Genomic DNA, 455,135 nt, shown 5'->3' with positions numbered 1-455,135 from the left:
GCGCGAGACCTACGGCGACGAGCCGTACGTCGAGGAGCGCCACCGTCACCGCTACGAGGTGAACAACGCGTACCGCGCGGAGCTGGAGAAGAAGGCCGGTCTGGTCTTCTCCGGCACCTCCCCGGACAACAAGCTCGTCGAGTACGTCGAGTACCCGAAGGAGATCCACCCCTACCTGGTCGCCACCCAGGCGCACCCGGAGCTGAAGTCCCGCCCGACCCGCCCGCACCCGCTGTTCGCGGGCCTGGTCAAGGCGGCCGTCGAGCGCAAGACGGGCAAGAGGGCGAAGTAAGCCCGGTCACCCTCTGGCGTTAACGTTGCCGGGGTACGTGTCCCCTTCCGGGGGCCGTACCCCGGCTTTCGTATGTGGGAGAGGACAGCTGATGCAGGTGCAGGACACCCCGGAGGAGTGGCGGGTAGTCGCCACCGCCACCCCCTTCACGGGCAACAAGACGAGTGTCCGCACGGACGACGTGGTCATGCCGGACGGCTCGGTCCACCGCCGCGACTTCCAGGTCCACCCCGGATCGGTCGCGGTCGTCGCCCTCGACGAGCAGGACCGGGTCCTGCTGATCAAGCAGTACCGGCACCCGGTGCGCCAGAAGCTGTGGGAGATCCCGGCCGGTCTGCTCGACGTGCCCGGCGAGAACCCGCTGCACGCGGCGCAGCGCGAGCTGTACGAGGAGGCGCACGTCAAGGCCGAGGACTGGCGGGTCCTCACGGACGTGTACACCACGCCCGGCGGCTGCGACGAGGCCGTCCGCATCTTCCTGGCGCGCGACCTGTCCGAGGCGGAGGGCGAGCGGTTCGAGGTCTCCGAGGAGGAGGCCGACATGGAGCACGCCCGGGTCCCGCTCGCCGAACTGGTGCGGGGCGTCCTCGCCGGCGAGCTGCACAACAACTGCCTGGTCGTGGGCGTGCTGTCGCTGACGGCCGCGCGCAGCGGCGACGGCCTCGAGGCGCTGCGTCCGGCCGACGCGCCGTGGCCGGCACGGCCGTTCGAGGCGTAGTACGGCCGTACGGGACGCGGGGCGCGGCCGGTCGGACAATCCACTGATCCGATCGGGGGATTTGTCCGCCGCGCTCCGCCGGGTCCGCACCGCGCCCTGAACTACGCTCGGGATCGCCCGCGCGGAGACCCCCGCGGGATCGGCTCGTGCGCAGGTGGACGGGAGCGTGGCCCGTGACGGATCAGGCGGTTGGGGGTGCCCCCGGACGAAGTCTGGGGGAGGTCGGCGCCTCGCAGTTCTACGGCCGCCAGCGGGAGTTGAAGGCCCTGCGCGCCGACATCGAACGCACCGGACTCGACACTCTCACCGGCCGCAAGGCACCCCGCGCACGGGTCCTGCTCATCGCTGGAAAGCCCGGATCCGGGCGGACCGCGCTCGCCGAGGAGCTAGCCGGCCGGCTCGCCGGCGACTACCCCGACGGGGTGTTCCGGGTCCGGCTCACCGAGCCCGGCGGCGACCCGGTCCCCACCGGCCGGGCCGCCCAGGACCTGCTCGCCGCCCTCGGCGTCGCCGAGCCGCCCGGCGCCGACGACGACGAACTCGGCTCCCTGGTACGCGCGGCCTTCGAGGGCCGCAGGGCGCTGCTGCTCCTCGACGACGCCGTCGACGCCGAGCAGGTCGACCCGCTGCTCCCCGACAACCCCGACATCCTGGTCGTCGGCGTCTCCCGCGGTCCGCTCACCGGCATCCCCGACGTCCGGCCCTGCACCGTCGGCGGGCTCGACCCCAAGTCGGCCATCGAACTGCTCACCGCGTTCACCGGCTCCGTCCGCGTCACCGTCGACCCGCAGGCCGCCGAGACGCTCGCCGAGGAGTGCGGTGGACTGCCCGCCGCGCTCGTGCTCGCCGGCGGCTGGCTCGCCGCACGTCCCAAGGCCTCGGTCGCCGACCTCGCCAAGCGGCTGCGCGCGCTCACCGGCGACCCGGTCGGCCGGGCCTTCACCCTGGTCCACGAATCGCTGTCGCCGACGGCCGCCCGGATACTGCGGCACCTGTGCCTCGCCCCGCTGGGCCGGGCCGACGCGCACACCGCCTCCGCGCTGGCCGGCTGCTCGGTCTCCGCGGCGGACACCACCCTGGCCGACTTCGCCGCGCTCGGCCTCGTACGGGAGACCCCGGGCGGGGACGGGCAGTACGAGCTGCCCGCGCATCTCGTACCCCTGCTGCGCGCGGAACTGGAGGAGCGCGACCGGCCCGCCGAGGTGCAGCTGGCCCGCGCCCGGATGCTGGAGCGGACCGTGCGGCTGCTGCAGTCCAGCCGCGCGGTCACCGAACCCGAGGGCTCCGCGGCCCGCCGCAAGCTCGCCGGGCTGCCGCGCGCCCTGCGCTTTCCCAACGCCGCCACCGCCGCCGCCTGGCTGGACAGCCGCCGGCCCGTGCTGCTCGCCGCGGCCCGGCTCGCCGTCGCCGACGGGGAGCTCGACACCCTCGCGCGCCGGCTGATCGCCGCCCTGGTCAGGGCGCTGGCCGCGCACCGGGGCGCCGAGGCCGCCGCCCCCGACCTCTACGGACTGCACCGGCTCGTCCTCGACGTCGCCGAGCGGCGCGGGCTGCACCGCGAGCGGGCCGCGGCCCTGCTGAACCTGGCCGATCTCGACGCCAGGACCGGCCGTGCCGAGGACGCTCTGCTGCGATATCGGTCGGCTTTGGCGGCCGGAAGGGAAGCAAATGACCCGTACGCGATCGGTCGGGCGATGGAATCCGTAGGTGGCACGTATCAAGAGCTGGGGGACTGGCAGCGGGCCGGCGACTGGTACGGGCGGGCGCTCGCCCAGCGCCTGGCCCGGGACGAGCGCGCCGACCAGGCCCGGCTCTACGGCCGGCTCGGCGCGGTGCACACCTACGCGGGCCGGTACGGGGAGGCGCTGCGCAACTGGCGCGCCGCCGCCGCGGGCTACCGCAGGCTCGACGATCTCCCGGGCCACGCGCGGGCGTTGAGCGAGGCGGCCCGGGTCCAGGAGTACGCGGGCCGGCCCGAGGAATGCCTGCGGACCTGCGAGGAGGCGGTGGAGTGGGCCCGGCGCGCCCAGGACGTACGGCTCCAGGCGGCGCTCCAGCTCAGGCTCGCCGACACGCTGGACCGGCTCGGCGACCCCGCGGCGGCCCGATTGCACCGGTCCGCGGCCGAAAGGCTCCTTGGAGGCGAGTCTTCCGCCTACGAAATCCGTAGTGCTTCCGTGGAAGATTAATGCTTTGCAAGGCTAGACACGGGGAACTCCTTCATTAGACTGGGTGCGCCGCGTTCGACCGCGGTCTGTCCCGGTGCGCCACGTTGCATCCGGGTATGTATCGCAGTGCACCCCCGTTATCCCCTGATTCAAGGACCGTGATCGACGATGAAGGTCGGCATCCCCCGCGAGGTCAAGAACAACGAGTTCCGCGTGGCCATCACCCCTGCCGGTGTCCACGAGCTCGTCCGCAACGGCCACCAGGTCTTCGTCGAGCAGAACGCCGGTGTGGGCTCCTCGATCACGGACGAGGAGTACGTCTCCGCCGGCGCGCAGATCCTGCCGACCGCGGACGAGGTCTGGGCCACCGCCGACCTGCTGCTCAAGGTCAAGGAGCCCATCGCGGAGGAGTACCACCGTCTCCGCAAGGACCAGACCCTCTTCACCTACCTGCACCTCGCCGCCTCCAGGGAGTGCACGGACGCCCTCCTGGAGTCCGGCACCACCGCCATCGCGTACGAGACGGTCGAGACCGCGAACCGCGCGCTCCCGCTGCTCGCCCCGATGTCCGAGGTCGCGGGCCGCCTGGCCCCGCAGGTCGGCGCCTACCACCTGATGCGCTCGGCCGGCGGCCGCGGCGTGCTCCCCGGCGGCGTGCCCGGCACCCACGCCGGCGAGTGCGTGGTCATCGGCGGCGGCGTCTCCGGCTGGAACGCCGTGCAGATCGCCATCGGCCTGGGCTTCCACGTGACCCTGCTCGACCGCGACATCAACAAGCTCCGTGAGGCCGACAAGATCTTCGGCACGAAGGTCAAGACGATCGTCTCCAACGCCTTCGAGCTGGAGAAGGCCGTCATCGAGGCCGACCTCGTCGTCGGTGCCGTCCTCATCCCGGGCGCCAAGGCCCCGAAGCTGGTCACCAACGAGCTCGTCGCCAAGATGAAGCCCGGAAGTGTCCTTGTCGACATCGCGATCGACCAGGGCGGCTGCTTCGAGGACTCCCACCCGACCACCCACGCCGAGCCGACCTTCCAGGTCCACAACTCGGTCTTCTACTGCGTCGCCAACATGCCGGGCGCGGTGCCGAACACCTCCACCTACGCCCTCACCAACGCCACGCTGCCCTACATCGTGTCGCTGGCGAACAACGGCTGGGCCGAGGCACTGCGCCGCGACGCCGCGCTGGCCAAGGGTCTCAACACCCATGACGGCAAGGTGGTTTACAAGGAGGTCGCCGAGGCGCACGGCTACGAGCACGTCGAGCTGAGCACCCTCCTGGGCTGACCCGCCGATCGCCGTAGACAGGGAGAAGAAACGGTCGGTCAACGCCTGCCGTCAACCCCGTACACCGGGCCGGACCTTGCTGAGCGAGGTCCGGCCCGATGTGTGTCCGGCCACGTTCCGACGCCTGGTCAACTCGCCTCGAACGTAACTCTTTAACCGTTTCGCGCACCCCTGAAACGTGCGGTTCCCTGCCCGCGCACCCTTGACAGAGAGGTGTTCGGTTGCCGACACATCGGGCCGGGTCCGGCGGATTGTGTTGCTGCGGAGCGGTGACACGCCATAGAGTCGCCAACCGTCGGCATGGTGCCACGCTGACCTATCGATAAATGTTCCTGGTCACATCCAAGGAGGTAAGACGACTTGTGAATGAGTCGACATTTACTCCCGGGGGTGGGGAGCCAGGAGCCCCGATCGGCTCCGTCGCGGTGCGGACCTTCGCGACGCACCAGCCCATGACGCCAGCCCATACGATGAAGATGACGGACGGCCTACACGTGAACGCCACGGCCGGCAACGAGATGGGCCGAGAGTCCACCCACTTCGCCGCCTTTGACGAGGTGCCCGAGGGGCACTTCTACGACCCCGACGCCGAGTACGAGCCCGACCCGGAGTACGCGGCCACCCTCGCACCCGACGCTGCCCGCCAGCGCCGCGAGCGGATCGGCCCCACCGGACGGCCCCTGCCGTACTTCCCGATTCCGGGCCCGCTGACCGACCACGGTCCCGCGAAGATCATCGCGATGTGCAACCAGAAGGGCGGCGTCGGCAAGACCACGTCGACCATCAACCTGGGTGCCGCGCTCGCCGAGTACGGACGACGGGTGCTGCTCGTCGACTTCGACCCGCAGGGCGCCCTGTCGGTCGGTCTCGGCGTGAACCCGATGGAGCTCGACCTCACCGTCTACAACCTGCTCATGGAGCGGGGCATGTCGGCGGACGAGGTGCTGCTCAAGACCGCCGTGCCCAACATGGACCTGCTGCCGAGCAACATCGACCTGTCGGCGGCCGAGGTCCAGCTGGTCAGCGAGGTCGCGCGCGAGTCCACCCTGCAGCGTGCCCTCAAGCCGCTGATGAACGACTACGACTACATCGTGATCGACTGTCAGCCCTCGCTCGGCCTGCTGACCGTCAACGCCCTGACGGCGGCTCACAAGGTCATCGTGCCGCTGGAATGCGAGTTCTTCGCGCTGCGCGGTGTGGCCCTGCTGACCGAGACGATCGAGAAGGTCCAGGAGCGGCTCAACCCCGACCTGGAGCTCGACGGCATCCTCGCCACGATGTACGACTCGCGGACGGTGCACTCGCGCGAGGTGCTCGCGCGCGTCGTCGAGGCCTTCGACGACCACGTGTACCACACGGTGATCGGCCGTACCGTGCGCTTCCCGGAGACCACGGTCGCCGGCGAGCCCATCACCACGTACGCCTCGAACTCCGTGGGCGCCGCCGCCTACCGTCAGCTCGCCAGGGAGGTGCTCGCCCGGTGTCACGCCGAGTGAGTCTGCCCGGCGCCGACGAACTCTTCCGTACGACCGGGGGGATGGCGCTGCAGGCGTCCTCGCCGCGCCGGGCCGTCCCGGCACCGGCGGGGGAGAGCGACACCGCGGCGGCGGAGGGCTCCGCCGAGCACGCCCCGGCGGACTCCGAGGACGCGGAGCCGCGCGCCCGCGCCACGGAGCCGGAGGCCCCCGCGCCGGCGCCCGCCCCGGCGGCGAAGGCGGCTGCCCCGTCCGCCGCGCCCGCCCGGCGGCGGGGGCGCACGTCCAACCGGCGCCCGAGCGGGCGTGAGCGCCACGACGAGAAGATCACGGTCTACGTCTCCGCAGAGGAGCTGATGGACCTGGAGCACGCGCGCCTGGTGCTGCGCGGCGAGCACGGCCTCGCGGTCGACCGCGGCCGGATCGTCCGCGAGGCGGTCGCGGTGGTCCTGGCGGACCTGGAGTCCCGCGGCGACGCGAGCATCCTCGTCCGCCGCCTGCGCGGCCGCTGAGGGTACGCTGCGGGCTGCCGTGCCCTTGCTCCACCAGGACCCCGATGCCCCCACCCCCTGACGAAACGTCCCGCCCGCCCCGCCGCCGCACCCTGGGCCGGGGGCCGGGGGCGTCGTCGGCTCCGGCTCCGGCCGTGGGGGCGGTGGGGGAGCCCGAGGGCGCCGGGCCCGGCCCGGCGGAGGAACCGGCCGCACCGGCCGTCGAGGAGCCGCCCGTCACGGCCCTTGAGCAAGCCACGGATGAGGAGCCGGCCGTAGCGGAGCCGGCCGACGAGGAACCCGCCGTCGAAAAGCCGGCCGACGAGGAACCCGCCGTCGAGGAGCCCGCCGTAGCGGAGCCGGTCGTCGAAGAGCCGGCCGACGAGGAACCCGCCGCCGGCGACGGGCGCTTCACCGTGCGTCTCGCGAACTTCGAGGGACCCTTCGACCTGCTGCTCCAGCTCATCGCCAAGCACAAGCTCGACGTCACCGAGGTCGCCCTCTCCAAGGTCACCGACGAGTTCATGGCGCACATCAGGGCCATGGGACCCGACTGGGACCTCGACCAGACGACCGAGTTCCTGGTCGTCGCCGCCACCCTGCTCGACCTCAAGGCCGCCCGGCTGCTGCCCGCCGCCGAGGTGGAGGACGAGGCTGACCTGGCGCTCCTGGAGGCGAGGGACCTGCTCTTCGCGCGGCTGCTGCAGTACCGCGCGTACAAGCAGATCGCCGAGATCCTCGGCGCGCGCTGGGAGACCGAGGGCCGCCGGTACCCCCGTACCGTCGGCCTGGAACCGCACCACGCCGAGCTGCTGCCCGAGGTCGTCATCTCCATCGGCGCCGAGGGCTTCGCCCGGCTCGCGGTCAAGGCCATGCAGCCCAGGGCCAGGCCGCAGGTGTACGTCGACCACATCCACGCGCCGCTGGTCAGCGTCCGCGAACAGGCGGGGATCGTCGTCGCCCTGCTGCGCGAGCGCGGCACCCGGAGCTTCCGGGAGCTCGTCGAGGGCGCCGGCGACACCCTCACCGTCGTCGCCCGCTTCCTCGCCCTCCTGGAGCTCTACCGCGAGAAGGCCGTCGCGCTGGACCAGGAGACCGCGCTCGGCGACCTCACCGTCTCCTGGACCGGCGGCGAGACCGACGCGGCCGGCGCCGTCACCGACGAGTTCGATCCGGAGGACGCCTCATGAGCGATCTGAGCGATCTCAAGCCCGCCCTCGAAGCCGTCCTCCTGGTCGTCGACGAGCCCGCCACCGAGGCCCACCTCGCCAAGGTCCTCGACCGCACCCCCCGTGAGGTCGGCGAGGCCCTGCGCGAGCTCGCCGACGAGTACACCGCCCAGGGGCGCGGTTTCGAGCTCCGCGTGGTCGCCGGCGGCTGGCGCTTCTACACCCGCGCCGAGTACGCCCCCGCCGTCGAGGCCTTCGTCCTGGACGGCCAGCAGGCCCGGCTCACCCAGGCGGCCCTGGAGACCCTGGCGGTCGTCGCGTACCGCCAGCCGGTCAGCCGTTCGAGGGTCTCCGCCGTCCGCGGGGTGAACTGTGACGGGGTCATGCGCACCCTGCTCCAGCGGGGTCTGGTGGAGGAGGCGGGCGCGGAACCCGAAACAGGTGCGATCCTGTACAGGACGACGAACTACTTCCTGGAGCGGATGGGCCTGCGCGGCCTGGACGAGCTCCCGGAGCTCGCGCCCTTCCTCCCTGAGGCGGAGGCGGTGGAGCCGGACTCCCTGGAGGGCGTTCCGTCGTTCGATCCGGACGCAGACGAGACAACGGAAGTTTGATGCGAAGCAGCAGCGGCAGGAACAGCGGAAACAACGGCGGGAGCCGTGGTGCCAAGAGCGGCGGCCGCGGCAACTACAGGGGCGCGGGCAACAGCCGCGACGACCGGGGCGGCCAGGGCGGTCAGGGCCGCGGCGGTCAGGGCGGTCGCGGCGGCCAGGGCGGCGGCCAGGGCGCCGACCGTCCGCGCCGGCCCCGCCCCGAGGAGCGCTCCTACGACGTGGACGGCCTCGCCGGCCGTCCCTCCGACGGCCCGAAGCGCGGTCGCGGCGACGCCGCCCGCGGCGGTGCCAAGGGCGGCCCCAGGCAGTCCCCGAAGCGCGGCACCGGTGGTCGTACGGCCCCGGCGCGCTCGCGCGAGTACGACGCCCGTGCCGAGGAGCGCAACCGCGAGCGTTACGCGAACAAGCCCGAGGTCAAGACGCCCAAGACGTTCCCCGGCGCCGAGCAGGAGGGCGAGCGCCTGCAGAAGGTGCTGGCCCGCGCCGGCTACGGCTCGCGCCGTGCCTGCGAGGAGCTGATCGAGCAGTCCCGCGTCGAGGTCAACGGCAGCATCGTGATCGAGCAGGGCCAGCGCGTCGACCCGGAGAAGGACGAGATCAAGGTCGACGGCCTGACGGTCGCCACCCAGTCGTACCAGTTCTTCGCGCTGAACAAGCCGGCCGGCGTCGTCTCCACCATGGAGGACCCCGACGGCCGGCAGTCCCTCGGCGACTACGTCACCAACCGCGAGACCCGTCTCTTCCACGTCGGCCGGCTCGACACCGAGACCGAGGGCATCATCCTGCTCACCAACCACGGCGAGCTGGCCCACCGTCTCACCCACCCCAAGTACGGCGTGAAGAAGACCTACCTGGCAGCCATCACCGGCCCGCTGCCCCGCGAGGTCGGCAAGCGGCTGAAGGACGGCATCCAGCTGGAGGACGGCTACGCCCGCGCCGACCACTTCCGGGTCGTCGAGCAGACCGGCAAGAACTACCTGGTCGAGGTCGTGCTCCACGAGGGCCGCAAGCACATCGTGCGCCGCATGCTCGCCGAGGCGGGCTTCCCGGTGGAGAAGCTGGTCCGCACCGCCTTCGGCCCGATCACCCTGGGCGACCAGAAGTCGGGCTGGCTGCGCCGCCTGAGCAACACCGAGGTCGGCATGCTGATGAAGGAAGTCGGCCTGTAGCCGTTCGACCGGTCTTCCGCGAGAGGCCCGTGACCGCCCGCCGGTCACGGGCCTTCGTGCATCTGTTCGCCTCCCTCGCTTGTGTGTGAAGCTGCCGCGGTTTTATAGTCAGAGTGACTCTTAAAGGTCCGGGGTGGGGAGGCGCACGCATGAAGCGTTACGGGCACGGCCTGGTCCTCGGCGCGTTCTGCCCGCCGTACGCCCCCCACCACCGGCTCGTCCGCGCCGCCCACGAGCGCTGCGAGCGGCTCACCGTCCTCGTCCGCGGCTGCCCCGACGACCCGCTGCCGCTCGCCGAACGGGTCGCCTGGATGCGCGAGCTCCACCCCGAGGCCCTCGTCACCGGCACCACCGTCGACGACCCCCTCGACGCGTTCGGCGAGCCCGTCGACGCCGTCTTCACGCCCGAGCAGGCGGGTGACGAGGTGCTCGCCGACCCCGCCGCCCACTGGGACCTCCTGGAGGCGCCCGTACGGGCCGCGCTCACCCGGCGCGTGGTCGTCCTCGGCGCCGGGCGCAGCGGCAGCACCACGCTGGTCCGCGCCCTCACCGACCACTACCGGCGACGCGGCGGCGTCTGGACCCGGACCCGGTACGTCGCCGAGTACGCGCCCGAGTACCGCGCCGCCCGCGACGGGGCGCCGCTGCGCTCGTGGGACTACCCGCTCATCGCCCTCGGGCAGGCCGAACGCGAGGAGGAGGCCGCCAGGGACGGCTCCCCGGTTCTCTTCTGCGACACCGACGCCTTCACCGTCGCCATCCGCCACGAGCGGGACCTGGGCACCCGCAGCCCCGCGACCGGCGAGATAGCCGCCCGCGCCCGCCACCACCTGTGGCTGCTCACCGACCACCGCGGGATCGACTGCCCCGAGGAGGACGACCGGCTGCGACCGTGGACGACCGCCCGGCTGCTCACCCAGCTCACCCGCACCGGGCGCCGCACCGCCGTCCTGACCGGCCCGCACGAGGAACGACTCGCCTCGGCCGTCGCCGCCGTGGACACCCTGCTCGCGGAACGCGCCGACCGGCCCGGGCGGCCGGGCCGCCTCGACCCGAGCCACCCGGACCGCCCGACCCCCGTGAGCCACCGGAACCACCCGGAGCGTCGATGACCGCCGCCCACCCCGCCCTCGACGAGGACTACGACCCCCACGCCTTCGAGCCCTTCGCCCTCACCGCCGACCTCGCCGTCTTCACCGTCCGCGAGGGCCGGCTGCACGTCCTGCTCGTCGAACGCGGCCGGCCGCCCTACGCCGGCACCTGGGCCCTGCCCGGCGGATTCGTGCTGCCCCACGAGTCGGCCGAACAAGCCGCCCGCCGCGAACTCGCCGAGGAGACCGGCCTGTCCGGCGCCACCGCCGCCCGGCTCCACCTGGAACAGCTGCGCACCTACAGCGACCCCGGCCGCGACCCCCGGATGCGGGTGGTCTCCGTCGCGTACACCGCGCTCGTCCCCGACCTGCCCGAGCCGCGCGGCGGCGGCGACGCGGCACAGGCCCGCTGGCTGCCGTACGACACGGTCCACGCGCTCGCCTTCGACCACGACCGCATCCTCGCCGACGCCCGCGAGCGCATCGGCGCCAAGCTCGAGTACACCTGCCTCGCCACCGCCTTCTGCCCGCCCGAGTTCACCCTCGGCGAGCTGCGGCAGGTGTACGAGACGGTCTGGGGCGTCGCACTCGACCGCCCCAACTTCCGGCGCAAGGTCCTCGCCACCCCCGGCTTCGTCCGGGCCGTCGAGGCACCACCGCGCCGCACCGGCGGACGGGGGAAACCGGCCGCTCTCTACCGGGCGGGGCAAGCCACCGCGCTCCACCCGCCACTGCTGCGACCGGAAGGACGAACCGCATGACCAAGCAGGCCGCCACGGGGGCCCTGACCGGCCTGGCGCTCGGTGACGCGCTGGGCTTCCCGACCGAGTTCAACGACGTGCCCACGATCCTGGCGAAGACCGGGCCGTGGCGGACGATGGAGCTGCCCGTGCAGCGCGGGACGGCCTACATCACCGACGACACCCAGATGACCCTCGCGCTCGCGCGGGGCGTGCGCACCGCCATGGACCGGGGCGTCCTCGCGCCGCTGCGGCTCGCCCGGCCGGTCCGCGACGAGTTCGTCGACTGGTACCACTCCCCGGAGAACAACCGGGCCCCCGGCAACACCTGTCTGCGGGCCTGCATGCTGCTCGACTCCGACCGGGCCTGGCAGGACGCCAGCCAGGTCGGCTCCAAGGGCTGCGGCGCGAACATGCGGGTCGCGCCCATCGGCCTCGTGCCCGGGCTCGGCGACGAGCAGCGCTCCGGCGCCGCCCAGCTCCAGTCCGCCCTGACCCACGGCCACCCCACCGCCCTCGCCGCCTCCGACCTGACGGCCCACGCGGTGTACCTGCTCGCCCAGGGCGTGGACCCGGCCGGGCTCGTCGGCCGGCTGCGCTCGTACGCGTACGACAACCGCTCCCGCTACCAGGAGCGCTGGCTCGGCGACCTGTGGACCCGCTCCCAGGACCCCTCCGCCCGGCACTTCATCGAGCGCGGCTGGGACGAGTGCCTGGCCGTCCTGGAACGCCTGGACGCCGTCCAGCGCACCGCGGACCCCGAGCTCGACCCCTGCACGTACACCGGCGACGGCTGGATCGCCGAGGAGGCACTCGCCACCGGGCTGCTCTGCTTCCTGCTCTTCCCCGGCGACCCGCTCACCGCCCTGCGCCGGGCCGCCTGCACCCGCGGCGACTCCGACTCCCTCGCCTGCCTGACGGGCGCGTTCGCGGGCGCCCATCTGGGCGCCGGGGCCTGGCCGAAGGAGTGGGTGGCGGTGGTGGAGCACCGGGACGAGCTGCTGGAGTTCGGCGCGCTCTGGGACGCCGTCTGACCCCGCGTTCAGAGCGCCGAGCGACGGGCCCTCAGCAGGAAGTCCTCGACGCGGGCGTGGTCGGGGGCGGCGGGCAGCGGGCTGGTGTCGTGGGCCCGGTCCGCCTCGTCCTGGAGCCGGGTCATCCACGAATCGACCTCCTGCCAGGACACCTCGCCGCGCTTGACCGCGAGCAGCCGTTCGCGCTCCTCGCCGACGTCGATGCGCAGCTCACCGCTGCGCAGCAGGTCGCGGCAGCTGGTGAGCAGGCGCAGCAGGTGCATGGCGTGCTTCCAGCGCGGGGCGCCGTACTGGCGGACGTCGGCTTCCAGCTTGCGGCGCTGGCCGGCCGCGTACCGGACGAAGGTGGTGTGGGCCTGGCGGGAGAGGAACGCCTCGCGCAGGGAGAGCAGTTCGCGGCCGGTGGCGTCGGCGTGCTCGACGACGGGGGAGTGCAGGCACTCCAGGATGTTGGGGTTGGCGCGCAGCGCGAGCTCGCAGAAGCGTTCCAGTTCCCAGCTGAACTGCTCGTCGGCGGGGCCCTCGGCGTGGGCCGGGGGCTTGTCGAAGCGCCAGAAGAGCGGGGTGGGGGCGAGGTAGACACCCCTGCGGTCGGTGTCGCTCTCCTCGGTCGCCAGACCGAACGCGCGCGACCCCATGACACAGGAGTAGATCGTGTGGTCGCGCACCAGTTCTTCGGGAGTCATGCGCGACAGGTTAGGCCAGGGTGATGACACCTGCCGACACTTTAATCTGCTCGGCCGGGAGCGGGCGGGGCGCCGGGCCCGCGACGACCGAGCCGTCGGTGATCTTGTACTTGGAGCCGTGGCACGGGCAGTCGATCGTGCCGTCGGCGATCTTGTTCACGAGACAGCCCTGGTGAGTGCAGACCGCCGAGAAGGCCTTGAACTCGTCGGCCACGGGCTGGGTGACGACGACCTTGTGCTCGTCGAAGACCGTGCCGCCGCCGACCGGGATGTCGGAGGTCTTGGCGAGCACCGTGCCCGAGGGCTCGGGCGCGACCGTGGTGGGGCCCGTCGCTTCGGCCGGGCTCGTCGGCGCGGCCGGTGTAGAGGCGGTGCCGCTGTCCTTCTTGTCGTCGGATCCGCAGCCGGAGACCAGGGCCGTCGTGGCGGCGACGGTCGCACCGGCGAGGAGCACGGTACGGCGGGGCGTGGCGTCAGCAGTCATGCCGATCAGCTTGGCCGCGCGCCCCGCTCCCGGTCCGCAACACGCCTACGCCCAGGGTGTCAGCTCCCTCGCACGGCCGTCCCCGTCCCGCCGCACCTCCAGCACGCCCGTCACCGCGGCCCGCTCGATCGGCCCGTACACATGGGGGAAGAGCGCGTCCTTTGAGCCCTCCCAGCGGACCTCGCCGGAGAGCCGGGTCTCGTCGATCACGAGCACCAGGAGCGGGCCGGGGACGCCCCGGTAGTGGGCGTCGGCGATCGCGAGGGCCGTGGTCTCGTCCGGCGAGCAGTGGACGAAGCCCTCGGCGGCGAGCGACGGCGGGGCGTAGGGGAGTCCGGGACCGGCGGACCATGCGTCAAGGGGGACGACGTGCAGCAGCATGCCGACAGTTCTACCCTGCCGCGCCCTGGGAGGCGTCTCGCCCCGGATACCCCGAGTGGCGGAGCCATCGGCTCTGGGTGACATTGGCCGTGTTCCACACAGGACGAACCACGGGAAAGGTGTGCGAATCATGGCGGGAAACGATCTCGGCAGTCTCCTCGGCGGCCTCCTCGGCGGCTCCGGCCAGGGCGCCGGCGGCGGAGCCGGCAACATCCTCGGCGCCCTGCTCGGCGCGCTCGGCGGCGCCAAGAGCGGCGCGGCCGGCGGTGCCGGCGTGGCGGGGGCCAATCCGCTCGGCGGCCTGCTCGACATGCTCACCAGGTCGGGCCTCCTCGACCAGGCCCAGTCCTGGGTCGGCACCGGCGAGAACAAGCCCGTCAGCGGCGCCCAGATCGCGGAGGCCCTGCCCGACGAGACGCTGCAGAAGGTCGCCGCCGAGACCGGGGTGAGCCCGCAGGAGGCCGCGGACGAGATCGCCAGGTCGCTGCCGCAGGCCGTGGACAAGCTGACGCCCGAGGGCAGCATGCCGCCGGGCTCGCTCGAGGACATCATCCGCGAGCAGAAGTTCTGACCCGCCCCCTCCCGCGCCGGTCCCGACCCTTCCCTCCCGCGCCCGCCCTCCGTCTCGGAGGGCGGGCGGCCGCGACGGTGGACCCGAACGGCTGACTAGGCTGGCCGGAGCACTGACGCACACGAAGGAGTACGAGGTGGCGGTACGAGCGGTCCGAGGCGCCGTCCAGCTGGAGCGGGACGAGGCCGGACACATGCACGAGCAGGTCGAGGAGCTGCTCACCGCCGTGCTCGAACGCAACGGGCTGACCGCCGAGGACCTCATCAGCATCTGGTTCACGGCCACGCCCGACCTGCACAGCGACTTCCCGGCCGCGGCCGCCCGCCGCATCGGGATCGTGGACGTGCCCCTGATCTGCGCCCAGGAGCTCGACATCGAGGGTGCGATGCCGAGGGTCGTACGGCTCCTCGCGCACGTCGAGTCGGATCTGCCCAAGTCCCGGATCGCGCACGTCTACCTCGGCGCCGCGGCCGCCCTGCGCAAGGACATCGCCCAGTGAGAACCGCGCTCGTCATCGGAACCGGCCTGATCGGCACCTCGGCGGCGCTCGCGCTCGCCGGGCGCGGCGTCACGGTCCACCTGCGCGACCACGACCCCGCCCGCGCCCGTACGGCCGCCGCGCTCGGCGCCGGCACCGACGAGGCGCCCGGGGGCGCGGTCGACCTGGTCGTGGTGGCCGTGCCGCCCGCGCACGTCGCCGGCACCCTCGCCGAGGCGATGGGGGCCGGGCTCGGCCGCGGCTACCTCGACGTGGCCAGCGTCAAGGGCGGGCCGAAGCGGGAGCTGGAGGAGCTGGGCCTCGACCTCACCACGTACATCGGCTCGCACCCGATGTCCGGCAAGGAGCGCTCCGGCCCGCTCGCGGCCACCGCCGACCTCTTCGAGGGCCGCCCCTGGGTGCTCACCCCGACCCGGGACACCGACACCGAGGTGCTCAACCTCGCCCTGGAGCTCGTCGCCCTGTGCCGGGCCGTGCCCGTCGTCATGGACGCCGACGCCCACGACCGGGCGGTCGCGCTGGTCTCGCACACCCCGCAGCTGGTGTCGTCGATGGTCGCCGCCCGCCTGGAGGAGGCCGACGAGACGGCGGTACGGCTCTGTGGGCAGGGCATCCGCGACGTCACCAGGATCGCCGCCTCCGACCCGCGCATGTGGGTCGAGATCCTCTCGGCCAACCCGGGTCCGGTCGCCGACGTCCTCGCGGGCGTCGCGGCGGACCTGGAGGAGACGGTACGGGCGCTGCGGTCCCTCGAGTCCGGCGACGACGCCAAGCGCCGCGACGGCGCCTCCGGCGTCGAGGACGTCCTGCGCCGCGGCAACGCCGGCCGCGCCCGCGTCCCCGGCAAGCACGGCGCCGCCCCCACCACGTACGAGACGGTCGCCGTCCTCATCAGCGACCAGCCGGGCGAGTTGGCCCGGATCTTCGCCGACGCCGGCCGTGCGGGCGTCAACATCGAGGACGTCCGCATCGAGCACGCGACCGGGCAGCAGGCGGGTCTGGTGCAGCTGATGGTGGAGCCGTCGGCGGTGCCGGTCCTCGGGGAGGCGCTGCGCGAGCGCGGCTGGGCGCTGCGGAAGAGCTGACCGGGGAGAGCCGGGGGCCGGTCTGCGGTCGGTCCCGGGTCGGTCCCGGGGGCGGCCCCGGGCTACCCCGGTGATGGCCCCGGGTCGGTCCCGGGGCCGGTCCGGGGCCGCTGGGCCGAATGGGTGCGGGGGACTCGGTAACCTTGTGGGGGTCCCCGCATGTCCGCCGGGGGCTCCCGCTCACCCAGGAAGGCGTTCCCCACCGTGGAAACCGTGATCGTCGCCATCGACGGCCCCTCCGGCACGGGCAAGTCGAGCACCTCGAAGGCGGTTGCCGCCAAGCTGGGGCTGAGCTACCTCGACACCGGGGCCCAGTACCGGGCCATCACCTGGTGGATGATCAGCAACGGCGTCGACGTGAACGACGCCGACGCCGTCGCCAACGCGGCCGCCAAGCCCGTCATCGTCTCCGGCACCGACCCGGCCAGGCCCACCATCACCGTCGACGGCCTCGACGCCGCCGGGCCGATCCGCACCGAGGAGGTCACCTCCAAGGTCAGCGCCGTCAGCGCGGTCCCCGAGGTGCGGGCCCTGATCACGGAGCTCCAGCGGTCCATCGCCAAGGGTGCCGAGCAGGGCATCGTCGTCGAGGGCCGGGACATCGGCACCACCGTCCTGCCCGACGCCGACCTCAAGATCTTTCTCACCGCCTCGCCCGAGGCCCGCGCCGCCCGCCGCTCCGGCGAGCTCAAGGGCGTCGACGTGCACGCCACCCGGCAGGCCCTGATCAAGCGGGACGCGGCCGACTCCAGCCGCAAGACCTCCCCGCTCGCCAAGGCCGGCGACGCCGTCGAGGTCGACACCACCGATCTCACCCTCGACCAGGTCATCGAGTGCGTCGTCACCCTGGTGGAGGAGAAGCGGGCGGCCGCCCTGTGACCCAGCCCTCCCAGAAGGGCGCCGCCGTCGGCCGGGGCATCGGCATCGGGCTGATGTACGGCCTCTGGAGACCGCGCGTCCTCGGCGCCTGGCGGGTGCCGGCCGCCGGCCCCGTCATCCTCGCCGTCAACCACGCGCACAACATCGACGGCCCCATGCTCATGGGCACCGCCCCGCGGCCCGTCCACTTCCTCGTCAAGAAGGAAGCGTTCGTCGGTCCGCTCGGCACCTTCCTGGACCGCATCGGGCAGCTCAAGGTCGACCGCGACAGCACCGACCGCGCCGCCATAGGCAGGGCCCTCGCGGTCCTGGAGCACGGCGGCGTCCTCGGGATCTTCCCCGAGGGCACCCGGGGCGAGGGCGACTTCACCTCGCTGCGCGCCGGCCTCGCCTACTTCGCCGTCCGCAGCGGGGCTCCGATCGTGCCCGTGGCGGTGCTGGGAAGTTCCGACCGGCGCGGACGCCTGGTCAAGGGGCTGCCGCCGCTGCGCAGCCGCGTCGACGTCGTCTTCGGCGACGCCTTCGAGGCGGGCGACGGCAGCGGCCGGCGCACCCGCACGGCACTGGACGAGGCGACGTTCCGCATCCAGGAACGGCTCACCGATCACCTGAAAAACGCCAGGCGCCTCACCGGGCGCTGAGCGAGACTCTAAAGAGCGAGACTCTCAGTAGTGGGCCCCGTAGCCCGGGGACCCACCGACCACGAATGATCAAGGAACGGACTTCATGAACGACCAGCACGACCACGGGGCACTTGGCGACGCCGAGTACGCGGAGTTCATGGAGCTCGCCTCGGAAGAGGGCTTCGACGCCGAGGACGTCGAGGGTGCGATCGAGGAGGCGGGCCACGGCCCGCTCCCGGTCCTCGCCGTCGTCGGCCGCCCGAACGTCGGCAAGTCGACCCTGGTGAACCGCATCATCGGCCGCCGTGAGGCCGTCGTCGAGGACAAGCCGGGCGTCACCCGCGACCGCGTCACCTACGAGGCCGAGTGGGCCGGGCGCCGCTTCAAGGTCGTCGACACCGGCGGCTGGGAGCAGGACGTCCTCGGCATCGACGCCTCCGTCGCCGCCCAGGCCGAGTTCGCCATCGAGGCCGCCGACGCCTGCCTCTTCGTGGTGGACGCCACCGTCGGCGCCACCGACACCGACGAGGCCGTCGTCAAGCTGCTCCGCCGCGCCGGAAAGCCGGTCGTCCTCGCCGCCAACAAGGTCGACGGACAGTCCGGCGAGGCCGACGCGGCCATGCTGTGGTCGCTGGGCCTCGGCGAGCCGTTCCCCGTCTCCTCGCTGCACGGCCGCGGCACCGGCGACCTCCTCGACGAGGTCCTGAAGGCGCTGCCCGAGGCCCCCGAGCAGCGCTTCGGCAACGCCGTCGGCGGCCCGCGCCGTATCGCCCTCATCGGCCGCCCGAACGTCGGCAAGTCCTCCCTGCTCAACAAGGTGGCGGGCGAGGACCGGGTCGTCGTCAACGAGCTGGCCGGCACCACCCGCGACCCGGTCGACGAGCTGATCGAGCTCGGCGGCGTGACGTGGAAGTTCGTCGACACCGCCGGCATCCGCAAGAAGGTCCACCTCCAGGAGGGCGCGGACTACTACGCCTCCCTGCGCACGGCCGCCGCCATCGAGAAGGCCGAGGTGGCCGTCATCCTCATCGACACCACCGACAACATCTCGGTCCAGGACCAGCGCATCATCACGATGGCGGTCGAGTCGGGCCGCGCCATCGTCATCGCCTACAACAAGTGGGACGAGCTCGACGAGGAGCGCCGCTACTACCTCGAGCGCGAGATCGAGACCGAGATGCAGCAGGTCGCCTGGGCGCCCCGGGTCAACGTCTCCGCCAAGACCGGCCGCCACATGGAGAAGCTGGTCCCGGCGATCGAGACCGCCCTCGCCGGCTGGGAGACCCGCGTCCCCACCGGCCGGCTCAACGCCTTCCTCGGCGAGCTCGTCGCCGCCCACCCGCACCCGATCCGCGGCGGCAAGCAGCCCCGCATCCTCTTCGGCACGCAGGCGGGCACCAAGCCGCCCCGGTTCGTCCTCTTCGCCTCCGGCTTCCTGGAGCACGGCTACCGCCGCTTCGTCGAGCGCCGCCTGCGCGAGGAGTTCGGCTTCGAGGGCACCCCGATCCACATCTCGGTGCGGGTGCGCGAGAAGCGCGGCCGGAAGAAGTAGGAGCACGAGAAGTACGTCGTACGACGTGCGAAGGCGGCCGAGGGCCGGGGCGGTCTCCACGCCCCGGCCCTCGGCCGTTCCCTGCTACAGACTCGTCCGCGGCCCCGGCGGCAGCGCGTACGCCGACCATGCCGCGTGCCGCTGGTGGCCGTACCCCTGCGGTCCGGCGCCGAAGGACCGGAAGCTCAGCTCCTCCTCGCCGCTGCGGTCACCCGGCAGCGTGCGGAACGACCGGCGGTACTCGGAGTACAGCGCGTCGTAGATCGGCGTCGCCGAAAGGCCCGCCGGGACCTCCTGCGCCGGGCGCATCGCCGGGATCGGACTCGGATACTGCTGGCGGAATGGGTCGTATGCGTGCACGTATGTGCCAACGACCCCGCCGTCCGCGAGATGCGGGCGGCTCTCGGAAAGAGGAGCCCGCCGGGGGCGCGGGACGCCCGGAACGCCCGGCACGCGTGCCCACCCTATGCCGGGGCGGCCGCCGCCCCCGTCCTCCATCACGTACCGGCCAGCGGCATGGCGGCGGCGACCAGACGGCCGTTGGCCGCGGCCTTCTCCAGCGCGTCGCGCAGCAGGTCCTCGCGCGGCTGCTGGCCGATGGAGCCCACCGGGGCGGCGAAGACAAGGACCGTGTGCGACTTGTTGGCCGCGGCCCGCCAGCCCTCGGTGACCTGGAGCGGCTGGTGCGCCTGCCACCAGGCGGCCTGGCCGGTGCCGCCCGTCCCGGGCTGGAGGACCGAGTGCAGCTGTCCCATGGCGACCAGGACGGACCAGCCGGGCAGCGCGGCCGGCTTCTGGTTCACGTCGGCGACCGGCTGGAAGCCCTGCTCCACGAGGAGCGGCAGGAATTCGTCCGTGAGGCCGTCCGAGCCGGGGCGGGCGACCGGCGCGGTCGGCTCCACCACGAGCGCCGGGTGCAGCTCGCCCTCGATCAGGACCAGACCGCTGGTGATGCCGAGCACCGCCTGCTCCGGGTGGGCGGCCGCGAGGGAGTCGGCGGCGTCGGCCGCCGTGATCGAGGCGACGGCGCCCTGGAGCTGCGCCTCGGCGACCCGGACGACCTGCGACGGGATGCAGCTGGCGTGGGCGAAGGCGAGGACGGCGGTCTCGTCGCCCACGAACAGCACCGTGCTCGTCCGCTCCTGCTCGGAGTCGCCCGGGGTGCGGCAGGAGGTGCAGTCGTAGCTGCCCGGGGCGTTGTCGCCGGCGAGCAGCCGGTCGGCTTCTTCGTCGCCGATCTCGGCGCGTACGTCCTCGCTGACGTCGAGCATGCGCGGCACGGGGGGCTCCCTGGACTCGGTACGTGCGACGGCCGGGCGGTTCCCGGGCGTCTCATGCCGAGTTCAACGGGCAAGGCTCGGCCGGGGTCACGCGTGGAGGGGGGACAAGTTGGGTGACTCCGACCGGGTGGCATGTGAACGGCGTTCCGCGCGGCACGGGCCCGCGCCCCGCGGCCGCTGCCTAGCCTGCCCCGATGTCGAAGATCCGATGGTGCTCGGCCGGTGTCGTCCTGGCGGCCTCGCTCCTCTCCCCGGCAGCGCTCGCCGACGCCGCCGCCGCGGCCCCCACGCCGGTCGAGGCCTGCGTGAAGGACCAGTGGCCGTGGGGGTGCGTCGCCGCGTGCGAGAGCGGCGGGCGGTGGAACGCGAACACCGGCAACGGCTACTACGGCGGGCTGCAGTTCTGGACCCCGACCTGGGAGGAGCACGGCGGCCTGCGGTACGCGCGGCGCGCCGACCTCGCGACCCGGGCGCAGCAGATCGCGGTCGCGGAGGAGGTGCTGCGGACGCAGGGGTGGGGCGCCTGGCCGGTCTGCTCCAAGCGGTACGGGCTGAGCGGGCGCGCGCATGTCGTGCAGCGCGGCGACACGCTGAGCTCCATCGCGCGGCGCTTCGGCGTACGGGGCGGCTGGCAGGCGCTGTACACGGCGAACCGCGCGGTGGTCGGGGCGGACCCGAACCGGCTGCTCGTCGGCATGATGCTGCGGCTGCCCGCCTAGCGGGCGTCCGGTTCCTGGGGGACCTCACTGCTCGCTGCCAGGGAGCCGCGGCGGAGCTCGTAGGCGACGGAGCCCGGCGGCAGGCCTGGCGGGACGCGCTGCTCGGCCAGGACGACGGCCGCGCCGCCGGGGCGGGCGAGGGCGGCGAGCATCGCGTACGTACGGGAGGCCGCGGCCGCCGAGAGGCCGAGGGACGGCTCGTCGACCAGGACCACGCGGGCGGGGACGAGCAGCGCGCGGACGAGCGCGAGCATGCGGCGCTCGCCGCCGGACAGCGTGCCGGCGCGGTGGGCGAGCAGCGGCGCGAGCTCGGGGTACGCGGCGAGGGCCGCGGCCTGCCGGCCGGGAGCGGCCAGGTCCAGGTTCTCGGCGACGGTGAGGGTCGCGTACACGGCCCGCAGGTCCGGTACGAAGCACAGGCCGCGGCGGGCGCGTTCGTGGGCGTGCAGCCGGGTGACGTCGGCGCCGCGCCACACCACCCGCCCCGCGGCGAGCGGCACCGTCCCGGCGAGCGCGCGCAGCGCGGTGCTGCGGCCGGCGCCGTTGCGGCCCAGGAGCACGGTGACGGTCGCGGCGGGCAGGGCCAGGTCGAGGCCGTGCAGGGCCTCCAGGGGGCCGTAGCGGACCCGGGCGGAGCGCAGGGCGATCTCGACGGTCATGACACGATCCGGCCGCCTTCCATGGTGTGGACGGTACGGGCGATGCCGGCGACGAGGTCCGGGTCGTGCTCCACGACGAGCACGGCGAGGCCGTCGGCGGCGACGGCGGCGAGGATACGGGCGAGGGCGGCGGTCTCTTCCTCGTCCAGCCCCGCGGCGGGCTCGTCCAGGAGCAGTGTGTGCGGCGCGCCCGCGAGCGCCCGCGCGAGCTCGACCCGGCGCAGCGTCCCGGTCGGCAGCCCGGCCGCGGGCCGGTGCCGCACGCTTCCGGCGAGCCCGACGAGGCGGAGGGCCTGCTCGATGGGGGCGCGGCCGTTCTGCTCGGCGCCGACGCGGACGTTCTCCTCGACGGTGAGGGAGGGGAACACGGCGAGCTGCTGGAAGGTCCGGGCGATCCCGAGGCGGGTGCGGGCGTGGGCGGGGCGGGTCGTGATGTCGACGCCGCCGAGGGTGACGCGGCCGGCGGTGGGGCGCAGGGTCCCGGCGAGGCAGTCGAAGAGGGTGCTCTTGCCCGCGCCGTTGGGGCCGACGAGGGCGGTGACCTGGGCGGGGCGGAGGCTGAGGTCGACGTGGTGGAGGGCGGTGAGGCCGCCGGGGTAGGTGAGGGTGAGCCGGTGGGCGGCGAGGGGGGCCGGTGCGCCTCGGCGGGGGTTTGCCCGGCCTCCGGCCGGGCGGGGACCGGCCTTTGCACCGCCCGTGCGGGTGGGCGACGGAAGTGCGGCTCCTCCCGTGGCGGGTGACGCGCCGGCGGCGGCTGCGGGCCGGTGGGGGACGGGGGAGGGCGCCGGGCCTGCCGGGGGTTCGGGGTGCCCTCGGGGCGGGCCGGCGGGTACCGCGCCCCTGCCCGCGTCGGGCGGTGCCTGCGGTGCCGGTCGCGGCCTCGTCGGCAGCAGGGTCGCCAGTGGGGGGACGCGGCCCGTCAAGGCGGCCAGGACGCCGATCAGGGCCGCTGCCACGCCCGCGTGGGTGCCGGCGTCCAGGGCTACCAGGAGGGTGGCGGCCAGCAGGGGGGTGAGGAGGGTGTCGGCGCCTAGGACGAGGACGGCGGCGAACCAGAGGAGGCCGCGGACCGGGTCGTAGGCGTCCGGGTCGAACGCGCGCTGGCCCATGCTCAGCAGGCCGCCGCCCAGCGCCGCGAGGGCCGCGCCCAGGACGAACGCGAGCAGCTTGAGGCCCGCCACCCGCACGCCCGCCGCCTCCGCGCCCGCCTCGTGGTCCCGCAAGGCGGCCAGGGCGCGGCCGGTGCGGCCCCGGCGCAGGGTCGCCACCAGGAGCACACAGCACGCCAGGAGAGCCAGCTCCAGGACGTAGTACACGCGGTCCTGGGCGAAACCCGCCGGGCGGCTCACCGTCAGTCCCGCCGTGGCGTACGGCTGGGCGAAGACGAAGCGGCTCACCGCCACGCCCACCGCGAGCGTGGCCAGGGCGAGCGCGAGCCCGTGCCGGCGGATCGCGGGCCAGCCCGTCAGCAGGCCCAGTGGGGCCACGCACAGCACCCCCACCCCGAGCGCCACCAGCTCCGGCAGGCCGGCCGCCGCGAGCAGGGCCGTGAACAGGGCGCCCAGGCCCGCGTACGCCGCCTGGCCCAGCGCGATCTGGCCGCCCCGGCCCGACACCACCACAAGGGACAGCAGGATCACCGCCAGCGCCGGGACCTGCACCGCCGTCGTCAGGTCCGCCCCCGCGAAGCCCAGGGGCAGGAGGAAGAGCACGGCGGTCACCAGCCACACCCCCGCCGGCACGCGCGGCGCCCGGCGGGGCGGCGGCAGGGTGTCCGCGCCCGCCACCCCCGGCAGCAGCAGGGCCGCCACCAGCAGGGCGATGACGAAGAGGTTCGCACCGACGGCCTGGAGCAGCGGGCCCGCCCAGCCCTCCGGGTGCAGCCGGGTGAGCTGGGCCTGCGCCACGCCCAGCGCCAGCGCGGTCAGCACCGCCACCGGCAGGCTCCGCATCCGGGCCACCACCGCCACCGCGATCACCTCGACGACGAGCAGGGGCATGCCGTACGGGTCGAGGCGTACGTACGGGGCGAGCAGCACCCCGGTCAGGCCCGCCGTGAACGAGCCGAACGCCCACCCCGCCGCCGACACCCGGTCCGCGGCGATGCCCGACAGGACGGCGAGCGGCCGGTTGTCCACCACCGCCCGCAGCTCCCGCCCGAACCGCGTCCACCGCGTCACCGCCCCCACCAGGCAGGCGAGCGCCACCGCCGCCGCCAGCTGCGCCCACGGGTCGTCGCCGAGCAGCACCGGCGCGTCCGCCCGGGCCCCGGTGCCCCAGATCAGCGCCGCCGCGCCGACCAGCAGGACGAAGACGCCGATGGAGGCGACCAGGGTCTGCGCCGGGCCCGCGCCGGCCAGCGCGAGCGGGCGGAACACCGCCCGGTCCAGGACCAGACCGATGCCCGGCGCGACCACGAGCAGGGTGACCAGCGCCCCGAGCCACAGGGGCCGGCCCCACTCCACCACCAGCTGGCGCAGCACGTACGCGCAGACCATCGCGACCGCGCCGTGCGCCAGGTTGAGCACCCCGGTGGCCCGGTAGGTGACGATCAGCCCGATGCCGGTGAGCGCCGCCGCGCTGCCGACCGCGAGACCGGCGAGCGTGAGGTCGTAGGTCAGCGAGGCCACGGTTCGCACACCGGGCACGGGTCGAGGTCCGCGTCCCCCACCGGTACCGCCTCGGGCCGGTCGGCGACCAGCGGGCAGTCGGGGCGGTGCGCCAGCGTCCCGCCGGGAACCCGCAGCGGCGGTTCCTCCGAGGAGGGCGCGGCGGCCGCCGCCTCGTCCGGCGGCGGGGTGGGCTCGCGGGCCGGCCGTACGGGCGTCAGCAGGACCCCGGCGCACAGCACCGCGCCCGCCACGATCAGTGCCGCGCCCGGCACCGTGCACGAGGCCAGGTAGGGCAGTTGCCGCTCGGCGAAACGTTCGCCCGAGATCCCGTACCAGCCGATGACGCACAGCACCGCGCCCCCGGCGGCCGCCGCGAGTCCGCCCCACAGCACAATCCGGGGTGTCGACGGCACGGGAACCTCCCTGGGCCTTATGTCTTTTTTATTCCTTCCTTGCACTATGCCCCGAAGCAGCACACCCTGGAATCATCAGGCCGCCCGGCCTGCACGGACATCCGGTGGTGAGCCAGATGGTTCTTCGACGACGCGCCGCCGCACTCGCGGCCGCCGTGGTACTCGTGCTGACCCCGGCCGTCGTGAGCTGCTCGGACGACGGCGGCTCCGCCTCCGGCGAGGCGAGCCCGACCACCGCGCAGGCCACGACGGACCAGCCACCGGACGCGGCCGCCGCCAAGGCGGCGATCACCAAGAACTGGACGGCCTTCTTCGACCCCGCGACCCCGACCGCGGAGAAGATCAGGCTCCTGGAGAACGGCGAACAGATGGCGCCCGTGCTCGGCGCCTTCGCCGGCGACAAGAACGCCGCCCAGACCTCCGCCAAGGTCACCGGCGTCGAGTTCACCTCCCCCACCCATGCCAACGTGACCTGGGACCTCCTGGTCGCCGGCAACCCCGCGCTGCCCGACGCCAAGGGGACCGCGGTCCTCCAGAACGACACCTGGAAGGTCTCCATGCAGACCCTCTGCGGCCTGGTCCAGCTGAGCGGTGCCCAGGTTCCGGGCTGCTGAGGCGGCCCTGGCGCTGCTCCTCGCCGTCCTCGCCCTCCTGGTCGCGGCCTGCGGCAGCCGGCTCCCGGAGCACGCCTTCGAGACGCGGCCCACCGCCAACCCCTCCGGCGGTGAGCCGCTCCGCGTCGGCATCATCACCAGCGCCACCAGCCCGGTCGGCGGGGACACCTTCACCGGGCCGCGCGACGGCGCCCGCGCCTATTTCGACGCACTCAACGCCCGCGGTGGCCTCGACGGGCGCCGGGTCGAGGTCGTCACCTGCGACGACGGGGGCAGCGGGGTCGGCAACAACGCCTGCGTGCACCGGCTGATCGACGAACGGAAGGTCTTCGCCCTGGTCGCCACCACCGCCCTGGACTACGCGGGTGCCCCGCTGGTCTCCCGGGCCGGGGTCCCCGACATCGGCGGCCAGCCCCTGACCCCGGCCTACGACACCTACCCGCACCTGTACGGGATCTACGGCAGCCTGGCCCCGCGGACCGGCAAGGCGCCCGGCTGGAACGGGACGCTGTACGGGGGCACCGAGGTCTACCGCTGGTTCCGGCAGCACCAGGGCGCCCGTACCGCAGCCGTCGTCTCGTACAACCAGGCCGCCTCCGCCGCGTACGCCCGGCTCGTCGCCGCGGGGCTGCGCGCCGAGGGCTACCGGGTGGTCGACGAGCAGGTCGACTTCGTGCTGCCCAACTTCCGTGCGGTGGCGGCGGATCTGCGGGCGCAGCGGGCCGATCTCGTCTTCGACGCGATGGACACGCACGGCAACGTCCGGCTGTGCGAGGCGATGGAGGCGCTCGGCGTCCGCGTCGGCGCCAAGGTGACCAACGTGCAGAACTGGTCCTCGTCCGTCCCGCGCGACTACGCGAAGGCGCCCGGCTGCCGGGACGCGCTCTTCGTGACCGGGGCGAGCCGCGACTACCAGGACACCGGGCATCCGGCGGTGCGGGAGTTCCGCGCCGCGATGGGCGACCGGCCGCTCGCCCAGTGGCAGTTGGAGGGCTGGGCGGCGGCGATGTGGTTCACCGACGCGGCGAAGTCCTGCCTCGCCGCGCCCGGCGGGCTGACCCGGGAGTGCGTCGAGGCGTACCTCGACCGGCCGGAGCCGTACACCGCGAAGGGGCTGCTGCTGCCGGTCCGCTTCGAGCACCTGGCCGAGCCCCCGAAGACCCGCTACACGTGTCTGTCGGTGGCCCGTTGGCAGGACGGACGTGGCTGGATCCCCCAGGGAGAGATGAACACGAACTGTGCCACGGTGCCCCAGCTGGGATACCGGCCGTGAACAACAGGCCCCCGGGGGCGCTACAGTCGCCCCGGACCACGCACCTCACCGGGGGGACCGGCCGCACGATGCGCATCTCTTTCCTGCTCCACAACGGCTACCACATCGGCGGCACGATCCGGACGACGTTCACGCTCGCCGCGGAGCTGGCGGAGCGTCACGAGGTGGAGATCGTCTCGGTCTTCCGGCACCGCGACGAGCCGATCCTCGGCGTGCCCGCGGGGGTGACCCTGCGCCACCTCGTGGACCTGAGGAAGAAGAGCCCCGGTTACGACGGGGAGCACCCCGACTTCCACCGCCCCGCCCGGGTCTTCCCGCGCGGCGACGGCCGCTGGAAGCAGTACAGCGCCCTCACCGACGCCCGGATCGGCGCCCATCTGGCCTCGGTCGAGGCGGACGTGGTGGTCGCCACCCGTCCGGGCCTCAACGTGCAGCTCGCCCGGCAGGCCCCGCGCGGGCCGGTGCTCGTGGGCCAGGAGCACCTGATCCTGGACGGGCACAGCTACCGGCTGCGCCGCGACATCGCCCACGAGTACGCCCTCCTGGACGCCGTCACCACCGTCACCGAGGCCGACGCCCGCTCGTACAAGGCGCTCGCCCTGCCGGGCGTCCGCGTCGACGCGGTGCCCAACAGCGTGCCCGCGCCGGGCGTGCCGCCCGCCGACCCGGCCGCGAAGATCGTCGTGGCGGCCGGCCGGCTCACCCCGGTCAAGCGGTACGACCTGCTGATCGACGCCTTCGCGGACGTGGCGGCGGCCCGCCCGGACTGGAAGCTGCGGATCTACGGCACCGGTGACGCCGCCGACAACCTGAAGACGGCGCTGGCCCGGCAGATCGAGCGGCGCGGCCTCGGCGAGCACGTCTTCCTCATGGGCACCGCCCACCCGATGGAGCCGGAGTGGGCCAAGGGCTCGCTGGCCGCGGTCACGTCGCGGCGGGAGTCCTTCGGCATGACCATCGTCGAGGCGATGCGCTGCGGCCTCCCGGTGGTCTCCACCGACTGCCCGCACGGCCCAGGCGAGATCATCGAGGACGGCGTCGACGGCCGGCTCGTCCCGGTCGACGACACGGCGGCGGTCGCCGCGGCGCTGCTCGCCCTCATCAACGACGACGAGGCCCGGGCCCGGGCGGCGAAGGCGGCGCTCGCCGCGTCCGAGCGCTTCGACCCGGTCCGGATCGCGGCCCGCCACGAGACGATCTGGACCGAGCTCGCGGCGGCCGGTGCGAGCCGTCCCCGCGCGCACGGCACGGCCCGCTCCGCCGTGCACCGCGCGGTCGGCGCGGCCATCGACACCGCGTACACGGCAAAGGCGAAGGCGGGGGCGCTGGTCCGCCGCTTCCGCTGACGCGATCGGCAGCCGACGCGACCAGCCGCCGGGTTGCGGACCGTGGCTGTCCGCAAGGGCTGGCAGACTCGGGGCCATGCTGGAGACCTCCGCACGACTGCTGCGTCTGCTCTCGTTGCTCCAGGCCCACCGCGAGTGGTCCGGGGCCGACCTCGCCGAGCGGCTCGGGGTGACCTCGAGGACCGTACGGCGCGATGTCGACCGGCTGCGGGAGCTCGGCTACCCGGTGAACGCCACGCCCGGCACCGGCGGCGGCTACCAGCTCGGCGCCGGAGCCGAGTTGCCGCCGCTGCTGCTCGACGACGAGGAGGCGGTCGCGGTCGCCGTCGGGCTGCGCGCCGCCGCCGGGCAGGGCGTCGAGGGCATCGGCGAGAGCTCCGTCCGCGCCCTCGCGAAGCTGGAGCAGGTGCTGCCGGGGCGGCTGCGGCGCCGGGTCAGCGCCCTGAACGCGTTCACCGTGCCGATGCTGCGCACCCCGAACGAGCGGATCGACCCGGCCGTGCTCACCGAGCTCGCCAACGCCTGCCGGGACGCGGAGCGGCTGCGCTTCGCGTACCGCGACCACAGCGGGGCCGCCACCCGCAGGACGGTCGAGCCGCACCGCCTGGTGTGCAGCGAGCGCCGCTGGTACCTGGTCGCCTGGGACGTGGACCGGGCCGGCTGGCGCACCTTCCGGGCCGACCGGATCGAGCCGAGGCCGCCGCACGGGCCCCGTTTCCCGCCGCGCGAGCCGCCCGCCGACGACCTCGCCGCCTACGTGGCGAAGGGCGTGTCCACCGCCGCGTACCCGACCGAGGCCACGATCCGGCTGCACGTGCCGCTCGCCGAGGCCGCCGCGGCCGTGGGCATCGCGGACGGCGTGCTCACGGCGGACGGGGACGGCGCCTGCCTGCTGCGCACCGGCGCGCACAGCCTCGACGTGATGGTGATCCACGTGTCGATGATCGGCTTCGAGTTCGAGGTGGTCGACCCGCCGGAGCTGACCGGGCGGGTGCGCGCGCTCAGGGACCTTCTGTCCCGCTCGCTCGACCGGTCGGGCGGGTCGGCGGAGGGCTCGTGATCCGCATCCGTTCGTAGGGCGCGAACTCCGGGTGGTGCAGGTCGAAGGCGGGGGACTCGGAGCGGATCCGGGGCACCGCCTCGAAGTTGTGCCGGGGCGGCGGGCAGCTGGTCGCCCACTCCAGCGAGCGGCCGTAGCCCCAGGGGTCGTCCACCTCGACCTTCGGCGCGTACCGCGTGGTGTGCCAGACGTTGTAGAGGAACGGCAGCGTGGACGCGCCCAGCAGGAAGGCGCCGATGGAGGAGACCGTGTTGAGGGCGGTGAACCCGTCGGCGGCCAGGTAGTCCGCGTACCGGCGCGGCATGCCCTCCGCGCCGAGCCAGTGCTGGACCAGGAAGGTGGTCTGGAAGCCGACGAAGAGCGTCCAGAAGTGGATCTTCCCGAGGCGCTCGTCGAGCGCCCGGCCGGTGAACTTGGGCCACCAGAAGTAGAAGCCGGCGAAGGTGGCGAAGACGACCGTGCCGAAGACCGTGTAGTGGAAGTGGGCGACCACGAAGTACGAGTCGGTGACCTGGAAGTCCATCGGGGGCGAGGCCAGGACCACCCCGGTGAGCCCCCCGAACAGGAACGTCACCAGGAAGCCGACCGACCACAGCATCGGGGTCTCGAAGGACAGCGAGCCCTTGAGCATGGTGCCGGTCCAGTTGAAGAACTTCACCCCGGTCGGCACCGCGATGAGGAAGGAGAGCAGCGAGAAGAAGGGCAGCAGCACCGCCCCGGTCGCGAACATGTGGTGCGCCCACACGACCACCGACAGACCGGTGATGGCCATGGTGGCGGCGATGAGGGTCACGTAGCCGAAGATCGGCTTGCGCGCGAAGACCGGGATGATCTCGGAGATGATGCCGAAGAACGGCAGGGCGATGATGTAGACCTCGGGATGCCCGAAGAACCAGAACAGGTGCTGCCACAGCAGCGCGCCGCCGTTCTGCGGCTGGAAGGCCACCGAGCCGAGCCGCCGGTCGGACTCCAGGACGAGCAGGGCCGCGGCGAGCACGGGGAAGGCGACGAGCACCAGGATCGTCGTGAAGAGGATGTTCCAGGTGAAGATCGGCATCCGGAACATGGTCATGCCCGGTGCCCGCATCGCGACGATCGTCGCCAGGAAGTTCACCGAGGTGAGGATCGTGCCGAAGCCGGAGAGCGCGAGCCCCATGATCCACAGGTCGACGCCGACCCCGGGCGACCGCAGCAGGCTGTTGAGCGGGGCGTAGGCGGTCCAGCCGAAGGCGGCGGGGCCGGTGGGGGTGAGGAAGGAGCCGAGCACCATCAGGCCGCCGAAGAGGAACAGCCAGTACGAGAACATGTTGAGCCGGGGGAAGGCGACGTCGGGGGCGCCGATCTGCAGCGGCACCAGCTCGTTGGCGAAGCCCGCGAAGGTCGGCGTCGCGAAGAGCAGCAGCATGATCGTGCCGTGCAGGGTGAAGGCCTGGTTGAACTCCAGGTTCGACACCAGCTGGAGCCCCGGCCGGGCCAGCTCGGCGCGCATCACCATCGCGAGGGCCCCGGCGATCAGGAAGAAGACGAACGACGTCACCAGATAGAGGTGGCCGATCTTCTTGTGGTCGGTGGTGGTGATCCAGTCGATCAGGACCCGTCCATGCCGCTCCCGCGCTGATTCGACGGCCGCGGTCTCGGTCTCGGTACCCATCCCTGGATGATGCGCCGCACCGGACGGGAAGAGCGGGAGGCCGACCGACGGGTCGTCCGGTCGGCGGACGTTGTGTCCACGGTGCGCGGAAATGGTGAAAGCCGCACGCGCGGGCGACCGCCCCGGAATACCCGGCGATTGCGCGGGGAGCAGCGCCTCATCCGAATTCCGGGGAAGGGCCGGTGAATACCGGGGAATCGGCCGGAATCCGTCCGTGCGGGCGCGCCGAGGCGGGGCAAACATATGTCGAGAACCTGTGACACAAGCGTGACCGGCGGGGTACTAACGTGAGCTGTATGACACCCGAACACGCACCCGAAACGTATGTGGGGCTCGCCGCGGACGAGGCCGAACGGCTCGCCCGGACACGGGGCTGGAGCGTGGTCCGTTCCGTCCCGCCGGGCTCGATCATCACGATGGAGTACCTGGAGGGGCGCATCAACTTCGAGGTCGACGACGACGTGGTCACCCACTGCTGGCTCGGCTGAACACGCCACGCCCGCACCACGGGAGAGGCCCCGGCCGATGTGGCCGGGGCCTCTCCCGTGGTCTGGTGCCGGCGTGCTCAGCCGCCGGTGGCCGGCCGCGAGTGCGGCGGGCGGCGGCTGCCGGCCGGACCGACCGGGCTGCGCTCCGAGCGCACCGCGTGATGGGCGGTGTGGTGGGCCGCGTGATGGGTCCGGGGCGCGGCGAGCGGCGTGGCGGGCAGCCCCGCGCCGCGCGCGGCCGAGGCCCGTGCGGTCCCGGCGCCGACGGTCTCCCGGGCCGGCTCCTCGGCCCCGCCCGGACGCTGCGGGAACAGCCCCGGCCGCAGTCCGCCACCCGCGACGGGCAGCGAGGGCACCAGCCGGCGGCGGGCCCGCAGCTGCTCGCGCAGCCGGTCCCGCAGGGCCAGGATCCAGGCCTCCGCGATCGCGATGAGCGGCTCGCACCAGGGCAGCGCGAGCAGGATGAGCAGCCCGGCCGCCCAGCCGAGCAGCACGTCGCTGAGCCAGTGCGTACCGAGGTAGACGGTGGTGAGGCCGACCCCGAGGGCGACCACGGCCGAGAGGGCCGACAGATAGCGCCTGGCCCTCGGCGTGGTCGCCAGATAGGCCAGGATTCCCCAGGTCACGACCGCGTTGGCGGTGTGCCCCGACGGGAATATATCGCCGCCGGCGAAGAGCTCGGCGGAGCCGACCTGCGTCGCGTAGTGGGGGCCGAGCCGGCCGAGTCCGAGCTTGACCGCGCCGACCGTGACATTGAGCAGCAGCAGCGCTGCGCCCAGCGAGAGCAGCGGTCGCAGCGTGTGCTGGCGCCAGGAGCGCCAGCCCAGCCAGGCCGCCACCATGACGGCCGTGGGGCCGCGCTGGCCGAGGACGACGTAGTAGTCGAGGAAGGCGTGCAGGTCCGGCCACTGCTGATAGGGCCGGAAGAGCATGATCTTCCAGTCGAGGGTCACCAGCCAGGTCGACAGCAGTACGAGGACGACGCTGGCCAGATAGAACGCCAACGTCCCGCCGAAGAGGGCGAGACGCGTGCGGGTCATCCGCGGGACCTCTATCTTCGGCGGTTCCGGCTCCCGGTCCAGCCGGGCAAAGATGTCGGTACGCACCCAATCGACGTTACAGGGAGTGAGTAGCGACCTTGGTCGTTCCGGTGCCTTCGTGATGACGATGTGATGTGGAGTTGCTCTCAGCCGCGCGTTTGTTCCCGTCATCCGTCGGAAAATCCGATGACCTTCCGCCCTATTGTCGTGGGCGCGTTTCCGGAAGTCTGTTTGTGTCCGCGCGGAATTCGGCAAACGGCTGTCCGTACGCAATTCCATGCGACACGCGGCCCGCGTCGAGTGGCGTACGCCACACCGTGCGGCCCGCCGGGGTGAGAGCTGCACCACGCGCTCGGGCCTTGAACTCGCGTACGCTGACGGCTCACTCGCCCGTCGATGCCGGGCCGCCCCGGGGCCGCTCCCCGGCAGGTGCCCGCCGAGCGCGAGGGCTTCACTGGGAGGTACGTACATGTCGCGGACGATCACGGCCGGAGCCCGGTCGGGTGTCACCCGCCGCGGTGCCGACCGCGGCGTCAACCGCTGGGTCGTCCTCGTCGTCCTCTGCGTCAGTCTGCTGCTCGTCGCGCTCGACGCGACCGTGCTGCACGTCGCCGTCCCCTCCCTCACCGAGGACCTGCGCCCGAGCTCCACCGCGCTGCTGTGGATCGTCGACGCCTACCCGCTGATCTGCGCCTCGCTGCTGATCCTCTTCGGCACGCTGGGCGACCGGGTCGGCCGCAGACGGGTGCTGCTGCTCGGTTACGCGCTGTTCGGCATCGCCTCGGCGGTCGCCGCGCTCGCCACCGTCCCCGAGGTCCTGATCGGCGCCCGGGCCCTGCTCGGGGTCGGCGGCGCGATGATCATGCCCGCGACGCTCTCCATCCTCCGCGCCGTCTTCCCCGACCGGCGCGAGCGCGCCACCGCCATCGGCATCTGGACGGCCGTCGCCGCCGTCGGCGCCGCCACCGGGCCGGTGCTCGGCGGCTTCCTGGTCGAGCACTACTGGTGGGGCTCGGTCTTCCTGATCAACATCCCCCTGATGGCGCTGATCCTGCCGGTCGGCCGCTGGCTGCTGCCCGAGTCGAAGGGCCGCGGCGACGGGCCCTGGGACGTGCTCGGCGCGCTCATGGCCGCCGCCGGAGTGCTCGGCGCCGTCCTCGGCGTCAAGCGGCTCGGCGCCGGCGACCCCGTGCTCGCCCTGCCCACCGCGGCCCCGCTGCTGATCGGCGCCGCGCTGCTGGTCCTCTTCGTGCGGCGGCAGCGACGGCGCGCCCACCCGCTGATCGACATGAAGCTGTTCTCCCGGGCGGCCTTCACCACCTCGGTCGGCTGCATCGTGCTCGCCATGCTGGCCCTGGTCGGCCTGGAGCTGATCGCCGTCCAGTACCTCCAGCTGGTGCTCGGCCTCAGCCCCCTGGAGACCGGCCTGCGGCTGCTCCCGCTGACCTTCGCCGCGATGGCCGCGGGCGCCACCGGCTCGTACACCCTGCGCAGGCTCGGGCCGCGCCGCATGGTCGGCTGGGGCTTCGTGCTCACCGCCGCGGCGGTGCTGCTGCTCGTCCTCATGGGGCAGCACGACCGGCCGCTGCTGCTCACCGCCGGCTTCGTGCTGCTGGGCTTCGGGCTGCAGACCACGCTCTTCTCGGCGTACGAGTCGATGCTCAGCGAGGCGCCGCCGGAGAGCGCCGGCGGGGCCGCGGCCATCGGCGAGACCTCGTACCAGCTCGGCGCCGGCATGGGCATCGCCCTGCTCGGCAGCGTGATGAACGCGGCGTACGCACCCGGCCTGAGCGGGGTGCCCGGGGTGCCGGCCGAGGCGGCCAGGGCCGCCGCGAACTCGCTGGGCGAGGCCTACCAGGTCGCCGGCCGGCTCGGCGGCACGGCGGGCGACGCGCTGCACCAGGCCGCCCGGCACGCCTTCGTGAACGGCCTGCACGTGACCCTGTTCGTGAGCGCCGGGCTGCTGCTGCTCGGCGCGCTGATGGCGCTGCGGCTGCCTCGGGTCATGGAGTGCCCGGCGGAGCCGGATCCCGAGACGGAACGGACGGTCCCGGCTCCGCACTCCCCGCTGCCGCAGGAGCGGCCGGCCGGCACCCTGCGGGTGCCCGCCACGCGCGAACCGGCCGAGCCGGCCGCCCCGCTCAGCTCTGGTTGAAGAAACCGTCCTGCGAACGCCCGGCGGACTCCCCGCTGACGATCTGCGTGTCGGCCGGGGTCAGCAGGAAGACCCGGGTGGCCACCCGCTCGATCGAGCCGCGCAGACCGAAGGCGAGACCGGCCGCGAAGTCGACCACGCGCTTGGCGTCGTTCGGCTCCATGGCGGTCAGGTTCACGATCACCGGGACACCCTCCCGGAACAGCTCGCCGATGCCCCGGGCGTCCCGGAACCCGTCGGGGGAGACGGTGGCGATCCGACGGCCCTGCTCGTGCGCCGTGTCGGACGCCACCCGCACCCGCGGGTCCGTCACCCAGGCGTCGCCGTTGCTCTCGCCACCGTCGGCGTACTCGTCGTCGTAGTAACGCTCGTCGTTGTCCTCGACGAGTCCCAGCCAGGCACTGGCCTTGCGCACCGATCCCATGGACGCCTCCTTTCAGCGCGGTCACTCGTGGTTCCGCAATCCCTATCGTCGTCCATGATGCGGATCGCGCGCCAAGTGGATAGTCGGCGCGCAGGGGTTTCGTAACGGTACTGGTGCAGAACGTGAGGGTCGAAAACTGGCGATTCGTCAGAGATCTTGCGGTATGCGGGGGCTGACGGGGGGTTGGACGGAGGCGTGCAAGTTAAAATATGAAAGTCGGGCCGGAAGGGTGACGATAGGGGCGTACGGGTGAACGGGCCCCGTCGATACGATGCCCCGCACATCCGCGCGGCCCAGCGCGCACGCTCACGGGGGAGTGTCTTGTTCGGAATCGTCAGGCCCTGCACGCACCGTCTCACCGAAGGCCTCAAGGCCGAGTGGATGGCCCATCTCTGTGGCCTCTGCCTGGCACTTCGCGCCGACCACGGACAGCTCGCCCGGGTCGTCACCAACTACGACGGCCTGATCGTCTCGGTTCTGACGGAAGCTCAGACCGGCCGCACCGATGCCGGCCGCCGCACCGCGGGCCCCTGCCCGCTGCGGGCGATGCGCACCGCGCCCGTCGCCCGCGGCGAGGGCGCCCGGCTCGCCGCCGCCGTGTCGCTGGTGCTCGCCTCCGCGAAGGTGCGCGACCACGTCGCCGACCGCGACGGCCTGTTGGCCCGCAGGCCGGTGGCCGCCGCGGCCCGCCGGGTCGCCCGCTCCTGGGACCGGGCCGGCGCCCGCACCGGCCGGGCGCTCGGCTTCGACACCGCCGTCCTGGTCGACGCCGTCGACCGGCAGACCGGCATCGAGGCGCTGGCCGGCCCCGGCACCCCGCTGCTCACCGTCACCGAGCCGACCGAGACGGCGACCGCCGCCGCCTTCGCGCACACCGCGGTGCTCGCCGGCCGGCCGCAGAACACGGCGCCCCTCGCCGAGGCGGGCCGGCTCTTCGGGCGTCTCGCCCACCTCCTGGACGCCGTCGAGGACCAGGCCGCCGACGCCGCCGCGGGCTCCTGGAACCCGCTCACCGCGACCGGCACCTCGCGGGAGGAGGCCCGCCGGCTCGCGGACGACGCGCTGCACGGCATCCGCCTCGCCCTGCGGGACGCCGAGTTCGCCGACGGGCGGCTCGCCCACCGGCTCCTCGCGCACGAGCTGCGGGCCTCGGTCGACCGCGCCTTCGGCACGACGAGCTGCTCGCACGGGGCGCCCGGGCCGGGGCAGCCGTACGGGCCGGTGCCGGGCAATCCGTACGCCCGGCAGAGCCCGTACGGGACGGGCGATCCCTTCGCGAAGGGGCCGGGCGGTGGGCCGGGCGGACCCGGCGGATCCTGGGGGCCCGGGGGGCCGGGCGGGATGCCGCCGCAGTTCGGTGCCGGCGGCCCGCAGCAGCCCAAGCCGCGCGGCTTCCTCGCCGGGTGCGCCGCCTTCACCTGGCTGTTCTGCACCTGCCAGATCTGCTGCGCCAAGGAGTACGAGGGCCCCTGGTCCCGGAAGAAGCGCGAGGGCTGCTGCCGGGACTGCGACGGCAACTGCGACTGCAGCGGTTGCGACTGCTGCTGCCCCTGCGACGGCTGCTGACGGCCCGTCGGACCCACGGCCCGTCGGACCCACGGCCCGTCGGACCCACGGCCCGTCGGACCCACGGCCCGTCGGACCCACGGCCCGTCGGACCACGGCCCTCGACGCGCGCCGCCGTCACTTCGCCGGCGCGGGGATCTCCGGCGGCGAGATGCGGGAGCTCGCGATCGCCGAGTCGGTCAGGCCCCACTTCCTGAGGATCCGGTCGTACGCGCCGTCGGCCTTCAGCCGGTTCACCGCCGCCTGGAACGCGGGGGCCAGCGGGGTGCCCTTCTTGAAGGCGAAGCCCACGTCGAGCCGCCGGTACTCGTTCAGGAACTTCACGTTCTCCTGCCGCGTCACGGCGTACCGCAGCCCGTTGACCGTGCTCATCAGGACGTCGCTGCGGCCCTGCTGGAGGGACATCCACTGCGCGGCGTTGTCGCTGAAGCTCTGCACCGTGTAGGGCTTCTTGCCGGCGGCGGCGCACCGGGCCCGGTTCTTCTCCAGGGTCGTCTCGAAGGTGGTGCCGCCGCCGGTCGCCACGTTCAGGCCGCACAGCCGGGTGAGGTCGGTGACCTTGCCCAGCTTGCTGTCCGACCTGGTCGCGAAGCCCTGGCCGTCGTTGATGTACGTGACGAAGTCGATGGTCCTCCGGCGCTCCTCGGTCACCCCGAAGTTGCCGGTGCCCAGGTCGTACTTGCCGCTGTCCAGGGCCGGCAGGATCGCCTCCCAGCTGATGATCTCCTGCTTCAGCTCCAGGCCGAGCACCTTGGCGACCGCCTGCGCGATGTCCACGTCGGCGCCGACCAGCGTCCTCCCGTCGGGCAGGAAGGCCGCCCCGGGCAGGCTGCCGGTCGCCTGGGCGAGGGTGAGCGTGCCCCGCTGCCGTACGCCGGCGGGCAGCAGCCTCGCCGCCGCCTCGTCCTTGGTGACGGCCGAGACGACGTCGGCCGTCGGGATCGCGCTGCTGTTCGGCCCCGCCGCGCGGGCGGGGCCGGTGACCGGGTCGCCCGAGCCGCAGGCCGTGAGCGAGGCGAGAGCGGCCGCGGTGATCAGGGCGAGAACGGCGGTGTTGCGCTTCGTGCTCATGGCTTCGGGGTCTCCAGATGCTTCTCGAACGGCAGCAGACCGAGCGACTCGGGCTCGGCGCCGACGTCGAAGAGGGGGCGGTATCCGGTCGCCAGGTAGAGGCCCTTGGCCTCGGGCTGACGCGGACCGGTGGTCAGGTAGATCCGGGTGTAGCCGCGGTCGGTGGCCTCCCGTTCCAGGACGGTCAGGACCCGGCGGGCCAGGCCGCGTCTTCGGTGCGCGGAGTGGGTCCAGATCCGCTTCAGTTCGGCGGTGTGCTCGTCGTAACGGCGGTAGGCACCGCCCGCCACGGGCCGCCCCTGCTCCAGGAGCAGCAGAAACGCTCCCTGCGGCGGGGCGAACTCCTGCGCCGGATAGCGGCTCAGGTCCTCCGAGGAGCCGTACCGGGTCGTGTACTCGTACGCCAGCTCGTCGAGGAGCGGGCGCGCCAAGGGGTCGGTGGTCGTGGTCCGGTGCACGGACAACGCGGACGAGGTCATGGATGTCCTTCGGGACGAAGGCAGGGAGAAGCCAGGACGGAACGCGGGGCAGAGCGAGGGGAGTCGAGCTCAGGCACTCACGGGCGTACGGAGGTGAAGGCGCCGCGGGACAACAGCACGCGGGCAGGGCGAAGCAGGGGGTCGGCTCAACAGGAAGAGGACCACACACGACCGAGGTCGATGTGGGAGCGCGTGACCAGCCACTGCTGCGGATGCATGGCCCAAGTGGAACAGGCATCCGTTTCCCCGTCAACCGTGATGAGACGTACGGCTCACACTCCGGACGGACTTGACAGCACTCCGTACACGCCGACTACGTTGAAGGCGCGGCCCGTTGCTGAGGGGCTCGGTCCGCGGCTCACCGCGTGTGAAGGCGCACTCCCGTGTTCGATCCGTCTCTGGCATCCACGGAGCCTTCCTCATGTCCGCACCCGTCGTCACCCTCGGCAAGCCCGGCAAGCCCGGCAAGCCCGGCAGGACACCGGACGCCGCGGCCGATCCCGCGGCCGGACCGGTGCTCCGCATCGTCCCCGCCCGCCGCACCGGCCAGTGGACGGCCGCCGGCGCCGTCGTCGTCCTCGTCGCGCTCGGTCTCTTCTCCGTCGTCACCAACAAGGCGTTCCAGTGGGACGTGGTCGGCGACTACTTCACCTCCACCTCCGTGCTGCGCGGACTCGGCCTCACCCTGTGGCTGACCGCCGTCGTCATGGTCCTCGGCTTCGTCCTCGGCACCGTCCTCGCGGTCTTCCGGCTCTCCGCCAACCCCGTGCTGCGCGCGGTCGGCTGGGGTTACGTGTGGTTCTTCCGCTCCACGCCGATCCTGGTCCAGCTGCTGTTCTGGTTCAACATCGGCGCCCTCTACCCGACGATCCTCGGCGTCCACACGGTCAACCTGCTCGGCCCCGTCGCCGTCGCCGTCGTCGGTCTCACCCTCCACGAGGCCGCCTACGCCGCCGAGGTCGTCCGCGGCGGCATCCTCTCCGTCGACCGGGGCCAGATCGAGGCCGCCCAGTCCCTCGGCCTCGGCCGCGGCCGCCGGCTCACCCGGATCGTGCTGCCGCAGGCCATGCGCGCGATCGTGCCGCCCGCCGGGAACATGCTCATCGGCACCCTCAAGGGCACCTCGATCGTCTCCGTCATCGCCGTGCAGGACCTGCTCTACTCCGTGCAGCTCGTCTACCACCGCACCTACCAGGTCATCCCGCTGCTCCTGGTCGCCACCGTCTGGTACGTCCTCGTCACCTCCGTCCTCAGCGTCGGACAGCACTACGTCGAGCGGTACTACGCACGCGGCACGGCCGGTGCCCGATGAGCGAGACGCACACCGCCCGCCGGTCCGTGGTCGTCATCGGCGCCGGACCCCGCGGCACCGGCTTCCTGGAACGGCTCGCCGCCAACCTGCCCGAGCTGTACGGGGACGAGCCCCTCGACCTCCACCTCGTCGACCCCCACCCGCCCGGCGGCGGCCGCATCTGGCGCACCGCGCAGTCCCCGCTGCTCTGGATGAACTCCCAGGCCGAGGACGTCACCATGTTCACCGACGAGACCGTGCGGATCGACGGGCCCGTACGGCCCGGACCCACCCTCGCCGAATGGGCGGGGATCGACGGCCGCACCTTCCCCAGCCGGTCCCGGCAGGGCGCCTATCTGCGCTGGGTCTACGAACAGGCGCGTGCCGCCCTGCCGCCCTCGGTCACCGTCCATGAGCACCCCACCACCGCGCTGCGCGTCACCGGCCCGCGCGAGGGGCGGCAGCGGGTCTGGCTGGCCGGGCACGCCGTGCCGCTCACCGCCGACCTCGTGGTCCTCGCCCTCGGCCACCTCGACGCCCACCCCGACGAACGCCAGCGGGAGCTGGCCGCCTTCGCCGCCCGCCACGGCCTGGCCCACCTGCCGCCGGACTTCACCGCCGACTCCGACCTGTCCGCGCTGCGGGCCGGTGAACCCGTCCTGGTCCGCGGTTTCGGGCTCGCGTTCGTCGACCTCATGGTGCTGCTCACCGAGGGGCGGGGCGGACGGTACGAGGAAGGGGACGACGGCCGGCTCGTCTACCTGCCGTCCGGCCGCGAGCCGGTGCTCCACGTCGGATCGCGGCGGGGCGTCCCGTACCACTCCAAGATCGGGTACGAGTTCGACGGCGAAGCGCCCCCGCTGCCCCGCTTCTTCGGGCCGGCCCAGGTCGACGCGCTGCTCGCCGGCACCGGACCGGTCGACTTCCGCCGCGACGTGTGGCCGCTCGTCGACAAGGAACTCGGCTGGGCCCACTACCACCGGCTGTTCGCCGCGCACCCCGAGCGGACCGCCATGGCCTGGAGCGACTTCGAGGAGACGTACACGGCCGCCGCCCCGCGCAGCCCCGAACTCGGCGCCCTGGTCGCCGCCGCCGTCCCGGACCCCGCCGACCGGCTCGACCTCGACGCCCTCGACCACCCGCTCACCGGAGTGCGCTACGCCACCGCCGACCTGCTCCAGGAGGGCCTGCGCCGCCACATCGCCGACGACCTCGACCGCCGCCACGACCCCGCTCACAGCTCCGACCTGGCCGTCTTCGGCGCACTGCTCTCCGTCTACGGGCAGCTCCTGCGGTTCGGCGACATCGGCGACCCCGGCAACTGGTGGCACGGCTTCTTCAGCTTCCTCGCCTCCGGGCCGCCCGGGCCCCGGCTGCGGCAGCTGCTCGCCCTCGCCGACGCCGGCGTCGTCCGCTTCCTCGGTGCCGGCCTCACCGTCGAGACCGACGAGGGGCGGGGCGTCTTCCGGGCCTCCTCCACCAGCCTGCCGGGCCGGTGGACCGAGGCCCGCGCCCTGGTCGAGGCCCGGCTGCCCGACCCCACCCTGGAGCACACCGGCAGCCCGCTGCTCCGCGCGCTGTACGAGGAGGGCGCCCGGGCCACCGACGCCGGGCTGCTCGCGGTCGACCCCGACGACGGCCGGGTCCTCGGGCGCGACGGACGTGCGCATCCGCGGCGCTTCGCACTCGGCCCGCACACCACCGCCCGGGCCGGCGGCGCCTTCACCCGGCCGCGTACGGGCGGCTTCGCCTTCCGGCAGAACGACCGGACCGCGCGGACCGCGCTCGCGCTGCTGCGCGACCTGTCCTGTCCGGCGCCGCTGAGCGTCTAGGTCCCGTCCGCACGCCCCTCTCCTCCCTCCGAGGTACCGCCATGTCTCTCACCAGTGATCCGCCCGTCGACCTCGCCCGGGCGAAAGCAACCGCCGACGACTCCGCCACGTCGAAAGTCGTGCCCGTACGGCACCCCTGGCGCTGGGTCGCGATCGTCGCCACCGTCGTCGTCCTCGCCCAGTTCCTGCACGGCCTGGTCACCAACCCCGGCTGGGAGTGGGGCGTCTTCGCCGACTACGTCACCGCCGACGCGATCCTCAAGGCCGTCTGGGTCACCCTCCAGCTGACCTTCCACGGCACCGCCCTCGGCTTCGCCCTCGGCATCGTGCTCGCCTTCATGCGGCTGTCCGCGAGCCGGTTCCTCAGGGCGGTCTCCTTCGGCTACATCTGGGCCTTCCGCTCGATCCCGCTCATCGTCCAGCTGCTCTTCTGGTTCAACCTGGCGTACCTCTACAAGGAGTTGAGCCTCGGCATCCCCTTCGGCCCGAGCCTGTGGTCCTTCGACACCATGGGCCTGGTCGGGGCGATGAGCGCGGCCGTCCTCGGGCTCGCGCTGCACCAGGCGGCGTACGCGGCCGAGATCGTCCGCGGCGGCGTCCTCGCCGTGGACGGCGGACAGCTGGAGGCCGCGGCCGCCCTCGGCATCCCGCGGCTGCGTCAGCTGCGGCGGATCGTGCTGCCGCAGGCGATGCGCTCGATCCTGCCCAACGCCGCCAACGAGATCATCTCGCTCTTCAAGGGCACCTCGATCGTCTCCGTCATGGCGATCGGCGAGCTCTTCTACCAGGTCCAGGTCGTCTACGGCCGCAACGGGCGGGTCGTGCCGCTCCTGATGGTCGCCACCGCCTGGTACGTCCTGCTCACCACGGCGCTCTCCGTCGTCCAGCACTACGTCGAACGCCACTACGCGAAGGGGAGCACCCGATGAGCACCGTCACCGTCACCGCCACCGTCGAGCCCGGCACCACCGACCTCAAGGTCCGCGTCCGCGCCGTACGCAAGAGCTTCGGCCCGCTCGAGGTGCTGCGCGGCATCGACCTCGACGTCCGGGCCGGCGAGGTCACCGTGATCCTGGGCCCCTCCGGGTCGGGCAAGTCCACGCTGCTGCGGACCATCAACCACCTGGAGAAGGTCGACAGCGGCTCCGTCAGCGTCGACGGCACCCTGGTCGGCTACCGCCGCTCCGGTGACCGGCTGTACGAGCTGCGCGAGCGCGAGATCCTCAGGCAGCGCACCCGGATCGGCTTCGTCTTCCAGAACTTCCATCTCTTCCCGCACCTCACCGTCCTGGACAACATCACCGAGGCGCCGGTCTCCGCCCTCAAGCGCCCCCGCAAGGACGCGGAGGCCGCGGCCCTGCAGCTGCTCGAACGGGTGGGGCTCGCCGACAAGGCCCGCGCCTACCCCAAGCAGCTGTCCGGCGGCCAGCAGCAGCGGGTCGCCATCGCCCGCGCGCTCGCCCTCGAACCGAGCCTGCTGCTCTTCGACGAGCCGACCTCCGCCCTCGACCCGGAGCTGGTCGGCGAGGTCCTCGACGTCATCAGGGACCTGGCCGCCTCCGGCACCACCATGATCGTCGTCACCCACGAGATCGGCTTCGCCCGCGAGGTCGCCGACACCGTCGTCTTCATGGACGAGGGGCGGATCGTCGAGCAGGGCACGCCCGCGGAGGTCCTGGAGAGCCCCCGGCACGAGCGCACCCGCGCCTTCCTCTCCAAGGTCCTCTGACCCCGAACCCCCTTACCCGCCCTACCCGCCGTACCTCCGTACCTCCGTCCCGCCGTTCGTCAAGGAGTCCGCTCATGTCCGTACGCCGCCGTCCGCTCGCCGCCGGCATCGCCGCGCTCACCGCCCTCGGGCTGCTCACCGCATGCGGCGCCGGTGGCGCAGCCACCGAACAGGTCACGCCCAAGGGGCAGAAGGGCGCGGGCGCCGCGATCGACCTCGGCCCGGACCAGAAGCGCATCCACACCGCCAAGGTCGACGCGATCGCCGCCAAGGTCCCCGAGGCGGTGCGCAAGCGCGGCACGCTCTCCCTCGGCGTCTCCACCGGCAGCGCCCCGCCGCTCGGCTTCTACGCGACCGACGACAGAACCCTGATCGGCGTCGAGCTCGACCTCGCCACGCTCGTCACCGACACCCTCGGCCTGAAGCCGCAGTTCCACGCGGTCTCCTGGGAGAACCTCTTCGTCGGCCTCGACAGCGGCAAGTTCGACGGCGTCTTCTCCAACGTCACGGTGACCGAGGAGCGCAAGGACAAGTACGACTTCGCCACCTACCGCCTCGACGACCTGGCCTTCGAGGCGAAGAAGGGCTCCGGCTGGAAGGTGAAGGGGCCTGCCGACGTGGCGGGGAAGACCGTCGCGGTCGGCTCCGGCACCAACCAGGAGAAGATCCTGGTGGACTGGAGCAAGGAGAACGAGAAGGCCGGCCGCAAGCCGGTGGAGATCACGTACTTCCAGAACGTCTCCGACTACTACCTGGCCCTCCAGTCCGGCCGCATCGACGCCTACCTCGGCCCGAACCCGAGCGCCGCCTACCACGTCGCCGCCGCCGGGCAGACCGAGATCGTCGGCAAGTTCTCGGGGGCCGGGGCCGGCCTCCAGGGCAAGATCGCCGCCACCACGAAGAAGGACAGCGGCCTCGTCGAGGCCTACGCCGCCGCGCTGGACCACGTCATCGACAACGGCACCTACGCCCAGGTCCTGGAGCGCTGGGGGCTGAGCAGCGAGGCCGTGACCAGGTCGGAGATCAACCCGCCCGGCCTGCCCCGTACCGAGAACCGACCTGTGGAAAGGTGAGACACCATGAGCACGGATGCAGCACGGGACGCGCAGAGCGACGCCCGGCAGGACTGGCAGCACTGGCACGAGCAGCGCACGGCGGCGGTCTCCTCGTCGTACGGTCCGCTCTCGCTGACGGGTACCTACTGGCTCTCGGACTTCCCGGAGGGGCGAATTCCGGCCGTTCCCGGGCAGTGGCGGGCCGAGGGCGACGAGGTGGTCCTCACGGCGGGCGCCGAGGACGCGGTCACGGTCGACGACAAGCCCCTGATCGGCAGCGTCCGGCTCACCGCCGACCACGTCCCGATCCACGAGTCCCGGGTGGAGTCGGGCGGGCGGCGCCTTGTCGTGCTGCGCCGCGAAGGGGAGTGGGCGGTACGGGACTTCGACCCCGAGTCCGCGGGGCGGCGGGCCTTCAAGGGCATCGAGGCCACCCCGTACGACGAGGCGTGGGTGCGGCCGGGGGTGTTCCGGCCGTACGCCGAGGACCGCCACGTCCAGGTGGAGAACGCGGACGGCAAGGAGCGCGGGCTCGGCCTCGCCGGGGAGCTGATCTTCGACCTGCACGGCGCCGAGCGCAGCCTCCAGGTGGCGGTCGAGGACGACGGCACGCTGTGGGCGGTCTTCGCGGACACCACCAGCGGCCACGGCAGTTACCGCTTCCGCTTCCTGCGCCCCGCCGCCCCGGCGGCGGACGGCTCGGTGACGGTGGACCTCAACCGGGCGCTGCTGCCCCCGTGCGCGTTCGCGGCGCATTTCATCTGCCCGTTCCCGCCGCCGGGCAACACGCTGGACACCGCGGTGGCAGCGGGGGAGCGGCGGCTGATCGAGGCCTGATCGAGGCCTGACGGGATCGACCTGGAGACGGCGCGGACCGGTGGGTCCGCGCCGTCTCGTCGTGCGCGGATCCGTGGGCGGTCTTGTGCGTTCCGGTTCGGCTGCGCCAGTATCACCGACAGCAGGTTGATGTCAGGGACACGTCATGCGATCTCTGTCAACTGCCGTGCTAGGTACGACAGTTGAGAGTTGTACGGCCGAAAGCCGCCCTTGCGGCGGAAAGCCGTACGGCCCGAGACTCCCCCACAGCGCCGGCCCAGGGCCGCGCCTCACGGGCCCGTCAACCCCACTTCGGGCCCCCGATTCCCCTCTGGAGGAACGAGAAGTGAGGATCAAGCGCACCACCCCCACGAGAAACATCCGGATGCTCGCCGTCGTGACCGGTCTCGCCGCCGCCGCGGCGATCGCCGTCCCCACCGCGAACGCCGACTCCGCCGCCTCGGCGGGCACCTTCAGCGCCACCCAGCTCGCCGCCGCGGGCGACGCCGTACTCGCCGCGGACGTCGCCGGCACCGCCTGGCGTGTCGACCCGGCCACGAAGACGGTGGTCGTCACCGCCGACTCCACCGTCTCCCAGGCCGAGATAGCCGAGATCAAGCGCCAGGCCGGCGCCAACGCGGGCGCGCTGCGCATCGAGCGCACCGCCGGCAGGTTCAACAAGCTCATCTCCGGCGGCGACGCCATCTACGCGAGCAGCTGGCGCTGCTCGCTGGGCTTCAACGTCAAGGACAGCGCGGGCAACTACTACTTCCTCACCGCCGGCCACTGCACCGACGGCGCGGGCACCTGGTGGTCCAACTCCGGCCACACCACGGTCCTCGGCTCCACGGCCGGATCGAGCTTCCCGACCAACGACTACGGCATCGTGCGCTACACCAACAGCTCGGTGACCAAGTCCGGCTCGGTCGGCAGCGTCGACATCACCAGTGCCGCCAACGCCACCGTCGGCATGTCCGTCACCCGCCGCGGCTCCACCACCGGCACCCACAGCGGCACGGTCACCGGCCTCAACGCGACCGTGAACTACGGCGGCGGCGACATCGTCTACGGCATGATCCAGACCAACGTCTGCGCCGAGCCCGGCGACTCCGGCGGCCCGCTCTACTCCGGCAGCCGCGCCATCGGCCTCACCTCGGGCGGCAGCGGCAACTGCACCTCGGGCGGCACCACGTTCTTCCAGCCCGTGACGGAGGCGCTGAGCGCGTACGGGGTCAGCGTCTACTAGCCGACCCCGCCCGGCTCCGGGCGCGATGAGCACCGCCGAGGTCCCCCGGCCGCACACCGGCCGGGGGACCCTTGCCGGTGCACACCCCTAGTGCGCCCCCTGCCGGCCCGCCTCCTGTGCGATCGGCTCCGCCTCCTGCTTGGGCCTGAGCGAGGCCATCACCAGGGTGACGGCGCCGCCGACCACCGCCCAGGCGGCCAGGACCAGCATCGAGCCGGTCATGTCGTTGCCCTTGAAGTACGCGATCGAGCGCGCCGCCCAGGTGCCCGCGCCCGGCGGCAGGGCCGGGCCGATCGCCTTCCAGAACGGCGGCAGCATCGGCAGCGGGAAGGCGCCGCCCGCGCTGGGATTTCCGGCGACGACGATCAGCAGGATCGCCAGGCCGATGCCCACGATCCCGAAGACCGACTGCAGGGCCAGCGTGGCCGCGCCGACCGCGAAGACGACCAGGGTGCCCAGGCCCCACAGGGCGGCGACGCTGCCGGGCAGGGCGCCCAGGATCGGGCCGACGATGATCGCGCCGCCGAGGCCGCCGAGCACCGAGTAGAGCGCGAGCACCCCCAGCCGGATGATCGCCCGCTCCGGGTTGGCGGGTCGGGAGCCCGCGCTGATCGCGAGGATCGCGGCGCAGATGTAGCCGCCGACGCACCAGCCGACGACCAGGTAGAAGGCGGAAAGACCGTCGAAGTCCTGCGGGGAGGCCGGGGCCACGTCGACGGTGCGCACGGTGCGCTGGTTGGCCGCCTCCAGCTGCGTGAACGTCTTCTCCAGGGTGGAGGAGAGCACGGTGCCGCCGCCGGAGGCGACGAGCAGGGTGTCGGTGCGGCCCCTCGGGTCGACGATCAGGGCCCCGTCGATGTCCCGGTTCAGGATCTGGTCGCGGGCGTCCTCCGCGCTCGCGACCGTCCGCGGGTCGAGCGGTTCGCCGGGCAGCTGCTCCAGCCGGCCCACGAGGGCGGTGGAGACCTGCTGGGGGGCGACCACCCCGAAGGGGACGTCCGTCGGCTTCGGGTTGTGCAGGGCCCCCACGTACGAGGTGATGAACAGGAGCTGGAGGGCGAGGACGCCGAGGACCAGCAGGGCTGCTCGGGGGCTGACGGCGCTCTTCAGTTCGTCGACGAGACTCATGCCCCCACGCTCGGGGGCGGTCGGTGTCCGTGCAGGTGGGACCGGTCCGAACGGGTTATCGCACGGACGTTCGAAAGTGCGCTAGGGTGGGGATGAGGGGGTGGGAACGTACGTACGAATTTGATGCGGGAGGTGTGTGACGCATGCCGGGGTTCACGCATCTGCACACCGCGTCTGGCTTCTCCCTGCGCTACGGCGCCTCGCACCCCGCCCGGCTGGCCGAGCGCGCCGCCGAACGGGGCATGGACGCCCTCGCCCTCACCGACCGCGACACCGTCGCGGGCACGATCCGCTTCGCCAAGGCCTGCGTGAAGGCGGGGGTGCGCCCGCTGTTCGGCGCCGACCTGGCCTACGCGCCGGTGTCCGCCCCCTCCGGTGACGGGCCGACCTCCGCGCGCCGGACGCCCGTGCGCGGCGGTGCCTTCGTGGACGAGTCCGCGCCCCGGGCCGTCTTCCTCGCCCGCTCCCGCACCGGCTGGGCCGGGCTCTGCGCGCTCATCACCGCCGCCCACGCCCACGCGGGGGAGGGCAGGCCCGTGCTGCCCTGGGCGGCCCACCAGGGCGACGGGCTCTTCGTCCTGCTCGGCGCCGACTCCGACGTCGGGCGCGCCCTCGCCGCCGGCCGGCCGGACCGCGCCGCGCGACTCCTGGTGCCCTGGCGCGAGCGGTACGGGGACGCCCTGTGTCTGGAGGTCGTCCACCACGGGCGCACCGGCACCGGGCCCGGCTCGCTGCGGCTCGCCGCCCGTACCGTCGGATTCGCCGCCGAACAGGGCGTCCGGCCCGTGCTCGGCAACGAGGTCCGGTACGCCGACCCCGGCCAGGGCCCCGTCGCCGACGTCCTCGACTCCGCCCGCCGGCTCGTGCCCGTCGACCCCCGTGCGGGGCTCGACAGCGGCCAGGCCTGGCTCAAGGGCGCCGACGACATGCTGGCCGCCGCCGAGCGGATCGTCGAGGCCGCCGGCTTCCGCCGCGACGCCGCGCACCGGCTCGTCGAGCGGACCGAGGACGTCGCCGCCGCGTGCCTGGTCGACCCCGAGGACGACCTCGGCATGGGCTCCGCCCACTTCCCGGAGCCGTACCTCGTGGGCGCCGCCCACCGCACCGCCCAGCGCGTGCTCGCCTCCCGGGCCGCCGCAGGACTGGTCCTGAAGGGGTATGAGAAGCGGCGGGACTACTGGGACCGGATGCACCGCGAGCTGGACATCATCGCCCACCACGGCTTCGCCAGCTACTTCCTGACGGTCGCCCAGGTCGTGGACGACGTGCGGGAGATGGGCATCCGGGTGGCCGCCCGCGGCTCCGGCGCCGGTTCCCTCGTCAACCACCTCCTCGGCATCGCCCACGCCGACCCCGTCGAGCACGGCCTGCTGATGGAGCGCTTCCTGTCCAAACGCCGCACCGCCCTGCCCGACATCGACATCGACGTGGAGTCCGCCCGCCGCCTGGAGGTCTACCGGGCGATCCTCGGCCGCTTCGGCGCCGAACGGGTCGTCACCGTCGCCATGCCCGAGACCTACCGGGTCCGCCACGCGGTACGGGACGTCGGCGCCGCCCTGTCCATGGACCCGGCCCGGACCGACCGGATCGCCAAGGCCTTCCCGCACATCCGGGCCAGGGACGCCCGCGCCGCCCTCGAAGAACTGCCCGAGCTCCGCGAACTCAAGGGCGAACTCCAGCGCCACGGCAGGTTCTGGGAGCTGGTCGAGGCCCTCGACGCGCTGCCCCGCGGCATCGCCATGCACCCCTGCGGCGTGCTCCTCTCCGACGCCTCGCTGCTCACCCGTACCCCCGTCGTCCCCACCAGTGGCGAGCAGCTGCCCATGGCGCAGTTCGACAAGGAGGACGTGGAGGACCTCGGGCTGCTCAAGCTCGACGTCCTCGGGGTACGGATGCAGTCCGCGATGGCGCACGCCGTCGCCGAGGTCGAGCGCGCCACCGGCACCCGCCCGGACATCGACGCGATCCCGCCCGGCGACCCCGACACGTACCGGCTGATCCGCTCCACCGAGACCCTGGGCTGCTTCCAGATCGAGTCGCCCGGCCAGCGCGACCTCGTGGGCCGGCTCCAGCCCGCGACCTTCCACGACCTCGTCGTCGACATCTCGCTCTTCCGGCCCGGGCCGGTCGCCGCCGACATGGTCCGCCCGTTCATCGAGGCCCGGCACGGCCGCGCGCCCGTCCGCTACCCGCACCCCGACCTGGAGGGGGCGCTGAAGGAGACGTACGGCGTCGTCGTCTTCCACGAGCAGATCATCGAGATCGTGAGCATCATGACCGGCTGCGGCCGCGACGAGGCCGACCAGGTGCGCCGCGGGCTCTCCCACCCGGAGTCGCAGGGGCGGATCAGGACCTGGTTCGCCGAGCGGGCGAGGAAGCGGGGGTACGAGGACGAGGTCGTCGCCCGTACCTGGGAGATCGTCGAGGCCTTCGGCTCGTACGGCTTCTGCAAGGCGCACGCGGTGGCCTTCGCCGTGCCGACCTACCAGTCGGCCTGGCTCAAGGCGCACCACCCGGCCGCCTTCTACGCGGGGCTGCTCACCCACGACCCCGGCATGTACCCGAAGCGGCTGCTGCTCGCGGACGCCCGGCGGCGCGGGGTGCCCGTGCTGCCGCTCGACGTGAACCGGTCGGCGGTCGCCCATCGTATCGAACTGGTGTCCGACGCCCCTGTGGTGTGGGGGCTCCGGCTCGGCCTCACCGACGTCCACGGCATCAGCGAGGCCGAGGGCACCCGCATCGAGGCCGGACAGCCCTACGCCTCCCTGCTCGACTTCTGGGAGCGGGCCCGTCCGCGCAGGCCCGTCGCCGAACGGCTCGCCCAGGTCGGCGCGCTCGACGCGTTCGGCGGCAACCGGCGCGACCTGCTGCTCCACCTCACCGAACTCCACCGCGTCCAGCGCGGAGCCGCCTCCTACGGCGGCCAACTGCCGCTCGCCCAGGGCCGCAAGACCGCCCCCGTCGGCCTGCCCGACCTCGACGAGACCGAACGCCTCAGCGCCGAACTCGGCATCCTCGGCATGGACGCCTCCCGCCACCTCATGGCCGACCACCAGGCCTTCCTGCGCGAACTCGGCGTGGTCTCCGCCCAGCGGCTGCGCTCCGCCGCGCACGGACAGACCGTCCTGGTCGCCGGCGCCAAGGCGGCCACCCAGACCCCGCCCATCCGCTCCGGCAAGCGGGTCATCTTCACCACCCTCGACGACGGCACCGGCCTGGTCGACCTCGCCTTCTTCGACGACTCCCACGAGCGCTGCGCCCACACCGTCTTCCACTCCTGGCTGCTGCTCGTCCGCGGCGTGGTGCAGCGCCGCGGCCCGCGCAGCCTCAGCGTGGTCGGCTCCGCCGCCTGGAACCTCGCCGACCTGATCGAACTGCGGGCGGAGGGCGGCCTGGCGGCGGTGGGCGAGCGGCTGTCCGAACGGCCCGAACCCTCGGAGGGGAGCGGTGACTCCGGCCGCCGGATCACGATGTCCACCGGCTACGAGATGAACCCCTGGGCCGACCTCCAGCCGGCCGGCGAGGGCGCCGCGACACCGGCGCGGAAACTCTGGCACAGCAGTCCGGGGAGCGCGGGATGATCCTTTGCGTACGGTTCCGGCTGGAGCCCGTGGACGAGGTGATGCTGCCCCGGCTCCTCGATCTGCTCGGCGAGTTCACCCCGGTCGTCGAGGCCGCCCCGCCCTGCGAGGCGCTCGCCGACGTGCGCGGCGCGCTGCGCTACTTCGGCTGGAGCCCGGCCGAACTGGCCTCGGTGATCCGGGTCAGGGCGCTCGCCCTGTACGGGGTCGACTGCGTCATCGGCGCCGGACCCAACCCGATGCTGGCCCGGATGGCGGCCCGCGAGGCCCGGCCGGGCGTCACCCTGGTCGTCGAGGACCCGGCGGCCTTCCTGCGGGACCGGCCGGTCGTCGCCCTCGACGGCGTCGGCCGCGCCACCGCCCGCACCCTCTGCGGCTACGGGCTCGACTCCGTCGGCCGGGTCGCGGACGCGCCGCTCGCCGTGCTCCAGCGCCTGGTCGGCGCGAAGGCAGGCCGCGACCTGTGGGAGCGGGCGCGGGGCATCGACCGCACCCCCGTCGTCCCCGGCGAGGCATCCAGCTCCCTGGCGGCCGAACGAGTCTTCCCGCACGACGAGTTGGACCAGGACGCGCACCGCAGGGCGCTGCTCTCGCTCACCGAGGAGCTGGGCTCCCGGATGCGGACGGAACGGCAGGTGTGCCGCTCCCTGACCGTGACCGTGCGGTACGCGGACCGGAGCACGTCCAGCCGGAACCGTACGCTGCGCGAACCGACCGCCCACTCGACGGAGCTCACCGCGCTCGCGTACACGATCCACGCCTCGTTCGGGCTCCAGCGGGCCCGGGTACGCGGCATCGCGCTGCGCGCCGAGGGGCTCGGACCGGCCGAAGGGGCCGCGCACCAGCTGACCTTCGACCCGGCGGACGACAAGGCCCGGCGGATCGAGGCGGTGGCGGACCGGGCGCGGGCGAGGTTCGGGCCGAGGGCGGTACTGCCCGGCTCGCTGGCCGCCTGAGCCGGACGGAGCGGCGCGACGGGGGTCTGACCCGGACGGCTCGGAGCGACACGCGACTTTTTACCGACGCGTAACTTCCCTCCGCAGGCTACCCGTGCGTAATTTGGCGAAAGCGCATCCCCACTTGTGGTCCGGACCGCAGGGCGTACTGCACCCCTCAATCCCCTTGAGCCGCAAGGAGATCGCCCGATGCTGCCCTGGAAGCACGTCGTCAGAGCGCTGTCCGTACTGCTGCTGACCGCCGCCGCCACCCTCGCCCCCACCGCCGCCGCCCAGGCCGACACCGACAAGGCCGAGACCGCCTCCGCCACCGACCATGGCTGGAACGACTTCTCCTGCAAGCCCTCCGCCGCCCACCCGCGCCCGGTCGTCCTCGTCCACGGCACGTTCGGCAACGCCGTCGACAACTGGCTGGGCCTCGCGCCGTACCTGGTCAACCGCGGGTACTGCGTCTTCTCGCTCGACTACGGCCAGCTGCCGAACGTGCCGTTCTTCCACGGCCTCGGCCCCGTCGACAAGTCCGCCGAACAGCTCGACGCGTACGTCGACCGGGTCCTCGCCGCCACCGGCGCCGCCGAGGCGGACCTCGTCGGCCACTCGCAGGGCGGCATGATGCCCCGCTACTACCTGAAGTTCCTCGGCGGGGCCGCGAAGGTGAACACCCTCGTCGGCATCGCCCCCGACAACCACGGCACCACCCTGAACGGCCTCACCCAGCTCCTGCCGTACTTCCCCGGCGCCAAGGACCTGATCAGCGAGCACACCCCCGGCCTCGCCGACCAGATCGCCGGCTCCGCCCTCCTGACCAAGCTCAACGCGGGCGGCGACACCGTCCCCGGCGTCCGCTACCACGTCATCGCGACCAAGTACGACGAGGTCGTCACCCCGTACCGCTCCGGGTTCCTCTCCGGGCCGAACGTGACCAACGTCGTGCTCCAGGACCTGTGCGCCCTCGACCTGTCCGAGCACGTGACGATCGGGACGGTGGACCGGATCGTCTTCCACGAGGTGGACAACGCCCTCGACCCGGCCCAGGCGACCCCGACCACCTGCCTCTCCGTGATCGGCTAGCCGTGGCTAGCCGGCCTCCTGGAGGCCGGCTGTGCCCTCCTAGCGGCGCGACCCGGCCGACCTGCGGCGGGCCGTCGCGAAGAGCACGGTCGCGCCGAGACCGAGGACGGCGGCGCCGCCCAGCGCGAGGTACGGGGTGGCGGCGTCGCCACCGGTCTCGGCGAGCTCGACACCCGAGCCGGCGCCGTCGGCGCCGGACTCGGTACCGGTCCCGGCGCCGTTCGCCGCGGGCCGGTCGGGCGCCGCGGAGGTGGTCGCCGGAGCCGCCGCGGTCTCCTTGGCGCCGGTCGCCGCGTCGCCGTCCCCGTGCCCGGCGTGCTCGACCGAGGACTGGTCCCGTCCCTCCTCGATCTGCTCCTCGGAGGGCGCACTCGGGGCCGTCGACGGGGCTGCCCCGCCGCTGTCCTGCCCGAACACCACGTCCGAGCAGGTGTAGAAGGCCTCGGGGGAATCGGAGCGCTGCCAGATCGAGTAGATCAGGTGGCGCCCCGACTTCTTCGGCACCGTCCCCCTGAACACGTAGTCGCCGTTCTGCATCCCCGGGTCGGTGACCTTGGCGAACGGCTTCTCCTCCAGGTCCGACCAGGTGAGCGGCTTCGACGGGTCGTACCCGTCCTTCGTCACGTAGAGCTCGAAGGAGCCCTTGTGCGGGGCCGTCCCCTTGTAACGGAAGGTGTGCTCACCGGAGTCCATCCGGCTGGCCGGCCAGTCCGCCCGCGCCAGGTCGAGCCCGCGGTACTTGTCGTTGCCGGCGCTGCACAGCTTCCCGTCCGCGATCAACTGGCGGTGGTTGCCGGCCGCGTTCGCGATGTTCACCCCGTTCCAGTCGTAGAACGCCTGCGTCCCGCCCGCGGCCACCGCCGCCTTGCACGCCGCCGACTTCGGGCTCTCCGGCCCCTCCGCGTAACACCCCGCGACCCGGCTCACCGGATCGGTCATCGACCCGTGGGCGAAGGCGGGGGCGGCGGCGAGCCCGGACAGGGCGAGCACGGCGGTGGTGGCGACGGCCGCGGCCGTACGGCGTGAGGTCATGGGGGGACAACTCCTTCACGAGGGTGGGGTGTGGGGGGTTGCCCAGCAAACTAGCCCTCCCCATCGGCGAAAACGGCGCCGGAGAGCCGAACGGGGTGATCCTTAGGGCCGCTTTAAGGTCGCGGTAAGAACGGGCTCAGGAACGGACCGCGCCGCGGCCCCGGAGTCAGCCCAGCCGCCGGTAGCGCCGTTCCGGGCGGCCCGTGCCGCCGTACCGCAGGGTGACCTCCGCGCGGCCGGTCTCGGCGAAGTACTCCAGGTAGCGCCGCGCGCTCACCCGGGACAGCGAGCCCGCCTCCGCGCACTCCGTCGCGGACAGGCCCTCCGGGTGGGCGCGCAGGACCGAGTCGACCAGCTCCGCGGTGTGCGCCGCGAGGCCCTTGGGGAGTTCGCGGGAGCCGCGCGGGCGGGCGCCGAAGATCCGGTCGACGTCCTCCTGGCGGGCCTCCGCCGCGGCGAGCCCGTCGAGGCGGCTGCGCAGGGAGGCCACGTGGCGCAGCTGCTCCTGCAGCGCGGCCTGGTTGAAGGGCTTGATCAGATAGTGCAGGGCCCCGGCGCGCAGCGCCGAGCGGATCGTGTCGGCGTCCCGCGCCGCGGTGATGAACAGGGCGTCCACCGCCGGACCCGTCGCGCGCAGCTCGCGCAGCACCGCGATCCCGTCCATGTCGGGCAGGAAGATGTCGAGCAGCACCAGATCCGGCCGGAGCCGCTCCGCGGCGGCCAGCGCCTCGGCGCCGCTGTGCGCGACGCCGACGACGGAGAAGCCCGGCACCGCCGACACATAGCGGCAGTGCAGCTTGGCCACCATGAAGTCGTCGTCGACCACCAGCACCTTCGTCACGCGGACAACGTAGGACGCGACCACAAGGACCACAACGTCCGTTGATTGCGGAAGCGAGACAGCTTCTTAACGCGCAGGCAACATGTGGGCCACCTCACACCCCCACCCCTACCCACCGAGAGGCGGCACACGTGCGGTTGCGCACCCCCCTCGCCCTGCTCGGCGCGGCTCTCCTCGTGCTCGTGGGACCGCCGCTGCTCGACACCGGCAGCGGCTCCGACACCGGCACCCGGATACCCGGCCTGCGCTTCATGGTCCCCAACACGCCCGGCGGCGGCTACGACATCACCGCCCGCACCGCGGCCAAGAACGCCGAGGACGCGGGGCTCACCACCGACATCGAGGTCTTCAACCTGCCGGGCGCGGGCGGCACCGTCGGCCTCACCCGGCTCGTCGGCGAGCACGGCAACGGCCGGCTCGCCATGTCCATGGGCCTCGGGGTGGTCGGCGCCGTGCACACCAACAAGACCCCGAAGACCCTCGCCGACACCACCCCGATCGCCCGGCTCACCATGGAGCAGGACATCGTCGTGGTCGGCAAGGACTCCCCGTACCGGACCATTCAGGACCTCCTCGCCGCCTGGCGGAAGGACCCCGGCAAGCTGCCCGTCGGCGGCGGCTCCTCGCCCGGCGGCCCCGACCACCTCGCCCCCATGCTGATGGCCCGGGCCGCCGGCATCGCCCCGAAGAGCGTCAACTACGTCCCCTTCGACGGCGGCGGCGAGCTGCTCGCCTCGATCCTCGGGAACAAGGTCGCCTTCGGCGTCTCGGGCGTCGGCGAGTACCTCGACCAGATCAAGGCCGGCGAGCTCCGCCTGCTCGCTGTCACGGGCGCCGAACGCGTCCCCGGACTCGACGCGCCCACCCTGCGCGAGGCCGGCCTCGACACCGAGTTCATCAACTGGCGCGGGATCGTCGCCCCGCCGGGCCTGTCCGACGCCGAGCGCGACAAGCTCGTCACCCTCGTCACCGAGCTGCACGGCTCGCCCGAGTGGCGCGAGTCCCTCAGGACCCACGGCTGGAACGACGCCTTCCTGCCCGGCGAGCAGTTCGGCGCCTTCCTCGGCGATCAGGACAAGCAGGTCGGCTCGGTACTGAAGGAGCTGGGACTGTGACCGACACCGACACCGACATCACGACCGTCGGCGACGGCGACACCGTCGTGAAGAAGTCCTGGCTGCGCGAGCACTCCGAGCTCGGCGTCAGCCTCATCCTCCTGGTCCTCGGCGTCCTCGTCCTCACCGACGCCCTCGGCATGACCGTCGACATCGCTCAGCGCGGCCCCGTCGGCCCCCGCACCGTCCCCCTCGTCGTCGGCGCCGGCCTGCTGGTCGTCGCCGTGCTCCTCGCGGTCGACGTGCTGCGCGGCGGCCGCGGCGAGGCCGAGGGCGGCGAGGACGTCGACCTGTCCGAGCCCGCCGACTGGCGCACCGTCCTCCTCCTCGCCGGCGTCTTCCTCGGCTTCGCCGTCCTCATCGGCCCGGCCGGCTTCCCCGTCTCCGGCGCCCTGCTCTTCTGGGGCGCGGCCTACGCCCTCGGCAGCCGCCACCTCCACCGCGACCCGCTGATCGCGGCCGCGCTGTCGCTCCTCACGTACCTCGTCTTCGACCACCTGCTCGGAGTCCCGCTGCCCGGCGGCCCGCTGATGGGAGTGCTCTGACCCATGGACTCTCTGAACTCCCTGCTCGACGGCTTCGGCACCGCGCTGACCCCGATCAACCTGCTGTGGGCCGCGGTCGGGGTCCTCCTCGGCACCGCCATCGGCGTGCTCCCCGGCATCGGCCCGGCCATGGCCGTCGCCCTGCTGCTCCCCGTGACCTACGGGCTCGAGCCGACCGGCGCGTTCATCATGTTCGCCGGCATCTACTACGGCGCGATGTTCGGCGGCTCCACCACCTCGATCCTGCTCAACACCCCCGGTGAGAGCGCGGCCGTCGTCGCCGCCATCGAGGGCAACCCGATGGCCAGGTCCGGGCGCGGCGCGCAGGCGCTCGCCGCGGCCGCCGTCGGCCACTTCGCGGGCGGCATGGCCGGCACGATCCTGCTCGTCGTCCTCGCCCCGACCGTCGCCGCGCTCGCCGTCGACATCGGCGCCCCCGACTACTTCGCCATCATGGTCCTGGCCTTCATCGCGGTGACCTCGGTCCTCGGCTCCTCCCGGATCCGGGGCCTCGCCTCCCTCCTCATCGGGCTCACCTTCGGTCTGGTCGGCCTCGACCAGATGACCGGCCAGCAGCGGCTCACCTTCGGCTCGCTCCAGCTCGCCGACGGCATCGACGTGATCATCGTGGCGGTCGGCCTGTTCGCCATCGGCGAGGCCCTGTGGGTCGCGGCCCATCTGCGCCGCACGGCGGGCGAGGCCATCCCGGTGGGCCGCCCCTGGCTGGGCAAGGACGACGTCCGGCGCACCTGGAAGGCCTGGCTGCGCGGGCCGCTCATCGGCTTCCCGTTCGGCGCGATCCCGGCCGGCGGCGCAGAGATCCCCACCTTCCTGTCGTACGTCACCGAGAAGCGCCTCTCGAAGCACAGGGACCAGTTCGGCAAGGGGGCCATCGAGGGCGTCGCGGGCCCCGAGTCCGCCGCCTCCGCCTCGGCCGCCGGCACCCTCGTCTCCATGCTCACCCTGGGCCTGCCGACGACCGCCGTGGCCGCCGTGATGCTCGCCGCCTTCCAGCAGTACGGCATCCAGCCGGGCCCGCTGCTCTTCGAGCGCGAACCCGACCTGGTCTGGGGCCTGATCGCCTCGCTGTTCGTCGGCATGGTGCTGCTGCTCGCGCTCAACCTGCCGCTCGCGCCGGTCTGGGCCAGGCTGCTCCGCATCCCCCGCCCGTACCTCTACGCCGGCATCCTGTTCTTCGCCGCCGTGGGTGCGTACGCGGTCGGCGGCGAGGCCCTCGACCTGGTCATCCTGCTGGTCATCGGCCTCATCGGGTTCGGCATGCGGCGCTACGGACTGCCCGTCCTGCCCGCCGTCATCGGGGTCATCCTCGGCCCGGCCGCCGAACAGCAGCTGCGCCGCGCGCTCCAGATCAGCGACGGCTCGCTCACCGGCCTGGTCGACACGCCGTTCTCGGTGGCCGTGTACGTGGTGGTGGTGCTCCTGCTCGGCTGGCCGCTGCTGCGGAAACTGATCAAGAGCCGCTCGAAGGCCGTCGTAATGTGACGGTATGACAAGCGAGCTGCTCCGCCCCGCGACCGCGGCCCACGTACCCGCCGTGAAGGCCGTGATCGACGCGGCCTTCCACCCCTACATCGCGCGCATCGGTCTCGTACCGGCCCCGATGCGGGCGGACCACGCGGCGAACGTGGCCGCGGGGCGCGTGTTCGTCGCGGGGGATCCGGTGGCCGGTCTCGTGGTGGTGATCCCCGAGGCCGACCACCTCTACCTCGACATCATCGCCGTCCACCCCGACGCCCAGGGCAGCGGCCTCGGCCGCGCCCTGATGGGCTGGGTCGAGGGCCGGGCGCGCGAGCTCGGCCTGCCGGAGGTGCGGCTGCTCACCAACGCGATGATGTGGGAGAACCGGAACATGTACGAGCGGTACGGCTACGAGGTCACCGAGCGCCGCGCGGAAGGACCGTACGACCGTATTCACTACCGTAAGACGGTACTCAACTCGCCCCCGATGGAGTGAGTTTCGGGAATCCGGGCACGTGATCCGGTATGCCTGGCGGGCAGCGTCATCCCCCACCCCCCGAAGGGACCCCCCACTCATGCGCGCTCGCCTCGCCGCCGCCGTCGCCGCCGGCGCCCTGCTCGCCCTCACCGCCACGACCGCCCACGCAGGACCGGCCGACGGCCTCGCCGTCGACCCCTACGGGACGGTCGCCGAGGACGGCACGGTCAGCCTCTCCGGCTCCTACCGCTGTGCCGACGACAGCGCGGGCCCGGTCTTCGTCAGCGCCACGCTCGTCCAGGACGACCGCTCCGCCGGGATCGGCGGCACCCGCGCCGTCTGCGACGGCCTGGTCCACGAGTGGACCAACAGCTCCGTCGTGAAGGAACCCGCCTACCGGCCCGGTGAGGCGCGGGTGGAGGCGACGCTCATGCAGCTCACCCCCACCGGCCCGATGGGCCTGCCCATGCCCGAGTTCCTGGCCACCGGGAGCCGGAACGTCACCCTGAACTAGAACGTCCCCTGAACGAGAACGTGCCCCTGACCAGGGAGACCCCCTAGGCCAGCAGCCCGATCAGGCCCTCCCGGCCCAGGGCGTCCAGCTCGTCCAGGGCGCGTACGGCGCTCTCCGCCGCCTCCGGATCGGAGGCGGCGAGACCGCTCGCCGCGAACTCGTCCTCGTCGAGCCGCAGCACCTCGCTTCCGTCCGCCGACACCCACAGGTCCAGGTCCAGGTCCTCGACCACCACCACGGACCCGTCGGCGGCCACCTCGGCGGGCCGGGTGACATCGCAGTACCAGCCCTTGAGCGTGCCGTCCCCGGAGCGGACCTCCTTCACCGCGTACCACCGGTCGCGCCAGTAGTGCTCGGTGAAGACGTCGCCCGGCTCGAAGCGTACGAAGCCGAAGTCCCGTGCACCCTCGGCGGCCCACGGCGCGCGGACGGTCAGCCGGACCCCGTCGTCGGCGAGGAGCTCCGCCGGGTAGCGGATCTTGGTCCGCCCCGCCTTGACGAGCGCGACCTCGACCTTCCCGCCGGACCCGGCGGATTCGGTGGACTCAGCCGAGCGGGCGGACATAGCGGGTCTCCTTCGCGCAGATCTCGTAGCCGAACCACGTGTTGATGGCCAGCATCGGCTCGTTGCCGGTGTCGTTGCCGGTGAACGCCTCCGTGCAGCCGGCCGCGCGGGCCCGGTGCAGCGACTGGTTCTTCGCCAGCTTGGCGAGCCCCCGGCCGCGGAAGTCCGGGGCCGTGCCCGTCATGCCGGAGGAGTAGCGGCCGAGGCCGTCCGTGCGGGCGGCGCTGAACGCGGCGGGACGCCCGTCGACCACGGCGACGGTCGTCAGTTCGCGGTCGAGCAGCGGCTGGTTCCAGATGGAGTCCAGCCAGTGCGCGTAGTCGGTCAGCTCGGTGACGACGTCACCCGGCTCGTCGGCCGAGGCCAGCGCGTCGAGCTCGAACAGCGGGCGCGGATCGGCCGCGAAGTCGGCCGCCGTGCGCAGCTCGACGCCCGCGGGCGGCGCCTGGAGCGGCGGCAGCTCGGCCGTGGTCAGGTCGAGCCGCAGGAAGTACGCCGACCGGCTCGCCGCGTACCCGTGCCGCTCGGCGAAGGCGCGGTGGGCGGGCTCGTCGAGGACCCAGCTGTAGAGCGTGGTCGCCCCGGCCCCGGCCAGGTACTCCTCGGCCGCGCGCAGCAGCAGCGTCCCGGCCCCGCGCCCGCGCTGCCCGGGGTGCACATAGAGGGTGACGTCCCCGATGCCCGGCTCGGGGGACTCGTGGACCAGCGACGCGTTCGCGACGCCGACGATCTCCCCGCCGACCTCGGCGACCAGCGGCCGGCTGCGCGCGTCGGGGTGGGCGTGTGCCCACTCGTAGGCCACCTGGCGGCCGGTGGCGAGCATGAAGGGCAGGGCGGCGCGCCGGACCCGGGCGAAGCCCTCGGAGTCCTCGGGGACCTCGGGCCGTACATCGCGGACGATCACAGTCATGGGCGGCACGCTAAGCGGCGGGAGGGCCCGGCTGCCTCCCAATTTCCCGCGGGCCGGGTGCACAATCGGGCGGGTGACGCTTCGAATCAGCGTGGACCAGCACTCCACCACCGCCCCGTACGAACAGCTCCGCTCCCAGATCTCGGAGAGCGCCCGCTCCGGGGAGCTGCCCGTGGGCTACAAGCTCCCGACGGTACGGGGCCTCGCGGAGGACCTCGGGCTCGCGGCGAACACGGTCGCCAAGGCGTACAAGGCCCTCGAGGCGGACGGGGTGATCGAGACCCGCGGCCGCAACGGCACCTTCGTCGCCGCCGCCTCCGACGCGGCCTCCCGCCTCGCCGCCACGGCCGCCGCCGGCTACACGACGGAGGCCCGCCGCCTCGGCCTCACCCGGGAGCAGGCGGAGGCGGCGGTGCGGGACGCGCTGAGAGCCGCTTACGACGACTGAACCCCCACAGGGCCCTGACGACGGGCCCTACAGGTAAAGCCCCGCGTCGGCCGCGCGCTGCTCCGGCATGCCCGTCGCAGGCGTCCCGCGGCGCAGCGCGAACAGCTCTGCCAGCGTCGCGCCGTCCCGGCCCACGCCCTCCTCGTGGCCGAGCCACGCCACGGACTCGGCCCGGGTCAGCGGGCCCACCTCGATCCGGGCCAGGCAGCGGCCGGGGCGGACCACCGCGGGGTGCAGGCGTTCCAGGTCCTCGTTGGTGGTGACGCCGACGAGGACGTTGCGGCCCTGGCCGAGCAGACCGTCCGTCAGGTTGAGCAGCCGGGACAGCGCCTGGCCCGCGGTGTGCTTGGCCTCGCCGCGGATCAGCTCGTCGCAGTCCTCCAGGAGCAGCAGCCGCCAGCGGCCCTTCGCCGTGCCCTCGTCCTCGCCGATCGCGATGTCCATCAGATAGCCGACGTCGTTGAACAGGCGCTCCGGGTCGAGCACGCAGTCGACCTGGCACCAGTCGCGCCAGGACCGGGCGAGGGTCCGCAGCGCGGAGGTCTTGCCGGTGCCGGGCGGGCCGTGGAGCAGTAGCAGCCGGCCCGTGATGTCGTCCGGGGTGACCGCCATCAGCCGGTCCATCGCCCCCGCGACCGGCGCCGTGTAGTTGGGCCGGATCTCCTCCCAGGTGCCCGCGCCGATCTGGCGGGTGGTGCGGTGCGGGCCGCGGCGGGGTGACACGTACCAGAAGCCCATCGTCACGTTCTCGGGCTGCGGCTCCGGCTCGTCCTTCGCGCCGTCGGTCGCCTCCTTCAGGACCCGCTCGGCGAGTTCGGCGTCGGTGGCGGTGACGGTGACGTCCGCGCCCCGGTTCCAGCGCGAGACGAGCACCGTCCAGCCCTCGCCCTCGGCGAGGAGGGCGCTGCGGTCGTCGTCCTTCGCGGCCCGCAGCAGCTTCGCGCCCGTGGGCAGCAGTGTCGCGGTCGGCTTGACCCGGTCCAGGGTGGTGCTGAGCGAGTGCGGCTGTTCCCCGGTCGCGAAGCGGCCGAGGAAGAGCGCGTCGACGACGTCGGAGGGCGAGTCGCTGTCGTCGACGTGGAGCCGGATCGGCAGCGACTGCTCGGGTCTCGAAGGGTCCTTCGGTACGCCGTGGGTGGCAGACATGGCGCCCATGATCCGGCAATCGGGCAGGGGGTGCACGGGCTTTTGAACGGGACGGTCCGGCGGGTCGCCCGATGGGGCCATCGCCGGCCCGGCGTCAGGGCCGCGGCCGCCGCACCGCCTTCCGGGCGCCGCGCACCACCGCGTACCCCTTGGTGAGCGCCCGGTCCGCGGCGAAGGTCCGGCCGATCGCCCGTCCCTCCACGAGCCGTTCGAACTCCTCGATCCCGGTGGAGCGCCGCACGGTCACCCGCTCCAGGGCGTACGGCCCCTGCCCGCGCCGGGCCAGCCGGTTGCCGACGGCGAGCGCCTGGGCGAACCCGGCGGCGCGGACGGCGCGCCGCACCCGCCGGTCGGAGTGGCCGAAGGGGTACGCGAAGGAGACCGGAGCCGTGCCCGTCTCCTCGCGCACGATCGCCCGGCAGCGTCCGGCCTCGAACCGGAGGGTGCGGTCGTCGGTCCGGTCGAGCGGCGGGTGGCTGTGGCTGTGGCCGCCGATCTCGGTCCCGGCGGCGGCCAGTTCGCGGACCTGGTCCCAGTCGAGCATGGCGGCCGGTGCGCCGCCCTCGTCGTGCGGCCCGCGCAGCCAGCCGGTGGAGACGAAGAGCGTGGCGGCGAAGCCGTGCGCGGCGAGCACGGGCAGCGCGTGGCGGTGCACGCCCTCGTACCCGTCGTCGAAGGTGACGAGCAGCGGCCGCGCGGGCAGCGGGCGGCCGTCGCGCCAGGCGGCGGCGAGCCCGGCCGTGGTCAGCGGGGTGAAGCCCCGGTCGGCGACCACCGCCATCTGCGTGGCGAAGGCCTCGGGCGTGACGGAGAGCCGGCGGGTCGCCCGGGGCGGCTCGGGGTCGACCGCGTGGTACATGAGGATCGGTACGGGGCCGGGCCGGGGCCGGCTCACGCGACCGCCTCCTCTTCCTCGGTCCCGGCGGGGAGTTCGGGGATCGGGCCCCAGGAGAAGGCCGGCCCGCCCGTGCGGGCCCGCAGGGTCCCCCGTACGTATCCGGCGGCGGCCAGCGCCACCCCCGCCACGATCGCGCCGGCCCGGCCCGCGCCGCCGGGCCGCCGCCGCAGCACCGTGTCGCCGAGCCCGCGCAGCACGCCCGCGGGCAGCACCCGGCCGGTGTAGCGCCGTTCCGACTCCAGGCCCTTGCCGGCGCCGACGCTCTGGGTGACCAGGGCCTTGGAGAGTCCTTCGGCGTAGGCGCGGGTGCGGAAGTAGCCGAACCGCTCGCGGACGGCGGGGACCTTGTGGTGGATGACCGAGCGGTCGTCGATGAGCAGGACCGCGCCCGGCAGGGCCCGGGCGAGCCGGATGCACAGTTCGGTCTCCTCGCAGCCGAGCGGCCGCCGGTCGCCGTCCCGCCCGATGCCGGTGGCGAAGCCGCCCGCGGCGTCGAAGGCGGTACGGCGGAAGGAGGCGTTGCCGCCGAGGACGTTGCGCACCCGGGCCAGGCCCGGCGGCAGGCCCCGGTAGGTGCAGCCCACGATCCAGTCGAACTCCTCGGGGAACCAGTCGGGGCGCCGGCCCGCCGCCCACACGGGCAGGGTCCGGCCGCCGACCGCCTGCACGGCGGGGTCGGCGTACGCGTCGGCGAAGTGGGCGAGCCAGTCGCGCTCGGCGACGGCGTCGTCGTCGAGGAAGGCGACGAACTCGCCCCGCGCCGCGGCGATTCCGGTGTTGCGGCCGGAGGAGAGGCCGCGGGGGCCCGCGTTGGCGAGCACCCGCACCTCCCGCCGGGTCGCGGCCGCCGCGAAGTGCGCGGCGAGCCGGACCCGCAGCCGCTCGTTGTGGTCCACCACGAGCAGGGTCTCCAGGGCCGGCAGCGACTGCGCCCGTACGGAGTCGGCGGCGGCGAGGATGTCCGCCCAGCGTTCCTCCGTGTAGACGCAGATCACGACCGAGAACCCGGGAGCGGTGTGCCGCTCGGTCAAGACGGCGCCCCCCGTCGCTCCCTGCGCTGCCCGCGTTCGCGGAGGATCACCCGGAGCACCCGCAGCCCGTCGCGTACGGCGTGCAGGTTGCTGACGCCGTGGATGCGCAGGTACTCGTGGCTGGGCACCTCCTGCACGCGCAGCCCGGCCTTGACCACCCGGATGTTGATCAGTGTCTCGATCTCGAAGCCGGTGCAGTCGAGGACGATGTGGTCGAGGCAGTGCCGCCAGAAGGCGTTGTAGCCGTAGCAGAGGTCGGTGTAGCGGGCCCCGAACCGGCGGTTGACCAGCGCGCACAGGACGCGGTTGCCGAGTCTGCGGATCAGCGTCATGTCGTCGGTGCCGCCGCCGTTGGCGAAGCGGGAGCCCTTGGCGAAGTCGGCCCCGCCGACCAGCGCGGAGACGTAGGAGACGATCTCCTGGCCGTCGGCGGATCCGTCCGCGTCGACCATGACGATGATGTCGCCGGTGCAGGCGGCGAAGCCGCTGATGAGGGCGTCGCCCTTGCCCTTGCCGGCCTGCTTGACGACCTTGACGTCGGGCCGCAGTTCGAGGGCGACACGGACGGTGTCGTCGGTGGAGTTCCCGTCGACGAGGACGACTTCGTGGATCCAGTCCGGAAGCGTCTTGAATACGTGTGGAAGATTCCTCGCCTCGTTCATGGCCGGGATGACGACGCTCACGGGTGGCGTGATCGCCAAATGCGAGGTGATGGCCCGGTACTCGGGCGCCAATAAAGAACGCACTGGTCGGTTCCCCCCTACCGCAGCCCGCTCCGTGGCCTGTCGCGACGCTAGAGCCCCTCCCCGGAGTCGCTTTGATGACGGGTCAGATGCGGGTGAGAGCTAAGACGGTATTGACGACCGCATCGGTATGGCAAGACCCGAATTCCCGCTCTTGGAATTCTTTCGGGGTGCGTGTGATGTCAGTTAATTGCTGGGTGAATTGACAATGCGTCGGGCGCCTTTCGGGAACCGGCGTACGCCGGCCCGCTCCCCGTGCCCCGCCCGGACTCCCGACTGGCCTGATCTCGCCGGTTTCTGAGGGACATTCGGAGGGTACTGGGCTGCGACTTTTGACATGGACACTTCCGGTGCCCCGGATCCGCTGCTACTACCTGGTAACGCAGAGATCCTGCTAAAGGGAGGTTCCATGAAACTGTCCCGTTTTACGGCCTTCTCGTCCTCGCTCCTGCTCGGCGCCGTCCTCGCCCTCACCGGGGCGGGAGCCGCGCAGGCCGCGGAGACCGCCGCCCTCGACTACGTGGCCCTGGGCGACTCGTACTCCTCCGGTGTCGGATCCGGGAGTTACGACAGCGCCAGCGGCGACTGCAAGCGCTCCACCAAGGCCTACCCGGTGCTGTGGAAGAACGCGAACGCCCCCTCCTCCTTCGCGTTCACCGCTTGCTCGGGCGCCCGAACGGGTGATGTCACGGCCAGTCAGCTCGGACCGCTCTCCACCGCCACCGACCTGGTCTCCATCACGATCGGGGGTAATGACGCCGGATTCGCCGACGTCATGACGACGTGTGTGCTCCAGTCCGAGTCGACCTGCATCAGCCGTGTGAATCAGGCCAAGGGCTATGTCGACAGCACGCTGCCCGGACAGCTCGACTCGGTGTACTCCGCGATCCACAACAAGGCCCCCAACGCGCACGTGGTCGTGCTCGGCTACCCGCGCTTCTACAAGCTCGGCGGCAGCTGCGTCGCCGGCCTGAGCGAGAACGAGCGGCGCGCCATCAACGACGCCTCGGACTACCTCAACGCCGCCACCGCCAAGAGAGCGGCGAACCACGGCTACACCTTCGTCAGTGTCGTCCCCGCCTTCACCGGACACGAGATCTGCTCGTCCGGCACGGCCTGGCTGCACAGCGTCAACTGGCTGAACATCGGCGAGTCGTACCACCCCACCGCCGCCGGCCAGTCCGGCGGCTACCTGCCCAGCCTCAACGGGGCGGTGTAGCGGAACCGCTCGGGGAGGCGGTCCCGCCCGACGGCGTCGCCGTCGGCGGCGGGGCCGTCTCCTCGCAGCTCACCGTGAACGGCACCCACGCGGACTGCCGCGCGACCGGATCCCGCACCTCCACCCGGATCCGGTCGCGCACCGTCGCGCCCGGCCCGTATCCCGACTGGACGCGGGTCACCTGCTGCTCGGTCGGGCCGCCCTCGGTGAACTCGAGGGTGCGCCACTCGCTGTCCTCGCCCTCACCGCTCCCCGTGACCCAGCGGTACGACACGGTGGCCGGCGTCCGGTCCACCGTGACGGTCGCCGTGAAGGCCGGGGCGGCGTCCTCCGGCGGCGGGCAGGTTCCGCTGTAGGTGTCGCGCACCGCACGCACGGACACGATCACCGAGACCGGCGGCGCGGTCGTCGGGCTCGGCGAGGCACTCGTCGTCGCCGTGGTCGGAGCGGCCGTGGTGGGCGCGGTGGTGGGCGCGCTCGTCGTCGCCGGCGGCGGTGTCGGCGTCTCGCCCTTGTCCGTGTCCCGCAGCACCGCGTACGTCAGCGCGCCGGCCAGGAGCAGCAGGACGGCGATCCCGGCGACGAGGGCCGTGCGCCTGCGCCGCCGGGGCTCCGGCCCTGGCCCGCCGGGCGCGGGCAGGGGAGTGGTGGCGGCGCCGCCGGGACCGCCGGTGCCGCCGGTGCCGGGGCCCGAGCCCGGGGCGTCCCCCGGAGCCCCGGGAAAGGGGACGGGTGCCGGGGGTGCGGGGAAGGCCCGGGTCGGTCCCGGGCCCGGCGTGCCGCCCGCGGCGATCACCCGCAGCCGCTCCTCGGCCTCCTGCGCCGGCAGCCGCTGCTCGGGGTCCTTGCGCAACAGCCCCTCGATCACGGGGGCCAGTGGCCCCGCCCGCTCCGACGGCGCGGGCTCCTCGTCCACCACCGAGCGCAGGGTGTCGAGCGCGGTGTCCCGGCGGAACGGTGAGACACCCTCGACGGCAGCGTACAGAAGCACGCCGAGTGACCAGAGGTCCGCTGCGGGCCCCGGTGTGCGCCCCAGCGCGCGTTCGGGCGCGAGGTATTCGGGGGAGCCGATGAGCTCGCCGGTCATGGTGAGCGGAGAGGTCCCCGCCACGGCCGCGATGCCGAAATCGGTGAGCACCGCCCGGCCGTCGTTGGAGAGCAGCACGTTGGCCGGCTTCACGTCCCGGTGCAGCACCCCCGCCTCGTGCGCGGCGCGCAGCGCGCCGAGCACCTCGGCGCCGACCTGAGCGGCTCTCCGGGGTGGCAGCGGGCCCTCGGCCTCGAGGGTCTCGGCGAGGGTGAGGCCGCGGACCAGCTCCATCACGATCCAGGGGCGGCCGTCCTCGGTGACCACGTCGTAGACCGTCACCGCGCCGCGGTGGGAGACCCGCGCGGCGGCCCACGCCTCGCGCTCCAGGCGGGCGTAGAGCCGCTCCCGGTCCTCGGCCGGGAGGCCGGCCGGAGCGCGTACCTCCTTGACCGCCACCTCGCGACCCAGGACCTCGTCCCGGGCGCGCCAGACGGTGCCCATCCCGCCCTCGCCGAGGACGTCCAGAAGCCGGTACCGACCCGCGATCACCGTCATCTCTCCACGGTAGCCGAGCCGGGCCGGTTTTTGGTGGCGGAGATCACACCCGGTCGGAGGCCCGTTGGCGGGGGGCGCCCGGGCAGGATGGTTCGTGACGGTTCGACAGGTGTTCGATCGCTGTCCAACTCACCCTGGAATCAGACGGATTCGGACAGTGATCGTCAACCCCCGTACATACGTGGTGAATCCTGCGGCCGGAATACACGGGTGTCGTAGCGGGGCGATAGGGTTAACCTGCCCGGGCCGGGTGCCCTCGTACGGGTGGGGAGTGACATGGAACAGATAGCAATGCGCAGCAGGCCGCGTGTGCCTGCCATCACCTGCGGGAGCAGCGCGACCAGTTCGCGTCTTGACCGCCATCTCGCGGTGCTCGGCGGTCCCGCCGTGCCGCAGCGGGAGGCGGCCGAGGCGACCCTGCTGATGCGGGAGCTGACGGCACGAGAGGTGCCGGCGCACGGTCACCGCAGCCGCAGCTCGCGGGTCTCGCTCTTCGCCCCGCTGCGCCGACTGCGCCGCTCGCTCTTCGGCAACCACAGCTGACGGGCCGTCCGGGCCGGGCTCCCGCGTATCCCGACGCACCGCTCCCGCCCGCACCCGCTCGGCCGCAGACTCGTTCCTGACCGCTCGCCGGACGTGTCCCCGCCCGTCCGGCGCTTCTCTCCACCCGTGACCCGCGTTCCGGCATCCCGGTGGTCGGGAGTTCCGGCGTCCCGGTGTCAAGGAGTTCCGGTGTCCGGGAGTTCCGGTGTACCGGCGCCCCGGCGCCCCGTGTCCGAGCCTCCCGGTCGATCCGGTCATCCCGTACGGGGCTTCAGGCGCGGGCGTAGCTCCTGACCGCCGCCGGCGCGCAGAGCGCGATCAGCGCGAGCGACCACAGCAGCGCCCCGGCCACCGGATGCGCCACCGGCCAGGCCGCGTCGGCCGGCACCGGCGTGTTCCCGAACAGCTCCCGCACGGCCGTCGTCACCGCCGAGATCGGATTCCACTCCGCGACCGTGCGCAGCCAGCCGGGCATCCCGGCGGTCGGGATGTACGCGTTGGACAGCAGCGGCAGCATGAACGTGGCGCTGCCCAGCTGACCCGCCGCCTCCTCGCTCTGTGAGGCGAGCCCGAGCAGGATGCCCACCCAGGTCGTCGCGAAGCGGAAGAGCAGCAGCAGGCCGACCGCGGCGAGCGCCTCCAGGGCCGAGCCCTCGATCCGCCAGCCCATCGCGAGGCCGACCAGGAGCAGCGGGACCATGCCGACCGCGCTCGTCAGGAGGTCGGCGAGCGCCTGCCCCAGGGGGACCGCGGCGCGGCTGACGGGCATCGTGCGCAGCCGGTCCGTCACGCCCCGATGGGTGTCCTGCGCGGCCTGGAACATGCCGGTCATCACGCCGTTCGCCGCCGTCGCGACCAGCATCCCGGGCACCAGGAAGGCCCGGTAGTCGGCGCCCGGCATCGCGAGCGCGCTGCCGAAGACGTAGCCGAAGAAGAGCAGGAAGACGATCGGCATCGTCTGGGTCATGACGGTGATCGCCGGGGCGTGCCGGACGCGCTGGAGATGGCGGCCGAGGATGGCGGTGCCGTCGTGGACGAGGGTGCTCATGCGGGGACCTCCTGGTGGTCGGGGGCGGGTGCGCGGCCGGTGAGGCGCAGGAACACCGCGTCGAGGGTGGGCGGCCGCAGCGAGGCGTCGACCAGGTGGACTCCGGCGGCGTCGGCCTCGCGCACGATCCGGGGGAGGGTCAGGGTGGTGTCCGTGGTGACCGCGCCGACCGTGCGGCGCTCGGCGTCCAGGGCCGGCGCGGAGCCGGTGAGCCGGTCGAGCACGGCGGCCGCGGCCGGCAGGAACGAGGGGTCGGCGACCACGACCTCGGCGTAGTTGCCGATCAGCGCCTTGAGTTCGGCCGGGGTGCCCCGGTGGGCGGCCCGCCCTTCGTCGATCAGGACGATCTCGTCGGCGAGCTGGTCCGCCTCCTCCAGGTACTGCGTCGTCAGCAGCACGGTCGTGCCCTGGGACGCCAACCCCCGTACGGCGTCCCGGATCTCGCCCCTGCTGTGCGGGTCGAGCCCGGTGGTCGGCTCGTCGAGGAAGAGCACGCTCGGCCGGACGATCAGGCTCGCGGCCAGGTCGAGGCGGCGGCGCATGCCGCCGGAGTAGGTGCGGGCGGGCCGGTCGGCGGCCTCGGTGAGCCCGAACCGTTCCAGGAGCTCGTCGGCGCGGGTCCGCGGGGCGCGCAGCAGCCTGGCGAAGAGCCGCAGGTTCTCGGCGCCGGTGAGGTCGCCGTCGACGGAGGCGTACTGCCCGGTGACCGCGATCCGCTCGCGTACCCCGGCGGGGTCGCGGACCACGTCGACCCCTGCGACCCGGGCGCTGCCGGAGTCGGGGGAGGTGAGCGTGGTGAGCACCCGGACGGCCGTGGTCTTGCCCGCCCCGTTGGGGCCGAGGACGCCGCAGACGGTGCCCTCGGGGACCGCGAGGTCGAGTCCGCGCAGGGCGTGGACCTCGCCGTATCGCTTGTGCAGGCCCTCACTAAGTACAGCGTACGTAGTTGTCATGCGGCGACGATAGCGCATTACGTACGGTGTACGTAACTGGGGGCGTCACTACGATGGGACGGCGAGGTGATGATCGATGGCGGGCCGAGGGGCCGAACCCGAAGTGATCTGGGCGCGCCCCGAGCGCACGGGCCGTGGCCCGAAACCGGCGTACAGCCGGCGGGACATCGTGGAGGCGGCCGTCCGCATCGCCGATGCCGACGGCATCGACGCGGTCTCCATGCGCCGCATCGCCGCCGAGATCGGCTGCGGCACCATGTCGCTGTACAACTACGTGCCGCGCAAGGAGGACCTGTACGAGCTGATGGTCGACCAGGTCAGCGGCGAGTACGAGCTCGGCGGCGGGCCCAGCGGCGACTGGCGGGCCGACATGAGGGCCGTGGGACGCCAGGCCCGGGGGATCCTGCACCGCCACCCCTGGGTGATCCGGCTGATGACCACCGGCTACGCCTTCGGGCCCAACGCCCTGCGCTTCCTGGAGCACTGCCTGGAGTGCCTCGCCGGGCTCGACCTGCCCGGGGGCACCAAGATGGAGCTCATCGCCACGGTCAACGGCACCGTGATGACGATCGTGGCCAACGAGCTCGCCGTCGCCGAGCGCGCCCGCTCCCTGCCGTGGTCCGAGGAGCGGGAACAGGCCGTGCGTCACGCCTACCTGGCGAGCCGGCTCGCCAGCGGCGCCTACCCGCGCCTGACCGCCGTCTTCGGTGAGGCCGCACCGCCGCCGGACGCCGAGGAGGTCTTCACCCGGACGCTGGACCGGGTCCTCGACTCGTTCGTGAAGACCTGAGCGGCTACAGCAGCGCGAACTGGCCCTCCGGGCCCTCCTCCTGGTGGTCGAGGACGGACGCGGGCCGGCGCGCCCCGTCCGGTACGGGCAGCACTCCGGCCTTCCGTAGGGTGCTCCGGGTCACTCCGGCCGCCGCGGCACGCGCCGTGAGCGCCGCGCGCTCGGGCTCGCGCGCGGCGAGCAGCGCGAGGACGGTGATCAGCTCCAGCAGCTCCGAGGTCCACTCCTGCGGCCAGGCGGCCGGTCCCATCGCCTCCAGGCTGCCCGGCTCGGCGGCCGCGGTCCGGTGCGCGAACCACTGCTCGATCATCCGCACCCCGCCGACCTCGAACTCCCACGCCCCGGCGGGTACCGGGGAGATGCGGCCCTCGCCCACGCTGAGGACCTCCTCCTCCGGGTCGTACGCGAGCTCCGTGGGCCGGGCGGGCACGGCCGCCCGCACATAGGGCCTGCGGCCGCCCGGCAGTCGGGGCCGCTCGCCGCCGCGGGCCCCGCGCAGCTGCACCCCGATGAGCTCCCGGCCGAGCGCCACGCCCGCCGCCCACACCCCGGGGTCCGCGGGCAGCGGCACCCGGCACCCGGCGGGGGAGGGGAGCGCCGCCGCCACGGCCCAGGCCAGCAGGTCCGGGGCGCCGAGCTCGTACCCGTACCGCTCGCCGAGCAGCGGCAGCAGGCCCGGCGCCAGGTTCGGCTCCAGGCCGCCGGGGCGGCGGTAGAGCGGGCGGATGCGGCCGGGGCGGCCGGCCGGGGAGCGCCCGTCCGGGAGCGCGGCCGTCACCAGGAGCGCGGGGCCCGCCGCGCCCGGCACGTACCCCTGCTCGACGGCGAAGAGCTGGTGGTCGTCGGCGACCCGCCACAGCTCGGGCCGCGCGGTGTCGATCAGCCGGTGGTCGGGCAGCAGCCACTGCTCGTCGAACGGCCCGTGCACGAACCGCACCGGCTGCGGGCAGCGGCCCGGCTCGCGGGCGAGCCGGACGGTGCCGGTCCGCTGCCCGGGCAGCGCGGCGACCGAACTCGACGGCGTCCTGGCCCGGCTGGGCCGGAACAGCGCCTCGCGCTCCGCGTCGCCGGCCGCCACGAGACGGTCCCAGCGTGCCCGCAGGGTCCGCGGGTCGGGCGCCACGATCCAGGAGCGGCCGAGCCGCAGCGGGGCCGTCGACCACGGCATCAGCTCGTCGAGCAGGGGCAGCTCGTCCGGCCGTACGTCGTCATCCGTCACGCCCCGCATGCTAGGGGGTGTCCCGCCGGTCATGCCGGGCTCGCGGCGTGATCCACCGGACAGGCCCTGGCGGGCGCGTTCAGGTGGCCTCCACCGTGACGGTGAAGGAGAACCGGTCGCCCCGGTAGCGGATGCGGGCCACGTCCACGACCCGGCCGTCCTCGTCGTAGGTCACGCCCGTGTAGTGCAGGATCGGCGAGAGCAGCGGCACCCGCAGCAGCGCGGCCGTCTCGGGGTCGGCGAGCCGGGCCTCGACGGTGTCGGTGATCCTGCTGATCCGGACCCCGACCACGTCGCGCAGCACCTTCGTCATCGGCCAGCGCTCCAGGTCGGCCGGGTCGATGCCGGCGGCGATCTCCGGGAGCACCGCGTTCTCCGCCCAGTTGGTGGGCTCGCCGCTCTCGCCGTCGGCGCGCAGGCGCCGGTAGACGGCCACCTCGCCGGCGCCGGGGAAGTACTCGGCGAGCTCGCCGGGGACCGGCTCGGTGCCGTGGCCGAGCACGGTGGTCCGCTCGCCGGACTGCTGGGCCACGATCGCGTCGATCGAGCCGAGCAGCCGGCGCGGGGTGGAACGCCGGGCGCCCGGTTCGATGAAGGTGCCGCGCCGCCGGTGCCTGCTGATCAGGCCCTCTTCCTCCAGCTCCTTGAGCGCCTGGCGCATGGTCAGGACGCTCACGCCGTAGTGCGCCGCGAGCTGCTCCTCGGTGGGCAGCCGCAGCGAGGCGTCGGGGGTGCGGCCCAGTATGGAGGCGCGCAGCGACTGCGAGACCTGGTACCAGAGCGGCAGCTTCCGGTTCAGGACCAGCGAGTCGGGAGCGAAGGCGGTCACGGCTCTCTCCGTACGACGACTACGAGACACCCGGCCGGAGGGTTTACGGCCGGAAGTGGCGCTGAAGACCCTGCCATACGTCGTCGTAGCCCCGCTGTAGGTGGTCGGCCCCGGCCGCCTGCGCGGTGGCGGTGACCGGCCAGCGGGTCTCGAACATGAAGGCCAGGCCGTCGTCGATCTTCTGCGGCTTCAGCTCCGCTGCGCTCGCCTTGTCGAAGGTCTCCCGGTCGGGGCCGTGCGCGGACATCATGTTGTGCAGCGAGCCGCCGCCCGGGACGAAGCCTTCGGCCTTGGCGTCGTACGCGCCCTCGATGAGCCCCATGTACTCGGACATCACGTTGCGGTGGAAGTACGGCGGGCGGAAGGTGTCCTCGCCGACCAGCCAGCGCGGGGCGAAGACCACGAAGTCGACGCCGGCGAGGCCGGGGGTGTCGGACGGCGAGGTGAGCACCGTGAAGATCGACGGGTCGGGGTGGTCGTAGGAGATCGTCCCGATGACGTTGAAACGGCGCAGGTCGTAGACGTACGGGGTGTGGTTGCCGTGCCAGGCGACGACGTCCAGCGGGGAGTGGCCGTAGGTCGCCGACCACAGGTTGCCGCAGTACTTGTTGACCACCTCGACCGGGCCGTCGACGTCCTCGTAGGCGGCGATCGGGGCCCGGAAGTCGCGGGCGTTGGCGAGGCCGTTGGCGCCGATCGGGCCGAGGTCGGGGAGCTGGAAGGGGGCCCCGTAGTTCTCACAGACGTAGCCGCGGGCGGTCGGGCTCTGCCCGCCATCGGACGCGCTGCCGAGGAGCTCGACGCGGAAGCGGACCCCGCGGGGGATCAGGGCGACCTCGCCGGGGTGGACGGCCAGCAGGCCGAGCTCGGTGCGCAGGAGCAGCCCGCCGTGCTCGGGGACGATGAGCAGCTCACCGTCGGCGTCGCTGAAGACCCGCTCCATCGGCGCGTTCGCGTGGTAGAGGTGCACGGCCATGCCCGCGCGCTGGGTGGCGTCACCGTTGCCGCCGAGCGTCCACAGGCCGGCCAGCCAGTCGGTGCCGGCCGGCGGCTGCGGCAGCGGGTTCCAGCGCAGCCGGTTGGGGTCGGGCACGGTCTCCGTGAAGGGCGCGCTGCGCACGGCGCCGTTGTCGATCCGGGTGAACGGCGGATGCGCGGCCGAGGGGCGGATCCGGTAGAGCCAGGAGCGCCGGTTGTGCGCCCGCGGCTCGGTGAACGCGCTGCCGCTGAGCTGCTCCGCATAGAGGCCGAGCGGCGCGCGCTGCGGCGAGTTCCGGCCCTCCGGGAGGGCTCCGGGGACGGCCTCGGAGCTGTGCTCGTTGCCGAAACCCGTGCTGTAGGCCAGCGCTTCGGCCGTCTTTCTCGCCTGTTCCGCGTTCATCGCGTGCTCCTGTCCTGACGCTCACAACAATCCTATGCATGACCGTAGGATTCCGCGCCTGCTCGCGTCAACGGGGGCTTTTCCGGGCTCCTTGGACGTGGGGCGTGCGCGGGGGGTTCCAAAAGATGAACATTGCTCTACTCTCACGCGCATGCCCTGGACCCGAAGGTTCGTTCTCGCGCTCTCGGTCGTGCTCGCGGCTCTCGCCGCCGCACTCGTCACCGCTCCCGCCGCCCAGGCCCACGAGGAGCGGCCCGTCACCTTCCCCGACGGCTCGGGCAGCGTCCCCGCGCTGCGCACCGGCGAGCCCGACCTCCTGGTCTGCAAGAGCGACCGGGCCGACTTCCAGCGCCGGGTCGCGGGCTTCCCGGCCGCCCTGAAGACCCGCAACCTCGCCCTGTACGACCGCTGCGCGCGGCAGGGCTTCCGCCACCTCCAGCAGGCCGTCGACGCCGTGAACCGGCCCGGCATGACCATCGCGATCCTGCCCGGGCTCTACGAGGAGGAGCCCTCCCTGCCGGCACCCACCGGCGCCTGCGCCGCCCTGAAGGCGCCGCGCTCGTCGTTCGGCTACCAGATCCTCAGCTACGAGCAGCAGCGGCAGTGCCCGCACAACCAGAACCTGGTCGCGATCCTCGGCAAGAAGAACCTCCAGATCGAGGGCACCGGCGCCTCGCGCCTCGACGTCGTCATCGACGCCAGGTACGCCAAGCTCAACGCCGTCCGCGCCGACCGGTCGGACGGAATCTACTTCCGAAACTTCACCGCCCAGCGCACCACGTTCAACTCGCTCTACGTCCTCGCCGGCGACGGTTTCGTCATCGACGACGTCCTCACCCGCTGGAACGACGAGTACGGCTTCCTCACCTTCGCCTCCGACCACGGCCTCTACAAGAACTGCGAGTCCTACGGCAACGGCGACTCCGGCATCTACCCCGGCTCGGCCTCGAACATCAACGACGGCCGCGGATACGACGTCCCCCGCCACTCCATCGAGATCACCGGCTGCCGCAGCCACCACAACATGGTCGGCTACAGCGGCACCGCCGGGGACTCCGTCTTCGTCCACGACAACGAGTTCGACCACAACATGGGCGGCGCCTCCATGGACTCCGCCTTCCCCGGCCACCCCGGACTCCCGCAGAACCACGCCCGCTTCGAGCGGAATCTGATCCACGACAACAACCAGAACTACTACCCGTACGTCGCCGACGGCACGTGCGCCAAGCCGCCCGCCGAGCGCGGTTACGAACAGGGCGTCGTCTGCCCGCAGATCTCCATGCCGCCCGGCACCGGCATCATCACCGCAGGCGGCAACTGGAACCTCTACGAGGACAACTGGATCTACGGCCACCAGCGGACCGCCTTCTTCCTCAACGCCGTCCCCGCCTTCATCCGCGGCGAGTCGGCGTGGGGCAAGCAGACCGACACCTCCCACCACAACCGCTACGCCGGCAACCACCTGGGCGTCGACCGCTCCGGCACCTCCCGCCCCAACCGCACCGACGTGTGGTGGGACGGCCAGGGCGGCGGCAACTGCTGGCAGTCCGACGCCGGGGCCGCCTCCCCGTACGCCCTGCCCGCCTGCGGCTCCCTGCGGGGCGAGGTCTCCGGCGCCACCGACCGCCTCGTCGGCGAGCCGGTCAAGCTGGCCCAACTCCTCGTCTGCGCCGACTACAACGTCCAGGCCCGGCGCCTCCCGGCCGGCTGCGACTGGTACGGCGCCCGCGGCATCCAGCGCGTCGAGACCCAGCTGGCCCTCGGCGTCGCGGCCGTCCTCGCCCTGACCGGCACCACCCTGTGGTGGCGCAGGCTGCGCGGCAGCCGCCTCGCGGGCGCGGCGACCGTCCTCGGCCTGACCGGCCTGGCCCTCGACGTCGCCGGCTCGACCCTCGCCCTCACCCCGACCGTCGTCCCGGCCCTGGCCCTGCTCCTGACCGGCCTGTGGTGGACCGCCCTCGGCCTGGCGCTCCGTGCGACCCGCCCCTCTCGCCCCGTCTTCGCCTGGACCACCATGGCCCTCGGCGCCCTCACCCTCCTCGACGCCTTCGACAAGGCGGTCCTGATGATCCCCTGGATCCCGCTGAGCCCGTCCTGGGTGCGCGGACTGCTCGCCGTGGTCTGGGTCCTGTGGGCCGTGATCGTCGCCGGCGCCCGCGCCTCCGCGCCGGACCCGGCCACCGCTCCCACCCCGGCAGCCGCCCCCGCAGGCGGTGCCGCATGACCGCCCGCCGAAGCGACCCGAGCCGCCCGGCCCATCGGAGCCGCTGGAGCGACCCGGCCCGCCCGGCCCGCCTGGCCCGCCCGACCCGCCCGGCCCGCCTGGCCCGCCCGAGCCGCCTGGCCCGCCCGAGCCGCACGGCGACCGCCGTACTCGTACTCGCCCTCGCCGCCGCCCTGGTCGCCGGCTGCGGCGGGCGCCCCACCACCCACCACAGGCCCGGCACCAGCCACCAGGAGGCGAGTGGCGGCAACGGCACCCTGCTCGCGGCCAAGGACACCACCGGGCACCGGCTCCGCGAGGTGGCCGCCGCGGGAGCGCCGGCCGTGCGCGTCGAGGCCCGGCCCGACAGCGAGGGCGGCTGGAACGTCCACCTCCTGGTGGAGAGGTTCCGCTTCACCCCCGAGAGCACCGGCGGCGCCGCCCTCCCCGGAGCCGGCCACGCCCGACTCCTCGTCGACGGCCGCGAGACCGCCCGCGCCTACGGACCCTGGGCCCACGTGCCGGCCGGCGCCCGCACCCTCACCGTCCGGCTGTACGCCGACGACCACACCGCCTGGGCCGTCGAGGGCCGCCCCGTCGAGGCCACCGTCCGCCTCGGCGCGGCCGCGCCGACCCCGGGCCCGGCCGAGCCGTCCGGCCGCACCCTCACCATCACCATCAGCGGCGACTCCGTACAACCACCCCCTTCCCGGGTCGAGTTGAAGAAGGGCGAACGTCTCACCCTCCGGGTGACCGGTGACCGCGCCGACACCCTCCACGTCCACGGCTACGACCGCGAGCTCGCCCTGTCCCCCGGACGCGCCGCCACCCTCACCCTCACCGTCGACCGCACCGGCCTCTTCGAGGTGGAGACCCACGAGTCCGGACTCGTGCTGAGCCAACTCGTCGTCCGATGACGGCACCCGCCGGGCCGCCGCTGCCGCTCGCCCATGGCGTGGGCGCCCAGCACGACCTGCCCCTCTCACCCTTCTACGCGTACGCCGGCGCCTTCGCCGCCCTGTTCGTCTCCTTCCTCTCCCTCGGCCTGCTCTGGTCCGCCTCCCGCTTCCGCGGCGACCGGGCCGGCCGCCCGCTCCCCGCCGCCCTCCAGCACCTCGCCGACGCCCCCGCCACCCGCAGCGCCCTGCGGGTGCTGGGCGCCGTCGCCGCGCTCCTCCTGCTGCTCCACCTCCTCCTCGGCCCCGACGACCCGGACCGCAACCCCGCGCCCGGCGCCGTCTACGTCCTGCTCTGGGTCGGGCTCGTCCCCGCCTCCCTCCTCCTCGGCCCCGTCTGGCGCCTCCTCAACCCGCTGCGCACCCTGCACGCCCTGCTCCCCGCCCGGCGCCCGCCCCGCCCCCTGCCTCCCCGCCTCGGCATCCGGCCCGCGGCCGCCGGACTGCTCCTGTTCACCTGGCTCGAACTGGTCGCCCCCGACAACACCGCGCCCACCGTCCTCCTCCTCGCCCTCGGCCTCCACACCGCCGTCCAGCTCGTCGGCGCCGCCCGCCACGGTGCCGACTGGTTCGCCCACGCCGACCCCTTCGAGGTCTACTCCTCCCTCCTCGCCCGGCTCTCCCCGCTCGGCCGCCGCTCCGACGGCCGACTCGCCCTGCGCTCCCCCTTCAACGGCCTGGACGCCACTCCGCCGGCCCCCGGCCTCGTCGCCACCGTCTGCGTCCTGCTCGGCTCCACCGCCTACGACGGCCTCTCCGACAACCCCCGCTGGCTCACCGCCCTCCAGACCTCACCGCTCGGCCGCACCCCCACCGCCACGCTCGGCCTGCTCGCCGCAGTCGGCCTCGTCGCCGCGCTCTACGCCCTCTGCGCGGGCGCCCTGCGTCTGCTGAACCGCGACCTCACCACGCCTCTCACCTCCTTCGCCCACTCGCTCCTGCCCATCGCCCTCGGCTATCTCGTCGCCCACTACTTCACACTCCTCGTCACCGAAGGGCCACGTACCGTCATCATGGCAGCGGGCACTGACAACGCCCCCTCACCCGCTCCACCCCTCGGCCCCGGCGGCCTCGCCACCCTCCAGGTCGCCGCGATCGTCACCGGCCACGTCCTCGGCGTGGTCGCCGCCCACGACCGGTCCGTCCGCCTGTTCCCGCACGCCCGTGCCGTCGCCGGCCAACTCCCGCTGTTCGCGCTGATGATCGCGTACACCCTCGGCGGCATCGGCCTGCTGATCGCCTGAGCCCGGCCGGAGCGGCATGATGGTCCCCGTGCCCCAGCCCACCCCGAAGCCCCCGCGGGCCCCGGCGTCCGGCCCCGCCCTGCGCCGCGCCCCCGTCCAGCAGCGCAGCGCCGAACGGCTCGCCCGCATCCTCGACGCCTGCGCCGAACTCCTCGACGAGACCGGCTACGAGCAGCTGAGCACCCGCGCCGTCGCCGCTCGCGCCGGTGTCCCGATCGGCTCCGTCTACCGCTTCTTCGGCAACAAGCGGTCGATGGCCGCCGCCCTCGCCCACCGCAACCTCGACAGCTACGCGGCCCGCATCACCGCCGGACTCGCCGCACTGCCGGCCGTCGACGCCCTCGGCGCCATCGACACCGTCCTCGACGCCTACATCGCGATGAAGCGGACCGTGCCCGGCTTCGCCCTGGTCGACTTCGGCGTCCCCGCCCCCGGCGAGGCCGACGACGAGGACCCCAACCGCCGTGTCGCCGAACGCATCTGCGGCCTGCTCGCCGAGCCCCTCGGCCGCCCCGCCGGCGAGACCCTGCTCCGCAAGGTCCTCGTCGGGGTCGAGGCCACCGACGCCCTGCTCCGACTCGCCTTCCGCACCGACCCGTCCGGCGACCCGGCGCTGATCGCCGAGACCCGCGAACTCCTCCACGTGTACCTGAGCCCCTCGCTCGGGTAGGGGTCTGTCGGACCTCCCTACCGGTCGGTATGCTCGCGTTGCCCGCGCGCCACCGCCGCCGCCCCAGGGAGACCGCCATGTCCACCGCCCTGCGCATCTGCCCCCTGTGCGAAGCGACCTGCGGGCTGACGCTCACGCTCGACGGCACCCGGGTCACGGCCGCCCGCGGCGATCGCGACGACGTCTTCAGTCAGGGCTTCATCTGCCCGAAGGGCGCCGCCTTTCCCGAGGTCGACGCCGACCCCGACCGGCTCACCGGCCCCCTGGTCCGCGAGAACGGCGCCCTGCGCGAGGCCGGCTGGGACGAGGCCTTCGACCGCATCGCCACCCGGATCCGCCCGATCATCGAGGAGCACGGGCCGAACGCCGTGGGTGTCGTCCTCGGCAACCCCAACGTGCACACCGTCGCGGGCGCCCTCTACCCGCCGCTGCTGCTCGGCGCCCTGCGCAGCCGTAACCTGTTCACCGCCTCCACGCTCGACCAGATGCCCAAGCACGTCTCCAGCGGGCTGCTCTTCGGCGACGCCTTCGCCGTCCCCGTACCCGACCTCGACCGCACCGACCACCTCCTGATGCTGGGCGCCAACCCGCTGGACTCCAACGGCAGCCTGTGCACCGCGCCCGACTTCCCCGGCCGGCTGAAGGCGCTGCGCCGCCGCGGCGGCACCCTCACCGTCGTCGACCCGCGCCGCACCCGCACCGCCCGCCTCGCCGACCGCCACCTCGCCATCCGGCCCGGTGCCGACGCCCTCTTCCTCGCCGCCCTCGCCCACACCCTCTTCGCGGAGGACCTCACCCGTCTCGGCGCCCTCGAAGCACACGCCGAAGGCGTCGGGGAAGTCCGCGAGGCGGTCCGGGAGTTCACCCCCGAGGCGGTCGCAGCCGCCTGCGACCTGGACGCCGACACCATCCGCGCCACCGCCCGGGAGCTGGCCGCCGCCCCCACCGCCGCCGTCTACGGACGGATGGGCTCCTCCACCGTCGCGTACGGCACCCTCGGCAACTGGCTCGTCGACGTCCTCAACGTCCTCACCGGCAACCTCGACCGCCCCGGCGGCGCCCTCTTCCCGCTCTCCGCGACCGCCTCCGCACCCCGCCCCGCGGGACCCGGCAAGGGATTCGCGCTCGGCCGCTGGACCAGCCGCGTCTCCGGACACCCCGAGGCCAAGGGCGAGCTGCCGCTGGTCGCCCTCGCCGAGGAGATCGACACCCCGGGGGTGGGGCGCATCCGCGCGGTGATCACCGTCGCCGCCAACCCCGTCCTGTCCGCCCCCGACGGCCGGCGCCTCGACGCGGCCCTGGGCTCCCTCGACTTCATGGTCGCCGTCGACCCGTACCTCAACGAGACCACCCGGCACGCCGACGTCGTGCTGCCCCCGCCGCCGCCCTCGCAGAGCGCGCACTTCGACTTCGCCTTCAACCAGTTCGCCGTCCGCAACCAGGTCCGCTACACCGCCGCGGCCGTCCCCCTCGCCCCCGGCCGCATGGACGAGTGCGAGATCCACGCGCGGCTGATCCTCGCGGTCTCCGGTCTGCACGGCGCCCCGCCGTCGGCCGTGGACGAGCTCGCCATCGACACGACCCTCGCCAAGGCCGTCGCCCAGGAGCACTCTCCCGTCCACGGGGAGGACCCCAAGGCCGTCGCCGCCGGCCTCACCGGAGCCACCGGACCCGAGCGCCGCCTCGACCTGATGCTGCGCCTCGGCCCGTACGGCCTGACCCTCGACGCCCTGCGCGCGGCGCCGCACGGCATCGACCTCGGCCCCCTGGAGCCCCGGCTGCCCGGGCTGCTCAAGACCCGCAGCGGCCGGATCGAGCTGCTGCCCGCCCCGCTGGCCGCCGACCTGCCCCGGCTGCGCGCCGCGCTCGACGCCGTACCCGACCCCGGCGGCGTGCAGCTCGTCGGGCGGCGCCATCTGCGCTCCAACAACAGCTGGCTGCACAACATCCCCGCCCTCACCGGCGGCACCAACCGCTGCACCCTCCAGGTCCACCCCGAGGACGCTGTCCGCCTCGACCTCACTCCCGGCGGCCTCGCCCGGATCAAGGGCGAGGGCGGCGAACTGGCGGCCGAGGTGGAGATCACCGACGCCGTGCGCCCGGGCGTCGTGAGCCTGCCGCACGGCTGGGGCCACGACCGTCCCGGCACCCGGCTCACGGTCGCCGCCGAACGCCCCGGCGTCAACGTCAACCAGTTGCTCGACGGTTCCCGGCTCGACCCGCTGTCGGGGACGGCCGTGCTCAACGGCTTCCCCGTCCAGCTAGCACCCCTGCGGTGACCTGGGGTTTTGCTCGTATTGCTCACACGTCAACGTCTTGTTAACGCCGGAAGGGGCCACCTACCGTCATCCGGACCGCCGCTCTGGCGGGAGTTCAAGGGTGAACGTGAGGTGTCCTCCCATGCTGACCATCCTCGGCTTCGCCATGATCGCGACCTTCCTGGTCCTGATCATGATGAAGAAGATGTCGCCGATCGCGGCGCTCGTGCTCATTCCCGCGTTGTTCTGCGTGGCCGTCGGGCAAGGGGCCCAGCTGGGCGACTACGTCATCGAAGGCGTCGGCAAGCTCGCGCCCACGGCGGCGATGCTGATGTTCGCGATCGTCTACTTCGGTGTGATGATCGACGTCGGCCTCTTTGACCCGATCGTCCGGGGGATCCTGCGCTTCTGCAAGGCCGACCCGGTGCGTGTGGTGGTCGGTACGGCGGTGCTCGCCGCGATCGTCTCGCTGGACGGCGACGGCTCCACCACCTTCATGATCACGGTCTCGGCGATGTACCCGCTCTACAAGCGGCTCGGCATGAGCCTGGTCGTCATGACCGGTGTGGCCGCCACGGCGAACGGCGTCATGAACACCCTGCCCTGGGGCGGCCCGACGGCCCGGGCGGCGACGGCGCTCAAACTGGACGCGGCCGACGTCTTCGTCCCGATGATCCCGGCCCTCGGCGCCGGCCTGCTCTTCGTCTTCGTCCTCGCGTACGTCCTCGGACGCCGGGAGCGCAAGCGCATCGGCTACCTCAGCCTCGACGAGGTCCTGGTCCCGCAGACCGAGACCGCCCTGGTCACGGCGGGCGGAGGCGGCGCGGGCGGCGCCGGCGGTGAGGGAGCGAAGGCGACGGGCTCCGGCGCGGCCGGCCGGCCTGGGGCCACCCCGGAGGAGACGGACGGCGGCTTCCAGGGGCTCGACCCGCAGCGAGCGACGCTGCGGCCGAGGCTCTACTGGTTCAACGCCGGGCTCACCGTCGTGCTGCTCGCCTCGATGATCATGGAGCTGCTGCCCATCCCGGTGCTGTTCCTGCTGGGCGCCGCACTCGCGCTCACCGTCAACTTCCCGAAGATGGCCGAGCAGAAGGCCCGCATCGCCGCCCACGCCGACAACGTCCTCAACGTCTCCGGCATGGTCTTCGCCGCCGCCGTCTTCACCGGCGTGCTCACCGGCACGGGCATGGTCAAGCACATGGCCGACTGGCTGGTCGGCGCCATCCCCGCGGGCATGGGCCCGCACATGGCCCTGGTCACCGGTGTGCTGAGCCTCCCGCTCACCTACTTCATGTCGAACGACGGCTTCTACTTCGGTGTGCTGCCGGTCCTCGCCGAGGCGGGCGCGGCCCACGGCGTCTCCCCGCTCGAGATCGCCCGCGCCTCGCTGGTCGGCCAGGCGCTGCACATGTCGAGCCCGCTGGTGCCCGCGGTGTACGTGCTGGTCGGCATGGCGAAGGTCGAGTTCGGCGACCACACCCGGTTCACGGTGAAGTGGGCCGCGCTGACCTCGCTGGTGGTGCTCGCGGCGGGAGTCCTCTTCGGGATCATCTAGGCCGGACCGAGCGGCCGGACGGGTGGAAGTCGGAGGGTGGCGCGGCACGGTGCCACCCTCCGTAGTCATGTGATGACCAATAGTCAGATTATCGGTCCATCGTTCCGATATCTGTGTACGACTGGAGGAATCCCGCATGACCGCTCAGGCAGCTGTCCGTCCCCTGCTGTCCACCGCCCTTGCCGGCCTCACCCTGGGTGCCGTGGCCCTGGCCGGCGCGCCCGCCGCCTTCGCGGCCCCCGGGGACAACGGCGACATCAAGGTCCACCGCAAGGGCACGATCGAGCCCGACCAGAGCAACCACCCGCAGGTCTGTGAGTTCCACTTCGCGGCCTTCAACTTCGACGGCTTGCAGCAGGTCCACTGGGAGATCTTCAACCAGCCAGGGAGCAACGGCGCGGTGAGAACGGGTGACATCACCCTCGATCCCGCCGGTGACGGATACACCTCCGACATGGCGCTGCCCGACGGCATGTACAAGGTCGAGTGGACCTTCGTGGGGCAGACGGGCGCCAAGAAGAGCAAGGTCTTCCGGGTCGACTGTGACGTCACGCCCTCGAGCCCGCCGACCACCACCCCGCCGAGCAGCCCGCCGCCCACCACCCCGCCCCCCACCGGCGGCGCCAACGGGGGCAACGGAGGCGGCCACGGTGGCCATGACGGCGGCAACGGCCACCACAAGCCGCCCCACGGCGCGGTCGGAGCGGGCGGCGGCGGATCCGCGGACACCGTGGCCGACGACGACTCCGCCTTCGGCGTCGGATCCGCCCTCGCCGCGGGTCTCGCGGGCACCGCGGGCCTGATCCTCATCCGCCGTTCGCGCCGCCGCAACAATGGCGCTGCGTAGGTCCCCCTTCCCGCGCAGGACGGCCCTCACCGGCCGGGCTCCGTCTCACCCGTCGGGTGAGCGGAGCCCGCGCCGGCCCCCTCTGCGCGGGCCGGCCTCGCGCAGGCCCACCACCCGCCGGCAGCGCCGGCTCCTGCGGCTCGCCAGAACCGTCGCCGTCTCCCTGACGCTGGTCGTCGGCGGCGTCTGGTGGGCCCACGACGGCGAGCCGCCGGGCCCGGCGCTCGCCGCGGGCCCCGCCGCGCACGGAGCGGCGGGACCGGCGGCGGCGAGCGCGGACCCCAAGCCGAAGAGCGCCCCCCGGCCGAAGGCCGCCCCCAAACCGGCGGCCAAGGCCCGTGTGGAGCCCCAGCCCCCGCCGGCCCCCTTGAACCGCTCCCGGCCCACCGCCCTGGCCGTCCCCGCCATCACCATCGAGGCCCCCGTCCAGCGGCTCGGCCTCGACGGCTCCGGACGGCTGGCCACCCCGCCGATCGACAATCCCCGGATCGTGGGCTGGTACGAGGACGGCGCCAGCCCCGGTGAGCGTGGCACCGCCGTCGTCGTCGGCCACCGCGACACCCGCACCGGACCGGCGATCTTCCTCAACCTCAACTCGCTCAGTCCCGGCAACACCGTCCGGGTCGCCCGCGCCGACGGCCGCGTCGCCGTCTTCACGGTCGACCGGGTGCGGACGTACGCCAAGTCGGCCTTCCCCGACAAGGAGGTGTACGGGGCCACGGGCCGCCCCGAACTGCGCCTGCTCACCTGCGGCGGCACCTTCGACCGCAAGGGCGGCTACGAGTCCAACATCGTGGTCTTCGCCCACCTCACGGGCGTCGACCGGGAGATCTGACGCACAGGGGCCTCTCCCCGGAGGCCCCTTTCGCATCCCCTCTACGATCGGTCCGTACCCGGGAGCAGGGGGCCTGGCGCCAAAAAACTAACGGCGCTAGTTTTGTCCTCGACGTGTGACCCGCCGGGTGAGCCCGCCGGGTGACCCAGACGTGTGAGGAGACAGCGGATGAACAGCCACGACGCGATGTACATCGGCGGCGAGTGGCGACCCGCCGCCGGCCCGGAGACGATCGCCGTGATCGACCCGGCCGACGAGCAGGTCATCGCCCACGTCCCGGCCGGCACCGCCGAGGACGTCGACGCCGCCGTACGCGCCGCCCGCGCCGCCTTCCCCGGCTGGGCCGCCACCCCGCCCGCCGCCCGCGCCGCCCGGATCGCCGCGCTGCGCGACGCGCTCGCCGCGCGCGCCGAGGAGATCGCCGCCACCGTCACCGCCGAGCTGGGCGCCCCGCCGCGGATCGCGGCCGCCGTGCACGCAGGACTGCCGATCGCGGTGGCCGGCTCGTACGCCGAACTCGCCGCCACCCACCCCTTCGAGGAGAAGGTCGGCAACTCGACCGTCTACTCCGAGCCGGTCGGCGTCGTCGCCGCGATCACGCCCTGGAACTACCCGCTGCACCAGATCGTTGCCAAGGTGGCCCCCGCCCTCGCCGCCGGCTGCACCGTCGTCCTCAAGCCCGCCGAGGACACCCCGCTCACCGCCCAGCTGTTCGCCGAGGCCGTCCACGCGGCCGGCGTCCCGGCCGGCGTCTTCAACCTGGTCACCGGCCTCGGCACGGTCGCGGGCCAGGCCCTGGCCGAACACCCCGGCGTCGACCTGGTCTCCTTCACCGGCTCCACCGCCGTCGGCCGGAGGATCGGCGCCCTGGCCGGCGGGGCGGTCAAGCGCGTCGCCCTGGAACTCGGCGGCAAGTCCGCCAACGTCATCCTGCCCGGCGCCGACCTCGGCAAGGCGGTCGCCGCCGGCATCGCCAACGTCATGTCCAACTCCGGCCAGACGTGCAGCGCCTGGACGCGGATGCTCGTCCCCGCCGAGCGGTACGAGGAGGCCGTCGCCCTCGCCGCCGAGGCCGTCGCCCAGTACGTCCCCGGCGAGCGCGTCGGCCCGCTCGTCAGCGCCAAGCAGCGCGACCGGGTCCGCGGCTACATCGAGAAGGGCATCGAGGAGGGCGCCCGGCTCGTCGCCGGCGGCCCCGAGGCCCCGCGTGAGACCGGCTACTACGTCTCCCCGACGGTCTTCGCCGACGTCACCCCCGAGATGACGATCGCCCAGGAGGAGATCTTCGGCCCGGTCGTCTCGATCATCCGCTACGAGGACGAGGCCGACGCCCTCGCCATCGCCAACGGCACCGTGTACGGCCTCGGCGGCGCCGTCTGGGGCGAGCCGGACGAGGCCGTCGCCTTCGCCCGCCGCATGGAGACCGGCCAGGTCGACATCAACGGCGGACGCTTCAACCCGCTGGCCCCGTTCGGCGGCTGGAAGCAGTCCGGCGTGGGGCGCGAGCTGGGGGCGCACGGCCTGGCGGAGTACCTCCAGACCAAGTCGCTGCAGTTCTGACGCCTCCGCGGTTCCGACTCAGCGGTCCTGCACGTCCTGTGGCCCTGACGCTGCCGCACTCCCCGCCGTCCCCACCGAAGGAGCCCCACGCGTGATCCGCGCCGCCGTCCTGCCCGCCGTCGGCTCTCCCCTGGAGATCACCGGCATAGAACTGCCCGAGCCCGGCCCCGGCCAGGTCCGGGTCCGCCTCGCCGCGGCCGGGGTCTGCCACTCCGACCTGTCGCTGTCCAACGGCACCATGAGGGTGCCGGTCCCCGCCGTCCTCGGCCACGAGGGCGCCGGCACGGTCGTCTCCGTCGGCGAGGGCGTCACCCATGTCGCCCCCGGGGACGGCGTGGTCCTCAACTGGGCGCCCTCCTGCGGCACCTGCCACCACTGCACGATCGGCGAGGTCTGGCTCTGCGCGAACGCGCTGACCGGCGCCGCGAACGTGTACGCCCGCACCCAGCACGGCACCGAGCTCCACCCCGGGCTCAACGTGGCCGCGTTCGCCGAGGAGACCGTGGTCGCCGCGAACTGCGTGCTGCCCGTCCCCGACGGCGTACCGCTCACCGACGCCGCCCTGCTCGGCTGCGCGGTCCTCACCGGCTGGGGCGCCGTCCACCACTCCGCGCGGGTCCGCGAGGGCGAGTCCGTCGCCGTCTTCGGGGTCGGCGGCGTCGGCCTCGCGACCCTCCAGGCCGCCCGGATCGCCGGGGCCTCGACGATCGTCGCGGTCGACGTCTCGCCCGAGAAGGAGGCGCTGGCCCGGGCGGCCGGCGCCACCGAGTACGTGGTCGCCTCCGAGACCACCGCGAAGGAGATCAGGAAGCTGACGGGCGGCCACGGCGCCGACGTGTCGGTGGAGTGCGTCGGCCGGGCGGCCACCATCCGCACCGCCTGGGAAGCCACCCGGCGCGGCGGCCGCACGACGGTCGTCGGCATCGGCGGCAAGGACCAGCAGGTCACCTTCAACGCCCTGGAGATCTTCCACTGGGGCCGCACCCTGTCCGGCTGCGTCTACGGCAACTCCGACCCGGCCAGGGACCTGCCGGTCCTCGCCGGGCACATCCGCGCGGGCCGCCTCGACCTGGGCGCACTGGTCACCGAGCGCATCACCCTGGAGGGCATCCCGGGCGCGTTCGACAACATGCTGGCGGGCAAGGGCGGCCGGGCCCTGGTCGTGTTCCCGACTCCCTAGGCCGCCTTTTCGGCGACGGCCGCGGGCTCGGCGACGGCCCGCGGCCGGGACCGGGACACGGCCACGCCCGCGAGGCACAGCGCGCCGCCGCCCAGGGTGAGCAGCCCCGGCAGCTCGCCCAGGAACACCCAGGCCATCAGCACGACCAGGGCGGGCACGGCGTACGTCGTCGCGCCCATGCGTCCCGCGGTCGTACGGGCCAGGGCGTAGGCCCAGGTGGTGAAGGCGAGTGCGGTCGGGAACACCCCGAGGTAGACCATGTTGAGGGTCGCCGACAGCGGGGCGCGGCCCGCCTCCTCGACGAGCCGCCCGGCGAACGGCAGGCACGCCACCGTGCCCACGAGGCAGCCGAAGGTCGTCACCTGGAGCGCGCTGCCGTGCGCGAGCGCCGGCTTCTGGGCGACGACACCGCCCGCGTACGCGATCGCGGCGAGCAGACAGAGCACCACGCCCAGGACCGAGGCGTGCCCCTCGCCGGACATGGAGAGCCCGACCGCCACGGCGCCCGCGAAGGACACGGCCATGCCGGCGAGCAGGCGGGGCGGCAGCGACTCCTTGAGGAACCGGGCGCCGAGCAGGGCGATGAGGATGGGGCCGATGTTCACGACCATCGCGGCCGTCCCGGCGTCGACCTCCTGCTCGCCCCAGTTGAGCACCACCATGTACGCCCCGAACCACAGCAGCCCGGACACGGCGATCCCCGGCCAGGCCGCCCGTGGTGGCAGCCCCCCGCGCCGTATGAGGAGCACGGCCCCGAGCACCAGGGAACCGGCGAGGAGCCGCCCGAGGGCCAGGGCACCGGGGGAGTAGGCGGCGCCGGCGCTGCGGATGGAGACGAAGGCGGAGGCCCACAGGACGACGGTGACACCGGCCGCGGCGAGCGCGAGGCGCGAGGTTCGGTTCGACATGGACCGACCGTACGGCGCGGACGGTTCGGCCTTCACCGCAATATCGGGCGACGGGCCGCCACGCGGGACCCCGCTCACCGCAGGACCGCCGCGTCGATCCCGAGCGCCTTGTGCAGCGCCCGCTCGCCCTCCTGGGTCACCTTCACCGCACGCTCGGACCCGATCCGTACGCACCAGCCGGCGTCCAGCGCGTGCCGGCACAGCGCCGCACCCGCGAGCCCGGCGAGGTGCGGCCGCCGCTCGGTCCAGTCGAGGCAGCCACGCGCGAGGGGCCGCCGCCCCTTCGGTACGAGGGCGATGCCGAGCCCGTCGAACCAGGCCACGCCCCGGTCGGTGAGGGCGAACCCGGTGTCCTGGCGCAGCAGTCCGCGCTCGGTCATCGCGTCGGTGACCGCGATCCCGAGCCGCCCGGCGAGATGGTCGTAACAGGTCCGCCCCCGCGCCATCGCCCGCCCGGCGCTCGCGGCGCGCAGACCGCGCGGAGCCTCGGCCGCGACCGGCTCGGAACGGGCGGCCAGATCCTCCACGAGATGCGCGACCCCGGCGTCGGCGAGCCGCACGTACCGGTGCCGGCCCTGTCGCTCCTCGGCGAGCACCCCGCCCGCGACGAGCTTCCCCAGGTGCTCGCTGGCCGTCGACGCCGCCACCCCCGCATGCCGCGCCAACTCCCCGGCGGTCCAGGCCCGCCCGTCGAGCAGGGCCAGGAGGAACGCGGCACGGGTCTCATCGGCGAAGAGCGCGGCGAAGGCGGCGAGGTGTCGGGAAGCCATGCAGCCAGGATGTCGCACGAATGGTTCGGCGACGGCCGAAACGTCACCTGTCGCGGGGGCCGCCCCTTGGTGGTGTCTTCACCGGACGCCGAGGGTGACTTCCTACGCGTACCGCTCGTACTGCGCCCGCAACCCGTCGAGCAGTGCCCGCAGCCCCGTTTCGAAGGCGCCCTCGTCGACCTTCTCGCGGCGGTCCGCGAGGAGATGGGCCTGGCCGAGGTGCGGGTAGTCGGCGGGGTCGTAGGCCGTCTCGTCGTCGACGAAGCCGCGGGCGAAGGAGCCGAGGGCGGAGCCGGTGATGAAGTAGCGCATCAGGGCGCCGATGTGGGTGGCCTGGGCCGGGGGCCAGCCCGCGCGGACCATCCCGCCGAAGACCGCGTCGGCGACCCGGAGGCCGGCCGGGCGGCGGCCGGGGCCCTGGGCGAGGACCGGGACGATGTGCGGGTGGTCGGCGAGGGCGGCGCGGTAGGAGACGGCCCAGTCATGCAGGGCGGTGTGCCAGTCGCGGGGGTCGTCGGGCGCGAACATCGACAGGTCGATCTTGGCGCTGACGGCGTCCGCGACCGCGTCCAGGATCTCGTCCTTCGTCCGGAAGTGGTTGTAGAGCGAGGGCCCGCTCACGCCGAGTTCGGCCGCGAGTCGCCTGGTGGAGAGGGCCGCGAGCCCCTCCGCGTCCACGAGCGCTCCCGCCGTCTCGACGATGCGGTCTCGGCTGAGGAGGGGCTTGCGCGGTCGGGCCATGGCGCACATAGTAGGCGCGGGAAATAAAACTAGCAGTGATAATTTAAGTCGGCCGGAGTGACCGGAGTGAGAGGGGTGGCGCGGTGAATCTGGAGCTGAGCGACGAGCAGGAGGCCGTACGCCGGCTCGCCGGGGACTTCGTCGCCCGCGAGGTCGCCCCGTACGCCGTCGAGTGGGACCGAGCCGAGAACGTCGACAAGTCGATCGTGAAGAAGCTCGGATCGGTGGGATTCCTCGGGCTGACGATTCCCGAGGAGTACGGCGGCTCCGGCGGTGACCACCTGTCGTACTGCCTCGTCACCGAGGAGCTGGGCCGCGGCGACTCCTCGGTCCGCGGCATCGTCTCCGTCTCGCTCGGCCTGGTCGCCAAGACCGTCGCGTCCTGGGGGACCGAGGAGCAGAAGCGGACCTGGCTGCCGCGGCTCACCGCCGGCGACGCGATCGGCTGCTTCGGTCTCACCGAGCCGGGCACCGGCTCCGACGCGGGCAACCTGTCCACCCGCGCGGTCCGCGACGGCGACGCGTACGTGATCGACGGCAGCAAGATGTTCATCACCAACGGCACCTGGGCCGATGTCGTGCTGCTCTTCGCCCGCACCCATGACATCCCCGGCCACAAGGGCGTCTCCGCCTTCCTCGTCCCCACCGACACCCCCGGCCTCACCCGCCGCACCATCCACGGCAAGCTCGGCCTGCGCGGCCAGGCCACCGCCGAACTGGTCCTCGAGGGCGTCCGCGTCCCGGCGAGCGCCCTGCTCGGCCCCGAGGGCAAGGGCTTCTCCATAGCCATGTCCGCGCTCGCCAAGGGCCGGATGTCGGTCGCCGCCGGCTGCGTCGGCATCGCCCAGGCCGCGCTCGACGCGGCGGTGCGGTACGCCGGCGAGCGCGAGCAGTTCGGCAAGCCCATCGCCTCGTACCAGCTCGTCCAGGAACTGATCAGCGACATCGCGGTCGACGTGGACGCGGCCCGGCTGCTCACCTGGCGCGTCGCCGACCTGATCGACCGCGGCCAGGAGTTCGCCACCGCCGCGTCGAAGGCCAAGCTGTACGCCTCCGAGGCCGCCGTCCGCGCCGCGAACAACGCGCTCCAGGTCTTCGGCGGCTACGGCTACATCGACGAGTACCCGGTCGGCAAGCTGCTGCGCGACGCTCGGGTGATGACCCTGTACGAGGGCACCAGCCAGATCCAGAAGCTCATCATCGGGCGGGCGCTGACGGGCGTGTCGGCGTTCTGAGTACCCGCTGGGGGATCCCCTGAGTATCCGGGCGGATGTGGCGGGGGCCACATCCGCCCGATGCTGTCCGCCATGAGCGACTATCCGGTCAGACAGCAGAACACCGCCGCCTACTACATGCAGGCCGTCATCTCCTTCGGCCTCGCCCTCGTGGCCGTGACCGTGGGGATCTACAGGCTGGAGGCCGACGCCTGGGTCCGCGGCTTCCTGGCCGTCGCGGTCTTGTACCTCACCACCTCCGCCTTCACCCTCGCCAAGGTCGTCCGCGACCGGCAGGAGGCGTGACGCAGCCCGGGCAATCTCTAAGCGCTTGCTCACCTTCGTTGTATGGTGTTCGTTCCGACGGCCCCGAGAAGGAGAGTGCGATGAGCGCGGCGGAGGAGACGCCCGGCGGCGAGGACATGCCGTGGGGCGAGGTCACGCCCGAGGCCGCACGACGCCTGCTGGTCGCGGCCGTGGAGGCGTTCGCCGAGCGCGGGTACCACGCCACCACCACCCGGGACATCGCGGGACGGGCCGGCATGAGCCCGGCGGCGCTCTACATCCACTACAAGACCAAGGAAGAGCTGCTCCACCGGATCAGCCGGATCGGCCACGACAAGGCCCTGGAGATCCTGCGGGCCGCCGCCGACGGCGAGGGCACGGCCGCGGAGCGGCTCGCCGACGCCGTACGGTCCTTCGTCCGCTGGCACGCCGAGCGGCACACCACCGCCCGGGTCGTGCAGTACGAGCTCGACGCCCTCGGCCAGGAGCACCGCACCGAGATCGTGGCGCTGCGCCGCGAGTCGGACGCCACCGTGCGGCGGATCATCAACGAGGGCGTGGCGGCGGGGGAGTTCGACGTCCCGGACGTGCCCGGCACCACGGTCGCCGTGCTCTCCCTGTGCATCGACGTCTCGCGCTGGTTCAACACCCAGGGACGCCGGACGCCCGACGAGGTCGGCGCGCTCTACGCCGACCTCGTCCTGCGGATGGTCGGCGCTCAGAAGTAGTAGCGGGACACCGACTCGGCGACGCACACCGGCTTGTCGCCGCCCTCGCGCTCCACCGTGACCGTCGCCGTCACCTGCACCCCGCCGCCGGCCTCCGTCACGTCGGTGAGCACGGCGGTCGCGCGCAGCCGCGAGCCGACCGGCACGGGGGAGGGGAAACGGACCTTGTTGGTGCCGTAGTTGAGGCCCATCTTCATGCCCTCGACGCGCATGATCTGCGGGACCAGGGTCGGCAGCAGCGAGAGCGTGAGGTAGCCGTGCGCGATCGTCTTCTTGAACGGCCCGGTGGCGGCGCGCTCCGGGTCGACGTGGATCCACTGGTGGTCGCCGGTGGCGTCGGCGAACTGGTCGATCCGCTTCTGCTCGATCTCCAGCCAGTCGCTGTGGCCCAGTTGCTCGCCCACCCCGGCGTGCAGCTCCTCGGCGGAGGTGAAGATCCTCGGCTCGGCCATGTTCCCGCTCCCTCTCGTTCCTGGGTGATGTCTAAGCGCTTGCTCAGCATGTGGGCGTGGGTGGTCTCCTGTCAACGGAGGGCCGGTGGGAGACGGCGGGCCTCGCGTAGGCTCGACCGGGTGCCCCAGATTCCCGAGAAGATCCACGAGCTCACCGTCGGCCAGCTGTCCGCGCGCAGCGGAGCGGCCGTCTCGGCCCTGCACTTCTACGAGGCCAAGGGCCTGATCAGCAGCCGGCGCACCAGCGGCAACCAACGCCGCTACGGGCGCGACGTACTGCGCCGGGTGGCCTTCATCCGGGCCGCCCAGCGGGTCGGCATCCCGCTGGCGACGGTCCGCGACGCACTGGCCCAGCTGCCCGAGGAGCGCACCCCCACCAACGAGGACTGGGCACGGCTCTCGTCGACCTGGCGGGCGGAGCTGGACGAGCGGATCAAGCAGCTGGGGCGGCTGCGGGACCATCTGACGGACTGCATCGGCTGCGGCTGTCTGTCCCTCGAGAACTGCGTGCTGTCCAACCCCGACGACGTGTTCGGCGAGCGGCTGACGGGCTCGCGCCTGATGCCGGAGCGCAAGGAAGCGTAGGGAAGCGTCAGACGGACCGACGACGACACGACGACATGGAGCAGGGGCCCGCCACCCCCGTGGACGGGCCCCTGCTCGGCTCTTCGCGCCGGCGTCACTCGTACTCGGTGCCGCCCTTGCGGGTCAGATACGCGGGGCTGACCGCCTTCGCGATCGCGCGCCCGCCGACGACGGGGCTGTGCCGCTCGGCCACCGGCCGGATCACGACCCCCTCGCGCAGATGCAGCTCCCGCCCGGAGACCGTCTCCCGTCCGCTCGCCAGCGCGAGGACGGTGTCGAGGTCGTACGGGCCGGTGAACAGGCGCGGTACGAGCGGCAGCTCGCCCGGCTCCAGGACCTCGGCCGGGTCCAGCCAGCGGACCTGCCCGTCGATCTCGGCGGAGACGTCGAACACCGCGTACCCGAGCCCGTCCTGGACGCGGGCGTTCGCCCCGTACGCCAGGTCCTGCACGCCCGCCCCGTACACCTCGCCGAACAGCCCGACGCGGGCCGCCCCGAGCCGCTCGGCGAGCCGGGCCGCGACGGCGGGGACGCCGTGCCCGAGGACGGCGCGCCAGTACAGGTTGCGCGGGTCCTCCTTCAGGGCGAGACCCCTGGCGCCGAAGCCCTTGGAGGAGACGTGGACCCGGCCGTCCCCGGCCGCGTACGTCACCAGGCAGGCCGTGCCGTGCAGCTTCTCGGTGAGGACCACCGGCTCGCCCGGCTCGAAGACGTCCGGGAAGCGGTGCAGGTTCTCGATCTCCACCCACGGCAGCAGATCCGGCGCCGCCTCCACGTCCCCGCTCATCGTCGGCGGGACCGGCGGCGCCCACTTGGCGATGCCGAGCAGCTCCGCGAAGTCCGTCCCGTCGGCGGCCGCCTGCTTCAGGTCCACCCCGTCGAGCGCCTTCGGCCGGCAGACGATCCCCTGCGACAACTCCCCGCGCAGGCGCACCGCCTTGACCCGGTCCGAGGCCTTCCCCGCGAGACGTCCCGTGAGACCCAGCTCGTCGACGAGCCCGGCCGGAAGCACCGCCTGCTCCGGAATGTAGAGCGCCACGTCTCCGGTCCGGTACACGCCCTTGGCGACGACCGCCCGGTAGAGACCGACCTGCGCCAGCTCCAGCGCGTCGGCGTTCGGGTGGTCGTGGACGGTCAGGGTCTCGGCGGTGACGCGCAGCGTCGACATGGTCAGAACTCCGGTCGCTCGGTGTGCTTCTGTGGCGTGGTCATCACCCCACACTGTGCCGGGCGCGAAGTGCGTTGGGCGAGCGATTTTGTCGGCTGGTAGCGTCGCTCGTTTCGCGAAGCGCCCTATGCGCAGACCGTCGCAGGAGGGGACTCCGACAACGCCGCCGACACCAGCTGGGCGTTGGAGCGGGCCGGGCTGCCGTCGGGAAGGAGGAGGGTGTCCTCCAGGCCGATGCGGGTGGCCAGGCCCAGGCGGCGGGCGAGGCGGAGGAGCGGCCAGGCGGAGGCGTCCGTGCCGTGCAGCAGGACCGGGCGGGGCTGCGGGGAGCGGGAGAGCGCGGCGAGCAGGGCCAGGGCCGTGGACTCGGCCGTCGCCGGCGAAGGGTCCGTCATCTCGGCCAGGACGCGCAGGACGCGCGGGGCCAGGGAGGAGCGCAGGAAGCGGGCCGGGCCGTCCGTGCCGGACCGGAGGCCGGCCTCGACGGCGACGCCCCGCTCGAGCAGGGCCGCGGCCAGGGCTTCGGCGCCCGGCTCGTGCCAGTTGACGCAGGCCTGGTCGGGCAGCACCGTCCAGGCGCGGACCCGGGCGAGCCTGCGGACCGGGTCGGGCTCCGCCGGTACACCGGTCGTCACGCCCACCGGAACGTCCACGGCCGCGCGGATCGCGGTCAGGGTGTCGGCGAGGACCCGCGGCGAGAGGGTGTCGCTCCCGCAGGGCGTCTTGGGATGGACGTGCACCTCGTCGGCGCCCGCCGCGACGGCGGCCGCCGCTGCCTCGGCCATCGCGTCCGGGGACATCGGCACGGCCGCCGAATCCCCGGGCCCGCGGCCCCCGTTGAGACAGACCTGTACCATCACGCCACCGACGCGAGCCGCGGCAGCGCGTCGTCGCGGGTCCGGGCGAGCGCCCGGGGCGTGAGCACGGCGCGCGGTATCAGCACCCCGCAGTCCTCGCAGACCGGCCCGAACCACGGCTCGTCCCGCAGCTCCGCCCGCCACTCGATGTGCGGTCCGGCACAGACCGGGCAGTGCTCGCCAGGACCCCTCTTCAGCGCGGCCACCAGCCGGCCCACCACCTCGGGCAGCGGCTCCGTCGGATGGTGCCCGGGGTCGTCACAGCGGGCCACGCCGTTGCCTCCCCAGATGCGCCGGTGCCACTCGTCGAGGGCCCCCGGCCGGCGCAGCCCGCCGTGTTTCTCACGCCTCCGCCGCTCGGCGAACTCCTCCTCGTACGCGAGCCACACGGCCCGCGCCTGCTCCAGCTCCTCCAGCGCGGCCACCAGCCGCCCCGGATCGGCCGTCCGGTCCTCGGGCCCGAACCCGTGCCGTCGGCACAGATGGTCCCAGGTCGCCCGGTGACCGTAGGGCGCGAACCGCTCCAGGCATTTGCGCAGCGAATAGCGCCGCAGAGCCGTGTCGCTCCCAGGATCGCGAACCTGTCTCGCGAGACTCCGGAACCCGGCCATCGTCTCCCACCTCCGTCGCTAGCACTTCGGCGATATGAGAGGGACGAACGAGCGGCCCTTCCTGTTCCATCGAAAATCGGATGGCAGCCATCAGCGGGGGAGCAGAGGCCGGAAATCACCCCCGAACCGCCCCCGGAAGATCCTCGGATTCCGGCCGGAATTCCCCCGGTCAGCGCCCGAAGCGTCCCGCCCTCGCCACCACCCGGGCCAGCTCCGTATGGCAGATGTCGCTGTGTTCGGACACCACCCGGGCCGTGTCCACGCTCACGCAGCCCGCCGCGGGCAGGCCGTCGCGGAGGGCCGATTCCAGGGTGCGGGTGGCAGTGTCCGGAACGGACTGGAAGCCGTCGTAGCCGATGGCCCCCCAGCGGCGGTCGTCCTGGCCGAGGAGCGAGTCGTCGTCGCGGGAGAGGCGGGAGGCCAGGGGGTAGAAGACCCGCAGGGCCGTGTCGTGGTGGGAGTGGCAGGCCACCAGGGGGCCGTCGACGCGGGGCAGGAGGTCCTTCAGGGGGCCGCCGTGGGCCTGGTCGTGGGGGAGCCGGGGTGCGAAGGCGTAGTGGGAGAAGGCGCCCTGGAGGAGGGTCACCGACTTGACGTTGCGGGCGCCGGCGGGCAGGCCGAGCAGCGCGTGGGCGACGAGCCGGGCGCCGAAGCTGTGGCCGGCCAGGTGGACGCGCAGGGCCGGGGCCGTACGGGCGAGTTCGCCGAGCAGCGGGCCGAGGCCGCGGGCGCCGACCACGCCCGCACGGCGCTTCATCGTGTAGTACGTGGCCTGGCGCAGTGCCTCCTTGGCACCCTTCCACAGCCGCTTCACGCGGTCGCCGCCTCCGAAGAGCGCCTCGCCCGGACCCTCGCCCTCGCCCTGGCCCGAGCCTGCGCCCGGCTCCCCGCTCCCGCCTTCGCCCGAGCCCTCGCCTCCGCCTTCGCCTTCGCCCGAGCCTTCGCCCGGCTCCTCGCCCGCCGCCGCGAACCTCGCGTACACCTCCAGCGGATCCCCGACCAGGAAGTCGGGCACCTCCGCCCCGCCGGCCAGCACATCCGCGCGGTCGGTGTCCGTCAGCTCCCGCAGCAGCGAGCCGAACTCGACGAACGCGGCCTCCTCCTCCGGCTCCGCGCCGATCAGCTCCGCGAGCCGCGCCACCACCGCCGTCTTCCCCGGGACGGTGGCCGCGAGCGACGCGTAGTCGGGTACCGGCTCGTCGCTGAACATCATCGACGGCCAGACCACCCCCGCGTACCCGAGCCGCACGCCCGGCCCGGTCACCCCGGGGAAGGGGGCGAAGAACGAGGAGTAGAAACGGGTCGCCACGGACGGGGAGTTGTTCCAGCCGTGGGCGAAGAGCACCAGGTCCGTGCAGCCGCCGCCCCGCCGGGCGAGCTCCGCGACCCGTGCCGCCTGGCCGGCCGGGCCGTCGCCGTCCTTGTCGAAGACGATCTCGCGGTACGGCTCGACACTCATCTCCGTCATGGGCGGGCCCGTCCCTCCGCGTCGAGGTGCGCCATCGGCACCGGGATTCTTCCCGCGCGGAGGGACGGGCAGTCGTCAGCCGAGCAGCCGCGCCGCCGAGATCTCGGGGAAGTGCAGGACGGCGTCGAATCCGGTCGCGAGCCGCAGGTCCGCCGGGTCGCCCGACCACGGGTACGCGGTGCCGATCGACCTGGAGGGCCGGGGGACGTTCAGCCACTGCCGGGCGGCCGGCGTCGCCACCCGCACGTCGAGCAGGAAGGGGCGCTTCGCGACCCGGTCGAGGACGGCCGCGTTGCTGTCCGCGCCGAGCGGGCCGACCGTGAACACCCGTACCGGCTCGCCAGGCGCCGCCGTGTCGTGCGCGTTGAACGAGCCGCGCCCGAAGGAGGCGCCGATGGTCACGTAGTCCCGGCCGAGCGCGTCGCGCACGAAGGCGCCCTGGGTGCGCGGGTACTGGTCGGGGTGGGTCGTCTCGTAGCCGATGTGGCCGTTGTGCGCGGACAGCACCATCCGGTCGCCGGTGTGGCGCTGCCACCACACGGTGTTCTCGGCCATGATCCGATCGCGGTAGAGCATCGCCTGCGCGACCTCGTCCTTGCCCGTCTCGCCGGTAAGGTCGTACGCGTACTCCGTGCCGACCTGGGCGATGGCCCGGGCGTGCTGCACCGCCCACGCGTGCGCCTCGCGGTCCCGGCCGGCCGGCTTCTGCCGCTCCAGGAGGGCGAGGGCCCGGTTCAGGTCCGCCGCCATCGCCCGGCGCTCGGCCAGCGGCTTCGCCAGGGAGGCCTTCATCCAGGTGTCGACCTCGCCGGTCGGCCGCGCGGCCCGGTAGAGCTCCTGGAAGCGGGGGAGCAGGGCCGGTCGTGTCCGGGCCACGTAGCCGGTGACCCGGTCGAAGAGCCCGGGGCCCGAGTAGCCGAGGTCGTTGCCCATGAACCGCACCGGGTGGTCCGGGTGGCGCAGGTTGTGCTGCCGCATCCAGGTGAACAGGTCGAGGTACTCCTGGGTGTTCCAGAAGGCGTAGGCGTTCTGGAGCTCGTCCCGCATGATCGCGCGGATGTCGCCGTTGCCGAAGCGCACGTAGTCGTCGACGAGGAGACCGGTGCTCCAGTTCGCCTCCAGGGCGAAGGTGGTGAAGCCCTGCCGCTCCACGAGCTGTTCGAAGATCCGGTGCTTGGCCCGGAAGAAGTCGGCCGAGCTGTGCGTGGCCTCGCCGAGACCGACGACCTTCGCCGAGCCCACGATCCGCTCCAGGGCCCGGGCATCGCCCAACGGGCGGGCGGTGACGGCGAGTTCACGGGCGGGATCGGTGCTCCGGGACTCGGCCGCCACGGCCGTGGGAGCGAGCAGGCCCACGCACAGCGCGGCGAGCAGGGCGGCCAGCGGCCGGCGGCGTCGTAAGAAAGTGTTCATGGGGCTCAGCCTCCCCGGCGGGGGCGGGCGGGGACATCCCGCCCGCCCCCGAAACGTACGGGGGCCAGCCCCAGGCCAGCGGTCCCAGATCAGCGGTCCCAGGCCAAGGCCAGAGCCAAGGCCAAGGCCAAGGTCAGGGCCCAGGTCTGGCCCCGGGTCAGCGGTACATCAGGTACTCCCGACGCACCGCTCGGAACGCCGCCAGGTCCGCCTCCCACGCCCCGGCCACCTCGTCCGCCGTCGCCCCCGCGTCGATCAGCGTGCGCACCCGGCTCGAACCGGTCAGCTTGTCGATCCAGTTGTCCGCCCGCCAGGCGAAGCCGCTCCAGGCGCGCCGCGCGGTGACGAGCAGCGCGATCCCGGTCCGTACCGGGTCGAAGGCCTCGCGGTCGTGCACCATCAGCTGGAGCCCGCCCACGGTCCTGCCCTGGAACTTGGAGAAGGTCGGGGCGAAGTACGCCTCGCGGAAGCGCACCCCCGGCAGGCCGAGCGCGTTCGCCGCCTCCGCCCAGCGGCCGTCGATCCCCTCCGCGCCGAGCAGCTCGAACGGGCGGGTGGTGCCCCGCCCCTCGGACAGGTTGGTGCCCTCGAAGAGACAGGTGCCGGAGTAGACGAGCGCGGTGTCGGGCGTCGGCATGTTGGGGCTCGGCGGCACCCACGGCAGCCCGGTCGCGTCGAAGAAGTCCGACCGCCGCCAGCCGGCCGCCGCCACCGTCTCCAGCTCCACCGGCTTGGCCAGGAACTCCCCGTTGAAGAGCCGCGCCAGCTCCGCCACCGTCATCCCGTGCGCCTGCGCGATCGGCTCGCGCCCCACGAAGGTCGCGTACGCCCGGTCCAGGACCGGACCGAGCGCGGCCCGCCCGGTCACCGGGTTCGGCCGGTCGAGGACCACGAAGCGCTTCCCGGCGAGCGCGGCCGCCACCATGCAGTCGTAGAGCGTCCAGATGTACGTGTAGAAGCGGGCGCCCGCGTCCTGGATGTCGAAGACCACCGTGTCCACGCCGGAGGCCGTGAAGACGTCGGCCAGCGGCTGACCGCTCTTCAGGTACGTGTCGTAGACGGGCAGTCCGGTCGCCGGGTCGTCGTACCGCCCCTCCGAGCCGCCGGCCTGCGCGGTACCGCGGAAGCCGTGCTCGGGGCCGAAGACGGCGACCAGGTCCACCCGTTCGTCGGCGTGCATGACGTCCACGATGTGGCGGGCCTCGGCGGTGATGCCGGTCGGGTTGGTGACGACGCCGACCCGCCGGCCGGCGAGCTGCGCGTATCCGGCGGCGGCGAGGCGGTCGAAGCCGGTACGGACCCGGTCCCTGTGGTGCCCACGGCCGCTCCCGGCCCCGGGGCGCGCCGCCGCCGGTCCCGTGCCCGTCGCCGGTCCCGTACCGGCCGCCGCTTCCGCCGCCGGTCCCGTGCCCGCGGCCGCCGCCGCGCCGAGCGCGCCGCCCGCGGCGAGCAGGCCTCGTCTGGACAGGCTCATGGGGAAACCTCCTTGATCGCCTTCCCTGGCATGGCCCCGCACGCTAGCGCTCCATCCGGCCATGCGGAACGAGGCGTGCCACAAGGACTTCCCTCCGTACATACCGACTGGTTAGTCTGCCGACCACAGTTCGCAACGGAGAGGTGGGCCGCCGATGAACACGGTGCAGGGCGCGGGAGTGGTCGTCACGGGCGCGGGAGGCGGCATCGGTGCCGCACTCGCCCGGCGGTTCGCCGCCGAGGGAGCGCGGGTCGTCGTCAACGACCTCGACCCCGGCCGCACCAAGGCCGTCGCCGACGAGATCGGCGCCCTCGCCGTCCCCGGCGACGCCTCCGCCGTCGTCGAGGAGGCCCGCGCCGCGCTCGGCGGCACCGTGGACGTCTGGTGCGCCAACGCCGGACTCGCCTCGCCCGGCGACGCCTTCGCCGACGAGCAGGTCTGGGCCGCCGCCTGGGACGTCAACGTCATGGCCCACGTCCGTGCGGCCCGCGCCCTGCTGCCCGACTGGCTGGAGCGCGGCACCGGCCGCTTCGTCTCCACCGTCTCGGCCGCCGGCCTGCTCACGATGGTCGGCGCCGCCCCGTACAGCGTCTCCAAGCACGGTGCGTACGCCTTCGCCGAATGGCTCTCGCTCAGCTACCGCCACCGCGGCCTCAAGGTCCACGCCATCTGCCCCCAGGGCGTGCGTACGGACATGCTGACGGCCGCCGGATCGGCCGGCGAACTCGTCCTCACCCCCACCGCCATCGAGCCCGAGGACGTCGCCGACGCCCTCTTCGACGCCATCGAGTCCGACCGCTTCCTCGTCCTGCCCCACCCCGAGGTAGCCGACTACTACCGGGCCCGGGCGACCGACCCCGAACGGTGGCTCGGCAATATGAACCACATCCAGCGGAAGTGGGAAGGTGCGGGCGCATGACACAGGAGGACACCGGCGGTCAGGACACCGGCGTCGAGGAATCCGGCGTCGAGGAATCCGGCGTCGAGGAATCCGGCGGCCAGGACACCGGCCGCCAGGACACCGACCCCACGGGCTCGATCTACGCGGCCATGCCCTGGCTCGGCCGGCTCAGCGACGCCCAGCGGGCCCCGATAGCCCCGCCCCCGACCCTGCTGCACGCGTTCAGGTCCGCCGCCGCCCGTACCCCCGACCACCCCGCCCTCGCCTACTTCGACGCGAGGCTCGGCTACGGCGAGACCGACACGCTGTCCGACTCCGTCGCCGGACACCTCGCCGCCCGGGGCGTCGGACGCGGCGACCGGGTCGCGGTCATGCTCCAGAACAGCCCGCACTTCGTCCTCGCCCTCCTCGGCGCCTGGAAGGCGGGGGCCACCGTCGTCCCGCTCAACCCCATGTACAAGGCCGCGGAGGTCGGCCACGCCCTGCGGGACTCCGGCGCCGTCGCGCTCGTCTGCTCCGACCGCGCCTGGGACGGCTACCTCCGCGACGCCGCCGCCGAGGCCGGCGTCCGCATCGCGCTGACCGCCTTCGAGCGCGAGCTCCAGACCCGCGACGACCCCCGTGTCCTCGGCTTCGACCGGGTCCCCACGGAGGCCGACGACCTCCTCGCCGTCGCCCGCTCCGGCCACCCGGCCCCCCAGGGGCGCGAGCTCACCGCCGACGACGTGGCCCTGATCAGCTACACCTCCGGCACCAGCGGCACCCCCAAGGGCGCCCTCAACCTGCACCGGGGCATCGTCCACAACGCCGAACGCCAGCGCACCGGGCACCCCGTCCCGGAGGGCGCCGTCTACTTCGCCCTCGCCCCGCTCTTCCACATCACCGGACTCGTCTGCGAGCTGGGCGCCTGCTTCGCCAACGGCGGCACCCTCGCCCTCGCCTACCGCTTCGAGGCCGGGGTCGTCCTCGACGCCTTCCTCGAACACCGGCCCGCCTACACGGTCGGCCCGTCCACCGCGTACATGGCCCTCGCCGCCCACCCGGCCGCGACCCCCGACCACTTCTCCTCCTTCCTGGTCATGTCCTCCGGGGGCGCCCCCGTCCCGCCCGCCCTCGTCGAACGGTTCCGCGCCGGCTTCGGCCCGTACCTGCGCAACGGCTACGGCCTCACCGAGTGCACCGCCCCCTGTGCCTCCGTACCGCCGCAGCACGAGGCACCCGTCGACCCCGTCTCGGGCACGCTCTCCGTCGGCGTCCCCGGCCCCGACACCGTCGTCCGCATCCTCGACGAGAACGGCGCCGAGCTCCCCTTCGGCGAACCGGGCGAGATCGCCGTCCGCGGCCCCCAGGTCGTCCCCGGCTACTGGCGGCTGCCGGAGGCCACCGCCGCCACCTTCCCGGGCGGGGAGCTGCGCACCGGCGACATCGGCTTCATGGACGAGGACGGCTGGCTGTACGTCGTCGACCGCAAGAAGGACATGATCAACGCCTCGGGGTTCAAGGTCTGGCCGCGCGAGGTCGAGGACGTCCTCTACACCCACCCCGCCGTCCGCGAGGCCGCCGTCGTGGGCGTCCCCGACGCCTACCGCGGCGAGACGGTCAAGGCGTACGTGAGCCTGCGGCCGGGAGCCGAGGCGGAGCCCGCCGAGCTCTCCGCCTACTGTGAGCAGCGGCTCGCCGCGTACAAGTACCCGCGCGAGGTCGAGATCCTGGCGGAGCTCCCCAAGACGACAAGTGGGAAGATCCTCAGGCGGGACCTGCGTTCCCGCACGTGAACACCAGCAAGAAGGAAAGGCGGCGCAGCATGGCCAGGACGACGGACGGGAGCGGCGTGCCCGTCCCCCAGAGGCTCCTCGCCGCCGCCACCCGGCTCTTCGCCGAGCGGGGCTACGACCGGACCTCCGTCCAGGAGATCGTCGAGGCGGCGGGCGTCACCAAGGGTGCCCTCTACCACTACTTCGGCTCCAAGGAGGACCTGCTCCAGGAGGTGTACGCGCGCGTGCTCCGCCTCCAGCAGGAGCGCCTCGACGCGTTCGCGAACGCCGACGAACCGATCGAGCAGCGGCTGCGACAGGCCGCCGCCGACGTCGTCGTCACCACCATCGACAACCTCGACGACGCCGCGATCTTCTTCCGCTCGATGCACCACCTCAGCCCGGAGAAGAACAAGCAGGTACGCGCCGAGCGGCGGCACTACCACGAGCGGTTCCGGGCCCTGATCGAGGAGGGGCAGCAGGCCGGGGTGTTCTCGTCCGCGACCCCCGCCGACCTGGTCGTCGACTACCACTTCGGCTCGGTCCACCACCTCTCCACCTGGTACCGCCCCGACGGCCCGCTCACCCCGCAGCAGGTCGCCGACCACTTGGCGGACCTGCTGCTCCGGGCCCTGCGGCCTTAGACGTCGCTTCGTCGACGGCCGGGCCGGCTACCGCAGACTCACCAACTGAAATGATGTCTAAGACGTCGTTTCTTATGGCGTGATCGGTCGTTGAGCCGTGCATGATGGATCTCGTTAAGCGGCTGGTGCCGGACGAGTTATGGGTGCTGTTCAGGCGGGTGGTGCCGCCGACAGTGGTCACGCGTCCGCAGGGCGGTGGTCGGCGTCGGGCAGGTGACCGCGAGGCCCTGGCCGCGATCATCTTCGTGGCGACGTCGGGCTGCACGTGGCGGCAGCTGCCGCCGGTGTTCGGCCCCGCCTGGCCCACGGTCTACCGCCGGTTTGCCCAGTGGAGCCGGGACCGGGTCTGGGCCCGGCTCTACCGCGTGATCCTCGACGAACTCGGAGCGCGAGGCGAACTGGACTGGTCGCGGTGCGCGATCGACTCCGTCAGCCTGCGGGCTGCAAAAGGGGGCCACTAACCGGACCGAATCCGACCGACCGCGGCAAACTGGGATCGAAGATCCACCTCATCACTGACAGGAACGGACTACCGCTGTCCCTGGGCATCTCCGGCGCGAACGTGCACGACAGTCAGGGCATGGAGCCGCTCGTCCGGGGTATCCCGCCCATCCGCTCCCGACGAGGCCCACGCCGTCGGCACCCTGCGAAACTGCATGCCGACAAGGGCTACGACTACGACCACCTGCGTCGATGGCTCCGCCGGCGGGGCATCCGCCACCGCATCGCCCGCAGAGGCGTCGAATCCTCCCAACGGCTTGGGCGGCACCGCTGGGTGGTCGAAAGAACCGTGTCCTGGCTGGCAGGATGCCGACGGCTCCACCGCCGCTACGAACGCAAGGCCGAACACTTCCTCGCCTTCGTCGGCATAGCCGCGACCCTCATCGGCTACCGGCGCCTCACCAGCCGATAACTTCCCGCGAGCGGATCAGCTTGGGAGGACTTCCAGGTCGATTGGCGGCAACCCCCAGGGTTCCAGGGTCCCGGTGCAGTACTCGGCGAGGAACTGGACGGCACCGCCACCGTAGTGCCACCATGCCCCGCCGCGAGTAGCCACCGTAACGACCCAGTCCTGCGGAGACGGACCCGTCGTACTCCACATGAACTTGTCACTGTCGCACGACTCCCCCCAGGGAAGCAGCCCACCAGGAGCTGGGTGGGTCAGCAAGCCGAGAGCGGGTTCCAACCAGGCATCGGCAAGCACTGAAAGGGTGTCACGGGTGCCCTGCAGAATGCGGCCTTCCTCGCCCGGCTCGGGGAGCCGGACCAGAAGGAAGCCCCCGATGTCGAAGGTCGGATACCACTCCGCGAGGCGTTTGAAATCAGAAGGAAGCCGGGTGCCCAGGCCGTCTTCGAACCCGGCCCAGTCGATCACGGCACGCGTCGGCCGACGCAGGTCGGTCAATCCAGGGACAGCACGCTCCAGCAGCGCGAGAGCCTCCTCCGGATCGGGTAGGCGGCGCTGCGGCGTCTGGGTGCTGACCAGTTCGTCATCCATGCCTCGGAGCGTGCCACATGCATCCGACGCCCCCGACAAACGGGCCCACCAAGACCCCTTGGCACCAGGAGATCCTGCCGCACACCACCAGAGCCATCAGAAACGTCCTCTAAACCGAAAGACGATCGGTATTTGTCCCTCTTCTTGCCCAGCTGCGGGGCGTCACCAGACTGGGCCTGATGCTGCGTGGCATGTTGGGGCCTGTGAGGCAGGAAACTGGGGACGGCAGCGCGGTCGAACACCACGATGACGTGGAGGCCTTGACCTTCGACGTGGGTGTTGTATTCGTGCATGGCATCGGTTCTCAGGCCCGAGGAGCGACTCTACTGAGTTGGGCGGAACCGCTGTTTGAGGTGCTGTCACACGTAGGGCCGGGCTACGGCTTCAGCACGCGGGTGCGGAACGCGGATGACCTTGTAGGCGACGCACCGGAAATCACTGTAGAGATCACTCGGACGGGAAGCCGGCCGATCACGTGGCTGCTTTCCGAGGCGCGATGGGCTGAGGCCTTCCATCCGTCGCGGGCCGCCGATGTGCTGCTCTGGGCCGTCCGGTTCTCCTGGCGTGCTGCTAGGCGGGGACTGGCCGCGCTAGTCCACCAGTTCTGGTTCTCCGCCACAAAACGTCTGTGGCCGCAGATTACTGAGATGGTCCCCGCTTGGGATGCTGGTTGCGCCGGCTCAATGGTCGCCCTGGGAGCCTGGATTCAGCTACTGCTCTACGGTTATGTTGGCCTGTTCATCATGATCGTGCCTTACCTGGTTCTCTTCTGCATGTTGTTCCTCTTGGCGCCGCTGATGCTTAGCGCTGTCGTGGTAGGAGTCCTGGTGCTCATCGTGGCGCAACGGATTCCTGTCCTCGGTAAAAAGGTCTCCCCGTTGGTCGCGGACCTGGTGACGTCTGTGGGCGATGCCCAGGCCTACCGGGACAGGGAGATTCAGGCAGCAGCAATGCGCCAGCTACTTCTCAACCGTGTCGCCGACGCGTCCCGGCGTTCAAAAAGCGTGGTTGTCGTGGCTCATTCGCAAGGTGCCGCGATCGCTTGCCGCGCGTTCCTGGCGAGGGACGCCCCATGGCCGACGCATTTGGTGACAGTTGGCGCAGCTACCAGTCTGCTCAATGAGGAGAATTCCGTACGCCGGTGGCAGTCATTGGGCTGCCCTCCGTGGATCAACATCTGGTCGGCGCGCGACCTTGTCCCGGCTGGCCCGATGGGTGACAGCCCGAAGGCTGTACGCAGCCGCCGGCTGGAGACACTTTGGCATTACACCGTTGGTGGTTTCGTCATGCGTTCGACAGACGGGCAGCTCGAACTGGCCTGGACAGAGGGCGAAGGGCCGGACTGCTGGTCGGGCAGCGAGGACCTGGTGAGGCACGCACGCAGCTCCCGAGGCCGGCGGCGTACACAACCGCCGTGGGGCACCCCTACCGCGGAAGCCGTCGGAACGTCAGAGCCGGTCACCGAGTGGCTGAAACGGGCGGAGGCCGAAACCATTGCGGAAGCCGTATTCCATCAGGCTGGCAGCGACCATGCGGATCCGGAGGACACCCCTATTCCCCGTGTGTTCAACGAGCCCGGGCCGGAGGAGTGGCCTGTCAGCAACCGCTGGTCCATCCTCTGGGACCACACAACCTATTCAACCAATCTGACGCAAGTTCAGTACCCGCTGGCCCATCTGTTAATTTCTCTGTCTGAAGCCGCAGCGGAAAACGATGGAAAGCCCGGCGGTCCGTCCGCGCCCTTCCTGCCCTCACGGGACTGGCGGATGGAGGAAACGCACGTGCAGCGCGTTCAGGCACTGGCCATGTCCCGCGTGATCGCAGCGGTGTGCGCTGCGGCGGTCATCGACTGGCTCCTCAGACACAATCCCGAGCACTCGTTGTCCGGGATCGGATCCTGGGTGATGGCCGACTACGGTACGGGGGTTTGGGTTTTTGATCGACTAGGTGGGGGGCTGAGATCTCTGGTTTTGCTGGCAGCGGTAGGTCTCGCAACATTCGCTGCCTTTTCTGGCCTCTTGAGGTTCCCTTGGCAGGAATGGCATCGTCGGGAGAGTCTCCGGACGTGTGCTGAGCGGGCGAGTGAGCGGAGCGTGCGTCTAGGCATCAGCGGGTGTCTGTTCGTGGCGCTTTGCGCCTCCGGCCTGATTTTTTCGTCCGTGTACTGGGGCAGAGGAATGCATGTCTCGTTCGACGACTGGCGCGATCCGCGCTTCCTGCTGATTTGCACTTACATTGCATGGGTGGTGTTTTGGCCGTTTTTCGGCACATATGCCAGGGCTGTATCCGCACGCTCTGGGGCGCTGCAGGTTGGTCGAGAGTAGAGCGAAGGGCTCTCTCTAGCTGTGAGGTGGTGACGACCTGGGGTTGTTGTGGGTTGGTCGAGAAGTATCACTGGCGCTGCAGGTAGTGCTTCGGTGTCTTTGGGGGAGGGGGGTCTCGCCCGTACGGGGGAGGGGGTTGCGACCGCGGGGGGACGCCCGGGACGGGGGTGGCGGCGAGGATCGACGCGTCGGTCATCCGGCCCCACACCACCCCGCCCCCGAACGGAGCCCCGCCCGTGCTGAAGCACGCCCTGCGCGCCACCGCCGTCCTCGCCCTCGTCGCGGCGGTCGCCGCCCCGGTCGCCGTCGCTGCACCGGCCCCCGCGCCCGCCCCCGAACCCGCATCCGTCAGGGTCCTGGCCGCCTCGGCCGCCTCGTCCCTGAAGGGAGAGGCGAGGCTGGGCTACGAGGACGCGACGGAGCAGGTACGCGTCACCGTCGACGCCCATGCCGCCTACGAACACGGCTCGATCCCCACCCGCTCGTGGGGCACCTTCCGGATCTCGCACGTCATCAAGGGCCAGGACTACTGGGGCGACTTCGAGGTCGACTGCCTCAGCAGCGGCGGCCCCACCGCCACCGTGACCGGCCGTCTCGTCCGTACCAGCCCCGGCCACCCGTGGCTGGAGTACCTCGACCCGCACACCCGCATGGGCCTCAGCTTCCTCGTGCCCCGCAACCGGGCGAACGGCCCGGCACGGGTCGGACTCTCCGGGGCGACGCTCAAGGGCGAGCCGCTTCTGACGAAGTGCATGGCTCCCGCGGCCGACATGCCGGTGGTGGAAGGCGGCTACACCTTGCGTGACCGGCGTTCGTAGCCCGAAGGGGCCGCGCCGCCGGTATAACTTCCTCCTATGGAGGGGGAGAAGGCGGGGGAGGCACCGGACCGCAGGCTCGTGGTGGTCGGTGTACGTCACTACGAGCACGAGGACGAACTGCCTCTCGTACCCGAGGAGATACGTGCTGCCGTGCGTCTCTTCGGGGACCTCGGCTACCGCCTCGACGAGCGGATCGACGACCCCTCCGCCGAGGAACTGCGCGCCCGGCTCCTCGGCTGGGCCTACCGCGCCGATCACGCCGCCGACGCCGTCGTCCTCTACTGGACCGGCCACGGCGTCGAGGGCCTGGGCCGGCACTACCTCATGTGCCGGGACAGCCACGAGCAGCGGCTCGCCGGGACGGCGCTCGCCGCCGAGGACCTCACCCGTTACGTCCTGGAGTCCGGCGCCACGCGCGTCATGATCGTCCTCGACACCTGCCACGCCGGACAGGCCGGGCCCGACGCGGCGGCCGTCGCCGAGGGCCTGCAGGCCGCGGTCAGGAACGGCGCCGCCGAAGGGCGCGAGCGGCTCACCGCCTTCGCGGTCGTCGCCGTCGCCCGGGCCGGCCAGTCCGCCCGCTCCATGGTCTTCGCCACCGCCCTGGAGACCGCACTGGCCCGGCTCTCCGTCTCGCAGAAGCAGCGCCGTCTCTCGGTGGAACAGGTCGTCGAGACCGTCAACGACGTGTACCGGAGCGCGGGCGTACGGCAGACCGCCCGCGCCCATGTCGCCACCGAGGGCTACGCCTTCTTCTCCTTCGAGAACTCCGGCTACCAGCCCGAGGCCCGGGACGACGCCCACGATCTCGCCGAACTGCGGGTGCGGCTCAGCCCCGAGGGCCGCCGCCGGCGCGTCGAGCTGGAGAACCACTTCGCGCCGCGGGGCCGTGGCTTCACCCGGGCGCAGGGCGCCCGCAGCGGCTCGTACTTCGTCGGCCGCACGGACGAACTCGACCGGCTCACCGCCTGGCTGGCCCACCGGGAGAGCGGCTGGGGCCGGGGCGTCGTCGTGACCGGTGGCCCCGGCGTCGGCAAGTCCGCCCTGCTCGGTCGGCTGCTGCTGGGCGCGGGGCGTGAGGTGCACACGGCGATCCACGCCCGGCACCGCTTCCTGGAGGACATCACGGCCGGCATCGCCGACGCCGCCGGCCTGGGCGGGGCCGCGGCCGCCACCCCGCAGGCCCTCTTGGCCGCCCTGGCCGCCCGCCGCGAACCCCTCCACATCCTGATCGACGCCCTCGACGAGGCAGGCGAGGCGGGGGAGACCGGGGAGACCGGGGAGACCGGGGAGGCCGGAGAGAAGGCCGACGCTGCCGAGTCCCGGCGTGACGCTGCCGAGCCCGGGCGTGACGCTGCCGATCCCCGGCGTCACGCTGCCGAGTCCCGCCGCGACGGCGCCGAGTCCCGGCGTGCTGCCGCCGAGTCCCGGCGGATCGCCGCCGAACTCCTCGTCCCCCTGGTCCGGATCCCGTGCGTCCGGCTCCTCGTCGGTACCCGCCGCCACGTCCTGGACGCCCTGGACGGGGAGCTGTCGGTTCTCGACCTGGACGCCACCCTGGACGCGACCACCGCCGATGTCGCCCACTACGCCCGCCGTCTCCTCCAGGCCCCCGACGGACCCGGCAGCACCGGCCCGTACGACGACGCCACGGCCGTCGCCGTCGCCGAGGAGATCGCCTTACGGGCCCGCGGCGGCTTCCTCTCCGCCCGCATCGCCGCCCGCACCCTCGCCCGCGCCCCCCGCGCGTTGGACCTCACGGACCCGGACTGGCGCCACCGCGTCCCCGAAGTCGGCGAGACCCCGGGTGTGACCTTCCTGCGCGTCCTGCGCCGCCAACTGGCGGAGGCTCCTGCGGCCGACGCCGCGCGCGGCCATGCCCTGCTCGCCGCGCTCTCCCTCGCCGAGGGCCCGGGGCTCCCGCCGGACCGCGTGTGGACGGCGGTCGCGACCGCCTGCCTGCCGCCCCCCGACGACGGGCCCCTCGACTGGGACGACCTCGCCTGGATCCTCGACTTCGCCGGCGAGCACCTCGTCGAGGAACTCGACGCCGACGGCCGGGCCGTCTACCGGCTGTACCACCAGGCGTACGCGGACGCCCTGCGCACCACCCTCGGCGCCGGGGTGCGCGGACGGGTCGCGCGGGCGCTGTACGGCCTCGCGCCCGAGCGCCCCGGCGGCGGGCGGGACTGGTCCGCGGCACCGCCGTACGTGCTGCGCCACCTGGTCGAGCACGCCGAGGGCACCCCGCTCCTCGACACCCTCGCCCACGACCCCGCCCTGCTGCTCGCCGCCGAGACCTCCGCCCTGCAACGCGTCCTGAACCGCGCCGAGTCGGGCCCCGCCCGGGACGCCGCGCTGGCCGTCGGCCACGGCGCCGCCCTGCTCCGGGCGACCGACGACCCGGGGACGCGCGCCGCGCAACTGCGGCTGTCCGCCTTCCAGACGGGTGCCGACGACCTCGCGCGTGCGGTACGCGAACGGTGGCCCGCCCTCGCCTGGGACACCGAGTGGGCCGAGGTGACACCCGTCCCGTACAGCACCATCGGCACCTTCACCGGGCGGGTGACCGGTGCCGCCGTCGTCACCGCCCACGGCCGCCCGGTGCTCGTCACCGCCGAGGACGGGGGCGGCGGCGTACGGGTGTGGGACTGCGCGGACGGCGGGCCGCTCGGCACGCTGCCGGGCGACTTCGGCCGGATCCGCGCCGTGCACGCGGCCCTCGGCCGGCCCTGGGCGGCGCTGCGCACCGACGACCGGGTGTGGCTCTGGGACCTGGAAACCCGCGACCTGATCGGCGCCGTCGAGGTGCCGGAGGTGGTCGACTGCGCCGTCGCCGTCCGCGGGGACGAGCCCCTCGTCGTCACCGTGGACCAGGCCGGCACCGTGCGCGCCGGAGAGCTGTCCCACCGCCCCGACGCCCCCCGCGCCCACCGCCCGGTCGGGATGGCCGTCACCCCGTACGGCGGGGAGGGCGGCCTGCTCGTCGCCGTCGCCTGGGCCGGCCGCAGACGGACGTCGCTGAGGCACGCCCTGGTCACCTTCACCGAACTCGCCCCGGACGGCCGCGTCGTGGACCACCGCCGGCACCGGCTGCGCGGTCGTACGGTCTCGGCGCTCGCCTTCCACGACGGCACGCTCGGAGTCGCCACGGAGAGGGCCTTCCAGGTGTTTCCGCAGCGCAAGGCGTCCGTCACGCGGGCAGCCGGACCGAGGGTGGTCGAGTGGTCCGGCGGGGAGGTGCCGCCCGCCCTGCTCATCGCCCCCGGCCCGCTCTGCCTCGACGCCACCGCGAACGCGGTGGTGGCCCTCGACGCCGAGGGCCACACCGCGGCACGCAACCGCACCGACGCCGCCGTGACCCGCCTGGTGGCCCTGGGCGACGGCCGCGACCTCGTCTCCTGGAGCCGCAGCGCCTCCGCCGCCAAGTCATGGCGGCTGGAACCCTCCGGCGCCGGGGTGGCGCCGGCCCACGGCTGGCTGCGGACCGGCGCGAGCGACGGCCGGCCCGTGGTCGTCAGCCGTCGTGGCCCTGCCGTTCGGATGCTGGACGGCACCACCGGCACGCTCCTTGACGAGGCGTCCGACCCGGAATACCACCTGGGCCTCGCCTCCAACACCGGCGCCCCGGTGATCCGCTGGCCCCGGGTCGGGCGGAGGGAGGTCTCGGTCTGGACCGCCGGAGGCGTGGCCCCGCTGCCCGAGCAGGGGTTCCGCCGGGTCGAGTGGCTGGACGTGGCGCTGCTGGACGGTGCGCCCCGGCTGCTGCTCGTCGCGGGCCCCCCGCTGGAGAGCGCCTGGATGGCCCTGCGCACCTTCGAGGGCGAGTGGAGTCAGCGGGTGAGGGTGCCCCTCGACACGGTGACCGCGCTCCGGCAGCTCCCGGTCGACGGCGGGGTCCTCGTCGCCGCGCAGGGGCGGGAGGTGGTCGTCCTCGACGTGGGCGACGAGATGGGTGGCGAGGTCACCGACACGCACCACCGGATCGTCCTGAGCGCCCTGCCCGAGGCGGAGGTCCGGCGCACCGTGGCCCTGGACACCGGCGACGAGCCGTTCGACCTGGGGATGTGGCCCGAGGGGCCGGTGCTCGGCATCGTCACGGAGGACGGCGCACTCGTCGTGCGCACCCACCTCGACGAGTTCACGACCGACCGTCGCAAGAAGGTGCCGAAGCATTCGCCGCACACCGTCCCGCGCCCCGACACCGCGCCCATCACCGCCCTGCGCCTGCAGACCCGGCACGGACTGCCCACCGTCCTGACGGCCACGGCGGACGGCACGCTGACGCTGTTCGCCGCCGACACCACCGAGGTCCTGCACCGGGTCTTCCTCGGATGCGAGATCCTGGACCTCGACTGGCTCGACGGCGAACGGCTCTGCCTGCTCACCACGACGGGGCTGCTCTGCCTCCGTCTGACCTGACCTGACGGGACCTGACGGGACGGGACCTGACCTGACCTGACCAGCCTGAGCTCACCTCACCGGTCCGAGCCCACCCGACCGGCCGGCCCTACAGGTACTTCTTCAGTTCCCGCCGGGCCAGCGACCGCTGGTGCACCTCGTCCGGACCGTCGGCCAGCTTCAGGGTGCGCGCCGCGGCCCACAGTTCGGCGAGCGGGAAGTCCTGCGAGACACCGCCCGCGCCGTGCACCTGGACCGCCTTGTCGATGATGTCGACCACCGCGCGGGGGGTGGCGATCTTGATCGCCTGGATCTCGGTGTGGGCGCCCTTGTTGCCGACGGTGTCCATCAGCCAGGCCGTCTTCAGGACGAGCAGCCGCAGCTGTTCGACCGTCACCCGGGCGTCGGCGATCCAGTTCTGCACGACGCCCTGCTGGGCGAGGGCCTTGCCGAAGGCGGTACGGGAGACCGCCCGCCGGCACATCAGCTCGATGGCCCGCTCGGCCATGCCGATCAGCCGCATGCAGTGGTGGATGCGGCCCGGTCCGAGGCGGGCCTGGGCGATGGCGAAGCCGCCGCCCTCCTCGCCGATGAGGTTCGCGGCCGGGACGCGGGCGCCGTCGAAGACCACCTCGGCGTGGCCGCCGTGGGAGTGGTCCTCGTAGCCGTACACCTGCATCGCCCGGCGCACCTCGACGCCCGGGGTGTCACGGGGCACGAGGATCATCGACTGCTGGCGACGGATGTCGGCGCCGTCCGGGTCGGTCTTGCCCATCACGATGAAGATCCTGCAGTCGGGGTTCATCGCCCCGGAGATGTACCACTTGCGCCCGTCGATGACGTACGAGTCGCCGTCCCGCCTGATCCGGGTCTCGATGTTGGTCGCGTCGGAGGAGGCGACCTCGGGTTCGGTCATGGCGAACGCGGAGCGGATCTCGCCCGCCAGCAGCGGCTCCAGCCACTGCTTCTGCTGCGCCTCGTCGCCGAACTGGGCGAGCACCTCCATGTTCCCGGTGTCGGGGGCGGCGCAGTTGAGGGCGGTGGGGGCGAGCTGGGGGCTGCGGCCGGTGATCTCGGCCAGCGGCGCGTACTGGAGGTTGGTGAGCCCCGCCCCGTGCTCGGCGTCGGGCAGGAAGAGGTTCCACAGGCCCTGGCGGCGGGCCTCGGCCTTCAGGTCCTCGACGACCTGCGGGGTGTCCCAGGGCGAGGCGAGCAGCGCCCGCTGCTCGTGGGCGACGGCCTCGGCCGGGTAGACGTGCTCGTCCATGAAGGCGAGGAGCCTCGCCCGCAGTTCCTCGGTGCGGGCGTCGTACGCGAAGTCCATGGTCAGCCTTCCTGGAGGGTGGTGAGGCCGTGCTCGATGAAGACGGGGACGAGTTCGCCGATCCGGTCGAAGCCGCCGCCGACGGTCTGGCCGAGGGTGTAGCGGTAGTGGATGCCCTCCAGGATCACGGCGAGCTTGAACCAGGCGAAGGCCGTGTACCAGGAGATGGCGCCGGTGTCCCGGCCGGAGCGGGCCGCGTACCGCTCGATCAGCTCGCCTGGCGAAGGGTGGCCGGGGGCCGATGCGGTGGTGGAGATGGGGGAGTTCGGCAGCTCCAGGGGCGCGCTGTACATGACGAGCAGCCCGAGGTCGGTGAGCGGGTCGCCGAGGGTGGACATCTCCCAGTCGAGGACGGCGTTGATGCGGTCGTCGTCGCCGATGAGGACGTTGTCGAGCCGGTAGTCGCCGTGGACGACCGTGGGCGCGGGGGAGTCGGGCAGGGTGCGGCCGAGGGCCGCGTGCAACTCGTCGATGCCGGGCAGTTCGCGGCCCTGGGAGGCGGCAAGCTGCTTGCCCCAGCGGCGCAGCTGCCGGTCGAGGAAGCCCTCGGGCCGCCCGAAGTCGTCGAGCCCGGCGGCGGCGGGGTCGACGGCGTGCAGGTCGACGAGGGTGTCGACGAGCCCGAGGACGGCGTCGCGGGTGCGGTCGGGGCCGAGCGGGGCGAGCTCGGCGGCCGAGCGGTACGGGGTGCCGGGCACGAACTCCATGACGTAGAACGGCGCTCCGAGTACCGTGTCGTCCTCGCAGAGCACCAGCGTCTCCGGTACGGGCACGGCGGTGGAGTGCAGGGCGCTGATGACCCGGTGCTCGCGCTTCATGTCGTGTGCGGTGGCGAGGACATGGCCGAGCGGCGGGCGGCGCACGACCCAGCGGCCGGTGCCGTCGGTCACGACGTACGTGAGGTTCGAGCGGCCGCCCTCGATCAGCCGGGCCCGCAGGGGGCCGGTGACGAGGCCGGGCCGCTCGCGGTCGAGGAAGCGGCGCAGCTGCTCGGGGTCGAGACCGGGCGGCGGGGCGGAACTCATGGGGGCGGTACCTCCGGGGTCGGCGTCGCCGTTCATGATGACCGACCAGTCGGTATGTCGTCCAGAGGGAGCGGGGAATCCGGATCCGCGCCTCTGGCGTGTCGTCCTTCCCCGTGAATAGGGTTCACATATGGATTCAGCGCTGCGCATCGACGACGTCCGGCTGACCCCGATCCTCCTTGCCGACCCGCCGCTCCTCAACACCCAGGGCGTGCACCAGCCCTTCACGCCCCGGCTGGTGGTGGAGGTGGTGACGCGGGGCGGGGTCAGCGGTCTCGGCGAGACCTACGGCGACACGAGGTACCTCCACCTCGCGCGGCCGCTCGCCGAGGCGCTCCCCGGCCGCTTGGTCACGGATGTGAACGGCCTGTTCGTGCTCGCCGCCGAGGTGTGCGGCGCGCCCGCTGAGGGAGGCGCCGACGGGGGCGTGCGCGGGGGCGCCGACGGGATCGTGGCCGCGGGCGTGGACCTGCGGGTCGACGCGGGCGGACTGCGCGGCGCCCAGACCGCCGACAAGCTCCGGCTCTCCGTCGTCTCCGCCTTCGAGACCGCCTGCCTGGACGCCCTCGGCAAGAGCCTCGGCCTGCCCGTCCACGCCCTGCTCGGCGGCAAGGTCCGCGACGAGGTCGAGTACAGCGCCTACCTCTTCTACAAGTGGGGTGCCCACCCGGGCGCCGCGCCCGACTCCTGGGGTGAGGCGGTCGACCCGGACGGCATCGTCGAGCAGGCCCGCCGCTTCGACCGCGGCTACGGCTTCGGCTCGTTCAAGCTGAAGGGCGGGGTGTTCCCGCCCGAGCAGGAGATCGCCGCGATCCGGGCCCTCGCGAAGGAGTTCCCCGGCCGTCCGCTGCGCCTCGACCCCAACGGGGCCTGGTCGGTGGAGACTTCGCTCGCCGTCGCACGCGAGCTCGGCGACGTCCTGGAGTACCTGGAGGACCCGGCGACCGGCACCCCCGCGATGGCCGAGATCGCCGCCCGTACGGACGTGCCGCTCGCCACCAACATGTGCGTGACCACTTTCGAGGAGGCACCCGAGGCCTTCGCGCGCGGGGCGGTACGGATCGTGCTGTGCGACCACCACTACTGGGGCGGCCTGCACCGCACCCGCGAACTCGCCGCGCTCTGCCGGACGTACGGGGTCGGGCTCTCCATGCACTCCAACACCCACCTGGGCATCAGCCTGGCCGCCATGACCCAGGTCGCCGCGACCCTGCCGCAGCTCGACCACGCCTGCGACACCCACTACCCCTGGCAGACCGAGGACGTCGTCACCACCCGCCCCGTCTTCCGGTCGGGCCGCATCACGGTCTCCGACGCCCCCGGCCTGGGCGTCGAACTGGACCGCGAGGCGCTGGCGGTCCTGCACCGCCGATGGCTGGAGGACGACGGCGCCTACCGCGACCGGGACGACGCTTCGGCGATGCGGGCGGTGCGTCAGGACTGGAGTCCGAGCCGCTGGTAGGACCAGCCCGTCGCGGCGGGAGGAAGGCGGGAGGACACGCGGGAGGACAGGTGCGAGGACAGCAGTGAGGCCGGGGTCGGAGCGGTGTCCGGCCCGGGCCTCACGTCGGGTCCAGCCCTACTTGCAGAGGGCCGACGCCAGTACGGCCGCCGCTCCCGCGTTGTAGCCCTTCTCGTAGTTCGGGTCCAGTGCGGCCACGCCCTGCTTGGGCGGTTCCTTCTTGCAGTCTTCCTTCGTGTCGGCGACACCCTGCCGGTAACCCATGCGGTACTGCTCCTGGGCGTCCTTCTGCTCGGTCTCCTTGACCGTGCCGCAGGTGGCCTCCGGGACGCCGGGCTGCAGTGCGGTGATCGTGCCCGCGGGGAAGAAGGCCGTGACCGACACCTCGCCGGCGGCGTTCGCCGTCCGCGTCGCGGTGTGGGTGTTGTTGCTCTCGAAGAAGACGATCTTCCCTGGCTTCCAGCCCTTGCCTGTGACGTCGAACTTGCCCGCCGTCGCGCTCTCCTTCACCGTGCACGTGGCCGACGGCACCGCCTGCGCCGAACTCATCGTGAGCGCCACGGACCCGAGCAACAGCGAGGAGATCGTCAGCGGAGCCAACACGGCCATGCGAATGTTTCTGTTCACTTCTCTTCCCTCCAGTGGCGGGCCCGCGAGTGGGGCACGGGCCCTAGAGGATGAACTCACGGAGGGGCACAGTGGTGCGCGGGCGTCCGCCGTCGCGACTACGCCCAGCCGGATTCACCCTGAGGAGGGCTCCGCTGGGGAGCAAGAGGGAAGGACCGTCCAGGTCCCGTCCTCCTACGGCTGCCACCCCGTCCGTAGCGGCCCTGAGGGACCTCAAGTCCTTCCATCCTCTCGCGGCCCGCCGAGCCTGTCGATTCGGGCCCGGACACCGGCCGGCCGCTATGCGTGGCAGGCCACCGGCACCCCGCCGTTCATCGCGGCCATGTCGCCGAAGACGGCCGCCGCGTCGAGCGGATGCCCTTCCGGCAGCCCGTCCAGCTCCGCGTACGCGCGGTGCAGGTTGGCGACCAGGCGCTCGCTCTCCTGCCAGGCGGCGAACTCGCCCAGGTCGGCCTGCCGAGCCGTCTCCAGCGGCGTCACACCCTTGGCGTGCCCTTCCCGGGCCAGCTCCTGCACCCAGCGCAGATAGCGCTCGGTCGCGTCGTACGCGGAGGGGTCGGTGACCCGGCCGTGCCCGGGCACCACCGTCGGCGTGTCAAGGGAGCGCAGCAGGTCGAGCGCGCGCAGCGAGCCGGCGAGCGAGCCCATCGGGAGGAAGGGCGTGCCGCCGTGGAAGACCAGGTCGCCGGTGAACACGATGCCGTGCCGCGGCAGATGGACGATCGAGTCGCCGGTGGTGTGCGCGGGGCCCGGGTGGATCACCCGTACCTCCAGCTCGCCGACGTACAGCGTCAGCCGGTCCCGGTAGGTGAGGTGGGGCGGCAGGATCTCCACCCGGCCGAAGTCGGTCTGCGGCCACAGCAGATGGAGCTGGCGCCCGGCGGCGAGCTGCTCGGTCCGGCAGTTCTCGTGGCCGACGATCCGGGCCTCCGGCTGGAACACCCCGTTGCCGTAGGTGTGGTCGCCGTGGTGGTGCGTGGAGACGATCGTGCGCGGCGGCGCGAGGCCCGCGTCGAGGACCGCCTCGCGCAGCAGCAGTGCCCGCCGCTCGGTGGCGGCGGTGTCGACGAGCAGGGTCTCGCCGCCGTCGCCGAGGAAACCGGCGTTGTTCAGGCACCAGCCGCCGTCGGGCTGGACGAACGCGTGGACGTTCGGCGCGAGCGCGACGACGTAGGGATCGGTGGCAGGCAAGGGACATCCCCCCGGAAGTGGGCCCGACTGGACAGGGGAAGACTGCCAGTCGCGCGAGGTCCGGGGGAAGCCGGTGCCAGGACGGACCCTGAGGGGGTCAGTGGTCGTCCCAGTGGTTGCCGTGAGCCGCGTGCCGGTGCCCGTCGTGCAGGTAGTCGAGGTGGTCGCCGTGCACGACGGCGACGTGTCCGCAGTCCGGCCCGTGCGTGTGGGCGGGGTGGGTGTGGGGGACGTGGGAGGTCGGCTCGCACTCGTCCCAGTGCCCGGAGTGCAGGCGGTGCAGGTGTCCGTTGTGCGCGTAGTCGACGTGGTCCCGGTGCGGGACTTCGGTGTGCCCGCACGAGGGGCCGTGGGTGTGCGCGTGCGTCGGGTGCTCGTGGTGGAGGGCGGTCATGACGGCGCCTCTGTGAGGGGGACCCTTCCGTTCCAGGTTAGTCCGGAAAGCCCGTTCCTTCAGGGCGGGGTGGGTGGCCGCCGGCCGCACGAGCAGCCGTACGACCCGGAGCACCACCGCGCCGCTCGGAGCGCCACCGCGCCGCTCGGAGCGCCACCGCGCCGCTCGGAGCGCCACCGCGCCGCTCGGAGCGCCACCGCGCCGCTCAGAGCACCACCGCGACCCCGAACCCCGCGAACGCGATCGTGCACACCGCCGCGAGCAGCGCCCCCCGGTGCGACAGCGCGAGCGGCCGCGCCGCGCCGAGCGACTGGATCCTGCGGTGGGCGACCGCGATGAAGCCGATCCACACCAGCGCCGACAGGCACGCCGCGACGACACCGGTCGCCGACACACCGTCGTGGATCGCCTGCTTGCCCGCGAGCACCGCGGCCACCGTGCACGACAGGGTCGTACGCCGCCACGCCAGCCGGGTCCGCTCGGGCTGGAGTCCCGGGTCCCGGTCCGCCGCGGTCGCGGGCGCGGTCATCGCCCCGCCCAGCCGAAGACGACGACCAGCACCATCGCGATCGCGACCACCGCCACCGCGAGGCTCAGGACGGCCGGGAACCGCGAGATCGGCAGGTCCTCCCCGCGCCGCATGGCCCGCTCGCAGCGCACCCAGTGGTTCACGGCGCGCAGCGCGCACAGCACGCCGGCCGCGAGCAGCGCGATCGCCAGGGTGACCCGGACCCCCCAGCGCAGGTCCGGCAGGAACTGGTCCACGGCGAAACCGCCGCCGATCAGGGCGAGCGCGGTCCGGATCCAGGCGAGGAAGGTCCGCTCGTTGGCCAGGGAGAAGCGGTAGTCGGGGGTCTCGCCCTCCTCCCGGAGGCGCTGCGGCGCGAACCACAGCCGCAGGCCCTGTACGAAGTCGCTCACGCGGGCACCCTATCCGTCGGATGATCACACCGCCCGGCGGGCCCGGGGCCCGCTCGGCGGATCATGGCCGGGCCCGCCGGACAGGCCCTCGGCTCGCCGGCTCCGCCGACAACGCCCCGGGTCACCCCGCCCGGTGCGCCCGCAGCCGCTCGTACGCGGCGAGGCCGTCGGGCACCCACTGCCAGGTGGCGAGCCGTTCCTGGAGCTCCTCCTCGGGCAGGAAGGCGTGCCAGGCCACCTCCTCCGGCTGCGGCCGCACCGGCAGGTCGCAGCGCACCTCGTACACGGCCGACCACCACTTGCCGGCGACGCCCCCGGAGTCGTACAGGAAGCGGAAGAGCGGCTCGGGCCGGGGCAGCCCGGACACGCCGAGCTCCTCCTCGGCCTCGCGCAGCGCGGCGTCGTCGTAGGACTCGCCCGCACCGACGACACCGCCGACGAACATGTCGTACAGGGAGGGGAAGACCAGCTTCGTCGGGGTCCGGCGGTGGACGAAGACCCGCCCCTGACCGTCCCGGACCCGGATGAAGGTGCAACGGTGGATCAGGCCCCGCGCGTACACCTCGCCGCGCGGAGCCCGTCCGATCACCCGGTCGTTGTCGTCGACGACGTCGAGTACCTCATCGGCAGCGCTCATGCGCCCATGAAAGCACTGCCGGGGCTCACTGCCCCATGACGTACCCGACCGTCGGGCCGGCGGTCCAGCCGCCGTCCACCGCCAGCTCCGCGCCGGTCACGTACGAGGCGGCGTCCGACAGCAGGAAGACCACCGCGCCGGCGATCTCGTGCGGCTCGCCGACCCGGCCCATGGGGGTGTTGGGGTACTTCCCCTCGCCCTTCTCGATGCCGACGGAGGCGGTCATCGGGGTGTACGTCATGCCCGGGTGGACCGAGTTGACGCGGATCCGGGAGGTGCCGAGCTCGACCGCGCCGATCTTCGTCAGCCCGCGCACCCCCCACTTGGAGGCGCCGTAACCGGCGGTCAGGGCGAGGCCCATGAGGCCCGCGGCGGAGGAGACGTTGACGATGGAGCCGCCGCCGGCCTCCTTCATGGCGGGTATCGCGGCCTTCATGCCGATGAAGACACCGGTGAGGTTGATGTCGAGGACCTTGCGGAAGTACGCGACGGATTCGGCCTCCAGGAGCGAGCCGGCGGCGATGCCGGCGTTGTTGACCAGGCCGTGCAGCGCGCCGAACTCCTCGACGGCGTACGCGACGGCCGCCGCCCACTCCTCCTCCGACGTCACGTCGTGGTGCAGGAAACGGGCCCGCTCGCCGAGCTCGGCCGCCATGGCCCTGCCCTCCTCGTCGAGCACGTCGGTGATCACGACGCCGGCACCGGCGGCCACCGCCTGCCGGGCGGCCTCGGCGCCCAGGCCGCGGGCGCCGCCCGTGATGAGCACGGTCTTGCCGGTGAGGTCGTGGATCTCGTTCATGAAGGTCCCTTCGGGGCTGACTCGGGGTATCGGGAGCCGGGGCATCCGGGGCATCCGGGGCATCCGGGGCATCCGGGGGTTCCGGGGGGCCGGGAATTCCGGCACTACGCGTTCGGGGAGGTCATTCCGGGGCTACGGGGCCGCCGGGAACGCTCCGGGGCGGTGCGGCCCGGAGGAGCGCGGTCGTGGTCTCGGCCAGGTCGGCCAGGAAGAGCCCCTCACCGGTGAGGGGCTCGGTGCCGTCGAGGTACTGCCGGGCCCGGTCGGCGAAGGCCGCGCCCACCACGGTCAGCGCCAGATCGAGCCGCTCGAGGCGCAGCGGCTCCGGCAGCCCGTCGGCGGCCAGGCAGGCCTCGAGCCGCTCGATCAGGGACCAGTAACAGCTGCCCGCGAGCGTGGGGTGCGGGATGCGGGTGCGGACCCCGCTCTCGTGACTGAGCTGGGCGGAGATCCGCAGACAGCGCCGGCCCCGGTCGGTGCCGAGCTCGCTCGCCTCGGCCGCGATCAGCGCGGCGATCAGCGCGTGCGGCTCGTCGGGGGCGGCGGCGAGGAGCGGGGCGAGCACCTGCTCGGTGCGGAGCTGGCGGCCGGCCATCACGGAGTCGAGCAGCCCGGCGCGGGAGCCGAAGTGGTACTGCACGGCGGACGGGTTGCCCTGCCCGGCCAGGGCCACGATGTCCCGCAGCTGGGCGCCGTCGACGCCCTGGGCGGCGAAGATCTCCTCGGCCGCACGGATCAGCTTCTCCCGGGTCTCGGGCCCTGACGTCCTTGCCATGGACCCATATTAATGGTCGGCATTAGAAAACGGGAGGGAGGCGAAGCCGGCCGGACCGTTGACTGGATACATCGGTGTATCCAAGATGCGGTGCATGCCTCATGAGTCGTACGACGCCGATGTCATCGTCATCGGGGCCGGCCTCGCCGGCCTCGTCGCCACCGCCGAGCTGGTCGACGCCGGCCGCTCGGTCATCCTGCTCGACCAGGAACCCGAGCAGTCGATCGGCGGCCAGGCGCACTGGTCCTTCGGCGGCCTCTTCCTCGTCGACTCGCCCGAGCAGCGCCGGATGCGGATCCGCGACAGCCACGCGCTGGCCCTCCAGGACTGGTTCGGCACAGCCGGCTTCGACCGCCCCGAGGACGCGTGGCCGAGGAAGTGGGCCGAGGCGTACGTCGACTTCGCGGCCGGCGAGAAGCGCTCCTGGCTGCACGCCCAGGGCGTGCGCTTCTTCCCGGTCGTCGGCTGGGCCGAGCGTGGCGGCTACGACGCGAACGGCCACGGCAACTCCGTACCCCGCTTCCACATCACCTGGGGCACCGGACCCGGCCTCGTCGCCCCCTTCGAGCGCCGGGTGCGCGAGGGCGTCGCGCGTGGCCTGGTCCGCTTCGGCTTCCGGCACCGGGTGACGGCCCTCGGCCGCACGGCCGGCGCGGTCGACACCGTGAGCGGCGAGATCCTGGCACCCTCCACCGCCGAGCGCGGCACCGCGAGCAGCCGCGAGACCACCGGCACGTTCGAACTCCGCGCCCAGGCGGTGATCGTCACCTCCGGCGGCATCGGCGGCAACCACGACCTGGTCCGCAAGCAGTGGCCCGAACGCCTCGGCACCCCGCCCGCCCGGCTGCTCTCCGGCGTACCCGCCCACGTCGACGGGCTGATGCTCGGCATCGCCGAGGACGCCGGCGCCCACCACATCAACCGCGACCGGATGTGGCACTACACCGAGGGCATCGAGAACTGGAACCCCATCTGGGCCCGCCACGGCATCCGCATCCTGCCCGGCCCGTCCTCCCTGTGGCTCGACGCCACCGGCAAGCGGCTGCCCGTACCGCTCTTCCCCGGATTCGACACCCTCGGCACCCTCGAACACATCATGCGGACCGGCCACGACCACACCTGGTTCGTGCTCGACCAGAAGATCATCGGCAAGGAGTTCGCCCTCTCCGGCTCCGAGCAGAACCCCGACCTCACCGGCAAGTCCGTCCGCGACGTCATCGGCCGCGCCCGCGCCGACGTCCCCGCGCCGGTGAAGGCCTTCATGGACCACGGCGCGGACTTCGTGGTCGAACGGGACCTCGCCGCGCTCGTCCGCGGCATGAACCGCGTCACCGGCGAGGACCTGATCGACGAGGCCGACCTGCGCCGCGAGATCACCGCCCGCGACCGCGAGATCGCCAACCCCTTCACCAAGGACCTCCAGGTCACCGCCATCCACGGCGCCCGCCGCTACCTGGGCGACCGCCTGATCCGCACGGCGCCCCCGCACCGCATCCTCGACCCGAAGGCCGGCCCCCTCATCGCCGTACGCCTGAACATCCTCACCCGCAAGTCCCTCGGCGGCCTGGAGACCGACCTGTCGTCCCGCGTCCTCACGGACTCGGGGGAACCGCTGCCCGGCGTGTACGCGGCAGGCGAGGCGGCCGGCTTCGGCGGCGGCGGAGTCCACGGCTACCGCTCCCTCGAAGGCACCTTCCTCGGCGGCTGCATCTTCTCGGGGCGGGCGGCGGGGAGGGCGGCGGCGAAGGCGGTCGGCTAGGCCATGCCTCGGGCCTGACCCGAGCCCGACCCGGCCCCGACCCGGCCCCGACTCGGGACTGTCGGACCCGACGGGCAAGATGACGGTGTGACAAGACGCTTGGTCTCGGCCGACGTCCGGGGCTTCGCCGGACGACTGCTCCCGGTGCTCGAGGGGGGAAGCAGGCAGTCGTCCCACGGTCGCTAGATCACCAGCGACAGGAGCAGCACGCAGCCGATACCGACCACCGAGATGATCGTCTCCATCACCGACCAGGTCTTGACCGTCTGGCCGACGCTCATCCCGAAGTACTCCTTCACCAGCCAGAACCCGGCGTCGTTGACGTGACTGAAGAAGAGCGAGCCGGCGCCGATCGCGAGGACGAGGAGGGACACCTCGCCCGCCGGCATTCCCTCGGCGAGCGGGGCCACCAGGCCGGCCGCCGAGATCGTGGCCACCGTGGCCGAACCCGTCGCGAGCCGGATCGCGACCGCGATCAGCCAGGCGAGCAGCAGGGCCGGGATCGACCAGTTCTTCGAGAAGTCGAGGATCATCTGGCCGACGCCGATGTCGATCAGGGTCTGCTTGAAGCCGCCGCCCGCGCCGACGATCAGCAGTACGCCCGCGATCGGGGCGAGCGACTTCTCGACGGTGGACGACAGCCGCTCCTTGCTGAAGCCGGCCGCCCGGCCGAGGGTGAACAGGGCGACTATGACGGCCGCGAGCAGCGCGATCAGCGGCGAGCCGATCACGTCGGTGACCTTCTGCAGGCCGTTGTCCGGGTCGTCGACCACGATGTCGACGAGCGCCTTCACCAGCATCAGGACGACGGGCAGCAGCACGGTCGCCACGGTGATGCCGAAGCCGGGGCGCCTGTCCAGCTCCTCCGAGGGGCGCACCGGGATCATCTTCTCGGGGGCCGGGATGTCGACCCAGCGGGCCGCGAACCGGGAGAAGACCGGACCGGCGATGATCACGGTCGGGATCGCGACGACGAGACCGAGGGCGAGGGTGATGCCCAGGTTGGCGCCGACCGCGTCGATCGCGACGAGCGGGCCGGGGTGCGGCGGGATCAGCCCGTGCATGACGGACAGGCCGGCGAGGGCCGGGATGCCGATCCGCATGAGCGAGTAGTTGCCGCGCTTGGCGACCAGCAGCACCACCGGGATCAGCAGCACGATGCCGACCTCGAAGAACAGCGGCAGACCGATCACGGAGGCGATCAGGACCATCGCCCACGGCATGGCCCGTCCGCTGGTCCTGGCCAGGATCGTGTCGACGATCTGGTCGGCGCCGCCCGAGTCGGCGAGCAGCTTGCCGAGGATCGCGCCGAGGGCGATGAGGACGCCGACGCCGGCCACGGTGGCGCCGAGGCCCGCGGTGAAGGACTTGATGGTGTCCGCGAGCGGGGCACCCGCGAACGCGCCGAGCGCCAGCGACCCGATGGTCAGCGCGAGGAAGGCGTGCAGCTTGAACTTCGTGATGAGCAGAACGATGACGGCGATGCCGGCGAGGACGGCGATGCCGAGCTGGGCGTTGCCTGCCGAGGTGATCGGTTCGGCGGCGTCCGCTGCCAGGATCTCGACGCTGAGACTGGTCACGGTGGGTCCCTCGGGGGTCAGGGGGCAGGGGGTCAGTGGGCGAGCCGGCGCAGCGCGGCGACGGCCCGGGCGGTGATGTCTTCGGGCGTGCCGGAGACGTCGACGGCGACGCCGGCCTCGTCCTGCTGCAGCGGCTGCAGGGTGGCGAACTGGGAGTCGAGGAGCGCGGTCGGCATGAAGTGGCCCTTGCGGGCCCCCATCCGCTTCTCGATGAGCTCCCGGTCACCGGTCAGATGGAGGAAGACCACACCGGGGGCCGCGGCGCGCAGCCGGTCCCGGTAACTCCGCTTCAGGGCGGAGCTGCTCACCACGCCGCCGAGCCCCGCCCGGTCGTGCGCCCAGTTCCCGATCGCGTCGAGCCAGGGCTCGCGGTCGGTGTCGTCCAGGGGGATGCCGGCCGACATCTTGGCCACGTTGGCCGCCGGGTGGAAGTCGTCGCCCTCCGCGTACGGGAGGCCGAGCGCCTCGGCGACCAGGGGGCCGATCGTGGTCTTGCCGGTCCCGGCGACGCCCATCACGACGACGACCAGGGCCTCGGGGGTGGTGCTCATGGGGGTGCCTCGCTGTCTTCTTCGACATCGATCCGTCGCGCATATGAAACCCATTGGGTACGACGTATTCAAGAGGCTGTGACTAAAAAGTCGTACTTTTGATTCCCGGTGTGATCACCCACGTGATCGCGCATAGGCTTGCCACCATGACGACACCGGCCCAGGGGCTCCATCCGCACGTCCTTGCCTCCCTGGGCCTCGCGATCACCGCGGGGGAGTACCCGCCGGGCAGCGTGCTGCGCACCGACGAGCTCGCCGAGCGCTTCGACGTCTCGCGCACCGTGGTGCGCGAGGTCGTCCGCGTGCTCGAGTCCATGCACCTCGTCGAGTCCCGCCGCCGGGTCGGCGTGATCGTGCTGCCGACCGAGCAGTGGAACGTGTACGACCCCCAGGTCATCCGCTGGCGCCTGGCCGGCGCCGACCGGCCCCGCCAGCTCCGCTCGCTCACCGTGCTGCGCTCAGCGATCGAGCCCGTCGCCGCCGGACTCGCGGCCCTGAACGCCACCCCCGAGCAGTGCCGCCGGCTCACCGAGCAGGCCCTCGGCATGGTCGCCACCTCGCGGGGCCGTCAGCTGGAGGCGTACCTGGTGCACGACATCGCCTTCCACCGGGTCGTCCTCGACGCCTCGGGCAACGAGATGTTCGCCCGGCTCGGGGACGTCGTCGCCGAGGTCCTGACCGGCCGCACCCACCACCAGGTGATGTTCGAGGACCCCGACCCGGCCGCGGTCACCCTGCACGTCCAGGTCGCCGAGGCGGTACGGGAGAAGGACGCGGCCCGCGCCGAGGAGCTGACCCGCCAGATCGCGGTCGGCGCCCTCAAGGAGCTGGACGTCCTCGCCCCGTAGCGGCAGGGCTGCGGGCCGTTTACGCCCGCGTAACCTCAGAAGTCGCTCAAATCCGGGCCTTCAGTGACATTGGCCACTGTCAGGGGCGGCACGATGCGGTGAGGATGTCCGCTGGCCGAACGCCGGGACCACCTCCCGCGCTGCCGGGTACCGCACACCCTCCCCCTCACGAAGGCGAACAACTCCATGAGTGACCGCATCACTGCGGCCGACCCGCTGTCCGCCACCCCGGCGGCCTCCGGCTCAGCGGCGTCCCCCCACGTCGACGCCGGAGACGCCGGATACCGCAAGGACCTCAAGTCCCGGCACATCAACATGATCGCCATCGGCGGCGCGATCGGCACCGGCCTCTTCCTCGGCGCCGGCGGCCGCATGGCCAACGCCGGACCGTCCCTCTTCATCGCGTACGCGGTCTGCGGCGTCTTCGCCTTCTTCGTGGTCCGTGCCCTCGGCGAGCTCGTGCTCTACCGCCCCTCCTCCGGCGCCTTCGTCTCCTACGCCCGTGAGTTCATGGGCGAGAAGGGCGCCTACACGGCCGGCTGGCTGTACTTCCTCAACTGGTCGACCACCGCCGTCGCCGACATCACCGCCGCGGCCACCTACGCGCACTTCTGGGCGATGTTCAGCGACATCCCGCAGTGGATCCTCGCGCTGATCGCCCTCGCGATCGTGCTCGCCGCCAACCTCATCTCCGTGAAGTACTTCGGCGAGATGGAGTTCTGGTTCGCGATCATCAAGGTCGCCGCCCTGGTCGCCTTCATGATCGTCGGCATCTTCCTGGTCGTCACCTCGCACGACGTCGGCGGCCACACCCCGGGTCTCGCCAACATCACCGAGAACGGCGGCATCTTCCCCAACGGCGTCATGCCGATGCTGCTGCTCGTCCAGGGCGTCGTCTTCGCCTACGCCTCCGTCGAGCTGTGCGGCGTCGCCGCCGGCGAGACCGAGAACCCCGAGAAGATCATGCCCAAGGCGATCAACTCGATCATGTGGCGCGTCGGCCTGTTCTACGTCGGCTCGGTCATCCTGCTCGCGCTGATCCTCCCGTACACCGCCTACTCCGGCGACCAGAGCCCGTTCGTCACCGTCTTCGACAAGCTGGGCATCCCCGGCGCCGCCGGCGTGATGAACCTGGTCGTCCTCACGGCCGCGCTCTCGAGCCTCAACTCGGGCCTCTACTCCACCGGCCGCATCCTGCGCTCCATGTCGCTGTCCGGCTCGGCGCCCAAGTTCACCGGCGTCATGAACAAGGGCGGTGTCCCCTACGGCGGCATCCTGCTCACCGCGGGCTTCGGCATCCTCGGTGTCGGCCTCAACTTCGTGATGCCCGACGACGCCTTCGAGCTGGTGCTGAACTTCGCCTCCATCGGCATCATCGGCACCTGGGCGATGATCATGGTCTGCTCGCTGCTCTTCTGGCGCGCCGCCAAGCAGGGCAAGGTCACCCGCCCCGGCTACAACCTGCCCTGGGCCCCGTACACCCAGGTCGTGACCCTCGGCTTCCTCGCCAGCGTCGTGGTCCTCATGTGGATGGACGGCGGCGTCGGACGCACCACCGTCGCCTGCCTGCCGCTCATCGCGGCCGCGCTCGTCGGCGGCTGGTTCCTGGTCCGCGGCCGCGTCCGCGCGACCTCAGAAGCGGCCCCCCGGGACTGACCTCCCCCAGCCCCCGGATCCCCCCACGGGCCAGGCCCCCGCGAGCGCACCGCTCGCGGGGGCCGCACCGTCTCCGGGACTCAGTGGCCGCCGTGACCGCCGCCGTGACCTCCGCCCGGGCCGCCGCCGTGGCCTCCGCCCGGGCCGCCGCCGTGGCCGCCGCCGTGTCCGCCCCCGTGGCCCGCGGCGTGGTCGAAGGGCAGGACCTCCGGCGGTACGACCACGAACGGCCGCATCATGCCCATGTCCTCGTGCTCCAGCAGATGGCAGTGGTACATGAACCGGCCGTACGAGCCGTCGAACCGCCCGAGGACCTTCACCAGCTGCCCGCCCGGCACCTGGAACACGTCCTTCCAGCCCTGCTCGTTGGCCGGCACCGCCAGCGGCCGCTCCGTGTCGTAGCGCACCGGCGCCAGCGTCCCGCCGACCGCCGGGTCGAAGGCGTCGGTCACGTACGCCTCACGAGCCATCACCTGGAAGTCCGCGAGGTGGACGTGCATCGGGTGCGTCACCGGCGCCGGACCCAGGTTGAGGAACGACCACTGCTCGTACGAGCCCTCGCCGATGGTGAAGCCGAGCCCGTCGTTGAACGTCCGGGCCGTACGCCGGTAGGTCCGCACCTTCCCGTCCGCGGCCTGGACCTGGATCACCCCGTTCGTCGGCACCCGGAAGTCGCCGCCCTGGCCCTCGGGGACCTCCTCCATCTCCCAGATCTCCGGGTGCCCGCCGCCCCCGACCGTCCCCGGCGGCGTGAGCACGACCAGGCGGTGGCCGTGCTCGATCCGCCCGTGGTCGTAACGCCGGAAGGAGCCCGAGAGCACCGCCGGCAGCTCGAAGCCGTCGGCCTCGGCGCCCTCGCCCACCCGGAACTCCATCACCTGCGGATACGGCACGTTGAACGCCGGGTCCGGCTCTCCCGGCTCCCGTCCCGGGGCCCGGTTCACCAGGCGTACGCTCCGTCCCGCGAGCCCCCGGAAGTCGATCAGCAGGTCGAAGCGCTCGGCCGGGGAGATGGACAGCGGCGCGCCGTCCTCGAAATCCACCGCCACCGGCCGCGGCAGCAGTCCGCCGTCGCTGCCGATCTGGTGCATCGCCCCGGCGACCGGCCGGTCGTCCTCGTCGACGAGGACGAGGTCGTAGGTCCGTGCGTTGGAGGCGTTCACCAGCCGGAAGCGGTACCAGCCGTCCTCGACGTCCAGATACGGCCAGATCGTGCCGTTGACCGTCGTGTACGGGCCGAAGAACGGCAGCGCGACCGGCCGGCCCGTCTCCGGGTGGCTCGCGATCAGGCTGGTCGTCTTGTGCAGCAGCCGCCCGTTGAGCCGCCCGTCCTCGTCCTGGTCCAGGTTCCGGTCCGCCAGGACCAGCGGCAGCTCCCGCTCCCCGGACGGCAGGCCCAGCGCGTCCTCCTCGTCGTCACGGACGAGATAGGTGCCCACCAGGCCCGCGTAGACGTTCCAGCGGGTGATGTTCATGGCGTGGTCGTGGTACCACCAGTGCACCGCCTGGTGCTCGTTGGGGTACTCGGACAGCTGCGCGTCGCCGAAGCCGACCGCGTTGTCCGTCCAACCGTCGTTCCCGCCGCCGGTCTGCGCCCCGTGCACGTGGGTCACCGACCAGGCCGGCAGCTCCGCCACCCCCTTGACGGGCTCCGCGCCCTCGCGGCCCGGCCGGTTGTGCGGATCGGGCTCCCCCTCGGTCCGCGGCAGCTCGACCGCGGTGACCGGGTACTCACTGCCCTTCGGGATCCGGTTGGTCCACGCGATCCGGATCCGCTGACCCCGCCGCACCTCGATGGTCGGACCGGGGACGGAGCCCTCGTAGCCCCACATCAGCGTCGGCGGTAACTGACGGTGCATCCGCACATACGTGGGCCGCAGCGCGATCTCGATCTCCTGAGGGCCGTCCGCCGGGTCGGCCTCCGCCGGCCGGATCACCGGCGGCACGGTCAACGCGTCGGCATAAGGCTCGAGTTCACTCGTCATCATTTCCCCCTGAGGCTGTGACCTTGCCTGTACGGGGAAGGACTCCGGCGGCCGGGCGAAGGTTCCGGGCTGCGCGTAACCTGGCCGATATCGTCACATCCGTAACGCGGATCACCGTTTCGGAGGAAGGGAAGTCACGATGGCGCAGCAGGTCCAGGGGGTCATCGCCCCCGGCAGGAACGAGCCGGTACGGGTCGAGACGATCGTGATCCCCGATCCCGGCCCCGGTGAGGCCGTCGTGAAGATCCAGGCGTGCGGCGTCTGCCACACCGACCTCCACTACAAGCAGGGCGGAATCAACGACGAGTTCCCCTTCCTGCTCGGCCACGAGGCCGCCGGAATCGTGGAGTCGGTCGGCGCGAACGTGACCGACGTCGCCCCCGGCGACTTCGTGATCCTCAACTGGCGTGCGGTGTGCGGCAACTGCCGGGCCTGTCTGCGCGGCCGCCCCTGGTACTGCTTCTCCACGCACAACGCCGGCCAGAAAATGACCCTGCTCGACGGCACCGAGCTCTCCCCGGCGCTCGGGATCGGCGCCTTCGCCGAGAAGACCCTCGTCGCCGCCGGCCAGTGCACCAAGGTCGACCCGGCCGTCGCCCCCGAGGTGGCCGGCCTGCTCGGCTGCGGCGTGATGGCCGGCATCGGCGCGGCGATCAACACCGGTGGCGTCGGCCGCGGCGACTCGGTCGCCGTCATCGGCTGCGGCGGCGTCGGCGACGCGGCGATCGTCGGCTCCCGGCTCGCCGGCGCGGCCCGGATCATCGCCGTCGACATCGACGACCGCAAACTGGACAAGGCCCGGCAGATGGGCGCCACCCACACCGTGAACTCCCGTACCGCCGACCCCGTCGAGGCCGTCCGCGAACTCACCGGCGGCTTCGGCGCCGACGTCGTCATCGAGGCCGTCGGCCGCCCGGAGACGTACGAGCAGGCCTTCTACGCCCGCGACCTGGCCGGCACCGTCGTCCTCGTCGGCGTCCCCACCCCCGAGATGAAGCTCGAACTCCCGCTCCTCGACGTCTTCGGCCGCGGCGGCTCCCTGAAGTCCTCCTGGTACGGCGACTGCCTGCCCTCCCGCGACTTCCCGATGCTGATCGACCTGCACCAGCAGGGCCGGATCGACCTCGGCGCCTTCGTCACCGAGACCATCGGACTCGGCGACGTCGAGAAGGCGTTCGCCCGCATGCACGAGGGCGACGTGCTCCGCTCGGTGGTGGTCCTCTGATGGCCGCCCGCATCGACCACCTGGTCACCTCCGGCACCTTCAGCCTCGACGGCGGCACCTGGGAGGTCGACAACAACGTCTGGATCGTCGGCGACGACACCGAGGCCGTCGTCATCGACGCCGCCCATGACGCCCAGGCCATCCTGGCCGCACTCGACGGCCGCGCCCTGCGCGCCATCGTCTGCACCCACGCCCACGACGACCACATCGGCGCGGCCCCGGCCCTCGCCGCCGCCACCGGCGCCCGGATCCTGCTCCACCCCGCCGACCAGCCGCTGTGGAAGCTGACCCACCCCGACCACACCCCGGACGGCGACCTCGCGGACGGCTCGGTCCTCACCATCGCCGGGACCGACCTCCACGTCCTGCACACCCCCGGCCACGCCCCCGGCGCCGTCTGCCTGCACGCCCCCGACCTGGGGACCGTCTTCACCGGGGACACCCTCTTCCGGGGCGGTCCGGGCGCCACCGGACGGTCGTTCTCCGACTTCCCGACCATCGTCGACTCGATCCGGACCAGGCTCCTCACCCTGCCGCCCGAGACGGTGGTCCGCACCGGCCACGGCGACACCACCACGATCGGCGCCGAGGCCCCGCACCTCCAGGAGTGGATCAGTCGAGGCCACTGAGCCGCAGCCGGCTCCCGAAACGCCGCGGGGAACCCGTGAACGGGTCGGTGAACTCCAGCGTCCGCGCCAGCAGTTGCAGTGGCCGTCCGTAGTCCTCCGGCCCGTCCTCCCGCACGACCGGATACACCGGGTCGTGCAGGATCGGCAGCCCGAGGGCGTTCATGTGCACCCGCAGCTGATGGGTCCGCCCGGTCTCCGGCACCAGCCGGTAGCGGGCGAGCCCGCCCCGCCGCTCCACCAGCTCGATCCGGCTCTCGCTGTTCGGCTCGCCAGGCACCTCCCGGGCGGCCATCACCCCGCGCTCCTTCTCGATCCGGCTGCGCACAGTCACCGGCAGCTCCACCCCGGGGTCGTACGGGGCCACCGCCTCGTACTCCTTGCGCACCCGCCGGTCCCGGAACAGCGTCTGGTACGCCCCTCGGTCCTCCGGCCGTACGACGAAGAGCACGAGTCCCGCGGTCAGCCGGTCGAGCCGGTGCGCGGGCTGCAGGGCCGGCAGGCCGAGCTCCCGCCGCAGCCGCGCCAGCGCCGTCTCGGTCACATGCCGGCCCCGCGGCATCGTGGCCAGGAAGTGCGGCTTGTCCGCGACCACGATCCGCTCGTCCCGGTACACCACGCCGATCTCGAACGGCACCCGCTCCTCGGCCGGAAAGTCCCGGTGGAACCACAGGTACCGCCCCGCCGCGTACGGCTCGTCCCCGGCGACGGCCAGGCCGTCGGCGCCGACGAACCGGCCCTCGCGCAGCATCTCCTCGACCCGTGCGACGCCGACGGCCCGTCCGTACCGCTCGATCAGGTGCTCGCCGACGGTCGCCCAGAGTCCCTCGGGGTCCTCCGGGAGCCTCACCCGCGCCGGGTCGATCCCGTCCCGCTGCGGCAGCGGCGCGGCCGGTGCCTTGGTTCGCCTTCTCACCGTTCCGCCTCGCCGTGCTCCGGGGTCTCGCTCCCGGATCTCGCCCCGGGATACGCGGAAGTCCCGGTCGAGATGATCTCGACCGGGACTCCGTGTGGTGTCCGAGGGGGGACTTGAACCCCCACGCCCGATAAAGGGCACTAGCACCTCAAGCTAGCGCGTCTGCCATTCCGCCACCCGGACAAGGTGTCTGTCTTTCCGGCCCCTGGGCCGTTCCGACGAGGAAAACCATAGCAAACATTCGAGGTGGTCGATCACCACCCCGTCGCGCGAGGATGGGGGCGACCACCAGTCATCACGTGGGGCACGTAGTGGGAGGAAGCAGCGTGAGCGAGTCGAACACCGCGGCACGAAAGGTCACCGGCGAGGACGAGGTCGTGGACCTCTGCCGTGACCTCATCCGCATCGACACCAGCAACTACGGCGACCACTCCGGCCCGGGAGAGCGCGCGGCGGCCGAGTACGTCGCCGAGAAGCTCGCGGAGGTCGGACTCGAGCCGAAGATCATCGAGTCGCACAAGGGGCGGGCCTCCACCGTCGCCCGGATCGAGGGCGAGGACCCGTCCCGCCCCGCCCTGCTGATCCACGGCCACACCGATGTCGTCCCGGCCAACGCCGAGGACTGGACCCACCACCCCTTCTCCGGCGAGGTGGCCGACGGCTGCGTCTGGGGCCGCGGCGCCGTCGACATGAAGGACATGGACGCGATGACCCTCGCGGTCGTCCGCGACCGGCTGCGCAGCGGCCGCAAGCCCCCGCGCGACATCGTCCTCGCCTTCCTCGCCGACGAGGAGGCGGGCGGCACGTACGGCGCCCGCCACCTCGTCGACAAGCACCGCGATCTCTTCGACGGGGTGACCGAGGCGATCGGCGAGGTCGGCGGCTTCTCCTTCACCGTCAACGAGAACCTCCGCCTCTACCTGGTCGAGACCGCCCAGAAGGGCATGCACTGGATGCGGCTGACCGTCGAGGGCACGGCCGGCCACGGCTCGATGACCAACAACGACAACGCCATCACGGAGCTCTGCGAGGCCGTGGGCCGGCTCGGCCGCCACCAGTGGCCGGTGAGGGTCACCAAGACCGTACGGTCCTTCCTGGACGAGCTCTCGGACGCGCTCGGCACCCCCCTCGACCCCGAGGACATGGACGCCACGCTCGCCAAGCTCGGCGGCATCGCCAAGATGGTCGGCGCCACCCTGCGCAACTCCGCCGCCCCGACCATGCTCGGCGCCGGCTACAAGGTCAACGTCATCCCCGGCCAGGCCACCGCGCACGTCGACGGCCGCTTCCTGCCCGGTTACGAGGAGGAGTTCCTGGCCGACCTCGACCGGATCCTCGGCCCCCGGGTCAAGCGCGAGGACGTGCACGGCGACAAGGCCCTGGAGACCAGCTTCGACGGCGACCTGGTCGACGCCATGCAGCTGGCTCTGCGCGCCGAGGACCCGATCGCGCGCGCCGTGCCGTACATGCTCTCCGGCGGCACCGACGCCAAGTCCTTCGACGACCTCGGCATCCGCTGCTTCGGATTCGCGCCGCTCCAGCTGCCGCCCGAGCTCGACTTCGCCGGGATGTTCCACGGCGTGGACGAGCGGGTGCCGGTGGACGGCCTGAAGTTCGGCGTCCGGGTCCTCGACCGCTTCATCGACGCCTCCTGAGGCGCCGCGGGGGCACTGGATTCGACCGCCTGTCCGTGCGTGACCGGAAAGAGTGAATGCACGGATGGGCTCGTAGCCCCCAAAGTTCCCCCTCGTTACAGGTGGTGCGGTCCGCGGCTGGGACCGCATTGCCAACAAGGAGGAATAATGATCAAGAAGGTCGTCGCTGCTGCGGCTGCCACTGGCGGTCTGGTTCTCGCGGGTGCGGGCATGGCCGTTGCCGACTCGGGTGCCCAGGGTGCCGCCATCGGTTCCCCTGGTGTGCTCTCGGGCAACGTCGTCCAGGTGCCGGTTCACATCCCCGTGAACGTGTGCGGCAACACGGTCTCCGTGATCGGGCTGCTGAACCCCACCTTCGGCAACACCTGCATCAACGCCTGACGTTGCGCCTCGACCCCTGAGGGTCTGAGCCAAGGCCGGCCCCGGAGTGCGCGCCATGCACTCCGGGGCCGGTGGCCATTTCTCACGAGCCGAGTAGCAGGGAACCAAGCTATGCGACAGGTCACACGCATCATCACCCGCAAGAGCCTCGCCACCGTCGCCGCGGCCGGCGGCATGATCGCCCTCGGTGGCGGTTACGCCCAAGCGGACGCGGGCGCGAGCGGTGCGGCGTCCCACTCGCCGGGCGTCGCGTCCGGCAACACCGTCCAGGTGCCGGTCCACGCGCCGGTCAACGCCTGCGGCAACACCGTCAACGTCGTCGGACTGATGAACCCGGCGTTCGGCAACAAGTGCGCCAACGTGAGCCGTTCGGGCGGCTACGGCGACTCCGGCGGCGGCTCTTCCGCCGGCGGCCACGCCGCGCACTCGCCGGGCATCGGCTCCGGCAACCACGTCTCGGTGCCGGTGGACGCCCCGGTCAACGTCTGCGGCAACAGTGTCACGGGCATCGGCCTCGGCAACGCGGCCACGGGCAACGACTGCGGGAACGGCATCGAGCCGACGCCGCCGGGGGAGCCGGGGAACCCCGGAAATCCGGGGAATCCGGGGGAGCCGGGGAATCCGGGAAACCCGGGCGAGCCGGGGAACCCTGGAAATCCGGGGAACCCGGGGAACCCCGGCAACCCGGGTAACCCCGGCAATCCGGGTACGCCCGGGAATCCCGGCACCCCGGGTACGCCCGGCACCCCCGGCAACGAAGGCGGCGAGCACCCCGGCACCCCCGGCCACCCGCAAGGGCCGAACACTCCGGGTACGCACACGGTCACCCAGACCCCGCCCGCCGAGGAGCTCGCGCACACCGGCGCCGGGCCGCTCGGTCTGGTCGCCCCGGCCGGCGCGGCCATGCTGCTGGCCGGTTCCGTGATCTACCGCCGGTCCCGCCGTAGCGCCTGATCCGTACCGAAACGGCAGGGGCCCCGCATCGCGGGGCCCCTTCTGCGTCTCACCAGGTGGCGCGGATCTGACGGATGATGCGCCGGCGCAGCCGCACTCTGCGACTCCCGTCCCGGTGCAGGGTCAGTCGGTCCAACTCCCAGTGTCCGTACTCGGCATGGTCGGTCAGCAGCCGCGTCGCCTCCTTGCGGGAGACGCCGCGCGGCACGTACACGTCGACAAATTCGTATTCCGGCATCGCATCTATTGTGCGGCCAAGGGCCCGGTACGGATAGCGTCTGTCCTATGTCTGATGCTGCGCAGCCCACCGCTGCCGAGGTACGCGCCGCCGCCGAGGCGGTCAAAGCCGCACTGGACCGTCACCTCGCGGCGGTCGAACGCCGCACCGGGGACGACGACCCGGCCGTCTACGAGGCCTTCAACGCGCTCGCCGCGGCGGCGGAGGCGTACGACGAACGTCTCTACGACCGGTACGACGAGGTCACCCCCTTCGAGATCCCCGGCGCCGACGACTCGCTGCCGCCCTATGCGGGACCCGAGGAGCCACACGCCCTCAGCGTGCTGATCCGCCGCGACTACGCGGTGGTGGAACCGCAGCGCCTCATCGCCCAGGCCCAGCGCATCGCGGCCGTCGACCGGGAGGAGGACGGCGCCGGCACGGCCCATGCCGCCCTCGGCGTGCTCTTCGGCGAGTACGAACCTGACGAAATCGCGTCCCGTCACAAGGAATTCGGACTCGAAGAGGGCGACTCCACGCTCTGGGTCGAGGCGGCGGAGGAGCTGCCCGAGCCGGGGGAGTGGCTGCCCGCCCCCTTCGACCACGCCGATCCGGAGCGGATCGTGTGCCGCTTCGACATCAGCTCCGTCTTCGACGACGAGGCGGACGACGACCTGGAGGACCAGGCCCGCGGGGCCTGAGAGACCACGGGCGCCCCTTCTCTTCGGCTCGCCAACGCGGCCATGAGGAGGGGCGCCTGTTCCTTTCTCCCGTTATGCCTCTTCTTCCTCGTGGAGCAGCGCCTCAAGGAGCGGGCGCAGCCGGGTCGTACGCTCCGGGTCGCGGCCCTCGGCCACCGCGCGCGGCAGTGCCTGGTCCACGCCGTGGACGACCGACAGATGGCGCTCGGCCCGGCCGAACGCCGTGTACACCCAGGCCCGGCTGAGGCCGGCGGCCGCGTCCCCGGGCAGCACCACGACCGCGGCGGGCCAGCGCGTCCCGGCCGCCTGGTGCGCGGTCAGCGCCCAGCCGTGCCGCAGCGAGGACTCGACCCGCTCCTTCGGTACGACGATCCGCTCGCCCCCGGACTCCAGGTGCAGGCCCTCGGCGTCCGCCGAGACGACCGTGCCCGTCACGCACCGGCCCGGCGCGGGGGAGTGGGCCACCCGGTCGCCCGGGTCGTAGCCGCCGAAGCGGCCGGGGCCGGGGTTGAGCCGCTGCTTGAGGGCCGCGTTGAGGGCGCGGGTGCCGGCGGAGCCGCCGTGGCCGACCGTGATGACCTGGGTCTGCTCGGCCGGCAGGCCGAACGCCCGCGGGATCGAGTCGGCGACCAGCTGGACCGTGCGGTGCACGGCCTCGCCCGCGTCCCGCACCGGGACGATCACGACCTCCTTGCCGGGGGCGTCCACCTGGGTCAGCTCGCCGGCGCCGATGCCCGAGACCAGCTCGCCGATCGGGCCGGGGTCGGGCGTCCGGGAGGCGATCTGCGGGGCGACGCGGGCGGCGAGCAGGTCGGCGAAGACCCGGCCCGGGCCGGCCGAGCCGAGGACGTGTGGGTCGCCGCCGAGGACGAGCCGGCAGCCGTCGGGCAGGGCCTCGACGAGCAGCGCGGCGCTCTCGACGTCGAGCTGCGGCGCGTCCAGGACGACGAGGAGGTCCAGGGCGAGGGCGCCGTCCTCGTCGCGGCCCGGTCCGGTCGCGCCGGACAGCAGCGCGGCCACCGGCACCGCGCCCGCGCGGGCCGTGTGGGCCGCGACGGCGACCCGCAGGCCCCGCTCCCGGGCCGCCGCGGCGAGCGCGAGGGGTTCGGCCCGGGCGGCCTCGCCGCCGGTGTGCAGGACGAGCCCGTGCGCACCGGCCGCGCGGGCCAGCTCAGGGCCGTCCCACTCGGCCGCCTCGACCGTGCGGATCAGGCGGGCGAGTCCGTCGGCGAGGCTCTCCTCCGCGAGGGCGAACCGCTCGAGTCCGAGCAGCACGGGAGCCAGCGGCCGCTGCTCCTGCTCGGCGGCTTCCGCGTCCTCCGCGTCCTCCGCGTCCTCCGGCTCCTCCTCCTGGAAGACCAGCACCGCGGCCTCGGAGATGGCCAGCTCGACCGCCTTGTCGGGCTCGGGCACCGACAGCTTGCCGAGCCCGTCCCGAACGGCACCGATCTCCAGGGCCGTGTGCCCCTTCAGCGCGGCCTGCTCCAGGAGCCAGGCGGCCAGCGCGACGGTGCGCCGCGGGTCGCCGGGCCCGCACTCCGCGCCGAGCAGGGCCCGCGCGAAGCCGTCCGCCTGCTCGGGCCGCACCCCGGGCACCGCGAGCAGCTGCCACGGATCCTCGGTGAGGGCCCGGGCGGCGCCCTCTCCGAGCACCGTGGCGACCTGCCCGGCCAGCCCCTCGGGCGCCCCGCCGCGTGCGAGCACCTGCCGCACGCCGGTCGTCGTCTCCTCCGTCACCACGGGCGCCTCGCGTACCGGCGGTCGCACCGTCACCTCCGGGGCGGGTCGCGCCGGCGCCGGAACCCCGGCCCGGGGTGCCGCGACCGGCTTCGCGCCGCTCTCCACGGCCCGTACCGCCGCGAGCAGATCGGCCGCGGTCCCGCTCAGCTTCGCGCCCGCCTCGACGGGCGCCGCCCGCTCGGCCTTGCGCTGCTCGATCCGGGCCCGCAGCTCCCGCTGCGCGGCGAGCTCCGCCTGCGCCTCGGAGACCTCGGCCTTCTCCTCGCCCTCCGCCGCCGACTCGGCCGACGCGGCCCCGACGTCCTGCCCGTCCTGCCCGTCCGTCCCGTCCTGGGCGTCCTCGCCCTCGGACCCCGCGTCCGCCGGGGGCGCGGCGTCGCCCGGTTCCCCCTGGGCGCCCGGCGACGCGGGGGTCGCCTCCTCGGCGTCGGCGGCGGGTTCGGCGGCCTCGGGCATGGTCTCCCCGGAAGGCTCGGTCACAAGGTGCTCCAGTCGTGATCCGGATAGCGGTGCACGGGCGCCGACACGTCGTCGAGGGCCCGGCAGATCTCGTCAGGAAGACTAAGGCTCTCCACTGACAAAGCGGCCGTGAGCTGCTGCGCGTTGCGCGCGCCGATGATCGGGGCGGTCACCCCGGGGCGGTCGCGGACCCACGCGAGGGCCACCTGGAGCGGGGTGGTCGCGAGGCCGTCGGCGGCGGTCGCGACCGCGTCGACGATCCGGCCCGCCGCGTCGTCCAGATACGGCTCCACGAACGGGGCCATCGCCTCGGAGCCGCCGCGCGAGTCCGCCGGGGTGCCGTGGCGGTACTTGCCGGTGAGCACCCCGCGGCCCAGCGGCGAGGAGGGCAGCAGGCCGATGCCGAGGTCGAGCGCTGCCGGCAGCACCTCGCGCTCGATGCCCCGCTGGAGCAGCGAGTACTCCATCTGCGCGCCGGCGAGCCGGGTCCGGTCCCCGCCGAGCTGCCAGGTGGCGGCCTTGGCCAGCTGCCAGCCGCAGAAGTCGGAGACGCCCGCGTACCGCGCCCGGCCGCTGCGGACGGCGATGTCGAGGGCCTGCAGCGACTCCTCCAGCGGCGTGTACGGGTCGAAGGCGTGCAGGTGCCACAGGTCCACGTGGTCCGTGCCGAGCCGGGCGAGGGAGGCGTCGAGCGCGGCAAGGAGGTGTCCGCGCGAGCCGTCCGTGCGGCGGTCCGGGTCGGGGACGCTGCCCGCCTTGGTCGAGATGACCAGGTCGCGGCGCGGCACCAGGACGTCCAGGAACCGCCCGAGCAGATACTCGGCCTCGCCGCCCCCGTACACGTCCGCGGTGTCGACGAGGGTGCCGCCCGCGTCCCAGAACGTCTTCAACTGCTCGGCGGCGTCGTGCTCGTCGGTGTCGCGGCCCCAGGTGAGGGTGCCGAGCCCGATGCGGGACACGCGCAGGCCGGTGCGTCCGAGATGCCTCTGCTCCATGGCCGCGAGAGTACTGGCCACGGCACCACGCGGAGAGAGCCTGTGGACAACCCGTCCACCGGCCGGTTCCCCACCGGGCCCCGTCCGGCTCCTGACGAACGGCAGGACCGCGCGCTAGAGTCCCGGACACAGGGACGTTACCGATGGGTAAGGGGTACGTGGCATGCGGCTCGGCATCAACCTCGGCTACTGGGGCGCGGGCATGGACGGCGACAACCTCGCCGTGGCCCAGGAGGCGGACCGCCTCGGCTACGACGTGTGCTGGGCGGCGGAGGCGTACGGCTCCGACGCCCCCACCGTGCTCTCCTGGGTCGCCGCCAAGACGGAGCGGATCGACGTCGGCTCGGCGATCATGCAGATCCCGGCCCGCCAGCCGGCGATGACCGCCATGACGGCCGCCACCCTCGACTCGCTGTCCGGCGGCCGCTTCCGCCTCGGCATCGGCGTCTCCGGCCCGCAGGTCTCCGAGGGCTGGTACGGCGTCAAGTTCGACAAGCCGCTCGCCCGCACCCGTGAGTACGTCGAGATCGTCCGCAAGGCCATGACCCGCGAGCGCCTCACCTACGCGGGTGAGCACTGGACGCTGCCGCTGCCGGACGGCCCGGGCAAGCCCATCAAGCTCACGGTCCACCCGACCCGCCCGCACATCCCGCTCTACATCGCGGCCATCGGACCGAAGAACCTGGAGCAGACCGGCGAGATCGCCGACGGCGCCCTGCTGATCTTCCCCGCCGCCGAGCACCTGGAGGAGACCGCCCTGCGCCACATCAGGGCGGGCCGTGAGAAGGCCGGACTCACCCTCGAGGGCTTCGACGTCCACCCCACCCTGCCGCTCGCCCTCGGCGACGACATCGACGCGCTGGCCGACATCTTCCGCCCTTACACCGCCCTCTACGTCGGCGGCATGGGCAGCCGCAAGCAGAACTTCTACAACCAGCTCGCCCAGCGCATGGGCTACGAGAAGGCCGCCGCCGAGATCCAGGACAAGTACCTGGCCGGCGACAAGGACGGCGCCGCCGCGGCCGTACCGCGCCAGCTGATCGACCAGACCACCCTGCTCGGCTCCGTCGACCGGATCGCCGACCGGATGACGGCCTACGCGGCCGCCGGGGTCACCACCCTGACCCTCGCCCCGGCCGGCTTCACCCTGGACGAGAGGCTGGCGGCCCTCAGGGCGGGTGTGGAGGCGCTGGAGCGGGCGGGGCTCGCGTAACCCGGACGCCTGAAGAGGTCTGCGGCCGTGGTGGGGGCTCGGGGGGTCTTCCCCGCCACGGCCGTCACGCAGCACAACGCCCGAGCGCGCCTGCGGGTTACGCGCCCCGCCGCGCCACTTGCGGCACGACTTCCGCACCGCCCGTGTACGTCGTTCGGCCCAGTCCCCGCGGCCTCCTGTTGCCCGCCCGGCCGGGCGGCATTTGACTCGTACTTCACGGGCGTGCGGAAGGCGGACGTCCGCATGGAGGTGCAGCCATGCTGTCGGCCAAGAGCCTGTTCCAGGAAATCATCGACAACGACGAGTCGTTCCAGCTCTTCTGTTCCATCGCCGCCAGCGGCGAGGCCCAGGGCGGCTGGGAGAACGGCCGGATCGCGGCGCTCGTCGCCCCCGGCATGCGGGACCTCGCGCCCAAGATCACCCGGCACGGCGCCGACGAGGACAAACACGGCCGGATCTTCAACGCCCTGCTGAAGAAGCGCGGCCTCGAGCCCGTCCCCGTACCGCCCGAGACCGACTACACCATGCTGCTCGAACAGCGCGGGATCGGCCTCGCCCACGACAAGCTGCGCCGCGATGAGCCGCTGAGCGAGCAGGACATCGTGGTCTACCTCAGCCACAGCCGGGTCACCGAGCAGCGGGCGGCCGACCAGATGGACATGCTGGTCAAGTACTTCGGCGACCACCCCGAGCTGGGCAAGGCCATCCACATGATCGACCACGACGAGTCCAACCACCTCGCCTACTGCCACGAGGAACTGCTCCGCCTCAACTACGCGGGGCACGGCCGGCTCATCCACGGCGTCCTGCGCGAGTGCGCACTCACCGAGATCAGGGTCTACCGGGACGTCAGCCTCGCCGTGATGAGCCACATGGGCCGCATCCTGCGCTGGCCGAGGGCCAAGGCCGCCGCTCTCACCGCCGGAATCCACGGCATGTACGCCTACGAGCGGGCGGCCGGCTGGCACCGGATGGTCGACCTCAAGATGCCCGAGCGGCGCGACGCCCTCGGCGGACCCGCGGCCCCGGCCCCCGCCTTCTGAGACGCCCGCCGTCCAAACCGCTACATCCAGCCACGCCGCTTGAACAGCCGGTACAGGCCGGCGACGACCCCCGCCATCAGCACGATGACCACCGGGTACGACGCCACCCAGTGCAGTTCGGGCATGTGGTCGAAGTTCATGCCGTAGATCCCCGCGACCATCGTGGGGACGGCGGCCATGGCCGCCCACGCGGAGATCTTGCGCATGTCGTCGTTCTGCCGCACGCCCATCTGCGCCAGATGCGCCGACAGCACGTCCGAGAGCAGCCGGTCCAGGCCCTCCACCTGCTCGTTGGCGCGCAGCAGATGGTCGTTGACGTCCCGGAAGAACGGCACCGAGCGGTCGTGCACGAACGGCACGGAGCCCGTCGCGAGCCGGGACATCGGCCCGGCCAGCGGGCCGCTCGCCCGCCGGAACTCCAGGACCTGCCGCTTGGCCGTGTAGATCCGCTCCGCCGTGTGCCCGGGACCGGTGCCGGAGGGCGCGAAGACGTCCGCCTCCAGCTCCTCCAGGTCGATCTGGAGCTCCCCCGCCACGTCGATGTAGTGGTCCACCACCGCGTCGCTGATCGCGTAGAGCACCGAGGTCGGCCCGTGCTTGAGCACCTCGGGCTCGGCCTCCAGACGCTGCCGCACCGCCGCCAGCGGGGCGCCCTCGCCGTGCCGTACCGTCACGACGAACGAGTCGCCGATGAAGACCATCAGCTCGCCCGAGGAGACCCGGTCGCTCTCCGGCTCGTACACGACCGGCTTGAGCACCGCGAACAGCGAGTCGTCGTAGACCTCCAGCTTGGGCCGCTGATGCGCCTTCAACGCGTCCTCCACGGCCAGCGGGTGCAGCGCGAACTCCGAGCTGACGTGCGCGAACTCGGCTTCCGTCGGCTCGTGCAGGCCCACCCACAGGAACGCGTCCCCGGTCGCCCTGGCCTCGTCGAGCGCGTCGGACAGATCCGCGGGACCTTCCGTCCTGCGCCCGTCCCGGTAGATGGCTGAGTCCACGATCACGCGCCGTATTCTCCCCCGCCGGGCGCCGGCGCACCATCCCGGCCGCCACGGCCTGTCCCGGCGGATCAGGGCCTACCCTGGCCCACATGGCCACCCTGATCCTCGTCCGGCACGGACGCTCCACCGCCAACACCTCCGGGGTGCTCGCCGGGCGCATGCCCGGGGTCGCGCTCGACGAGCGCGGCGCCGCGCAGGCCGCCGCGCTGCCCGGGCGGCTGGCGGGGGTGCCGCTCGCCGCCGTCGTCTCCAGCCCGCTCCAGCGCTGCCGCGAGACCGTACGGCCGCTGCTCGACGCCCGCCCCGGACTCCCGCTGCACACCGAGGAGCGGATCAGCGAGTGCGACTACGGTGACTGGTCAGGCCGCAAGCTCGCCGAGCTCGCCGACGAGCCCGTCATGCAGGTCGTGCAGGCCCACGCCTCGGCCGCCGCCTTCCCCGGCGGCGAGTCCATGCGCGCCATGCAGGCCAGGGCCGTGGACGCCGTCCACGACTGGAACGCCCGGATCGAGGACGCGCACGGCGAGGACGCCGTCTACGCGATGTGCTCGCACGGCGACATCATCAAATCGGTCGTCGCCGACGCCCTCGGCCTCCACCTCGACCTCTTCCAGCGGATCCACGTCGACCCCGGCTCGCTCACCGTCATCCGTTACACGCGCCTGCGCCCCTTCCTCGTCCGCCTCGGCGACACCGGCGACCTCGCCGCCCTCGCCCCCCGCGAGGCCCCCGGCGGCAACGGGGCGGCTGAGGTCGGAGGCGGTGCGGGCGCACCGTGATCCTTCCGCGCAGTAGGGTGGACGCGCCGCGGTAAAACCAGTTCGCAGCACCACAGTCGAGACCCAAGGGAGTCGGGAACGTGTCCCGTCAGGTGTTCCTCTACGACCCACCGGAGCGTTTCGTGGCCGGCACGGTCGGGCTGCCTGGCCGCCGTACGTTCTTCCTGCAGGCGTCCGCGGCCGGCCGGGTCACCAGCGTCGCGCTGGAGAAGACCCAGGTCGCCGCCCTCGCCGAGCGCATCGACGAACTCCTCGACGAGGTCGTGCGGCGCACCGGCGGCAACGCCCCCGTCCCGGCGGTCGCCCCGCCCGACAGCGCGGACACCGCCCCCCTCGACACCCCCGTCGAGGAGGAGTTCCGGGTCGGCACCATGGCCCTCGCCTGGGACGGCGAGGAGCAGCGCATGATCGTCGAGGCGCAGGCGCTGGTCGAGCTGGACGCGGACTCCGAGGAGGACCTCGCCGAGGCCGAGGAGCGGATGCTCCAGGACGAGGAGAACGGCCCGCCGATGCTGCGGGTCCGGCTCTCCGGCGCGCAGGCCAGGGCCTTCGCCAAGCGGGCCCTCGACGTCGTCAACGCCGGCCGCCCGCCGTGCCCGCTGTGCAGTCTGCCGCTCGACCCCGAGGGCCACGTCTGCCCCCGCCAGAACGGATACCGTCGCGGCGCATGAGCAGCGAGAAGGCCCCCACGACGGTCGACCTGCTCGCCAAGGGGGAGCTGACCGTCCGCGGCCAGGTCCGCGAGGCGTCCAACGCCGTGCTGTTCTGCTCCGTCGCGTACGAGGGCGAGCGGGCGGACTGCGTCTACAAGCCGGTCGCCGGGGAGCAGCCGCTGTGGGACTTCCCCGACGGCACCCTCGCCCAGCGCGAGGTCGCCGCCTACGAACTGTCCGAGGCCACCGGCTGGGGCCTGGTGCCGCCGACCGTGCTGCGGGAGGGGCCGTACGGCGAGGGCATGGTCCAGCTCTGGGTCGAGGCCGACCCGTCCGCCTCGCTGCTCGCGCTCGTCGAGGACGAGGACGCCGGCGAGGGCTGGAAGCCCGTGGGGCCCGCCCAGGTCGCCGAGGACCGCACGGCGCTCCTGGTGCACGCCGACACCCCAGAGCTGCGCCGGCTCGCCGTCCTGGACGCCGTCATCAACAACGGCGACCGCAAGGGCGGTCATCTGCTGCCCGCGCCGGACGGCCGGCTCTACGGGATCGACCACGGCGTCTCCTTCCACGTGGACGACAAGCTGCGCACCCTGCTGTGGGGCTGGGCGGGGGAGGAGCTGACCGAGGAGGCCGCCGCCGTCATCGACCGGCTCGGCGGGCTGCTCGCGCCCGGCACTCCGTTGGCCGAACGGCTCGCGGGGCTCCTGACGGCCGCCGAGGTGGACGCGCTGCGGGAGCGGGTCGCCGTCCTGCGCAGGACGCGGCGGCACCCCGTACCGTCCGGGCAGTGGCCGGCGATTCCCTGGCCACCGGTATAGGGCACGGCCACTCGCCGATCGTTTTCGGCCAAGCTGTCCGACGGGGCGAGACCCCCGGGGGGTATGCATGGACCGGCGCGTCCCGCAAGACCGCCTTATCGGTCAAGATCCCGGTGCGGTTCGTATCCGGAACAGCTGTCCGGTTAGGCTCAGGTCATGCATGCCTGGCCCGCTTCTGAGGTCCCCGCCCTGCCCGGCAAGGGCCGCGACCTCCGGATTCACGACACCGCGACCGGCGGACGAGTCACCCTCGCCCCCGGCCCCGTCGCCCGTCTCTACGTCTGCGGCATCACACCGTACGACGCGACCCACATGGGTCACGCGGCGACCTACAACGCGTTCGACCTCGTTCAGCGCGTGTGGCTCGACACCAAGCGGCAGGTTCACTATGTCCAGAACGTGACCGACGTGGACGACCCGCTCCTGGAGCGCGCCATCCGCGACGGCATCGACTGGGTCGGCCTCGCCGAGCGCGAGACCGCCCTGTTCCGCGAGGACATGACCGCGCTGCGCATGCTGCCGCCGCAGCACTACATCGGTGCCGTCGAGGCGATACCGGGCATCGTGCCGCTCGTCGAGCGGCTGCGGGACTCCGGCGCCGCCTACGAGCTCGAGGGCGACATCTACTTCTCCGTCGAGGCCGATCCGCACTTCGGCCAGGTGTCGAACTACGACACCGAGCTGATGCGCCACCTCTCCGCCGAGCGCGGCGGCGACCCGGAGCGCCCCGGCAAGAAGAACCCGCTCGACCCGATGCTGTGGATGGCCGCCCGCGAGGGCGAGCCGAGCTGGGACGGCGCCAGCCTCGGCGCCGGCCGCCCCGGCTGGCACATCGAGTGCGTCGCCATCGCCCTCGACCACCTCGGCATGGGCTTCGACGTCCAGGGCGGCGGCTCCGACCTGATCTTCCCGCACCACGAGATGGGCGCCTCCCACGCCCAGGCCCTCACCGGCGAGTTCCCCATGGCCAAGGCGTACGTACACGCCGGCATGGTCGCCCTGAACGGCGAGAAGATGTCCAAGTCCAAGGGCAACCTGGTCTTCGTCTCCGCGCTCCGAAAGGAAGGCGTCGACCCGGCCGCCATCCGGCTGGCGCTGCTCTCGCACCACTACCGCGCCGACTGGGAGTGGACCGACGACGTCCTCCAGCAGGCCGTCGAGCGCGTCGGCCGCTGGCGCGCCGCGGTCTCGCGCCCCGACGGCCCGTCCGCCGACGCCCTCGTCGAGGAGCTCCGCGAGGCGCTCGCCGACGACCTGGACGCCCCGGCCGCGCTCGCCGCGGTCGACCGCTGGGCCGCGCTCCAGCAGGCCGAGGGCGGCACCGACGAGTCCGCCCCGGGTCTCGTCTCGCGCGCCGTCGACGCACTGCTCGGCGTCGCGCTCTAGGGGGCGAGACGCCCCCTGGGGCCTCTCCGGCCCTGACCCGCCGGAAACCCCCTAGAGCCGCCGCGGGCCGCTCCCGGAATCGATAAGTCCAGGAGCGGCCCGCGCAAGTCCATGGCCCGACGGCGCCCACGGCGCTAGACAGGGCCGCATGAGATCACCAACGCGACTGAGAACAGCGGCAGTTGGCGCACTCCTCGGCCTGCTCGCCGCCTTCGCCGGACCCGGCGGGAGCGCGGCGGCGGCCGATCCGCCCGACACCACGGTCGGCGAGGTCACCGGCTTCGCCGCCGACGGCCCGGTCTACCGGCTGACCGCCGGCCACGCCGAGGCCCGGGTCAGCTTCGTCTCCGCGGAGACCTTCCGCATCGAACTCGCCCCCGACGGGAAGTTCACCGACCCCACCGGCCAGGACATCGTCCTGCCGCAGGGCCCGCCGCCCGCCACCCGCTGGTCCGACCGCGGCGACCGCTACGAACTCAGCACCGCCCGCGTGACCCTGCGCGCCTACAAGGCGCCGCTGCGCTTCGCCGCATTCCGCGCCGACGGCACGCCCCTGTGGTCCGAGGCCCAGGGCCTCACCTGGAACCAGGACCGCACCACCCAGACCCTCGCCCGCGGCGCCGCCGAGCAGTTCTACGGCGCCGGCATGCAGAACGGCCGCGGCAACACCTCCCACCGGGGCAAGACGGTCGAGGTCGGCGTGGACTACGACTGGAACGACGGCGGCCACCCCAACTCCGTCCCGTTCTACCTCTCCTCCGCCGGATACGGCGTCTACCGCAACACCTACGCCCCGAACACCTACGTCTTCGGCGAGCCCGTCACCACAACCGCCCGCGAACAGCGCTTCGACGCCTACTACTTCGCGGGCAGCGGGCCCGGCGCCCTCAAGGACGTCATCGGCCAGTACACCCGCCTGACCGGCAAACCGTTCCTGCCGCCCGTCTACGGACTGGAGATCGGCGACGCCGACTGCTACCTCCACAACGCCAACCGCGGCGAACGCCACACCCTCGACGCCCTCGAGATCGCCGACGGCTACGTCCGCAACGACATGCCGAACGGCTGGATGCTCGTCAACGACGGCTACGGCTGCGGCTACGAGAACCTCGCCGAGACCGCCCAGGGCCTCCAGGCACGCGGTATGCAGCTCGGCCTGTGGACCGAGGACGGCATCGACAAGCTCGGCGAGCAGGTGAAGGCCGGCCAGCGGGTCGCCAAGCTCGACGTCGCCTGGGTCGGCGAGGGCTACAAGTTCGCCCTCGACGGCTGCAAGGGCGCGTACGCCGGCATCGAGGCGGGCAGTGACGCCCGCGGCTTCACCTGGGCCCCCGAGAGCTGGTCCGGCGCCCAGCGCTGCGGCGTCCAGTGGTCCGGCGACCAGTCCGGCAGCTGGGAGTACATCCGCTGGCAGATCCCCACCTACGCGGGCGCCTCCATGTCCGGGCTCGCCTACACCACCGGCGACGTCGACGGCATCTTCGGCGGCAGCCCCAAGACGTACACCCGTGACCTGCAGTGGAAGATGTTCCTGCCGGTCACCATGACGATGGACGGCTGGGCCGCCAACGACAAGCAGCCCTTCCGCTACGGCGAGCCGTACACCTCCGTCAACCGTGCCTCCCTCAAGCTCCACGAGGCGCTGCTGCCCTACATCTACTCGCACGCCCACGAGGCCACCCGGACCGGCGTCGGCCTCGCCCGGCCCCTCGTCCTCGAATACCCCGACGACCCGGTGGCCGCCTCCGACGCCGCCAAGTACGAGTTCCTCAGCGGCCAGGACTTCCTCGTCGCCCCCGTCTACCAGGACGCCGTGGAGCGCGACGCCATCTATCTCCCCAAGGGCACCTGGATCGACTACTGGAGCGGCCGCACCTACGAAGGCCCGCTCACCCTGGACGACTACAGCGCCCCCCTCGACACCCTGCCCCTGTTCGTCCGGGCCGGCGCCGCCGTCCCCATGTGGCCCGGCGGCATCCGCTCGTACACCCAGCGCACCTCCGGCGCCCCGCTCGCCTGGGACATCTACCCGCAGGGCACCTCCTCGTTCACCCTGTACGAGGACGACGGCGTCACCCGCGACCACCGCACCGGCCGCTATGCCACCCAGCGCGCCGACGTCCAGGCCCCGGCCCGGGGCGCCGGCGACGTGACCGTGCGGATCGGCGCGAGCGCCGGCGACTACACGGGCAAGTCCGCCGCCCGGCCCTACGAGTTCACCGTCCACACCGGCGACGCGCCGGGCGGCGTGACCCTCGGCGGCCGCGCGCTGCCGCGGCTCGCCTCGAAGGCCGCCTTCGAGGCCGCCGCGCAGGGCTGGTTCTACGACCGCGACGACCGCGGGGGAGTGGTACGGGTCAAGACGGCCGCCCAGCGGACCGACCGCGCCTTCACCCTCACCCTGAGCGCCACCAGCGCCGTCGGCGGAGCGGTCCCGGGGGCCGCCGCCACCCTCGCCGCCCCGGCCGCACAGGAGCTGGGCGCGGGCGTGCCCGGCACCGTCGCCGTCGACGTCACCGCCGGCAGCAGGGACGCCACCGGCGTCGAGGTCGCGCTGAACGTCCCGGCCGGCTGGCAGGTCGCCGCGCCCGCCCCGATCGCCCGCATCCCGGCCGGCACCACCCGGCGCGTCGAGCTCACCGTGACCCCCGCCAAGGGCGCCGTACCGGGCGAGGCCACCCTCACCGCGAGCGTCCGCCACCGCGCCGCCGGGCAGGACCGCACCGCGCTCCAGCGGTTCGCCGTCGGCGTGATGCCGCCTCCGCCGACCGCCCCGGCCTGGGCGAGCGACCTGGTCTGGCTGAAGTCGGGGAACGGCTGGGGCCCGCCCGAACGCGACCGCTCCAACGGCGAGTCGGGCGCCGCCGACGGCCGGACCCTCACCCTGGCCGGCAGGACCTACGAGAAGGGCATCGGCGCCCACGCCGACTCCGACATCGAGGTCTACCTCGGCGGCCGCTGCACCGCGCTCACCGCGGACGTCGGCATCGACGACGAGATCAACGGCTACGGGGACGTGGCCTTCTCCGTCGAGGCCGACGGCAAGGTGCTGTGGACCTCGCCCCGGCTGACCGGAGCCTCGGCGACGCTCCCGGTGAACGTCGGCGTGACCGGCGCCCGCCACGTCCGTCTGAAGATCACCGACACCAACGGATCCAAGAGCGGCGATCACGGCGACTGGGCCGCCGCCCGCTTCGACTGCGCCTGACGGAGCGGTACGGGAGGGGTGGCCGCGCCACCCCTCCCGTACAGGTCAGTCCTCGGAGCCCTCGTCGTCCTCGCCCGGCCGCTCGGAGTCCGGCCGCTCGGAGCCCGGCGGCTCGGCACCCGGCGCCTCGGACTCGGCGCCCGGCACCGCCTCGGGTCCCGGCTGCTGCGGCTTCGGCGGGCGGGTCCGCCCGCTGGGGCTTTCCCGCAGGTACGAGGTGTCGCCGCCCTCCGTCGCCAGACCGGGGCCCGGTCCGGGGCCCGAGCCGGGCTCACGGCGCCGCAGATAGCGCTCGAACTCGCGGGCGATGGCCTCGCCGGAGGCCTCCGGCAGCTCCGCCGTGTCCCGCGCCTCCTCCAGGGTCTGGACGTACTCGGCCACCTCGCTGTCCTCGGCGGCCAGCTGGTCCACGCCCAGCTGCCAGGCCCGCGCGTCCTCGGGCAGCTCGCCCAGCGGGATGCGCAGGCCGATCAGGTCCTCGAGGCGGTTGAGCAGCGCGAGCGTCGCCTTCGGGTTCGGCGGCTGCGACACGTAGTGCGGCACCGCCGCCCACAGGCTCACCGCCGGCACCCCGGCGTGCGTGCACGCCTCCTGGAGGATGCCCACGATGCCCGTCGGGCCCTCGTAACGCGTCTCCTCCAGCTCCATCGTGCGCGCCAGATCGGGGTCGGAGGTGACCCCGCTGACCGGCACCGGACGCGTGTGCGGGGTGTCGCCGAGCAGCGCGCCCAGGATCACCACCATCTCCACGCCCAGTTCGTGGGCGAAGCCGAGCAGTTCGTTGCAGAACGAACGCCAGCGCATCGACGGCTCGATCCCGCGCACCAGGACCAGGTCCCGGGGCTTGTCGCCACCGATCCGCACCACGGAGAGCCGGGTCGTCGGCCAGGTGATCTTCCGGACGCCGCCGTCCAGCCACACCGTGGGCCGGTTGACCTGGAAGTCGTAGTAGTCCTCGGCGTCGAGCGCCGCGAACACCTCGCCCTTCCATTCCCGGTCCAGATGGGCGACCGCCGCGGAGGCGGCGTCACCGGCGTCGTTCCACCCCTCGAACGCGGCCACCATGACCGGGTCGATCAGCTCGGGAACCCCCTCGAGCTCGATCACCCAGCGCCTCCTTCGTCGAAGTTCCTGTCGTACGGACCAACCTTACGGCTTTCCGGCGGCCCGCCCGCAGCCCTCGGACACGCCCGAAAGCCCTGTCGGCCTTGATCGACTACCCAGGATCCCGGGTCCGCACACGGCGGCCGCGCGACCCCGCCGGACGGCCCGGGCACGCGTAAGGGGCGCTCTCCCGGGGAGAGCGCCCCTTACGGCTGATGGTGCGGCGCGGGGCTCAGCCGCGCAGCATGTCCTCGACCCTGCCGCGGATCTCGTCCGTGGCCAGTCCGCGGATCGTCAGCGTCGTACGGCGGCGCAGCACGTCGTCCGCCGTCTCGGCCCACTCGTGGTCCCGGGCGTAGGCGACCTGGGCCCAGATCTCCGGGGCGTCCGGGTGGATGCGCTGGGCGAGCTCCGGGTTGTCGTTCGCCATGCGGGCGATGTCGAAGGAGAGCGAACCGTAGTGCGTCGCCAGGTGCTTGGCGGTGTCCGCGGACATCCGCGGGCCGGGCGCCGGGCCGTCCACGAGCAGACGGTGGGCGACCGCGTTCGGGTTGGCTATGCCGGGCAGCGGCAGCCGCTTCGGCAGGGTGGCGACCGGCTCGTAGTCGTCGCCGAGCGGGTGACCCGGCAGCGACTCCAGCTTCTTCATGATGGTGCGGCCGATGTGGCGGAAGGTGGTCCACTTGCCGCCGGCCACCGACAGCATGCCGCCGCGGCCCTCGGTGACGACCGTCTCGCGCTTGGCCTTGGAGGTGTCGCCGGGACCGCCGGGAAGCACCCGCAGACCCGCGAAGGCGTAGGTGATCAGCGAGCGGTCGAGCTGCTGGTCGCGGATGGAGAAGGCGGCCTCGTCCAGGATCTGGGCGGTGTCCTTCTCGTTGACCGCGACCTCGCCCGGGTCGCCCTCGTACTCCTCGTCGGTGGTGCCGAGCAGCAGCATGTCCTCCCAGGGGAGGGCGAAGGTGATGCGGTACTTGTCGATCGGGGTGGCGAGCGCGGCCTTCCACGGCGCGGTGCGCTTGAGGACCAGGTGCGCGCCCTTGGAGAGGCGGATGGACGGCGCCGCGTTGGGGTCCTCCATCTTGCGCAGGTGGTCCACCCACGGGCCGGTGGCGTTCAGGACCAGGCGGGCGCTGACGCCGAACTCGTCACCGGACATGCGGTCCCTGAGCTCGGCGCCGGTGACCCGGCCCTTGGTGAAGCGCAGGCCGGTGACCTCGGCGTGGTTGAGGACGACCGCGCCGGCGTCGACCGCGGCGCGGACCGTCATCAGGGCCATGCGGGAGTCGTTCATCTGGTCGTCGCCGTAGACGGCGACGGCCTTGAGGTTGTCCGTGCGCAGCTCCGGCACGTCCTGGGCGGCCTTGGCGGGGCTCAGCAGGTGGCCGACGCCGTCACCGAAGGCGGACAGGGCGCTGTAGGCGAAGACGCCGGCACCGAGCTTGGCCGCCCCGTGCGGGCCGCCCTTGTAGACGGGCAGGTAGAAGGTGAGCGGGTTGGACAGGTGGGGGGCCACCTGGCGGGAGACCGCGCGCCGCTCGAAGTGGTTCTCCGCGACCAGCTTCACGGCGCCGGTCTGCAGGTAGCGCAGGCCGCCGTGGAGCAGCTTGGAGGAGGCGGAGGAGGTGGCGCCGGCGAAGTCGCCGGCGTCCACCAGGGCCACCCGCAGGCCCGACTGCGCGGCGTGCCAGGCGGTGGAGATGCCCAGGATGCCGCCGCCGATCACCAGGAGGTCGTACGTCGCCTTGGACAGCTGCTCTCTGGTCTCGGCGCGGGTCGGCAGGGAACCGGCAGCCGGGTGCTTCCCCAGGGAGGGGAGGCTCTGCAGGGTGGTCATCGCGAATTACTCCTCGTCAGTTCTCTTCTGCTTCGAGCCAGCCCATGGAGCGCTCTACGGCCTTGAGCCAGTTCTTGTACTCGCTGTCGCGCTTGTCGGCGTCCATGCGAGGGGTCCACTCGGCGGCCCGGCGCCAGTTGGCGCGCAGGGCGTCGGTGTCGGGCCAGAAGCCGACGGCCAGACCGGCGGCGGCGTAGGCGGCGCCGAGGCAGGTGGTCTCGGCGACCATCGGGCGCACCACGGGGGCGTCCAGGAAGTCCGAGAGGGTCTGCATCAGCAGGTTGTTGGAGGTCATGCCGCCGTCGACCTTGAGCGCGGAGAGCTCGACGCCGGAGTCCTTGGTCATGGCGTCGGTGATCTCGCGGGTCTGCCAGGCGGTGGCCTCGAGGACGGCACGGGCGATGTGCGCCTTGGTGACGTACCGGGTGAGGCCGGCGATCACACCGCGGGCGTCGGAGCGCCAGTACGGGGCGAACAGGCCGGAGAAGGCGGGGACGAAGTAGGCGCCGCCGTTGTCCTCGACCGAGGAGGCCAGGGTCTCGATCTCGGCGGCGGACTTGATCAGGCCCATCTGGTCGCGCATCCACTGGACGAGCGAGCCGGTGACGGCGATGGAGCCCTCGAGGGCGTAGACCGGCTTCTGGTCGCCGATCTGGTAGCCGACCGTGGTCAGCAGGCCGCTGTAGGAGTTGATGATCTTGTCGCCGGTGTTCATCAGCATGAACGTGCCGGTGCCGTACGTCGACTTCGCCTCGCCCTCGGCGAAGCAGGTCTGGCCGAAGAGCGCGGCCTGCTGGTCGCCGAGCGCCGAGGCGACCGGGACGCCCGCGAGGATGCCGTCCTTGACGTGGCCGTAGACCTCGGCGGAGGACTTGATCTCCGGGAGGACGTTGAGCGGGACGTCCATGGACTCGGCGATCTTCTCGTCCCAGGCCAGGGTGTGCAGGTTCATCAGCATGGTGCGCGAGGCGTTGGTGACGTCGGTGACGTGCACGCCGCCCTGGGCGCCGCCGGTGAGGTTCCAGATGACCCACGAGTCCATGGTGCCGAAGAGGATGTCGCCGGCCTCGGCGCGCTCGCGCAGGCCCTCGACGTTGTCGAGCAGCCAGCGGACCTTCGGGCCGGCGAAGTAGCTCGCCAGCGGCAGGCCGGTCTCGCGCCGGAAGCGGTCCTGGCCGACGTTGCGGCCGAGCTCCTTGCACAGGGCGTCGGTGCGGGTGTCCTGCCAGACCAGCGCGTTGTGGACGGGCTCGCCGGTGTTCTTGTCCCACAGGACGGTGGTCTCGCGCTGGTTGGTGATGCCGACGGCCTTGACGTCCGCGGCGGTGATCCCGGCCTTGGCGATGGCCCCGGCGACGACCTCCTGGACGTTGGTCCAGATCTCGGTGGCGTTGTGCTCGACCCAGCCCGGCTTCGGGAAGATCTGCTCGTGCTCCTTCTGGTCGACGGCGACGATCCGGCCGTCCTTGTCGAAGACGATGCAGCGGGACGAGGTGGTGCCCTGGTCGATGGCCGCGATGAACGGGCCGGAGGTGTGTGCGTCGGTCACGGTGTACTCCAAGGTCTGGAAGAAGGACGGCTCAGGCGAACGCGATGTTGTAGATACCCGCTGCGATGGCGCCGCCGATCAGCGGACCGGCGACCGGGATCCAGGCGTAGCTCCAGTCGGAGCCGCCCTTGTTCGGCAGCGGCAGGAGGGCGTGCACGATGCGCGGGCCGAGGTCACGGGCCGGGTTGATCGCGTAACCGGTCGGACCGCCGAGCGAGAGGCCGATGGAGACGACGACGAAGGCGGTGATCAGGGCGCCGATGACGCCGAGGCCCTTGCCGCTGTCGTTGAGGCCCTGGGTGAGCACGGCGAGGACCAGCACGACGGTGCCGATGATCTCGGTGGCCAGGTTCTGCCAGGTGTTACGGATCTCGGGGCCGGTCGAGAAGATGCCCAGCACGGGGCCGGCGCCGGGGGCCGCCTTCTGGTCGACCATGCCTTCCTCGTGCGGCGTGGAGATGATCTCGCGGTCCGTCAGGTGGGCCTGGAACTGGCCGTAGTAGGCCACCCAGACCAGCGCCGCACCGATCATCGCGCCGAGCAGCTGACCGGCGATGTAGACCGGTACGTCGCTCCACTCGCCGTCCTTGATCGCGATACCGATCGTGACGGCGGGGTTCAGATGGGCCCCGGAGAGGGAAGCGGTCATGTACACGGCCGTCATGACGGCGAAGCCCCACCCGAAGGTGATCGCGAGCCAGCCCGCGCCGCGGGCCTTGGAGCTCTTGAGCGTGACGGCGGCGCAGACACCGCCGCCGAGCAGAATGAGAACGGCGGTACCGATGGTCTCGCCGATGAAGATGTCGGAGCTGGACACCCGCGACTCCTTTGTCCTTCGTCCAGGGGAAGGCGAACCAACGGGTCCCTCCGGTGGTCCGCGCCCTCATGGTGAGGGCGTTGCCGGCCCTTGGCACTGTCACACCCTAGCGCGTATTGCCGGTAGCTGTTCGACAATGCCGACCGATGAACGGAAGTTTTGCGCCACGGTTAACAGCGCGTCAAGGGTTGCGGGTGCGGAAAACCCGCCGATAACGCGATCGTTACCGACGGGTCAGGGGGCTGCGGACGCGACCCGGCCTACGACGAGAACCGGCCACACGCCCCAGGTCAGAACCGGCCCGCTCCCAGGTCCCGCGACACCGCCCGGGCGCAGTCCCGCACCGCGGCGACCAGCTCCGAACGCAGCTCGCCCGAGGCGCACACCCGCTCCACCGCGCCCGTGATGGCCACCGCGCCCACCGGCATCCGCCGCCGGTCGTGGATCGGCGCCGCCACCGAGGCCACGCCCTCCCAGGTCTCCTCCACGTCCGCGGCCCAGCCGCGCGCCCGGGTCATGTCGAGCACCGACTCGAAGCCCGAGAGGTCGGTGACGGTACGAGGCGTGAATGGCTCCCGCTCGACCTCCAGGGCCTCGCTGTGCGCCACCGGGTCGTACGCCGAGAGGACCTTGCCCAGGGCCGTGGAGTGCAGCGGCTGCATGGCCCCCACCTCCAGGACCTGCCGGCTGTCATCGGGCCGGAAGACGTGGTGGACGATCAGCACGCCCTTCTGGTGCAGCACGCCGAGGTGGACGCTCTCCCCGCTGGAGCGGGCCAGGTCGTCCGTCCACACCAGCGCCCGCGCGCGCAGCTCGTGCACGTCCAGATAGCTGTTGCCGAGCCGCAGCAGCTCCGCGCCCAGCTGATAGCGGCCCGAGGCCGGGTCCTGCTCCACGAAGCCCTCGGCCTGCAGGGTGCGCAGGATGCCGTGGGCCGTCCCCTTGGCCAGGCCCAGGGAGGAGGCGATGTCGGACAGACCGAGCCGGCGCTCGCCGCCCGCGAGCAGTCGCAGCATCGCCGCCGCCCGTTCAAGCGACTGGATGTTCTTCGCCATCGCTCGGCCCTTCTCCTCACATGCTGTTCGACAATGCTGAACACTATCGGTCGATGCCGACCCCGTGTCACACAGACAGTGTCATGCAAGAACGGTCCGGACCGGGAGTCCCCGGACACAGGATGCAGTCCGCCCAGTGGAATGCGATGTCCACCCCGGCACCCGCACGGTTAGTCTGACCCCGTGCACCCTCCACCGAGCGTGCAAAGCCGACAGCCGTCGCATCCCAGGGAGCTCATCCATGGCCTCGTCGCCGACCCCGTCCGCCGACCTCCGCAGCCGTGCGACAGCGCTGCGCGAAGCGCTCGCCACCCGAGTCGTCGTCGCCGACGGCGCCATGGGCACGATGCTCCAGGCGCAGGACCCGACCCTCGAGGACTTCCAGAACCTCGAAGGCTGTAACGAGATCCTCAACGTCACCCGGCCCGACATCGTCGCCTCGGTGCACCGCGAGTACTTCTCCGCCGGCGTCGACTGCGTCGAGACCAACACCTTCGGCGCCAACCTCGCCGCCCTGGGCGAGTACGACATCCCCGAGCGCGTCCACGAGCTCTCCGAGTCCGGCGCCCGCATCGCCCGCGAGATCGCCGACGAGTTCACCGCCGCCACCGGACAGCAGCGCTGGGTCCTCGGCTCCATGGGCCCCGGCACCAAGCTGCCCACCCTCGGCCACGCCCCGTACACCGCGCTGCGCGACGCCTACCAGCAGAACGCCGAGGGCCTGATCGCCGGCGGCGCCGACGCCCTGCTCGTCGAAACCACCCAGGACCTCCTGCAGACCAAGGCCTCGGTCATCGGCGCCCGGCGCGCCCTCGAAGCCCTCGGCGCCGACGTCCCGCTCATCTGCTCCGTCACCGTCGAGACCACCGGCACCATGCTGCTCGGCTCCGAGATCGGCGCCGCCCTCACCGCGCTCGAGCCGCTCGGCATCGACATGATCGGCCTCAACTGCGCCACCGGCCCCGCCGAGATGAGCGAGCACCTGCGCTACCTCGCCCGCCACTCGCGCATCCCGCTCTCCTGCATGCCCAACGCCGGCCTGCCGGTGCTCACCTCCGACGGCGCCCACTACCCGCTGTCCCCCGCCGAGCTCGCCGACGCCCAGGAGACCTTCGTCCGCGAGTACGGCCTCTCCCTCATCGGCGGCTGCTGCGGCACCACCCCCGAGCACCTGCGCCAGGTCGTCGAGCGGGTCCGCGACCTCACCCCGACGACCCGCGACCCGCGCCCCGAGCCCGGCGCCGCCTCCCTCTACCAGACCGTCCCCTTCCGCCAGGACACCTCCTACATGGCGATCGGCGAGCGGACCAACGCCAACGGCTCCAAGAAGTTCCGCGAGGCCATGCTCGAGGCCCGCTGGGACGACTGCGTCGAGATGGCCCGCGACCAGATCCGCGAGGGCGCGCACATGCTCGACCTGTGCGTGGACTACGTCGGCCGCGACGGCGTCGCCGACATGGAGGAGCTCGCCGGCCGCTTCGCCACCGCCTCCACCCTGCCCATCGTCCTCGACTCCACCGAGGTCGAGGTCATCCGGGCCGGCCTGGAGAAGCTGGGCGGCCGCGCCGTCATCAACTCCGTCAACTACGAGGACGGCGACGGCCCCGAGTCCCGCTTCGCCAAGGTCACCCGCCTCGCCCAGGAGCACGGCGCCGCGCTGATCGCCCTCACCATCGACGAGGAGGGCCAGGCCCGCACCGTCGAGAACAAGGTCGCCATCGCCGAGCGGCTCATCGACGACCTCACCGGCAACTGGGGCATCCACGAGTCGGACATCCTCATCGACACCCTGACCTTCACCATCTGCACCGGCCAGGAGGAGTCCCGGGGCGACGGCATCGCCACCATCGAGGCCATCCGCGAGCTCAAGCGCCGCCACCCCGCCGTACAGACCACGCTCGGCCTGTCCAACATCTCCTTCGGCCTCAACCCGGCCGCCCGCATCCTGCTCAACTCCGTCTTCCTCGACGAGTGCGTCAAGGCCGGCCTGGACTCGGCCATCGTCCACGCGAGCAAGATCCTTCCGATCGCCCGCTTCGACGAGGAGCAGGTCACCACCGCCCTCGACCTGATCTACGACCGGCGACGCCCCCAGCAGGGCGACGAGCCGGCCTACGACCCGCTGCAGAAGCTGATGGCCCTCTTCGAGGGCGCCACCACCAAGTCCCTCAAGGCGGGCAAGGCCGAGGAACTGCTCGCCCTGCCCCTGGAGGAGCGGCTCAAGCGCCGGATCATCGACGGCGAGAAGAACGGCCTGGAGGCCGACCTCGACGAGGCCCTCACGACCACACCCGCCCTCGACATCGTCAACAACACCCTGCTCGACGGCATGAAGGTGGTCGGCGAGCTGTTCGGCTCCGGCCAGATGCAGCTGCCGTTCGTGCTCCAGTCCGCCGAGGTCATGAAGACCGCGGTGGCCCACCTGGAGCCGCACATGGAGAAGTCGGACGCCGAGGGCAAGGGCACCATCGTCCTCGCCACCGTCCGCGGCGACGTCCACGACATCGGCAAGAACCTCGTCGACATCATCCTCTCCAACAACGGCTACAACGTCGTCAACCTGGGCATCAAGCAGCCCGTCTCCGCGATCCTGGAGGCCGCCGAGGAGCACCGCGCCGACGTCATCGGCATGTCCGGCCTCCTGGTCAAGTCCACCGTGATCATGAAGGAGAACCTGGAGGAGCTGAACCAGCGCGAGCTGGCCGCCAAGTACCCGGTGATCCTCGGCGGCGCGGCCCTCACCCGGGCCTACGTCGAGCAGGACCTGCACGAGATCTACCAGGGCGAGGTCCGCTACGCCCGCGACGCCTTCGAGGGCCTGCGCCTGATGGACGCCCTCATCGCCGTCAAGCGCGGCGTCCCCGGCGCCACCCTGCCCGAACTCAAGCAGCGCCGCGTCGCCAAGGGCACCGCCGCCCTCCAGGTCGAGGAGCAGGAGCCCGGCGGCCGCTCCGACGTCGCCGTCGACAACCCCGTTCCCACCCCGCCGTTCTGGGGCACCCGGGTCGTCAAGGGCATCCAGCTCAAGGAGTACGCGAGCTGGCTCGACGAGGGCGCCCTCTTCAAGGGCCAGTGGGGCCTCAAGCAGAACCGGGCCGGCGACGGACCGACGTACGAGGAGCTGGTGGAGACCGAGGGCCGGCCGCGGTTGCGCGGCTGGCTGGAGCGCCTGCACACGGAGAACCTCCTGGAGGCGGCCGTCGTCCACGGCTACTTCCCCTGCGTCTCCAAGGGCGACGACCTGATCATCCTCGACGACGCCGGCAACGAGCGCACCCGCTTCACCTTCCCGCGCCAGCGGCGCGGCAAGCGACTGTGCCTCGCGGACTTCTTCCGCCCAGAGGAGTCCGGCGAGACCGACGTCGTCGGCCTGCAGGTCGTCACCGTCGGCAACCGGATCGGCGAGGCCACCGCCAAGCTCTTCGAGTCCGACTCCTACCGCGACTATCTCGAGCTGCACGGCCTCTCGGTCCAGCTGGCCGAGGCCCTGGCCGAGTACTGGCACGCCCGGGTCCGCGCCGAGCTCGGCTTCGGCGCCGAGGACCCCGAGGACGTCGAGGACATGTTCGCGCTCAAGTACCGCGGCGCGCGCTTCTCCCTCGGCTACGGCGCCTGCCCGAACCTGGAGGACCGGGCCAAGATCGCCGAGCTCCTGGAGCCGGAGCGGATCGGCGTCCACCTCTCGGAGGAGTTCCAGCTGCACCCCGAGCAGTCCACGGACGCCATCGTCATCCATCACCCCGAGGCGAAGTACTTCAACGCTCGGTAACCGGTACGGGGGTAAATCCCTGCGCCGCGTGTGATCCGGACGTACACTTGTCGGTCCAGTGCTGAGGCCGGTCGCCCACCCCCGTACCGGGGTGGGCGACCGGCCTTCTCGTCCCTCGATGGAGGTGTGCCGGATGACCAGTACGGTCCCCGCGTCCTTGTTCCGTGCCGACGGGAGCTCCGCCCTGCAGGCGGTCTTCCTCGACATGGACGGCACCCTCGTCGACACCGAGGGCTTCTGGTGGGACGCGGAGGCGGAGGTCTTCGCCGACCTCGGCCACCGGCTCGACGAGTCCTGGCGCGACATCGTCGTCGGCGGCCCGATGACGCGCAGCGCCGGCTACCTCATCGAGGCCACGGGGGCCGACATCACCCTCGAAGAGCTCACCGTGCTGCTCAACGAGAAGTTCGAGCAGCGCATCGACCGGGGCGTGCCCCTGATGCCGGGCGCCGAGCGGCTGCTCACGGAGCTGGTGCGGCACAACATCCCGACCGCCCTGGTCTCGGCCTCGCACCGCAGGATCATCGACCGCGTGCTCGCCTCGCTCGGCCCCGACCGCTTCGCCCTCACCATCGCCGGCGACGAGGTGACCCGTACCAAGCCGCACCCCGAGCCGTACCTGACCGCCGCGCGCGGGGTGGGCGCGGAGCCCGCCCTGTGCGCCGTCGTCGAGGACACCGCGACCGGGGTCGCCGCGGCCGAGGCGGCCGGCTGCCGGGTCGTGGCGGTGCCCTCCGTCGCGCCGATCGCGCCCTCCGCCGGCCGGGTCGTGGTGCGCTCCCTGGAGGAGGTCGACGTCCCGTTCCTGCGGACGCTCATCGCCTCGCCCAACGGAAGCTGACCCTCCGCCCCGCCTCAGCCCCCTGAGACCTGCATCCTTCAGGCCATCCGCCGAAAAGAACCCTGAGTGAGCTTGCTCACGCAGAGTGCCGACCGGCGGGTGGCCTGTCTGCGTGCGGTGTCCGGAACATGACCTTTACCCCCTGCCCATGTGTCCCGATTCGATCAGTCACGTACGAATCATTCCCGTGCATGACTATCGAACTCCGTGTATTCATGATCGCTCTGTGCTCATCACGCCGCCCCTCCCCGTGCGGCGACCGCAGCGCCGCCCACTAATCTTTTCGCGAGTACTCCGCCGCACCTCCGAGTGCCCCGGCGACCACCCGACTCGCCGCGTACACAGGACCGATCGCACCCCATCCCGGCCCGATCGCCCCGCCCCGACCGGGCGGCCGGCGGAGTGACCGAAGCCGCTGTACATACGCCGGCGTCACCCCGTGCCGGATGAGGAGAACGTCCCTGATGAAGCGCAAGACCCTGGTGCTGCCCCTGACGGCCGCACTGCTCGCGCCCCTGCTCGCCGCCTGCGGCGGATCCGGGGAGAGCAGAGCCATCGTCGTCGGCACCACGGACCAGTTCGTCGCCACCGAGGACGCCCCCGCCCCGCTCGACCCGGCCTACGCCTACGACACCGGCGCCTGGAACGTCCTGCGGCAGACCGTGCAGACGCTCATGCACGTCCCGCGCGGCAGCGGCCAGCCGGTCCCCGAGGCCGCCGAGAGCTGCGGCTTCTCCGACAAGGTGAGCGAGAGCTACCGCTGCAAGCTCCGCGAGGGCCTCACCTTCGCCGACGGCACCCCGGTCACCGCCGACGACGTCAAGTTCTCCGTCGAGCGCGTCCTCGCCATCAAGTCCGACAACGGCACCGCCGCCCTCCTGGCCAACATCGACACCGTCGAGACCCAGGGCGACCGCGAAGTGGTCTTCCACCTCAAGACACCCGACGCGACCTTCCCGTACAAGCTCTCCACCCCCGTCGCCGGCATCCTCAGCAAGGACAAGTACGGCGCCAAGGAGCTCCGCGACGGCTTCGCCATCGACGGCTCCGGCCCGTACACGATGAAGACCGAGCTCGACGGCGACCGGGTCAAGAAGTTCGTCTTCACCAAGAACGACCGGTACAAGGGCGACATCACCCTGCGCAACGACCGGGTCGAACTGCGCCCCTTCGACGACTCCGCCGGCATGGACGCGGCGCTCGAGAACGACGAGATCGACATGATGGCCCGCAGCATGTCGCAGCCGCAGATCAAGGAGCTCACCGAGCAGCCCAAGGACGGCATCGAGCTCACCGAGGTCCCCGGCCTGGAGATCCGCTACCTCGCCTTCAACACCAAGGCCGCCTCCGTCGACGACAAGGCCGTACGACAGGCCATGGCCTCCGTCGTCGACCGCGGCGCCCTCGTCAGCGAGGTCTACGGCCCCACCGCGCAGCCGCTCTACTCGCTGATCCCCTCCAGCGTCACCGGCCACTCCACGTCGTTCATCGACACCTACGGAGAGCCGGACACCTCCAAGGCCGCCCGGATCCTGCGCAACGCCGGGGTCAAGACGCCCGTCAAGATCACCCTGAACTACACCACCGACCACTACGGCGCCGAGACGGCGAAGGAGTTCGAGGCCCTGCGCGGCCAGCTCAACGCCACCAAGCTCTTCGACGCCCGGATCCAGGGCACCGAATGGTCCAAGTTCCGCCCGGCCCAGAAGCGCGGCGACTACGCCGTCTACGGCCTCGGCTGGTTCCCCGACTACCCGGACCCGGACAACTACATCGCTCCGTTCCTCGACAGCGACAACTTCCTCAACACCCCCTACGTCAACCAGTCCGTCCGTGACCGGCTGATCCCGGCCTCGCGCCGCGAGGCCGACCGCACCGCCGCGACCCCCGTCTTCGAGCAGATCCAGAAGATCGTCGCCAAGGACGTGCCCATCCTGCCGCTGTGGCAGGGCAAGCAGTACGTCGCCGCCCGCGACGACGTCACCGGAGTCGAGTGGGCGCTGAACACGTCCTCCGACCTGCTCCTGTGGGAGCTCGGCCGCGGCACCGCCTGACCCCTTCGTTGTACCGGCCGCGCAGCCGTTGCGCGGCCGGCCTGGCAAGAGATCAAGAGGCAAGTTCTGTGAAGGCACACAACAAGTGGCTGACCGCCCCGCTCGCGGCGGGCCTGGCGGCCGCGATGCTCAGCGGCTGCGGCACCGAACAGGGCGGCGGCTCCGGAGACTCCGGTGACACCGTCCGGGTCGGCATGTCGGACGACATCATGGCGACCGACCCCGCGGCCGGCTACGACCCCGGCTCCTGGCTGCTGTTCAACAACGTCTTCCAGTCCCTGCTCAGCTTCCCGAAGGGCACCTCGGAGCCCGAGCCCGAGGCCGCCGACAAGTGCGGCTTCCAGTCCGGCAGCAAGGTCTACACCTGCACGCTCCGCGACGGCCTGAAGTTCTCCAACGGCAACCCGCTCACCTCCGAGGACGTCAAGTTCTCCTTCGAACGCGCGCTGAAGATCGCCGACCCCTCCGGCCCCGCGCCGCTGCTGTCGACCATCGACCGCATCGAGACCCCCGACGAGAAGACCGTCGTCTTCAGGCTGAAGGTCCCCGACGCCACCTTCCCCAGCAAGATCGCCTCCGGTGCCGGCTCCATCGTCGACCACCGCGAGTACCCGGCCGACGCGCTGCGCACCGACGGCAAGACGGCCGGCTCCGGCCCGTACAAGCTCGACTCGATCAGCAAGACCGAGGCCGTCTTCACCGCCAACGACGCCTACCACGGCAACGCCAAGCGCAGGAACAGCGGCGTCACCCTCAAGCTCTACGACGGCGACCGCGAGGCCCTCTCCAAGGCCCTGTCCGCCGACGAGATCGACGTCGCCTACCGAGGCCTGTCCGCCGACGAGATCGCCACCCTCGAAGCCTCCACCAGCGCCGACAAGGGCATCGAGGTCGTCCAGGGCACCAGCGCCGAGGTCCAGCACCTCGTCTTCAACGTCAAGGACCCCGTCGTCGGCAAGCTCGGCGTCCGCAAGGCCATCGCCCACCTCGTCGACCGCGAGGCGCTCGTCCAGGACATCCACAAGTCGACCGCCACCCCGCTCTACTCCATCGTCCCGGCGGGCATCCCCGGCCACAACACGGCCTTCTTCGACACCTACGGCAGCCCCGACAAGGGCAAGGCCGAAAAGGCGCTCCGCTCCGCCGGCATCACCGGCAAGGTCAAGCTCACCCTCTGGTCCACCCCCAGCCGCTACGGCCCCTCCACCGACCAGGAAGTCAAGGCGATAGCCGAGCAGCTCAACGCCAGCGGCCTGTTCGACGCCGACGCCAAGTCCGTCGCCTACGAGCAGTACGAGAAGGACATCGCCGCCGGAAAGTACGGCGTCTACGTCAAGGGCTGGGTCCCCGACTACCCCGACGCGGACAACTTCACCACCCCGTTCTTCGGCGACGACAACGTCCTCGGCAACCGCTACGACAACGCCCAGATCACCGGCGAACTGCTGCCGGCCGTCGCCGCGTCCCCCGACCGCTCCGAGACCGGGTCCACCTACAACAAGGTCCAGGACCTCGTCGCCGAGGAATTGCCGCTCCTCCCGCTCTGGCAGGGCAAGCAGTACGCCGTCGCCCGCGACGGCGTCACCGGCCTGGAGTGGACCCTGGACGCCTCCACCGTCTTCCGCTTCTGGGAGATCAAGAAGGGCTGACCCCCGCCACAGCACGAAGGGCCCGGTATGCACCGGGCGTTTTCCAGACCCCTGGAAAGCGCCCCGCGTACCGGGCCCTCGACGTCCCTTAGGGCACCACCGCAGGGCCTTACTGGGCCCCCGGGCGCACCAGACCGCTCTCGTACGCGTACACCGCCGCCTGCACCCGGTCGCGCAGGCCCAGCTTCGTCAGCACATGGCCCACATGCGTCTTGACCGTCGTCTCGCTGACGAACAGATCCGCCGCGATCTCCGCGTTCGAAAGCCCCCGCGCCACCAGCTTCAACACCTCGACCTCGCGGTCCGTCAGCGTGTTCAGCGTGTCCGGCACCTGCTCCTCACCCGACGGCAGATGCGCCGAGTACTTGTCCAGCAACCGGCGCGTGATCGACGGAGCCAGCATCGCCTCGCCCGCCGCCACCACCCGGATCGCCTGCACCAGCTCATGCGCCGGCGCGTCCTTCAGCAGGAAGCCGCTGGCCCCCGCCTTCAGCGCCTCCACCACGTACTCGTCCAGGTCGAACGTGGTCAGCACCAGCACCTTCGCCGGGCCGTCCCGGCCAGGCCCCGTGATCTGCCGGGTCGCCTCCACCCCGTCCATCCGCGGCATCCGGATGTCCATCAACACCACATCCGGCTGCAAAGCCCGCACCTGCTCCAGGGCCTGCAGACCGTCACCGGCCTCACCCACCACCGCGATGTCCTGCTCGGCCTCCAGGATCATCCGGAAACCGGTACGCAGCAGGGGCTGGTCATCGACCAGAAGAACGCGGACAGCCACGGATGACTCCTTCATGGGGCGGGCGGGGCCGCATCCATTCTGCCCTGGCCGCTCAGCCCCGCCTCCGGCGGGCGCGCGGGCACCACCGGCAGCGGGTACACCGGGGGAGTGCCCCCGAACTCCGGGCACACCGCCTGGTGATCGCACCAGCCGCACAGCTTCGTCGGCCGCGGCCGCCAGTCACCCGTCTCCGTCGCCAGCCGGATCGCCTCCCACAACGCGTGCAGCTTGCGCTCCACCCGCAGCAGGTCAGCCTCCACCGGGTCGTACGTCAGCACGTCCCCACTGCCCAGATACACCAGCTGAAGCCGGCGCGGCACCACGTTCTTCAGCCGCCACACCACCAGCGCGTAGAACGTCATCTGGAACAACGCACCCTCGCTGTACTCCGGCCGCGGCGCCTTGCCCGTCTTGTAGTCGACGATCCGCACCTCGCCCGTCGGCGCCACGTCCACCCGGTCGATCACCCCGCGCAACCGCAGCCCCGACGCCAGCTCCGTCTCCACGAACAGCTCACGCTCCGCCGGCTCCAGACGCGTCGGATCCTCCAGCGTGAACCACCGCTCGACCAGCGCCTCCGCCTCCGAAAGCCACTGCCCCAGCCGCTCGCCCTCCGGATCCTCCGTGAACAGCTCGCCCAGCTCAGGACGCGACTCGAGCAGCCGGTCCCACTGGCCGGGGATCAGCGACTTCGCCCGCGGCGCCGTCCGCTCCACCGCCGGAGCGTCGAACAGCCGCTCAAGAACCGCGTGCACCAGCGTGCCCCGCGTCGCCGCCGCACTCGGCTTCTCCGGCAGCCGGTCGATCACCCGGAACCGGTACAGCAACGGACACTGCATGAAGTCGCTCGCCCGCGACGGCGACAACGACGTGGGCGTCCGGGCCTCCGCCGGCGGCTGCTCGCTCGTACTCATGACACAGACCCTACGGCCCGCCACCGACAGCAAGCGGAATACCATCGACGCAGGACCCCGTCGCGCTGCATGATCGAACCGTGACCGAGCGCGCGGACCGAACGGCTCGGCGACGAAAGGAACCCGTGAACCAGGACGAGTCCAAGCCGAAGCGGACCCAGGACCCCGGCGGCGGCATCCTCATGGGCCGGCCCTTCGGCGTGCCCGTCTACGTCGCACCCAGCTGGTTCCTCGTCGCCGCCCTCATCACCTGGGTCTTCGGCGACCAGATCGACCGCGTCCTGCCCGAGCTCGGCGCTGCCCGCTACCTCGTCTCGCTGTTCTTCGCCATCGCCTTCTACGCCTCCGTACTCGTCCACGAACTCGCCCACACCCTCGCCGCCCTCCGCTTCAAACTCCCCGTACGCCGCATCCAGCTCCAGTTCTTCGGCGGCGTCTCCGAGATCGACAAGGAGACCGAGACCCCCGGCCGCGAGTTCGTCCTCGCCTTCGTCGGCCCCCTGCTCTCCCTCGTCCTCGCCGGAATCTTCTACCTCACCCTCTACGCCGTCGAACCCGGAACGGTCCCCGGCGTCCTCCTCGGCGGCCTGATGATCTCCAACCTGATCGTCGCCGTCTTCAACCTCCTCCCCGGCCTGCCGCTCGACGGCGGCCGCATGCTCCGCGCCGTCGTCTGGAAGCTCACCGGCAACCCCATGAACGGCACCGTCGCCGCCGCCTGGGTCGGCCGCGCACTCGCCGTCACCGTCCTCATCGGACTCCCCCTGCTCACCCGCACCGGGCTCCTCGGCAACTCCACCGCCGACATCGACGGCTTCACGACCGTCACCGACGCCCTGCTCGCCGCCATCCTCGCCGCCATCATCTGGACCGGCGCCGGCAACAGCCTCCGCATGGCCCGGCTGCGCGAACACCTCCCCGAACTCGCCGCCCGCAGCCTCACCCGACGCGCCATCCCCGTCGAATCGGCCACCCCCCTCTCCGAAGCCCTGCGCCGCGCCAACGAAGCCGGCGCCCGCGCCCTCGTCGTCGTCGACGGACTCGGCGCCCCCACCGGCATCGTCCGTGAAAGCGCCATCGCCGGCATCCCCCAGCACCGCCGCCCCTGGGTCGCCGTCAGCACCCTCTCCCAGGACCTCGCCGACGGCATGAAGGTCCCCGCCGACCTCACCGGCCAACCCCTCCTGGACCACCTGCGCGCCAGCCCCGCCACCGAATACCTCGTCCTCGAGGACAGCGGCGAGATCTACGGCGTACTCTCCACCGCCGACGTCGAGAAGGCCTTCGTCAAGGCCATGGCACGACCCTCCTCGTAACCCCGGTACTCTGTTCACATGTCCGAACCGACCGGTGCCGCCCGCCGACGCGGGCCCTTCAAGGTCGGGGACCAGGTTCAGCTGACCGACCCCAAGGGCCGTCACTACACGTTCACGCTCGAAGAGGGAAAGAACTTCCACACCCACAAGGGTTCTTTCCCGCACGACGAACTGATCGGCGCCCCCGAGGGCAGCGTTGTCCGCACCACCGGAAACGTCGCCTACCTCGCGCTGCGCCCCCTGCTCCCCGACTACGTCCTGTCCATGCCCCGCGGCGCCGCCGTGGTCTACCCCAAGGACGCGGGGCAGATCCTGGCCTTCGCCGACATCTTCCCCGGCGCACGCGTCGTCGAGGCAGGTGTGGGCTCCGGCTCGCTCAGCTCCTTCCTGCTGCGCGCCATCGGCGACAGCGGCATGCTGCACTCCTACGAGCGCCGCGAGGACTTCGCCGAGATCGCCAAGGGCAACGTCGAGCGCTACTTCGGCGGCCCGCACCCCGCCTGGCAGCTGACCGTCGGCGACCTCCAGGACAACCTGTCCGACACCGACGTCGACCGCGTCATTCTCGACATGCTCGCCCCCTGGGAGTGCCTCGAGGCCGTCTCGAAGGCGCTCGTCCCCGGCGGCATCCTCTGCTGCTACGTGGCCACCACCACGCAGCTCGCCCGCACCGTGGAGTCCATCCGCGAATTCGGCTGCTACGCCGAACCGCAGCCGTGGGAGTCCATGATCCGCAACTGGCACGTCGAGGGCCTGGCCGTACGACCCGACCACCGGATGATCGGCCACACCGGCTTCCTCGTCACCGCCCGCCGCCTCGCGGACGGCGTCGAGCCCCCCATGCGCCGCCGCCGGCCAGCCAAGGGCGCCTACGGCGAGGACTACGAGGGCCCCAACAAGGGCTGACGCCCCCACAACGCACGCGTGCCGCCGCCGAGTTCCCGCCCCAGGGCGCGGAAGTCGACGGCGGCACCCTCATGTTCGGGGACCGCGCCCCAGCCCGTACGGCCAAGACGCCCCGCGTGTACCGCCAAGAAACCCCCGCGCATACCCTCGAAGGGCGCCGGACCACACCGCCGCGAGCCCCCCCGCCCCCACGGCGAGAGGCGACCCACCTGTTCCGCGCACCTGTGACGTGTGGCACGATGCCCGCAACTCCTTCCGCGCCACCCTCACAGGAGAATTCTCGCGTGCAGACCTCCGCCGTCACGGACCTCGCGCACACCCACGCACATCCCGTGCACTGGCTCGCCACCGCCACCGCGATGGCCGGAGTCGTCGCCCTCGCGGGCCTGCTCCAGCCCGACCCCGCCGGAGCCACCGCCGCACCCGCCCCCCGGCCCGCCCCCGACGCCGCCACGGCCCACTACCCCCTGGACTGCGGAGGGGCCCCCAGCAAGATCGCCCAGCGGGCCACCGGAGACCTCGACGGCGACGGAAACCCCGAGACCGTCGCAGTCGTACACTGCGAAGCCGGCTCCGGAACACCCCCCAGCGGCATCTACGTCCTCACCCACGGCAAGGGGGACGGCAAGGGAAGCGGCACCCCCGCCGCCCGCGTCGTGGCCACCCTCGTCGAACCCTCACAGCAGAAGAACGTGACCACCTTCGCCGTACGCGACGGAGCCGTACGCGCCACCCTGCTCGGCTACTCGTCCCCCGACGTCCCCAGCTGCTGCCCCGACCAGCGAGAGCAGGTCAGCTGGCGCTGGCGAGGCGGAACCTTCGTCCGCACCGCCCAGAGCCAGGCCCGCGCGGTCTGACCCGGCGGGCCCTCAACGACCCGTCACCGGCCCGTCACCCGGCGTCGGGGCCGTACACCTCGACACCGTCGGTCACCCGCCGCACATGAATGCAGTCACCCGGGCACTCCTTCGCGGAGTCCACCACGTCCTGCAACAGCGGCAGCGGCACAGGGGTCGTCGCCCCCACAGCCTGGAGCAGCTCGTCGTCCGCGCTCTTCACATAAGCGAGCCCGTCGATGTCCAGCTCGAAGACCTCGGGAGCGTACTGCGCACAGATCCCGTCCCCCGTGCACAGGTCCTGGTCGATCCAGACCTCCAGCGCCTCTTCGGCGCCCGTGGCCGGGGCCTCGTTCTGCACGGTCATATCTCCTGCCGTTCCTGATTCGCACGGGTAAGTCGGCCAAAGCCTGACGGGTGTTGACCACCCATGACGATACCTCCGACCGCTTTTGCAACGTCCGCCGGTGGGTATTTCCCTGGCGTGAGGGGAAGCGCAAGGGTGAAGATCGGACACACCTCGGAGTCTTTTTGATCTAGGGGTTTCAATCACCACCCACCCAGGTAGGGTCAGGAAGCGTCCAGCTCCCCTTGGAGGAGGTGAGGACCGTGGCAGCCCACGACGACGACATCAACCGCGGCATCCGGCCGGGGCGGGGGTCTGAGGACCCCGCCGGCCAGGTTGCCTATCTCGAGCAGGAAATCGCCGTCCTGCGCCGCAAGCTCGCCGACTCTCCGCGACACACGAGGATTCTCGAGGAGCGGATCGTCGAGCTGCAGACGAACCTGGCCGGCGTGTCCGCACAGAACGAGCGGCTCGCCAACACGCTCCGTGAGGCCCGCGACCAGATCGTGGCCCTCAAGGAGGAGGTCGACCGGCTCGCCCAGCCACCGGCCGGCTTCGGTGTCTTCCTGCAGGCCAACGAGGACGGCACCTGCGACATCTTCACCGGGGGCCGCAAGCTCCGGGTGAACGTCAGCCCCAGCGTCGAGCTCGACGAGCTCAGGCGCGGCCAGGAAGTCATGCTCAACGAAGCGCTCAACGTGGTCGAAGCCATGGAATTCGAGCGCGCCGGGGACATCGTCACCCTCAAGGAGATCCTCGAGGACGGCGAGCGCGCCCTGGTCATCGGGCACACCGACGAGGAACGGGTGGTGCGGCTCGCCGAGCCCCTCCTGGACATCACCATCCGCCCCGGCGACGCCCTGCTCCTCGAACCCAGGTCCGGCTACGTCTACGAAGTGGTCCCCAAGAGCGAGGTCGAAGAACTCGTCCTCGAAGAGGTCCCCGACGTCGACTACGACAAGATCGGCGGCCTCGGCAACCAGATCGAGCTCATCCGCGACGCCGTCGAGCTCCCCTACCTCTACCCCGACCTCTTCAAAGAGCACGAACTGCGGCCCCCCAAGGGCATCCTGCTCTACGGCCCGCCCGGCTGCGGCAAAACCCTCATCGCCAAAGCCGTCGCCAACTCCCTTGCCAAGAAGGTCGCCGAGGTCACCGGCCAGCCCGCCGGAAAGTCCTACTTCCTCAACATCAAGGGCCCCGAACTCCTCAACAAGTACGTCGGCGAGACCGAGCGGCACATCCGCCTCGTCTTCCAGCGTGCCCGCGAGAAGGCGAGCGAAGGCACCCCCGTCATCGTCTTCTTCGACGAGATGGAATCCCTCTTCCGCACCCGCGGATCCGGAGTCAGCTCGGACGTGGAGAACACCATCGTCCCCCAGCTGCTCGCCGAGATCGACGGCGTGGAAGGCCTGGAGAACGTCATCGTCATCGGCGCCTCCAACCGCGAGGACATGATCGACCCCGCGATCCTGCGACCCGGCCGGCTCGACGTCAAGATCAAGATCGAGCGCCCCGACGCCGAAGCCGCCAAGGACATCTTCGCCAAGTACCTCACCGCCTCCCTCCCGCTGCACGCCGACGACCTCGCCGAACACAGCGGATCCAAGGAAGCGGCCGCCCACGGAATGATCCAGTCCGTGGTCGAGCAGATGTACGCCGAATCCGAGGAGAACCGCTTCCTCGAGGTCACCTACGCCAACGGCGACAAGGAAGTCCTCTACTTCAAGGACTTCAACTCCGGCGCGATGATCCAGAACATCGTCGACCGAGCCAAGAAAATGGCCATCAAGGCCTTCCTCGACCACGACCAGAAGGGCATTCGCGTCTCCCACCTCCTCCAGGCCTGCGTGGACGAGTTCAAGGAGAACGAAGACCTTCCCAACACCACCAACCCGGACGACTGGGCCCGCATCTCCGGAAAGAAGGGCGAGCGGATCGTCTTCATCCGCACCCTCGTCACCGGAAAGCAGGGCGCCGACACCGGCCGCTCCATCGACACGGTGGCGAACACCGGTCAGTACCTGTAGTGACACGCACCGGCTGCGGATGTCCGGAAACGGGCACCCGCAGCCGACGCTTTCCACTCACCGAATCGCATCTGATCTCCCCGTACACCCGCGGCCGCTCTAGGCTCGTGGGTACCGCCGAATCACGCACATTGCGGGGAGCGGCGCCGGGCAAGGAGGGCCGCATGACCGTACGGCGAGTAATGGGCATCGAAACGGAGTACGGGATCTCCGTTCCGGGGCACCCGAACGCCAATGCCATGCTCACCTCGTCCCAGATCGTCAACGCCTACGCGGCGGCGATGCACCGGGCGCGCCGCGCCCGCTGGGACTTCGAGGAAGAGAACCCGCTGCGGGACGCCCGCGGCTTCGACCTCGCCCGCGAGGCCGCCGACTCCAGCCAGCTCACCGACGAGGACATCGGCCTCGCCAACGTCATCCTCACCAACGGCGCGCGACTCTACGTCGACCACGCCCACCCCGAATACAGCGCACCCGAAGTCACCAACCCCCGCGACGCCGTCCTCTGGGACAAAGCCGGCGAGCGCATCATGGCCGAAGCCGCCGAACGAGCCGCCCAGCTCCCCGGCGCCCAGCCCATCCACCTCTACAAGAACAACACCGACAACAAGGGCGCGTCCTACGGCACGCACGAGAACTACCTGATGAAGCGGGAGACCCCCTTCTCGGACATCGTGCGCCACCTCACCCCCTTCTTCGTCTCCCGGCAGGTCGTCACCGGCGCCGGCCGCGTCGGCATCGGCCAGGACGGCCGCGACCACGGCTTCCAGATCAGCCAGCGAGCCGACTACTTCGAGGTCGAGGTCGGCCTCGAGACCACCCTCAAGCGCCCCATCATCAACACCCGCGACGAGCCGCACGCCGACGCCGAGAAATACCGCCGGCTCCACGTGATCATCGGTGACGCCAACCTCTCCGAGATCTCCACCTACCTCAAACTCGGCACCACGGCACTCGTCCTCTCCATGATCGAGGACGCCTTCATCACCGTCGACCTCGCCGTCGACCAGCCCGTACGCACCCTCCACCAGGTCTCCCACGACCCCACCCTCCAGTACCTCGTCACCCTGCGCAGCGGCCGGACACTCACCGCCGTCCAGCTTCAGATGGAGTACTTCGAACTGGCACGCAAGTACGTGGACGAGCGCTACGGAGCCGACGCCGACGAACAGACCAAGGACGTCCTCGTCCGCTGGGAGGACACGCTCAACCGGCTCGAGAACGACCCCATGAGCCTCGCCGGCGAACTGGACTGGATCGCCAAGCGCGAACTCATGGAGGGCTACCGCCGCCGCGACGGCCTCGACTGGGACGCCGCCCGGCTCCACCTCGTCGACCTGCAGTACGCGGACGTGCGCCCCGAGAAGGGCCTGTACAACCGCCTGGTGGCCCGGGGGCGCATGAAGCGCCTCCTGGACGAGCAGGCGGTGGAACGGGCCGAGACGAGCCCTCCGGAGGACACCAGGGCCTACTTCCGCGGCCGCTGCCTGGAGCAGTACGCGGACGACGTGGCCGCGGCCTCCTGGGACTCGGTCATCTTCGACCTGCCGGGGCGCGACTCGCTCCAGCGGGTACCGACCCTGGAACCCCTGCGGGGTACCCGGAACCACGTGAAGGAACTTCTGGACCGGTGCAGGACCGCGGAGGAACTGGTCCGCGTCCTTTCCGGCGGCTGAAGCGGCTGAAATGCCCGGGCACTGGGAATCATGGGAGCAGTGCCCGGACGTTACTGAAACTGCGGGGCCGATGTCAGTCCCGGCTTGTAGGGTCTGATCTTGTACAGATCCAATCGAGCGGGCCGATTCGAGCGGGGTGAGGTTTATGGCGACCAAGGACACCGGCGGCGGACAGCAGAAGGCGACGCGTTCCACCGAGGAGGTCGAGGAGACCACGGCGGAGGCGAGCTCCGACCTCAAGGAACGCCAGGAGAAGCTGAGCGACGACGTGGACTCCGTACTCGACGAAATCGATGATGTGCTCGAGGAGAACGCCGAGGACTTCGTGCGCTCCTTCGTTCAGAAGGGTGGAGAGTGATTTCGCCTTTGACTCGAAGGTGAAGTAGCTCCGGGGGGATCGATGTCTGAGGGTTTCAAGCGGTGTAGTCGCTGTGCAGAGACGAAGCCGCGAGAGGCTTTCGCGAGCAACCGGGCCATGCGGGACGGCCTGCAGTGCTACTGCAGGCCGTGCGCGGCCGAGTATCACCAGCGGCGCCAGAAGGCCAAGGGAAAGAACGTACGGCCGAGGGCCGAGGCGCCTGATGGGCACGAGTACTGCCGCCGCTGCGGTGAGATCAAGTCCCATTCGGAGTGGGACCGTAAGAGAAGGGCCTCGGACGGCCTCTCCACGCGTTGCAAGGCGTGCCGGGCCATTGAGGGTCGTGCGGCTCATCTCAAGCGCTCGTACGGCATCACCGAAGCCGAACGCGACGAGATGATCGCCTCGCAGATGGGCACCTGCTGCATCTGCCCTGCTGCCCCGGCGATCCATGTGGATCACTGTCACGAGACGGGTAGGGTCCGTGGCGTACTGTGCTTCAACTGCAATTCGGCCATCGGCAAGTTGGGAGACGATCCCGACACGCTGCGTCGGGCCATCTCATCTTTGGAGGGACACGCGTGGAAGCCAACACTCGTAGCACCGGGCGTCTACCAGCTGCCTTCCTGACGCCGGGCTCGTCCTCGTTCATGGACTTCCTCGCCGATCACTCGCCGCAGATGCTCCCGGGCAACCGGAAGCTCCCCGACGGGATCGTCGAGGCGCCGCACGGCACGACCATCGTCGCGGCGACCTTCCCCGGTGGCGTCGTGCTCGCCGGTGACCGGCGGGCGACCATGGGGAACATGATCGCGCAGCGGGACATCGAGAAGGTGTTCCCGGCCGACGAGTACTCCGCGGTCGGCATCGCCGGCACGGCGGGTCTCGCGGTGGAGATGGTGAAGCTGTTCCAGCTGGAGCTTGAGCACTTCGAGAAGGTGGAGGGCGCGACGCTCTCCCTGGAGGGCAAGGCCAACCGCCTGTCCACGATGATCCGCAGCAACCTCGGCATGGCCATGCAGGGCCTCGCCGTCGTCCCGCTCTTCGCCGGCTGGGACGAGGGCAAGGAGAAGGGCCGGATCTTCTCGTACGACGTCACCGGCGGCCGCTCCGAGGAGCACGGGTTCGCCGCCACCGGCTCGGGCTCGATCTTCGCGCGCGGGTCGATGAAGAAGCTGTACCGGGACGACCTGACCGAGCAGCAGGCGACCACGCTCGTGGTCCAGGCGCTCTACGACGCGGCGGACGACGACTCGGCGACCGGCGGGCCGGACATGGCCCGCAGGATCTTCCCGATCGTCACCGTCATCACCGACGAGGGCTTCCGCAGGCTGAGCGAGGCAGAGTCCTCCGAGCTGGCCCGGTCGATCACCGAGCGGCGTCTGGAGCAGCCCGACGGGCCGCGCGCCGCTCTGCTCTGATCCGCCCGCTCGTCGCCTACCTGTAGAAGCCCAGAAGAAAGGAACGGATAGCCGGTGTCTACGCCGTTCTATGTCTCACCCCAGCAGGCCATGGCCGACCGGGCGGAGTACGCCCGTAAAGGCATCGCGCGCGGCCGCAGCCTGGTCGTCCTCCAGTACGCCGACGGCATCGTGTTCGTCGGCGAGAACCCGTCTCGCGCTCTGCACAAGTTCAGCGAGATCTACGACCGGATCGGCTTCGCGGCCGCCGGCAAGTACAACGAGTACGAGAACCTGCGGATCGGTGGCGTGCGCTATGCCGATCTGCGGGGTTACACCTATGACCGCGACGACGTGACGGCCCGCGGTCTGGCCAACGTCTACGCCCAGACCCTGGGCACCATCTTCTCCAGTGCGGGGGAGAAGCCGTACGAGGTCGAGCTGGTGGTGGCCGAGGTCGGTGCGGAGCCGGAGGGTGACCAGATCTACCGGCTGCCGCACGACGGTTCGATCGTGGACGAGCACGGTTCGGTCGCGGTCGGTGGCAACGCGGAGCAGATCAGTTCGTTCCTGGATCAGCGGCATCGCGATGGGATGTCGCTCGCCGAGGCGCTGAAGCTGGCTGTGCAGGCGCTGTCGCGGGACACCAACGGCAGTGAGCGGGAGATTCCGGCGGAGCGGCTCGAGGTGGCGGTTCTGGACCGTACGCGCCCGCAGCAGCGCAAGTTCAAGCGGATCGTGGGCCGGCAGTTGGCGCGGCTGATCCAGGCGGACGACGCGGCGCTCGCGAAGACGGATGATCCGTCGGACGAGGCCGCCGAGGAGTAGTGGCGCGGTGATCCTGTGAGGGGCCCTGGAGTCGTGAGGACGGTTCCGGGGCCCCTTTGGCGTGTCCGGAGCGATGTGTCCGGATCGGCGTGTCCGGGTCGTGTCAGGTGGTCGGTGCGGGGCCCGTCGAGCCGCGGACGATCAGTCGGACGGGGAGGTCGGTGGGCTGGGGTCGTTCGCCGTTGAGGACGGCGAGGAGGGCGGCCATGCCGCGTCCGCCGAATTCCTGTGCGGGTAGCCGGACGGTGGTGAGTTCGGGTTCGAGGGCGGTCGCGAGGGCCATGTCGTCGAAGCCGGTGACGGAGAGGTCTTCGGGGATGCGCAGGCCGAGCCGGCGGGCTGCCTTGTAGACGCCTGCGGCGAGGATGTCGTCGTCGCAGATCACGGCGGTGGGCCGGGGGCCGGGGGCGGTGAGGGCCAGGTTCGCGGCTTCCCATGCGGCGGCGACGTTGAGCGGGGCTCGTACGGTGCGCAGTTCTGTGCCGTGGAGTGCGTCGGTGAGGGCGGTGGCTCGTACGTCGAAGGTCCAGGAGGGTACGGCGGAGGCCACGTGCAGGAAGCGGCGGTGGCCGAGTGCGAGGAGGTGGCGGGTCATGCGGTGCATGCCGTCGGCGACGTCGAGGTTGACGTGGGCGGCGGCGCCGGTGTCGGCGGGGTCGCTGTCGAGCATGACGAGGGGGAGTTCGGTGCCCTGGAAGGCTTCGAGGGCGCCGGTGGCCATGGAGGAGGCGAGTACGCCGTCGAGGGCGGCCTGGGCGGAGGCGAAGGGGTCTTTGGCGGGGCCTACGCCGTCGGGGGAGGGGTAGAGCACGACGGCGAAGCCGTGTCGGGCGGCTTCGGTGGCGGCGCCGGTGTAGACGTGGGCGAAGAACTCGTTGGTGAGTGCGGGCACCACGAGGAGTGCGGTGCGGGTGTGGCCGAGGCGCAGGTTGCGTGCGGCGAGGTTGGGTCGGTAGCCGAGTTCGCGGGCGGCGGCGCGTACGGCTTCGGCGGTGCGCTCGGAGACGCGACCGCGCCATTTCTGTCCGAGGACGAGGGAGACCGTGGCCTGGGAGACGCCGGCGGCCCGGGCGACGTCGCGGCTGGTGGGCCGGGTGGCGGCGGGTTGTTCCGGGGTGTGCACTGGTGCCTCCGGGTCGAGGGCGGTTCCCGTGCGCGGGGTGGACCGCCGCGCTGCCGTCATGGTACGTATGACGGGACGCGTTATACGTAACACCTCGGGCGGTGCCCCGAGAGGGGAGACGACATGGCCACCGAGGCCAAGGCGAACGGCGGCTATCTCGACATCCTGCGCGCGCCTCATGCGGCGCGCCTGTTGGCGGGCACCCTCGTCGGCCGGCTCCCCAACGGCACCGGGCCGATCGCGATCACGGTCTTCACCCGGGCCGAAGGCGGCAGCTACAGCCTGGCCGGCGGCCTCATCGCCGCGTACGGCCTCGCCACCGCGGTCGGCCAGCCCCTGCTGGGCCGCGCGGTCGACCTCAAGGGCCAGCCGCGGGTGCAGCTTCCCGCCGCCCTGATATCGGCCCTCGGTATGGCCGCCCTGGCCGTCACGGGCATCGGCAACCTGTTCCTCGCGTACGCCGCCGTCCTGGTGGCCGGGCTGTTCACGCCGCCTCTGGAGGGCGGTCTGCGGGCGCTGTGGCCGAGCGTGCTGGGCCGGGAGGAGCGGGTCCACCGGGCGTACGCCCTGGACGCCGTCGCCCAGGAGGTCATGTTCACGGTCGGGCCGCTGCTGCTGACCCTGCTCGTCTCGCTCTGGTCGCCTGCCGCGGCGCTGGTCGTGCTCAACCTGCTCGGGGTCCTGGGCGCCCTGTCGGTGGTCGTGTCCGAGCCCTCGCGCGCCTGGCGCTCCGCGCCGCGCGAGGCGCACTGGCTGGGAGCGCTGCGTTCGCCGGGGCTGCTGGCCCTGCTGGGCTCGTTCTTCTTCGTCGGCCTGGCTCTGGGCTCCATCACGGTCGCCGGTGTCGCCTACGCCGACGATCGTGGCGACGCGGCCGTGTACGGCTGGCTGATGGCGGCCCTGGGCCTCGGGGCTCTCATCGGCGGCGTGGCCTACGGTGCCCGCCAGTGGGCGGGGGCGCCCGAGCGGCGGCTGCGGGTCCTGGTGCTGCTGCTCGCGCTCGGCTATCTGCCGCTGATGCTGGTGCCGGGGCCGGTGGCGATGACCGCGCTGTCGGCGCTGGCGGGTGTGTTCCTGGCGCCCGCTCTCGCCTGTGCCTTCATCGTGGTGGACCGCCACGCGCCGGGCGGGACGGTCACCGAGGCGTTCTCCTGGCTCGTCACGACCTTCGGTGTCGGTGCGGCCCTGGGTTCGGCCGTATCCGGCCCCGCCGTCGAACTCTGGGGGACCCCGGCGGGTTTCGCCGTGGCCGGCGCCGGCGGCTTCGTCGCCTTCCTGGTCCTGCTGGCCACGGGCCGGGTGCTGGGTCCGCCGCCGGGGGTGCGACACGCCGTCAGCGGGGGCGCCGGGAGCGCCGTACCCGCGCAGAGGCAGGCCGAAAACAACCCGCACTCATCGGAAAATGATCGAAACGGGGCTGTCGAACCCGGTTTCAGCACACGCCTTCAGGCGTAATGTTCAGACATGGACCGCCGCATTTTCGGGCTGGAGAACGAGTACGGCGTCACGTGCACGTTCAGGGGACAGCGCCGACTGTCTCCTGACGAAGTGGCGCGCTACCTCTTCCGCCGTGTCGTGTCATGGGGCCGCAGCAGCAATGTCTTCCTGCGGAACGGCGCCCGCCTGTACCTGGACGTGGGTTCGCATCCGGAATACGCAACTCCCGAATGCGACAACGTGGTCGAACTGGTCACGCACGACAAGGCAGGCGAGCGCATTCTCGAAGGACTGCTCGTCGACGCGGAACGCCGCCTGCACGAGGAGGGAATCGCGGGCGACGTCTATCTCTTCAAGAACAACACGGACTCTGCGGGAAACTCCTACGGCTGCCACGAGAACTATCTGGTCGCCCGGCACGGTGAGTTCTCCCGGCTCGCGGACATCCTCATTCCCTTCCTCGTGACCCGCCAGCTCATCTGCGGCGCGGGAAAGGTGTTGCAGACCCCGCGCGGCGCCGTCTACTGCGTCTCCCAGCGGGCCGAGCACATCTGGGAGGGTGTCAGTTCCGCCACGACCCGTTCCCGCCCGATCATCAACACCCGCGACGAGCCGCACGCCGACGCCGAGCGCTACCGCAGGCTCCATGTCATCGTCGGCGACTCCAACATGTCCGAGACGACCATGCTGCTCAAGGTCGGTGCCACCGACCTCGTCCTGCGCATGATCGAGGCGGGCACGGTGATGCGCGACCTCACCCTGGAGAACCCGATCCGGGCCATCCGCGAGGTCAGCCACGACATCACCGGCCAGCGCAAGGTCCGGCTCGCCAGCGGCCGTGAGGCCTCCGCCCTGGAGGTCCAGCGGGAGTACTACGAGAAGGCCGCCGACTTCGTCGACCGGCGCGGCATCCGCACCGGCGTCGTCGCCCAGGTCCTCGAGCTGTGGGGCCGTACGCTCGACGCCATCGAGCAGGAGCAGCTCGACCGCATCGAGACCGAGATCGACTGGGTCATGAAGTACAAGCTCATCGAGCGGTACCGGGCCAAGCACAACATGACGATGTCGCACCCGCGGGTCGCCCAGATAGACCTCGCGTACCACGACATCCACCGCCGCCGCGGGCTGTACTACCTGCTGCAGAAGAACGGGCAGGCGGCCCGGATCTGCAACGACGTGAAGATCTTCGAGGGCAAGTCGGTGCCCCCGCAGACCACCAGGGCGCGGCTGCGCGGCGACTTCATCCGCCGTGCCCAGGAGCAGCGCCGGGACTTCACGGTCGACTGGGTCCACCTGAAGCTCAACGACCAGGCCCAGCGCACCGTGTTGTGCAAGGACCCGTTCCGTTCGGTCGACGACCGGGTGGAAAAGCTGATCGCCGGTATGTAGGACGGATTGCGGACGAGGGTGTCGGCCCCGCACGTTTCACGTGCGGGGCCGACGGCATCACAGGGTGGTCCCCTAGAGTGTCGGGACAACTACTGTGCCGTCTGAGATCTGAGGAACTAGTGCGCCGACTTGCCGGCCTGCTCGTCGTCCCGCTGCTGCTGCTCACCACAGCGGCCTGCGGCAGCGATGACAAGGGCTCCGATTCCGGTTCGATGAAGAACGGGCTGCCCGCCATCACGGCGGGTGAGAAGTTCGGGGAGAAGCCGACTCTCGCCAAGGGCGTCGGCGACCCGCCGAAGTCCCTCAAGGTCAACGTCATCAGCGAGGGTGACGGCGCGGTGACGAAGAAGGGCGACGCGATCCAGGTGAACTACCTGGGTCAGGCCTGGGACTCGACCACCCCCTTCGACAACAGCTTCGACCGGAAGCAGCCCTTCGATCTGACGCTGGGCGCCGGCCAGGTCATCAAGGGCTGGGACCAGGGCCTTGAGGGTCAGAAGGTCGGCAGCCGCGTCGAGATCGGCATTCCGCCGGAGCTCGGTTACGGAGCGCAGGGCCAGGGCGACATCAAGCCCAACGCGACCCTGGTGTTCGTGGTCGACATCCTGAAGGCCGTCACCATTCCGAAGTCCGCCACGGGCACCGAGGTCGCCCAGGACAACAAGGACCTGCCGAAGGTCGGCACCAACACGGACGGCAAGGCCCCCACGCTGACCGTCCCGAAGGTGAACCCGCCGACGAAGCTGGTCGCGAACTACGTCCTGGAGTCCAAGGGCGAGGTCGTCAAGGACAGCGACACGGTCGTCGTGAACTACGTCGCCGCCCTGTGGAAGGACGGCAAGGTCTTCGACTCGACGTACACCACGGGCCGTCCGGCCAACTTCCCGCTGCCCCAGCTGACCCTGAAGGGTCTGAAGGACGGCATCGTCGGCAAGAAGGTCGGCAGCCGCGTCCTGATCGTCGCCCCGCCGTCCGAGGCCTTCGGTGACCAGGAGAAGCAGGGCATCCCGAAGAACTCGACCCTGGTCTTCGCCGTCGACATCCTGGCGAAGATGTAAGACTGTCCTGGTCGCGCAGATCGACCGTCTGTGCGGTTCATAGTTGTTGAGGAGCACACTGCAGTGAGCATCGAGAAGCCCGAGGTCGACTTCCCGGGCGGCGAGCCGCCGGCCGACCTGGAGATCAAGGACATCTGGGAGGGCGACGGCGAGGTGGCCGAGGCCGGCGACCTCGTCCAGGTCCACTACGTGGGTGTGTCCTTCGACTCCGGCGAGGAGTTCGACGCCTCCTGGAACCGTGGCGGGCCGCTGGACTTCCAGCTGGGTGTCGGCATGGTCATCCAGGGCTGGGACAAGGGCGTGCAGGGCATGAAGGTCGGTGGCCGCCGCCAGCTGGTCATTCCCGCGCACCTCGCGTACGGCGACCGCGGCGCCGGTGGCAAGATCGGCCCCGGCGAGACGCTGATCTTCGTCTGCGACCTCGTGGGCGTCACCAAGCGCTGACCCGCGCGTACCCGACCGGCCGCGCTCGCGCGGTTCCGGTCCCGAGGGCCCCTGCCTCCACGGCGGGGGTCCTCGGCTTTTGCCGGGACACCCCGGGGCGGTACGGTCGACGTCCAGAAGTCAATCCGGCAGAAGAGGGTGCGGGGCGTCGATGGCGATTGCCAAGGCCGAGCGGCTGATGAATCTTGCGCTGTGCCTGCTCGGAACCCGCCGTCCGCTGAGCAAGCGGGAGCTCCGCGGCTCCATCGAGGCCTATCTGGAAGCGACCGGCGAGGACGCTTTCAACCGGATGTTCGAGCGCGACAAGGACGATCTGCGCGAGCTCGGCCTGGTCATCGAGACCGTGGAGAACCTGGACGGCGAGATCGGCTACCTCGCCCGCCGTGACTCCAACCGTCTGCCGGCCATCACCCTGGACGCCGAGGAGGCCGCCGCGCTCGGTCTGGCCGCCAAGGTGTGGCAGCAGGCCCGGCTGGCCGGGGCCGCGAGCGGCGCCCTGCAGAAGCTGCGCGCCGCCGGCATGCCGGAGGCGGAGGATTCGTACGACGTGCAGCACAGCGCTCTGGAGCCGCGCATCCCGGTCCACGAGGCCGCCTTCGAGCCGCTGATGCTGGCCTGTCGCGACCGCCGGCCGGTTGTCTTCGACTACCGCAAGGCCAACGCCGCCCGTCCCGAGACCCGGCAGGTCGAGCCGTGGACGCTGGAGTGCTGGCGCGGCCACTGGTACCTGGCGGGCTGGGACCGGGACCGGGGCGCCGAGCGGGTCTTCCGGCTGTCCCGTATCACCGGCAGGGTCCGCTCCCGGGCCGGCGCCTTCACGGCGCCCGTGCCCGATGTCGTCACGGTCCGGGAGACCGTGGAGAGCTGGGCGGGGGAGACCGCCACCCGCTCGGCCCGGATCCGGCTGCGGTCCGGCTCCGGCTATCCGCTGCGCGCCCGTGCCCAGTCCGTGCGGGAGGGCGGGGACGGCTGGGACGAGCTGGAGATTCCGTACGGGCACGGCCTCGACGCCTGGCTCGTGGAGTTCGGCCCCGATGTGGTGGTGCTGGAGCCCGCCGACCTGCGGGCGGATGTCGTGGAGCGGCTGCGCGCCGTGGCCAAGGGCTGAGGGGGAGAGGAACCATGGCGGCGAACGCGATCGACCAGACGAGGCGGATGCTCTCCCTCGTCACCTATCTCCGCGAGCGTCCCGGCGCGCATGTCGCCGACGTCGCGCGCGCCTTCGGGATCACCGAGGACGAGCTGATCTCGGACCTCGACGTGCTGCCCATGTGCGGGACCAGTTTCCGCGGCGGTGACCTGCTGGACATCGACACCGACGGTGACCGGATCTGGTGGCACAACCCCGACGACGTCGCGGCGCCGCTGCGGCTCGCTGCCGACGAGGCGACCGCCCTGCTGGTGGCGGCGCGCGCGGTGGCGACCCTGCCGGGGCTGCGCGAGAGCGACCGCGAGGCGCTGCTGCGGGCCACCGCCAAGCTGGAGGCGGCGGCCGGCGAGGCGGCCGGGGCGAGCTCCCGGCTGTCGGTGACCTTCGAGTCCGAGGGCGGGGTGTTCGCCGAGGTGGACCGGGCGATCTCCGAGCGGCGGCGGCTGTGGCTGCGCTACTACTCGCCCGCGCGGGACGAGCTGACCGAGCGCGAGGTGGACCCGATCCGGCTCTTCGCCGTCGGCCACACGTATATGGAGGCGTGGTGCCGGCTCTCGGAGGCGCGCCGTACCTTCCGGCTCGACCGGGTCGCCGAGATCCGGATCCTTCAGGATCCGGCGGCGCCGCCGGAGATCGAGCTGCGGGACCTGTCTGAGGGGCTCGTGCAGCCGTCCGCTGAGGACCCGGAGGTCGTCGTCGAGGTCGGCCCCGGTGGCCGCTGGGTCGCCGAGTACTACCCGCACGACCGGGCCGACGAGCTGCCCGACGGGGGTCTGCGGATCACCCTGCGCACGCCGGCGCCCGCCTCGCTGCGGCGGCTCGCGCTGCGGCTCGGCAGCGACGGGCGGATCGTCGCCCCGCAGGACCTCGCGGACAGCGCGCGGGAGGCGGCGACCGCCGCGCTGGCCGCGTACGAGGGCTGAGTAACAGGGGGGACGTGACGTTCCGGGGGGTCCGGACGCTGTTCCAGGTGAGAGGCACGCACGCACCACAGTGGGGAGAGTTGAGGGAAATGTCCGTGATGCCCGGTACTGTGGCGTCGGTCGCCCCGGTCTGCTTCAAGGCCGCCTGCCCCGACTGCCGTTCCCGCTTCGAACTCTCCGCGGGCGCCCTCAGGCTCGCCATCGGGGCCAGCCACCGCACCACCTTCTACTCCTTCACCTGCCCCGAGTGCGGCAGCTCCGTACGCAAACCGGCCGGGGAGCGGATCGTCGAACTCCTCACCGGCGGCGGCGTGAACACCCTGCGCCTGCACACCACCGGCTGACGCCCGGCGGCCGCGGGGCGTCTAGGCTCGGCACATGTTCTGGCCCATGCTCGCCATCGCCCTCGGCTTCCTCGGCATCGCCGTCCTCGGCGTCCTCGGTATCAAGGTCTTCCTGGAGGCCCAGCGCCTCGGCCGTCAGGTGGCCCACACCACACAGCGCATCAACCAGGCCGCCGAGGACCTGGAGCGGGCCGCGACGGGACTTGCCCGAACGGGCGAGGCCCTGCGCTGAACCCGGGGCGTACGGGCGAGGCCGCGCGCCGAATGCTTGCCGTACGCTGCGAGGAGCCCCCGCGGCCCGGGTTCGCGGGACGCCGGCGGGAGTATGCACAGGCATTGCCGCCCGTTTACTCCTGCGGGTTACGATCGCTTGCAGCGCGGTGGCCGGACGCATGTCCGACCCGCCGGGCACCGCACTCCTATTGTCGCCTCGGTGAAGAAGGTAAACAGCTATGGGTAGGCTCGGCCCCACCGAGATCATTCTCATTCTCGTCGTGATCATCCTGCTGTTCGGTGCCAAGAAGCTCCCGGACATGGCCCGTTCGCTGGGCAAGTCGGCCCGCATCCTCAAGAGCGAGGCCAAGGCGATGAAGTCCGACGACCAGCAGAGCGCGCCCGCCGACCCGCCCCACGCCGGCACCCAGGACCAGCAGCAGCCCGCGCCGCGCACCATCCAGGCCGCCCCCGGCGACGTGACCAGCTCGCGTCCCGTGACCGAGCCCACGGACACCACCAAGCGCTGACCCGGTCCGCCGCGGCCGTCGCACAGGGCGGCGGCTGCCGCACGAGATGAGGACGTGGGTTGCTCAAGTCTGCCCGCAAGCAGGAGAAGGATCCCGAGGGCCGGATGCCCCTCGTGGAGCACCTGCGTGAACTCCGCAACCGCCTCGCGAAGGGCCTGCTGGCCATCGCGGCGGTCACCGTCGTGGCCCTCGTGTACAGCGAGGACCTGATGCAGTTCCTGACGAAGTCGGTGCCCAAGTGCGGCCCCGGCGTCACGAGCGACGGCGGAAACTGCGCGATCGTGTCCTTCAACACGTTGATGGCGCCGTTCAGCACGACGATCCAGCTCAGCCTCACGACGGGTCTCGTCATCGCGAGCCCCGTCTGGCTGTACCAGCTCTGGGCGTTCGTCGCGCCCGGACTGCACAGGAACGAGAAGAAGTACACGTACGCGTTCGTCGGCGCCGCGGTCCCGCTCTTCGCGGCCGGCGCCTACCTCGCGTACCTCATCCTCCCCATCAGCGTGAAGGTGCTCATCAGCCTCACGCCGGGCGGCTCCGCCAACATCCTCTCGCTCGGTGACGTCCTCGACTTCACCCTGCGCATGGTGCTCGTCTTCGGCATCGCCTTCGAGCTCCCGCTCGTCCTGGTGATGCTCAACCTCACCGGAGTCCTCAGCGGCCGCCGCATGGCCCGCTGGTGGCGAGGCGTGATCATGGGCGTCTTCATCTTCGGCGCCGTGATCACCCCCACCACCGACCCCGTCGGCATGCTCGCCCTCGCGGGACCGATCACCGTCCTCTACCTGGCGGCCGTCGGGTTCTCGCTCCTCAACGACAAGCGGCGCCGGCGCAACAACCCCGACGCCGAACTCGACGACGACGAGGCCTCCCAGCTCGACCTCACCCCCGAGACCGTCGGTCAGACCGAGCCCGTCGGCGCCACCCGGGCCCTGCCCGAGCAGGCCACCGGCGAGGCGGACGGCGCGAGGTCGCAGCGGCTGAACGGATTCGACGACATCACCTGATCTTGCGGGGTCCCCCCAGCGCCCGTCCGGGGGACCCGCGATGACCAGCGAGATCACTCTTCATCGTCTTTCCCGCCGTGGGACGCGGCCGGGGCGCGCACGCCGCGCAGCCGGCCGCTCGTGCGTTCCGGGACGCCGGCTTCCGCGTCGATAAAGATCGCGTCACTGTCAGAGGTGACGGGTAGGCTCGACAACAAGATGACAGAGGACCTCACACCAGCCGAAGCGTACGCAGCTGCCCGCGCCCGCAACGCCGAGCAGGCCACCGCGCTGGCCCCCTTCCGCGAGATGTACGACTTCGGTCTCGACCCCTTCCAGATCGAGGCGTGCCAGGCACTGGAAGCGGGCAAGGGCGTGCTCGTCGCGGCACCCACGGGCTCCGGCAAGACCATCGTCGGCGAGTTCGCCGTCCACCTCGCCCTGCTCCAGGGGCGCAAGTGCTTCTACACGACGCCCATCAAGGCGTTGTCCAACCAGAAGTACGCCGATCTCGTCAGGCGGTACGGGAACGACAAGGTCGGCCTGCTCACCGGCGACAACAGTGTCAACGGGGACGCCCCGATCGTCGTCATGACCACCGAGGTCCTCCGCAACATGCTCTACGCGGGGTCCCAGGCGCTCTCCGGCCTCGGCTACGTCGTCATGGACGAGGTGCACTACCTCTCCGACCGCTTCCGCGGCGCCGTCTGGGAGGAAGTGATCATCCACCTCCCCGAGTCCGTGACCCTCGTGTCACTCTCCGCGACCGTCTCCAACGCCGAGGAGTTCGGCGACTGGCTCGACACGGTCCGCGGCGACACCGAGGTCATCGTCTCCGAGAGCCGCCCCGTGCCGCTGTGGCAGCACGTCCTGGCCGGCCGGCGGATGTACGACCTCTTCGAGGAGGAGACCGACCACGGCGGCCGCGGCGCCTCCCGCCGCGAGGTCAACCCCGACCTGCTCCGCCTTGCCCGCACCGAGAACTCGCGCACGTACAACCCGCGCGACCGGCGCCGCGGCAAGATGATCCGCGAGGCCGACCGCGAGCGCGAGCGCCGCCAGCGCTCCCGGATCTGGACGCCCGGCCGCCCCGAGGTCATCGAACGGCTCGACGCCGAGGGCCTGCTGCCCGCCATCACCTTCATCTTCAGCCGGGCCGGCTGCGAGTCCGCCGTCCAGCAGTGCCTCTACGCCGGGCTCCGGCTCAACGACGACGAGGGGCGCCGCCGCGTCCGCGAGATCGTCGAGGAGCGCACCGCCGCCATCCCCGGCGAGGACCTCCACGTCCTCGGCTACTACGAGTGGCTCGAGGGCCTGGAGCGGGGCATCGCCGCCCACCACGCGGGCATGCTCCCCACCTTCAAGGAAGTCGTCGAGGAGCTGTTCGTACGCGGCCTCGTCAAGGCCGTCTTCGCCACCGAGACCCTGGCGCTCGGCATCAACATGCCCGCCCGCTCCGTGGTCCTGGAGAAGCTCGTCAAGTGGAACGGCGAGCAGCACGCCGACATCACCCCCGGCGAGTACACCCAGCTCACCGGCCGCGCCGGCCGCCGCGGCATCGACATCGAGGGCCACGCCGTGGTCCTGTGGCAGCGCGGCATGGACCCCGGCCACCTCGCCGGCCTGGCCGGCACCCGCACGTACCCGCTGCGCTCCAGCTTCAAGCCCTCGTACAACATGGCGGTCAACCTCGTCGACCAGTTCGGGCGGCACCGCTCCCGCGAGCTCCTGGAGACCTCCTTCGCCCAGTTCCAGGCCGACCGCTCGGTCGTCGGGATCTCCCGGCAGGTGCAGAAGAACGAAGAGGGCCTGCAGGGCTACCGCGAGGGCATGACCTGTCACCTCGGCGACTTCGAGGAGTACGCGCGGCTGCGCCGCGAACTCAAGGACCGCGAGACCGATCTGGCCCGGCAGGGCGCCGCCCAGCGCCGGGCCCAGGCGGCCGCCTCCCTGGAGCGGCTCAAGGCCGGTGACGTCATCTACGTCCCGACCGGCAAGTTCGCCGGTCTCGCCCTCGTCCTCGACCCCGGCATCCCGGCCGGCCGGACCAACGGCCACCGCGGCTTCGAGCACCACGACGGGCCCCGTCCGCTGGTGCTCACCGCCGAGCGGCAGGTCAAGCGGCTCGCCTCGATGGACTTCCCCGTCCCCGTCGAGCCGCTGGAGCGGATGCGGATCCCGCGGTCCTTCAACCCGAAGTCCCCGCAGTCCCGGCGCGACCTCGCCTCCGCGCTGCGCACCAAGGCCGGGCACGTCAACCCCGAGCGGCACCGCAAGCAGCGTTCGGCCGCCGCCGACGACCGCGAGATCGCGCGGCTGCGCACCGAGATCCGTGCCCACCCCTGCCACGGTTGCGACGAGCGCGAGGACCACGCCCGCTGGGCCGAGCGCTACCACCGGCTGCAGCGCGACACCAAGCAGCTGGAGCGGCGCATCGAGGGCCGCACCAACACCATCGCCCGCACCTTCGACCGGATCGTCGCGCTCCTGACCGAGCTCGACTACCTGCGCGCCGACGACGTCACGGACAACGGCAAGCGGCTCGCCCGGCTCTACGGCGAACTCGACCTGCTGGCCAGCGAATGCCTGCGCGAGGGCGTGTGGGAGGGGCTCTCTCCGGCCGAACTCGCCGCCTGCGTCTCGGCGCTGGTCTTCGAGGCCCGGCAGTCCGACGACGCGGTCCCGCCCAAGCTGCCGACCGGCAACGCCAAGGCGGCGCTCGGCGAGATGGTGCGGATCTGGGGCCGGCTCGACGCACTGGAGGAGGAGTTCAAGCTCCACCAGGCCGAAGGCGTCGGTCAGCGCGAGCCCGACCTCGGCTTCGCCTGGGCCGCCTACCAGTGGGCCTCCGACAAGGGGCTCGACGAGGTGCTGCGCGAGGCCGAGATGCCCGCCGGCGACTTCGTCCGCTGGTGCAAGCAGGTCATCGACGTCCTCGGCCAGATCGCGGCCGCGGCGCCCAGGGAGAACAGCACGGTCGCGAAGAACGCGCGGAAGGCGGTGGACAGCCTGCTGAGGGGTGTCGTCGCCTACAGCTCGGTCGGCTGACGGTGAACTGACGGAGGTTCTCCACAGGGCGTTTTCCACAGGGGTGGCGGAGGGTCGGTCCCTTCCGCTTCCATGAACCCGTACAGCAGTCGTACAGCGAGTCGTACAGCTGATCGGGGCCATGGGGCACAGGGGCCACCACGCAACTCCTGCGGAAGGAAACGCACTTGACCACGCAAGCCGGTCCGTCCGCCGTCGCCACCACGACGGCGGACGGGCGGAAGACCGTACCGGGACCGCGCGGCGTACCCGGGCTGGGGAACCTGCCGGAGTTCGGCAAGAACCCGCTCGCCTTCTTCGAACGGCTGCGTGAGCGCGGGGACTTCGTCCGCTGGCGCTTCGGCCGGACCCCCGCCCTGTTCATCGCCCACCCGGAGACCATCGGCGAACTCCTCACCCAGGTCGAGCGGACCTTCGACCAGCCCGACCTCGGGATCGCCTTCCGTACCCTGCTCGGCGAAGGGGTCGTGGTCTCCAAGGGAGCCGACTGGCGGCGCAAGCGCTCCCTCGTCCAGCCCTCCGTCCGGCCCCGGCAGGTCAAGTCCTACGCGGCCACCATGGCCGAATGCGCCGTCGGCCTCGCCGAGCGGTGGAGCGACGGCCAGCGGGTCGACATCAAGAAGGAGATGGCCGCCCTCACCCAGCTCATCGCCGTCCGCACCATCTTCGGCGTCGACACCGCCGCCGACGCCGAGGCCATCGGGCAGGCCATGGACGTCGCCCAGAAGGAGATCGGCGCCGAGTTCAGCGGCATCGGCGCCCTGCTGCCCGACTGGGTGCCCACCCCGGGGCGGGCCCGCGTGAAGCGGGCCACGGCCGTCATCGACGCCGAGGTCTCCCGGGTCGTCGCCCGCCACCGGGACGGCGACGGCGATCGACCCGACCTGCTCAGCCGCCTCCTCACCGCCCAGGACGAGACTGGCGCGCACCTCTCCGACCGGGAGATCCGCGACGAGACCGTCACGCTCTACATCGGCGGTCACGAGACGACCAGCTCCACCCTCGTCTGGGCCTGGTACCTCCTCTCCCGTAACCCGAGAGTCGCCGAGGCCCTCGGCTCGGAGCTCGACCGGGTGCTCGGCGACCGCGACCCGGATTTCGACGACTACGCCGAACTCGCCTACACCCAGGCCGTGGTGAAGGAGACCCTGCGCCTGTTCCCCACCATCTGGCTCATCACCGCCATAGCCAAGGAGGGCGCCACCCTCGGCGGCGCCCCCGTGGCGGCCGGCACGCGAGTCTGGAGCAGCCAGTGGGCCACGCACCGGGACGGGCGGTGGTACCGGGACCCGCTGGAGTTCCGCCCCGAGCGCTGGATCGGCGGCGATGGCGAAGGTGCCGCCGCCGACTCCGAGGAGATACCGGAGTACGCCTGGTATCCCTTCGGGGGCGGCCCCCGCGTCTGCCTCGGCACCCGCTTCGCCATGGTCGAAGCCGTACTGATCCTGGCCGTCCTGGCCCGCCGCTTCCGGCTCGACCTCGACCCCGGCGAGATTCATCCGGTGCCGGGCCTCACCCTGCAGCCGGACCGCGACGTCCTCGCCACGGTGCGCGCACGGTAGCGGCGGGGCGGGGCGCTGGGCGGGGTCGAGGCCCTTGCGGTGTAGGGCCTGTCCGGCGTCAGGTGGCGAGCGCCACTGCGACTGCGCGGAGGTCCGGTGCCCGGAGCACCCGGTCGCCGAAGCCCGGTAGGGGGACGTACAGCGCGGCCGTCCAGCGGGCGGGGATGGCGTCCGGGCCGTACACCGCGCCCGCCAGGGTGCCGGTGACGGCGGCGACCGTATCGGTGTCGCCGCCGAGGTCGACGGCCGCGGCGATGGCCGCCTCGTACGACGTGGTCGTACGCAGCGCCCACAGCGCGGAACCGAGGCAGGGCCAGACGGCGCCGTTGAACTCCGTGGCGTCGTCGGGGTGCCAGTCGGGAGCGAGGACCACGGCCCACCGCGCCCGATGTGCTTCCACCACCTCGGCCAGGGCTCCGGGTACGGCGGCGAGGGGGTCGTCGCCGAGCAGGGCGACGCGTACCAGCTCATGGAGGACTGCCGTGCCCTCCCAGGCGGCGCGGTCGCCGTGCGTGAGGGCCGCGATCCGCCGGGCCGCGGCCATGGTGGCGGCTCGGCCGGCGGAGGCGAAGTAGACCGCCGGGGTGGCGGCCCGCATCAGCGAACCGTTGCCCGCCGCACGGCCGTTGAGCTGGTAGTGCAGGGCGGCCGCGGTGTCCCAGGGGTCGCCACCGAGGAGGACGGCTTCGGTCTGGAGCCCGATGTCCTTGGGGTCGGCCGCGGCCCAGCGCTGGAAGCGGCTGAAGAGGTCCGGAAGGTCGAGGCCGTTGCGTTCGAGCAGCGACTCCGCGATGAGTACGCCCATCTGCGTGTCGTCCGTGGCCTCTCCGGGGTCCCAGCCCCCGCCCCCGCACATCTCGCCGATGCCGTCCGGGAAGCGGTCGCTGAACACCCCCGGCAGCCCGAACTCGAACGGCGCGCCCAGCGCGTCCCCGGCAGCGGATCCCCATATGGCCCCGACGGCCCGTTCCACGGTCAGCATGTCGTGGCTCAGCCTAGGGCGTCGCTCGTCTGTGGTGCGCGTGCCTTTGCCGAGCGGGCTGCGCGGATCGCGAGGAAGACGAGGAGGGCGAAGGGGGAGAGGAGGATCGTCAGGAGGAGGAGCGGGCCCGTCAGGAAGGGGGAGAGGGCGAGGCGGCGGGACTCGCGGTAGATCCACTGGCCGAGGAGGAGGTCCCAGGCGATGACCTGGGCCCAGATCGCGCCCGCGCCGTTCGCGAGGGCGGTGAGGTCGCGGAAGGTGTCGAGGTCCGGGCTGCTGACGGCGGTCCACAGTTCGGGGAGAACGGGAGCCACGAGGACCAGGTAGACGGCCAGGACCGGGAGGACGGTCAGCGGGGACGCGGCGATGCGGTCGGTCAGGGGGCGGCCCGGCGCCAGGATCATCAGGAGCCAGATCGGGGCGGCGAGGAGGAAGGTCAGTTCGAAGAGGAGGCCGGTCATGCCGCGAGCTCCAGGTGCCGGGTGCGCAGGGAGAGTGCGGTGGCCGCCGCGGTGAGGATCGTGACGGTGGCGGCCGCGGTGAGGGTCGGGGCGTCGGGGGAGAGGAGGGGCTGGCCGCGCAGGGCCTGCCAGGTGAGGAGGAGGAAGGCCGCGGCGTAGGCGGCGGAGGCGACGAGGGTCAGGCGGAGGCGGATCTGGGCGTCGGCCAGGCGGGCGAAGCGCGGGGCCAGCGCGGAGAGGGCGAGGAGGAGCAGGGGGATCAGCTGGAGGGCGTGCATGCCGAAGAAGTGCGCGATGCGCAGGTCGCCGCCGGTGGTGGACCAGCCGGTGAGGGGCATGCCGGGGCCGCCGTCGGGGACGCCGACGCTGTGGGCGCCGACGATCGCGGGGTCGTCCTGGGCGAGCTGGTCCGGGGTCGGGGGGACCATCACGAAGCCGATGGACGCGCCCGCCAGTGCGATGAGCGAGGAGAGCCGCACGGCCCAGGCGGTGGCGCGGTCCAGGATGCGGGCGCGCAGCAGCAGGACGGCGATGACGAGTGCGGCGAGCCAGAGGACGACGACGGTCATCCCCATCGTCTGGAAGAGGGCCGCGTCGAACGGGGTCGCCTGGTTGAAGTGGCTCTGCTTGCCGCGGACGACCTGCAGGGTGATGAGCGCCATCTCGAGGAGGCTGGCCGCGGTGAGGACGGTGCCGGCCCACCAGCCGACCCGGCGGGCGCGAGAGCCGCCGGGCAGGAGGGAGAGCATCCATGCGAGCGAGAGCGCGTACGCGATGAACGAGACCGAGAACTTGAACGGCTTGGCCCAGATCGGCGCGCCGACCAGGATCCGGTCGTCGAGGAGCAACCCGCCTGCGGAGACGAGGGCGAGGACGACCATCGACGCGGCGAACCAGACCAGGGGCCGGTGGAGTGTGCGGAGCTGTGGTGCCGAGGACATGGGAATTCCCCCCGTGGGATGCGTGAGACCCAGAATAGATAGCGGCACTTGCCGCTATCTGATAGCGCCACTATCTATGATGGAGGGGCCGGTCGGCAAGACCGGAGCGAGACCGGGAAGGTGAACACGCGGTGCGCATCGGAGAGTTGAGTCGCAGGACCGGAGTGTCCGTGCCGACGATCAAGTACTACGTACGGGAAGGGCTGTTGCCCGCCGGGCGGTTGACGAGCCCGAACCAGGCCTCGTACGAGGAGGCGCACGTCCAGCGCCTCCGCCTCATCCGCGCGCTGCTCGACGTCGGCGGCCTGTCGGTGGCGGGTGTCCGTGAGGTCATCGAGGCCGTCGACGATCCGGACCGGTCGGTGCACAAGCTGCTGGGCGCGGCGGCCGACCGCGTGGTGCCGCGATACGAGGGCGAGCAGGGGGGCGGTATCGTCGCCGCCCGCTCGGCCGTGGCCGAGCTGGTCGACCGCCGCGGCTGGGACACCCACCCCAAGGCCCCCGCCGCCGAGGCCCTCGCGGTCGCCCTCGCCGCGCTCGAGAACGTCGGCCACGGCTCGTTCGCCGAGGTCCTGGACACCTACGCCGACGCGGCGGAACGCGTGGCCGAAGCCGACCTCGACTACGTGGCCCGCAACGTGGTGCGCGAGGAACTGGTGGAAAGCGTGATCGTCGGCACGGTCCTGGGCGACGCGATCTTCGCGGCCCTGCGCCGACTCGCCCATATCGACGCCTCGCGCCGCCTGTTCGGCGGCGAAGCGTGAGCCTGTAGGCGCGACCGCGTAGGCGCGAGCCCGTAGGCACGACCGCGTGGGCACGACCGCGTGGGCACGCCGAAGGGGCGGGAGCTCAAGGCTCCCGCCCCTTCGGTGTGTTCAGTGGCGCGTCAGTTCTCCTGCTCGCGCTCCACCTGCTCGTTCCAATCGCGCTTGATCGCGCGCCAGGCCTCGTCCGTCTTGCCCAGCCGCCAGTAGCCCGAGATCGACAGGCGCTCGCGCGGCACCTCGCGCTCCAGGCGGAGGTGACGGCGCAGCTCCTTCACGAAGCCGGCCTCGCCGTGCACGAAGGCGTGGACGTCGCCGGCCGGGAAGTCCAGGGTGCGGACGGCGGCGAGCAGCGCCTCGCCCGCCGGGCGGGAGCCGCGGTGCAGCCAGGTGACCTCCACGCCCGCCGCGGTCGTGAACTTCTGCTCCTCGGCGGCGTCCGCGACCTCCAGGAAGGCGCGCACCGTCGAGCCCTCCGGCAGCCGCTCCAGGGCGACCGCAACGGCCGGCAGGGCGCTCTCGTCGCCGACCAGGAGGTGCCAGTCCGCCGTCGCGTCCGGGGCGTAGCCGCCGCCAGGGCCGAGCATGCGCACCGTGTCGCCCGCCTGCGCCCGCGCCGCCCACGGGCCGGCCAGGCCCTCGTCGCCGTGGACCACGAAGTCGATGGTCAGCTCACGGTGGACCGCATCCCAGGCCCGTACCGTGTACGTCCGCGTCGTCGGCCACTGCTCGCGCGGGAACTCCGCCCGGATCCGCTCCATGTCGAAGGGCTCCGGGTAGCTCACCCCCTCCGGCGCGAACAGCAGCTTCACGTAGTGGTCGGTGTAGTCACCGAGCTCGAAGGCATCGAGTCCCGGGCCGCCGAGCACCAGGCGCACCATGTGCGGGGTGATCCGCTCCGTGCGTACCACCTGTGCCTCGTGGGCCCTCGGTGCCTTGCGTGCGGGCTGTTCTGCCACGTCGGTCTCCCCGTTCCCGGTCTGAAAACTTAGGTTTGCCTAAGTTAGCACCCCGGGGTGGGGCGAGCCCAGGGGCCCTGGCAGCGCGCTGCCCGCCTCGGGGCCCCGGGGGCGGCCCTTCAGCGCCTCACGGGCACCCCGCAGCACCTCACGGGTGCCCTCTGCACCTCAGGGGCACGCCTCAGCACGTCAGGCGCACCTCTCAGCGCTCAAGCACCGGAAGCAGTCGTCCCACCGCCCCGCCGAGTCCCCACCGCGTCACCAGCGCGGACAGTGCCTCCGGGTCCCGGGGCGCCGACGGCAGGGCAGGGGAGAACTCCGGCAGCGGCACGTCCTTGGCCACCCGCACCACCGTCGGTGCCACGTCGAGATACTCCGCCGCCTCCACGATGCCCCGCCGCTTCGCCGGCGTCAGCTTCGACGTCCGGTCGACCGCCGCCGCCCGCACGCCCGCCAGATCCCCGTACTCCGTGATCAGCTGCGCCGCCGTCTTCTCGCCGATGCCCCTGACCCCCGGCAGCCCGTCGCTCGCGTCGCCGCGCAGCGCCGCGAAGTCCGCGTACTGGTCGGCCCGCACCCCGTACTTCGTCAGGATCAGCTCGTCGTCCACCAGATCGCAGTCGCCGACGCCCTTGCGCGGATACAGCACCCGCACCCCGCGCCCGTCGTCCACCAGCTGGAACAGGTCACGGTCGCCGGTGACGATGTCCACCGGGCCGCCGGCGCGGGCGGTCAGCGTGCCGATCACGTCGTCCGCCTCGAAGCCCGCAGAGCCGACCCGGGCGATCCCCAGCGCGTCGAGCACCTCCTCGATCACCGGCACCTGCGGCGCCAGCGTGTCCGGGATCTCCTCCTCGTCCGGCCCGACCTCCGTCAGCTCGGCCACCCGGTGCGCCTTGTACGAGGGGATGAGGTCCACCCGCCACTGCGGCCGCCAGTCCGCGTCCCAGCAGGCCACCAGCTCGTCCGGCCGGTGGTCCTGGACGAGCCGGGCGATGAAGTCGAGCAGGCCGCGCACGGCGTTGACCGGGGTCCCGTCCGGCGCGCGGACCGAGTCCGGCACGCCGAAGTACGCGCGGAAGTAGAGGCTGGCGGTGTCGAGGAGCATCAGGCGTCGCGTCACACCCCGATCATGCCGCACCCCACCGACAACACCCCCCATCAGGCGTGACGCCGGTCACCTTCGCGTTTGCCCGGGGAAAGCGGGGGCAGGCGCGAGCCCGGAGCGGACCCGGTACGGGATTCAACGAAGGATTCCCTGTACACGACGGGTGACGCGGGCAGATCCCGTCCCGCTCCACGGCCCGGCTGCGGGGGTGGCGGGCCGTTTTTCGTTGCAACCCGTGAGGTGTATGTGTCCAGGCTCCAGGCCGACCACCTGTACAAGGTGTTCGGCAGACGACCCGACGAAGCCGTCCGCAAACTCGCTGCCACCGACGAGGCAGCTGCCGACCGCGACGCCCTGCGCGCCGACGGCACGACGGCGGCCGTGATCGACGCGTCCTTCACCGTCGAACCCGGCCAGATCTTCGTCGTCATGGGTCTGTCGGGGTCCGGCAAGTCCACCCTCCTGCGCATGCTGAACGGCCTGCTCACCCCCACCGCGGGCCGTGTCCTCTTCGACGGCCGCGACCTCACCGCGCTCGCCCCCCGCGAGCTGCGCACCGTGCGGTCCACGAAGATCAGCATGGTCTTCCAGCACTTCGCCCTCTTCCCGCACCGCAGCGTCCTCGAGAACGCCGGCTACGGCCTCGAGGTCCAGGGCGTCCCGCGCGACGAGCGCGAGCGGCGCGCCGCCGAGGCCCTCGAGCTGTGCGGACTCGCCGGCTGGGAGAAGTCCTGGCCCGACGAGCTGTCCGGCGGCATGCAGCAGCGCGTGGGCCTCGCCCGCGCCCTCGCCACCGACGCAGACCTGCTCCTCATGGACGAGTCGTTCAGCGCGCTCGACCCGCTGATCCGCCGCGACATGCAGGACCAGCTCCTCGTGCTCCAGCAGAAGCTGAAGAAGACCATCGTCTTCATCACCCACGACCTCAACGAGGCCATGCGCCTCGGCGACCGCATCGCCGTCATGCGCGACGGCCGGATCGTCCAGCTCGGCACCGCCGAGGACATCCTGGTCCGCCCCGCCAACGACTACGTCGCCTCCTTCATCCAGGACGTCGACCGCACCCGCGTGCTCACCGCCGCCGCCGTGATGGAGCCCGCCGGGGCCCCCGTCCCCGCGGACCGGCCCTCCGTCGGCCCGGACACGCCCCTCGCCGAGCTGTGCGCCGTCTCCGCGCGCGCCGCGCACCCCGTGCCCGTCAAGGACGAGGACGGCACCGTCCTCGGAGTCGTACCGCAGGAGCGGCTGCTCGCCGCCATGGGCGGTCTCACCGGTCAGGAGGTGACCGCACATGCCTAGGCTTCCCCTCGGCCAGTGGGTCGACAGCACCGTCGACTGGCTCCAGGCCCAGCTGTCCTGGCTCTTCGACGCGATCAGCACCGCCGTCACCGGCCTCTACGACGGCATCGACGCCGTCCTGTCCGCGCCCCAGCCGCTGCTCTTCGCCGGCATGCTCGCCGTCGTCGCCTGGTGGCTGCGCGGCCTGACCGCCGGCGCGCTCGCCTTCGCCGGCCTCGCGCTCGTCGACTCGATCGAGCTGTGGGACGAGGCGATGGCGACGCTCTCGCTCGTGCTCGTCGCCACCCTCGTCACCCTGGTCATCGCCGTGCCGCTCGGCATCTGGGCGGCCCGTTCCAAGACCGTCAGCGCCGTGCTGCGCCCGGTCCTGGACTTCATGCAGACGATGCCCGCGATGGTCTACCTCATCCCCGGCATCATCTTCTTCGGCGTCGGCGTGGTCCCCGGCATCATCGCCACCATCGTCTTCGCCCTGCCGCCCGGCGTCCGCATGACCGAGCTCGGCATCCGGCAGGTCGACGGCGAACTCGTCGAGGCCGCCGAGGCCTTCGGCACCACCCCGCGCAACACGCTGCTGCGGGTCCAGCTGCCGCTCGCGCTGCCCACGATCATGGCCGGCGTCAACCAGGTGATCATGCTCGGCCTGTCCATGGTCGTCATCGCCGGCATGGTCGGCGGCGGCGGACTCGGCGGCGCCGTCTACCGCGCCATCGGCAACGTCGACATCGGCCTCGGCTTCGAGGCCGGCATCTCCATCGTCATCCTCGCCATGTACCTCGACCGGATGACCGGCGCCCTCGGCCGCCAGGTCTCCCCGCTCGGCCGCCGCGCCGCCGCCAAGGCGCGCGCAGCGAGCGCCGCGCGCGCCGGCGCGCGCATCTGGGGCCACCGCCCCCAGCCCGTCACCGCCCTCGTCGGCGTCGTCGTCCTCGCGCTCGTCGCCGGCGGCATGGGCTTCCTCGGCGGCTCCGGCGGCGCCTCCTCCACCACCGCGTCCGGGCCCAACACCGGCCACGGCAAGAAGATCAGCCTCGGCTACATCCCGTGGGACGAAGGCATCGCCTCCACGTTCCTGTGGAAGGAGCTCCTGGAGCGGCGCGGTTACGAGGTCGAGACCCGGCAGCTGGAGGCCGGCGCTCTCTATACCGGCCTCGCCGGCGGCCAGATCGACTTCCAGACCGACTCCTGGCTGCCCGTCACCCACGCCCAGTACTGGGAGAAGTACCGGAACAAGCTCGAGGACCTCGGCTCCTGGTATGGCCCCACTTCCCTGGAGCTCAGCGTCCCCTCGTACATGAAGGACGTGAACACCCTCGCCGACCTCAAGGGCAAGGCCGGGGCGTACAAGGGCCGGATCGTCGGCATCGAGCCCAGCGCCGGAATGATGGGCATCCTCAAGGACAAGGTCCTGAAGGAGTACGGCCTCGAGGGCGAGTACAAGGTCGTCGACGGCTCCACGCCCGGCATGCTGGCCGAACTCAAGCGCGCGTACGACAAGAAGGAGCCGATCGCGGTCACCCTCTGGTCGCCGCACTGGGCCTACTCCACGTACGACCTCAAGAAGCTGAAGGACCCCAAGGGCAGCTGGGGCAAGGGCGACGGCGTGCACACCCTCGCCCGTAAGGGCTTCGCCCAGGACAACCCCGAGGTCGGCACCTGGCTGAAGAACTTCAAGCTCAGCGAGAAGGAGCTGACCGGCCTGGAAGCCGTCATCCAGGAGACCGGCAAGGGCAAGGAGCAGGACGCCGTCCGCACCTGGCTCGACCGGAACCCGGGCGTCGCGGAGCGCCTCGCGCCCCAGTAGGGCTCGCCCCTCCTCCTCGGGCTCGCCCCCGACAGGGCTCGTGCCCCGGCAGGGGACGAGTCGACTTCGCTCCGAGAAGGGGTGGTCGCCGAAAGTGTTCGGCGACCACCCCTTTTCGCCACGACGCGAAACCCCGCCCCAAAGCTGCGTAAGGTTCAGATAACCGACCAGTACGCGTGAGGCACGAGACACGAGGGAGGGGGCCGACATGGACGACAAGGAGTCGCTGCGGGTGGGCGCGGCCGTCAAGAGGCGCCGCAGGGCGCTCCAGCTGACGCTGGCCGTCGTCGCCCAGCGCAGCGGCCTGTCCGTGCCCTTCCTGAGCCAGGTCGAGAACGAGCGGGCCCGCCCCAGCGACCGCTCCCTCCAGCGCGTCGCCGAGGCCCTGGAGACCACCGCCGCCGAACTGCTCGCCGCCGCAGAGGCGGCCCGCACCGTGGACGTCGTACGCTCCGACGAGGAACTGTGGCAGATGCCGCCCGGCGTACGGCCGCTGGTCCGCGGCCGGCACCAGCTGCAGGCCCTCGAGTTCACCGGCGAGCAGGACGCCGGCCGTGAATTCCTGCACCGCAACGACGAGTTGCTGTACGTGGCCGACGGCGCCGCCGAGATCGAGGCCGAAGGCCGCGCGTACCGCCTGGAACGCGGAGACACGCTCTACCTCTCCGGCGGGGTACGCCACCGCTGGCGGGCCACACTGCCCGGCACCCGGCTGGTGTTCGTCTCCGTCGCCGACCACATCGAGGCCGCCGAGGCATGAGGGTCGTCTCCCTGGTGCCCTCCCTCACCGAGGCCGTCGCCGTCTCCGCGCCCGGCACGCTGGTCGGCGTCACCGACTGGTGCACGCACCCGGCGGACCTCGGCGGCGCGGTGCGGATCGGCGGCACCAAGAACCCGGACACGGCCGCCGTCGCCGCCCTCCGCCCCGACCTCGTCATCGCCAACGAGGAGGAGAACCGGGCGCCCGACCTCGACGCCCTGCGGGCCGCCGGGCTCGACGTCCTCGTCACCGAGATCCGCGGCCTCGACCAGGCCTTCGCCGAACTGGAGCGGGTCCTGGACGCGTGCGGGGTCCGCGGCGCGCCGCGGTGGCTGGACGAGGCTCGGGCCGCCTGGGCGGAGGTCGGGGCCGGGGCCTGGGATCCGCCCCGTACGGCTGTGGTCCCCGTGTGGCGCCGCCCCTGGATGGTGCTCGGTCGTGACACCTTCGCCGGTGATCTGCTGGGTCGGCTCGGTGTGCGAAACCTCTACGCCGAGCATTCCGAGCGCTATCCGCGCGTCGCGCTCGACGAGCTGACCGGCGCATCGCCCGAGCTCGTCGTCCTGCCCGACGAGCCGTACCGCTTCACGCGCGACGACGGCCCCGAGGCCTTCCCCGGGGTCGCCGCGGCGCTCGTCGACGGACGGCACCTCACCTGGTACGGGCCGTCACTGGCCGAGGCGCCTCGCTCGCTCGCCCGGGACCTGCGAGCAGCGCTCCGCTGAGCAGCCCGCGCAGGGTGTGTGCGCCGGCCACCAGCCAGGCCGCGACCAGGAGCACGTACAGCCCGATCGCCAGCCAGCGGAACACCGCGAGCCCGGTGTGCTGGGCGAGACCCTCGGCGCCGGTCACACAGGTGCCGACCGGGAAGGTGAAGGCCCAGAAGGTCATCGCGAAGCCCATGCCCCGGCGCCGGGCCCGCACCACCAGCGCCCCGGCCAGTGCCAGCCACAGCAGCGCGAAGCCCGTCACCGGCACGCCGAACAGCACCGCGAAGACGGTGAAACCGTGGTCGTACGGGGCGGGCAGCACGCCCTGCGCGGCGTCGGCGAACTTGTTCGCGGCGGTCGTCGACTGGCCGAGCGGGCCGAGGACGAGGAACAGGGTGGGGGTGAGCGCCAGGGGCAGGGGACCGTCGATGACGAGGCGTCCGAAGACCAGCGGCAGCATCACGAGCGTCGCGAGCAGGCTGACGCCGAACATCGCGTGACAGAGGATCAGCAGGGTCTGCTGGGCCTGGCCCGTGGGCAGATGGGGGATGAGGAGGGGCCCCAGCGCGGCGGAGACCATGGGGGCGACCACGGGCAGGAGCCAGGTGGGGGAGGCGCCCTCGATCCGGTGACGGGTGATCATCAGGTACGGGATGGCGACCGCGGCCGCCAGGCCGATGACCGTCCCGGACGTGAAGAGTGCGACGTCCACGGTGACGGCCGCCTGGGTTCCGATCCAGTCCCGCCCGACGAGCATCGTGCCGCCGCCGACGGCCAGCAGGGCCATCGAGAGGCAGCCGTAGAACGGCGCCATCGCCGGGTCGAGCAGATGGGCGCGGGCCTGGTCGCGGTGGTGCACCCAGTGCAGGGCGCGGGCGCCTAGCAGCGCCAGGAGCATGGCGGAGGAAAGCGCCCACACGAAGGTGCAGGCGGTACGCAGTCCCGGCACGTGGACGGGGAGGGTCGCGCCGGCGTTGGCGACGATGGCGGTGCCCATGACCGGGGCGTACCAGTGGGGTCCGAGGTGACGGACCGGGGTCCACCGTGCGCCGGGGGTGGTGGCGACGGGGACGGGCCGAGAGGGAGCAAGTGTTGCCATGCGTCGACTCTCGCGCCCGGACAAGGCCCCCACCAGGGACATCGCGACTATGAGGTCATAAGCTGCCTTTATGAGCGCCGAGTCTTCTGATGTCACCCACCCGCTGTCCCACCGGGTTCCCGATCTCGGTGCGCTCGAGCTGCTGATCGCCGTCGCCCGGCACGGCAGCCTCGGCCGGGCCGCCCGCGAGGTGGGCATCACCCAGCCCGCGGCCAGCAGCCGCATCCGCTCCATGGAGCGGCAGCTCGGCGTCGCCCTGGTGGACCGTTCGCCGCGCGGCTCGCGGCTCACCGACGCGGGGGCGCTCGTCACGGACTGGGCGCGGCGGATCGTCGAGACGGCGGAGGCCTTCGACGCGGGCGTGCAGGCGCTGCGCGGGCGCCGGGACTCCCGGCTGCGGGTCGCCGCCTCGATGACCATCGCCGAGTACCTGCTGCCCGGCTGGCTGATCGCCCTGCGCGCCGACCGGCCCGACACGGCCGTGTCCCTCCAGGCCGGCAACTCCATGGCCGTCGCCGAGCGGCTGCTCGCGGGGGAGGCGGACCTGGGCTTCGTGGAGGGCCTGGCCGTTCCGGACGGGCTTGACGGGGCGGTCGTCGCGCACGACCGGCTGGCCGTCGTCGCCGCGCCCTCCCATCCCTGGGCCCGTCGCCGCAAGCCCCTCGACCCGGCGGAGCTGGCCGCGACGCCGCTCGTCCTGCGCGAGCGGGGGTCCGGTACGCGTCAGGTCCTGGACGCGGCCCTCGCCGGCCACGGGGGCTTGGCCGAGCCCCTGATGGAGCTCGCCTCCACTACGGCGGTCAAGGCCGCGGCGGTGAGCGGGGCGGGGCCTGCGGTCCTGAGCGAGCTGGCCATCGCCGACGAGCTGGCCTCCCGCCGGCTGGTCGCCATTCCGGTCGCGGGCGTTCTCCTGCGGCGGGACCTGCGGGCGGTGTGGCCTACGGGGCACCGGCCTACGGGGCCTGCGCGGGATCTGCTGTCGCTTACCCGGGTGCGGCCCGGGGCGTAGGGCTGGGGGGTAGCGCTGGGGGTAGGGCTGGGGTAGACGGGTGGGCGCGTGGGACGTGCAGGGGGCCGCGTTCGGGACTGCATGATGTACGGCGCGGACCTGGTTCCGTTGGTGGCGAGCCCTCTTTTCCCGCGCCACACATCACGCTTTACGTCCCGAACGCGGCCCCCTGCACGTCCCCCGCTCCCGTCCGTCGTCGTCTGCGGGTCAGGTCTCCGGGTGGCCGTGGGTCATCCGGTCGTCCGCCGTCTTACGCGGCTGAGCTGGAAGTTGTTGTTCTGGCCTTCCGTCAGTGTCCGGAGGTCGCCGCCTTCACCAGGCCCCGCATCACCCGCAGGTCCTCGCCCATCTCCGGATGCCACTGCACTCCGAGGGCCCAGTCGGGCGTCAGCTCGATCGCCTCGATCGTGCCGTCGGCCGCGTGGGCCGAGGCCGTCAGGCCCTTGCCGAGGACGTCGACGCACTGGTGGTGGTACGTCGGCACCTCCGACCGCTCCGGGACGAGGGCGGCGTAGCGGGTACCGGGGACCGGCTCGACCGGGTGGCGGCCCATCACGCCGACCGGCCCCGTGTGGCCGTCCAGGTGCTGGACCAGCGTGCCGCCGAGTGCCACGTTGAGGAGCTGCATGCCCCGGCAGATGCCGAGCAACGGGGTGCCGGCGGCCAGGGCCGCGTCGATCAGGGCCAGTTCCCAGGTGTCCCGGGCCCGGGCGGGCGGGCCGGTACGGGGGTCGGGCTCGGCCCCGTACCGTACCGGCTCGACGTCCGCGCCGCCCGCGACCACCAGACCGTCGAGCCTGGCCACCGTCTCCACCGCCGCGGCCGGCTCGTCCGGCGGCAGCATCACGGCGATGCCGCCGCTCGCCTGCACGAGGCGCGGGTAGGCGGCCGGCAGCAGGGCGGCAGGCAGGTCCCACACCCCCCAACGGGCCTGGTCCAGATAGGTCGTCACGCCGATGAGCGGCTTGGGCACGGGAGTTCCTCCTCGGGAAGGGGTCGGTTTTCAGCGTTCCAGTTCCGCCTCGGCCGCGGCGAGCGCCGCGAACTCCTCCTCGGGCGCCTTCGCGACCAGGTGGTGGCGACTGTAGAAGGCGAAGTAGGCGAGCGCGATCACGTAGACCCCCAGCGCGATGAACGCCGCGTCCTTGTCGACCAGGAAGGTCGCCACCAGCGCCGACAGGGCGAGGACGAAGGCGACGGACGAGGTCAGCACCCCGCCCGGGGTCCGGTACGGCCGGGCGAGACCCGGCTCGCGGCGGCGCAGCACGATGTGGGACAGCGCCATCAGGGCGTACGAGATGGTGGCGCCGAACACCGCGATGTTCAGCATCCGCGCCCCGTTCCCGGTCCCCGCGGCGAGCGCGAAGCCGAGGGCGCCGGGGATGAGCAGCCCCAGGTACGGGGACTTGCGGCTGCTGGTGAGGGACAGGAACTTGGGCAGGTAGCCGGCCCGCGACAGGGCGAAGAGCTGGCGCGAGCCCGCGTAGATGAGGGAGAAGAAGGAGGCCACCAGGCCGGTGAGGCCCGCGTAGTTGACGAAGCGGCTGAGCGCGGTGGGCGCCCCGTCGCCCTGCAGCGCGACCACCAGCGGGTTGCCGGCCTCCTGGATGGCCGCCGAGCCGCGCGCCCCGGTCGCCGCGAAGAAGGTCACCACCGCGAGCAGCACCAGGATGCCCATGGACAGCGCGAGCGCCCTCGGCATGGAGCGCACCGGGTCCTTGGCCTCCTCGGCGGCGAGCGGCACGCCCTCGACACCGAGGAAGAACCACATGCCGAAGGGGAACGCGGCCCAGATGCCGAGGAGCCCGAACGGCAGCCAGGAGTTCGACCCGGCCGCGCCGGTGTCGGCGGGGATGTCGTTCAGGCCGGACATGTGGAAGTCGCCGAGCGCGCCGAGCGCGAAGACCAGGAGCGCGGCGACCGCGACGGCGGTGACGATCAGGATGAAGCGCAGCGCCTCGCCCACGCCCCACAGGTGGATGCCGATGAAGAGGGCGAAGCAGACGAGGTAGACCGGCCAGCCCGACTCCAGGCCGAAGAGGCCGAGGGACTCGACGTAGTCGCCGATGAAGATGGCGATCGCGGCGGGCGCGAGCACGTACTCGATGAGGATCGCGGTGCCGGTGAGGAAGCCGCCCCAGGTGCCGAGCGCACGGCGGGCGAAGCCGTAGCCGCCGCCCGCGGTGGGCAGGATCGCGGAGAGCTCGGCGAGCGAGAAGACGAGACACGCGTACATCGCGCCCATCAGCACCGTCGCGATGGCCAGTCCGCCGAAGCCGCCTTTGGACAGGCCGATGTTCCAGCCGGAGAAGTCGCCGGAGACGACGTACGCCACGCCGAGCCCGGTGAGCAGCAGCCAGCCGGCGCTGCCGCGGCGCAGGGTCCGCTTCTCCAGGTAGTCGTCGTTCGGTGGGGCGGTGCTTCCGGAGGTGTCTTCGAGCGTCATGGCAGCAGAGCTCCCGCGTCGGGCCCAATGGATTGGTGCCATACCTTTGCGTCGGGCGTCGGGGAACGCAACCCCCGTGCGTTACTTTCCGGTGACGGGGACCTCACACCCTCACGTCAGGAATCCCCGCAGGAGCGCCGCCGTGCCCGCACAGTGTTCGCGCATCACCTCGCGGGCCGCGTCCGCGTCCCCGTCGAGCACCGCCTCCACCAGGGCCGTGTGCTGGTGCTGAGAGTGCTCCAGGTTGCGCACCAGCAGCGGGATGCCGTCGAGCAGGTCGTTGACGGTCGCCCGTACCGCCGCGTACTGCGCGGTCAGGGTCGGCGAGCCGGACAGCTCGGCGAGCGTGAGATGGAGCAGGGTGTCCTGGCGCCGGTAGTCGCCGAGCGGCGCGTCGTGGGTCGCCGCCAGGGCGGTACGCAGCCGCTCGGCGCCCTCGACGGTCAGGCCGTGCGCCGCGCAGAGACCCGCCGCGCCGACCTCCAGGACCTCGCGGAAGCGCAGCGTGTCCTCCATGTCGACGGCCGCGATCCGGCGGCGCACCTCCGCCTCGTCGGCGGTCTGCGGGCGCTGCAGCACGAACGTGCCGCCGTACCGCCCGCGCCGGCTCTCGACCAGGCCCTGCTCCTGGAGCACCTTCAGCACCTCGCGGAGGGTGACCCTGCTGATCCCCATCCGGTCCGCGAGCTCCCGCTCGGCCGGCAGGCGCTCGCCGCCGGGCACCAGGCCGAGCCGGACCACCTGCAGGATCTGCTCCAGGGCCTCCTCGAAGCCGTTGCCCGCGCGCACCGGCCGCAGCACCGGCGTCAACCGGTCCGCCGATTCACTCGTACTGGCCACCTCGTCGGTTCCCCTTCCCAAGCAATGGTCCTGAGCAATACCTTATGGCTTCCGGCAGGCCGAAGGAGGAGTAATCCCGTGGCAGACCGCAAACCCCCGCTCGCCGTGGACGAGCTCAAAGCACTCGTCGCGAGCGGCGAGATCGACACCGTCGTCCTGGCCTTCCCCGACATGCAGGGACGGCTCCAGGGCAAGCGGTTCGCCGCACCGTTCTTCCTGGACGAGGTCCTCGACCACGGCACGGAGGGCTGCAACTATCTTCTGGCCGTCGACACCGAGATGAACACCGTCGACGGCTACGAGATGTCCTCCTGGGACCGCGGCTACGGCGACTTCGCCATGCACCCCGACCTCTCCACCCTGCGCCGCGTGCCCTGGAACGAGGCCACCGCGATGGTCATGGCCGACCTCGCCTGGAACGACCGGAGCCCGGTCGTCGCCGCGCCCCGCCAGATCCTGCGCCGCCAGCTCGACCGGCTCGCCGCCCACGGCTTCACCGCCCACGTCGGCACGGAGCTGGAGTTCATCGTCTTCAAGGACACCTACGAGCAGGCCTGGGACGCGAACTACCGGGGGCTGACCCCGGCCAACCAGTACAACATCGACTACTCGGTGCTCGGGACCGGGCGGATCGAGCCGCTCCTGCGCCGCATCCGCAACGAGATGGCGGCCGCCGGACTCACCGTCGAGTCCGCCAAGGGCGAGTGCAACCCCGGCCAGCACGAGATCGCCTTCAAGTACGACGAGGCCCTGGTCACCTGCGACCAGCACGCCGTCTACAAGACCGGCGCCAAGGAGATCGCCGCCCAGGAGGGCTGCTCGCTCACCTTCATGGCGAAGTACAACGAGCGCGAGGGCAACTCCTGCCACATCCACCTCTCGCTCCAGGACGCCGAGGGCGTCAACGTGATGGCCGGCGGCGGCCCGGACGGCATGTCCGACGTCATGCGGCACTTCCTCGCCGGACAGCTCGCCGCCCTCAGGGACTTCTCGCTCCTCTACGCACCGAACATCAACTCCTACAAGCGGTTCCAGCCCGGCTCCTTCGCCCCCACCGCCGTCGCCTGGGGCCACGACAACCGCACCTGCGCCCTGCGGGTCGTCGGCCACGGCCGCTCCACCCGCTTCGAGAACCGCCTCCCGGGCGGCGACGTCAACCCGTACCTCGCCGTCGCCGGACTCGTCGCCGCCGGCCTGTACGGCATCGAACAGGGCCTCGAACTCCCGCCCGCCTGTACCGGCAACGCGTACACCGCCGGCTACGAGCACGTCCCCACCACCCTGCGCGAGGCCGCCGAGCTCTGGGAGAACAGCGAGATCGCCAAGGCCGCCTTCGGCCCCGAGGTCGTCGCCCACTACCGCAACATGGCCCGCGTCGAACTCGACGCGTACGACGCCGCCGTCACCGACTGGGAACTGCGCCGCTCCTTCGAACGCATGTGAGGAAAGACTTGCTCCAGGTACTGAACCCGGCGACCGAGGAGGTCGTCGCCACCGTCCCCGCCGCCACCCGCGAGGACGTCGACACCGCCGTCGTACGGGCCGCCGCGGCCCAGCGCTCCTGGGCCGCCGCCGCGCCCGCCGACCGGGCCCGGGTGCTCCGCCGCTTCGCCGCCGTCGTCGACGCCCACGTCGAGGAACTGGCCCTCCTCGAGGTCCGCGAGGCCGGACACACCATCGGCAACGCCCGCTGGGAGGCCGGGAACGTCCGCGACCTGCTCGACTACGCGGCCGGGGGAGCGGAACGCCTCAACGGCCGCCAGATCCCCGTCCCCGGCGGCCTCGACATCACGATCCTCGAACCCCTCGGGGTCGTCGGCGTCATCGCGCCCTGGAACTTCCCCATGCCGATCGCCGGCTGGGCCACCGCCCCCGCCCTCGCCGCCGGCAACGCCGTCATCCTCAAGCCCGCCGAGACCACCCCGCTCACCGCGCTGCGCCTCGCCGAACTCGCGCTGGAGGCAGGGCTTCCCGAAGGGCTCTTCCAGGTCCTGCCCGGCGAGGGCCCGGTGGCCGGGAACGCGCTCGTCGAGCACCCCGGCATCGCCAAGATCGTGTTCACCGGCTCCACCCGGGTCGGCAAGCAGATCATGGCCAAGGCCGCGGACCAGGTGAAGCGCGTCACCCTCGAACTCGGCGGCAAGAGCCCCAACATCGTCTTCGCCGACGCCGACCTCGACGCCGCGGCGGCCGCCGCCCCGATGGCCTTCCTCGACAACAGCGGCCAGGACTGCTGCGCCCGCACCCGCATCCTCGTCCAGCGCGAGGTGTACGACCGCTTCCTGGAGCTCCTCGCCCCCCGGATCGAGGAGATCGTCGTCGGCGACCCCCTCGACGAGCGCACCCAGATGGGCCCGCTCATCTCCCGCGCCCAGCTCGACCGGGTCCGCTCGTACGTCACCGATGCCGCCGAGAACGCTGACGCCATCCGCGGCAAGGCCCCCGAAGGCCCCGGCTTCTGGTTCCCGCCCACCCTCCTCACGGGTGTCGCCGAGGACGCGCCCTGCGCCGTCGAGGAGGTCTTCGGCCCGGTCGCCGTCGTCCTGCCGTTCGAGGACGAGGCCGACGCGATCCGGCTCGCCAACGCCACCCCGTACGGCCTGGCAGGCTCCCTCTGGACCCGCGACGTCGGCCGCGCCCTGCGCGCCTCGCGCGCCGTCCGGGCCGGCAACCTCTCCGTCAACTCCCACTCCAGCGTCCGCTACTGGACCCCGTTCGGCGGCTTCGGCCAGTCCGGCCTCGGCCGTGAGCTGGGCCCCGACGCCCTGACCGCCTTCACCGAAACCAAGAACGTCTTCATCAGCACGGAGGCCTGAGCACCATGACCGACACCGACATCATCTGCCGCCGCCTCGCCGGCCGCACCGCCGTCATCACCGGCGCCGGCAGCGGCATCGGCCTCGCCACCGCGCGCCGCCTCGCCTCCGAGGGCGCCAACGTGGTCTGCGGCGACATCGACGAGCGGGCCGGCAAGGCCGCCGCCGAGGAGGTCGGCGGCACCTTCGTCAAGGTCGACGTCACCGACCCGGAGGAGGTCGAGGCGCTCTTCCGCACCGCCTTCGAGACCTACGGCTCCGTCGACATCGCCTTCAACAACGCCGGCATCTCGCCCCCCGACGACGACTCCATCCTGGAGACCGGCCTGGAGGCCTGGAAGCGCGTCCAGGACGTCAACCTGACCTCCGTCTACCTGTGCTGCAAGGCAGCCCTGCCGTACATGCGGCGCCAGGGCAAGGGCTCCATCATCAACACCGCGTCCTTCGTCGCCATCATGGGCGCGGCCACCAGCCAGATCTCGTACACCGCCTCCAAGGGCGGCGTGCTCGCCATGTCCCGCGAACTCGGCGTCCAGTTCGCCCGCGAGGGCATCCGCGTCAACGCGCTCTGCCCGGGTCCGGTCAACACCCCGCTCCTTCAGGAGCTGTTCGCCAAGGACCCCGAGCGCGCCGCGCGCCGCCTGGTGCACATCCCCGTCGGCCGGTTCGCCGAGGCCGAGGAGATCGCCGCCGCGGTCGCGTTCCTCGCCAGCGACGACTCCTCGTTCATCAACGCCACCGACTTCCTCGTCGACGGCGGCATCTCCGGCGCGTACGTGACCCCGCTCTAAGCGTTCACCCCGCCTCCACCCCCCCGACAGCCGGGCGTCGCAAGGCGCCCGGCTGTTCTGCGTACAGACAGGAGAGTGATCATGAACAACAGGCTCCGCACCTTCGCCGCCGCGGCCGCCCTCGTCCTCGCCGCCACCGGACTCCTGCCCGCCGAGGCGGCCGGGGCCGGGCCCGCCGAGTGCCCCGTCCTCACCGTCTCCGACGGCTGGTACGGCGACAACAAGGCGCGCATCGAGCGCCTGATGGCCGACCACTGCCAGGACAGGGGCCGCAAGCCGGTCGCCGTCTTCGACTGGGACAACACCGTCATCAAGAACGACGTGGGCGACGCCACGTTCTTCTGGCTGCTGCGCAACGACCGCATCAGGCCCCCGCGGCACGGCGACTGGGCCACCACCAGCCGCTACCTCACCCCCGAGGCCGCCGACGCCCTCGCCGCCGCCTGCCCCGCCGCCGTCCGCACCCTGCCCACCGCCACCGACGCGCGCTGCGCCGACGAGCTCCTCTCCGTGTACGGCAAGGGCGCCACGACCGGCGGCAAGGCCGCCTTCGCCGGCTACGACCACCGCCGCATGGAACCGCAGTACGCCTGGCTCGCCCAGCTCCTGCGGGGCTGGACCACCGGCCAGGTCCGGTCCTTCGCCCGAGCCGCCCGCGCCGAGAACCTCGCCGCCCCGCAGGGCGCCACCCAGCAGGTCGGCACCTCGCAGGTCACCGGCTGGGCCCGGTACTACCCGCAGCAGCGCGACCTGATCCGCGCCCTGAAGGGCGCCGGCTTCGACGTCTGGATCGTCTCCGCGTCACCCGAGCCCGTCGTCGACGTCTGGGCCGCGGGTGCCGGCGTCGCGCCCTCCCACGCCGTCGGCATCCGCAACACCACCGAGCACGGCCGCCTCACCGCCCACCTGAAGGGCTGCGGCTCCGTCCGGGACGGCGAGGACCGGATGATCACCTACGTCGACGGCAAACGCTGCTGGATCAACCAGGAGATCTTCGGCGTCCGCGGCCCCGCCGCCGAACGCGTCCAGCCCGCCGGCCGCCGCCAGGTGTTCGCCGCCGGTGACTCCGACACGGACGTCTCCTTCCTCCGCGACGCCACCGGCCTGCGGCTCGTCCTCAACCGCAACAAGAACGAGCTGATGTGCCGCGCCTACGACAACGGCGACGGCCGCTGGATCGTCAACCCCATGTTCATCGAGCCGAAGAAGCAGAAGCCCGGCACCTACCCCTGCGCCACCACCGGCTACACGGCCCCCGACGGCAGCGCCCAGCCGGTTCGCCGCCCCGACGGCAGCGTCGTACCGGACCAGGCGGACTCGGTCTTCTAGGGCGCGGGTCCGGGACGGATCTCAGAGGAAGGTCCGGCCCTCGCCCCGGTAGGTCGGGACGGCGGCCGTGACCCGGTCGCCCTCCACCAGGTGCAGGGTGTCGAACCGCTCGCACAGCTCGCCGGCCTTCGCGTGCCGGAACCAGACCTTGTCGCCGATCCGCAGGTCATCGGCCGGCGAGCCGAGCAGCGGGGTCTGCACCTCGCCCGGACCCTCCTGCGGGTCGTAGCGCAGGCCCTCCGGGAGGTACGGGACCGGCAGCCGGTCCGGGCCCGGGGCGCCCGAGGCGGGGTAGCCGCCGCCGAGCACCGTCACCACGCCCACGCCGGGGCGGCGCACCACCGGCTGGGCGAACAGCGCCGCCGGGCGGCCGGAGAAGGACGTGTAGTTGTCGAAGAGCCGCGGCACGTAGAGCCCCGAGCCCGCGGCTATCTCCGTCACCGCGTCCTCGGCGGCCGTGTGCTGCACACTGCCCGTGCCGCCGCCGTTGACGAACTCGAGATCCGGCGCCACCGCCCGCACCGCCCGGACCACCGCCGCCCGGCGGGCCGCCAGCTCCTTGCGGGCCGCGGACTGCATCAGCCGGACCGCCCGGGAGCGCAGCGGCCGGCCGGCCACCGCGTCCCCGACACCCGCCACGTGACCCTCGTACGCCATGAGGCCGACGAGCCGGAAACCGGGCCTGCGCACCACCGAGCGGGCGAGCTCGGCCAGCTGGGCCGGCTCCCGCAGCGGCGAGCGCAGCGCTCCGACCCGTACCCGGCCGCCGAGCAGCCGGAGCGAGGTGTCCAGCTCCAGGCAGACCCGGATCTCCTCGGTCCCGCCGGCCCGTGCGGCGTCGATCAGATCGAGCTGGGCCACGTCGTCGACCATCACGGTCACCGCGGCCGCCAGCTTCGCGTCGCCCGCCAGCTCGCCGAACCCGGTCCGGTCGGCGGACGGGTAGGCGAGCAGCACGTCCTCGAACCCGGCCCTGGCCAGCCACAGCGACTCGTCCAGCGTGAACGACATGATCCCGGCGAACCCGCCCCGCGCAAGCACCCGCTCGAGCAGGGCACGGCAGCGCACCGACTTGCTGGCCACCCGGACCGGCTTGCCGCCGGCCCTGCGCACGAGATCGTCGGCGTTGGCGTCGAAGGCCTCCAGATCGACGATGGCGACGGGCGCGTCGAGGTGGGCGGTGGCCCGGTCGTACCGGGCACGGTCGGCGGCACGGGGAGTCATGGCCCGAGCTTGCCAGAGAGGTTTACGCGTGGGTAGCCCCTGGGTTCCCGCACCACGGGGAACAGCCCGTAGAGTGGCGGCCATTGCTTTGCCAGATCGACCAGGGGGACGGGGATGAGCACCGAGTCGCAGCACTCCACGTCCCGAATCACCGACGCACTCCTCCCCCCGGACCGCCCCGCCGCCGCACAGCCGCTGCCCGCCGCCCAGCCGATGCCCGCCGTCGAGACCACCACCCGTCTCCGGCCCATCCGCGAGGCCGCGCCCGCACGTGACCCCCGCCCCGCGCCTGTCCGCGACGCCCGGCCCGCGCCTGCCCGCGACGCCGGCCCCGCGCCTGGCCGCGAGGCCGCGCCCGCACGTGACCCCCGCCCCGCGCCTGTCCGCGACCCCCGGCCCGCGCCTGCCCGCGACGCCGGCCCCGCGCCTGGCCGCGAGGCCGCGCCCGCACGTGACCCCCGCCCCGCCCGTGAGACGCGCCCCGCCCCCGCCCGGCCCGGCCCGGCCCTCCCCGCCGCCGCGCCCCTCCCGCCCGTCGCGTCCCCGCGCCCGTCCGGCGTCGATCGCTGGGCGGCCCTGCCCGAGGAGACGCCCGCCGAGACGACCACGCGTCTGCGGCCCGTCCAGGACCGGAACCCCGCCAGGGTCCTGGCCGTCGTCGGCTGTGGCGTGCTCGGGCTCGGGCTCATCGGCGGGGCTCTCACCGGGGCGCTGCTCGCCGGCAGCGGTGCGGGCGAGCCCGACGAGCCGCCGGGTTACGCCGAGGCCGGGGCGCTCTGGCACGACGCCCCCGTGGACGCCCTCTTCCCGCGCACCCTGCCCGGCCCGTCGGCGGGGCCCGGGGGCGCGACCCGTACCTGGACGCGGATCGTCGTCGCCCCGGACGCGCCCTGCACCGCCGCCGCCCTGCCCAAGGGGCTGAACGCCGCGCTGCATACGGTCGGCTGCGACCGGGTGCTGCGCGCGACCTACACCGACGCCACGTCCTCCCACGTCACCACCGTCGCCCTGGTCTTCACCCAGGCCGACCCCGCCGCCATGCGCACCCTCGGCTCCCGCGGCGGCGAGGACCTGCCGCCCGCGCTCTCCGCCCCCGGCACCGTCGCCGCCCGCTTCGGCGACCCGCAGCGGGCCAGCTGGTGGCAGCACGTGCTGCCGGACCTCCCGGTCGTCGTCACCTCCGTGTCCGGCTTCGCCGACGGCCGCGCCATCGCCGAACCGGAGCCCGCCGAGCGCGCCATGACCGCCAAGCGCACCACCGCCGTCGCCCAGGCGGGCCTCGGCCACGAGGCCAAGGGCGTCGGCGAGGCCGTCGAACGCACCCTGCGCGGCACCCTCACCGCCACCCTCGAGGAGGACGAGCGGTGACCCGCCACGACCGGCGCCGTGCCACGGCAGCCGCCCTGCTCGCCGCCGCCTTCGCCGTCCTCCCCGCGACGACCACACCCGCGTACGCCGACACCATCCGCGCCCGCCAGTGGGGCCTGAACGCCATGCACACCGCCACCGCCTGGGAGACCACCCGCGGCGAGGGCGTCACCGTCGCCGTCCTCGACACCGGCGTCGACGCCACCCACCCCGACCTCGAGGGCTCGGTCCTCACCGGCACCGACCTCGTCGGCTTCGGCGCCTCCCGCGGCGACCGCGCATGGGCCCGGCACGGCACCGCCATGGCCGGCATCATCGCCGGGCACGGCCACGGCCCCGACGGTCAGGACGGCGTCCTCGGCATCGCCCCGAAGGTCAAGATCCTGCCCGTGCGGGTCATCCTCGAAGGCACCGACAAGGCCCGCGACAAGGCCCGCAAGACCCGCGGCACCGCCCTCGCCGAGGGCATCCGCTGGGCCGCCGACCACGGCGCCGACGTCATCAACCTCTCCCTCGGCGACGACTCCGAGTCCGCCCACCCCGACGCCGGCGAGGACGCCGCCGTCCAGTACGCCCTCGCCAAGGGCGTCTCCGTCGTCGCCTCCGCCGGCAACGGCGGCGAGAAGGGCGACCACATCTCCTACCCCGCGGCCTACCCCGGCGTCATCGCGGTCACCGCCGTCGACCGCTACGGCACCCATGCCTCCTTCTCCACCAGCCGCTGGTACGCCACCGTCAGCGCCCCCGGCGACGACATCGTCATCGCCGACCCCGACCGCCGCTACTACGAGGGCTGGGGCACCAGCGCCGCCGCCGCGTTCGTCTCCGGCGGCGTCGCCCTCGTCCGCGCCGCCCACCCCGGTCTGACCCCCGCCCAGGTCAAGCGGCTCCTCATCGACACCGCCCGCAACCGCCCCGACGGCGGCCGCAGCGACGACAAGGGCTACGGCACGGTCGACCCCGCCGCCGCGATCAAGGCCGGACGCCGCCTCGAGGCCGCCGACCCCAAGGCCGCCGTCGCCGGCTACACCGCCCGCTACTTCGGCCCGGGCCCGCAGGCCGCCCCCGAGGAGTCCCGCCCCATCGGCCTGCTCGCGCCCCTCGCCGGCGGCGTCGGCGTGCTGCTGCTGGCCGCGGCCGTCGCCCTGTGGCGGGGCAGCCGCAGCCGCTGACCGGCCTGCGGTTAGGCTCGTGGGGTGGCGCTCAAGAACATCCCCGACCCCGGTTTCTCCGAAGACGACGGCACCGCCGACCCGCGGCTCGCCGCGGCCCTGGCGGCCTGGGCGGAGGACCGGACCGCCCACGGCCCGGTCCTGGCGGCCCTCAAGGACGCCCGGCTGCTCGTACCCGTCGTCGCCGTCCTCGGCGAGGTCGAGGTGGACCCCGAGACGGGGCTACGCCAGGAGAAGACCAGCGACATGGCCGTGCCCACGCTGACGGCCGGCGACCGGCGCGCCCTGCCCGCGTTCACCTCGATCGCCTCGCTGGCCCGCTGGGACCCCGCCGCCCGGCCCGTCGCCGTGCCCCTGCACCAGGCGCTCGCGGCCCTCGCGCACGAGAAGGCCGACACCCTGGTCCTCGACCTCGCGGGCCCGGTGCCGTACCAGGTGACCGGCTCCGCGCTGCTCGCCCTCGCCGAGGGCCGCAGCAGCACCGACCCGCTCGACGACCCGGCGGTGCGGGACGCGGTGCGGGCCGCGGTCGCCGCCGAGCCCGCGGTCGTCCGTGCCCACCTGGGACCCGGCACCGCCGACGGCACCCTGGCCCTGGTGCTCGCGGAGGGCGCCGCCCCCGCGGAGGCCGCCCAGCGCGTCGCCCGCGGCCTGGCCGCCGACGAGACCCTGCGGGCCCGCCTGGTGCGCGGCCTCGACCTGGCACTCCTGCCCGCCTCGGCGACGCCGCCCGGCGAGCCCTTCTACGTGAAGAACTGACGCCCGGGACCCCCCTTGGGGGTGTCCCGGGCGTGGTGGGGATGAACCGCGGACCCTAGCCGTACACCGGCCCGGTGTACTTCTCGCCCGGGCCCTGGCCCGGCTCGTCGGGGATGATCGAGGCCTCGCGGAAGGCCAGCTGCAGGGACTTCAGGCCGTCCCGCAGCGGCGCCGCGTGGAAGGAGGAGATCTCCGTCGCGCCGGCGTCCATCAGCCCGGCGAGCGCGTGGATCAGCTTGCGGGCCTCGTCCAGGTCCTTGTGCTCCTCGCCCTCCTCGGTGAGCCCGAGCTTCACCGCGGCGGCGCTCATCAGGTTGACGGCGACCGTGACGATCACCTCGACTGCGGGGACCTCGGCGATGTCGCGGGTCATGGCTTCGAAGTCGGGGGAGTCAGTGGACTCGTTCTGGGGCGTCTCGCTCATGCCCACACGATAAGCGGACCGGACACCCGCCCGTCGCCCCGTCCCCGTTCGCGTATGCGGACGGGTCCTGCTAACCTTGTGTAACGACCGGCCGGACACCTACGTGCCCGGCCCACAAGTGGAGGCTCCGACTTCCCACCTGGCCGTCCTCACGGGCGGCGGGTCACCGGTCAGATGGTGACCATCGTTCCGTACGGACGATGGAGCCGTCCGATGCGCGCCCCGCGGTTGACCGCGGCGGTGCTCCGGTTTTCCGTGGAGCCCCGCCTGTGTCCCGTCCGGGGCGTTTTTCTTGCGCCGGTTCGGTTGGTCTCGACAGTTCTACCGTGTACGTGTCCGTCCGCCAGGCGGTCGCGTGGTGCTACCGAGGAGGATCCATCAGCGCCGAGCCCCGCATCAACGAGCGGATTCGCGTTCCCGAGGTGCGTCTTGTCGGCCCCAGTGGCGAGCAGGTCGGCATTGTGCCGCTTGCCAAGGCCCTGGAGCTCGCGCAGGAGTACGACCTCGACCTGGTCGAGGTCGCGGCGAACGCCCGCCCGCCCGTGTGCAAGCTCATGGACTACGGGAAGTTCAAGTACGAGTCGGCCATGAAGGCCCGTGAGGCGCGCAAGAACCAGGCGCACACGGTCATCAAGGAGATGAAGCTCCGGCCGAAGATCGACCCGCACGACTACGACACCAAGAAGGGTCACGTCGTCCGGTTCCTCAAGCAGGGCGACAAGGTCAAGATCACGATCATGTTCCGTGGTCGTGAGCAGTCCCGACCCGAGCTCGGCTACCGGCTGCTGCAGCGCCTCGCGGAGGACGTTCAGGAGCTTGGCTTCATCGAGTCCAACCCGAAGCAGGACGGCCGGAACATGATCATGGTTCTGGGTCCGCACAAGAAGAAGACCGAGGCCATGGCCGAGGCCCGTGAGGCCCAGGCCGCGCGCAAGGCCGAGCGCCAGGGCGGTTCGTCCGAGGCGCCCGCCGCCGAGGAGGCCCCGGCCGAGGAGCAGGCTTCGGCCGACACGTCGGCCGAGAACGCCGAGGCGTGATCCCGCGGGGCTGCCGCTCCGGCGGCCCCAGGGTTCCGCCCGGAACCACTCAAACGAAGAATTGACGCTCCCGGTTGTCCGGTGCCCGCACCGGGGGAGCGCCACTGACGAGGAGATAACGGCGCTATGCCGAAGAACAAGACGCACTCCGGTGCCAAGAAGCGCTTCAAGGTCACCGGCTCCGGCAAGATCCTGCGCGAGCGCGCCGGCAAGCGCCACCTGCTCGAGCACAAGTCGTCCAAGCTGACGCGTCGCCTCACCGGCAACGCCGAGATGGCCCCGGGTGACTCCGCCAAGATCAAGAAGATGCTGGGCATCTGATCTGATCTCCCGCCCTCGGCGACGAGGGCTTCCGGTCGAGACCGGGACCCATCCGATTTCCGGGTCGTGTGAGGACCACCACGACCCCGCTACAAGGAGTTAAGAAGTGGCACGCGTCAAGCGGGCAGTCAACGCCCACAAGAAGCGCCGGGCGATCCTCGAGCAGGCCTCCGGCTACCGCGGTCAGCGTTCGCGCCTGTACCGCAAGGCCAAGGAGCAGGTCACCCACTCGCTGGTCTACAACTACAACGACCGCAAGAAGCGCAAGGGCGACTTCCGTCAGCTGTGGATCCAGCGCATCAACGCCGCTGCCCGCCTGAACGGCATGACGTACAACCGCCTCATCCAGGGTCTGAAGGCCGCCAACATCGAGGTGGACCGCAAGATCCTCGCCGAGCTGGCCGTCAACGACGCCAACGCGTTCGCCGCGCTGGTCGAGGTCGCGCAGAAGGCCCTCCCGGCCGACGTCAACGCCCCGAAGGCCGCCGCCTGATCTTCCAGGTCGCACGTCTTCTGCCCGGACCCGCAGGCCTCGCGCCTGCGGGTCCGGCGCGTTGACCGCCCTTTCGCCGCCGCCCCCGGGCGTCGTCCCTTCGCCGTCGCCCCCGGGCGTCGTCCCTTCGCCGTCGCCCCCGGGCCGTCGTCCCTTCGCCGTCGCCCCCCGAGCCGAGTCAGAGAGCCGCAGGCACATGTCCACCCCCGAGCTGATCTCCCCGCGTTCGCCGCGTGTCATCGCCGCCCGCCGGCTCGCCAAGCGCAACTTCCGGGGCAAGGACCGCCTCTTCATCGCCGAGGGCCCGCAGGCCGTCCGCGAGGCCGTCGAGCACCGCGGCAGCACCGGTGACCCCACCCTCGTCGAGCTCTTCACCACCGTCGAGGCAGCCGAGCGCTACGCCCCGATCGTCGACGCCGCCCGCGCCGCCGGCGCCCGCGTCCACCACGCCTCCGACGCCGTGCTCGCCGAGGTCTCCCAGACCGTCACCCCGCAGGGCCTCGTCGGCGTCTGCCGCTTCCTCGACTCGCCCTTCGACGAGATCATCGCCGCCCGGCCCAAGCTGGTCGCCGTCCTCGCCCACGTACGCGACCCCGGGAACGCCGGCACCGTGCTGCGCTGCGCCGACGCCGCCGGCGCCGACGCGGTGATCCTCACCGACGCGTCCGTCGACCTGTACAACCCCAAGTCCGTACGCGCCTCCGTCGGCTCCCTCTTCCACCTCCCGGTCGCCGTCGGCGTACCGGTCGAGCAGGCCGTAGCGGGCCTGAAGAGCGCCGGCGTACGCATCCTGGCCGCCGACGGGGCCGGCGAGGACGACCTCGACGACGAGCTCGACGCCGGCACCATGGGCGGCCCCACCGCCTGGGTCTTCGGCAACGAGGCCTGGGGGCTGCCCGAGGAGACCAGGGCGCTCGCCGACGCCGTCGTCCGCGTCCCGATCCACGGCAAGGCCGAGAGCCTCAACCTCGCGACCGCCGCCGCCGTGTGCCTGTACGCCTCCGCGCGCGCCCAGCGCACCCGAACCACCGCCTGAGGACTCCACCGAACCCGCCTCGCCTAGTAGGGTGACGCACTCGGGGCCCACTGCGGTACACGGAGGGGTGGGATTACGGGGATGACGGTCGGCACGGGCAGTCCCGCACAGGCACGGAGCACCGCGCCGCACGGCACGCCACCCACGCCCGCGCTGAAACCCGCCGCGACGCCCGGCGCCCCCGAGGGCGCCGCCGGACTCGGCATCGACCCCGACGACCTGCCCGACGGTCTCGTCGTCGCCGACGCGACCGGCCGGATCGTCTGCTTCAACGCCGCCGCGAGCCGCATCACCGCCCTGTCCGGCGCCGAGGCCATCGGCCGCCCCCTCGACCAGGCGCTGCCCCTCGAAGACCTCAAGGGCCGCCGCTGGTGGACCCTCACCGACCCCTACGGCGGCCTCGCCACCCGCCGCGGCCAGCCCGAGCGCAACCTGCTGCTCCCCGGCGGCCGCGAGGTCCTCGTCTCCGCCCGCTACGTCCGCGCCCACCCCACCGGCCCCGTCCAGCGGGTCGTCGTCTCCCTGCGCGGCACCGAGGCCCGCCGCCGCACCGAGCGCAGCCACGCCGAGCTCATCGCCACCGTCGCGCACGAGCTCCGCTCGCCGCTCACGTCCGTCAAGGGCTTCACCGCCACCCTCCTCGACAAGTGGGAGCGGTTCACCGACGACCAGAAGCGGTTGATGCTGGAGACCGTCGACGCCGACGCGGGCCGCATCAAGCGGCTCATCGCCGAGCTCCTCGACATCTCCCGGATCGACTCCGGCCGCCTCGAGGTGCGCCGCCAGCCCGTTGACATCGCCGCCGCCGTCGGCCGTCACATCCAGGCCCACACCACCGGCGGACAGTCCCCGGACCGCTTCTTCGTCCGGGTCCGCCCCGACCTGCCCGAGCTGTGGGCCGACCCCGACAAGATCGACCAGATCCTCGGCAACCTCCTGGAAAATGCGGTGCGTCACGGCGAGGGAACCGTCACGATCGAGGTGGCACCCACCACGTGCACCACCGACGGAGAGAAGGGGACGGAGGTCACCGTGAGCGACGAGGGCCCCGGCATCCCCGAGGAGTCGATGGGCCGTGTCTTCACCCGCTTCTGGCGGGGCAGCAAGCGCGGCGGCACCGGACTCGGCCTCTACATCGTCAAGGGCGTCGTCGAGGCCCACGGCGGCACGATCACCGTCGGACGCGGTCCCTGCGGCGGGGCCGAGTTCCGATTTATCCTGCCCGTCGGCACCCCGGCCCACCTCCTCTGAGCCCCTTCGCCGGTCTCACCAGGCGAGACCGTACGAGATCAGGAGCCGCCCGGGCCGCCCACGGGCTCATTCGCGTCCCCGCACCCCGTTAGACTCGTCCTTTGGCACGTTTGCGCCCTTGACGTCGAGCTCGGGGCGCCCAGCCAAGCCAACGGAAGCACGGGAAGAGATGTCGGCACCCAATAAGTCGTACGACCCGGTCGAGGTCGAGGCCTTGAAACCGGAAGAGATCGAGCGCATGCGGGACGAGGCGCTCGCCGCCTTCGCGGCCGCAGGCGACCTCGACGCGCTCGCCCACGCGAAGACCGCGCACACCGGCGGCACCTCGCCGCTGGCGCTCGCCAACCGGGAGATCGGCGCCCTGCCCCCGCAGGCCAAGGCCGCGGCCGGCAAGCTCGTGGGCCAGGCCCGCGGAGTCGTCTCCAAGGCGCTGGCGGCCCGCCAGACCGAGCTGGAGGCCGAGCGCGACGCCCGCGTCCTCGTCGAGGAGGCCGTCGACGTCACCCTGCCGTACGACCGCGTCCCGGCGGGTGCCCGCCACCCGCTGACCACCCTCATGGAGCGCGTCTCCGACGTGTTCGTCTCCATGGGCTACGAGGTCGCCGAAGGCCCCGAGGTCGAGGCCGAGTGGTTCAACTTCGACGCCCTCAACTTCGTGCCGGACCACCCGGCCCGGCAGATGCAGGACACCTTCTTCGTCCAGGGCCCCGAGGGGACCACGGGCGACGAGTCCGGCGTCGTGCTGCGCACCCACACCTCGCCGGTCCAGGCCCGCACCCTCATCGACCGGGAGCCTCCGGTATACGTGGTGTGCCCCGGCCGCGTCTACCGCACCGACGAGCTCGACGCCACGCACACCCCGGTCTTCCACCAGATCGAGCTGCTGGCCGTCGACGAGGGCCTGACCATGGCCGACCTCAAGGGCACCCTGGACCACATGGTCCAGGCGCTCTTCGGCCCGGACATGAAGACCCGGCTCCGCCCGAACTTCTTCCCCTTCACCGAGCCGTCCGCCGAGATGGACATGCTCTGCTACGTCTGCCGCGGCGAGTCCGTCGGCAACCCCGACCGGCCCTGCCGCACCTGCGGCAGCGAGGGCTGGATCGAGCTGGGCGGCTGCGGCATGGTCAACCCCAAGGTGCTCATCGCCTGCGGCGTCGACCCGGAGAAGTACAGCGGATTCGCCTTCGGGTTCGGCATCGAGCGGATGCTGATGTTCCGCCACAACGTCGAAGACATGCGAGACATGGTCGAGGGTGACGTCCGGTTCACCCGGCCGTTCGGGATGGAGATCTGATGCGGGTCCCGCTTTCCTGGCTGCGGGAGTACGTCGACCTGCCGGCGACGGAGACCGGCCGTGACGTGCAGGCCAAGCTCATTTCGGCAGGGCTCGAGGTCGAGACCGTCGAGCAGCTCGGCGCCGGCCTGACCGGCCCGCTGGTGGTCGGCAAGGTCCTCACCATCGAGGAGCTGACGGAGTTCAAGAAGCCGATCCGCTTCTGCACCGTCGACGTCGGCCAGGCCAACGGCACGGGCGAGCCGCAGGAGATCATCTGCGGCGCCCGGAACTTCGCCGAGGGCGACAAGGTCGTCGTGGCGCTGCCCGGCGCCGTGCTGCCCGGCGACTTCCGGATCGCCGAGCGCAAGACGTACGGCCGGGTCTCCCGCGGCATGATCTGCTCGGGCGGCGAGCTCGGCATGGGCGACGACGGCTCGCACGGCATCATCGTGCTGCCGCCGGAGCACGAGGCCGGCATCGACGCCACCGTGCTGCTCGAGCTGTACGACGAGGTCCTCGACATCGCCGTCACCCCGGACCGCGGCTACTGCCTGTCGATGCGCGGTGTCGCCCGCGAGCTCGCCATCGCCTACGGCCTGCCGCTGCGCGACCCGGCGCTGCTCGACGTGCCCGCGCCGAACTCGTACGGCTACCCGGTGCAGATCGCCGACCCGATCGGCTGCGACCGCTTCACGGCCCGCACCGTCGTCGGCCTCCACCCCGAGGCCCGCTCCCCGATCTGGCTGCAGCGCCGCCTCCAGAAGGCCGGCATGCGCCCGATCTCGCTCGCGGTGGACGTCACCAACTACGTGATGCTGGAGCTCGGCCAGCCGCTGCACGCCTACGACCGCACCCGGCTCGACGGCCCCATCGGGGTCCGCCGCGCCGAGGCCGGCGAGAAGATCACCACCCTCGACGGCACCGCGCGCGTCCTGGACGCCGCGGACCTGGTGATCACCGACAACCGCGGCCCCATCGGCATCGCGGGCGTCATGGGCGGTGCCAACACCGAGATCGCCGATCACGCGGATCTCGCCGGTGCGACGACCGAGGTCGTCATCGAGGCCGCGCACTTCGACGCGATCTCGATCGCGCGCACGGCCCGCCGCCACAAGCTGTCCTCCGAGGCGTCCAAGCGCTTCGAGCGCGGCGTCGACCCGCTGGCCGCCGCGGCGGCCGCGCAGCGCACGGTCGACCTGCTCGTGCTCCTCGCGGGCGGCACCGCCGAGGCGGGCGTGACCGAGGTCATCGCCCCCTCCGCGCCCCGGACGATCGCCATGCCGGCCAACCACCCGGACCAGGTCGCGGGCGTCGACTACGGCCGCGAGACCGTCGTCCGCCGCCTCCAGGAGATCGGCTGCGACGTCTACGGCCAGGACGAGCTCGTGGTCACCGTGCCCTCGTGGCGCCCCGACCTCAACGAGCCGAACGACCTCGCCGAGGAGGTCATCCGGCTCGAGGGCTACGAGAACCTGCCCTCCACGCTGCCCAAGCCTCCCGCCGGCCGCGGCCTCACCGAGCGCCAGCGCACCCACCGCCGGGTGGGCCGCGCGCTGGCCGGCGCGGGTTACGTCGAGGCGCTGAACTACCCGTTCATCGGCGAGCAGGTCTTCGACCAGCTCGGCCTCGACGCGGACGACGCCCGGCGCCGGGTCGTCAAGCTGGTCAACCCGCTCTCCGACGAGGAGCCCGCGCTCCGTACGACGCTGCTGCCGGGCCTGCTCGGTGCGCTGCGCCGCAACGACGGGCGCGGCAGCCACGATCTGGCCCTGTTCGAGACGGGTCTGGTCTTCCGGCCGGCCGAGGGGCAGCCGGGCGTCGCCGTCCGCCTGCCCGTCGACCGGCGCCCTGGTGACGAGGAGGTCGCCCGCGTCAACGCCGCGCTGCCCGCGCAGCCGCGCCGCGCCGCCGTCGTCCTCGCCGGGGCGCGCGAGCAGGCCGGCTGGTGGGGCAAGGGCCGCCCGTCCGACTGGGCGGACGCCATCCAGGCCGCCCGGGCGGTGGCCGCGGAGTCCGGTGTCGAGCTGCTGATCGAGGCCGACCAGCACGCGCCGTGGCACCCGGGCCGGTGCGCCGCGTTCCACGTGGTGATCGACGGGGTCAAGACCCTCGCCGGCCACGGCGGCGAGCTCCACCCGCGCGTCGTCAAGGCGCTGGGCCTGCCGGCCCGCACCTGCGCGATGGAGCTGGACCTGGACGTCCTGGAGCAGGGATGCGAGGGCCCGCTGAAGGCCCCCCGCATCTCCTCCTTCCCGGTCGCCACCCAGGACGTGGCGCTGGTCGTCGACAAGAACGTCCCGTCGGCGACGGTGGAGCGGTACCTGGCCGCCGGCGCGGGTGAACTCCTGGAGTCCATCCGGCTGTTCGACGTCTACACCGGCGACCAGATCGACGAGGGCAAGAAGTCCCTCGCCTACGCCCTGAAGTTCCGCGCCCCCGACCGCACGCTGACCGTCGACGAGGCCACCACGGCCCGCGACGCCGCGGTCGCCCTGGCGTCGGAGCACACGGGAGCCGTGCTGCGCGGCGCCTGAGCGGCAGCATGAGAGGGGCCCTGTCCCGGGTGACGAACCCGGGGCGGGCCCCTTTCGCGTAGCCCGGGAGCGCCGTACTCCCGTACGGGGTTACTCACTCGTTCGGGTGGGATCTCCGGTGGATGTTCCCCCGTGTCCCCGTCCGTCGGGAGAATCGACGCGGTCACAGGGGCGGGCCTGTGTGCCGCAGGGTCTTCGGGCGCTGGCGGGCCTCGGGAAGGGCCGTGGATGTTCCGTGACAGGTCATGGGGTGCCGAAGGCTCCCGGCTCCGGCGGACGGGTCCGCTGGTGGCTCCGGCCGTGTGGGGGGCCGTCGCCGTCGCGTGGCGGGTGTGGTGTCCGCTCGCGCGGCAGCCGGGGCTGCCGATGCGGGTCGCCACCAGCGTCGTCTTCCTCACCGTCGGCGCCGGGCTCGTGCTCGGTGTGCGGCGGGGGCTCATGCGGGAGTTGGCGCGGGTGCGGGCCGTGGCCGATGCCACGCAGCAGGTGCTGCTGAGGCCGCCGCCGGCGCGGCTCGAAGGGCTCGCGGTGGCCGCGGGGCAGCTGTCCGCGTCACGGGGCGCCGTCGTCGGCGGGGATCTGTACGAGGCGGTGGGGACGCCGTACGGGGTGCGGATCGTGATCGGGGACGTTCGGGGGCACGGGCTCGCGGCCCTCGGTGCGGTGGTCGCCGTCCTCGGCAGTTTCCGGGAGGCCGCCCACGACGAGCCCGAACTCGGCGGTGTGCTGCGCCGGTTGGACCGCGCGCTCGGGCGGCATCTGTGCGAGCGGGCCCGCGAGGAGCATCCGGCCCGGGCCGGGCGGGCGCCGGAGCATCCGGCGGCGGAGGAGTTCGTGACGCTGCTGCTTCTGGAGATCCGGGCCGACGGCCAGATGTACGTGCTCGACTGCGGCCACCCCGGTCCGTACCGCCTCGGCCGCCGTGTGGAGGCCGTGCCCGTCGGCGACCCGCTGCCGCCGCTCGGCGCCTTCCCGCTGCCCGCCGACCTCGTGCCGTACCCGGCGGCCCGGCTTCTGCCCGGCGAGACGCTGGTGCTCTACACGGACGGTGCGGAGGAGGCCCGCGACCACCGGGGCCGGTTCTTCCCGCTCGACGCCGTCCTCGCGGCGGCGGCCCGCGAGACCCCGGCCGCGCTCGTCCGCCGGGTCCACACCGCTCTGCTGCGCCACACCGGCGGCCGGCTCACCGACGACGTCGCCCTGCTCGTCGTACGCAACGACCGGGTGCGGGTACCGGCGCAGCCCGCCGAACCCGGGCTGCGCCGTACCCGGCCCGCGCCCTCCCCTCATTAGATGGGACAGGGTCAGGTGGCCGGCGCCGCCCGCGCTGCCACGGAGTGTCGGGCAGATCAACAGCGCGGACGGCGCACACCGGGCGGCCGCACTGTACGAGGGGGAGCCGGCGGCCCGGTCTTCGCCTTGACGGCGAGGGAGCCAAGTCAACCCGTACCGGGGTGACTTCGACAGCGCACGCGGAAGGGAAGAACACGCACTTCGTTCACACCCCGTGCGAAACCGCCCTTCACTAGTCTGAGCGCACCGAACCAACGGAGCGGTCCCATGCAGCCCAACACCCTCCTCGACGCCCTGCTCGACGAAGCGGGCGTCTCGAACGCCGGCCTCGCCTCGCGCGTGAACCAGGCCGGCCGGGCCCGGGGCCTCGCCCTGCGCTACGAACACACCGCCGTGGCACGGTGGCTGAAGGGCCAGCGGCCGCGCGGCCAGGTCCCCGACCTGATCTGCGAGGTGCTCGCCGGACGGCTGCACCGCGCCGTCACCCTCGACGACATCGGCCTCGGCGTGCCCGGCGCCGGACTGCCCGCGCCCGGCTCCCCGCTCTCCGGCTTCGTCGAGCGGGCCACCGCCCTGTGGCGCTCCGACGCGCAGCAGCGCCCGCACATACGGGGCGCCCAGGCGGTCACCGGCACCCCGGCGGTGATGCCGGTGTGGGAGTGGGAGAACCCGCCGGAGGACGTCGACGTCTCCCGCGACGGCCGCACCTGTGTCTCCGCGGCCGACGTCGTCATGCTCAGCGCGGCCCGGGCGCACTACGAGCAGATGTACCGCAAGGCCGGCGGCATGGCCACGCGTTCCCGGATCGTCGGCTTCCTCAACGCCGAGACCGCGCCGCTGCTGCGCGGCGCCTACGGTGACGCGCTGGGCCGCCGGCTGCACCGGGCGACCGGCGGTCTGGTCGCGGTGGCCGGGATCTGCGCGTACGACTCCGACGCCCAGGGGCTCGCCCAGCGCTACTTCCACCAGGCGCTGCGGCTCGCGAAGGCCAGCGGCGACCGGGGGCTCGGCGCCTATGTCGTCGCGCTGCTCGTCAACCAGTCGCTGTTCATGGGGGAGTTCCGGCAGGCGGTGGCGTTCGCCGAGGCCGCGCTGCGCTCGGCCGGGCGGGAGATCACGCCCGCGCTCGCCGCCGATCTGACGGCCATGCAGGCGAAGGCGTACGCGCATCTCGGCGACCGGGCCGCGGCGCTGGCCTGTGTCCTGCGGGCGGAGGCGGAGGCCGCGCGGATCAGCCCGGGCCACGAGCCCGCCGAGACGGGCTACGTCCAGCCCGGCCTGGTCAACGTGCAGGTCGCGGAGGCGCTGCTCAGTCTGGGTGATCTGACGGCGGCCCACGAGCATGCGGCGGCGGCCGTCGGGACACCGGCGCACGACCGGGGGCGGGTGCACCGGCTGGCCATGCTGTGCCAGATCGAGCTGCGCCAGGGGGAGACCGACCGGGCGGCGCGCACGGCGGTCGAGATGACGGAGCGGGCGCGCGGCATGGAGTCCCAGCGGCTGCGGGACCGGCTCCGGCTCGTGCGGGAGCATCTGCTCGCCTGTGGGGGAGGGGATGCGCGGGAGGCGGCCGAGCTCATCGACGGTGCGCTCCGCGTACCCCTGTGAGCTTTTCCTTGCGACCCGATCCCTGCTGCGATATTGCCACCAAGTAATCACCGACCAGTCGGAAGGTGGCAGAAACGTGCAGTGGACGAAATTAAGCGAACACCCCGTCTATGAGAACCGCTGGTTCCGGGTGAACCTCGCGGACGTCGAACTCCCCGACGGCCGTCACCTCGACCACTATCTGATCCGGCTCCGCCCGGTCGCCGCCGCGACCGCCGTGAACGACGCCGACGAGGTCCTGCTGCTCTGGCGCCACCGCTTCATCACCGACAGCTGGGGCTGGGAGCTCGCCGCCGGCGTCGTCGAGGACGGCGAGGCGATCGAGGCCGCCGCCGCCCGCGAGATGGAGGAGGAGACCGGCTGGCGCCCCGGGCCGCTGCGCCCGCTGCTCACCGTGGAGCCGTCCAACGGCCTCACCGACGCCCGCCACCACCTCTTCTGGAGCGAGCAGGCCACCTACACCGGGCCGCCCCAGGACGCCTTCGAGTCCTCGCGCCTGGAGTGGGTCCCGCTCAAACTCGTCCCCGACATGATCACCAGGGGTGAGGTCCCGGCCGCCAACATGGCCGCGGGGCTGCTGATGCTGCACCACCTGCGGCTCGGCTGACCGGGCCGGCCGAGCCGATCCGCGGACCCGGGGGCCCGTAGACCTGTGGACGCGCCGGACGGCCCGTACCTGTGCGGTGTACGGGCCGTCCGGGGCGGTCTGTGGTGCGTGCCTCAGGCGTACGGGTAGAAGCCCGAGCCCGTCTTGCGGCCGAGGCGGCCCGCGTCGACCATCCGCTGCAGCAGCGGGGGCGCGGCGTACAGCGGCTCCTTGTACTCGGCGTACATCGAGTCGGCGATCGAGGCGATCGTGTCCAGGCCGATCAGGTCGGAGAGCTTCAGCGGCCCCATCGGGTGGGCGCAGCCGAACTCCATGCCGTTGTCGATGTCCTCGCGGCTCGCGATGCCCGACTCGAACATCCGGATCGCGGAGAGCAGGTACGGCACGAGCAGCGCGTTGACCACGAAGCCCGAGCGGTCCTGGGCGCGGATCGCGTGCTTGCCGAGGGTCTTCTCGGCGAACAGCTGCGCCCGGCTGATCGTGCCCTCGGAGGTGGTGAGGGCGGGGATCAGCTCGACGAGCTTCTGCACCGGCGCCGGGTTGAAGAAGTGGATGCCGATGACGTTGTCGGGGCGGGAGGTCGCCACGGCCAGCTTCACCAGCGGGATGGAGGAGGTGTTCGAGGCCAGGATGGCGTCGGGCCGGGTCATCACCTGGTCGAGCACCTGGAAGATCTCGGTCTTGACCTGCTCGTTCTCCACGACCGCCTCGATCACGAGGTCGCGGTCGGCGAACTCGCCCAGGTCGGTGGTGAAGCTGAGCCGCGCCAGCGTGGCGTCGCGCTCCTCCTCGCTGATCTTGCCGCGTTCGGCGGCCTTGGTAAGCGAGTTGTAGAGCCGCGTGCGGCCGATCTCCAGCGCCTCGCCGGTGGTCTCGGCGACCTTCACCTCGAGACCGCTGCGGGCACACACCTCCGCGATGCCCGCGCCCATCTGGCCGCAGCCCACCACTCCGACGCGCTCAATGTCGGCCATGGAGTCCGTCACCTCGTGCCTTTCGCTGTTTTCTGGCGGCGGGCCCGTGTGATTCCGGTGCGTCCGCCTCGACCCCACGACGTTACTCCCGACGGAGCGGATGATCGATCGTTCTGGACTGGGCATGCTCTCGGATGAGCTGTGACGTATCCGATAGCGAGGGGGGACAAATGCCGCCGATCGGCAGAAGAGGGTTTGTGGCAGGGGCGGTACTGGGAGCCATGGGGACGGGGGCGACGGGCATGGGGCCGGCGGTGGGGGCGAGCGGAGGAGGCGTACGGCACGGCGGGCGCCGGGAGGGGGAGTTCCGGGGCCTGTGGATCGCGACGATCACCAATCGCGACTTCCCCTCGCGACCCGGCCTCACCGCCGCCGCGCAGCGCGCCGAGCTCGTCGCCCTCCTCGACCTCGCGGTACGGCGCCGCATGACCGCCGTCGTCCTCCAGGTCCGCCCCTCCGCCGACGCCCTGTGGCCCTCCCCTCACGAGCCGTGGGCCGAGTGCCTCACCGGCGTCCAGGGCCGCGACCCCGGCTGGGACCCGCTCGGCACGGCCGTCGCCGAGGCGCACGCCCGCGGCCTGGAGCTGCACGCCTGGTGCAACCCGTACCGGGTCGCCAACCACGCCGACCCGGCGCGCCTCGCCGCGAACCACCCGGTGCGGCTGCACCCCGAGTGGGCGGTGACCTACGCTGGGCGGCTCTACTACAACCCGGGGCTCCCCGAGGTCCGCCGTTTCGTCCAGGACGCCATGCTGGACGCCGTGCGCCGCTACGACGTCGACGCCCTGCACTGGGACGACTACTTCTACCCCTATCCGGTGGCAGGCCAGGTCTTCGCCGACGACGACGCCTACCGGCGTTACGGACAGGGGTTCGGGAGCCGGGCGGACTGGCGGCGCCACAACACCGACCTGCTCGTCTCCGAGATGTCGGCCAGGATCAAGGAGGTCCGGCGCTCGGTCTCGTTCGGGATCAGCCCGTTCGGTGTCTGGCGCAACGCCGCCACCGACCCCGCCGGCTCCGACACGCGCGCCGGACAGAGCTACGACGATCAGTTCGCCGACACCCGCGGCTGGATCAGGAAGCGCTGGATCGACTACGTGATCCCGCAGCTCTACTGGAACATCGGCTTCGCCGCCGCCGACTACGCCAAGCTCGTGCCCTGGTGGGACGAGACGGTCCGGGGCACCGGCGTACGGCTCTACCTGGGCGAGGCGCTCTACAAGGTCGGCGACCCGGCGCAGCCCGCCGCCTGGCGGGACCCGCAGGAACTGTCCCGCCATGTGGCGCTCGCCAAGAGGTATCCGACGGTCGGCGGCCACTGCTACTTCGCCGCGCGCGAAGCCGCGGCGGACCCGCTCGGGGCGCTGACCGCCGTCCTGGCCGACGACACCCCGCGCGGGGCGCGCCGACGCCGCTGACCGGAAACGCCCGAAGGCTGGAAGGGCCGGAAGGGCCGGGAGGGCCGGGAGGGCCGGAGCGGCCGGAGGGCCGGGGCTCAGCCGGCCCCGCCCTCCAGGTGGTGACGTACGACGGTGTCGGGGCCCGGCGACATCAGGGCCTCATGGCCGTCGTCCTCGAACTTGACGCGGTACGGGGGAGTGCCGTTCTCCCCCAGTACCTGAAGGACCTCGGCCGTACGGTCGTGCTGACCGACGGTCCGGCCGTGCACCAGCAGTTTGTCGCCCACGCTCGCACGCATCGGGTGACCTCCTCGCGGCCGGGCTTGTCCTATTCGGAGTCTACGTCTGCCATTGTGACCTGGGTCACGGTGGTCGTCTCGTCGAGACGTGCCGGGCGGGGCCGCGGACCAGGCCCCGGGCGGGGCCGAAGGCCCGATCCCCGGCCCTCAGCTCTTCGCCCGCTGTGTCACCGCGATGCACACGAGCACCGCGCCCGCCGCGACCGGGGCGGCGGGCGACAGCTCCTCGCCCAGCACGGTCACCGACCAGAACAGGGTGAGCAGCGGCTGCGCGAGCTGGAGCTGGCTCGCCCGCGGGATGCCGATCGCGGCCATGCCCCGGTACCAGACGTACAGGCCGAAGAAGGTGGACCCGGCCGCCACCCAGACCAGACCGACGACACCGTGGGCGGTCAGGTGCACCGGCTCGTGCGCGAGGGCCACGGCCGCGCCCACCACCATCAGCGGCAGACAGAGCACCAGCGCCCAGCCGACGACCTGCCAGCCGGGCATCAGCCGGGCCAGCCGGCCGCCCTCGGTGTATCCGGCGGCGCACACGACGAGCGCCCCGAACAGATACAGGTCGCCCGTCGAGAGCGCCCCGCCGCTCTGCTGGAGCGTGAAGACGAGCACCACCACGGCTCCGGCGACGGCCGCGAACCAGAACGTACGCGACGGGCGGCGGCCGGTACGGATCGCCGCGAAGGTCGCCGTGGTGAGCGGCAGCAGGCCCACGACCACGGCGGCGTGCGAGGTGGTCGAGGTCTGCAGGGCCAGGGTGGTCAGGAGCGGGAAGCCGACCACGACACCGCCCGCGACGACCGCGAGCCCGGCCCAGTGGCGCCGCTCGGGCAGCGGCACCCGCCCGGCGAGCAGGAACGCACCGGCTATCAGCGCCGCGAGCACCGAGCGGACGGCGACCAGCGACCACGGGCCGAAGCTCTCCAGGCCCCAGACGGTCGACGGGAACGTGAGCGAGAAGGCGACTACGCCGAGCCCGGCGAGCAGGGTTCCGCGACCGGTGTCGCGCTGCGTGACCGCTATCGTGTTCGGGAGAGTAGCGCTATTCTGTGCTGTCATGCATGAGCGTAGCAGTGTCAGCGAACTGGCGAAATCCCTGAAAGCGGAGCTCAACCGCTACTCACCCGGTGAGAAGCTGCCATCGAGTCGGGCGCTCGTCGAGCGCTACCACGTCTCCCCGGTGACCGTCACCCGCGCCCTCGCCCAGCTCGCCGCCGAAGGCCTGGTCGTCACCCGCCCCGGCTCCGGCGCCTACCGGGCCGAGCCGCGCACCGCCCCCACCGTCGGCGACACCTCCTGGCAGCAGCTCGCCCTCAGCGCCGACACCGCCACCGAACTCGTCCCCCGGGCCGTCGACGCCTCCGGCGTCCTCGTCACCCTGTCCCCGCCCCAGCCGGGCGTCATCGAGTTCAACGGCGGCTACCTCCACCCCTCCCTCCAGCCCGAGCGCGCCCTCGCCGCCGCCCTCGCCCGGGCCGGCCGCCGCCCCGGCGCCTGGGGCCGCCCGCCCACCGACGGCCTGCCCGAACTGCGCGCATGGTTCGCCCGCGAGATCGGCGGCGGCGTCACCGCCGCCGAGGTCCTCATCACCGCGGGCGGCCAGCCCGCCATCACCACCGCCCTGCGCGCCCTCGCCCCGCCCGGCACCCCCGTCCTCGTCGAATCGCCCACCTACCCGGGCATGCTCGCCATCGCGCGCGCCGCCGGACTGCGCCCCGTGCCCGTCCCCGCCGACGCCGACGGAATCCGGCCCGACCTCCTCGAAGCCGCCTTCCAGGCCACCGGCGCGCGGGTCGTCGTCTGCCAGCCGCTGTTCCAGAACCCCACCGGCGCCGCGCTCAGCGTGGAGCGCCGCGCCGCCGTCGTCCGGATCGCCCGGGCGGCCGGTGCGTTCGTCGTCGAGGACGACTTCGCGCGCCGGCTCGTCCACGAGGACGCCGGGCCACTGCCGCCGACGCTCGCCGCCGACGACCCCGACGGGGTCGTCGTCCACGTCTGCTCGCTGACCAAGCCGACCTCGCCCAGCCTGCGCGTCGGCGCGCTCGCCGCCCGCGGGCCCGTCCTCGAGCGGTTGCGGGCCATCCAGGTCGTCGACAGCTTCTTCGTTCCCCGGCCCCTCCAGGAGGCCGCCCTCGAACTCGTCGGGTCCCCCGCCTGGAGCCGCCATCTGCGTGCCGTCTCCCAGGAGCTGAAGAGCCGCCGCGACATCATGACCGGAGCCGTCGCCCATCACCTGCCCGAACTCGCCCTGCCCCACATCCCCTCCGGCGGTTACCACCTCTGGCTCAGGCTGCCCGAGACCCTCCCCGAGGCGACCCTGCTCCCGACCGCCCTGCGCACCGGCGTCGCCGTCGCGCCCGGCCGCCCCTACTTCTGCGCCGAGCCGCCCGCCGGCCACATCCGGCTGAGTTTCGCGGGTGTCGCGGGGGCCGCGGAGATCGCCGAGGGGGTGCGGCGGCTTCGTGCCGCCATCGACGAACTCGCGCGCTGAGACCCGGGTGCCACCCGCCCGCTCGCCCCCACCGCGGTTTCGCCCCGGGCAAATTCACCTGACAACGGACGGCGGCTTTGGCAACCTGCGGCCATGACCGACACCAGCGCCGCCGCCGGCACCGTCATGCACGGGGCGTACGAGATCTCAGCCGATCCCGGACGGATCGACGCGGTTCGTGTGCACCACTGGCTCTCCACCGACGCGTACTGGGCCCTCGGCCGACCTCGGGAGAAGCAGGACGCCGCCATCGCCGGCTCGCTCAACTTCGGTGCCTACGACCGTGCGAGCGGCGCGATGGCCGCCTACGCCCGGGTCGTCACCGACTACGCCACCTTCGCCTGGCTCTGCGACGTCTACGTCGACCACCCCGCCCGCGGCACCGGCCTCGGCACCGCGCTCGTCACCGCCGTCCGCGAGCACCTGGAGCCGTACGGGCTGCGCCGCGTCCTGCTCGCCACCGCCGACGCGCACGGCGTGTACGAGAAAGTCGGATTCACGCCACTGCAGAATCCGGACAAGTGGATGGCTCTCGGACAGCAGTGAGCCAGGGCCCCTCGCGGCCCGCGAAATGACCCCTTGACCTGCGGGGCCACCGGCCTCACGATCGCGGCCATGGGTGTTCGGGTCACGCTCGTCGCCGCGGCACGCAGCTCCTCCCTGCTCGCCGAACGCTTCGACGACGACCGGCCGCTCGACGAGGCCGGCTGGTACGAGGTGCAGCTCGCCGCGCCCCGGCTGGTTCCGCTCGGTGCCGCCGAACTGCGCTACTGCTCCCCGACGCCCCGCAGCCGCGCCACCGGCACCGCCCTCGGCTACGCCCCGCTCGCCCAGCCGGCCCTGCGCGACTGCGACATGGGCCGCTGGCGCGGCCTCACCCTCGCCGAGGTCGCCGCGGTCGAACCGGGGGCCGTCGACGCCTGGCTGGGTGATCCGCGCACCGCCCCGCACGGCGGCGAGACCCTGCTCTCCTTCATCACCCGCATAGGGGGCTGGCTCGACACCCGGCCCGCCGACGACGGCGCCATCGTCGCCGTCGCCGAACCCGCCGTCGTACGGGCCGCCCTCGTCTACGCCCTGAAGGCCCCGCCGACCACGTACTGGAACGTCGACGTGCGGCCGCTGTCCACCGTCACTCTCACCGGGCGGCCCGGACTGTGGCACCTCCAGCTGGCGGCGGCCGTGTCCTGACCGCCGGGTCCCTTCGGTGGTGGATGGCGCGGGGGCCACGCAGGGGGCCGGGTTCGGGACCGCACGCTGCACGGCGCGGATGCCCAGGTCGCCACCTCCCCGAGGGGCCGGCTCACCGTGGCGGCCGCGGAGTGCGGGGCCGGGGAGGGCGGAGCCGTGACCGGCTAGCCTGGGGGCACGATGAATCGTCTCACCACGTCATGGGGTTCCTTCCCGCTCACCCGCTTCCCTTCGGACCCGCGCGATCCGCTGCGTGCCTGGGACGCGGCCGACGAGTACCTGCTCCAGCACCTCGCCGAGAACCGCACCGACCTGTCCGGCACCGTCGCCGTCGTCGGCGACCGCTGGGGCGCGCTCGTCACCGCGCTCGCCGCCGCGGGGGCGGGCGAGCTGGTCCAGATCTCCGACTCGTACCTCGGGCGGCGGGCCACCGACGACAACCTGGCCCGTTCGGGGGCCGCCGCCGGCGCCGTACGGCTGCTCACCACCCAGGACCCGCCGCCCGAACGGGTCGACGTGCTGCTCGTCCGGGTGCCGAAGAGCCTCGCGCTCCTGGAGGACCAGCTGCACCGGCTCGCCCCGGCCGTGCACCAGGGCACCGTGATCGTCGGCGCCGGCATGGTGAAGGAGATCCACACCTCCACCTTGCGGCTCTTCGAGCGGATCCTCGGGCCCACCCGGACCTCCCTCGCCGTGAAGAAGGCCCGGCTCATCCACACCACCCCCGTCCCGACCGTCGCGCGGGGCGCGAACCCCTGGCCGTACCGGTACGAGCTCCCCGCCGACGCCCCGGCCGGCCTCGCGGGCCGCACCGTCGTCAACCAGGCCGGAGTCTTCTGCGCCGACCGCCTCGACATCGGCACCCGCTTCCTCCTCCAGCACCTGCCGCACGACCTCGGCCGCTCCCGGGTCGCCGACCTGGGCTGCGGCAACGGCGTCGTCGGCCTCGCCGTCGCGCTCGCCGAGCCGGAGGCCGAGCTGCTCTTCACCGACGAGTCCTACCAGGCCGTCGCCTCCGCCGAGGAGAACTTCCGCAGCCACGCCGGGGACGGTCGCAAGGCCGAGTTCGTCGTGGGTGACGGGCTCGCCGGGCTCGCACCCGGCACGGTGGACCTCGTGCTCAACAACCCGCCGTTCCACAGCCACCAGGCCACCACCGACCGCACCGCCCGCCGCATGTTCACCGACGCCCGCCGGGCCCTGCGGCCCGGCGGCGAGCTGTGGGTGATCGGCAACCGGCACCTCGGCTACCACGTCACCCTGCGCCGGATCTTCGGCAACAGCGAACTCGTCGCGAGCGATCCGAAGTTCGTGGTCCTTCGGGCCGTCAAGAGGTAGCGGCGGCGGCCTCGGCCGTGTCCTCCGGATCGGCCCGCCCCTCGGCCTGGGTGCCCCGGGGTGCGGTGAGCGGGGTGATCCGGACGACACGGCCTACGCCAGGGACACCAGCTCCCGGTAGTCCTCGTTCCACAGGTCCTCGTCCGCGTCCGGAAGCAGCAGCACCCGCTCCGGACGCAGCGCGTCGATCGCGCCCTCGTCGTGCGTGACCATCACGATCGCGCCCGGATACGTGCCCACGGCGGCCAGGACCTCGTCGCGGGAGGCCGGGTCCAGGTTGTTCGTCGGCTCGTCGAGCAGGAGCACGTTCGCGCCCGAGTGGACCAGGCCCGCTAGCGCGAGCCGGGTCTTCTCGCCGCCCGAGAGGACCCCGGCCGGCTTGTCGGCGTCGGCGCCCGCGAACAGGAACGCGCCGAGCACGCGCCGCACCTCGCCGTCGGTCAGATGCGGGGCTGCCGCCGCCAGGTTCTCCCGGACCGTGCGACGCGGGTCCAGCGTCTCGTGCTCCTGGGCGAAGTAGCCGAGCCGCAGCCCGTGCCCGTGCACCACCCGGCCCGAGTCCGGGGCCTCGCGCCCCGCGAGCAGTCGCAGGAGCGTGGTCTTGCCCGCGCCGTTGAGGCCGAGCACGACCAGCCGGGCGCCCCGGTCCACCGCGAGGTCGACCCCGTCGAGGACCGGGCGATCGCCCCCGTACCCCTTGGTCAGCGACACCGCGCCCAGCGGTGTGCGGCCGCACGGCGCGGGCTCCGGCAGCCGGATCCGCGCCACCTTCTCGGTGCGGCGGACCGCCTCCAGGCCGTCGAGCAGACGGTCGGCGCGGCGCGCCATGCTCCGCGCGGTGACCGCCGTCGACGAACGGGCCTTCATCCGGTCCGCCTGGGCGTGCAGCGCGGCCGCCTTCCGCTCGGCGTTGGCCCGCTCGCGGGTCCTGCGCCGCTCGTCCGCGTCGCGCTGGGCGAGGTAGGCGGACCACGTGGTGTTGTGGACGTCGACCGTCAGACGCCGCGGATCGAGGTGGAACACCCGGTTGACGGTCTCGGCGACCAGGTCGAGGTCGTGGCTGATGACGACCAGGCCGCCCTGGTGCGCCGCGAGGAAGCCGCGCAGCCAGCCGACCGAGTCGGCGTCGAGGTGGTTGGTCGGCTCGTCGAGCAGCAGCGTGCCCTCGCGGCCGTGCCCGGCGAAGAGGATCCTGGCCAGCTCCACCCGGCGCTTCTGGCCGCCGGACAGGGTGCCGACGGGCCGCCCCATCAGTGCGGTGGGCAGCCCGAGCCCGGCGGCGACCCGCGCCGCCTCGGCCTCGGCCGCGTACCCGCCGCGGGCCTCGAACGCGGCTTCGGCGCGGGCGTACGCGTCCATCGCGCGCTCGTCCGCGCGCTCCGCGAGCCGGTCGGCGGCCGCCCGCAGCCGGCGGACGGCCACGTCCATGCCCCGGGCGGAAAGGATCCGGTCGGTCACGGTCGCGGCCGGGTCGGCCGCGCGCGAGTCCTGCGCCAGGTGCGCGACGGCGCCGGTCCGCAGGACGCTGCCGGTGGCGGGGGCGCGCACCCCGGCGAGGGTGTCGAGGAGGGTGGACTTCCCGGCGCCGTTGCGGCCGACCAGGCCGATCCGGTCGCCGGGCGCGATGTGGAAGGAGATCTGGGACAGGAGGAGACGGGCGCCGACGCGCACGTCGACACCACGAAGGGTGATCATGGGAGGACGCTCCGAACAAGCTGAAGGACACACGGGTGGCGTGGAGGCGGGTCCTGGAGCTAGGAGATTCGGGGCGTCGACATGTGCTCCACGGTACGGGGGAGGGCGGGGCGGCCGCATTCCGTTTTCCGGCGCCGTGGCCGACCGGTGCGGTCAGCGCTCCGGGAAGGTCAGCTCCAGGGCCCGTACGCGCTCCTCGCCCGTCGTGATCTCCAGGGCCACGATCCGGTTCTCGCGCAGCGTGAACGCCACCGCCGACACCGGCCGGCCGTCCGCGAACGCGACGACCCCGATCGAGCCGTCCACCAGGGCGGGGCGGGTCGCCTGGCCGAGCCGCGCGTAGGCGGCCACGCCTTCGGCGACGGCGGGCGCGCCGTGCACGGGTCCCTGCTCGGAGTAGGCGACGACGTCCGGGGCGAGCAGGCCGGCGAGGGTACGGGCGTCCCGGGCGCGGGCCGCGGTGAGGAAGCGCTCCACCACCGCTCGCTGTCGCGTCGGCTGACCGCCCGCCCCGTCGCCGCGCACCCGCCGCCTGGCCGCCCGGGCGCGGCGGCCGGCCTCTTCGGGCGTGCCGCCGGTGATCCGGGCGGTGTCCGCGAGGGGGAGCCCGAACAGGTCGTGCAGCACGTAGGCGAGCCGTTCCCCGGGGCCGAGCGTCTCCAGGACGACGAGCAGGGCCAGCCAGAGGGCGTCCACATCGTCCGGGTCACCGGCCGGGTCCACGGGGCCGGTGGTCCCGGTGGTCCCGGTGGTCTCGGTGGTCCTTGTGCTTCCCGTGGTTCCGGTGGTTCCAGTGGTCCCCGTGGTCCCGGTGCTTCCGGTGGCGACTGTCGGCCCCTCGGTGCCTGCGAGCCCTGCCCGTCCCGTCGTCCCGGCCGGATGCACCCCGGCCCGCCCCTGGAGGCGTCGTACGCAGGCCTGTCCGACCGCCGCCACCAGCCACTCCCGCACCCCGCCCCGGGCCGTCAGCTCCTCCCGGGCCTGGGCCAGCACCTCCTCCGCCTCCCCGCCCGCCCTGAGCATCCGCCCGGCCACGGCCCGCAGCCGCGCTTCGTGGGCGTCGAACTGCGCGGTCAGATAGCTGTCCTCGTGCATCGGGCATCACTCCTCTTCGGGGCCGGGGCGGCCGGGCCGGTTCCGTCAGTGCGTTGACGCGCCGACCGGCGCCGATGTGACAGCCGCCGACGTGACAGCGGCCCCGTCCCGGACTGCCGTGCCATCCTGGTGGGCATGAACCTCGAGGACCTGGTGCGGCTGCGCCGGGCGAAGGACGTGATCGACCGGGACTACGCGGAGCCGCTGGACGTTCCGGCCCTCGCGCGCGTCGCCCTCATGTCGGCCGGGCACTTCTCCCGCAGCTTCCGCGCCGCCTACGGGGACACCCCGTACAACTACCTGATGACCCGGCGGGTCGAGCGCGCCAAAGCGCTGCTGCGCCGCGGAGACCTGAGCGTGACCGAGGTGTGCTTCGCCGTCGGATGTACCTCCCTCGGGTCGTTCAGCTCGCGCTTCACGGAGCTGGTCGGCGAGAGCCCCAGCGCCTACCGGGCCCGCGACCACGAGTCGGGCGCCCCGATCCCGGCGTGCGTCGCCAAGGTCGCCACCCGCCCGGTCAGAAACGGCCGGACGGCGGCGGGCGGCGGGCCGGTCAGGATCGGAGAAGCGGATTCCGCGCCCGCCTCGTAGCGTCGGGGACATGAACAACATCAACCTCGCACAGTGCTTCATCGCCGTCGACGACCACGACAAGGCGCTCGCCTTCTACCGCGACGTCCTCGGCCTCGAAGTCCGCAACGACGTCGGCTTCGAGGGGATGCGATGGGTGACCGTCGGGTCGCCCGACCAGGACGTCGAGATCGTCCTCGAACCGCCGCTCGCCGACCCCAACGCCCCCGCGGCCGACCGGCAGGCCATGGCGGAACTGCTGGCCAAGGGCATGCTGCGCGGCGTGATCTTCTCCACCGACGACGTCGACGCCACCTTCGAGCGCATCCGGGCGGCGGGCGGCGAAGTGCTCCAGGAGCCGGTCGACCAGCCGTACGGCGTGCGCGATTGTGCGTTCCGGGACCCGGCCGGGAACATGCTGCGCTTCAATCAGCCCCGGAAGAAGTAGCGGAGCACGAGAGACGACCCGCCCGGCAAGGACCGCCCGCGGGAGGGCCCCGGCCCCAGGCCGGGGCCCTCCCGCGGCCGCTGGGCGGTGAAGGCAGCCCGAACAGATGGAGACACCACGATGAGCAGGGCAACGAGCAAGGGCGCGCAGCAGTCCGCGTCGCACGCCGCCGACAGCCACGAACTGATCCGCGTGCACGGAGCGCGCGAGAACAACCTCAAGGACGTCAGCATCGAGATCCCCAAGCGCCGGCTGACGGTGTTCACCGGGGTCTCCGGCTCGGGCAAGAGCTCCCTGGTGTTCGACACGATCGCCGCGGAGTCGCAGCGGCTCATCAACGAGACGTACAGCGCCTTCGTCCAGGGCTTCATGCCGAACCTGTCGCGGCCCGAGGTCGACGTCCTCGAAGGGCTCACCACCGCGATCATCGTGGACCAGCAGCGGATGGGCGCCGACCCCCGCTCCACGGTCGGCACCGCCACCGACGCCAACGCGATGCTGCGCATCCTCTTCAGCCGGCTCGGCAAGCCGCACATCGGCCCGCCCAGCGCGTACGCCTTCAACGTGCCCTCGGTCCGGGCGAGCGGTGCGATCACCGTCGAGCGCGGCGACAAGAAGACGGTCAAGGCGACCTTCAACCGCACGGGCGGCATGTGTCCGCGCTGCGAGGGCCGCGGCTCGGTCACCGATCTCGACCTCACCCAGCTCTACGACGAGTCGAAGTCCCTCAACGAGGGCGCGCTGACCATCCCCGGCTACAAGGCGGGCGGCTGGAACTACCGGCTGTACAGCGAGTCGGGCCTCTACGACCCGGACAAGCCGATCCGCGGGTTCACCAAGCGGGAGCTCCAGGACTTCCTGCACCACGAGCCGACCCGGATGAAGATCGCCGGGATCAACATGACGTACGAGGGTCTGATCCCGCGGATCCAGAAGTCGATGCTCGCCAAGGACAAGGAGGGGATGCAGCCGCACATCCGGGAGTTCGTGGACCGGGCGGTCACGTTCACCACCTGCCCGGAGTGCGACGGCACCCGGCTCGCCGAGGGGGCCAGGGCGTCGAAGATCAAGCGGATCAGCATCGCCGACGCCTGCGCCATGCAGATCAGCGACCTGGCCGAGTGGGTGCGCGGGCTCAGGGAGCCCTCGGTGGCGCCGCTGCTCACCGCGTTGCAGCAGACCCTCGACTCGTTCGTGGAGATCGGCCTCGGCTATCTCGCGCTCGACCGGCCGGCGGGCACGCTGTCGGGCGGCGAGGCGCAGCGCGTGAAGATGATCCGGCACCTCGGATCCTCGCTCACGGATGTCACGTACGTCTTCGACGAGCCGACCGCGGGTCTGCACCCGCATGACATCCAGCGGATGAACGAGCTGCTGCTGCGGCTGCGCGACAAGGGCAACACGGTGCTGGTCGTGGAGCACAAGCCGGAGATGATCGCGATCGCGGACCATGTCGTCGACCTCGGCCCCGGTGCCGGTACGGCGGGCGGCGCCGTCTGCTTCGAGGGCACCGTCGACCAGCTGCGGGCCGGGGACACGCTCACCGGCCGGCACCTCGGCGACCGTTCCGCCGTCAAGGACTCCGTACGCGAGCCGAACGGCGCCCTGCAGATCCGCGGCGCGACGGCCAACAACCTGCGCAAGGTCGACGTCGACATCCCGCTCGGCGTGCTCACCGTCGTCACGGGCGTGGCCGGCTCCGGCAAGAGCTCGCTCGTGCACGGGTCGGTCCCCGGCGACCTGGGCGTGGTGTCGGTCGACCAGAGCCCGATCCGCGGCTCGCGGCGCAGCAACCCGGCGACGTACACGGGGCTGCTCGAGCCGATCCGCAAGGCCTTCGCCAAGGCCAACGGCGTCAAGCCGGCCCTGTTCAGCGCCAACTCCGAGGGCGCCTGCCCCACCTGCAACGGCGCGGGCGTCATCTACACCGACCTGGCGATGATGGCCGGCGTCACCAGCACCTGCGAGGACTGCGAGGGGCGGCGCTTCCAGGCGGCGGTGCTCGAGTACCGGCTGGGCGGCCGCGACATCAGCGAGGTGCTCGCGATGCCGGTGACCGAGGCCGAGGAGTTCTTCGCCTCCGGCGAGGCCCACACCCCGGCCGCGCAGCGCGTCCTCGCCCGTCTTTCCGACGTCGGACTCGGCTACGTCAGCCTCGGCCAGCCGCTCACCACCCTGTCCGGCGGCGAGCGGCAGCGCCTCAAGCTGGCCACGCACATGGCCGACAAGGGCGGCATCTACGTCCTGGACGAGCCGACCACCGGTCTTCACCTGGCCGACGTGGAGCAGCTGCTGGGGCTTCTCGACCGGCTGGTGGACTCCGGCAAGTCGGTGATCGTCGTCGAGCACCACCAGGCGGTGATGGCGCACGCCGACTGGATCATCGACCTCGGCCCGGGCGCCGGCCACGACGGCGGCAGGATCGTCTTCGAGGGCACCCCCGCAGCCCTCGTCGCCGCCCGCTCCACCCTCACCGGCGAACACCTGGCGTCCTACGTCCGCAGCTGACCCGACCACCCACCGCCGGGCCCGCCCCCCCCGAAGGGCGGGCCCGGCCGCGCGGGTGCGACTGAGCGCTTCAGTTGGCCCCGTCGGCCATGTAGAGCGCTCAGCGAGGCTCAGCCCTGGGAAAGCGTTCAGCGGCGCAGCCATATCCGGAAGGTGGACCGCGCCTGTCGGCGCCGGCCTCGCAGTCGTCCAGACCGGCGGTCGGGCGATGTCACGCAGGGACGCCGAGCGGCGGGTGCTCGAGCACGCGGGGCTTGTACTCGACCAGCTGGATGCGGCCGTCGAAGGTGCGGTGCTCGATCATCTCGAGGGCAACGTCCGGATAGCCGTCGTAGATGCGTTCCTCGCCCGTGGCCCCGGTGATCACCGGGAACATCACGACCCGGAAGCGGTCGACGAGTCCGGCTCGCAGAAGGGACCGGCACAGGCTTAGGCTGCCGATCGTGCTGAGGAGCCCCGAACCACTCGACTTCATGGCGCGGACCGCCTCGACGGCGTCGTCGCGGACGAGCGTGGAGTTGGCCCACGTCAGTGGCTCCTTGAGTGAGGAGGAGAACACCACCTTGGGCGCTCGCGTGAGCTCGTCGACGGACGCCTCTTCTTCGGGCCTGAACTCGTCCTGGCCATTCGGGACCTCGCCTGCGGCGAAGCCCGACATCAGGCGGTAGGTGTTCGCTCCCATCAGGTAGGTGGCCTCGGGCTGCTTGCCGAGCCATGCGAGGTACTCCGGGCCCTCGAGGCCCCAGAACCCGGGCCATCCCTCTCCCGAGGCATAGCCGTCGAGGGAGGTGATGAAGTCGACGAGAAGCTCCGACATGGCGGTGTCCTTTCCTGGGGGTCACAAGCTTGGACCGACCGGGAGTGACAAACTCATCGGCCGCGCTGTGGAGTAACGAGGAAAAAGGCCTGGGCCGACGATCACGCTCGGCCGGGCCGAGTACAACGCTCAGGGGCCGACTGAAACGCCCGGTCACAGCGGGGCGGACCGGCACACGCGTCCCGCTTTGCATAAAACTGCGGCTGTGCGTATAGTCATGCCATCCATGAGGAGGGTTTCCATGACGGTACGAGCAGCAGTCGCGGGCGCGAGCGGATACGCGGGCGGAGAGCTTCTGCGTCTTCTCCTCGCCCACCCCCAGGTCGAGATCGGCGCCCTGACCGGCCACTCCAACGCCGGCCAGACCCTCGGCGGTCTCCAGCCGCACCTGCTGCCGCTCGCCGACCGGGTCCTGGAGCCGACCACCCCCGAGGTCCTCGCCGGCCACGACGTCGTGTTCCTCGCGCTCCCGCACGGGCAGTCCGCAGCCGTCGCCGAGCAGCTCGGCCCGGACACCCTCGTCATCGACATGGGCGCCGACTTCCGGCTCGCGGACTCCGCCGACTGGGAGCGGTTCTACGGCTCCCCGCACGCCGGGACCTGGCCCTACGGGCTCCCCGAACTGCCGGGTGCCCGCGCGGCGCTGGAAGGGTCCAAGCGTGTCGCGGTGCCCGGTTGCTTCCCCACCGCCGTCTCCCTCGCCCTCCTCCCCGCGTACGGCGACGGCCTCGCCGAGCCCGAGGCCGTGATCGTCGCCGCCACCGGCACCTCCGGCGCCGGCAAGGCCCTCAAGCCGCACCTGCTCGGCAGCGAGGTCATGGGCAACGTCACCCCGTACGGCGTCGGCGGCGGCCACCGGCACACCCCCGAGATGATCCAGAACCTCAGCGCCCTGGCCGGCGAGCGGGTGAGCGTGTCCTTCACGCCGACCCTCGCCCCCATGTCCCGCGGCATCCTCGCCACCTGCTCGGCCACCGCCAAGCCCGGCGTCACCGCCGAGAGCGTGCGCGCCGCCTACGACAAGGCCTACGCGGACGAGCCCTTCGTCCACCTGCTCCCCGAGGGCCGGTGGCCGTCCACGGCGTCCGTCCAGGGTTCCAACGCCGTTCAGATCCAGGTCGCGTACGACGCGGACGCGAACCGGATCATCGCCATCAGCGCCATCGACAACCTCACCAAGGGCACCGCCGGCGGCGCGGTCCAGAGCATGAACATCGCCCTCGGGCTCCCCGAGGACACCGGACTTTCCACGATTGGAGTCGCTCCATGAGCGTCACCGCAGCGAAGGGATTCACGGCCGCAGGCATCGCGGCCGGAATCAAGGAGAACGGCAACCCGGACCTGGCCCTCGTGGTCAACACCGGGCCGCGCCGCGCCGCCGCGGGAGTCTTCACCTCCAACCGCGTCAAGGCCGCCCCCGTCCTGTGGTCCCAGCAGGTCCTCGCCGACGGCGAGCTGACCGCCGTCGTCCTCAACTCCGGCGGCGCCAACGCCTGCACCGGCCCGCAGGGCTTCCAGGACACCCACGCCACCGCCGAGAAGGCCGCCGAGGTCCTCGGCATCGGCGCCGGCGAGGTCGCCGTCGCCTCCACCGGTCTCATCGGCCTCCTGCTCCCCATGGACAAGGTGCTCCCGGGCGTCGAGAAGGCCGCGGGCGAGCTCTCCGAGCACGGCGGCGAGAAGGCCGCCATCGCCATCAAGACCACCGACACCGTCCACAAGACCGCCGTCGCCTCCCGGGACGGCTGGACCGTCGGCGGCATGGCCAAGGGCGCGGGCATGCTCGCCCCCGGCCTCGCCACCATGCTCGTCGTCCTCACCACCGACGCCGACGTCGACGCCCCGCACCTCGACGCCGCCCTGCGGCAGGCCACCCGGCTCACCTTCGACCGGGTCGACTCCGACGGCTGCATGTCCACCAACGACACCGTCCTCCTGCTCGCCTCCGGCGCCGCCGGCGTCACCCCCGCCCAGGACGCCTTCGCCGCGGCCGTACGGGAGGTCTGCGACGACCTCGCCCGCCAGCTCATCGGCGACGCCGAGGGTGCCAGCAAGGACATCCGCATCGAGGTGATCAACGCGGCCAGCGAGGACGACGCCGTCGAGGTCGGCCGGTCCATCGCCCGTAACAACCTCCTCAAGTGCGCCATCCACGGCGAGGACCCCAACTGGGGCCGGGTGCTCTCCGCCATCGGCACCACCTCCGCCGCCTTCGAGCCCGACGAGCTGAACGTCGCCATCAACGGCGTCTGGGTCTGCAAGAACGGCTCCGTCGGCGAGGACCGCGAGCTCGTCGACATGCGCTACCGGGAGGTCGTCATCACCGCCGACCTCGCCGCCGGGTCCGAGTCCGCCGTCATCTGGGCCAACGACCTCACCGCCGACTACGTCCACGAGAACAGCGCCTACTCCTCATGACCGACGCCTCCCACAACCCGACCCGGAAGCACAAGGCTCTCCCGAAGGCGGAGATCCTCATCGAGGCGCTGCCCTGGCTCACCCGCCACCACGGCAAGACCGTCGTCATCAAGTTCGGCGGCAACGCCATGATCGACGACGAGCTCAAGGCGGCCTTCGCCCAGGACGTCGTCTTCCTGCGCCACGCCGGCCTCCGGCCGGTCGTCGTGCACGGCGGCGGCCCCCAGATCAGTGCCGCGCTCGACCAGGCGGGACTCGTCAGCGAGTTCAAGGCCGGCCTGCGCGTCACGACCCCCGAGGCGATGGACGTCGTCCGCATGGTCCTCGCCGGACAGGTCCAGCGCGAGCTCGTCGGCCTGCTCAACCAGCACGGCCCCTTCGCCGTCGGCATGACCGGCGAGGACGCCCACACCATCACCGCCACCAAGCACCAGCCCGTCATCGCGGGCGAGCAGGTCGACATCGGCCGGGTCGGCCAGATCACCGCCATAGACACCGGCGCTATCCAGGCGCTTCTCGACGACGGCCGGATCCCCGTCATCTCCTCCATCGCCCGTTCCCAGGACGACCACCATGTCTACAACGTCAATGCTGATACGGCGGCTGCGGCACTCGCTGCGGCGCTGGGCGCCGAAACGCTGATGGTCCTGACCGACGTCGAGGGCCTCTACGAGGACTGGCCGAACAGCGACGAGGTCATCAGCCGGCTCACCGCCGCCCAGCTGGAGAAGCTGCTGCCCGAGCTGTCCAGCGGCATGGTCCCCAAGATGGAGGGCTGCCTGCACGCCGTACGCAACGGCGTCACCACGGCCCGAGTGATCGACGGCCGGGTCCAGCACTCGATCCTGCTGGAGATCTTCACGGACGAGGGCATCGGCACGATGGTCGTGCCCGACGAGACGACGGGGGAGTCGTGATGAGCAACGCCGAACTGACCCAGCGGTGGCAGGACTCGCTGATGGACAACTACGGCACGCCCCGGCTGCCGCTCGTCCGCGGCGAGGGTGCGAGGGTCTGGGACGCCGACGGCAAGGAGTACCTCGACTTCGTCGGAGGCATCGCCGTCAACGCCCTCGGCCACGCCCACCCGGCGATCGTCGAGGCCGTCTCCCGCCAGATCGGCTCCCTCGGCCACGTCTCCAACCTGTTCGTCGCCGAACCCCCCGTCACCCTCGCCGAACGGCTGCTCCAGCTCTTCGGCCGCCCCGGCCGGGTCTTCTTCTGCAACTCGGGCGCCGAGGCCAACGAGGGCGCCTTCAAGATCGGCCGGCTCACCGGCCGCCGCCACATGGTCGCCACCACCGGCGGCTTCCACGGCCGGACCATGGGCTCCCTCGCCCTCACCGGCCAGCCCGGCAAGCAGACCCCGTTCCTGCCGCTGCCCGGCGACGTCACGCACGTCCCGTACGGAGACGTCGACGCCCTGCGCGCCGCGGTCACCGAGGACACCGCACTCGTGATCATCGAGCCGATCCAGGGCGAGAACGGCGTCGTCGTCCCGCCCGCCGGCTACCTCCGGGCCGCCCGCGAGATCACCCGCGCCACCGGCACCCTCCTCGTCCTCGACGAGGTCCAGACCGGCATCGGCCGGACCGGCCACTGGTTCGAGCACCAGGCCCACGACGGGGTCGACCCCGACATCGTGACCCTCGCCAAGGGCCTCGGCGGCGGCCTGCCGATCGGCGCGACCGTCGCCTTCGGAGCGGCCGCGGAGCTGTTCGAGCCCGGCCACCACGGCACCACCTTCGGCGGCAACCCGGTCGCCTGCGCCGCCGGAATCGCCGTCCTCGACACCCTCGGCGCCGACGCGGCCCTCGACGAGGTCAAGCGGCTCGGCGAGAAGCTGCGCGACGGAATCGAGGCCCTCGGCCATCCGTTGGTCTCCCATGTCCGTGGGGCGGGCCTCCTGCTGGGTATCGTGCTCACCGAGCCCGTCGCGCCGCAGGTGCAGCAGGCGGCTCAGGACGCCGGCCTCCTGGTGAACGCGCCCGCCCCCGATGTCGTACGGCTCATGCCGCCGCTCGTCATCGGCGACGCGGAAGCGGACGCCCTCCTTCGGGCTCTGCCCGGCGTCCTCGACGAGGCGTACGGGGAAGGACGAACCGGAGAATGAGACGACGATGACCGACGCGCAGGAAACCGAGCACGGCGGGCCGTCCGTTCCGCAGACCCGCACCGCACGCCACCGCAGGATCGTCGACATCCTGAACCGGCAGCCGGTGCGGTCGCAGAGCCAGCTCGCCAAGCTCCTCGCGGACGACGGGCTGAGCGTCACCCAGGCCACGCTCTCCCGCGACCTCGACGAGCTCGGCGCGGTGAAGATCCGCAACACGGGCGGCGAACTCATCTACGCGGTGCCCAGCGAGGGCGGCTTCCGCACCCCCCAGGCCCCGCTCGGCGAGTCCGCCAAGGAGGAGCGCATGCGGCGCCTCTCCGGCGAACTGCTGATCTCCGCCGAGGCCTCGGCCAACCTGGTGGTGCTCCGCACCCCGCCGGGCGCCGCCCAGTTCCTCGCGTCGGCCATCGACCAGGCCGAACTCCACGCGATCCTCGGCACGATCGCGGGCGACGACACACTGCTGCTCATCTCCCGCGACCCGGCCGGCGGCCAGGCGCTCGCCGACCACCTGCTGCGCCTGGCGCAGAAGGAGCGCTGAGCGCCCCTCAGTAGCGCGTGATCGCCGTCGGCCCGCCCCGCGTGCCGACGGCGATGTGCGGCCGGCGGACCGGATCCGCCCAGGCCAGGATCCTGCGCATCGCCTCCTCCGGCACGGAGACGCAGCCGGCCGTCGCCCCGCGCCCGTTCACGTGCAGGAAGATCCCGGCGCCGCGGCCGCGGACCGGGCGGTCGTAGTTGAAGCCGATGACCAGCGCGTGTGCGTACTGCGTCCCGTACGACACCAGGTGCTCGGCCTCGGCGGCCCGGCAGTCCCGGGGCAGCCCCTCCACCCAGCGGTTGTACGCGTCCGAGGCGTTGTCCTGACACCACCAGGACCGGTCCGTCACCCGGGCGTAGCCGTACGCCGTCCCGGCGGGCGCGGCCTTGACCCCGAAGGCGTACGGCAGCCGGTACAGCCCGGTAGGGGTGGTGTTCGTGCCCTGCCGCCGTGTGCTTCCCTCGGCGAGGCCCTTCGCCCCGAACCGCGCGGGCGCGGCACCCGCCGCCACCCACCGGCCGCCGCGCCGGTCCCACCAGGTGAGGGTGCCGGTGGTGGCGTCTGCGCCGGCGGCCTCCGCGGTGATCAGCTGAGCCCCGCCGCCGGTGTCCGCCATCCGCGCGGGCAGCGGTACGGGGCCGGGCGCGGCGAGCGTCGCGGCCAGGGCGCCGAGCGCGAGAAGGGTTCGCATGGCGCGACGCTAGGCGCGGGACGGGGCCCCTGCCAGGCGAAGCCCGTCCCAGTGACCCGACCGGGGGAGCGGAGGCAGCGGGAGCGGCAGCGCGGGCAGCCCGTCGAGGCTGGTGGCGATGTGGTCCCTGCGTGCGCGGTACGCGTTGAACCCGCCCTCCGTCGCACGGTTGAAGTAGTCCGCGTGCGGCTGCCGGTCCTCCTGGTGCTCCATCAGGGGCACGGCGTAGCCGCAGGCGTCGCTGACCCGCCGCGCGTGCACCACGACGATCGCCCGCGCACTGCCCTGCCCCTCGTCCGCCTCGGCGGGGAACCGCGCGAACAGCTCGCCCGAGCGCACGTCGTCCCGGAACACCACCTCACCCCTGCCGTGCACCCGCACCACGGTCGGCGGCCCCGAGAGCGCCGTCCACATGAGCGTGGTCCGCCCGTTGCCCGGCTCGCGCACATGCGCCACGGTCTCCGCGCCGCCACCGCCGAAGTCCACGTAGACGAGCGTCAGTTCGTCGAGGACGACGAGCGTGCCACGGCGGGCGGCCCACCGGCCGCTCGGGACGGGCGAGTTCAGGTTCGCCACAGCCGCGGGCGGGGGGTGCCTGCCGGCCGGGCCTCCTCCATGCCGAGCGCCCGGCGGACCTGGCGGCGCACCACCGGATCGGGATCGTCGGCGAGCCGCCGGGCCGTCTCGTCGTACGCGGGCGTGCCGTTCGCACGGAGCAGCCGCACCGCCCGGATCCGCAGGTGCGCCGGCCGGTCGGGACCGGTGCGCCGCAGGAGCTCCTGCTCCGGCAGCCGGTCCGCCCACGGCAGCAGGGCCCGCGCCGCCTCCCGGACGACACCGGGCGCGGGGTCGTCGAGCAGCGGCAGCAGCCGGCCGAAGTCGGCGACCTCGAGGACGCGCAGGCCCGCGACGGCGGAGCTGCGCACCAGTGCCCGCTCGTGGCCGGTCAGCGCCCACAGGGCAGGGAGGTCGGCCCGCTGGTCGCCGCACTCCGCGAGCCCGAGCGGCGCCCAGCAGGGCACGGCCCCGGGGTCGGCGCAGGCCGTACGGTAGAGCGCCAGCGGATCGGTGCCGTCCTGGCGTAGCACCCAGCGGGCGCAGGCCCGGACGAGCCCCGACCTGTCGTACAGGAACGGTTCCGCGTCGGCGGCCCGGCCGGCCCGCCGCAGGGCGGTGACACCGGCGGCCCGCACCCGGCCGTACGGCGCGCCGAGCAGTACGGCGAGCGTCTGGCCCGAGGGGTCCGAGGCCACCACGGCCGTGGCGGCCCTGTCCTGGACGGCCACGTCGGCGTCGGAGGCGGCGATCCGGGCGAGCTCGTCCGGGCCGAGCACCCCTCGCCGCGTGGCGATGCCGATGGCGAGCCGGCGGGTGGCCAGATCCCTGGCCGTGAGCAGCGCGGTGAGGGTGTCCGCGGGGGTGTTGTGCAGCAGCTCGTCCAGGAGGGCCGTGCCTTCTCCGGCGCGCAGCCGGTCCCGGATCCGCAGGAGCACCGGGACGGTGACGGCGAGCGTGCCGGGGTCCGCGGTCGGCAGCGCGGCTGCCAGGACGGCGCGCGCCTTCTCCCGTACCGGCCCGGCCCAGTCCGTGGTGCGGATCGCGACCAGCGGGAGGACGGCGGGCTGCCGGGCGGCGTGCGCGAGCGCGGCCTCCCGGATGCGTCCGTCCGGCGCGCACAGTGCGCGGGCCAGCTGCGCCTCGGTGGGCGTCTTGCCGAAGGGGGCCTTGCCGAGCAGCGCCCGCCAGCCGCCCTGGCGCTGGGCGGTGAGCCCCTCGGCGGTGAGCCCGTCGGCGGTGAGCCCGTCGGCGGTGAGCCATGAGTGATCGGGGCGCGGCGTGAAGGCGCCCCGCCCCATCGCGCCGCGCACGTCCTCGTCCAGGTCCGTCCACGCGCTCGCGCGCGTCACGTCCAGGACCCGGTAGAGCGGGAGCCCCCGCCCGAGCCGTCGTACCGCCGCGTCCCGCGGCCTCTCCTCGCTCGACATGCACGGAGCCTAGGACGTGTGCGCCCCTCGCCGCGTGCGGTTATTTCCCGCCCTGCCCGGCCGCCCCGACCCTTTGACAAAACATACGGAGGTCTGCATAGTTATACCCATCACCATCATCCTGCACCTGAGGAGCAACAGCAGTGAGCAGCAACAACGGTGACGTGCGGCTCTGGGGCGGCCGGTTCGCCGACGGCCCCGCCGAGGCCCTGGCCAAGCTGTCCGCGTCGGTCCACTTCGACTGGCGCCTCGCGCCGTACGACATCGCCGGCTCCCGCGCGCACGCCCGCGTGCTGCACAAGGCCGGGCTGCTCGACGAGGACGAGCTGACCCGCATGCTGGCCGGCCTCGACCGGCTGGAGGCCGACGTCGCCGACGGCTCCTTCGTCGGCACCATCGCCGACGAGGACGTCCACACCGCCCTGGAGCGGGGCCTCCTGGAACGGCTCGGCGCCGAGCTCGGCGGCAAGCTGCGGGCCGGCCGGTCCCGCAACGACCAGGTCGCCACGCTCTTCCGGATGTACCTGCGCGACCACGCCCGGATCATCGGAGGCCTGATCGCCGAGCTCCAGGACGCGCTCGTCGGCCTCGCCGAGGCCCACCCGGACGTCGCCATGCCGGGCCGGACCCACCTCCAGCACGCCCAGCCGGTGCTCTTCGCCCACCACGTCCTCGCCCACGTCCAGTCCCTCTCCCGGGACGCGGAGCGGCTGCGGCAGTGGGACACCCGTACCGCCGTCTCCCCGTACGGCTCCGGCGCGCTCGCCGGCTCCTCGCTCGGGCTCGACCCCGAGGCGGTCGCCAAGGACCTGGGCTTCGAGCGCGGCTCGGCCGGCAACTCCATCGACGGCACGGCCTCGCGCGACTTCGTCGCCGAGTTCGCCTTCATCACGGCGATGATCGGGGTGAACCTCTCCCGGATCGCGGAGGAGATCATCATCTGGAACACGAAGGAGTTCTCCTTCGTGACCCTGCACGACGCCTTCTCCACCGGCTCGTCGATCATGCCGCAGAAGAAGAACCCCGACATCGCCGAGCTCGCCCGCGGCAAGTCCGGCCGCCTCATCGGCAACCTGTCCGGCCTGATGGCCACCCTCAAGGCGCTGCCGCTCGCCTACAACCGGGACCTCCAGGAGGACAAGGAGCCGGTCTTCGACTCCTGCGACCAGCTGGAGATCCTGCTCCCCGCCTTCACCGGCATGATGGCCACGCTCACCGTCAACCGCGAGCGGATGGAGGAGCTCGCCCCGGCCGGCTTCTCGCTCGCCACCGACATCGCCGAGTGGCTGGTCAAGCAGGGCGTGCCCTTCCGTGTGGCACACGAGGTGGCCGGCGAGTGCGTCAAGGTCGCCGAGGCGGAGGGCAAGGAGCTCGACGAGCTGACCGACGACCAGTTCGCCAAGATCTCCGAGCACCTGACCCCCGAGGTCCGCACGGTCCTCAACGTCCCCGGCGCCCTCGCCTCCCGCGACGGCCGCGGCGGCACGGCCCCCTCGGCCGTCGCCGCCCAGCTCGTCGAGGTCAAGGCCGACCTGGTCATCCAGCACGCCTGGGCCACCGCCAAGCGATAGCCCCTCACGACGTCACAGCGCCGCCGCCCAGTCCGCGAGCGCGTCGAAATCCGGCCGGAGCAGTCCGAGCCGGGGGTCGACGCGCAGCAGCAGGGCGGCGGCGAGGTGGTTCTGCTCCACGTACTCGTGGTCGTACGCGGTGATGTCGTCGTCGACCCACGCGAACGGCCGCCCGGCCGCGTACTCCAGAATGTACTGCGTCTTCCAGAAGGTCCCGCGAGGGGCCTTCCCGTGCATCCGGGGCCAGTCGATGAACGGCAGCGCCGGCAGCCCCAGACGCGGCCCGATCCAGTCGTTGGCCTCGCCCTTCCAGGTGGTCGCCCACACCAGCTCGTACGCCTCGGCCAGCGCGCGCAGCTCCTCCCCGTGGCCGGGGTTCAGCCAGACCCGCAGCGGCTTGGTCTCGAACCAGCCGCCCGGCCGCATCCGGTGCGTCGTGTACCCCTCCGGCCGGCGCTCCCGCTGTGCCGCGTACGGATTCAGCGGGCCGTCCACGTCGATCATCAGCAGCGGCTTCGTCATGTCCACAGCATCCCTCTCCCCTCATTCTGAGGCGTCGAAATTTCGAATGAGACATTCATGTCTCACTTGGTGTATGGTCGTCTCATGTCAGTCGACCGCACCCAGGTGCTCCGCGCCGCCGCCGCCCTGCTCACCCGCAAGGCGACCGCCACCATGGACGAGGTCGCCCGGGCCGCGGGCATCGGGCGGGCCACGCTGCACCGGCACTTCGCCGGGCGCGACGCGCTCGTGCGGGCGCTGGAGCAGATGGGCATCGAGGAGTTCGAGGCCGCGCTCGACGCGGCCCGGCTCGACGACGGGCCCGCCGACGAGGCCGTACACAGGCTGATCGGCGCCGTGGAGCCCGTCGCCCCGCTGATCGCCTTCCTCGTCACCGAGAACCAGCTCTTCGAGGGCGACCAGCAGAACGAGGGCTGGGCCCGCCTCGACGCCCGGGTCGCCGCGCTGTTCCGGCGCGGACAGGAACAGGGCGTCTTCCGCATCGACCTGACCCCGGCCTGGCTCACCGAGGCCCTCTACGGGCTCGTCGGAGCCGCCGCCTGGTCCGTACAGGACGGGCGACTCGCCGCCAAGGACTTCCCGTACATGATCGCCGAGCTGCTGCTCGGCGGAGCACGCAGGAGCGTGGAGAAGTGACCACCCAGACCATCCGGCACGAGAGCCATACCGAGGGCGTCCGCCGCCCCGGCCGGTGGCTCGCCCTCGCCGTGCTCGTCCTGGCCGTGCTCCTCGTGGCCGTCGACGCCACGGTGCTCGGCCTCGCGACCCCCTTCCTCTCCGAGGACCTCAAGCCCTCCGGCACCCAGCTCCTGTGGATCGGCGACGTCTACTCCTTCGTCATCGCCGGCCTCCTCGTCTCCATGGGCAGCCTCGGCGACCGCATCGGACGCAAGAAGCTGCTGCTCACCGGCGCCGTCGCCTTCGGCGCCGTCTCCGTCCTCAACGCCTACGCCACCAGCCCCGAGATGATGATCGTGGTCCGCGCCCTGCTCGGTGTCGCCGGCGCCACCCTCATGCCCTCCACGCTCGCCCTGATCCGCAACCTGTTCCACGACCCGCGCGAGCGCAGCCTCGCCATCGGCATCTGGGGCGCCATGGCCTCCGCCGGCGCCGCCGTCGGACCGGTCGTCGGCGGATTCCTCCTGGAGCACTTCTGGTGGGGCTCGGTCTTCCTCATCAACCTGCCCGTCATGGCCGTCCTCGTCCTCGTCGGCGCCAAGATGATCCCCGAGTCGAAGAACCCGAACCCGGGCCCCTGGGACCTGCCCAGCGTCGGCCTCTCCCTCATCGGCATGATCGGCGTCGTCTACGCGATCAAGGAGCTGGCCGCCGAGGGCCTCACCCCGGGCGTCGTCGCCGCCGCCCTCGTCGGCATCGGCGGGCTGGCCTGGTTCGTGCGCCGCCAGCTCACCCTGGAGGCCCCGCTCCTGGACATGCGCCTGTTCCGCAACCGAGGCTTCTCCGGCGCCGTCCTCGCCGACCTGCTCACCATCCTGGGCCTGTCGGGCCTGGTGTTCTTCCTGTCCCAGTTCTTCCAGCTGGTCCAGGGCCGCCAGCCGCTGGAGGCCGGACTCGCCGAACTGCCCGCCGCGGTCGGCGCGGTGACGGCCGGTCTGATCGCCGGCACGGTCGCCCGGCGGTTCTCCGTGCGGTCCGTCGTCACGGCCGGTCTCGCCGCCATCGGTCTCGCCCTCGCGGCGCTCACCGCCATCGGCCAGTCCACCGGCTACCCGCTGCTCGGCGCGAGCCTGCTCGTCGTCGGCGTGGGCGCGGGCTTCGCGTTCACCGTCACCGCCGACGTGATCCTCTCCACCGTGCCCAAGGACCAGGCCGGTGCCGCCTCCGCCGTCTCCGAGACGGCGTACGAACTGGGCGCGGCCCTCGGCATCGCCGTGCTCGGCTCGATCGTGACCGGCGTCTACCGGGGCTTCGCCACCCCGGCCGGCATCCCCTCCGACACCGCCGCCGCGGCCCACGACTCGCTCGGCGGCGCGGTCGAGGTCTCCGCCGGCCTCGCCCCGGACCAGGCGGGTGCACTCGTCTCGGCCGCCCAGGAAGCCTTCGTCGACGGCCTGCGGATCGCGGCCGGCGCCGGCGCGGCGGTCCTGCTCGCCACGGCCGTCGCGGCCTGGTTCCTGCTGAAGGGCCAGAAGCTGGCGGACGGCGTCGAGCACTGACGCGTACGACACGAGACGGCGCCCCCGTACGGAACGGACCGTACGGGGGCGCCTTCGTCGTCTTCGCTACGCGGCCTTCGCCTTCGTGGCGTAGATGTCCACGTATTCCTGGCCCGAAAGCCGCATGACCTCCGCCATCACCGAGTCCGTCACCGCCCGCAGCACGTACCGGTCGCGGTCCATCCCGTCGTAACGGGAGAACTCCATCGGTTCGCCGAAGCGGACCGTCACCCGGCCGGGCCGCGGGAAGCCCGAGCCGCCCGGCTGGATCTTGTCGGTGCCGATCATCGCGAACGGGACCACCGGCGCACCCGTCATCAGGGTCAGTCGCGCGATGCCCGTACGGCCCCGGTAGAGGCGGCCGTCGGGGGAGCGGGTGCCCTCGGGGTAGATCGAGAAGATCTTGCCCTCCTCCAGGACCCGGCGGCCCGTCATCAGCGCCGCCACCCCGCCGCGGCCGCCGTCGCGGTCCACCGGGATCATGCCGACGCTGGTGAAGAACCAGGCCATCAGGCGGCCCTTGACGCCCTTGCCGGTGACGTACTCGTCCTTGCCGATGAAGAAGACCTGCCGGTCCAGGCAGATCGGCATGATCATCGAGTCGATGAAGGTCAGGTGGTTGCCCGCCAGGATGACCGGACCCGTCCCCGGGACGTTCTCGGCGCCCTCGACGCGTGGGCGGAACATGAGGCGCAGGACCGGACCGAGGGAGGCCTTCATGATCGCGAGACGGGACAACGGTTCCTCCGGTGTCGGGGCGGGGGCGGGCGATGCGGCTCGGCGGAGTCGCTCGTGCAGGTGGCGACGATACTCGCGGGTCACGTCCCGTCGCACATCGGGTTCACGGAGTGGATACGCGGTGTTGACGTGTGTTTCCGCCATGTTCCGCCGAGGTCTGCCGCCCGTAGGGCCGCACTGCCTAGCGTCGTCCCATCAGTTGACAGGTGCGGGACATCACACCGAAGGAGTGTTCATGACACAGCCTGAGCGCCGGACCCCGGCACGGCGAGCCGTCCTCGGAGCGGCCGGAGCCGCCGTCCTGGGCGGCTCGACCGTCCTCGCCGGCGGCACCGCGCAGGCCGTGTCGGCGGCCGTCGCCGCCGGCACCGACCGCAGCCCCCGCACCAAGGGCCACGGCCACGGCTACCGCTCCCTGCCCGTCCCCACCGTCATCGCCCACCGCGGCGCCAGCGGCTACCGCCCCGAACACACCCTCGGCTCCTACCAGCTCGCCCTCGACATGGGCGCCCACGTCATCGAGCAGGACCTCGTCCCCACCAAGGACGGCCACCTGGTCTGCCGCCACGAGAACGACATCACCGGCACCACCGACGTCGCCGACCGCCTCGAGTTCGCCGGGCGCAAGACCACCAAGACCGTCGACGGCGTCGCCCTCACCGGCTGGTTCACCGAGGACTTCACCCTCGCCGAGCTCAAGACCCTGCGCGCCAAGGAGCGCATCCCCGGCACCCGCCAGGAGAACACCCTCTACGACGGCCGCTGGACCGTGCCCACCTTCGAGGAGGTGCTGCGCTGGGCCGAGCAGGAGGGCCGCCGCCGGGGCCGCGAGGTCTGGCTGCACGTCGAGACCAAGCACCCCACTTACTTCCGCTCCCTCGGCCTCGGCCTGGAGGAGCGGCTCGCCAGACTGCTGCGCCGCTACGGCCGGCACCGTGCCGACTCCCCGGTCTTCCTGCAGTCCTTCGAGCCCGGCAGCATCCAGCGCCTCGCCCGCCTGGTGGACTCCCCGCGCGTGGTGCTGCTCTCCGCCGCGAACACCCGCCCGTGGGACTTCGTCCAGTCGGGTGACCCGCGCACCGTCGCCGACCTGGTCAAGCCTGAGGGGCTGCGCTGGATCGCGTCCTACGCGCAGGGCATCGGGCCCACCATCGATCTGATCCTGCCCCGCGACGCAGGCGGGCGCCTCGGCGCCGAGACCACGCTGGTCCGGGACGCGCACGCGGAGGGCCTGATCCTCCACCCGTACACCCAGCGCAACGAGAACACCTTCCTGCCCGCCGAATACCGGCGCGGCACCGACCCGGCGGCGTACGGCGACGCCTTCGGCGCGCTGAAGCGGTTCTTCGAGACCGGCATCGACGGCATCTTCTCCGACAACGCCGACACCGCCCTCCTGGCCGCCGCGGACTTCTCGTCCCGCTGAGTCCCGGATCCAGGACTCTGGATCCGGGATCCGGGATCCCCGGCCCCTGTCTCTCCAGGTCCTGGATATTGGATCCAATATCCAGGACCCCGGATCCGGTCTCCAAGGCACCGCGTGGCCCGGCCTTTACCCCCGACGGAGTGGTTTACGGCCGGTCCCGCAACCGTTCCCGCCCCGCCCCGCATCGTGACGGGCATGACTCCCCGTGAAGCGCTGCTCGCCACCCTCACGCCCCTGCTCGCCGCCGAGTCCCAGGCGGAGGCCCCGGCCGCCGGGATCGAGGCGGGAGACCTCGAACAGGCCGTCTGGCTGCGCCTCCTGGAGCGGATCGAGGAGGACGGCGCCCCCGAACACCCCGCCGACTGGCTGCGCCGCGCCGTCCGCGCCGAGGCACGCCGCGCCCGCCGGGCCTCCGTGAGGGAGCGCCCCTACCCCGGCGAACCGGCCCACGAGACCCCGTCCCCCGAGAGCTCCGCCCTCGTCGCCGAACGCCGCCGCACCCTGCGCGCCGCCGTCCGCCGCACCCCCGGCCACTGCCCCCGGCTGCTCGCCGCGATGCTCCACCCCGCCGACCCCACCTACCGGGAAATCGCAGGAGCGTTGGGTATCTCACAGGGCAGTCTGGGGCCGATGCGTTCCCGTTGCCTGGGATGCCTGCGCAGAATGCTGGCTGCGGAGGTTCCCGCCCCGGGCGTACGGGGAAGGGTGCCGTAGACCGACGGCGGACCAGGTGAGCGGGAGGCATGCACACATGGGCATGAGCGTGACCATCTCAGCGGCAGAGGCGCAGGACGCGGAGCACATCCTCAAGCTGCAGTACCTCTGCTACCAGCGCGAGGCCGAGATCTACCAGGACTGGTCCATCGAGCCGCTCACCCAGTCACTCGACGCCCTGCGCGCCGAACTCGTCGAAGGCCAGGGCTTCGTCGCCCGCCTCGGCGACGAGATCGTCGCCTCCGTGCGCGGCCGCCTCGACGAGGACGGCACCGTGAAGATCGCCAAGCTCATCGTCCACCCCCGCCTGCAGCGCCACGGCCTCGGCGGCCGGCTCCTCGACGCCATCGAGAGCCACTTCGCCGGCGAACCCGCCCCCGCCGCCAAGCGCTTCCAGCTCTTCACCGGCCACCGCAGCGAGGGCAACCTCCGCCTCTACCGCAGCAAGGGTTACGCGCAGGTCGCCAGTCGCGAGGTCGGCCCGAGCCTCACCCTCGTCACCCTGGAGAAGGCGGCATAGGCCCCGCCCTCAGAGGCTCCGCGACCTTCGCAGCCACCAGATGCCGGACAGCGGCAGCAGCACCGGGATGAAGACGTAGCCGTAGCCGTAGTCCGACCACACCGTCGCGTCCGGGAAGGCCGACGGCTCGACCAGCGTCCAGGTCCCCACGGTCAGCACGCCCACCAGCTCGGCGGCGCAGCACACCAGCGCCGCCCTGCGGGCCGTCTCCCCGCCCCGTACCAGCGTGTACGTGATGAACGCGTACACGACGGCCGCCACCGCCGACAGGCTGTACGCCAGCGGCGCCCGGTCGAACTCGGTGGCGATCTGGTAGATCGAGCGGGAGACCGCGCCGACCGACATCACGCCGTACAGCCAGACCAGCAGCATGCCCGGGCCCTTGACCAGCCGGCCGGTCCCCTCGGTCTCGGTCACGGTCATGATCAGCCCACCGTCCAGATGTCGTAGAGGCGCACTTCCAGGACTGCGAGCACCACCGCACCCGCCGCCACCGTCGCCGAACCCCAGCGGCTCCGCTCGGCCAGCGACATGAAACCGGCCGCCGGCACCGCGCACAGCGCGCCCAGCAGATAGGCGACGAAGATCGTCCCGCCCTCGTCGGCCTTCTCGCCGCGCGACAGCTGCACGACGCCGACCACGAGCTGCACCAGGGCGAGCAGGGTCACGACGGCCATGCCGATGAAGTGCCAGTCCTTCGTGGACTGGTCCCGGTAGGCGGCGAGGCCGCACCAGGCGGCGAGGGCGAGCGCGGCCGCCGAGACCGCGACCGTCAGGACGTCAAGCATGCGCCCGAGGGTATTACGGGCCGAATGGCCCGATGCGCGCGCCCCCTGCCCACGTACGTGCCACGCAGGGGTCGGCGGCGTCAGGCCGCCGCTGCCGGCAGCCGCCGCCGACGTCACCCGTGGCGAGCCCACCCCGGGGCCCCACCTGCTCGCGGCCGCGAAGCCCGGTGTCGACCCGGCCCGCCGCGTCTCCTACGGCGACGCCCGCCGAGGAACCGCGGCCGGCCGGCCCGGTGGCATGCGGACCGTGGCCTTGGCCACAACCCACGACCGGGCGGACCTCACGCCGACGTGGTCCTGACCGGTCCGGCCCCGGTCGTCCGAGCAGGCCACCGACGGGGGAGCGGCGATCGTCGCCGCCCGCTGATCCGCCCCCGGACTGTCCGCATGGCGTCTCATCGATGTCCGCTATACGGACAGCCCGCTTTCGTTCGCACGTTTGCATGCTTTACTTGCAGCCATGACCACGACGAGCAGCCGCACCCTTGCGACCGAGGCGATCCAGACGCCCGGTGCTCGTTGTATGTGTCGAATGTGCGCCAACTGAGGGCCCCCGCCTGAGACTCGCGCCCCGAAGCGAGCCCCGACGGCCGAGCCGATCCGCACGCCACCCAGGCACCGGACCGAGCCCGCCCCGCGCACGCGCTGCCTCCCGGCCACCGCCGAACCAGCCGCCCTGCGCCTGACTGTCCGAACGACGAATGCCCCGTGCACGGCGGACCCCGCGCCGCGCACTCGACAGTGACGGAAACCCTGTGATCACCACTTCGGGCCTGACCAAGGTCTACGAGTCGCGAGGCCGCCAGGTCACCGCTCTGGACGGCGTCGACCTCCACGTCCGCGAGGGCGAGGTCTTCGGCGTGATCGGCCAGAGCGGCGCCGGAAAGTCCTCGCTCATCCGCTGCGTCAACCTCCTCGAGCGCCCCACCTCCGGCACCGTGACCGTCGACGGCGTCGACCTCACCGCCCTCGCCGGGAAGGGCCGCCGCGCCGGCAAGGACCTGCGTCAGGCCCGCAGCAACATCGGCATGGTCTTCCAGCACTTCAACCTGCTGTCCTCCCGCACCGTCAAGGACAACATCGAACTCCCCCTGGAGATCCTCGGCGTCTCCGGCGCCGAACGCACCCGCCGCGCCCTGGAACTCCTCGACCTCGTCGGCCTCGCAGACAAGGCCAAGGCCTACCCCGGCCAGCTCTCCGGCGGCCAGAAGCAGCGCGTCGGCATCGCCCGTGCCCTCGCCGGCAAGCCCAGGGTGCTGCTCTCCGACGAGGCCACCAGCGCGCTCGACCCGGAGACCACCCGCGCCATTCTCCAGCTGCTGCGCGACCTCAACCAGCAGCTCGGCCTCACCGTCCTGCTCATCACGCACGAGATGGACGTCGTCAAGACGATCTGCGACTCGGCCGCGCTGATGCAGAAGGGCCGGATCGTCGAGTCCGGCACCGTCGGCGAACTGCTCGCCACCCCCGGCTCCCAGCTGGCCGCCGAGCTCTTCCCCGTGAGCGGCGCCGCCACCGGCCCCGACCGCACGGTCGTCGACGTCACGTTCCACGGCGAGACCGCCACGCAGCCGGTGATCTCGCAGCTCTCCCGTACGTACAACATCGACATCTCGATCCTCGGCGCGGCGATGGACACCGTCGGCGGCCGGCAGATCGGCCGCATGCGGATCGAACTGCCCGGACGCTACGAGGACAACGTCGTCCCGGTCGGCTTCCTGCGCGAGCAGGGCCTCCAGGTGGAGAACGTCGAGCACGCCGAGCACGCCGAGAACGATTCCGAGCCCGTGACCGTCCCGGCGCCCGCCGCCGCGCCGCACGCGCTCGCGAAGGAAGGTGCCAAGTGACCTGGTCCGAGATGCAGCCGCTCCTTGAGCAGGGCACCATCGACACCCTCTACATGGTCCTGTGGGCCACCGTCGTCACCGTCCTCGGCGGCCTCCCGCTCGGCATCCTCCTCGTCCTCACCGACAAGGGCGGACTGCTGCAGAACCGGCCGGTGAACAAGATCGTCGGCGCGATCGTGAACCTGGGCCGCTCGCTGCCCTTCATCATCCTGCTGATCGCCCTGATCCCCTTCACCACCGCCGTCGTCGGCACTTTCATCGGCCCCACCGCCATGATCGTGCCGCTCGCCATCGGCGCCATCCCCTTCTTCGCACGGCTCGTCGAGACCGCGATCCGCGAGGTCGACCACGGACTCGTCGAGGCCGTCCAGGCCATGGGCGGCGGCATCCCCACCATCGTCCGCAAGGTCCTGCTCCCGCAGGCCCTGCCCTCCCTCGTCTCCGCCGTCACGACCACCGTGATCGTGCTCATCGGCTACTCCGCGATGGCCGGCGCGGTCGGCGGCGAAGGCCTCGGATCCAAGGCCGTCACCTACGGATACCAGCGCTTCGACACCACCTTCATGCTGGTCACCGTCGTCGTCCTGGTCGTGATCGTCACCGTCGTCCAGCTCCTCGGCGACGGGATCGTCCGCCTCCTCGCCCGCCGTGGCCGCACCGCGTAACGGCGCCCCCGACTTCGTACCCCGAAGAAAAAGCCCGGACTTGTTGTCCAGGCGTCCACCGCACCACCGGAAAGAGGCACTCTTCGTGCGCAAGAACATCAAGCTCACCGCGGGCATCGCCGCCACCGCCGCCATCGCCCTCGGCCTCACCGCCTGCGGCACCTCCTCCGACCCGTCCTCCGCCAAGGACGCGGCGGGCTCCGCGGACAAGCCGCTCGTCGTCGCCGCGTCCCCGACGCCGCACGCCGACATCCTCAACTTCGTCAAGGACAACCTCGCCGCGAAGGAGGGCCTGAAGCTGGAGGTGAAGGAGTTCACGGACTACGTCCTGCCGAACACCGCCACCGAGACCGGCCAGGTCGACGCCAACTTCTTCCAGCACAAGCCGTACCTCGACGACTTCAACAAGAAGAACGGCACCCACATCGTGCCGGTGGTGAACGTCCACCTCGAGCCGCTCGGCCTCTACTCCAAGAAGGTCAAGTCCCTCGGCGACATCAAGGCCGGCCAGACCATCGCCGTCCCCAACGACACCACCAACGAGGGCCGCGCGCTCCACCTGCTCGCCGACAACGGCCTCATCACCCTCAAGTCCGGCGTCGGCACCGACGCCAAGCTCTCCGACATCACCGACAAGAAGGGCCTGGAGTTCAAGGAGCTGGAGGCCGCCACCGTGCCCCGCGCCCTGAACGACGTCGACGCCGCCGTCATCAACGGCAACTACGCCATCGAGGCCAAGCTCCAGCCCGCCAAGGACTCCCTCGCCCTGGAGAAGGCCGAGGGCAACCCCTACGCCAACTTCCTCGCCGTCAAGGAGGGCAACGAGAAGGACGCCCGCGTGCAGAAGCTCGCCAAGCTCCTCAACTCGCCCGAGGTGAAGAAGTACATCGAGGACACCTACAAGGGCTCCGTCACCCCGGCCTTCGGCGCGGCCAAGTAACACCGCGTCATACGAAAGCCCGTCAAAAGACCCCCCGGGTAGAGTCCTTGACCAGAAGGCCCCGAGCGCCCCGTCCGGCGCACGGGGCCTTCGGCTCACCCGCGCATGCGCTCCGGCATCACCATGCTGCATGCTGTGCGTTCACGGTCTTCACGTATGGAGTTGAGCATGACTACGACCTTCCCGTCCCTCTCCATCAGCACGGACAGGTTGGTGCTGCGCCCGTACGAAGAGGCCGACATCCCCGCGTTCACCGAGATGATGAACGACGAGCTCGTGGTCGCCTGGACCTCCGTCCCACACCCGTACACGCGCGCCGACGCCGAGGACTGGGTCAGCAGGATCGCTCCTGCGGAACGCACCGAAGGCCGCGGCATCGTCTTCGCCGTCACCGAATTCCTCACCCAGCGCCTCGTCGGCACCATCCACCTCCACCACACCGACTGGCGCACCCGCGCCACCGAGATCTCCTACGTGACCGCCCCCTGGGCCCGCGGCGAGGGATACGCCACCGAGTCCGTCCTCGCCGTCGCCCAGTGGCTCTTCGGCGACCGCGGCTTCGAACGCCTCGAACTGCGCACCGCCGCCGACAACGCCGCCTCCCAGCAGGTCGCCCAGAAGATCGGCTGCATCAGCGAGGGCGTCCTGCGCAGCGCCTGGATAGCGCGCAGCCAGACCGAGACCGGCGAATGGACCGACGTCCGCACCGACCTCATCGTCTGGAGCCTCCTGCCCGAGGACCTCGAAGGCGACGCCGAGCGGATGGCCGAGGCCGGCTACTCCACCTTCGCCGACTGGAGCTGACCGCCCGGGTAGGCTCGACCCGCCCCCGACCTGCACACACCCAGGGAGACAGACACAGATGGCCGACCGGGTCACGGTGATCGGCTGGGACGGCTCGCCCCTCACCGCGGCGGCCCGGTCCGCCCTCGGCGCCGCCACCCTCGTGGCCGGCGCGGCCCACCACCTGGCACTCCCCGAGGTTCCCCCCGCCGCCGAGCGCATCCGCCTCGGCAGCGTCGACCTCGCCGCCCGCCGCATCGCCGGCCACCGCGGCACCGCCGTCGTCCTCGCCGACGGCGACCCCGGCTTCTTCGGCGTCGTCCGCACCCTGCGCGCCCCCGAGCACGGCCTCGAGGTCGAGGTCGTCCCCGCCGTCTCCTCCGTCGCCGCCGCGTTCGCCCGGGCCGGCATGCCCTGGGACGACGCCAGGATCGTCGTCGCCCACCAGCGCACCCTGCGCCGCGCCGTCAACGTCTGCCGCGCCCATCCCAAGGTCGCCGTCCTCACCTCGCCCGGCGCAGGCCCCGCCGAACTCGCCCTCCTCCTCGACGGCGTCCACCGCACCTTCGTCATCTGCGAGGAACTCGGCACCGACCGCGAACAGGTCACCGTCCTCACCTCCGACAAGGCCGCCGACCACGCCTGGCGCGACCCCAACGTCGTCATCGTCATCGGCGGCAGCCCCGCCGCGGGCGGCGGCTGGATCATGGGCCAAGAGACCCCCGCCGTACGGGGCTGGGGCCTGCCCACGGAGGGCACCGCCGCCCGCACCGGCCAGGACCCCACCCTGCGCGCCGCCCAGCTCGCCCGCCTCGGCCCCCGCGTCGGCGACCTGGTCTGGGACATCGGCTGCGCCGACGGCGCCTTCTCCGTCGAGACCGCCCGCTTCGGCGCCGCCGTCATCGCCGTCGACACCGACCCGGCGGCCTGCGCCCGCACCGAGGCCGCCGCCCGCCGCGCCGGACTCATGCTCCAGGCCGTCCCCGGCCGCGCCCCGCACGTCCTCGAACGCCTCCCCGAACCCGACGTCGTACGCATCGGGGGCGGCGGCGTCCCCGTCGTCACCGCCTGCACCGACCGCAGGCCGGAACGTATCGTCGCGCACGCCTCCACCCGCGACGAGGCCGAGGCCATCGGCGCCGCCCTCGCCGACGGCGGATACGACGTCGAGTGCAGCCTGCTGCAGACCGTCGGCCTCGACCCGGGCGCCTGGACCGAACGGGAACGATCCGTCGTCTTCCTCCTCGCGGGCCGCCGCTCCCCGTGATCGTGCGGCCCGGCCGGGGAGGTAGGCTGGCCGATTGTTGTACCGCACCAGGACGTTCGGCGATTTGTTCGTCAATGTCCTGAAGAAGGGGCCGCATTGGCCCCCTGATGTGGTACGGAGCAACGGGGGGCGGCGCGACGTGGCGCAGTCCACAGCGCACCGTGGCGGATCCGCCTGCCACGATGGCCGAAGACCGGGACAATGCTTGGGTGTCCGCGCGTCCTCGTGCCACGCGGCGCGCACGCTCGTTCTTGTCGACGGGCGCAGGTCTGAAGGAGCACAACCAATGGGCGAGGGGTACGCAGCATGACGGACACCGGCCAGGTCCCCGGCGAGGGGCTGCCGGAGAACGCAGGCATGGTCGAGCAGCCGGGCATCCCCGCTCCGGGCGCGTACACCTTCCTGGACCCCTCCGAGAACGCAGCCGAGGACGACGACCTGCTCCTGATGCCGGGAGCGCAGGGCGCCTGGAGCGAGCACCAGCCGGGCGTCCCGCCCGCGCCGCCGGTCGCCGTGCCCCTCGTGGACCCGCTGACCGCCCCTCTGGAGCAGGTCACGGCCACCCCGCCGCACGGCGTCCCGCTGACCCCGCAAGGCACCCCGGCGCACGGCGTCCCGCAGGAGCCGGTCGCCGCCGGCCACGGCTACGAGCCCGGCATCCTCGACACGGGCGCCCACGAGGCCGCGGGCCGCGACTCCGGCTCGGTCGACCTCGGTGGCGTACGGGTGCCCCCGCCGGCCGCCGCACCGACCCCGCCGCCCGCCCGCCGCCCCCTGCACATGGGCCCGCCGGTCCCCGAGGGCTCGGCAGGCGTGGTCCGCTCCCTCGCCGACCGCGGCCCCGCCGCACCGGTCCCCCCGGCCCCGATGGCCGCCACGGCCCCCGCCCCCATGCCGGTCCGCACTCCGGGCCCGCCGACGACCGGCCTCGAGTACCTGGACGTCCCGCAGGAGCAGACGGCCCCGCAGGGCGCCATGCCGTGGCCCGCCCAGCCCCAGGAGCCCCAGGCCCCCACGGTCGCCCCCGCAGAAACGGTCGTCCCGCCGGTGGCCCAGTTCGTCCCGGTAGAGGGCTCCGTGCCGACCGCCCCGCACCTGGCCCCGACCCCGACGCCGGAACCGCCCGTGGCGGCCCCGGCTCCCGTGGCACCGGTCGCCGATGCCCCCATCGAGCCCGAGGCCCCGATCGAGCAGCCCGCCGCAGTGGCGGAGGCACCGGACCCGGCGCAGCTCCCCACCCCAGAGGAGCTCCCCGCCCCCGCGGAGCTCCCGATCCCGGAGCAGCCCCAGGCCGCCGAGCAGCTCCCGATGGCCGAGGTGTCCCAGGCCGCCGAGCAGCTCCCGATGGCCGAAGAGCTCCCGGTGGCCGAGGTGCCCCCGGCCGCGGAGGAGATCCCGGCCGCCGCGGAGGAGCTCCCGCCGGCCGGGGAGATCCCGGTCGTCGTCCCCGCCCCGCGCGAGCCCGAGCCGCCCGCGGCGGAGGCCCAGACGGCACCCCCCGCGGAGACGGACGTGACACCCCTGGCGGAGCCTCAGGTGGCACCCCCGGCGGAGCAGGTGTTCGAGGCCCCCGTCGAGGCGCCCCTGGAGCCCCCGGTCGAGGTCGCGGCCGAGGAGATCCCGGTGGTGGAGGAGCCCCAGCCGGCCGGAGAAGCGATGACGGAGCCCCCCGTGCTCCAGGCCCCGACCGGGGAGCCGCAGCCGTCGGCCCCCGAGCCGGTCGCCGAGGCCCCGACCCTCGACGCCGCCCCGGAAGCAGAGCCGCAGCCGCCGCTCGACACCGCGCCCGAAGCGAACGCGGAGGCGCAGGCAACCGACGAGCCGGACGCCGAAGCCCCCGCCGACGCCCAGGCCCCCGCCGACGCCGAAGCCCCCGCCGACGCCCAGGCGCCCACCGACGCCGAAGCCCCCGCCGACGCTCAGGCGCCCCCGGACGCCCAGGCCCCTACGGACGCCCAGGCGCCCACCGACGCTCAGGCGCCCCCGGACGCCCAGGCCCCCGTGGGTCCCACGGCCCCCGCGGCCCCGGGCTACGACGAGGCGGAGCGCGAAGCGGTCCTCCGCGTGATGCGCGAGCGCCGCGACATCCGCAACGGCTTCCGCTCCGACCCGATCCCGCACGAGGTCCTGCTGCGCGTCCTGGAGGCCGCGCACACGGCGCCCAGCGTCGGACACTCGCAGCCGTGGGACTTCGTGGTCATCCGCTCGGCGGAGACCCGACGGTCCATGCACGAGCTGGCCCAGCGGCAGCGCGAGGCGTACGCGAACTCGCTGCCCAAGGGCCGGGCGAAGCAGTTCAAGGAACTGAAGATCGAGGCCATCCTCGACACGCCGGTCAACATCGTCGTGACCGCGGACCCGACGCGGGGCGGCCGCCACACCCTCGGCCGCTACACGCAGCCGCAGATGGCTCCGTACTCCTCGGCCCTGGCCGTCGAGAACCTGTGGCTCGCCGCCCGTGCCGAGGGCCTCGGCGTCGGCTGGGTCAGCTTCTTCGACGAGCGCGAGATGGTCCGCGCCCTCGGCCTGCCCGAGCACCTCGAAGTGGTGGCGTACCTCTGCGTCGGCTACGTGGACGAGTTCCCGGAGGAGCCCGAACTGATGCAGGCGGGCTGGTCCAAGCGCCGCCCGCTGTCGTGGGTCGTCCACGAGGAGACGTACGGCCGCCGCGCCCTGCCCGGCGAGGAGCCGCACGACCTGCTTCAGGAGACGGTCGCGAACATCCGCCCGCTGGACGCGAAGGCGCTCGGCGAGGCGTGGGAGCGCCAGAAGCGCATGACGAAGCCCGCGGGGGCGCTCGGCATGCTGGAGATCATCTCGGCGCAGCTCTCGGGCCTGTCCAGGGTGTGCCCGCCGCCGATCCCGGAGCCGGCGGCGGTCGCGATCTTCGCCGGCGACCACGGTGTGCACGCCCAGGGCGTCACGGCCTGGCCGCAGGAGGTGACCGGCCAGATGGTCGCGAACTTCCTCGGCGGGGGAGCGGTCTGCAACGCCTTCGCCAACCAGGTCGGCGCCGAGGTCTGCGTCATCGACGTGGGTGTGGCGACCGAACTGCCCTCGACCCCGGGCCTGCTGCCCCGGAAGGTCCGCCCGGGCACGGCCGACTTCACCATCGGCCAGGCGATGACCCGCGAGGAGGCGATCGCGGCGATCGAGGTCGGCATCGAGAGCGCCCGCGACCTCGTGGCGGCCGGCAACAAGGCACTGCTCACCGGCGAGATGGGCATCGCGAACACCACCGCGTCGGCCGCGCTGATCTCGGTCTACACGGATGTGGACCCGACCGAGGTCACCGGCCGCGGCACGGGCATCAACGACGAGATGCACGCCCGCAAGGTGGACGTGGTCCGCCGCGCGCTCGACCTCCACAAGCCGGACCCAACGGACCCGATCGGCGTCCTGGCGGCGGTCGGCGGCCTGGAGCACGCGGCGCTCGTCGGCCTGATCCTGGGAGCGGCCTCGCTCCGTACCCCGGTCATCCTCGACGGCGTGTCCACCGGTGCCGCGGCACTCGTGGCCCGCGCCATCGCGCCGGAGTCGCTGGCAGCCTGCATCGCGGGCCACCGCAGCGCGGAGCCGGGCCACGTGGCGGCCCTCAACAAGCTGGGCCTGCGCCCGCTGGTCGACCTGGACCTGCGCCTCGGCGAGGGCACGGGCGCGCTTCTGGCGCTCCCCCTGGTCCAGAGCGCGGCCCGGGCGATGCACGAGGTCGCCACGTTCGACTCCGCGGGCGTCACGGAGAAGTAGAGCCCGGCGCCCCCTGCACGCCGACCCCACCCACGCACGGGAGTGGGGGGCGTGGAGGGGGCCGGGTTCGGGACGTAAAGCGTGATTTGTGGCGCGACCGCAGGGCGTTCATTTCTCACGGTTCCGGATCGCGCCGTAAATCATGCAGTCCCGAACACGGCCCCCTCCACGTCCCACACGTCACGCGCCCACCGGCGGGACATGCGTCACAGCGTGATACCCGCAGGTCACCGATATCGTGGGTGCACCGCTGCGCCCGTCACACGCACGCACCGCCCCTCCGAGGAGCCGCCCGCACATGGCCGAGCACGCTGAGCACGCCGAGTACCCCGCCTACCCCGTCGGACTGCGCCTCGCCGGCCGCCGCGTCGTCGTGTTCGGCGGCGGCCAGGTCGCCCAGCGCCGGCTCCCCGCCCTGATCGCCGCGGGCGCGCGGGTCACCCTGGTCTCCCCGTCCGCGACGCCCTCCGTGGAGGCGATGGCCGAGGCCGGCGAGATCACCTGGGTGAAGCGCCGCTACGAGGAGGGTGACATCGCCGACGCCTGGTACGCGCTCGTCGCCACCAGCGACCCGGTGGCCAACGCCGCCGCCTCCGCCGAGGCCGAGCGGACCAAGACCTGGTGCGTGCGCTCCGACGACGCCGAGGCGGCCACCGCCTGGACCCCGGCCACCGGCCGCAGCGAGGGCGTGACCGTGGCCGTCCTCACCGGCCACGACCCACGCCGTTCCGCCGCCGTACGCGACGCGATCGTCGAGGGCCTGCGCGACGGCTCGATCGCCGCGCCCGCGCACCGCGCCCGTACGAACTTCGTCGCCCTGGTCGGCGGCGGCCCCGGCGACCCGGACCTCATCACGGTCCGCGGCCGCCGCCTGCTCGCGGAGGCCGACGTCGTCATCGCCGACCGCCTCGGCCCGCGCGACCTGCTCGACGAGCTGCCTCCGCACGTCGAGGTGATCGACGCGGCGAAGATCCCGTACGGCCGGTTCATGGCTCAGGAGGCCATCAACAACGCGCTGATCGAGCACGCCAAGGCGGGCAGGTCGGTCGTCCGCCTCAAGGGCGGCGACCCGTTCGTGTTCGGCCGCGGTATGGAGGAGGCCCAGGCGCTGGCCGCGGAGGGCATCGCGTGCACGGTCGTCCCCGGCATCTCCAGCTCGATCTCGGTGCCTGGCGCGGCGGGCATCCCGGTCACGCACCGGGGCGTGGCGCACGAGTTCACGGTGGTCAGCGGCCACGTGGCTCCGGACGACCCGCGTTCGCTGGTGGACTGGGCGTCCCTGGCGAAGCTCACGGGCACGCTGGTGATCCTCATGGGCGTCGACAAGATCGGCAAGATCGCCGAGGCTCTGATCGCCCACGGCAAGTCCCCGGAGACACCGCTCGCCCTGGTCCAGGAGGGCACGACGGCGACGCAGCGCCGCGTGGACGCCACGCTGGCGACGGTGGCGGAGCGAGTGAAGGCGGAGGAGGTCCGCCCGCCGGCGGTGATCGTCATCGGCGAGGTGGTCAACGAGGCTCCGGACAAGCTGACGAAGTAGCCGAAGCAACCCCCGCACATTGGCACCACTCCCCGGACAAGGCAGTATCACCCCGTGGCCGAACTCATCACGATCGACGACCCCGACGACCCGCGCCTGCGGGACTACACCGGACTGACCGACGTCGAGCTCCGCCGCAGACGCGAGCCGGCCGAGGGTCTGTTCATCGCGGAGGGCGAGAAGGTGATCCGCCGCGCCAAGCAGGCGGGGTACGAGATGCGGTCGATGCTGCTGTCGGCGAAGTGGGTCGACGTCATGCGCGACGTGATCGACGAGGTCCCGGCGCCGGTGTACGCGGTGCAGCCGGACCTCGCGGAGCGGGTCACGGGCTACCACGTGCACAGGGGCGCGCTCGCGTCCATGCAGCGCAAGCCGCTGCCGGACGCGACGGAGCTGCTGGGCAGGGCCCGCCGGGTCGCGGTGATGGAGTCGGTAAACGACCACACCAACATCGGCGCGATCTTCCGCAGCGCCGCGGCGCTCGGCATGGACGCGGTGCTGCTGTCCCCGGACTGCGCGGACCCGCTGTACCGCCGCTCGGTGAAGGTCTCGATGGGCGCGGTGTTCTCGGTCCCGTACGCCCGCCTCGACACATGGCCGCGCGGCCTGGAGGCGGTACGGGAGGCGGGCTTCAAGCTGTTCGCGCTCACCCCGGCCGAGCGGGCCACGTCGATCGACGAGGCGGCGCCGCACCGGCTGGACCGGGTCGCGCTGATGCTCGGCGCGGAGGGTGAAGGCCTGTCGACGCAGGCGTTGCGCGCCGCGGACGAGTGGGTCCGCATCCCCATGGCGCACGGGGTGGATTCGCTGAACGTGGGCGCGGCGGCTGCGGTGGCCTTCTACGCGGTGACGAGCGGCCGCCCGCAGGCGTAGTCCAGCGGCCGCCCGCAGGCATGAGGCGGGCGTGCGGCCTGACGGTTACCGGCCGGGGCCCACCCGGTCACCCCTGAAGCGCCTGAAGGGCCGCGATCCCCAGCGCGACCACCAGCGTCACCACGACGAAGACGAAGAGCCGCTGCCGCAGCAGCCGGGGGTTGGCGGGACGCCGCCCGGTGGAGGTGGACCGCGTACCGGGCCGTGCCCCGGGCCGGGACTGCGAGGCCCGCGAGCCCCCGCCGGTCCGCGGCGAGGAGGGCCGCGACGTGGACGGCCGCCCGGCTCCGGGGCGGTTCTGCCCCCCGGTAGGCCGCTCACCGCCCCACTCGCTCCCCCTCCCGGTGGTCCGCTCGGTGTACCGCTCCGTCATCCTGCTCGTGTCGCGCCCCGATTCCCGACCGGTATCCCGCCCGGTGTCCCGCTCCTCGACCCGCTCCCTTTGAACCGGCGGCCGGGCGGCGGCGGGCAGCCCCTGCGCCTCGCGGGCGGCGATCTCCTTGAGCCGCATCGACAGCTGAAGGGTGCTGGGACGTTCCTCCGGGTCCTTCGCGAGGCATGCCCGTACGAGCGGAGCCAGCGCGTCCGGTACGCCGTGCAGCTGGGGCTCCTCGTGGACGACCCGGTAGAGCATGACCTCCGAACTGCCGTGTCCGAACGGGGAGTCGCCCATGGCCGCGTACGCGAGGGTGGCGCCCAGCGAGAAGACGTCGGTCGCGGGGGTGACGGCCGCACCGCGCACCTGCTCGGGGGCCAGGAAGCCGGGGGAGCCGACCGCGGTGCCGACGTGCGTGAGGGTGCTGGCCCCGGTGGCCCAGGCGATGCCGAAGTCGATGATGCGGGGGCCCTTGGGGGAGAGCAGGATGTTCGAGGGCTTGAGGTCCCGGTGGACGACCCCGGCCTCGTGGACGGCGACGAGGCCCTCGGACAGGGCGGCGCCGATGGCGGCCACGTCGGACGCCCGCAGCGGCCCTTCCTCGGCGACCCGGTCGTGCAGCGAGGGCCCGGGGACGTACTGGGTCGCGAACCAGGGGCGCTCGGCCTCCAGGTCGGCGGCGACGAGCCGGGCGGTGCAGCCGCCGCGGATCCGGCGGGCGGCGGAGACCTCACGGGCGAACCGGGACCGGAACTCCTGGTCCTCGGCGAGGTCCGGCCGGATCACCTTGAGGGCGACCCGCTGCCCGCGCCGGTCGGACCCGAGGTACACGACCCCCATTCCGCCGGCGCCCAGCCTGCGGTGGAGCCGGAACGACCCGACGATCCGCGGGTCCTCGCGCCGGAGCCGCATCATCGCCATGTCCGTCCCCTCGTCCGTTCGACGTGGCACAGCTTACGTAAGGCCGCCCCGGCGCGCTCACAGGCCGCGCCCTCGCGGTCGCATCGATTGTCAGTGCTGAGGGGGACACTTGAGAGGCAGTCAGCCAAACCAGTCGCCAACACCCCCTCGTACCAACCAGGTTGGCGATCACCGAACACCCACCCCGCCCCCACCGCACCCTTCCCCACCCGACGTGAGCGACGTCACGCCCCACCCCACCCCCCACCGCGCACCGCACCCCACCCCGCACCGCACCCCCACCCCGCATCCCCCACCCCGCACCGCACCCCCCACCCCGCACCGCACCCCCCACCCCGCACCCGGACCCGGACCCGGAACCGGCTCCCGGACCACCCCACCCTGCATCCCTCACCCCCGCACCCCCGCACCCCGGACCCTCGCCCACACCCTTAGGGAAGACCCCGGGCCCTGGGGGACCCGTCTCCACCCTGGGGAGTACGCCAACCGGATGGTCGTCATCCTCTCGGAGGCCCGGAAGTCGGTACGCGGGCATGACGCCCGGGCCGCCGGCGCTGCCTAGATTTGAAGTCGAGCGGCGGGTGCAGCACTCGTCCCCCGAGGTCACCGCACCCGCCGCCTTCAGACACGACAGGAGAGGAACCATGGCGTACTCGGCCCCGCGGATCACCACCCGCCCTTCCGGCCGCCGTCACCCCTTGGTGGCGACCGCCATGGTCCTCCCTCTCGCGGCCCTGCTCGTGGTCGTCTTCGGCGGCTGGGATGCGGTGGTCACACAGGCGTCGTCCGTGGGTGTGATGCTGGGGCGCTGAGCGGCGCCCCGGACCCGGGAGAGCGGCCCGGGTCAGGGACATCCGGCCAAGAAACCCCGTGGGGACGGGGGTGCGGCGGACGGCAGCGTGCGGCCGGTCAGCTGGGGAGCTGACCGGCCCTCGCGCTTTCCCGGGGCCGCATCCTTGGGCCGCTTCCCGGGGCCCCAGGCCGTCCACCGCGTGCACGGCGCCTCCAGCCGGCGGGCACGCGGGCTCCCCGCTCGCCGCCTGCCGGCCCCGCGTAGGCTCCCCGCGTGGACGACTCCTCCCTCCTCCCGCTGCACGCCCTCGCCCGCGCGACCGCGCACCCGGCCGGGCCCGACGGCCCGTGCCCCTGCACGGTCGGCCTGCTGGCGGACCGGGACGACGGCACGGTCGTACGGCACGGTGGCCTCGTCCTGAAGTCGCACGCGCCCGGCAGTGACACGGCGGAGCTGCGGGCCCGGGTCGAGACGGCGGCCCTGCCGGACCTCGCGGAGGTCCTGCTGCCGCCGCTGCCGGGGCCCAGGACGGCCGTCGACGGGCGCCTGGTGACCGGCTGGCCGTACGGCACCCCGGTCGACCCGGCCGATCCGGAGTCGGCGCCCTGGGAGGAGGCGGGCCGGCTGCTCGCCCTGCTGCACCGCACCCCGGCCCCGCCGGGGCTCCCGGCCATGCGGGCGCCCGTGAAGGCGGCCCTGGCCGTGGACCGCATGCGCCGTACCGCGCCGGACCACCCGGCGACGGCCACGGTTCTGCGTGCCTGGCAGGGCCTCCAGGCCCCGGACGGGGCCGCCCCCGCCGGCTCCCGAGGCCTCTGCCACGGCGACTTCCACCTGGGCCAACTGGTCCGGCTCACGCGCCCCGCCGCCGACCCCGACCCCACCCCCGCCCCGCCCTGGCGCCTGATCGACGTCGACGACCTGGGCCTGGGCGACCAGGTCTGGGACCTGGCCCGCCCCGCCGCCTGGTTCGCGGCCGGACTCCTGCCGCCGGAGGTCTGGTCACGCTTCCTGGGCGCGTACGAGGCAGCCGGCGGCCCGGCCACGGCGACTCCGGCGACGGTGGGCCCGGAAACGGCCCCCGCCCTCGCCGCCACCACCCCGACTCCCGACCCCTGGCCCCGCCTGGACCTCCCCGCCCGCGCCCTGACCGTCCAGACCGCGGCGCTCGCCCTCGCCAAGTCCACCGCCGAGGGCCGCCCGCTGGACGAGGTGGAAGAGGTGATGATCGACACCTGCGCCCGAATCGCCTCGCTCCGAACCGAGTTGGCTCCACCGGCGTCCACGTAGGGTGAGAGCACCATCCGAACGGCAGGGAGTTGAGCCGAGCATGCAGTGTCCCAAGTGTCACGCGCCCATGCACACGTACAACCGCAACGGCATCCAGATCGAGCAGTGCAGCGGCTGCCGCGGCATATTCCTGGACTACGGCGAGCTGGAGGCCCTGACCCGCCTGGAGTCGCAGTGGGTCCAGCAGGCCCCGCCGCCGCAGGCCTACCCGGCGCAGCCGGCCGCCCCGGCCTGGGGCGCGCCGCAGCACGGCGGTCACCACGGTCACCATGGCGGTCACCACCGCGGCTTCGGCCGGATGCTCTTCTCCTCCTGAGCGGACGCCGGGCGGGCTCACCCCGGGCCCGCCACCGGCGCCACGCACGTCGCACCACGCGCGACGCAGGCCTCGTGAACGACGACGCCCGGCAACGACGAAGCCCCCGACCGCTCTCGCGGCCGGGGGCTCGTTGATGGTGCGCGATACTGGGATTGAACCAGTGACCTCTTCCGTGTCAGGGAAGCGCTCTCCCGCTGAGCTAATCGCGCGGGACGACCCGAAGGTCCGGGACCCGAAGGTCCAGTGCGCGATACTGGGATTGAACCAGTGACCTCTTCCGTGTCAGGGAAGCGCTCTCCCGCTGAGCTAATCGCGCGGGGGATCCGAAGACCCAGGACCCGAAGGTCCAGTGGACGATACTGGGATTGAACCAGTGACCTCTTCCGTGTCAGGGAAGCGCTCTCCCGCTGAGCTAATCGTCCTTGGAGGTGGAGACGGGATTTGAACCCGTGTAGACGGCTTTGCAGGCCGTTGCCTCGCCTCTCGGCCACTCCACCAGGAGTGAATACAGGGGTTCGGGAAGATCCCCCACATCGAGCGGACGACGAGATTCGAACTCGCGACCCTCACCTTGGCAAGGTGATGCTCTACCAACTGAGCCACGTCCGCTTGTCGTTTCCGTTCCGCTTGCGCGTCCCGGCGACGTGTTGAACTCTAGCGGATTCCTGGGCCAGTACAAAAACGCGTTTCCGCAGCGTGCTGACCTGCAGCCCCGCCCAGGCATCCGGGAGCGTTCGTACGCCGTTCACTCCACGTGTTCCTCAGGTGGCTCCCAGAAGGCTCGCAGAACGCTCCCAGCCGCCCCGTGACTACGTCCCCGTCCCGTCCGACCCACCCCACCTAGACTCACCATCGTGCACACCCTCGCTCCTCTGGCCCGCTTCGGCGGCCTCCTCGCCACTGACCTGCGGGACGTCACCCACGATCCCGAGGCACTGGACTCCGCCGGCTTCTGGGCCGTCTGCGCCGACTTCGAGGGCCGTCTCACCTGCGCCCGCTTCGGCGACGTGCGGCCCGACCCGGTCCCCGCGCCGGTCCCCGGGCCCGGGCCGGGTGCCTGGCACGGGCCCGCGGCCGGCGACTGGACGTCGTCGCTCGACCGCGCGGCGTACACCGAGGGCGTGCGTCGCGTGCGCGAGCACATCGCCCGCGGTGAGGTCTATCAGGCCAATCTCTGCCGGGTGATGTCCGCGCCGCTGCCCGACCCGGCCACGGCCGACGTCGACGCGCTCACCGCCCTCCTCGCGCGCGGCAACCCCGCCCCGTACGCGGGAACGATCCGGCTGCCCGCGCACGGCGTGGAGATCGCCACCGCATCTCCCGAGCTCTTCCTGCGGCGCGAGGGCGCGCGGGTCACCTCGGGGCCGATCAAGGGCACCGGTCGCACCGCCGCCGACCTGCTGCCCAAGGACCACGCCGAGAACGTGATGATCGTCGACCTGGTCCGCAACGACCTCGGGCGGGTCTGTGAGACCGGTACCGTCTCCGTCCCCGCCCTGTGCGCCGTCGAGGAGCATCCGGGCCTGGTCCATCTCGTCTCAGCCGTCAGCGGTCTGCTCCGCGAGGACGCGGGCTGGCCGGAGCTGCTCGCGGCGACCTTCCCGCCCGGCTCCGTGACCGGCGCTCCCAAGTCGAGCGCCCTGCGGATCATCGAGGCCCTGGAGACCGCCCCGCGCGGCCCCTACTGCGGCGGCATCGGCTGGGTCGACGCCGACGCGGGCACCGCGGAGCTCGCCGTCGGCATACGCACCTTCTGGATCGACCGGCCGGCGGGCATGCTGCGCTTCGGCACCGGAGCCGGCATCACCTGGGGCTCGGACCCCGAGCGGGAGTGGGCGGAGACCGAACTGAAGGCGTCCCGCCTGGTCGCGATAGCGTCGGGCGCGTACGAGGCGAGCGGAAAGGCCATATCTCGATGAAACTCTGGGTCAACGGCGCACTGCACGAGGCCGAGACCGCGCTGGTGTCCGTCCTGGACCACGGTCTTACCGTCGGCGACGGCGTCTTCGAGACGGTCAAGGCCGAGCGCGGCGAGACCTTCGCCCTCACCCTGCACCTGGAGCGGCTCACCCGCTCCGCCCGCGGTCTCGGGCTGCCCGACCCGGACCTCGACGAGGTCCGCCGCGCCTGCGCCGCAGTCCTCGCGGCGAACCCGATGGAGCTCGGCAGGCTTCGCATCACCTACACCGGCGGCCTGTCCCCGCTCGGCTCCGAGCGCGGTGACGCCGGCACCAGCCTGGTCGTGGGCGTCGGCGAGACGAGCCGGCGGCCGGACTCGACCGCGGTGATCACCGTCCCCTGGACCCGCAACGAGCGCGGCGCGCTCACGGGCCTGAAGACCACCTCGTACGCGGAGAACGTCGTCGCCCTCGCCCGGGCGCGCGAGTGGGGTGGCTCGGAGGCGCTGTTCGCCAACACCGTCGGACAGCTCTGCGAGGGCACCGGCTCGAACGTCTTCGTGGTGATCGACGGCCGCATCCACACGCCGCCGGTCTCCTCCGGCTGCCTCGCGGGCATCACGCGGGCGCTGACCGTGGAGTGGACGGGTGCGGAGGAGACGGACCTTCCGCTGGAGGTCCTGGAGACCGCCGACGAGATCTTCCTGACCTCGACCCTGCGCGATGTCCAGGCCGTGCACCGGGTGAACGGCCGGGACCTCGGCGGGACGCCGGGTCCGGTCACCGCCAAGGCCATGCGGATCTTCGACGAGCGGGCGGCCCAGGACCGGGATCCGCGGCTCGCGTAAGGGGCGTCGCGGGCTCGCGCGGGGCCGGCGAGGGGCTCGCGTACGGCGGGTCGGGCGCGCTGCGTAAATCGGGATGACGGGTGGCCTCCCGGCGGGTAGAACACCCGTGATGACCACCACCCTGCGGCCCTCAGAGCCGCTTCAGAAGTCCGCCGACGGCGGCCGTTCGCGCACGTACGACATCTGTGTGAACAGCCGCCGGGTCGGCTCCGTCCACCTCACCACCGACGCGTCCTTCGGCCCCGCCCTGGGTGTGATCGAGGGCCTGCGGGTCGACGAGCCGGACCGCGGGCGTGGCCGGGGCACGGTGGCGGCGCTCGCCTCCGAGGAGGTGCTGCGGAGCTGGGGCTGCCGCGAGGTGCGGATCTCGGTGCCCACGGGCGAGGCGGCCGCCCTGCGGATGGCGGAGTCGCTCGGCTACACCGAGCGCAGCCGGAACATGCTCAAGGAGCTGGCGGCCGAGCCTCCCCGGCTGCCGGAGGGCTTCGCGTACCGCGCGATGACCGAGGAGGAGTTCGCCGAGTGGTCGGCACGGACCAGGGACGCCTTCGCGCAGAGCTGGATCGAGCGCGGAGTGCCGGAGGACCAGGCCCGTGCCAAGGCCGAGGACAGTCACCGCCGCTTCCTCCCGCAGGGGCTCGCGACGCCGGGTGCCCGTGTGGACGTGGCCGTACGGGACGGGCAGGTCGTCGGCTGTCTGTGGACCGGTCCGATCGAGCTGGAGCCGGGCCGGTGGACCGGTTTCGTGTACGAGGTGGAGGTCGCCGAGGAGCAGCGCGGGAACGGCTACGGCCGGGCGTTGATGCTGCTCGCCGAGCGGGTCTCGCTGGAGGCCGGGGAGCGCCTGCTCGGACTGCACGTCTTCGCGGGCAACACCCCGGCGATCCGGCTCTACGAGTCGCTGGGCTATCGCACGACCTGCCTCAACAGCTCCAAGCCGCTGTAGGGGTGGGCGGCACGGGGCGTTCAAGGGACACGGGGTGTCCAAGGGACACGGGGTGTCCAAGGGACACGGGGTGTCCAAGGGACACGGGGTGTCCAAGGGACATGCCTAGCCCTTGAGCAGGCGGTCGGCGATCTCCTCGATCCGCTCGCGCAGGCCGTCCTGGCTCTGGCCGCCGTCGAGCCGCTCGCCGTCGATGACGTAGGTCGGGGTGCCGGTGACCTTGATCGCCTTGCCCTCGGCCTCGTCCGCGTCGACCGTCAGCAGGTGCCGGCCGTCGATCAAGGCGGTGTCGAACTCCTCGGCGTCCAGGCCGAGTTCGCGTGCCACGTCGAGGAGCACCGGCTCGCCGCGCTCGCCGAGCTCCGCGGTCCTGGCGAGCAGCGCCTCGGCGTACGGCCAGCCCTTGCCCTGGTCGGCGGCCTCCTCCGCGGCCTGGGCGGCGGCGTACGCGTGCTTGTGCTTGGCCAGCGGGAAGTGGCGCAGCTGTACGTCGAGGCGCTCGCCGTACTTCTCGCGCAGCGCGCGCACGTCGTCGAGGGCCTTGAAGCAGTCGGGGCACTGCAGGTCGAACCAGGCTTCAAGGACGACGGGGGAGGCGGGGGCGGTGGACTCACTCATGGGAAGAGTCTCCCATCCGCGGGTCCCTGGGGGACGACCCGGAGATCTCCCTGATGCGGTTGCCGGGCATGGCCGCGAGGGGCCGGGGCGGTGCAGGATGGAAGGGACGTATCGCCCGGGACCAGGAGGACCGCCATGATCGCCGAGACCATCTGCTCCGCGGTGTCCGCGGCGGGCCTGGGCATCGCCGCGATCACGGCGTACCGCAAGCGGTTCCTGTCCGCGGCCCGGATCGCCGCCTACGCCCTCGTGCCGCTCGGCCTGGTGATGACGGGCGCCGTGGAGTGGCTGGCGGAGACGGCGTTCAGCCCGGTCGCCTGGGCCGGCTTCGGCGTGCTCGGCGCGGCCTGGCTGCTCTTCTCGTCGACGCGGGCGATCGAGCGCCGCAGGGCGGGCAGGAAGGAGACGACCCAGGCCGGGAGCCCGGAGGCCGTCGCGCCCGCCGCGTCCGCGCCGTCGCTCGGCGCGGGCCAGCGCGGGACGAGCGCCGGGCCGAAGGCGAAGGCGGGCGACGAGGACTTCAGCGACATCGAGGCGATTCTGAAGAAGCACGGAATATGACCGGGATCCGACGGTGATCTGACCGCTTCTGACGGTTCTCGTTCCCGGCGTCCACGGGATGGAGTGAACGGGCCCGGTCCTCGGGTGTGTTGCGTGATCTTCGGGGTGCGCCGTGCGCGATCATCCCCCCGAGATGCTGGATACCTCGCGGGACCCCGCCGCCCCCGTCCCCACCGCCGCCCCCGTCACCACCCCCGGCGCGACCGCCACCGAAGAGCCGCGCGGCTGTCTCTTCGCGCTCTCGCAGCCGCCGCTGATGATCTTCCTCGCGGTGATCGGCGGCCTGCTGCTGATGGCCGCCCTGCACGACCTGTTCCTGTTGTGAGACGTGCCGTGCGGTGAGCCCAGTCGTGCGGTGAGATCCCGCGCCGAGAGGCCCGACGGGCCCGGCGGGCTCAGCCCGCGGCTTCCTTGCGGCGGGCCCGGTAGGCCGCGACATGGAGGCGGTTGCCGCAGGTCCGGCTGTCGCAGTAGCGGCGGGAGCGGTTGCGGGAGAGGTCGACGAAGGCCCGGCCGCAGTCCGGGGCCTCGCAGCGGCGCAGCCGTTCCTGCTCGCCGCCCACGATGATGAACGCGAGCGCCATGCCGCAGTCGGCGCCCAGGTGGTCGGCCACCGAGGCGCCCGGCGCGAAGTAGTGCACGTGCCAGTCGTAGCCGTCGTGGTCGGTGAGCTGCGGCGTCGTGCCGGCGGCCGCCACCAGCTGGTTGATCAGGGTGGCCGCGATGTGGGCGTCGGGGGCGGAGAAGACGGCGATGAACCGGTCGCGCACGTCCCGCACGGCCTTGAGGTCGTCCGCGTCGAGCTCGCCCACGTCGCTGATCTTGTGGGCGTGCACGAAGGAACGCAGCGCCTCCAGGTCCGCGAGCTCGTCCTCGCGGTCGCCCTGCGCGGCGGTGTTCATCAGATCGACGACGGTGTCGAGGGCGATCCGGGTGTCGTGGGGGATCAGCACGATGCGCTCCCTGGCCGGCCGCGGGCGGGCGCCCGCGGAATGGCGCTGACTCTAGCGCGACCCGGAAACGGGCACCGGCGCCTCCCACCGCGCCGGCTGCGCGGTGGGAGGCGCCGATGACCTGGTTATGCGGCTGCCCGCGCGGCGCCGTCGCCCCGAGTCGGACGGCGCCGTGCGGCTATGGGCCTGGCTCAGCTGTCGGCCAGGATGTGGGAGAGCTCCGTATCGAGGTCGAAGTGCCGGTGCTCGGTGCCAGGCGGCACGGCGGCGTCGGTCCGCTTCAGGAACGACTCCAGGGCCCTCGCCGGGGCCTCGAGCAGGGCTTCGCCCTCGGGGGAGCTCAGCGCGATGCAGACGACTCCCTGGCCGTGGCTACGGGACGGCCAGACGCGGACGTCGCCCGTGCCGGTGGGCCGGTGCAGCCCCTCGGCGAGAAGGTCGCGGGCGAAGACCCACTCGACCGTCTCCTCGGCTCCGGTGTGGAAGGTGGCGTGCACGGCATACGGATCGGCCGTGTCATACCGCAGGCCCGCGGGTACAGGCAGTGAGGACTCGCTCGACACAACGAGGCGCAGGTGCAGCTCGCAGCTGACCGTGGTGTTCATAAGCGCCAGGGCCTTTCGCTCAGTGTGCGCTCGGGGATTCGCACGTCGGCGAAATCGACATGCCACCTACGGTGCCGTTGTAAACCCCTCTGTCTGTTTTGTGATCGTTCAGGTAGCTCGTATGGGCGCGTGTGACTTGCGGTAATACGGCCATTCCGGCCGTCCGCGCCCGGGCCGCGCCGGTCCGGTAAGTTGGGCCCATGAATGCGGAGAGTGACGAGCGCACCGGGGAGTCCGCGGCGAGCGGGGAGAGCGGCCCGGAGAAGAACGACGAGGCGCCCCTGGGGTCCCGCGCCCCCGAGTTCATCAAGGCCCGCCGGACCCTGCACCTGAGCTGGCAGGTCGGCGTCTTCATCGTCGGACTCGCCGTGGTCGGCGCCGGCATCGTGATGCTGCCGCTGCCCGGCCCCGGCTGGCTGGTGATCTTCGGCGGCATGGCGATCTGGGCGACCGAGTTCGTCTGGGCCCAGCTGGTGCTCCGCTGGACCAAGCGAAAGGTCACCGAGGCGGCCCAGCGCGCCCTCGACCCCAAGGTCCGGCGGCGGAACATCATCCTCACGACGATCGGCCTCGTGATCATCGCCGTACTGCTCGGCGTCTACCTCTGGAAGTTCGGCTTCGTGATGCCGTGGAAGATCCACGAGTGACCCGGAAGTGGTGCGGGAGCCCCGCTGACATGGGGTAATGTTTGCGGTGCGCCCGGGCGATTAGCTCAGTGGGAGAGCGCTTCGTTCACACCGAAGAGGTCACTGGTTCGAACCCAGTATCGCCCACCACCCGGACCGAAGGCCCGGAGACGACCACCGTCTCCGGGCCTTCGGCGTACCGCCCCGAGGGGCCGTCGCGTCACCGCATCCGGCCGAGCCGTTCCCGCAGCCGGCGGGCGTCGCGCAACCGCTGTTCGTACGTCGCGCCCACCGCGAGCAGCAGCAGCCCGGCCAGGGCCGGCGGCAGCCAGCGCGGCAGCGCGCCCACGGCCTGTACGACGTACGGCGCGAGCTCGTGCAGCCCGTCCAGGGCGAGCACGGCGCCACCGAGCAGCAACAGGGCCTGGAGCCGGTACCGGGCGCCGAGCAGCGTCACCGCGAGCGCCGCGAGCCCCAGGAGCAGCGGCCGCACCCAGTCCGGGTCCGTCCAGGCCGCGAACAGGCTCGGCACCAGCGTCGCCGCGAGGCCCGGCCCGTACGCCGTCCAGGACGAGGCCTCAGGGTCGCGGCGCCGCCGCAGCAGGCCCACGACGAGGGCCGGGACGGTCACCGGCAGCGTGTACGCCTCCGGTGTCGTGACCTCCCAGACCGCCAGCCGCACCCAGGTGGCCAGCAGGAACAGCGCCGCCGCGAGCCACGAGACCACGGGCCGCCGCTCCGGCCGTACCGCCGTCGCCGCGGCGATCACGCCACCGAGGGCGAGCGCGAGCGCCAGCAGGGCGGGGCGCTGCACCGTGAGCCCCAGCGCGCAGAGCCCCACCGCAGCGCCAGTGCCCTCCACGGGGACCGCCACCGGGTGCCGTCGCAGCCGCGCCCCGACGGCGGCGGTCCCGGCGGGCACGCTCAGCAGCGCGAGCCCGCACACCGCCACCCCCGCCTGCGCGGCCGCGGCCCCGGCACCGACCATCCCGGCCACCGCGAGCACCGCACCGCAGGCCCCGATGACCCGCCGCCCGCCGCCCGCGAGCCAGGCGACGCCGGCGAACAGCGCGGCCAGCACCCCGAGCACGGCGAACGTCGCAGCCCGCGTGTCCAGGCCCAGCGCCAAAGCCCCGAGCCCGGACCCGAGCCCGCAGGCGAGCGCCGACCATCCGACGACCGCCGACGGGTCCACGCTCCGCGCGACCACGGGCACGGCGCGGGGCGTCCACGCGGGCCAGGCCGTGGCTGCGCCGCTCTCACCGGCCGCGGGGGCCGGGCTCGGCGACGGTGCGACGCCGTCGTCGGTGCGGTCGGCGTTCGCGCCCGCGCCCGACGAGTACCGCGCAGCGGGCCGGGCCGTGGGCGGCGTGACTCCCGGCTGCCGGGCAGGCGCGGGCTCCGGGAGCCCGCGTGTCAGGACCGCGGGGCGCACGGCCACGGCCAGGGCCGCGACGGTCGTCAGGAGCTGGAGCGTGAGCGTCGGCGCGTACGCCAGGTCCAGGGACACCGGCAGGGCGGTGAGCAGGGACCAGAGCAGGGCCAGGAGGCCGCCGCGGGCCCACAGGCGGGGGACCGCCGCCAGCGCGACCCCCGCGAGCAGCAGCACCAGCGGGGCGGTCGCCGGGTACCCGGTCAGTACCCGCTCGGCGTGCGCCCCCGACCAGATCCCCGTCGTCCGTCCCAGCGGCCCGAGGAGACCCGCCGCCACCGGCGGCAGAGCCCAGGCGACGGCGAGTGCCAGCACACCGGCCCCCGCGACGGCGAGGCCGTGCCGCACCGGCCGGGCGGCCCCGGCCCCGGACCCGTCGCCGGGCCGGATCGAGGACGTGGCGGCGCCGGCGGGCGCGGCGGGGCCGTCGGAGCTCGCGGCGCCCGCGTCCACCGAGCCCGCCGCGCCCCGGCCCGGGGACGGCTCCCGCGTCCAGGCGGAGGCGCCCCGGCCCCACAACGCCACCGCCGCCAGGGTCACCGCGCACAGCGCGTACCCGGGCACCGCCCACGCGTCCGGCACCGCGGGCCGCAGCAGGCCGCCCGCCGCGGCGATCGTCGCCAGGCCCGCCACCGTGGCGGCGGCCGGTGCGGTCGGGGAGTGGCGCAGCGCGGCGAACAGCAGGAGCGCGGCGCAGGTCAGGAGGAGCGGGGCGGCGCGCAGCGGGGTCGTGACGGAGAGGGAGAGACCGGTCAGGAGGGCCCAGCCGCCCAGGGCGGCCGCGCCGGCGCCGGCGGTCACGCGGACCGGGAGGGGCTTCACGGCGAGGACGAGCACCAGGTCGAGGGCCGCCGTCGCCAGCGCCGCCCACGCGAGGGGCAGGACGCCGCCGCCCGCGGCCAGCACGCCCAGGGGCAGCGGCAGTTGGGCCGCGACCACTGCCGCCGGGACGGGGACGCGCAGGCGGGTGAGGGCGGAGCCGTACGCGCTCCAGGTCGCCGCGAGGACGGCGGAGGCCGCCGCCGTGTAGGACAGGCCGCCGGTGTCCGGGAGCGCCACCCGGTGGAGGGCGTACGCGTCGAGGAGGGTGAGGACCAGGCCGAGCGCGGCCACCGACTCCGCCGTGGAGGCGAGGCCCTTGCGCAGCAGCACGACCGGGGCGACGAGGGCCGCCGAGGTCACGGCGCCCAGGACGGCCGCGCGGCCGCCGATGCCCATGGAACCCCAGCTGACCAGCGTGAAGGCGACGGCCGCGATGGTCAGCAGCACCCCGCCCAGGGTGAGCAGCACGTTCTGGGCGCTGCGCGGAGCCGCCTCCGGGACCGGCCGCGCGGCCGGCGCCTGCGCGGTCACCGGCGGGTGCAGCACCCGCAGCAGCCAGTCCCGGCGGGCCAGCAACTGGGCCCGGTGGGCGTCGAGTCGGGCCAGTTCGCGGTCGACGAGCGCGAGCTCTTCCGCGGGAGGCAGGGAGGTGTCCATAGGCGGAGTGTGGCGCCGGACACAGCCGGAGGGGATGGGTGCGGATACTCAGATCCGCGTCTGAGTACCCCACACTGAAGCCATGGACTGGTGTCGCTACCGCTTCCGCAGCGTCTGGCGCCTCGCCGCCGCGCCCGCCGACGTCTACGCCGTGCTGGAACGCGGCGAGGAGTACCCCCGCTGGTGGCCCCAGGTCCGCGAGGTCGTCCCCGTCGACGAGCGCACCGGCACCGCCCGCTTCCGCTCCCTCCTGCCGTACGACCTCCTCGTCACCGCCGAGGCGCGGCGCCGCGACCCCGTCGCGGGCGTCCTGGAGATCGGACTCAGCGGGGACCTGGACGGCTGGGCCCGCTGGACCCTCACCGCCCTCCCCGACGGCGCAGGCACCCACGCCCTGTACGAGCAGGAGGTCGAGGTCCGCAGCCCGCTGATGCGCGCGCTCGCCGTCCCGGGACGGCCCGTCTTCCGCGCCAACCACGCCCTGATGATGCGCGCCGGACGCCGCGGGCTCGCCGCCCGCCTGCGTGCCTCGCCGCGGTCGGTTTGAACGAAGCCCCGAGGGGCCTGTATGGTTCAACCCGTTCCCGGGCGATTAGCTCAGCGGGAGAGCACTTCGTTCACACCGAAGGGGTCACTGGTTCGATCCCAGTATCGCCCACCGGGAGAGGCCGGTCCGTCAGATGACGGACCGGCCTCAGCCGTTTGCCGGGACGTCTCCGGCCGCCGCTCCCGCCAGCGCTCACGCCGCCGTCCGCAGTTCCGGACGCAGCGGCCACGCCGGGTCCACCGACTCCGGCGTGCCCTGCCGGGCGAACCACGCCTGCAGGCCGCGCGCCTGCGCCGCGTGCCACACCGCCTGCAGCGTGTGCAGTTCGGCCGGCGTCAGCCGCTCGAGCCGCGCCGCGAAACGCCGGCCCACCGCCCGTACGACCTCCAGGGCCGCCCGCGCGTCCGCCGCCGCGTCATGGGCGTCGTCCAGCACCACGTCGTACTGCTCGCACAGGTCCGTCAGCGTCCGGCGGCCCTTGCGGTACCGGTCCAGGTGCTTGTCCAGGACCCGCGGGTCGAGCACGCACATCGGCACGCTCTCCATGTACCGGCCCAGCGAGGAGGCACGGTGCCGGCGAAGCTCGCGGTCGAGGATCGTCAGGTCGAACGGGGCGTTCATCACCACCAAGGGGCGGCCGGACGTGCTCTGTTCGGCTATCGCCCGGGCCAGCTCCTCCATCACGGGCGACGGCCAGCGCCCGTTGCGCTGCAGGTGATCATCCGTCAGGCCGTGTACCGCGGTGGCTTCCGGCGGCACCGGGATGCCCGGATTCACCAGCCAGCGCGTCACCCGCGGGCGCATGCCCGCCGCGTCCTGGACGACGAGGGCGGCGGACACGATCCGGTCCTCCTCGACGTCGACTCCCGTGGTCTCCGTGTCGAATGCGGCCAGGGGCCCTTCATACCAGTGCGTCGTCATCCCCGAACTCCTCGCACGTGCGCGGCAGATGGCCAACCCCCTGCCCGAAACGGTGATACCCGGGCTGTTTGCACCGTACGCGGACCGGTCACAACACAGGTGACGGGGAAGGGAATCGACATGGCGCTCGCCCAGCCCGAATCGGGAGGGCTGCCGTCCCAACAGGCAGCACCGCTGCGCGGCTCGCTCGCCACCACCGCCTGCATGGAGACCCTCCAGGTCGGGTATCTCCACGCGGTCGCGGCGGCGGCGGGGTGTTCGCTGTCGCAGCCGTTTCCGGACAACGGCATCGACTGGCACGTGAGTCACGGCGCTCCCGGCCACACCGTAGACGACGAAGTCACCATCAAGGTGCAGCTCAAGTGCACCTACCAGATTCCACCGCGCACGCCCGGCTCGGCAGCGGCGTTCTCGTTCACCCTCGACAACGAGCACCTCGTGAAGCTCGCGCGGAGCCCCGTGGCGGTGCACAAGATCCTGGTCGTGATGCTCGTGCCACGGGACCGGGAGGACTGGCTGCGGGCCGGGCACGACCGGCTCGACCTGCGGCACTGCTGTTACTGGATCAACCTGGCCGGCCACCCGGTCACGGGACGGCGCAGGACCACCGTGCGCATCCCGACGACGCGGATCTTCGACGACCGGGCGCTCTGCGAGATCATGGCGCGGGTCGGCGTGGGAGGGAGACCTTGATGCACCGGCCGATCGACGAACCCGAGAACGGGGCCGGTCACGGCCCCGACCCCATGCGCCCGCCCGCCCACCCCGTACCGCACCCCTTCCACCCCCATCCCCACCCTCACCCCGCCCCCGGCGAGCTCCCCGGCCACTGGACCGGCGTCCCCGCCGCACCCGCAGCTCCCTGGGCCGACGCGGGGGAGGCGCCCGACCCCGGCCGGGTCGACCCGCGGGTCCTCGGCGCGCTGCTCGCCCGGCACGGCTGGCGGCGCCGCGGCGGGGGCGCGGGCCGCTACAGCCGCTGGTCCCCGCCGGGACCCGAGGCCGGCAGCCGCGGCACCAGCCTCCTGGTGCCGGAGAGCCGGGCCTTCCCCGACTGCGAGGACCTCATCGGCGAGGCCCTCACCGCGCTCGCCCGCAGCGGCACGCCCTCGGCCCGCGAGGTGCTCACCGGGCTCGCCGTCCCCAGCGACGAGATCCGCTGGTGGCGCGATGTGCCCCCGGGCCCGGCCGGGGCCGTGCCCTGGCCCGTGCAGGAACAGCTCAGGTCCGCCGCCCGCAGCCTGCTGCTCGCCGGTGCCCTCGCCGTCCGCGGCCGGGCCGGCTACCACGGGGCCCGGCACCGCAGGCAGGCCCAGACGTCCCTGGAGAGCGTCGTCGTCGGCGCCGTCCCGGGCGGCCGCGGCCTGACCGCGTTCCTGCCCGTCGACCCCGGGCGGGCCGTCTCCGTCCGGCTCTACCACGCCCTCTACGCCACCCGCGAGGCCGTCGACTACCAGCGGGCGACCGGCGGCATGGAGGCCTTCGACAGCGCCGTCGAGGCGGGGGTGAGCCGCGAGCTGACCGAGGCCCTCGTCGCGCTCGTGCGCGGCACCGAGGGCGCCAGCGTCGCCCTGGAGTGGTCCCCGGCCGCCGGCACCCCCGCGGGGTGCGCCGCCCGCCCCGAGCCGGTCGAGTTCTCACCCGGCGACCTGCCCGCCCTGCGCGAGGCCGGCACCCGCTACCTGGCCGGCGAACCCTCCGTACCCGTACGCATCACCGGCGCCGTCGTCCGCATGCGCCGCTCCGGCCCGCGCGGCGAGGGCACCGTACGGCTCCGGGTGCTCGCCGGCGCCGAGGTGGGCCACGTCCGGGTCACCCTCGACGAGGAGGGCTACCGCACCGCCGGCCACGCCCATCTCGTCGGGCTGCCGATCCGGGTCGTCGGCCGGCTGGAGAGCCGGGGCGGCTTCCGCCGGCTGACCGACGCGACCGGAGTCGTCCCCGTGCAGGTGGACGAGGCCGAGCGGGACCGGCTGATGAAGTCGCTCCAGGGGACCGTCGACGATGCGGACTTCTTCGAGGAGGCCTGCGGCCCCGGCGACGACCGAGAGCCGGGCACGGGCCCCGGGTAGGATCAAGGCCAGCGCGGCACCTCGTCTCTGCCGCGCACCGCCGGCGCCGGCACCTCGTGTCTGCCTGCGCCCCTATGTCATGGAGCACCCGTGTCCGAAGTCCGTGTGACCGTCCAGTCCGCCTCGGGATCTGAGGAGAGGACGGTGAGCGCGGGCACCACGGCCGGCGCCCTGTTCGCCGACGACCGCACCATCATCGCCGCCCGAGTCGCGGGCGAGCTGAAGGACCTGTCGTACGAGATCGCCGACGGCGAGGTCGTCGAAGGCGTCGAGATCTCCTCCGAGGACGGTCTGAACATCCTGCGCCACTCCACCGCGCACGTGATGGCCCAGGCCGTGCAGGAGCTCTTCCCCGAGGCCAAGCTGGGCATCGGCCCGCCGGTCCGGGACGGCTTCTACTACGACTTCGACGTCGAGAAGCCGTTCACGCCCGAGGATCTCAAGGCCGTCGAGAAGAAGATGCAGGAGATCCAGAAGCGCGGCCAGCGCTTCGCCCGCCGCGTCGTGACCGACGAGGAGGCCCGCGAGGAGCTCGCGGCCGAGCCGTACAAGCTGGAGCTCATCGGCATCAAGGGCGCCGCGTCGACCGACGACGGCGCGAACGTCGAGGTGGGCGGCGGCGAGCTGACCATCTACGACAACCTGGACGCCAAGACGGGCGAGCTGTGCTGGAAGGACCTCTGCCGCGGTCCGCACCTGCCCACCACCCGCAACATCCCCGCGTTCAAGCTCATGCGCAACGCCGCCGCCTACTGGCGCGGCAGCGAGAAGAACCCGATGCTCCAGCGCATCTACGGCACCGCGTGGCCGTCGAAGGAGGAGCTGAAGGCCCACCTCGACTTCCTCGCCGAGGCCGAGAAGCGCGACCACCGCAAGCTCGGCAACGAGCTCGACCTCTTCTCCATCCCGGACGAGATCGGCTCCGGCCTCGCGGTCTTCCACCCCAAGGGCGGCATCATCCGCCGGGTCATGGAGGACTACTCGCGCCGCCGGCACGAGGAGGAGGGCTACGAGTTCGTCTACTCGCCGCACGCCACCAAGGGCAAGCTCTTCGAGAAGTCCGGTCACCTCGACTGGTACGCCGAGGGCATGTACCCGCCCATGCAGCTCGACGAGGGCGTGGACTACTACCTCAAGCCCATGAACTGCCCGATGCACAACCTGATCTTCGACGCGCGCGGGCGCTCCTACCGTGAGCTGCCGCTGCGGCTGTTCGAGTTCGGCACCGTGTACCGGTACGAGAAGTCCGGCGTCGTGCACGGTCTGACCCGGGCCCGCGGCTTCACCCAGGACGACGCGCACATCTACTGCACCCGCGAGCAGATGGCGGACGAGCTCGACAAGACGCTCACCTTCGTCCTGAACCTGCTCCGCGACTACGGTCTGACCGACTTCTACCTGGAGCTGTCCACCAAGGACCCGGAGAAGTACGTCGGTTCGGACGAGGTGTGGGAGGAGGCCACCGCGGTCCTCCAGCAGGTCGCCGAGAAGCAGGGCCTGCCGCTGACCCCCGACCCGGGCGGCGCCGCCTTCTACGGCCCGAAGATCTCGGTGCAGGCCCGTGACGCCATCGGCCGTACCTGGCAGATGTCGACCGTGCAGCTCGACTTCAACCTGCCGGAGCGCTTCGACCTGGAGTACACCTCGCCGGACGGCACCAAGCAGCGCCCGGTCATGATCCACCGTGCCCTGTTCGGCTCGATCGAGCGGTTCTTCGCGGTGCTCCTGGAGCACTACGCGGGCGCCTTCCCGGCCTGGCTGGCCCCGGTGCAGGCGACCGGCATCCCGATCGGCGACGCGCACGTGGAGTACCTGCAGGAGTTCGCCGCCAAGGCGAAGAAGCAGGGGCTGCGGGTGGAGGTGGACGCCTCCTCCGACCGGATGCAGAAGAAGATCAGGAACGCGCAGAAGCAGAAGGTGCCGTTCATGATCATCGCGGGTGACGAGGACATGGCCGCCGGCGCGGTCTCCTTCCGCTACCGCGACGGCTCGCAGGAGAACGGCATCCCCGCCGACGAGGCCATCGCCAAGATCGCCAAGATCGTCGAGGACCGCGTCCAGGTCTGAGGGCCGTAGCAGTCCGAGGAGCGTAGGAGTCCGAGGACCGCAGGAGGCGATCAGGAGGCCCCCGGGGAACCCCCCGGGGGCCTCCCGCCGTCCCCGCGCTCGTCCTCCCGCGTGAACACCTGGATCAGCCACGACGAGAACGAACCCGTCACCGCGCCCAGCAGGGCCAGGCCGCAGGCCATGACGCCCACCGCCACCACTCGGCCCATCGGGGTCACCGGCGTCACGTCCCCGTAGCCCACCGTCGACAGCGTCGCGCAGACCCACCAGACGGCGTCGCCGAAGGTGCGGATGGTCGCGCCGGGGGCGTCGTGCTCGTAGTGGTAGACGGTGAGCGCCCCCGCGAAGCCGAGCAGGGTCGCCGAGAGGCCCGCGTACGCCATCACCCGGGCGTAGAGCGTGAGCCGCGGTTGATGGTGGCGGCGCTGGATCCGGTCGTATGTGCGGACCACCCGCAACGGGCGCAGCAGCGGCAACAGCAACACCACGGTGTCGAGCAGATTTCGGCGTACGAAGCGCAGCGGGCCGAGACGGCTGAGCCGGAGCCGCACCGCGTAGTCGATGACGAAGACCGCCCAGGCGGCGAAGACGAAGGCGAGGGAGAGGTCGCGCCAGCCGGCGGACAGGTCCTGGGCGAGGACGAGCACCGTGTAGCCGCCCAGGTAGACGAGGGAGGCCACCGTCAGCGGTGGCTCCATCAGGAGGTCCCAGCGCTCCTGCTGCGGTGGTGCCGGCGGCCTGTCGCTCATCGGATCAGCATGGCGCCTGCACGGATCTTCCGCCCCGGCGACACGTTCCGAACGGGCGACGCAATATGCTGCTCAGCATGACGACTGAGCCGGAACAGCAGATGGGAGTGGGGACGCAGGACGCGTTCCAGCGCCTGTGGACGCCTCACCGGATGGCCTACATCCAGGGCGAGAACAAGCCGACCGGGCCGGGCGCCGAGGACGGCTGTCCCTTCTGCACCATCCCGGCGAAGTCGGACGAGGACGGCCTGGTGATCGCGCGGGGCCAGAGCGTGTACGCGGTGCTCAACCTCTACCCGTACAACGGTGGTCACCTGATGGTCGTCCCGTACCGCCATGTCGCCGACTACACCGATCTCGACCGGGCCGAGACCGCCGAGCTGGCGGAGTTCACCAAGCGGGCCATGGTCGCGCTGCGCGCCGCGTCCGGTGCGCACGGCTTCAACATCGGCATGAACCAGGGCACCGTCGCCGGGGCGGGCATCGCCGCTCATCTGCACCAGCACGTCGTGCCCCGCTGGGGTGGCGACACCAACTTCATGCCGGTGGTCGGGCACACGAAGGTGCTGCCGCAGCTGCTCGCGGACACCCGGAAGATGCTGGCCGACGCGTGGCCGGCCGGCATCTGATCCGTACGGATCCCCCTTACGCGTCGTAGAGGTCGGCCTTCTTCGGGCCGGGGTCCTGGACGCCGCCGCTGAGGATCAGCGAACGGTTGGTGAAGCGTTCCGTGTCCACGTTGTGGTCGTCGAGGACCTTGAGGGTCGCGGCGTGGACCGCCCGCAGCACCGGCGTGGCCGCGCGGATGGCGTCGTCGGCCATGAAGCGGTGGCGCCAGGGCTGGCCGGCCCAGGCGTGCCGCAGGCCGAACGGCTCGGGCAGGACCAGTTTGCCGCCGAGGAAGTCCAGGACCGGCGGGAACCAGGTGAGGGGCGCGCGGACGGCCTGGCGCACGACGTCGTCGGTGCCGGTCACCGGCAGCTTGATCTCCTTGGTCTCCCAGAACCTGACGGTCTTGGAGACCTCCTTGGTCTTGGCCTTGGGCTTGGTGGTGAACAGGCCGTGGACGGGGCCGAGGGCGTGTCCGGTGACCTCCACGCGCAGGGTGTGGTGGAGCGAGGTGACGGTCACCATCATGGTGAGGACCAGCTGGCCGTCCCAGAGGGTGAACTGGACGCCCAGGTAGTGGCGGTTGCCGGCGCCGAACTGCTGGTCGTTGCAGATGCGCTGTATCTCGTGCGGCTTCACCTGGTAGGCGACGATGTTCTCGCCCTCGGGGCGGGCGACCTCGTCGGCGCCCTCGCCGACGGGCGAGACGATCCAGTGCTTGACCGTGGGCTTGGGGAAGCCGGTCTTGAGCGAGCCGCGCTCCAGGAGGGTCAGCTGCGTGTGGATCTGGCGGACGACGTCCCAGGCGCGGAAGTCGTGGATCTCCTTGCCGTCGCGGGGGATCAGCTCCTCGGCGAGGGTCCAGCTGCCCCAGCGGGTGCCCATGCCCAGTATCCCCTTGGGGCCCGCGTAGAAGACGATGTTGGACTGCTGCTCGGCGCCGAGCTTCTCCAGGTTCAGCCGCAGCTCCTCGGCTGTCTTCTCGGTCGGGTCCTTGGGCACGGCCTCGGGGACGGCGGCACCGAGGCCGCCGCCGCTGAGCAGCGAGGTCCAGCGCTCGCGGAGGTCGACCGCGGTGTTCTCGCAGATCCGGCGGGCCAGCAACCAGCCGACGACGGGTGCCACGATCATGGCGCGGAGGTAGTTGGGCAGGACACCGTCGAAGGGCAGCCGGAGCAGGACGAGCACGGCGAGGAGGCCCGCGGCGACGAGCACGGCGGTGCCGATGGCGCTGGTGCGCCTGTTGTCGGAGCCTGCGGCGATCCGGCGCAGCTGGATCACGCCGAGCCAGAGCAGCAGGCCGGGCAGGAACAGCAGGCCGAAGACGACGGTCACCAGGGTCAGTTTCACGTCGCGCTGCCTGCGGATGCCGGTGGCGGCCAGGCAGTGCTCGACGACGGGCTGGGGGTCCGCGCCGAAGGACTGGATCAGCGGCTTGCGGGCGCCGCCGAGCATGCGTACCTGGACGGCGCGGGAGAAGGCCTCGCCGAGGTCGGGGCGGAAGAGCTTGTGCCACTTGCCTGGCTTGACCGTGGACCTGTGCCAGTCGTTGTCGGCCTCGAGGATCGCCTCGACGGGGCTGTCGCGGTACGCGGCGGAGGCGAGGGCATGGGTCGCCGCCGTCTGTGCGTCCGAGCCCTGAAGGGGAATCTGCGCCCCGGGTCCGAAACTGCCGATCGTCACTGCCGCCCCCATCGCCGCGGTTCCCTGTGCGGGCTGTTCCCAACTGCCGCGCCCCGCACACCTTCTGAGCTGGGCACCACAGCGTAACCGGGTGGCGACGGATGCGTCACGGGAGTGGGCCGAGGCGGCCGAATGCCGCCCGCCGTAGGGGAGTTGGACGGGCGGCATCGGCTGTCAGGACGTCAGTTCCCGGACGCGATCGCTTTCCGGTCGGTCACGATCCCTGCAAGGCCGGTCACGATCCCTTTCCGGCCTGGTCCCTGATCTTGTCCGCCAGGTGCGGGGGCATCGCCTCGTGCCGGGCGTACGCACGGTCGAAGCTGCCGGTGCCGTGCGAGACGGAGCGCAGGTCGACCGCGTACCGTCCGATCTCGATCTCGGGCACCTCCGCGCGCACCAGGGTCCGGCCCGGTCCGGCCTGTTCGGTGCCGACCACGCGGCCGCGCCGCCCGGACAGGTCGCTCATCACCGGGCCGACGTAGTCGTCGGGGACGAGCACCTGGACCTCGGCCACGGGTTCCAGGAGGTGGATCGGCACCTCGGCGGCCGCCTCGCGCAGGGCGAGGGCGCCGGCCGTCTGGAAGGCGGCGTCGGAGGAGTCGACCGAGTGGGCCTTGCCGTCGCGCAGGGTGACCCGGATGTCGACCAGGGGGTAGCCGGCGGCGACCCCGCGGGCGGCCTGGGCGCGGATGCCCTTCTCGACGGAGGGGATGAACTGGCGGGGTACGGCGCCGCCGACCACCTTGTCGACGAACTCGATGCCGCTGCCGGGCGGCAGCGGCTCGACGTCGATCTCGCAGATGGCGTACTGGCCGTGCCCGCCCGACTGCTTGACGTGCCGGCCGCGCCCGGCGGAGGCCCCGCCGAAGGTCTCGCGCAGCGAGACCTTGTGCGGCACGGTGTCGACCTGGACGCCGAAGCGGCCGCGCAGCCGTTCCAGGGCGACGTCGGCGTGGGCCTCGCCCAGGCACCACAGGACGACCTGGTGGGTGTTCTGGTTCTGTTCGAGCCGCATGGTGGGGTCCTCGGCGACGAGCCGGGCGAGGCCCTGCGAGAGCCGGTCCTCGTCGGCCTTGCTGTGCGCCTCGATGGCCAGCGGCAGAAGCGGCTCGGGCATCGACCACGGTTCCATGAGGAGCGGGTCGTCCTTGGCGGAGAGGGTGTCGCCGGTCTCGGCCCGGGCGAGTTTGCCCACGCAGGCGAGATCGCCGGCGACGCAGTGGGAGAGGGTTCGCTGCTGTTTGCCGAACGGGGAGGTGAGTGCCCCGACGCGCTCGTCCACGTCGTGGTCCTCGTGGCCCCGTTCGGCCAGGCCGTGCCCCGAGACGTGGACGGTCTCGTCCGGCCGCAGGGTGCCGGAGAAGACCCGTACCAGCGAGATCCGCCCCACGTACGGGTCGGAGGAGGTCTTCACGACCTCGGCGACCAGCGGCCCGTCGGGGTCGCAGGCCAGCGCCGGACGCGGTGCGCCGTCGGGGGTGGTGACGGCGGGTGCCTCCCGCTCCAGCGGGGTGGGGAAGCCGCGGGTGATCAGCTCCAGGAGCTCGACCGTGCCGAGTCCCTGCTTGGCGCCGTCCGTCGCCGGGGCGGCCGCGAGCACGGGGTGGAAGGTGCCGCGGGCGACCGCCTTCTCCAGGTCGTCGATCAGGGTCTTGAGGTCGATCTCCTCGCCGCCGAGATAGCGGTCCATCAGGGTCTCGTCCTCGCTCTCGGCGATGATCCCCTCGATCAGCCGGCTGCGGGCCTCGGCGATCAGCGGCCGCTGGGTCTCGTCGGGCGGGTCCTCCTGCCGTACCCCCGAGGAGTAGTCGAAGATCCGCTCGGTGAGCAGCCCGACCAGACCGGTGGCGGGCGCGTGCCCGTCGGCGCCCTCGGCGCCGCGTACGGGCAGGTAGAGCGGGAGTACGGCGTCGGGGTCGTCGCCGCCGAAGAGCGACGCGCAGACCTCGGTGAGCCGGCCGAAGTCGGTGCGGGCCGTGTCGAGGTGGGTGACGACGATGGCCCGGGGCATGCCGACCGCGGCGCACTCCTCCCACACCGCGCGGGTCGAGCCGACGACCGCGTCGGCCTCCTGCGCCGCCGAGACCACGAAGAGGGCCGCGTCCGCCGCGCGCAGACCGGCCCTGAGCTCACCGACGAAGTCGGCGTATCCGGGGGTGTCCAGGAGGTTGATCTTGTACCCGTCCCATTCGACCGGGACGAGGGAGAGCTGTACGGAACGCTGCTGGCGGTGCTCGATCTCGTCGTAGTCGGAGACCGTCCCGCCGTCCTCGACGCGACCGGCCCGGTTGACCGCGCCCGCGGTCTGGGCCAGGGCCTCGACGAGGGTCGTCTTGCCCGATCCGCTGTGGCCGACCAGCACCACGTTCCGTACGGCCGAGGGCCGGTCGGCCGTTGGAGCCCTGCCGGCGGCTCCGGAGTGGGGGTTCGCCTTGTCGCCCATGATGTTCTTCCTCCCGACTGCTTCGTACTCCGTACGGTGAGGTGGGGGGCGCGGGCGCGGGGGAGTGGTGCGGCATGTCGCGCGTCGCGTGCGGCTCCGGCGATGCCCGCGGTTGTCCTTCGAGCTTTGCACCGACGTCACGGTGCGTCCATACGTCGTACCCGGACCGGCCGGTGTCGGGGCCGCCGACGCGGCGAACGGGTGCCGCCGCTCTCGCGGGGGCACGCGTGGCTACGATGGGTGAGCCGGTGGTCGTAGGGGCCGCGCGGCCCACCGAACCTCGGGAAGGCCATGCTGAACAAGTACGCGCGTGCGTTTTTTACGCGTGTCCTCACACCGTTCGCCGCGTTTCTGCTCCGCCGGGGCGTCAGCCCCGACGCCGTCACGCTCATCGGTACCGCCGGGGTGGTGGCCGGCGCGCTGGTCTTCTTCCCCCGCGGGGAGTTCTTCTGGGGCACGATCGTCATCACGTTGTTCGTCTTCTCGGACCTCGTCGACGGCAACATGGCCCGGCAGGCCGGCATCTCCAGCCGGTGGGGTGCGTTCCTCGACTCGACCCTCGACCGGGTCGCCGACGGGGCGATCTTCGGCGGTTTCGCCCTCTGGTACGCGGGCAAGGGCGACGACAACGTGCTGTGCGCCGTCGCGATCTTCTGCCTGGCCAGCGGCCAGGTCGTCTCGTACACCAAGGCGCGCGGCGAGTCGATCGGTCTGCCGGTGGCCGTCAACGGTCTGGTCGAGCGGGCCGAGCGGCTGGTGATCTCGCTGGTAGCGGCCGGTCTCGCCGGGCTGCACGGCTTCGGCGTCCCCGGCATCCAGGTGCTGCTGCCGATCGCCCTGTGGATCGTGGCGGCGGGCTCCGCGGTGACGCTGGGGCAGCGGGTCGTGACGGTGCGCAGGGAGTCGGCGGAGGCGGACGCCGCCGCCCGGGGGAGCGAGGCGGCATCGTGAGCGGACCGAAGGACGGCGGGTTCAAGGACAGGCTGAGCGACCGGCTGTACGGGCTCGGCTGGGCGACCGTCAAGAAGCTGCCCGAGCCGGTCGCCAGGGGCCTCGGCCGGCGGATCGCCGACACCGCCTGGAAGCGGCGCGGCAAGAGCGTCCTGCGCCTGGAGTCCAACCTGGCGCGGGTCGTGCCCGACGCGTCCCCGGAGCGGCTGGCCGAGCTGTCGAAGGCCGGCATGCGCTCGTACATGCGCTACTGGATGGAGTCCTTCCGGCTGCCCACCTGGAGCAAGGAGCGGGCGGCCGGCAGCTTCGACCCCAAGGACGTCCACCATCTGACGGACGCCCTCGCCTCCGAGCACGGAGTCATCCTCGCCCTGCCCCACATGGGCAACTGGGACCTCGCCGGCGTGTGGGTGACCCGCGCCCTGGGCGTTCCCTTCACCACGGTCGCCGAGCGGCTCAAGCCCGAGACGCTGTACGACCGGTTCGTCGCCTACCGCGAGTCCCTCGGCATGGAGGTGCTGCCGCACACCGGCGGCGCCGCCTTCGGGACGCTGGCGCGGCGGCTGCGGGCCGGGGGGCTGGTCTGTCTGGTCGCCGACCGTGACCTGTCGTCCTCCGGCGTGGAGGTCGACTTCTTCGGCGAGAAGACGCGGATGCCTGCGGGGCCCGCGATGCTCGCCCAGCAGACCGGGGCGCTGCTGCTGCCCGTGACGCTGTGGTACGACGACACCGACGTCATGAAGGGGCAGGTACACGCCCCCTTGGACGTGCCCGCGTCGGGTACCCGGGCCGAGAAGACGTCCGTCATGACGCAGGCCCTCGCCGACGCCTTCGCCGGGGGCATCGCGGACCACCCGGAGGACTGGCACATGCTGCAGCGACTGTGGCTCGCGGACCTGGAGGAACGACGCCCTTGAGAATCGGCATCGTCTGCCCGTACTCGTGGGACGTACCGGGCGGCGTCCAGTTCCACATCCGCGATCTCGCCGAGCACCTGATCCGGCTCGGCCACGAGGTCTCCGTCCTGGCGCCTGCCGACGACGAGACCCCGCTGCCGCCGTACGTGGTGTCGGCGGGCCGCGCCGTCCCCGTGCCGTACAACGGCTCGGTCGCCCGGCTCAACTTCGGCTTCCTCTCGGCGGCGCGGGTGCGGCGCTGGCTGCACGACGGCACCTTCGACGTGGTCCACATCCACGAGCCGACCTCGCCGTCGCTGGGGCTGCTCACCTGCTGGGCGGCGCAGGGGCCGATCGTGGCCACCTTCCACACCTCCAACCCCCGCTCGCGGGCGATGATCGCCGCGTATCCGATCCTGCAGCCGGCGCTCGAGAAGATCAGCGCGCGGATCGCGGTCAGCGAGTACGCGCGGCGGACGCTCGTGGAGCACCTGGGGGGCGACGCGGTCGTCATCCCGAACGGCGTCGACGTGGACTTCTTCGCGCGGGCCGAGCCCAGGAAGGAGTGGCAGGGGGGCACGCTGGGGTTCATCGGGCGGATCGACGAGCCCCGTAAGGGGCTTCCGGTGCTGATGAAGGCGCTGCCGAAGATCCTCGCCGAGCGGCCCGGCACCCGACTCCTGGTCGCGGGGCGCGGTGACGAGGTGGAGGCGGTGGCCTCACTGCCGCGCGAGATGCGCTCGCGGGTGGAGTTCCTCGGCATGGTCAGCGACGAGGACAAGGCCCGGCTGCTGCGGAGCGTGGACGTGTACGTGGCGCCCAACACGGGAGGCGAGAGCTTCGGGATCATCCTGGTCGAGGCGCTCTCGGCGGGCGCGCCCGTGCTCGCGGCCGATCTGGACGCCTTCGCCCAGGTCCTCGACCAGGGCGCGGCGGGCGAGCTCTTCGCCAGCGAGGACGCCGACGACCTCGCGGACCGGGCCATCCGGCTGCTGGGCGACGAGGCGCGGCGCGAGCAGCTGCGGGAGCGCGGGTCGGCGCACGTGCGGCGGTTCGACTGGTCGACGGTGGGCGCGGACATCCTCGCCGTGTACGAGACGGTGACGGACGGGGCGGCTTCGGTGGCCACGGACGAGCGGGTGGGCGGTCTTCGGGCGCGGCTGGGGCTGTAGGTCCCGCGCCGCGCCGTGGTGCGGCTTTGTAGGTCCCGCGCCGCGCCGTGGTCCGGCTCGCGGGGAGTGCGGGTCGTCCCGACGCCGGGGCACACCGAGGGGCACCGGCCGCCCGTGACCGGGGGCTTCGGGAAGGGGCGCCGCCACCGCCCCGGTAGCCTGTGCGCCCGTGACCGAAACCCTGATCTGGACCCTTGTCGGGCTGATTCTCATCGGCGTCTACCTGAGCTGGACGGCCGGCCGGCTCGACCGGCTGCACAGCCGGATCGACGCCGCGCGGGCCGCGCTCGACGCGCAGTTGCTGCGGCGGGCCTCGGTCGCGCAGGAGCTGGCCACGTCAGGGGTGCTGGATCCGGCCGCGTCGATCGTGCTGTACGAGGCGGCGCACGCCGCCCGGCAGGCCGAGGAGGATCACCGGGAGGTCGCCGAGAGCGAGCTCAGCCAGGCGTTGCGGGCGGTGTTCGGTGAGCCCGAGCAGGTCGAGCTGGTGCGGGCGGCGCCCGGGGGAGAGGAGGCCGCCCTGGAGCTCGCCGCCGCGGTGCGCCGGGTGCCGATGGCGCGGCGGTTCCACAACGACGCCGTACGGGCCGCGCGGGCGCTGCGGCGCCACCGGAAGGTCCGCTGGTTCCGGCTGGCCGGTCACGCCCCGTTTCCGCTCGCCTTCGAAATGGATGACGAACCGCCCGTTGCGCTTGCGGATCGTCCTGCCTGAGGGCTCATCACCTTCGTAAGCCGAGAAAACGATCCACCGGGTGTGTATTGGCCCTTGATGTGGACCCTGGCCGGCCTGTTTCCTCCTCTTGTCGTCAACCCCGTTGTCACATGTGAGGTACCCGTGTCCACCACGCCTTCCACCACCCCGCAGTCTCCCGAGACCGGCACCGCCCGCGTGAAGCGCGGCATGGCCGAGCAGCTCAAGGGCGGCGTGATCATGGACGTCGTCAACGCCGAGCAGGCCAAGATCGCCGAGGACGCCGGTGCCGTGGCCGTCATGGCCCTGGAGCGGGTCCCGGCCGACATCCGCAAGGACGGCGGCGTCGCCCGGATGTCCGACCCGAACATGATCGAAGAGATCATCGAGGCCGTGTCCATCCCGGTCATGGCCAAGTCCCGGATCGGCCACTTCGTCGAGGCCCAGGTCCTGCAGTCGCTCGGCGTCGACTACATCGACGAGTCCGAGGTCCTCACCCCGGCCGACGAGGTCAACCACTCCGACAAGTGGGCCTTCACCACCCCCTTCGTCTGTGGCGCCACCAACCTGGGCGAGGCCCTGCGCCGCATCGCCGAGGGCGCGGCCATGATCCGGTCCAAGGGCGAGGCCGGCACCGGCAACGTCGTCGAGGCCGTCCGTCACCTGCGCCAGATCAAGAACGAGATCGCCAAGCTGCGCGGCTTCGACAACAACGAGCTGTTCGCCGCCGCCAAGGAGCTGCGCGCCCCGTACGAGCTCGTCAAGGAGGTCGCCGAGCTCGGCAAGCTGCCGGTCGTGCTGTTCTCCGCCGGTGGCGTCGCCACCCCGGCCGACGCCGCCCTGATGCGCCAGCTCGGCGCCGAGGGCGTCTTCGTCGGCTCCGGCATCTTCAAGTCGGGCGACCCGGCCAAGCGCGCCGCCGCCATCGTGAAGGCCACCACCTTCTACGACGACCCGAAGATCATCGCGGACGCCTCCCGCAACCTGGGCGAGGCCATGGTCGGCATCAACTGCGACACCCTGCCCGAGGCCGAGCGCTACGCGAACCGGGGCTGGTAATGACCTCTCCCGTGATCGGTGTCCTGGCTCTCCAGGGCGACGTACGGGAGCACCTGATCGCCCTGGCCGCGGCTGACGCCGTGGCCAGGCCCGTCAGGCGCCCCGAGGAGCTCGCCGAGGTCGACGGCCTGGTCATCCCCGGTGGCGAGTCCACGACCATCTCCAAGCTGGCCGCCCTGTTCGGGCTGACGGAGCCGCTGCGCGAGCGGATCGCGGGCGGCCTGCCCGTGTACGGCACCTGCGCCGGCCTGATCATGCTCGCCGACAAGATCCTCGACCCGCGCTCGGGCCAGGAGACCTTCGGCGGCATCGACATGATCGTGCGCCGCAACGCCTTCGGGCGGCAGAACGAGTCCTTCGAGGCGGGAGTCTCCGTCGCGGGGATCGACACCCCGGTGGAGGGCGTCTTCATCCGTGCTCCCTGGGTGGAGTCGGTCGGCGCCGCGGTCGAGGTTCTGGCCGAGCACGAGGGTCACATCGTCGCCGTACGGCAGGGGCGGATCCTCGCCACCTCGTTCCACCCCGAGCTCACCGGCGATCACCGGATCCACCAGCTGTTCGTCGACATGGTGCGCGACGAGCGGTGAGCCGATCCTTGTAGGATCTCTGGGGTTCGTTCAGAAATGGGTTACGCGAAGGAGACAGGCAGATGTCCGGCCACTCTAAATGGGCTACGACGAAGCACAAGAAGGCCGTGATCGACGCCAAGCGCGGCAAGCTCTTCGCGAAGCTGATCAAGAACATCGAGGTCGCGGCCCGCACCGGAGGCTCCGACCCGGACGGCAACCCCACCCTCTTCGACGCCATCCAGAAGGCGAAGAAGAGCTCGGTCCCGAACAAGAACATCGACTCCGCGGTCAAGCGCGGCGGCGGCCTCGAGGCCGGTGGCGTCGACTACGCGACGATCATGTACGAGGGCTACGGCCCCAACGGCGTCGCCGTGCTGATCGAGTGCCTCACCGACAACCGCAACCGCGCCGCCTCCGACGTGCGCGTCGCCATGACCCGCAACGGCGGCTCCATGGCCGACCCGGGCTCCGTCTCGTACCTGTTCAACCGCAAGGGCGTCGTCGTGCTCCCCAAGGGCGAGCTGAGCGAGGACGACGTCCTGGGCGCGGTGCTCGACGCGGGCGCCGAGGAGGTCAACGACCTCGGCGAGAGCTTCGAGATCATCAGCGAGGCCACCGACCTGGTCGCGGTCCGTACCGCGCTCCAGGAGGCCGGCATCGACTACGACTCGGCCGAGTCCAGCTTCGTCCCGACCATGCAGGTCGAGCTCGACGAAGAGGGCGCGCGCAAGATGTTCAAGCTGATCGACGCCCTCGAAGACAGCGACGACGTGCAGAACGTCTTCGCCAACTTCGACGTCAGCGACGAGATCATGGAGAAGGTCGACGCCTGATCGCGGTCTCTTTCAGCAGCGGGCCGACGGGACACACCCCGTCGGCCCGCTGCGTTGTCGGTGGCAGCCGATAGCCTGCACAAACAGTTGAGCGATCAGGGAGGGGGCGGCGTGCGCGTACTCGGGGTGGACCCGGGGCTCACCCGGTGCGGCGTGGGCGTGGTCGACGGCGTCGCCGGACGGCCGCTGACCATGCTCGGCGTCGGCGTGGTGCGGACCTCCGCCGACGCGGACATCGGCCTGCGCCTGGTCGGCATCGAGCGCGGCATCGAGGAGTGGATCGACCGCTTCCAGCCCGAACTCGTCGCCGTGGAACGGGTGTTCAGCCAGCACAACGTGAGTACGGTGATGGGCACCGCCCAGGCCAGCGCCGTCGCCATGCTGTGCGCCGCCCGCCGCGGCCTGCCCGTCGCCCTGCACACCCCCAGCGAGGTCAAGGCCGCCGTCACCGGCAGCGGCCGCGCCGACAAGGCCCAGGTCGGCACCATGGTCACCCGGCTCCTGCGGCTTTCCGCCCCGCCCAGGCCGGCCGACGCCGCCGACGCCCTGGCCCTGGCCATCTGCCATATCTGGCGCGCCCCCGCCCAGAACCGCCTCCAGCAGGCCGTCGCCCTGCACGCCTCGAAAGGCCGCCCGTCATGATCGCCTTCGTCAGCGGCCCGGTCGCCGCGCTCGCCCCCCAGGCCGCCGTCGTCGAGGTCGGTGGCATCGGCATGGCCGTCCAGTGCACCCCGAACACGATCGCGGGGCTGCGCATCGGCGAACACGCCCGGCTCGCCACCTCGTTGGTCGTGCGGGAGGACTCGCTGACCCTGTACGGCTTCGCCGACGACGACGAGCGCCAGGTGTTCGAACTGCTCCAGACCGCCAGCGGCGTCGGCCCCCGGCTCGCCCAGGCCATGCTCGGCGTGCACAGCCCCGACGCCCTGCGCCTGGCCGTCGCCACCGGTGACGAGAAGGCGCTGACGGCCGTCCCCGGCATCGGCAAGAAGGGCGCCCAGAAACTCCTCCTCGAACTGAAGGACAAGCTCGGCGCACCGCTCGGCAGCAGCGGCCTCGTCGGCGCCCAGCGCGCGGCCGCCCAGGGACCCGCCCCCTGGACTGAACAGCTCTCCGCCGCCCTCATCGGCCTCGGCTACGCGAGCCGGGAGGCCGAGGAGGCCGTCGCCGCCGTCACTCCGCAGGCCGAGGCCGCCCTCGCCGAGACGGGCTCCGCCCCCGTCCCGCAGCTGCTGCGCGCCGCCCTGCAGACCCTCAACCGGGCCCGCTGACACCCCCGTACGACTGAAAAGGCAACCACCGTGAACTGGGACGACGAGACGGCACCGGCCGCCGAGGAGCGCATCGTCGGCGCCTCCGCCGAGGGCGACGACCAGGCCGTCGAGGCCGCGCTGCGCCCCAAGGACCTCAGCGAGTTCGTCGGCCAGGAGAAGGTCCGCCAGCAGCTCGACCTGGTCCTCAAGGCCGCCCGGCAGCGCGGCGCGACCGCCGACCACGTCCTGCTCTCCGGCGCCCCGGGACTCGGCAAGACGACCCTGTCGATGATCATCGCGGCCGAGATGAACGCGCCGATCAGGATCACCAGCGGCCCCGCCATCCAGCACGCCGGCGACCTCGCCGCGATCCTGTCCTCCCTCCAGGAGGGCGAGATCCTCTTCCTCGACGAGATCCACCGGATGTCCCGGCCCGCCGAGGAGATGCTCTACATGGCGATGGAGGACTTCCGCGTCGACGTCATCGTCGGCAAGGGCCCCGGCGCCACCGCCATCCCCCTGGAGCTGCCGCCCTTCACGCTCGTCGGCGCCACCACCCGGGCCGGCCTGCTGCCGCCGCCGCTGCGCGACCGCTTCGGCTTCACCGCCCACATGGAGTTCTACGAGCCGCACGAGCTGGAGCGGGTCATCCGCCGCTCGGCCGGGCTCCTCGACGTCGAGATCGACACCGAAGGCGCAGCCGAGATCGCCGGCCGCTCGCGCGGCACCCCCCGCATCGCCAACCGGCTCCTGCGCCGCGTCCGCGACTACGCCCAGGTCCGCGCCGACGGGGTGATCACCCGCGAGATCGCCGCCGCCGCCCTCGGCGTCTACGAGGTCGACAGCCGCGGCCTCGACCGCCTGGACCGGGCCGTCCTGCAGGCCCTGCTGAAGCTCTTCGGCGGCGGTCCCGTCGGACTCTCGACCCTCGCGGTCGCGGTCGGGGAGGAGCGCGAGACCGTCGAGGAGGTCGCCGAACCCTTCCTCGTACGGGAGGGACTGCTCGCCCGTACGCCCCGTGGCCGGGTCGCCACTCCCGCGGCATGGACCCACCTCGGACTGGTTCCGCCGCAGGCAGCGGGGCCGGGGGCGGCCGGAAGCGGACAACAGGGGCTGTTCGGGGCGTGACGGCGCGGAGACTCGCCCATTAGGGAACCGGGGTGCGATGCTGGGCGTTGTTCCATCGATGCGGACTCGCCTAGACTCCGCCGATGCCGCCCTTATGGTCGGCGCACCCACCCCCGAATCAGGCCGCGCAGTCTTCTCCGGCCTTGCGAAGGAAATTCCGTCCCGTGAATAACATCGGCATGCTCCTCCCGTTCATCGTGCTCATCGGGGCCATGTTCCTCATGACCCGCTCTGCCAAGAAGAAGCAGGCGCAGGCGGTGGAGATGCGCAACCAGCTGCAGCCCGGCACCGGCGTACGCACGATCGGGGGGATGTACGCCACCGTCAAGGAGATCGGTGACGAGACCGTCCTCCTCGAGGTGGCGCCCGGCGTCCACGCGGTCTACGCGAAGAACTCGATCGGCGCCGTCCTGGAGGACGCGGAGTACAACCGCATCGTCCACGGCGACGAGCCGGGCGACGTCGTCCCGGACGACGCCTCCTCGCTGACCGAGGCCGCCGACGAGGCCGCCGAGGACACCACCGAGGGCGTCAAGGCCGACCTCACCAAGAAGACCGACGCTGCCGAGGGCGACAAGGACGGCAAGGCGGACGGCGAGACCGAAGCGAAGTAATCGCGGCCGGAGCCGCGCGTCCGCCGATCCGGCACGCGCGGCTCCCGCATCGGTTTCACGTCTGCGGGGGCAGTCCCCACACACACTTCGTGGCCGTCGCGCGCCCACCCGGCGCGGGGCGGTTTGGACAGGGAGAAACGACAAGGTGGCAGCACCGAAGAAGGGCCGAAGGCCGGCGGGGGGCCAGAGCCGGCCGGGCCGCGCCCTGGCACTCATTCTGATCGCCATGGTCGCGCTCACCGGCGGCATGTTCTGGTCGGGGCACACCACCCCGCGCCTGGGCATCGACCTCGCCGGCGGCACGTCGATCACGCTCAAGGCGAAGGCGGACCCCGGACAGGAGTCCGCCGTCAACGAGACCAACATGAACACCGCGGTCGGCATCATCGAGCGCCGTGTCAACGGTCTGGGTGTCTCGGAAGCCGAGGTCCAGACGCAGGGCCGCGAGAACATCATCGTGAACATCCCCAAGGGGACGAACGAGAAGCAGGCCCGCGAGCAGGTCGGTACCACCGCCCAGCTGTACTTCCGGCCGGTCCTGGCCGTCGCCGCCGCCGAGCAGCCGGCGCCCGACGCCAGCTCCTCCGCGTCGCCGAAGCCCACGGCCTCCGGCTCCGCCGCGCCGAAGCCCACGGCCTCCGGCGCGACCGCGGACAAGGGCAAGAGCACCGCCACCCCGACGGCCACCGCCTCCACCCAGGGCCGTGCCGTCACCGAGGCGCTGAAGGCCCCGAGCCCCACGCCCACCGGCAGCTCCTCGCCGAAGGCGTCCACGACGCCGAAGCCCACCGAGACCGGTGACCCCGCCACCAACGCCCTGCAGCAGAAGTTCGCGGCGCTCAACTGCCTCGACCCCAAGCAGCGCAGCGCCGCGGGTCAGGGCGTCAAGCCGACCGACACCACCGTCGCCTGTGGCAAGAACGCCATCGGCCAGTGGGAGAAGTACCTGCTCGGCCCGGCAGAGGTGGACGGCAAGGACGTCGACGACGCCCAGGGCGTCTTCGACCAGCAGCGCGGCATGTGGATCGTGAACATGGAGTTCACGGGCAGCGGCGCCAAGAAGTTCCAGAAGATCACCAGCAAGCTGTCGACGCAGAGCGAGCCGCAGAACCAGTTCGCGATCGTCCTCGACGGCGAGGTCGTCTCGGCCCCGTCCGTGCGGACCGTCCTCAGCGCCAACGCGGAGATCTCCGGCAGCTTCAACCAGCAGTCGGCCCAGGACCTCGGCAACATCCTGTCGTACGGTGCCCTGCCGCTGTCCTTCGACACCCAGAGCGTCGACACCGTCACCGCCGCCCTCGGCGGCGAGCAGCTCCAGGCGGGTCTGATCGCCGGTGCCATCGGCCTCGCGCTGGTCATCATCTACCTGGTGGTCTACTACCGCGGCCTGTCGCTGATCGCCATCCTCAGCCTCGGCGTCTCGGCCCTGCTCACCTACGTGATCATGGCCCTGCTCGGCCCGGCCATCGGCTTCGCGCTGAACCTGCCGGCCGTCTGTGGCGCCATCGTGGCCATCGGTATCACCGCGGACTCGTTCATCGTGTACTTCGAGCGCATCCGCGACGAGATCCGCGAGGGCCGCACCATGCGTCCGGCCGTCGAGCGCGCCTGGCCGCGGGCCCGGCGCACCATCCTGGTCTCCGACTTCGTGTCGTTCCTGGCCGCGGCGGTGCTCTTCCTCGTCACCGTCGGCAAGGTGCAGGGCTTCGCGTTCACGCTCGGACTGACCACCGTGCTCGACGTCGTCGTGGTGTTCCTCTTCACCAAGCCGGTGATGACGCTGCTCGCCCGCACCACGTTCTTCGGCAACGGTCACAAGTGGTCCGGTCTGGACCCCAAGCGCCTCGGTGCCAAGCCGCCGCTGCGCCGCTCCCGCCGTACGTCCGCCCCCGCTGGCCCTGTCGACCCGAAGGAGGCGTGAGATGTCGAAGCTCGGAGATCTCGGCGCCCGGCTCCACCGAGGTGAGGTCGGCTACGACTTCATCGGCAACCGCAGGATCTGGTACGGCCTGTCGGTCCTGATCACCATCACGGCGATCGTCGCCCTCGCGGTGCGCGGACTGAACATGGGCATCGAGTTCCAGGGCGGCGCCGTCTTCACCACCCCGAAGACGGCCGTCTCGGTCTCCCAGGCCCAGCAGTACGCGGAAGAGGCCTCCGGCCACGACGCCATCGTCCAGCAGCTCGGCAACGACACCCTGCGCATCCAGGTCGGCGGCCTCGACACCGAGAAGTCCGACCAGGTGCGCGCGGAGCTCGCCAAGGACCTGGGCGTCGCCGAGAACAAGATCGCGGCGGAGCTCGTCGGCCCCAGCTGGGGTGAGCAGATCGCCACCAAGGCCTGGACCGGCCTCGGGATCTTCATGATCCTCGTGGTGATCTACCTCGCCATCGCCTTCGAGTGGCGGATGGCCGTCGCGGCGCTCGTCGCGCTCATCCACGACCTCACCATCACCGTCGGCATCTACTCGCTGGTGGGCTTCGAGGTCACGGTCGGTACGGTCATCGGTCTGCTGACGATCCTCGGTTACTCGCTCTACGACACGGTCGTCGTCTTCGACTCGCTCAAGGAGCAGACGAAGGGCATCACCAAGCAGACCCGGTGGACCTTCAGCGACATCGCCAACCGCTCGATCAACAGCACCCTGGTCCGGTCGATCAACACCACGGTCGTCGCCCTGCTGCCGGTCGCCGGTCTGCTCTTCATCGGTGGCGGCGTCCTCGGCGCCGGCATGCTCAACGACATCTCGCTGTCGCTGTTCGTGGGTCTCGCCGCCGGTGCGTACTCCTCGATCTTCATCGCCACCCCGCTCGTCGCCGACCTCAAGGAGCGCGAGCCGGCGATGAAGGCCCTGAAGAAGCGCGTCCTGGCCAAGCGGGCCGCCTCTGCCGCCAAGGGCGAGTCGGCGGACGACCTCGCGGAGGACAACGGCCCCGACGAGGCCGCCGAGGCCGCCGTCGTCGGCCAGGGCCGCCGCGGCCGCCCCTCGGAGCGCCGCGGATGACCGGCGGGGCCCAGCGCACCGCGGAGCTGCTCCTGAGCCGGATCCGGGACGTCCCCGACTATCCGAAGCCGGGCGTGCTGTTCAAGGACATCACGCCGCTGCTCGCGGATCCGGAGGCGTTCGGCGTCCTCACCGACGCCCTCGCCGGGCTCTGCGCCGAGCACGGCGCGACGAAGATCGTCGGCCTGGAGGCGCGCGGGTTCATCCTGGCCGCGCCCGTCGCCGTCCGCGCCGGCCTCGGCTTCATCCCGGTCCGCAAGGCCGGGAAGCTGCCCGGTGCCACCCTGCGGCAGGCGTACGAGCTGGAGTACGGCACCGCCGAGATCGAGGTGCACGCCGAGGACCTGGCCGCGGGCGACCGCGTCATGGTCATCGACGACGTCCTCGCCACCGGCGGAACCGCCGAGGCGTCCCTCGAGCTCATCCGGCGTGCCGGGGCCCAGGTCGCCGGCGTGGCCGTGCTCATGGAGCTCGGCTTCCTGCCGGGCCGGGCCCGCCTGGAGCCCGTCCTGGACGGCGCTCCGCTCACCGCGCTCATCACCGTCTGACACCGTCGGACCCGTACGGGGGCGGCTCGGGAATTCCCCGGGCCGCCCCCGTCGTTTTCCGGACATGCCCCGTATCGGGGCCCGGTGAAGCCCCCGCGGACATCTCAGCCCTCAGGCACGTGAGCACCGAAGCTCCCAGGTCGATACGATGGCCTTTCCGGGCCTGACCGGGGGACCCGGAACCTCCCCCAGACTTCGTCCGGGGGGACCCCCAGAGGAGCGCTTCTTGCCAGACGAGGCCCAGCCACTCTCCGCCGCGCAGCCCGAGCAGCAGGCCGACCAGGCCGCGACGGGAGCCGCCGCGCCCCAGAACCCGCCCGCGGAGACCAGGCCCCGGCCCGCCGCCCCCGCACCGGCCCAGGCCGGCCGGCCCGCGCCGGCCACGCCGAGCCGCTCCGGCGGCTCCTCCAACCGCGTGCGCGCACGGCTCGCCCGCCTGGGCGTCCAGCGCTCCTCCCCGTACAACCCGGTCCTCGAACCGCTGCTGCGGATCGTCCGCTCCAACGACCCGAAGATCGAAACGGCGACATTGCGCCAGATCGAGCGGGCCTACCAGGTAGCCGAGCGCTGGCACCGCGGCCAGAAGCGCAAGAGCGGCGACCCGTACATCACGCACCCGCTCGCCGTCACCACCATCCTCGCCGAGCTCGGCATGGACCCCGCGACCCTCATGGCCGGGCTCCTCCACGACACCGTCGAGGACACCGAGTACGGCCTGGAGGACCTGCGCCGCGACTTCGGCGACCAGGTCACCCTGCTCGTCGACGGTGTCACCAAGCTCGACAAGGTCAGGTTCGGCGAGGCCGCGCAGGCCGAGACCGTCCGCAAGATGGTCGTCGCCATGGCCAAGGACCCGCGCGTCCTGGTCATCAAGCTCGCCGACCGCCTGCACAACATGCGCACCATGCGCTACCTCAAGCGGGAGAAGCAGGAGAAGAAGGCGCGCGAGACCCTCGAGATCTACGCGCCCCTGGCCCACCGCCTGGGCATGAACACCATCAAGTGGGAGCTGGAGGACCTCGCCTTCGCGATCCTCTACCCCAAGATGTACGACGAGATCGTCCGGCTCGTCGCCGAGCGCGCCCCCAAGCGGGACGAGTACCTCGCCATAGTGACCGACGAGGTCCAGGCCGACCTGCGCGCCGCACGCATCAAGGCCACCGTCACCGGCCGGCCGAAGCACTACTACAGCGTCTACCAGAAGATGATCGTCCGCGGCCGTGACTTCGCGGAGATCTACGACCTGGTCGGCATCCGCGTCCTCGTGGACACCGTCCGCGACTGCTACGCGGCGCTCGGCACCGTCCACGCGCGATGGAACCCGGTCCCCGGCCGGTTCAAGGACTACATCGCGATGCCGAAGTTCAACATGTACCAGTCGCTGCACACGACGGTCATCGGCCCCAACGGCAAGCCCGTCGAACTGCAGATCCGCACCTTCGACATGCACCGCCGCGCCGAATACGGCATCGCGGCCCACTGGAAGTACAAGCAGGAGGCCGTCGCCGGCGCCTCCAAGGTGCGCGCAGACGTCCCGAAGAAGACCGGCAAGGACGACCACCTCAACGACATGGCGTGGCTGCGCCAGCTGCTCGACTGGCAGAAGGAGACCGAGGACCCCTCGGAGTTCCTGGAGTCGTTGCGCTTCGACCTCTCGCGCAACGAGGTCTTCGTCTTCACCCCCAAGGGCGACGTCATAGCGCTGCCCGCCGGCGCCACCCCCGTCGACTTCTCGTACGCCGTCCACACCGAGGTCGGGCACCGCACCATAGGGGCCCGCGTCAACGGCCGCCTCGTGCCGCTGGAGTCCACCCTCGACAACGGCGACCTCGTCGAGGTGTTCACCTCCAAGGCCGCCGGCGCCGGACCCTCCCGGGACTGGCTGGGCTTCGTGAAGTCGCCGCGCGCCCGCAACAAGATCCGCGCCTGGTTCTCCAAGGAGCGCCGTGACGAGGCCATCGAGCAGGGCAAGGACGCCATCGCGCGGGCCATGCGCAAGCAGAACCTGCCGATCCAGCGGATCCTCACCGGCGACTCCCTGGTCACCCTCGCCCACGAGATGCGCTACAGCGACATCTCCTCGCTGTACGCGGCGATCGGCGAGGGGCATGTCACCGCCCAGTCCATCGTCCAGAAGCTGGTGCAGGCCCTCGGCGGCGAGGAGGCCGCGACCGAGGACATCGCCGAGACCGCCCCGCCGTCCCGCGGCCGGTCCAAGCGCCGTTCCAGCGCCGACCCCGGCGTGGTCGTCAAGGGCGTCGAGGACGTCTGGGTCAAGCTCGCCCGCTGCTGCACCCCCGTGCCCGGCGACCCGATCATCGGCTTCGTCACCCGCGGCAGCGGCGTCTCGGTGCACCGCAGCGACTGCGTCAACGTCGAGTCGCTGTCCCGTGAACCCGAGCGGATCCTCGAGGTCGAGTGGGCCCCCACCCAGTCCTCGGTCTTCCTCGTCGCCATCCAGGTCGAGGCCCTGGACCGCTCCCGGCTCCTGTCGGACGTCACGCGCGTCCTGTCCGACCAGCACGTCAACATCCTCTCGGCGGCCGTGCAGACCTCCCGCGACCGGGTGGCCACCTCGCGCTTCACCTTCGAGATGGGCGACCCGAAGCACCTCGGCCACGTCCTGAAGGCCGTACGGGGCGTGGAGGGCGTCTACGACGTCTACCGCGTCACCAGCGCCCGCAGGCCGTAAGGGCGCGCCGTAAGGGCGTAGGAGACGCCCGTACGACCGATACGAGAAGGGCCCCCGGCAACGCGCCGGGGGCCCTTCTCGTACCTCTGCCGTCTACGGCATCAGCCGCCGAACTCCTGCAGACCCTTCAGGGCCTGGTCGAGCAGCGCCTGACGGCCCTCGAGCTCGCGGGCGAGCTTGTCGGCCTTGGCGTCGTTGCCCGCGGCGCGGGCCGCGTCGATCTGCTTGTGCAGCTTGTCGACGGCGTCCTGCAGCTGGCCCGTCAGACCCGCGGCACGAGCGCGCGCCTCCGGGTTGGTACGGCGCCACTCGGCCTCCTCGGCCTCCTGGATCGCCCGCTCCACCGCGTGCATCCGGCCCTCGACCTTCGGGCGGGCGTCGCGCGGCACGTGGCCGATGGCCTCCCAGCGCTCGTTGATGGAGCGGAAGGCCGCACGGGCCGCCTTCAGATCCGCCACCGGCACCAGCTTCTCGGCCTCGCCGGCGAGCTCCTCCTTGAGCTTGAGGTTCTCCGTCTGCTCCGCGTCCCGCTCGGCGAAGACCTCACCGCGCGCCGCGAAGAAGACGTCCTGGGCGCCGCGGAAGCGGTTCCACAGCTCGTCCTCGTGCTCGCGCTGGGCCCGGCCCGCCGCCTTCCAGTCCGCCATCAGCTCGCGGTAGCGGGCGGCCGTCGCACCCCAGTCGGTGGAGTTCGCCAGCGCCTCGGCCTCGGCGACCAGCTTCTCCTTCACCTTGCGGGCGTCCTCGCGCTGCGCGTCGAGCGCGGCGAAGTGGGCCTTGCGACGCTTGGAGAAGGCCGAGCGGGCGTGCGAGAAGCGGTGCCACAGCTCGTCGTCGGACTTCCGGTCGAGCCGCGGCAGACCCTTCCAGGTGTCCACCAGGGCCCGCAGCCGTTCGCCCGCGGCGCGCCACTGCTCGCTCTGCGCCAGCTCCTCGGCCTCGACGACCAGGGCCTCCTTGGCGGAGCGCGCCTCGTCGGCCTGCTTGGCCTTCTGGGCCTTGCGCTCCTCGCGGCGGGATTCCACCGCCTCGGTCAGCTTGTCGAGCCGGGCGGACAGCGCCGCCAGGTCGCCCACCGCGTGGTGCTCCCGGACCTGCTCGCGGATGTGGTCGATCGCCGCCGTGGCGTCCTTGGCCGAGAGGTCGGTGGTCCTCACCCGCTTCTCGAGGAGGCCGATCTCGACCACCAGGCCCTCGTACTTGCGCTCGAAGTAGGCCAGCGCCTCCTCGGGAGTGCCGGCCTGCCACGATCCGACGACCTGCTCGCCCTCGGCCGTACGCACGTACACGGTGCCCGTCTCGTCGACGCGGCCCCACGGGTCGCTGCTCACAGCGCCTCCTCAACATGATGCCGTCGCGGGAGCTCGGCCCCCTGGCATCGTCCACGGTTTCCCGGCGGGTCTCGCCCGCCCTCCACAGCGCGGCCGACGGCCTGCGCTGTACAACGCCAATCTAGGCGAACGGCGGCCCGGCTGTCCGCACTCAGCACGACCGAAATTCAACGGTCACGCGCAGGTGTGGTTCCCGGGCCGCCCCCGCCTCACTTCTTGGTGACGACGGCCTTCTCGATCGTCACGGCCTTCTGCGGCGCGCCGTCGCCGGACCCGCCCTGGACGCCGGCCTTCGCCACGTCCTCGACGACCTTGACGCCGCTCGCGTCGAAGGTGCCGAAGGGGGTGTAGTTCGGCGGCAGCTTGGTGTCCTTGTAGACCAGGAAGAACTGGCTGCCACCGGTGTTCGCGCCCGCGTTGGCCATCGCGACGACGCCCTTCGGGTACGTCACGGTGCCGTCGGCGCCCGCCTTGCCGAGCCCGGTCAGGTTCTCGTCCGGGATGGAGTAGCCGGGGCCGCCGGTGCCGTCGCCCTTCGGGTCACCGCACTGGAGCACGAAGATGCCCGAAGTGGTGAGGCGGTGGCACTTGGTCCCGTCGAAGTACTTCTTGTCGGCGAGGTGCTTGAACGAGTTCACGGTGTGCGGGGCCTTGGCCGCGTCCATCGTGATCGTGATGTCGCCGACATTGGTCTTGAGGGCCATCGTGTACGCGGCCTTCTTGTCGACGGACATCGCCGGCTCGGGCTGCGAGGAGGCGCTCTGCTCCGGGCTCGGCGTGCTCGCCGGGTCGGTGGCGGCGTTGTCGGAGCTCTTCGAGCCGCCGTCCGTCAGCGCCACCGACGCGTACACGGCGCCGCCCGCGGCGAGCACCACCGCGAGCGAGGCGGCGATGACGCTGTTGCGGCGCGACCTGCGCCGTGCGTCCTCACGGCGCTGCTGCTGCCGCAGGTACTTCTCTCTGGCGAGCTGCCGCCGCCGCTGATCGCTGGTGACCACCGGGTCCGCTCCTTGTCGATCGTCTGTTCAGTCCAAGCCGGATGTGCCCGTACCGTATACGGGTTGGCTGTGGAATACGCAGCGCCGGTAGGCTCTGATCTGCTGCATTCCGTATCGCCGCAGCCTTCTGCCGGACGACAAATAAGGACGATCGTGCTGATTGCCGGGTTCCCCGCCGGGGCCTGGGGCACCAACTGCTACGTGGTCGCCCCCGCCGCAGGCGAGGAGTGCGTCATCATCGACCCGGGCCACCAGGCCGCCCAGGGAGTCGAGGAGACGCTGAAGAAGCATCGGCTCAAGCCCGTCGCGGTGGTCCTCACCCATGGCCACATCGACCACGTCGCCTCCGTCGTCCCGGTCTGCGGCGCCCATGACGTACCCGCGTGGATCCACCCCTCCGACCGGTACATGATGAGCGACCCGGAGAAGGCCCTCGGCCGCTCCATCGGGATGCCCCTCATGGGCGAACTGGCCGTGGGCGAGCCCGCCGACGTGCACGAACTCACCGACGGCGCCGAGCTGAAGCTCGCCGGCCTCGACCTCTCCGTCGCGCACGCGCCCGGCCATACCAAGGGGTCGGTGACCTTCCGGACCCCGGAGACCACGGAGATCCCCTCCGTGTTCTTCTCCGGTGACCTGCTGTTCGCCGGCTCCATCGGACGCACCGACCTGCCCGGCGGTGACATGGACGAGATGCTCGATTCGCTGGCCCGCGTGTGCCTGCCGCTCGACAACTCGACCGTGGTGCTGTCGGGGCACGGTCCCCAGACGACCATCGGCCAGGAGCGCGCCACCAACCCCTATCTGCGGCAGGTGGCGGCGGTCCGCCAGGGACACCGCAGCGCGGACGCTCCCCGACGAGGAATGTGACGAGACCCACGTGAGCACCTTCAAGGCCCCCAAGGGCACGTACGACCTGATCCCGCCCTACTCCGCCAAGTACCTGGCGGTCCGCGAGGCGATCTCCGGACCGCTGCGGAAGTCCGGCTACGGCTACGTCGAGACCCCCGGCTTCGAGGACGTCAACCTGTTCGCGCGCGGTGTCGGCGAGTCCACCGACATCGTGACCAAGGAGATGTACGCCTTCGAGACCAAGGGCGGCGACAAGCTCGCCCTGCGCCCGGAGGGCACCGCCTCCGTCCTGCGCGCCGCCCTGGAGGCGAGCCTCCACAAGCAGGGCAACCTGCCGGTGAAGCTCTGGTACTCGGGCTCCTACTACCGCTACGAGCGCCCGCAGAAGGGCCGGTACAGGCACTTCTCGCAGGTGGGCGCCGAGGCCATCGGAGCCGAGGACCCGGCGCTCGACGCCGAACTGATCATCCTGGCCGACGAGGCCTACCGCTCGCTCGGCCTGCGCGACTTCCGCATCCTGCTGAACTCCCTCGGCGACAAGGAGTGCCGCCCCGTCTACCGGGAGGCCCTGCAGGACTTCCTGCGCGGCCTCGACCTGGACGAGGAGACCCTGCGCCGCGCCGAGATCAACCCGCTGCGGGTCCTCGACGACAAGCGCGAGGCCGTGCAGAAGCAGCTGGTGGGCGCTCCGCTGCTGCGCGACTACCTGTGCGACGCGTGCAAGGCGTACCACGAGGAGGTGCGCGCGCTGATCACCGCGGCCGGCGTGGTCTTCGAGGACGACCCGAAGCTGGTGCGCGGCCTGGACTACTACACGCGGACCACCTTCGAGTTCGTCCACGACGGCCTCGGTTCGCAGTCGGCGGTCGGCGGTGGCGGCCGCTACGACGGCCTGTCCGAGATGATCGGCGGCCCGGCGCTCCCGTCGGTCGGCTGGGCGCTCGGCGTGGACCGCACGGTCCTGGCCCTGGAAGCCGAGGGTGTCGAGCTGGACATCCCCGCGGCGACCAGCGTCTTCGCCGTCGCCCTCGGGGCGGAGGCGCGCCGCGTGCTGTTCGGCAAGGTCTCCGAGCTCCGCAAGGCCGGCGTCGCCGCCGACTTCTCGTTCGGCGGCAAGGGCCTGAAGGGCTCCATGAAGGACGCCAACCGTTCCGGCGCCCGCTTCACGCTCGTCGCCGGTGAGCGCGACCTCGCCGAAGGCGTCGTCCAGCTCAAGGACATGGAGTCCGGCGAGCAGGAGCCGGTCGCCCTGGACGAGCTGGTCGGCACGGTGAAGGCGAAGCTCGCCTGACAGCAGGGCCGTACGGGAAGGGGCCCGGCCCGCGTCGCACGCGGACCGGGCCCCTTCGTCGTACGCCGCAGCCCTTACCCACCGCCCACGCGGGCCGTGGCACCCTGTGCGGCACAATGACCATGTCCCGGTCAGCGGAACGAGGAAGAGCGAGTAGAGCGACATGAGAGACGCAGCGGCCGCGAACCAGACCGCCGAGCGGGAGGACTCCCGCACCATCGGCGCCAGCCGCGCCTTCGCCTGGCTCCTGATGATCACCGGTGCCGCCGGCCTGCTCGCCTCCTGGGTCATCACCCTCGACAAGTTCAAGCTCCTCGAGGACCCGAACTTCACCCCCGGCTGCAGCCTCAACCCGATCGTCTCCTGCGGCAGCGTGATGAAGAGCGACCAGGCCGCGGCGTTCGGGTTCCCGAACCCGATGCTCGGCCTCGTCACGTACGCCGTCGTGATCGCCATCGGAGTCGGTGTCCTCGCCGGCGCCCGCTACCGCCGCTGGTACTGGCTCGGCCTCAACGCCGGCACGCTGTTCGGCGTCGGCTTCTGCACCTGGCTGATGATCCAGTCGCTGTACGAGATCAACGCGCTGTGCCTGTGGTGCTGCCTGGCCTGGGTCGCCACCATCGTCATGTTCTGGTACACGACCTCGCACAACGTCCGCCGCGGCGTGATCCCCGCCCCCGGCGGCCTGCGCACCTTCTTCGAGGAGTTCACCTGGGTGCTGCCGGTGCTGCACATCGGCATCGTCGGCATGCTGATCCTGACCCGCTGGTGGGACTTCTGGACCAGCTGAGCACCGGCTGACCAGGCCGCTGTCGCGGACGGGCCTTTCGGGGTTGTCAGTGGGCTGACTTAGGCTTCATGACCGTGGAGCCCGACCTGTATACCGCAGCCGCCGAAGAGCGCCAGGAGAAGGACCCGGCCAGCAGCCCGCTGGCCGTGCGGATGCGCCCGCGCACCCTCGACGAGGTCGTGGGCCAGCGCCATCTGCTCAAGCCTGGGTCCCCGCTGCGCCGACTGGTCGGCGACGGCGGCGGGGGACCTGCGGGTGCCTCGTCCGTGATCCTGTGGGGTCCGCCCGGCATCGGGAAGACGACCCTCGCGTACGTGGTGTCGAAGGCCACCAACAAGCGCTTCGTGGAGCTCTCCGCGATCACCGCCGGGGTCAAGGAGGTCCGGGCCGTCATCGACGGGGCCCGGCGGGCCGTCGGCGGCTACGGCAAGGAGACCGTCCTCTTCCTCGACGAGATCCACCGCTTCTCCAAGGCCCAGCAGGACTCGCTGCTCCCGGCCGTGGAGAACCGCTGGGTGACGCTGATCGCCGCCACGACGGAGAACCCGTACTTCTCCGTGATCTCCCCGCTGCTCTCCCGCTCGCTGCTGCTCACCCTGGAGCCGCTGACCGACGACGACCTGCGCGGTCTGCTGCGCCGCGCCCTCGAGGAGGAGCGCGGGCTCGGCGGAGCGGTGACCCTGCCCGAGGACGCCGAGGCCCATCTGCTGCGGATCGCCGGCGGCGACGCGCGGCGGGCCCTGACCGCCCTGGAGGCGGCGGCGGGTGCCGCGATCGCCAAGCAGGAGGCGGAGATCACCCTGGAGACGGTCGAGGAGACGGTCGACCGGGCGGCCGTGACGTACGACCGGGACGGCGACCAGCACTACGACGTGGCCAGCGCCCTCATCAAGTCGATCCGCGGCTCGGACGTGGACGCGGCGCTGCACTATCTGGCCCGGATGATCGAGGCGGGCGAGGACCCGCGGTTCATCGCCCGGCGACTGATGATCTCGGCGAGCGAGGACATCGGCCTCGCCGATCCGAACGCGCTGCCGCTGGCGGTGGCCGCGGCCCAGGCCGTCGCGATGATCGGCTTTCCGGAGGCGGCGCTGACCCTGAGCCACGCCACCATCGCGCTGGCCCTCGCCCCCAAGTCCAACGCGGCGACGAACGCGATCTTCGCCGCCCAGGCCGACGTGCGCAACGGCCTCGCGGGCCAGGTACCGCCGCACCTGCGCGACGGCCACTACAAGGGCGCGGCCAAACTCGGCCACGCCCAGGGCTACGTCTACCCCCACGACGTCCCCGGCGCCATCGCCCCCCAGCAGTACGCCCCGGACACCGTCCACGGGAGGCACTACTACGAGCCCACCCGCTACGGCGCGGAGGCGCGCTACGCGGACGTGGTGGAGAAGGTCCGCGAGCGCCTGAAGGGCGACGGCGGCTGACACCCACGCGGGGTGGCCGGCACGCACCCGAGGGCGGCAGGCACCCGCCCGAGGGCGGCAGGGCACCCGCCCGACGGCGCCCGGCGCCCGTCCGGGTCAGGCGCGGGCGGCCTCGAAGAGGCGGTGCATCTCGCGGCGCAGGGCGGAGACGTCCCGTACCGGCGCGGGGAAGTCGAAGCGGGCGTCGAAGGAGTGGTCCGGGCCCGCGCTGAAGCGGACGCGCAGGCCGAAGCGGTCGAGGGCGAGCGGGGCCACGTCACGGGTGGGGACGAGGGCCGCCGCGTGGGCGCCGAGGAGCGCGGTGAGGTCGCGCATCCGGTCGCCGTGGACCGCGTGCAGATGCTGCAGGAGCTCCGTCTCGTGGGCCTGCAGCGGGTCCGGCGCCGCCGCGGCGAACTCCTCGGGGTCGACCTCTCCGCAGCCCCACAGGTCGTCCACGTTGGCCGCGCCGACCTCCAGGCGCAGCATCATCCGGCCGGGCTCGGCGACCCCGGGCAGGCAGGTGAGCCAGCCGGAGACCCAGGCGCGGCCGCGGATGCGGTGGGGGACCGAGACGGGTGCGACGTCCGTGATCTCGAGCACGACCGGCAGCTCGTCGTCCTGGGCGTGCGTGGCGGCCCGCACGGGCGGGGCGTCGGCCGGGTACAGCAGGAAGATCTCGCCGTCGGGACCGACGGCGCGGGCCTCGGGCGCGAGCAGCTCGGGGCGGTGCCCGGCGGCCCCCGGAATCAGCAGCACCGCGGAGCATGTACTCTGTACGAGAGTTCGTGTGCGCTCGGCTGCTGACGGCATCCGCGCGATTTCAAGTCCGCTGGGACGCGGCTGACCATGAGCTGATCGGACCTCCGTCGCATCGATGCCATCCGCGTCTTCCGTGGAAGTAAGAGCATCGGTCTTTGTGCTGCCGTCCGTGATGCGCGTGGTGTTCCCCGGGCGAGACATGCGATCTCCTTGAGTAAGGTGAGCCTAACCTAACCTACAACGGAGGTCTGGAGAACGTGCCTAACCAGTCGCGTCCCAAGGTCAAGAAGTCCCGTGCGCTCGGCATCGCGCTGACGCCGAAGGCCGTCAAGTACTTCGAGGCCCGCCCCTACCCGCCGGGCGAGCACGGCCGTGGCCGCAAGCAGAACTCGGACTACAAGGTCCGTCTGCTCGAGAAGCAGCGTCTGCGCGCCCAGTACGACATCAGCGAGCGCCAGATGGCCCGCGCCTACGACCGCGCCAAGAAGGCCGAGGGCAAGACGGGCGAGGCGCTGGTCGTCGAGCTCGAGCGTCGCCTCGACGCCCTGGTCCTGCGTTCGGGCATCGCCCGCACCATCTACCAGGCCCGTCAGATGGTCGTCCACGGCCACATCCAGGTCAACGGCACCAAGGTCGACAAGCCGTCGTTCCGCGTCCGTCCCGACGACGTCGTGATGGTCCGCGAGCGCAGCCGCACCAAGCCGCTGTTCGAGGTCGCCCGTGAGGGTGGCTTCGCCGCCGACGGCGAGACCCCGCGCTACCTGCAGGTCAACCTGAAGGCCCTGGCCTTCCGCCTCGACCGCGACCCGAACCGCAAGGAGATCCCGGTCATCTGCGACGAGCAGCTGGTCGTCGAGTACTACGCCCGCTGATCTCGGCAACGGCGTAGTACCACCCCCGCGGTGTTCAGCCCGCCGCTTCCCCGCCCTTTCCGGTGGGGGAGCCGGCGGGCTTCCGCGTCTCCGGGACCGGTGCCCGGCCGCTACGGAACGGCCGCGGCCACTGCGCACCGCCCACGCCCCCGGTCATGGCCGGATCCCGCCGCTCGGCGAGCGCCCGGTCCACCAGCGCGTCCAGCGTCAGGCCGAGACCCTCGCGGTACGCGGCCGCGTAGCCCTCGCTGCCCAGCGCCTCGCCCGCCTGCCGCTCGCACAGCTCGCGCGGCCCGTTGAAGTAGCCCGAACCGAACAGCGGCAGCCCCACCGTGTCCCACACCGGCACCGCCGCCCCCTGGAGCACCGCCGCCTCCACGGCGTCGCCCTCGCCCGCCGTCACCAGCGCCAGCAGCTCGACCGCGAGGACCAGCCCCACCAGGTCGTGGAAGGCGTGGTTGATGGTGATGCACTCGGCGAGCAGCTCCCGCGCCGCCGCGTACGCGCCCCCGGTCAGCTCCGCGTACGCCAGCACGTACAGCGCGTACGCCCGCGTCCAGCGCTCACCGCGCTCCTCGCAGATCTCGCGGACCTCCGCGCACAGCGCGACCGCGCCCTCCAGATCGCCCTGGAAGGCCCGCGCCATCGCCAGCTCCACCTGACCCATCAGCACGTTGCTGTTCAGCTCGCCCAGCTCCCGGTAGGAGTCCAGGGCCCGGCCGATCAGCTCCTCGGCCCGGGGCATGTCGTCCGACAGCAGCGCCAGACACCCCATCCGGTGCGTCGCGTACGCCTGCGCCACCGCGTTGCCCGTGGCCCGCGCCCGCTCCCCGCACTCGTGCAGCGCCGCCACCGCCGCCGTCGGGTCGCCCTGCAGGATCGCCACGTAGCCGAGCACCCACAGCGCCTTCAGCCGCGCGTCCTCGTGCTCCGCCTCCGTGCCGAGCGCCCGGTCCAGCCAGTGCCGGCCCTCCGACAGCCGTCCGCACCCCGCCCAGTAGAACCACAGCGTGCCCGCCAGGTGCTGGGCCAGCGAGGCGTCCTCCGCCGACTCGAGGGACAGCTCGAGGGCGGCCCGCAGATTCGGCAGCGCCACGTCCGCGCAGGCCGCCACCTCCGCCTGCCGGGGACTGAACCACTCCAGCTCGCACCAGGTGGCGAGCCCCATGTACCAGTCCCGGTGCCGGCGCCGCATCCGCTCCGTGTCGCCCAGCGCCGCCAGCCACTCCGCCCCGTACGCGGCGACCGTGTCGAGCATCCGCAAACGCGGGCCCGCCGCCGTGTCCTCCCGCGCCACCAGCGACTGCGCGAGCAGCTCGCCCAGCACGTCCAGCACCTCGTCCGCCGGCAGGTCGGGGCCCCCGCAGACGTACTCCACCGCCTCCAGGTCGAAGGGTCCCGCGAACACCGAGAGCCGCGCCCACAGCAGCCGCTCCCGCGGCGTGCACAGCTCGTGGCTCCAGCCGATCGCCGTCCGCAGCGTCTGATGCCGGGGGAGCGCACCGCGCCGACCGCCGCCCAGCAGCCGGAACCGGTCATCGAGACGCTGCAGCACCTGCCCGACCGTGAGCAGCGGCAGCCGCCCCGCCGCCAGCTCCAGTGCGAGCGGGATCCCGTCCAGCCGCCGGCACAGCTCCCGCAGCGCCCCGTCGTCGTCCACCGGGGCCGCCCCCGACTCCGCCGCCCGCTCGGCGAGCAGCGCCATCGCGTCCCCGTCGTCCATCGGCGCCAGGGTCAGCACCGCCTCCCCGTCCACGCGCAGCGGACGGCGGCCCACCGCGAGCACGGTCAGGCCCGGACAGCCGCGCAGCAGCTCCCGCAGCAGCCCGGCGCACTCCTCCACCAGGTGCTCGAAACCGTCCACCACGAGCAGCAGCCGGCGCTCCGCGAGATGCTCGACCAGCACCTCCTGCGGCCCCCGCAGCGTGTGGTCGGTGAGACCGAGGGCCTCGACCAGCGCATGGGCCACGAGCTCGGGATCGCGCAGCGGGGCCAGCTCCGCCAGCCTTACCCCGTCGGAGTAGCGTTTCTGCGCCGCCGCGGCGGCCCGCAGGGCCAGCCGTGTCTTGCCGACCCCGCCCACACCGACGACCGTGACCAGGCGGAACTCGTCAAGCAGCCGCGCCAGTTGGTCCTGTTCCGCGGCCCGTCCCACGAACCGGTTCAGCTCCGCAGGGAGATTGCTCCGTCGCATGGGACACGGAGCGTACCCACCTGCACGCGCTCCGTACAATCGGCCCCGTACAACTCCCCTCCCACAAGCGGTAATGCGGTACGGCGTGAGACCTCCGGCGCGATAGGGTCGGAGGACTGGTAAACACGGGCCCGACGACCGTCGGGGGCCCGACGACAGCAGAGAGCGGTGCGGAGTGACCGGTGGTGAGGTTGCCGGGATCCTGGTGGCCGTGTTCTGGGCGATTCTGGTCTCGTTCCTCGCCGTGGTGCTGGTGAGGCTGGCGCAGACGCTCAAGGCGACCACCAAGCTCGTGGCGGACGTGACGGAACAGGCCGTTCCGCTGCTCGCCGACGCCTCCGCGACCGTCCGCTCCGCACAGACCCAGCTCGACCGGGTCGACGCCATCGCCTCGGACGTCCAGGAGGTCACCTCCAACGCCTCCGCGCTGTCCACCACCGTCGCCTCCACCTTCGGCGGCCCGCTCGTCAAGGTCGCGGCCTTCGGCTACGGAGTGCGCAAGGCGCTGGGCCGGGATCGTCAGGACGCGCCGCCCGCGCGCGACCGGCGTACTGTGATCGTCGGTCGCACCCTGCCGTCCGCGAGGCGCCGGAAGCAGAAGGGCTGAGCACGATGTTCCGCCGTACGTTCTGGTTCACCGCGGGCGCGGCCGCCGGCGTGTGGGCCACCACCAAGGTCAACCGGAAGCTCAGGCAGCTGACCCCCGAGAGCCTCGCGGCCCAGGCGGCGAACAAGGCCGTCGAGGCCGGCCACCGGCTCAAGGACTTCGCCCTCGACGTCAGGGCGGGCATGGTCCAGCGCGAGGCCGAGCTCGGCGAGGCGCTCGGCCTGGACGCCCCGGTCGACCCGGCCCCGGGCCACGAGCTCCCCGGCCCGCGCCGCAGGCCCGCACTGGGGCCGCACGCGGACCCCACCACGACCACCACGTATTCGTTTTCGTACAACCGGAATGAGGACCACTGATGGAGTCGGCTGAAATCCGCCGCCGCTGGCTGAGCTTCTTCGAGGAGCGCGGGCACACCGTCGTCCCTTCGGCGTCGCTCATCGCGGACGACCCGACTCTGCTGCTCGTCCCCGCCGGCATGGTGCCCTTCAAGCCCTACTTCCTGGGCGAGGTCAAGCCGCCCTTCACGCGCGCCTCCAGCGTGCAGAAGTGCGTGCGCACGCCCGACATCGAAGAGGTCGGCAAGACCACCCGCCACGGCACGTTCTTCCAGATGTGCGGCAACTTCTCCTTCGGCGACTACTTCAAGGAAGGCGCCATCAAGCTCGCCTGGGAGCTGCTGACCACCCCGGTGGAGCACGGCGGCTACGGGCTCGATCCGGAGAAGCTCTGGATCACCGTCTACCTCGACGACGACGAGGCCGAGCGCATCTGGCGCGACGTCGTCGGCGTGCCCGCAGAGCGCATCCAGCGCCTCGGCAAGAAGGACAACTTCTGGTCCATGGGCGTCCCCGGCCCCTGCGGCCCCTGCTCCGAGATCAACTACGACCGCGGCCCCGAGTTCGGCGTCGAGGGCGGCCCCGCCGTCAACGACGAGCGGTACGTGGAGATCTGGAACCTCGTCTTCATGCAGTACGAGCGGGGCCAGGGCATCGGCAAGGAGGACTTCGAGATCCTCGGCGACCTGCCGTCCAAGAACATCGACACCGGCCTCGGTCTCGAGCGCCTGGCGATGATCCTCCAGGGCGTGCAGAACATGTACGAGACCGACACCCTCAAGGTCGTCATCGACCAGGCCACCGAGCTCACCGGCGTCGCCTACGGCAAGGCCCACGACAGCGACGTCTCGCTGCGCGTCGTCGCCGACCACATGCGCACCTCCGTGATGCTCATCGGCGACGGGGTCACCCCCGGCAACGAGGGCCGCGGCTACGTGCTGCGCCGCATCATGCGCCGCGCCATCCGCAACATGCGCCTGCTCGGCGCCACCGGCCCCGTCGTCGGCGAGCTCGTCGACACCGTCATCAAGACGATGGGCGAGCAGTACCCGGAGCTGGAGACCGACCGCAAGCGCATCGAGACGGTCGCCCTCGCCGAAGAGGCCGCCTTCCTGAAGGCCCTCAAGGGCGGCACCAACATCCTCGACACCGCCGTGACCGAGACCAAGGCCGCCGGCGGCACGGTCCTCGCCGGCGACAAGGCGTTCCTGCTCCACGACACCTGGGGCTTCCCGATCGACCTCACCCTGGAGATGGCCGCCGAGCAGGGCCTGTCCGTGGACGAGGACGGCTTCCGCCGCCTGATGAAGGAGCAGCGGGAGCGCGCCAAGGCCGACGCCCAGGCCAAGAAGACCGGACACGCCGACGTCACCTCGTACCGCGAGATCGCGGACGCCGCCGGCGCCACCCAGTTCACCGGCTACACCAACACCGAGGGCGAGACCACCGTCGTCGGCCTGCTGGTCAACGGCGTCCCGTCGCCCGCCGCCTCCGAGGGCGACGAGGTCGAGGTCGTCCTCGACCGCACCCCGTTCTACGCCGAGGGCGGCGGCCAGATCGCCGACCAGGGCCGCATCAAGCTGCACTCCGGCGCCGTCATCGAGATCCGCGACGTGCAGCAGCCCGTCCCCGGCGTCTCCGTGCACAAGGGCTCGGTGCAGGTCGGCGAGGTGACCGTGGGCTCCACCGCCTACGCCGCCATCGACGTGCGCCGCCGCCGGGCCATCGCCCGCGCCCACAGCGCCACCCACCTGACCCACCAGGCGCTGCGCGACGCCCTCGGCCCGACCGCCGCCCAGGCCGGTTCCGAGAACCAGCCCGGCCGCTTCCGCTTCGACTTCGGCTCGCCGAACGCCGTTCCCGGCGCGGTCCTGACGGATGTCGAGCAGAAGATCAACGAGGTGCTCGCGCGCGAGCTCGAGGTGCACGCCGAGGTCATGCCGATCGACGAGGCCAAGCGCCAGGGCGCCATCGCCGAGTTCGGCGAGAAGTACGGCGAGCAGGTCCGCGTCGTCACCATCGGCGACTTCTCCAAGGAGCTGTGCGGCGGTACGCACGTCCACAACACCGCCCAGCTGGGTCTGGTGAAGCTGCTCGGCGAGTCGTCCATCGGCTCCGGCGTGCGCCGCATCGAGGCCCTGGTCGGCGTCGACGCCTACAACTTCCTCGCCAAGGAGCACACGGTCGTCGCCCAGCTCCAGGAGCTCGTCAAGGGCCGCCCGGAGGAGCTCCCGGAGAAGATCTCCTCGATGCTCGGCAAGCTGAAGGACGCCGAGAAGGAGATCGAGAAGTTCCGCGCGGAGAAGGTCCTGCAGGCCGCCGCCGGTCTGGTCGAATCCGCCAAGGACATCCGCGGCGTCGCCCTGGTCACCGGCCAGGTGCCGGACGGCACCGGCGCCGACGACCTGCGCAGGCTGGTCCTCGACGTCCGCGGCCGGATCCCTTCGGACCGCCCCGCCGTCGTGGCCCTGTTCACCACGGCCAACGGCAAGCCGCTGACGGTCATCGCCACCAACGAGGCCGCCCGCGAGCGCGGCCTCAAGGCCGGCGAGCTGGTCCGCACGGCCGCCAAGACCCTCGGCGGCGGCGGTGGCGGCAAGCCGGACGTCGCCCAGGGCGGCGGTCAGAACCCGCAGGCCGTCGGCGAGGCCATCGAGGCCGTCGAGCGTCTCGTGGTGGAGACCGCGTGACGATGCGTCGCGGACGCCGGATCGCGGTCGACGTCGGGGACGCCCGGATCGGGGTCGCCTCGTGCGACCCCGACGGGGTCCTGGCCACGCCGGTGGAGACCGTGCCGGGGCGTGACGTCCCGGCCGCCCACCGGCGGCTGCGCCAGATCGTCGAGGAGTACGAGCCGATCGAGGTCGTCGTGGGCCTGCCCCGCTCGCTCAGCGGGCGGGAGGGCCCGGCCGCGACGAAGGTCCGCGCCTTCGCCCGCGAGATGGCCAAGGGCATCGCCCCGGTCCCGGTCCGGCTGGTCGACGAGCGGATGACGACGGTGACGGCGACCCAGGGCCTGCGGGCCTCCGGGGTGAAGTCGAAGAAGGGGCGGTCCGTCATCGATCAGGCCGCCGCTGTGATCATCCTTCAGAACGCTCTTGAGTCCGAACGGGTATCAGGTAATCCGCCCGGTGAGGGCGTCGAAGTGGTCATCTGATCGCGATACGGTAACGTTCCGCGCGATGCGGCGGTGTTCGAACAGCTGCCGCACAACGTAGAGGCGGATCGTCCGGAAGCCTCGCGGCTGTTTGGGGATCGATGACTGAGTATGGCCGGAGCCCCGGCTCCGAACCGTGGCACCCCACGGACCCGCTGTACGGGGACCAGGGGTGGGAGGGCCAGCAGCAGTACCCGCAGCAGGCGCAGTACGGGCACCAGGGACACCAGGACCCGTACGGGCAGGGCTATGCCGACGGCATGTACCAGCAGCAGCCGCAGCAGCAGTACCAGCAGCAGGCTCAGCAGCCTCAGTACCAGCAGCAGTCGCAGCAGCCCCAGCATCCGCAGGTCTACGGAGAACAGCAGTACGGGCACCCGGGCGGTTACGACACGCCCGGGTATCCCGCACAGCAGTACGACGGCAACTGGGAGACCGGCCAGGCGGCGATGCCCTACGGCACCACCCCGGCCGATCCGTACGGCGGCCAGAACCCCGACCTCTACGGCACCCCCGAGGCCTACCCGCCGCCGCAGCCCCCGGGCCGGCGCCAGGTGCCGCCGCAGCCCGTGACCGACTGGGACGCGGAGCCGGAGGAGGAGCGGCACCCGTTCTTCACCGGTGAGGACGCGCCGGGCGACGGCCGTGGCGGCCGTGGCGGCCGCGACGAGCGCGACGACCGTGACGAGTACGACGACGAGTACGACGAGGAGCCGGCCGGCCGGCGCTCCGGACGCGAGCGTCGGGGCGGCAAGGGCAAGAAGGGCAAGAAGGCCAAGAACGGCATGGCCTGTCTGGTCGTGACGCTCGTCCTCGTCGGCGGCGTCGGCGGCATCGGCTACTTCGGCTACCAGTTCTGGCAGGGCCAGTTCGGCGCGGCGCCCGACTACGCGGGCACCGGGTCCGGCGACGTCCAGATCGAGATCCCGCAGGGCGCCGGCGGCTACGAGATCGGCAACATCCTGAAGAAGGCCGGTGTCGTCAAGAGCGTCGACGCCTTCGTCTCGGCCCAGCAGAAGAACCCCAAGGGCACCCTGATCCAGGACGGCGTCTACACGCTGAAGAAGGAGATGTCGGCGGAGAGCGCCGTCGCGCTCATGCTCAACCCGGTGAGCCAGGCCAACTTCGTGATCCCCGAGGGCAAGCGGAACGCCTGGGTGTACGAGCAGATGGACAAGCGCCTCGACCTCAAGCCCGGCACCACCAAGGACATCGCCGTCAAGCAGGCGAACAGCCTCGGCCTGCCCGACTGGGCCAAGAACCACGCCGACGTCAAGGACCCGCTGGAGGGCTTCCTCTTCCCGGCCAGCTACCCGGTCGGCAAGGGCAGCAAGCCCGAGGACGCGCTGCGCAAGATGGTGTCCCGCGCCAACGAGGAGTACGGCAAGCTCGACCTGGAGGCGAAGTCGAAGCAGCTCGGGCTCGAGGGCCCGTGGGAGCTGATCACGGTCGCGAGCCTGGTGCAGGCCGAGGGCAAGACGCACGACGACTTCACGAAGATGGCCGAGGTCATCTACAACCGTCTGAGCCCGAACAACAAGGAGACCATGCAGCTCCTGCAGTTCGACTCGTCGTACAACTACCTGATGGGTCAGAGCAAGATCAAGATCACCCGCAAGGAGATCCTGAACAACCCCGACCCCTACAACACGTACAAGCGCAAGGGCCTCACGCCGGGACCGATCGGCAACCCGGGCACGGAGGCGGTCACCGCCGCCCTCAACCCGACGAAGGACGGCTGGATGTACTTCGTCGCCACGGACGGCATGAGCAAGACCGAATTCGCCAAGACCCTCGCCGAGCACGACCGGCTCGTCGAGAAGTTCAACGCCGGGAACTGAGCATGACCTTCGCACGGCGGGCGGCCGTCCTCGGATCGCCCATCGCCCACTCCCTCTCCCCGGTGCTGCACCGGGCGGCATACCGGGAGCTCGGCCTCGACGACTGGTCGTACGACCGCTTCGAGGTCGACGAGGCCGCGCTGGCCGGCTTCGTGGGCGAGCTCGACTCGTCCTGGGCGGGGCTCTCCCTCACCATGCCGCTCAAACGGGCGATCCTGCCGCTGCTCGACGAGGTCACCGACGCGGCGGCCTCCGTCGAGGCGGTCAACACGGTCGTCCTCACCGAGGACGGCCGCCGGGTCGGCGACAACACCGACATCCCCGGCATCATCGCCGCCCTGCGTGAGCGGGGTGTGGAGAGGGTCGAATCCGCGGCCATCCTCGGCGCGGGCGCCACCGCCTCCTCGGCGCTCGCCGCCCTCGCCCGGATCTGCCCGGGTCCGGTCACGGCGTACGTGCGCAGCGAGGCGCGCGCGGAGGAGATGCGCGGCTGGGGCGAGCGGCTCGGTGTCGACGTGCGCACCGCCGGCTGGGACGACGCGGCCGAGGCCTTCGCGACCCCGCTGGTGATCGCCACCACTCCCGCGGGGACGACGGACCCGCTCGCCGCGTCCGTTCCCGAGGCGCCGGGCACCCTCTTCGACGTTCTGTACGACCCGTGGCCGACCCGTCTCGCGGCCGCCTGGTCGGCGCGCGGCGGGAAGGTGGTCGGCGGCCTCGACCTCCTGGTGCACCAGGCCGTGCTCCAGGTCGAACAGATGACCGGCCGCGTCCCGGGGCCGCTGGCCGCGATGCGGGCCGCGGGGGAGAAGGCGCTCGCCGCGCACTGAACGGCACTCGGGAACTCAAGGGGGAGACATGGGGGGTGACGTGCTGCTCGCGTCCCGGTGGGAAGCCGGATGGGATATCGCGTACCTGGTGTGGGGGCTGATCAGGGTCGCCTTCAGCGCGGGGCCGGATTGGATCCGATATCCAGTATTGGGTCTGGGGATCGCCTTCATCCTGTACACCGTCGGCCCCCGCTGCCGTGACTGGTGGCGGGAGCGGCGGAGCCCGCCGCCGGAGGTGACGGAAACCTCACTCGACACGTGAGACATGCGTCCCGACCCGTGGACCGGCGATCGATCGACCGCCAGGACGTGGGAGGATCGGGGGGAGGCGGACCAGGGCCGCGCACCCAGGTCGCGCCGTCGCAGTGCCCAGGCGCGAGCATGAGGAGCATCGTTGAGCAGGTTGCGTTGGCTGACGGCGGGGGAATCCCACGGACCCGCGCTGGTTGCAACCCTTGAGGGACTTCCGGCTGGGGTTCCGGTCACGACGGAGCTGGTGGCGGACCACCTCGCGCGGCGGCGCCTCGGTTATGGACGCGGCGCGCGCATGAAGTTCGAGCAGGACGAGGTCACCTTCCTCGGAGGTGTCCGCCACGGCCTGTCGCTCGGCTCCCCGATCGCCGTGATGGTGGGCAACACCGAGTGGCCGAAGTGGGAGAAGGTGATGTCGGCCGACCCGGTCGACCCCGCGGAGCTCAAGGAGACCGGCCGCAACGCGCCGCTGACCCGTCCGCGCCCCGGTCACGCCGACCTGGCCGGCATGCAGAAGTACGGCTTCGACGAGGCCCGGCCGATCCTGGAGCGCGCGAGCGCCCGCGAGACCGCCGCCCGTGTCGCCCTCGGCGCCGTGGCCCGTTCCTTCCTGAAGGAGGCCGCGGGCATCGAGATCGTCTCCCATGTCGTCGAACTGGCCGCCGCGAAGGCTCCGTACGGTGTCTACCCGACCCCGGCCGATGTCGAGAGGCTCGACGCCGACCCGGTCCGCTGCCTCGACGCCGACGCGTCGAAGGCGATGGTCGCGGAGATCGACCAGGCCCACAAGGACGGTGACACCCTCGGCGGGGTCGTCGAGGTCCTCGCGTACGGCGTTCCGGTGGGCCTCGGCTCCCACGTGCACTGGGACCGGCGCCTGGACGCCCGTCTGGCGGGTGCCCTGATGGGCATCCAGGCGATCAAGGGCGTCGAGGTCGGCGACGGCTTCGAGCTGGCCCGCGTCCCCGGCTCCCAGGCCCACGACGAGATCGTCAAGGGTCCCGACGGCATCACCCGCAGCTCCGGTCGCGCCGGCGGCACCGAGGGCGGCCTGAGCACCGGTGAACTGCTGCGCGTCCGCGCCGCGATGAAGCCGATCGCCACCGTCCCGCGCGCCCTCGCCACCATCGACGTGGCCACCGGCGAGGTCGCCGCCGCGCACCACCAGCGCTCGGACGTCTGCGCCGTGCCGGCGGCCGGCATCGTCGCCGAGGCGATGGTCGCGCTCGTCCTGGCGGACGCCGTCGTCGAGAAGTTCGGCGGCGACAGCGTGCCCGAGACGCGCCGCAACGTCCGGTCGTACCTCGACCACCTCCAGATCCGGTGACCGGCGGCCCGCTGGTCGTCCTCGTCGGCCCGATGGGATCCGGCAAGTCCACGGTGGGCGCGCTCCTCGCCGAGCGGCTCGGCGCCGTCTACCGGGACACCGACGCCGACATCGTCGCCGCCGAAGGGCGCGAGATCGCGGACATCTTCGTCGAGGACGGCGAGGACCACTTCCGCGCCCTCGAACGCGAAGCCGTACGCAAGGCCGTCGCCGAGCACGAGGGGATCCTCGCGCTCGGCGGCGGCGCCGTGCTCGACGAAGGCACCCGCGCCCTGCTGCGCGAACTGCCCGTCGCGTACCTCTCCATGGACGTCGAGGCGGCGGTCCGCCGCGTCGGACTCGGCGCCGCCCGGCCGCTGCTCGCCGTGAACCCGCGCCGCCAGTGGCGCGAGCTGATGGACGCGCGCCGCCACCTCTACACCGAAGTCGCCCGTGCGGTCGTCGCCACCGACGACCGCACCCCCGAAGAGGTCGCGGAAGCGGTCCTCGACGCTCTGGACCTGAAGAAGGAGACATGACGGACCAGGAAGTGACCCGTATCGAGGTCGCAGGCTCCGCGGGCACCGACCCGTACGAGGTACTGGTCGGCCGGCAGCTGCTCGGCGAGCTCCCCGGTCTGATCGGCCCCTCGGTCAGACGCGTCGCCGTGATCCACCCGGAGGCGCTCGCCGAGACCGGCGAGGCGCTGCGCGCCGACCTCGCCGACCAGGGCTACGAGGCCGTCGCCATCCAGGTGCCCAACGCCGAGGAGGCCAAGACCGCCGAGGTCGCCGCCTACTGCTGGAAGGCGCTCGGCCAGACCGGCTTCACCCGCAGCGACCTCATCGTGGGCGTCGGCGGCGGCGCCACCACCGACCTGGCCGGCTTCGTCGCCGCCACCTGGCTGCGGGGCGTGCGCTGGATCGCCGTACCGACCACCGTCCTCGCCATGGTCGACGCGGCCGTCGGCGGCAAGACCGGCATCAACACCGCCGAGGGCAAGAACCTCGTCGGCTCCTTCCACCCGCCGGCCGGTGTGCTGTGCGACCTGGCCGCGCTCGACTCGCTGCCGGTGCACGACTACGTCAGCGGCCTCGCCGAGATCATCAAGGCCGGCTTCATCGCCGACCCGGCCATCCTCGACCTCATCGAGGCCGACCCCGAGGGCGCCCGCACCCCCGCGGGACCGCACACCGCCGAACTGATCGTGCGCTCGATCCGGGTGAAGGCCGAGGTGGTCTCCGGCGACCTCAAGGAGGCCGGCCGCCGCGAGATCCTCAACTACGGCCACACCCTCGCCCACGCCATCGAGAAGAACGAGCGGTACAAGTGGCGCCACGGCGCCGCCGTCTCCGTCGGCATGGTCTTCGCCGCCGAGCTCGGGCGCCTCGCCGGACGCCTCGACGACGCCACCGCCGACCGGCACCGCGCCGTCCTCGAGTCGGTCGGACTGCCGCTCACCTACCGCGGCGACCAGTGGCCCAAGCTCCTGGAGACCATGCGGGTCGACAAGAAGTCCCGCGGCGACCTGCTGCGCTTCATCGTCCTCGACGGCCTCGGCAAGCCGACCGTCCTGGAGGGCCCCGACCCGGCCGTCCTCATCGCGGCCTACGGCGAGGTGTCCGCGTGAGCGAACCGCGCCGGGTCCTCGTCCTGAACGGCCCGAACCTCGGCCGGCTCGGCTCCCGCGAGCCCGACATCTACGGGGCGACCTCCTACAAGGGGCTCGTCGAGTCCTGCCGCAGCCTCGGCGAGGAGCTGGGCTTCGACGTCGAGGTGCGCGAGACCAACGACGAGGGCGAGATGATCCGCTGGCTGCACGAGGCCGCGGACGGGTCGATCCCCGTCGTGCTCAACCCCGGCGCCTTCACCCACTACTCGTACGCGATGCGCGACGCGGCCGCCCAGCGGACCGCGCCGCTGATCGAGGTGCACATCTCCAACCCGTACACGCGGGAAGAGTTCCGGCACACCTCCGTGGTCGCCGCCGTGGCCACCGGGACCGTCGCGGGCTTCGGGATCGGCTCCTACCGGCTCGCCCTGCGCGCGCTCGCGGAGGAGCCGACCGCCTGACCGGGCACGTCCCGCCGCCCCCGGCCGTTTCCCCTCGGGAAGCCGGGGGCGGTAACGTTCCGGCAACAGCGCACGTATCGGCGGCAGGAACGGAGTGGGGCACCGGATGCAGCACGGAATGGGGGCGCCGTTGCCACCGCACGAACCCTCCGGCCCTTCCGGCTGGGCGCCCGGCGCCCGGGCCCACGCCCAGGGAGCCGCCCACGGCGCGCACCCGCCGGTGCCGCCCGCCCCCGCGCACCACCCCTACCCCGCGCCGCCCGGACCCCCGCCCGGCGCCCCGCAGGGACCGTCGTCAGGACCGCAGCCCGGCGCCCCGCACAGCCCGCGGCCGGCTGCCCCGCGGGGACCGCAGGGACCCCAGCCGGGCACGGTCCAGGGCCCGCCGCCCGGCACGGCCCCGTCACCGGCGCCCGGCGCGCTCCAGGGCCCGCCGCCCGGCGCCCCGGCCGGACCCGCGCCCGGCTGGACCGGCGCCCCGGTCACCGGCCACGTCACGATGCCGCCGCCCGTCACCGGTACCGGCGCCGCCACCCTCGCCGTCCTCCTCATCGGCCCGGCCGGGGCCGGCAAGACGACCGTCGCCCGCCACTGGGCGCAGCGCCGCCGGGTGCCGACCGCCCACATCAGCCTCGACGACGTCCGCGAATGGGTCTGCTCCGGCTTCGCCGACCCCCAGGCGGGCTGGAACGAGAACTCCGAGGCCCAGTACCGGCTGGCCCGCCGCACCTGCGGCTTCGCCGCCCGCAACTTCCTCGCCAACGGCATCTCCTGCATCCTCGACGACGCCGTCTTCCCCGACTGGCCGGTCGTCGGCCTCGGCGGCTGGAAGCGCCACGTCGGCCCCGGGCTGCTCCCCGTCGTCCTGCTGCCCGGCCTGGACATCGTCCTGGAGCGCAACGCCGAGCGCAGCGGCAACCGGCGCCTGGCGGACGAGGAGGTCGCCGCCATCCACGGCCGGATGGCCGGCTGGTACGGCTCCGGCCTTCCGATCATCGACAACTCCACGTACGACGTCGAGACCACCGCACGCGTCCTGGACGACGTCCTGGCCCGCGCGATATCCGGGCCGCCCGCGACGTAGGCCTGAGCCTCTGCCCGGGCCCCGGGCGTTCTGCCGAGGCCCTGGGCCCCCAGGCCCTGAGCTCCGCCCTGCCCGGTCGGCCGCTCACAACAGGCCGGGGTGACCGGCCGCTCGTAGGCTCGGAACATGTCAGAGCTGTATGCGGACCGCCGGGTGCGGCTGCGCGACCGGTGCGCGGCCGCGGGCAGCCCGGCGGCCCTGGTCTCCCGCCCCGCCAATGTCCGCTACCTCACCGGCGGTTCGCCCACCGGCGCCGTGCTCCTGCTCGGCCCCGACGAGGACGTGCTGCTCTGCCCGACCGCCCCGGGCGGCGATCCGGCCGACGGGCGGCTCGACGAGCTGCTGCGCCAGCTGGTGCTGCCGGCCGGCGGCGGCGATCCGGCGGTCGCGGGCGTCGACTTCGCCCGCAAGGCCGGCGCGGACGCCCTCTCCGTCGAGGAGCACCATCTGACCGTCGCCCGCCACCGGGCCATGGGCTCCGTCGCACCCGGGCTGCGCCTCGCCGACCTGTCCTGCGCCGTCGAGCAGCTGCGGATCGTCAAGGACGAGGACGAGATCGCCTGCCTGCGGATCGCCGCCGAGATCGCCGACCAGGCCCTCGGCGAGCTCCTGGAGTCGATCCTGGTCGGCAGGACCGAGCGGCACCTGGCCCTGGAGCTGGAGCGACGGCTCGTCGACCACGGAGCCGACGGCCCGGCCTTCGCCACCTCGGTGGCCACCGGGCCGCACTCCGGGCGGGCCGGGCACAAACCCACCGACCGGCGGGTCGAGGAGGGCGACTTCCTGTCCGTCTGCCTCGGCGCCAACTACCGCGGCTACCGCTGCGAGATCGGCCGCACCTTCGTCATCGGCACCACTCCGGCCGACTGGCAGATCGAGCTCTACGACCTCGTCTTCGCCGCTCAGCGGGCCGGCCGGGAGGCCCTGGCGCCCGGCGCCGAGTACCGCGACATCGACCGCGCGGCCCGGCAGATTATCGCCGCGGCGGGCCACGCCGACGCCACCACGCCCCTCACCGGGCACGGTGTGGGCCTCGAAATCGACGAGGACCCGCAGCTCGCACCCGCGGCCATGGGTAAACTGGACGCTTGTGTGCCGGTCACCGTCGAACCGGGGGTCCACCTCCCGGGCCGGGGCGGGGTCCGGATCGATGACACGCTCGTCGTACGCCAGGAGGCGGACGGCGGACCCGAGCTACTCACCATCACGACCAAGGAGCTGCTCGCGCTGTAGAGCGCGTACGCCTCCCGGTCCCACGTCAGTCCAGGAGATTCCGCAACCGTGGCTTCCACGAACGACCTCAAGAACGGCATGGTGCTCAAGCTCGAAGGCGGCCAGCTCTGGTCCGTCGTCGAGTTCCAGCACGTCAAGCCCGGCAAGGGCCCGGCCTTCGTGCGCACCAAGCTCAAGAACGTGCTGTCCGGCAAGGTCGTCGACAAGACCTTCAACGCCGGCGTGAAGGTCGACACGGCCACCATCGACCGTCGTGACATGCAGTTCTCCTACATGGACGGCGACTACTTCGTCTTCATGGACATGGAGACCTACGACCAGCTGCACGTCGACCGCAAGGCCGTCGGCGACGCCGCCAACTTCCTCATCGAGGGCTTCACCGCCTCCGTCGCGCAGCACGAGGGCGAGGTGCTCTACGTCGAGCTGCCGGCCGCCGTCGTCCTGACGATCCAGCACACCGACCCGGGCGTCCAGGGCGACCGCTCCACCGGCGGCACCAAGCCCGCCACCCTGGAGACCGGCCACGAGATCCAGGTCCCGCTCTTCATCACCACCGGTGAGAAGATCAAGGTCGACACGCGCAGCAGCGACTACCTCGGCCGGGTGAACGACTAACCGTGGCCGCCCGGAGCAAGGCCCGCAGGCGGGCCTTCCAGATCCTGTTCGAGGCCGACCAGCGCGGCACCTCGGTCCAGGAAGTCCTCGCGGACCAGGTCCGGCACGCGCGCTCGGACGAGCGTCAGCCGCCGGTCAACGAGTTCACCATGCAGCTGGTCGAGGGCTACGCCGGGCACGTCGCCCGGATCGACGAGCTCATCGCCACCTACGCGGTGGACTGGGACCTCGACCGGATGCCCGTCGCCGACCGGAACATCGTGCGCCTCGGCGCGTACGAGCTGATCTGGGAGGACGGCACCCCGGACGCCGTGGCGATCGACGAGGCGGTGCAGCTCGCCAAGGAGTTCTCCACCGACGAGTCGCCGACCTTCGTCAACGGTCTGCTCGCGCGCTTCAAGGACCTGAAGCCGCGCCTGCGCCGGGACGCGGACGCCTGAGCGACCCCCCCGGCAGTCGAAGGGGCCCGCAGCACACGACGTGCTGCGGGCCCCTTCGCCGTACCCGCGCCTCCCCGGGCCTTTCCGGCGTACGCAGAACGCCGGGGCCGTGGGAGTCGGATCGACTCCCACGGCCCCGGCGGCACGTTTCTGCGCTGTCCCCTGCGGCGGGGTCAGTTCTCCTCGTGGGCGACGGCGCGGCGCGCGTCCGCGTCCAGGACGCCCCAGCTGATCAGCTGCTCGGTGAGGACCGAGGGGGACTGGTCGTAGATGACGGCGAGGGTGCGCAGGTCGTCCTGACGGATCGACAGCACCTTGCCGTTGTAGTCGCCGCGCTGCGACTGGATCGTCGCCGCGTAGCGCTGGAGCGGGCCGGCCTTCTCCGCGGGGACGTGGGCCAGGCGCTCCAGGTCCAGGACCAGCTTCGGCGGCGGCTCGGCGGCCCCGCCCGGCGTGGTGCCCGGCAGCAGCTCCTGCACCGGCACCCCGTAGAAGTCCGCCAGCTCGGCAAGACGCTGCACGGTCACCGCGCGGTCACCACGCTCGTAAGAGCCGACCACGACGGCCTTCCAGCGGCCCTGGGACTTCTCCTCCACACCATGGAGGGAAAGGCCCTGCTGGGTGCGGATCGCACGGAGTTTGGCCCCGAGCTGCTTTGCGTATTCGCTGGACATAACGCTCCCGGACGCTGTGACGACATGCGGCTGCGCCGCGCGGCTGGTAACTCACTGTGAGGTTACGCAGCGTGACGCTCTCCCGTCAAGCCGAATGGTCCATACCGCCCCCCTCCGGGGGACGGCGCCCGGAGTGGCGCATGGGGGGTGAGCAGGACACACGTCCGCCCCTGGTAACGTAGACGGCGCAATTCCGACGTCCTTTAAGGTCCGTCCCGTGAGGCGGAGAAGGAGGTCCGTTTCATATGGACGCACAGCAGCAGACCGATGCCCGGGCCGTTCTCGAGGCCCCCGACATCGCGCGGGTCCTGACCCGCATCGCCCACGAGATCGTCGAGCGCGCCAAGGGCGCCGACGACGTGGTCCTCCTCGGCATTCCCACCCGCGGTGTCTACCTGGCCCGCCGGCTCGCCGAGAAGCTCGAGTCGATCACCGGCGCCAAGGTCCCGGTCGGTTCCCTCGACATCACCATGTACCGCGACGACCTGCGGATGAAGCCGGCCCGTGCCATCGGCCGCACCGAGATCCCCGGTGAGGGCCTCGACGGCCGTCTCGTCGTCCTCGTCGACGACGTCCTGTTCTCCGGCCGCACCATCCGCGCCGCCCTCGACGCCCTCGGCGACATCGGCCGCCCCCGCGCCGTACAGCTCGCCGTCCTCGTCGACCGCGGCCACCGCGAGCTCCCGATCCGCGCCGACTACGTCGGCAAGAACCTCCCCACGTCGCTGCGGGAGACGGTCAAGGTCCAGCTCGCCGAGGAGGACGGTCGCGACACCGTGCTGCTCGGCAGCAAGCCCGCCTCCTAGGTCCTGTCCGGCCCGATCCGCCGGACACGCCCCGGCCTGAGCGGCCCCCGACGGGTCCCGGGCACCTCCCTGCGCACCCGCATGCCCTCGCCCTCCCCACCACGGAGAGAAACCCCGATGATGCGTCACCTCATCTCGGCCGCCGACCTCACCCGCGACGACGCCGTCCTCATCCTCGACACCGCCGAGGAGATGGCCCGGGTGGCCGACCGGCCCATCAAGAAGCTGCCGACCCTGCGCGGCCGCACGATCTGCAACCTGTTCTTCGAGGACTCCACCCGCACCCGGATCTCCTTCGAGGCGGCCGAGAAGCGCCTCTCCGCCGACGTGATCAACTTCGCGGCCAAGGGCTCAAGCGTCTCCAAGGGCGAGTCCCTCAAGGACACCGCCCAGACCCTGGAGGCGATGGGCGTCGACGCCGTCGTCATCCGCCACAGCGCCTCCGGCGCCCCCTACCGGCTCGCCACCTCCGGCTGGATCGACGCCCCCGTCATCAACGCGGGCGACGGCACCCACCAGCACCCCACGCAGGCCCTGCTCGACGCCTTCACGATGCGCCGCCGGCTGGTCGGCCGCGACGCCGGCCTGGGTCAGGACCTCGCCGGAAAGCGCATCACCCTGGTGGGTGATGTCCTGCACAGCCGGGTCGCCCGCTCCAACGTCGACCTGCTGCACACCCTCGGCGCCGAGGTCACCCTGGTGGCCCCGCCCACCCTGGTCCCCGTCGGCGTCGAGACCTGGCCCTGCGAGGTCAGCTACGACCTCGACAGGGTGCTGCCGAAGTCCGACGCGGTCATGATGCTGCGTGTGCAGCGCGAGCGGATGAACGCCGCCTTCTTCCCGACCGAGCGCGAGTACTCGCGCCGGTACGGACTCGACGGCGACCGGATGGCGAAGATGCCCGAGCACGCCATCGTCATGCACCCCGGGCCCATGGTCCGCGGCATGGAGATCACCGCCGAGGTCGCCGACTCCGACCGCTGCACGGTCGTCGAGCAGGTCGCCAACGGCGTCTCCATCCGGATGGCCGTGCTCTACCTGCTGCTCGGCGGCTCCGAGCCCGCCACCCCCGCCACCACCCGTACCGAGGAGAGCTGAGAACCGCATGAGCAAGATTCTGATCCGTGGTGCGAAGGTGCTCGGCGGCGAGGCGCAGGACGTCCTGATCGACGGCGAGATCATCGCCGAGGTGGGTACGGGCCTGCCGGCCGACGGCGCCCAGGTGATCGAGGCCGAGGGCCGGATCCTGCTGCCCGGCCTGGTCGACCTCCACACCCACCTGCGCGAGCCCGGCCGCGAGGACTCCGAGACCGTCCTGACCGGCACCCGCGCCGCCGCCTCCGGCGGCTACACGGCCGTCTTCGCCATGGCCAACACCCACCCCGTCGCCGACACCGCCGGCGTCGTCGAGCAGGTCTACCGGCTCGGCAAGGAGCACGGCTACTGCGACGTCCAGCCCATCGGCGCCGTCACCGTCGGCCTGGAGGGCAGGAAGCTCGCCGAGCTCGGCGCCATGCACGACTCCGCCGCCGGCGTCACCGTCTTCTCCGACGACGGCAAGTGCGTCGACGACGCCGTGATCATGCGCCGCGCCCTGGAGTACGTGAAGGCCTTCGGCGGCGTCGTCGCCCAGCACGCCCAGGAGCCCCGCCTCACCGAGGGCGCCCAGATGAACGAGGGCATCGTCTCCGCCGAACTCGGCCTCGGCGGCTGGCCCGCCGTCGCCGAGGAGTCGATCATCGCGCGCGACGTGCTGCTCGCCGAGCACGTCGGCTCCCGCGTCCACATCTGCCACCTGTCCACCGCCGGCTCCGTCGAGATCGTCCGCTGGGCCAAGTCCCGCGGCATCGACGTCACCGCCGAGGTCACCCCGCACCACCTCCTCCTCACGGACGAGCTCGTACGGACGTACAACCCCGTCTACAAGGTCAACCCGCCGCTGCGCACCGAGCGTGACGTGCTCGCCCTGCGCGAGGCGCTGGCCGACGGCACCATCGACATCGTGGCCACCGACCACGCCCCGCACCCCCACGAGGACAAGGACTGCGAGTGGGCCGCCGCCGCCATGGGCATGGTGGGCCTGGAGACCGCGCTGTCCGTCGTCCAGCAGACGATGGTGGAGACCGGGCTGCTCGACTGGGCCGGCGTCGCCGACCGGATGTCCCACGCGCCGGCCCGGATCGGGCAGGCCAAGGGCCACGGACGCCCCGTCTCGGCAGGTGAGCCCGCCAACCTGACGCTGGTGGATCCGGCATACCGTGGTGTCGTGGACCCCGCCGACTTCGCCTCCCGCAGCCGCAACACCCCCTACGAGGGCCGCGAGCTGCCCGGGCGCGTCACCCACACGTTCCTGCGGGGCCGGGCAACGCTCGTCGACGGGAAGCTGGCGTGACACCACTGATCGAACTCGCCGAACAGAAGTCGGCCGAGGTCACCGACTGGGCCGGACGGCTCGGCTGGGTCGCCGGACTGCTGCTCTTCATCGCCTTCGTCTACTGGCTGATGCGCCAGGGATGGAAGTGGCGCGGCAGCCTCCAGTCCGACCTCCCGCCGCTCCCCGAGGTGCCCCAGGCCCCCGGTGAGGCGAAGCTGACACTCGGCGGCCGCTACCACGGCTCCACCACCGCCGGACAGTGGCTCGACCGGATCGTCGCGCACGGCCTCGGGCTGCGCAGCCGGGCCGAGCTCACCCTGACGGACGCCGGGATCACCGTCGTACGCCCCGGGGCGAACGACTTCCTCATCCCGGCCGGACAGCTGCGCGAGGCCCGACTCGACAAGGGCATCGCCGGCAAGGTCCTCACCGAGGGCGGTCTCCTGGTCGTCACCTGGGCGCACGGCGACAAGCTGCTCGACTCCGGCTTCCGCTCCGACCGCGCGGCCGAGCACGCCGCCTGGGTCGAGGCACTCAACACCATGAGCTCGACGAATCACGCAAGCACGACGGAAGGCACCGCACGATGACGACCTCCACCAGGGGAGCTGCCAAGGTTCCCGCCGTACTCGTCCTGGAGGACGGCCGCATCTTCCGCGGCCGCGCCTACGGGGCCGTGGGGGAGACCTTCGGCGAGGCCGTGTTCTCCACCGGCATGACCGGCTACCAGGAGACCCTCACCGACCCGTCGTACCACCGCCAGGTCGTCGTGATGACCGCCCCGCACGTCGGCAACACCGGCGTCAACGACGAGGACCCCGAGTCGGGCCGCATCTGGGTGGCCGGCTACGTCGTCCGCGACCCCGCCCGCGTCTCCTCCAACTGGCGCGCCCAGCGCTCCCTCGACGAGGAACTCCGCCACCAGGGCGTCGTCGGCATCCAGGGCATCGACACCCGCGCGCTCACCCGCCACCTGCGCGAGAGCGGCGCCATGCGCGTCGGCATCTTCTCCGGCAGCGCGCTCCCCGACGAGGGCACCATGCTCGCCGAGGTCCGCCAGCAGCCCGAGATGAAGGGCGCCGACCTGTCCGCCGAGGTCGCCACCAAGGAGACCTACGTCGTCCCGGCGATCGGCGAGAAGAAGTTCACCGTCGCCGCCGTCGACCTCGGCATCAAGGGCATGACCCCGCACCGGATGGCCGAGCGCGGCATCGAGGTCCACGTGCTGCCCGCCACCGCCACCGCCGACGACGTCTACGCCGTCAACCCGGACGGTGTCTTCTTCTCCAACGGCCCGGGCGACCCGGCCACCGCCGACGGCCCCGTCGCGGTCATGCAGGCCGTCCTGGAGCGCAGGACCCCGCTCTTCGGCATCTGCTTCGGCAACCAGATCCTCGGCCGCGCCCTCGGCTTCGGCACGTACAAGCTGAAGTACGGCCACCGGGGCATCAACCAGCCCGTCCAGGACCGCACCACCGGCAAGGTCGAGGTCACCGCGCACAACCACGGCTTCGCCGTGGACGCGCCGCTCGACAAGGTCTCGCAGACCCCCTACGGCCGCGCCGAGGTCTCCCACGTCTGCCTGAACGACCAGGTCGTCGAAGGCCTCCAGCTGCTCGACCAGCCGGCCTTCTCCGTCCAGTACCACCCCGAGGCGGCCGCGGGCCCGCACGACGCCGCGTACCTCTTCGACCGCTTCGTATCCCTGATGGAGGCCGAGCGTGCCTAAGCGCACCGATATCCAGTCCGTCCTGGTCATCGGCTCCGGCCCGATCGTCATCGGCCAGGCCGCCGAGTTCGACTACTCCGGCACCCAGGCCTGCCGCATCCTCAAGGCCGAGGGCCTGCGGGTCATCCTGGTCAACTCCAACCCCGCGACGATCATGACCGACCCGGAGATCGCCGACGCCACGTACGTCGAGCCGATCACCCCCGAGTTCGTCGAGAAGATCATCGCCAAGGAGCGCCCCGACGCCCTCCTGCCGACCCTCGGCGGCCAGACGGCCCTCAACACGGCCATCTCCATGCACGAGCAGGGAGTCCTGGAGAAGTACGGCGTCGAGCTCATCGGCGCCAACGTCGAGGCCATCCACAAGGGCGAGGACCGCGACCTCTTCAAGGGCGTCGTCGAGGCCGTGCACGCCAAGATCGGCCACGGCGAGTCCGCCCGCTCGGTCATCTGCCACTCCATGGACGACGTCCTCGCGGGCGTCGAGACGCTCGGCGGCTACCCCGTCGTCGTCCGCCCCTCCTTCACCATGGGCGGCGCCGGCTCCGGCTTCGCGCACGACGAGGAGGAGCTGCGCCGCATCGCCGGCCAGGGCCTGACCCTCTCGCCGACCACCGAGGTGCTCCTGGAGGAGTCCATCCTCGGCTGGAAGGAGTACGAGCTGGAGCTCATGCGCGACAAGCACGACAACGTCGTGGTCGTCTGCTCCATCGAGAACTTCGACCCCATGGGCGTGCACACCGGCGACTCGATCACGGTCGCCCCGGCGATGACGCTGACCGACCGCGAGTACCAGGTCCTGCGCGACATCGGCATCGCGATCATCCGCGAGGTCGGCGTCGACACCGGCGGCTGCAACATCCAGTTCGCGGTCAACCCGGACGACGGGCGCATCATCGTCATCGAGATGAACCCGCGCGTCTCCCGGTCCTCGGCGCTCGCCTCCAAGGCGACCGGATTCCCGATCGCGAAGATCGCCGCCCGTCTCGCCGTCGGCTACACGCTGGACGAGATCCCCAACGACATCACCGAGAAGACCCCGGCCTCCTTCGAGCCGACCCTCGACTACGTCGTTGTCAAGGCCCCGCGCTTCGCCTTCGAGAAGTTCCCCTCCGCCGACTCCACGCTGACCACGACCATGAAGTCGGTCGGCGAGGCCATGGCGATCGGCCGCAACTTCACCGAGGCCCTGCAGAAGGCCCTGCGCTCGCTGGAGAAGAAGGGCAGCCAGTTCGCCTTCACCGGCGAGCCCGGCGACAAGACCGAGCTCCTCAGCGAGGCGGTCCGCCCGACCGACGGCCGGATCAACACGGTCATGCAGGCCATCCGGGCCGGCGCCACGCCCGAGGAGGTCTTCGAGGCCACCAAGATCGACCCGTGGTTCGTCGACCAGCTCTTCCTGATCAAGGAGATCGCCGACGACCTGGCCGCCGCCGAGAAGCTCGACCCCGAGCTGCTCGCCGAGGCCAAGCGGCACGGCTTCTCCGACGCCCAGATCGCCGGGATCCGCGGCCTGCGCGAGGACGTCGTCCGCGAGGTCCGGCACGCACTCGGCGTCCGCCCGGTCTACAAGACGGTCGACACCTGCGCCGCCGAGTTCGCCGCCAAGACGCCGTACTTCTACTCCTCCTACGACGAGGAGACCGAGGTCGCGCCGCGCACCAAGCCCGCGGTGATCATCCTGGGCTCCGGTCCGAACCGCATCGGCCAGGGCATCGAGTTCGACTACTCCTGCGTCCACGCCTCCTTCGCCCTGAGCGACGCCGGCTACGAGACCGTGATGGTCAACTGCAACCCGGAGACCGTCTCGACGGACTACGACACCTCCGACCGTCTGTACTTCGAGCCGCTCACGCTCGAGGACGTCCTGGAGATCGTCCACGCCGAGTCGCTGGCCGGCCCGATCGCCGGCGTCGTCGTCCAGCTCGGCGGCCAGACCCCGCTCGGCCTCGCCCAGGCCCTCAAGGACAACGGCGTGCCGGTCGTCGGCACCTCCCCGGAGGCCATCCACGCCGCCGAGGACCGCGGCGCCTTCGGCCAGGTGCTCGCCGACGCGGGCCTGCCCGCCCCCAAGCACGGCACCGCCACCACCTTCGCGGGCGCCAAGGCCATCGCCGACGAGATCGGCTACCCCGTCCTCGTGCGCCCCTCGTACGTGCTCGGCGGCCGCGGCATGGAGATCGTCTACGACGAGGCGCGCCTGGAGGCGTACATCGCCGAGTCCACCGAGATCTCCCCGACCCGCCCGGTCCTCGTCGACCGCTTCCTCGACGACGCCATCGAGATCGACGTCGACGCGCTCTACGACGGCGAGGAGCTCTACCTCGGCGGCGTCATGGAGCACATCGAGGAGGCCGGCATCCACTCCGGCGACTCGGCCTGCGCCCTGCCCCCGATCACGCTCGGCGGCTTCGACATCAAGCGCCTGCGCGCCTCCACCGAGGCCATCGCCAAGGGCGTCGGCGTGCGCGGACTGATCAACATCCAGTTCGCGATGGCCGGCGACATCCTGTACGTCCTGGAGGCCAACCCGCGCGCCTCGCGCACCGTGCCCTTCACCTCCAAGGCGACCGCCGTGCCGCTCGCGAAGGCCGCCGCCCGCATCTCGCTGGGCGCCACCATCGCCGAGCTGCGCGCCGAGGGCCTGCTGCCGAAGAACGGCGACGGCGGCACCCTGCCGCTCGACGCGCCGATCTCCGTCAAGGAGGCCGTGATGCCGTGGTCGCGCTTCCGCGACATCCACGGCCGCGGCGTGGACACCGTCCTCGGCCCGGAGATGCGCTCCACCGGCGAGGTCATGGGCATCGACAACGTCTTCGGCACGGCGTACGCCAAGTCGCAGGCCGGCGCCTACGGCCCGCTGCCCACCAAGGGCCGCGCGTTCATCTCCGTCGCCAACCGCGACAAGCGCTCGATGATCTTCCCGGCCCGTGAGCTCGTCGCCCACGGCTTCGAACTGCTCGCCACCTCCGGCACCGCCGAGGTGCTCAAGCGCAACGGCATCAACGCCACCGTCGTGCGCAAGCAGTCCGAGGGCGAGGGCCCGAACGGCGAGAAGACCATCGTCCAGCTCATCCACGACGGCCAGGTCGACCTGATCGTCAACACCCCGTACGGCACCGGCGGCCGCCTCGACGGCTACGAGATCCGTACGGCGGCGGTGGCCCGCTCCGTCCCGTGCCTGACCACGGTCCAGGCACTGGCGGCGGCCGTCCAGGGCATCGACGCCCTCAACCGCGGCGACGTGGGCGTCCGCTCGCTCCAGGAGCACGCGGAGCACCTGACCGCGGCCCGCGACTAGCAGCCCGTACGACGAGGGGGACACCGGTTTCACGACGGGTGTCCCCCTCGTCATGAGCGCACGAGGATTCATCGACGATGTACAAGTTGTTCTTCCACCTGGTCTTCAAGCGGATGGACCCCGAGGCGGCCCACTACCTGGCCTTCCGCTGGATCCGCCTGGCCGCCCGCGTCCCCGTCCTGCGCACCTTCGTCGCGGCCGCCCTCGCGCCCCGCCACGAGGAGCTGCGCACCGAGGCCCTGGGTCTGCGCATGCACGGCCCCTTCGGCCTCGCCGCCGGCTTCGACAAGAACGCCGTCGCCATCGACGGCATGGCCATGCTCGGCTTCGACCACGTCGAGATCGGCACCGTGACCGGCGAGGCGCAGCCCGGCAACCCCAAGAAGCGGCTCTTCCGGCTGGTCCCGGACCGCGCCCTGATCAACCGCATGGGCTTCAACAACGAGGGCTCCGCCGCCGTCGCCGCCCGCCTCGGCGCCCGTAACCCCGTCTTCAGGACCGTCGTGGGCGTCAACATCGGCAAGACCAAGGTCGTGCCCGAGGCCGAGGCCGCCGCCGACTACGTGAAGTCCACCGAGCGCCTGGCCCGCCACGCCGACTACCTGGTCGTCAACGTCTCCTCGCCGAACACCCCGGGGCTGCGCAACCTCCAGGCCACCGAGTCGCTGCGGCCGCTGCTGACCGCCGTCCGCGAGGCCGCCGACCGCAGCGTCACCGACCGCCGCGTCCCGCTCCTGGTCAAGATCGCCCCCGACCTCGCCGACGAGGACGTGGACGCCGTCGCCGACCTCGCCCTGGAGCTCGGCCTCGACGGCATCATCGCCACCAACACCACCATCGCCCGCGAGGGCCTCGGCCTGAAGTCCGACCCCGAGCTGGTCAAGGAGACCGGCGGCCTCTCCGGCGCCCCCGTCAAGCAGCGCTCCCTGGAGGTCCTGCGCCGCCTGTACGCGCGCGTGGGCGACCGCCTGGTCCTGGTGGGGGTCGGCGGCATCGAGAACGCCGAGGACGCCTGGCAGCGCATCCTCGCCGGAGCCACCCTGATCCAGGGCTACAGCGCCTTCATCTACGAGGGGCCGTTCTACTCCCGCGCCGTCCACAAGGGCCTCGCCGCCCGCCTCGCCGCCTCCCCGTACGCCACCCTCGCCGAGGCCGTCGGCGCCGACACCCGAAAGGCCACCGCATGATCTCCTTCGGTACCCGCCTGCGCACCGCCATGGACGAGCGCGGCCCCCTGTGCGTCGGCATCGACCCGCACGCCTCGCTCCTGGACTCCTGGGGCCTGGCCGACGACATCGCGGGCCTCGAGCGCTTCACGTACACGGTCGTCGAGGCGCTCGCCGGCACCGTCGCCGTCTTCAAGCCCCAGGCGGCCTTCTTCGAGCGCTTCGGCTCGCGCGGCATCGCCGTCCTGGAGCGCGCCGTCGCCGATCTGCGCGCGGCGGGCGCCCTGGTCGTCATGGACGCCAAGCGCGGCGACATCGGCTCCACCATGGCCGCGTACGCCGAGGCCTTCCTGCGCCCGGGCTCCCCGCTCTTCTCCGACGCGCTCACCGTCTCCCCGTACCTCGGCTACGGCTCGCTGAAGCCGGCCGTGGACCTGGCCCGCGAGTCCGGCGCCGGGCTCTTCGTACTCGCGCTGACCTCCAACCCGGAGGGCGCCGAGGTCCAGCGGGCGGTCCGTGCTGACGGCCGGACGATCGGCGCGACCATGCTGGCCCACCTCGCCGAGGAGAACGCGGGAGCGGCCCCGATGGGCTCCTTCGGCGCGGTGGTCGGCGCCACCCTCGGCGACCTGTCCGCCTTCGACCTCGACATCAACGGCCCGCTGCTCGCGCCCGGCATCGGCGCCCAGGGCGCGACCCCCGCCGACCTTCCCGCGGTCTTCGGCGCGGCGGTCCGCAACGTCGTCCCGAACGTCAGCCGGGGCGTCCTCGCGGAGGGTCCGGACGCGGCCGCGCTGCGCTCCGCGGCGGAGCGCTACGCGACCGGGATCCGCGAGGCGGTCGGCGGCTGAGGCGGGCGGGGGCCACCCGAGAGGAGCGACTTTCGGCGCGTTCTCGCCAATCCGCAGGTGGGATGGCGCGTCGTCGCCGTCTCACTCCTTGACAAAAGTTGGCCCAAAACAGCGTCGTTATGTCGGAAATGTCCTGGTCGGTCGATGCTGACCAGGACTTTTCCTCTGTTCTCGCTGACTGGAGCGGCCTTGGCCGCTAGTCTCCGGGGCAGAGTCGGCAATCGGCGTACTTCACGTCGGTCGCTGCTCCACTGGTGTGGGGCGCGCAGCTTCCCACCGGTCCGTATCCGACAGTTCGACATCCGAGGTGACGTAGGCGTGGCTCTTCCGCCCCTTACCCCTGAACAGCGCGCAGCCGCGCTCGAAAAGGCCGCCGCGGCTCGCCGGGAGCGGGCCGAGGTCAAGAATCGACTCAAGCACTCCGGCGCCTCCCTCCACGAGGTCATCAAGCAGGGCCAGGAGAACGACGTCATCGGCAAGATGAAGGTCTCCGCCCTGCTCGAGTCCCTGCCCGGCGTGGGCAAGGTCCGCGCCAAGCAGATCATGGAGCGGCTGGGCATCTCCGAGAGCCGCCGGGTCCGTGGCCTCGGCTCCAACCAGATCGCCTCCCTGGAGCGCGAGTTCGGCAGCACCGGCGCCTGACCCGGGACGCGCGTCCCGGGCACACCGCTAAAGCTGGAATAATCGCTGTATGGCAGCAGAGGTACGTCCGCGGCTGACCGTGCTCTCCGGCCCCTCAGGGGTGGGTAAGAGCACGGTCGTCGCTCATATGCGCAAGGTCCACCCCGAGGTCTGGCTCTCGGTGTCGGCCACGACACGAAAGCCCCGCCCCGGCGAGAAGCACGGCGTCCAGTACTTCTTCGTGACGGACGACGAGTTCGACAAGCTGATCGCCAACGGCGAGCTCCTCGAATGGGCCGAGTTCGCGGGCAACCGCTACGGCACTCCGCGCCGTGCGGTCCTCGACCGGCTGGAGGCCGGGGAGCCGGTGCTCCTGGAGATCGACCTCCAGGGCGCGCGTCAGGTCAAGGATTCCATGACCGAGGCGCAGCTGGTCTTCCTCGCTCCGCCGAGCTGGGAGGAGCTGGTCCGCCGGCTCACCGGCCGCGGAACGGAGTCGCCCGAGGTGATCGCCCGCCGGCTGGAGGCCGCGAAGGTCGAACTGGCCGCCGAGGCGGAGTTCGACACCACGCTTGTCAACACCTCGGTCGAGGACGTAGCGCGCGAACTGCTAACGTTGATGCTGCTGTCTTCTGGGGGATGACCCCCGGACCCCACAGTGTGTGTCTGATCCTTTTTCCATCTTCGGAAGGTAGAGCGTGTCCTCTTCCATCACCGCGCCCGAGGGCATCATCAACCCGCCGATCGACGAGCTGCTCGAGGCGACGGACTCCAAGTACAGCCTCGTGATCTACGCGGCCAAGCGTGCGCGCCAGATCAACGCGTACTACTCGCAGCTCGGCGAGGGTCTGCTCGAGTACGTCGGTCCGCTGGTGGACACCCACGTCCACGAGAAGCCGCTCTCGATCGCCCTGCGCGAGATCAACGCGGGCCTGCTGACCTCCGAGGCCATCGAGGGTCCGGCTCAGTAAGCACGCGGCTCATCACGCGGCGGATTTTCACCACAGGCCCGGCGGAACATCCGCCGGGCCTGTGGTGTCTCATGGAGTCGTACGCATCCGAGCGCGGGGAGTGGCAGTGGTGACGAAGCCGAAGGTCGTCCTGGGGGTCAGCGGTGGCATCGCCGCCTACAAGGCCTGCGAGCTGCTGCGGAGGCTGACCGAGTCGGGACACGACGTCCGCGTCGTCCCCACCGGCTCCGCCCTGAACTTCGTCGGCGCGGCCACCTGGTCCGCGCTCTCCGGCAACCCCGTCTCCACCGAGGTGTGGGAGTCCGTCCACGAGGTCCCGCACGTACGCATCGGCCAGGGTGCCGACCTCGTCGTCGTCGCGCCCGCCACCGCCGACATGCTGGCCAAGGCCGCCCACGGCCTCGCCGACGACCTGCTGACCAACACGCTGCTCACCGCGCGCTGTCCGGTCGTCTTCGCCCCGGCCATGCACACCGAGATGTGGGAGCACCCCGCCACCCAGGAGAACGTGGCCACGCTGCGCCGCCGCGGCGCCGTCGTCATCGAGCCGGCCGTCGGCCGCCTCACCGGCGTGGACACCGGCAAGGGGCGGCTCCCCGACCCGGGGGAGATCTTCGAGATCTGCCGCAGGATCCTCGCGCGCGGAGCCGGCGCCCCCGACCTCGCCGGCCGCCATCTCGTGGTCAGCGCCGGCGGCACCCGCGAGCCCCTCGACCCGGTCCGCTACCTCGGCAACCGTTCCTCCGGCAAGCAGGGCTACGCCCTCGCCAGGGCGGCCGCGGCCCGCGGCGCCCGGGTCACCCTGGTCGAGGCCAACACCGGCCTGCCCGACCCGGCCGGCGTCGACGTCGTTCACGTGGGCACCGCCGTCCAGCTGCGCGAGGCCGTCCTCAAGGCCGCCGCCGACGCCGACGCGGTGGTGATGGCCGCCGCGGTCGCCGACTTCCGGCCTGCCGCCTACGCCTCCGGCAAGATCAAGAAGACCGACGACGGCGGCGCCCCCACCATCGAGCTGGTCCGCAACCCCGACATCCTGGCCGAGATCGCCGCCGACCGCGCACTGCCCGGCCAGGTCGTCGTCGGCTTCGCGGCCGAGACGGACGACGTCCTCGCCAACGGTCGCAAGAAGCTGCGCCGCAAGGGCTGCGACCTGCTCGTCGTCAACGAGGTGGGGGAGCGCAAGACCTTCGGCTCCGAGGAGAACGAGGCCGTGGTCCTGGCCGCCGACGGCACCGAGACGCCGGTGCCGTACGGGCCGAAGGAGGCGCTCGCCGAAACGGTCTGGGACCTGGTGCTGCCGCGCCTGCGCTCCGCCTCGTCCTGACGGACATGCCGTCGCGTGAATTCCGGATCAACGGAAAGAGGCGGCCGGATATCGCCCTCGCGGCCTAGAGAAACTTCACAAAAAAGGACATAAGGCCAGCTCGGCAGGCTGATTCGCACGCCGCTCGCGGAAACACCCGCCGGGGGACCTGGCCAGATGCCCGATCGTGACCGATAGACTGTTCTCGGAACGTCGCGGGGCGCAGCCCCCTGCCGGTCCGCACTCGACTAGCCAGCAGCCGCTGCAACCCCAGGGAGCGTTGTGTCCCGTCGTCTGTTCACCTCGGAATCCGTGACCGAGGGTCACCCTGACAAGATCGCTGACCAGATCAGCGACACCATTCTCGACGCCCTGCTCAAGGAGGACCCCACCTCCCGCGTCGCCGTCGAGACGCTGATCACCACCGGCCTCGTACACGTCGCCGGTGAGGTGACCACCAAGGCCTGGGCGGACATCCCGACCCTCGTCCGCAACAAGATCCTCGACATCGGGTACGACTCCTCGAAGAAGGGCTTCGACGGCGCGTCCTGCGGCGTCTCGGTCTCCATCGGGTCGCAGTCCCCGGACATCGCGCAGGGCGTCGACACCGCCTACGAGCAGCGCGTCGAGGGCGACGAGGACGAGCTCGACAAGCAGGGCGCCGGCGACCAGGGCCTGATGTTCGGCTACGCGTCGGACGAGACCCCGGAGCTCATGCCGCTGCCGATCCACCTCGCGCACCGGCTCTCCCGCCGCCTGACCGAGGTCCGCAAGAACGGGACCATCCCGTACCTGCGTCCCGACGGCAAGACCCAGGTCACCATCGAGTACGACGGCGACAAGGCCGTCCGCCTCGACACGGTCGTGGTCTCCTCGCAGCACGCCTCGGACATCGACCTCGAGTCGCTGCTCGCGCCCGACATCCGCGAGTTCGTCGTCGAGCACGTCCTGAAGCAGCTCGTCGAGGACGGCATCAAGCTCGACACCGACGGCTACCGCCTGCTGGTCAACCCGACCGGCCGCTTCGAGATCGGCGGCCCGATGGGCGACGCCGGCCTCACCGGTCGCAAGATCATCATCGACACCTACGGCGGCATGGCCCGCCACGGTGGCGGCGCCTTCTCGGGCAAGGACCCGTCCAAGGTCGACCGCTCGGCCGCCTACGCCATGCGCTGGGTCGCCAAGAACGTCGTCGCCGCGGGCCTCGCCTCCCGCTGCGAGGTCCAGGTCGCGTACGCGATCGGCAAGGCGGAGCCCGTCGGCCTCTTCGTCGAGACCTTCGGCACCAACACCATCGAGACCGAGAAGATCGAGAACGCCATCGCCGAGGTCTTCGACCTGCGCCCGGCCGCGATCATCCGCGACCTCGACCTGCTCCGCCCGATCTACTCCCAGACCGCCGCCTACGGCCACTTCGGCCGCGAGCTGCCGGACTTCACCTGGGAGCGCACGGACCGCGTGGACGCCCTGAAGAAGGCCGCGGGCGTCTGACCGCAGCAGTCTCGGTAAGGCCCGGCACCCTGGGGTGCCGGGCCTTCGCCGTGCCCGGCCGACTGTCCGACGCGTCTGGTAGGTATGGGGCTGTGAGCAGCGAGGACGAGAAGGCCGAGGGGCGCGAGGAGCCCGAGCAGCTCGCGCTCATCCGGGAGAGCGTGCGCAAGGCGAAGGTGCCGCGGGCCAAGCCGCGGACGTGGCGGGGTGCCGCGCTCGCCAAGGAGCTGCCGGTGGCGCGGGTCGTGGTGAACAAGGGCGTGCTGCACCTCGACCAGTTCTTCGACTACGCCGTGCCCGAGGAACTGGACGCCGTGGCGCAGCCCGGGGTGCGGGTGCGGGTGCGGTTCGGCGCCGGGGCGCATCAGGTCAGGGGCGGGCGGCGCGAGGGCGGGCGGCTCATCGACGGGTTCCTCGTCGAGCGGCGCGCCGACTCCGACTACTCGGGGCCGCTCGCCGCGCTCGCCGACGTCGTCTCGCCCGAGCCCGTGCTCGGCCCCGAGCTGCTCGGGCTCGCCCGGGCCGTCGCCGACCGGTACGCGGGCAGCCTCGCCGACGTGCTCCAGCTCGCCGTGCCACCGCGCAGCGCCCGCGCCGAGAGCCGGCCCTCGCCCGCGCCGCTGCCGCCGCCGGCCGCGCCCGAGGCGGGGAGCTGGGCGCGGTACGAGCAGGGGCCCGCGTTCCTGGACTCGCTCGCCCACGGCGGGGCGCCCCGGGCCGTCTGGAACGCGCTGCCGGGGCCGCATTGGGCCGAGGAGATCGCCCGGGCCGTCGCCGCCACCCTCGCCTCCGGGCGCGGCGCCCTCGTCGTCGTCCCCGACGGCCGCGCCGCCACCCGCGTGGACGCGGCCCTGACCGCCCTCCTCGGCGAGGGGCGGCACGCGCTGCTCACCGCCGAGGCGGGGCCCGAGAAGCGCTACGCGCAGTGGCTCGCCGTGCGGCGCGGCGCCGTGCGCGCGGCCGTCGGCACGCGGGCCGCGATGTTCGCGCCCGTACGCGACCTCGGGCTCGCCGTCATCTGGGACGACGGCGACACCAGCCACAGCGAACCGCACGCCCCGCAGCCGCACGCCCGCGACGTCCTGCTGCTGCGCGCCGCCCATGAGCGCTGCGCCTTCCTGCTCGGCGCGACCAGCTGCACCGTCGAGGCCGCCCAGCTCGTCGAGTCCGGCTGGGCCCGGCCCCTCGTCGCCGGCCGCGACCGGGTGCGCACCGCCGCGCCCCTCGTCCGGACCGTCGGCGACACCGACCTCGCCCGCGACGAGGCCGCCCGCGCCGCCCGGCTGCCCACGCTCGCCTGGCAGGTGGTGCGGGAGGGTCTCAGGACCGGGCCCGTCCTCGTCCAGGTGCCCCGCCGCGGATACGTGCCCCGGCTCGCCTGCGAGCGGTGCCGGACGCCCGCCCGCTGCCGGCACTGCTCCGGCCCCCTGGAGGCCCCCGAGCAGCAGGAGCTGCGGTGCGGCTGGTGCGGGCGGGGCGCGGATGACTGGCACTGCGTGGCGTGCGGCTCGACCCGGCTGCGGGCCCAGGTCGTCGGTGCCCGGCGCACGGCCGAGGAACTGGGCCGGGCCTTTCCCGCCGTGCCCGTACGGACCTCCGGTCGCGACCACGTCCTGGACCGCGTGCCGGGGCGCCCGGCGCTGGTGGTCAGCACCCCCGGCGCCGAACCCGTCGCCGAAGGCGGCTACGCGGCCGCGCTGCTCCTCGACGGCTGGGCGATGCTCGGCCGCCCCGACCTGAGGGCCGGAGAGGAGGCGCTGCGCCGCTGGATCGACGCGGCCTCCCTGGTACGGGGTCAGGGCGACGGAGGCACCGTCGTGGTCGTCGCCGAACCGACCCTGCGGCCCGTGCAGGCCCTCGTCCGCTGGGACCCCGTCGGGCACGCCCAGCGCGAACTGGCCGAGCGGGCCGAGCTCGGCTTCCCGCCGGTCTCCCGCATGGCCGCGGTCGCCGGGCCCCCGGACGCCCTCGCCGCCTTCCTGGCGGCCGCCGACCTGCCTCCGGACGCCGAGATCCTGGGCCCCGTCCCGCTCCCCGTCACCCGCCCCGGCGGCCCGCGCCGGCCCGGCGACACCCCGCCCGGCGAACAGTGGGAACGCGCCCTGATCCGCGTCCCGCCCGGCACCGGCGCCGCCCTGGCCACCGCCCTGAAGCAGGCTCAGGCCTCCCGCCTCGCCAGGGGCGGGGGAGAGCCGGTACGGGTGCGGGTGGACCCGCCGGACATCGGCTGAGGAGGGGGAGAAGGGGGAGAAGGGGAGCACGGGAGAGCACCGGAGGACACAAGGGAGGACGGGCGACGGGTGGGACCCAGGGGGCCGGGGGACCGGCGCCCCGGGCGGCCGCGGACGCGCGACGGCCGCCCGGCCGCGACGGAGGCGTGCGGTGGGCGGCCGTGGACGGCGGGGGAGGCCGTGGGGGTCGCTGCCTAGCGGGCGGCCGTGGACGGCGGCCGGGGCCGGTCGGCCGTGTTCAGCCGTTGCGCGGGGCCGGGAAAGCCGGCGGGCGCTGCTCCTCGCGGAGGGCATGGCTGCCCGAGGCCGGCTGGGGCGGCATCGTGCGGGCCGGGGGCACGACCGGAGCCGTGCGGGCCGCGGCGGGCTCCGGCGTGCGCTCCTGCTCAAGGGCGACGCCGGCGACGCCCGGCTGCGGGGCGCGGCGGGAGCCGTAGCGGCGGTGCACCGCCTGCTTGGTGACTCCGAGCGCGGAGCCCACCGCGTCCCACGAGAACCCGAGCGAGCGGTCGAAGTCCACCGCCGCGGTGACCAGGGTCTCGACGCTGTCCCGCAGCTCCTGGGCGAGCCGGACGGTCGGGGCGGGGGCGCGCCCGTAGACGACGAAGCCCGTGGACGGGGCGGAGCGGCGAGGGCGGTAGACATTGCCCAGCTGGGCCGTCAGCGTGCGCAGTGCGTCCACCTGCCGCCGGACCCGCTCGATGTCCCGCACCAGCAGGTGCAGACTCGCCCGGGCCTGGGCGTCGTGGGTTGCGTGGTCGGCCATGGATAAGCCTCTCGAACCGGCGTGTAAAGGGGCGGGTCGCTGGGGGAAGGGCGACCCGATTCGGTCAATCTCTCTTGACCAACGCGCCACCGGGAGTTGGGTCACGCTGCGGGGGCGTATCCGCATATGCGCAGGGCGCTCGTGCTCACGTACGCCCCCTGGGACAACCGCGCCTAGACTGGTGCGCTGCCCTCCCGCAAGCTCTCGGCTTCGCCCGAGCGGGGAGGTACCCCCATCGCCCCGAGATGCGAGGTTTTCCCGCGTGAAGCTCGTCTTCGCAGGCACCCCCGAGGTCGCCGTACCCGCCCTGGACGCCCTGCTCGCCTCCGGGCGGCACGAGGTGGCCGCCGTCGTCACCCGGCCCGACGCCCCCGCCGGCCGCGGCCGGCGGCTCGTCGCGAGCCCCGTCGCCGAGCGCGCCGAGGAGGCCGGGATCGAGATCCTGAAGCCGGAGCGGCCCCGCGACGAGGCCTTCCTCGCACGGCTGCGGGAGATCGCGCCCGACTGCTGCCCGGTCGTCGCGTACGGCGCGCTGCTGCCACGTGTCGCCCTCGACATCCCGGCCCGGGGCTGGGTCAACCTGCACTTCTCGCTGCTGCCCGCCTGGCGCGGCGCCGCGCCGGTGCAGCACGCCGTGATGGCCGGGGACGAGGTGACCGGCGCCTCGACCTTCCTGATCGAGGAGGGGCTCGACGCCGGCCCCGTCTACGGCGTGGTGACCGAGGACGTCCGCCCCACCGACACCAGCGGCGACCTGCTCACCCGCCTCGCCTTCGCGGGCGCCGGGCTGCTCGCCGCGACCATGGACGGCATCGAGGACGGCACCCTCAAGGCCGTGCCGCAGCCCGCCGACGGCATCACCCTCGCCCCGAAGATCCAGGTCGAGGACGCCCACGTCGACTTCGCGGCCCCGGCGCTGCGCGTCGACCGCGTCGTCCGCGGCTGCACCCCCGCCCCCGGCGCCTGGACCCTCTTCCGCGCCGAGCGCCTGAAGCTCATCCAGGTGGCCCTCGTGGCGGACCGCACCGACCTGGCCCCGGGTGAGCTCGCCGTCGGCAAGAACAACGTGTACGCCGGCACCGGCTCCCACGCCGTCGAACTCCTGTGGGTCCAGCCCCAGGGCAAGAAGCCGATGAAGGCGGCCGACTGGGCGCGTGGCGTGCGGATCGCCGCGGGCGAGCGGGTCGGGGCGTAGCACCGGGTCGGGCGGACGTAGGCTGAGAGGGTCCGGGCCCGATCGTCCGGACCTCTCCACCGGTTCATTCCTCACGCGGAGCACCTTTGAGCGAGCAGGCGGGTCGTCGCACCCCCACGTCCTCCCCCAAGTCCCCCAAGTCCCCCAAGCCCCACCGGCGGCCGAAGAAGGACCCCGTCCGGATCCTCGCCTTCGAGGCGCTGCGGGCCGTGGACGAGCGGGACGCGTACGCGAACCTCGTGCTGCCGCCGCTGCTGAAGAAGGCGCGGGAGCGCACCGAGGGCTTCGACGGGCGGGACGCGGCGCTCGCGACCGAGCTCGTGTACGGGACGCTGCGCCGGCAGGGCACCTACGACGCGATCATCGCGGCCTGCATCGACCGGCCGCTGCGCGAGGTCGACCCGCCGGTGCTCGACGTGCTCGCGCTCGGCGCGCACCAGCTGCTCGGCACCCGCATCCCGAGCCACGCCGGGGTCTCCGCCACCGTCGAGCTGGCCCGGGTGGTGCTCGGCGAGGGGCGGGCCAAGTTCGTGAACGCCGTGCTGCGCAAGATCGCGCAGGACGACTTCGACACCTGGGTGGCTCGGGTCGCGCCGCCGTACGACAAGGACGCCGAGGACCACCTCGCCGTGGTCCACTCGCACCCCCGCTGGGTGGTCTCGGCGCTCTGGGACGCGCTCGGCGGCGGCCGCGCCGGGATCGAGGCGCTCCTGGAGGCCGACAACGAGCGGCCCGAGGTCACCCTGGTCGCCCGCCCCGGCCGGGCCACCACCGAGGAGCTGGCCCGGGCCGCCGAGACCGAGCCCGGGCGCTGGTCGCCGTACGCGCGGCGGCTCGCGGAGGGCGGCGAGCCCGGCGCGATCGAGGCCGTCGCCGAGGGCCGGGCGGGCGTCCAGGACGAGGGCAGCCAGCTCGTCGCCATCGCCCTCGCCAACGCGCCCCTCGAAGGCTCCGACACCCGCTGGCTCGACGGCTGCGCGGGCCCCGGCGGCAAGGCGGCCCTGCTCGGCGCCCTCGCCGCCGAGCGCGGTGCCGCCCTGCTCGCCTCCGAGAAGCAGCCGCACCGGGCCCGCCTGGTCGAGCGCGCGCTGGCCGGCAACCCCGGCCCGTACCAGGTCATCGCCGCCGACGGCACCCGCCCGCCGTGGCGCGAGGGCAGCTTCGACCGGGTCCTGATGGACGTGCCCTGCTCGGGGCTCGGCGCCCTGCGCCGCCGCCCCGAGGCCCGCTGGCGCCGCCGCCCCTCCGACCTGGACGGCTTCGCGCCGCTCCAGCGCGGGCTGCTCACCGAGGCGCTGCGGGCCGTGCGGGTCGGCGGGGTCGTCGGGTACGCGACCTGCTCCCCGCACCTCGCCGAGACCCGGGTGGTCGTCGACGACGTCCTGAAGAAGACCGGCGGCGCCGAGCTCGTCGACGCCCGCCCGCTGTTCCCCGGCGTGCCGGACCTCGGCGAGGGCCCTGACGTCCAGCTGTGGCCGCATCTGCACGGTACGGACGCGATGTATCTGGCGTTGATCCGCCGCACGGCCTGACGGAATCTCCTGGTCTGTACCAGTACGCGCCGTACTCCTCGGGCTCCGAACCGCCTCGCGGCAAAGAAGTCCTCAAGAACGTGGCAGGCTTGGCACATGGCGCAGATCAATCCCAGCATTCTGTCCGCGGACTTCGCCCGGCTCGCCGAGGAGGCGAAGGCGGTCGACGGGGCCGACTGGCTGCACGTCGACGTGATGGACAACCACTTCGTGCCCAACCTGACGCTGGGCGTGCCGATCGTGGAGTCGCTCAGCCGGGCGACGGACACCCCCCTCGACTGCCACCTCATGATCGAGGACCCGGACCGCTGGGCCCCGCAGTACGTGGAGGCCGGCGCCGGCTCCGTCACCTTCCACGTGGAGGCCGCGGCCGCGCCGGTGCGCCTCGCGCGGGAGATCCGGGCCAAGGGCGCGCGGGCGTCCATGGCGCTCAAGCCGGCCACGCCCATCGAGCCGTACGAGGACCTGCTGCCCGAGCTGGACATGCTCCTGATCATGACCGTGGAGCCCGGCTTCGGCGGTCAGGCCTTCCTCGACATCATGCTGCCGAAGATCCGCCGCACCCGTGAGCTGATCTCCAAGCACGGACTCGAGCTCTGGCTCCAGGTCGACGGCGGCGTCGCCGAGTCCACCATCGAGCGGTGCGCCGAGGCCGGGGCGGACGTCTTCGTCGCCGGTTCCGCCGTCTACGGGGCGGCCGACCCGGCCGCCGCCGTCCGCGGGCTGCGGGCCAAGGCGGAGGCCGCGACCGCCACCGCGGCGTGGGCGTGTGGCCACTGAGCCTCCGGTGGGCCTCCGGCACATGAACGCGTCCCGTCGGGCCGCCGACGGAACCCAACAGGACCCACCGGATCTGACAGGATGAACGGTGAGTCCAGAGTGTGAACAGCAGTAGTGCACCAGTAGTGCAGTGGCAGCCAGTGCAGCGCAGCGCGTGTGCAGCGGTACGTGAACAGCAGTGAGGAGATCGCGGTGGCGGGTATGTCGGCGGGACGGTCAGCCCTGCGGATGGGACCCGCGGAGCTCGTGCAGGCGGCGGCCATGGCCCGCCGCTTCTACCTCGAGGGCAAGTCCAAGATCCAGATCGCCGAGGAGTTCGGCGTGAGCCGCTTCAAGGTGGCCCGGGTCCTGGAGACCGCCCTGGAGCGCGACCTCGTGCGCATCGAGATCCGCGTACCGGCCGAGCTGGACGCCGAGCGCTCCGACGCGCTCCGCGCCCGCTACGGGCTCCGCCACGCCGTCGTCGTCGAGTCGCCGGCGGAGGGTGACGAGGAGTCGCCCGACCCGGAGAACCTCGGCGAGGTCGCGGCCGACCTGCTCGGCGAGCTGGTCACCGAAGGGGACGTCCTGGGCCTGGCCTGGGGCCGCTCCACCATCCACATGGCGGCCGCCCTCGACCGGCTGCCGCCCTGCACCGTCGTCCAGCTCACCGGTGTGTACGACGCCGGGACCGCCGAGCGCGGCTCGGTCGAGGCGGTACGGCGTGCCGCCCAGGTCTCGGGCGGCGAGGCCCACCCGATCTACGCGCCGATGCTGCTGCCGGACCCGGCCACCGCGGCCGCGCTGCGCAGCCAGACCGGCATCGCGAGAGCCTTCGAGTACTTCGACAAGGTCACCGTCGCCTGCGTCTCCATCGGCTCCTGGGAGCCGGGCATCTCGACCGTCCACGACATGCTCTCCGACGAGGAGCGCGCCCACTACGCCTCGCTCGGCGTCGCCGCCGAGATGTCCGCGCACCTCTTCGACGCGGAGGGCCGCCGGGTCGGCCGCGACCTGGGCGAGCGGTGCATCACCGTCGAGGCGGACCGGCTGCGCCGGATCCCCGAGGTCGTCGCCATCGCGGGCGGCCAGCGCAAGGCGGCCGCGATCGGCGCGGTGCTCCGCTCGGGCCTCGTCACCAGCCTGGTGACCGACCGCTCGGCGGCCGACTTCCTGCTCACCGAGTTCAGCCCGGGTCCGCGCCCGGCCCTGGACCGGGCGGACCCGGACGGGTCCTGACGCCCGACGGGCCCTGACGCCCGACGGGCCCTGACGCCCGACGGGCCCTGACGCCCGACGGGTCCTGACGCCCGACGGGTTCCGAACCCCTCCAGGTCCCGCACGGTCCGGAACCGACACGCCCCGTCGTACGTCCGGCGGGGCTTCGTCGTCGGTGGCAGCATCGGGGCATGATCCTGCGATGCGCCCGGCTCGGGCTCGCCCTGCTGGCCGGGCTGTCGCTGCTGCTCACCGGGTGCTCCGGCGCCGGCACGGTCACCGGGACCGGGACGGCCACGGCCCCCCGTACCGCCGCCGCTCCCGCCGTCCCCTCCCGTGCCCCCACCGCCTCCTCCGGGCTGCGCACCGTCCGCCTGGCCGAGCTGCCGCCCGAGGCGCGCAGGACCCTCGCCCTGATCGCCGACGGCGGGCCCTTCCCGTACGCCAAGGACGGCGCCGTGTTCGCGAACTTCGAGCGCGTGCTGCCCCAGCGCCGCCGCGGCTACTACCACGAGTACACGGTCAGGACCCCCGGCGAGCGCGACCGCGGGGCGCGGCGCATCGTCACCGGACGGGGCGGCGAGATCTACTACACCGACGACCACTACGAGTCCTTCAGGGAGGTGGTCGCCGATGCGGCTCGATGACGCCGTCGTCCTCGACCTGTACGGGGCGGCCGACAAGGCCGCCTTCATGGAGCGCTGCGCCGCCGCGCTCGCCCTGCCCGACTGGTTCGGCCGCAACTGGGACGCCCTCGCCGACTGCCTGACCGACCTGCCCGAGCCCCTCGCGCTCGTCGTCAGCGGCTGGCAGGAGTACGCGAGGACCGCGCCCGCCGAGTGGGGTCTGGCCCAGGAGGTCTTCGCCACGGCCGTCGAGGAGCGCCCCGGCCGTCTCACCGTGCTCCTCTCCCTCGGGGAGGTCTTCGGAGGATCCGACGAAGGCCCTGCCGCAAGGCTCGGATGAATCGCCCGGGGCTGGTAAACGTAGCGGCGTGGGACAATGAACTACGTGCTTTTTCCCCTGGCTGAAATGCCTAGGGGCCGATCCGAACGACTGGGATGTCAGCACGTGCGTTTCCTCAATGACGTCAAGCCGCCGTACGACCTCACGTACGACGATGTGTTCATGGTGCCGAGCCGCTCGGCCGTCGGTTCCCGCCAGGGCGTGGACCTCTCCTCGCCGGACGGGACCGGTACGACGATTCCGCTGGTCGTGGCCAACATGACCGCCATCGCCGGCCGCCGCATGGCCGAGACCGTCGCCCGCCGCGGCGGCCTGGTCGTCATTCCCCAGGACATCCCGATCGAGGTCGTCACCGACGTCATCGGCTGGGTCAAGTCCCGCCACCACGTCCTCGACACCCCGATCGTCCTGGAGCCGCACCAGACGGTCGCCGACGCGCTCTCCCTGCTGCCCAAGCGGGCGCACGACGCCGGTGTCGTCGTCGACGAGAACCGGCGCCCGATCGGCGTGGTCACCGACGCCGACCTGTCCGGTGTGGACCGCTTCACCCAGCTGTCCGAGGTCATGTCGAAGGACCTGCTGCTCCTCGACGCCGACATCGAGCCGCGCGAGGCCTTCCACACCCTCGACACCGCCAACCGCCGCTACGCCCCGGCCGTCGACAAGGACGGCAAGCTGGTCGGCATCCTCACCCGCAAGGGCGCGCTCCGCGCGACCCTGTACGCCCCGGCCGTCGACAAGGACGGCAAGCTGCGCATCGCGGCGGCCGTCGGCATCAACGGCGACTTCGTGGGCAAGGCCAAGCAGCTGCTCGACGCGGGCGTGGACACGCTCGTCATCGACACCGCGCACGGCCACCAGGAGTCGATGATCAACGCGATCAAGGCCGTGCGGGCGCTCGACCCGCAGGTCCCGATCGTCGCGGGCAACATCGTCGCCGCCGAGGGCGTCAAGGACCTCATCGAGGCCGGCGCGGACATCATCAAGGTCGGTGTAGGCCCCGGCGCCATGTGCACCACCCGCATGATGACCGGCGTGGGCCGCCCGCAGTTCTCGGCCGTCCTGGAGTGCGCCGCCGAGGCGAAGAAGTACGGCAAGCACGTCTGGGCCGACGGCGGTGTCCGTCACCCGCGCGACGTCGCCATGGCGCTCGCCGCCGGCGCGTCCAACGTCATGATCGGCTCCTGGTTCGCCGGCACCTACGAGTCCCCGGGCGACCTCCAGCACGACGCCCAGGGCCGTGCCTACAAGGAGTCCTTCGGCATGGCCTCCGCCCGCGCGGTCAAGAACCGCACGAGCGAGGAGTCGGCCTACGACCGCGCCCGCAAGGCACTGTTCGAGGAGGGCATCTCCACCTCGCGCATGTTCCTCGACCCGCAGCGCCCGGGCGTCGAGGACCTGATCGACTCGATCATCGCCGGTGTCCGCTCCTCCTGCACCTACGCCGGTGCCGGCTCGCTCGCCGAGTTCGAGGAGAAGGCCGTCGTCGGCATCCAGTCCGCCGCGGGCTACGCGGAGGGCAAGCCGCTGCACGCCAGCTGGAGCTAGCACGCCGGCGGAGCCGCTCCGCCCTGTGCCGTGAGAACCGCGGGCCCCCGGGAGATCCCTCCCGGGGGCCCGCGGCGTTCACGGACCGCTTGCGGCGTTCACGAACCCCGCGGCGTTCACGAACCCCGCCTGACGCAGCGCCCCCGCCACCGCCGTCGCGATCCGGGCGTGGCCGCGGTCGTCGGGGTGGAGGCCGTCGGCGAGGTCCTGCGGGGTCAGGAGCGGCAGGCCGGGCAGGAGGGCCAGGCGGGCGTCGCCGGCCGTCACGAGGTCGCGTACGGCCTCCTCCATGGCCGTACGCAGCTCCGCGAGAGTGGCGCCCAGGGCGTTGCCGGTCCGTTCGGCCTCCGGGCGCAGGACGGGGGAGAGGAGCAGCACCGGGGTGCGGGGGTGGCCGCGGCGGACCAGGGCGAGGAACGCGCGGGTGGTCTCGTACAGGAGCGGCGCCGAACAGGGCACGGCGGCCCAGCAGTTGGTGCCGAACGCGAGGGTGATCAGCTCGCCCGGCAGGCGGGCGAGGTGCTCCGCGAGGGGGAGCTCGCCGCGCGCCCCGCCCGCGTAGCCGAGGTTCACCGGGTCGAGGCCGAGCGCCCGGCCCGCCGTCGCGGGCCAGGAGTGCGCGGGGCGGGTCGACCACCAGCCCTCGGTGATCGAGTCGCCGTGGACCAGCCAGCGGGGGCGGCGCGGCGCCGGGGTCAGGGCGCCGCCGAGCGCCCGCAGGCCCCGCACGACCGGCGCCTGCCCCTCCGGCAGATGGAGGGTGAACTCCCCTCCCGAGCCCGGGAGCCCGACGCGTACGACGGACTCCTCGGCCGGCTCCGCGAACACCTCCGCGAGACAGTCCGGCCCCTGCCACAGCGCGAACCCGTGCCGCAGCGCGCGCAGTTCGTCCCCCGCCGCGGGCAGCGCCGCCCGGTAGCGAAGCTCCACCGCCCGGGTGCCCGGCGCCGCCGTGAACTCGACCCGCACCCCGATCGGCAGGGCGGCCCGTTCGGCGATGTCCCAGGGCAGCCGTTGCAGGTCGGCCGGGTCGGCCCGGACCGGCCTGCCGCCGTCCAGCCACGCCGTACCGCGCAGAAAGGGCTCGGGCTCCAGCCAGGTCACGACGACCTCCGTTCGGGCGGGTGCAGCGTGGGCCATCGGGCCCGAGGAGTCAATGCACGTGCGCGAGTCGCCCGATGCCCCCGATGTGTCGATTCATGCGGGGGCGCGCAATGTTTCCCCGTCTGCTCCCCAAGCGCGCAATGATCATCCGGCACTGCGCAACAACCCTGCATTACGACTGCGAAGCTCCAGCCCTTAGGCTCGTGCCCCGTACCAGGAGTGGCGGTGACCGCCTGCTCGGCGGTTTCCCCTCCCCCCGTGGGCATGTCCGCATGCCCACGTGCCGCCGCGGTCCACGCCCGTCTACAGGCAGCGATGAAGGAGCCTTACGCAGTGCTGGACCAAGGCGCAGCCCCACCGGTCGACGACTCGACCGTCCGCAAGACCTCCGGGCTCTCGGCCCTCACCCGTCGCAAGCCGGTCGAAAGCCTGGTCGAAGAGGGTGGCCAGGGCGAGGGCGGCACCCTCCGCCGCTCGCTCTCGATGTGGCAGCTGACCATGATCAGCATCGGTGCGACGCTCGGCACCGGCATCTTCGTCGTGCTGGGCGACGCCGTCCCGAAGGCCGGCCCCGCCGTCACGCTGGCCTTCGTGATCGCCGGCCTCACGGCGCTGTTCTCGGCCCTCTCGTACGCGGAGCTGGCCGGTTCCATACCGGTCGCGGGGTCCTCGTACTCGTACGCGTACGCAACGATGGGCGAACTCGTCGCCTGGGTCTGCGGCTGGTGCCTGGTCCTGGAGTACGGCGTGTCCGTCGCCGCCGTGGCGGTCGGCTGGGGCGAGTACCTCAACGAGCTGCTCGACGGCACCATCGGCGTCACCATCCCCGACGTGCTCTCCTCGGCCCCCGGCGAGGGCGGCGTCATCAACCTGCCCGGCCTCATCGTCGTGCTGCTGGCCATGGTGTTCCTGCTCGGCGGCGCCCGCGAGTCCGCCGTGGCCAACACGATCATGGTCGCGGTGAAGATCGCCGCGCTCGTGCTCTTCTGCGCCATCGGCTTCATGGGCTTCAAGTCCGGCAACTACAAGGACTTCATGCCGCTCGGCATCACCGGCGTCGGCGCCGCCAGCGCCACGCTCTTCTTCTCGTACATCGGCTTCGACGCGGCCTCCACGGCCGGCGAGGAGGCCAAGAACCCCAAGCGCGACCTGCCGCGGGCGATCATGCTCTCGCTGATCATCGTCACGGTGTTCTACGTCCTCGTCGCCGCCGTCGCGGTCGGCGCGTGGCACTGGAAGGCGTTCGAGGGCTCCGAGGCCACCCTGGCGGCGATCATGAACGACGTCACCGGCCAGACCTTCTGGGGCACCCTGCTCGCCGCCGGCGCCGTCATCTCCATCGCCAGCGTCGTCCTGACCGTGCTCTACGGCCAGACCCGCATCCTCTTCGCGATGTCCCGCGACGGCCTCGTCCCTAAGGCCTTCGGCAAGGTCAGCGCCAAGACCGGCACCCCGCGCGTCAACACGGTGATCGTCTCCCTGTTCTGCGCCGCCCTCGCCTCGGTCATCCCGCTCGGCAAGCTCGTCGACGCGACCAGCATCGGCACCCTCTTCGCCTTCGCCCTGGTCAACATCGCGGTGATCGTGCTGCGCTACACGCGCCCCGACATGCCGCGCACCTTCAAGGTGGTCTTCGGGCCGCTGTTCCCGATCCTCGGCTTCGGCTTCTGCGCGTACAACATGTTCAGCCTCGACTCGGTCACCTGGGTGGTCTTCGGTTGCTGGATGGCCGCGGGACTCGTGTTCTACTTCCTGTACGGCATGCGCCGCTCCCGACTGGCCACCGCAGCGACAGCAGCATCAGCAGAGAAGTGATCCACCCGTAGTGCGACTCAACGACCTCGACGAACGCATCGTCCACGCTCTCGCGGAGGACGCCCGCCGCAGCTACGCCGACATCGGCTCGCTGGTCGGTCTCTCCGCGCCCGCCGTCAAGCGGCGCGTGGACCGGCTCCGGGCCGAGGGCGCCATCACCGGCTTCACCGTACGGGTGGACCCGGCGGCGCTCGGCTGGGAGACGGAGGGGTTCGTCGAGATCTACTGCCGCCACAACACCTCGCCGGAGGACATCCGGCGAGGGCTGGAGCGGTACCCCGAGGTGGTGTCCGCGTCGACCGTCACCGGTGACGCGGACGCCGTCGTCCAGGTCTTCTCCTCCGACATGCGCCACTTCGAGCGCGTCCTGGAGCGGATCGCGGGCGAGCCCTTCGTGGAGCGCACCAAGTCCGTCCTGGTGCTCTCGCCGCTGCTGCGGCGCTTCTCCTCCGGCTCGCCCGCCTGAGACGGGTCTACTCGGCCGGGTACTCGGGCTGCCACGGCAGCACCGTGAAGTCGCCGCTGCCGGCCTTCACCTTCTCGAAGGGGGCGGAGCTCATGCACGGGGGCAGCTCCTTGAACTCCTCGGACGTCATCCAGCTGTAGCCGAGGCGGTCGTGCCGGCCGTCGTCGTGCACCGAGACCCCGACGCGCTTGTTCCGGAAGGCGTCCACATCGGTCTCGGTCACGACGCCCGTCACCACGGCCACCTTGCCCCCGGTGACCAGGCAGTCGACCTTCGCCACCGCGTAGCCGCCCACGGCCCCCTTGTAGTGACTGAACCGGAAGGTGCCGGTCGCCGCCTGCGGATCCCTGTTGTCCCCGGCCCCCAGATGCGCGTCGAAGGTGAAGGTGATGTCGTCGCCGGCCGGGCGGTACAGCTTGGCCGTGCCCGTCAGCGCCGCGGCCTCCCGGCTGCCGCCCCGGCCGTCGCCGGAGGCGACGGCGGAGCCCGCCGCCCCCGCGGTGATCAGCACAGCGGCGGCCAGGGCGGCGATCTTCGTACGACGGTTCATGTCGATTCGGTCCTTTCGGCAGGTCATCCGGCTGGTCGACCGGGCGACCACCACTCTTCCGCGCCGCTCCCGCCCGGACATCGCGCCACGGAACGGTCCGTCCTCCGCCACGCGGCGGACAGGGGGTCAGACGGGGGTCGCAGGACCGCGCAACGAATCGCCGCGGCACCCACGGATCGCGCAACGGTTCGACGGTCGGTCCGCAACGGTCACGACTTGTCCGCGGCGAGCGCGAAACCGTACCGTTTTTGACGTCTTCCCCCTTTACTCCGGACCCCGAGGATCGCCGATGCCCGCGCTGCGCACCGCCCTGCTCCAAAGCTCCGGTGAGCTCGGTGACGTCGCCGCCAACCTGAAGCTCCTCGACGAGGCCGCCGCCCGCGCGGCCGCCGCCGGCGCCGGTCTGCTGCTCGCCCCCGAGCTCTTCCTGACCGGCTACGCCATCGGCGCCGACATCGCCCGCCTGGCCGAGCCGGCCGACGGCCCCTCCGCGCAGGCCGCCGCCGCGATCGCCGCCCGCCACGGCCTGGCCGTCGGCTACGGATACCCGGAGCGCGACACCGGGCAGCACGGCGTCCTGTACAACTCCGCCCAGCTCTTCGGCGCCGACGGCGCCGCGCTCGCGCACTACCGCAAGACGCACCTCTTCGGCGACTTCGAGCTGCGGTGGTTCACGCCCGGCGACGAGAGCGTGGTCCAGGCGGAGCTCGACGGCCTCACGGTCGGCCTGATGATCTGCTACGACGTCGAGTTCCCCGAGAACGTCCGGGCCCACGCGCTGGCCGGCACGGACCTCCTCCTGGTGCCGACCGCGCTGATGCACCCCGCCGAGATCGTCCCCGAGTCCGTCGTCCCGGTGCGCGCCTTCGAGAACCAGATCTACATCGCGTACGCCAACCGGACCGGCCCCGAGGGCGAGTTCGAGTTCGTCGGCCTGTCCACGCTCGCCGCCCCCGACGGCACCGCCCGGGCCCGCGCCGGGCGGGGCGAGGACCTCGTGTTCGGCGAGGTCGACCCGGCCTTCCTGACGGCCTCCCGCGAGCTCAACCCGTACCTCCGCGACCGCCGTCCCGGGCTCTACGGCCCCCTCGTCTGAGCCGCCCGCGCCGCCCCCGTCCTCCCCGCCTCACCCTTTTCCGTGCAAGGAGTCCGTACCCCATGACGTCCACGGTGCCCACCGCCGTCCAGCACACCGACGCGCAGCCGCCGATCACCATGTTCGGTCCGGACTTCCCGTACGCCTACGACGACTTCCTGGCCCACCCGGCCGGCCTCGGCCAGATACCCGCGACCGAGCACGGCACCGAGGTCGCCGTCATCGGCGGCGGTCTGTCGGGCATCATCGCCGCGTACGAGCTGATGAAGATGGGCCTCAAGCCCGTCGTCTACGAGGCCGACGAGATCGGCGGCCGGCTGCGCACCGTCGGCTTCGAGGGCCCGGAGACCGAGGGGCTGACCGCGGAGATGGGCGCGATGCGCTTCCCGCCCTCGTCCACCGCGCTCCAGCACTACATCGACCTGGTCGGCCTGGAGACCACGCCGTTCCCGAACCCGCTGTCCGAGGCCACCCCGTCGACCGTCGTCGACCTCAAGGGCGAGTCGCACTACGCGGAGACCATCGACGACCTGCCGCAGGTCTACCGTGACGTCGCCGCCGCCTGGAACGCCTGCCTGGACGAGGGCGCCGACTTCTCCGACATGAACCAGGCCATGCGCGAGCGGGACGTCCCGCGGATCCGCGAGATCTGGGCCAAGCTCGTCGAGAAGCTCGACAACCAGACCTTCTACGGCTTCCTGTGCGAGTCGGAGTCCTTCAAGTCCTTCCGGCACCGCGAGATCTTCGGCCAGGTCGGCTTCGGCACCGGCGGCTGGGACACCGACTTCCCCAACTCCATCCTGGAGATCCTCCGGGTCGTCTACACCGAGGCCGACGACCACCACCGCGGCATCGTGGGCGGCTCGCAGCAGCTGCCGCTGCGCCTGTGGGAGCGCGAGCCGGGGAAGATCGTCCACTGGGCCCAGGGCACCTCCCTGAGCTCCCTGCACGGCGGTACGCCGAAGCCGGCCGTGACCCGGCTGACCCGCGCCGCCGGCAACCGGATCACGGTCACCGACGCGTCCGGCGACATCCGCACGTACCAGGCGGCGATCTTCACCGCGCAGTCCTGGATGCTGCTCTCCAAGATCGCCTGCGACGACTCGCTCTTCCCGATCGACCACTGGACGGCGATCGAGCGCACCCACTACATGGAGTCGTCCAAGCTCTTCGTGCCCGTCGACCGGCCGTTCTGGCTGGACAAGGACGAGGAGACCGGCCGGGACGTCATGTCGATGACGCTGACCGACCGGATGACCCGTGGCACGTACCTCCTGGACGACGGCCCGGACAAGCCCGCCACCATCTGCCTCTCGTACACGTGGTGCGACGACAGCCTGAAGTGGCTGCCGCTGTCCGCGAACGAGCGGATGGAGGTCATGCTGAAGTCGCTCGGCGAGATCTACCCGAAGGTCGACATCCGCAAGCACATCATCGGCAACCCGGTGACCGTCTCCTGGGAGAACGAGCCCTACTTCATGGGCGCGTTCAAGGCCAACCTGCCGGGCCACTACCGCTACCAGCGGCGCCTGTTCACCCACTTCATGCAGGACCGGCTGCCCGAGGACAAGCGGGGCATCTTCCTCGCGGGCGACGACATCTCCTGGACGGCCGGCTGGGCCGAGGGCGCGGTGCAGACGGCGCTCAACGCGGTCTGGGGCGTGATGCACCACCTCGGCGGCGCCACCGACGCCACCAACCCGGGCCCGGGCGACGTGTACGACGAGATCGCCCCGGTCGAGCTGCCGGAGGACTGAGTCCTCAGGGGCGCGCGAGTGGGGTGAGCAGCATCCGCCCCACAAGCCCCACCGACCGGTCGAGGCGTTCGGCGAACTCCTCGGCCAGGTCGGGCAGCCGCCGCAGCTGCCACAGCGAGCGGGCGGCGAGCCAGGCCCCGTCGCGCGCCCGGTCCAGGCTCCAGCAGCCGAGCAGATGCGTGAGCGGGTCCGCGACCTCCAGGAGGTCCGGGCCCGGCATCAGTTCGTCCCGGATGCGCTCCTCCAGCAGGACCAGGATGTCGCCGACCCGGTCGAACTCGTCCTCCAGGTCCGCCGGCGCGCAGTCGAGCGTCCGGCAGGTGTCGACCACCGCGAGGGCCAGGTCGTGGCCGATGTGCGCGTTGATCCCGGCGAGCGCGAACTGCAGCGGCCGTACGCCGGGATGGCGGCGGTAGTGGAACAGCGGCCGCCAGCAGGCCGGGGCCGGAGCGCCGGTGGTGACGGCCTCGACGACCGCGAGATAGCGCTGGGCGAACCGTACGTCGAGCGTGGCGGCGGCCCGCCGGTCGGCGAAGGTACCCGCCTCGAGGGCGTGGCCGATCTCCTCGGTGACGGTCAGATAGACCCGGTTGAACACCGCGACCCCGTCGGCCGGGTGCCAGGCCGCACGGAAGGCCCGCATCCGGTCCACCACGGGGTCGACGGCGGTGAAGGGACCGACGGGGAGCTGCTGCGTCTGCGCCATGGGTGCAGCGTGGCAGCCGGAGAGCCGGACGGAAGGATTCCGCCGCCCGGCTTCCCCAGAACGGGCGAATCGGTTACGGCTTCGCTGCCGGCTCCCCGCCCGGAGTGCTTCCGGAGCCGCCCTCGTACGAGCTGGTACCGGAGTCGAGCAGGGGTTCCTGCTGCTTGAGGTGGGCCGGGGCGAAGGCGCGCAGCACGTGATAGCCGGTGATGACGACCAGCGTGCCGAGCGCGATGCCGCCGAGCTCGAAGGTGTCGGTGAAGGTGAGCTTCACCCCGCCGACGCCGATGATGATGCCGGCCGCGGCGGGCACCAGGTTGAGCGGGTTGCGCAGGTCGACCTTGGCGTTGATCCAGATCTGGGCGCCGAGCAGGCCGATCATGCCGTAGAGGATCACGGTGATGCCGCCGAGCACGCCGCCCGGGATCGCGGCGACGACCGCGCCGAACTTGGGGCACAGGCCGAAGAGCAGCGCGAAGCCGGCCGCGGCCCAGTAGGCGGCGGTGGAGTAGACCCGGGTGGCGGCCATCACGCCGATGTTCTCGGAGTACGTGGTGTTCGGCGGGCCGCCCACGGCGGTGGAGAGCACCGAGGCGGCGCCGTCGGCCGCGATGGCGGTGCCGAGCCGGTCGTCCAGCGGGTCGCCGGTCATCTCGCCGACGGCCTTGACGTGTCCGGCGTTCTCGGCGATCAGCGCGATGACCACGGGCAGCGCGACGAGGATCGCGGACCACTCGAAGCTGGGGCCGTGGAACGAGGGCAGGCCGACCCAGTCGGCCTTGGACACGCCGGACAGGTCGAGCCGCCAGTGGTCGGTGACCTGGCCGCCCGGGGACAACGAGTGGATCCGGCCGAAGACCAGGTCGAAGACCCAGGAGATGCCGTAGCCGAAGATCAGGCCGAGGAAGATCGCGATGCGCGACCAGAATCCGCGCAGACAGACCACGGCGAGACCGGTGAACAGCATCACCAGCAGGGCGGTCCACTGGTCCTGCGGCCAGTAGGTGGCGGCGGTGACCGGGGCCAGGTTGAAGCCGATCAGCATGACCACGGCGCCGGTGACGATCGGCGGCATGGCCGCGTGGATGATCCGCGCGCCGAACCTCCGCACCGCCAGACCCGCGAGGAACAGCACCGCGCCGACCACGAGGACCGCGCCCGTCACGGTGGCGCTGGTGCCGCCGGAGGCCCGGATCGCGGCGGCGACGCCCACGAAGGAGAGCGAGCAGCCGAGGTAGGAGGGGACCGTGCCCCGGGTCGCGAGCAGGAAGATCACGGTCGCGACACCGGACATCATGATCGCGAGGTTCGGGTCGAGGCCCATGAGCACCGGGGCCACGAACGAGGCGCCGAACATGGCCACCACGTGCTGGGCGCCGAGCCCGATCGTACGGGGCCAGGACAGCCGCTCGTCGGGCCGGACGACGGCTCCTGGGGCGGGTGTCCTCCCGTCGCCGTGCAGGGTCCAGCGCACGCCGAGGCTCATGTGGTCGCTCCAGTTCTCCGGGTTCCGTGGCCGAATCGGGCCGTACGGGGCGGTACGAGGTCGTACCGGGCCGTGCTGGCCGTACGTGGCCGAGTCCGGGCCGTAAAAGATCAGCCATATGGTAAGCCGTGACCGGTCAGCGGACCCCTTCCCGGGCCCCCGCCCCGGCGGTCTCCGCGACCGTGCCGCCGCCCGTCCGCGCGCCCGCACGCAATACCCCCGCACCCAGGACCAGACCGAAGGTCAGCAGCGTGACCAGGCCGAAGGAGAAGAGCAGCGAGGTCGCGTCCGCCATGCCGCCGATCGCCGAGGGGGCGATGAGACCCGAGGTGTACGTGATGGTGGCGACGCCCGCGATGGCCTGGCTGGGATTCGGCCCGCTGCGGCCCGCTGCGGCGAAGGCGAGCGGGACGACGACCGCGACCCCGAGGCCGATGAGACCGAATCCGGCCATCGCGAGGGCCGCGTGCGGGGCGAACACCACGAGCAGCCCGCCGGCCGTGGCGGCCAGGCCCCCGACCCGTACCGTGCGCACCGCCCCGAAGCGGTCCACGACCCGGTCGCCGACCAGCCGTGCGACGGCCATGGTGAGGGCGAAGGCGGTGGTCGACGCGGCGGCGAGACCCGCCGACGTGCCCAGCTCGTCCTTGAGGTAGACCGCCGACCAGTCCAGGCTCGCGCCCTCGGCGAAGACCCCGCAGAAGCCGATCGCGCCGATCACCAGGGCCGACTTCGGGGGCAGCGAGAAGCGCGGTGGCGCCGCCTCGTCGGGCGCGCTCCGCAGGTCCAGCACACCCTGGCAGAAGAAGACGCCGAGGACGGTGAGGACCAGGGCGGCGATCAGGTGGTGGAGCCGGGCGTCTCCGCCGAGGTGGGCGGCGACGGTGCCGGCCGCCGAGCCGAGCAGGGCGCCCGCGCTCCACATGCCGTGCAGGCTGGACATGATCGAGCGGCCGAGCCGGTTCTCGGTCTCCACGCCGAGCGCGTTCATCGCCACGTCGGACATGCCGGCGGTGGCGCCGTACACGAGCAGGGCCGCGCACAGGCCGTACACGTTCGGCGCGAGCGAGGGCAGGGTCAGCGCCAGCGTCCACAGGACGAGCAGCCCGCGCAACGCCGTACGGGCGCCGAAGCGGTGGCTGATCGCGCCGGCCAGCGGCATCGCGAGGGAGGCGCCGATCGCGGGGAAGGCGAGCGCGAGCCCGAGCTGGCCGGCGCCGACGCCGGCGTGCTCCTGGATCCAGGGGATGCGGGTCGCGAAGCTGCCCGTGACCGCGCCGTGGACGCAGAAGACCGCGGCGACGGCGAACCGGGCCCGCCGCAGCCGCTGGGTGGTGAAGACGGTTCCGTCCGCCATGGGGTGCCCTCCCCGGGGTGGTGGGTGCTGCTCGGCGCGTAAACTATCAGGAACCCTGCCTGATAAATAGTGGGTCGTCGTCGGGCACCCCCCCGAACGTCTGAGAGGATCGCCGCATGGCCGCATCCCCGAGCACCGCCCGGGCCATCAACGACCGGCTCGCCCTGCGCCTGCTCCAGGACGAAGGCCCGTTGACGGCGACCCAGCTCAAGACGCTCACCGGACTCTCCCGGCCCACCGTCGCCGACCTCGTCGAACGGCTCCGGGGCTCCGGACTCGTCCACGTCGTCGGCGAGTCCGGCGCCGAGCGCCGCGGCCCCAACGCCAAGCTGTACGGGATCGTCGCCGACCGCGCCCACCTCGCCGCCCTCGACGTGCGCACCCGCTCCGTCTCCGTCGTCGTCGCCGACCTGCTCGGCACCACCCTCGCCGAGGCGACCCTGCCCATCGGCGACGCCGCCGCGCCGGGACCCGCCGCCGACCAGGCCGTCGCCCTCCTCGAACGCACCGCGCACGAGGCCGGCGCCGCCCGGCTGCACAGCGTCGCGGTCGGCGCGCCCGGCCTCATCGACCCCGCCACCCGCGAGCTGCGCGACACCGCCAAGCTCCCCGAATGGCACCGGCGGCTGATCTCCGCCCTCCAGGACCGGCTGCCCGCCACCGTCCTCGTCGAGAACGAGGTCAACCTGGCCGCCGTCGCCGAACTGCGCGAGGGCACCGCCCACGACGGCCGGGACACCTTCGTGCTCCTCTGGCTCGGCCAGGGCATCGGCGCCGCCGTCGTCCTCGACGGGCGACTGCGCCGCGGCGCCTCCGGCGGAGCGGGCGAGATCGGCTTCCTGCCCGTACCGGGAACCTCCGGGCTGCCCTCCGCGCACGGCTGCGACGGCGGCTTCGACGAGCTGGCCTGCGCAGCGGCGGTCGCCACCCTCGCCCGCGCGCACGGGCTCGACCCGGCCGGCGCCCTCGAATCCGGCGACGAACCCTTCCTCGACGCCCTCGCCGAGCGCCTGGCCATCGGCGCGGCCTCGGTCGCCGCCGTCCTCGACCCCGGCTGCGTCGTCCTCGGCGGCGAGACCGGCCACCGCGGCGGCCCCGACCTCGCCGCCCGCGTCGAGGCCCGGCTCGCCAGGCTCTCCCCGCTGCGCACCGAGGTCCGCGCCACCACCCTCGGCGACGCCGCCATCCTGCGCGGAGCCCTGCTGACCGCCCGGGACGCGGCCCAGGACGCGCTGTTCCCGTCGGGCACCTGACGCGTCGGACACCACCTAGGCGCCGTGCGGGCTGAACCGCTCCGCCAGGAACTCCTCGAAGGTCACCCGCCCCACCGCCCGGTCCGGTGCCAGATGGCCGCCGCGCCGCAGCCCCCGGTAGACCCTGCCGGGCAGGGGCACCTCCACCAGGCGCCTGTTGCGGCCGCTGGCCCGCAGGTAGGAGCGGGCGAGCTCGGCGAACGTACGGATCTCCGGGCCGCCCATGTCCCCCACCCGGCCCGCCGGCGGCCCGAGGGCCAGCTGGGCGAGGCGCGCGGCGGCCTCCGTCACCTCCAGCGGCTGGTCGCGGACGTCCTTGGGCAGCAGCATCACCGGCGGCTTCGCGAGGCCCTGGAGCAGCTGGAGCACCAGGTCGTGGAAGTGGGCCGTGCGCAGCAGGGTCCACTCGATGCCGGACTCGCGGATCATGCGCTCCACCGCGTACTTGGTCCGGAAGTAGCCGAGCGGCACCCGGTCCACGCCGATGATCGAGATGTACAGCAGATGCGGCACTCCGGCCCGCCGCGCGGCCTCGATCAGGGTGCGGGCGGCGTCCTTGTCGCCGCGCCGGATGTTGGTGCAGTGGACCACCGCGTCCACCCCGTCGACCGCCCGGTCGAGCAGGGGGCCGCCGCGCCGCAGGTCCACCGCGTACGGGGGTGAGTGCCTGCTGAGCACCCGCACCTCGTGGCCGTCCGCGCGCAGCCGGTCGCAGACGGGCCGGCCGAGCGTTCCCGTGCCACCGGTCACCAGGATCGTGGTCATGCCTCAAGCGTGAACGCCTTCGCCGCGGCCCGCACATGCGGACCGCGGCGAGGCGGGGAGGGACCCGGCGGCGGCAAGGGCCGTGAGAACCGCCGCCGGGGGTCGGCGGGGCCGGGGGATGCCTAGGGGATCACGGGGGATGACCTCCAGGGGATCAGCAGGCGCCCTGGTCCTTCCAGACGCCCCAGTCACCGGTTGTGCCCGGCTCCTCGTTCTGGGTCCACCACTGGGCGAGCCACTTGTGGCCCTTGTGGGAGACGACCGTGCCGCCGGTGTAGACCGTGCCGGCCACGTACGCCGGGGCGGTGCAGCCGGTGGGCGGCGTCGTCGGCGGGGTCGTGGGCGGGGTGGTCGGAGGCGTCGTCGGCGGGGTGGTGGGCGGCGTCGTGGGCGGGGTGGTCGGCGGGGTGGTCGTGCCCGGCTCCACCACCGAGGTGCCGCGGGCCAGGTCGCCGGCGAGCGCGTACGCCGTGCCGTTGATGTTCACCGTCCAGTTCGACGGGGTCGAGACCGGCAGGTAGTAGTTGAACGCCAGGTCGACGCTCGCGCCCGGGGCGAGCGACTGCCAGGCCGGGAGCTTCAGGGAGACCCGGTGGAAGTCGCCCTTCAGGCCGCCCACGTTGCTGCCCGTGTGGTCGCTGCTGATCACCTTGGCGCCGAAGCCGGACTGGTCGGAGGCGTTGCCCGGCGCCGCGGTCGCGTAGTCGAACTGGAACTCGGTGCCGCCCGGCAGCGCCGTCTGCGTGTTGTTGGTGATCTTGATCTTGGGGGTGATCGGGTAGTTGGAGTCGCCCAGCTTGAACTCGGTGAACTCCACGCCGACGTTCACGGCCTGCGCGGGCAGCGTCGCGTTGGACTTCTTCGCGCCGTACGGGGTGGCCGCCCTGAACTTGTCGTACATCAGCGAGGTGAGCGTGGAGCCCATCTCGTACTGGCCCTTGGACGCGTTCCAGGCGTAGTCGCCCGCCATCTCCCAGACCATCGTGCCGCCGATGCCGCGGCTGACCACGTAGTCGGCCTTGGCGGCCACCGACTGCTCGTCCTCGGTGGACAGGAAGACCTTCTTCTGGGCGTTCCACAGCCACGGGGCGACCAGGGTCGCGTCGTACTTGCGGGCGTAGGTGCCGGTCAGCGTGGTGTTCGCGGGGAAGCCGTACCGGGTGACGTAGTCGCCGACGATCCCCTTCTCCAGGTTCTTGGCGTGCCACATCGGGTTGGAACCGGCGGGCGACTCCTGCCCGTTGGTGTCCTTGTCGTGCCACAGGTTGTCGATGCCGACGGCGCCGTCACCGCACTTGGTCAGGCCCGCGCCCGCCGGGCAGGTGGTCGCACTGGCCTTGCCCCACAGGCCGTCGGTGCCGCCCTGGACGTTCTTGTGGCCGCGGGTGTAATAGGGCAGGCCGATGTTGATCCGGCCGGCCGGCATGGAGCCGCGGAAGTAGTGGTAGGCCCAGTCGGTGTTGAGGTAGCCGATGCCGCCGTACTGCTGGCTGCCGTAGACGCCGGCGGCGGCGAGCTCGCCGTCCTTGCCGTCGTCGAAGAGGGAGGCGTTGGGGCCGGCGTACTCGTTCCACGCGCCGTGCAGGTCGTAGGACATGATGTTGACGTAGTCCAGATACTTCTGCATCTGGAAGGTCTCCATGCCGCGCAGCAGATAGCCCGAGGAGGGCGCGGCGACGGTCAGCAGGTAGTGCTTCCCGTCGGCGGCGCCGGCCCGGTCGAGCTTGTCGCGCAGCGACTTCATGAGCGCCGCGTAGCTCTGGACGAGGCCCGCGCGGCGCCCGTTGGCGAGCTGCCAGTCGAGCGGGTTGCCGGCGTCCTTCATGGTCGTCGGGTACTCGTAGTCGATGTCGACGCCGTTGAAGCCGTACTTCCGGATGAAGTCGACGGCGGAGTTCGCGAACGTGTCGATCCCGGCCTGGTTGACCGACCCGTCGGCGTTGGTCGCCATCGAGTAGAAGCCGCCGGAGTTCACCCGGGCGCCGTTGTCGTCGAAGTAGCCGCCGGTCTCCGCCCATCCGCCGACCGAGATCAGCGTCTTGACGTTCGGGTGCTGCTTCTTGAACTTGTTGAGCAGGTTGAAGTGGCCCTTGTAGGCGTACGCCGGATCCATCTCGGCACCGGTGACACCGGGCCAGGTCATCCCGGTGGCCGCGTTGCCCGGGCCGTCCGTGCCGACCGACAGCTTGTTGTCGGAACCGATGTGTCCGAAGGCGTAGTTGATGTGGGTGATCTTGTCCCACGGGATGTCGCTGGCGAGGTAGGCGGGCTCGCCGTTCTTCCCGGTGCGCCAGCCGGTGAAGTAGCCGATGACGCGGCGCTGGTGGTCCGCGCCCATCTTCTCGCGGCCCTCGGTGTCGTAGACCGAGCAGTACGGGACGTCGACGCCCGGGGTCTTGAAGAGGCCGTCGGGGCGACAGGACTCGTTGTCGGCCGCGTACGAGACGCCGCCGGAGAGGGAGCTGACCAGCAGCCCGGCGACGGCCGCGCCGGACGCGAGCAGCGAGGCTCTCTTCTTCGTGGGGGACAGCACGATCGGTTCCTCCAGGGGAGGTCGGCAGTACACAACGAACAAAGGGGTGGGTCGTGTCGGGCCCGTGGAGTGCGCACACCGGCGGGCCGTACCTCGGAGGTGACACGGAGATTAAGAGGACTAGACCAGTGCGTCAATAGGTCTGGACCATCGAAGGATTCCGTGACAGGCTCATGGCGGGTTTGTGAGTCAGCCCACAGGGATTCACCCGCATGGCCGGTCCCCGTCCGTGGCACACTGGCCCTGTATCAGCAGCAGCGCACTCCGGGGTCGGTGTAATTCCGAACCGGCGGTATAGTCCGCGACCCGTCCGCAGCCAGCGGCCGGTTGACCAGGTGAGATTCCTGGACCGACGGTGAAAGTCCGGATGGGAGGCAGTGCGCGGCGGGCGACCCCTCATCCGGGGGGTGTGCCGGCCGTACGTCCGCTGGTCGCCGTACCGTCACCGGTTTCCGGCGTCCCCAGGGGGCTCGGCCTCGGCGCACCCTGCGCGAGGCGTCGTATCCGCTCTCTGTCGTCATCGACAGGCCCCGGAGTCCGTGCCCGAAGAGGCAGGAGGACCCGGTGGCCACGCCAGCCGACATCACCGCCATGCGACGCGCGATCGCGCTCGCCGCCCGCGGTCTCGGCTCCACCAGCCCCAACCCGGTCGTCGGCTGCGTCATCACCGACGCCTCCGGCCACCAGGTCGGCGAGGGCTTCCACCAGCGCGCCGGCGGCCCGCACGCCGAGGTCCACGCCCTGCGCGCGGCCGGCGTCCTGGCCCGCGGCGGCACCGCCTACGTCACCCTCGAACCCTGCAACCACACCGGCCGCACCGGCCCCTGCGCCCAGGCGCTGATCGAGGCCGGCATCAGCCGGGTCGTCTACGCCGTCGGCGACCCGAACCCGCAGGCCACCGGCGGCGCCGACACCCTGCGTGCCGCCGGGACCGAGGTCGAGGCCGGGGTCCTGCACGACGAGGCCGAGGCCGGCAACATCGCCTGGCTCACCTCCGTACGCCACGGCCGGCCCTTCGTCCGCTGGAAGTACGCCGCCACCCTCGACGGCCGGATCGCCGCCGCCGACGGCACCTCACGCTGGATCAGCTCCCCCGAGTCCCGCGCCGACGTCCACCGGCTGCGCGCCGAGTCCGACGCCGTCGTCGTCGGCTCCGGTACCGCCCGCGCCGACGACCCCCACCTCGCCGTACGCGGCGTCGAAGGCGTCGTCCAGCCGCTGCGGGTCGTCGTCGACACCGAGGCCACCGCCGTCAAGCCCGGCGCCCGCGTCCTGGACGACGCCGCGCCCACCCTGATCGCGGTCGCCGAGGACGCCCGGACCACCCTCACGGACGTCGTCCGCCTCCCCAGGGCCACCGGGGGCGGCCTGTCCGTCCCCGCCCTCCTGGCCGCCCTCCACGAGCGCGGCGTCCGTTCCGTACTCCTGGAAGGCGGCCCCACCCTCGCGGGCGCCTTCCTCGCCGCGGGCGCCGTCGACCAGGTCGTCGGCTACCTCGCCCCGGTCCTGCTCGGCGCGGGCCCGCAGGCCCTCGCCGGCGCCGGAATCACCACCATCGCCGATGCGTTGCGGCTCGACGTCACCGAGACCGTGCGCATCGGATCCGACATCCGCATCACCGCCGTGCCCGTCACTGCCAAGGGAGCCTGACCGTGTTCACCGGAATCGTCGAAGAGCTGGGCGAGGTCGTCGCAGTCGAGCAGCTGGCGGACGCCTCCCGCTTCCGCCTGCGCGGCCCCCTGGTCACGGAGGGCGCCCAGCACGGCGACTCCATCGCCGTCAACGGTGTCTGTCTCACGGTCGTCGAGTTCGGCGACGGCGAGTTCACCGCCGACGTCATGGCCGAGACCCTTCTGCGCTCCTCCCTCGGCGCCCTCGAGGTCGGCTCCCGCGTCAACCTGGAGCGGCCCATGGCCGTCGGCGGCCGCCTCGGCGGCCACATCGTCCAGGGCCACGTCGACGGCACCGGCAGCATCCTGGAGCGCATCCCCTCCGAGCACTGGGAGATCGTCAAGGTCGCCCTGCCCGCCCCGCTCTCCCGCTACGTCGTCGAGAAGGGCTCCATCACCGTCGACGGCGTCAGCCTCACCGTCGTCGAGGCCGCCGACGACTACTTCACCATCAGCCTCATCCCCACCACCCTCGCCCTGACCACGCTCGGCCTGAAGCAGCCCGGCGACCCGGTCAACCTCGAGGTCGACGTCATCGCCAAGTACGTCGAGCGCCTGCTCGGCCCGAACGCCCAGGAGACCGTCAAGTGAACTGGCTCAACTCCGAGGCGTTCACCGCCTTCGGCCAGCACATCCTGTGGTCCGACATGATCGGCAACACGATCGGCCTGATAGCCCTGGCCCTCGGCTGGCGCCGCTCCGTCCTCACCTGGCCCGCCCAGCTGCTCTCCGGCGTCATCCTCGTCGGCGCCTACGCCTCCGCCCACCTCAGCGGCGGCGTCGGCAAGCAGCTCCTGGTCATCGGCGTCGCCGTCTGGGGCTGGCGCCAGTGGACCCGCGGCCGGCAGCAGGCCCAGGACGGCTCCATCGCCGTCCGCTTCGCCACCTGGAAGGAGCGCGGACTGCTCCTGGCCGGCGCGGCCCTCGGCACCCTCGCCGTCGGCGGACTCTTCACCCTCTACCCGTCGCTCTCCTGGAGCCCGTGGGCCGACGCGTACATCTTCGTCGGCACCCTCGTCGCGATGGTCGCCCAGGCCCGCGGCCTGGTCGAGTTCTGGTTCGCCTGGCTCCTCGTCGACCTCGTCGGCGTGCCGCTCGCCTTCAACAGCGGCCTCGCCTTCTCCGGCCTCGTCTACGTCATCTACTTCGCCCTCGTCATCTGGGGCATGCGCGACTGGTGGCTCCGGACGCGTACGACCTCTGCACTGGAAGGAGCCCACGCATGAGTGCGCTGCCTCTCTGGGACGCCACCGATCTCGCCCTCGACCCCGTCGAGCAGGCCATCCGCGACATCGCCGCGGGCCGCCCCGTCGTCGTCGTCGACGACGAGGACCGCGAGAACGAAGGCGACCTCGTCATCGCCGCCGAGAAGGCCACCCCCGAAGTCGTCGCCTTCATGATGAGCGAGTGCCGCGGCCTGATCTGCGCCCCCATGGAGGGCGACGAACTGGAGCGCCTCCAGCTGCCGCAGATGGTCGACCACAACACCGAGTCGATGAAGACCGCGTTCACCGTCTCCGTCGACGCCTCCGCCGCCCACGGCGTCACGACCGGCATCTCCGCCGCCGACCGCGCCACCACCCTGCGCATGCTCGCGAGCGGCCACCACGAGCCGGGCGACTTCGTCCGCCCCGGCCACATCTTCCCGCTGCGCGCCAAGCCCGGCGGCGTGCTCGCCCGCAACGGCCACACCGAGGCCGCCGTCGACCTCGCCCGCCTCGCCGGGCTCCGTCCGGCCGGCGCGATCGTCGAGATCGCCGGCGAGGACGGCGTCATGCTGCGGCTGCCCGAGCTCGTCCCCTTCGCCCGCAAGCACGGCCTGACGATCATCTCCATCGAGGACCTGATCGCCTACCGCCGCTCCGCCGAACCGACCGTCCGCCGCGAGGCCGAGGTCCAGCTGCCCACCCGGCACGGCGACTTCACCGCGTACGGCTACCGCTCCACCGTCGACGGCGTCGAACACGTCGCCCTCGTCCACGGCGAGCTCGGCGACGGCGAGGACATCCTGGTCCGCGTCCACTCCGAGTGCCTGACCGGCGACATCTTCCACTCGCTGCGCTGCGACTGCGGCCCCCAGCTGGAAGCCTCCATGGACCGCATCACCGAGGCCGGCCGCGGCGTCGTCGTCTACCTGCGCGGCCACGAGGGCCGCGGCATCGGCCTGCTGTCCAAGCTGCGCGCGTACGAGCTCCAGGAGCGCGGCCGCGACACCCTCGACGCCAACCTGGAACTCGGCCTGCCCGCCGACGCCCGCGACTACGCGGCCGGCGCGCAGATCCTCGCCGACCTCGGCGTCCGCAGCCTGCGCCTGATGACCAACAACCCCGACAAGATCGACGCCCTCACCCGGCACGGCCTGAGGGTCGAGGGCCGCGAGCCCATGCCCGTCCAGGCCGGCGAGCACAACCTCCGCTACCTGCGCACCAAGCGGGACCGGATGGGCCACGACCTGCCCTGGCTGGACGGCTCCCCGGCCGCCACCTGCGGCAACCAGTAGTCCCCTGCTTTTCGTACGGTTCACGGCTTCAAAGTTCAAGGTTCAAGGAGAGACATGAGCGGCAAGGGCGCACCCGTCCTCAGCGTGAAGAACTGCGGCGACCTCCGGGTCGCCGTCATCGCGGCCCAGTGGCACGAGAAGATCATGGACGGGCTCGTCGACGGCGCCCTGCGCGCCCTGCACGAGCTCGGCATCGACGAGCCCACCCTGCTGCGCGTCCCCGGCAGCTTCGAGCTCCCGGTCGTGGCGAAGGTCCTCGCCGGGCGCGGCTACGATGCCATCGTGGCCCTCGGCGTCGTCATCCGCGGCGGAACCCCGCACTTCGAGTACGTGTGCCAGGGCGTCACCCACGGCCTCACCCAGGTCTCGATCGACACCGGCGTACCCGTCGGATTCGGCGTCCTGACCGTGGACAACGAGGAGCAGGCCCTGGACCGGGCCGGCCTCGAAGGGTCGAGCGAGGACAAGGGCCACGAGGCCGTCACCGCCGCCGTCGCCACCGCGACCACGCTGCGCACGGTCAGCGAACCCTGGCGCTGAGTGCAGATGCCCACCCCGTAGTCTTAGGACATCATGGCGAACAAAACCTTCGAAGAGCTCTTCGCCGAGCTCAAGCACAAGGCCGAGAACGGCGACCCGGCGACCTCCCGCACCGCGGAACTGGTCGGCAAGGGCGTCCATGCCATCGGCAAGAAGGTCGTCGAGGAGGCCGCCGAGGTCTGGATGGCCGCCGAGTACGAGGGCAAGGAAGCCGCCGCCGAGGAGATCTCGCAGCTGCTGTACCACGTCCAGGTGATGATGGTCGCCCGCGGGATCTCGCTCGACGACGTCTACGCCCACCTCTGAGCACGTCCCCCAAGAAACCCCCCGTCCGAGGCAAAGGAAGCCCACCCCATGCTGCGCATCGCCGTCCCCAACAAGGGTTCACTCTCCGGACCTGCGATGGAGATGCTCCATGAGGCGGGCTACCGGCAGCGCAAGGAGTCCAAGGAACTCGTCACCGTCGACCCGGAGAACGAGGTGGAGTTCTTCTACCTCCGCCCCAAGGACATCGCGATCTACGTGGCGTCCGGCCGGCTCGACATCGGCATCACCGGTCGCGACCTGCTCCTGGACTCCGGCGCCAACGCCGAGGAGATCCTGCCGCTGAACTTCGGCCGGTCCACCTTCCGCTACGCCACCCGCCCCGGCACCGCGAAGGGCCCCGGGGACTTCCACGGGATGACGATCGCCACCTCCTACGAGGGCATCGTCGCCAAGCACCTCGCCGAGCAGGGCGTCGACGCGTCCGTCGTCCACCTCGACGGCGCCGTCGAGACCGCGATCCAGCTGGGCGTCGCCGAGATCATCGCCGACGTCGTCGAGACCGGCACCAGCCTGCGCAACGCCGGCCTCGAGGTCATCGGCGAGCCGATCCTCACCTCCGAGGCCGTCGTCGTACGCCGCACCGGCGCCCCCGGCGACGACCCGAAGGTCCAGCAGTTCCTGCGCCGCCTGCAGGGCGTCCTCGTCGCCCGCAGCTACGTGATGATGGACTACGACTGCCGCGCCGAGCACCTGGAGGAGGCCGTCGCCCTCACCCCGGGCCTCGAGTCGCCCACCGTCTCGCCGCTCCACAACGAGGGCTGGGTCGCCGTCCGCGCCATGGTCCCCGCCAAGGAGGCGCAGAAGGTCATGGACGACCTGTACGAGCTGGGTGCCCGCGCCATCCTCACGACGGCCATCCACGCCTGCCGCCTCTGAACCCGCCTCGGCCCCCCGCAGGAAACGCGCAAGGAACCCCATGACCGACCCGGTGTCCACCACCCCCGCCCTCCCGGTCACCTTCCGGCCCGGCCGCACCCGGGCGGTCCTGCTGACCATCGGCGTACTCATGTTCGTCGTCATCTCCGGCGTCGCGCTGATGCTGGAGCGGCTCAGCCCGGCGGAGCGGGTCAGCTTCTTCTTCACCGCCGCGCTGTTCCTCGGCGTCCTGGTGCTGCTCAGCCGCCCCAAGGTCGTCGCCGACGCCGACGGTGTGACGGTCGTCAACATCACCCGGACACGCCGACTGGCATGGGCGGAAATCCTCAAGGTCAACCTGCGCCCCGGCGACCCCTGGGTCTTCCTCGACCTGAGCGACGGCACCAGCATGCCCGCGCTCGGCATCCAGCCGGGAATCGCCAAGCAGCAGGCCATCACCGACGCCCGCGCACTGCGCGCCCTCGCCGAGAGCCGCGGCACCGGAACGGAGACCCGCGACACCGGCACGGAGAACGGCTGAGCCGGCGGGGGACCCTGATCCGTCCCCCATACGGGGCCGACCCCCTGCCCGCACCGGCGCGGGCGTGACTACTCTGGTGGCGGTGGTGCCGAGCGGCACCACCGCCCCGCGCGTGCAGGGCCGCCGGCCGGCGGCCCGCGGGGCCGCCCTTCGACCCGAGGAGTGACTCCCTCCGGCAATGGACGGATCGTCCGGTAGTACCTGCGCCGCCCCCTCACCCGAGGCGGCGGCATGATCGTCTCTCTGCTGCTGCTCGCAGCGGCCTTCCTCCTGATCCTCGCCAACGGCTTCTTCGTGGCCGCCGAGTTCGGCCTCGTCACCGTGGAACGCGCCGAGGCGGAGCGCGCCGCCGGCGACGGCGACCGCCGGGCCCGCAGCGTCGTCAGAGCGCTGCGCGAGCTGTCCTTCCAGCTCTCCGGCACCCAGCTCGGCATCACCCTCACCTCGCTCGTCACCGGCATGCTCGCCGAGCCCGCGCTCGCCCGGCTGCTCGACGGGCCGCTCACCGCGACCGGGCTGCCCGAAGGCGCCGTATCCGGCATCGCGGTGGTCGTGGGCATGCTGCTCGCCTCCGCCGTCCAGATGGTCGTCGGCGAACTGGTGCCGAAGAACTGGGCGGTCTCCCGGCCACTGCAGGTGGCCCGCTTCGTCGCCGGACCGCAGCACGTCTTCTCCACCCTGTTCCGGCCGGTGATCGCCCTGCTCAACCGGGTCGCCAACCGCCTGGTACGGCTGTTCGGCGTGGAGCCCACCGACGAGCTCGACTCGGTCCGCACCCCCGGGGAGCTGGTCTCCCTCGCCCGCCACTCGGCCCTCGCCGGCGCCCTCGAACAGGACACCGCCGACCTCTTCGTACGGACCCTGTCGCTCGGCGGGCTCACCGCCGAGCAGGTCATGACCCCCCGGGTGAAGATGAGCGCCCTGCAGTCGGACGCCACCGCGGCCGACGTCCTCAACCTCACCCGGGCCACCGGCCTCTCCCGCTTCCCCGTCTACCGCGAGCGGATCGACGAGATCGTCGGCATGGTCCACCTCAAGGACGCCCTCGCCGTCGTCCCGCACGAACGGCAGCGCGTCCCCGTGGGCCGGATCGCCGTCCCGCCGCTGCTCGTCCCCGAATCCCTGCCCGCCCAGGCGCTCCTGGAGCGGCTGCGCCGCGAGCAGCCGATCGCGGTCGTCGTCGACGAGTACGGCGGCACCGCCGGCGTCGTCACCCTGGAGGACATCGTCGAGGAGCTCGTCGGCGAGGTCCGCGACGAGCACGACACCGCCGCCGACGAACGGCCAGAACTGGCCGCCGTGCCTTCCGAGGACGGCAGCCCGGCCTGGGAGGCCGACGGCTCCTGCCGCGTGCACACCCTGCACCGGATAGGACTCGACGTGCCCGACGGACCGTACGAGACGGTCGCCGGGCTCGTCGCCGACCTGCTCGGGCGCATCCCCGCCCCGGGCGACCGGGCCGAACTCCCCGGCTGGCGGCTCTCGGTGCGCCAGGTCGACCGCTACCGCGCCGGGCGGGTGCGGATCGTGCGCACCGCCCCGGTGCCCGTGGGCGCGGAGGCGGCCCGATGAGCCTGCTTCCCCTGCTGTTCGCCGTCCTGCTGGTGCTGGCCAACGGATTCTTCGTCGGGGCCGAGTTCGCCCTCGTCTCCGTACGGCGCAGCCAGATCGAGCCCCTCGGTGGCAGTCGCGCCCGCCAGGTCCTCTACGGCCTGGAGAACCTGCCGCAGATGATGGCCGCCGCCCAGTTCGGCATCACCGTCTGCTCGTTGACGCTCGGCGCGGTCGCCGAGCCGACCGTCGCCCACCTGCTCGAACCGGTCTTCCACGCCGTGGGCGTGCCGGCCGGCCTCGTCCACCCCCTCGGATACGTGCTCGCGCTCGCCGCGGTCGTCTTCCTCCACCTCGTCATCGGCGAGATGGTCCCGAAGAACCTGGCCATGGCCGACCCCGAGCGGACCGCGCTGTGGCTCGGCCCCGCCCTGGTCGGCTTCGCCCGGCTCTGCCGGCCGGTGACCCGCGCGCTCGGCGCCTGTGCGCGCCTCGTCCTGCGAGCCTTCAAGGTCGAGCCCAAGGACGAGGTGGAGGCCGTCTTCACCAGTGCCCAGCTCGGCCGGCTGGTCGAGGACGCCGGGCAGGCCGGACTGCTCGACCCGTTCGAGCAGGAGCGCCTGGAGGACGCCCTGGAGCTGGGCACCCGCCCGGTGACGGACGTCCTCATCCCCTCGGCCTCCCTCGTGACGGTCTCCCCGTCCGTCACCCCGCGCGAGATCGAGGAGCTGACGGTCCGCACCGGCTACTCCCGCTTCCCGGTGTGCACGGGGGGCCGGGGCACCTTCATGGGCTTCGTGCACGTGAAGGACGTCCTGGACCTGGAGGACCGGGAGCGTGCGGTGCCCCAGCAGGTGTGGCGCCCGATGGCCACCCTGCGGGCGGAGCTGCCGCTGGACGACGCGCTCACCGTGATGCGCCGGGCCGCGACCCATCTGGCGCAGGTCGCGGACGCCTCGGGGCGGGTTCTCGGCCTGGTCGCCCTGGAGGACGTCCTGGAGATGCTGGTCGGCGAGGTCCGCGACCCCGCCCACCGGATCCTTCCGCCGCCGCAGCACCCACGCCCGGCGCAGGTGCTGGCCGGCTGATCAGGGATCTGACCGGATCCTGGATCACGGATCCAATATCCAATATCCAATATCCGATATCCGGGGTCCCATCTCCCGGATCGGGGACATCGGACATTGGATCCAATCTCCGGGATCCGGGGTCAGATCCCCGGTGGTTCCTGGGGGCCGCGGTCCACCGGGCCGCGGCCGGACAGGACCTCGCCGTACGCCTGCATCAGGTCCGGCAGGCGCAGGGTGGCCAGGTCCTCGCGGCTCGGGGTGTCCCGGTAGCCGGAGAGCCGCAGGTCGCGGTAGGCGCAGGACTTCTCGTACAGGGTCCGCAGGAAGCGACCGTTGCCGAGCTCGTCGATCCAGCCCTGGTCGACGACATGGGCGCTGATCGAGCGCAGCTCGTCCAGGGCCTCCTCGTCCCAGCCGTCGCCGTTCGCGGCGGCGAGCACCTCGCCGATCGCGGTGAGCTCCAGCGGACGGTACGAGGGGAAGTCGACCCGCGTGGTGAACCGCGAGGACAGCCCCGGGTTGGCGGCGAGCAGCCGGTCCATGCCCTCGGGGTAGCCGGCCAGGATCACCACCAGGTGGTCGCGGTTGTCCTCGGCGCGCTTGAGGAGGACCTGCAGGGCCTCGTCGCCGTAGGCGTCGCCCTTGCTGTAGCCGGTGTTGGAGAGCGAGTAGGCCTCGTCCACGAAGAGCACCCCGCCGATCGCCGAGTCGATCAGCTCGTTCGCCTTGACGGCCGTCTGCCCCAGGAACTCGCCCACCAGATCCGCCCGTTGGGCCTCCACCAGGTGGTCGCCGCCGAGCAGCCCGAGCGCGTAGAAGACCCGCCCCAGAATGCGGGCGACGGTGGTCTTCCCGGTGCCCGAGGGGCCGGAGAAGACAAAGTGACGTTTCGGCGGCTGGACCGGAAGTCCCTGTCCGGCCCGCAGCCGGGCCATCTCCAGCTGCGCCGACAGCGCCTTCACCTGCCGTTTGACCGGCTCCATGCCGACCATCCGCTCCAGCTCAGCGAGGGCTGCGGCGAGCATGGCCGGGTCCGTGGGGCTGGCCGGGAAGCGGGGCGGCACCGGCTGCGGCGGGATCGCGGCCTTCTGGCGCACGAAGTCGGGCGGCTCCGGCGGCGCCGGCGGCGGTACGGACCCGGGCCGCAGCAGCAGGCCGTCGCCCGGCAGCTCCGGATCGGCCGCCTGCCCGGCGTCCGCCGCGTCCTGCCCGATGCCCCCGAGTGCGACCGGGGCGAGTCCGGCCGGGTCGTCGGGGCCGTCGAAACCGTCGTACTCGGCGATGGCCGCGAGCCTGGCCGCGGTGTCCATGAACGCCGGATCGATCCGGTGCACCGCCCGGTACAGCGGCAGCGCGGCGGCGGTGCGCCCGGTTCCCTCGTGCGCCCTGGCCAGCCAGTAGCGCAGCTCCTTGCGCTGCGGCTGCTCACTGCGGCAGCGCATCAGCGCCGCCGCCAGCAGCGGCTCGGCCTGCCCGTACATCTCCAGGCGCACTCGGGCCATCCCGCCGAACAGTCCCGCCTCGATGCCGAGCAGCGGATCGTCGACCAGCGGTTCGGTATGCCGCACCAGCTGCTCCCAGTCCTTGACCAGGTAGGAGCGGCAGGCGTGCAGAAAGCGGACCTGCGGGTCGGTGTCGACCGGCGGCAGCCCGGCGAGCGCCCGGTCGAGCTCGGGGACATGGCGTCCGTCGAGCCAGTGCGAGGCGTGCGCGAGGAGCAGGTCGCGGGGGCGTTCGAGCACCGGCTGCACCCACCAGCCCAGCCAGTACCAGGAGTTGAGGGTCCTGCGGTGCCGGGTGCGCTGCTCGCCGAACCGCTCGCGGTTGCGGTACATCCGCAGCAGGGCGGTCGTGGTGTCGACCCGCAGCGCGTGCAGGCCGAGCCAGCCGTCGGCCATGCCGGGATCGATGCGCACCGCCGTGCGGAACTCCTCCTCGGCCTGCGGATAGGCGCCCATCGTGTAGGCGTCCACGCCGCGCAGCCAGGCGAGCTCGGCGGGGGCATGCGCGCCCTGTGTGCCGATGTCCATCGGGTCCCCCACAACCGTCTTCACGTGGACGGGAATTGACCGCACCGAGGGGCATCGTACCTGCGCAGAGGGTGCGTGATGAGGGAGAAGAGGATGATCCACCCGGATCCGTAGCGATGCATGGGCAGCTCAGAGGTGGTGACCCAGGGTAAGGATAAGGGCAGAACGAAGCCCCCGATCACGGGGGAACAACCGGGGGCTTCGCGTCTGCGGCGACTTCGGAAAGTCGCACATTGAGAACGTAAGACCTGTACGCCCCTTGGGTCAAGCGGAGTTGGAGCACTTGCGGAAGTGGAGTTCCGTCCACTCAGTTCGCAGCCAAGGGGTCGTCACGGTGGGTGATGATCTGGTTCGGGCCCGCCGTCACAGAGGGCCCGGGCAGCCACTCGTACCCCTCCTGTCCCTCCCTTACCAGGGTGTCGGCGAAGGGCCGCGAGGGGTCCGCGGAGAAATGGCGAGTCTCCGCCACCGTCCACTCGTCCCAGAAGGAGGACAGCTCGGGGCCGTCGCGGTGCCGCCCGCGCACCCAGGACTCCTCGGGACCGCGCTCCATCCACAGCAGCCTCGCGAGGAACGGCCGCAGCTCCCGCCGCCCCGCACCCACGCCCTCCACCAGCACCACGGGCGCCGGGGACAGCGGGCGGGGAGCGCCGAAGGCGCGCAGATTCCAGTCGTACGGGCGGTAGTGCGCCGTCTCGCCCCGGGACAGCGGCCCGACCACCTGGGAGAGCATCCGTCCGGTCCACGCGAACGGCTCCTCGTGGGTGGCGAGGTCGTCGAGGTGCAGGACCGGGGCGTCGTCCAGGGCGGCGGAGAGCCGGGCCGCGAGGGTGGACTTGCCGGAGCCGGCGTGGCCGTCGACCGCGACGAGCCGCACCGGTCCGCAGGAGGGCGGCAGCAGGGCGAGCGCGGCGGCCGCGCGGTCGAGGTCGTTCATGGCCCCAGGGTAGGCGAGCCCGCAGGTCAGCGAGGCAGGGCCTGCCAGTGGTGAAGACCAATATTGCTCGCGCGGCACGCGTCGAATCGCTGGTGGAAGCCGTCCGTGAGCCGCGATAGTGGGGCCGCAGCCCGTCCGTCCGCCACCACCGACCGGAGGGTCACCGCCCATGCCCCCTTCCACCCCGCGCAGAACCGTCCTCGCCGCGCTCGCGGCCGCCGCGGGCACGGCCGCGGCCCCTCCGGCCCTCGCCGCGGCGGCGCCGGAGCCCACAGCCCCCGAGGCCGCCACCCCGGCCACCGACCCGAAGGCCGGCGGCCACGCCCCGGCGCCCGGGCTCGTCGACAACCGCTTCTGGAGCACGTACACCGACTGGCGCTGCGGCACCCCCGCCGGCACCCGCGCGGTCGCGGGCCACCGCCCCGGCCTGGTCATCGACACCCCCGCCGGCCGCACCGACTACGCCGACCCGCACACCGGCCGTACCACCACCTGGGAGTACGCGAGCTGGACCTCGCCCACCCACACCTCCACCGTCCCGGCCACCGAGGTCATCGCCTCCTGGAACGCCCACACCCCGCCCGGCACCTGGCTCCAGGTCGAACTGCGCGGCACGTACGGCGACGGCACCGAGACCCCCTGGTTCGTCATGGGCCGCTGGGCGGCCGGGGACACCGACATCCGCCGCACCTCGGTCGACGACCAGAGCGACGGCAAGGCCTCCATCTGGACCGACACCTTCTCCGTCGACGACCCGGCGAGCGGGCTGCGCCTCGTCTCGTACCGGCTGCGGCTCACCCTCTACCGCACACCCGGCACGACCCTCACCCCCAGGGTCCGGCGACTCGGCGCGATGGCCTCGGACATCCCGGACCGGTTCACGGTGCCCGCCTCCGTGCCGGGCCTGGACCGCGAACTGATCGTCCCCCGCTACTCGCAGAACACCCACGTCGGCCAGTACCCCGAGTACGACAACGGCGGCGAGGCCTGGTGCAGCCCCACCTCCTCGCAGATGATCGTCGAGTACTGGGGACGCGCGCCCGCCCCCGACGACCTGGCCTGGGTGAACCCGGACTTCACCGACCCGCAGGTCTGCCACGCGGCCCGCTTCACCTACGACTACCAGTACGCCGGCTGCGGCAACTGGCCCTTCAACGCCGCCTACGCCGCCACCTACCCCGACATGAACGCGCTCGTCACCCGGCTGCGCTCGCTCACCGACCTGGAGACCCTCATCCGCGCCGGCATCCCGGCCATAACGTCACAGTCCTTCCGCAAGGAGGAACTCACCGGCGCCGGCTACGGCACCTCGGGCCACCTGATGACGGTGATCGGCTTCACGGCCGACGGCGACGTGATCGCCAACGACCCAGCCTCGCCCAGCAACGAGGCCGTCCGCCGCATCTACCGGCGCCGCGAGTGGGAGAACATCTGGCTCCGCACCAAGCGCTACGACGCGAATGGCAAGGTCAGAAGCGGTACGGGCGGTGTCTGTTACATCTTCTGGCCGACTGAGTCAGCACCAAGTCAGCACCGCGCGCTGCGGTCGCTCGGCCTGCTGTGAGCATGTGCGGACCCACGGCCGTCTCGACGACCTGACGGCACCGCTCCTGGCCGTCCTGCGTGAGGTGGCCGTACCGGTCCACCGTGACCTTGATCGAACGATGTCCGAGCCAGCGAGACACCTCGTGAAGGGACGCTCCGTCGGTCAGGGCCACGGTGATCCAGTCCGTACTCACCGGGCACGACGCGGCTCACCATCTGGCGGAGCGCAGGCACGAGTAGAAGCTCGGGTCGGTGGATCGGCGGCCCTATGACAGACGCAGAACGTCGCGGCTTCCTGCGCCCTCCGAGGCCCTCGCTCTCTCCCCGAAGGCCGAATGATCACGACCTGCGGTAACGGTCTACGCTCGGCCGCGACCACGTGCGCCGCATCATGCGCACGGCGTTGACGGCAGCGGATTCACTCCCAGGGGGAGCGCGGGCCCAGGAGGTCCGTGCTGACCTCTGCGACGCGCCCGACGCGGTGGGCTCGGGTCAGACGGGTTGACGGCGAAGTGCAGCTGACACACCTGCCACGGCTCAACGGACGCGAACGGCTTGGCCGATTGCCCTCTCGCACCGGTCAGAACTCCGTTGCCGGATCGTGACCACACGGGCTGGTCTTGTCCAGAAATCAGTGTACGAACGCACCGGCCCGCGAACTACCGTTCGGTACCACAGGGGGCGGCGATCGTCGGATGACTCGTGCTCCGGGGACGTCCGGCGGTATGGGGGGCTCTTTGATGACTGTCCAGCGCGTGGTCCGCGGCCGGACGGGGGTGATCATCGTCCTCGCCATGGTGCTCACCGTGTCCGGGCTGACCTCGCCCGAGCTGTTCCGCAGCGTCGCCGCGGCGGTGCCGGACGCCGGGTCGGCGGTCACCGGGCCGGAGGGGCCGGAGGGCACGTCGTTCAACCCGAACCAGATCAAGGACATCAAGGCGGCCGACCCCGGCGCCGGGGTGAACCTGGTCGAGGCGCCCTCGGCGAACAACCGGGGTGACGCGCGGTTGTCGTACCCGCTGGAGGTGCCTAAGGGCCGCGCGGGCCTGGAGCCGAGTCTGGCCGTCACCTACAACTCGTCGGGGACGAACGGGTGGCTCGGTGTCGGGTGGGACCTCGCCACCCCGATGGTCACGGTCGACACGCGGTGGGGTGTGCCGCGCTACGACGCAGGACTGGAGACCGAGACCTACCTGCTCGACGGCGAGCAGCTGACCCCGGTGGCGCACCGGAGCGCGTTGCAGGCGCGCACGGGGGAGAAGGTCTTCCACTCCCGGGTGGAGGGCCGGTTCGACCGGATCGTGCGCCACGGCGACGGCCCCACGAACTACTGGTGGGAGGTCACCGACAAGCAGGGTGTCCGCACGCTCTTCGGCGGCACGGCCGACAGCACGCTGGCCGACGGCAAGGGGCGCGTCGCGACGTGGGCGGCGCGGGAGGTCCGCGACGGCAACGACAACGTCCTGCGCTACCGGTACGCCAAGGTGGCTGACGGCGGCACGGCGGGCTCCGGGGTGCCGGGCAGCGACCTGTACCCGCAGAAGATCACCTACACCGGCCGCGGCGACACCGACGGCAGGTACTCGGTGACGTTCATCCGGGACCGTGAGCGCGGCGAGCCCCGCCGGGCGGACGTGCGGATCGATGCCAAGTACGGGTTCAAGAAGGTCACCGCCGACCTGTTGCGGCGCGTCGAGGTCAAGCTGGACGACCAGCTGATCCGCGCCTACGAGCTGACGTACCGGACCGGCGCGTTCGCCAAGACGCTGCTCACCTCGGTGTCGCAGTTCAGCGAGAGCAACCAGCTGTTCAACACCCACACGTTCGACTACTTCGACGACGTGCGTGACCAGTCGGGAAACTACAACGCCTTCGCCGACGCGGCCGGTTGGTCGGTGCCGGATGACGACCTCGGGGTGAACATCCGCGAGGGCGAGGCCAGCGCGATCTCGGCGAACACGTCGGCCGGCTTCGGCGCGCACCTGTTCGCGGGCTACAACGTGCAGGGGCTGCCGACCAAGGAGGGTTCCGTCGGGTTGAAGGTCGGGTTCAGCGCGGGCCAGTCCGACGGGCTGTCGACGCTGACCGATGTGAACGGCGACAACCTGCCGGACAAGGTGTTCCGCAAGAACAACGACGTGTTCTACCGGCCCAATCTGGCCAGACCAGGGGGTGAGCCGAAGTTCGGCGACACGCCGGTCAAGCTCACCGACCTGCCGGGAATCTCGACCGAGCGCACGCTGTCCGGCACCATCGGCGTCGAGTCGTACGTCCTCACCACCTCGGCCCAGCTGGACTTCGTGGGCACCACGACCACCTCGGACCGGTTCTTCAGCGACGTCAACGGCGACGGCATAGCCGACCTGGTGAACAACGGCGGCGTGCTGTTCGGCTACCTGGACGCCCATGGGCAACCCGCCTACAGCGCGGACTCCACCCGCACTCCGGTGCCGATCGGGGGCGGCGCGGTGACCGGCCAGATCGTCGGCGATCAGACCGCGCAGTTCAACCAGCAGGTGGACAACTCACCGCTCCTTGACACGGTGCGCCGCTGGGTCGCGCCGTTCGACGGCAACGTCCGCGTGGACGGCCGCGTGCAGCTGACCCGGGATCCCTCCCCGGCGCGAGCGGCCTACACCAAGGCCGACGGCGTGCGGGTCACCATCCAGCACAAGGACGCCGAACTCTGGGCGCAGCGGATCGGCCCCGACGACCACACCGAGTTCACCCCGGGCAACGTGGCGTCGATTCCGGTGAAGAAGGGAGACGCGCTCTACTTCCGCACACAGTCCATTCTGGACGGCAAGTACGACACCGTGGCGTGGGACCCGGAGATCACCTACACCAACCTGCCGGCCGGCACGGACGCGAACGGGCTGGCGAACACCGTGTTCCGCGCGTCGGCCGACTTCACCTTCGGTGGCAGGCCGTCCTTGGTGACCGTGCCCGTGAACGGCACGTTGCGGCTGACCGGTGACGTGGTCAAGTCCAAGGCGACGTCGGACGACGTGACCGTCGTGATCGAGAAGGGCAACGGCGTCCACCCCGGCGCGGAGGTGTTCCGCAAGGTCCTGCCCGCCGCGTCGACCGGCACCACCGCGATCGACGTGAGTATTCCGGTCAGCGTGTTCGAGAAGATGTCGTGGAAGCTGAAGACCGACTCCCCGATCGACGTGTCGGCGGTCAGCTGGGCGCCGAAGGCGCACTACACGGCCGCGCAGGGGGTCGAGTCGGTCGTCGACGCCAAGGGCGATCCCACGCTGGTGATCAACCCGCCGTACGACATGACCATGTACCCGGCGGACACCCTCACCGCGCCGCAGCAGACCTACAAGGCGACGAAGACCGGCCAGTTGAAGGTGCGGCCGAAGCTGTCCTTCAACTTCAACCTCCTCGGTGACGCCAAGATCGCGTTCACCGTGAAGAAGCGCGGCGGGCAGCTGCTCGGCAAACGGATCTTCCAGGCCAAGGACACCTCCCCGTTCGGCGGCCCGAACCTGGACCTGACCGTGCCGGTCACCGCCGGCGACGAGCTCTACATCGACTACTCCACGACGGAGACCGGACTGCTCGGCCTGCTCGTCGACCAGTCCGCGTCGGTCACCTACGACGTGACCTCCAGCTGGCCGACGTTCACCCCGGCACCCAGCGCCCTGCACGGTTCCGTCGGGCAGAGCGCCTTCGCCCAGCCCTACCGCGGCTGGGGTGTGATCGGCTACCAGGGCAACCGCGACCGCGCCACCCAACCGCTCAAGCAGGCCGAACTCACGCTGGACCAGAGCTTCAAGGACGCGCTTCCCAAGGAACCCAAGGAAGCGGACGTCGCGCCCTTCGCCGCGAATCCCCGGCTCACCATGCCACGCCTTGCGGTGTTCGCCCCCGTTCCCGCCAAGGGCGGCTGGGCCGCTCAGGACGAGTCCTCCTGGGTCACCGCCGCGATGGCGACCAGTTCCCGCCTCGGCGCGGACACCATCGACATCGTCACCGACGCCGACGTGGCGGGCGACCGGGCGGTGATGCGCCGCGGTGTCACCGGCCAGGTGTCGGCCACCCTCGCGGCCGGCCCGTTCGGCGGCACCGTGGTCGGCGGGATCACCGCGGGTTCGGTCGACTACCTCGACCTCAACGGCGACGGCTACCCCGACGTCGTGGGCGCCAAGGAGATCCAGTTCTCCGACATGACCGGCGCGCTCGGCGCCACGCGCGGCACCCTCGGCGGCAACGTCCGCGAGGCGGACAACGTCTCCGGCAACGTGTCGCTCTCCGCGGGCAGCGAGACCGCCACCATCGCCAGCGCACTGGGCATGGCCGCGCCCGACGCGGGCACCAGCGCCAACACCGCCACCACCGGCGCGGTCCAACCGTCACTCGGCATCGGCGGCAGCCTCGGCGGCGGCGAGTCCGACGTCCGCGTCGACCTGATCGACATCAACGGGGACGGGTTGCCGGACAAGGTGTTCGGCAACGGCGACGTCCAGTTGAACCTCGGCTACTCCTTCGCCGCCCGCGAACCCTGGTCGGCCGGGCCGATCAACGACGCGTCCACCCGCAACGCCGGCGTCAACCTCGGGTTCAACGTCGACCGCTACGGCTTCGCGGGCGGTGTGTCCGCCGAGCTGGGGACCTCGTACACCAACGCGAGCATGACGGACGTCAACGGCGACGGCCTCACCGACCGCGTGTTCACCGACGGGGCCAACCCGATCAAGGTCGCGCTCAACACCGGCACCGGCTTCACCGCGCCCGCCCCCTTCCGCGGCAGCTTCCCCGACATCGCCGTCGACAAGAACGCCAGTCTCGGCGCGGGCGTCTACTTCACCGTCGGCCTGCCCACCCCCGTCGGCGTCTTCGTCTTCAACCCCGGCGTCAACGCGTCCACCGGCATCAGCCGGGCCGAAACCAGCCTGCGCGACGTCAACGGCGACGGCCTGGCCGACCACGTCAAGTCCACCCGGGACGACGAACTCCTGGTCGCGGTCAACAAGACCGGCCGCACCAACCTGCTGCGCTCGGTCAGCCGGCCGATGGGCGCCCGCATCGACCTGGACTACACCCGTACCGGCAACACCACCGACATGCAGGAGAGCCGCTGGGTGCTGTCCCGCACCTCGGTGTTCGACGGGCTCGCCGGTGACGGTGCCGACACGCGCCTGACCACCTTCCGCTACGAGCAGGGCCGCTACGACCGGCTGGAGCGCGAGTTCCTCGGCTTCGGCCGCGTGGTGACCGAGGACCGCGACACCAGTACGGACGACGCCGTTCGCCGCACGGTGACCGACGAGTACCGCACCGACGGCTACGTGAGCCGCGGCCTGCTCACCCGCACGCTGACCGAGGACGGCGCCGGCCACCCGTACAAGGAGACACTCAACGCCTACCGGCTCATCGACACCTCCGCGAACGAGGAAGCCGACCCGAAGAGCCGGACCGCCACCGTCTTCCCGCAGCTCACTCGTATCGAGGAAAAGCACTACGAAGGGATGGCCGCCGCAGGGAAGTCCACATTCACCGACCTTTCCTACGACGAGCACGGCAACGTCATCCGCACCTTCGAGGCGGGTGACGAGGGCACCGCGGACGACCTGGAGACCGTCTTCGCCTACAGCGGCTCCGACACGCAGTGCCGCGACCGGAACCTCGTCGGCACCGCCAACGCGATACGGCAGAAGGCCGCGGCCACCGGCGCACTCCTGCGCCACCGTGAATCCACCGTCGACTGCGCGACCGGCGCCGTGCGCCAGATACGCGAGTACCTCGACGACGACACCGCGGCCGTCTCCGACCTGACGTACCACCCGGACGGGAACCTGAAATCGGTGACCGGCCCCGCCAACGCACAAGGGCAGCGCTACAAGCTGGAGTACGGCTACGACAGCACCGTCGGCGTACACGTCGAGTCCATCGAGGACAGCTTCGGCTACCGCTCGTCAACGGCGTACAACCTCAAGTACGGCCGGCCCGAGCGGAACACCGACCACAACGGCCAGCCGCTCCGGATGTCCTACGACAGTGTCGGCCGACTCGACAAGGTGATCGGGCCCTATGAGAAGGACGGCGACCAGGCCACGATCACCCTCGCCTACCACCCCGAGGCGACCGTCCCGTACGCCACGACCAAGCACCTCGACCGTGCCGCCTCGGGCGTACGCGACGACACCATCGACACCGTCACCTTCACCGACGGCCTCAAGCGTGTCCTGCAGACCAAGAAGGACGCCTCGGTGTCCGCCTCGCCCGGGGCCACGCCCACCCAGGTGATGACGGTCTCCGGCCGGCTGAAGTTCGACTCCTTCGGCCGCGCCGTGGAGAAGTACTACCCGGTGACCGAGGACAAGGAAGCCGCGAACACCACGTTCAACGCCTCCTTCGACTCCGTGGCACCCACGAAGGAGACCTTCGACGTCCTGGACCGCTCGGTCAGGACCGTGCAACCGGACGGCGTCACCACCAGCACCGGATACGGCTTCGGCGAGGACCGGGCGGGCACGACCCGATTCGAGGCGACGGCGACCGACGGGAACGGCAAGGAGCGCCGCACCTACACCGACGTCCGGGGCGCCACCACCTCGGTGAAGGAATTCAACGGCTCCTCGGCGATCTGGACCAGCTACGCGTACGACCCCACAGGTCAGGTCACGACGATCACCGACGACAAGAACAACGTCACGCGCGCCGGTTACGACGCACTGGGACGCCGCACTTCTTTCGACAGCCCGGATGCCGGGCGCTCCGAGACCCGCTACGACCTCGCCGGGAACGTCACGTCGAAGATCACCGCGAACCTGCGGGCAGCGGACAAGGCCGTCGAGTACGACTACGAGTACTCGCGGCTGAAGGCCATCCGCTACCCGACGTTCCCGGAGAACAACGTCACGTACGAGTACGGAGCCCCCGGCGCGCCGGACAACGCGGCCTCGCGCGTCACCGAGGTCCACGACGCGGCAGGAACGGTGAAGCGCGCCTACGGGGCGCTGGGCGAGGTGATCAAGGAGACCCGCACGATCACCGCGGTCCGCGACGCCCCGCGCACCTACACCACCGCCTGGACCTACGACGCCTTCAACCGTGTGCTGCAGATGACCTATCCCGACGGCGAGGTCCTGACCTACGACTACGACTCGGGCGGCCAGGTAAGCCGGGCCACCGGAGCCAAGAACGGCACCGGCTACACGTACCTGGACCGGCTCGACTACGACAAATTCGGGCAGAAGATCCTCCAGCAGACCGGCAACGGGGTGCGCACCACCTACACCTACGACGCCGAGGACCGCCGACTCGGAGCACTGAAGTCCGTGGCGCCGGGCGGAACCGCGTTCCAGAACCTGGGCTACACGTACGACAAGATCGGCAACATCACCTCGCTGGCGAACAACGCGCCGCAGGGCGGGGACATCGGCGGTCCGAGCAGCCAGACCTACGGATACGACGACCAGTACCGGCTCACCTCCGCGTCCGGCCGGTACACGGACAAGAACAACGCGGTCAACACGTACACACTGAGCCTGGGCTACGACTCGATCCACAACACCACGAGCAAGAAGCAGACCCACGAGGTCACCGGCGGCACCCCGGCCTTCCCGGCCGGAGGCGGCGGAGCCGGGCCGATCGAACCGGTCGAGGACCCGTCCAACCCGAGCGACGTCCAGGACCGGACCACCTACGACTACACGTACGCCTACGACAGCGCCGCACCGCATGCCCCGACCAAGGTCGGTCCGGTCAGCCATGCCTACGACGCCAACGGCAACCTGACAGGCACGGTCAACACGGCCGTCGCCGACAAGCGCCGGCAGTACGTGTGGGACGAGGAGAACCGCCTCGTCTGCAACCAGGACACCGCGACCGGCACCCTCACGCAGGACCCGAGCGGCTGCGCCGGCGCCACGGTCTCCTACGTCTACGACGACAAGGGCGACCGGGTCGTCAAGCGGAGCGACGACGGGCTCTCGCTGTACCCGAACCGGTACTACAGCGAACGCGACACCACCGGCTACAAGCACGTCTTCGTCGGCGACGGCCGCGTGACGACCAAGGCCGTCGCGACCACCGGTGCCGAGGACGCCCAGCAGTTCTTCCACGCCGACCACATCGGCTCATCCGGTTACGTCACCGACAAGCAGGGCAAGGTCACCGAGCACCTGGAGTACTTCCCGTACGGGGAGACCTGGGTGGAGGAACGGACCGGACAGGCGGACACGCCCTACCAGTTCACCGGCAAGGAGCTCGACGCGGAGACCGGGCTCTACTACTACGGAGCCCGCTACTACAACCCCCGGACCCAGCTCTGGGCGAGCACCGACCCGGTGCTGCCCGACTACCTCGACGGGGACATGGCGGGCGGCATCGCCGAGCCGCGCAACCTCGCCGTCTACACCTACACCCACAACAACCCGGTCAAGCTCACCGACCCGACCGGCAAGTGGCCGAAGATGCCCTCGTGGAAGACGATCGGCCACACCACCCTCGACGTCGTCGGCATGGTCCCGGTCGTCGGTGAGGTCGGCGACCTGGCCAACGCGGGCTGGTACGCCGCGGAAGGCGACTACGTCAACGCCGGCCTCTCCGCCGCCTCGGCCATCCCGGGCGCGGGCTACGCGGCGAACGCCGCCAAGTACGGCAACAAGGCACTCGACGCCGCACAGGCCGCCAAGACCGCCAACAACGCCGCCGATGCGGCGACGACGGCCAAAGCGGCCGACACCGCACCCGTACCGAAGGCGGCCGACAGCCCTCCCGCACCGAAACCGGCCGACAGCGGGGCCACCCCCAAGGCTGCCGACAACACGGCAGGGAGCTGCGGCACGGGCAACAGCTTCACCCCGGACACGCTGGTCGTGATGGCCGACGGCAACCCCAAGGCCATAGCCGAGGTCCGCGCCGGCGACAAGGTCACCGCCGCCGACCCGACAACCGGAGAAACCGGCCCGCGCACGGTCACCGCGCTCATCACCGGTGAGGGCGAGAAGAACCTGGTCGAGATCACCGTCACCAACCCCGGCGGACATCCGGGCAAGGTCGTCGCGACGGACAACCACCCGTTCTGGGCGCCCGAACTCGGCAAGTGGCTCTACGCCAAGGAAATCGTCCCCGGAATGCTGCTGCGGACCGGCAACGGCACCTACACCCAGGTGAGCGCGGTGCGCGCGTGGACCCAGCACAAGCGGGTCCACAACCTCACGGTCGATGACCTGCATACGTACTATGTGCTCGCGGGAACCATGCCGGTCCTGGTGCATAATTGCGACTTCGTCGTGGGCTCGAACGGAACCGCCGTACCTACCAGTGCATCACGATTGGAATCCGGTTTGCAGTCTGCCGTTAATTCCGGAGAACCCGGATTTAGCACCTTCCCGACTCGTTCTGCAGGCGTCGGATACGAGCTGCCGGATGGTAGCAGGGTCCGCATCATGCAGCCCTCGGCCAATGGGAATGCCGGCCTTCGGGCGTCATTTACAAACGGCTCGGATGCGCCTGTGAGTCCATTCACCGGAAAGCCTGTCCAACCGCCCCGCGGCGTCAATCCGAAGCAGTACGTCCGCGAGCGTACGCACGTCGAATTGGGGCCGTGATGGAGTCGGTATTGGAGGAGATCCGACGGTTTCTTCCGCTCAGTGTCACCACGGTTGAAGCAGATAGTGATGGCATTTGGCTTCAAGGGGATCGTTGGCGACTGCGCATCAATACCAGCTGGCGGGTAACTGAAGGCGGTCAGATCACCATTTCACCGAGTCTGACGAGAGATGGGTCGTCGTTCTACGGCCTGGAAGATCTTGTTGGCGATGAAGTTGTCGACGTTGGTATCCAAGGCGTTCAATTCAGACAGGACTTGTACGTGGTAACCCGCGAAGGGCGAATCCTGGAGATCTTCAGTGACTTCCCTTACGGTGAATGGCTGTTGTCGATTTCGGATATGGGTGACGAACGAAGGATCCCGATCTTCGATCTCGAAGGACCACTGTCCGACGTTGCCCAATAGGGGCTCGAGTGCGATCTCGGACCGGAGGGAGTCTCTGCGTAGCGTGGATGCCGGTGCGCCGATGGCGCCGGCCAAGGCCTGAGCTCGTACGGGAGCCCGCACGCAAACCCGTTAGGGGGAGTCCCTACGGGTGGCGGCCGAGGCCGATCGCCAGGCCGAGTCCGCCGAGGAGCAGCCCCACCGGGTAACCGCCCAGGCCGGTCGCGGCGGCCGACAGTGCCGCGAGCACTGCGACGTGCAGCGGCGTGCGCCCCGGCGTGAGCGGCAGCAGGCGGAGGAGCAGCCCGGCCGCGAGCAGGATGAGACCCAGGCCGACCGCCCCGATGCCGCCGATCCCCAGACCCGCCGGCGCGGCCGGACCCCAGAGCGCCACGAGCACCAGGCCGGCGCCGGCCACCGTCAAGGGCAGCGTGATCCTGCGCACGGCGGTCGCGCTCATCCCGGGCCTCCCCACCCTCCGCCGGGCCGTCGGCACGGCCCGCGGAGCGTAGGCACCCGGCACGAAGGAGTCAACGCCGGCGGCCCCGTCCCATGTGACCGGCACCCGCCGAACGGGCATACTCCACCCGCCACGGCCGCCCGCCGCCCCCGCGCGCGCCCCGCCCGGGGCAGCATCGGCGGCAGTGTCGACCACCCGACTGGGAGGAGTGCGCCGCCATGCCCGACCGCGCCGCCGTGCCCGACCGTGCCCCGCAGCCCGTGGAACGCCGGCTGCCCACCGAGGAGGCCCGGGAGCTGCTCGCCCTGGTCAGGGAGATCGCCGAGCGGGAGATCGTCCCCCGGGCCGCCGAAGAGGAGGCCGAGGGCCGCTTCCCCCGCGAGCTGTTCTCCCTGCTCTCCTCCTCCGGCCTGCTCGGACTCCCGTACGACTCCGCGTACGGCGGTGGCGACCAGCCGTACACCGTCTATCTCCAGGTCCTGGAGGAGCTGGCCGCCGCCCGGCTCACCGTGGCCCTCGGCGTCAGCGTGCACAGCCTGTCCTGCCACGCGCTGGCTGCGTTCGGCAGCGACGAGCAGCGCGCCGCCCACCTGCCCGCGATGCTCGGCGGGGGTCTCCTCGGCGCGTACTGCCTGTCCGAACCCGCCTCCGGTTCGGACGCGGCCAGCCTGCGCACCAAGGCCGTCAGGGACGGCGGGGACTGGGTGCTCACCGGCACCAAGGCGTGGATCACGCACGGCGGGATCGCCGACTTCTACACCGTCATGGCGCGCACCGGCGGGCCGGGCCCGAAGGGGATCAGCGCGTTCCTGGTGCCAGGCGACGCGGCGGGGCTGAGCGCCGCCGCGCCCGAGCGGAAGATGGGGATGAAAGGCTCGCCCACCGCCCAGGTTCACTTCGACGGGGTACGGGTACCCGACGCGCGGCGGATCGGGGAGGAGGGGCAGGGCTTCGCGATCGCGCTGGCCGCGCTCGACTCCGGGCGGCTCGGCATCGCCGCGTGCGCGGTGGGCCTCGCGCAGGCGGCGCTGGACGCGGCCGTCGCGTACGCGCGCGAGCGACGCCAGTTCGGCCGTCCGATCGCGGACTTCCAGGGGCTGCGCTTCCTGCTCGCCGACATGGCCACGCAGATCGCGGCGGGCCGTGCCCTGTACCTGGAGGCGGCGCGGCTGCGCGACGAGGGCCGGCCGTTCTCCGCGCAGGCGGCGATGGCGAAGCTGTTCTGCTCGGATGCGGCGATGCGGATCACGACCGACGCGGTGCAGGTGCTCGGCGGCTACGGCTACACCGCGGACTTCCCCGTCGAACGCTTCCTGCGCGAGGCGAAGGTGCTCCAGATCGTGGAGGGCACCAATCAGATCCAGCGCATGGTCATCGCCCGTCACCTTGCCGGACCAGAGTCCCGCTGACGCGCACGGTGCGGTCGGCCCAGACCGGGCCCGCGGCCAGCCGGCTCCACTCCTGGTCGCGGTGGCCCGGCAGGGTCTTGCCGTGGCTGGCCCAGAGGGTGAGCACCGCCCGGTAGATGGGCGGGTCGGAGGGGTGCGGCGGGGGCGCGGGAACCTCGCGCTGAAGCGATTCTTCAAAACGCGGTTCGGACTGCCGGTGCCGGCCGTATCCGCTGGGTGTCGTATACAGCGTGGTCATGCCCGAACCAACGCGGCGGCCCCGTCGGCGGTCACCGCCGAGGTGAATCGAGCGGGAGTTCGGCGGGTCCCCGAGCAGTCGTGGGCGGGTCGTGGAGCGGTCCCCGAGCGGGTACCCGAGGGGGCGCCGAGGAGGTCTCCGGGTGGGGGCCTGGCGGGGTCGCCGGCTGGGTTCCCGGGTCCGGTTCTCGAGCGGGTCGCCAGGGTTCCCGAGCGCGTGCACGCGGGTGGTCCACGCGTGGGTTGCCGGGGTTCCCGAGCGCGTGCACGGGTCGGTGTCCGAGCGGGTGCACGGGGGCGGTCCCCGAGCGCGTCCGCGGGGCGGTCTCCGAACGCGTGCACGGGGCGGTCTCCGGCGGTTCGCGGGGCTGTCCCGAGCGGGCCCCCGGGGCCGTTCCCGAGTGGGTCGCACGTGCACGACTCTGGTCCCCGCCCAGGTTTCTGACGTACCGTCACTTCTCGCTCGCCGACACTCGCCGACCAGGAGGTCACACGTGTCAGACGACCGGCCCGTGCCGCTCGACGAATACCCCGTGCACCAGGCACCGCTCTCCATGAAGCACCACGTCAGCGGCGACCGGAACGCGTACGACCGGTGCATCTTCCACGTCTTCGACCACACCGGCCGCGCCCTGCTCATCGCCGGTCTCGGCGTCTACCCCAACGCCGGGGTCGTCGACGCCTACGCGACCCTGCGCAGCGGCGACCGGCTGCACGCCGTCCGCGCCTCCGACGCCCTCGGCGACGACCGGATGAACCTCTCCGTCGGCCCGCTGCGGATCACCGTCGACGAACCCCTCCGGCGGCTCGGGCTGAACTGCGCCCCCGACCCCGCCGACCCCGACGGGCTCTCCTTCGACCTCACCTGGACCGGCGACTTCCCCGCCGTCTGGGAACCCCACCACACCCAGCGCCGCGGCGACCGCCTCACCCTGGAGGGCCGCCGCTTCGTCCAGGCCGGCCACGCCACCGGCACCATCCGCGCCGGGGGCGAGGAGTTCACCGTCACCGCGGGGGAGTGGACCGGCACCCGGGACCGCAGCTGGGGCGTGCGCCCGCTGCCCGGCGAGGAGCCGGGCCGCGCCGAGGAGTTCCGGCCCGAGGGCTTCCACTGGCTCTGGATACCCATGCGTTTCGAGGACCGCTTCCTCATGGTCATCGCCCAGGAGGACGCCGACGGCTACCGCACCCTCAACGAGGCCGTCCTCGTCCGCGACGGCCGACGCGACACCCAACTCGGCTGGCCCCGCACCGACATCACCTACCGCTCCGGCACCCGCGACCCCGAACGCGCCGTCGTCCACCTCGCCGACCCCTCCGGCAAGCCCCTGGAGATCGGTGTCGAGATCCTCGCCTCCTCCCCGCTCGCCGTCGGCGCCGGCTACCCGCCCGCCACCGACTGGCAGCACGGCAGCTGGCAGGGCCGCGACTGGACCGACCGCCGCGTCTACGACCTCTCCGACCCGGCCGCCCACCCCATGGCCGCCTTCGGCGTCACCGACCACGCCGCCCGCTTCACCCTCGAAGGCCGCACCGGTTACGGCATCTTCGAGCACGGCTCCTTCGGCCGCCACGACCCCAGCGGCTTCGCCGACTACTCCGCGACCGCCCCGTAAAGGAGTCCCGATGGCCACCGCGCCCCGCCCCCGTACCACCACCCGGGACCCCGAGGAGCTGGGCCGGCGGCTCACCGCCTGGCTCGACGGGCGACTGCCCGGGGCCAGGGTCGGCGACCTCGCCGTCCCCGGCTCCAACGGCATGTCCAGCGAGACCCTGCTCTTCGACCTCGACCACCCGGACGCCCCGGTCCGCGGCTGCGCGCTCAGGCTGGCCGCCGACCCCGCCGCGTACACCGTCTTCCCCGTGTACGACATGGCCCGCCAGCACCGCGTGATGCGGCTGGTCGGCGAGCACACCGACGTGCCCGTGCCCCGGGTGCTGTGGCTGGAGGAGGACCCCGGCCCCCTCGGCGCGCCGTTCTTCGTGATGGCCCGCGCCGAGGGCCGCGTACCGCCGGACGTCATGCCCTACACGTACGAGGGGAACTGGCTGCACGCCGCCACGGACGCCGAACGCGCCCACCTGGAGGCCGAGTCGGTCGCCGTCCTCGCCCGGCTGCACGAGCAGTTCCCCGCCAAGGAGGCGGAGTTCCTGCTCCCGGACGGACCGGGCAGCCCGCTGCGCCGCCATGTCGACGCCCAACGCGCCTATTACACCTGGGTGGTGGGCGGCCTCGCCCCCTCGCCGCTGATCGAGTCGGCCTTCGACTGGCTGGAGGCCCACTGGCCCGCCGAGGAGGGCCCGGCCGTCCTCAACTGGGGCGACGCCCGAATCGGGAACATCGTCTACGACGGATTCGCGCCCGCCGCCGTCCTCGACTGGGAGATGGCGGCCTTCGCCCCGCGCGAGGTCGACCTCGGCTGGACGGTCTATCTGCACCGCTTCTTCCAGGATCTGACGGTCGGCTTCGGCCAGCCGGGACTCCCGGACTTCCTGCGCCGCGACGCCATCGAGCGGCGCTACGCCGAACTCACCGGACACACCCCGCGCGACATGGAGTTCCACACCCTCTACGCCGCCCTGCGGCACGCGATCGTGATGCTCAGGATCGCCTACCGCCAGGCGCACTTCGGCGAGGTCGAGGTGCCGCGCGATCCGGACAGCCTGATCCTGCACCACGCCACGCTCGCGGCGATGGTGCAGGGGCGCTACTGGTGACGGACGAACCGCCGGCGGGCGGACCGCTGGCGTCCGGACTGCCGGCGGCCGGACTGCCGGCCGCCGGACGGCTGGGGGCCGAGCCGCCCGCCTTCAGGCCGCGCGGCGCAGCGGGACCGGCTTGATCGGACGCGAGCCCGGACCGCCGACGTGCGAGAACGGCTGCGTCCTCCAGTCGAGGCCCTGGGGCAGCGTCAGGAGCAGGGCGGTGTCCTGCTCCTGGACCTCCAGGGACTCGTCCGCGGGCGGGGCCTCGGCGGCCGGCAGGCCCGTACCCGAGCAGACCGTGAGCACGAAGGGGTTCCACGGCGTCGGGCACAGCGCGTGCTCCGGCAGCTCGTCCTCGTCCGCGAGCAGCGCGATCGGCTGGTCGCAGTCCGGGCAGATCACCCGGTACATCTCAAAGGTGTCGTACGCGTCGAGCTCGTCGGACGTGTCGACGGAATCAACAGGCTCCTGCATGGAGATCTCCCCCTCGGACGGGTCGGCCGGATCTGAGTGGCCTCGACCACAGCAAGCAATTCCCATGCGGCCCCCCGCATAACCGTGAGGTCGCGCCCGACCCCCGCCAGAACCTGTGGTGTTCGTCACATGCCCGTCGCAGGTGCCCCGTGGATGCCCATAGCCAGGCATTTGCGCCGCCCCCGACTGTGCCCCAGCCCCTTCGGGGCAATAGGGTCACCGCATGGAGGAGCTGGATCGTCAGATCGTCGAGTTGCTCGTCAAGGACGGGCGCATGAGCTACACCGACCTGGGCAAGGCCACCGGCCTGTCCACCTCGGCCGTACATCAGCGCGTCCGCCGCCTGGAGCAGCGCGGAGTCATCCGCGGCTATGCCGCGGTCGTCGACCCGGAGGCCGTCGGCCTGCCGCTCACCGCCTTCATCTCGGTGAAACCCTTCGACCCCAGCGCCCCCGACGACACCCCGGACCGGCTCGCCGACATCCCCGAGATCGAGGCCTGCCACAGCGTCGCGGGGGAGGAGAACTACATCCTCAAGGTGCGCGTCGCCACCCCCCTGGAGCTTGAGCACCTGCTCAGCCGCATCCGCTCCCAGGCGCATGTCTCCAGCCGCACCACCGTCGTCCTGTCCACCCCGTACGAGGCGCGTCCGCCCCGCGTCTAGGGCGCGTCCGCCCCGCGTCCAGGACGTCCGCCAGGACGCCTGCGGCGCCCCCTGGACAAACCGGGTCGCCGCAGGTCCTAGCCTGGTCGCATGAGCGCGTACGAACACCGCACCGTGCTGTTGCGCGGCGGAGAAGTCCACAGCCCCGCAGACCCCTTCGCCACCGCCATGGTGGTGGAGCGCGGACACGTCGCCTGGGTGGGCTCCGAAGGCGCCGCCGACGCGTTCGCCTCCGGCGTGGACGAGGTGGTCGACCTCGAAGGCGCGCTCGTCACCCCCGCCTTCGTCGACGCCCATGTGCACACCACCGCCACCGGTCTCGCCCTCACCGGCCTCGACCTGTCCGCCGCCACCTCGCTCGCCGACGCGGCCGACCGGATCCGCGCCCACGCGGCCGCCCGCCCCGCCGACCGCATCCTCATCGGCCACGGCTGGGACGCCGCCCGCTGGCCCGAGCGCCGGCCGCTGACCCGCGACGAACTCGACGAACTCACCGGCGGCCGCCCGCTCTACCTCACCCGGATCGACGTCCACTCGGCCGTCGTCACCACCGCCCTGCTCGACCTCGTGCCCGGCGTCCGCGCCCTCGACGGCTTCCACGACGGACAGCCCCTCACCGGCGACGCCCACCACGCCGTCCGCGCCGCCGCCTACGCCGCGCTCTCCCCGCGCCAGCGCACCGAGGCCCAGCGCGCCGCCCGCGAGCACGCCGCCTCCCTCGGCATCGGCACCCTGCACGAGTGCGGCGGCCCCCAGATCTCGTCCGAAGAGGACTTCACCGGCCTGCTCGACCTCGCCCGCAGCGAGCCCGGCCCCCGGATCGTCGGCTACTGGGCCGACCTCGACGTCGACCGGGCCCGCGCGCTCGGTGCCCTCGGCGCGGCCGGCGACCTCTTCGCCGACGGCTCCCTCGGCTCCCACACCGCCTGCCTCCACGAGTCCTACGCCGACCACGCCGGCGCCGGAGTCGCCCACCTCGACGCGGCCGCCGTCGCCGCCCATGTCGTCGCCTGCACCGAGGCAGGCCTCCAGGCCGGCTTCCACGCCATCGGCGACGCCGCCGTCGACGCGGTCGTCGAGGGCGTCCGGGCCGCCTCGGAGAAGCTCGGCCTCGCCCGGATCCGGGCCGCCCGCCACCGCGTCGAACACGCCGAGATGCTCACCTCCGAGTCGATCGCCGCCTTCGCCGAACTGGGCCTGACCGCCTCCGTACAGCCGGCGTTCGACGCGTACTGGGGCGGCGAGGACGGCATGTACGCCGACCGGCTCGGCGCCGAGCGGGCCCGCACCCTCAACCCGTACGCCGCCCTGCTGCGCGCCGGCGTCCCGCTCGCCTTCGGTTCGGACAGCCCGGTCACCCCGCTCGACCCGTGGGGGACCGTCCGCGCCGCCGCCTTCCACCGCACACCCGAGCACCGGATCTCGGTCCGCGCCGCCTTCACCGCGCACACCCGCGGCGGCTGGCGCGCCGTCGGCCGCGACGACGCCGGCACCCTGGTGCCCGGCGCGCCGGCCGACTACGCGATCTGGCGCACCGGCGAGCTCGTGGTCCAGGCGCCCGACGACCGGGTGGCCCGCTGGTCGACCGACCCGCGCTCCGGAACGCCCGGTCTGCCCGATCTGTCCCCCGGGCGTGATCTTCCCGTCTGCCTGCGCACCGTCGTCTTCGGGCAGACCGTGTTCGTCCGGCCGAACGAGTGACGTACGGACATTTCGTACCGCCGCCCGGCTTTCCCCGCGCTCGCCCTCGACCTGCGGATCTTCCCCCCCGACCTGCATGGGTGGTTCATCGCCGCAGGTCAAACGGGTGTTGACAGCCGACGGCCACGGGCCGGTAGGTTCGGCACGTCCACCAAGGACGTCCGACCGGTCGCAAACCTCCACGCAGGCACCGAACGCCGCCCGCGCCTCGGGGGCGAGGGAAGGTTTTTCCGGCGGAGGGTGCGACCCGGGTGGGGCCCGGACGTTCAGTAGACAACGGCCTCGGTCGACCCGCAGCCAGCGGGTCCCGGGTCGGCCCGAAGGACGCCGGGCCCCGATCCCGCATCTCGTGCGCCGAGCTCGCTATGGTGGGGGTTCGCGTATGTATCCGAAGGGGCAGTAGTGAACGACGGTGGCCAGAGGCGTTACGGCCCGCTCGGCAAGGCCTTGGTGATCATCCCCACGTACAACGAGGCGGAGAACATCAAGCCGATCGTCGCGCGGGTGCGGGAGTCCGTACCCGACGCGCACATCCTCGTCGCCGACGACAACAGCCCCGACGGCACGGGCAAGTTCGCCGACGAGATCTCCGCCGAGGACGATCATGTCCACGTCCTGCACCGCAAGGGCAAGGAGGGGCTCGGCGCCGCCTACCTCGCCGGCTTCCGCTGGGGCATGGACAACGGCTACGACGTCCTCGTCGAGATGGACGCCGACGGCTCCCACCAGCCCGAGGAGCTGCCCCGGCTGCTCACCGCCCTCAAGGGCGCGGACCTGGTGCTCGGCTCCCGCTGGGTGCCCGGCGGCCGGATCGTGAACTGGCCCAAGTCCCGCGAGTTCATCTCCCGCGGCGGCAGCCTCTACTCCCGCGTCATGCTCGACGTCCCGATCCGCGACGTCACCGGCGGCTACCGGGCCTTCCGCAAGGAGACCCTGCTGGGCCTCGGCCTCGACGACGTCGCTTCGGCCGGCTACTGCTTCCAGGTCGACCTCGCCCGCCGCGCCGTCGCCGCCGGCTTCCACGTCGTCGAGGTGCCCATCACCTTCGTCGAGCGGGAGATCGGCGACTCCAAGATGAGCCGCGACATCCTCGTCGAGGCACTCTGGCGGGTCACCGGCTGGGGCCTGAGCGCCCGGGCACAGAAGGTCGGCAGGCGGCTCGGCCGCAAGCCGTCCTGACCGCCGGCGGCACTGCCCGGCACTGATCCCTCCTTTACGACGTTCCTGCCGGCCGCCAGGCACACTGGGGTGCATGACGACCGGCGCAACGCCTCCCCTCGCCCCCAAGCGCTCCCGCGCGCGTACGTTCCTCCCGCTGGCCTTCGCCGTCTGGCTGGTCCTGGAGATCTGGCTGCTGACCGTCGTGGCGAACGCGACCGGCGGTCTCACCGTCTTCCTGCTGCTCCTCGGCGGTGCCGTGCTCGGCGCCGCCGTGATCAAGCGTGCGGGCCGGCGCGCCTTCGCCAACCTCACCGGCACCTTCCAGAAGGCCCAGGAGGCGGCGCGCACGGGCGCGGTGCCCACGGAGGCCGACCGGGTCGGCGCCGAGGACCGCAACGGTTTCCTGATGCTCGGCGGAGTGCTCCTGATGGTCCCCGGGCTGATCTCGGACGCGGCCGGACTGCTGCTGCTGATCCCGCCGGTGCGCTCGGCGCTCGGGCGGTACGCGGAGAAGACCGCGGAGCGCCGGATGGCCGCCGCGCCGCCGGGATCGATCCAGGACGCCTTCCAGCAGGCCCGCATGCACCGGCCGGACGGGAAGGTCGTGCAGGGTGAGGTCATCCGCGAGGAAGCGCCCCAGGGGGCGCAGCAGCCGCAGGGCCCGCGCCCGCCCCTGACGCCCTGAGCGGGAGGCGGTTCGTACGCACTCGCTTCGTACGCACGCGAACGCCGCGGGGCCCGGTACACGATTCGTGTACCGGGCCCCGCGGCGTTGCTCTGTCAGGCCGTGCGGTCGTCCGTCAGGCGGACTTCCGGCTGTCGCGCGGATGCACGGCGATGTTCATGGCGCCTGACCGAAGGACCGCCAGCCGCTCGGCCAGCACCTCCTCCAGCTCCTCGCGGGTACGCCGCTCCATGAGCATGTCCCAGTGCGTACGCGCCGGCTTGCCCTTCTTCTCCTCGGGGCCGTCTCCGTCCACAAGAAGCGCCTGGCTTCCGCAGACCTTGCACTCCCACTCCGGCGGAATTTCCGCTTCTACCGAGAAGGGCATCTCAAAACGATGGCCCTTCTCGCATGCGTACTCCACGGCCTGGCGCGGGGCCAGATCGATGCCGCGGTCGGTCTCGTAGCTGGTCACCACGAGGCGCGTGCCGCGAAGAGCTCGCTCACTCATGAATCGTGCCTCCCGGGCTTGTCGCCCACAGGACAGGTGTCGCTGTCGTCGTCATCCGGTCAACGTCCGGTCGGCGGTAAAGATTCCCGTTCCGGGTCATGCGTCGCCCGTCGTGCCGCCCCTTTTTGTACCCACCAGTGCCCGTTTTGTCACATCTGACAGCAGATGTCACCTAACGTCTTCACCAAGTCAGCACGCAGTAACGGTCCGCCTGGCAGGCCAAAGGCGTACACTACCGGCCTTTCACTTCCGCGTCTAAATTCGGCCTGGAACGGGGTTGCCGGCGGCGGCCACAGCGCGCCGGACCGGCACCCTCGCGAGCAGGACGAACCCGACAGCGAAGAAGATCACCAGAGAGATGATGGCATCTCGATAGCTTCCGGTCAGCTGATACGCGAGACCGAACACCAACGGCCCCAGCCAGCTCAGCCCCCGGTCGCTCATCTCGTACGCCGAGAAGTACTCCGCCTCCTTGCCGCGCGGCACCAGATGCGAGAACAGCGAGCGCGACAGCGCCTGACTGCCGCCCAGCACCAGACCGATCGCCGCCGCCAGGCAGAAGAAGAACACCGGCTGGTTCGCCGGCAGGAAGTACCCCGCCGCCAGGATCACCGTCCACACCGCTAGCGAGCCCAGGATCGTCCGCTTCGCCCCGTACGACCGGGCCATCCGACCCATGCCCAGCGCCCCCGCGACGGCCAGCACCTGCACCAGGAGCACCGCGGTGATCAGCGTGGTCTGATCGAGCCCCAGCTCCTCCGAGCCGTAGATCGAGGCCTGGGAGATCACCGTCTGCACGCCGTCGTTGTAGATCAGATACGCGAGCAGGAACGACAGCGTCAGCGGATGGCGCCGCATGTCCCGCAGCGTGGACGTCAGCTGCTGCCAGCCCCCGCCGACCGCGCCCTCAGCCGCCGCCGGCCCGCCGCCGGCCTCCTCGATCCGCCGGTCGCGCAGCCGGCGCAGCGGCACCAGCGTGAAGGCGCCCCACCACAGACCGGCCGAGGCCAGGCAGATGCGAACCGCCGTCCCCTCCGACAGACCGAAGGAGTCGTGGCCCGAGTACACGACCAGGTTCAGAACGAGGACCAGCGCCCCCGAGGTGTAGCCGAAGGCCCAGCCCCGCGAGGAGACCGTGTCCCGCTCCTCGGGCTCGGCGATCTGCGGCAGATACGCGTTGTAGAGCACCATCGACACCGACAGCGAGGCGTTCGCCACGATCAGCAGGAAAGCGCCGAGGAGATAGCGCTCGCCCTGGAGGAAGAACATCCCCGTCGTGGCTGCGGCGCCCAGGTACGCCGACGCCGCGAGCAGCGGCTTCTTGCGCCCCGTACGGTCCGCCACCGCGCCCACCAGCGGCATCGCCAGGACCGCGACGACGATCGAGGCGGACACGGCGTACGCGAAGAGCGACCCGGCGCGCACCGGCACGCCCAGCGGGTGGACGAACCCCTCCGGGTCCGCCGCTGCCTTGGCGACCGAGGTCAGATACGGACCGAGGAACACGGTCAGCACGCTCGTCGAGTAGACCGAGCACGCGAAGTCGTAGAAATACCAGCCGCGCTGTTCGCGCCGGCGTTCGGCCGGATCGGCGGCAAGGCCTTCCGGATCGGTGGTGTCGGCTGTCACGGCCCACGCCCCCCTCGTTCGTCCCCGTGGTGGGTACGCGCGCTCAGACCCACATTCCCCGGTCGGTCAGGACACCGCGCAGCGTCTCCAGATGATCGGTCATGATGCCATCCACGCCAAGGTCCAGGAGGGCGTGCATCCGGGAGGCCTCGTTGACCGTCCACACGTGCACCTGGAGACCGCGCGCGTGCGCCTCGCGCACGAAGCGCCGGTCCACGACCGGGATGCCGGCCTGCCGCTCGGGTACCTGGGCGGCCACCGCGCCCGCGCGCAGCGCCGCGGGGATGCCGAGCGAGCGCAGCCGGAGGCCGAGGACGCCCTTCACACCGAACGAGGTGGCCAGCCGGGGACCGGCGAGACGCTGGGCCCTGGCCACCCGGCCCTCCGTGAAGGAGCCCACGCAGATCCGGTCCCAGGCGCCGGTGCGGGCGATCAGGTCCACCAGGGGCTCGAGCGAGGTCTCGGTCTTCAGGTCCACGTTCCAGCGGGCCTCGGGGAACTCCTCCAGGAGCTCCTCGAAGAGCGGCAGCGGCTCCATGCCGGCCACCCGGGCCTCCCGGACCGCAGCCCAGGGCAGGTCCCGGATCCGGCCGGCGGTGTCCGTCACGCGGTCGAGGGTCGCGTCGTGGAAGGCGACCAGCACGCCGTCCGCGGTCGTGTGCACGTCGGTCTCGAAGTAGCGGTATCCGGCCGCGGAGGCGCGCCGGAACGCGGCCGCGGTGTTCTCCAGGCCGTCCGCAGTTCCGCCGCGGTGGGCGAAGGGGAGGGGCGCCGGGTGGTCCAGGTAGGGGTGGCGTACGCGAGTCACCGCCGCAGTATGGCGTGTGCGGGTGTCCCGGAGGCGACCGGATCGGATCCGTGATCCAGCTCAAGGGCGACGGGATCGGATCCGGGATCCAGCTCCAGGGCGACCGGATTGGATCCAGGATCCGATTCCGCCGCGGCCTCGGACGTCTCCGGATTGGATCCAGAATCCGATTCCGGGATGGCGAACAGGCGCAGGAAGAACTGCGCCAGGGGGCCGATCGCCAGGGCGTAGAGCACCGTGCCGACGCCGACCGAGCCGCCGAGCAGGAAGCCGGTGGCGACCACCGCGATCTCGATCGCCGTACGGACCAGCCGGATCGACCGCCCGGTCAGCCGGTGCAGCCCGGTCATCAGGCCGTCGCGCGGGCCGGGGCCGAGGCGGGCCGCGATGTACAGGCCGGTCGCCACTCCATTGAGCACGATGCCGAGCACCAGCAGGCCGATACCGGCGGGCAGCCCGTCCGTCTCCGGCACCAGCGCGAGCGTGCCGTCCATGGCGAGGCCGATGGCGAAGACGTTGGAGACGGTCCCGAGCCCTGGCCGCTGCCGGATCGGGATCCACAGCAGCAGCACGACCGCCCCGACGATGATCGACACGACGCCGATGGTCAGCCCCGTCTTCTCGGCCAGCCCCTGGTGCAGGACACCCCAGGGTTCAAGCCCGAGCCCGCCGCGTACGAGGAGCGCCGAGCTGATCCCGTACAGCGTGAGACCGGCGTAGAGCTGGACGAGCCGGCGGGTGAGATGCCGGCCGCGGAGGCCGGAGGCGATGGACACGGGATTGCCCCCTGAGTGGTGACCTGGGTGGTGAGGGTGGACTGGCTCATGACACTCTGTGGCGGGGGAACACGCGCCAACCATGGCCAATTCGCGGAAGGTGGACTGATTTCCATGGCCCAGTGGACTTCGGCGGTGGGGCCGGCTCAGCTCGCCCGCCAGATCCAGGCCCAGCAGGCCCGGCCCACCGCTCCCGGCGCCCGCAAGCCGCCCGCCTACCGCGCCCTCGCCGACGGCATCCGCCTCCTCGTCCTGGAGGGCCGGGTCCCGGTCGCCGCCCGGCTGCCCGCCGAACGCGAGCTGGCCGTCGCCCTCACCGTCAGCCGCACCACCGTCGCCGCCGCCTACGAGGCGCTGCGCACCGAGGGCTTCCTGGAGTCCCGGCGCGGCGCCGGCAGCTGGACCGCCGTCCCGGCCGGAAACCCGCTGCCCGCCCGCGGCCTGGAGCCGCTGCCCCCGGAGTCCCTCGGCTCCATGATCGACCTGGGCTGCGCGGCGCTGCCCGCGCCCGAGCCCTGGCTCACCCGGGGCATCCAGGGCGCTCTGGAGGAGCTCCCGCCGTACGCCCACACCCACGGCGACTATCCGGCCGGGCTGCCCGCGCTGCGGCAGATGCTCGCCGACCGGTACACGGAGCGCGGCATCCCCACCATGCCCGAGCAGATCATGGTCACCACCGGCGCCATGGGCGCCATCGACGCCATCTGCCACCTCTTCGCCGGCCGTGGCGAGCGGATCGCCGTCGAGTCCCCGTCCTACGCCAACATCCTCCAGCTCATGCGGGAGGCGGGCGCCCGGCTCGTCCCGGTCGCCATGTCCGAGGGCCTCGGCGGCTGGGACCTGGGCCGCTGGCGCCAGGTGCTCCGGGACGCTGCGCCCCGTCTCGCGTACGTGGTCGCCGACTTCCACAACCCCACCGGCGCCCTCGCCGACGAGGACCAGCGGCGCGGGCTCGTGGAGGCGGCCCGCTCGGCCGGCACGGTCCTCGTGGTCGACGAGACGATGACCGAGCTGTTCCTCGACGAGGACATCGACATGCCGCGGCGGGTCTGCGCCTTCGATCCGGCCGGTGCCACGGTCGTCACCGTCGGCTCGGCGAGCAAGGCGTTCTGGGCGGGCATGCGGATCGGCTGGGTGCGGGCCTCGCCCGACGTGATCCGCTCCCTTGTCGCGGCCCGCGCCTACGCGGACCTCGGCACGCCGGTCCTGGAGCAGCTGGGCGTCAACTGGCTGATGCGCACGGGCGGCTGGGAGGAGGCCGTGGAGCTGCGCAGGAACCAGGCCCGCGAGAACCGCGACGCCCTGGTCACGGCGGTGCGCAGGGAGCTGCCGGACTGGGAGTTCGAAGTGCCGCGCGGCGGTCTGACGCTGTGGGTGCGCACCGGCGGCCTGTCGGGCTCGCGCCTCGCGGAGGTCGGCGAGCGGGTCGGCGTCCGGGTGCCGTCGGGTCCGCGGTTCGGTGTGGACGGCGCCTTCGAGGGGTACGTGCGGCTGCCCTTCACGGTCGGCGGCCCGGTCGCCGACGAGGCCGCCGCGCGCCTGGCCGCCGCGGCCCGCCTGGTGGAGTCGGGCGCCGGCGCGGGGGTCGAGGGGCCCCGGTCGTTCGTGGCGTAGGACCGTTCGGGCGTCGTGGCGCAGGACCGTCAGGGCGTCGTGGCGCAGGAGAGCGCCACACGACGCGAGACGTACGCGAGGGCGGCCGCACCCACCGGGGTGCGGCCGCCCTCGCGTACGTCTCGTCGCGGGGCTCAGCCCTCCGCGGGCACCGGTGCCGGGAGCGTGGCCGTGCCGTGGCCCGGTTCGGCGCGGCGGGCCGGCTGGGTCGCGGCCGTGCCGGCCTCCGGGGCCGGGGCGGAGCCGGGGGCCGTCTCGATCGCCTCGCTGTTCGCCGTCTGCCGTACCGGCAGCAGCTCGAGGACGGCCTGCCGGTGCGCCGCGCTGGTCGCCTCGTCGTACGGGTCGGGCGTCGCCGGCACCTGGAGGCGCAGTACGGGGCCGGTCCCCAGGCGCGCGTAGCCGCGGCCGGGCGGCACCTCGGGCACCGGGGTGGTGTGCGGCCGGGTGCCCAGGACCGCGGCGATCTGCTCGGGGGACCCGGGCCCGAGCACGACCCGGGCCCGGGTGTGCGTGCGTACCGTCTCGCCGAGCCCGTCCACGCTGTCGAACTGTTCGGCCACCACGACGGTGACCTGCGCCGCGCGCCCGTGGCGCAGCGGCACCTGGAGCAGGTCCTGCGGGTCGGGGCGGCCGTCGGCGGCGGCCAGATGGCCGAGCATGCTCGGCCGGTCGAGCAGGATCCACAGCGGGCGCCGGGTGTCCTCGGGCGCCGGGTGGCCGGACTGGCGGGCCCGGTTCGCGGCGATGAGCCGCCGTTCGGTCTCGTGCGCCGCCCACTCCAGGCTCGCCAGCGCGCCCGCGAGCCCGCATTCGACGGCGAGCACCCCGTCCCGGCCGGCGAGGCACGCGTACTCGCCGGTCCCGCTGCCCTCGATCACCAGGACGTCGCCGTGGGGGAGGGCCTGGAGCGCGACCGAGCGGAGCAGGGAGGTGGTGCCGCTGCCGGGCTGGCCGACGGCCAGCAGGTGCGGCTCGGTGGAGCGGGGGCCGGTGCGCCAGACGACGGCGGGGGCGTCCTCGGTGCCGTCGGAGGCCTGGACGGGCACGGTGCGCTGCACCGCGTCGGCGTCGGTGAAGCCGAGCACGGTCTCGCCCGGCACGGTGACGAAGCGCTGGGCGGCGATGGTGGTGGGCAGGGCGGGCAGCACGTGCATGGTGAGCCGGTTGCCCTCCTCGTCCCAGTCGAAGAGGTACTCGCGGCCGCGGCCCGACTTGGCGTGCAGCAGCTGCTCGATGCGGGCCCGTGCGGCGGGCTCGCCGTCGGTGAAGTACGGGGGGTAGGAGATCGTCAGCCGGGTCGGGCGGCCGTCCTCGTCGAACGCGTAGTCCGCGAAGGCGGCGCTGAAGTCCCCGCCGTGCGTGAAGAGCGGCTCCGGGTCGTCGGGGAGCGAGAGGTACGGCACCAGTGCCTCGTAGAGGCCCTTGAGCCGGGCGATCTCCGTGTCGTCGGGCCCGGTCTTGACGACCGGGCGCTCACGTCCCTGCCAGGCGGCCGAGCCCATCACCGTGACGAGGGCGAGCAGCGGTCCGTACGGCACGAGGGCGACGACGAGGAGGCAGGCCGCGACCAGGAACAGCGTGGGACCGCGCCGCTCCTTGGGGGTCGCGGCCCACTTGGCGCGCGCGGTCGCGGCCAGCCTCCGCAGACCACGCGAGATGGTGATCAGCGGATGGAGCACGTCGGTGGCGCTGTCGGCGGCCGTGCGCGCGATCTCTCGGCTGCGAGCGAACTGTGCGCTGCCGCTGCTCAGAATGCGGGGGAGTGGTCGCCGGGCCACGTCGTACTCCTGGAGTGGTGGAAGGGGTTGAGGGGCGTCAGAACTTGATCCCGCCCAGAAGGCTGGCGAGGCTCTGGCCGCCCGCGGTGATGCTGGGGGCGATCGCGGTGCCCGCGAGGTAGAAGCCGAAGAGCGCGCTGACGAGGGCGTGCGACGCCTTCATGCCGTCCTTCTTGAAGAACAGGAAGCAGATGATGCCGAGCAGGACGACGCCTGAGATGGACAGGATCATGAGGTGTTCTCCTGGTTGAGGGGACAGTCACCATGAGTCCTTCCAGGTTCACAGCAAGTATCTATGTGACTAAAGGTGCATACGGGTGAATTACCGTTGATTTCACTTGACTGGCGGTACAGGCGCGCCTCCCCGGGTGGCGAAAAACGCGCGGTGCGGTAGTACCGACCCGGGGTGAGCTGCGCTGATCCTTGCCGCGGACACGCCCCCTCATGTCGACCGACGGGCAGTACCCTGTCGATTCACTCGTACGGCCGCGCTTGGCGTGCGCGGGTGACAAGTCGGTGAAAACAGGCACGAAAGGTGGTTGTGAAGGATGAGCGAGAACGAGACCCCGGACCCCGAGGTCGTCGAGCTGGCCGCCAAGGTCTTCGACCTGGCCCGTACCGGGGACGCCGCGGCCCTCGCCGCCTACGTCGACGCCGGCGTCCCGGCGAACCTCACCAACGACCGGGGCGACTCGCTCGTCATGCTCGCCGCCTACCACGGCCACGCCGGCGCGGTCACCGCCCTCCTCGAGCGCGGCGCCGACGCCGACCGCGCCAACGACCGCGGCCAGACCCCGCTCGCCGGTGCCGTCTTCAAGGGCGAGGACGCCGTCGTCCGCGCCCTCATGGCGGGCGGGGCAAATCCGGAAGCAGGGACTCCGTCCGCCGTGGATACTGCTCGGATGTTCGGGAAGACGGAACTCCTGGAGCTCTTCGGAGCCCGGTGAACACCGGCTGAACGCCAGGTGAGAGCGGCGTCGTAAATGTGGTCGCGGTGGCGAAATGGGTGGGTCATCATGACGTCGGGCCCACAGGGGGCCACCGACGAGAGGCAGAGGAAGATGATCACTGGCAAGCGCAGGACGACGGGCGGCCCGACATGTTGCCGCACGGCCTAGGCGAACAGCCTGACCCGGTTCACCCCGGATTTCCCCCGGTCGTGTCGACAGCTTGATGTGAGGCGTCTTCCATGTTCGATCCAGTCATAGCGCCGAGCGGCACCCTGCTCGGCCTGCTGCAGAGAGGCCGCGGCGACGGCACCCTGCACGCGCTTGCCGCGCCACGTGCCGAGGCCCTCGCGGCCCTCAACCACTGCGTTCTCGACGACCCCCGCCACGACTGGCAGGTCGAGAACCGCTCCCTTTACTACGCCCGTCTCTACCTGGACCTCCACGGCGGTCTGCAGGAGATCGAGGCCCATCTCTTCGGCGCCGAGGACCACCTCGACACCGAGGAGGGCAGGACCGGGCTCGCGCTCGCCGTCCTCGGGCACCTCGCCTCCTACGGACGCCACGACGCCCTGCTGCTCCTGCGCCGGTACGCCGCCGGCGGGGCCAACTGGGCCTGGGCCCTGGACGAGCTCGCGCTCCGCGACGACGACGCGGGCCTGCGCACCCTCGCCCTGCCCGTGCTCGCCCGCTTCCCGGCCACCGCCGAGGGCGAGGCCGAGCTCGCCGCCGCCGTCCGCGACGCCTTCGAACCACGGCCCTGGCGGCTGTGGGCCGAGGACCCGCGGCCCGCCGTCGGCGCCCGCATCACGGCCGCCCGCGAACAGGGCTCCTTCGACCGCTGGCAGCGCCAGCTGCGCCCCACCGGACCCCGGCCCGGCTGGAGCGTGCAGGCCGTCCTCGACTGGGCCCAGGAGGGCCTGGAGCGCGGCACCGAACTGCACCTGCCCGCCGCCCGGTGCCTGGTCGCCGTGGCCGGACCCGAGGACCGCGACCTGATCCTCGCCACCGCCGCCGGCGGCCCCGACGGCGCCCGCTGCGCCGCCCTGCACTACCTCGCCGAGTCCCAGGACCCCGCCGCCCTCGACCTCGTCGAACGAGCCGCGGGCGAGGGCTCCCGTACGGTCGCCGAGGCCGCCGTCGCCGCCTTCGAGCGGATGTGCGGCGAAGCCGCCGTCGACCGCGCCCGCGGCTGGATCCACCGCCCCGACGCGCTCGGCGCCGCGTCGGCCGGCATGCTCGCCTTCCGCGGCGGCCCCCAGGACTCCCCCCTCGTCCTCGGCGCCCTCCGCGAGAGCGTCCGCGCCCAGGGCCCCGACGCGGCCGCCCTGTACCCCCTCGTGGACGGCGCCGGCCGCCTCGGCATCGCCTGCGCCGCCCCGGTCCTGCGCCACGTCTACCGCGAGACCGCCTCCTCCCAGCTCCGCGGCCGCACCGCCCGGGCCCTCGCCGCCACCGACGCCGGCTTCGCCAGCGGCTTCGCCGTCGAATGCCTGTGGGACTGCGAGGAGACCACCCGCGAGCTCGCCGCCCTCCACGCCGAGACCGGAGACGTACGCGTCGCCGAACGCCTGCGCCGGCTCGCCGCCGACCCCGCCGAGGAGGCGGAGGTCCAGACGGCCGTACGCAACCGGATAGGGCCGGATCTCGACCTCCCGGTCTGACCCTCACGACCTTCGCGGCCTTCAGGTCTGACCGGCGCGACCGGACCTGGAAGTCGTACGGGGGGTGGCCACCACGGACCACCCCCCGTACCCCGGCCGACCGGCCGGAACGCGAGGCAAACGCTCATGGGACGTTTTCCGGCCGTCCAGATCCACTTTGACGGGGACACGCCGGACGCGACGAGAACACCCGTATGCGTGTCGTCATCGTCACCGAGTCCTTCCCGCCCGACGTCAACGGTGTGGCCCACTGCGCCCAGCAGACCGCCCTCCACCTCGTCCGCCGCGGCCACGACCCCCTCGTCGTCGCCCCCGCGGTCCCCGGAAGCACCCCGCCGGGCCCGGACGCCGACGCGCCCTGCCCCGTCGTGCGCGTACCGTCCCTGCCCCTGCCCGGCTATCCGCAGGTACGCGTCGCCCTGCCCAGCCGCCGGGTCGCCGCCGCCATCACCGCCCACCGCGCCGACATCGTCCACCTGGCGAGCCCCTTCGTCCTCGGCGTGCGCGGCATGACCGCCGCCGCCCGGCTCGGACTGCCCGCCGTCGCCGTCTACCAGACCGACCTCGCCGGATACGCCCGTACGTACATGGGCGCCGGCGAGTCCGCCGCCTGGCGCCGGCTGCGCGCCGTGCACGGCGCCGCCGACCGCACCCTCGCCCCCTCCACCGCCGCCGTACGCGACCTGGAGGCACACGGCATCGGCCGGATACGGCTCTGGCGGCGCGGGGTCGACACCGAACGCTTCCGGCCCGCACTGCGCGACGAGGAGCTGCGCCGCGCCCTCGCCCCCGGCGGCGAGACGATCGTCGGCTACGTCGGGCGGCTCGCCCCCGAGAAGCACGTCGACCTGCTCGCCGGGGTCGCGGCGCTGCCCGGCGCGCGGGTCGTGGTCGTCGGCGACGGCCCCAGCGAACCGGGGCTGCGCGCCGCCCTGCCCGGCGCCGTCTTCCTCGGCCGCCGCACCGGCACCGACCTCGCCCGGATCTTCGCCTCGCTCGACGTGTTCGCCCACACCGGCCCCTACGAAACCTTCTGCCAGACCGTCCAGGAGGCCATGGCCAGCGGCGTGCCCGTGGTCGCCCCGGCCGCCGGCGGCCCCCTCGACCTCGTCGACCACCGGCGCACCGGACTGCTCGTACCGCCCGACGACCCCGACGCCCTGAGCGAGGCCGTCGCCTCGCTCACCGCCGCGCCGGCGCTGCGCGACGCGTACGGCAGAGCCGGACGGGCCGCCGTCGAACGGCGGACCTGGGCGGCCGTCGGCGACGAACTGATCGACCACTATCGCGAAGTGCTGCGCGAGCGCACGGCGGTGGCGGCATGACCGTCATCCGCCACCGCGCCCCCGCAGGGCCCGCCCCGGGCGGCGCACGAGCGGGCCGCGGTGGCGGCACGAGCGGACCGTCGCTGACGATCGTCCGCCTGGCCAACTTCGTCACCCCGACCTCCGGCGGGCTGCGCACCGCCCTCGACCAGCTCGGCCGCGGCTACCGCGCCGCCGGACACCGACCCGTCCTCGTCGTCCCCGGCGACGTGGCGAGCGACCAGGAGACCGCGCAGGGCCGGGTCGTCACCCTGCCGGGGCCGGCGCTCCCCGGCACCGGCGGCTACCGCGTCCTCGCCGACCGGCGCCGCCTGCGCCGGCTCCTGGAGGAGCTCGCCCCCGACCGCCTGGAGGTCTCCGACCGGACCACGCTGCGGTGGACGGGGGAGTGGGCGCGGCGGGCCCGCGTGCCGTCCGTGATGGTCTCCCACGAGACGGCCGACGGCGTGCTGCGCACCTGGGGCGTCCCCGCGGCCGCCGCCGCCCGCGCGGCCGACCGGCTCAACCGCCGCACCGCGTGGGCCTACTCGCGGATCGTGTGCACCACGGAGTGGGCCGAGCGGGAGTTCGTACGCATCGGGGCGCACAACGTCGTCCGCGCCCCGCTCGGCGTCGACCTGAGCCGCTGCCGGCCAGGCCGTCGCAGTACCGCCCTGCGGGCCCGGTACGCGGACGGCGAGCGGGTGCTGCTGCTGATGTGTTCCCGCCTCTCCGTCGAGAAACGCCCCGGCACCGCCCTCGACGCCCTGGCGGAACTGCGCGCCCACGGGATGCGGGCCGCCCTGGTCGTCGCCGGGGACGGGCCGCTGCGCGGCGCCCTGGAACGCCGGGCGCGGGAACAGCGCCTTCCGGTCCGCTTCCTGGGCCACGTCGCCGACCGCGAGGCCCTTGCCGACCTCCAGGCCGCGGCGGACGTGTGCCTGGCGCCCGGCCCTGCCGAAACGTTCGGCCTCTCGGCCCTCGAAGCCCTCGCCTGCGGCACCCCCGTCGTCTGCAGCGCCTCCTCCGCCCTCCCCGAGGTCGTCGCCGACGCGGGCGCCTGCGCCACCGACGACCCCACCGCCTTCGCCCGCGCCGTCCGCACCGTCCTCGCCCAGCCCGAACTCCCGCGCCGCGCCACGGCCCGCGCCCGCGCCGAACTCTTCACCTGGCCGCGCGCCACGGCCGCCTTCCTCGCGGCCCACGACGCGAGCCCGTCGGCCCTCCCGGGAGGGTCACGCCAGGGGATCCTGCGATGACCCCGGGACCGGCCCGGCTCCCTTCGGTGACGGCACCGGGGGACGTACGCACGGACGCGCCGGATGTACGCATGGACGTGGGCTCGGAGGACGTACGCATGGGCATGGGCGCGCCGGACGTACGCATGGGCGTGGGCGCGCCGGACGTACGCCCGGCGGCGCCCGGTGGCGCGGTTCCGGGGCAGCGCCCCGGCACGATCGCGCCGGTCACCCGGTTCGTGGTGCTCGGGGACTCGCTCAGCGAGGGCGTCGGCGACCGGGTCGGGGGCACCTGGCGCGGGTGGGCCGCGCTGCTCGCCGTGGCGCTGGGGCCCTGCGGGCACAAGGTCGCGTTCACCAACCTGGCGGAGAGCGGCGCGCAGAGCCGGGAGGTCGCCGAGCGGCAGCTGCCCGCCGCGCTCGCCCTGGAGCCGCAGCTCGCCTCCGTCGTCGTCGGCGTCAACGACACCCTGCGCCGCACCTTCGACATCGAGCGGCTCGCCCGCAGCCTCGACCGGGTCTGCGGCGAACTCGCCGCCTCCGGCGCCGTCCTGCTGACGGCCTGTCTGCCCGACCCCGGGCGGATGCTCGGCCTGCCCGGGCCCCTCGCCCGGCCGCTCGCGCGGCGGCAGCGGGCCGTCAACGCCGTCGTGCACGCGCTGTCCGGCCGCTACGACGCCGTCCACCTGCACCTGGACGGGCCCGCCTGGACGCTGGACCGGTCGCTGTGGAGCGCGGACCGGCTGCACCCCGGCGAGCGCGGCCACCGGGCCATCGCGGCCGCCTTCCACCGGCTGCTCCAGGACCGCGGGCTCGCCCACGGCGCACCCCCGTCGCCGGACCCCGAGCAGCCCCCGCCCACCCGTACGGACGCCGTGCTGTGGCTCGCCACCGCCGGCTCCGGCTGGCTCGTGCGCCGCTGTCACGACCTGCTGCCCCAGCTGCTCCTGCTCGCCGCCGCCGAACTGCGGCACTCCGTCACCGGCACCGGCGACCGGCTCGACGCGCGCGCCGAGCACGCCCTGTCGACCGCGCTCGCCGCCACAATGGGGGAATGACCGGACGCTGGGAGTTCTGGATCGACCGGGGCGGCACCTTCACCGACATCGTGGGCCGCCGCCCCGACGGCCGGCTGGTCACCCGCAAGCTGCTCTCGCACGACCCGGCCCGCCCCCACGACGCCGCCGTCGCCGGCATCCGGCTCCTCCTCGGCCTCGGCCCCGACGAGCCCGTCCCCGCCGACCGGATCGCCGTGGTCAAGATGGGCACCACCGTCGCCACCAACGCCCTTCTGGAGCGGCGCGGCGAACCCACCGTCCTGCTCATCACGACCGGCTTCCGCGACGCCCTGCGGATCGCCTACCAGAACCGCCCCCGCCTCTTCGACCGTCACATCGTGCTGCCCGAGGCGGTGTACGCCCGGGTGATCGAGGTCCCCGAACGGGTCGACGCCCACGGCGACGTCGTCGCCCCGCTCGACGAGGACGCCGTCGCCGCATCGCTGGCCGCCGCCCACCGCGACGGGCTGCGCTCCGCCGCCGTCGTGCTCCTGCACGGCTACCGCCACCCCGCCCACGAGACCCGGGTCGCCGACCTCGCCCGCGCCGCCGGCTTCACCCAGGTCAGCTGCTCCCACGAGGTCAGTCCGCTCATCAAACTCGTCCCCCGAGGGGACACCACCGTCGTCGACGCGTACCTCTCGCCCATCCTGCGCCGCTACGTCGACGAGGTCGCCCGCGAACTCGCCGGAATCCGGCTGATGTTCATGCAGTCCAACGGCGGCCTGCGCGAAGCGGCCCACTTCCGGGGCAAGGACGCCGTCCTGTCGGGGCCCGCCGGTGGTGTCGTCGGCATGGCCCGCACCTCGGAACAGGCCGGTTTCGACCGGGTCATCGGCTTCGACATGGGCGGCACCTCCACCGATGTGTCGCACTACGCGGGCGAGTTCGAGCGTGAACTCGGTACACAGGTCGCGGGCGTCCGGATGCGCGCCCCCATGATGAACATCCACACCGTCGCCGCAGGCGGCGGTTCCGTGCTCCATTACGACGGGCAGCGCTACCGCGTCGGCCCCGACTCCGCCGGCGCCGTCCCCGGCCCCGCCTGCTACCGGCGCGGCGGCCCCCTGACCGTCACCGACGCCAACGTGATGCTGGGCAGGATCCAGCCGGACCACTTCCCGGCCGTGTTCGGCGACAGCGGCGACCAGCCGCTCGACGCCGGCACCGTCCGCGCACGGTTCACCGCCCTCGCCGCCAGGGTCGGCGGTGGCCGCACCCCCGAAAGCGTCGCGGCCGGCTTCCTGGAGATCGCCGTCCTCAACATGGCCAACGCCGTCAAGAAGATCTCCGTCCAGCGCGGCCACGACGTCACCCGCTACGCCCTCACCTGCTTCGGCGGCGCCGGCGGCCAGCACGCCTGCGCCGTCGCCGACGCGCTGGGCGTCGACACCGTCCTCGTACCGCCCCTGGCCGGTGTCCTTTCCGCTTACGGGATCGGGCTCGCCGACGCCACCGCCATGCGCGAGCAGTCCGTCGAGGCCGAACTCGACGCCCGGGCCACCGCCGACCGCGTCAGCCGCCTCTGCGCCGAACTCGCCGACCGCACCCGCGCCGACCTGCGCGCCGACGGACTGACCGACGGCGCGATCACCACCCACGCCCGCGTGCTGCTGCGTTACGCGGGCACGGACGCGAGTCTCCAAGTCCCCCTGGCTTCCGCGGAAGAGATGAAAACCGGGTTCACAGCCGCGCACCGCGAGCGCTACGCCTTCACCATGGACAAGCCGGTCGTCGTCGAAGCCGTCTCGGTGGAGGCGATCGGCACCGCCGGACCGCACGGCCCCGTCGTCGTCCCCGAAGGCACCAGGGAGGGCGCCCTCGCGCCCCGGGCCACCGTCACCATGTACAGCGGGGGAGAACCCGCCGACACGCCCCTGCACCGCCGCGAGGACCTGCGCCCCGGCGACGCCGTGACCGGGCCGGCGATCCTCGCCGAGGCCGACGCCACCACCGTCGTCGACGCCGGCTGGCGCGCCACCGCCGCCGAAGGCGGCCACCTCCTGCTGCACCGCGTCACCCCGCGCCCCGCGCGCGTGGCCGTCGGCACCGACGTCGACCCCGTCCTCCTGGAGGTGTTCAACAACCTCTTCATGGCGATCGCCGAGCAGATGGGCGTCCGCCTGGAGAACATCGCCCACTCCGTCAACATCAAGGAGCGGCTCGACTTCTCCTGCGCCCTCTTCGACCCCGAGGGCAACCTCATCGCCAACGCCCCCCACATCCCCGTCCACCTCGGCTCCATGGGCGAGTCCATCAAGGAGGTCCTGCGCCGGAACGCCGGCGAACTGCGCCCCGGCGACGTCTACGCCATCAACGACCCCTACCACGGCGGCACCCACCTGCCCGACGTCACCGTCGTCACCCCCGTCTTCGACGACACCGGCACCGCCCTGCGCTTCCTCGTCGCCTCCCGCGGCCACCACGCCGAGATCGGCGGCATCACCCCCGGCTCCATGCCCGCCTTCAGCCGCACCGTCGACGAGGAGGGCGTCCTCTTCGACAACTGGCTCCTCGTCCGCGACGGAAGGCTGCGCGAGGAGGAGACCCGGGCCCTGCTCACGGGCGCCCCGTACCCCTCGCGCGACCCCGACACCAACCTCGCCGACCTGCGCGCCCAGATCGCCGCCAACGAGAAGGGCATCGAGGAACTGCGCAGGACGACCGACCAGTTCGGCCTCGACGTCGTCCACGCGTACATGCGGCACGTCCGCGCGAACGCCGAGGAGTCCGTCCGCCGCATCGTCGCCGGCCTCGACGACGGCACCTGCCGCTACGAGACCGACGACGGCGCCGTCATCGAGGTCGCCGTCCGCGTCGACCGCGCGCAGCGCTCGGCCGTCCTCGACTTCACCGGCACCTCGCCGCAGCGGCCCGGCAACGCCAACGCGCCCACCTCCGTGGTCATGGCCGCCGTCCTGTACGTCTTCCGCACCCTCGTCGACGACGACATCCCGCTCAACAGCGGCTGCCTCGAACCCCTCGACGTGCGCGTCCCGCCCGGCTCGATGCTCGCCCCCGCCCACCCCGCCGCGACCGTCGCCGGCAACGTCGAGACCTCCCAGGCCGTCACCGGCGCCCTCTACGCCGCCCTGGGCGTCCAGGCGGAGGGCTCCGGCACCATGAACAACGTCACCTTCGGCAACGACCGTGTGCAGTACTACGAGACGGTCGCCAGCGGCTCCGGCGCCGGCGAGGACTTCGACGGGGCCGACGCCGTCCAGACCCACATGACGAACTCCCGGCTCACCGACCCCGAGATCCTGGAGTGGCGCCACCCGGTCCGCGTCGACGCCTTCGCCGTCCGCGAGGGCAGCGGCGGCCGCGGACGGCGCCGCGGCGGCAACGGCGTCGAGCGCCGCATCCGCTTCCTCGAACCCATGACGATCGCCCTGCTCACCGGCCACCGCCGCGTCCCGCCCTACGGCATGGCCGGCGGCGAGCCCGGGGCGCTCGGCGTCAACACGGTCGAACGCGCCGACGGCACCGTCGACCAGCTCGACGGCGTCGACACCACCGACGTCGGCCCCGGCGACGTCCTCGTCGTCCGCACCCCGGGCGGCGGGGGCTACGGCCACCCGCCCCTGTGACCGGACGCCCCGGTCTTCTCAGCCGTACGGCACGAACCGCACCGCCGTCCCCGGCACGGCCTGCGCCGCGGCCGCCAGATCCGCCTCACGGACGACGGCCACCACCGGATAGCCGCCCGTCGTCGGATGGTCGGCGAGGAACACCACCGGGCGCCCGTCGGGCGGCACCTGCACCGCGCCCAAGGGCATTCCCTCGCTGGGCAGTTCGCCGCCGACGGCCCGATCGAGGGAGGGGCCGTCGGTGCGCAGCCCGATGCGGTTGCTCGCCAGCGACACCCGCCACGCCCGGGTGGCGAGCGCCCGCAGCGCGCCGGGCGTGAACCAGTCGTCGCGCGGCCCGAGCCGGACCCGCAGGACGAGTTCGTCCGGCGGGCCCGGCCACGGCGGCGCGTCGACCGACCCCCGCACGGCCGCCTCCGTCCCCAACGGCAGGACCGCCCCGTCCGCCAGCGGCGCCGGGCCGAGCCCGGACAGCAGGTCGGTGGAGCGGCTGCCGAGCACCGGATCGACGGCGATGCCGCCGCCGAACCCCACGTACGCCCGCAGCCCGCGCACGGCCGCGCCCACCTCCAGGAGCTGCCCGGCCCCGACCCGTACGGCCGTGCCCCAGGCGACGGGCCGCCCGTCCACGGTCACCGGGCACGGCGCCCCGCCCACGACGACGCTCACCGCGCACCGCGGCCGCAGCGCGCACCCGGTGAGCGTGGTCTCCAGGGCGGCGGCGCCCTCCTCGTTGCCGAGCAGCCGGTTGACGAGGCGCAGCGCGCCCGGGTCGAGCGCCCCCGAGCGCGGCACGCCCAGGTGCGCGTACCCGGCCCGGCCCAGGTCCTGCACGGTGGTCAGCGCCCCGGCCCGTACGACGGCCACGGCGCGATCGGTCATCGGCCGGCCACCGTGAACCGCACCCGGGTGCCGGGGGCGAGCAGGGCGGCCGGCTCGCGCGCCGGGTCCCAAAGAAGCGCGTCCGTCCGGCCGATCAGCTGCCAGCCGCCCGGCGAGGAGCGCGGATACACCCCCGTGTACGGGCCCGCCAGCGCCACGGACCCGGCCGGCACCGCGGTGCGCGGAGTGGCGCGGCGCGGCACCTCGTAGCGCGGCCCGAGTCCCGTGAGATAGCCGAAGCCCGGCGCGAACCCGCAGAACGCGACCCGGAAGCGGGCCTCCGCGTGGATCCGCGCCGCCGCCTCCACGGACACCCCCCACAGGGCGGCGACCTCGGGCAGGTCCGGTCCGTCGTAGCGCACCGGCACCTCCACGGCGGCCGCCTCGCGCGCGCGGAGCGCGGGCACGTCCCAGCCGCGCAGCTCGGCCGCGAGCCGGTCCGGCGCCGTCACCCCCTCCAGGAGCACGGTCCGCGCCGCCGGCACGATCTCCCGTACGGCGGGCAGCGCGCCGGCCTCCCGGCGCCGCAGCAGCTCGGCGTGGAAGGCCTCCGTCGCCTCCCCGCTCACCAGCTCGACGAGCAGCCCGCGCTCACCGACCCGGTACACCTTGCGCGCCCTCATGCGAAGGCCTCCACCCGGGCCCCGGAAGCCTCCAGCTGCGCCCGCACCCGCCGGGCCAGGTCCACCGCGCCGGGCGTGTCGCCGTGCAGGCACAGCGAGCGCGCCCGTACGGCGACCGACTCCCCGCAGTGCGAGGTCACCACCCCGAACCGGGCCATGGACACCGACCGTTCGACGACCTCGGCCGGGTCGGTCACCACGGCGCCCTCCTGCCCCCGTGGCAGCAGGGTGCCGTCGGCCCGGTAGGCGCGGTCGCCGAAGGCCTCGCCGACGACGGGCAGCCCGGCCTTCTCCGCGGCCCGGTGCAGCCGCGAGCCGGGCAGCCCGAGGACCGGCAGCCCCGCCCCGGGCCCGCCGGCCGAGGCGAGCAGCACCCCGTCGACGACCGCGGCCGCCTGCTCCTCGTCGTGCACCACCCGGTTGTAGAGCGCGCCGTGCGGCTTGACGTACGCCACCTTGGAGCCGGCCGCGCGCGCGAACACCTCCAGGGCGCCGATCTGGTACGCCACCTCGGCGGCCAGCTCCGCCGCCGGCACGTCCATGGCGCGCCGGCCGAAGCCCGCGAGGTCGCGGTAGGAGACCTGGGCACCGATCCGTACCCCTCGCTCCGCCGCCAGCTCGCAGACGCGCCGCATGGTCGCCGCGTCCCCGGCGTGGAAGCCGCAGGCCACGTTGGCGCTGGTGACCACCGAGAGCAGCTGCTCGTCGTCGGTCAGCGTCCAGCGGCCGAAGCCCTCGCCGAGGTCGGCGTTGAGGTCGATCGAGTCCCGGGTCATGAGAGGTTTCCTCCTGGTCCGTCGCTGAAGAGCCGTGTTTCCGGTCAGACGAGTTCCCTGCCGCGGGTCTCGGGCAGCCCGAGCAGGGCGAGCACGGCCAGCCCGTAGCCGACGGCGCCGAAGACGAGCGCGCCGCCCACGCCCCAGCTGTCGGCGAGGAAGCCGACCAGGGTCGGGAAGAGCGCGCCGATCGCGCGCCCGGTGTTGTAGGTGAAGCCCTGACCGGTGCCGCGCACGGCCGTCGGATACAGCTCGGCGAGGAAGGAGCCGAAGCTGCTGAAGATCGCCGACATGCAGAAGCCGAGCGGGAAGCCGAGGACGAGCAGGAGGGTGTTCGCGCCGGCGGGGAGGTGCGTGTAGGCGAGGACGGCGAGCGCGGAGAGGACCGCGAAGAGCGCGATGTTCTTCTTCCTGCCGAGCCGGTCGGTGAGGTAACCGCCGGTCAGATAGCCGGTGAAGGCCCCGGAGATGAGGAAGGTGAGATAGCCGCCGGTGCCGACCACCGTGAGCCCGCGCTCGGCCTTCAGGAAGGTCGGCACCCAGGTGGCGAGCGTGTAGTAGCCGCCCTGGACGCCGGTCGACAGCAGCACAGCGAAGAGCGTGGTGCCGAGCAGCGGGCGGGTGAAGACGGTGGTGAACGAGCCGCGGCCGGCGCTCGCACGGCGCACCTCGGCGGCCTGCGGGGCGTCCTCCACGTTGCGCCGTACGTAGACGACGAGCAGGGCCGGCAGGGCGCCGGTCCAGAACATGACCCGCCAGGCCATGTCGGCGTCCACGAACTGGAAGACCAGCGTGTAGACGATCACGGCGAGCGCCCAGCCGGCCGCCCACGCGCTCTGCACGCCGCCGAGGGTGCGGCCCCGGTGCCTGGCCGAGGCGTACTCGGCGACCAGGATCGCGCCGACCGCCCACTCGCCGCCGAAGCCGAGGCCCTGGAGGGCGCGGAACACCATCAGCGTCTCGTAGTTGGGCGCGAAACCGCACAGGACGGTGAACAGCGCGTAGGTGACGACCGTGATGATCAGCGCCTTGACGCGGCCGATGCGGTCGGCGAGGACTCCTGCCAGTGCGCCGCCGACGGCGGAGACCACCAGGGTGACGGTGGTGAGGAGTCCCGTCTGGCCCTTGTCGAGGCCGAAGGAGGCGGCGATCGCCACCATCGACAGCGGCAGCGTGAAGAAGTCGTAGGAGTCGAGGGCGTATCCGCCGAAGGCACCGCCGAACGCGCGCCTGCCGCGCGGTCCGAGGGCGCGCAGCCAGGCGAACGCGCCGGTGTCGTCGGGCTGTTCGCCCCGGGTCTGCTGCTGGGTCTGGGTCGTGCTCATCTGCACCTCGCAGAGGGAGGAGGAGTGAGGAGCGGTGCGGTGTCGTTCAATGTAGGGATTGTTCAACGATCCGACAAGAGTCATGCCGGCACGTCCTTGTTTCCCCGGCCGTTCCTGCGATTGACTCGGCCGCGAACGACGGAGGGAACGAAGCGCGATGGACGGAAACGGCGAGCTGGCGGACGACCGCGCCCTCCTGGGCCGTACGAGCACGGCGGAACGGGTCGCGGACATCCTGCGCACCCGGATCGCCGAGGGGTACTTCCCGCCCGGCACCCGGCTCTCCGAGGAGAGCATCGGCGGCGCCCTCGGTGTGTCCCGCAACACTCTGCGCGAGGCGTTCCGGCTGCTCACCCATGAGCGGCTGCTCGTCCACCGGCTCAACCGCGGCGTGTTCGTCCGGGTCCTCGCCGTCGACGACGTCGACGACATCTACCGCACCCGCCGGCTCGTCGAGTGCGCCGTCGTCCACGCGCTCGGAGATGGGCCGTTCGCCGTCGACGGCCTCGCCACCGCCGTCGCCGACGGCGAGCGGGCCGCCCGCGCCGGGGACTGGAAGGGCGTCTCCACCGCCAACATCCACTTCCACCGCGAACTCGTCGCTCTCGCCGGCAGCGCCCGCACCGACGAGCTGATGCGCGGCGTCCTCGCCGAACTCCGGCTCGCCTTCCACATCGTGGCCGACCCCCGCGGACTCCATGAGCCTTACCTCCTGCGAAACCGGGAGATTCTGGACGCCCTGCGGCAGGGGGAGCGCGCCACCGCCGAGCAGCTCCTCGCCCGCTACCTGGACGACTCCCGCACCCGGATCGTCGACGTGTACGCGAAAGCGGTGGACGAACCGGAGGCGTGAGCACGGCGTGACGGAGGCTTGCCGGGGCCTGCCCCGAGGTGTGGCAGGAGGCGTGAGACGCCGGTCGCATAAGCGCCGTTTCGACCGTTGTCAGTGCGAGGACCTACTCTGTCCACCGTGACTTCGCCTGCCTCGACGGACCTCGCTCCGCCCCAGCTCAGCGCGGGGCCGCGCCCCGCGCAGGGCCCGGCCGCCGACGAAGGGCTCGCGCGGCGGCTCCGCGCGCTCGCGTGCACCGCCCCGCTGCACGACCTCGACACGCGCAAGGCGAATCTCGCGGGCGAGTACTCGGTCTACGCGATGGCCGAGGTCGCCCTCTCCGCGATCGACCTGGTCACGCTCAACATGGACTTCGACACCGGCGCCGACAGCGAGCAGATCATCGCCCGCCTGCTGCCCCGCGTCGCCGCCCAGGCCCCCGAGCGCCCCGCCGCAGAACACGAGCGGGTCGCCCGCTGGGTCCTGGAGAACCTGATCAACGTCGGCAGCGTGGACCGCGGCTTCCGCGCCGTCTACGGCACCTTCGGCACCGACGGCGTCTACACCCGCCGCGACTACGACTTCAAGCTCATCGAAGAGGTCCCCGGCTACGGCGGCGGGGTCTACCTGCGCACCACCGACGAAGCCGTCAACGTCCTCGTCGGCGCCCTCGACACCGATGTCACCAGCGCACAGATCGCCGCCGAGGTGAAGCTCGAGGTCCTCATCAGCCGCGGTCGCCTCGCCGACGCCCAGCTCGCCGCCGAACAGGCCCGCTACCGGACCGTGCAGTACGCCGAGACCCTCCGCAGGACCCTGGAGGCCACCCGGCGCAACGTCCGCGCGGTCGACTGGCTCAACGCCGTGCCCGACATGATCGCCGAGGCCCTCGACCACGTGGCCGACCGCTACCGCCACGAGAACGCGATCCTCACCAACATCCGCAAGGCCCGCGACGAGGCCGAGGACCACGAGCACAAGCGCCGCGCCGCCGAGCTCGTCGACATCGTCAAGGACTGCATCCGGCGCCACACCCAGCTCCAGTCCCGCCTCCTGGAGGCCGGCCCGCTCTTCCGCGCCGAGCAGGACCGCCAGGCCTTCGCCGCGCCCACCGCGTACACCGGCCTCGATCTGTACGGGCAGCTGGTCGCCCCGATCCTCCCGCTCCCCGTCGAGCAGGCCACCAAGGTCACCGACGCCTTCTTCGCCCACGGCACCGGACTGCGCACCCCCGCCTCCGTCCGCGTCGCCGACCTCGTCGAACTGCTCCTCACCCCGCCCGTGGAGCGCCAGCACCTCGGAGCGGAGATGCCGGAACCGGACCTCATCGCCACCCCCGACGACAGCCGCTTCAGCGACGAGCAGCTGGCGAGCGCCATGGAGCTGCTCGACCTGGAGCACGACGCCCCGCGCCGCCTCTCCGGCCTCCTCGCCGATGCCCGCCGCCGCGACGCCGACCTCCCCTACCTGGTCGCCCTGCTCGCCGTGCACGCCGCCAGCCCGCCGGTCGGCACCGCCTACCGCCAGGGCGAGGAGCGCCTCCTCTTCGCCGTCGACGACGGCACCCCCCTCGACGACCCCGAGTTCGGCGGCGCCGACCTCATCGTGGGCACGGCCCTCCTGGACGCCGCGGGCATGGCCGCCGACCGCACGGAGGCGTCGTGACCACGGAGCACCCTGCCCCCGCGGAGCACCCCGCCCCCCTGGAGCACCCCGCTCCCCTGGAGCACCCCGCTCCCGCACCCACCGCCCCCCGCGCCCCCGGCCCGCGCGTGACGCGCGTCGCCGTCGGCCGGCCGGCCGGCGAGGAGCAGGAGCCGGTGGGCGACGGGCCGCGGGTGCGGGCCGTGCCCGCGGGAGCGGCGGCCGAGCCTGCGCCGCGGCCGTACGTGCGGGCCGTGCCGGTCCCGAAGAACGCGCGCGCCGTCGAGGAGCCTGCGCCCGGTCCGCCGGCCGTCTCCGTCACACCGGTACGCCTGCCCGTTCCCGCCCCCGCCATCGCCCCCGGGCCCGACGCCCCAGCCATCGCACAGAACCGCCGCACCGAGGAGCCCCAGCCGTGAGCGAACACCACGTCGAGCACACCGACGCGTGGAGCGAGCCGGAGGCCCCGCACACCCCCACGGCCCTCACCCCCGCCGACGCGGCCGACGCCGCCCGGCTCGTCTCCTTCGGGCTACAGCCCAAGCTGCTGCCCGCCCGCGACGCCGAGTACACCGAGCTGCTCCGCCGCTACCGCGAGGACCCCGCGTTCGCGCGCCTCGCCGACGCCGTCGCCACCGGCCTCGGCCTCATCGTCCTGGAGGTCTCCCCGCGCGCCGGCATGGCCGTCACCGCCGGCGAGGACTCCGTCTTCGCCGTGCGCATGGGCGACTACGCCCGCCGCGCCTCCACCGACTCCGCCGACCGGTTCCTGCACGGCCTCGCCCACCTCGCCGTCGCCACCATGGCCTTCCCCCGCCCCGAGGACCTCGCCGACGACGGCTACATCGGCCGCCTCACCGTCAACGGCGTCGACGCCTTCGTACGCCAGGCCTGCCGCCGCCTCGAAGAGCGCGCCGAACAACAGGGCGAGAACACCGACCCGGCCACTGACGCCCCCGGCCTGGAGGCCGCCTGGCGGATCTACGCCCGCCGCAGCGCCACCGGCGCCACCAAGGACGCCCGCCGCCTCGCCGGCTCCACCACCGGCATCGTCGGCAAGGCCGTCGCCTTCCTCACCGACTCCGGCTTCCTCCAGCGCACCGGCGACGAGTCCGGCGGCTCCTACCGCACCACCGCCCGCTACCAGCTCCAGGTCCGAGACATGGCCGGCAGCGCCGCCATGGCCGAGCTCCTCGACCTCGGCGTCGTCCCCGTCAGCGACGGCTCCGCGACCCTCCTGCCGCCGCCCGACGGCGACGACCTGGAGATCGCCGCCGACGCCGGCCTGCCCTTCCACGCGTAACCGCTCCGGGCAACCGCTCCCCGCAACCGCCCCGCGCAACCGACCGTCCCGAGAACGACAAGCACGAGAGTCCGCCGCATGTACGAGCTGTCCCGGGTCCGCCTCTACTCCATCGGACCGGCCGGTGCCCGCTACGCCGACACCGTCCTGGACCTGCGCGGGGTCGGCGCGCCCGTACCCCACCCCGCCCCCACCCAGGCGGAGTTCTTCGAGGAGGAGCCGGTCGGCCCGCCGCGCCGACCCGCCCCCGCCGGCGTGCTCTTCCTGGAGAACGGCGGCGGCAAGTCCGTCCTGCTCAAGCTGATCTTCTCGGTCATGCTCCCCGGCCACCGCAACACCCTCGGCGGCGCCAGCTCCGGCGTGCTGCGCAAGTTCCTCCTCGCCGACGACTGCGGCCACGTCGCCCTGGAGTGGCAGCACACCCTCACCGGCGAGCTCGTCGTCGTCGGCAAGGCCAGCGAGTGGCGCGGCCGCCAGGTCTCCAACGACCCCCGCAAGTTCGCCGAGGCCTGGTACTCCTTCCGCCCCGGACCCGGTCTCAGCCTCGACAACCTCCCCGTCGCCGAGGCCACCTCCGTCCGCCCGCCCGTCGAGGGCAGCTCCGGCGCCACCGGCCGACGTCGCACCATGAAGGGCTTCCGCGACGCCCTCACCGAAGCCGGCAAGGCCTACCCGCACCTGGAGGTCACCTGGGAGGAGATCCACGACCGCTGGAACGAGCACCTCGGCGACCTCGGACTCGACCCCGAACTCTTCCGCTACCAGCGGGAGATGAACGCCGACGAGGGCGAGGCCGCCGGCCTCTTCGCGGTCAAGAAGGACTCCGACTTCACCGACCTGCTGCTGCGCGCCGTCACCGACACCCGCGACACCGACGGCCTCGCCGACCTCGTCGGCGGCTTCGGCAACAAGCTCGGCCGCCGCGCCGAACTCACCGCCGAACGCGACTTCACGGCCGGCTCCGTCGACCTGCTCACCCGGATCGTCGAGGCCGCCGACACCCGCGCCCGTGCCCGCGACGTGCACGCCGGCGCCGAGCGCCGCACCCGCACCCTCGCCCGCCGGCTCACCGCCCGCGCCGCCGTGGAGCGCGACCGCACCGCCGAGCTCGCCCAGCAGGTCACCTCCGCCGCCCACGCCGTCTCCGAGGCCGAGGAGGCCCGCGGCCGCAGCGCCCTCATCGCCGCCGAACTCGCCTACCGGCACGCCTCCCTCGCACTGACCGCCGCCGAGAAGGGCGCCGCCGCCCAGCGCCGCGAGCTCACCGACGCCCGCACCCTGCACTCCGCGTGGCAGGCCGCCGAATCCGTGCTGCGCCACCGTGCCGCGAGCGACCGCTCCGCGCGGGTCGCCGCCGCCATCCGCGAGGCCGAACGGGACGCCGCCCCGGCGCTCGCCGCCCGCGCCAAGGCCGCCGCCGATCTCGTACGGGCGCTGGCCGCGGCCGCCGAGGAGGGCGAGCGACAGGCCGCCGAGGAGGAGGAGCGGTCCGCCGCCCTCCAGGAGGCCGGCGAGACCGCCCACCGCGACGCCACCGCCGCCGCCACCGAGGCCCAGCGGGCCCGCAGCGAGACCGGGCACCTGCGCCAGCGCCTCGCCGAGGTCGAGCAGGAGACGGCGGAGGCGGTACGGGCCGGCTGGCTCGACGACTCCGCCCCCGACGCCGACCCGGCACGCGCCGCCCTCGCCGCCAGCGACGCCGAGAAGACCACGGTCGCCGCCTGGGACGCGGCCCGCGAGGCCGCCCGCACCGCAGCCGAGCGCGCCCGCGAGGCCGCCGGCGCCGAGTCCCGCGCCGAACTCGCGGCCGCCCGCGCCTCCGACGCCGCCGAGGCAGCCGAGCACGCGTACGACGCCGAGCGCCGCGCCGCCGAGTCCCTCGCCGCCGACCCGCGCCTCGCCGAACTCCTCTCGCTGCCGGGCACGACGCCGGCCACGGCCTCCTCGCTGCCGGGCCAGCGCGGAGGGGAGCCGGACACCGGCAGCGGCGCCGCCACCGGCGCGGCCACCAGCGCCGGCCCGGCCACCGGTACCGGCCCCGGCCGGACGTCCGGCTCCGACCCCGCCGGACCCTCCGCCGGCCCCGCCTCCGCAGCCGACTGCGGCCCCCTCACCGTCACCGACTTCGACCGCTCCGCCGACGAACTGCGCTCCCTGCTCGACCAGTCCATCGCCTCCGCCGAGCGACAGCTGTTCGACCTGCGCACCGCCGCCGCCGACGACAACCGCATCCTCGGCGCCCTCGGCGACGGCGGCCTGCTGCCGCCGGGCCCCGACGTGCTCGCCACCGTCGAGTACCTCGGCGAGCACGGCATTCCCGCCCTGCCCGGCTGGCGCTACCTCGCGCAGGCCGTCGACCCGGCCGACCACGCCGCCGTGCTCGCCGCCCGCCCCGAGCTGGTCGACGGCGTCGTGATCACCGACCCCGTCTCGTACACCCGCGCCCGCGAGGTGCTCAGCGGCGCCGCCCTGCTGCCCCGCTCCACCGTCGCCGTCGGCACCGCCGCCGCCCTGCTCGCGCCCGTACCGGCGCCCGACTCCGGCCAGGACGACGGCGACGTGTTCCTCGTCCCGCCGAACCCGGCCATGCACGACGAGCACGCCGCCGACCAGGAGCGCCAGACGCTGCGCGCCCGCGCCGCCACCCGCGACGAGGAGATCCGCACCCTCGCCGCCCGGCTCACCGGCGACCGAGCGCTGGCCGCACGGATCGGTTCCTGGCGCGCCGACTGCCCGCCCGGCATGCTCACCGAGCTGGCCGCCGCGGCCGCCGGCGCCCGCACCGCCGCCGAGACCGCGGCCGCCGTCCTCGCCGAGGCCCGTACGGTACGGGCGGAGGCCGACGAGGCCGCCGCGGACGCCGCCCGGGTCCGCGACGAGCGCCAGGAGTCCGCCCAGCGCGCCCGCCGCGCCGCCGACGCCCTCGCGGGCCTGGCGTTCCGGCTGCGCGAGCGCTCCGCCTGGCAGGCCAAGCTCCGGGAACTCGCCGACGACACCGCCGAGTACGAGGCCCGCGCCCAGACCTGCCTGGAGCGCGCCCGAGCCGCCGACGAGGACCGCCGCGCCGCCCAGCGCGCCGCCGACGACGCCCACCGCACGGCCCGCGCCCTGCGCGCAGAGCGCGCCGAGATCGCCGGCGCCCCCGAGAACCTCCCGGCGGCCGACGTCGGCGCGCCGCGCACCGCGCTCCCCACCCTCCGCGAGGCCTACCGGGCCGCCTCCCAGCTGTACGAGAAGGTCGGCGTCGGCGCCGACCTGCGCGCCGAGCAGGCCCGCGCCGAGAGCGACGAGTCCGCGGCCCTCGCCGAGCTCGACCGGCTCACCAACAAGGTCCGCACCCGCGCGGAGCAGCTCCTTGAGTCCATGGACGGCGCCGACGGCCCGTCCCGGCAGGCGGCCGCCGCCCGCGCCGAGGCGCTGGTGCAGAAGCTGGAGTCGCGGGCCACCGAGGCCAGCGAGAAGCTCGGCCGGCTGCGCGGCGAGGCCGAGCGGCTCGCCCCCGAGGACGGCGAGGCGCACACCGGGCTGCCCGAGGAGCTGGTCCCGGCCGACGCCGAGCACGCCCAGAGCCTGCTGCGTACCGCGACCACCGAACTCGCCGCCCGCACCGACGCGCTGGAGGCCGCCCGCGCCGCGCACACCGGTCTCCTCCAGGCCCACCGGGCCGCCGAGGACGCGGCCGGCGGCTTCGACGAGACCGCGGCCCTCCTGCGCGACCTGCTGCGCGACCACACGGAGGACGAGCAGGAGGAGACCGAGCCGTACCCCGGCCCGCTCGCCGAGGCCCGTGACTCGGCCGCGGAGGCCCGCCGTTCGCTGCGCGCCTGCGCCGCCGACCTGTCGGGCGCCGACGCCGCCGTCCGCGAGGCCGGCGACATCCTCGTACGGCACGCCAACTCGACCCGCTTCGAGCAGGTCCGCACCCCCGCCCGCCAGCAGATCCGCGAACTGCCCGCGTCGGCGCTGCCGGAGCACGCCGCCAAGTGGGCCGAGGCGTTCGCGCCGCGGCTGCGCGTGCTGACCGACGAGCTGGCGCAGCTGGAGCGCAACCGCGACTCGATCGTGGACCGGCTGCGCGGCCTCGTGGAGTCGGCCCTGGCCACCCTGCGCTCGGCCCAGCGGCTCTCCCGGCTGCCCGAGGGCCTGGGGGAGTGGTCGGGTCAGGAGTTCCTGCGGATCCGCTTCGAGGAGCCCGACCAGGCCACGCTCACCGAGCGGCTCGGCGAGGTCGTCGACGAGGCGACCCGCGCCGCCCTGAAGAAGAACTCCGACCTGCGCAGGGACGGCATGTCGCTGCTGCTCCGGGGGGTGCAGGCGGCGCTCGAACCGCGCGGTGTGGCCGTGGAGATCCTCAAGCCGGACGCGGTGCTGCGCGCCGAGCGCGTCCCGGTCGGGCAGATGGGCGACGTCTTCTCCGGCGGCCAGCTGCTCACCGCCGCCATCGCCCTCTACTGCACGATGGCCGCGCTGCGCTCCAACGACCGGGGCCGCGACAAGCACCGGCACGCGGGCACGCTGTTCCTCGACAACCCGATCGGCCGCGCCAACGCCACGTACCTCCTGGAGCTCCAGCGGGCGGTGTCGGACGCGCTCGGCGTCCAGCTGCTGTACACGACGGGCCTGTTCGACACGACGGCGCTGGCCGAGTTCCCGCTGGTCATCCGGCTGCGCAATGACGCCGACCTGCGGGCGGGGCTGAAGTACATCAGCGTGGAGGAGCACCTGCGGCCCGGTCTGCCGCAGCCGAGCGCGGAGGGCGAGACCATCCACGGCGAGATCACCGCGACCCGGATGTTCCGCCGGAGCACGGTCGACGCCCCCTGACCCCCGAGCACACGACGCCGAACGGCCCGGCCCCCTCGGGGACCGGGCCGTTCACGTCTGCCGTCTGCCGTCTGCCGTCTGCCGTCTGCCGTCTGCCGTCTGCCGGCTCTGGCTCAGGCCGCCTCGGAGAGCGTCGCCGCCTCCGTACGCTGCTCCCGGCGCTTCTCGCGCCGCGAGCCCCGTGCCGTGCTGCTCGGCTCCGACACGACCCCGTTCCGCTGTCGCCACACCTGTCGCGTGATCCACACGTCGAGCACGCTCCAGGTCGCCGCGACCGTGCTGATCACCGACGTGACCGTCACCGGGAACGCCAGCCACGACCCGGTCACCGTGCAGAAGAAGGCGACCATCGCCTGAACGAGCGTCACCGAGGTCAGCATCACCGCACGGACGGCTGCCGTCCGGACCGGGTCGGGCATCCGGCCGCGGCCCCTCTCGTCCTCCACCCACAACGGCCGTACCGGTCGCGCCTCGTGTTCCATCGCGCTGTCACTCCCCACCAACGACGTCTCCCAGGAAGCTGCTGTCCGTCTGTGCTGCTGCCCGTCTTGAGCCGCTTTACGCGGACACAACCCCCCCGGTACAGAATGACGCACGAGTGAGAGAAAAGGTTTCACCGGGACCGGAACGAACAATTCCAGCCATCTGTGCAGGGACGGAAAGTGGTGGCCTGTCAGGTGTCCTGCGCCACACTGGCGAAACCCAACTCCCGGAATACCAGGACATCTCATGATCAACGATCACTCGACAGGCTGAAAATCGTCCGGACGCGTCTTCGGGATGGCTGTGATGCAGTAGTAGGCTCGCGCCGCCGTTTGTTGAAGCTGAAGGTTGACGCCGCGTGTTGACGCCGGGCGTGACGACGTGAGGGACCTCCGTGGCCACGGAGGCCTGGCTGGGGGAGGCCATGCGCTTTCGCGGGAAGTCCATCCGCAGGAAGATCGTGGCGCTGCTGCTCGTGCCGCTCGTCTCCCTCACCGCACTGTGGGGCTTCGCGACCGTCCTCACCGGCCGCGAGGCACGCCAGCTCCTCGACGTCGGCTACATCGTCGACAAGGTCGGCTACCCGATCGAGGACACCGTCCGCGTCATCCAGAAGGAACGCCGCCAGTCCCTCGTCTACCTCGCCGACCCCCGCGCCTCCGAAGCCCTGACCCAGCTGCGCGAGCAACGCGAGGCCACCGACCGGCAGATCACCGTCATCCGCCGCAACGCCGCCGACTCCGGCGTACGCGCCGAGATGAACCCCGTCACCGCCCAGCGCCTCACCTCCCTCCTCGACGCCCTCGACGGCCTCTCCTCGCTGCGCCGATCGGTCGAGAACCGCAGCATCGGCCGCATCCAGGCCCTCGACTTCTACAACCGGCTCGTCGACCCCTGCTACAGCTTCCTCACGACCCTCCACGCCCTGGAGAACGTCGAGATGGACAAGCAGGGCCGCGCCCTCGTCGGCGTCGTCCGCGCCCGCGAAGCCCTCTCCCGCGAGGACGCCCTCGTCGTCTCCGCCCTCATCGCCGAACGCGTCACCCCCGAGGAGATCCGCGCGATCAGCGACCTCGTGGCCAACCGCGAGCTGTTCTACGAGGTCAACCTGGAGATCCTGCCCGGCGCCGAACGCGACCGGTTCGAGAGGTACTGGCACAGCCCCGACACCGCCCCCCTGCGCAAGGCGGAAGAGGCGATTCTCGCCGCGGGCGCCACCGACAACCCCCGGGCCGTCACCCCCGAGTACTGGCAGGAACAGACCAGCCACGTCCTCGACGACCTCGCCACCGAGAACACCGCCGCCGGCGACCGCTACCAGGACCGCGTCCAGCCCGCCGCCTACAGCGTGCTGCTCAAGGCCGGCGTCGCCGGCGTCCTCGGCTTCGTCGCCCTGCTCGTCTCCGTCGTCGTCTCCGTCCGCATCGGCCGCGAACTCGTCCGCGACCTGCGCCGGCTGCGCAAGGAGGCCCAGGAGGTCTCCGGCGTCCGCCTCCCCAGCGTCATGCGCCGCCTCGCCGCCGGCGAACACGTCGACGTCGAGACCGAGGTGCCGCACCTGCGGTACGAGGCGGACGAGGTCGGCCAGGTCGGCCAGGCCCTCAACACCCTCCAGCGCGCCGCCGTCGAAGCCGCCGTCAAGCAGGCCGACATGCGCCGCGGCGTCGCCGAGGTCTTCGTCAACCTCGCCCGCCGCAACCAGGTCCTGCTGCACCGCCAGCTCACTCTCCTCGACACCATGGAACGGCGCACCGAGGACACCGACGAGCTCGCCGACCTCTTCCGGCTCGACCACCTCACCACCCGCATGCGCCGCCACGCCGAGGGCCTCGTGATCCTCTCCGGGGCCGCCGCCTCCCGCCAGTGGCGCAAGCCCGTCCAGCTCATGGACGTCGTCCGCGCCGCCGTCGCCGAGGTCGAGGACTACGAGCGCATCGAGGTCCGCCGGCTGCCCCGACTCGGCGTCGGCGGCCCCGCCGTCGCCGACCTCACCCACCTCATCGCCGAACTCCTCGAGAACGCCACGGTCTTCTCGCCCCCGCACACCGCAGTGCAGGTGCTCGGCGAGCGGGTCGCCAACGGCTTCACCCTGGAGATCCACGACCGCGGCCTCGGCATCAACCCCGACGCCCTGCTCGACGCCAACCTGCGCCTCGCCGAGACCCCCGACTTCGAGCTCTCCGACACCGACCGGCTCGGCCTGTTCGTCGTCAGCCGGCTCGCCCAGCGCCAGAACGTCCGCGTCTCCCTCCAGCCCTCCCCGTACGGAGGCACCACCGCGGTCGTCTTCATCCCGGCCGCGCTGCTCACCGACGCACCCGAGACCCAGGGCGCCGGCTTCCGCCTCGACCGCCACAGCGGGACCCGCAAGGACGCCGACGGCGCGCCCGCCGGGCTGCCCACCCGCCGCCCCGCCCTCACCAAGGTGCCCGACCCGGCCCTGGAACCCACCGGCCCGCTCCTCGACGGTCCCGTCGAGCTCGAGGCCCCCCTGGGCAACCATGGCATCGACGCCCTGCTCGGCGGCGCTGCCGACCTCCTCGACACCGAGAGCGAGCGCGGCGGCCTCTTCCGGGCCCGCGAGCACCGCCGCCGCGGCGAACACCACCAGACCCCGGACCACGCCGCGGGCCGTGCCCACGGCAGCCGGCCGTCCGACGGCACGCCCGCGGCACCCGTACCGCTGCCGCGCCGCCGCCAGCCGACCCTCGTCGTCGACCACGGCCGCCGCGTGGACGAGCCCGGCCGCGCCCACCCCGGCGCCGGAGCAGGCTCCGGCCCGGTGGACGACGGCGGCGCCGGAACCGGCTCCGGCGCGGGCCCCGACGCCCGTTCCGACAGCCGCCCGGACGCCGGCTCCGACATCGGCGACACCATGGAGCTGGCCCGCGTCCACCCCGGGCCCACCCTCGTCCCCGTACCGCACGAGACGACCGCCCACGAGGGCCCCGCCCCGTTCGGCGGGCTGCCCCGGCGGGTGCGCCAGGCGAGCCTCGCGCCCCAGCTGCGCGACAGCGGCACCCGCACCGAAGGACCGCCGTCCGCCGCCCCGTCCGCGAGCGGCACGACCGCCGCCGCCGAGCCCGACTCCTTCGAGCGCGACGCCGACGAGGTACGCAGCCGCATGGCCTCCATGCAGCGCGGCTGGCAGCGCGGACGGCGGCACAACGCCGAAACGACAGCACCAGGAACGACACCCGAGGGGGACGGTCGATGACCGCACCGAACGCCGCAGCAACGAACAGCTCCGCCCACGGCAACGGGGAGCTGAACTGGCTCCTCGACGAACTGGTCCAGCGCGTCGGCTCCATCCGCAAGGCCCTGGTGCTCTCCAGCGACGGCCTGCCCACCGGCGCCTCGCAGGACCTGTCCCGCGAGGACGGCGAGCACCTCGCCGCCGTCGCCTCCGGCTTCCACAGCCTCGCCAAGGGCGTCGGCCGGCACTTCGAGGCGGGCAGGGTCCGCCAGACCGTCGTCGAGCTGGAAGAGGCGTTCCTCTTCGTCACCGCGGCCGGCGACGGCAGCTGCCTCGCCGTCCTCGCGGACGCCGACTCCGACGTCGGCCAGGTCGCCTACGAGATGACCCTCATGGTCAAGCGCGTCGGCGCCCACCTCGCCACGGCGCCCCGGTCCGGGCTGCCCACCGGAGGATGAGGAGAGGGGGACGGCCATGAGTGCCACAGAGCGGTCCCAAGCGGACCCGACCGGCCACTGGTTCGACGACGACGCCGGCCCCGTGGTCCGCCCGTACGCGATGACCCGCGGCCGCACCAGCGCCGCGACCCGCCACCGCCTCGACCTGATCGCGGTGGTGGTGCCCGAACCCGCCGCCGACGACCCCGGCCGCGACCAGACGCTGTCCCCCGAACATGTGGAGATCGTCGAACGCTGCTCCGAGCAGCCGCAGTCGATCGCCGAACTCGCCGCCGGGCTCGACCTCCCCGTAGGGGTGGTACGGGTCCTCGTCGGCGACCTCGTCGACGACGAGCTCGTCCATGTGACCCGCCCCGTTCCGCCGGCCGAACTGCCGGACGTGAGCATCCTTCGCGAGGTGATCAATGGCCTTCGGGCGCTCTAGCAGCCGCAAGCAGCCGCCGGTCGAGCCGGTCACGCTGAAGATCCTCGTCGCCGGCGGCTTCGGAGTCGGCAAGACCACCCTCGTGGGGGCGGTCAGCGAGATCCGGCCGCTGCGGACCGAGGAGATCCTCAGCGAGGCCGGCCGGCCCGTGGACGACCTGCACGGCGTCGAGTCCAAGTCGACCACCACCGTCGCGATGGACTTCGGCCGGATCACGCTGCGCGACGACCTCGTCCTCTACCTGTTCGGCACCCCCGGCCAGGACCGCTTCTGGTTCCTGTGGGACGAGCTCGCCCAGGGCGCGCTCGGCGCGGTCGTCCTCGCCGACACCCGCCGCCTGGAGGACAGCTTCGCGGCCATCGACTACTTCGAGCGGCGCGGCATTCCCTTCACCGTCGCCGTCAACTGCTTCGAGGGCGCCCGCCGTTACGCCGCCGAGAGCGTGCGCGGCGCGCTCGACCTCGACCCCGAGGTCGAACTGCTCATGTGCGACGCCCGGGACCGCGAGTCCGTCAAGAACGTCCTGGTGGCCGTCGTCGAGCACGCCCTCGTCCTCGCCGACCGGGGGCCGGCCGCCGTCACCAGCTGACCCGGTCGCCGCAGCACGCTCAGCGGACCGCGACCACCGCCGAACCATGGCCGAACAGGCCCTGGTTGGCGGTGATCCCGGCCCGTGCCCCGGCCACCTGCCGGTCACCCGCCGCACCCCGCAGCTGCCAGGTCAGCTCGCAGACCTGGGCGATCGCCTGCGCCGGCACCGCCTCCCCGAAGGAGGCGAGGCCGCCGCTCGCGTTCACCGGGACGCGCCCGCCGAGCGCGGTCACCCCGTCCCGTACCAGCTTGGCACCCTCGCCCTGGCCGCACAGCCCGATGTCCTCGTACCACTCCAGCTCCAGGGCCGTGGACAGGTCGTACACCTCCGCGAGCGACAGGTCCTCGGGGCCGAGCCCCGCCTCCTCGTACGCGGCCCGCGCGATCGAGGCCCGGAAGGAGTGCGGTGACGGCGGGACCACCGCGGCCGAGTCGGTGGCGATGTCCGGCAGGTCGAGGACCGCCTTCGGATACGTCGGCGTCACCGTGGACACCGCCCGGATGCGGACCGGGTCCGGGTGCCCGTGCCGGCGGGCGAACTCCATGCTGGACAGCACGAGCGCAGCGCCCCCGTCCGAGGTGGCGCAGATGTCGAGCAGCCGCAGCGGATCGGCGACCACGGCCGACGCGGCCACCTCCGCCGCGGTGACCGCCCTGCGGTAGCGGGCCAGCGGATTGAGCGCGCCCGCCACCGCGTTCTTCACCTTCACCTGGGCGAAGTCCTCCGGCGTGTCCCCGTACAGGGCGATCCGGCGCCGGGCGTAGAGCGCGAAGTACGCGGGGTTGGTCGCCCCGAGCACCCGGAAGCGCAGCCAGTCCGGGTCGTCGTGCCGGTCGCCGCCCGCGGGGGCGAAGAAGCCCTTCGGCGCCGAGTCCGCGCCCACCACGAGGACCACGTCCGCGAGACCGCCGAGGATCTGGGCGCGTGCGGTGTTGACGGCCTGGGCCCCGGACGCGCAGGCCGCGTAGACGCTGGTCACCCGCGCGCCCTGCCAGCCGAGCGCCTGGGCGAAGGTGGCGCCCGCCACGTAGCCGGGGTAGCCCCCGCGCACGGTGTCCGCCCCGACGACGGAGCCGACGTCCTGCCAGTCGAGCCCCGCGTCGGCGAGCGCGGCGCGGGCGGCGGCCGTTCCGTAGCTGACGAAACTGCGGCCCCACTTGCCCCAGGGGTGCATGCCCGCCCCGAGTACGGCGATGTCGTTCATGCCTCGTTCCCTTCCGCGGCCGGCCGCCAGTGCCAGGTGGTCCAGATGTGCTCGTCGTCCTCGTCGAGGACGCCCGGCACGAGCTCCACCTCCGCCCCGATCGCCAGATCGGCCGGACGGACGCCCGGCGCGGCCTGACCGAGCACCACCATCGCCTCGGCCGCGAGTTCCACCGCGACGAGGGTGTACGGCTCCCAGGGCGCTTCCGGATCGGAGACGTACGGCGCGGGCGGCCGGTAGCGGCCGTCGGTGAACGACCAGACCGTGCCGCGCCGGGAGAGCGGGGTCTCGACCAGCTCGCCCCCGCCGGGGCAGCCGGGATTGCGGCACCAGTCGTCCTCCCGGGGGAAGAAGACCGAGGCGCAGGCGGTGCAGCGGGTGCCGAGCAGCCGGAACTCCCCGTCCGGGGCGGTGCCGTCGGCGTCGTCGGTGAACCAGCCGGCCACCACCGGCCTGCGCGTGCGTGCCATCTCTGCGGCCTCCCGTGATCTGACGATGCGTCAGAAGTCTGGCACGGGCGACCCGGCGGGGGAAGACGTCAGTGCCCGCCCACCGACCTCCGCGCCACGGGGAAGTCGAAGAACGTCGAGGGGAACGGCTCCGGCTTGAACGTGAAGTGCCACCACTCCTCCGGCAGGTTCACGAACCCCTGCTCGGCGAGCGCCCCCTTGAGCAGGTCCCGATGGGCCCGCTGCGCGCCCTGGACCCGGGGGTCGTCCGTGTGGGACAGGGTGTCGAAGCAGTCGAAGCCCGTGCCCATGTCCACCGAGTTGTCCGGGAAGCGCTCTCCTTGCGGCCGGAAGCACTCTGCCTGCGGCTCACCCGGCTCGTAGGGACGGGTCGGCGCGGCCGGCAGGCGCACGATCGTCACATCGACCGTCGAACCCCGGCTGTGGCCGGACTTCTCGGCGATGTAACCGTCCTCGAACAGCCGCGACTTGTCGACCAGCGGATAGAACTCCTTCTTCATCCGCTCGTCGTCCAGGTCCTTCGCCCAGCGCACGAAGTGGTCCACGGCCCGCTGCGGCCGGTAGCAGTCGTACACCTTCAGCGTGTAGCCGCGGGCGAGCAGCTTCACCTGGGCGCGGTGCAGCGCCTCGGCGGCCGGCCGGGTCAGGATGCACACCGGCTGCCGGTAGCCGTCCACCGGCTCGCCCACGAAGTTGTGCTCCGTGGTGTAGCGCATCTCCTGAAGGATCGTCCGGTCCACCCGGTCCAGCGCCGTGAACTCCTTCGGCGCCTTGGGCTCCGGGGTGGCGCTCGCCGACGGGACGGCGGCGGTGGCGGCGAGCAGACCGGCGGCGGCCAGCGCGCCGAGGGCACGGAAAGCGGAGGCAAGTCCTGTCATGCGCATCGTCTATCAGTTCCGGCAGCGGCGGGAAAGGGTGATCGCATACGGTCGGCGGGTGACCGACTCCTCACCGCACGCGCACTGTTCCTCCTGCGGCGCCCGCTACCCGGCCGGCGCCGGCTGGCCCCGCACCTGCCCCACCTGCGGCGCCACGGCCTACCACCCCGCCCGGCCGCCACCCTGCCGCCCTCGACCCCGACGGACGAGACCAGCGGCCACCACGTCCTCCACGCCCCCGAGGAACTCGCCTTCCCCCTCCACACGGAGGCGGTACGCCGCTACTTCACCGGCGTGTACGCCTGAGCCCAGCTTTGGATCCAATATCCGGCATCCAATATCCGAAATCCGATCTGCAGATCCCGGAAGCGGGATACGGGATACGGGATTTCGGATCAGGCATCAGACATCGAGCCCCCGCACCCGCACCGGAAGCCCCGCCTCCTCCGCCCCCTCGTCCGTCACACGCTCCACCACGACCCGCCCGTCCACCAGACGCGACTGATAGCGCTCGATCTCCGCCGGCTCCCAGCCGTCGCCGGTGTCCCGGACCACCAGACCGCCCCCCGTACGCCCCGCCGCCGGCGCCCACACCTCGAGGACCAGCTCGTCGTCCCCCTCGCCCCGCACCGGAAGCACCGCACCCGCGCGGGCGAGCACCGGCACCCGGGACACCGGCGCGTCGAGCAGCACCTGACCCGGCCCGTCGTACGCCTGCCCCGTCGCCGTGTCGTACCAGCGCCCCCGCGGCAACCGCACCGCCCGCCGGTCCGTCCCCCCGGTCAGCACCGGCGCGACCAGCAGCGCGTCACCCAGCAGGAAGGCGTCCTCACAGTCCCGCAGCGCCCGGTCCTCCGGAGTCCCCCACCACACCGGCCGCACATACGGCGCTCCCGTCATCCGCGCGAGCCGCGACAAGGTGACGAAGTACGGCCGCATCCGCTCCCGCTCGGCCAGCGCCGCCCGCGCGTGCTCCAGGACCTCCGCGCCGAACTCCCACGGCTCGCGCCGCCCCGCGTCGATCGCCGCGTGGGTACGGAACAGCGGCAGCCACGCCCCCAGCTGGTACCACCGCAGGAACAGCTCCGGCGACGGGCTCCCGTCGAAACCGCCGACGTCCGGCCCCGAGTACGGCACCCCGCACAGGCCGAGCCCCAGGGCCAGCGCCAGCGAGGCCCGCAGCCCCGGCCACCCCGTCGACACGTCGCCCGACCAGGTCCCGCCGTACCGCTGCATCCCCGCCCACCCCGAACGCGAGAACAGGAAGGGCCGCTCCTCCGGCCGCAGCTGCCGCAGCCCCTCGTACCCCGCCCGGGCCATCATCAGCCCGTACACGTTGTGCGCCTCGCGATGGTCGCCGCCCCGGCCCTCCAGGCCGTGCCGGGCCGAGCGCGGCAGCGTCGCGTCGCCGAACGGGGCGAAGGAGACCGGCTCGTTCATGTCGTGCCACACCCCGGAGAAGCCCTGCTTCAGCCGCTCCTCGTACAGCGCGCCCCACCACTTGCGCGCCGCCGGGTCGGTGAAGTCCGGATACGCGCACTCGCCCGGCCACACCACTCCGTGGACCTCCTTCCCCCGGTCGTCCCGTACGAACGCCCGGGCGGCCCGCCCGCTCTCGTACAGCATCTCGCCCGGCTCCGCCTTGACCGCCGGATCCACGATCGACACCAGGCGCACCCCGCGCTCCCGCAGCTCGCCCGCGAGCCCGGGCAGGTCCGGGAACCGCTCGCGGTCCACCGTGAAGACCCGGTGCCCGTCGTAGTGGTCGATGTCCAGGTGCAGCACGGACAACGGCAGATCCCGGTCGCGGTAGCCGTCCACGACGCGCCGCACCTCCCGCTCGCTGCCGAAGCCCCAGCGCGCGTGCTGCGGCCCCAGCGCCCAGGACGGCGGCAGCGCGGGCGCGCCGGTCAGCGCCGCCCAGCCGTGCAGCACCCGCGCGGGCGTGCCGACCACCACCCAGCAGCGCAGCGGACCGCCGTCCATCCGCACCTCGCTCGTTCCCGGCCGGTCGTGCCCGGACCCGGCGCCCTCCTCGCCCTCGGCGAGCAGCACCCGCCCGTCCCAGGAGTTGTCGTGGAAGGCCAGATGCGTCCCCGCGTCCGCCACCACCAGCTGTACCGGCATGGTGATGTAGAGCGGATCGTCGCCGGGGGAGAAGCTTCCCTTGGGGTCGGTGTTCCACAGCCGGTACGAGCCGTCCCGAAGCCGCGGCCCCGCGGCCCGTCCTCCGAGCCCGAAGAACCGGGCGTCGGCCGGCACCTCGCTGCGCTGCACCCAGCGCGCCTCACCGCCCCGCACCGGCTCCCACCAGCGCGGCGGCAGATCCCGGCGCAGCACCACCCCGCCCGGGGTGCGCACCTCGACGGCGCCGTGCCGCGAGACGCCGACCGTCACCCGCTCGGACACGACCCGCCAGCCGCCCTCGGTGTCGGGTTCCAGTTCGGCCCGCGGATCGGGCTCCGGCGGCTCGGCGGCCAGCGCGTAGGAGGGCAGTGGCGCAGCGCCGTCCCACCCCCAGAAGACGGTGCCGCCGGCCGATACCGAGATCTGCAGTTCGGAACGGGCGAAACGGATGATCCCGCCGCCGGGCAGCGGCTCCACGTCGCCCATCGGACCCGGCACCCGGGCCCGCTCCGCACCTCTCGGCGGCAGCGCCCGCGCGTCGGTACGGCGTTGCCGCCACGCCGACCGCGCGGCCAGCAGCCCCTGCACCGAACCCAGCTCTCTTACCGAACGCACCAGCTCACGACCGTCCATGGCGTTCACCCTGCCATCCGAATCGGGCCGTGCGCGGTTCGTTCAACTGCCGTTCACCCGTGGTGGGAGCACATATTCAGCTGCTGGACCATGGGCGGGGAACCCTGGTGCGATGGAGCCTGTCATGGCATCGTCCCTGTCAGCCGTGTCACGCGCACACCCCAGCACGTGCGCGGGACACACGCAGACCCCGCGTACAGCCAGGGAGCAGACCCCATGACATCAGCGCAGACCGAGCCGCTTTGGCAGCCTGACGAGGACCGCATCGCCGCGGCCGCCGTCACCCGCTTCCAGGCGTGGGCGGCGGAGCGCCACGGCGCACCCGCCGGCGGCGGCTACCCGGCCTTGCACCGCTGGTCCGTCGACGAGCTGGAGACCTTCTGGGCGGCCGTCGTCGAATGGTTCGACCTCCGCTTCTCCACCCCGTACGAGCGAGTCCTCGGCGAGCGCGGCATGCCGGGCGCCGACTGGTTCCCGGGCGCCACCCTGAACTACGCCGAGCACGCGCTGCGCGCCGCCGGGGAACGCCCCCACGACACCGCTCTGCTCCATGTGGACGAGACACATGAGCCGACGCCGATCACCTGGGCGGAGCTCCGCCGCCAGGTCGGTTCCCTCTCGGCCGAGCTGCGCCGCCTCGGCGTGCGCCCCGGCGACCGTGTCAGCGGCTATCTCCCCAACATCCCCGAGGCCGTGGTCGCCCTGCTGGCGACCGCCGCCGTGGGCGCCGTGTGGACCTCCTGCGCCCCCGACTTCGGCGCCCGCAGCGTCCTCGACCGGTTCCAGCAGGTCGAGCCCGTCGTCCTGTTCACCGTCGACGGCTACCGCTACGGCGGCAAGCAGCACGACCGCCGCGACACCGTGGCCGAGCTGCGCGCCGAACTCCCCTCGCTGCGGGCGGTCGTGCACATCCCGCTGCTCGGCACCGCCGCGCCCGAGGGCACCCTGGAGTGGTCGGCGCTGACCGCCGCCGACACGGAGCCCGTCTTCGAGCAGGTGCCGTTCTCCCACCCCCTGTGGGTGTTGTACTCCTCCGGCACCACGGGCCTGCCCAAGGCGATCGTCCAGTCCCAGGGCGGCATCCTCGTCGAGCACGTCAAGCAGCTGGGCCTGCACTGCGACCTCGGCCCCCAGGACGTGTTCTTCTGGTACACCTCCACGGGCTGGATGATGTGGAACTTCCTCGTCTCCGGCCTGCTCACCGGCACCACCGTCGTCCTGTACGACGGCAGCCCGGGCTATCCGGACACCGCCGCCCAGTGGCGCGTCGCCGAGCGCACCGGCGCCACCCTGTACGGCACCTCCGCCGCGTACGTCATGGCCTGCGCGAAGGCCGACGTCCACCCCGGGCGCGACTTCGACCTGTCCCGGGTGACGTGTGTGGCCACCACGGGCTCCCCGCTGCCGCCGGACGGCTTCCGCTGGCTGCACGACGAGGTCCGTGCGGACCTGTGGATCGCCTCGGTCAGCGGCGGCACCGACGTCTGCTCCTGCTTCGCGGGCGCCGTGCCGACGCTCCCGGTGCACATCGGCGAGCTCCAGGCCTCCGGTCTCGGCACCGACCTGCAGTCCTGGGACCCGTCGGGCAAGCCGCTCGTCGGCGAGGTCGGCGAGCTCGTCGTCGCCCATCCCATGCCGTCGATGCCGATCCGCTTCTGGAACGACCCGGACGGCAGCCGCTACCGCGAGAGCTACTTCGAGATGTTCCCCGGTGTGTGGCGCCACGGCGACTGGATCACGATCACCGACCACGGCTCGGTCGTCATCCACGGCCGTTCCGACTCCACCCTGAACCGTCAGGGCGTGCGGATGGGAAGCGCCGATATCTACGAGGCCGTCGAGCGCCTCCCGGAGATCCGCGAGTCCCTCGTCATCGGCCTGGAGGAGCCCGACGGCGGCTATTGGATGCCGCTCTTCGTCCACCTCGCGGAGGGCGCCACCCTCGACGAGGAGCTGATCGGCCGGATCAAGCGGACCATCCGCACCGAACTCTCCCCGCGCCATGTCCCCGACGACATCATCGAGGTCCCCGGCGTCCCGCACACCCTCACCGGCAAGCGGATCGAGGTCCCGGTCAAGCGCCTCCTCCAGGGCACCCCGATGGCCAAGGCCGTCAACCCGGGCTCCGTGGACAACGTGGACCTGCTCCGCTTCTACGAGGACCTGGCCCGCACCCGCACCGCCGAATAGCAGCGCGAAAGGGCCCCGCGGCGTCGCCGCGGGGCCCTTTCCCCTCTGCTGTCCGTCATCCTCCGTACGTGGCCTGCGCGTCGCCGAGCACCGCCGCGAAGTCCGCCGCAAGTCGCTCGGCGTCCGCCGGGAGCAGCGTCGCCGTCGTGATCCGTACGGCCGTGGGCGAGTCGATCCGGAACCGCGCGCCGGCGGCCACCCACCAGCCGTGCGTGCGCAGCCCGTTCACCGCCGCCGACTCGTCCCGCACCGGCACCCAGACGTTCATCCCGCTCTCCCCGGAGGCGCGGATGCCGTGTGCGGCGAGCGCGCCGGTCAGCGCCTGCCGCCGTTCCGTGTACGCGGCCTCGCCGGCCGCCACGAGCCGGGTGACGGCCGGGTCGCAGAGCAGCGCGAGGACGGTCTCCTGAAGGATGTGGCTGACCCAGCCGGACGTCATCACCATGCGGCCGTCGTGCCGGGCGAGCGTCACCGGGTCACCGGCGACCCCGGCCCACCGCAGGTCGACCCCCAGCCGCTTGGAGACGGTCCGCACCTGTGCCCAGCGTTCCAGACCCCCGGCGCTGAGCGTGGGTGCCGGCGCGCCGTCGAACTCCACGGTGTAGTCGTCCTCGACGACGAGGACCTCGGGGTACTCCCTTAGCAGCGAGACGAGTTCGTCGCGCCGGGCTGGGGAGAAGGACGCGCCGGTCGGGCACTGGGCGCGCGGAGTGCAGACCACCGCCCGCACACCGGCCCGCAGCGCAGTCCGCATGGCCTCGGGCACCATGCCCTCGCCGTCGACGGGCACCGCCACCGTCCGCAGGCCCAGGGCCGGCACCAGGTCCAGGACGTGGTGGAATCCGGGATCCTCCACGGCCACCGCGTCCCCGGGGCGCAGCTCGACGGAGAGCAGCCGGGCGATGCAGTCGAGTGCTCCGTGCGCGAAGGTGACCCGCTCCGCCGGTACGCCGCTGCGCGCGAACCAGGCGCGCGTGCGCTCCTCCAGTGCCGCGAGGCGGGGCGCCGCGCGGTGCGAGCCGTAGACGGGGCGCACCTCGGCCGGGGGCCTGAGCACGGGCAGGAACGCGGGGTCGGGCAGGCCGGTGGCCAGGTCGACCAGGCCGGGCGGCACCCGGGGCGGTCGCCGTGAGGCCACCGACGGCGCCTCGGCCACGACGGTGCCGCCGCGGCCGCGGGTGACCACCAGGCCGCGCCGGCGCAGTTCCTTGTACGCCGTCGCGACGGTGCCGGGGCTGACACCGAGCTCGTCGGCGAGCCGCCGTACGGGAGGCAGCGCGTCTCCCGGTGCGAGCTCGCCTTCGGTCACGCCGCGTTCGACGGAGGCGGCAATGCCCTTGGCCGTCGTCCCCTGAATCGAATATTGTGTTGCCACGTACTGAACTATGTATCAATACAAAGCTCGCGTCAAGGGGGAACCGAGTGAACAGCCCGACTCCGTGGCACCGCACCGCACTGGGCCGCATACCCGGCGGCCGCGACGGCCGCCGGATGCTCCTCGTCAGCATCATCGACAAGACCGGCACCGGCCTCTGGGCCGGCTGCACCGCCCTCTACTTCACCTACGTCTCCGGCCTCGGCCTCGGCCAGGTCGGCCTCCTCATGACCGCCGCCGGCGGCGTCGGCATCGCCGGCGCCCCGCTCGCCGGCCGCCTCGCCGACCGCTTCCCCCTCGTCCGCATCATCGCCGGCGCCCAACTCATGCGCGGCGCGGCCCTCCTCGCCCTCCTCACCACCGACGACTTCCTCCTGCTGACCCTCTACTCCGCCCTCGGCGCCCTCCCCGACCGCGCCGGCAGCGTCCTCATCAAGCTCTACGCCGCCCGGCTCGCCGGCCCCGACCGCGTCCGCTACCAGGCCATCCAGCGCACCACCGTCAACATCGGCTGGTCCATCGGCGGCCTCGGCGCCGCGGCCGCCCTCGCCACCGGCAGCACCCACGCCTACGGCCTCCTCCTCGTCGGCAACGTCCTCACCTACCTGGTCATCGCCCTCCTCACCCTGCGCTGCGCCGAACCCCCCGCCCCCTCCCGCATCGCCGCCACCGCGGCCGACGCCCCGAGGGCCAAACCCTCGAGCCCCTGGCGCGACCGCACCTTCCTCGCCTACACCGCTACCGACGCCGCCCTCTTCCTCGACGACACGATCCTGCAGGTCGCCATCCCTCTCTGGATCGTCCACGCCACCGCCGCACCCGTCGGACTCGCCCCGCTGCTCCTCGTCCTCAACACCGTCCTCGTCGTCCTCTTCCAGGTGCCCCTGTCCCGCTTCGGCGCCACCACCCCGGCAGCCCGCCGCCTCCTCGTCCCGCTGACCGGCCTCTTCGTCATCGGCACTCTCGCCCTCGCCGCCTCCGCCGCCGGCGGACGCACCCTCGCCATCACGGCCCTCGCCGTCGCCGTCATCGCCCTCACCTTCGCCGAGATCATCCACGCCACGGCCTCCTGGGAACTCTCCGTCGCCCTCGCCCCCGCCGACGCCCAAGGCGCCTACCTCGGCGTCCACGGCCTCGCCCAGTCCGGCCAGCGCTTCGCGGGCCCCCTCCTCATCACCGGGGTCATGACGGCCGGCCCCCTCGCCTGGCCCCTCCTCGGACTCGCCCTCGTCGCCGCCGGCGCGGCCCAGCACCGCGTCGTCCGCGACCGCATCACCGAGCCGACCCGACCGTCACTGTCAGTGCCCACGGTTACGGTGAGTGAGCACTGATCGACCGCGCTCAGGGGGAGCCATGACACAGCGCCACACCACCGCATCCATGCGCCGCGCACTGCGCCGCGAAGTACCCAGCACCGTCGCCCTCCTCGCCGACGAGGAGGACTTCACCGCCATGCGGCAGTACGAGACCTTCGCCTTCGACGACCACACCCGCTACCTCGCCCAGATCGAAGCCCTCCTCAAGACCCTCGCCGGCCAGGGCGGACACACCACCGTCGCCCTCTTCGACCCCGAGGACTACGCCGAGTACTGCGCCGACACCGGCCTCGACCCCGACCACCCCGCCAGCCGCAGCCGCTACACCGCCGAACGCGCTGCCACCGGCCCCCGCGTCACCTACACCGGACAGCCCCTCGACGCCCTCGTCCCCCTCCTCATCGACACCGCCGTCCGCCGTGCCACGTGGGAGTACGCCACGATGCTCCTCACCGAGGCGGGCGAGTGCGCCGACTGCGGACAGGACATCGGCCGCGCCTCCTTCGACCGCGCCTCCCACCTCCTCCTGCGCCTCCTCGACGCCGCGGGACCCGGGACCCACCACCTCGTCTGCAGCGTCCCCGCCACCGACGAACAACTCCTCGCCGTCCTCCACGCCACACGCGAGGCCACCGGCCCCGCCCGGCTCGACAGCTCGGAGGGCGCCGAGTTCGTCACCGTCCTCGCCACCGGCATCGCCCTCGACACCCCCGGCGGAGTCGTCCTGCGCACCAGCACGCCCGGCGCCCCCGACCGCCTCCACGGCTGGCGCCTCCACCACGGCCGCCTCCACCCCCTCTCCGAGGCCGAGGTCTTCGACGCCTACTGCACCGACGCCCGCACCGGCGAACCCATCGCCCCCGAAGCCGGCGTCGACTACCGCGCCGGCTTCCCCCTCGGCCCCGACGACCCCCACCCCCACTGACACCGAAGGGGCTTCCCGCCACACCGTGGCGGGAAGCCCCTTCGACACCTCTTGCATACGGCCAGGCGGCCAGGGATCACTCCCCGGACAGCACCGCCTGCGCGGCCATCCGCGCGTCATGCGCCGTGTCCGCCGCACGCGCCGCGGCAGCCGCACGCTCGCACTGCGCCAGCGTGTACTTGGCCAGCGTCGCCCGCACATACGGAATCGACGCCGCACCCATCGACAGCGAGGTGACCCCCAGACCCGTCAGCACACAGGCCAGCAGCGGATCCGACGCGGCCTCACCACACACACCACAGCTCTTGCCCTCGGCCTTGGCCGCCTCGGCGGACAGCGCCACCAGGTCGAGCAGCGCCGGCTGCCACGGGTCCTGCAGCCGCGACACCGCACCCACCTGACGGTCGGCGGCGAAGGTGTACTGCGCCAGGTCGTTCGTACCCAGCGACAGGAACTCGACCTCCTGCAGGATGGAACGGGCCCGCAGCGCGGCGGACGGGATCTCCACCATCGCACCGAACTTCGCCCGCAGCCCCGCCTCACGGCACGCGTCGGCGAACGCCTTCGCATCCGTGCGGTCGGCGACCATCGGTGCCATGACCTCCAGGTACACCGGCAGGCCCTCGACGGCCTTCGCCAGCGCCGTCAGCTGCGTCCGCAGCACCTCCGGGTGGTCGAGGAGTGACCGCAGACCCCGCACACCCAGCGCCGGGTTCGGTTCGTCGCCCGGCGTCAGGAAGTCCAGCGGCTTGTCCGCACCGGCATCCAGCACCCGCACGACCACACGGCCCTCGGGGAACGCCTCGAGCACCTTGCGGTACGCCTCGACCTGCTTCTCCTCCGACGGAGCCCGCTTGCTGTCGTCCAGGAAGAGGAACTCCGTACGGAACAGACCCACGCCCTCGGCACCGGCCTCGACCGCCGCCGGCACGTCCGCCGGACCGCCCACGTTCGCGAGCAGCGGCACCTTGTGCCCGTCCGAGGTCGCACCGGGACCGCTGGACGCGGCCAGCGCCGCCTTGCGCTGCTCGGCGGCCTTCGTCAGCGCCGCCTTCTTCTCCTCGCTCGGGTCCACGAAGATCTCACCGGTGGAACCGTCCACCGCGATGACCGTTCCCTCCGCCAGCTCGCCCGCACCCGGCAGCGCGACCACGGCCGGCACACCCAGCGCACGCGCGAGGATCGCGCTGTGGCTGGTCGGCCCGCCCTCCTCGGTCACGAAACCGAGGACGAGCGCCGGGTCGAGCAGCGCGGTGTCGGCCGGTGCCAGGTCCCGCGCGATCAGCACGTACGGCTCGTCGCTGTCCGGCACACCCGGCATCGGCACACCCAGCAGGCGCGCCACGATCCGGTTCCGTACGTCGTCCAGGTCGGCCACGCGCCCGGCCATGTACTCACCGGCACCCGCGAGCAGCTCCCGGTAGTGGGAGAACGCGTCGTAGATACCGCGCTCGGCCGTGCTGCCGACCGCGATCCGGCGGTCGACGTCGGCGATGAGCTCCGGGTCCTGGGCGATCATCGCCTGCGCCTCGAGCACCGCCTGGGCCTCGCCACCGGCCAGATTGCCGCGTGCATTCAGGTCGGCAGCCACAGCTTCCACCGCCTGGCGAGCGCGCCCCTGTTCGCGCTCCGCCTCCTCGGCGGGAATCTGCTTGGCCGGCGGCTCGAGAACCGCCGTGCCCATGTGCCGGACCTCGCCGATCGCCACCCCATGGCTGACACCGACGCCTCGCAGCGTTGTCTCCATCTCACCCGTCTCCGATAGAGCGGCGGCCGGGCCGCCGCGTTGAATGTCGTACTCGAGCCCGTCAAAGGACGGGCCGGCGGTCACTTCCAGGAGAAGAGCGCGTCGCCGGCCTTGACGTCCTGGTCCTCGACGAGGTCGGAGAGGGAGTCCGCGGTGGCCTCCAGGGCCACGATGGGACAGATGGCGGACTTGCCGGCAGCCTCGACGTCGGCAGGGTTCCAGCGCACGACGGCCTGTCCGCGCGTCACGGTGTCCCCCTTGCTCACGAGCAGCTCGAAGCCGGCTCCGTTGAGCTGGACGGTGTCGATGCCGAGGTGGGTCAGCACACCGTGGCCCTCGCCGTCGACGACGACGAACGCGTGCGGGTGCAGAGATACGACGACGCCGTCGACGGGCGAGACGGCCTCGGAGGGCTCACGCACGGGGTCGATGGCGGTGCCGGGACCGACCATGGCTCCGGAGAAGACCGGGTCGGGTACAGCGGCGAGACCGATGGCGCGTCCAGCGAGTGGCGACGTCACGGTTGTCATGGGAAGCCTCCCAGGGGCGGAGATTGTGTGGCGCCGTCACTACCTGTCCTGGACGGCGTACTGTTGAGAAGCGTAAGTCATAGGAAGTCCCGGTTCCGCTCGGTACGTACCAGTTGGCGGACCTAGGGACTACCCGGAAACGATTTGCCTCAGGTGACGGTGGGATGTACTGTCGTACTCCTGCCTGACCCCAACGCGGCTTTGAGTCGTGGGTCGGCAGCACCTATCAAGCCAGATCCTAACCCCAGTGGTCTACACCTCTGCATGCCTGCGGAGGGGTGGTCAGGGGGAGCGAAAAAGCCTGGTAGTGTTTGACCCCGCCGGAAGGGCCCGAAAGCGAAAGTGAAAAGGGACCGGAAAGCACCGAGGAAATCGGATCGGAAAGATCTGATAGAGTCGGAAACGAAGGAAGCGCCCGGAGGAAAGCCCGCGAGGGTGA

Annotated in this window: 405 protein-coding genes, 8 tRNA genes, 3 pseudogenes and 1 riboswitch (1 of these 417 running past the window's edge); of the genes and pseudogenes, 275 read left to right on the top strand and 141 right to left on the bottom strand. The window is 72.5% G+C overall.

The genetic code is table 11. The annotated features are described in order from the left end of the window. From ACIGEZ_RS10870 to ACIGEZ_RS10815, 12 genes are all read left to right on the top strand, one after another. A protein-coding gene (locus tag ACIGEZ_RS10870) for a CTP synthase (protein WP_399828655.1) crosses the window boundary here: on the top strand, positions 1–292 show its 3' portion. It extends 1,367 nt beyond the left edge of the window; 292 of the gene's 1,659 nt are visible here — the last part of the coding sequence; the start codon falls outside the window, past its left edge; the stop codon is at positions 290–292. 91 nt (positions 293–383) lie between these two features. Then, on the top strand, positions 384–1,010 hold the full coding sequence (locus ACIGEZ_RS10865; RefSeq protein ID WP_399828653.1) for an NUDIX domain-containing protein: 627 nt from the start codon (positions 384–386) through the stop codon (positions 1,008–1,010). A gap of 173 nt (positions 1,011–1,183) precedes the next feature. Then, positions 1,184–3,199: a tetratricopeptide repeat protein gene (locus ACIGEZ_RS10860; RefSeq protein WP_399828650.1), complete on the top strand. Its 2,016-nt coding sequence runs from the start codon at positions 1,184–1,186 to the stop codon at positions 3,197–3,199. Between the two features lie 147 nt (positions 3,200–3,346). After that, positions 3,347–4,462 (top strand): alanine dehydrogenase, encoded by a 1,116-nt coding sequence (gene ald / locus ACIGEZ_RS10855; protein ID WP_399828648.1) that lies wholly within the window; start codon positions 3,347–3,349, stop codon positions 4,460–4,462. A 470-nt stretch (positions 4,463–4,932) separates the two neighbouring features. Further along, positions 4,933–5,958, top strand: a complete 1,026-nt coding sequence (locus ACIGEZ_RS10850; RefSeq protein ID WP_046909525.1) for a ParA family protein — start codon at positions 4,933–4,935, stop codon at positions 5,956–5,958. Beyond that, entirely contained in the window at positions 5,955–6,449 is a 495-nt protein-coding gene (locus ACIGEZ_RS10845; protein WP_399828716.1) for a hypothetical protein, read from the top strand. The genes ACIGEZ_RS10850 and ACIGEZ_RS10845 overlap by 4 nt, the downstream gene beginning before the upstream one ends. Before the next feature lie 44 nt (positions 6,450–6,493). Next, on the top strand, positions 6,494–7,618 hold the full coding sequence (locus tag ACIGEZ_RS10840) for a segregation/condensation protein A (protein WP_399828646.1): 1,125 nt from the start codon (positions 6,494–6,496) through the stop codon (positions 7,616–7,618). Continuing rightward, positions 7,615–8,211 carry an SMC-Scp complex subunit ScpB gene (gene scpB, locus ACIGEZ_RS10835; protein WP_399828643.1) on the top strand — a complete coding sequence of 199 codons (597 nt, stop codon included), beginning with the start codon at positions 7,615–7,617 and terminating at the stop codon, positions 8,209–8,211. Before ACIGEZ_RS10840 ends, scpB begins: the two co-directional genes overlap by 4 nt. Then, the gene (locus tag ACIGEZ_RS10830; RefSeq protein ID WP_399828640.1) at positions 8,211–9,380 is read left to right on the top strand and encodes a pseudouridine synthase; all 1,170 of its coding nucleotides are present in this window, start codon (positions 8,211–8,213) and stop codon (positions 9,378–9,380) included. The genes scpB and ACIGEZ_RS10830 overlap by 1 nt, the downstream gene beginning before the upstream one ends. Positions 9,381–9,529: 149 nt before the next feature. Beyond that, entirely contained in the window at positions 9,530–10,492 is a 963-nt protein-coding gene (locus ACIGEZ_RS10825; RefSeq protein ID WP_399828638.1) for an AAA family ATPase, read from the top strand. Further along, positions 10,489–11,232: an NUDIX hydrolase gene (locus ACIGEZ_RS10820; RefSeq protein WP_399828637.1), complete on the top strand. Its 744-nt coding sequence runs from the start codon at positions 10,489–10,491 to the stop codon at positions 11,230–11,232. Before ACIGEZ_RS10825 ends, ACIGEZ_RS10820 begins: the two co-directional genes overlap by 4 nt. Further along, entirely contained in the window at positions 11,229–12,245 is a 1,017-nt protein-coding gene (locus ACIGEZ_RS10815; protein ID WP_399828635.1) for an ADP-ribosylglycohydrolase family protein, read from the top strand. Before ACIGEZ_RS10820 ends, ACIGEZ_RS10815 begins: the two co-directional genes overlap by 4 nt. An 8-nt stretch (positions 12,246–12,253) precedes the next feature. Here the strand turns inward: ACIGEZ_RS10815 and ACIGEZ_RS10810 are convergent, their stop codons facing one another. Genes ACIGEZ_RS10810 through ACIGEZ_RS10800 form a run of 3 tightly spaced genes read right to left on the bottom strand, consistent with a single transcriptional unit; the run spans position 12,254 to position 13,796 of the window. Then, positions 12,254–12,931 carry a DNA polymerase beta superfamily protein gene (locus ACIGEZ_RS10810; RefSeq protein ID WP_399828633.1) on the bottom strand — a complete coding sequence of 226 codons (678 nt, stop codon included), beginning with the start codon at positions 12,929–12,931 and terminating at the stop codon, positions 12,254–12,256. Positions 12,932–12,941: 10 nt separating this feature from the next. Then, positions 12,942–13,415: a Rieske (2Fe-2S) protein gene (locus ACIGEZ_RS10805; protein WP_399828630.1), complete on the bottom strand. Its 474-nt coding sequence runs from the start codon at positions 13,413–13,415 to the stop codon at positions 12,942–12,944. 45 nt (positions 13,416–13,460) lie between these two features. Continuing rightward, positions 13,461–13,796, bottom strand: a complete 336-nt coding sequence (locus tag ACIGEZ_RS10800; protein WP_399828627.1) for a DUF952 domain-containing protein — start codon at positions 13,794–13,796, stop codon at positions 13,461–13,463. 130 nt (positions 13,797–13,926) lie between these two features. On the opposite strand from ACIGEZ_RS10800, the gene ACIGEZ_RS10795 reads away from it, so the two are divergent. From ACIGEZ_RS10795 to der, 6 genes are all read left to right on the top strand, one after another. Continuing rightward, positions 13,927–14,367, top strand: coding sequence for a YidB family protein (locus tag ACIGEZ_RS10795; RefSeq protein WP_399828624.1), 441 nt, complete (start codon positions 13,927–13,929; stop codon positions 14,365–14,367). A gap of 136 nt (positions 14,368–14,503) precedes the next feature. Further along, the gene (gene aroH, locus ACIGEZ_RS10790; RefSeq protein ID WP_399828622.1) at positions 14,504–14,866 is read left to right on the top strand and encodes a chorismate mutase; all 363 of its coding nucleotides are present in this window, start codon (positions 14,504–14,506) and stop codon (positions 14,864–14,866) included. Next, positions 14,863–15,951, top strand: a complete 1,089-nt coding sequence (locus ACIGEZ_RS10785) for a prephenate dehydrogenase (protein ID WP_399828620.1) — start codon at positions 14,863–14,865, stop codon at positions 15,949–15,951. Before aroH ends, ACIGEZ_RS10785 begins: the two co-directional genes overlap by 4 nt. Before the next feature lie 159 nt (positions 15,952–16,110). Continuing rightward, positions 16,111–16,830 (top strand): (d)CMP kinase, encoded by a 720-nt coding sequence (cmk, locus tag ACIGEZ_RS10780; protein WP_399828617.1) that lies wholly within the window; start codon positions 16,111–16,113, stop codon positions 16,828–16,830. Further along, positions 16,785–17,471 (top strand): lysophospholipid acyltransferase family protein, encoded by a 687-nt coding sequence (locus ACIGEZ_RS10775; protein WP_399828614.1) that lies wholly within the window; start codon positions 16,785–16,787, stop codon positions 17,469–17,471. The genes cmk and ACIGEZ_RS10775 overlap by 46 nt, the downstream gene beginning before the upstream one ends. Positions 17,472–17,556: 85 nt before the next feature. Continuing rightward, positions 17,557–19,005, top strand: coding sequence for a ribosome biogenesis GTPase Der (der, locus tag ACIGEZ_RS10770; protein ID WP_399828612.1), 1,449 nt, complete (start codon positions 17,557–17,559; stop codon positions 19,003–19,005). A gap of 84 nt (positions 19,006–19,089) precedes the next feature. Here der and ACIGEZ_RS10765 read toward each other — a convergent pair whose 3' ends face one another. Both ACIGEZ_RS10765 and ACIGEZ_RS10760 read right to left on the bottom strand, forming a co-directional pair. After that, positions 19,090–19,314: a hypothetical protein gene (locus ACIGEZ_RS10765; protein WP_399828610.1), complete on the bottom strand. Its 225-nt coding sequence runs from the start codon at positions 19,312–19,314 to the stop codon at positions 19,090–19,092. Between the two features lie 188 nt (positions 19,315–19,502). Next, on the bottom strand, positions 19,503–20,285 hold the full coding sequence (locus tag ACIGEZ_RS10760; protein ID WP_399828607.1) for a hypothetical protein: 783 nt from the start codon (positions 20,283–20,285) through the stop codon (positions 19,503–19,505). 194 nt (positions 20,286–20,479) lie between these two features. Here ACIGEZ_RS10760 and ACIGEZ_RS10755 point away from each other — a divergent pair, with 194 nt between their 5' ends. Continuing rightward, the gene (locus ACIGEZ_RS10755; protein WP_399828604.1) at positions 20,480–21,004 is read left to right on the top strand and encodes a transglycosylase family protein; all 525 of its coding nucleotides are present in this window, start codon (positions 20,480–20,482) and stop codon (positions 21,002–21,004) included. Here ACIGEZ_RS10755 and ACIGEZ_RS10750 read toward each other — a convergent pair. The 3 genes from ACIGEZ_RS10750 to ACIGEZ_RS10740 are packed head-to-tail and all read right to left on the bottom strand — an operon-like array spanning position 21,001 to position 24,688. After that, positions 21,001–21,663: an ATP-binding cassette domain-containing protein gene (locus ACIGEZ_RS10750; RefSeq protein ID WP_399828602.1), complete on the bottom strand. Its 663-nt coding sequence runs from the start codon at positions 21,661–21,663 to the stop codon at positions 21,001–21,003. The genes ACIGEZ_RS10755 and ACIGEZ_RS10750 overlap by 4 nt on opposite strands. After that, a complete protein-coding gene (locus ACIGEZ_RS10745; protein WP_399828599.1) occupies positions 21,660–24,293 on the bottom strand; it encodes an ATP-binding cassette domain-containing protein in 2,634 nt (877 codons plus the stop codon). Before ACIGEZ_RS10745 ends, ACIGEZ_RS10750 begins: the two co-directional genes overlap by 4 nt. Continuing rightward, the gene (locus ACIGEZ_RS10740) at positions 24,281–24,688 is read right to left on the bottom strand and encodes a hypothetical protein (protein WP_399828597.1); all 408 of its coding nucleotides are present in this window, start codon (positions 24,686–24,688) and stop codon (positions 24,281–24,283) included. The genes ACIGEZ_RS10745 and ACIGEZ_RS10740 overlap by 13 nt, the downstream gene beginning before the upstream one ends. Before the next feature lie 116 nt (positions 24,689–24,804). Here ACIGEZ_RS10740 and ACIGEZ_RS10735 point away from each other — a divergent pair, with 116 nt between their 5' ends. The 4 genes from ACIGEZ_RS10735 (at position 24,805) to ACIGEZ_RS10720 (ending at position 28,981) form a co-directional block, all read left to right on the top strand. Further along, positions 24,805–25,302, top strand: a complete 498-nt coding sequence (locus tag ACIGEZ_RS10735; protein ID WP_399828594.1) for a hypothetical protein — start codon at positions 24,805–24,807, stop codon at positions 25,300–25,302. Continuing rightward, the gene (locus ACIGEZ_RS10730; protein WP_399828591.1) at positions 25,280–26,575 is read left to right on the top strand and encodes an ABC transporter substrate-binding protein; all 1,296 of its coding nucleotides are present in this window, start codon (positions 25,280–25,282) and stop codon (positions 26,573–26,575) included. The genes ACIGEZ_RS10735 and ACIGEZ_RS10730 overlap by 23 nt, the downstream gene beginning before the upstream one ends. Positions 26,576–26,643: 68 nt before the next feature. Then, positions 26,644–27,921, top strand: a complete 1,278-nt coding sequence (locus ACIGEZ_RS10725) for a glycosyltransferase (protein WP_399828588.1) — start codon at positions 26,644–26,646, stop codon at positions 27,919–27,921. A gap of 76 nt (positions 27,922–27,997) precedes the next feature. Beyond that, positions 27,998–28,981: a helix-turn-helix transcriptional regulator gene (locus ACIGEZ_RS10720; RefSeq protein ID WP_399828586.1), complete on the top strand. Its 984-nt coding sequence runs from the start codon at positions 27,998–28,000 to the stop codon at positions 28,979–28,981. Here ACIGEZ_RS10720 and ctaD read toward each other — a convergent pair. Continuing rightward, positions 28,923–30,632 carry a cytochrome c oxidase subunit I gene (ctaD, locus tag ACIGEZ_RS10715; protein WP_399828583.1) on the bottom strand — a complete coding sequence of 570 codons (1,710 nt, stop codon included), beginning with the start codon at positions 30,630–30,632 and terminating at the stop codon, positions 28,923–28,925. The genes ACIGEZ_RS10720 and ctaD overlap by 59 nt on opposite strands. Positions 30,633–30,928: 296 nt before the next feature. On the opposite strand from ctaD, the gene ACIGEZ_RS10710 reads away from it, so the two are divergent. Further along, positions 30,929–31,120, top strand: coding sequence for an I78 family peptidase inhibitor (locus ACIGEZ_RS10710; RefSeq protein WP_399828581.1), 192 nt, complete (start codon positions 30,929–30,931; stop codon positions 31,118–31,120). 77 nt (positions 31,121–31,197) lie between these two features. Here ACIGEZ_RS10710 and ACIGEZ_RS10705 read toward each other — a convergent pair whose 3' ends face one another. After that, entirely contained in the window at positions 31,198–32,226 is a 1,029-nt protein-coding gene (locus ACIGEZ_RS10705) for a phosphatase PAP2 family protein (RefSeq protein WP_399828579.1), read from the bottom strand. Between the two features lie 403 nt (positions 32,227–32,629). Here ACIGEZ_RS10705 and ACIGEZ_RS10700 point away from each other — a divergent pair, with 403 nt between their 5' ends. After that, positions 32,630–34,315, top strand: coding sequence for an MFS transporter (locus ACIGEZ_RS10700; protein WP_399828577.1), 1,686 nt, complete (start codon positions 32,630–32,632; stop codon positions 34,313–34,315). On the opposite strand, the gene ACIGEZ_RS10695 is transcribed toward ACIGEZ_RS10700, so the two are convergent. Beyond that, positions 34,302–34,739 carry a cell division protein SepF gene (locus ACIGEZ_RS10695; RefSeq protein ID WP_399828574.1) on the bottom strand — a complete coding sequence of 146 codons (438 nt, stop codon included), beginning with the start codon at positions 34,737–34,739 and terminating at the stop codon, positions 34,302–34,304. The genes ACIGEZ_RS10700 and ACIGEZ_RS10695 overlap by 14 nt on opposite strands. A 321-nt stretch (positions 34,740–35,060) precedes the next feature. Here ACIGEZ_RS10695 and ACIGEZ_RS10690 point away from each other — a divergent pair, with 321 nt between their 5' ends. Then, positions 35,061–36,305: a DUF5685 family protein gene (locus ACIGEZ_RS10690; protein ID WP_399828572.1), complete on the top strand. Its 1,245-nt coding sequence runs from the start codon at positions 35,061–35,063 to the stop codon at positions 36,303–36,305. Positions 36,306–36,422: 117 nt separating this feature from the next. Here the strand turns inward: ACIGEZ_RS10690 and ACIGEZ_RS10685 are convergent, their stop codons facing one another. Together ACIGEZ_RS10685 and ACIGEZ_RS10680 are read right to left on the bottom strand one after the other, a co-directional pair. After that, positions 36,423–37,376 carry an ABC transporter substrate-binding protein gene (locus ACIGEZ_RS10685; RefSeq protein ID WP_399828570.1) on the bottom strand — a complete coding sequence of 318 codons (954 nt, stop codon included), beginning with the start codon at positions 37,374–37,376 and terminating at the stop codon, positions 36,423–36,425. Further along, complete coding sequence (locus ACIGEZ_RS10680) at positions 37,373–37,855, bottom strand: GNAT family N-acetyltransferase (protein WP_399828568.1); 483 nt, start codon at positions 37,853–37,855, stop codon at positions 37,373–37,375. Before ACIGEZ_RS10680 ends, ACIGEZ_RS10685 begins: the two co-directional genes overlap by 4 nt. Positions 37,856–38,276: 421 nt before the next feature. On the opposite strand from ACIGEZ_RS10680, the gene ACIGEZ_RS10675 reads away from it, so the two are divergent. From ACIGEZ_RS10675 to ACIGEZ_RS10645, 7 genes are all read left to right on the top strand, one after another. Then, positions 38,277–39,167, top strand: a complete 891-nt coding sequence (locus ACIGEZ_RS10675) for an amino acid ABC transporter permease (RefSeq protein WP_399828566.1) — start codon at positions 38,277–38,279, stop codon at positions 39,165–39,167. Further along, positions 39,164–40,978 (top strand): FAD/NAD(P)-binding protein, encoded by a 1,815-nt coding sequence (locus ACIGEZ_RS10670; RefSeq protein WP_399828563.1) that lies wholly within the window; start codon positions 39,164–39,166, stop codon positions 40,976–40,978. The genes ACIGEZ_RS10675 and ACIGEZ_RS10670 overlap by 4 nt, the downstream gene beginning before the upstream one ends. A gap of 41 nt (positions 40,979–41,019) precedes the next feature. After that, the gene (locus ACIGEZ_RS10665; protein ID WP_399828561.1) at positions 41,020–41,907 is read left to right on the top strand and encodes an amino acid ABC transporter permease; all 888 of its coding nucleotides are present in this window, start codon (positions 41,020–41,022) and stop codon (positions 41,905–41,907) included. Further along, positions 41,904–42,707 carry an amino acid ABC transporter ATP-binding protein gene (locus ACIGEZ_RS10660; RefSeq protein WP_399828558.1) on the top strand — a complete coding sequence of 268 codons (804 nt, stop codon included), beginning with the start codon at positions 41,904–41,906 and terminating at the stop codon, positions 42,705–42,707. Before ACIGEZ_RS10665 ends, ACIGEZ_RS10660 begins: the two co-directional genes overlap by 4 nt. A gap of 74 nt (positions 42,708–42,781) precedes the next feature. Next, entirely contained in the window at positions 42,782–43,780 is a 999-nt protein-coding gene (locus ACIGEZ_RS10655; protein WP_399828556.1) for an ABC transporter substrate-binding protein, read from the top strand. A 6-nt stretch (positions 43,781–43,786) separates the two neighbouring features. Continuing rightward, positions 43,787–44,599, top strand: a complete 813-nt coding sequence (locus ACIGEZ_RS10650; protein ID WP_399828554.1) for a DUF1684 domain-containing protein — start codon at positions 43,787–43,789, stop codon at positions 44,597–44,599. A 325-nt stretch (positions 44,600–44,924) separates the two neighbouring features. Next, entirely contained in the window at positions 44,925–45,824 is a 900-nt protein-coding gene (locus tag ACIGEZ_RS10645; RefSeq protein WP_399828553.1) for a S1 family peptidase, read from the top strand. An 87-nt stretch (positions 45,825–45,911) separates the two neighbouring features. Here ACIGEZ_RS10645 and ACIGEZ_RS10640 read toward each other — a convergent pair whose 3' ends face one another. Continuing rightward, the gene (locus tag ACIGEZ_RS10640) at positions 45,912–46,952 is read right to left on the bottom strand and encodes a DUF3533 domain-containing protein (RefSeq protein ID WP_399828551.1); all 1,041 of its coding nucleotides are present in this window, start codon (positions 46,950–46,952) and stop codon (positions 45,912–45,914) included. A 143-nt stretch (positions 46,953–47,095) separates the two neighbouring features. Here ACIGEZ_RS10640 and ACIGEZ_RS10635 point away from each other — a divergent pair, with 143 nt between their 5' ends. The 3 genes from ACIGEZ_RS10635 (at position 47,096) to ACIGEZ_RS10625 (ending at position 52,560) form a co-directional block, all read left to right on the top strand. Then, positions 47,096–50,533: a DNA polymerase III subunit alpha gene (locus tag ACIGEZ_RS10635; protein WP_399828548.1), complete on the top strand. Its 3,438-nt coding sequence runs from the start codon at positions 47,096–47,098 to the stop codon at positions 50,531–50,533. Beyond that, positions 50,530–51,489 (top strand): DNA polymerase thumb domain-containing protein, encoded by a 960-nt coding sequence (locus tag ACIGEZ_RS10630; RefSeq protein ID WP_399828546.1) that lies wholly within the window; start codon positions 50,530–50,532, stop codon positions 51,487–51,489. Before ACIGEZ_RS10635 ends, ACIGEZ_RS10630 begins: the two co-directional genes overlap by 4 nt. A 189-nt stretch (positions 51,490–51,678) precedes the next feature. After that, positions 51,679–52,560, top strand: coding sequence for an esterase/lipase family protein (locus ACIGEZ_RS10625; protein WP_399828544.1), 882 nt, complete (start codon positions 51,679–51,681; stop codon positions 52,558–52,560). Positions 52,561–52,599: 39 nt separating this feature from the next. Here the strand turns inward: ACIGEZ_RS10625 and ACIGEZ_RS10620 are convergent, their stop codons facing one another. Both ACIGEZ_RS10620 and ACIGEZ_RS10615 read right to left on the bottom strand, forming a co-directional pair. Then, positions 52,600–53,592 (bottom strand): lytic polysaccharide monooxygenase, encoded by a 993-nt coding sequence (locus ACIGEZ_RS10620; RefSeq protein ID WP_399828541.1) that lies wholly within the window; start codon positions 53,590–53,592, stop codon positions 52,600–52,602. Between the two features lie 166 nt (positions 53,593–53,758). Next, positions 53,759–54,433, bottom strand: coding sequence for a response regulator (locus ACIGEZ_RS10615; RefSeq protein WP_399828539.1), 675 nt, complete (start codon positions 54,431–54,433; stop codon positions 53,759–53,761). 131 nt (positions 54,434–54,564) lie between these two features. Here ACIGEZ_RS10615 and ACIGEZ_RS10610 point away from each other — a divergent pair, with 131 nt between their 5' ends. From ACIGEZ_RS10610 to ACIGEZ_RS10590, 5 genes are all read left to right on the top strand, one after another. Further along, positions 54,565–55,548 (top strand): Bug family tripartite tricarboxylate transporter substrate binding protein, encoded by a 984-nt coding sequence (locus tag ACIGEZ_RS10610; RefSeq protein WP_399828537.1) that lies wholly within the window; start codon positions 54,565–54,567, stop codon positions 55,546–55,548. After that, positions 55,545–56,093: a tripartite tricarboxylate transporter TctB family protein gene (locus ACIGEZ_RS10605; protein ID WP_399828535.1), complete on the top strand. Its 549-nt coding sequence runs from the start codon at positions 55,545–55,547 to the stop codon at positions 56,091–56,093. The genes ACIGEZ_RS10610 and ACIGEZ_RS10605 overlap by 4 nt, the downstream gene beginning before the upstream one ends. Positions 56,094–56,096: 3 nt before the next feature. After that, positions 56,097–57,596 carry a tripartite tricarboxylate transporter permease gene (locus ACIGEZ_RS10600; RefSeq protein WP_399828531.1) on the top strand — a complete coding sequence of 500 codons (1,500 nt, stop codon included), beginning with the start codon at positions 56,097–56,099 and terminating at the stop codon, positions 57,594–57,596. Positions 57,597–57,600: 4 nt separating this feature from the next. Next, the gene (locus ACIGEZ_RS10595) at positions 57,601–58,068 is read left to right on the top strand and encodes a GNAT family N-acetyltransferase (RefSeq protein ID WP_399828529.1); all 468 of its coding nucleotides are present in this window, start codon (positions 57,601–57,603) and stop codon (positions 58,066–58,068) included. A 79-nt stretch (positions 58,069–58,147) separates the two neighbouring features. After that, positions 58,148–58,564, top strand: coding sequence for a DUF6299 family protein (locus tag ACIGEZ_RS10590; protein WP_399828526.1), 417 nt, complete (start codon positions 58,148–58,150; stop codon positions 58,562–58,564). A 43-nt stretch (positions 58,565–58,607) separates the two neighbouring features. On the opposite strand, the gene ACIGEZ_RS10585 is transcribed toward ACIGEZ_RS10590, so the two are convergent. Next, a complete protein-coding gene (locus ACIGEZ_RS10585) occupies positions 58,608–59,129 on the bottom strand; it encodes a DUF402 domain-containing protein (RefSeq protein WP_399828524.1) in 522 nt (173 codons plus the stop codon). After that, positions 59,110–60,039, bottom strand: coding sequence for a GNAT family N-acetyltransferase (locus ACIGEZ_RS10580; RefSeq protein WP_399828521.1), 930 nt, complete (start codon positions 60,037–60,039; stop codon positions 59,110–59,112). Before ACIGEZ_RS10580 ends, ACIGEZ_RS10585 begins: the two co-directional genes overlap by 20 nt. A gap of 73 nt (positions 60,040–60,112) precedes the next feature. Here ACIGEZ_RS10580 and ACIGEZ_RS10575 point away from each other — a divergent pair, with 73 nt between their 5' ends. Beyond that, entirely contained in the window at positions 60,113–60,487 is a 375-nt protein-coding gene (locus ACIGEZ_RS10575; RefSeq protein WP_399828518.1) for a GntR family transcriptional regulator, read from the top strand. Between the two features lie 27 nt (positions 60,488–60,514). Here ACIGEZ_RS10575 and ACIGEZ_RS10570 read toward each other — a convergent pair whose 3' ends face one another. The 4 genes from ACIGEZ_RS10570 to ACIGEZ_RS10555 form a co-directional block, all read right to left on the bottom strand. After that, positions 60,515–61,642, bottom strand: a complete 1,128-nt coding sequence (locus tag ACIGEZ_RS10570; protein ID WP_399828516.1) for a DUF5925 domain-containing protein — start codon at positions 61,640–61,642, stop codon at positions 60,515–60,517. 85 nt (positions 61,643–61,727) lie between these two features. Next, positions 61,728–62,492 carry a polysaccharide deacetylase family protein gene (locus ACIGEZ_RS10565; RefSeq protein WP_399828714.1) on the bottom strand — a complete coding sequence of 255 codons (765 nt, stop codon included), beginning with the start codon at positions 62,490–62,492 and terminating at the stop codon, positions 61,728–61,730. 32 nt (positions 62,493–62,524) lie between these two features. After that, entirely contained in the window at positions 62,525–63,562 is a 1,038-nt protein-coding gene (locus tag ACIGEZ_RS10560; protein WP_399828514.1) for a glycosyltransferase family 2 protein, read from the bottom strand. Beyond that, positions 63,559–64,308 (bottom strand): glycosyltransferase family 2 protein, encoded by a 750-nt coding sequence (locus ACIGEZ_RS10555; protein WP_399828511.1) that lies wholly within the window; start codon positions 64,306–64,308, stop codon positions 63,559–63,561. Before ACIGEZ_RS10555 ends, ACIGEZ_RS10560 begins: the two co-directional genes overlap by 4 nt. A gap of 406 nt (positions 64,309–64,714) precedes the next feature. Here ACIGEZ_RS10555 and ACIGEZ_RS10550 point away from each other — a divergent pair, with 406 nt between their 5' ends. After that, the gene (locus ACIGEZ_RS10550; RefSeq protein ID WP_399828509.1) at positions 64,715–65,524 is read left to right on the top strand and encodes an SGNH/GDSL hydrolase family protein; all 810 of its coding nucleotides are present in this window, start codon (positions 64,715–64,717) and stop codon (positions 65,522–65,524) included. Here the strand turns inward: ACIGEZ_RS10550 and ACIGEZ_RS10545 are convergent. Then, on the bottom strand, positions 65,508–67,109 hold the full coding sequence (locus tag ACIGEZ_RS10545) for a serine/threonine-protein kinase (RefSeq protein WP_399828507.1): 1,602 nt from the start codon (positions 67,107–67,109) through the stop codon (positions 65,508–65,510). The genes ACIGEZ_RS10550 and ACIGEZ_RS10545 overlap by 17 nt on opposite strands. Positions 67,110–67,385: 276 nt before the next feature. Here ACIGEZ_RS10545 and ACIGEZ_RS10540 point away from each other — a divergent pair, with 276 nt between their 5' ends. Beyond that, positions 67,386–67,652, top strand: coding sequence for a hypothetical protein (locus ACIGEZ_RS10540; RefSeq protein ID WP_399828504.1), 267 nt, complete (start codon positions 67,386–67,388; stop codon positions 67,650–67,652). A gap of 271 nt (positions 67,653–67,923) precedes the next feature. Here ACIGEZ_RS10540 and ACIGEZ_RS10535 read toward each other — a convergent pair whose 3' ends face one another. Beyond that, positions 67,924–68,700 carry an ABC transporter permease gene (locus ACIGEZ_RS10535; RefSeq protein ID WP_399828502.1) on the bottom strand — a complete coding sequence of 259 codons (777 nt, stop codon included), beginning with the start codon at positions 68,698–68,700 and terminating at the stop codon, positions 67,924–67,926. After that, the gene (locus ACIGEZ_RS10530) at positions 68,697–69,653 is read right to left on the bottom strand and encodes an ATP-binding cassette domain-containing protein (RefSeq protein WP_399828500.1); all 957 of its coding nucleotides are present in this window, start codon (positions 69,651–69,653) and stop codon (positions 68,697–68,699) included. Before ACIGEZ_RS10530 ends, ACIGEZ_RS10535 begins: the two co-directional genes overlap by 4 nt. 76 nt (positions 69,654–69,729) lie before the next feature. Between ACIGEZ_RS10530 and ACIGEZ_RS10525 the strand changes: the two genes are divergently transcribed. Then, complete coding sequence (locus tag ACIGEZ_RS10525; protein ID WP_399828497.1) at positions 69,730–70,443, top strand: TetR/AcrR family transcriptional regulator; 714 nt, start codon at positions 69,730–69,732, stop codon at positions 70,441–70,443. Between the two features lie 4 nt (positions 70,444–70,447). Here ACIGEZ_RS10525 and ACIGEZ_RS10520 read toward each other — a convergent pair whose 3' ends face one another. The 3 genes from ACIGEZ_RS10520 to hmgA form a co-directional block, all read right to left on the bottom strand. Continuing rightward, positions 70,448–71,671 (bottom strand): type ISP restriction/modification enzyme, encoded by a 1,224-nt coding sequence (locus tag ACIGEZ_RS10520; protein ID WP_399828494.1) that lies wholly within the window; start codon positions 71,669–71,671, stop codon positions 70,448–70,450. A gap of 70 nt (positions 71,672–71,741) precedes the next feature. Continuing rightward, positions 71,742–72,491 carry a GntR family transcriptional regulator gene (locus tag ACIGEZ_RS10515; RefSeq protein ID WP_399828492.1) on the bottom strand — a complete coding sequence of 250 codons (750 nt, stop codon included), beginning with the start codon at positions 72,489–72,491 and terminating at the stop codon, positions 71,742–71,744. 43 nt (positions 72,492–72,534) lie between these two features. Beyond that, a complete protein-coding gene (hmgA, locus tag ACIGEZ_RS10510) occupies positions 72,535–73,872 on the bottom strand; it encodes a homogentisate 1,2-dioxygenase (protein WP_399828490.1) in 1,338 nt (445 codons plus the stop codon). Positions 73,873–74,023: 151 nt separating this feature from the next. Here hmgA and ACIGEZ_RS10505 point away from each other — a divergent pair, with 151 nt between their 5' ends. The 10 genes from ACIGEZ_RS10505 to ACIGEZ_RS10460 all read left to right on the top strand — a co-directional run bounded on the left by ACIGEZ_RS10505 (position 74,024) and on the right by ACIGEZ_RS10460 (position 87,180). After that, entirely contained in the window at positions 74,024–76,096 is a 2,073-nt protein-coding gene (locus ACIGEZ_RS10505; protein WP_399828488.1) for a right-handed parallel beta-helix repeat-containing protein, read from the top strand. After that, positions 76,093–76,992 (top strand): hypothetical protein, encoded by a 900-nt coding sequence (locus ACIGEZ_RS10500; protein WP_399828486.1) that lies wholly within the window; start codon positions 76,093–76,095, stop codon positions 76,990–76,992. The genes ACIGEZ_RS10505 and ACIGEZ_RS10500 overlap by 4 nt, the downstream gene beginning before the upstream one ends. Continuing rightward, positions 76,989–78,275: a hypothetical protein gene (locus ACIGEZ_RS10495; RefSeq protein ID WP_399828484.1), complete on the top strand. Its 1,287-nt coding sequence runs from the start codon at positions 76,989–76,991 to the stop codon at positions 78,273–78,275. Before ACIGEZ_RS10500 ends, ACIGEZ_RS10495 begins: the two co-directional genes overlap by 4 nt. Positions 78,276–78,294: 19 nt before the next feature. Beyond that, positions 78,295–78,945 carry a TetR family transcriptional regulator gene (locus ACIGEZ_RS10490; RefSeq protein WP_399828711.1) on the top strand — a complete coding sequence of 217 codons (651 nt, stop codon included), beginning with the start codon at positions 78,295–78,297 and terminating at the stop codon, positions 78,943–78,945. A 77-nt stretch (positions 78,946–79,022) separates the two neighbouring features. Then, entirely contained in the window at positions 79,023–81,224 is a 2,202-nt protein-coding gene (locus ACIGEZ_RS10485; RefSeq protein ID WP_399828481.1) for a molybdopterin-dependent oxidoreductase, read from the top strand. A 121-nt stretch (positions 81,225–81,345) separates the two neighbouring features. Next, positions 81,346–82,758: a CitMHS family transporter gene (locus tag ACIGEZ_RS10480; protein ID WP_399828479.1), complete on the top strand. Its 1,413-nt coding sequence runs from the start codon at positions 81,346–81,348 to the stop codon at positions 82,756–82,758. A gap of 136 nt (positions 82,759–82,894) precedes the next feature. Further along, entirely contained in the window at positions 82,895–83,605 is a 711-nt protein-coding gene (locus ACIGEZ_RS10475; RefSeq protein WP_399828476.1) for a hypothetical protein, read from the top strand. Continuing rightward, complete coding sequence (locus ACIGEZ_RS10470) at positions 83,592–84,440, top strand: class F sortase (protein ID WP_399828473.1); 849 nt, start codon at positions 83,592–83,594, stop codon at positions 84,438–84,440. The genes ACIGEZ_RS10475 and ACIGEZ_RS10470 overlap by 14 nt, the downstream gene beginning before the upstream one ends. Positions 84,441–84,608: 168 nt before the next feature. Beyond that, positions 84,609–86,000, top strand: a complete 1,392-nt coding sequence (locus ACIGEZ_RS10465) for an aldehyde dehydrogenase family protein (RefSeq protein WP_399828471.1) — start codon at positions 84,609–84,611, stop codon at positions 85,998–86,000. Between the two features lie 91 nt (positions 86,001–86,091). After that, entirely contained in the window at positions 86,092–87,180 is a 1,089-nt protein-coding gene (locus tag ACIGEZ_RS10460) for a Zn-dependent alcohol dehydrogenase (RefSeq protein WP_399828468.1), read from the top strand. Here ACIGEZ_RS10460 and ACIGEZ_RS10455 read toward each other — a convergent pair. The 3 genes from ACIGEZ_RS10455 to ACIGEZ_RS10445 form a co-directional block, all read right to left on the bottom strand. Beyond that, a complete protein-coding gene (locus ACIGEZ_RS10455) occupies positions 87,177–88,088 on the bottom strand; it encodes a DMT family transporter (protein ID WP_399828466.1) in 912 nt (303 codons plus the stop codon). The genes ACIGEZ_RS10460 and ACIGEZ_RS10455 overlap by 4 nt on opposite strands. 74 nt (positions 88,089–88,162) lie before the next feature. After that, the gene (locus tag ACIGEZ_RS10450) at positions 88,163–88,858 is read right to left on the bottom strand and encodes an ArsR/SmtB family transcription factor (protein WP_399828463.1); all 696 of its coding nucleotides are present in this window, start codon (positions 88,856–88,858) and stop codon (positions 88,163–88,165) included. Positions 88,859–88,960: 102 nt separating this feature from the next. Continuing rightward, a complete protein-coding gene (locus ACIGEZ_RS10445) occupies positions 88,961–89,608 on the bottom strand; it encodes a TetR/AcrR family transcriptional regulator (RefSeq protein ID WP_399828461.1) in 648 nt (215 codons plus the stop codon). 74 nt (positions 89,609–89,682) lie between these two features. On the opposite strand from ACIGEZ_RS10445, the gene ACIGEZ_RS10440 reads away from it, so the two are divergent. The 3 genes and pseudogenes from ACIGEZ_RS10440 (at position 89,683) to ACIGEZ_RS10430 (ending at position 91,826) form a co-directional block, all read left to right on the top strand. Next, positions 89,683–90,834: an acyl-CoA dehydrogenase family protein gene (locus tag ACIGEZ_RS10440; RefSeq protein WP_399828458.1), complete on the top strand. Its 1,152-nt coding sequence runs from the start codon at positions 89,683–89,685 to the stop codon at positions 90,832–90,834. A gap of 72 nt (positions 90,835–90,906) precedes the next feature. Further along, positions 90,907–91,116: pseudogene (locus ACIGEZ_RS10435) on the top strand (YiaA/YiaB family inner membrane protein); the annotation flags it as partial. A gap of 83 nt (positions 91,117–91,199) precedes the next feature. Beyond that, positions 91,200–91,826: a TetR/AcrR family transcriptional regulator gene (locus ACIGEZ_RS10430; RefSeq protein WP_399828456.1), complete on the top strand. Its 627-nt coding sequence runs from the start codon at positions 91,200–91,202 to the stop codon at positions 91,824–91,826. On the opposite strand, the gene ACIGEZ_RS10425 is transcribed toward ACIGEZ_RS10430, so the two are convergent. Then, positions 91,817–92,278 (bottom strand): MaoC family dehydratase, encoded by a 462-nt coding sequence (locus tag ACIGEZ_RS10425; protein ID WP_399828452.1) that lies wholly within the window; start codon positions 92,276–92,278, stop codon positions 91,817–91,819. The genes ACIGEZ_RS10430 and ACIGEZ_RS10425 overlap by 10 nt on opposite strands. Positions 92,279–92,398: 120 nt before the next feature. On the opposite strand from ACIGEZ_RS10425, the gene soxR reads away from it, so the two are divergent. Next, positions 92,399–92,863 carry a redox-sensitive transcriptional activator SoxR gene (gene soxR / locus ACIGEZ_RS10420; RefSeq protein WP_399828450.1) on the top strand — a complete coding sequence of 155 codons (465 nt, stop codon included), beginning with the start codon at positions 92,399–92,401 and terminating at the stop codon, positions 92,861–92,863. Between the two features lie 94 nt (positions 92,864–92,957). On the opposite strand, the gene ACIGEZ_RS10415 is transcribed toward soxR, so the two are convergent. The 6 genes from ACIGEZ_RS10415 to ACIGEZ_RS10390 form a co-directional block, all read right to left on the bottom strand. Beyond that, positions 92,958–94,031, bottom strand: coding sequence for an RNA ligase (ATP) (locus ACIGEZ_RS10415; RefSeq protein ID WP_399828447.1), 1,074 nt, complete (start codon positions 94,029–94,031; stop codon positions 92,958–92,960). Positions 94,032–94,156: 125 nt separating this feature from the next. After that, a complete protein-coding gene (locus tag ACIGEZ_RS10410; RefSeq protein ID WP_399828708.1) occupies positions 94,157–94,888 on the bottom strand; it encodes a 3-keto-5-aminohexanoate cleavage protein in 732 nt (243 codons plus the stop codon). Further along, the gene (locus ACIGEZ_RS10405) at positions 94,888–95,499 is read right to left on the bottom strand and encodes a hypothetical protein (RefSeq protein WP_399828444.1); all 612 of its coding nucleotides are present in this window, start codon (positions 95,497–95,499) and stop codon (positions 94,888–94,890) included. The genes ACIGEZ_RS10410 and ACIGEZ_RS10405 overlap by 1 nt, the downstream gene beginning before the upstream one ends. 169 nt (positions 95,500–95,668) lie before the next feature. After that, complete coding sequence (locus ACIGEZ_RS10400) at positions 95,669–96,967, bottom strand: serine-threonine protein kinase (protein WP_399828442.1); 1,299 nt, start codon at positions 96,965–96,967, stop codon at positions 95,669–95,671. A 75-nt stretch (positions 96,968–97,042) separates the two neighbouring features. Further along, complete coding sequence (locus ACIGEZ_RS10395; protein WP_399828439.1) at positions 97,043–98,380, bottom strand: erythromycin esterase family protein; 1,338 nt, start codon at positions 98,378–98,380, stop codon at positions 97,043–97,045. 157 nt (positions 98,381–98,537) lie between these two features. Continuing rightward, positions 98,538–99,854 carry an exo-beta-N-acetylmuramidase NamZ domain-containing protein gene (locus ACIGEZ_RS10390; RefSeq protein ID WP_399828436.1) on the bottom strand — a complete coding sequence of 439 codons (1,317 nt, stop codon included), beginning with the start codon at positions 99,852–99,854 and terminating at the stop codon, positions 98,538–98,540. A gap of 154 nt (positions 99,855–100,008) precedes the next feature. Here ACIGEZ_RS10390 and ACIGEZ_RS10385 point away from each other — a divergent pair, with 154 nt between their 5' ends. The 4 genes from ACIGEZ_RS10385 to ACIGEZ_RS10370 all read left to right on the top strand — a co-directional run bounded on the left by ACIGEZ_RS10385 (position 100,009) and on the right by ACIGEZ_RS10370 (position 104,066). Next, positions 100,009–100,773 (top strand): SDR family oxidoreductase, encoded by a 765-nt coding sequence (locus tag ACIGEZ_RS10385; RefSeq protein WP_399828433.1) that lies wholly within the window; start codon positions 100,009–100,011, stop codon positions 100,771–100,773. A gap of 131 nt (positions 100,774–100,904) precedes the next feature. Beyond that, entirely contained in the window at positions 100,905–102,530 is a 1,626-nt protein-coding gene (locus tag ACIGEZ_RS10380; protein WP_399828706.1) for an AMP-binding protein, read from the top strand. A gap of 29 nt (positions 102,531–102,559) precedes the next feature. Beyond that, complete coding sequence (locus tag ACIGEZ_RS10375) at positions 102,560–103,153, top strand: TetR/AcrR family transcriptional regulator (RefSeq protein ID WP_399828430.1); 594 nt, start codon at positions 102,560–102,562, stop codon at positions 103,151–103,153. Positions 103,154–103,257: 104 nt separating this feature from the next. Beyond that, a protein-coding gene (locus ACIGEZ_RS10370) for an IS5 family transposase (protein ID WP_399828703.1) occupies positions 103,258–104,066 on the top strand; the annotation gives its coding sequence in 2 pieces (ribosomal slippage) (positions 103,258–103,602 and positions 103,605–104,066; 807 coding nt in all). A gap of 15 nt (positions 104,067–104,081) precedes the next feature. Here ACIGEZ_RS10370 and ACIGEZ_RS10365 read toward each other — a convergent pair. After that, entirely contained in the window at positions 104,082–104,651 is a 570-nt protein-coding gene (locus ACIGEZ_RS10365) for an SMI1/KNR4 family protein (RefSeq protein WP_399828428.1), read from the bottom strand. A 179-nt stretch (positions 104,652–104,830) separates the two neighbouring features. On the opposite strand from ACIGEZ_RS10365, the gene ACIGEZ_RS10360 reads away from it, so the two are divergent. From ACIGEZ_RS10360 to ACIGEZ_RS10350, 3 genes are all read left to right on the top strand, one after another. Then, a complete protein-coding gene (locus ACIGEZ_RS10360; RefSeq protein ID WP_399828424.1) occupies positions 104,831–106,975 on the top strand; it encodes a hypothetical protein in 2,145 nt (714 codons plus the stop codon). A 236-nt stretch (positions 106,976–107,211) separates the two neighbouring features. Next, positions 107,212–107,793, top strand: a complete 582-nt coding sequence (locus tag ACIGEZ_RS10355) for a hypothetical protein (protein ID WP_399828422.1) — start codon at positions 107,212–107,214, stop codon at positions 107,791–107,793. Between the two features lie 36 nt (positions 107,794–107,829). After that, a complete protein-coding gene (locus ACIGEZ_RS10350) occupies positions 107,830–112,215 on the top strand; it encodes a hypothetical protein (RefSeq protein ID WP_399828419.1) in 4,386 nt (1,461 codons plus the stop codon). Positions 112,216–112,303: 88 nt separating this feature from the next. Here the strand turns inward: ACIGEZ_RS10350 and ACIGEZ_RS10345 are convergent, their stop codons facing one another. Together ACIGEZ_RS10345 and ACIGEZ_RS10340 are read right to left on the bottom strand one after the other, a co-directional pair. Continuing rightward, complete coding sequence (locus ACIGEZ_RS10345) at positions 112,304–113,518, bottom strand: acyl-CoA dehydrogenase family protein (RefSeq protein WP_399828416.1); 1,215 nt, start codon at positions 113,516–113,518, stop codon at positions 112,304–112,306. A 2-nt stretch (positions 113,519–113,520) separates the two neighbouring features. Further along, the gene (locus ACIGEZ_RS10340; protein WP_399828413.1) at positions 113,521–114,543 is read right to left on the bottom strand and encodes a phosphotransferase family protein; all 1,023 of its coding nucleotides are present in this window, start codon (positions 114,541–114,543) and stop codon (positions 113,521–113,523) included. Positions 114,544–114,673: 130 nt separating this feature from the next. On the opposite strand from ACIGEZ_RS10340, the gene ACIGEZ_RS10335 reads away from it, so the two are divergent. Then, complete coding sequence (locus ACIGEZ_RS10335; protein ID WP_399828412.1) at positions 114,674–116,005, top strand: enolase C-terminal domain-like protein; 1,332 nt, start codon at positions 114,674–114,676, stop codon at positions 116,003–116,005. Positions 116,006–116,122: 117 nt separating this feature from the next. On the opposite strand, the gene ACIGEZ_RS10330 is transcribed toward ACIGEZ_RS10335, so the two are convergent. The 8 genes from ACIGEZ_RS10330 to ACIGEZ_RS10295 form a co-directional block, all read right to left on the bottom strand. Next, positions 116,123–116,614: a hypothetical protein gene (locus ACIGEZ_RS10330; RefSeq protein ID WP_399828409.1), complete on the bottom strand. Its 492-nt coding sequence runs from the start codon at positions 116,612–116,614 to the stop codon at positions 116,123–116,125. A gap of 297 nt (positions 116,615–116,911) precedes the next feature. After that, a complete protein-coding gene (locus tag ACIGEZ_RS10325; protein ID WP_399828406.1) occupies positions 116,912–117,823 on the bottom strand; it encodes an MBL fold metallo-hydrolase in 912 nt (303 codons plus the stop codon). Positions 117,824–117,920: 97 nt separating this feature from the next. Then, on the bottom strand, positions 117,921–118,217 hold the full coding sequence (locus ACIGEZ_RS10320; protein ID WP_399828403.1) for a hypothetical protein: 297 nt from the start codon (positions 118,215–118,217) through the stop codon (positions 117,921–117,923). Between the two features lie 205 nt (positions 118,218–118,422). After that, entirely contained in the window at positions 118,423–118,746 is a 324-nt protein-coding gene (locus ACIGEZ_RS10315) for a DUF202 domain-containing protein (RefSeq protein WP_399828401.1), read from the bottom strand. After that, positions 118,743–119,138 carry a YidH family protein gene (locus ACIGEZ_RS10310; RefSeq protein ID WP_399828398.1) on the bottom strand — a complete coding sequence of 132 codons (396 nt, stop codon included), beginning with the start codon at positions 119,136–119,138 and terminating at the stop codon, positions 118,743–118,745. Before ACIGEZ_RS10310 ends, ACIGEZ_RS10315 begins: the two co-directional genes overlap by 4 nt. A 121-nt stretch (positions 119,139–119,259) precedes the next feature. Beyond that, entirely contained in the window at positions 119,260–119,775 is a 516-nt protein-coding gene (locus ACIGEZ_RS10305; RefSeq protein WP_399828395.1) for an NUDIX hydrolase, read from the bottom strand. Positions 119,776–119,800: 25 nt separating this feature from the next. Continuing rightward, positions 119,801–120,565 carry a glucose 1-dehydrogenase gene (locus ACIGEZ_RS10300; protein WP_399828701.1) on the bottom strand — a complete coding sequence of 255 codons (765 nt, stop codon included), beginning with the start codon at positions 120,563–120,565 and terminating at the stop codon, positions 119,801–119,803. A 130-nt stretch (positions 120,566–120,695) separates the two neighbouring features. Beyond that, the gene (locus ACIGEZ_RS10295; protein ID WP_399828393.1) at positions 120,696–121,349 is read right to left on the bottom strand and encodes a TetR/AcrR family transcriptional regulator; all 654 of its coding nucleotides are present in this window, start codon (positions 121,347–121,349) and stop codon (positions 120,696–120,698) included. A 94-nt stretch (positions 121,350–121,443) separates the two neighbouring features. On the opposite strand from ACIGEZ_RS10295, the gene ACIGEZ_RS10290 reads away from it, so the two are divergent. Next, complete coding sequence (locus tag ACIGEZ_RS10290; RefSeq protein ID WP_399828390.1) at positions 121,444–123,108, top strand: FAD-binding dehydrogenase; 1,665 nt, start codon at positions 121,444–121,446, stop codon at positions 123,106–123,108. A 182-nt stretch (positions 123,109–123,290) separates the two neighbouring features. Here the strand turns inward: ACIGEZ_RS10290 and ACIGEZ_RS10285 are convergent, their stop codons facing one another. Both ACIGEZ_RS10285 and ACIGEZ_RS10280 read right to left on the bottom strand, forming a co-directional pair. Continuing rightward, positions 123,291–124,688: a gluconate:H+ symporter gene (locus tag ACIGEZ_RS10285; RefSeq protein WP_399828387.1), complete on the bottom strand. Its 1,398-nt coding sequence runs from the start codon at positions 124,686–124,688 to the stop codon at positions 123,291–123,293. A gap of 32 nt (positions 124,689–124,720) precedes the next feature. Then, on the bottom strand, positions 124,721–125,239 hold the full coding sequence (locus ACIGEZ_RS10280; RefSeq protein WP_399828385.1) for a gluconokinase: 519 nt from the start codon (positions 125,237–125,239) through the stop codon (positions 124,721–124,723). A 146-nt stretch (positions 125,240–125,385) separates the two neighbouring features. On the opposite strand from ACIGEZ_RS10280, the gene ACIGEZ_RS10275 reads away from it, so the two are divergent. Beyond that, the gene (locus ACIGEZ_RS10275; RefSeq protein WP_399828382.1) at positions 125,386–126,087 is read left to right on the top strand and encodes a FadR/GntR family transcriptional regulator; all 702 of its coding nucleotides are present in this window, start codon (positions 125,386–125,388) and stop codon (positions 126,085–126,087) included. 186 nt (positions 126,088–126,273) lie between these two features. Next, on the top strand, positions 126,274–127,743 hold the full coding sequence (locus ACIGEZ_RS10270) for an amino acid permease (RefSeq protein ID WP_399828380.1): 1,470 nt from the start codon (positions 126,274–126,276) through the stop codon (positions 127,741–127,743). Between the two features lie 80 nt (positions 127,744–127,823). Here ACIGEZ_RS10270 and phsA read toward each other — a convergent pair whose 3' ends face one another. Next, entirely contained in the window at positions 127,824–129,728 is a 1,905-nt protein-coding gene (gene phsA / locus ACIGEZ_RS10265; protein ID WP_399828378.1) for an O-aminophenol oxidase PhsA, read from the bottom strand. 139 nt (positions 129,729–129,867) lie between these two features. On the opposite strand from phsA, the gene ACIGEZ_RS10260 reads away from it, so the two are divergent. Both ACIGEZ_RS10260 and ACIGEZ_RS10255 read left to right on the top strand, forming a co-directional pair. Continuing rightward, complete coding sequence (locus ACIGEZ_RS10260; protein WP_399828376.1) at positions 129,868–130,953, top strand: S-(hydroxymethyl)mycothiol dehydrogenase; 1,086 nt, start codon at positions 129,868–129,870, stop codon at positions 130,951–130,953. Further along, the gene (locus tag ACIGEZ_RS10255) at positions 130,953–131,582 is read left to right on the top strand and encodes an MBL fold metallo-hydrolase (RefSeq protein ID WP_399828374.1); all 630 of its coding nucleotides are present in this window, start codon (positions 130,953–130,955) and stop codon (positions 131,580–131,582) included. Before ACIGEZ_RS10260 ends, ACIGEZ_RS10255 begins: the two co-directional genes overlap by 1 nt. Here the strand turns inward: ACIGEZ_RS10255 and ACIGEZ_RS10250 are convergent. Together ACIGEZ_RS10250 and ACIGEZ_RS10245 are read right to left on the bottom strand one after the other, a co-directional pair. Then, the gene (locus tag ACIGEZ_RS10250) at positions 131,566–132,495 is read right to left on the bottom strand and encodes an RluA family pseudouridine synthase (RefSeq protein WP_399828371.1); all 930 of its coding nucleotides are present in this window, start codon (positions 132,493–132,495) and stop codon (positions 131,566–131,568) included. The two genes, ACIGEZ_RS10255 and ACIGEZ_RS10250, sit on opposite strands and share 17 nt — an antisense overlap. A gap of 95 nt (positions 132,496–132,590) precedes the next feature. Further along, a tRNA-Leu gene (locus ACIGEZ_RS10245) sits at positions 132,591–132,678 on the bottom strand. A 143-nt stretch (positions 132,679–132,821) separates the two neighbouring features. Here ACIGEZ_RS10245 and ACIGEZ_RS10240 point away from each other — a divergent pair. The 3 genes from ACIGEZ_RS10240 to ACIGEZ_RS10230 all read left to right on the top strand — a co-directional run bounded on the left by ACIGEZ_RS10240 (position 132,822) and on the right by ACIGEZ_RS10230 (position 135,485). Then, positions 132,822–134,150 (top strand): M20/M25/M40 family metallo-hydrolase, encoded by a 1,329-nt coding sequence (locus ACIGEZ_RS10240; protein ID WP_399828369.1) that lies wholly within the window; start codon positions 132,822–132,824, stop codon positions 134,148–134,150. Positions 134,151–134,297: 147 nt separating this feature from the next. Next, on the top strand, positions 134,298–134,531 hold the full coding sequence (gene chpH / locus ACIGEZ_RS10235; protein WP_383561159.1) for a chaplin ChpH: 234 nt from the start codon (positions 134,298–134,300) through the stop codon (positions 134,529–134,531). A 111-nt stretch (positions 134,532–134,642) separates the two neighbouring features. Next, positions 134,643–135,485 carry a chaplin gene (locus tag ACIGEZ_RS10230; RefSeq protein ID WP_399828366.1) on the top strand — a complete coding sequence of 281 codons (843 nt, stop codon included), beginning with the start codon at positions 134,643–134,645 and terminating at the stop codon, positions 135,483–135,485. A 49-nt stretch (positions 135,486–135,534) separates the two neighbouring features. Here ACIGEZ_RS10230 and ACIGEZ_RS10225 read toward each other — a convergent pair whose 3' ends face one another. Next, positions 135,535–135,723, bottom strand: coding sequence for a DUF5703 family protein (locus ACIGEZ_RS10225; protein ID WP_399828364.1), 189 nt, complete (start codon positions 135,721–135,723; stop codon positions 135,535–135,537). A gap of 47 nt (positions 135,724–135,770) precedes the next feature. Between ACIGEZ_RS10225 and ACIGEZ_RS10220 the strand changes: the two genes are divergently transcribed. Next, entirely contained in the window at positions 135,771–136,403 is a 633-nt protein-coding gene (locus tag ACIGEZ_RS10220) for a hypothetical protein (protein WP_399828361.1), read from the top strand. A gap of 72 nt (positions 136,404–136,475) precedes the next feature. Here ACIGEZ_RS10220 and ACIGEZ_RS10215 read toward each other — a convergent pair whose 3' ends face one another. Then, entirely contained in the window at positions 136,476–138,623 is a 2,148-nt protein-coding gene (locus tag ACIGEZ_RS10215; RefSeq protein WP_399828359.1) for a helix-hairpin-helix domain-containing protein, read from the bottom strand. Further along, a complete protein-coding gene (locus ACIGEZ_RS10210; RefSeq protein ID WP_399828356.1) occupies positions 138,620–139,597 on the bottom strand; it encodes an aldo/keto reductase in 978 nt (325 codons plus the stop codon). The genes ACIGEZ_RS10215 and ACIGEZ_RS10210 overlap by 4 nt, the downstream gene beginning before the upstream one ends. 163 nt (positions 139,598–139,760) lie before the next feature. On the opposite strand from ACIGEZ_RS10210, the gene ACIGEZ_RS10205 reads away from it, so the two are divergent. Then, the gene (locus tag ACIGEZ_RS10205) at positions 139,761–140,810 is read left to right on the top strand and encodes an LLM class F420-dependent oxidoreductase (protein ID WP_399828354.1); all 1,050 of its coding nucleotides are present in this window, start codon (positions 139,761–139,763) and stop codon (positions 140,808–140,810) included. Between the two features lie 257 nt (positions 140,811–141,067). Next, positions 141,068–141,853, top strand: a complete 786-nt coding sequence (locus ACIGEZ_RS10200; protein WP_399828352.1) for a ferritin-like domain-containing protein — start codon at positions 141,068–141,070, stop codon at positions 141,851–141,853. A 20-nt stretch (positions 141,854–141,873) separates the two neighbouring features. Here the strand turns inward: ACIGEZ_RS10200 and ACIGEZ_RS10195 are convergent, their stop codons facing one another. Beyond that, positions 141,874–142,866: a magnesium and cobalt transport protein CorA gene (locus ACIGEZ_RS10195; protein WP_399828699.1), complete on the bottom strand. Its 993-nt coding sequence runs from the start codon at positions 142,864–142,866 to the stop codon at positions 141,874–141,876. A gap of 77 nt (positions 142,867–142,943) precedes the next feature. Here ACIGEZ_RS10195 and ACIGEZ_RS10190 point away from each other — a divergent pair, with 77 nt between their 5' ends. From ACIGEZ_RS10190 to ACIGEZ_RS10170, 5 genes are all read left to right on the top strand, one after another. Then, a complete protein-coding gene (locus ACIGEZ_RS10190) occupies positions 142,944–143,633 on the top strand; it encodes a histidine phosphatase family protein (protein WP_399828350.1) in 690 nt (229 codons plus the stop codon). 80 nt (positions 143,634–143,713) lie between these two features. Next, positions 143,714–144,304 (top strand): DUF3090 domain-containing protein, encoded by a 591-nt coding sequence (locus tag ACIGEZ_RS10185; RefSeq protein WP_399828348.1) that lies wholly within the window; start codon positions 143,714–143,716, stop codon positions 144,302–144,304. Next, on the top strand, positions 144,268–145,104 hold the full coding sequence (locus ACIGEZ_RS10180; RefSeq protein WP_399828696.1) for an SCO1664 family protein: 837 nt from the start codon (positions 144,268–144,270) through the stop codon (positions 145,102–145,104). Before ACIGEZ_RS10185 ends, ACIGEZ_RS10180 begins: the two co-directional genes overlap by 37 nt. A 156-nt stretch (positions 145,105–145,260) precedes the next feature. Then, the gene (mshC, locus tag ACIGEZ_RS10175) at positions 145,261–146,490 is read left to right on the top strand and encodes a cysteine--1-D-myo-inosityl 2-amino-2-deoxy-alpha-D-glucopyranoside ligase (RefSeq protein ID WP_399828345.1); all 1,230 of its coding nucleotides are present in this window, start codon (positions 145,261–145,263) and stop codon (positions 146,488–146,490) included. 148 nt (positions 146,491–146,638) lie between these two features. After that, positions 146,639–149,698: an NPCBM/NEW2 domain-containing protein gene (locus ACIGEZ_RS10170; protein WP_399828343.1), complete on the top strand. Its 3,060-nt coding sequence runs from the start codon at positions 146,639–146,641 to the stop codon at positions 149,696–149,698. 45 nt (positions 149,699–149,743) lie between these two features. Here the strand turns inward: ACIGEZ_RS10170 and ACIGEZ_RS10165 are convergent, their stop codons facing one another. From ACIGEZ_RS10165 to ACIGEZ_RS10145, 5 genes are all read right to left on the bottom strand, one after another. Beyond that, entirely contained in the window at positions 149,744–150,805 is a 1,062-nt protein-coding gene (locus ACIGEZ_RS10165; RefSeq protein ID WP_399828340.1) for a PAC2 family protein, read from the bottom strand. A gap of 229 nt (positions 150,806–151,034) precedes the next feature. Further along, positions 151,035–152,639, bottom strand: a complete 1,605-nt coding sequence (locus ACIGEZ_RS10160; protein WP_399828336.1) for an FAD-dependent oxidoreductase — start codon at positions 152,637–152,639, stop codon at positions 151,035–151,037. A 16-nt stretch (positions 152,640–152,655) separates the two neighbouring features. Next, positions 152,656–154,188, bottom strand: coding sequence for a glycerol kinase GlpK (gene glpK, locus ACIGEZ_RS10155; protein ID WP_399828334.1), 1,533 nt, complete (start codon positions 154,186–154,188; stop codon positions 152,656–152,658). A 31-nt stretch (positions 154,189–154,219) separates the two neighbouring features. After that, a complete protein-coding gene (locus tag ACIGEZ_RS10150) occupies positions 154,220–155,005 on the bottom strand; it encodes an MIP/aquaporin family protein (protein ID WP_399828331.1) in 786 nt (261 codons plus the stop codon). A 290-nt stretch (positions 155,006–155,295) separates the two neighbouring features. Then, positions 155,296–156,060 carry an IclR family transcriptional regulator gene (locus ACIGEZ_RS10145; RefSeq protein WP_399828329.1) on the bottom strand — a complete coding sequence of 255 codons (765 nt, stop codon included), beginning with the start codon at positions 156,058–156,060 and terminating at the stop codon, positions 155,296–155,298. A 241-nt stretch (positions 156,061–156,301) separates the two neighbouring features. On the opposite strand from ACIGEZ_RS10145, the gene metH reads away from it, so the two are divergent. The 4 genes from metH to ACIGEZ_RS10125 all read left to right on the top strand — a co-directional run bounded on the left by metH (position 156,302) and on the right by ACIGEZ_RS10125 (position 164,373). After that, entirely contained in the window at positions 156,302–159,829 is a 3,528-nt protein-coding gene (metH, locus tag ACIGEZ_RS10140; RefSeq protein WP_399828326.1) for a methionine synthase, read from the top strand. A gap of 133 nt (positions 159,830–159,962) precedes the next feature. After that, a complete protein-coding gene (locus tag ACIGEZ_RS10135; protein WP_399828324.1) occupies positions 159,963–160,670 on the top strand; it encodes an HAD family hydrolase in 708 nt (235 codons plus the stop codon). Positions 160,671–161,134: 464 nt separating this feature from the next. Then, complete coding sequence (locus tag ACIGEZ_RS10130) at positions 161,135–162,724, top strand: ABC transporter substrate-binding protein (protein ID WP_399828321.1); 1,590 nt, start codon at positions 161,135–161,137, stop codon at positions 162,722–162,724. Positions 162,725–162,792: 68 nt separating this feature from the next. Further along, the gene (locus tag ACIGEZ_RS10125) at positions 162,793–164,373 is read left to right on the top strand and encodes an ABC transporter substrate-binding protein (protein ID WP_399828318.1); all 1,581 of its coding nucleotides are present in this window, start codon (positions 162,793–162,795) and stop codon (positions 164,371–164,373) included. Between the two features lie 109 nt (positions 164,374–164,482). Here ACIGEZ_RS10125 and ACIGEZ_RS10120 read toward each other — a convergent pair whose 3' ends face one another. Together ACIGEZ_RS10120 and ACIGEZ_RS10115 are read right to left on the bottom strand one after the other, a co-directional pair. Then, positions 164,483–165,154, bottom strand: a complete 672-nt coding sequence (locus ACIGEZ_RS10120) for a response regulator (protein WP_399828316.1) — start codon at positions 165,152–165,154, stop codon at positions 164,483–164,485. A gap of 11 nt (positions 165,155–165,165) precedes the next feature. Beyond that, positions 165,166–166,068 (bottom strand): RecB family exonuclease, encoded by a 903-nt coding sequence (locus ACIGEZ_RS10115; RefSeq protein ID WP_399828314.1) that lies wholly within the window; start codon positions 166,066–166,068, stop codon positions 165,166–165,168. Between the two features lie 182 nt (positions 166,069–166,250). Here ACIGEZ_RS10115 and ACIGEZ_RS10110 point away from each other — a divergent pair, with 182 nt between their 5' ends. The 3 genes from ACIGEZ_RS10110 to ACIGEZ_RS10100 all read left to right on the top strand — a co-directional run bounded on the left by ACIGEZ_RS10110 (position 166,251) and on the right by ACIGEZ_RS10100 (position 169,147). After that, positions 166,251–167,384: a site-2 protease family protein gene (locus ACIGEZ_RS10110; protein WP_399828693.1), complete on the top strand. Its 1,134-nt coding sequence runs from the start codon at positions 166,251–166,253 to the stop codon at positions 167,382–167,384. Positions 167,385–167,402: 18 nt separating this feature from the next. Next, positions 167,403–168,290, top strand: a complete 888-nt coding sequence (locus tag ACIGEZ_RS10105; RefSeq protein ID WP_015032448.1) for a tRNA (adenine-N1)-methyltransferase — start codon at positions 167,403–167,405, stop codon at positions 168,288–168,290. Positions 168,291–168,574: 284 nt separating this feature from the next. Then, positions 168,575–169,147 carry a hypothetical protein gene (locus ACIGEZ_RS10100; protein ID WP_399828312.1) on the top strand — a complete coding sequence of 191 codons (573 nt, stop codon included), beginning with the start codon at positions 168,575–168,577 and terminating at the stop codon, positions 169,145–169,147. Between the two features lie 34 nt (positions 169,148–169,181). Here ACIGEZ_RS10100 and ACIGEZ_RS10095 read toward each other — a convergent pair whose 3' ends face one another. Next, a complete protein-coding gene (locus ACIGEZ_RS10095) occupies positions 169,182–169,493 on the bottom strand; it encodes a ferredoxin (RefSeq protein ID WP_399828310.1) in 312 nt (103 codons plus the stop codon). Between the two features lie 242 nt (positions 169,494–169,735). On the opposite strand from ACIGEZ_RS10095, the gene arc reads away from it, so the two are divergent. From arc to prcA, 6 genes are all read left to right on the top strand, one after another. Further along, positions 169,736–171,502 (top strand): proteasome ATPase, encoded by a 1,767-nt coding sequence (arc, locus tag ACIGEZ_RS10090; protein ID WP_365349948.1) that lies wholly within the window; start codon positions 169,736–169,738, stop codon positions 171,500–171,502. Between the two features lie 164 nt (positions 171,503–171,666). Then, positions 171,667–173,178 (top strand): depupylase/deamidase Dop, encoded by a 1,512-nt coding sequence (dop, locus tag ACIGEZ_RS10085; protein ID WP_399828307.1) that lies wholly within the window; start codon positions 171,667–171,669, stop codon positions 173,176–173,178. 145 nt (positions 173,179–173,323) lie between these two features. Further along, positions 173,324–173,536: a ubiquitin-like protein Pup gene (locus ACIGEZ_RS10080; protein WP_030759619.1), complete on the top strand. Its 213-nt coding sequence runs from the start codon at positions 173,324–173,326 to the stop codon at positions 173,534–173,536. 42 nt (positions 173,537–173,578) lie between these two features. After that, the gene (locus ACIGEZ_RS10075) at positions 173,579–174,166 is read left to right on the top strand and encodes an endonuclease VII domain-containing protein (RefSeq protein WP_399828303.1); all 588 of its coding nucleotides are present in this window, start codon (positions 173,579–173,581) and stop codon (positions 174,164–174,166) included. Continuing rightward, on the top strand, positions 174,118–174,957 hold the full coding sequence (gene prcB, locus ACIGEZ_RS10070; protein WP_399828300.1) for a proteasome subunit beta: 840 nt from the start codon (positions 174,118–174,120) through the stop codon (positions 174,955–174,957). The genes ACIGEZ_RS10075 and prcB overlap by 49 nt, the downstream gene beginning before the upstream one ends. 54 nt (positions 174,958–175,011) lie before the next feature. Next, the gene (gene prcA, locus ACIGEZ_RS10065; RefSeq protein ID WP_399828297.1) at positions 175,012–175,764 is read left to right on the top strand and encodes a proteasome subunit alpha; all 753 of its coding nucleotides are present in this window, start codon (positions 175,012–175,014) and stop codon (positions 175,762–175,764) included. A gap of 103 nt (positions 175,765–175,867) precedes the next feature. On the opposite strand, the gene ACIGEZ_RS10060 is transcribed toward prcA, so the two are convergent. Next, positions 175,868–176,947, bottom strand: a complete 1,080-nt coding sequence (locus ACIGEZ_RS10060; protein ID WP_399828295.1) for a LacI family DNA-binding transcriptional regulator — start codon at positions 176,945–176,947, stop codon at positions 175,868–175,870. Positions 176,948–177,010: 63 nt separating this feature from the next. Here ACIGEZ_RS10060 and ACIGEZ_RS10055 point away from each other — a divergent pair, with 63 nt between their 5' ends. From ACIGEZ_RS10055 to ACIGEZ_RS09995, 13 genes and pseudogenes are all read left to right on the top strand, one after another. After that, positions 177,011–178,342: an MFS transporter gene (locus ACIGEZ_RS10055; RefSeq protein WP_399828293.1), complete on the top strand. Its 1,332-nt coding sequence runs from the start codon at positions 177,011–177,013 to the stop codon at positions 178,340–178,342. Positions 178,343–178,351: 9 nt separating this feature from the next. Beyond that, positions 178,352–179,713, top strand: a complete 1,362-nt coding sequence (gene pafA, locus ACIGEZ_RS10050) for a Pup--protein ligase (protein WP_399828291.1) — start codon at positions 178,352–178,354, stop codon at positions 179,711–179,713. 119 nt (positions 179,714–179,832) lie between these two features. Next, positions 179,833–180,771 carry an FKBP-type peptidyl-prolyl cis-trans isomerase gene (locus ACIGEZ_RS10045; RefSeq protein WP_399828287.1) on the top strand — a complete coding sequence of 313 codons (939 nt, stop codon included), beginning with the start codon at positions 179,833–179,835 and terminating at the stop codon, positions 180,769–180,771. Between the two features lie 63 nt (positions 180,772–180,834). Further along, positions 180,835–181,215: an FKBP-type peptidyl-prolyl cis-trans isomerase gene (locus ACIGEZ_RS10040; RefSeq protein ID WP_399828285.1), complete on the top strand. Its 381-nt coding sequence runs from the start codon at positions 180,835–180,837 to the stop codon at positions 181,213–181,215. Between the two features lie 151 nt (positions 181,216–181,366). Then, positions 181,367–182,323 carry a helix-turn-helix transcriptional regulator gene (locus ACIGEZ_RS10035; RefSeq protein WP_399828282.1) on the top strand — a complete coding sequence of 319 codons (957 nt, stop codon included), beginning with the start codon at positions 181,367–181,369 and terminating at the stop codon, positions 182,321–182,323. Between the two features lie 14 nt (positions 182,324–182,337). Next, positions 182,338–183,288, top strand: coding sequence for a helix-turn-helix transcriptional regulator (locus ACIGEZ_RS10030; RefSeq protein WP_399828280.1), 951 nt, complete (start codon positions 182,338–182,340; stop codon positions 183,286–183,288). Between the two features lie 98 nt (positions 183,289–183,386). Continuing rightward, entirely contained in the window at positions 183,387–183,632 is a 246-nt protein-coding gene (locus ACIGEZ_RS10025; protein WP_399828277.1) for a hypothetical protein, read from the top strand. A gap of 34 nt (positions 183,633–183,666) precedes the next feature. Beyond that, a complete protein-coding gene (locus ACIGEZ_RS10020; RefSeq protein ID WP_399828275.1) occupies positions 183,667–183,864 on the top strand; it encodes a hypothetical protein in 198 nt (65 codons plus the stop codon). A gap of 220 nt (positions 183,865–184,084) precedes the next feature. Further along, complete coding sequence (gene tatA, locus ACIGEZ_RS10015) at positions 184,085–184,375, top strand: Sec-independent protein translocase subunit TatA (protein WP_399828273.1); 291 nt, start codon at positions 184,085–184,087, stop codon at positions 184,373–184,375. A 104-nt stretch (positions 184,376–184,479) separates the two neighbouring features. Next, complete coding sequence (gene tatC, locus ACIGEZ_RS10010) at positions 184,480–185,382, top strand: twin-arginine translocase subunit TatC (RefSeq protein WP_399828690.1); 903 nt, start codon at positions 184,480–184,482, stop codon at positions 185,380–185,382. Between the two features lie 40 nt (positions 185,383–185,422). Continuing rightward, positions 185,423–185,531 (top strand): annotated as a pseudogene (locus tag ACIGEZ_RS10005) (sphingosine kinase); the annotation flags it as partial. A 49-nt stretch (positions 185,532–185,580) separates the two neighbouring features. Beyond that, positions 185,581–188,409: a DEAD/DEAH box helicase gene (locus tag ACIGEZ_RS10000; RefSeq protein WP_399828270.1), complete on the top strand. Its 2,829-nt coding sequence runs from the start codon at positions 185,581–185,583 to the stop codon at positions 188,407–188,409. Positions 188,410–188,576: 167 nt separating this feature from the next. Next, complete coding sequence (locus tag ACIGEZ_RS09995) at positions 188,577–189,971, top strand: cytochrome P450 (RefSeq protein ID WP_399828268.1); 1,395 nt, start codon at positions 188,577–188,579, stop codon at positions 189,969–189,971. Between the two features lie 58 nt (positions 189,972–190,029). Here ACIGEZ_RS09995 and ACIGEZ_RS09990 read toward each other — a convergent pair whose 3' ends face one another. From ACIGEZ_RS09990 to ACIGEZ_RS09980, 3 genes are read right to left on the bottom strand one after another with little or no spacing between them, the layout of a single operon-like run. Then, entirely contained in the window at positions 190,030–190,953 is a 924-nt protein-coding gene (locus ACIGEZ_RS09990) for an ADP-ribosylglycohydrolase family protein (protein ID WP_399828265.1), read from the bottom strand. Positions 190,954–190,961: 8 nt separating this feature from the next. Next, on the bottom strand, positions 190,962–191,414 hold the full coding sequence (locus ACIGEZ_RS09985) for an ABA4-like family protein (protein WP_399828262.1): 453 nt from the start codon (positions 191,412–191,414) through the stop codon (positions 190,962–190,964). Then, complete coding sequence (locus ACIGEZ_RS09980; RefSeq protein ID WP_399828259.1) at positions 191,411–192,355, bottom strand: hypothetical protein; 945 nt, start codon at positions 192,353–192,355, stop codon at positions 191,411–191,413. Before ACIGEZ_RS09980 ends, ACIGEZ_RS09985 begins: the two co-directional genes overlap by 4 nt. A 131-nt stretch (positions 192,356–192,486) precedes the next feature. Between ACIGEZ_RS09980 and ACIGEZ_RS09975 the strand changes: the two genes are divergently transcribed. Then, positions 192,487–193,119 (top strand): MerR family transcriptional regulator, encoded by a 633-nt coding sequence (locus ACIGEZ_RS09975; protein ID WP_399828256.1) that lies wholly within the window; start codon positions 192,487–192,489, stop codon positions 193,117–193,119. A 122-nt stretch (positions 193,120–193,241) separates the two neighbouring features. On the opposite strand, the gene ACIGEZ_RS09970 is transcribed toward ACIGEZ_RS09975, so the two are convergent. Both ACIGEZ_RS09970 and ACIGEZ_RS09965 read right to left on the bottom strand, forming a co-directional pair. Continuing rightward, complete coding sequence (locus ACIGEZ_RS09970) at positions 193,242–194,078, bottom strand: siderophore-interacting protein (protein ID WP_399828254.1); 837 nt, start codon at positions 194,076–194,078, stop codon at positions 193,242–193,244. 202 nt (positions 194,079–194,280) lie between these two features. Continuing rightward, entirely contained in the window at positions 194,281–195,186 is a 906-nt protein-coding gene (locus ACIGEZ_RS09965; protein ID WP_399828687.1) for a 5'-3' exonuclease H3TH domain-containing protein, read from the bottom strand. A 246-nt stretch (positions 195,187–195,432) separates the two neighbouring features. Here ACIGEZ_RS09965 and ACIGEZ_RS09960 point away from each other — a divergent pair, with 246 nt between their 5' ends. The 4 genes from ACIGEZ_RS09960 (at position 195,433) to ACIGEZ_RS09945 (ending at position 199,774) form a co-directional block, all read left to right on the top strand. Further along, on the top strand, positions 195,433–196,485 hold the full coding sequence (locus ACIGEZ_RS09960; protein ID WP_399828253.1) for a glycine betaine/L-proline ABC transporter ATP-binding protein: 1,053 nt from the start codon (positions 195,433–195,435) through the stop codon (positions 196,483–196,485). Continuing rightward, entirely contained in the window at positions 196,478–198,289 is a 1,812-nt protein-coding gene (locus ACIGEZ_RS09955) for an ABC transporter permease/substrate binding protein (protein ID WP_399828251.1), read from the top strand. Before ACIGEZ_RS09960 ends, ACIGEZ_RS09955 begins: the two co-directional genes overlap by 8 nt. Positions 198,290–198,497: 208 nt before the next feature. Continuing rightward, the gene (locus tag ACIGEZ_RS09950; protein ID WP_399828248.1) at positions 198,498–199,049 is read left to right on the top strand and encodes a helix-turn-helix domain-containing protein; all 552 of its coding nucleotides are present in this window, start codon (positions 198,498–198,500) and stop codon (positions 199,047–199,049) included. Continuing rightward, on the top strand, positions 199,046–199,774 hold the full coding sequence (locus tag ACIGEZ_RS09945; RefSeq protein ID WP_399828246.1) for a helical backbone metal receptor: 729 nt from the start codon (positions 199,046–199,048) through the stop codon (positions 199,772–199,774). Before ACIGEZ_RS09950 ends, ACIGEZ_RS09945 begins: the two co-directional genes overlap by 4 nt. On the opposite strand, the gene ACIGEZ_RS09940 is transcribed toward ACIGEZ_RS09945, so the two are convergent. Beyond that, positions 199,701–200,858: a TDT family transporter gene (locus tag ACIGEZ_RS09940; RefSeq protein WP_399828243.1), complete on the bottom strand. Its 1,158-nt coding sequence runs from the start codon at positions 200,856–200,858 to the stop codon at positions 199,701–199,703. The two genes, ACIGEZ_RS09945 and ACIGEZ_RS09940, sit on opposite strands and share 74 nt — an antisense overlap. A 70-nt stretch (positions 200,859–200,928) precedes the next feature. Between ACIGEZ_RS09940 and ACIGEZ_RS09935 the strand changes: the two genes are divergently transcribed. Continuing rightward, positions 200,929–201,867 carry a LysR family transcriptional regulator gene (locus tag ACIGEZ_RS09935; protein WP_399828240.1) on the top strand — a complete coding sequence of 313 codons (939 nt, stop codon included), beginning with the start codon at positions 200,929–200,931 and terminating at the stop codon, positions 201,865–201,867. A gap of 289 nt (positions 201,868–202,156) precedes the next feature. Here the strand turns inward: ACIGEZ_RS09935 and ACIGEZ_RS09930 are convergent, their stop codons facing one another. The 3 genes from ACIGEZ_RS09930 to ACIGEZ_RS09920 form a co-directional block, all read right to left on the bottom strand. Next, entirely contained in the window at positions 202,157–202,840 is a 684-nt protein-coding gene (locus ACIGEZ_RS09930; RefSeq protein WP_399828238.1) for a gamma-glutamyl-gamma-aminobutyrate hydrolase family protein, read from the bottom strand. A 30-nt stretch (positions 202,841–202,870) separates the two neighbouring features. Continuing rightward, positions 202,871–204,313 carry an ethanolamine permease gene (gene eat / locus ACIGEZ_RS09925; RefSeq protein ID WP_399828236.1) on the bottom strand — a complete coding sequence of 481 codons (1,443 nt, stop codon included), beginning with the start codon at positions 204,311–204,313 and terminating at the stop codon, positions 202,871–202,873. 111 nt (positions 204,314–204,424) lie between these two features. Then, positions 204,425–205,153 carry a FadR/GntR family transcriptional regulator gene (locus ACIGEZ_RS09920; RefSeq protein ID WP_399828233.1) on the bottom strand — a complete coding sequence of 243 codons (729 nt, stop codon included), beginning with the start codon at positions 205,151–205,153 and terminating at the stop codon, positions 204,425–204,427. Positions 205,154–205,231: 78 nt separating this feature from the next. Here ACIGEZ_RS09920 and ACIGEZ_RS09915 point away from each other — a divergent pair, with 78 nt between their 5' ends. From ACIGEZ_RS09915 to ACIGEZ_RS09900, 4 genes are all read left to right on the top strand, one after another. After that, positions 205,232–206,596 (top strand): glutamine synthetase family protein, encoded by a 1,365-nt coding sequence (locus ACIGEZ_RS09915; protein ID WP_399828231.1) that lies wholly within the window; start codon positions 205,232–205,234, stop codon positions 206,594–206,596. An 8-nt stretch (positions 206,597–206,604) separates the two neighbouring features. Next, on the top strand, positions 206,605–207,969 hold the full coding sequence (locus tag ACIGEZ_RS09910; protein ID WP_399828228.1) for an aldehyde dehydrogenase family protein: 1,365 nt from the start codon (positions 206,605–206,607) through the stop codon (positions 207,967–207,969). Between the two features lie 5 nt (positions 207,970–207,974). Then, positions 207,975–208,760, top strand: a complete 786-nt coding sequence (locus tag ACIGEZ_RS09905) for a 3-oxoacyl-ACP reductase (protein ID WP_399828227.1) — start codon at positions 207,975–207,977, stop codon at positions 208,758–208,760. 81 nt (positions 208,761–208,841) lie between these two features. After that, complete coding sequence (locus ACIGEZ_RS09900; RefSeq protein ID WP_399828225.1) at positions 208,842–210,089, top strand: HAD family hydrolase; 1,248 nt, start codon at positions 208,842–208,844, stop codon at positions 210,087–210,089. 21 nt (positions 210,090–210,110) lie between these two features. On the opposite strand, the gene ACIGEZ_RS09895 is transcribed toward ACIGEZ_RS09900, so the two are convergent. Continuing rightward, entirely contained in the window at positions 210,111–211,313 is a 1,203-nt protein-coding gene (locus tag ACIGEZ_RS09895; RefSeq protein WP_399828223.1) for an amino acid deaminase/aldolase, read from the bottom strand. Positions 211,314–211,427: 114 nt separating this feature from the next. Between ACIGEZ_RS09895 and ACIGEZ_RS09890 the strand changes: the two genes are divergently transcribed. From ACIGEZ_RS09890 to ACIGEZ_RS09880, 3 genes are read left to right on the top strand one after another with little or no spacing between them, the layout of a single operon-like run. Further along, the gene (locus ACIGEZ_RS09890; RefSeq protein ID WP_399828221.1) at positions 211,428–212,681 is read left to right on the top strand and encodes a hypothetical protein; all 1,254 of its coding nucleotides are present in this window, start codon (positions 211,428–211,430) and stop codon (positions 212,679–212,681) included. After that, positions 212,678–213,853: a type VII secretion-associated serine protease mycosin gene (gene mycP, locus ACIGEZ_RS09885; protein ID WP_399828219.1), complete on the top strand. Its 1,176-nt coding sequence runs from the start codon at positions 212,678–212,680 to the stop codon at positions 213,851–213,853. Before ACIGEZ_RS09890 ends, mycP begins: the two co-directional genes overlap by 4 nt. 24 nt (positions 213,854–213,877) lie before the next feature. Beyond that, entirely contained in the window at positions 213,878–214,612 is a 735-nt protein-coding gene (locus ACIGEZ_RS09880; protein WP_399828216.1) for an SseB family protein, read from the top strand. A gap of 55 nt (positions 214,613–214,667) precedes the next feature. Here the strand turns inward: ACIGEZ_RS09880 and ACIGEZ_RS09875 are convergent, their stop codons facing one another. Next, a complete protein-coding gene (locus ACIGEZ_RS09875; RefSeq protein ID WP_399828214.1) occupies positions 214,668–215,036 on the bottom strand; it encodes a DUF1844 domain-containing protein in 369 nt (122 codons plus the stop codon). A 332-nt stretch (positions 215,037–215,368) separates the two neighbouring features. Here ACIGEZ_RS09875 and infC point away from each other — a divergent pair, with 332 nt between their 5' ends. From infC to ACIGEZ_RS09825, 10 genes are all read left to right on the top strand, one after another. Beyond that, on the top strand, positions 215,369–216,073 hold the full coding sequence (infC, locus tag ACIGEZ_RS09870) for a translation initiation factor IF-3 (protein WP_399828684.1): 705 nt from the start codon (positions 215,369–215,371) through the stop codon (positions 216,071–216,073). Positions 216,074–216,199: 126 nt separating this feature from the next. Next, a complete protein-coding gene (rpmI, locus tag ACIGEZ_RS09865; protein WP_041128339.1) occupies positions 216,200–216,394 on the top strand; it encodes a 50S ribosomal protein L35 in 195 nt (64 codons plus the stop codon). A gap of 106 nt (positions 216,395–216,500) precedes the next feature. Continuing rightward, the gene (gene rplT, locus ACIGEZ_RS09860; RefSeq protein ID WP_019884941.1) at positions 216,501–216,887 is read left to right on the top strand and encodes a 50S ribosomal protein L20; all 387 of its coding nucleotides are present in this window, start codon (positions 216,501–216,503) and stop codon (positions 216,885–216,887) included. A gap of 196 nt (positions 216,888–217,083) precedes the next feature. After that, a complete protein-coding gene (locus ACIGEZ_RS09855) occupies positions 217,084–217,923 on the top strand; it encodes a TrmH family RNA methyltransferase (RefSeq protein ID WP_399828212.1) in 840 nt (279 codons plus the stop codon). 81 nt (positions 217,924–218,004) lie between these two features. Next, on the top strand, positions 218,005–219,174 hold the full coding sequence (locus ACIGEZ_RS09850) for an ATP-binding protein (protein WP_399828209.1): 1,170 nt from the start codon (positions 218,005–218,007) through the stop codon (positions 219,172–219,174). Positions 219,175–219,343: 169 nt separating this feature from the next. Next, a complete protein-coding gene (pheS, locus tag ACIGEZ_RS09845; RefSeq protein ID WP_399828206.1) occupies positions 219,344–220,471 on the top strand; it encodes a phenylalanine--tRNA ligase subunit alpha in 1,128 nt (375 codons plus the stop codon). Continuing rightward, on the top strand, positions 220,471–222,987 hold the full coding sequence (pheT, locus tag ACIGEZ_RS09840) for a phenylalanine--tRNA ligase subunit beta (RefSeq protein WP_399828204.1): 2,517 nt from the start codon (positions 220,471–220,473) through the stop codon (positions 222,985–222,987). The genes pheS and pheT overlap by 1 nt, the downstream gene beginning before the upstream one ends. Positions 222,988–223,215: 228 nt before the next feature. Continuing rightward, positions 223,216–224,280 carry a PP2C family protein-serine/threonine phosphatase gene (locus tag ACIGEZ_RS09835; RefSeq protein WP_399828202.1) on the top strand — a complete coding sequence of 355 codons (1,065 nt, stop codon included), beginning with the start codon at positions 223,216–223,218 and terminating at the stop codon, positions 224,278–224,280. 267 nt (positions 224,281–224,547) lie between these two features. Then, positions 224,548–225,888: a transcriptional regulator gene (locus ACIGEZ_RS09830; RefSeq protein ID WP_399828199.1), complete on the top strand. Its 1,341-nt coding sequence runs from the start codon at positions 224,548–224,550 to the stop codon at positions 225,886–225,888. Between the two features lie 76 nt (positions 225,889–225,964). Further along, a complete protein-coding gene (locus ACIGEZ_RS09825) occupies positions 225,965–226,495 on the top strand; it encodes an NUDIX domain-containing protein (protein ID WP_399828197.1) in 531 nt (176 codons plus the stop codon). Between the two features lie 113 nt (positions 226,496–226,608). Here ACIGEZ_RS09825 and ACIGEZ_RS09820 read toward each other — a convergent pair whose 3' ends face one another. Further along, positions 226,609–227,469 carry a 3-hydroxybutyryl-CoA dehydrogenase gene (locus ACIGEZ_RS09820; RefSeq protein ID WP_399828194.1) on the bottom strand — a complete coding sequence of 287 codons (861 nt, stop codon included), beginning with the start codon at positions 227,467–227,469 and terminating at the stop codon, positions 226,609–226,611. A 170-nt stretch (positions 227,470–227,639) separates the two neighbouring features. Here ACIGEZ_RS09820 and ACIGEZ_RS09815 point away from each other — a divergent pair, with 170 nt between their 5' ends. Next, complete coding sequence (locus ACIGEZ_RS09815; protein WP_399828191.1) at positions 227,640–228,890, top strand: glycoside hydrolase family 10 protein; 1,251 nt, start codon at positions 227,640–227,642, stop codon at positions 228,888–228,890. 77 nt (positions 228,891–228,967) lie between these two features. Here ACIGEZ_RS09815 and ACIGEZ_RS09810 read toward each other — a convergent pair whose 3' ends face one another. Then, complete coding sequence (locus ACIGEZ_RS09810; RefSeq protein ID WP_399828188.1) at positions 228,968–229,171, bottom strand: DUF1918 domain-containing protein; 204 nt, start codon at positions 229,169–229,171, stop codon at positions 228,968–228,970. 147 nt (positions 229,172–229,318) lie between these two features. Continuing rightward, positions 229,319–230,230 carry a DMT family transporter gene (locus ACIGEZ_RS09805; RefSeq protein ID WP_399828186.1) on the bottom strand — a complete coding sequence of 304 codons (912 nt, stop codon included), beginning with the start codon at positions 230,228–230,230 and terminating at the stop codon, positions 229,319–229,321. Between ACIGEZ_RS09805 and ACIGEZ_RS09800 the strand changes: the two genes are divergently transcribed. From ACIGEZ_RS09800 to ACIGEZ_RS09785, 4 genes are all read left to right on the top strand, one after another. Next, positions 230,229–231,662 (top strand): PLP-dependent aminotransferase family protein, encoded by a 1,434-nt coding sequence (locus ACIGEZ_RS09800; protein ID WP_399828184.1) that lies wholly within the window; start codon positions 230,229–230,231, stop codon positions 231,660–231,662. The two genes, ACIGEZ_RS09805 and ACIGEZ_RS09800, sit on opposite strands and share 2 nt — an antisense overlap. 93 nt (positions 231,663–231,755) lie before the next feature. Further along, positions 231,756–232,208 carry a GNAT family N-acetyltransferase gene (locus tag ACIGEZ_RS09795; protein ID WP_399828181.1) on the top strand — a complete coding sequence of 151 codons (453 nt, stop codon included), beginning with the start codon at positions 231,756–231,758 and terminating at the stop codon, positions 232,206–232,208. Between the two features lie 69 nt (positions 232,209–232,277). After that, the gene (locus tag ACIGEZ_RS09790; protein WP_399828179.1) at positions 232,278–232,853 is read left to right on the top strand and encodes a histidine phosphatase family protein; all 576 of its coding nucleotides are present in this window, start codon (positions 232,278–232,280) and stop codon (positions 232,851–232,853) included. 180 nt (positions 232,854–233,033) lie between these two features. Continuing rightward, positions 233,034–234,191 (top strand): methyltransferase, encoded by a 1,158-nt coding sequence (locus ACIGEZ_RS09785; protein ID WP_399828176.1) that lies wholly within the window; start codon positions 233,034–233,036, stop codon positions 234,189–234,191. A gap of 93 nt (positions 234,192–234,284) precedes the next feature. Here ACIGEZ_RS09785 and ACIGEZ_RS09780 read toward each other — a convergent pair whose 3' ends face one another. Together ACIGEZ_RS09780 and ACIGEZ_RS09775 are read right to left on the bottom strand one after the other, a co-directional pair. Beyond that, the gene (locus ACIGEZ_RS09780; protein WP_399828173.1) at positions 234,285–235,886 is read right to left on the bottom strand and encodes an ABC-F family ATP-binding cassette domain-containing protein; all 1,602 of its coding nucleotides are present in this window, start codon (positions 235,884–235,886) and stop codon (positions 234,285–234,287) included. A gap of 153 nt (positions 235,887–236,039) precedes the next feature. Next, on the bottom strand, positions 236,040–236,981 hold the full coding sequence (locus ACIGEZ_RS09775) for a DUF4440 domain-containing protein (protein WP_399828170.1): 942 nt from the start codon (positions 236,979–236,981) through the stop codon (positions 236,040–236,042). A gap of 135 nt (positions 236,982–237,116) precedes the next feature. On the opposite strand from ACIGEZ_RS09775, the gene ACIGEZ_RS09770 reads away from it, so the two are divergent. From ACIGEZ_RS09770 to ACIGEZ_RS09760, 3 genes are all read left to right on the top strand, one after another. After that, positions 237,117–237,572, top strand: coding sequence for a helix-turn-helix transcriptional regulator (locus ACIGEZ_RS09770; RefSeq protein WP_399828167.1), 456 nt, complete (start codon positions 237,117–237,119; stop codon positions 237,570–237,572). 10 nt (positions 237,573–237,582) lie between these two features. Beyond that, entirely contained in the window at positions 237,583–237,999 is a 417-nt protein-coding gene (locus ACIGEZ_RS09765; protein ID WP_399828165.1) for a VOC family protein, read from the top strand. A 120-nt stretch (positions 238,000–238,119) separates the two neighbouring features. Then, complete coding sequence (locus tag ACIGEZ_RS09760) at positions 238,120–240,507, top strand: ATP-binding cassette domain-containing protein (protein WP_399828162.1); 2,388 nt, start codon at positions 238,120–238,122, stop codon at positions 240,505–240,507. Between the two features lie 211 nt (positions 240,508–240,718). Here ACIGEZ_RS09760 and ACIGEZ_RS09755 read toward each other — a convergent pair whose 3' ends face one another. After that, complete coding sequence (locus ACIGEZ_RS09755) at positions 240,719–241,324, bottom strand: dihydrofolate reductase family protein (RefSeq protein WP_399828159.1); 606 nt, start codon at positions 241,322–241,324, stop codon at positions 240,719–240,721. Between the two features lie 241 nt (positions 241,325–241,565). On the opposite strand from ACIGEZ_RS09755, the gene argC reads away from it, so the two are divergent. From argC to ACIGEZ_RS09730, 5 genes are read left to right on the top strand one after another with little or no spacing between them, the layout of a single operon-like run. After that, complete coding sequence (gene argC / locus ACIGEZ_RS09750; protein ID WP_399828157.1) at positions 241,566–242,594, top strand: N-acetyl-gamma-glutamyl-phosphate reductase; 1,029 nt, start codon at positions 241,566–241,568, stop codon at positions 242,592–242,594. After that, positions 242,591–243,742, top strand: coding sequence for a bifunctional glutamate N-acetyltransferase/amino-acid acetyltransferase ArgJ (gene argJ / locus ACIGEZ_RS09745; RefSeq protein WP_399828155.1), 1,152 nt, complete (start codon positions 242,591–242,593; stop codon positions 243,740–243,742). The genes argC and argJ overlap by 4 nt, the downstream gene beginning before the upstream one ends. Further along, positions 243,739–244,659: an acetylglutamate kinase gene (gene argB / locus ACIGEZ_RS09740; protein ID WP_399828153.1), complete on the top strand. Its 921-nt coding sequence runs from the start codon at positions 243,739–243,741 to the stop codon at positions 244,657–244,659. Before argJ ends, argB begins: the two co-directional genes overlap by 4 nt. Then, positions 244,659–245,855 carry an acetylornithine transaminase gene (locus tag ACIGEZ_RS09735; protein WP_399828151.1) on the top strand — a complete coding sequence of 399 codons (1,197 nt, stop codon included), beginning with the start codon at positions 244,659–244,661 and terminating at the stop codon, positions 245,853–245,855. Before argB ends, ACIGEZ_RS09735 begins: the two co-directional genes overlap by 1 nt. 7 nt (positions 245,856–245,862) lie before the next feature. Beyond that, positions 245,863–246,399, top strand: a complete 537-nt coding sequence (locus tag ACIGEZ_RS09730) for an arginine repressor (protein WP_399828148.1) — start codon at positions 245,863–245,865, stop codon at positions 246,397–246,399. Positions 246,400–246,406: 7 nt separating this feature from the next. On the opposite strand, the gene ACIGEZ_RS09725 is transcribed toward ACIGEZ_RS09730, so the two are convergent. The 3 genes from ACIGEZ_RS09725 to ACIGEZ_RS09715 are packed head-to-tail and all read right to left on the bottom strand — an operon-like array spanning position 246,407 to position 249,075. Then, positions 246,407–247,090 carry a L,D-transpeptidase gene (locus ACIGEZ_RS09725; RefSeq protein WP_399828146.1) on the bottom strand — a complete coding sequence of 228 codons (684 nt, stop codon included), beginning with the start codon at positions 247,088–247,090 and terminating at the stop codon, positions 246,407–246,409. Positions 247,091–247,099: 9 nt separating this feature from the next. Continuing rightward, positions 247,100–247,666, bottom strand: coding sequence for a pyridoxamine 5'-phosphate oxidase family protein (locus ACIGEZ_RS09720; protein WP_399828143.1), 567 nt, complete (start codon positions 247,664–247,666; stop codon positions 247,100–247,102). After that, positions 247,654–249,075, bottom strand: coding sequence for a hypothetical protein (locus ACIGEZ_RS09715; RefSeq protein ID WP_399828140.1), 1,422 nt, complete (start codon positions 249,073–249,075; stop codon positions 247,654–247,656). Before ACIGEZ_RS09715 ends, ACIGEZ_RS09720 begins: the two co-directional genes overlap by 13 nt. 143 nt (positions 249,076–249,218) lie before the next feature. Here ACIGEZ_RS09715 and argH point away from each other — a divergent pair, with 143 nt between their 5' ends. After that, positions 249,219–250,646: an argininosuccinate lyase gene (gene argH, locus ACIGEZ_RS09710; RefSeq protein WP_399828137.1), complete on the top strand. Its 1,428-nt coding sequence runs from the start codon at positions 249,219–249,221 to the stop codon at positions 250,644–250,646. A 12-nt stretch (positions 250,647–250,658) separates the two neighbouring features. Here argH and ACIGEZ_RS09705 read toward each other — a convergent pair whose 3' ends face one another. Beyond that, complete coding sequence (locus ACIGEZ_RS09705) at positions 250,659–251,168, bottom strand: HAD domain-containing protein (RefSeq protein WP_399828135.1); 510 nt, start codon at positions 251,166–251,168, stop codon at positions 250,659–250,661. 84 nt (positions 251,169–251,252) lie between these two features. On the opposite strand from ACIGEZ_RS09705, the gene ACIGEZ_RS09700 reads away from it, so the two are divergent. Beyond that, a complete protein-coding gene (locus ACIGEZ_RS09700) occupies positions 251,253–251,804 on the top strand; it encodes a TetR/AcrR family transcriptional regulator (RefSeq protein WP_399828133.1) in 552 nt (183 codons plus the stop codon). After that, the gene (locus tag ACIGEZ_RS09695; RefSeq protein WP_399828129.1) at positions 251,801–253,345 is read left to right on the top strand and encodes an MFS transporter; all 1,545 of its coding nucleotides are present in this window, start codon (positions 251,801–251,803) and stop codon (positions 253,343–253,345) included. Before ACIGEZ_RS09700 ends, ACIGEZ_RS09695 begins: the two co-directional genes overlap by 4 nt. A gap of 66 nt (positions 253,346–253,411) precedes the next feature. Here the strand turns inward: ACIGEZ_RS09695 and ACIGEZ_RS09690 are convergent, their stop codons facing one another. Further along, positions 253,412–254,083 (bottom strand): lysophospholipid acyltransferase family protein, encoded by a 672-nt coding sequence (locus tag ACIGEZ_RS09690; RefSeq protein ID WP_399828127.1) that lies wholly within the window; start codon positions 254,081–254,083, stop codon positions 253,412–253,414. A 235-nt stretch (positions 254,084–254,318) separates the two neighbouring features. Here ACIGEZ_RS09690 and ACIGEZ_RS09685 point away from each other — a divergent pair, with 235 nt between their 5' ends. The 3 genes from ACIGEZ_RS09685 (at position 254,319) to ACIGEZ_RS09675 (ending at position 256,743) form a co-directional block, all read left to right on the top strand. Further along, positions 254,319–255,509: a glycerophosphodiester phosphodiesterase gene (locus tag ACIGEZ_RS09685; RefSeq protein WP_399828124.1), complete on the top strand. Its 1,191-nt coding sequence runs from the start codon at positions 254,319–254,321 to the stop codon at positions 255,507–255,509. A gap of 195 nt (positions 255,510–255,704) precedes the next feature. Continuing rightward, complete coding sequence (locus ACIGEZ_RS09680; RefSeq protein ID WP_399828122.1) at positions 255,705–256,223, top strand: sigma-70 family RNA polymerase sigma factor; 519 nt, start codon at positions 255,705–255,707, stop codon at positions 256,221–256,223. A gap of 37 nt (positions 256,224–256,260) precedes the next feature. Continuing rightward, entirely contained in the window at positions 256,261–256,743 is a 483-nt protein-coding gene (locus tag ACIGEZ_RS09675) for a GNAT family N-acetyltransferase (protein WP_399828120.1), read from the top strand. A 9-nt stretch (positions 256,744–256,752) separates the two neighbouring features. On the opposite strand, the gene ACIGEZ_RS09670 is transcribed toward ACIGEZ_RS09675, so the two are convergent. Together ACIGEZ_RS09670 and ACIGEZ_RS09665 are read right to left on the bottom strand one after the other, a co-directional pair. Further along, a complete protein-coding gene (locus ACIGEZ_RS09670) occupies positions 256,753–257,166 on the bottom strand; it encodes a hypothetical protein (protein WP_399828117.1) in 414 nt (137 codons plus the stop codon). Between the two features lie 2 nt (positions 257,167–257,168). Continuing rightward, positions 257,169–257,531 carry a hypothetical protein gene (locus ACIGEZ_RS09665; protein ID WP_399828115.1) on the bottom strand — a complete coding sequence of 121 codons (363 nt, stop codon included), beginning with the start codon at positions 257,529–257,531 and terminating at the stop codon, positions 257,169–257,171. A gap of 755 nt (positions 257,532–258,286) precedes the next feature. On the opposite strand from ACIGEZ_RS09665, the gene ACIGEZ_RS09660 reads away from it, so the two are divergent. The 8 genes from ACIGEZ_RS09660 (at position 258,287) to ACIGEZ_RS09625 (ending at position 269,193) form a co-directional block, all read left to right on the top strand. After that, positions 258,287–259,378, top strand: coding sequence for a methionine ABC transporter ATP-binding protein (locus ACIGEZ_RS09660; RefSeq protein WP_399828112.1), 1,092 nt, complete (start codon positions 258,287–258,289; stop codon positions 259,376–259,378). Further along, complete coding sequence (locus ACIGEZ_RS09655; RefSeq protein WP_399828110.1) at positions 259,375–260,043, top strand: methionine ABC transporter permease; 669 nt, start codon at positions 259,375–259,377, stop codon at positions 260,041–260,043. The genes ACIGEZ_RS09660 and ACIGEZ_RS09655 overlap by 4 nt, the downstream gene beginning before the upstream one ends. Before the next feature lie 85 nt (positions 260,044–260,128). Next, on the top strand, positions 260,129–260,983 hold the full coding sequence (locus ACIGEZ_RS09650; RefSeq protein ID WP_399828107.1) for a MetQ/NlpA family ABC transporter substrate-binding protein: 855 nt from the start codon (positions 260,129–260,131) through the stop codon (positions 260,981–260,983). Between the two features lie 156 nt (positions 260,984–261,139). After that, positions 261,140–261,787: a GNAT family N-acetyltransferase gene (locus ACIGEZ_RS09645; RefSeq protein ID WP_399828105.1), complete on the top strand. Its 648-nt coding sequence runs from the start codon at positions 261,140–261,142 to the stop codon at positions 261,785–261,787. Positions 261,788–261,845: 58 nt separating this feature from the next. Further along, on the top strand, positions 261,846–263,033 hold the full coding sequence (gene cbiE / locus ACIGEZ_RS09640; protein ID WP_399828102.1) for a precorrin-6y C5,15-methyltransferase (decarboxylating) subunit CbiE: 1,188 nt from the start codon (positions 261,846–261,848) through the stop codon (positions 263,031–263,033). A 306-nt stretch (positions 263,034–263,339) separates the two neighbouring features. Beyond that, positions 263,340–266,780, top strand: a complete 3,441-nt coding sequence (gene cobT, locus ACIGEZ_RS09635) for a nicotinate-nucleotide--dimethylbenzimidazole phosphoribosyltransferase (protein ID WP_399828099.1) — start codon at positions 263,340–263,342, stop codon at positions 266,778–266,780. Between the two features lie 298 nt (positions 266,781–267,078). Continuing rightward, the gene (cobA, locus tag ACIGEZ_RS09630; protein ID WP_399828097.1) at positions 267,079–268,320 is read left to right on the top strand and encodes a uroporphyrinogen-III C-methyltransferase; all 1,242 of its coding nucleotides are present in this window, start codon (positions 267,079–267,081) and stop codon (positions 268,318–268,320) included. Between the two features lie 54 nt (positions 268,321–268,374). Next, positions 268,375–269,193 carry a TrmH family RNA methyltransferase gene (locus ACIGEZ_RS09625; RefSeq protein WP_399828093.1) on the top strand — a complete coding sequence of 273 codons (819 nt, stop codon included), beginning with the start codon at positions 268,375–268,377 and terminating at the stop codon, positions 269,191–269,193. Between the two features lie 67 nt (positions 269,194–269,260). Here ACIGEZ_RS09625 and ACIGEZ_RS09620 read toward each other — a convergent pair whose 3' ends face one another. After that, positions 269,261–270,490 (bottom strand): serine/threonine-protein kinase, encoded by a 1,230-nt coding sequence (locus tag ACIGEZ_RS09620; RefSeq protein WP_399828090.1) that lies wholly within the window; start codon positions 270,488–270,490, stop codon positions 269,261–269,263. A gap of 644 nt (positions 270,491–271,134) precedes the next feature. On the opposite strand from ACIGEZ_RS09620, the gene ACIGEZ_RS09615 reads away from it, so the two are divergent. The 3 genes from ACIGEZ_RS09615 to ACIGEZ_RS09605 all read left to right on the top strand — a co-directional run bounded on the left by ACIGEZ_RS09615 (position 271,135) and on the right by ACIGEZ_RS09605 (position 272,889). Beyond that, positions 271,135–271,302 (top strand): hypothetical protein, encoded by a 168-nt coding sequence (locus ACIGEZ_RS09615; protein ID WP_399828088.1) that lies wholly within the window; start codon positions 271,135–271,137, stop codon positions 271,300–271,302. A gap of 254 nt (positions 271,303–271,556) precedes the next feature. Beyond that, a complete protein-coding gene (locus tag ACIGEZ_RS09610; protein ID WP_399828085.1) occupies positions 271,557–272,573 on the top strand; it encodes an aminoglycoside phosphotransferase family protein in 1,017 nt (338 codons plus the stop codon). 40 nt (positions 272,574–272,613) lie between these two features. Further along, the gene (locus tag ACIGEZ_RS09605; RefSeq protein WP_399828083.1) at positions 272,614–272,889 is read left to right on the top strand and encodes a zf-TFIIB domain-containing protein; all 276 of its coding nucleotides are present in this window, start codon (positions 272,614–272,616) and stop codon (positions 272,887–272,889) included. A gap of 137 nt (positions 272,890–273,026) precedes the next feature. Here the strand turns inward: ACIGEZ_RS09605 and ACIGEZ_RS09600 are convergent. The 5 genes from ACIGEZ_RS09600 to ACIGEZ_RS09580 all read right to left on the bottom strand — a co-directional run bounded on the left by ACIGEZ_RS09600 (position 273,027) and on the right by ACIGEZ_RS09580 (position 273,501). Beyond that, positions 273,027–273,101: transfer RNA gene (locus tag ACIGEZ_RS09600), tRNA-Val, on the bottom strand. Between the two features lie 35 nt (positions 273,102–273,136). Then, a tRNA-Val gene (locus ACIGEZ_RS09595) sits at positions 273,137–273,208 on the bottom strand. Between the two features lie 34 nt (positions 273,209–273,242). Next, positions 273,243–273,314: transfer RNA gene (locus ACIGEZ_RS09590), tRNA-Val, on the bottom strand. Position 273,315: 1 nt separating this feature from the next. After that, positions 273,316–273,389 (bottom strand) — tRNA-Cys (locus ACIGEZ_RS09585). A 39-nt stretch (positions 273,390–273,428) separates the two neighbouring features. Then, positions 273,429–273,501, bottom strand: a tRNA-Gly gene (locus tag ACIGEZ_RS09580). Positions 273,502–273,746: 245 nt separating this feature from the next. Between ACIGEZ_RS09580 and ACIGEZ_RS09575 the strand changes: the two genes are divergently transcribed. From ACIGEZ_RS09575 to ACIGEZ_RS09565, 3 genes are all read left to right on the top strand, one after another. Beyond that, positions 273,747–274,811, top strand: a complete 1,065-nt coding sequence (locus ACIGEZ_RS09575; RefSeq protein WP_399828081.1) for a chorismate-binding protein — start codon at positions 273,747–273,749, stop codon at positions 274,809–274,811. Further along, positions 274,808–275,638: an aminotransferase class IV gene (locus ACIGEZ_RS09570; protein ID WP_399828079.1), complete on the top strand. Its 831-nt coding sequence runs from the start codon at positions 274,808–274,810 to the stop codon at positions 275,636–275,638. The genes ACIGEZ_RS09575 and ACIGEZ_RS09570 overlap by 4 nt, the downstream gene beginning before the upstream one ends. Positions 275,639–275,747: 109 nt before the next feature. Beyond that, positions 275,748–276,584 carry a GNAT family N-acetyltransferase gene (locus ACIGEZ_RS09565; RefSeq protein ID WP_399828076.1) on the top strand — a complete coding sequence of 279 codons (837 nt, stop codon included), beginning with the start codon at positions 275,748–275,750 and terminating at the stop codon, positions 276,582–276,584. A gap of 105 nt (positions 276,585–276,689) precedes the next feature. Here the strand turns inward: ACIGEZ_RS09565 and ACIGEZ_RS09560 are convergent, their stop codons facing one another. Further along, entirely contained in the window at positions 276,690–277,202 is a 513-nt protein-coding gene (locus ACIGEZ_RS09560; protein WP_399828073.1) for a DsbA family protein, read from the bottom strand. 135 nt (positions 277,203–277,337) lie between these two features. Between ACIGEZ_RS09560 and ACIGEZ_RS09555 the strand changes: the two genes are divergently transcribed. Next, positions 277,338–277,763 carry a hypothetical protein gene (locus tag ACIGEZ_RS09555; RefSeq protein ID WP_399827978.1) on the top strand — a complete coding sequence of 142 codons (426 nt, stop codon included), beginning with the start codon at positions 277,338–277,340 and terminating at the stop codon, positions 277,761–277,763. A 133-nt stretch (positions 277,764–277,896) separates the two neighbouring features. Then, the gene (locus tag ACIGEZ_RS09550; protein ID WP_399827975.1) at positions 277,897–278,088 is read left to right on the top strand and encodes a hypothetical protein; all 192 of its coding nucleotides are present in this window, start codon (positions 277,897–277,899) and stop codon (positions 278,086–278,088) included. A gap of 70 nt (positions 278,089–278,158) precedes the next feature. On the opposite strand, the gene ACIGEZ_RS09545 is transcribed toward ACIGEZ_RS09550, so the two are convergent. Both ACIGEZ_RS09545 and ACIGEZ_RS09540 read right to left on the bottom strand, forming a co-directional pair. Continuing rightward, complete coding sequence (locus ACIGEZ_RS09545; protein WP_399827972.1) at positions 278,159–278,716, bottom strand: CGNR zinc finger domain-containing protein; 558 nt, start codon at positions 278,714–278,716, stop codon at positions 278,159–278,161. A gap of 191 nt (positions 278,717–278,907) precedes the next feature. Beyond that, positions 278,908–279,321: an SsgA family sporulation/cell division regulator gene (locus ACIGEZ_RS09540; RefSeq protein ID WP_015032345.1), complete on the bottom strand. Its 414-nt coding sequence runs from the start codon at positions 279,319–279,321 to the stop codon at positions 278,908–278,910. A gap of 200 nt (positions 279,322–279,521) precedes the next feature. On the opposite strand from ACIGEZ_RS09540, the gene ACIGEZ_RS09535 reads away from it, so the two are divergent. Continuing rightward, a complete protein-coding gene (locus ACIGEZ_RS09535; protein WP_399827970.1) occupies positions 279,522–279,968 on the top strand; it encodes a TIGR02611 family protein in 447 nt (148 codons plus the stop codon). A gap of 54 nt (positions 279,969–280,022) precedes the next feature. Further along, a tRNA-Val gene (locus tag ACIGEZ_RS09530) sits at positions 280,023–280,097 on the top strand. Positions 280,098–280,167: 70 nt separating this feature from the next. Here the strand turns inward: ACIGEZ_RS09530 and ACIGEZ_RS09525 are convergent. After that, positions 280,168–282,858 (bottom strand): SCO7613 C-terminal domain-containing membrane protein, encoded by a 2,691-nt coding sequence (locus ACIGEZ_RS09525; protein ID WP_399827967.1) that lies wholly within the window; start codon positions 282,856–282,858, stop codon positions 280,168–280,170. A gap of 82 nt (positions 282,859–282,940) precedes the next feature. Here ACIGEZ_RS09525 and ACIGEZ_RS09520 point away from each other — a divergent pair, with 82 nt between their 5' ends. Beyond that, positions 282,941–283,405, top strand: a complete 465-nt coding sequence (locus ACIGEZ_RS09520) for an SRPBCC family protein (protein ID WP_399827964.1) — start codon at positions 282,941–282,943, stop codon at positions 283,403–283,405. Between the two features lie 39 nt (positions 283,406–283,444). Continuing rightward, positions 283,445–283,516 (top strand) — tRNA-Val (locus tag ACIGEZ_RS09515). Between the two features lie 81 nt (positions 283,517–283,597). On the opposite strand, the gene ACIGEZ_RS09510 is transcribed toward ACIGEZ_RS09515, so the two are convergent. Continuing rightward, the gene (locus ACIGEZ_RS09510) at positions 283,598–284,326 is read right to left on the bottom strand and encodes a 3'-5' exonuclease (RefSeq protein ID WP_399827962.1); all 729 of its coding nucleotides are present in this window, start codon (positions 284,324–284,326) and stop codon (positions 283,598–283,600) included. Between the two features lie 120 nt (positions 284,327–284,446). On the opposite strand from ACIGEZ_RS09510, the gene ACIGEZ_RS09505 reads away from it, so the two are divergent. The 3 genes from ACIGEZ_RS09505 to thrS all read left to right on the top strand — a co-directional run bounded on the left by ACIGEZ_RS09505 (position 284,447) and on the right by thrS (position 288,465). Beyond that, on the top strand, positions 284,447–285,019 hold the full coding sequence (locus ACIGEZ_RS09505) for a DUF4365 domain-containing protein (protein WP_399827959.1): 573 nt from the start codon (positions 284,447–284,449) through the stop codon (positions 285,017–285,019). Next, on the top strand, positions 285,019–286,398 hold the full coding sequence (locus tag ACIGEZ_RS09500; protein WP_399827957.1) for a hypothetical protein: 1,380 nt from the start codon (positions 285,019–285,021) through the stop codon (positions 286,396–286,398). The genes ACIGEZ_RS09505 and ACIGEZ_RS09500 overlap by 1 nt, the downstream gene beginning before the upstream one ends. Before the next feature lie 90 nt (positions 286,399–286,488). Next, a complete protein-coding gene (thrS, locus tag ACIGEZ_RS09495; protein ID WP_399827954.1) occupies positions 286,489–288,465 on the top strand; it encodes a threonine--tRNA ligase in 1,977 nt (658 codons plus the stop codon). A gap of 50 nt (positions 288,466–288,515) precedes the next feature. Here the strand turns inward: thrS and ACIGEZ_RS09490 are convergent, their stop codons facing one another. Next, positions 288,516–289,214: a potassium channel family protein gene (locus tag ACIGEZ_RS09490; protein WP_399827952.1), complete on the bottom strand. Its 699-nt coding sequence runs from the start codon at positions 289,212–289,214 to the stop codon at positions 288,516–288,518. A 65-nt stretch (positions 289,215–289,279) separates the two neighbouring features. Here ACIGEZ_RS09490 and ACIGEZ_RS09485 point away from each other — a divergent pair, with 65 nt between their 5' ends. Further along, on the top strand, positions 289,280–289,843 hold the full coding sequence (locus ACIGEZ_RS09485; RefSeq protein ID WP_399827949.1) for an HIT family protein: 564 nt from the start codon (positions 289,280–289,282) through the stop codon (positions 289,841–289,843). 16 nt (positions 289,844–289,859) lie between these two features. Here the strand turns inward: ACIGEZ_RS09485 and ACIGEZ_RS09480 are convergent, their stop codons facing one another. Then, complete coding sequence (locus ACIGEZ_RS09480) at positions 289,860–291,518, bottom strand: hypothetical protein (RefSeq protein WP_399827947.1); 1,659 nt, start codon at positions 291,516–291,518, stop codon at positions 289,860–289,862. Positions 291,519–291,741: 223 nt separating this feature from the next. Next, positions 291,742–293,949, bottom strand: a complete 2,208-nt coding sequence (locus ACIGEZ_RS09475) for an elongation factor G-like protein EF-G2 (RefSeq protein WP_399827945.1) — start codon at positions 293,947–293,949, stop codon at positions 291,742–291,744. A 291-nt stretch (positions 293,950–294,240) separates the two neighbouring features. Here ACIGEZ_RS09475 and pgsA point away from each other — a divergent pair, with 291 nt between their 5' ends. The 15 genes from pgsA to ACIGEZ_RS09400 all read left to right on the top strand — a co-directional run bounded on the left by pgsA (position 294,241) and on the right by ACIGEZ_RS09400 (position 309,360). Continuing rightward, positions 294,241–294,900: a phosphatidylinositol phosphate synthase gene (pgsA, locus tag ACIGEZ_RS09470; protein WP_399827943.1), complete on the top strand. Its 660-nt coding sequence runs from the start codon at positions 294,241–294,243 to the stop codon at positions 294,898–294,900. Beyond that, complete coding sequence (locus ACIGEZ_RS09465; RefSeq protein WP_399827940.1) at positions 294,897–295,817, top strand: phosphatidylinositol mannoside acyltransferase; 921 nt, start codon at positions 294,897–294,899, stop codon at positions 295,815–295,817. The genes pgsA and ACIGEZ_RS09465 overlap by 4 nt, the downstream gene beginning before the upstream one ends. Further along, positions 295,814–296,968, top strand: a complete 1,155-nt coding sequence (locus tag ACIGEZ_RS09460) for a glycosyltransferase family 4 protein (protein WP_399827938.1) — start codon at positions 295,814–295,816, stop codon at positions 296,966–296,968. The genes ACIGEZ_RS09465 and ACIGEZ_RS09460 overlap by 4 nt, the downstream gene beginning before the upstream one ends. Positions 296,969–297,137: 169 nt before the next feature. Continuing rightward, entirely contained in the window at positions 297,138–297,680 is a 543-nt protein-coding gene (locus ACIGEZ_RS09455) for a hypothetical protein (RefSeq protein ID WP_399827935.1), read from the top strand. Between the two features lie 123 nt (positions 297,681–297,803). After that, positions 297,804–298,718 (top strand): pyridoxal 5'-phosphate synthase lyase subunit PdxS, encoded by a 915-nt coding sequence (gene pdxS, locus ACIGEZ_RS09450; protein WP_399827932.1) that lies wholly within the window; start codon positions 297,804–297,806, stop codon positions 298,716–298,718. Continuing rightward, positions 298,718–299,305 carry a pyridoxal 5'-phosphate synthase glutaminase subunit PdxT gene (gene pdxT, locus ACIGEZ_RS09445; RefSeq protein ID WP_399827929.1) on the top strand — a complete coding sequence of 196 codons (588 nt, stop codon included), beginning with the start codon at positions 298,718–298,720 and terminating at the stop codon, positions 299,303–299,305. Before pdxS ends, pdxT begins: the two co-directional genes overlap by 1 nt. Positions 299,306–299,367: 62 nt before the next feature. After that, positions 299,368–300,120: a YebC/PmpR family DNA-binding transcriptional regulator gene (locus tag ACIGEZ_RS09440; RefSeq protein WP_399827927.1), complete on the top strand. Its 753-nt coding sequence runs from the start codon at positions 299,368–299,370 to the stop codon at positions 300,118–300,120. Between the two features lie 111 nt (positions 300,121–300,231). Then, a complete protein-coding gene (gene ruvC / locus ACIGEZ_RS09435; protein ID WP_399827925.1) occupies positions 300,232–300,762 on the top strand; it encodes a crossover junction endodeoxyribonuclease RuvC in 531 nt (176 codons plus the stop codon). Further along, complete coding sequence (gene ruvA, locus ACIGEZ_RS09430) at positions 300,759–301,391, top strand: Holliday junction branch migration protein RuvA (protein WP_399827923.1); 633 nt, start codon at positions 300,759–300,761, stop codon at positions 301,389–301,391. Before ruvC ends, ruvA begins: the two co-directional genes overlap by 4 nt. Positions 301,392–301,421: 30 nt before the next feature. Continuing rightward, positions 301,422–302,501: a Holliday junction branch migration DNA helicase RuvB gene (gene ruvB / locus ACIGEZ_RS09425; RefSeq protein WP_399827921.1), complete on the top strand. Its 1,080-nt coding sequence runs from the start codon at positions 301,422–301,424 to the stop codon at positions 302,499–302,501. Positions 302,502–302,680: 179 nt separating this feature from the next. Continuing rightward, the gene (gene yajC / locus ACIGEZ_RS09420) at positions 302,681–303,115 is read left to right on the top strand and encodes a preprotein translocase subunit YajC (protein ID WP_399828682.1); all 435 of its coding nucleotides are present in this window, start codon (positions 302,681–302,683) and stop codon (positions 303,113–303,115) included. A gap of 145 nt (positions 303,116–303,260) precedes the next feature. Further along, on the top strand, positions 303,261–305,036 hold the full coding sequence (gene secD, locus ACIGEZ_RS09415; RefSeq protein WP_399827919.1) for a protein translocase subunit SecD: 1,776 nt from the start codon (positions 303,261–303,263) through the stop codon (positions 305,034–305,036). 1 nt (position 305,037) lies between these two features. Beyond that, positions 305,038–306,120 carry a protein translocase subunit SecF gene (secF, locus tag ACIGEZ_RS09410; protein ID WP_399827916.1) on the top strand — a complete coding sequence of 361 codons (1,083 nt, stop codon included), beginning with the start codon at positions 305,038–305,040 and terminating at the stop codon, positions 306,118–306,120. Beyond that, positions 306,117–306,668 (top strand): adenine phosphoribosyltransferase, encoded by a 552-nt coding sequence (locus ACIGEZ_RS09405; protein ID WP_399827913.1) that lies wholly within the window; start codon positions 306,117–306,119, stop codon positions 306,666–306,668. Before secF ends, ACIGEZ_RS09405 begins: the two co-directional genes overlap by 4 nt. Before the next feature lie 226 nt (positions 306,669–306,894). Continuing rightward, entirely contained in the window at positions 306,895–309,360 is a 2,466-nt protein-coding gene (locus ACIGEZ_RS09400) for a RelA/SpoT family protein (RefSeq protein WP_399827911.1), read from the top strand. 101 nt (positions 309,361–309,461) lie between these two features. Here the strand turns inward: ACIGEZ_RS09400 and ACIGEZ_RS09395 are convergent, their stop codons facing one another. After that, positions 309,462–310,691 (bottom strand): DUF349 domain-containing protein, encoded by a 1,230-nt coding sequence (locus tag ACIGEZ_RS09395; protein ID WP_399827909.1) that lies wholly within the window; start codon positions 310,689–310,691, stop codon positions 309,462–309,464. A gap of 209 nt (positions 310,692–310,900) precedes the next feature. Continuing rightward, complete coding sequence (locus tag ACIGEZ_RS09390) at positions 310,901–311,689, bottom strand: peptidylprolyl isomerase (protein WP_399827906.1); 789 nt, start codon at positions 311,687–311,689, stop codon at positions 310,901–310,903. Positions 311,690–311,842: 153 nt separating this feature from the next. Here ACIGEZ_RS09390 and ACIGEZ_RS09385 point away from each other — a divergent pair, with 153 nt between their 5' ends. The 4 genes from ACIGEZ_RS09385 to ACIGEZ_RS09370 all read left to right on the top strand — a co-directional run bounded on the left by ACIGEZ_RS09385 (position 311,843) and on the right by ACIGEZ_RS09370 (position 316,052). Continuing rightward, a complete protein-coding gene (locus tag ACIGEZ_RS09385) occupies positions 311,843–312,559 on the top strand; it encodes an MBL fold metallo-hydrolase (RefSeq protein WP_399827903.1) in 717 nt (238 codons plus the stop codon). A gap of 10 nt (positions 312,560–312,569) precedes the next feature. Continuing rightward, a complete protein-coding gene (gene hisS / locus ACIGEZ_RS09380) occupies positions 312,570–313,832 on the top strand; it encodes a histidine--tRNA ligase (RefSeq protein WP_399827901.1) in 1,263 nt (420 codons plus the stop codon). Between the two features lie 163 nt (positions 313,833–313,995). Continuing rightward, positions 313,996–314,622, top strand: coding sequence for a vitamin K epoxide reductase family protein (locus tag ACIGEZ_RS09375; protein WP_399827898.1), 627 nt, complete (start codon positions 313,996–313,998; stop codon positions 314,620–314,622). Positions 314,623–314,696: 74 nt separating this feature from the next. Continuing rightward, entirely contained in the window at positions 314,697–316,052 is a 1,356-nt protein-coding gene (locus tag ACIGEZ_RS09370; RefSeq protein WP_399828679.1) for a replication-associated recombination protein A, read from the top strand. A 96-nt stretch (positions 316,053–316,148) separates the two neighbouring features. Here the strand turns inward: ACIGEZ_RS09370 and ACIGEZ_RS09365 are convergent, their stop codons facing one another. Then, positions 316,149–316,844: a DUF2470 domain-containing protein gene (locus ACIGEZ_RS09365; RefSeq protein ID WP_399827895.1), complete on the bottom strand. Its 696-nt coding sequence runs from the start codon at positions 316,842–316,844 to the stop codon at positions 316,149–316,151. A 206-nt stretch (positions 316,845–317,050) separates the two neighbouring features. Here ACIGEZ_RS09365 and rpsD point away from each other — a divergent pair, with 206 nt between their 5' ends. Continuing rightward, on the top strand, positions 317,051–317,665 hold the full coding sequence (rpsD, locus tag ACIGEZ_RS09360; protein ID WP_046907488.1) for a 30S ribosomal protein S4: 615 nt from the start codon (positions 317,051–317,053) through the stop codon (positions 317,663–317,665). Positions 317,666–317,699: 34 nt separating this feature from the next. On the opposite strand, the gene ACIGEZ_RS09355 is transcribed toward rpsD, so the two are convergent. Further along, positions 317,700–319,859, bottom strand: coding sequence for an ATP-binding protein (locus tag ACIGEZ_RS09355; RefSeq protein WP_399827893.1), 2,160 nt, complete (start codon positions 319,857–319,859; stop codon positions 317,700–317,702). Positions 319,860–320,034: 175 nt separating this feature from the next. Between ACIGEZ_RS09355 and ACIGEZ_RS09350 the strand changes: the two genes are divergently transcribed. The 14 genes from ACIGEZ_RS09350 (at position 320,035) to nusB (ending at position 333,632) form a co-directional block, all read left to right on the top strand. Further along, the gene (locus ACIGEZ_RS09350) at positions 320,035–320,466 is read left to right on the top strand and encodes a DUF948 domain-containing protein (protein WP_399827890.1); all 432 of its coding nucleotides are present in this window, start codon (positions 320,035–320,037) and stop codon (positions 320,464–320,466) included. Between the two features lie 5 nt (positions 320,467–320,471). Then, the gene (locus ACIGEZ_RS09345) at positions 320,472–320,822 is read left to right on the top strand and encodes a hypothetical protein (protein ID WP_399827888.1); all 351 of its coding nucleotides are present in this window, start codon (positions 320,472–320,474) and stop codon (positions 320,820–320,822) included. After that, positions 320,822–323,491, top strand: coding sequence for an alanine--tRNA ligase (alaS, locus tag ACIGEZ_RS09340; RefSeq protein ID WP_399827884.1), 2,670 nt, complete (start codon positions 320,822–320,824; stop codon positions 323,489–323,491). The genes ACIGEZ_RS09345 and alaS overlap by 1 nt, the downstream gene beginning before the upstream one ends. Before the next feature lie 2 nt (positions 323,492–323,493). Continuing rightward, entirely contained in the window at positions 323,494–323,958 is a 465-nt protein-coding gene (gene ruvX, locus ACIGEZ_RS09335; protein WP_123954413.1) for a Holliday junction resolvase RuvX, read from the top strand. A 101-nt stretch (positions 323,959–324,059) separates the two neighbouring features. Continuing rightward, positions 324,060–325,799, top strand: a complete 1,740-nt coding sequence (mltG, locus tag ACIGEZ_RS09330; RefSeq protein WP_399827881.1) for an endolytic transglycosylase MltG — start codon at positions 324,060–324,062, stop codon at positions 325,797–325,799. Positions 325,800–325,801: 2 nt separating this feature from the next. Then, on the top strand, positions 325,802–326,629 hold the full coding sequence (locus tag ACIGEZ_RS09325) for a shikimate dehydrogenase (RefSeq protein ID WP_399827878.1): 828 nt from the start codon (positions 325,802–325,804) through the stop codon (positions 326,627–326,629). A 394-nt stretch (positions 326,630–327,023) separates the two neighbouring features. Then, positions 327,024–328,208 (top strand): chorismate synthase, encoded by a 1,185-nt coding sequence (gene aroC, locus ACIGEZ_RS09320; RefSeq protein ID WP_399827875.1) that lies wholly within the window; start codon positions 327,024–327,026, stop codon positions 328,206–328,208. Then, complete coding sequence (locus ACIGEZ_RS09315) at positions 328,205–328,726, top strand: shikimate kinase (protein ID WP_399827873.1); 522 nt, start codon at positions 328,205–328,207, stop codon at positions 328,724–328,726. Before aroC ends, ACIGEZ_RS09315 begins: the two co-directional genes overlap by 4 nt. Then, the gene (gene aroB, locus ACIGEZ_RS09310) at positions 328,723–329,817 is read left to right on the top strand and encodes a 3-dehydroquinate synthase (RefSeq protein ID WP_399827871.1); all 1,095 of its coding nucleotides are present in this window, start codon (positions 328,723–328,725) and stop codon (positions 329,815–329,817) included. Before ACIGEZ_RS09315 ends, aroB begins: the two co-directional genes overlap by 4 nt. Beyond that, positions 329,814–330,260: a type II 3-dehydroquinate dehydratase gene (gene aroQ, locus ACIGEZ_RS09305; RefSeq protein WP_399827869.1), complete on the top strand. Its 447-nt coding sequence runs from the start codon at positions 329,814–329,816 to the stop codon at positions 330,258–330,260. The genes aroB and aroQ overlap by 4 nt, the downstream gene beginning before the upstream one ends. Before the next feature lie 106 nt (positions 330,261–330,366). Then, entirely contained in the window at positions 330,367–331,344 is a 978-nt protein-coding gene (locus ACIGEZ_RS09300; protein WP_399827866.1) for an AAA family ATPase, read from the top strand. Positions 331,345–331,470: 126 nt separating this feature from the next. Continuing rightward, on the top strand, positions 331,471–332,577 hold the full coding sequence (locus ACIGEZ_RS09295; RefSeq protein WP_399827863.1) for an aminopeptidase P family protein: 1,107 nt from the start codon (positions 331,471–331,473) through the stop codon (positions 332,575–332,577). A 48-nt stretch (positions 332,578–332,625) separates the two neighbouring features. Then, a complete protein-coding gene (gene efp, locus ACIGEZ_RS09290) occupies positions 332,626–333,192 on the top strand; it encodes an elongation factor P (RefSeq protein WP_132914510.1) in 567 nt (188 codons plus the stop codon). Between the two features lie 2 nt (positions 333,193–333,194). Next, positions 333,195–333,632, top strand: a complete 438-nt coding sequence (gene nusB, locus ACIGEZ_RS09285) for a transcription antitermination factor NusB (RefSeq protein WP_399827860.1) — start codon at positions 333,195–333,197, stop codon at positions 333,630–333,632. A 173-nt stretch (positions 333,633–333,805) separates the two neighbouring features. Here nusB and bldD read toward each other — a convergent pair whose 3' ends face one another. Then, positions 333,806–334,306, bottom strand: a complete 501-nt coding sequence (gene bldD, locus ACIGEZ_RS09280) for a transcriptional regulator BldD (protein ID WP_189976704.1) — start codon at positions 334,304–334,306, stop codon at positions 333,806–333,808. Between the two features lie 245 nt (positions 334,307–334,551). Between bldD and pyrR the strand changes: the two genes are divergently transcribed. The 14 genes from pyrR to ACIGEZ_RS09210 all read left to right on the top strand — a co-directional run bounded on the left by pyrR (position 334,552) and on the right by ACIGEZ_RS09210 (position 351,150). Then, the gene (gene pyrR / locus ACIGEZ_RS09275) at positions 334,552–335,112 is read left to right on the top strand and encodes a bifunctional pyr operon transcriptional regulator/uracil phosphoribosyltransferase PyrR (protein WP_399827857.1); all 561 of its coding nucleotides are present in this window, start codon (positions 334,552–334,554) and stop codon (positions 335,110–335,112) included. A gap of 117 nt (positions 335,113–335,229) precedes the next feature. Further along, positions 335,230–336,210, top strand: coding sequence for an aspartate carbamoyltransferase catalytic subunit (locus tag ACIGEZ_RS09270; RefSeq protein WP_399827854.1), 981 nt, complete (start codon positions 335,230–335,232; stop codon positions 336,208–336,210). A gap of 7 nt (positions 336,211–336,217) precedes the next feature. After that, positions 336,218–337,504: a dihydroorotase gene (locus ACIGEZ_RS09265; RefSeq protein WP_399827851.1), complete on the top strand. Its 1,287-nt coding sequence runs from the start codon at positions 336,218–336,220 to the stop codon at positions 337,502–337,504. After that, positions 337,501–338,076 (top strand): hypothetical protein, encoded by a 576-nt coding sequence (locus ACIGEZ_RS09260; protein WP_399827848.1) that lies wholly within the window; start codon positions 337,501–337,503, stop codon positions 338,074–338,076. The genes ACIGEZ_RS09265 and ACIGEZ_RS09260 overlap by 4 nt, the downstream gene beginning before the upstream one ends. Beyond that, the gene (gene carA / locus ACIGEZ_RS09255) at positions 338,073–339,215 is read left to right on the top strand and encodes a glutamine-hydrolyzing carbamoyl-phosphate synthase small subunit (RefSeq protein ID WP_399827845.1); all 1,143 of its coding nucleotides are present in this window, start codon (positions 338,073–338,075) and stop codon (positions 339,213–339,215) included. Before ACIGEZ_RS09260 ends, carA begins: the two co-directional genes overlap by 4 nt. Further along, positions 339,208–342,516 (top strand): carbamoyl-phosphate synthase large subunit, encoded by a 3,309-nt coding sequence (carB, locus tag ACIGEZ_RS09250; protein WP_399827843.1) that lies wholly within the window; start codon positions 339,208–339,210, stop codon positions 342,514–342,516. Before carA ends, carB begins: the two co-directional genes overlap by 8 nt. Before the next feature lie 77 nt (positions 342,517–342,593). After that, the gene (locus tag ACIGEZ_RS09245; protein ID WP_399827840.1) at positions 342,594–343,703 is read left to right on the top strand and encodes a quinone-dependent dihydroorotate dehydrogenase; all 1,110 of its coding nucleotides are present in this window, start codon (positions 342,594–342,596) and stop codon (positions 343,701–343,703) included. After that, positions 343,700–344,533, top strand: a complete 834-nt coding sequence (pyrF, locus tag ACIGEZ_RS09240) for an orotidine-5'-phosphate decarboxylase (protein WP_399827838.1) — start codon at positions 343,700–343,702, stop codon at positions 344,531–344,533. Before ACIGEZ_RS09245 ends, pyrF begins: the two co-directional genes overlap by 4 nt. A gap of 318 nt (positions 344,534–344,851) precedes the next feature. Beyond that, positions 344,852–345,175 carry an integration host factor gene (locus tag ACIGEZ_RS09235; protein WP_026246651.1) on the top strand — a complete coding sequence of 108 codons (324 nt, stop codon included), beginning with the start codon at positions 344,852–344,854 and terminating at the stop codon, positions 345,173–345,175. A gap of 49 nt (positions 345,176–345,224) precedes the next feature. After that, entirely contained in the window at positions 345,225–345,797 is a 573-nt protein-coding gene (gene gmk / locus ACIGEZ_RS09230; RefSeq protein ID WP_399827835.1) for a guanylate kinase, read from the top strand. Positions 345,798–345,852: 55 nt separating this feature from the next. Continuing rightward, positions 345,853–346,125 (top strand): DNA-directed RNA polymerase subunit omega, encoded by a 273-nt coding sequence (gene rpoZ, locus ACIGEZ_RS09225; protein ID WP_005319902.1) that lies wholly within the window; start codon positions 345,853–345,855, stop codon positions 346,123–346,125. Between the two features lie 109 nt (positions 346,126–346,234). Next, positions 346,235–347,449 carry a bifunctional phosphopantothenoylcysteine decarboxylase/phosphopantothenate--cysteine ligase CoaBC gene (gene coaBC / locus ACIGEZ_RS09220; protein WP_399827833.1) on the top strand — a complete coding sequence of 405 codons (1,215 nt, stop codon included), beginning with the start codon at positions 346,235–346,237 and terminating at the stop codon, positions 347,447–347,449. Between the two features lie 261 nt (positions 347,450–347,710). Further along, positions 347,711–348,919 carry a methionine adenosyltransferase gene (gene metK / locus ACIGEZ_RS09215; protein WP_399827830.1) on the top strand — a complete coding sequence of 403 codons (1,209 nt, stop codon included), beginning with the start codon at positions 347,711–347,713 and terminating at the stop codon, positions 348,917–348,919. A gap of 92 nt (positions 348,920–349,011) precedes the next feature. After that, the gene (locus ACIGEZ_RS09210) at positions 349,012–351,150 is read left to right on the top strand and encodes a primosomal protein N' (RefSeq protein ID WP_399827828.1); all 2,139 of its coding nucleotides are present in this window, start codon (positions 349,012–349,014) and stop codon (positions 351,148–351,150) included. A 238-nt stretch (positions 351,151–351,388) separates the two neighbouring features. Here the strand turns inward: ACIGEZ_RS09210 and ACIGEZ_RS09205 are convergent, their stop codons facing one another. Continuing rightward, positions 351,389–351,916, bottom strand: coding sequence for a hypothetical protein (locus ACIGEZ_RS09205; RefSeq protein ID WP_399827825.1), 528 nt, complete (start codon positions 351,914–351,916; stop codon positions 351,389–351,391). Between the two features lie 262 nt (positions 351,917–352,178). On the opposite strand from ACIGEZ_RS09205, the gene fmt reads away from it, so the two are divergent. The 7 genes from fmt to ACIGEZ_RS09170 all read left to right on the top strand — a co-directional run bounded on the left by fmt (position 352,179) and on the right by ACIGEZ_RS09170 (position 359,134). Next, complete coding sequence (fmt, locus tag ACIGEZ_RS09200; RefSeq protein WP_399827822.1) at positions 352,179–353,111, top strand: methionyl-tRNA formyltransferase; 933 nt, start codon at positions 352,179–352,181, stop codon at positions 353,109–353,111. A gap of 86 nt (positions 353,112–353,197) precedes the next feature. Continuing rightward, positions 353,198–354,643 (top strand): RsmB/NOP family class I SAM-dependent RNA methyltransferase, encoded by a 1,446-nt coding sequence (locus tag ACIGEZ_RS09195; protein WP_399827819.1) that lies wholly within the window; start codon positions 353,198–353,200, stop codon positions 354,641–354,643. A gap of 96 nt (positions 354,644–354,739) precedes the next feature. Then, positions 354,740–355,423, top strand: coding sequence for a ribulose-phosphate 3-epimerase (gene rpe / locus ACIGEZ_RS09190; protein ID WP_399827817.1), 684 nt, complete (start codon positions 354,740–354,742; stop codon positions 355,421–355,423). A gap of 168 nt (positions 355,424–355,591) precedes the next feature. Continuing rightward, positions 355,592–356,641, top strand: a complete 1,050-nt coding sequence (locus ACIGEZ_RS09185) for a sugar-binding transcriptional regulator (RefSeq protein ID WP_399827814.1) — start codon at positions 355,592–355,594, stop codon at positions 356,639–356,641. A gap of 170 nt (positions 356,642–356,811) precedes the next feature. Next, a complete protein-coding gene (locus ACIGEZ_RS09180; protein ID WP_399827812.1) occupies positions 356,812–357,267 on the top strand; it encodes a ribonuclease domain-containing protein in 456 nt (151 codons plus the stop codon). Further along, complete coding sequence (locus ACIGEZ_RS09175; protein WP_399827810.1) at positions 357,254–357,586, top strand: barstar family protein; 333 nt, start codon at positions 357,254–357,256, stop codon at positions 357,584–357,586. Before ACIGEZ_RS09180 ends, ACIGEZ_RS09175 begins: the two co-directional genes overlap by 14 nt. A gap of 105 nt (positions 357,587–357,691) precedes the next feature. Next, entirely contained in the window at positions 357,692–359,134 is a 1,443-nt protein-coding gene (locus ACIGEZ_RS09170; RefSeq protein WP_399827807.1) for a GuaB1 family IMP dehydrogenase-related protein, read from the top strand. A gap of 78 nt (positions 359,135–359,212) precedes the next feature. On the opposite strand, the gene ACIGEZ_RS09165 is transcribed toward ACIGEZ_RS09170, so the two are convergent. Next, entirely contained in the window at positions 359,213–360,238 is a 1,026-nt protein-coding gene (locus ACIGEZ_RS09165) for a GDSL-type esterase/lipase family protein (protein WP_399827805.1), read from the bottom strand. A gap of 333 nt (positions 360,239–360,571) precedes the next feature. On the opposite strand from ACIGEZ_RS09165, the gene ACIGEZ_RS09160 reads away from it, so the two are divergent. Both ACIGEZ_RS09160 and ACIGEZ_RS09155 read left to right on the top strand, forming a co-directional pair. Beyond that, a complete protein-coding gene (locus ACIGEZ_RS09160) occupies positions 360,572–362,053 on the top strand; it encodes an amino acid permease (protein WP_399827803.1) in 1,482 nt (493 codons plus the stop codon). Between the two features lie 10 nt (positions 362,054–362,063). Continuing rightward, complete coding sequence (locus tag ACIGEZ_RS09155) at positions 362,064–362,519, top strand: Lrp/AsnC family transcriptional regulator (protein ID WP_399827801.1); 456 nt, start codon at positions 362,064–362,066, stop codon at positions 362,517–362,519. 7 nt (positions 362,520–362,526) lie between these two features. On the opposite strand, the gene ACIGEZ_RS09150 is transcribed toward ACIGEZ_RS09155, so the two are convergent. Then, a complete protein-coding gene (locus ACIGEZ_RS09150; protein WP_399827798.1) occupies positions 362,527–363,069 on the bottom strand; it encodes a Repetin in 543 nt (180 codons plus the stop codon). Between the two features lie 289 nt (positions 363,070–363,358). On the opposite strand from ACIGEZ_RS09150, the gene ACIGEZ_RS09145 reads away from it, so the two are divergent. Beyond that, positions 363,359–364,165, top strand: a complete 807-nt coding sequence (locus ACIGEZ_RS09145; RefSeq protein ID WP_399827795.1) for a carbon-nitrogen hydrolase family protein — start codon at positions 363,359–363,361, stop codon at positions 364,163–364,165. A 62-nt stretch (positions 364,166–364,227) separates the two neighbouring features. Then, on the top strand, positions 364,228–365,922 hold the full coding sequence (locus ACIGEZ_RS09140) for a flavin monoamine oxidase family protein (protein WP_399827793.1): 1,695 nt from the start codon (positions 364,228–364,230) through the stop codon (positions 365,920–365,922). Positions 365,923–365,926: 4 nt separating this feature from the next. Here ACIGEZ_RS09140 and ACIGEZ_RS09135 read toward each other — a convergent pair whose 3' ends face one another. The 3 genes from ACIGEZ_RS09135 to ACIGEZ_RS09125 all read right to left on the bottom strand — a co-directional run bounded on the left by ACIGEZ_RS09135 (position 365,927) and on the right by ACIGEZ_RS09125 (position 369,471). After that, on the bottom strand, positions 365,927–366,628 hold the full coding sequence (locus ACIGEZ_RS09135; protein ID WP_399827790.1) for a DUF5995 family protein: 702 nt from the start codon (positions 366,626–366,628) through the stop codon (positions 365,927–365,929). Positions 366,629–366,701: 73 nt separating this feature from the next. After that, entirely contained in the window at positions 366,702–368,114 is a 1,413-nt protein-coding gene (locus ACIGEZ_RS09130) for a uracil-xanthine permease family protein (RefSeq protein ID WP_399827788.1), read from the bottom strand. Between the two features lie 136 nt (positions 368,115–368,250). Beyond that, positions 368,251–369,471 (bottom strand): MFS transporter, encoded by a 1,221-nt coding sequence (locus ACIGEZ_RS09125; protein WP_399827784.1) that lies wholly within the window; start codon positions 369,469–369,471, stop codon positions 368,251–368,253. 116 nt (positions 369,472–369,587) lie between these two features. Between ACIGEZ_RS09125 and ACIGEZ_RS09120 the strand changes: the two genes are divergently transcribed. After that, positions 369,588–370,724, top strand: a complete 1,137-nt coding sequence (locus ACIGEZ_RS09120; RefSeq protein ID WP_399827782.1) for an ROK family transcriptional regulator — start codon at positions 369,588–369,590, stop codon at positions 370,722–370,724. 15 nt (positions 370,725–370,739) lie between these two features. On the opposite strand, the gene ACIGEZ_RS09115 is transcribed toward ACIGEZ_RS09120, so the two are convergent. Together ACIGEZ_RS09115 and ACIGEZ_RS09110 are read right to left on the bottom strand one after the other, a co-directional pair. Beyond that, positions 370,740–371,489, bottom strand: coding sequence for an SDR family oxidoreductase (locus ACIGEZ_RS09115; RefSeq protein ID WP_399827780.1), 750 nt, complete (start codon positions 371,487–371,489; stop codon positions 370,740–370,742). A gap of 154 nt (positions 371,490–371,643) precedes the next feature. Beyond that, positions 371,644–374,022 carry a chitinase C-terminal domain-containing protein gene (locus tag ACIGEZ_RS09110; protein WP_399827777.1) on the bottom strand — a complete coding sequence of 793 codons (2,379 nt, stop codon included), beginning with the start codon at positions 374,020–374,022 and terminating at the stop codon, positions 371,644–371,646. Positions 374,023–374,277: 255 nt separating this feature from the next. Beyond that, positions 374,278–374,407: riboswitch (FMN riboswitch) on the top strand. A gap of 179 nt (positions 374,408–374,586) precedes the next feature. Between ACIGEZ_RS09110 and ribD the strand changes: the two genes are divergently transcribed. From ribD to ACIGEZ_RS09060, 10 genes are all read left to right on the top strand, one after another. Then, complete coding sequence (gene ribD / locus ACIGEZ_RS09105; RefSeq protein ID WP_399827775.1) at positions 374,587–375,672, top strand: bifunctional diaminohydroxyphosphoribosylaminopyrimidine deaminase/5-amino-6-(5-phosphoribosylamino)uracil reductase RibD; 1,086 nt, start codon at positions 374,587–374,589, stop codon at positions 375,670–375,672. 2 nt (positions 375,673–375,674) lie between these two features. Then, positions 375,675–376,283: a riboflavin synthase gene (locus ACIGEZ_RS09100; RefSeq protein ID WP_399827772.1), complete on the top strand. Its 609-nt coding sequence runs from the start codon at positions 375,675–375,677 to the stop codon at positions 376,281–376,283. A 56-nt stretch (positions 376,284–376,339) separates the two neighbouring features. Continuing rightward, positions 376,340–376,918, top strand: coding sequence for a nicotinamide riboside transporter PnuC (locus ACIGEZ_RS09095; protein WP_399828676.1), 579 nt, complete (start codon positions 376,340–376,342; stop codon positions 376,916–376,918). Next, the gene (locus tag ACIGEZ_RS09090) at positions 376,915–378,192 is read left to right on the top strand and encodes a bifunctional 3,4-dihydroxy-2-butanone-4-phosphate synthase/GTP cyclohydrolase II (RefSeq protein WP_399827769.1); all 1,278 of its coding nucleotides are present in this window, start codon (positions 376,915–376,917) and stop codon (positions 378,190–378,192) included. The genes ACIGEZ_RS09095 and ACIGEZ_RS09090 overlap by 4 nt, the downstream gene beginning before the upstream one ends. A gap of 54 nt (positions 378,193–378,246) precedes the next feature. Next, positions 378,247–378,732 (top strand): 6,7-dimethyl-8-ribityllumazine synthase, encoded by a 486-nt coding sequence (gene ribH, locus ACIGEZ_RS09085; protein ID WP_215071932.1) that lies wholly within the window; start codon positions 378,247–378,249, stop codon positions 378,730–378,732. A 33-nt stretch (positions 378,733–378,765) separates the two neighbouring features. Further along, positions 378,766–379,038 (top strand): phosphoribosyl-ATP diphosphatase, encoded by a 273-nt coding sequence (locus ACIGEZ_RS09080; RefSeq protein ID WP_399827766.1) that lies wholly within the window; start codon positions 378,766–378,768, stop codon positions 379,036–379,038. 48 nt (positions 379,039–379,086) lie between these two features. Further along, positions 379,087–379,935 carry an ATP phosphoribosyltransferase gene (hisG, locus tag ACIGEZ_RS09075; protein ID WP_399827763.1) on the top strand — a complete coding sequence of 283 codons (849 nt, stop codon included), beginning with the start codon at positions 379,087–379,089 and terminating at the stop codon, positions 379,933–379,935. Between the two features lie 40 nt (positions 379,936–379,975). Beyond that, the gene (locus ACIGEZ_RS09070; RefSeq protein WP_399827761.1) at positions 379,976–380,455 is read left to right on the top strand and encodes a PH domain-containing protein; all 480 of its coding nucleotides are present in this window, start codon (positions 379,976–379,978) and stop codon (positions 380,453–380,455) included. 231 nt (positions 380,456–380,686) lie between these two features. Then, a complete protein-coding gene (locus tag ACIGEZ_RS09065; protein WP_399827758.1) occupies positions 380,687–382,027 on the top strand; it encodes a hemolysin family protein in 1,341 nt (446 codons plus the stop codon). After that, positions 382,024–383,094 carry a hemolysin family protein gene (locus tag ACIGEZ_RS09060; RefSeq protein WP_399827755.1) on the top strand — a complete coding sequence of 357 codons (1,071 nt, stop codon included), beginning with the start codon at positions 382,024–382,026 and terminating at the stop codon, positions 383,092–383,094. Before ACIGEZ_RS09065 ends, ACIGEZ_RS09060 begins: the two co-directional genes overlap by 4 nt. A 122-nt stretch (positions 383,095–383,216) precedes the next feature. Here ACIGEZ_RS09060 and ACIGEZ_RS09055 read toward each other — a convergent pair whose 3' ends face one another. Beyond that, entirely contained in the window at positions 383,217–385,106 is a 1,890-nt protein-coding gene (locus ACIGEZ_RS09055; protein ID WP_399827753.1) for an AAA family ATPase, read from the bottom strand. Between the two features lie 307 nt (positions 385,107–385,413). Continuing rightward, positions 385,414–386,043 carry a uridine kinase gene (locus ACIGEZ_RS09050; RefSeq protein WP_399827750.1) on the bottom strand — a complete coding sequence of 210 codons (630 nt, stop codon included), beginning with the start codon at positions 386,041–386,043 and terminating at the stop codon, positions 385,414–385,416. A 169-nt stretch (positions 386,044–386,212) separates the two neighbouring features. Between ACIGEZ_RS09050 and ACIGEZ_RS09045 the strand changes: the two genes are divergently transcribed. The 3 genes from ACIGEZ_RS09045 to ACIGEZ_RS09035 all read left to right on the top strand — a co-directional run bounded on the left by ACIGEZ_RS09045 (position 386,213) and on the right by ACIGEZ_RS09035 (position 397,564). Continuing rightward, a complete protein-coding gene (locus ACIGEZ_RS09045) occupies positions 386,213–387,607 on the top strand; it encodes a peptidase C39 family protein (protein WP_399827747.1) in 1,395 nt (464 codons plus the stop codon). A 721-nt stretch (positions 387,608–388,328) separates the two neighbouring features. After that, positions 388,329–397,157, top strand: a complete 8,829-nt coding sequence (locus ACIGEZ_RS09040; RefSeq protein ID WP_399827744.1) for a SpvB/TcaC N-terminal domain-containing protein — start codon at positions 388,329–388,331, stop codon at positions 397,155–397,157. Then, positions 397,154–397,564, top strand: coding sequence for a hypothetical protein (locus tag ACIGEZ_RS09035; RefSeq protein ID WP_399827742.1), 411 nt, complete (start codon positions 397,154–397,156; stop codon positions 397,562–397,564). The genes ACIGEZ_RS09040 and ACIGEZ_RS09035 overlap by 4 nt, the downstream gene beginning before the upstream one ends. Before the next feature lie 124 nt (positions 397,565–397,688). On the opposite strand, the gene ACIGEZ_RS09030 is transcribed toward ACIGEZ_RS09035, so the two are convergent. Beyond that, a complete protein-coding gene (locus tag ACIGEZ_RS09030; protein ID WP_399827739.1) occupies positions 397,689–398,003 on the bottom strand; it encodes a hypothetical protein in 315 nt (104 codons plus the stop codon). A gap of 236 nt (positions 398,004–398,239) precedes the next feature. Here ACIGEZ_RS09030 and ACIGEZ_RS09025 point away from each other — a divergent pair, with 236 nt between their 5' ends. Continuing rightward, positions 398,240–399,412, top strand: coding sequence for an acyl-CoA dehydrogenase family protein (locus ACIGEZ_RS09025; RefSeq protein WP_399828674.1), 1,173 nt, complete (start codon positions 398,240–398,242; stop codon positions 399,410–399,412). Here ACIGEZ_RS09025 and ACIGEZ_RS09020 read toward each other — a convergent pair. Then, positions 399,375–399,650, bottom strand: a complete 276-nt coding sequence (locus tag ACIGEZ_RS09020) for a hypothetical protein (protein WP_399827736.1) — start codon at positions 399,648–399,650, stop codon at positions 399,375–399,377. The two genes, ACIGEZ_RS09025 and ACIGEZ_RS09020, sit on opposite strands and share 38 nt — an antisense overlap. A gap of 493 nt (positions 399,651–400,143) precedes the next feature. Here ACIGEZ_RS09020 and ACIGEZ_RS09015 point away from each other — a divergent pair, with 493 nt between their 5' ends. After that, positions 400,144–401,265, top strand: coding sequence for a hypothetical protein (locus ACIGEZ_RS09015; protein ID WP_399827733.1), 1,122 nt, complete (start codon positions 400,144–400,146; stop codon positions 401,263–401,265). Between the two features lie 10 nt (positions 401,266–401,275). Further along, entirely contained in the window at positions 401,276–402,367 is a 1,092-nt protein-coding gene (locus ACIGEZ_RS09010; protein ID WP_399827730.1) for a phosphotransferase family protein, read from the top strand. 93 nt (positions 402,368–402,460) lie between these two features. On the opposite strand, the gene ACIGEZ_RS09005 is transcribed toward ACIGEZ_RS09010, so the two are convergent. Beyond that, a complete protein-coding gene (locus ACIGEZ_RS09005; RefSeq protein ID WP_399827728.1) occupies positions 402,461–402,829 on the bottom strand; it encodes a hypothetical protein in 369 nt (122 codons plus the stop codon). 223 nt (positions 402,830–403,052) lie between these two features. On the opposite strand from ACIGEZ_RS09005, the gene ACIGEZ_RS09000 reads away from it, so the two are divergent. The 4 genes from ACIGEZ_RS09000 to fxsA all read left to right on the top strand — a co-directional run bounded on the left by ACIGEZ_RS09000 (position 403,053) and on the right by fxsA (position 407,040). After that, positions 403,053–403,493, top strand: a complete 441-nt coding sequence (locus ACIGEZ_RS09000) for an Lrp/AsnC family transcriptional regulator (RefSeq protein WP_382548111.1) — start codon at positions 403,053–403,055, stop codon at positions 403,491–403,493. A gap of 90 nt (positions 403,494–403,583) precedes the next feature. Then, positions 403,584–405,194 (top strand): amidohydrolase, encoded by a 1,611-nt coding sequence (locus ACIGEZ_RS08995; RefSeq protein WP_399827725.1) that lies wholly within the window; start codon positions 403,584–403,586, stop codon positions 405,192–405,194. A 402-nt stretch (positions 405,195–405,596) separates the two neighbouring features. Then, positions 405,597–406,373: a polyprenol monophosphomannose synthase gene (locus ACIGEZ_RS08990; protein ID WP_399827723.1), complete on the top strand. Its 777-nt coding sequence runs from the start codon at positions 405,597–405,599 to the stop codon at positions 406,371–406,373. Between the two features lie 73 nt (positions 406,374–406,446). Then, complete coding sequence (gene fxsA, locus ACIGEZ_RS08985; protein WP_399827721.1) at positions 406,447–407,040, top strand: FxsA family membrane protein; 594 nt, start codon at positions 406,447–406,449, stop codon at positions 407,038–407,040. 115 nt (positions 407,041–407,155) lie between these two features. On the opposite strand, the gene ACIGEZ_RS08980 is transcribed toward fxsA, so the two are convergent. From ACIGEZ_RS08980 to ACIGEZ_RS08965, 4 genes are all read right to left on the bottom strand, one after another. Beyond that, a complete protein-coding gene (locus ACIGEZ_RS08980; protein WP_026278069.1) occupies positions 407,156–407,530 on the bottom strand; it encodes an RNA polymerase-binding protein RbpA in 375 nt (124 codons plus the stop codon). A 255-nt stretch (positions 407,531–407,785) separates the two neighbouring features. Then, positions 407,786–409,159, bottom strand: coding sequence for an MFS transporter (locus ACIGEZ_RS08975; protein ID WP_399827719.1), 1,374 nt, complete (start codon positions 409,157–409,159; stop codon positions 407,786–407,788). Between the two features lie 43 nt (positions 409,160–409,202). Continuing rightward, complete coding sequence (locus ACIGEZ_RS08970) at positions 409,203–409,967, bottom strand: glycerophosphodiester phosphodiesterase family protein (RefSeq protein WP_399827716.1); 765 nt, start codon at positions 409,965–409,967, stop codon at positions 409,203–409,205. After that, positions 409,964–410,743 (bottom strand): YitT family protein, encoded by a 780-nt coding sequence (locus tag ACIGEZ_RS08965; protein WP_399827713.1) that lies wholly within the window; start codon positions 410,741–410,743, stop codon positions 409,964–409,966. Before ACIGEZ_RS08965 ends, ACIGEZ_RS08970 begins: the two co-directional genes overlap by 4 nt. Positions 410,744–410,857: 114 nt before the next feature. Between ACIGEZ_RS08965 and ACIGEZ_RS08960 the strand changes: the two genes are divergently transcribed. Then, positions 410,858–412,357, top strand: coding sequence for a PLP-dependent aminotransferase family protein (locus tag ACIGEZ_RS08960; protein ID WP_399827710.1), 1,500 nt, complete (start codon positions 410,858–410,860; stop codon positions 412,355–412,357). Positions 412,358–412,491: 134 nt separating this feature from the next. On the opposite strand, the gene ACIGEZ_RS08955 is transcribed toward ACIGEZ_RS08960, so the two are convergent. Both ACIGEZ_RS08955 and ACIGEZ_RS08950 read right to left on the bottom strand, forming a co-directional pair. Then, the gene (locus ACIGEZ_RS08955; protein WP_399827707.1) at positions 412,492–414,138 is read right to left on the bottom strand and encodes a hypothetical protein; all 1,647 of its coding nucleotides are present in this window, start codon (positions 414,136–414,138) and stop codon (positions 412,492–412,494) included. A 37-nt stretch (positions 414,139–414,175) separates the two neighbouring features. Then, positions 414,176–414,370: a hypothetical protein gene (locus ACIGEZ_RS08950; RefSeq protein ID WP_046907412.1), complete on the bottom strand. Its 195-nt coding sequence runs from the start codon at positions 414,368–414,370 to the stop codon at positions 414,176–414,178. 316 nt (positions 414,371–414,686) lie between these two features. Here ACIGEZ_RS08950 and ACIGEZ_RS08945 point away from each other — a divergent pair, with 316 nt between their 5' ends. From ACIGEZ_RS08945 to ACIGEZ_RS08920, 6 genes are all read left to right on the top strand, one after another. Beyond that, a complete protein-coding gene (locus tag ACIGEZ_RS08945) occupies positions 414,687–415,085 on the top strand; it encodes an ankyrin repeat domain-containing protein (protein WP_399827705.1) in 399 nt (132 codons plus the stop codon). A 242-nt stretch (positions 415,086–415,327) separates the two neighbouring features. Further along, positions 415,328–416,749, top strand: coding sequence for a HEAT repeat domain-containing protein (locus tag ACIGEZ_RS08940; RefSeq protein ID WP_399827702.1), 1,422 nt, complete (start codon positions 415,328–415,330; stop codon positions 416,747–416,749). A 194-nt stretch (positions 416,750–416,943) separates the two neighbouring features. After that, positions 416,944–418,074, top strand: coding sequence for a glycosyltransferase family 4 protein (locus ACIGEZ_RS08935; RefSeq protein WP_399827699.1), 1,131 nt, complete (start codon positions 416,944–416,946; stop codon positions 418,072–418,074). Beyond that, entirely contained in the window at positions 418,071–419,312 is a 1,242-nt protein-coding gene (locus tag ACIGEZ_RS08930; RefSeq protein WP_399827697.1) for a glycosyltransferase, read from the top strand. The genes ACIGEZ_RS08935 and ACIGEZ_RS08930 overlap by 4 nt, the downstream gene beginning before the upstream one ends. Further along, positions 419,309–420,349: an SGNH/GDSL hydrolase family protein gene (locus tag ACIGEZ_RS08925; protein WP_399827694.1), complete on the top strand. Its 1,041-nt coding sequence runs from the start codon at positions 419,309–419,311 to the stop codon at positions 420,347–420,349. Before ACIGEZ_RS08930 ends, ACIGEZ_RS08925 begins: the two co-directional genes overlap by 4 nt. Further along, positions 420,346–423,939 carry a hydantoinase B/oxoprolinase family protein gene (locus ACIGEZ_RS08920; RefSeq protein WP_399827692.1) on the top strand — a complete coding sequence of 1,198 codons (3,594 nt, stop codon included), beginning with the start codon at positions 420,346–420,348 and terminating at the stop codon, positions 423,937–423,939. Before ACIGEZ_RS08925 ends, ACIGEZ_RS08920 begins: the two co-directional genes overlap by 4 nt. 18 nt (positions 423,940–423,957) lie before the next feature. On the opposite strand, the gene ACIGEZ_RS08915 is transcribed toward ACIGEZ_RS08920, so the two are convergent. Genes ACIGEZ_RS08915 through ACIGEZ_RS08900 form a run of 4 tightly spaced genes read right to left on the bottom strand, consistent with a single transcriptional unit; the run spans position 423,958 to position 427,545 of the window. Beyond that, positions 423,958–424,821, bottom strand: coding sequence for a biotin-dependent carboxyltransferase family protein (locus ACIGEZ_RS08915; RefSeq protein ID WP_399827689.1), 864 nt, complete (start codon positions 424,819–424,821; stop codon positions 423,958–423,960). Beyond that, a complete protein-coding gene (locus ACIGEZ_RS08910) occupies positions 424,818–425,444 on the bottom strand; it encodes an allophanate hydrolase subunit 1 (RefSeq protein WP_399827686.1) in 627 nt (208 codons plus the stop codon). Before ACIGEZ_RS08910 ends, ACIGEZ_RS08915 begins: the two co-directional genes overlap by 4 nt. After that, positions 425,441–426,220 (bottom strand): LamB/YcsF family protein, encoded by a 780-nt coding sequence (locus tag ACIGEZ_RS08905; protein ID WP_399827683.1) that lies wholly within the window; start codon positions 426,218–426,220, stop codon positions 425,441–425,443. Before ACIGEZ_RS08905 ends, ACIGEZ_RS08910 begins: the two co-directional genes overlap by 4 nt. Before the next feature lie 44 nt (positions 426,221–426,264). Next, positions 426,265–427,545 (bottom strand): MFS transporter, encoded by a 1,281-nt coding sequence (locus ACIGEZ_RS08900; protein WP_399827681.1) that lies wholly within the window; start codon positions 427,543–427,545, stop codon positions 426,265–426,267. A 157-nt stretch (positions 427,546–427,702) separates the two neighbouring features. On the opposite strand from ACIGEZ_RS08900, the gene ACIGEZ_RS08895 reads away from it, so the two are divergent. From ACIGEZ_RS08895 to ACIGEZ_RS08875, 5 genes are all read left to right on the top strand, one after another. Continuing rightward, a complete protein-coding gene (locus ACIGEZ_RS08895) occupies positions 427,703–428,398 on the top strand; it encodes a GntR family transcriptional regulator (protein WP_399827679.1) in 696 nt (231 codons plus the stop codon). Positions 428,399–428,515: 117 nt separating this feature from the next. Beyond that, positions 428,516–430,042, top strand: coding sequence for a hypothetical protein (locus tag ACIGEZ_RS08890; RefSeq protein WP_399827676.1), 1,527 nt, complete (start codon positions 428,516–428,518; stop codon positions 430,040–430,042). After that, on the top strand, positions 430,039–430,440 hold the full coding sequence (locus ACIGEZ_RS08885) for a hypothetical protein (RefSeq protein WP_399827673.1): 402 nt from the start codon (positions 430,039–430,041) through the stop codon (positions 430,438–430,440). Before ACIGEZ_RS08890 ends, ACIGEZ_RS08885 begins: the two co-directional genes overlap by 4 nt. Next, positions 430,437–431,324 (top strand): hypothetical protein, encoded by an 888-nt coding sequence (locus tag ACIGEZ_RS08880; RefSeq protein ID WP_399827671.1) that lies wholly within the window; start codon positions 430,437–430,439, stop codon positions 431,322–431,324. Before ACIGEZ_RS08885 ends, ACIGEZ_RS08880 begins: the two co-directional genes overlap by 4 nt. A 78-nt stretch (positions 431,325–431,402) precedes the next feature. Then, the gene (locus ACIGEZ_RS08875) at positions 431,403–436,148 is read left to right on the top strand and encodes a hypothetical protein (RefSeq protein WP_399827668.1); all 4,746 of its coding nucleotides are present in this window, start codon (positions 431,403–431,405) and stop codon (positions 436,146–436,148) included. A 113-nt stretch (positions 436,149–436,261) separates the two neighbouring features. Here ACIGEZ_RS08875 and ACIGEZ_RS08870 read toward each other — a convergent pair whose 3' ends face one another. Further along, positions 436,262–436,630, bottom strand: coding sequence for a hypothetical protein (locus ACIGEZ_RS08870; protein WP_399827665.1), 369 nt, complete (start codon positions 436,628–436,630; stop codon positions 436,262–436,264). Between the two features lie 395 nt (positions 436,631–437,025). Between ACIGEZ_RS08870 and ACIGEZ_RS08865 the strand changes: the two genes are divergently transcribed. From ACIGEZ_RS08865 to ACIGEZ_RS08850, 4 genes are read left to right on the top strand one after another with little or no spacing between them, the layout of a single operon-like run. Continuing rightward, the gene (locus tag ACIGEZ_RS08865; protein WP_399827662.1) at positions 437,026–439,848 is read left to right on the top strand and encodes a nitrate- and nitrite sensing domain-containing protein; all 2,823 of its coding nucleotides are present in this window, start codon (positions 437,026–437,028) and stop codon (positions 439,846–439,848) included. Further along, positions 439,845–440,285: a roadblock/LC7 domain-containing protein gene (locus ACIGEZ_RS08860; protein ID WP_399827660.1), complete on the top strand. Its 441-nt coding sequence runs from the start codon at positions 439,845–439,847 to the stop codon at positions 440,283–440,285. Before ACIGEZ_RS08865 ends, ACIGEZ_RS08860 begins: the two co-directional genes overlap by 4 nt. 16 nt (positions 440,286–440,301) lie before the next feature. Next, positions 440,302–440,709, top strand: coding sequence for a DUF742 domain-containing protein (locus ACIGEZ_RS08855; protein WP_399827657.1), 408 nt, complete (start codon positions 440,302–440,304; stop codon positions 440,707–440,709). Continuing rightward, positions 440,690–441,298 (top strand): GTP-binding protein, encoded by a 609-nt coding sequence (locus ACIGEZ_RS08850; protein ID WP_399827654.1) that lies wholly within the window; start codon positions 440,690–440,692, stop codon positions 441,296–441,298. The genes ACIGEZ_RS08855 and ACIGEZ_RS08850 overlap by 20 nt, the downstream gene beginning before the upstream one ends. 19 nt (positions 441,299–441,317) lie before the next feature. Here ACIGEZ_RS08850 and ACIGEZ_RS08845 read toward each other — a convergent pair whose 3' ends face one another. The 3 genes from ACIGEZ_RS08845 to ACIGEZ_RS08835 form a co-directional block, all read right to left on the bottom strand. Next, positions 441,318–442,505, bottom strand: coding sequence for a lipid-transfer protein (locus ACIGEZ_RS08845; protein WP_399827653.1), 1,188 nt, complete (start codon positions 442,503–442,505; stop codon positions 441,318–441,320). Further along, positions 442,502–442,975 (bottom strand): Zn-ribbon domain-containing OB-fold protein, encoded by a 474-nt coding sequence (locus ACIGEZ_RS08840; protein WP_399827650.1) that lies wholly within the window; start codon positions 442,973–442,975, stop codon positions 442,502–442,504. Before ACIGEZ_RS08840 ends, ACIGEZ_RS08845 begins: the two co-directional genes overlap by 4 nt. 68 nt (positions 442,976–443,043) lie before the next feature. Continuing rightward, positions 443,044–443,853, bottom strand: a complete 810-nt coding sequence (locus ACIGEZ_RS08835; RefSeq protein ID WP_399827648.1) for a M15 family metallopeptidase — start codon at positions 443,851–443,853, stop codon at positions 443,044–443,046. A gap of 141 nt (positions 443,854–443,994) precedes the next feature. Between ACIGEZ_RS08835 and ACIGEZ_RS08830 the strand changes: the two are divergent. Then, positions 443,995–444,159, top strand: a pseudogene (locus ACIGEZ_RS08830) (NUDIX hydrolase); the annotation flags it as partial. Between the two features lie 96 nt (positions 444,160–444,255). On the opposite strand, the gene ACIGEZ_RS08825 reads toward ACIGEZ_RS08830, so the two are convergent. Continuing rightward, positions 444,256–446,613, bottom strand: a complete 2,358-nt coding sequence (locus ACIGEZ_RS08825) for a glycoside hydrolase family 31 protein (RefSeq protein WP_399827646.1) — start codon at positions 446,611–446,613, stop codon at positions 444,256–444,258. Positions 446,614–446,829: 216 nt separating this feature from the next. On the opposite strand from ACIGEZ_RS08825, the gene ACIGEZ_RS08820 reads away from it, so the two are divergent. Continuing rightward, positions 446,830–448,803 carry an acetoacetate--CoA ligase gene (locus ACIGEZ_RS08820; RefSeq protein ID WP_399827643.1) on the top strand — a complete coding sequence of 658 codons (1,974 nt, stop codon included), beginning with the start codon at positions 446,830–446,832 and terminating at the stop codon, positions 448,801–448,803. A gap of 55 nt (positions 448,804–448,858) precedes the next feature. Here the strand turns inward: ACIGEZ_RS08820 and ACIGEZ_RS08815 are convergent, their stop codons facing one another. Beyond that, positions 448,859–450,178, bottom strand: coding sequence for an aminotransferase class I/II-fold pyridoxal phosphate-dependent enzyme (locus ACIGEZ_RS08815; RefSeq protein ID WP_399827640.1), 1,320 nt, complete (start codon positions 450,176–450,178; stop codon positions 448,859–448,861). A gap of 47 nt (positions 450,179–450,225) precedes the next feature. Between ACIGEZ_RS08815 and ACIGEZ_RS08810 the strand changes: the two genes are divergently transcribed. Together ACIGEZ_RS08810 and ACIGEZ_RS08805 are read left to right on the top strand one after the other, a co-directional pair. Continuing rightward, complete coding sequence (locus tag ACIGEZ_RS08810; RefSeq protein WP_399827638.1) at positions 450,226–451,509, top strand: MFS transporter; 1,284 nt, start codon at positions 450,226–450,228, stop codon at positions 451,507–451,509. Between the two features lie 22 nt (positions 451,510–451,531). Further along, positions 451,532–452,419: a hypothetical protein gene (locus ACIGEZ_RS08805; RefSeq protein ID WP_399827636.1), complete on the top strand. Its 888-nt coding sequence runs from the start codon at positions 451,532–451,534 to the stop codon at positions 452,417–452,419. A 76-nt stretch (positions 452,420–452,495) separates the two neighbouring features. Here the strand turns inward: ACIGEZ_RS08805 and ptsP are convergent, their stop codons facing one another. Further along, positions 452,496–454,166: a phosphoenolpyruvate--protein phosphotransferase gene (gene ptsP / locus ACIGEZ_RS08800; protein ID WP_399827634.1), complete on the bottom strand. Its 1,671-nt coding sequence runs from the start codon at positions 454,164–454,166 to the stop codon at positions 452,496–452,498. A gap of 80 nt (positions 454,167–454,246) precedes the next feature. After that, the gene (locus tag ACIGEZ_RS08795; RefSeq protein WP_399827632.1) at positions 454,247–454,696 is read right to left on the bottom strand and encodes a PTS glucose transporter subunit IIA; all 450 of its coding nucleotides are present in this window, start codon (positions 454,694–454,696) and stop codon (positions 454,247–454,249) included. Positions 454,697–455,135: the final 439 nt, after the last annotated feature.

This window comes from Streptomyces sp. NPDC085481, from assembly GCF_044541845.1.
Classification (GTDB): Bacteria; Actinomycetota; Actinomycetes; order Streptomycetales; family Streptomycetaceae; genus Streptomyces.
Note: the sequence above shows the minus strand (reverse complement) of the source record. Positions and strands in the feature narration are given on the sequence as shown.

Coding starts and splice junctions, on each gene's coding strand:
- ACIGEZ_RS10865 (WP_399828653.1), top strand. CDS start 384: ATGCAGGTGCAGGACACCCCGGAGGAGTGGCGGGTAGTCGCCACCGCC.
- ald (WP_399828648.1), top strand. CDS start 3,347: ATGAAGGTCGGCATCCCCCGCGAGGTCAAGAACAACGAGTTCCGCGTG.
- ACIGEZ_RS10850 (WP_046909525.1), top strand. CDS start 4,933: ATGAAGATGACGGACGGCCTACACGTGAACGCCACGGCCGGCAACGAG.
- ACIGEZ_RS10840 (WP_399828646.1), top strand. CDS start 6,494: ATGCCCCCACCCCCTGACGAAACGTCCCGCCCGCCCCGCCGCCGCACC.
- scpB (WP_399828643.1), top strand. CDS start 7,615: ATGAGCGATCTGAGCGATCTCAAGCCCGCCCTCGAAGCCGTCCTCCTG.
- ACIGEZ_RS10830 (WP_399828640.1), top strand. CDS start 8,211: ATGCGAAGCAGCAGCGGCAGGAACAGCGGAAACAACGGCGGGAGCCGT.
- ACIGEZ_RS10825 (WP_399828638.1), top strand. CDS start 9,530: ATGAAGCGTTACGGGCACGGCCTGGTCCTCGGCGCGTTCTGCCCGCCG.
- ACIGEZ_RS10820 (WP_399828637.1), top strand. CDS start 10,489: ATGACCGCCGCCCACCCCGCCCTCGACGAGGACTACGACCCCCACGCC.
- ACIGEZ_RS10815 (WP_399828635.1), top strand. CDS start 11,229: ATGACCAAGCAGGCCGCCACGGGGGCCCTGACCGGCCTGGCGCTCGGT.
- ACIGEZ_RS10810 (WP_399828633.1), bottom strand. CDS start 12,931: ATGACTCCCGAAGAACTGGTGCGCGACCACACGATCTACTCCTGTGTC.
- ACIGEZ_RS10805 (WP_399828630.1), bottom strand. CDS start 13,415: ATGACTGCTGACGCCACGCCCCGCCGTACCGTGCTCCTCGCCGGTGCG.
- ACIGEZ_RS10800 (WP_399828627.1), bottom strand. CDS start 13,796: ATGCTGCTGCACGTCGTCCCCCTTGACGCATGGTCCGCCGGTCCCGGA.
- ACIGEZ_RS10795 (WP_399828624.1), top strand. CDS start 13,927: ATGGCGGGAAACGATCTCGGCAGTCTCCTCGGCGGCCTCCTCGGCGGC.
- cmk (WP_399828617.1), top strand. CDS start 16,111: ATGTCCGCCGGGGGCTCCCGCTCACCCAGGAAGGCGTTCCCCACCGTG.
- der (WP_399828612.1), top strand. CDS start 17,557: ATGAACGACCAGCACGACCACGGGGCACTTGGCGACGCCGAGTACGCG.
- ACIGEZ_RS10765 (WP_399828610.1), bottom strand. CDS start 19,314: ATGCGCCCGGCGCAGGAGGTCCCGGCGGGCCTTTCGGCGACGCCGATC.
- ACIGEZ_RS10755 (WP_399828604.1), top strand. CDS start 20,480: ATGTCGAAGATCCGATGGTGCTCGGCCGGTGTCGTCCTGGCGGCCTCG.
- ACIGEZ_RS10750 (WP_399828602.1), bottom strand. CDS start 21,663: ATGACCGTCGAGATCGCCCTGCGCTCCGCCCGGGTCCGCTACGGCCCC.
- ACIGEZ_RS10735 (WP_399828594.1), top strand. CDS start 24,805: ATGGTTCTTCGACGACGCGCCGCCGCACTCGCGGCCGCCGTGGTACTC.
- ACIGEZ_RS10725 (WP_399828588.1), top strand. CDS start 26,644: ATGCGCATCTCTTTCCTGCTCCACAACGGCTACCACATCGGCGGCACG.
- ACIGEZ_RS10720 (WP_399828586.1), top strand. CDS start 27,998: ATGCTGGAGACCTCCGCACGACTGCTGCGTCTGCTCTCGTTGCTCCAG.
- ctaD (WP_399828583.1), bottom strand. CDS start 30,632: ATGGGTACCGAGACCGAGACCGCGGCCGTCGAATCAGCGCGGGAGCGG.
- ACIGEZ_RS10710 (WP_399828581.1), top strand. CDS start 30,929: ATGACACCCGAACACGCACCCGAAACGTATGTGGGGCTCGCCGCGGAC.
- ACIGEZ_RS10700 (WP_399828577.1), top strand. CDS start 32,630: ATGTCGCGGACGATCACGGCCGGAGCCCGGTCGGGTGTCACCCGCCGC.
- ACIGEZ_RS10695 (WP_399828574.1), bottom strand. CDS start 34,739: ATGGGATCGGTGCGCAAGGCCAGTGCCTGGCTGGGACTCGTCGAGGAC.
- ACIGEZ_RS10685 (WP_399828570.1), bottom strand. CDS start 37,376: ATGAGCACGAAGCGCAACACCGCCGTTCTCGCCCTGATCACCGCGGCC.
- ACIGEZ_RS10680 (WP_399828568.1), bottom strand. CDS start 37,855: ATGACCTCGTCCGCGTTGTCCGTGCACCGGACCACGACCACCGACCCC.
- ACIGEZ_RS10675 (WP_399828566.1), top strand. CDS start 38,277: ATGTCCGCACCCGTCGTCACCCTCGGCAAGCCCGGCAAGCCCGGCAAG.
- ACIGEZ_RS10670 (WP_399828563.1), top strand. CDS start 39,164: ATGAGCGAGACGCACACCGCCCGCCGGTCCGTGGTCGTCATCGGCGCC.
- ACIGEZ_RS10665 (WP_399828561.1), top strand. CDS start 41,020: ATGTCTCTCACCAGTGATCCGCCCGTCGACCTCGCCCGGGCGAAAGCA.
- ACIGEZ_RS10660 (WP_399828558.1), top strand. CDS start 41,904: ATGAGCACCGTCACCGTCACCGCCACCGTCGAGCCCGGCACCACCGAC.
- ACIGEZ_RS10655 (WP_399828556.1), top strand. CDS start 42,782: ATGTCCGTACGCCGCCGTCCGCTCGCCGCCGGCATCGCCGCGCTCACC.
- ACIGEZ_RS10650 (WP_399828554.1), top strand. CDS start 43,787: ATGAGCACGGATGCAGCACGGGACGCGCAGAGCGACGCCCGGCAGGAC.
- ACIGEZ_RS10640 (WP_399828551.1), bottom strand. CDS start 46,952: ATGAGTCTCGTCGACGAACTGAAGAGCGCCGTCAGCCCCCGAGCAGCC.
- ACIGEZ_RS10635 (WP_399828548.1), top strand. CDS start 47,096: ATGCCGGGGTTCACGCATCTGCACACCGCGTCTGGCTTCTCCCTGCGC.
- ACIGEZ_RS10630 (WP_399828546.1), top strand. CDS start 50,530: ATGATCCTTTGCGTACGGTTCCGGCTGGAGCCCGTGGACGAGGTGATG.
- ACIGEZ_RS10625 (WP_399828544.1), top strand. CDS start 51,679: ATGCTGCCCTGGAAGCACGTCGTCAGAGCGCTGTCCGTACTGCTGCTG.
- ACIGEZ_RS10620 (WP_399828541.1), bottom strand. CDS start 53,592: ATGACCTCACGCCGTACGGCCGCGGCCGTCGCCACCACCGCCGTGCTC.
- ACIGEZ_RS10600 (WP_399828531.1), top strand. CDS start 56,097: ATGGACTCTCTGAACTCCCTGCTCGACGGCTTCGGCACCGCGCTGACC.
- ACIGEZ_RS10595 (WP_399828529.1), top strand. CDS start 57,601: ATGACAAGCGAGCTGCTCCGCCCCGCGACCGCGGCCCACGTACCCGCC.
- ACIGEZ_RS10590 (WP_399828526.1), top strand. CDS start 58,148: ATGCGCGCTCGCCTCGCCGCCGCCGTCGCCGCCGGCGCCCTGCTCGCC.
- ACIGEZ_RS10585 (WP_399828524.1), bottom strand. CDS start 59,129: ATGTCCGCCCGCTCGGCTGAGTCCACCGAATCCGCCGGGTCCGGCGGG.
- ACIGEZ_RS10580 (WP_399828521.1), bottom strand. CDS start 60,039: ATGACTGTGATCGTCCGCGATGTACGGCCCGAGGTCCCCGAGGACTCC.
- ACIGEZ_RS10570 (WP_399828516.1), bottom strand. CDS start 61,642: ATGGGCGCCATGTCTGCCACCCACGGCGTACCGAAGGACCCTTCGAGA.
- ACIGEZ_RS10565 (WP_399828714.1), bottom strand. CDS start 62,492: ATGTACCACGCGGTCGACCCCGAGCCGCCCCGGGCGACCCGCCGGCTC.
- ACIGEZ_RS10550 (WP_399828509.1), top strand. CDS start 64,715: ATGAAACTGTCCCGTTTTACGGCCTTCTCGTCCTCGCTCCTGCTCGGC.
- ACIGEZ_RS10545 (WP_399828507.1), bottom strand. CDS start 67,109: ATGACGGTGATCGCGGGTCGGTACCGGCTTCTGGACGTCCTCGGCGAG.
- ACIGEZ_RS10540 (WP_399828504.1), top strand. CDS start 67,386: ATGGAACAGATAGCAATGCGCAGCAGGCCGCGTGTGCCTGCCATCACC.
- ACIGEZ_RS10535 (WP_399828502.1), bottom strand. CDS start 68,700: ATGAGCACCCTCGTCCACGACGGCACCGCCATCCTCGGCCGCCATCTC.
- ACIGEZ_RS10530 (WP_399828500.1), bottom strand. CDS start 69,653: ATGACAACTACGTACGCTGTACTTAGTGAGGGCCTGCACAAGCGATAC.
- ACIGEZ_RS10525 (WP_399828497.1), top strand. CDS start 69,730: ATGGCGGGCCGAGGGGCCGAACCCGAAGTGATCTGGGCGCGCCCCGAG.
- ACIGEZ_RS10520 (WP_399828494.1), bottom strand. CDS start 71,671: ATGCGGGGCGTGACGGATGACGACGTACGGCCGGACGAGCTGCCCCTG.
- hmgA (WP_399828490.1), bottom strand. CDS start 73,872: ATGAACGCGGAACAGGCGAGAAAGACGGCCGAAGCGCTGGCCTACAGC.
- ACIGEZ_RS10505 (WP_399828488.1), top strand. CDS start 74,024: ATGCCCTGGACCCGAAGGTTCGTTCTCGCGCTCTCGGTCGTGCTCGCG.
- ACIGEZ_RS10500 (WP_399828486.1), top strand. CDS start 76,093: ATGACCGCCCGCCGAAGCGACCCGAGCCGCCCGGCCCATCGGAGCCGC.
- ACIGEZ_RS10495 (WP_399828484.1), top strand. CDS start 76,989: ATGACGGCACCCGCCGGGCCGCCGCTGCCGCTCGCCCATGGCGTGGGC.
- ACIGEZ_RS10490 (WP_399828711.1), top strand. CDS start 78,295: ATGGTCCCCGTGCCCCAGCCCACCCCGAAGCCCCCGCGGGCCCCGGCG.
- ACIGEZ_RS10485 (WP_399828481.1), top strand. CDS start 79,023: ATGTCCACCGCCCTGCGCATCTGCCCCCTGTGCGAAGCGACCTGCGGG.
- ACIGEZ_RS10480 (WP_399828479.1), top strand. CDS start 81,346: ATGCTGACCATCCTCGGCTTCGCCATGATCGCGACCTTCCTGGTCCTG.
- ACIGEZ_RS10475 (WP_399828476.1), top strand. CDS start 82,895: ATGACCGCTCAGGCAGCTGTCCGTCCCCTGCTGTCCACCGCCCTTGCC.
- ACIGEZ_RS10470 (WP_399828473.1), top strand. CDS start 83,592: ATGGCGCTGCGTAGGTCCCCCTTCCCGCGCAGGACGGCCCTCACCGGC.
- ACIGEZ_RS10465 (WP_399828471.1), top strand. CDS start 84,609: ATGAACAGCCACGACGCGATGTACATCGGCGGCGAGTGGCGACCCGCC.
- ACIGEZ_RS10455 (WP_399828466.1), bottom strand. CDS start 88,088: ATGTCGAACCGAACCTCGCGCCTCGCGCTCGCCGCGGCCGGTGTCACC.
- ACIGEZ_RS10450 (WP_399828463.1), bottom strand. CDS start 88,858: ATGGCTTCCCGACACCTCGCCGCCTTCGCCGCGCTCTTCGCCGATGAG.
- ACIGEZ_RS10445 (WP_399828461.1), bottom strand. CDS start 89,608: ATGTGCGCCATGGCCCGACCGCGCAAGCCCCTCCTCAGCCGAGACCGC.
- ACIGEZ_RS10430 (WP_399828456.1), top strand. CDS start 91,200: ATGAGCGCGGCGGAGGAGACGCCCGGCGGCGAGGACATGCCGTGGGGC.
- ACIGEZ_RS10425 (WP_399828452.1), bottom strand. CDS start 92,278: ATGGCCGAGCCGAGGATCTTCACCTCCGCCGAGGAGCTGCACGCCGGG.
- ACIGEZ_RS10415 (WP_399828447.1), bottom strand. CDS start 94,031: ATGTCGACGCTGCGCGTCACCGCCGAGACCCTGACCGTCCACGACCAC.
- ACIGEZ_RS10410 (WP_399828708.1), bottom strand. CDS start 94,888: ATGGTACAGGTCTGTCTCAACGGGGGCCGCGGGCCCGGGGATTCGGCG.
- ACIGEZ_RS10405 (WP_399828444.1), bottom strand. CDS start 95,499: ATGGCCGGGTTCCGGAGTCTCGCGAGACAGGTTCGCGATCCTGGGAGC.
- ACIGEZ_RS10400 (WP_399828442.1), bottom strand. CDS start 96,967: ATGACGGAGATGAGTGTCGAGCCGTACCGCGAGATCGTCTTCGACAAG.
- ACIGEZ_RS10395 (WP_399828439.1), bottom strand. CDS start 98,380: ATGAACACTTTCTTACGACGCCGCCGGCCGCTGGCCGCCCTGCTCGCC.
- ACIGEZ_RS10390 (WP_399828436.1), bottom strand. CDS start 99,854: ATGAGCCTGTCCAGACGAGGCCTGCTCGCCGCGGGCGGCGCGCTCGGC.
- ACIGEZ_RS10385 (WP_399828433.1), top strand. CDS start 100,009: ATGAACACGGTGCAGGGCGCGGGAGTGGTCGTCACGGGCGCGGGAGGC.
- ACIGEZ_RS10380 (WP_399828706.1), top strand. CDS start 100,905: ATGCCCTGGCTCGGCCGGCTCAGCGACGCCCAGCGGGCCCCGATAGCC.
- ACIGEZ_RS10375 (WP_399828430.1), top strand. CDS start 102,560: ATGGCCAGGACGACGGACGGGAGCGGCGTGCCCGTCCCCCAGAGGCTC.
- ACIGEZ_RS10365 (WP_399828428.1), bottom strand. CDS start 104,651: ATGGATGACGAACTGGTCAGCACCCAGACGCCGCAGCGCCGCCTACCC.
- ACIGEZ_RS10360 (WP_399828424.1), top strand. CDS start 104,831: ATGCTGCGTGGCATGTTGGGGCCTGTGAGGCAGGAAACTGGGGACGGC.
- ACIGEZ_RS10350 (WP_399828419.1), top strand. CDS start 107,830: ATGGAGGGGGAGAAGGCGGGGGAGGCACCGGACCGCAGGCTCGTGGTG.
- ACIGEZ_RS10345 (WP_399828416.1), bottom strand. CDS start 113,518: ATGGACTTCGCGTACGACGCCCGCACCGAGGAACTGCGGGCGAGGCTC.
- ACIGEZ_RS10340 (WP_399828413.1), bottom strand. CDS start 114,543: ATGAGTTCCGCCCCGCCGCCCGGTCTCGACCCCGAGCAGCTGCGCCGC.
- ACIGEZ_RS10335 (WP_399828412.1), top strand. CDS start 114,674: ATGGATTCAGCGCTGCGCATCGACGACGTCCGGCTGACCCCGATCCTC.
- ACIGEZ_RS10330 (WP_399828409.1), bottom strand. CDS start 116,614: ATGGCCGTGTTGGCTCCGCTGACGATCTCCTCGCTGTTGCTCGGGTCC.
- ACIGEZ_RS10320 (WP_399828403.1), bottom strand. CDS start 118,217: ATGACCGCCCTCCACCACGAGCACCCGACGCACGCGCACACCCACGGC.
- ACIGEZ_RS10315 (WP_399828401.1), bottom strand. CDS start 118,746: ATGACCGCGCCCGCGACCGCGGCGGACCGGGACCCGGGACTCCAGCCC.
- ACIGEZ_RS10305 (WP_399828395.1), bottom strand. CDS start 119,775: ATGAGCGCTGCCGATGAGGTACTCGACGTCGTCGACGACAACGACCGG.
- ACIGEZ_RS10295 (WP_399828393.1), bottom strand. CDS start 121,349: ATGGCAAGGACGTCAGGGCCCGAGACCCGGGAGAAGCTGATCCGTGCG.
- ACIGEZ_RS10290 (WP_399828390.1), top strand. CDS start 121,444: ATGCCTCATGAGTCGTACGACGCCGATGTCATCGTCATCGGGGCCGGC.
- ACIGEZ_RS10280 (WP_399828385.1), bottom strand. CDS start 125,239: ATGAGCACCACCCCCGAGGCCCTGGTCGTCGTCGTGATGGGCGTCGCC.
- ACIGEZ_RS10275 (WP_399828382.1), top strand. CDS start 125,386: ATGACGACACCGGCCCAGGGGCTCCATCCGCACGTCCTTGCCTCCCTG.
- ACIGEZ_RS10270 (WP_399828380.1), top strand. CDS start 126,274: ATGAGTGACCGCATCACTGCGGCCGACCCGCTGTCCGCCACCCCGGCG.
- phsA (WP_399828378.1), bottom strand. CDS start 129,728: ATGACGAGTGAACTCGAGCCTTATGCCGACGCGTTGACCGTGCCGCCG.
- ACIGEZ_RS10260 (WP_399828376.1), top strand. CDS start 129,868: ATGGCGCAGCAGGTCCAGGGGGTCATCGCCCCCGGCAGGAACGAGCCG.
- ACIGEZ_RS10255 (WP_399828374.1), top strand. CDS start 130,953: ATGGCCGCCCGCATCGACCACCTGGTCACCTCCGGCACCTTCAGCCTC.
- chpH (WP_383561159.1), top strand. CDS start 134,298: ATGATCAAGAAGGTCGTCGCTGCTGCGGCTGCCACTGGCGGTCTGGTT.
- ACIGEZ_RS10230 (WP_399828366.1), top strand. CDS start 134,643: ATGCGACAGGTCACACGCATCATCACCCGCAAGAGCCTCGCCACCGTC.
- ACIGEZ_RS10225 (WP_399828364.1), bottom strand. CDS start 135,723: ATGCCGGAATACGAATTTGTCGACGTGTACGTGCCGCGCGGCGTCTCC.
- ACIGEZ_RS10220 (WP_399828361.1), top strand. CDS start 135,771: ATGTCTGATGCTGCGCAGCCCACCGCTGCCGAGGTACGCGCCGCCGCC.
- ACIGEZ_RS10210 (WP_399828356.1), bottom strand. CDS start 139,597: ATGGAGCAGAGGCATCTCGGACGCACCGGCCTGCGCGTGTCCCGCATC.
- ACIGEZ_RS10205 (WP_399828354.1), top strand. CDS start 139,761: ATGCGGCTCGGCATCAACCTCGGCTACTGGGGCGCGGGCATGGACGGC.
- ACIGEZ_RS10200 (WP_399828352.1), top strand. CDS start 141,068: ATGCTGTCGGCCAAGAGCCTGTTCCAGGAAATCATCGACAACGACGAG.
- ACIGEZ_RS10190 (WP_399828350.1), top strand. CDS start 142,944: ATGGCCACCCTGATCCTCGTCCGGCACGGACGCTCCACCGCCAACACC.
- mshC (WP_399828345.1), top strand. CDS start 145,261: ATGCATGCCTGGCCCGCTTCTGAGGTCCCCGCCCTGCCCGGCAAGGGC.
- ACIGEZ_RS10170 (WP_399828343.1), top strand. CDS start 146,639: ATGAGATCACCAACGCGACTGAGAACAGCGGCAGTTGGCGCACTCCTC.
- ACIGEZ_RS10160 (WP_399828336.1), bottom strand. CDS start 152,639: ATGACCACCCTGCAGAGCCTCCCCTCCCTGGGGAAGCACCCGGCTGCC.
- ACIGEZ_RS10145 (WP_399828329.1), bottom strand. CDS start 156,060: ATGGCGAAGAACATCCAGTCGCTTGAACGGGCGGCGGCGATGCTGCGA.
- metH (WP_399828326.1), top strand. CDS start 156,302: ATGGCCTCGTCGCCGACCCCGTCCGCCGACCTCCGCAGCCGTGCGACA.
- ACIGEZ_RS10135 (WP_399828324.1), top strand. CDS start 159,963: ATGACCAGTACGGTCCCCGCGTCCTTGTTCCGTGCCGACGGGAGCTCC.
- ACIGEZ_RS10130 (WP_399828321.1), top strand. CDS start 161,135: ATGAAGCGCAAGACCCTGGTGCTGCCCCTGACGGCCGCACTGCTCGCG.
- ACIGEZ_RS10115 (WP_399828314.1), bottom strand. CDS start 166,068: ATGAGTACGAGCGAGCAGCCGCCGGCGGAGGCCCGGACGCCCACGTCG.
- ACIGEZ_RS10110 (WP_399828693.1), top strand. CDS start 166,251: ATGGGCCGGCCCTTCGGCGTGCCCGTCTACGTCGCACCCAGCTGGTTC.
- ACIGEZ_RS10105 (WP_015032448.1), top strand. CDS start 167,403: ATGTCCGAACCGACCGGTGCCGCCCGCCGACGCGGGCCCTTCAAGGTC.
- ACIGEZ_RS10095 (WP_399828310.1), bottom strand. CDS start 169,493: ATGACCGTGCAGAACGAGGCCCCGGCCACGGGCGCCGAAGAGGCGCTG.
- dop (WP_399828307.1), top strand. CDS start 171,667: ATGACCGTACGGCGAGTAATGGGCATCGAAACGGAGTACGGGATCTCC.
- ACIGEZ_RS10080 (WP_030759619.1), top strand. CDS start 173,324: ATGGCGACCAAGGACACCGGCGGCGGACAGCAGAAGGCGACGCGTTCC.
- ACIGEZ_RS10075 (WP_399828303.1), top strand. CDS start 173,579: ATGTCTGAGGGTTTCAAGCGGTGTAGTCGCTGTGCAGAGACGAAGCCG.
- ACIGEZ_RS10060 (WP_399828295.1), bottom strand. CDS start 176,947: ATGACGGCAGCGCGGCGGTCCACCCCGCGCACGGGAACCGCCCTCGAC.
- ACIGEZ_RS10055 (WP_399828293.1), top strand. CDS start 177,011: ATGGCCACCGAGGCCAAGGCGAACGGCGGCTATCTCGACATCCTGCGC.
- pafA (WP_399828291.1), top strand. CDS start 178,352: ATGGACCGCCGCATTTTCGGGCTGGAGAACGAGTACGGCGTCACGTGC.
- ACIGEZ_RS10035 (WP_399828282.1), top strand. CDS start 181,367: ATGGCGATTGCCAAGGCCGAGCGGCTGATGAATCTTGCGCTGTGCCTG.
- ACIGEZ_RS10030 (WP_399828280.1), top strand. CDS start 182,338: ATGGCGGCGAACGCGATCGACCAGACGAGGCGGATGCTCTCCCTCGTC.
- ACIGEZ_RS10025 (WP_399828277.1), top strand. CDS start 183,387: ATGCCCGGTACTGTGGCGTCGGTCGCCCCGGTCTGCTTCAAGGCCGCC.
- ACIGEZ_RS10020 (WP_399828275.1), top strand. CDS start 183,667: ATGTTCTGGCCCATGCTCGCCATCGCCCTCGGCTTCCTCGGCATCGCC.
- tatA (WP_399828273.1), top strand. CDS start 184,085: ATGGGTAGGCTCGGCCCCACCGAGATCATTCTCATTCTCGTCGTGATC.
- tatC (WP_399828690.1), top strand. CDS start 184,480: ATGCCCCTCGTGGAGCACCTGCGTGAACTCCGCAACCGCCTCGCGAAG.
- ACIGEZ_RS10000 (WP_399828270.1), top strand. CDS start 185,581: ATGACAGAGGACCTCACACCAGCCGAAGCGTACGCAGCTGCCCGCGCC.
- ACIGEZ_RS09990 (WP_399828265.1), bottom strand. CDS start 190,953: ATGCTGACCGTGGAACGGGCCGTCGGGGCCATATGGGGATCCGCTGCC.
- ACIGEZ_RS09985 (WP_399828262.1), bottom strand. CDS start 191,414: ATGACCGGCCTCCTCTTCGAACTGACCTTCCTCCTCGCCGCCCCGATC.
- ACIGEZ_RS09980 (WP_399828259.1), bottom strand. CDS start 192,355: ATGTCCTCGGCACCACAGCTCCGCACACTCCACCGGCCCCTGGTCTGG.
- ACIGEZ_RS09965 (WP_399828687.1), bottom strand. CDS start 195,186: ATGCTCCTCGACACCGCCAGCCTCTACTTCCGCGCGTACTTCGGCGTG.
- ACIGEZ_RS09955 (WP_399828251.1), top strand. CDS start 196,478: ATGCCTAGGCTTCCCCTCGGCCAGTGGGTCGACAGCACCGTCGACTGG.
- ACIGEZ_RS09950 (WP_399828248.1), top strand. CDS start 198,498: ATGGACGACAAGGAGTCGCTGCGGGTGGGCGCGGCCGTCAAGAGGCGC.
- ACIGEZ_RS09945 (WP_399828246.1), top strand. CDS start 199,046: ATGAGGGTCGTCTCCCTGGTGCCCTCCCTCACCGAGGCCGTCGCCGTC.
- ACIGEZ_RS09940 (WP_399828243.1), bottom strand. CDS start 200,858: ATGGCAACACTTGCTCCCTCTCGGCCCGTCCCCGTCGCCACCACCCCC.
- ACIGEZ_RS09935 (WP_399828240.1), top strand. CDS start 200,929: ATGAGCGCCGAGTCTTCTGATGTCACCCACCCGCTGTCCCACCGGGTT.
- eat (WP_399828236.1), bottom strand. CDS start 204,313: ATGACGCTCGAAGACACCTCCGGAAGCACCGCCCCACCGAACGACGAC.
- ACIGEZ_RS09905 (WP_399828227.1), top strand. CDS start 207,975: ATGACCGACACCGACATCATCTGCCGCCGCCTCGCCGGCCGCACCGCC.
- ACIGEZ_RS09900 (WP_399828225.1), top strand. CDS start 208,842: ATGAACAACAGGCTCCGCACCTTCGCCGCCGCGGCCGCCCTCGTCCTC.
- ACIGEZ_RS09895 (WP_399828223.1), bottom strand. CDS start 211,313: ATGACTCCCCGTGCCGCCGACCGTGCCCGGTACGACCGGGCCACCGCC.
- ACIGEZ_RS09890 (WP_399828221.1), top strand. CDS start 211,428: ATGAGCACCGAGTCGCAGCACTCCACGTCCCGAATCACCGACGCACTC.
- ACIGEZ_RS09875 (WP_399828214.1), bottom strand. CDS start 215,036: ATGAGCGAGACGCCCCAGAACGAGTCCACTGACTCCCCCGACTTCGAA.
- rpmI (WP_041128339.1), top strand. CDS start 216,200: ATGCCGAAGAACAAGACGCACTCCGGTGCCAAGAAGCGCTTCAAGGTC.
- ACIGEZ_RS09855 (WP_399828212.1), top strand. CDS start 217,084: ATGTCCACCCCCGAGCTGATCTCCCCGCGTTCGCCGCGTGTCATCGCC.
- ACIGEZ_RS09850 (WP_399828209.1), top strand. CDS start 218,005: ATGACGGTCGGCACGGGCAGTCCCGCACAGGCACGGAGCACCGCGCCG.
- pheS (WP_399828206.1), top strand. CDS start 219,344: ATGTCGGCACCCAATAAGTCGTACGACCCGGTCGAGGTCGAGGCCTTG.
- pheT (WP_399828204.1), top strand. CDS start 220,471: ATGCGGGTCCCGCTTTCCTGGCTGCGGGAGTACGTCGACCTGCCGGCG.
- ACIGEZ_RS09835 (WP_399828202.1), top strand. CDS start 223,216: ATGTTCCGTGACAGGTCATGGGGTGCCGAAGGCTCCCGGCTCCGGCGG.
- ACIGEZ_RS09830 (WP_399828199.1), top strand. CDS start 224,548: ATGCAGCCCAACACCCTCCTCGACGCCCTGCTCGACGAAGCGGGCGTC.
- ACIGEZ_RS09820 (WP_399828194.1), bottom strand. CDS start 227,469: ATGGCCGACATTGAGCGCGTCGGAGTGGTGGGCTGCGGCCAGATGGGC.
- ACIGEZ_RS09815 (WP_399828191.1), top strand. CDS start 227,640: ATGCCGCCGATCGGCAGAAGAGGGTTTGTGGCAGGGGCGGTACTGGGA.
- ACIGEZ_RS09810 (WP_399828188.1), bottom strand. CDS start 229,171: ATGCGTGCGAGCGTGGGCGACAAACTGCTGGTGCACGGCCGGACCGTC.
- ACIGEZ_RS09800 (WP_399828184.1), top strand. CDS start 230,229: ATGCATGAGCGTAGCAGTGTCAGCGAACTGGCGAAATCCCTGAAAGCG.
- ACIGEZ_RS09805 (WP_399828186.1), bottom strand. CDS start 230,230: ATGACAGCACAGAATAGCGCTACTCTCCCGAACACGATAGCGGTCACG.
- ACIGEZ_RS09795 (WP_399828181.1), top strand. CDS start 231,756: ATGACCGACACCAGCGCCGCCGCCGGCACCGTCATGCACGGGGCGTAC.
- ACIGEZ_RS09790 (WP_399828179.1), top strand. CDS start 232,278: ATGGGTGTTCGGGTCACGCTCGTCGCCGCGGCACGCAGCTCCTCCCTG.
- ACIGEZ_RS09785 (WP_399828176.1), top strand. CDS start 233,034: ATGAATCGTCTCACCACGTCATGGGGTTCCTTCCCGCTCACCCGCTTC.
- ACIGEZ_RS09780 (WP_399828173.1), bottom strand. CDS start 235,886: ATGATCACCCTTCGTGGTGTCGACGTGCGCGTCGGCGCCCGTCTCCTC.
- ACIGEZ_RS09775 (WP_399828170.1), bottom strand. CDS start 236,981: ATGCACGAGGACAGCTATCTGACCGCGCAGTTCGACGCCCACGAAGCG.
- ACIGEZ_RS09770 (WP_399828167.1), top strand. CDS start 237,117: ATGAACCTCGAGGACCTGGTGCGGCTGCGCCGGGCGAAGGACGTGATC.
- ACIGEZ_RS09765 (WP_399828165.1), top strand. CDS start 237,583: ATGAACAACATCAACCTCGCACAGTGCTTCATCGCCGTCGACGACCAC.
- ACIGEZ_RS09760 (WP_399828162.1), top strand. CDS start 238,120: ATGAGCAGGGCAACGAGCAAGGGCGCGCAGCAGTCCGCGTCGCACGCC.
- ACIGEZ_RS09755 (WP_399828159.1), bottom strand. CDS start 241,324: ATGTCGGAGCTTCTCGTCGACTTCATCACCTCCCTCGACGGCTATGCC.
- argC (WP_399828157.1), top strand. CDS start 241,566: ATGACGGTACGAGCAGCAGTCGCGGGCGCGAGCGGATACGCGGGCGGA.
- argJ (WP_399828155.1), top strand. CDS start 242,591: ATGAGCGTCACCGCAGCGAAGGGATTCACGGCCGCAGGCATCGCGGCC.
- argB (WP_399828153.1), top strand. CDS start 243,739: ATGACCGACGCCTCCCACAACCCGACCCGGAAGCACAAGGCTCTCCCG.
- ACIGEZ_RS09735 (WP_399828151.1), top strand. CDS start 244,659: ATGAGCAACGCCGAACTGACCCAGCGGTGGCAGGACTCGCTGATGGAC.
- ACIGEZ_RS09730 (WP_399828148.1), top strand. CDS start 245,863: ATGACCGACGCGCAGGAAACCGAGCACGGCGGGCCGTCCGTTCCGCAG.
- ACIGEZ_RS09725 (WP_399828146.1), bottom strand. CDS start 247,090: ATGCGAACCCTTCTCGCGCTCGGCGCCCTGGCCGCGACGCTCGCCGCG.
- ACIGEZ_RS09715 (WP_399828140.1), bottom strand. CDS start 249,075: ATGTCGAGCGAGGAGAGGCCGCGGGACGCGGCGGTACGACGGCTCGGG.
- ACIGEZ_RS09705 (WP_399828135.1), bottom strand. CDS start 251,168: ATGACGAAGCCGCTGCTGATGATCGACGTGGACGGCCCGCTGAATCCG.
- ACIGEZ_RS09700 (WP_399828133.1), top strand. CDS start 251,253: ATGTCAGTCGACCGCACCCAGGTGCTCCGCGCCGCCGCCGCCCTGCTC.
- ACIGEZ_RS09685 (WP_399828124.1), top strand. CDS start 254,319: ATGACACAGCCTGAGCGCCGGACCCCGGCACGGCGAGCCGTCCTCGGA.
- ACIGEZ_RS09680 (WP_399828122.1), top strand. CDS start 255,705: ATGACTCCCCGTGAAGCGCTGCTCGCCACCCTCACGCCCCTGCTCGCC.
- ACIGEZ_RS09675 (WP_399828120.1), top strand. CDS start 256,261: ATGGGCATGAGCGTGACCATCTCAGCGGCAGAGGCGCAGGACGCGGAG.
- ACIGEZ_RS09670 (WP_399828117.1), bottom strand. CDS start 257,166: ATGACCGTGACCGAGACCGAGGGGACCGGCCGGCTGGTCAAGGGCCCG.
- ACIGEZ_RS09665 (WP_399828115.1), bottom strand. CDS start 257,531: ATGCTTGACGTCCTGACGGTCGCGGTCTCGGCGGCCGCGCTCGCCCTC.
- ACIGEZ_RS09645 (WP_399828105.1), top strand. CDS start 261,140: ATGGAGTTGAGCATGACTACGACCTTCCCGTCCCTCTCCATCAGCACG.
- cbiE (WP_399828102.1), top strand. CDS start 261,846: ATGGCCGACCGGGTCACGGTGATCGGCTGGGACGGCTCGCCCCTCACC.
- cobT (WP_399828099.1), top strand. CDS start 263,340: ATGACGGACACCGGCCAGGTCCCCGGCGAGGGGCTGCCGGAGAACGCA.
- cobA (WP_399828097.1), top strand. CDS start 267,079: ATGGCCGAGCACGCTGAGCACGCCGAGTACCCCGCCTACCCCGTCGGA.
- ACIGEZ_RS09620 (WP_399828090.1), bottom strand. CDS start 270,490: ATGGCGATGATGCGGCTCCGGCGCGAGGACCCGCGGATCGTCGGGTCG.
- ACIGEZ_RS09615 (WP_399828088.1), top strand. CDS start 271,135: ATGGCGTACTCGGCCCCGCGGATCACCACCCGCCCTTCCGGCCGCCGT.
- ACIGEZ_RS09605 (WP_399828083.1), top strand. CDS start 272,614: ATGCAGTGTCCCAAGTGTCACGCGCCCATGCACACGTACAACCGCAAC.
- ACIGEZ_RS09570 (WP_399828079.1), top strand. CDS start 274,808: ATGAAACTCTGGGTCAACGGCGCACTGCACGAGGCCGAGACCGCGCTG.
- ACIGEZ_RS09565 (WP_399828076.1), top strand. CDS start 275,748: ATGACCACCACCCTGCGGCCCTCAGAGCCGCTTCAGAAGTCCGCCGAC.
- ACIGEZ_RS09560 (WP_399828073.1), bottom strand. CDS start 277,202: ATGAGTGAGTCCACCGCCCCCGCCTCCCCCGTCGTCCTTGAAGCCTGG.
- ACIGEZ_RS09555 (WP_399827978.1), top strand. CDS start 277,338: ATGATCGCCGAGACCATCTGCTCCGCGGTGTCCGCGGCGGGCCTGGGC.
- ACIGEZ_RS09550 (WP_399827975.1), top strand. CDS start 277,897: ATGCTGGATACCTCGCGGGACCCCGCCGCCCCCGTCCCCACCGCCGCC.
- ACIGEZ_RS09540 (WP_015032345.1), bottom strand. CDS start 279,321: ATGAACACCACGGTCAGCTGCGAGCTGCACCTGCGCCTCGTTGTGTCG.
- ACIGEZ_RS09535 (WP_399827970.1), top strand. CDS start 279,522: ATGAATGCGGAGAGTGACGAGCGCACCGGGGAGTCCGCGGCGAGCGGG.
- ACIGEZ_RS09525 (WP_399827967.1), bottom strand. CDS start 282,858: ATGGACACCTCCCTGCCTCCCGCGGAAGAGCTCGCGCTCGTCGACCGC.
- ACIGEZ_RS09520 (WP_399827964.1), top strand. CDS start 282,941: ATGGACTGGTGTCGCTACCGCTTCCGCAGCGTCTGGCGCCTCGCCGCC.
- ACIGEZ_RS09510 (WP_399827962.1), bottom strand. CDS start 284,326: ATGACGACGCACTGGTATGAAGGGCCCCTGGCCGCATTCGACACGGAG.
- ACIGEZ_RS09505 (WP_399827959.1), top strand. CDS start 284,447: ATGGCGCTCGCCCAGCCCGAATCGGGAGGGCTGCCGTCCCAACAGGCA.
- ACIGEZ_RS09500 (WP_399827957.1), top strand. CDS start 285,019: ATGCACCGGCCGATCGACGAACCCGAGAACGGGGCCGGTCACGGCCCC.
- ACIGEZ_RS09490 (WP_399827952.1), bottom strand. CDS start 289,214: ATGAGCGACAGGCCGCCGGCACCACCGCAGCAGGAGCGCTGGGACCTC.
- ACIGEZ_RS09485 (WP_399827949.1), top strand. CDS start 289,280: ATGCTGCTCAGCATGACGACTGAGCCGGAACAGCAGATGGGAGTGGGG.
- ACIGEZ_RS09480 (WP_399827947.1), bottom strand. CDS start 291,518: ATGGGGGCGGCAGTGACGATCGGCAGTTTCGGACCCGGGGCGCAGATT.
- ACIGEZ_RS09475 (WP_399827945.1), bottom strand. CDS start 293,949: ATGGGCGACAAGGCGAACCCCCACTCCGGAGCCGCCGGCAGGGCTCCA.
- pgsA (WP_399827943.1), top strand. CDS start 294,241: ATGCTGAACAAGTACGCGCGTGCGTTTTTTACGCGTGTCCTCACACCG.
- pdxT (WP_399827929.1), top strand. CDS start 298,718: ATGACCTCTCCCGTGATCGGTGTCCTGGCTCTCCAGGGCGACGTACGG.
- ACIGEZ_RS09440 (WP_399827927.1), top strand. CDS start 299,368: ATGTCCGGCCACTCTAAATGGGCTACGACGAAGCACAAGAAGGCCGTG.
- ruvA (WP_399827923.1), top strand. CDS start 300,759: ATGATCGCCTTCGTCAGCGGCCCGGTCGCCGCGCTCGCCCCCCAGGCC.
- yajC (WP_399828682.1), top strand. CDS start 302,681: ATGCTCCTCCCGTTCATCGTGCTCATCGGGGCCATGTTCCTCATGACC.
- secF (WP_399827916.1), top strand. CDS start 305,038: ATGTCGAAGCTCGGAGATCTCGGCGCCCGGCTCCACCGAGGTGAGGTC.
- ACIGEZ_RS09405 (WP_399827913.1), top strand. CDS start 306,117: ATGACCGGCGGGGCCCAGCGCACCGCGGAGCTGCTCCTGAGCCGGATC.
- ACIGEZ_RS09375 (WP_399827898.1), top strand. CDS start 313,996: ATGAGAGACGCAGCGGCCGCGAACCAGACCGCCGAGCGGGAGGACTCC.
- ACIGEZ_RS09365 (WP_399827895.1), bottom strand. CDS start 316,844: ATGCCGTCAGCAGCCGAGCGCACACGAACTCTCGTACAGAGTACATGC.
- ACIGEZ_RS09355 (WP_399827893.1), bottom strand. CDS start 319,859: ATGCGACGGAGCAATCTCCCTGCGGAGCTGAACCGGTTCGTGGGACGG.
- ACIGEZ_RS09345 (WP_399827888.1), top strand. CDS start 320,472: ATGTTCCGCCGTACGTTCTGGTTCACCGCGGGCGCGGCCGCCGGCGTG.
- alaS (WP_399827884.1), top strand. CDS start 320,822: ATGGAGTCGGCTGAAATCCGCCGCCGCTGGCTGAGCTTCTTCGAGGAG.
- ruvX (WP_123954413.1), top strand. CDS start 323,494: ATGCGTCGCGGACGCCGGATCGCGGTCGACGTCGGGGACGCCCGGATC.
- mltG (WP_399827881.1), top strand. CDS start 324,060: ATGACTGAGTATGGCCGGAGCCCCGGCTCCGAACCGTGGCACCCCACG.
- ACIGEZ_RS09325 (WP_399827878.1), top strand. CDS start 325,802: ATGACCTTCGCACGGCGGGCGGCCGTCCTCGGATCGCCCATCGCCCAC.
- aroB (WP_399827871.1), top strand. CDS start 328,723: ATGACGGACCAGGAAGTGACCCGTATCGAGGTCGCAGGCTCCGCGGGC.
- ACIGEZ_RS09300 (WP_399827866.1), top strand. CDS start 330,367: ATGCAGCACGGAATGGGGGCGCCGTTGCCACCGCACGAACCCTCCGGC.
- ACIGEZ_RS09295 (WP_399827863.1), top strand. CDS start 331,471: ATGTCAGAGCTGTATGCGGACCGCCGGGTGCGGCTGCGCGACCGGTGC.
- bldD (WP_189976704.1), bottom strand. CDS start 334,306: ATGTCCAGCGAATACGCAAAGCAGCTCGGGGCCAAACTCCGTGCGATC.
- pyrR (WP_399827857.1), top strand. CDS start 334,552: ATGGACGCACAGCAGCAGACCGATGCCCGGGCCGTTCTCGAGGCCCCC.
- ACIGEZ_RS09270 (WP_399827854.1), top strand. CDS start 335,230: ATGATGCGTCACCTCATCTCGGCCGCCGACCTCACCCGCGACGACGCC.
- ACIGEZ_RS09265 (WP_399827851.1), top strand. CDS start 336,218: ATGAGCAAGATTCTGATCCGTGGTGCGAAGGTGCTCGGCGGCGAGGCG.
- carA (WP_399827845.1), top strand. CDS start 338,073: ATGACGACCTCCACCAGGGGAGCTGCCAAGGTTCCCGCCGTACTCGTC.
- ACIGEZ_RS09245 (WP_399827840.1), top strand. CDS start 342,594: ATGTACAAGTTGTTCTTCCACCTGGTCTTCAAGCGGATGGACCCCGAG.
- pyrF (WP_399827838.1), top strand. CDS start 343,700: ATGATCTCCTTCGGTACCCGCCTGCGCACCGCCATGGACGAGCGCGGC.
- gmk (WP_399827835.1), top strand. CDS start 345,225: ATGGCAGCAGAGGTACGTCCGCGGCTGACCGTGCTCTCCGGCCCCTCA.
- ACIGEZ_RS09205 (WP_399827825.1), bottom strand. CDS start 351,916: ATGGCCGACCACGCAACCCACGACGCCCAGGCCCGGGCGAGTCTGCAC.
- rpe (WP_399827817.1), top strand. CDS start 354,740: ATGGCGCAGATCAATCCCAGCATTCTGTCCGCGGACTTCGCCCGGCTC.
- ACIGEZ_RS09180 (WP_399827812.1), top strand. CDS start 356,812: ATGATCCTGCGATGCGCCCGGCTCGGGCTCGCCCTGCTGGCCGGGCTG.
- ACIGEZ_RS09175 (WP_399827810.1), top strand. CDS start 357,254: ATGCGGCTCGATGACGCCGTCGTCCTCGACCTGTACGGGGCGGCCGAC.
- ACIGEZ_RS09150 (WP_399827798.1), bottom strand. CDS start 363,069: ATGAACCGTCGTACGAAGATCGCCGCCCTGGCCGCCGCTGTGCTGATC.
- ACIGEZ_RS09145 (WP_399827795.1), top strand. CDS start 363,359: ATGCCCGCGCTGCGCACCGCCCTGCTCCAAAGCTCCGGTGAGCTCGGT.
- ACIGEZ_RS09140 (WP_399827793.1), top strand. CDS start 364,228: ATGACGTCCACGGTGCCCACCGCCGTCCAGCACACCGACGCGCAGCCG.
- ACIGEZ_RS09135 (WP_399827790.1), bottom strand. CDS start 366,628: ATGGCGCAGACGCAGCAGCTCCCCGTCGGTCCCTTCACCGCCGTCGAC.
- ACIGEZ_RS09130 (WP_399827788.1), bottom strand. CDS start 368,114: ATGAGCCTCGGCGTGCGCTGGACCCTGCACGGCGACGGGAGGACACCC.
- ACIGEZ_RS09125 (WP_399827784.1), bottom strand. CDS start 369,471: ATGGCGGACGGAACCGTCTTCACCACCCAGCGGCTGCGGCGGGCCCGG.
- ACIGEZ_RS09120 (WP_399827782.1), top strand. CDS start 369,588: ATGGCCGCATCCCCGAGCACCGCCCGGGCCATCAACGACCGGCTCGCC.
- ACIGEZ_RS09115 (WP_399827780.1), bottom strand. CDS start 371,489: ATGACCACGATCCTGGTGACCGGTGGCACGGGAACGCTCGGCCGGCCC.
- ACIGEZ_RS09095 (WP_399828676.1), top strand. CDS start 376,340: ATGATCGGCAACACGATCGGCCTGATAGCCCTGGCCCTCGGCTGGCGC.
- ACIGEZ_RS09090 (WP_399827769.1), top strand. CDS start 376,915: ATGAGTGCGCTGCCTCTCTGGGACGCCACCGATCTCGCCCTCGACCCC.
- ribH (WP_215071932.1), top strand. CDS start 378,247: ATGAGCGGCAAGGGCGCACCCGTCCTCAGCGTGAAGAACTGCGGCGAC.
- ACIGEZ_RS09080 (WP_399827766.1), top strand. CDS start 378,766: ATGGCGAACAAAACCTTCGAAGAGCTCTTCGCCGAGCTCAAGCACAAG.
- hisG (WP_399827763.1), top strand. CDS start 379,087: ATGCTGCGCATCGCCGTCCCCAACAAGGGTTCACTCTCCGGACCTGCG.
- ACIGEZ_RS09070 (WP_399827761.1), top strand. CDS start 379,976: ATGACCGACCCGGTGTCCACCACCCCCGCCCTCCCGGTCACCTTCCGG.
- ACIGEZ_RS09065 (WP_399827758.1), top strand. CDS start 380,687: ATGATCGTCTCTCTGCTGCTGCTCGCAGCGGCCTTCCTCCTGATCCTC.
- ACIGEZ_RS09060 (WP_399827755.1), top strand. CDS start 382,024: ATGAGCCTGCTTCCCCTGCTGTTCGCCGTCCTGCTGGTGCTGGCCAAC.
- ACIGEZ_RS09055 (WP_399827753.1), bottom strand. CDS start 385,106: ATGGACATCGGCACACAGGGCGCGCATGCCCCCGCCGAGCTCGCCTGG.
- ACIGEZ_RS09050 (WP_399827750.1), bottom strand. CDS start 386,043: ATGAACGACCTCGACCGCGCGGCCGCCGCGCTCGCCCTGCTGCCGCCC.
- ACIGEZ_RS09045 (WP_399827747.1), top strand. CDS start 386,213: ATGCCCCCTTCCACCCCGCGCAGAACCGTCCTCGCCGCGCTCGCGGCC.
- ACIGEZ_RS09040 (WP_399827744.1), top strand. CDS start 388,329: ATGACTGTCCAGCGCGTGGTCCGCGGCCGGACGGGGGTGATCATCGTC.
- ACIGEZ_RS09030 (WP_399827739.1), bottom strand. CDS start 398,003: ATGAGCGCGACCGCCGTGCGCAGGATCACGCTGCCCTTGACGGTGGCC.
- ACIGEZ_RS09020 (WP_399827736.1), bottom strand. CDS start 399,650: ATGACCACGCTGTATACGACACCCAGCGGATACGGCCGGCACCGGCAG.
- ACIGEZ_RS09010 (WP_399827730.1), top strand. CDS start 401,276: ATGGCCACCGCGCCCCGCCCCCGTACCACCACCCGGGACCCCGAGGAG.
- ACIGEZ_RS09005 (WP_399827728.1), bottom strand. CDS start 402,829: ATGCAGGAGCCTGTTGATTCCGTCGACACGTCCGACGAGCTCGACGCG.
- ACIGEZ_RS09000 (WP_382548111.1), top strand. CDS start 403,053: ATGGAGGAGCTGGATCGTCAGATCGTCGAGTTGCTCGTCAAGGACGGG.
- ACIGEZ_RS08995 (WP_399827725.1), top strand. CDS start 403,584: ATGAGCGCGTACGAACACCGCACCGTGCTGTTGCGCGGCGGAGAAGTC.
- fxsA (WP_399827721.1), top strand. CDS start 406,447: ATGACGACCGGCGCAACGCCTCCCCTCGCCCCCAAGCGCTCCCGCGCG.
- ACIGEZ_RS08980 (WP_026278069.1), bottom strand. CDS start 407,530: ATGAGTGAGCGAGCTCTTCGCGGCACGCGCCTCGTGGTGACCAGCTAC.
- ACIGEZ_RS08960 (WP_399827710.1), top strand. CDS start 410,858: ATGGCCCAGTGGACTTCGGCGGTGGGGCCGGCTCAGCTCGCCCGCCAG.
- ACIGEZ_RS08950 (WP_046907412.1), bottom strand. CDS start 414,370: ATGATCCTGTCCATCTCAGGCGTCGTCCTGCTCGGCATCATCTGCTTC.
- ACIGEZ_RS08945 (WP_399827705.1), top strand. CDS start 414,687: ATGAGCGAGAACGAGACCCCGGACCCCGAGGTCGTCGAGCTGGCCGCC.
- ACIGEZ_RS08940 (WP_399827702.1), top strand. CDS start 415,328: ATGTTCGATCCAGTCATAGCGCCGAGCGGCACCCTGCTCGGCCTGCTG.
- ACIGEZ_RS08935 (WP_399827699.1), top strand. CDS start 416,944: ATGCGTGTCGTCATCGTCACCGAGTCCTTCCCGCCCGACGTCAACGGT.
- ACIGEZ_RS08930 (WP_399827697.1), top strand. CDS start 418,071: ATGACCGTCATCCGCCACCGCGCCCCCGCAGGGCCCGCCCCGGGCGGC.
- ACIGEZ_RS08925 (WP_399827694.1), top strand. CDS start 419,309: ATGACCCCGGGACCGGCCCGGCTCCCTTCGGTGACGGCACCGGGGGAC.
- ACIGEZ_RS08920 (WP_399827692.1), top strand. CDS start 420,346: ATGACCGGACGCTGGGAGTTCTGGATCGACCGGGGCGGCACCTTCACC.
- ACIGEZ_RS08915 (WP_399827689.1), bottom strand. CDS start 424,821: ATGACCGATCGCGCCGTGGCCGTCGTACGGGCCGGGGCGCTGACCACC.
- ACIGEZ_RS08910 (WP_399827686.1), bottom strand. CDS start 425,444: ATGAGGGCGCGCAAGGTGTACCGGGTCGGTGAGCGCGGGCTGCTCGTC.
- ACIGEZ_RS08905 (WP_399827683.1), bottom strand. CDS start 426,220: ATGACCCGGGACTCGATCGACCTCAACGCCGACCTCGGCGAGGGCTTC.
- ACIGEZ_RS08900 (WP_399827681.1), bottom strand. CDS start 427,545: ATGAGCACGACCCAGACCCAGCAGCAGACCCGGGGCGAACAGCCCGAC.
- ACIGEZ_RS08895 (WP_399827679.1), top strand. CDS start 427,703: ATGGACGGAAACGGCGAGCTGGCGGACGACCGCGCCCTCCTGGGCCGT.
- ACIGEZ_RS08875 (WP_399827668.1), top strand. CDS start 431,403: ATGTACGAGCTGTCCCGGGTCCGCCTCTACTCCATCGGACCGGCCGGT.
- ACIGEZ_RS08870 (WP_399827665.1), bottom strand. CDS start 436,630: ATGGAACACGAGGCGCGACCGGTACGGCCGTTGTGGGTGGAGGACGAG.
- ACIGEZ_RS08860 (WP_399827660.1), top strand. CDS start 439,845: ATGACCGCACCGAACGCCGCAGCAACGAACAGCTCCGCCCACGGCAAC.
- ACIGEZ_RS08855 (WP_399827657.1), top strand. CDS start 440,302: ATGAGTGCCACAGAGCGGTCCCAAGCGGACCCGACCGGCCACTGGTTC.
- ACIGEZ_RS08850 (WP_399827654.1), top strand. CDS start 440,690: ATGGCCTTCGGGCGCTCTAGCAGCCGCAAGCAGCCGCCGGTCGAGCCG.
- ACIGEZ_RS08845 (WP_399827653.1), bottom strand. CDS start 442,505: ATGAACGACATCGCCGTACTCGGGGCGGGCATGCACCCCTGGGGCAAG.
- ACIGEZ_RS08840 (WP_399827650.1), bottom strand. CDS start 442,975: ATGGCACGCACGCGCAGGCCGGTGGTGGCCGGCTGGTTCACCGACGAC.
- ACIGEZ_RS08835 (WP_399827648.1), bottom strand. CDS start 443,853: ATGACAGGACTTGCCTCCGCTTTCCGTGCCCTCGGCGCGCTGGCCGCC.
- ACIGEZ_RS08825 (WP_399827646.1), bottom strand. CDS start 446,613: ATGGACGGTCGTGAGCTGGTGCGTTCGGTAAGAGAGCTGGGTTCGGTG.
- ACIGEZ_RS08820 (WP_399827643.1), top strand. CDS start 446,830: ATGACATCAGCGCAGACCGAGCCGCTTTGGCAGCCTGACGAGGACCGC.
- ACIGEZ_RS08805 (WP_399827636.1), top strand. CDS start 451,532: ATGACACAGCGCCACACCACCGCATCCATGCGCCGCGCACTGCGCCGC.
- ptsP (WP_399827634.1), bottom strand. CDS start 454,166: ATGGAGACAACGCTGCGAGGCGTCGGTGTCAGCCATGGGGTGGCGATC.
- ACIGEZ_RS08795 (WP_399827632.1), bottom strand. CDS start 454,696: ATGACAACCGTGACGTCGCCACTCGCTGGACGCGCCATCGGTCTCGCC.